The organism is Thermobifida alba, from assembly GCF_023208015.1.
GTDB lineage: Bacteria > Actinomycetota > Actinomycetes > Streptosporangiales > Streptosporangiaceae > Thermobifida > Thermobifida alba.
Genome location: NZ_CP051627.1, coordinates 2,398,562 through 2,732,500, shown reverse-complemented (window position 1 = coordinate 2,732,500; position 333,939 = coordinate 2,398,562). Strand labels below are relative to the sequence as shown.

Sequence of the window (333,939 nt, the reverse complement as noted above, 5' to 3'; positions counted from 1 at the left end):
TGTGGTGGACTGCGTGGGAGTGAGAATGCAGGCATGAGTAGCGTTACCGGTGTGAGAAACACCGGCGCCGATTGACTAAGGGTTCCTGGGGCAGGTTAATCCGCCCAGGGTGAGTCGGGGCCTAAGGCGAGGCCGACAGGCGTAGTCGATGGATAACGGGTTGATATTCCCGTACCCGTCCGCATGCGCCCAGTACCGAGGCTTCTGATGCTAACCACCACCGGCTGGTGCAGTGCCTTCGGGTGTTGTGGCTGGTCGGCGTGGGATCCGAGGGGGTAGTAGGTAAGTGATGGGGTGACGCAGGGGGGTAGCTCTACCGGGCGGTGGTTGTCCCGGGTCAAGCGTGTAGCCTGGAGCATAGGTAAATCCGTGTTCCGTGACGGGTGAGGCGTGATGTCGAGGCGTTGAGCCGAAGTGAGTGATCCCGTGCTGCCGAGAAAAGCCTCTAGCGAGTGTGTGGACGGCCCGTACCCGAAACCGACGCAGGTGGTCTGGTAGAGAATACCGAGGCGTTCGGGTGAACCATGGTTAAGGAACTCGGCAAATTGTCCCCGTAACTTTGGGAGAAGGGGAGCCCTGTCTGGTGATGGACTTCGCGTCCGGAGCTGGGTGGGGTCGCAGAGGCCAGGGGGAAGCGACTGTTTACTAAAAACACAGGTCCGTGCGAAGTCGTAAGACGCGGTATACGGACTGACGCCTGCCCGGTGCCGGAACGTTAAGAGGACTGGTTAGGTGGGTTTCGGCCTGCCGACGCTGGGAATCTAAGCGCCGGTAAACGGCGGTGGTAACTATAACCATCCTAAGGTAGCGAAATTCCTTGTCGGGTAAGTTCCGACCTGCACGAATGGCGTAACGACTTCCCCGCTGTCTCAACCGTGGGCCCGGTGAAATTGCACTACGAGTAAAGATGCTCGTTTCGCGCAGCAGGACGGAAAGACCCCGGGACCTTCACTATAGCTTGACATTGGTGTTTGGGATGGCTTGTGTAGGATAGGTGGGAGCCGGTGAAGCTCGGACGCCAGTTCGGGTGGAGGCGTTGGTGAAATACCACTCTGGCTGTTTCGGGCATCTAACCTGGGACCGTGATCCGGTTCGGGGACAGTGTCTGGTGGGTAGTTTAACTGGGGCGGTTGCCTCCTAAAGGGTAACGGAGGCGCCCAAAGGTTCCCTCAGCCTGGTTGGCAATCAGGTGGTGAGTGTAAGTGCACAAGGGAGCTTGACTGTGAGACGGACGTGTCGAGCAGGTGCGAAAGCAGGGACTAGTGATCCGGCGTCGGCGTGTGGAAGCGGCGTCGCTCAACGGCTAAAAGGTACCCCGGGGATAACAGGCTGATCTTCCCCAAGAGTCCGTATCGACGGGATGGTTTGGCACCTCGATGTCGGCTCGTCGCATCCTGGGGCTGGAGTTGGTCCCAAGGGTTGGGCTGTTCGCCCATTAAAGCGGCACGCGAGCTGGGTTTAGAACGTCGTGAGACAGTTCGGTCCCTATCCGCTGCGCGCGTTGGAGACTTGAGAAGGGCTGTCCCTAGTACGAGAGGACCGGGATGGACGAACCTCTGGTGTGCCAGTTGTTCCGCCAGGAGCATGGCTGGTTGGCTACGTTCGGGAGAGATAACCGCTGAAAGCATCTAAGCGGGAAGCTTGCTTCGAGATGAGGTCTCCTGCCACCGTGAGTGGGTAAGGCTCCCCAGAGATGATGGGGTTGATAGGCCGGATGTGGAAGCCTTGTGAGGGGTGGAGCTGACCGGTACTAATCGGCCGAGGGCTTGTCCACCGCAGATACAAGGTGTTCGCGCACACGAATCCATGAGTAGGTTTCCCTGCTCGTCCCCGTGTGGGGGGTGGGTGTGGGGTGAGGGTTACGGCGGTCATAGCGGGCGGGGTCCACCCGGTCCCTTTCCGAACCCGGTCGTTAAGCCGTCCAGCGCCGATGGTACTGCCCTGTGGTGGGGTGGGAGAGTAGGTCGCCGCCGTACACACACGTGTGGGGTGGGGGGTTGTTGTCGGGAGGTTCTCCCGGACGCAATCCCCCACCCCCCTTTTTTTGTTGTTTTCCACAACCGCGGGAAACGGTCCCCAGCAGAAGGGGGACACGATACGACAGGGCGGTGGCCCCCTGAACCGGGAACTGTGCCCGGACGGACGCCCCAGACGCCGCCCCCTCCTGGCGTGATTCCGGACCGAAACGGTCCATGGAACCACGCCAACAGCGGAAACACGCATATGGTGTCCTGGAGAGCGGGGCAAAGGTAGCCGCCCGCTGCTTCGGGGGCTATAGGCTCATGATCAATACGACATCCGCTGAGCAGGGGGTGCAGGGATTGGCGACGAGCAACGGCGCGACCGGGCAGATCAGGCAGTACCGACTGGACAACGGACTCCGTCTGGTCACCGCTCCGGCCGCCACCGGCCAGGTGGCCGCGGTCAACCTGTGGTACGGGGTTGGCTCCCGGCACGAGGTTCCCGGACGGACCGGATTCGCCCACCTCTTCGAACACCTCATGTTCGAGGGCAGCGGCAACGCGGCCAAGGGTGAGCACTTCAGGGTGATCGAGGCACTCGGCGGGGAGCTCAACGCCTCCACCTCCAGTGACCGCACCAACTACTACGAGACGGTGCCTGAGCACGCGCTCGACCTCGCCCTGTGGCTGGAGGCGGACCGGCTCGCCACCCTGCGCGACGGGGTGACCCAGGAGGTCCTGGACAACCAGCGCGACGTGGTGAAGAACGAACGCCGCCAGCGTTACGACAACCAGCCCTACGGCACCGCCTTCGAGCGGATCCTCGCCAACGCCTACCCGGAGGGGCACCCGTACCACCACCCCACCATCGGCTCCATGGCGGACCTGGACGCCGCGGACCTGGACTACGTACTCTCCTTCCACAAGACGCACTACGGGCCGGACAACCTCGTCCTCACCGTGGTGAGCTCCCTGGACCCCGAGGACGTGCACGAGCGGGTCCAGAAGTACTTCGGTGGCATCCCCGCCCGTGAGAGCGTGGCCGAGGCCCCCGACGCCTCCCTCGACGGCCCCATCGGCTCGCGGAGCATGGTCGTCGAGGAACAGGTGCCCGCCCCCGCGCTCTTCATCGTCCACCGGATCCCCCCGTACGGCACGCGCGAGTTCGACGTCATGAACCTCGCCTCCGCGGTCCTCGGGCAGGGCCAGGGCAGCCGCCTCTACCGCAGGCTGGTCGTCGAGCGGGGGCTGGCCAACGACGACGGCGGCGCCTCCTCGGACCTCTTCGACTTCCGCTACACCCAGTCGCTCTTCTTCATCAGCATGATCGCCCGCGACGGGGTGAGCGGCGCGGAACTGGAGAACGCCATCTTCGAGGAGACCGCGGCCCTGGCCGACGGGATCAGCGAGGAGGAACTGGAGCGGGCCCGAGCGGTCCTGGAACGCGACCACTTCCAGAGCATCTCCACCCCCGCCGGACTCGCCAACGCGCTCAGCGGCTACACCCAGCTCTTCGACGACCCCGAACTCGTGTACACCTGGCCGGAGCGCTGGGCCTCCATCACCGCGGACGAGGTCGTGGACTACGCCAAACGGTTGCTCACCCCCGAGAACCGGTTCTCGCTCCGTTACGAGGTCGCCGCGGCCGAGACCGCCGGCGCCTGACCCAGCCGTACCCCGAACCCCCCGAGCACCGACGCAGACAGAGAAGTCGAGGGAGAGTCCTCTTGAGCAGCCTCCAGCCACGTCCCGCACTCGGCGAGCCGGTCCGCTACGTCTTTCCCAAACCCACCCGGGTCAAGGTGGGCAGCGGCACCGTCATCGCCATCGACCTTCCTGGGCAGCCCTACGCCGCGGTGCGGCTGATCCACCCCGCGGGGGCGATCACCGAACCCCACGAGCACATGGGCGTCTCCATGCTCGTCGGCGAGGCGCTTGAGGACGGAGTCGACGGCAACAGCTCGCTGGCCCCCGCCCTGGAGCGTTACGGAGCGGAATGGGTGGGCCGGATCGGCTGGGACAGCTTCATCACCGGGGTCGACGCGCCCGCCAAGCGGCTCAAGGACGCGGTGGCGCTGCTGGCCGAGGCCGTCCGCGCACCGGCCCTGCGCTCCGACGACATCGTGCGCCGCCGCGACCAGCTCGCGGAACGGTTCCGGCTGGAGAACTCCGTCGCCTCCACCCTGGCCGCCCGAGCCGTCGGCAGCCAGCTCTTCACCGGCCGCTACGCGGTCCCGCCCAGCGGGGGCGACGTCCACCAGCAGCGGCTCACCCCGGAGATCGCGCGGAGCTTCCACGCCGACAGCATCGCCTCGGTGGCCGGGACGCTCGTGGTCGTCGGCGACCTGTCGGGGGTGAACCTGGAGGAGATCGGTGCGGCGGTCTTCGGTGACGCCGCTCCCACCCCGCAGCGGCACACCACCGCTCCGGAGGCCGCGCCGGGGGAACGGCCCCGCATCCTCATCCTGGACCGTCCCGGATCGGTGCAGTCCGCGTTCGTGCTGGCGCACCGCGCCCCGGCGCGCGCCGAAGTCGACCTGCCCCGGGTGGAGGGCATGAGCGACGTGCTGGGCGGCATGTTCACCTCGCGCCTCAACCTGGAACTGCGGGAGAGGCGCGGCTACACCTACGGTGTGGGAAGCCGGTTCGACCTGCGTCGGGACAGCGGGCTCTTCCTCATCAGCACCCAGGTGGACGCGCCCACCACCGCCCACTCCATCAGCCTGACCCTGGAGCAGATCGCCAGGCTCCAGCAGGAGGGGGTCACCGAGAGCGAGCTCCAGGCGGTCCGCGAGTCCCACACGGTGGGACTGCCCGTCGCCTACGCCAGTGCCGGCCGGATGGCCTGGGCGCTGATCGAGATGGTCGTGTACGACCTGCCCGAGGACCACGTGGACCGGATGCGCGCCGGCTACGAGCAGCTGACCACCGAGGACCTGAACAGCTCCGCCCGGGAGTACCTGCGCCCGGACGACGCGGTGGTGATCGTCGTGGGCGACGCCGCCTCGCTGCGGGGGCCGCTGGAGGACCTCGGCGTCGGACCGGTGCTCGTCCAGGATCCCGAGACGCTTTGGTCCTGACGCGGTTTTAAACATTTTTTATTGGCAAAATCCCCAGAGACGGAAAGCGTGACGTGCGATGCAGCCCGTGGGAGATAACAAAAGTGAACCTAAGCGGCTGTAATGTGGCAACCACCTGCTCTGACGTCTGTTGGCGTTGGTATAACGAAAAGACGTGTTTCCTGCCCGTCTCGACCGTCGTGAACAGTCCACAGGAGGCCGCCATGGCCCACGATCTGATGTTCTGAAGCCGTGTCCATCGAACAGCCTCCAGCAGAGCGGCCGCACGCCGAGCCAGCCGACCAGAGGCCCCCTGTCGCAGTCGACGACCAGTCCGGTGGCGAACGTGTGCTCGCGGGCCGCTACGCCCTGCGCGAGCCCATCGGCCGGGGCGGGGTCGGCACCGTGTGGCGGGCCACCGACCTCGTCCTCGACCGTGAGGTCGCGATCAAGGAACTGCGTCTTCCCGACGACCTGACGGAGGACGAACGGAACTCGCTGCTGCGCCGGACCACCCGCGAGGCGCGGGTGGCGGGGCGGCTCAGCCACCCCAACGTGGTCACCGTCCTGGACGTGGTCAACGAGGACGGTCGTCCCTGGATCGTGATGGAGCTGGTCGTGGCGCGTACGCTCGCCGAGATCATCGACATCGCGGGGCCGCTGCCCTACCCCAGGGTGGCCGAGATCGGCCTCCAGCTGATCAGCGCGCTCAAGGCCGCGCACGACGAGGGCATCGTGCACCGGGACGTCAAACCCGAGAACGTCATGATCAGCGAGGACGGCAGGGTCGTGCTGACCGACTTCGGGCTGGCCGCGTGGACCGGCGAGTCCGCGCTCAGCAGCTCCGGGCGGATCATCGGCTCCCCCTCGTACCTGCCGCCCGAACGGGCGAAGGCCGGTCCCGTGGGGCCGCCCTCGGACCTGTGGTCCCTGGGCGCCACCCTGTACGCGGCGGTGGAAGGGCACCCGCCGTACGGGCGCAAGGGCTACATCGCGATCCTGCGCGGGGACGAACTGGAGGAGCCCGCTCCCGCGGCCAACGCGGGGCCGCTGGCCCCGGTGCTGGCCGGACTGCTCAAGGTCGACCCCCAGGCGAGGCTGACCGCGGAGAACGCCACCGCGATGCTGCGGATCGCCTCCCTGGCGCCGTGGGCGCCGGAGACCAGTCCGGAGACCGCGGCACGCAGCGCCGAGGCCGTGCGCCAGGAGAACCAGGAGAAACTCTCCGCGGTCGACCATTTCCGGGCGGGAGCCGAGGTCCTCCGCAACAACCTGCACGAACAGGTCAGCCACGTCTCCGACGCGTTGCAGCGGCACCGCCCGGAGACGGTGAGCGCCCTGCTCACCGCCATCCGCGAGTCGACCGACGCGCTGGGGCTGACCAGTTCCGGAAAGCACCGCAGCGAGCGGAGCCGGAAGAAGCAGGTGGCGGTGGTCGCCGGAGTGGCGGCCTTCGCCCTCCTCCTGCTCTCCGTGGTCCTGTGGGCCCTGGTGTTCCGCACCTGAGAAGGGGTGACCGCGGGTCCGCGTCCCGCTCGTCGAGCGGGGCGCACCCCGGGGACAGCGGTTCCCGCGGTCGGCCGAACACAGCACCGGCCGGAGGGCGCGGAGTTCCTCCGCGTTCCTCCGGCCGGTGTCCTCCGTAGGGCCGACGGGATTCGAACCCGCACTGTACGGCACCTAAAGCCGCCGCCTCCTGCCGTTGGGCTACGGCCCCGTGGCCCGGTCTTCCCGTGGCTGTCGAAAGACCGGGAGAGCTTCTGTCTGAGATTGGCAGTTCAGGTGTGAGGAATGCAAGTCGTGCGGACGTGCCCCTCACGGGTGCGGGACGGGGCCGGCGGGCGACGGGCGGGAAACGGCCTGCGGTTCGGTGGGAGCCTCCTCACAGCCCCAGGTCGCGTCTGAGCCGGTCGACGTGCCCGCTGGCGCGCACATTGTAGTAGGCCCGCTCCACGGTGAGCCCGGAGGAGACGACGAAGGTGGAGCGGATGACGCCCTGCACGATCCGGCCGTAGTTCTTCTTCTCCCCGAAGGCGCCGTAGGAGGTCAGCACCGAGCGGTCGGGGTCGCTGAGCAACGGGAAGGTCAGACCTTCCTGTTCCACGAACTTGGCCAGGCGGGACAGGGAGTCGGGGGAGACGCCCAGCACGGCCAGTCCGGCGTTGTCGAAGTCGCGCAGGTTGTCGCGGAAGTCGCAGGCCTGGGTGGTGCAGCCCGGTGTCATCGCCGCCGGATAGAAGTACAGCACCACGCGGTCGTGCTCTTTGAGCACCTCGCTGAGGGTGACGGGGGTTCCGTCAGCGCTGTCCAGGGTGAAATCCGGGGCGGTGTCGCCGGGTTGGAGTCGAATCGTGTTCTCGCGCAACGTGGACTCCTCGGAGTAGGTGACTCTACGCCAAACGCGTGCCCCCCACCCTAGTCCGCAAACCGGGGCACAGAGCGGAAAAACAAGGAGTGGTCCGGCCAGAAGGGCGAAGTGGAACAAGTGGGGCGGATTGTGGGCCGGAGGGGAGAAGCTCCGGCCGCACCGTCCTGAGATGGATGTTCTTCGTCTTAAGGTTGACCAAGCCCACCCCTCGTCAAGTCGGACGCCGAGACCGCGCAGACCGGAACGCGGGCTCCGCCGTCGGACGGTCGCCGGCGGGGCGGGCCGAAGCGTTCTCCAGGCTTCGTGTTCGAGGAGTTGACCAGCAATGCCCAGCTACACCCTGGACGAGGTCCGCAGCCGCGTGTGTCGGGAGCGCGATTCCTGGTGGACGGTGTGGGCGGTCGATCCGATCGCGATCCGCCTGGTCCGCCTGGTCGCCAACCGGACGTCGATCACGCCGAACCAGTTGACGGTGACGGTGCTGCTGCTGGGGCTGGGGGCGGCGGCCTGCTTCGCGGTGGGACTGTGGCCGTTCCTGGTCGCGGGAGCGGTTCTGTACTACCTGTGCTTCCTCGTGGACTGCATGGACGGCAAACTGGCCCGGTTGACCGACCGGGAGTCGCTGTTCGGTTCCTGGATGGACTACATCTTCGACCGGTTCCGGGTGCTGGTGTGCGCGATCGCGTTCATGGGGGGCCAGTACGTGCTGACCGGGCGGGTTGTCTTCGTCTGGCTGGCGCTGGCGGTGGTCTTCTGCGACATGCTGCGCTACCTGAACGCGCTGCAGGTGTACAAGATGCGCCGGGAGATGCGGTCGCGCCTGGCGGGGGCTCTGGAGTGGGCGCGGGCGACGCTGTCGATGCTGGAGCCGGAGGAGGCGGCCGCGGCGGATCGGCCGATGAGCGACACGGGGGAGCAGGCGGTCCTCCGGCACGGCATCTCGGTCCTGGAGCAGCTGCTGCGGTCGCAGACCGAGCGGGAGAACCGCGCCGACCGGGCCGCGGGCAAGCAGCCGGACGTGCGGCTGCCGCGAGTCGACCTGCACCAGGGGTTTCGGAGCCGCTTCCCCTGGTACCAGAAGTACTGGGAGTTCCTGCGGGCACGGCGGATCCGCACCCACCTGGTGAGCGGCATCGAGTTCCAGATCGCGGTGTTCGTCCTGGCGCCGTTCGCGGCGGTGTTCTCGGCCACGTCGGTCATCTGGATCACCGTGACGGCGGGTGTTCTCCTTCTCGCTTTCGAGATCTTGATCGTCTATAAACTGTGGTTGTCCACGCTGGACTTCTTCCGGGTGGTGGACGGGATCGAGAGCGCGCTGCGGCTCACGCGCACGCCTGACGAAGAAGTCATCAACCAGACCCCGGATGAGAGTCCGTCGCAGGCCACCCTGCGGTAGCGGAAGGAGTCGGCTGTATGCAAGGACGCAAGCCCGTGGGACCGCCACGCGACCCGGCGGCCGTGCAGGCGGAGATCGAGCAGGTGCAGCGGCGCCTGGCGGCCTCGATCGACGAGCTGGTCGACCGGACCAACCCCAAGAACGTGGCCAGGCGCGGGCTGGAGAAGGTGCGTCAGGCCGGCGGCTACCTGGCCGAGGAGGCGCGTGCGCTGGCGGCCGGGGACCCGGTGCGCCGCAGGAGCAGCCACCCGGTCGAACCGGAGGAGGGGGCCGTTCTCGTCAGCGGTGAGAACGAGGTGGTGACCGAGTACGAACTGCGGCAGCCGCCCTCTCCGGCGCTGCTGATCGGCGTGGGCGTCGGGGTGGCCGTCGCCGTGGGAGTGCTGATCGTGCTGCGGCGTCGAAGCAGGCGTTGACCCGGTGACGCAGCGGGGCCCGCCGGACCGCTACCGGCGGGCCCCGCTGCGTCACCGGGTCACAGGAACGTCTTTCCCTCACCCCGGTAGGTGGGGACGGCCGCGACCACCCGGTCCCCGTCCACCAGGTGCAGCCGGTCGAAGTGCTCGCACAGCTCCCCGGCCTTGGCGTGCCGCATCCAGACGAGGTCGCCCACGGCGAGGGTGTCGGCGACGGCTCCGAGCAGCGGCGTCTGGACCTCCCCGGCGCCCTCGGAGGGGCTGAACCGCAGCCCGGCGGGAAGGTGGGGCTGGGGCAGCCGGGACGGGTCGGGAGTGCCCGAGGCCAGGTAGCCGCCGCCCAGGACGGTGGCCGCACCGGGAGCGGGGCGGCGGACGACGGGGAGCGCGAAGAGCGCCGCGGGGCGGCGGTCCACCGAACGGTAGTGGTCGAAGAGCCGGGGCTGGTAGAGGCCGGAGCCCGCGGCGACCTCGGTGACGGCGCGCTCCCGGCTGGTGGTGTGCAGGCTTCCGGTACCGCCGCCGTTGACGAAACGCAGGTCGGCGACCTCGCGGACGGCTCTGACCACGGCGGCGCGGCGGCGGGCGAGCTCCCGGCGGGAGCGGTGCTGCACCCAGCGCAGCGCGGCGCCGTAGAGGGGGCGCCCGGGTGGGGCGTCGCCCACCCCGGCGATCTGGGCCTCGTAGGCCATGAGGCCGTCCAGGCGCAGTCCGGGGCGGCGGACGACTGCCCGGGCCAGTGCGGCGGCCTGCTGGGGGGTGCGGATCGGGGACCGGTGGGCGCCGATGCGGACGGCGGGGCCGAGCGGCTGCCAACTGGTGTCGATGTCGAGGCACACGCGCACGGGGGCGGCCGGGTCGGGGGCGGCGGCGGTGATGAGGTCGAGGTGGCGCACCGAGTCGACCATGAGGGTGATCCTGGCCGCGGCTTCGGGGGTGGCGGCCAGGCGGGCGATGGCGTCGGTGTCGACGGTGGGGTAGGCCACGAGGACGTCGGTGGCGAAGTCGGCGCTGCCGGGATCGGTGGCCAGCCAGAGTGCCTCGTCGAGGGTGTAGGCCATGATCCCGGAGAACCCGGGCATGGCGAGGACCTCGCGGAGCAGGGAGCGGCAGCGGACGGACTTGCTGGCGACTCGGATGGGTGTGCCCCGGGCCCGGCGGACCAGGTCGGCGGCGTTGGCGCGCAGGGCGCCCAGATCGACGATGGCGAAGGGGGCTTGCAGGTGGGCGGTGGCGGCCTCGTACCGTCTGCGGACGCTGCTCATGCAGTGAGCATGCCACAGCCGCGCGGCGCCGCCTTTCCCGGAAGACGGTTCCATTCGCTGGTCACGGCGGGTTCATCACGGCTGGACGGAGCGGAGACGGTTACCCTGGAAGCTCGTGAGACCGCGGATGGGTGCGGCCGTTCCCTTGTCGAAAGTCCCCTGTGAACTATGAGTGATCGCGAGTTCGTGCTGACGCTGTCGTGCCCCGACAGCCGTGGAATCGTCGCGGCGGTGGCGAATGTGCTGACCGCCCACAACTGCAACATCGAGGAGAGCCAGCAGTACGGCGACCACTACACGGGTCGGTTCTTCATGCGGGTGCAGTTCACCGCCGAGGACCCCGGAGTGGACGAGGACACGCTGCGGGGAGCCCTGGCGGTGCTGGCCTCCGAGTACGGGATGGACTGGGAGCTGTGGCGGCGTGCCGTGCGCGCGCGGGTGCTGGTGATGGTGTCCAAGTTCGGGCACTGCCTGAACGACCTGTTGTACCGCCAGCGCAGCGGCCTGCTGAACGCCGACATCACAGCTGTGGTGTCCAACCACCCGGACCTGCGGTTCCTGGCCGAGTCCTACGGCGTGGACTTCCACCACCTGCCGGTGACCCCGGAGACCAAGCCGGAGCAGGAGGCGCGGCTGCTGGAGCTGGTCCAGACCTACGACGTGGACCTGGTGGTGCTGGCCCGCTACATGCAGGTGCTCTCCGAGGACCTGTGCCAGAAGCTGTCGGGGCGGATCATCAACATCCACCACTCCTTCCTGCCGAGCTTCAAGGGGGCCCGCCCCTACCACCAGGCGCACGCCCGCGGGGTGAAGCTGATCGGTGCGACGGCGCACTACGTGACGGCCGACCTGGACGAGGGGCCGATCATCGAGCAGGAGGTCGCCCGGGTGGACCACACCTTCAGCCCGGAGCAGCTCACCGAGGTCGGACGCGACCTGGAGTCGATGGCCCTGGCCCGCGCGGTGAACTGGCACGCCGAGCACCGGATCCTGCTGAACGGCACCAAGACGGTGGTGTTCAGGTGATGACGCGCTGACGTCCGCCCCGGGACGCCGTGCCCGGGGCGGACGGCCGCGTGGTCCGGGCACGGCGTCCCGGTGGCTGCGGGCCGTGCCGCACTCTGCGATAGGTTGGTCACGCTGAGTGTTTGACCGAGTGGTCTGAGTGGCAGTGGATGTCTGGAGTGCACCGAGTGGCGAAAGTCACAGGAAATGGTGTGCGGTGGCAGGCGTAACCACGCCCTTGCCGGTGAGGGGAGTCCGGGAGCCGCTCGGACACGGCCTCATCAATCCGGTGTGCGACCGCGGGCGGCTCTGGGGGGCCGGCTTCGGCCGGTGTGGGGAGGCGCAGAGGCATCGCTTCCCGCGGCAGGGATCAAAAGACGAAAAACGGGTAAAGCACACAGACTTCACGAAGTACCGGGGTGGATGAGTAAGCCGGAGCGTCGGCACGCACTCGACGCTCAGAGAATGGGGGGACAGGCATGACGACGGTGGAAGAGGCGCTGGTCCGTCCAGAGGCGGGCGCCACCGGACGGGCCGACCACGCGGCCGTGCGGACACTCCGGCCGTACCGTTCGTGGGCGGCCGTGGTGGTCGGCGGAGTGCTCGTGGGAGTGACCGGGCTGGCCGCCGCAGAGGTCATCTCCGCGCTCGCCGGAAGCCCGGTCACCGTGCTGCCCGTGGACCAGGCGGGCGAGCACGCCTCCGCCGCCCGGTGGAGCGATCCCGCCGTACAGGTGGCCTCCGCTGTCCTGGTGCTGATCAGCCTGCTGCTGATCGCCCTGGCCCTGCTGCCCGGCTGGGGACGCGGAGCGGAATGGCACCCCCACGACCCGGCGTTCGCGGCCGGAGTGTCCCGGGGGGCGCTGCGCCGGACCCTGGCGGCGGCGGCCCGCGAGGTGGACGGGGTGCACGACGCGCGGGTCACGCTGACCCGCCAGCGCGTGAAGGTCCGCGCCGACGCCGAGGCGCACCGCGCCGCGGAGGTGTCCCCGGCGATCCAGAACGCGGTGGAACGCAAGATCGTCGAACTGTCCCTGATCAGGGAACCGAAGGTGCGGGTCCAGGTGCGCTGCGCCAAGGCGTGACCGCGCCGCGCGGTGAAGCGGCCCGAGGGCCGCGGAGACCGTTCGACCTGCCGGGGGAGCGGCCGAGGGGAGGCGCGCCGGAGTCGCCGAGGAGATCCGGCGCCCTCCCCCGCAACGGCTCTGCAGGAGCGGGGGAGGGCCGTGTCCGGCCCCGGGGAGGCGTCCGCCGGACGACGGTGACGCCGCGCCCCGCCCGTCAGGGGGCCGCGGAATCCCGGGGACCGCTGCACCGTATCCGGAAACCACCGACGCGGCCCGCACGGCCGCGGGAGGAGACGGGGGGAGGGGGCGCCGCCCCGCGGAGCACGGGGCGGGCACGCCCGGGGCTTGCGGGAACCCGGGCGCTGGGGCGGTGAACCCGACACGGCGGCCCGGGACATGAAACGGGGGCCCGACACCGTCGGACCCCCGCGCGGCTCCCGACGCCCGCGGCGCCGGGAGCGTCTTGTCACAGCCCCGGGTAGAGCGGGTGCTTGGCGGCGAGCGCCCGGACCCGGGCACGCAGCGCCTCGGCGTCGAACTCCGGCTTGAGCGCCTCGGCGATGATGTCGGCGACCTCGGTGAAGTCGGCGTCGCCGAAGCCGCGGGTGGCCAGGGCCGGGGTGCCGATGCGCAGACCCGAGGTGACCATGGGCGGCCGCGGGTCGTTGGGCACGGCGTTGCGGTTGACCGTGATGCCGATCTCGTGCAGCCGGTCCTCCGCCTCCTGACCGTTGAGCTGGGAGTTGACCAGGTCGACCAGGACCAGGTGCACGTCGGTGCCCCCGCTCAGCACGCGGATGCCGGCCTCGGCGGCGTCGGGCCGGGTGAGGCGCTCGGCGAGGATCTTCGCGCCCGACAGGGTGCGCCGCTGCCGCTCGGCGAACTCCTCGGTCGCCGCGACCTTCAACGCCACCGCCTTGGCGGCGATCACGTGCTCCAGCGGACCGCCCTGCATGCCCGGGAACACCGCGGAGTTGATCTTCTTGCCCAGCTCCGCCTTGGCCAGGATGAGCCCGCCGCGCGGACCGCCCAGCGTCTTGTGCGTGGTGGTGGTCACCACGTCGGCGTAGGGCACCGGGTTGGGGTGCAGGCCCGCCGCGACCAGGCCGGCGAAGTGCGCCATGTCCACCATGAGCAGGGCGCCCGTCTGGTCGGCGATCTGCCGGAAGCGGGCGAAGTCCAGCTGGCGCGGGTAGGCCGACCAGCCCGCGATGATCAGCTTCGGCTGGTGCTCCTTGGCCAGCGCCTCGACCTCGTCGTAGTCGACCAGGCCGTCGGACTCGCGCACGTGGTAGGCCACGGCGTTGAGGATCTTGCCCGAGTAGTTGATCCGCATGCCGTGCGTCAGGTGCCCGCCGTGGGCCAGGTCCAGGCCCAGGATGGTGTCGCCCGGCTGCAGCAGCGCGAAGTACACGGCGGTGTTGGCCTGCGCCCCCGAGTGCGGCTGCACGTTGGCGTGCTCGGCGCCGAACAGCGCCTTGGCCCGGTCGATGGCCAGCTGCTCGACGACGTCGACGTGCTCACACCCGCCGTAGTAGCGGCGGCCCGGGTAGCCCTCGGCGTACTTGTTGGTCAGGACCGTTCCCTGTGCCTCCAGGACCGCCTGCGGGGCGAAGTTCTCGGAGGCGATCATCTCCAGGGTGTCGCGCTGGCGGGCGAGCTCGGCGTCCACGGCGGCCGCGACCTCCGGGTCGAGCTGCGCCAGCGACTGGTTGAGCGGATTGCTCTGGGCGGTCATGAGTTTCCTAACCTTCGCCTTCGGTGAGCTGCGTGTACTGCTCCGGGGTGAGCAAATCGGCGGGCTCGTCCGCGAGCTCCACCTTGAACAGCCAGCCCCGGCCGTAGGGGTCCGAGCCGATCAGCTCGGGATCGTCCACTGCGGCCTGGTTGATATCGACGACCTCCCCGTCGACCGGAGAATAGATCTCGCTGACCGACTTGTGCGACTCGATTTCGCCGCAGCCGTCACCAGCAGAGACGGTCGAACCGACCTCCGGCGGCTCGACGTAGACGATGTCCCCCAGCGCCTCGGCGGCGAAGGCCGTGATACCGACGGTGGCGATGCCCTCGTTGACCGCCACCCATTCGTGCTCCTTGGTGTAACCCAGCTCCGCGGGAACGCTCAATTCGACTCTCCAGGAGTGTTGTCCATTATTCAGCAGGAGCGCACACTGCCGTGCGCCGCCCCGACACCTTCGGTCCCACCGTGCCCGGCAGGACGGACAGTACCCAGCACGAGCGGGGGCCTACGTCTCCCGCCGGTAGAAGGGCAGGTCCACCACGTCCACCGCCTCGGCGCGGCCCCGCACGTCCACGCTGAACTCGCCGCTGGACAGGTCGGTGCCGGCGTCGACGGCCGCGATCGCGATGGGCTTGCCCAGGGTGGGGGAGGGCGCTCCGCTGGTGACGACCCCGACGGGAACACCGTCGCGCAACACCCCGTACCCCTTGCGGGGCACCCGTCGGCCGCGGCCGACGAGGCCGACGAGGGTCTGGGTGGGGCCGGAGGCGGCCCGTGCGGTGAGCGCCGCGCGCCCGACGAAGTCTCCCGGCTTGTCGAGTTTGACCAGGCGGCCCAGGCCCGCCTCGTAGGGGGTGAGGTTGGTGTTGAGCTCGTTGCCGTACAGCGGCATCCCGGCCTCCAGGCGCAGGGTGTCGCGGGCCGCCAGGCCTGCGGGCAGCAGTCCGAGCGGCTGTCCGGCCTCGTGGAGCGCGTTCCAGACGGCGGGGGCCTGCGCCGCGGGGCGGATGAAGACCTCGAAGCCGTCCTCGCCGGTGTAGCCGGTGCGGGCGAGGAGCACCGGGACCCCCGCGACGGTGCCGGGCCGGGCGGTGTAGGGGCCGAGGTCGGACAGGTCGGTGTCGGTGAGCGGGGCCAGGATCTCCACGGCCCGCGGCCCCTGCAGGGCGACCAGGGCGTACTCGTCGGACTCGTCGGCGACGGCGGTGTCGAACCCGTCGGCGCGCTCGGTCAGCGCGGCGGTGACGACGCCGGTGTTGGCCGCGTTCGCGACGACCAGGTACTCGTCCTCGTCCAGACGGTAGACGATGAGGTCGTCGAGCACCCCTCCGTGCTCGGCGACGAGCATGGTGTAGCGGGCCCGGCCCGTGGCGAGCGTGGACAGCCGTCCCACCAGCGCGTAGTCGAGGAATTCGGCGGCCTGGGGGCCGTGCACCCGGAGTTCCCCCATGTGGGAGAGGTCGAACAGCCCGGCCGCCGTGCGCACCGCCCGGTGCTCGGCGCTCTCGCTGCTGTAGCGCAGGGGCATGAGCCATCCCGCGAAGTCGACCAGGGTGGCGTTGAGCGCCAGGTGGGTCTCGTGCAGCGGAGTGGTGCGGGCACCGCCGGTCGGAGCCTGAGTCATGGACACTCCCGAAAGAGGGTGGGTGCGAGAACGAAGGCTGGTGAGCGCCGTCCCCCGCTGCCGTCGCCGCTGGAGGGCCTCGCCGCCTCGACGGTCCACACCTTCGGCGGAAGGTCCCCGTACTGCGCGGTCCTGTCTGCCGAGGCGCTCCCGCCCGTGTGGTCGGTGTGCCCGGGCGCACCGGGAGAACACGTCGGGTTCGGTGGTTCGCGCTTCCCGCCCGGAGCGTTCCGGGCGCGCAGGCGCCTGGTGTTCTCAGCCTAGCAGCGCGTGGTCGCCGGGCAAGGAGCGCCGGTGTGCGGCGGGCCGGGATCTGCCCGGGACCGCCGCACACCGGCGCTCGGCGGGACTCAGCCCGCGGTCTTGCGGCGGCTGCGCACGGCGTCGGCCAGCTGGGCCAGGACCTCCTCGGTGGTCTCCCAGCCCATGCACTTGTCGGTGATGCTCTGGCCGTAGGTCAGCGCGGCCGGGTCGCCGAGCTCCTGCGCTCCCGGCACCAGGAAGCTCTCCAGCATCACCCCGATGATGCCGGTCTGCCCCTCGGCGATCTGGGCGGCGATGGCCTGGGCCACGCCCGGCTGGCGCAGGTGGTCCTTGCCGCTGTTGGCGTGGCTGGCGTCGATCATCAGGCGGCGCGGCAGCCCCGCGGCCTCCACGACGTCGAGCGCGGCCGAGACGCTGGCCGCGTCGTAGTTGGGGCCGGAGCGCCCCCCGCGCAGGATGACGTGGCAGTCCGGGTTGCCCGAGGTGGACACGACCGCGCCGGAGCCGTGCGGGTCGACGCCGAAGAAGGTGTGCGAACTGGCGGCGGCCCGGCAGGCGTCCACGGCGACCTGGACGTCGCCGTCGGTGCCGTTCTTGAAGCCCACGGGCATGCTCAGACCGCTGCCGAGCTGGCGGTGCACCTGGCTCTCGGTGGTGCGCGCACCGATGGCGCCCCAGGTCACGGCGTCCGCGATGTACTGGGGGGTGATCGGGTCGAGGAACTCGGTGCCGGCGGGGACGCCCAGGGAGCCGATGTCGAGCAGCAGCCTGCGCGCGGTGCGCAGCCCCCGGTGCACGTCGAAGCTGCCGTCCAGGCCGGGGTCGTTGATCAGGCCCTTCCAGCCCAGCGTGGTGCGCGGCTTCTCGAAGTACACCCGCATGACCACGCACAGGTCGGAGGAGACGGAGGGGATCAGCGCCTTGAGGCGGCGCGCGTACTCCAGGGCGGAGTCGGGATCGTGCACCGAGCACGGTCCCACGACGACGAGCAACCGGTCGTCCTCGCCGTCGAGCACCTGTTTGACCTCGGCCCTGGCCTCCTCGACCAGTGCCGTGCGTTCGGGGCCCATCGGCAGTTCGGCCAGGATGTCGTGGGGGGCGACGAGCGGCTGGTAACTGACGACACGTGTGTCGTTGGTACTCGGCATGGGCGGTTCCTTCATCCTTGTTCCTGACTGGCAGGCTCGGTGGCTGTCGCGAGGGCCCGGCGGCGACAGGCTTCGGCGCCGCGGCCGCGAGCCCTTGTGGAGCTCCGCGTGGACACGTCACAAGATTCGTGCGCCGGCTTCCGGAATCCGACGGTCACACACCCGCTGTCCAGGCCGTTTGCGGCTGGGGCGAAAAGCGTGTTCGGCAGACACTCGAAAAACCCTAACGCGCTCGTGACGCAGCCTATTGCGACGACTCCGCGTCGGTGACAGGTGGCATGCGGTGAAGAGCGCCTTCCCGCCCCCGGCGGAGGTCTAGGATGAGGAAGGGCGGGCGAGGAAGGGGTGCGGTGGTCGGACCGCACGGCTCAGGACCGCACCGACAGGCACGCTGCCCCGTCGCCTGTCGTGGGGCCGCCGCCCGCCGCCGGGTCCGTCCCCCGGTCGCCGGGCGGGCCGCCCGCACCGGCGGGGACCGCGCCGCCGGGCCCCGGCCGACAGGAGGGCCGCGACTCCCGTCCACACCGCGGCCGTCTGCACCACGTCCTCCCCCCCCTGCTGTCCGCGGCCGGCACGCGTTCCCGCCGTGGGGCCCGGGGCCGCCGCCCGGGAGCGGGAGAGCCGTGAGCCCGGCACGACAACCCAGACTCGTTGAAAGAGGGGCACTTCTTGATGCGCACGCTGTACCCGCCCATCGAACCGTATGACAGCGGGATGCTCGACGTGGGCGACGGCAACCGGATCTACTGGGAACTCGTCGGCAACCCGGACGGAAAACCGGCGGTGTTCCTCCACGGGGGACCCGGGGCGGGCTGCTCCCCCGACCACCGTCGGCTGTTCGACCCCGACCGGTACCGCGTCATGCTGTTCGACCAGCGCAACTGCGGGCGCAGCACCCCGCACGCCAGTCTGGTCAGCACCGACCTGCACGCCAACACCACCTGGACGCTGGTGGAGGACATCGAACGGCTGCGCCGGATGGCCGGGGTGGACCGCTGGCTGGTGTTCGGCGGCTCGTGGGGCAGCGCGCTGGCGCTGGCCTACGCCGAGCAGCACCCCGAACGGGTCAGCGAGCTCGTCCTGCGCGGCATCTTCACACTGCGCAACGAGGAACTGCGCTGGTTCTACCAGAGCGGCGCGTCGTACCTCTTCCCCGACGCCTGGGAGCACTACCTGGCCCCCATCCCCGAGGACGAGCGCGACGACCTGATCGGCGCCTACGCCCGGCGGCTCAACTCGCCCGACCCGCGGGTGCGGCTGGAGGCGGCCAGGGCGTGGAGCGTGTGGGAGGGCAGCACCCTGACCCTGTACCCGAACGAGCGGATGCGCGCCGCGCACGCCGAGCCCGACTACGCCCTGGCCTTCGCCCGCATCGAGAACCACTTCTTCGTCCACGGCGGGTTCTTCAGCCCCGGACAGCTCCTGGAGAACGCCCACCGGCTCGCCGACATCCCCGGCGTGATCGTGCAGGGCCGCTACGACGTGTGCACTCCCCCCAAGACCGCGTTCGACCTGCACCGGGCCTGGCCGCAGGCGGAGTTCCACCTGGTGGACGACGCCGGGCACGCGTTCAGCGAACCCGGCATCCTGCACCGGCTGATCGAGGCCACCGACCGCTTCGCCGAGCGGTGACGCGCGCCGCGGCGGGGTCAGCGTCCCGCCGCGGCCAGGGCGTCGGCCCAGGAGGTGGGCTCGGCCAGCAGGGGGCGGTAGCGCATCACCCTGGGGGTGGAGCGCAGGCCCAGCACCCCCACGAGGCGGCCCGCCCTGCCGAAGAAGGCGACGAACTTGCGGCTCTGCGCCGAGCCGTGCACGATCTCCACGGTGTCGGCGGGGGCGGCCTGCCCGAGCAGTTGGATCTTCATGCCGTACTGGTCCGACCAGAAGTAGGGCACCGGCGTGTAGGGCGTGCGGGAGCCCTCCCCCGCGAGCAGGTTGTGCGCCGCCACGCGCGCCTGCTCCTCGGCGTTGGTCCAGTGCTCCAGGCGGATCCGGCCGCCGTAGCGCGGGTGGGGCCAGGCCGCGAGGTCGCCGACGGCGTACACCCCGGGCAGCGAGGTGGCGGAGTACTCGTCGCAGCGCACCCCGCCCGCCTCGGTGTCGAGCGCCACCCCCGATCCCGCCAGCCACTCGGTGTTCAGGTGCACCCCCAGCCCCGCCACGGCCAGGGGCGTCTCCACCGTGGTCCCGTCGGCCAGACGCACCCGCTCCAGGCGGCCGGCGCCCTCGAAGGCGGTCACCGGAACCCCCAGGCGCAGGTCGACGCCGTTGTCGCGGTGCAGTTCGGCGAGGACCGCCCCGATCCGGGGGTCCACCACCCGGGTCAGCGGGGTGTCCGCGGCCTCCAGCAGGGTGACGTCGGCGCCCAGAGCACGGGCGCTGGCGGCGACCTCGGCCCCGACGAAGCCCGCGCCCACCACCGCGACGCGTCCGTGCCGCAGCAGGTCGGCGCGGATCGCCTCGGCGTCGTCGAGCGTCCGCAGGACGTGGACGCCCGGCAGGTCGGTGGCGGGGCGGCGGGCGCGGGCGCCGGTGGCGACGACCACCCCGTCGGCGGTGACCGAGGTTCCGTCGGACAGCGCCACCGCCCGTTCGGCGGGGTGCAGCGCGACGGCCCGCACCCCCGGGCGCAGGTCCAGGTCGAGCGCGTCCAGTTCGGCCTCCGTGCGCAGCCACACCCCCCTGCCGGAGCCCTTCCCGGTCAGGACCTCCTTGGACAGCGGCGGGCGTTCGTAGGGGCGGTGGACCTCCTCGCCGACGAGGGTGATGGTTCCGTCGAAGCCCGCTTCCCGCAGCGCCTCGGCGGTGGTGAGGCCGGCCATGCCGGCACCGGCTACAACGATGGTCTGCAACTGTCGCTCCGCGGATCGGTGACGTCGTGCGCGGTGCCGAACGTACCAACGCCGCCGGCACCGGGTCCCACAGCGGCAACACCGACGCGGGCGGCGTTGCTTCCCGCAGGTGTTCCGTGCGGGGGGCCGCGCACGTGGGGAGGCGGGCAGGGGAGCGCGGGGAGGGGGACCGTCACAGACGGCGGGTAAGGTCGGGGCTGGTCCGCCGCGCACCACGCGGCCGGGCCGCAGGACGAGGCGAGGAGAGGGACGTGCCGCACGAGAAGCGCGCGGGCCACGAGGCCGTGCGAATAGGGGCGCTGACCCGGCGCCGGAGCGGGTGTCGCGCGCGTGACCTGGAGTACGCGGTGGTCGACGTCGAGACCACCGGGCTCCGGCCCGAGCAGGGGGCCAGGGTCTGTGAGATCGCGGTGGTGCGGATGCGCGGGGACGGCACGGTGATCCGCGAGTTCACCACGCTCGTCGACCCTCGGACCGCGGTCACCGGTCAGGAGTTCCACGGGATCGCCGACGGCGACGTGGTGGGGGCGCCCCGCTCCGCCGAGCTCGTGGCGGAACTGCGGGCGCTGTTCTCCGGCGCGGTCCTGGTGGGCCACAACCTCGACTTCGAGAACGCCTTCCTCACCAGTGAGTACGTTCCGGCCGGGCTGCCGGGGGGCCTGCCGGGGCTGTGCACGCTGCGGACGCTGCGGTCCCAGGTCGTTCTGGAGCGCTACTCGCTGGCCCGGGCCAGCCACGCACTCGGCGGCGACTGGCCGACCGGACAGCACACCGCGCTGGGGGACGCGCGGGCCTGCGCCCAACTGCTGGCCGAACTGCTGCGCAACGCCCCCGGGCCGCTGCACTACGTGGGGCCGGCGCCGGTGGTGCTGACCGCGGGGCCGAGTGCGGCGCGGCTCAAACCGCGTCGTTCGGCCGCGGGGGCGACGCGGTTGGCGGGGCCGTGCCCGCGGCCGGTGCCGGTGCGGCCGCCGCGGCCCTGGCCGCGGGTCTGGCGCGATCTGGAGTTGGACCCGCGGCTGTGCGCGGGGCGGTTCGGTGAGGCCGAACGGGCCCGGGCCGTCGCCCGGGCCCGCGCGGAGGCCCGGGCACGCTCGGCACTGCTGGCCGGCGCCGCGGTCACCGGTGCGGCGGCGGTCGCGGCGCTGGCGGCGGCCCTGCTCCGGCCCCGGCTCGAAGCGTGGTGGGCCGCGGAGGCGCGGGGCCTCACGCGGACCTGACCGGGCGAGGACACGACGACCGGCGTACCGCCCCGGGGTGGCGGTTCTCCCGCGATAGGCGGGGAGCACGGTTGGAGGAGCGGACACGGGCGGCCGCGGTCCCCAGCAGTTGCGTGTGGGCCGACTCGGGACGGCGTCCGGTCGCCGTCCCCGCCCGTGCTCGCGGTGTGCTCGCTCAGGTGGCGCGGGTCGCCGCCGCGGCGGTCTCCCGGTCCACGCCGAGGGCCCGGAGGGCGAACTCGGTCACCAGGGTGCGCGCCTCGGCCAGGTCGACCTCGCCGCGCACCAGGGGCATGCGCTGGGAGCCGATGAGGGCCAGCAGCAGTTTGGCGGTGTGCTCCACGGGGACCGACTCGAACTCGCCGCTCACCGTTCCCCCGTGCAGGATCTCCCCCAGCAGTCGCTGCATCGGCGCGACGTGGTCGGCGAGCTGCTGGTAGGCCTGCGGGCCCAGGCTCGCGCCGAGTTCGGCCGCGGCCGGGTGCGGGTGTTCGGCGATGGCCTCCAGCTGGAAGCTGATGAACCCGGCCAGCCGCTGCGTCGCCGAGGCGTCTTCGGGGAGTTCCTCCCGGCAGCGCCGCACGAAGTCGGCGGTCACCCGCTCGGTGAAGGCCAGCAGCAGGGCGGGCTTGTCGGGGAAGTAGTTGTACAGGGCCGTACGGGTGATGCCGGCCACCGCCGCCACGTCGGTCATGGAGATCTCCTCGATTCCCTGGTCGCGGGTGAGGACGGCCACCGCGTCCAGGATGCGGTCGAGCACCTGGGCGCGGTGCGCGGCGATGGTGGGGGCCGAGATCTTGGGCATATCCCTATCGTGGCACGTCTCACCGGGAGCCGTGCCACGGTCCTCACGACGCGTGGTCGGGGGTGCGGGGCAGCGGGTGGGAGCGGTCCAGTTCGGCCATCATCTCGTTGTTGAACCGGTAGGCCAGGCGCGCCTCCTCGACGGCCCGCCGCTGTTCGGCCTCGTCCAACTCCAGGGCGTCCAGGGCGGCGCGGTAGCCGTTCTTGAACCTGGGCAGGCTTCCCAGCCGGTCGAAGACGTAGAACTCGAAGCCCGCGCCGTCGTCGAAGCCGTAGGTGCGCTGGACGACCTTCTTGATGAGCTGTCCGCCCGACAGGTCGCCGAGGTAGCGGGTGTAGTGGTGGGCGATGAAGCCCGCGGGCCAGTCGGCGGTCCACCGGATGCGCTCGGCGTAGGCCCGGGTGGCGGGCAGGGGGGCGACGGCCTCGCGCCAGTCGGGACCGCACAGGAAGGCCAGGTCGCGTTCGAGGGCGGGGACCCGGTGCAGTTCGGGGAAGTGCACGGCGCCGCCGACGGGGTGGTCGGCGAGGGCCCGGGAGACCTCTTCGAGCGCGGTGTAGAGGAAGTAGTGCTGGACGACCAGGGCGACGTAGCCCTCGCGGGGCAGGGTGCCGGAGAGCAGGGCCCGGGAGAAGTCGTGGGCCTCGGCGGCGCCGTGCGCCTGCCAGGTGTCGTTGCGGAGCCGTTCGGAGAAGGTCGAGGAGGCGGACTGCTGCTGCGTGGCCTGTGCCGTGCCCATGGGGGGAGCTCCTTCTGTCCGGTGCCCGGGGAGAAGTCAGGAAACCGAGGATTTGATATGACATGATGTCGCTTGAAGGCGGAGAGCACAATGCTTGATGACGACATGTCGTCAAAAAACTTCGGTCCACCACCAGCGGCCCGGCGGCGTCGGCGCGTCCGGAGGGCGGCGAGTATCCTGGTCGCGACGGACGAAGCGATGTTCCATGAGCCCGGAGCCCGGCCCGTTCCCCCGGTCGGGTGTCGGACGTTTCCGGCCTGCGCTGCTGGCGGTGTGCGGAGCCGGGCCATTATCGTTTGACTGGCACGAACTTTTCGCGAACCAGCCTGGAGGGAGAAACGGAGTCGGGCTGGACGACCGCGCCCCCGGTGCGCTCGCCCTGCCAGGCGCCCCAGCACACCGGTGTCGGACCTGGAGGGGAGCCATGACACCGACCCCCCGCACGATCTGCTCCCGGGTGCTGAAGAGACAGTCGACGTAGAGGCGGTATGTGGACATTGGAAAGACAGGGCACGAGCCGCCGAACGTGCCCCCACCCCCAGGCACGCGAAGCGCACCCCTCCGAGGCGCCGTGGAATCAGTAGACATCCTCCTGATCGAGGACGACCCCGCGGACCGACTCCTCGTCGAGGAGTTCCTCGCGGACACAGCACTCAACGCCAAGATCACCTGGGTCACCACACTGGCCGAGGCCCGGCCGCACCTGCCCGCGTTCCGCGGCTGCGTGCTGCTCGACCTCAACCTGCCCGACGCGCGCGGCATGGACCTGCTGCGTGAGGTCCTCACCGCGGCCGAGTCCGCCGCGGTCGTCGTCCTGACCGGACTGGACGACGAGCACGAGGGCATCGCCGCAGTGGCCGCCGGAGCCCAGGACTACCTGGTCAAAGGGCAGGTCGACGGCTCCCTGCTGGCCCGCAGCCTGCGCTACTCGGTGGAACGCCAGCGCGCCGACGAGAACGCGCGCCAACTGCGCGAGGCCGAGCTGCACGCCCGGGAGAACATGCGCCTGGAACGGGGGCTGCTGCCGCAGTTGCTGCTCGACGAGTCCCTCCTGGTGCCCCGGTCCTTCTACCGGCCCGGCCGCAAACGGGCCCTGGTCGGCGGCGACTTCTTCGACGCGGTGGAGCGGGAGGGCACCACCCACCTCATCGTCGGCGACGTCAGCGGCCACGGCCCGGACGAGGCCGCGCTCGGCGTCAACCTGCGCATCGCCTGGCGGGCCCTGGTCATGGGAGGGGTCGCGGAGGAGCGGCTGCTGTCCGCCCTGGAGAAGATCCTCGTCTCCGAACGCGCCCAGGACGAGATGTACGCCACGCTCTGCCAGGTCAGCATCGACCGGGGCGCGGAGGAGGCGCGGATCCGGCTGTTCGGCCACCCGCCGCCGCTGGTCCTCAGCCCGGACCGGCGGGTCATCGAGGTGGACGCCGAACCCCGCCCGCCGCTGGGCATGCTCTTCGACGTCGAGGCGACGGTCGAGAGCTTCCCCTTCCCCCGCGGAGCCACCCTCATGCTCTACACCGACGGACTGGTGGACGCCTACGACGGCAACGGCTCCGACCGGCTCGGCGTCACCGGCCTGTCCCGCATCGTCGAAGGCGTCCTCGCCTCGGGAACCTCGATCGCCCAACTGCCCGAGCGCCTCGTGGACGAAGCCGAACAGCACAACGGCGGTCCGCTCCAGGACGACGTCGCGATGCTGCTCGTCACCTATGGGGAATGACCACGTGAACTCCGACACCGCATCGGGGGGCGGAGCGACTTCGGTCGCGGGAGCGCTCTTCACCCGTCCCTGGTCGCTGCGGCGACGCGTCACCGTACTGCTGATCTCGGTGGGCGTCGTCCTCATCGCCTCCGTGGCCACCATCGTCGTCACCGCCCTGGAGGCGCGCGAGGCGGTGGTCCGCCAGGTCGAACAGCTCACTCCCGCACAGAGCGCCCTCCACCAGACCATGGCCGCCTACTACAACCAGGACAACGGCATCCGCAGCTACGCGGCCACCGGAACGCTCGACTCCCTGGAACCGTACGAACAGGGCCGCCGCACCCTGGACGCGAGCCTCCCCCAACTGGAGCAGGCGGCCCGGGACAACCCCGCCATCGACTCCGACATCGAGGCCCTGCTGGCCGCGGGGGAGTCGTGGAGCAGCGAGTTCGCCGAACCGGTCCTGGACAAGGTCCGCAACGGCGAGCAGCTCACCCCCGCCGACGTCCAGCTCGGCGAGGAGCGCTTCAACTACCTGCGGGAGGCGTCCAGCAGCGCCCAGGGGCGCGTCACCGCCGCACTGGAGGAGGCCCAGGCGGAGCTGTCCTCGGCCACCCAGCAGCTCGCCGCGCTGCTGATGCTGGTGGGCGTGGTCATCGTGGTGCTGTGCGGCTTCCTGTGGGTGATGCTCCAGCACTGGGTGCTGCGCCCGCTGGACGAACTGGGACGTCACCTCCAGCAGGTCTCGGACGGCTACTACACCCACCGCATCGAACTGGAGGCGCCGCCCGAGATCGAACGGGTCGCCAGCAACGTGGACGCCATGCGGGAACGCATCGTGCACGAACTCGACGAGGTCGGCACCGCCCGGCGCGCCCTCCAGGAGCAGTCGGAACTGCTGGAGCGCCAGACCGAGGAGCTGCGCCGCTCCAACCTGGAGCTGGAGCAGTTCGCCTACGTCGCCTCCCACGACCTCCAGGAACCGCTGCGCAAGGTCGCCAGCTTCTGCCAGCTGCTCAAACGCCGCTACCACGGGCAGTTGGACGAGCGCGCCGACTCCTACATCGACTTCGCGGTCGAGGGGGCCAAGCGCATGCAGACCCTGATCAACGACCTGTTGGCGTTCTCCCGCGTGGGACGGACCAAGAACTTCGGCACCGTGGACCTCAACAGCGTGCTCGACGACGCGCTCGCCAGCCTCGGCTCGGCGTTGGAGGAGGCCGAGGCCGTGGTCACGGGAGACCCGCTGCCCGAGGTCCAGGGGGACCGCACCCTGCTGACCCAGGTCTTCTTCAACCTGATCGGCAACGCCGTGAAGTTCCGCGGCGAGGAGTCGGCCCGCGTGCACATCAGTGTCCGGCGGGAGGGGGCCGAGTGGGTGTTCTGTTGCGCCGATAATGGGATCGGCATCGAGCCGCAGTACGCTGAGCGGATCTTCGTGATCTTCCAACGACTGCATACGCGCGACAAGTACGGCGGCACGGGGATCGGGCTGGCCATGTGCAAGAAGATCGTGGAGTTCCACGGCGGACGCATCTGGCTGGACTCCGACTCCGACGAGCCGGGAACCCGGATCTGCTGGTCGCTGCCGGTGGACACGGACAAGGACGACGACCACTCCGACGAAGAGGCGTCACCGCTGACCGAGCGGTCCGGACAGGACGCCGATGGCGCCGACAGATGAGAAGGTTTGGGGATTGAACGAGGTCCGCATGGTGCAACCTATCGAGGTGCTGCTGGTCGAGGACGACCCCGGCGACGCCCTCATGACCCGGGAGGCGTTCGCGGAGCACAAGGTCGGCAACCGCCTGCACGTGGTCTCCGACGGGGTCGAGGCCCTGCGCTTCCTCCGCCGGGAGGGCGAGTACGCCCAGGCGCCCCGGCCGCATCTCGTGCTGCTCGACCTCAACCTGCCCCGCAAGGACGGACGCGAGGTCCTGCAGGAGATCAAGCAGGACGAGGACCTGGCCCGCATCCCCGTCGTCGTCCTGACCACCTCGGAGGCCGAGGAGGACATCATCCGCAGCTACCAGCTGCACGCCAACGCCTACGTGACCAAGCCCGTCGACTTCGAGCAGTTCATCAAGGTGGTCCGCCAGATCGACGACTTCTTCGTCACCGTGGTGCGCCTGCCGCAGCGGTGAGGCGTCCGCGGCCGGGCACGGTGCGAACACCCCCGGCACCGGGGTGGAGCGGTCTCCGAGCACACGGGCGGGTTCTCGACTACGGTTGGTCCCATGAGCCTGCCCGAACCCCGTAACCCCTCCGGGCCGTACCGCATCTGCGTGGTGTGCCTCGGTAACATCTGCCGCTCCCCGATGGCGGAGAAGATCCTGATCACCGACCTCGCGCGCGCCGGACTCGCCGACCTGGTCCAGGTGGACAGCGCAGGTACGGGCGACTGGCACGTCGGAGCGGACATGGACAGGCGAGCCGCGTCGACCCTGCGCAAGTACGGCTACCCGACCGGACACGCCGCACGCCAGTTCTCCCCCGCCTGGTTCGCCGAACGCGACCTGGTCCTGGCCATGGACACCGACAACCTCGCCGACCTGGTCCGACTCGCTCCCGACGGGGAGACCGAGGCGCGGATCCGCCTGTTCCGCTCCTTCGCCCCCGGCGCGGGGCCCAACCCCGAGGTGCCCGACCCCTACTACGGAGGCGAGGACGGCTTCATCACCGTGCTCACCATGATCGAAGCCGCCTCCAAGGGACTCGTCGGAGAGCTCGCCGCACTGCTCGGCCCGCGCTGAAGGGGGACACGTGGACTCCGTCGCCGCCAGGGTGACCGAACTGACCGGACGCGAGGTCGCCGCCGTCGCCGAGACGGGAACCAGCCACCGGTGGCGGCTGTACCGCGTCGAACTGGCCGACGGGACCCCCCTCTTCGTCAAGGCGCTTCCCGACGGGGCGCCGGGGATCGACGGACTCTTCCGCGCCGAGGCGCTCGGCCTGGACTGGCTGGGCCGGTCGTTCGGCTCCCCGGTGCCCCCGGTCGCCGGCTGGGACGAGCGCACCCTGGTGCTGGCCTGGGTGGAGGAGCGTCCGCCCAGCCCCGAGGCGGCCGAGCGCTTCGGTCACCAGCTCGCCGCCATGCACCTGGCGGGCGCCGAGTCCTTCGGCGCGACCTGGGACGGCTACATCGGACCGCTGCCCATGGACAACACGCCGCGGTCCGCGTGGCCGGAGTTCTACGCCGAACAGCGGATCCTGCCCTACCTGCGCCGTGCCGCCGACCGGGGTGCGCTCACCCCGGGCGACGTCCGGCTGGTCGAGAAGGTGCTCGACGCGCTCGACCACCTGGCGGGAGACCCGGAGCCCCCGGCCCGTGTCCACGGCGACCTGTGGAACGGCAACGTGCTCTGGCAGGACGACGGCGCGGTGGTGGTGGACCCGGCGGCGCACGGCGGCCACCGGGAGGCGGACCTGGCCATGCTGGCGCTGTTCGGCCTGCCGTACCTGGACCGGGTCCGCGACGCCTACAACGAGACCGCGCCGTTGAGCGAGGGCTGGCGGGCGCGGGTGCCCCTGCACCAGCTGCACCCGCTGCTGGTGCACGTGTGCCTGTTCGGAGCGGCCTACCGCACCATGGTGTTGGAGACGGCCCGGGCGGCGCTGCGCGCGTGACCGGTTCCGACGGGCCGTCCGGCGGGCCCCGTGTCCGTGACGGCAGCGGCCCCGGCCGGGTGGAGCCCGGCCGGGGCCGCTGCCGTCACGGGGACTCAACCCTTCACACTGCCCGCGAGCAGGCCGCGGACGAAGTACCGCTGCAGGGTGAAGAACACGATCAGCGGGACCACCATGGACACGAACGCGCCCGCGGTGAGCCGCTGCCACTCGTTGCCCCGGGTTCCCGCCAGCTCGGCCAGCCGGACCGTCAACGGGGCGGTGGAGACGTCGCCGCCCGCGAAGATCAGCGCCACCAGCAGGTCGTTCCACACCCACAGGAACTGGAAGATCGCCAGCGACACCAGGGCGGGGACGATCAGCGGCAGCACCACCCGGCGGAACAGCACCCCGTGTCCGGCGCCGTCCACCCGCGCGGCCTCGAAGAGGCTGTGCGGCAGCTGCGAGACGAAGTTGTGCAGCAGGAAGATGCCCAGGGGCAGGCCGAAGATCGTGTGCGCCACCCACACGTTGGTGAACGCGAACGCGCCCGGCAGGTCCCAGGCGGGCAGCACCTGGATGTCGCCGATGCTCACCCCCTGGGAGAAGAACCGCAGCAGCGGCACCAGGGACATCTGCAGGGGCACGATCTGGAGCGCGAAGATCCCCAGGAACAGCCAGTCGCGGCCGGGGAAGTTCACCCAGGCCAGGGCGTAGGCGGCCAGCGCAGCGAGGAGCACCACGAACACCGTGGAGGGCACGGTGATGACGAAGGAGTTCACGAAGTAGCTGGCGAGCTGCCCCTGGCTGGAGGAGAACAGCACCTCGCGGTAGTTGGTCAGGGTGAGCTGGGGGTCGGTGAACATCGTCCACCAGCCGGTGGTCTTGATCTCCTGTTCGGGACGGAACGAGGAGATGAACAGCCCGGCGGTGGGCAGGGTCCACAGGGCGGCGATGACGATCGCGATGACGCTCGCCGTGGTACTGGACAGCCGTCTGCGCACCCGGGCCGCGGCCGACTCGCGGGCGCCCTGCCCGGCGGCCTTCCCGGCCGCGGGCTGGAGGGGCGGGACACGGCCTCCGAGACCGTCCGCGGGGGCGGGCGACGACCGGCGCGCGCCGCCCCCCTCCTCCTCGGCGGTCGGGGACTGCGGGGTCGTGCTCATCGCTGCTCCTCCCTCAGACGTCGGTTGGTGCGCATCTGCACGATGACCAGTGGAACGACCAGGACGAACAGGAACACCGCGAGCGCCGATCCCATGCCCAGCTCGCCGTAGCGGAACGCCTGGGCGTACATCTCGTTGGCGATGACGCTGGTCTCGTACTGGCCGCCGGTCATCGTGCGCACGATGTCGAACACCTTCAGGGTCTGCACCGAGATGGTGATCAGCACGACCATCAGCGTCGGCCACACCGAGGGCAGCGTGATGTGCCGGAAGTGCGACCACACGCTGGTGCCGTCGATCCGGGCGGCCTCGATGATGTCGTCGGGGATGGCCTTGATGGCCGCGGAGAGCACCACCATCGCGAACCCGGCCTGCACCCAGATCAGCACCACGATCAGCAGCAGGGTGTTCAGCGGGGTCTCCAGCAGCCACAGCCGCGGTTCGCCGCCGAACCACACGATGAGCTGGTTGAGCAGACCGATCTGGTCGGCTTCGGCCGGACGGTAGGCGTAGACGAACTTCCAGATGATGCTGGCGCCGACGAACGAGATGGCCATCGGCATGAAGATCAGCGACTTGGCCACCGACTCGAACCGCCTGCGGTCCACCAGCAGTGCGTAGAACAGGCCGATCGCGGTGGCCAGCACCGGCCCGAACAGCACCCACAGGAAGGTGTTGCGCAGCACGACCAGGATCTGGGGCTGCGTGAACATGCGAACGTAGTTGTCCAGGCCCACCCAGGCCGTGCCCCGGCCGTCCATGAAGGACAGCAGGGTGGTGCGGAAGACCGGGTAGACCAGGCCCAGGATGAGCAGGACCAGCGCGGGCGACAGGAAGAGTGCGGCCTGCCACCACTCGGTTCTGGTCTTCTTCGGCCCGGCGTCCACCAGGAACAGCAGGACGCCGATGACGGCCAGGAAGCCCGCGACACCGATCACCAACCACACGAGCTTGGGAAGCTCTTCGACAAGGGAGAAACCCATTCCCGTCCTCTTCCGATCGGGGCGGTCCGGGACCGGCGGACACCGGCCCCGGACCAGCGGACTGTGTCAGGAAGACCAGGAGTTCTCGATGTAGTCGAGGGTGGCGTCGGTGTCCTCGCCGTTGATCCAGTTGACCATGCCCCGCCAGAACGTTCCGGCCCCCACCTCGGCGGGCATCAGGTCGCTTCCGTCGAAGCGGAACACGGTGTCGGGATCACGCAGGATCTCCGCGCCCAGGCGGTCGGTCGGTACCTCCAGAATCTCCAGGTCAAGGCCCCTGTGTGCGGAGAACCAGGCGCCTTCGGCCGCACGGTTGTTAGCGTACTCCGCGGTGGCCAGATATTCGCGGACCGCGACGACCTCGGGCCGGTCGGCGAACGCGCCGACGAACTCGCCGCCGCCCATGACGGGGGTGCCCTGCGCGGGGTCGACCGGCGGCAGGTTGAACGCGTACACGTCACCGGTCTCCGACACCTCGGTGCCCTCGGGCCAGTGCGCGGCGTAGAAGGACCCCATCAGGTACATGCCGCACTCGCCGTCCACGATGGGCAGGCCCGCCTCCTGGAAGGAGGTGACGGCGATGCTCTGCACGTTGCCGAAGCCGCCGTTGACGTAGTCCGGGTTGCGCAGGATCTCGTCGGCCCGGTCGAACGCGTCGGCGATCTTGGGGTCGTTGAACGGGATCTCGTGGTTGACCCACTGGTCGTAGACGTCGGGGCCGTTCTCGCGCAGGATGACGTTCTCGATCCAGTCGGTGCCGGGCCAGCCGGTGGCGTCGCCGGACTCCAGGCCCGCACACCAGGGCTTGACGCCGTCGGCGGCGATGGCGTCGCTCAGTTCGATCAGCTCGTCCCAGGTCTGCGGGACCTCGTATCCGTTGTCGGAGAAGAACGTGGGCGAGTACCAGACGAAGGACTTGAAGTTGGCGCCCAGCGGGGTGGCGTACAGCTGGCCGTCGATCGTGGCGTAGTCCAGCCAGTCCTCGCTCCACCCCTCCCGGGCCAGTTCCTGGACGCTCTCGGGGGCGGCGACCAGGCTGCCGGCGTCGGCGAAGCGCTTGAGCAGGCCGGGCTGGGGGAAGAAGGCGATGTCGGGCGCGTTGCCGCCGTCCACCTTCACCTGGACCTGGGCCTCGAACTCACCGCTGCCCTCGTACTGGATGTCGATCCCGGTGCACTCGGTGAACAGCTGCCAGGAGCGTTCCAGGCGTTCGGCCTCCACGTCGCGAATGGAGGCGTAGACGGAAACGGTGCCACCGATGTCCTGCCACTGCTTGTAGGGCTCGCATTCCGGGGAGTCCGGATCAGCCCCCGCCGACCCTCCCCCTCCGGACAGGTAGGCGCATCCCCCGGTCAGCATGACCAGGGAGAGTGTCGCGGCGATTGTGGTGCGCGGGTTAAGGAACTTGGGCATTCACGTACCTCCAGTACCGCCCGGTCATTGTGTGACCTGCTCCGTCGGTATCCGATGCAAGTAGTTCTGTCAGTGAAAGTCCACACATTTGGCCGATGCCTGCCGTAACGGTTTTGTCACGTGGGAAGAGTCCCAGTTGGTAACGGATTGCCGAAGTCACGGCCGGTTAGTGGTGTGATCACTTTCAGTGAACAAAATTTGACGATTGGCAGAGCTTCGTCCTGGGACGGTATCGCCGCCGGAAAACCGGGAGCAGAACGGGTTGACCAGCGGGAATCCACCCGTCCCGCGTCCACCGGGGCCGCCCCGCCCGACACGGGCCGCCCGGGCGCGACGACCCCGGCGGGACAGCGGCCCGGGAGCGGGACAACGGGACTTCCGGCCTTTGGGAAGCACCGAAAACGTCTCCGATAATCGGACCATGACAACCGACCACGGCACCGGACCGGACCTGCACGTCGCCCTCATCGGCTACGGAAAGGGCGGCGAGGTCTTCCACGCCCCGCTCATCGACGCCACGCCCGGACTGCGCCTGGCGGCGGTGGTCACCGGCAACCCCGAACGCGGTGCGGCGGTCCGCGCCCGCTACCCGCACACCGAGGTCATCACCTCCGTCGACGAACTGTGGCGGCGTGCGGGCGAGTTCGAGATCGTGGTCGTCGCCACCCCCAACCGGACCCACGCCCCCCTGGCCCGCGCCGGACTGGAGGCGGGACTGGCGGTCGTCGTCGACAAGCCGTTCACCGTCGCCGCCACCGACGCCCGCGCCCTGCGCGACGAGGCCGAACGCCGCGGCCAGGTGCTCACCGTGTTCCACAACCGGCGCTGGGACAGCGACTTCCTCACCCTGTGGGAGCTGATCGAGGACGGCGAACTGGGCCGCGTGCACCGGTTCGAGTCCCGGTTCGAACGGTGGCGGCCCCGGGCCGGGGGCACCTGGCGGGACAGCGGCGCCGTCGCCGACGGCGCGGGCCTCCTCTACGACCTGGGGTCGCACCTCATCGACCAGGCGGTCAACCTCTTCGGACCGGTCCGCACCGTCTACGCCGAGCTGGAGTCGCTGCGCGGCGGTGCCGACGACGACACCTTCGTGGCCCTCACGCACGCCGGCGGGGTCCGCTCCCACCTGTGGGCGAGTGCCCTGGCCGCCCAGGACGGCCCGCGCTTCCGGGTGCTCGGCGACCGCGCCGCCTACACCGTGTACGGCCTCGACAGCCAGGAGGAGCGCCTGGGCGCGGGAGAGCGGCCCGGCGGACCGGACTGGGGGGTCGAACCGGAGTCGGCGTGGGGACGGCTCGGCACGGCCGGCGACACCAAGGCCGTGCCCAGCCGCAGGGGCGACTACCCCGCCTTCTACGCGGGGGTGCGCGACGCCGTGGGCGGGGGCGATCCGGTGCCCGTGGAGGTGCACGAGGTCATCCACGGACTCGACGTCATCGAGGCCGCGCTGCGCAGCGCCCGCACCGGGCAGGTCGTCGAACTGCCGCGGGACTGACCGTCCGCGCGGCGGCCCGGCGCCGCCGCGTCGGACGCGCCGCCGTCCGGCGGTGCACTAGAAATGGTGAGGTGGCACAGGTACTCGTCATCGCAGACGATCTCATCGGCGCGGCCGCAGTCGCCGCGCGCTTCGCCCGCGCCGGACAGCGCGTCACGACGGTCGCCCCCGAGCACGTCACCCGCGCCGCCGAGGACTACGACGTCGTCGTCGCCAACCTGGACAGCCGGCACATGCCGCCGCACCAGGCCACGGACCTCGTCGCCGACGTGGTGGAGGCGGTGTGGCCGGTCGACCTGGTCATCAAACGGATCGACACCACGCTGCGCGGCAACCTCGGCGCGGAGGTGGAGGCCGCCTGGGCCGCGGTGCGGGAGCGCTGCCCGCCGCACACACGCCTGCGCGTGCTGCTGGCCCCCGCCTTCCCCGCGGCGGGGCACACCACCGCCGACGGCACGCAGCTGCTGGACGGCACCCCCGTGGACCGCACCGAAGCGGCGCTCGACCCGCTCAGCCCGACCCGTACCGCCGACGTCGCCGCGGCGTTCGCATGCCAGAGCGGCCTGGCGGTGCGCCGTGTCCCGGTCCGCCAGGTCACCCCCGCACTGCTGGCCGCCGAACTCGCCGCCGGGGACGAACCGGTGGTGCTGTGCGACGCCCACACCGGTCCGTACCTGGTCGAACTGGCCGACGCGGCGGCCCGCGCCCACCGGGAGCACGGCGTCGTGTGGCTGGCCGCCGACCCGGGGCCGTTCGGTGCGCTGCTGGCCGAGGCACTCCACCTGCACGGCCGGGGCACCGTGGCCGGGCCGCTGCTGGCCGCCGTCGGCAGCGTCACCGAGCTGACCGGACGCCAACTCGACGCGGTCACGCGCACCGGACCGGCGCGTTTCGTCGACGTCGACCCCGCCGACCTGGTCCGCGGCGACGGCCAGGAGAAACTCGTCCGAGTCCTGGCCGACGCCCTCACCAGCCACGTCTTCCCCGACGTGGTCGTGTTCCGGCTGCGGGCGAGCGCCGCCGAGGTCGCGGCGCTTCCCCTGCAGCAGCGCCGCCTGCTGCCGGACCGGTTGGCCGAGGTGATCGCCGGGGCCGTCACCGACGCCCAGCAGGCCGCCGGACCCGTGGGCCGTCCCAGCGGCCTGTTCACCACCGGCGGCGACCTCACCTCCGCCGTACTGGACGTGCTGGGCGTGCAGGCCCTCGACGTCGGCGGGGAGATGCTGCCGCTGACCGTGCACGGCGTCCTCGTCGGCGGGGTGCTGGACGGCGTGCCGCTGACCGCCAAGGGCGGCCTGGTCGGCGACGACTCCGCCGTCGCCGAGTGCCTGAGCCGGCTGCGCCGCGCCGTGCAGGCGAGGCTGCGCACGGTGCGCGCCGAGGTGTTCGAGCACTTCCCGTTCACGGCGGGCGGGTAGCCGCCGCGGACGGGAAAACCCGTTGCACCTCCGCGGGGCCGGACCGTAGTGTGCGGGACACCTGCCTTCCGGTGCGAAGTCGACGGTTACTTCTGGTCTGTTCGGTTCGACTCCGAACCGCCGCTGCGGCGGCGGAAACCGTCGGCGCCCAGGACTCGGGAGGCAGGGCAGGCACGGCGGCCCCGGTGCGCCGACGACGGGTGCTTCCCAGGTCCCCGCCGCCCTTTCGGCCCCGGAACGCCCCGGCGTGCCCTCCCCTGTCCGGGACCGGCTCCCGACGCGGAAAAACCCTTGGTGGCCGGACGTCCGGTCCCGTTACGGTCGGGGCGTGCACCGGCCGGTGCACGGGCGGCACGGTTCGGACCGCGCCGCCCCGCCCAGTCCCTCGGCCCGACCCCGCGCAGGGGAGGTGCGTCATGGCGAAGTTCAACCGGGCCACGGCGGCCGCGGTCGGCCGCGGCCCGGTCGTGTCCGAGAGCGTCGCCTCCGGGCAGACCTTCGAGGGAGCCCCCGGACACCGGCGCGACGCCCGCTCCGAACTGTTCCTGCTCGCCGTGGCGAACATGGTGGGCGAGGACACCTTCTACGAGCGGGCTCACGAGCGCGACCTGCGCTACCGCGAACTGGTCGCCAGGCTGGCCGTGGACGACTTCGACTGGCTGCGCGGCCTGCTCGGCTGGCTGCGCCGCGACGCCGGCCTGCGGTCGGCGTCCCTGGCGGGCGCGCTGGAGGCGGTGCGGGCCCGCCTGGCGGCGCGACGGCACGGCGGGAACCGGCAGCTCGTCGCCTCGGTGCTGCTGCGGCCCGACGAGCCCGGCGAGGCGCTGGCCTACTGGACGGGCCGCTACGGGCGGGCGGTGCCCAAGCCAGTCAAGCGCGGCATCGCCGATGCGGCGGTCCGCCTCTACACCGAGCGGTCGCTGCTGAAGTACGACACCGAGTCCCGGGCCTTCCGCTTCGGTGACGTCCTCGACCTGACGCACCCGGTGGCCGCCGACGCCCGGCAGGGCCTGCTGTTCCGGCACGCCCTGGACCGCAGGCACCGCCGCGGCGACCCCGTCCCCGAAGGGCTGGCGACGCTGCGCGCCCGCGCCGCGCTGACACGGCTGGCGCCCGAGGAGCGGCGTGCGCTGCTGCTCCGCGCGGACGCCGCCGAGAGGCTCGCGGAGGCGGGTATGACCTGGGAGGCGGTGGCGGGCTGGGTGCAGGGACCGATGGACGCCGCCGCGTGGCGGGCCGTCCTGCCGTCCATGGGGTCCATGGCGCGGCTGCGCAACCTGCGCAACTTCGACGAGGCGGGACTGAGCGACGAGACCGCCGAGCAGGTGGCCGAGTCCCTGGCCGACCCCGCGGAGGTGGCGCGCTCCCGGCGGCTGCCCATGCGCTACCTGGCCGCCCACCGCGCCGCTGGGCCGCGCTGGGCACCGGCGTTGGAGCGGGCGCTGCAGGTATCGCTGGGCAACGTGCCCGCGCTGCCCGGGCGCACGCTCGTCCTGGTGGACCGCTCCGCGTCGATGTTCTTCGGCCTCTCCGGGCGTTCCACGCTGCGCGCGGCCGACGCCGCGGCGGTGTTCGGGGCCGCGCTGGCGCTGCGGGCGGAGCGGGCCGACCTCGTCCAGTTCGGCACCACGCACCAGCCGGTCCGCTTCCGCAAGGGCGATCCGCTGCTGCGGGTGGTCGAGCGGTTCGGCGATCTGGGCGGTACCAACACCGCGCAGGCGCTACCGCGGCCACGACCGCGTCGCCATCGTCACCGACGAGCAGGCGTGGCAGGGCGGCCCCGGGGCCGACCCCACGGCGGCGGTGCCCGAAGCGGGTGCCGGTCTACACCTGGAACCTCGCCGGGTACCGCTACGGGCACGGTCCCTCCGGCACCGGGAACCGGCACGTCTTCGCCGGACCGAACGACGCGGTCTTCGGCATGGTCCCGCTCGTCGAGGCGGGGATGGCCGCCCGCTGGCCGTGGGAGGCGCGGGACTGAGAACGGGGCCGCCCGGTGGGAACTCCGCCCGGGCGGCCCCGGCCGCTCCCGCGGGGAGGAGCGGGGTCAGAGGTCCTCGACGCCCAGTTCGGGGACGGCGAACGGGGGGCGGCCGCTGCCGCGGACCCGGTAGCCGCCCCACACGTTGGCCTCGGCGAGTTCGCCGCGGCCCTCGTGCCCCTCGGGGGTGCGCAGCAGCACCGCGCGCCTCCCCTGGGCGAAGAGCCGGTCCACCTCCGGGTCGGCCACCAGCCGCCCGCTCCACCGGTATCCGCCGCTCAGCGGGTCGAAGTGGCCGGCCAGGTGCGCGGTCACGGTGATCTCGGCGTCGCCGATGACGGCGGTGACGGGGCCGTGGTACTCCTCCTCGTCGTCGCCCATGCCGCTCATGCGGTCTCCTCCAGCACACCGGCCCGGCGCCACAGCCCCTTGGCGGGCCCCTGGATCACGCCCGCCTCGGTGAAGGTCGCCACGGCCTTGCGGGCCATCCAGGTCAGGCTCCTGCGCCAGTGCGGGTTGCGGCGGGCGGCCCTGCGGGCCGCCCGCGGGTCGAGGCCCACCGCGGCATAGCAGTCGGGGTGGACCAGCCGGGTGGTGGCGAAGTAGACCACGAGGGCCAGCACCAGTCGGCTGTAGGCCCTGGAGAGGGGGCCGCGCCGCTCCCAGACGCGCAGGAACTCCTCGCGCGCGTAGCGCATGTGGCGGGCCTCCTCCACGACGTGGATCCGGGAGACGGCGCGGACCAGCGGTTCCAGTTCCTCGTCCACCATGCTCTCGCGTTGCAGCTGGTCGAGGACCTCCTCGACGTACAGCGCGGCGCTGAAGGTGAGCGGGGTGTTGGAGATGGTCTTGAAGACCCGGCCGAGGAACTGGGTGAGGGGGTCGACCCGGTAGTAGCGGGCGCCGAGCCGGCCCACCATCTTGGCGAACATCACCGAGTGCCGGCACTCGTCCGCGATCTCGGTGTAGGCGTACTGGATGTGGTTGCTGGTGGGGTCGCGGTCGTAGGCGTGGCGGATGAGCATCTGCATCAGGATCGTCTCGAACCAGATGCCGATGCTGGCGATACTGGCCGTCTCCTGTCTGCTCAGCTCCTTGCGCTGGGCGTCGCTGAGCCGCTCCCACAGTTCGGTCCCGTACAGCGAGACCCGTTCGGGGCGGATGGCGTAGCGGTCGGGGTCGACGGGGGCGTCCCAGTCGATCTCGACCAGCGGGTCAAAGGACGCTTTGGCCGAGGAGCGCAGCAGCCGTCGGGCGATGTCCTCACGGTCGGTGGCGGCCTTGGCGGGAGCGGTCATCGCGGTCCTCCTCCGGGAGCGGGGGTGGGGAGCCGTTCGGTGGGCCCGGGAACGGCCGCACCGTTCCCGGACCGGTTGCACAGGGCGGAGCGCGAACACCCCATGTTTCCTACATTGAACGTTACAATGACTATTGTCACAATGCAATGGTCCAGAACGGGAGGCCGGTCCGGGAGGAGTCGTGGAGCGGCCCGGCCGCGCGGCGGTCCGGGGGCCGGGCGGCGGCCGCGGAATCCATAGAGTGGACCCATGGCCGAATACCGCATTGACGAACTGGCCCGGCTGGCGAACACCACCGTCCGCAACGTCCGCGTCTACCAGGACCGCGGACTGCTCCCACCGCCGCGCCGGGAGGGGCGGGTGGGGATCTACACCGAGGTCCACCTGGCACGGCTGCGGCTGATCGGCCAACTCCTCAAACGCGGCTACACCTTCGCCAACATCGCCGAACTGGTCACCGTGTGGGAACGGGGCGGCGACCTGTCCGAGGTGCTGGGGTTCGAGGCCGCGGTGGGCGACCCCTGGTCCGACGAGATCCCCGGCTACATCACCCTGGACGAACTGGAAGAACTCTTCGGAGAGCAGACCACCCCCCAGACCGTGGCGCGGGCGGTCGACCTCGGCCTGATCGAACCGGAGGGGAAGCGCTACCGGGTGCCCAGCCCGCGCCTGCTGCACGCCGGCGTCGAACTGGTCGCCATCGGCATGCCCCTGGACGCCGTCCTGGACATCGCCCAGGGGCTGCGCGACCGCATCGACGCCGCCGCGGGCGAGCTCACCCGGCGGGTGTCGGAGCACATCATCGCCGCCTACGCCCCCGAGGGGATCCTGCACAGCGAGGACCTGGGCGAGGTCGCCGACGTGATCCGCCGGGTGCGCCCCCTGGCGCAGGTCGCGGTCGACTCCATCCTCGCCCAGGCCATGTCCCGGCACATGCACGAGACCCTGGGTGACCACTTCGCGGCGATCATCGACCACCTCAGGGAGCAGGGGGAGCGTCAGAGCGCGTGAGCGCTTCCGCGGAGCCGGCCCCGGCCTCCTGCCGCACCGTCGGCGCGGGCTCCAACGGCAGGGAGACCCGCCGGGTGAACCGCAGTTCGGCGAAGGCCCCGGCCGGTACGGCGGGGTGGGCGGGGTAGACCGGCTCCACCCGCCGGTAGGGGGAGCCGGGGGCGGGCCGGGGGTCGGCCTCGCCCCGGTTGGGCCACATCGACATGGCGCGCTCGGCCTGCGCGGTGATCGTCAGGGACGGGTTGACCCCCAGGTTGGCGGTGACGGCCGAACCGTCCACCACGTGGATGCCGGGGTGCCCGTAGAGCCGGTGGTAGGGGTCGACGACCCCCTCGGCCGGGGTGGCGCCGATCGGGCAGCCGCCCAGGAAGTGCGCGGTCAGCGGGATGTCGAAGATCTCGCCGATGCTGCTGCCGGGGTAGCCGTCGATCTGCTCGGCCACCCGGGCGGCGAACTCCTGCCCGGCGGGGATCCAGGTCGGATTGGGCGCGCCGTGGCCCTGCCGGGAGGTGAGCACCCGCCCGCCGAGCAGTCCGCGCCGGGTGTAGGTGGTCAGCGAGTTGTCCAGCGACTGCATGACCAGGCCGATGATGGTCCGCTCCGACCAGTTGCGCACCGACAGGCTGCGCAGGAACAGGGAGGGGTGCGCGGCGACCAGGCCGAGGAAGCGCAGCCAGCGCGGCACGTTCCCGCCGCCGGGGACCTGCATGGTGGTCAGCAGCCCCATCGCGTTGGAGCCCTTGCCGTAGCGGACCGGTTCGATGTGCGTGTGCGCGTCGGGGTGCATCGAGGAGGTGATGGCCACCCCCCTGGTGAAGTCCTGGGGCGGACGCACCGCCTTGGTCATCGCGCCGACCAGGGCCTCGGAGTTGGTGCGGGTGAGGGTTCCGAGCCGGGGGGAGATGCGGGGCAGCAGGCCGGAGTCGCGCATGGCGTGCAGCAGGCGCTGGGTGCCGTAGGTCCCGGCGGCGAGCACCACCTGGCGGGCGGTGAAGGTGCGGGCGTTGCGCCGGGTCCGGCGGGCGCCGGTGACCAGGGTGTCCACCGCGTACCCGCCGCCGCGGGAGGCGGCGCGCTCCCGCAGGCGTACCACGGTGGTCATGGGGTGGACCACGGCGCCGTTGCGTTCGGCGAAGTACAGGTAGTTCTCGGTGAGCATGTTCTTGGCGCCGTGGCGGCAGCCGGTCATGCACTCACCGCACTCCAGGCAGGCGCGCCGTGCGGGGCCCGCGCCGCCGAAGTAGGGGTCGCCGCCCGTCTCGCCGGGGCAGACCGGTCCGTCGGCCGCGCCGTCCCGCCCGTCGCCGAAGAAGACGCCCACCGGGGCCAGGCGGAAGGTCGAGCCGACCCCCATGGCCTCGGCGGCCTGGCGCAGCTGGACGTCGGCGGGGGTGACGGTGGGGTTGGTCCGCACGCCCAGCATGCGTTTGGCCTGGTCGTAGAAGGGGGCCAGTTCCTCGCGCCAGTCGGTGATGTCGCGCCACTGCGGGTCGTCGTAGAAGTCGTCCAGCGGTTCGTACAGGGTGTTGGCGTAGTTGAGGGAGCCGCCGCCCACGCCCGCCCCGGCCAGGACCATGACGTCGCGCAGCAGGTGGATGCGTTGGATGCCGAACAGGCCCAGGCGGGGGGCCCACAGGAAGTTGCGCAGGTCCCAGGAGTTCTTCGGCAGGGTGTCGGGGGTGAAGCGGCGCCCGGCCTCCAGGACTCCGACCCGGTAGCCCTTCTCGGTCAGGCGCAGGGCGCTGACCGAGCCGCCGAACCCCGAGCCGACGACGATCACGTCGTAGTCGAAGCGGTCGTCGTCGCTGGTGGAAGCGGCGGAGCGGCGCTCGTGGGTCATCGGATGCCCCCTTGGCGGATCAGGATGAGCGGGCGAGGGTTCGCGGATGCCGGCCGGAGATGTGGAATGAGTCACTTGGAAATGTGACATTGGCTATTGTAATGTTCGACTCCTACTGGCCGGTAGATGTGTTCCATGTAACACATCCGCCCAAGACCGACGCAAGTCCCCGACCTCCCCCAACCACCCCCCGCGTCGAGCACGGGACCAGGAGGACACTCATGGCCGACGAGACGATCAGCGAATCCCCCGACGGCGGCACCGCGTGGCGGAGGTTCGCCTACGTGGCACTGCCCGGCCTGGCCGCGGCGGGCATCCTCACAGCGGCGACCACCCAGGGGCTGCTCGCCGCCTCCTTCGCGGTCTCCGGAGACCACTTCAAGATCTCCGCGGCACAGTTGGACGGCACCGGATTCGCCCAGTACGGGGACGTCGCGACCTCGGTCGACGACACCTCCCGCCCCGTCGGACTGTCCGTCATCGAACAGGCCGAACTCTCCGACATGTGCATGTCGGCCCTGGTCGACCTGCCCATCGGAACCGCGACGGTGCTCATCCACGCCGGAGAGGACACCCCCGTCACCGCGACCAACATGGTCGTCGACGTCGAACAGCTCGAGGGCAACGCCAGCTTCTCCGCCATCGAGATCGGCCGCGACGCCAGCACCCTGAACAAGGTCTCCGGCCCCCAGGGCGAGCCCGGCGGCTTCGCCCTGCAGTCCGACACCGTCGTCATCGACGACCTCACCATGGTCGCCTGGGCGGTCAACTCCGGAACCCTGCGGCTGTCCGGGCTGAAGCTCAACGTCAAACCCGGCACCCACGAATGCTTCTGACCCGATGAGTGAGCACGCACGAGCGTCCCGCCGCCCGGCGGGACCGTTCGCGAGATGGCGCCGCTCCCGGCCGTTCTGGGGAGGCCTGCTCACCGCCCTCGCCGGAGCGGAGATCGTGGCGGCGCCGCTGGCCCCCCTGCCCTACCTCGTCTACCAGGGCATCGCGGGGATCTCCGGCTACCTGATCGGCGCCGCGCTGATCGCGCTGGGCGTACTGGCCTGGCTGCACCCGGCCCAGCGCGCCTTCTACGGCATCGTCGCCGTCCTGCTCTCCCTGACCTCCTTCCTCACCTCCAACTTCGGCGGCTTCGTCGTCGGGATGCTGCTCGGCATCGTCGGCGGTGCGCTCGTCTTCGCCTGGACCCCGCACCGCGGCCCGAAACCCGGCCGGCCCCGGGGACGCGACACCGTGCCGAAGGCCGACGAGGACGGCGGGACGGACGGAGAGGACGCGGCCGGGGAGCGGGACGCCGCCGCGGCCGACGGCGGGGAGGAGGCCGTCGACCGCGGCGGAGGCCGGGGCGGCGCGGCCCACGCACTGGTCGCCGTCCCCCTGGCGCTGGGCCTCCTCCTCGCCCCGGCCCCCGCCGACTGGTGGTGGCCCTGGGACGACTGGTTCGACCGGGGCGGCGACGAGCAGGGCGAACCGGAGACCCCGCCCGCAACGCCCGCGCCTGATCCGTCCCCCTCCGCGCCTCCCGGAGACGAGGGGGAGCCGCAGGCCGACGGCGCACCGGACGACACGGCCGAACAAGGAACCGAGGAGGAAGAGGAGGAGACCGGGGAGGCCGACGCCGCGTGCGAGATCCGGACCGGCCCGGCCGAACAGGAGGCCACCGAGGAGGAGTTCCTCGCCGCGGTCGAAGCCTGCCAGCGGGCCGCCGAGGACGGCGAAGCCCTTGAGGTGCAGGTCCTCCGGGCCGACGAGCCCTTCCCCGCCAGCCCCGTGACCAGCGGATTGACCGCGGACAGCATCGTCATGAGCGGCTCCTACTTCGCGGGGGTCGTCGAGTACCCCACCTCCGGCGGCACGGACCACTACCTCAGGCTCAGGATGAGCCGCGCGGACTTCGACAACGCCGTGCTGTGGTGGATGGACGGCCCGGAGCGGATCTCCATCGACCTGCCCGACATGACCATGCAGGGCGACGTGGTCCTGCACGTCACCCGCATGGAGGTGCGGCTGCTCGGCATCAGACTGGTCTTCACCCCCGACTTCCCGCCGCCGCTGCTGCTGCCCTACATGATCGTCACCGACGTCGACGTGGCCGGCCCGGTCGCGCAGAGCCAGATCCTCACCGTCGAGGGCATCAGGGTGCGTCCCGGACACTGATCCCCCCGGAGACGCCACCGGGAGCCCGCCGCCGGGGGCGGCGGGCTCCCGGCTGTCACCGGGGTCCTCTAAAGTCCCGGTGACCGTTCACGAAAGGGGGTACTGATGGCCCGCGCCGTTGTCCGCGACGCCTCCCCCGCGGGGACCGTCCCGACACCTTCGAACTTCCCGACCTGCCCGACCGGATCACCGTGCGGGAGCTGATCCGGCTGTGCGTACGCGAGGAGGCCGCGCGCCGCGGCACGCACCGGCCCGCGGCCCCGCACGGTCCGGCCCGCCCGGACCCGGTCGAGGCCGCCGAGCGCGCCTTCCGGCGCAACGGCTTCGTCCTCCTCGTGGGCGACCGCCAGGTCGAGGACCTCGACGGGACCGTCGACCTGACCGGAGCCCCCGAGATCACCTTCATCAGGCTCGTCCCGCTGGCCGGAGGTGAGGATGACCCCGGACGGGCCGCCCTCCCCGGAGACCGCCGCCCCCCGGGAGTGGGCCGAGCAGATGCTGGCCGACGGGTTCGTCAGGGGGCGTCGGTCCCCCTCCTGGTGCAGATCCACACCCCCGAACTGCCCGGCCTCGTCGCCGAGTACGAGGCCGCCGTGCTCGCCACCTTCGGACGCCACCACTACCGGCGCGGAACCGACATCAGGGGGCCCCGCCTCGACGACTTCCTCCGCGGCCTGACCCCCGACCAGGTCCGGATGACGGTGCTGTGGGCGATGCTGCGCCACACCGCCAACCGGCACGACGAACCCTCGCGCACGGTGCTCACCCGGCTGGCCCGGCACAGGATCGACTGGACCGCGCACGACCTGTCCTTCCTGCTGCGCTGCCTGACCGAACACGACGACACCTACTACGCCGAGGCGGCCCACCGGACGGCGCTGACCGCCTGCGAACCGGTCGACGACGCGGTCCTGCGGCAGTGCGAGCAGCACGTCCGCACCCTGCACCGCCGCCACGGCGGCGCCGACCACCAGGGCTACGCCGCCCACCGCCGGATCGGGGCGCGCCTGGACCGGCTCGTGGAACGCCTGGACGGCGTCCCGACCGGCGCGCGGGAGCGCTTCGGCACCGACGTCGGACCGCTGCTGGCCGCCGAGATCCCCGACACGATGGACTCGCCCGACCTCGCCGAGCTGCTGGCGCTCTGCGCACAGATCTGCACGGTCCGCCCCAACCGGCGGTGGCGCGACCGGGCCGCCGCCCTGCTGGCGGAGCGGCCGTCCCTGCCCGGCGAGGTCAGGGCGGTACTCGAACAGGTCCCGCGCCTGGCCGACGTCCTCCACGCACACCTCGACGACTTCGGCTTCACCGCGGAGACCCCCGTCCTGCTGCTGCGCGGCCTGCTGTGGAGCACCGCCGGACTGCCCCCGGAGCAGGCGGAGTGGGTGGCCCCGCTCCTCGGCGACATCGCCTGCCACGCCGGCACCGGGCCCGGTGGCTCCAAGGTCGTCCGTGCCGAACGGCTGGCCGTCACCGCGCTCGACGTCCTGGGCGTACGCGGCGACGCCGCCGCCGTCGCCGCGCTGACCCGGGCGGTGGCGACCGTCCGCAAGAAGACGGTGCTGGCCGCTGCCCGGCGCGCGCTCGACGCCGCGGCCGAACGCAACGGCCTCACCCCGGACGACCTCATGGACCGCACCGTCCCCGACCACGGACTCGGCCCCGACGGGACGCGCGAGGAGTCCCTCGGCGGGCACACCGCGGTGCTCAGCATCGGAGCCGACGGCTCGCCCGCGCTCACCTTCCGCACTCCCGCCGGCCGTACGGTCAGGACCCCGCCGAAAGCGGTGCGCGAGGAGCACGGGCCGCGCCTGAGGGAGCTGCGCGCCGAACTCAAGGAGCTGAAGGCGCTGCTGCCGGTGCAGCGGCGCCGCCTGGAGGCCGCACTGGGCGAGGGGCGGACCTGGGCCCCCGACTCCTGGGCGCGGTACGTCATGGACCACTCGGCCACCGGCCACCATGCGCGGCGGCTGGTCTGGGAGGCCTCCACCGACGGAGGCCGGACCTGGCGTGCGGGCCTGCCCGGACGCGACGGGCCGCGGTGGCTGCTGCGGGAGGCCGCCGGGGCGGAGGTGTTCGACGCCGCCGGAGCGGGGGAGGCGCTGCTGCGGTTGTGGCACCCGGTCCGCGCCACCGCGGACGCGGTGCGCGCCTGGCGCGACCACCTGGTCGCGGCCGGACTCGTCCAGCCGGTCAGGCAGGCGTTCCGCGAGGTCTACCTGCTCACCCCGGCCGAGCGGACCACCCGCGTCCACTCCCACCGCCACGCCGCCCACATCCTGCGGTACGGACAGGCCAAGGCGCTGCTGGGCAGCCGCGGCTGGCGGGGACCGCAACCGGGGTACGGGGACGGCGGGGAGAGCGGTCAGGCCCGGCGGGTCTACCGCGACGCCGCGACCGGGCGGGAGGGGCAGGCGACCTTCGTGGTGAACCTGGTGGAGCGGGAGGAGGACCGGCACCTGTCCGTGTCGTACTGCTCCTCCGGGCCGGTGTGGTTCACCCCGGTGGGGGAGGACGGCCCCGCCCCGCTGGAGCGGGTGCCGCCCCTGGTGCTCTCCGAGGCGATGCGCGACGTGGACCTGGCCATCGGCGTGGCCTCCATCGCCGCCGACCCCGAGTGGGCCCTCCGCGGGGAGCGGCACCACCTCGACTACTGGCGGCGCACCGCGTTCGGCGACCTCACCGAGTCCGCCGAGACGCGCCGAGACGCGCTGCGCCGCCTGGTGCCCCGGCTGCGGATCGCCGACCGGCTGGAGGTGACCGACCGCTTCCTGCGGGTCCGCGGCGACCTGCGCACCTACCGGATCCACCTGGGGTCGGCGAACATCCTCATGGAACCCGACGACTCCTACCTGTGCGTCGTGGACGCGCGCGGCGGCACCGACGCGCTGTACCTGCCGTTCGAGGACGACGGGGGACGGCTGTCGCTGATCCTGTCCAAGGCGTTCCTGCTGGCCGCCGACACCGAGATCACCGACCCCGCCATCGTCCGCCAGATCCGGGGCGCCGCTAGCCGGCGTCCGCCCCGCACGGCGGACGGCCCGCACGGCGGACGGCCCGCCCCGGAGACCGGGGCGGGCCGTCGCCTCCCGCCGGATCAGTGGGCCAGGTGCACCGACTCGGGCAGCAACTGGCTGGGCACGCCCACGTAGGAGACGTACAGGGCGTCGCGGGCCCGGGTGCAGGCGGTGAAGAGCAGGTTGCGCTCCTCCTGGTAGACCTGCTCCAGCGCCACCGGGTCGCCTTCGGCGCCGCTGATCGCCGCCTTGGGCGGCAGCAGCGGCTCGCTCAGCCCGGTCAGGGCCACGTGGCGGAACTCCTGCCCCTTCAGACCGTGCAGGGTGCCCAACCGCACCGCGTCCACGTCCACGGAGGCGTCCAGGGGCGCGGTCGCGATGCCGCTGACGTGCAGTTCCTTGGCGATGTTGCGCACCACCCACTGGTTGCGTCCGGCCACCGCGATCGACGAGGGCTGCGTCCCCGCCTCCAGCTGCGCCTGGATCCACTCGCTCAGCGCGGCCCACTCCTCGGCGCGGCTGGCGCAGCCGCGCACCACCGGCTCGGGACCGTGCAGGACGGAGAAGTAGCCGTCCGCGCCCGGGCCCGTGGACCGGCCCAGCATCGGCAGCGCCCAGTCGAGGATCTCCTGGCTGACCCGGTAGCTGGTGCGCAGCCGGTGGCCGCGGCCGCGGACGTTGATGCCCAGCGACGCCAGCGAGACCCGGGTGTCAACGAGCCGCTGCGCGGGGTCGCCCACGATGAACAGGTCGTCGGGCCCCTCCGGCACGGCGGCGCGCAGCAGCCGCCAGTGCGCGGGGTGCAGGTCCTGGGCCTCGTCGACGACGACGTGCCGGTAGCGCGGCCCGGAGCCGTGCAGCAGCCGCGCCGCCTCCTGCGCCACCTGCGGGTAGGACCACTCGCCCGCGGCGCGCATGGCGCCGGTGTAGCGCTGGATCGCCTCCCACACGTGCGGGCGGAACTCGGGCGCCAGGTGCAGCATCCGTCCGCTGCGCTCGCAGCGGACGTAGTCGGGCAGCGAGGTGAGGTCCTGGGCCAGGATCACCTGCTGCCACTCGTCGATGAGGAAGCGCCCGGAGAACGGCAGGCCGTCGATGCGGGCCGCCGAGCGCCACCGCTCGGCGAGCTCCTCGTCGCCGAGGACCTCCGGCGGGGTCCCGATGTGCTCGCTGAGGACGCCGCGGGCCAGGCTGTCGACGGTGACCACCTCGATCCGGGCGCGCACGTCCGGCGCGGACACCAGCCGGTCCAGGTGGGCGCCCAGGGTCTGGGCGAGCAGGCGGCTGACGGTGGTGACCAGCACGCTGGGCCGGACCGCGGGGCCGTACTCGGCGGCGTCCAGTTCGGCCAGGTGCACGGCACGGTGCAGTGCGAGGACCGTCTTGCCGGTACCGGGGCCTCCGGTGACCTGGGCCGATCCGGTGAAGTGCGCGGTGGCCAGTTCCCGGTGGTCGGGGTGGGGGGTGAGGCGCCACTCGGTGAAGGGCAGCACCAGGGCGTCCGCCAGGTCCGCGGGGCCGCGCACGGGCGGAGCCGCCTCGACCGGCTCGGGCGGTGCGGGCATCTCCACCAGGTCCAGTTCGGGGCCGCTCTGCGCCCGGTAGGCCCGGGCGTAGGAGACGGCCTCGTCGTGCCGGCGGATCCCGACCAGGCAGTAGGAGCCCTCCCGGGAGGGGGCGACGATGCCGGACCAGTCCGGGCTGATCTGCAGGACCCGCACCCGCGGGTCGGACGCGTCCGAGACGGCCTCCAACTGTTCGCCGTCACCGGCGAGGTAGGAGCGCACAGCGGTCAGGATCGTGTGCTGGACTCCGCTGTCCAGGCGGGAGAAGTCGTTGAGGAAGGTCGGAGCGATCGCGAGTTGCGGCACGGGCTGATTCCCTCCGGTCGCCGTGATGACGTGGGATGTCGCGTGGGGAAGAAGGCGTGGCGGCCACCGCTTCTACTCATAGGTCTGCGCTCCTGGGAATTCCGGCAAACCCGTTCGGAACGGGAGAAACCAGGAGTGCCGACGAAGGTTTCCCTCTTGGTAAAACACCAGGTCAGAGCGGTTAATTCCGGCGCTTTCGAAGGTGTGTCCGAAGGTTTTTCCGGGGGGTGCGGTGACCTGCGGCTCTGTCCGGCGCTCCGGTGTCCGCAACAGGAATTACCGCCTGTCCGAAATGCGGAAGTCTGGGGGTGGGACCGTCTGTGCGGCCCCGCCCCGCACCGGGAGGCACGCGGGGACGGCTCCCAGCCGCACCCTCCCCGACCGGCCAAGAAGAGCGGAGGTTTGAGCCGGTCCCAGCCGTCCTCCCGGGGGACTCGCCGCCGGCGGCGCCACCGCCGGGACCGAACCTCCCGTGGGGGAGCTCCTCTCGGAGGCCGTGGTCGTCAGCGGGCGGGGTTTCGGACGGCGGCACGAAGCGGCGTTCGCGGCCCGCTGCGCGGCTTCGGGCCGTGCACCGCGGCCGCCGGTGGCTCCCCGCCCGGCACGGCGGCCCCGGACGCCGGACGCACCGCGGAGCCGCTCAGTCCTCGTCGTCGATCAGGTAGGGGTGGGTCGCCGAGTTCCGCACCTCCGGATACGGAGCGAACCAGGAGTGGGCGTCGCGGGAGAGGAACCCCAGCGGGTCGGCGGAGGAGTCGTCCGGGTCGGCGGTGTCCAGGTCCTCCAGGTAGAGCCACTCGTGGTCGTGGCGGGAGTGGGCGCGGCTCTCGAAGACCGCGAACATCGCGGTGACGTCGTCGGGGTCCACCGCGGCGAACGACACCAGCAGGTCCTTGGCGTTCTCGACGAGGATGTGCAGCGCCAGGGACTCGGCGGTGGACGCGGGCGGCACCCACGGCGAGGAGGTCAGCCGGGAGTAGACCACGGCCGAGGCGATGAGGAACTTCTTGGCGAAACCGAGGTCGTAGTGGTGCCGGTAGCGGACCGGGAGGTCGTGCAGGACGAACAGGCCCTCGGAGTCGTCGGCCGTCCAGTTGGCCTCGTCCTTGTCCAGGGAGTCGGCCTCCTCGTCCAACGTCATGATGTCCATGAGCAGCTCCTCGGTCAGCACCGAGGCCCGTTCGACGAGCGCGCCGGCCGCGAGGAACCGGGCGTCCGGGTCCTCCGGGGAAGGCCCGAAGGCGTCGAGGTCGAAGGCGTGCAGCCGGGAACTGAGCGACAGCAGGCGGCGGCGCTGCGCGGTGATGTCCTCGATCGGCAGCCCGATCCCGGAGGAGAGCACGCGCTCGTCCGCGCCGCCTTCCAGGGCCTCGGCGAGTTCGGCGTCGCTGACCGTCACCTCGCACTTGCCGACCTGCCAGTCGGCGAGCAGTTCGGTGCGCTCCAGGATCTCGTGGAGCAGCGCCTCGGCGCCGTTCTCGGCGAAGCTCAACGCGGGTGCGTCCACCAGCAGTTCGACCACCGCCCCGGTGGAGCGGACCTCCAGCCGGTGGTCGTAGGGGGTGATCTCCACCCCTTCGGGGCCCTCCACCGTCGCCACCCGGTCAAGCCACTCGGAGAGCAGCGCGGCGGCTCCCTGCTGTTGGAGCCCGTCGAGTCCGGGCGTCCCGACGGGAAGCGTCAGCTCGGCGGTGATGCGGTATTCCAAGGAAGGCTCCCAAAGCGGCTCGATAGATGGAATTAGAGCATGGCCGCGGACCCGCCGCGTACAGTCCCCGGCCCACCGCGGACCTCCCTTCTGCGCTGTCCTGCTCCCACGTCCCCTCACCAGCCCGCTGACCGGAACAGGCCACATGTGACCGGAAACGGGCAAAGACTCGGTAACGGCCGGTCAACACCACGGCGCGGCCGGGTGGCCGGTGCGGGCCGCGGGTAGCGGGGAGGGTTCACATCGGCCGACGGCGTGTCGGATCCGCCCGCACGCAGCGCGGAGCACCCGGCGGGACGGACGCGTCCGGTCAGGGCCCCGCCCGGTGACGACCGTCGCCCGCTGACCGACCGGCAGGGGCACCCGGTCTACGACAACCAACCAGCGTACGGTCGGCGCCCGGGGACCAACGACCCCGGAGGACCACCGCTTCCTGGGGAAGATTCAGCCGCTTCGACCGGGAACGGAGCCCCGAACGCGTCGTGCACGCCAGGGGACCACCTCCTTCGGCTGCTTCGAGCCGTACGGCACGTGGGGGACGTCCGTCGACCGCTCCACGCGCGCCAGGCCCTTCCAGGGGAGGGGCAGGCGCACCGACGTCGCGGTCCGCTTCTCCACCGTGATCGGAGCCCGGGACTCCGCGAAGGCCACGCGCGACCCGCGGGGCGCGGTCACGTTCTCCACCGAGGACGGCAACCGGGGCCTCGTCGGCGACAACCCGGCCGTGTTCGTCGTCCGCGACGCCAGCACGTCTCCCCGACGTGAGCCACGCGCTCACACCCGCCCCGGTGACCCTCCGCCAGGAGCCCCACCGGATCGTCGACCTCAGGTCGCAGCCCCCCGAGTCCATGCACATGCTGGTCGACCTGTTCAGCCCGCGCGGCATCCCCGCTGATCGCAGGCACCCGCAGGGCTTCGGCGTGAACACCGACACGTGGGTCGACTCCGGGGGCGGACCCGGCCGAGTACACCCGGACGCCCGGACAGGGGGTCGCGGCAGCACGACCGGGGAGGACGCGGCCGACGTCCAGACCACCGACCTGGGCCGCGCCACCCGCGACCTGCGCGAGGCCGTCGACCGCGGCGAGTCCCCCGAGCGGGAGCTCCTGGTACAGACGATGAGCGACGACGAGCACCCGGAACCGGACTTCGACCCGCTCGACGGCACCAAGACCTGGCCGGAACAGCCCGCGGGACGCGGCGCACCTGCGACCGCCGCAGAGCCCGACCCCCACCGGCGAGGACCGGGCCCGCCCCGCCGGCCTCGGCGACAACGGGCCCCGCGACGTCTCCGGGGCCGACCACGCCCCACTGCGTGCCCGACGAACGGCACAGGGTGACGCACCGGGCCCCGCCGCCTGCCACGGCCCCGGCCCCGCGGCAGGCGGAACACCCCGTCCCCACGCCCTAGCCCACGGCCTGCGGTGCGGCCAGCACACCGCCGCGCCGCAGCAGCGTCACCGCGTGCCGCCCCAACGGGGTGAGCGCGCAGCACTCGCCGAGGTCCAGGTCGTAGTGGAAGCGCACCAGGCCCAGCGACTCCAGCAACCGGGCCGCGGCGGCCGCCTCACCGCTTTCCGCCGGAGGACCCCCGTCGCCCCGGCCCAGCACGCGCAGGGCGAGCGCGCCGTCGTCGGCGGCGCACAGCCGTTCCAGCCACCGCGCCGGCAGCGGACACCCCGCCTCAGCCCCGGCGCCGTGGTGCGCCCACAGCAGCGGCAGGGACTCCACCCCCGCGCGCCACACCCGCGCGGCCTCGGCGGGCAGCCGCGGATAGGCCGGTCCGGGCAGCACCCAGGCGTGCTCCCGCACCCCGCCGCCGGGCACGCGGTCGCGCCGCCCCACCACCACCTCCAGCATCCGGACGGCCAGCAGGAACTCCAGCAGCGCGGCCTCCTCACCCGCCCCGGGACCGCCCCGCCGGGCGTCGCCGCGGGACTCCGCCCACGAGCCGAGGCTCAGGTACTCGTGGCGACGGACGCCCGAGCCGCCGGGCCGGACCTCCCGCGTCACCGGACGCCGGGCGCCCACCCAGCCCAGGAACTCCTGGACCCGCAGGACCAGCGGGACCACGCGGGCCGCCCACACCAACTCCAGAACGTCCATGCACAGCCTCCCGGAGGGAAAGTCGAGGGGCCGCGTGGGACGCGGAGAACCGCCCGGGACGGGCGACGCGGCGTGACAGCCACCCTAGGCCGCCGCGCCGCCCGCCGACAGCCCGGCCGGGCCGGCTGTGGACAACCCGGGCCGCGCCCCGCAGCGGAACGCGGCCCGGGCCGGATCAGTCGCCGGGGCGCCGCCGCGTGGGAACCCCGATCCGGTTGTAGGCGTTGATCAGCGCCACCTGGGCGACCAGCGCACCGATCTCCTCGGTGGTGAAGTGCTCGGCCAACGCCTCCCAGGTGGGGTCGTCCACCCCGTCGACCAGCCGGGTGGCCTGGTCGGTGTAGGCCAGGGCCGCCCGCTCGGCCTCGGTGAACAGCTCCGACTCCGGCCAGACCGCCAGTTGCAGCAGCCGGTCCTCGCCCTCCCCGTTGCGGCGCGCCTCGGCCGCGTGCAGGTCCAGGCAGTACACACAGCCGTTGAGCTGGGAGGCGCGGATCTTCACCAGTTCCCGCACCACCGGGTCGAGCGGTCCCTCACGCAGGGAGCGGTCCACCGCGGCGAAGGCGGCGGAGGGGCCGGGGGCGGCCTCGGCGAGTTTCATACGGGTGACGGTCACGTCGCTCCTTTCTCGGTCGTCCCGGTCAGACCGGGGCGCCAGGAAGACGACGCAGCCCCTCCAGGTGTGACAGCTTCTCCGGATTGAGCACCCGGCGGATCGCGGCGATGCGGTCGCCCTCCCAGCCGAAGGTGTCCACCGAGGAGAGCCCGCCCCGCCAGTAGCACAGCCCGCCCGGCTCCCCGTTGACCTCGAACGGAAGCAGCTGCACCGGTCCGTGCCGCCGGGCCACCCGCAGCATGGTCTCGCCGACCCGCAGCGCGCCCACGATGGGGATGCGCGCCGCGAACACCCGCCCCCCGCCGTCGGTGGTGTAGACGACGTCGGGGTGGAGCAGCCGGACCAGGGCGTCCAGGTCGCCGTCGCGGTAGGCGGCGCGGAACGCCGCCAGCACCCGCTCCCGCTCACCGCGCGGGACTTCCGGCGGCGCGGCGGCCGAGCGGACCCTGCGCCGCGCCCGCGAGGCGAGCTGCCGGCAGGCGGCGGGGGAGACCCCCAGGATCCGCGCGATCTGCGTGTGCGGCACCTCGAAGACGTCGTGCAGGACGAACGCCACCCGTTCGGCGGGCCGCAGTTCGGCCATCACGATCAGGGCCGCGGTGGTGACCGACTCCTCCACCAGCACCGGCTGCGCCGCGTCGGCCCCGGTGGGCAGCGGTTCGGGCAGCCACGGCCCCGGATAGACCTCGTACCTGCGGCGCGCCGAGTCCAGCAGGTCCAGGCAGCGCCGACCGGTCACCGTGATCAGCCACGCCCGCAGGTCGCGCACCCCGGACAGGTCGCTTCCCGCCGCGCGCAGCCACACGTCCTGCACCACGTCCTCGGCCGTGCCCACCTCGCCCAGCAGCCGGTAGGCGACCCCGAACACGACGCCGCGGTGCGACTCCCACTCGGCGTCGAGACGATCACGCGGCCTCGGGGCCGCGACCTTCCGCTCCGCGCTCCCACCGTCGCGCACCGTGCCTCCTCACTCGGTCCGGCGAACCAGGGTAGAAGGCGGAGCGGAGGGCCGCGGTGCGGGGAATCAGGCCCGCCGGCCGGCACCGCCGGTGAAGCGGTGCAGGGCGGCGCGGGCCTCCTGGCGGACCCCGGAGTCGGGGTGGTTCTCCCCGAACCAGTCGAGCAGGAACCCGGTCTCGGGGTGCCGCAGCGAGAGCGCCATGTCGAACAGGGAGGCGCCGCCCACCCGCACCGGCATCTCCTCCAGCTGCTCGGTGTCGAGCAGGTCCATGCGCGCCAGCGCGGCGATGCTGTCGAGCATCACCCAGGGCAGGTCGCCGGCCCGCAGGTCGCCCTCCTTGAGGAAGCCGGCGTCGAACAGCCAGCAGCGGGCCTGGACGCCGAAGTCGGGGTCGTCGCGCAGCTCCTCGTAGACCGGCCGGGCGTCCGCGGCCCGTTCGGCGGTGACGGCGCGCACCGCGGCCCGGTGGGTGCAGTCGTCGGTGCGGCGCGCCACCGCGACCAGTTCCCGCACGGCGGTCCGGGGACCGCGCTCGGCGATCCAGGCGTCCAGGTCGGCCTCGCCGAACGTCTTCCCGGTCGCCGCGCGCTCCAGGAGCACCTCGGCGTCCTCCGCCATCAGCTCGTCGAACTCGCGGATGACGTACCCCTCGAAGCTCAGCTCCTCGAACGCCTCGGAGACGCCGAGCGGGGTGAGCCGGTAGAGCGGTTCGTCGAGCGGGTCGGCGTCCTCGCCCGGGGGCGCCTGCTCCACGGCACCGAGGCTCTCCAGCTCGTCGAGGACCATGCGCACGGCCGTGGTGAAGCGGGCCTGCGCGGCGTCGTCCAGCGCCTCGCCCAGGTCGATCTGCTCGCCCAGCACGGCCACCGTCTCCACCAGCAGCGACACGGGCAACGCCGGGTCCTCGATGAACAGCGAGGTCAGGATGGTGACGGCGAACTCGTCGGGGTCGAGGCCGAAGGTGTCGACGAAGGACTCCCCGTCCAGTCCCAGCGCCTCGGTGACGGCGGTACCCAGCGCGGAGAAGGCCGTCTCCCACGCCTCGATCGGGTCCCCGGGCAGGTCGTCCCCGGCCTGGGCGCGCAGCCGGACGATGGCGGGGGCCGCCTCGATCGCCGTCTCCAGTTCGCCGTCGGAGGGCAGCCGCGGCGCCCGCCAGGAGTACCCGGCCCGCCCCGGACCGGCGAGCAGCGGTTTGAGGCCGACCGCCTCCCCCTGGGCGACGGCCGTGAGGAACTCGTCGTCGAGCGGCAGCTCCCCGGAGTCGACCCGACTTTCGAACTCGGCGACCTGGTCGGGGTCGTCCACGTCGTAGCCCAGGTCGGTCATCAGCCGGTGGAGGTAGGCGCCGACCCGGTGCCCGGCGGGGTCGGCGAGCGCCTCCCGGTAGGGGGCGGTGAGCTGGTCGACCGCGTCCAGCAGCTCCGGGCGCGGATCGGAACGCGCGTCGAGCAGGCCGCGGTCGTCGAGGAAGCGCAGCCAGGCGTCCAGCGCGGCGCGCACGTCGGCGACCCGGAGCGCCGGCGGGCTGCCGCTGGGCAGCCAGTGCAGCATCAGCGCCGCCACGTCGCCGACGTGCCAGCGCGCCAGCAGCCCGTCGCCGCCCTCGTTGAGCCCGCCGTACTTGAAGTCCAGCAGCTCCTCCAGGGCACGCCGGGGAACCCTGAGGCCCTGCTCGCGTCCGTGACCGATCACCCGGCGGACGAACCGGTCCCGGTACTCCTCGAACGTGTCCGGATCGGCGTTGGTGAAGACCACACGCATGAGTAACGACCAACCTGAGACGTAGGAACAGCGGAAGGAGAGCGCCCCGGAGACCCCGGCGAACAACGGCGAGAACCGGACGACGAGCTGCGACCAGACAACTCGACTCTATCGCTCGCCCATGTGGCGGGGCGATTCCACGTGCGGGGCTCCGGGGAGGAGGGCGTGACCGTTCGGGCGCTGCTGGGGTCGGCTCGGAGGAGCTATTTGCAGCAAGGGACGTTTTAGGCGTGGTCCTCGGAACTTTTTCCGGAATCTGCTTCTAACCGCTTTGTTTGACTTCCGCTGCTTGCTAGCGTCGGTGTGTACGAGCAACACAGCCCCGAAGGCGCCGTGAACGGCCGGTGACGGGAGGTACGGTCATGCTGCTCCGGTTCAGGGTGGAGAACTGGGCTTCGCTCCGCGACGAGCAGGAGTTGAGCCTGATCGCCGCCGACCAGCACGACGATCTCGCTCTTCGGGAAGTCCCCGGGACCGATTTCCGGGTACTGCCGGCGGTCGGGGTCTTTGGCGCCAACGCCTCGGGCAAGTCACAGCTCATGTACGCGATGTTCTACGCCCGTTCGGCTGTCCTCGAATCCCACCAGCGTTGGGAGCCGAACGGCTCCACCGGGCGTGAACCGTTCCGGCTCGACCAGGCCAGGAGCACCGAGCCGACAACGTTTGTTTTCGACCTGGTCGCCGAGGGGGTCAGGTACGAGTACGGATTCGCGCTGGATGACACCCGGGTGCTGGAGGAGTGGCTGTTCTCCTGGCCGCAGGGGCGGATTCGCAGAGTGTTCGAACGTTTCGGTCCCGGGGCCCGGGACGTGGTCGCGGGGCCGACCTTGCGCAAGGGGTACGGAACCCGTACCCGTACCGCGATCGAGGCGGTCCGTCCCAACAGCCTGCTGGTCTCGGCGGGAGCAGCGAACAGCCATCCGCTGTTGACCGTGATCTACGAGTGGTTCCGGAGAATCGGCACCGCTCATGACGGCAACTCCTTCGAACGGCTCGACTTCACCCTTCAGAAGCTGGGAGGAAGGTACGCGTCGCAGATGCGGCGTCTTCTCCAGCTCGCGGATCTCGGCATCACCGGGATCCGCTCTGAGGAGCGGAAGGTGCCGGAGGAGGTGTCCGTTCGCTTCTCCGAGCTGATGAGGCTCATCGAACCGGAGCACGTCTCCGATCACAAGGTGGAGATCCGTCGGATGCCGAAGATCATGGTGGCCCATGAGGCTTCCGACGGGGAGGTCGAGCTCCCCTACGCCCGGGAATCCAGTGGTACCCGTACCTGGCTGGAGATGCTCGGACCGGTTATGGAGGTCCTGGCCGAGGGCAGGGTGCTCATCGTCGACGAACTCGATGCCCGGCTCCACCCCAATCTGGCCGGACAACTGGTTCGACTCTTCCAGGAGCCGGAAATCAATCGGAACGGCGCGCAGCTCGTCTTCAACACCCACGACGCGACACTGCTCAGCCGGAATTCCTATGGTCGGCTGACCAGGGACCAGGTCTGGTTCACCCAGAAGGGACGCGATGGTGCCACCGAACTCATAGCCCTGAAGGAGTACAAGGAGGTGCGCGACGACCGCGGCAATCTTCTCAATCAGTACCTTCTGGGGAGATTTGGGGCAGTCCCCTACTTTGACGACGACTTTCTTCCACAAACCTATGAAATCGAGGAAACGGGTCCTCTAGTCTCATAGTGTGCAGCGGAGAAGAAAAGAGAGGCCCTACGGCAGGAAGAGGGCGGAGCGCGACGTCAAGTTGCGGTTTCTGGTCTTCTGTGAGGACAAGGTCGCCGGGAGTACCTACTTCAAAGGACTCAAAAGCGAGTTGAGGTCTTCCAACATCCACGTGAAGATCGGAACGGAGCACGGGGATCCGCTGAGACTGGTCAAGGCGGCGATAACCGAGCAGGAGTCGGCCCCCCCGGAAGAGGAGAAGCCAGGGGGAGTCCTACGACGAGGTGTGGTGCGTCTTCGATGTGGAGGCCCCGAAGCCGCACGAGTCACTGGACAGGGCACTGCGCTTAGCCGCCGAAAACGGAATCAAGTGCGCCGTCACGAACCCCTGTTTCGAACTGTGGTTGTTGCTGCACCAACGTGACCACCGCGTTTATCTGACCACGCAGCAGGCCGAACAGATGATGCGGGGTCTCAACTGCTGCTATACCGATAACAAGGACTTCGACTACAGTCATTTCACCGGTCGGCATCGGGAAGAAGCCGTTCGCAGAGCGGAGGCGCTTGCGGGCAACTACCGGCATTCCGTCGACGTCCGAGCCAGAAATCCCTGGACCGATGTGCACAGGCTGGTCCGCAAACTCCTTGCCCGTACCTGAAAAGAACAGCGGTTCGAATCCTCCGCACCGGGGCGCAGCGCATTCCTTCCGATCCCGTCGGTGGGAGCGCGACCCGGCCGACCGCATCCGCCGGGGCATGCCCGGAACGCCGCTGTGGGACAGGGGCCACCGGCACGCGCTGGAGACAACGCGTGCCAGTGGCCCCCTGCTCGTTCACCGGGTGGGGCCGAACCGAGGACCACCGGAGTCCACAGCGGAACCGCTGTGCGGTCCGAAGCAGCACGCCCCGCGGCAGCCCCGCGCACCCCTCAGTCCCGCGGCAGGAACGGACTGGGCTCGCCGTGCCAGCTCACGTACAGCTCCTCGCGCGCCCGGGTGCACGCCACGTACAGCAGGCTGCGCTGCGCGGCCAGGTCCGAACGGTGCTGGTTCTCGTCCAGGTCGGGGCTGGTGACGTGGTCCATCAGCGGCAGCGCGGAGGCCGTCACCCCCGTCACCGCGACGGCGCGGAACTCCAGCCCCTTCACCCCGTGCATGGTGGTGACCCGGACCGTGTCCGCGGAGTCGTCCACGGTGTGCTGCTGCGGGTTGAAGCGGGAGGCGGGCAGCCGGTGGTCGCGCAGCGCGCTGACGATCTCGGAGACGCCCCGGCGGGTGCGCGCCGTCACGCAGATGTCCCCCGGCGCGATCCCCCCGGCCAGCCAGGAGCGGACCTGCTCGGCCAGGGCCGCCAGCTCGGCGGCGGCGTCGGGCGCCCCGTACAGCACCGGCGGACTGCCGCGCAGCAGGGAACGGGTGGAGCCGGGCGACTCCGGCACGCCCGTGCCCGGTTCGGCGGCCCGCTGGTCCCGCATGATCCGCTCCGCCCAGGTCAGGATCTCGGTGGTGGTGCGGTAGTTCACCCGCAGCGGATGGGAGCGGCCCACCACGTTGATCCCCAGCTGCCGGAAGGACACGGTGTTGTCGTAGATGCGCTGCCGGCTGTCGCCCGCGATGAACATGTCGTTGGGGCCGGGCGCCACCGCGGCGCGCAGCGTCCGCCACTGCGCGGGGTGCAGGTCCTGGGCCTCGTCGACGACGATGTTGGTGTAGGGCCTGTCGGAGCGCGCGTTGAGGATGCGGGTGGCCTCGGCGTGCAGTTCCAGCGTCGGCAGCTGCTTGGTCCGCCGCATCCAGGCGCGCGCCACCGAGATGGCGTGCCAGATCTCGCGCCGCTGTTCGGCGTCGAGCGGCCGGGACCGGCCGCGCCGCGCGTCCGGGTCCAGGTAGCCGTCGACGGTGGTGATGCCCTGCGCCATCACCACGTGCCGGTACTCCTGGAACACGAAGTCGGCGGACCAGGGCAGCGCGTGCTTGCGGACGACGTTGGCGAACATGCCGCGCGCGTCGGAGTCGAGGCGCAGTCCGACGTCCGGCCACTCCTCGCGGACCACGTCCAGCGCCAGCTTGTCGGCGGTGACCACGTCCACGTCGGCGCGCAGCTCCTCGTCGAGCAGCAGCGCGAGGTCCCGCCGCACCGACTCCACCAGGGCGTTGGTGAAACTGGTCAGCAGTACCCGGCCCCCCAGCGGCAGGTGCTCCGCCAGGTGCTTGACCCGGTGCAGCGCCACCACGGTCTTCCCGGTGCCCGGACCGCCGTGCACCAGCGCCGGACCGTTGAACACCGGACGGTAGGCCAACGCCCGCTGGGTGGGGTGCAGGAACACCCGCCAGGCGTCGAACTCGCGGCCCAGCATCTCCTCGATGTCGGTGTCGTCGTCGACCAGCATGACCCGGTGCCGGGTGTTGCGGATGGCGGTGTCGTAGTCGTCGGGGGCCACCGGACCGCCCGACACCGCGCGGCGCGGCTGCACGACCTCGCGCATCACCTGGTCCACGGGCATGCCCTCGGCCAGGTGGAGCAGCACCTCGAACTGGTCCTGCGGGATGGCCGGCCCCCAGTCGGCCAGCTCCTCGCGGGAGGTGAGGGTGCGGCAGAACCGGACGGTCTGGCCGTCCACGCCGAGCTGGCGCAGTGCCTCGTCGCTGACGTCGGCGAACAGCGCGGGCTCGACCGGCTCCGGGGCGACGGCGGGCGCGGCGGTGCGCTCCGCCAGGGCGCTGGCGTCGCGCCGCTCCAGGGTCCCCATCACCGTGTTGACGTCGTGGCGCTGGTCGGCCGCCCACTTCTCGGCGTTCTCCCGGGGCAGCAGGTGGACCAGCAGGAACGTCTCGCCGGACTCGGGGGCCAGCATCACCCCGGTCCAGGAGTCGCTGATGCGGAACGTGCGGATCCGCGGGTCCTGGCCCTCGGGGAGCGCCTGGATGCGCAGGTCGGGGTGGGACAGCAGCGCGGGCAGCGGCAGCTCCCGGAACCTGCGGGTGATCACGGCCAGCCGCTCCCGGGTGGGGCGGTCCAGCTTGTCGTACTGCGGAAGGCACGTCGCGTCGATGGCGAGCCGCGGCATGGGCCTCCTTTGCGGGTGCGCGGTGGGGATCCCACGGTCATCGTTCCCACCTGCGTGCTCTTCCGATCATTAGCAGCGGACGGTGACAGAGCGGGACGGACGCGGCCGGTCCGGGCGAGTGCGAACACGTCGCCCGCGGGTAGCGGCGCTGTGAGGGACAGCGGTTCACGAGAGGGAGGGGACACGATGAGGGCCGTCGTCTACGACGCCCACGGGGGGCCCGAGATGCTGAGGATCGCCGACGTCCCCGAGCCGACGGTGGGACCCGACTCGGTGCTGGTCCGGGTGCGGGCCGCCGCGGTGAACCCGGTGGACTGGAAGATCCGGGAGGGGCACATGGACAGCCTCCTCGACGTCTTCTTCCCGGCGACTCCCGGCTGGGACGTGGCCGGGGTGGTGGAGCGGCCCGGTGTCGCCGCCCCGGAGTTCGCCCCGGGCGACGAGGTCGTCGGATACGTGCGGGAGGACGTGGTGCGGCGCGGCACGTTCGCCGAGCAGGTGGCCGCGCCGGTGCGCACGCTCGGCCGCAAACCCGCCGGCCTGCCGTGGGCGCAGGCCGCCGGACTCCCGTTGGCGGGGCTGACCGCCTACCAGGCGCTGGTGCACGCCCTGCGGGTGGGCGGGGACGACACGGTGCTGGTCCACGCCGCCTCTGGCGGGGTGGGGTCGATGGCCGTCCAGATCGCGGCGGCGCGCGGCGCCCGCGTCATCGGCACCGCCTCCCCGCGCAACCACGGCTACCTGCGTTCGCTGGGGGCCGAGCCGGTGGCCTACGGGGACGGACTGGCCGAGCGGGTGCGCGCGGTCGCCCCCGACGGCGTGACCGCGGTCCTCGACCTGGTCGGCGGCGCGGCGCCGGCGACGACCCCCGAGGTCGCCGCCCCCGGCGTACGGCTGGTGTCCGTCGCGGACCCCCGGGTCGCCGGGTACGGCGGACGCTACCTGTTCGTCCGCCCCGACCGCGCGGACCTGGCTGCGCTGGGAGAACTGGTCGACGCGGGAAAGCTCACCGTCGAGGTCGCCAGGACGTTCCCGCTGGAGCGGGCCGCCGACGCCTACCGGTTCGCCGAACAGGGACACACCAGGGGCAAGGTCGTCGTCGAGGTCGCGTGAGCGCGGCACCGGGTCCCGCCCGCCGACGGACCGTGCGGTGCCGCGGAGGCGACATAATCGCGGTATGGACGGCAATCGCGGATCCGACCCGCTGCACGGTGTGGACGACGTCGACTGGGCCGCACTCGCCCCCGGACGCGGCGGGGAGATCCCCGGTCTGCTGCGCCGGGTGCGCGGCACGGACAGGGAGTCGGCCCTGGTGGCGCTGTACGACATCCTCGCCTGGCCCCGACCGGGATACGCGGCGGCCCCCCGGGTGGTCGACTTCCTGCTGAACCTGGTGGAGCAGGGGGCGCCGGGCCGGCCCCCGGTGCTCAACCTGGTGCAGGAGCTCGCCGTTCCCGCGATGGCCGACCACCTGCCGGACCGGCGGGACCTGGCGCTGTGGCGCGACGAGATCGCCTGGCTGTCCGGCGTCGACGTCCAGGAGGCGCGCGACCGGTACACCGAATGGCTGGCCGAGGCCCCCGACGAGCAGGAGCGGCGCCGGCTCACCGGACGGCTGCGGGCGTTGGAGCACCCGAACGGCATCGCCGTCGTGGCCGCCGAGCTCGCCGCCTACGAGGCGGTCCGCAACCGGTTGGACGTCCTGCTGGACACGCTGCCGGGCCGGGCCGACCGCGGGGAGGGGGCCGCCGAGTGGGCGAGCTACCTGCTGGCCTGGTACCCGGAGGAGGCCGAGCGGATCGTGCCCGCCCTGCTCAACGCGGGCGACCCCCGCAACGCCGCCCCCGCCCTGCGGCCGCTGCCCGCGGAGCTGTGGGCGCTGGGCATGCTCGCCGATCCCGCCGACGCCACCGTCACCGTGCACCTGGGGCGGCTGCTCGACCACTCCGACGACGACCTGGTGTTCGCCGCGGCCCTCGCGCTGGTCCTCATGCACGGCCCGGCCGCGCCGGAGCAGGCGGTGGCCCGGCTGCTCGACGCCGAGTACTGGGACGACCGCTTCGGCGCCTGCCTGCCGCAGTCGGGCGCGGTCGAACCGGCACACCTGGGCATGCTGGCGGTCGGCGCCGTCGACGACGCCGAGCTGCGCACGGCCAAGACCGAGCAGCTGGCCCGGATCCTCGCCTACACGGGGTCCGCGGGGTGGGGGATCGTCGTCGCCGACGCCCTGGAGACGGTCTTCGGGCCCCGCCCCGGCGCGGCGGAGACCGCCGGGGGGATCGACTTCGCCGGCTGCGACCGGGAGCAGCGCGCCGTGCTGACCGCCGTCGCGGAGGCTGACGAGACGGGCTGGGCGGAGGGCGGGCTCGCCGAGCCCCTGGCCGCCTGGGGGCTGCCGGCGGAGCGCGCCGCGCTGCGCTCCTTCGTCGGACTGTCCGAGGAGGCCGCGCCCCCCGGGCCGGAGCCGCAGGCGCCGGCGGGCGGGGGACTGCTCGGCCGGCTCTTCGGCGGCCGGCCGTAGCCGCCGGGGAGGGCGGCCGGTGCGGGGCGCGGCCTCCCCGACGGTCGCGTCGGAACCGCGGGAACACCGCGGCCGGCCGGTGCGTCCCACCGACTGTGACCACTGCGAAGAAGCGAGGAGAGGCGGCGGGCCGTCCGGGGCGCGCCGCGCGGCGGAGGCGGCTGGCGGTACTCGCCGCCGTACTGCTGGCGGCGGCGCTGGCCGCGCCGGTCGGCTGGCTGCACGCGGCCACCGCACAGTACCGGCACACCGCCGAGGGGGTGCCGAAACGGCCGGTGGCGCTGGTGCTGGGCGCCGGGGTCACCCCCGAGGGGGAGCCCACCCGGCTGCTGGAGCGCCGCCTGGAGTTGGCGGCCGGACTGTACCGCTCGGGTCTGGTCGAGGCGGTGCTGGTGAGCGGGGACAACAGCCGGGAGCACTACAACGAGACCGACACGATGTACCACCACCTGGTCGCCGCCGGGGTGCCGGCGGCGAAGGTCGCGCGCGACCACGCGGGGTTCAGCACCTGGGAGTCGTGCGTGCGGGCCCGCGAGGTCTTCGGGGTGGAGGCGGTCACCGTGGTCACCCAGACCTTCCACCTGCCCCGCGCGGTCGCGCTGTGCCGGACGGCCGGTCTGGACGCGGTCGGCGTCGGCGATCCGGCGTGGGACGACCGCGCCCCGGCCATGCTGTACGGGCACGCGCGGGAGGTTCCCGCGGCGGTCAAGGCGCTGTTCGACATGGCGGTGCGCCCGGAGCCGACCTTTCTCGGCCCCCGCGAGACGTCGGTGGACGAGGCGCTGGCCGCGGAGCGGTCCGGCTGACCGGGCCGTCTCCGGGGCGGACCGCGCGGCTCACGGCCGGGCGAGTGCGCGCAGCGCCGCGCGCACCGATCCGTGCGCGGCGTGCAGGGCGTCGGCCGCGGTGGGCACGTCCACGCCGGTGAGCAGGCAGACCAGGGCGATCCGGGTGTCGCCGTCGGCGCGGCTCAGCGCCTCGGCGCAGACCTCCTCGGACAGGCCGGTGGCCTCGGTGAGGATGGTGACCATGCGTCCGCGCAGCTTGGCGTTGGTGGCCACCACCCCGACCATCAGGTTGGAGTAGGTGTAGCCCAGGCGCACCATGACCGCGGTGGAGAAGGTGTTGAGCACGAGCTTCTGCGCGGTGCCCGCCTTCATCCGGGTGGAGCCCGCGATCACCTCGGCCCCGGTGGCCACGCCGACGTGCACGTCCACGTCCGCGGCGAGCGCGGAGTGCGGGTCGGCGGTGACGAGCACGGTGCGGGCGCCCGCCTCACGGGCGCGGTGCAGGGCCCCGGCCACGTACGGGGTGCGTCCGCTCGCGGTCAGGCCCACCGCCAGGTCGGCGGCGGTCACGGTGGCGGCGTCGGCGCATCCGCCGGCGAAGTCGTCCTCGACGCCCTCGCGGGCGTGGACCAGCGCCTCCGTGCCCCCCGCGTGGTGGGCGACCACCCGGTCGCGGGCGATGCCGAAGGTGGGGGGCAGTTCGGCGGCGTCCATGGTGGCGAGCCGGCCCGAGGTGCCGGCTCCGAAGTAGTGCACCCGTCCGCCGCCGCGCAGTGCCGCCACGCCGAGGTCGACGGCCCTGGCGAGTTCGGGCAGGACCGCCGCCACGGCGTGGGGCACGGTCGCATCCTCGGAGTTGATCAGCCGCAGTATGTCCACGGTGGGCAGTAGGTCGATGTCGTTGGTGCCGCTGTTGCGCGCCTCGGTGGGGACACGCACGATCTCTATCGGTGCGGATCGCATCTCGTCTCCTTCGCCAGTGGCGACCGTGCTCCGGTCACCGCCTACCGCTGTCTCGTGTCCGTGCTGTTCGGGCCCTCTGCGGCGGGGCACGTCGCGCCTCCTAGGATCGGCGCCGGTCCTCCCGGGAGACGCGCAGGCCGCGCACCGCCTCGTAGGTGGCCGCCAGCGCCTCCTGGGTGTCGGCGTAGCGCAGTTGGGCGAGGCCGACGAACACGCAGTCGACCACCGTGAGCTGCGCCAGACGACTGGCGGTCGCGCCGGAGCGGAACGTGGTCTCGCGGGCCGCGGTGGTGAGGATGTGGTCGCTGACCTCGCTGATGGCTGAGCGGGGGAAGTTGGTGATGGCCACGGTGGAGGCGCCCCTGCGGCGCGCCTCGGCGAGCGCGCTGACGGTGTCGCCGGTGGCGCCGCTGTGGGAGATGCCCACGGCCACGTCGCCGCCGCGCAGCACCGCCGCGCTGGTCAGCATGGCGTGGGCGTCGGTCCAGGCGTGCGAGATCATGCCGATGCGGTGCAGCTTCTGCTGGAAGTCGGAGGCGACGAAGGCGCTCGCGCCGACGCCGTAGACGTCGATGCGGCGCGCTCCGGCGAGCAGTTCGATGACCTGTTGGAGGGTCTGCACGTCCAGTTGGGAGCCGGTGTCCTCCACCGCGCGCGCGTCGGCGTAGGCGATTTTCTGGACGACGGTGACGAGGGTGTCGTCGGGGTTGATGTCTCCGGTGAGTTCCTGGGCTCCGCCGCGCGCGCCCCGCGCCTGGCCGGCCTCGGCGGCCAGGCGCAGCCGCAGGTCCCGGTAGCCGGCGAAGTCGATGGTGCGGCAGAACCGGATGACGGTGGCTTCGGAGGTGTCGCAGTCGCGGGCCAGCTGGGTGATGGAGGAGGCGGCCACCCGTTCGGGGTCGTCGATGATCCGCTGGGCGACGCGCTGTTCGGCGGGTGCCAGGGACGGCAGCAGCGAGCGGATCTTCAGCACGGTGCTGGGCGTGGCTCCGTCCTGGGCGGAGGGGGCCCCGTCGCTGTCGTTTCTCTTCGCCGTTTGGTTCATGTTGGAAAGTTTCTTTCTTTCGAGGGCTCCCGTCAATGGGTGTAAGGGAGCAAAGGTCGGTTTTGGTTGCTACATAAGTGTGATCCGGCGGTCGCCCACGCGTGTCCGGGGCGACGGCGGACTCCGTCGGAGTCGCCCCTACCCGCAGCGGTCCACCTCAGTTGCGGAGGAGCCAGGCGACAGCGACCGGGAGAAAGAAGCGTACGTGCTCGGCGCGGACGGTGTGCCGTATCCGTCGCCTCCGGCCCCGGACGCCACGGATACGGCCCCCGCGGCGGAGGAAACCGCGGAGCGCCCTCCGGGAGAACGGGACGCCCGTCTGTAGGGTTGCGGGACATGGGAGAGGAAGTCGTCCTCGGAGTGGACGCGGGCGGCACGCACACCCGCTGCCTCGTCGTCGACCTCGACGGCAGGGTCCGCGGACGCGGCCGGGCGGGCGGGGCCAACCAGCGCTCCAGCGCCGACCCCGCGGTGGCCTTCGCGGACGCGGTGACCGCGACACTGCGTGAGGCGGGACCGGTCAGCGTCGTGGAAGCGGTGTTCGGGGTGGCCGGGGCGGGGGCCGCGGGCCTGGCCCGCACCGAGGAGACCGTGCTGCGGGCCTGGCGAGCCCTGGACCTGCCCGGACGCCCCGAGGTCGGGGACGACATCGTGGTGGCGTTCGCGGCCGGCACCGCCGAGGCGAGCGGAGCGGTGCTCGTCTCGGGCACCGGCGCGGTGGCCGCCGCCGTGCGCGACGGCCGCATCGAACGCCGCTGCGACGGGTACGGCTGGCTGCTGGGGGACGAGGGCTCGGCCGTGTGGCTGGGCGTCCGCGGACTGCGGGCCGCCCTGGCCGCCCTGGACGGCCGCGGATGTGACACGGTTCTCACCGAGATTCTGGCGTCCGCCCTCGGCGTCCCGGCCGGCAGCAGGCAGGCGCTCGTCGGGGCCGCCTACTCCGTGGCCCCCGCCGAACTCGGCGCCCTGGCGCCCCGGGTGTGTGCCGCGGCCGAGGACGGCGACGGGGCCGCCCTGGAGATCGTCTCCGAGGCGGCGGCACGGCTGCTGCAGAGCCTGGCCGCGGTGGTGGCCGAGCCGGTCCGGGCGCCGCTGGTGCTCGCCGGAGCGGTGCTGCGCGAGGGGCCCGTGGCCGAACGGGTGCGCAGGGCCCTGTTGGAGCGCTACGGCGTGCGCCCGGTGGTCGCCGTGCCCGGTGAGTACGGGGCCGCCGCCCTGGCACTGCGCCGTGCGGGCAGCTCCGAGCGGCTCCACGCGGAGCTGCTCGACCAGGCCCGCCGCGGCTGAGGCGGCTGCCCCCGTGTTCCGGACGGGCCCGGAAGAGGCCCGGGAAAACCGTTCGGAACGGGCCGAGCACTCCGGTGGAGTCGCTAGTGTCTGACTCATGTCGTACAACAACGAAGAAGAGCTCGACCCAGCCGGCTCGACCCAGAAGTTCCAGCGGTTCGTTGCCGAGAACAGAGAAGAAGAGGAGGCCGAACCCCGCCGCCCGATCCTCGTCTACGTCGGCGTCGGCGTCGCCGCGCTCCTGGTGATCGGCCTCATCGTCTTCTGGGTCCTGACGGCCTGACATGACGACGACCACCGGCCGCCGGGTGCCCGCCCCCGCGGCGGGCACCGACGGCGAACGGGGCGAATCCGTTCGCAGGCGGGGCCGGAGGCTGCTAGAGTTACCAGCGTCGGAACGGCGGCACGACGCTGATCCGCGCGGAACGCGCCATTAGCTCAACTGGCAGAGCAGCTGACTCTTAATCAGCGGGTTCGGGGTTCGAGTCCCTGATGGCGCACCCGGTTCACTCCCCCCGGTGTGACGGCTCACCAGAGTCGCGGCACCGGGGTTTCTGCTTTTCCGGAGGAGACACGTCCAGCGGTACCGGTCGACCACCGGTGTTGGCCTGTTCTTCGCCGTGAGTACACCCGGGTGCCACCCCGCACTGGATCAATGGTCTTTCCCTCGTCCCCCGGGGCCCGTTCGCCCCCCGACAGGGCAGGCCGCCCCGGCACAGGACACACCCGCGCGGGAGGACCATGGTGAAGCACCGGACCGGCTGGCTCAGACAGCCCACGGGCCGCACGGACACGGCGCACCGGGACGGCCCGGACGCGTCCGCGGCGCTGGAGGCGCTGCTGGACTGCGTCCACCGGTTCGTCGGCCACGGCCGCCGCGTCCGGACCGCCAGGTCGGCCGACCTGGTACGGCTGCGGGAGGCGGTCGGGGCCCTGACCGAACGGTGCACCGCACTGCTGGCCGACCCGGAGCGCGCCCGCGCACTGCACACCGGGCAGCAGCTGTGGACCGTGGTCGACCCGGGGCTGCTGGACGCCGTCCTGCACGCCGGGGACCGGGCGCTGCGGGCCGGACTGACCGACCTCAGCCTGCGCGCCTGCGACACGGTCCTGGCCGCCAAGCCCGCGTCCCGCGCCGCCTGGCGGCTGCGCGCCCGCACCCTGGAGGCGCGGGGGGACGTCGCGGAGGCGATCGAGGCGCACCAGGAGTACCTGGCCCTCGTCCCCGGCGACGACCTGGGCGTCGGCGCGCGCGTGGCGGAGCTGCGCGACCGCGGACCGGCCCTGCGGCGCATCGCCGAGCTGCTGCGGGAGCAGGCCGGCGACGCGGCGGCCCCTGCCGCCGACACCCCGGTCGAGGAGGCGTGGACCGCCGGACTCGCCCTGCACGACCAGGGGAACCGGGAGGAGGCGTGGCCGCTGCTGGCGCACGCCCTGGCGCGGCTCGTCGAACAGGACCGGTCGGAGGCCCGGACGCGCGCCGCCCTCACCGACTACCTCGGCATCCTCGCCGCGGCCGACCCCGAGCTGCTGGCGGAGTCCACGGCGCTGGTGGAGGCGGTCACCGGCTACCTCCGCGCGGGACGCACCCGGCCGATGGCCGACCCCGAACTGGGCGGCACCCGGGTCATCGGGGTCAGCGACTTCCGTACCCTCGTCCAGGGCCGCAGCGTCTGCCTGGTCGCCGACTCCCGACAGCTGCGCCGCTCCCCGACGGGCGCCGAGATCGACTCCTACGACCTGGTCGTGCGGTTCGACTCCTACACCATCGACGCGCCGTTCACCGGCGCGCGCACCGACATCCACGTCTCCGACCACGGACACACCCGCAACTGGGGCGAACCCGTCACGGTCCGGATCGTCCTCGGCCGCCTGCAGCACGCCTGGCAGCGGTCGATCCGCGCGCTGGTCCCGGGCGCGCAGCGCTACGTCAACGACCGCAGCCTGCGCCGGCCGGTCGCCGACCGCGCACTGGTCGGGGACGAGGCGGCCCCCGCCACCCCGACCCCCGGCTTCGCGATGCTCCGCCTCCTCGACTTCCTCGACGTCAACCCGGTGATCGACCTGATCGGATTCGACGTCGGCGGAACGGACGCCCACCGGTACGAGAAGGAGTGGGTGCTGGCCCACGCCACGAAGACGACGGACACGAGGATCTCGCTGCGATGAGCGACCCGACGACCCAGCAGACCGGCCGTGCGACGCCCGCGGGGAAACGACGCGTCGCCTTCGCCTCCTACGTGGACGAGGAGGACCTGCCCGGCTTCCTGGTCCTGCTGCGCAGCCTGGTGCTGAGCAACCCGGGGATCTGCCCGGACTTCGTGGTGCTCCACGACGGACTGGGGCCCGCGGCGTTCTCGGCGATCCGGCGGCTGTACCCGCGGATCGTGCCGCGACGGGTCGACCCGGCGCGCTACGACGCCTACGCCGGGGGCGACGGGGACGGCTCCCCGGCGCGCGGGGCGTACCTCTTCCTGGAGGCCTTCCGACCAGCCGGCCACGACACCCTCATCACCCTCGACACCGACCTGGTGGTCCTGAAAGACCTGCGCGAACTGCTGGAACTGCGCGAGGGCCTCGCCGCGGTCGAGCAGTACCCCGCCGGGGGAGGCCCCGGAGCGCTCGACAGCGGCCTGCTGGTAATCAACCGCGAGTACCTGACCGGGGAGTTCGCCGAGCGCCTCGACGAGATCGGCCGCTCGGGCGGCCACGACGTGGAGCACCACGGCCGGGGCGTGCTCAACGCCGCACTCGGCGGCGGCTTCGTCCGCCTCGACCCGCGCTTCAACTTCGTGAAACAACGCCTGGACGGCGGCCTGCCCGTCCCCGACGACGTCCGCGTGCTGCACTTCACCGGGCCGCACAAGCCCTGGCGGGGCGGCGAGGTCGGCTACGACCGCGCCGAAGCGGTGTGGCACCGCTACGACTTGGACGACCAGGAGTTCTACCGCGCCTTCTGCGCGCTGCCCGGCGACAGGCACCCCGAACTGGTGGTGCACTACGGGACACGGCTGATCGAGGAGTACGGCGCCGACGCCGCGGTGCTGCTGGCCACGGGGACCGCGCTGTACTCGCTGGGCCGCTACGAGCAGGCCGTGGAGGTGCTGCGGCGCGTCCGCGACCCCAGGGGGACGCTGGACCCGCGCGTCAACCTGGCCCTGGGGCGCGCCCTGATGGCGGTGTCGCACTACGCCGAGGCGGAGGCCCGTCTGCTGCTGGCCAGCCGGGACCCCGGGGCCGCCGCGAGCGCGTTCGGGCTGCTCGCCGAGTGCGCCTGGATCCGGGGGGACCGCCGACGCCAGGTCGCCCGCGCCGTCGCGGGCCTGGACGCCGACCCCACCGACCGCAAGAGCAGGCTGCTGCTGCGGCGGGCCCGGGCCGAGGAGCGCCGCGCCGCGGCCACGGCCGACCCCGCCCGCCAGTTCGCGCACGTGGCGTTCTACATGGACGAGCAGGGCAACGCGGGGGACAGGGGGCTGCCCGAGGCGGTGCGACTGGTCTTCGGCCCCGACACCTCGGCCGCGCGCTGGCACCCCGTCCACGTCCACCGGCTCTTCGACGCCTCGGCGCTGCGCGAGGCCAACGCCCGGCGGGGGGTGGTGGTCGGGGGCGGCGGACTGTTCATCCCCGACACCTCGCCCAACGGCAACAGCCGCTGGCAGTGGAACGTGCCCGACGCGATGCTGCGGCGGATCACCGTCCCCCTCGTGGTGTTCGCCGTGGGGTACAACGCGTTCGAGGGGCAGGGCTACTCCCACCGGCGCTTCACGGAGAGCCTGCGCCTGCTGGTGGACCGGTCGGTCTTCTTCGGGCTGCGCAACCACGGGTCGATCGAGCGGGTCCGGGCGCTGCTCCCGGGCGACCTGGCCGAGCGGGTGGTGTACCAGCCCTGTCCGACCACGGTCGCCCGCCACCTGGCCGCGGACTGGCGGGAACCGGCGGAGCGGGCCGAGACCGTCCTGCTCAACTGCGCCTACGACCGTTCCGGGCTGCGTTTCGGATACGACTACGGAAACTTCCTCGACCAGATGGCCCGCGCGGTCACCGCGCTGCGGGAGCGCGCCGAGGTGCGGTACGCCGCGCACATCGCCAGCGACGAGAAGTTCGTGTTCGACCTGCGCCGCGAGTACGGGATCACCCTGCCCGTGGTGCCGATGTACGACATGGCCGCCACCGAGGTCTGGGAGGCCTACACCGACTGCCGCCTGGTGATCGGCATGCGCGGACACGCCGGGATGATCCCGTTCGGCTGCGGCACCCCCGTCCTCAGCCTGGTCTCGCACCCCAAGCTCGCCTACTTCCTCGACGACGTCGAACGCCCCGAGTGGGGGGTGTCGGTCCACGACCGCCGGCTCGGCGCGGTCCTCGTCGAGCGGGCCTCGGCCCTGCTCGACGACCACCGGGCGGCCCTCGACGACGTGGCCAAGTGCCGGCAGAGACTGTGGACGATCACGCAGAACAACCTGGAGCGGCTGCGGGAGCCGCTGGGACTCCCGCTCTGAGCGGACGGGTGGTTTCCCGCGCCCCGGGCGCGGGAAACCACCCACCCGGTCGGCCGCGGGGAGAGCCGGACCCTCTATCGTCCTGTGATGGGACGTCTAGAGTCCGACCTTCCGGTCGGTAGGAGAGGTGTATGGCGCGGTCATCCGAAACAACCCCCGTCTCCACGTTCCGGGTCGTCGCGCCACTGGTCCTCGCCGCGTTCGCCTACGCCACCGCGCAGACCACGATCGTCCCGGTCGTGCCGTACGTCCAGCAGACCACGGGAAGCAGCCCCAGCCAGGTCGCCTGGCTGGTCACCGGGTTCTTCGTGTCCTCGGCCGGGCTCACCGTGCTCGCGGGACGGCTGGGCGACCTGTTCGGCCGCAAGCGGGTGCTCTGCGCGGTCCTGGCGGTGTTCGTGGCCGGCGCCGCGCTCGCGGCGGTGGGGGACTCCCTGGCGCCGATCGTCGCGGGCCGGGTCGTCATGGGCGCCGCGGGCGGGGTCTTCCCGCTGGCCTACTCCATCCTGGGCGCGCAGCTGCCGCGCGGCCGCGCCGCGCTGGGCATGGGGATGATCAGCGCCATGTTCGGCGTCGGCGGGGCGCTGGGACTGCCCCTGGGCGGACTCCTCGCGAGCAGTTTCGGACACCGCGGACTGTTCGGCGCCACCGCCGCCGTGGCGCTGCTGGCGCTGCTGGCCGTCGCGTGCCTGGTCCCCGCCGACCGCGGCACGCGGGGCGGCGGCGTCGACTGGCTGGGCTCGATCCTGCTCAGCGTGGCCCTGGGCGGGCCGCTCGTCGCGGTCAGCCGGGCCGAGGAGTGGGGCTGGGACGGACCGTGGACCCTCGGACTGCTCGCCGGCGGGACGGTGGCGTTCGCGCTCCTGCTCGTGGTGGAGAACCGGGTCGCCCAGCCGCTCGTCGACCTGGCGGTGCTGCGGCAGCGCGACGTCTGGGCGGCGAACCTGGTCACCTTCCTGGTCTCCGCGGGACAGGGCACCATGTTCTTCCTCATCCCGCAGGCGGTCCAGCTGCCGGAGAGCAGCGGGGCGGGGCTGGGCGTCGGCGTGGACCGCGCGGGGCTGTTCCTGCTGCCGACGGCGCTGCTGTCCACCGTCGCGGGGCCGGTGACGGGGCGGCTGGTCGCCCGGTTCGGGACGCGGCCGCCCCTGTTCTTCGGGGCGGCGGCAGGCGGCTGCGGGCTGGCGCTGCTCGCCGCGGGAGGAGGGCAGCCGGAGCTGCTGGTGCTCGGCGGCGCGGTGGTCGGCCTGTCGGGCGGTGTGATCTACACGGCGCTGCCCGCGCTGCTCGCCGACGCCGTCCCCCTCGACCAGCTCGGCGGCGCCAACGGGGTCAACACCATCGTGCGCCACGTGTCCATGGCGACCGTCGCCCAACTCGCCGCGGCCGTGCTGGTCCTGGGCACACCGCGGGGCGCTCCGTACCCGCAGGAGTGGGCTTTCACCCTGAGCTACACCGTCTCGGCCGCACTGTCCGTCCTGTCGCTGGTCCCGATCGGGATGCTGCGCTCCCGCCGTGCCGCCGAGACCGCCCCCGCGGCCGAACCGGCCGCACCGTCCACTCCGCACATCGGGTAGAGTTCTCTACGTCGCCACGGAGAACCCGGGTCTTCGGGCGGGCGCCATTAGCTCAACTGGCAGAGCAGCTGACTCTTAATCAGCGGGTTCGGGGTTCGAGTCCCTGATGGCGCACAACGGACCCCGGTGGGTCGACGCCCTGCACGGCGCCTCCCACCGGGGTCGTTCCGTGTTCACCGCCCCCGCCGCAGCCAGTCCGCCAGCGGTCTGCGCGGCGGCCGGGGCGGGCGCGCCGACACCCCCGTCCACTCCTGCGCCAACAGCTCCCGGACCCGCTGCCGCCCGCTCGTCCCCGGTCCGGGCGCCCTTCCGGCCAGCGACAGGACCTCGGCGAGCAGTTCGGGGGGACGCGGCCGGTCCGCGGGGTCCTTGGCCAGGGCCGCCGACACCAGCCGCTCCAGCCCCGGGGGCAGTCCGTCCAGGTCCGGGGACTCGGCCACCACCCGGCGCGCCAGTTCCCGGGCGGAACCGTGCCCGAACGGGTCGCGGCGGGCCGCCGCGAACCCCACCAGGGCGCCCCACAGGAACACGTCGGAGCGTTCGGTGACCGGCTGCCCCCGGTACTGCTCGGGGCTGATCCACCCGGGCGTGCCCACCAGCGGGCGGCGCGCCCGCGCGGCGGCGTCCGGACCCCCGGGACGCAGCGGCCGCCGCGGCGGAGCCACCCCCCGCTCCCGCGCCCGCCGGTACGTCCGGCGCAGCCGCAGGGGCAGGGTGGGGTCCTCGTCGGCCTGGGCGATGCCGAAGTCCAGCACCTTCGGCCCGGTCGCGGAGAGGATGACGTTGCTCGGCTTGAGGTCGCGGTGCACGATCCCCGCGGAGTGGACGGCACACAGCGCCTCCGCCGTCCCCGCGGCCAACCCCAGCAGCATGCCGCCGCGCAGGGCGGAGAACCGCTCCACGTGGTGGCGCAGGGTCGGTCCGGCGACGAACTCGGTCGCCAGCCACGGCCGCTCGGCCTCCACGTCGGCGTGGACGAAGCGGGCGACGCACGGGCTGTCCACCCGCATCAGCAGCCTGGCCTCGCGGGCGAAGGTCCGGCGGAACCCCGGGTCGGCCGCGTGCTCGCGGTGGACCACCTTGACCGCCAGATAGCCGTCAAGGCCGTCGGCCACCCCCGCGTAGACGGTGCCCATCCCGCCCGAGCCGACCCGTCCGACCAACCGGTAGGGCCCCAGTGCGGCGGGGTCCTCCGGCCGCAGCCGACCCAGGCGCCGGGGGCCGCGCGCCCTCACGGGGCGCTCCGGGGAGGGCGGACTCGGACGGCGGTCGCGCGGCGGCACGGTGGCGGTGTCACGGGTGCCCTCCCTGCGGGTGCGCTGAAGGGTGGAATCCGAGCGTAGACGCTGCCGCACCCCGCGCGCACCGGGTGCGGGGCGGGGTGTCGGCACGGACCGCGGAACAGGTGACGAATCGCCATAAGGGGTGCAAAGATGGGTGGCCGCCCGCCGCACCGGGACCGGTCCACCAGGCGGAGAGAGGGGACGCAGTGGTCAACACTCGCAACACGGAGGAAGCCCGGACCAGGGCGCTGCGGGGCCTGGTCGAACAGGGAACCCTCACGGCGGAGCAGGCCCGCGCGGTCGAGGCGGCGCTGCGGGAGGCCGAGGACGCGGGGTCCCCGGCACGCTGGACCGAGATCATCGGCTTCGTCGGCGGCGGACTGGTGTTCGCCGGAGTGGTGAGCCTGATGGCGTTCTCCTGGGAGGACCTGGCACGGACCGCCCGGGTCGGCCTGCTGGCGGCGGTGGCCGTGCTGGCGGGCCTCGGCGGACTCGCCGCGGCGGGGACGCGGCTGCTGGGCCGCGGTCCCGTCCCCGACACCCGCCGCCGCGTCGGCGGCACCCTGTTCGTCCTCGCCGCGGTCGCCGCGGGACTGGCCCTGGGATCGGCCCTCGAACCCGACACCGCGGCCGCCCCCACCCTGCTCGGCCTGGCGCTCGCCGCCCTCGGCTACGCGGCGGCACCCACCGCGGTCGGCCTGCTGGCCTGCGGGGCCGCCAGTGTGTGGGCGCTGTGGTCGGTCCTGGAGGAGACCGGGCTGACCGGGAGCGAGACGCTGCCCTACGGGCTGGCCACGGTCGCTCTCGGGCTGCTGTGGGGAGCGGCGGCGGTCCGGCTGCCCAACCAGCGGACCGGCCTGGTCGTGGCCGCCGGGTTCGCGCTGTTCGGCGCGCAGCTCCCGCTGTTCGACGGGCAGGACCACGCCCTGCTCTCCTACACGCTGACCACGGCGGTGGCGGTGCTGTGCCTGGTGCTCTACCGCTGGTGGCGGGTGTGGGTGCTCATCGGCGCCGGAGTGGTCGGCCTCACCCTCGCGGTGCCCGAGGCGATCTGGGACTGGACCGACGGCGCCATCGGCGGTGCGCTGCTGCTCCTGGTCGTGGGACTGGTGCTGCTGGCCGCGAGCGGCCTGGGCCTCCTGCTGCACCGGGGGGCGGCGCAGCAGAGGCCGCGCCCGACCGCCGGGGCGGCGGGACCGGAGGGCCCCGCGGGGGGCCTCCCCGCCGCCTGAGCGGCAGGGGAGCCCCCGCGGGGCGTGCGGCCTACTGCTTGGTGGTGTGCTCGGGCCGTACGTAGACGACCACCCGCTCCTCGTCCGGAGCGCCCCACGGGTAGGCGTCCTTGCCGATGTACTTCTTGGACATCTTGTTGATGAAGGACTTGTCCGGGTCCGATTCGATCTTCTCGACCCGGCCGCGGATCTCGATGTAGCGGTGCGGTTCGTCCGGGTCGTGCACCGACAGCGCGATCCGGTTGTCCCGCTGCAGGTTGCGGTACTTCTGCCGGGTCGTGGTCTGACTGAACTTCACGAACCGGCCGTCCCACTCGAACCACACCGGGTTCGACTGCGGCTCCCCGTGCGGGCCCAGCGTCGCCACGTGCGCGAACGAGCGCTTGTTGAGGATGTCCACCCGGTCTTCGGGTACCGCGGCCGTACTGGTCATGCTTCCTCCCCTCCCCGTGCCGCCGGGTGAAAAACCGTTTGGCACGGTGCCTATCCTGGCTGTGCGATGAAAACGCCGTCCGTGAAATCCCCGCTCACCGATCTGCGGCGCCGTCTACCCGGGCTCATGCCGCGCGACCGCCACCGACTGCGCCGCCGTATCGACGGCGCGGAGAAGATCCGCGACCCCGACCGGCGGCGCTCCGTCGCCGCGGAGATCAGCGCCGACATCGACACCTGCGAGGCCAGGGTCGAACGGCGACGCTCAGCCTTTCCGGTGGTCGACTACCCACCCGAGCTGCCGGTCAGTCAGAAGAAGGACGACATTCTCGCCGCGGTGCGCGACCACCAGGTCGTGGTCGTGGCGGGGGAGACCGGCTCGGGCAAGACCACCCAGCTGCCCAAGATCTGTCTGGAACTGGGCCGGGGGGTGCTCGGACAGATCGGCCACACCCAGCCGCGGCGGCTGGCCGCACGCACCGTCGCCGAACGCATCGCCGAGGAACTGGGCACCACGCTGGGCGAGGGCGTGGGCTACAAGGTCCGCTTCACCGACACCTCCAGCGACGACACCCTGGTCAAACTGATGACCGACGGCATCCTGCTGGCCGAGATCCAGCGGGACCGGATGCTGCGCGACTACGACACCCTCATCATCGACGAGGCCCACGAGCGCAGCCTCAACATCGACTTCATCCTCGGCTACCTCAAGCGGCTGCTGCCCCGCCGCCCCGACCTGAAGGTGATCATCACCTCCGCCACCATCGACCCCGAGCGCTTCTCGCGGCACTTCGACGACGCTCCGATCATCGAGGTCTCGGGCCGCACCTACCCGGTCGAGGTGCGCTACCGGCCGCTCGCCGCCGAGGCACTGGTGGACGACGACGATGACGCCAACGCCGTCACCGACGACCGCGACCAGATCCAGGGCATCTGCGACGCCGTGGACGAACTGTGCGCCGAGGGGCCCGGCGACATCCTGGTCTTCCTCAGCGGGGAGCGCGAGATCCGCGACACCGCCGAGGCGCTCGGCAAGCACCTGGCCCGCAGGTATCCCGAGGGAAGCCCGCAGGCCGTCGACATCCTCCCGCTGTACGCGCGGCTGTCCGCGGCCGAGCAGCAGCGCGTGTTCCGGCCGCACTCCCGGCGGCGCGTGGTGCTGGCCACCAACGTCGCCGAGACCTCGCTGACGGTCCCGGGCATCAGGTACGTGGTGGACCCCGGCACCGCCCGCATTTCCCGCTACAGCCACCGCACCAAGGTGCAGCGGCTGCCCATCGAGCGGATCTCGCAGGCCTCGGCCAACCAGCGCAAGGGCCGCTGCGGCCGGGTCGCCGAGGGCGTCTGCATCCGGCTGTACTCGGAGGAGGACTTCCTCTCCCGTCCGGAGTTCACCGACCCCGAGATCCTGCGCACCAACCTGGCCTCGGTCATCCTGCAGATGGCCGCGCTCGGGCTCGGCGACATCGCGGAGTTCCCGTTCGTGGACGGTCCCGACCGGCGCCAGGTCAAGGACGGTGTGGCGCTGCTCACCGAGCTGGGCGCGCTCCAGCCCGCGGAGGACGGGCGGACCCGGCTCACCCCGCTGGGCCGCAGGCTCGCCCAGCTCCCCGTCGACCCGCGGCTGGGCCGGATGGTCCTGGAGGCCGAGCGCAACGGCTGCGTGCACGAGGTCATGGTCATCACCGCGGCGCTGTCCATCCAGGACCCCCGGGAGCGTCCGGTCGACCAGCAGCAGGCCGCGGCCCAGAAGCACGCCCGGTTCGCCGAACCGGAGTCGGACTTCCTGGCCTACCTCAACCTCTGGAACCACCTGCGGGAGCGGCAGCAGGAGCTGTCGGGCAACCAGTTCCGGAAGATGTGCCGCGAGGAGTTCCTCAACTACCTGAGGGTGCGGGAGTGGCAGGACATCTACTCCCAGCTCAGACAGATCGTGCGGTCCCTGGGCATCGACGTCAACACCGCGCCCGCCGACCCCAAGCGGATCCACCTGTCCCTGCTGGCGGGGCTGCTCTCCCACATCGGGTTGAAGGACCCCGAGAAGCACGAGTACCTGGGCGCCCGCGGCGCCCGCTTCGCGATCTTCCCCGGGTCGGCGCTGTTCAAGAAGCAGCCGCGGTGGGTGATGTCCGCCGAACTGGTGGAGACCTCGCGGCTGTGGGCGCGCGTCAACGCCCGGATCGAACCCGAGTGGGTGGAGGAGCTCGCCGGGCACCTGGTCAAACGCACCTACAGCGAACCGCACTGGGAGAAGCGGCGCGGCGCGGTCATGGCGTACGAGCGGGTGACGCTGTACGGGGTGCCGATCGTCACGCAGCGCAGGGTCGACTACGGCCGCATCGACCCCGCGGTGGCGCGCGAGCTGTTCATCCGGCACGCCCTGGTGCAGGGGGAGTGGGACACCCGGCACGCGTTCTTCCACGCCAACCGGAAGCTGCTCAAGGAGGTCGAGGACCTCGAACACCGCGCCCGCCGCCGCGACATCCTGGTCGACGACGAGGTCCTGTTCGACTTCTACGACCAGCGCGTCGGTGCCGAGGTGGTCTCGGTCCGGCACTTCGACAGCTGGTGGAAGCGGGTCCGCCGGGAACACCCGAACCTGCTGGACTTCGACCGGTCGATGCTGGTCAACGACGCGGCCGGGGAGGTCACCGAGGAGGACTACCCGGACTTCTGGCAGCAGGGGGAGCACCGCTTCCGGCTCACCTACCAGTTCGAGCCGGGGGACGCGGCGGACGGGGTGACCGTGCACCTCCCGCTGAAGGTGCTCAACCAGGTCAGCGCCGACGGCTTCGACTGGCAGATCCCGGGCCTGCGGGAGGAGCTGGTGACGGCGCTGATGCGGTCGCTGCCCAAGGCGATCCGGCGCAGCTTCGTGCCGGTGCCCGACCACGCCGCCGCGGTGCTCAAGCGGCTCAGGCCCCGCTCCGAGCCGCTGCTGGAGGCGCTGTCCCGGGAGCTCACCGCGATGGGCGGCCCCCGGGTCACGGTCGACGACTGGCAGCTGGACCGGGTGCCCGACCACCTGCGGATGACCTTCCGCGCCGTGGACGAGAAGGGGCGGACCCTCGCCGAGGCCAAGGACCTGGAGGAGTTGCGCCGCCGCCTGCAGCCGCGGCTGCGCGAGGCGATCTCGGCCGAGGCCGCCGAGATCGAGCGCACCGGCCTGACCGCCTGGGACTTCGGGCCGCTGCCCCGGACCTTCGAGCGCCGCACCGCCGGACACCTGGTCAGGGGCTATCCGGCGCTGGTGGACGAGGGGACGAGCGTGGGGGTGCGCATCTTCGACAACGAGCCCGCCCAGCGCCAGGCGATGGCCGCGGGCACCCGGCGGCTGCTCATGCTCACCGTGCCCTCGCCGGTGAAGTTCCTCCAAGGGCACCTGAGCAACCAGAGCAAGCTGGTGTTCAGCCGCAGCCCGCACGGCTCGGTCGCCGCGCTCTTCGACGACTGTGTGGCCTGCGGGGTGGACGCGCTGGTCGCGGAGGCGGGCGGGCCGGTGTGGGATCCGGAGTCCTTCGCGAAGCTGCGCGAGCACGTCCGGGTCAACCTGGTGGAGCGGGTCATGGACATCCTCGCGGCGGTCGAGCGGATCCTGGTCGCGGCGCAGCGGCTGGAGAAGCAGCTCAAGAGCGTCACGAGCCTGGCCGTGCTGCCGTCGGTCACCGACATCCAGAACCAGCTCGGCGCGCTGGTGGGCCCCGGGTTCGTCACGGCCGTCGGCCACCGGCGGCTGCGGGACCTGACGCGCTACCTCAAGGCGATCGAGGTGCGGCTGGCCAGGCTGCCCCACAACCCCCGCCGGGACCAGGTGAACATGGCCAAGGTCGAGCAGATGCGCCAGGCCTACCAGCGGCTGCTGGACCGGTTGCCCCCGGGGGTGCCGCCCGGCCCGGAGCACGAGAACATCCGCTGGATGCTGGAGGAGCTGCGGATCAGCTACTTCGCGCAGGAGGTGGGCACCGCCCACAGCGTCTCCGACAAGCGCATCCTCAAGGCGATCAGCGAGGTCCAGGCGGGCGGGAGCGGCTGAGCGCCGTCCCGGCGGGCCGCGACCGCGAGGCCGGCCGGGACGGCACCTCTCAGGGAAAGCCGGAAATCGTCAAAAACCGCCCGATGTGGAATTGTTCGGTGGCGGACGTCCTTTCTGGGAAAGGGTCGGCTGCGCCCCGTAGGCCATTTCAGAGAGGCCGCGGGGCGCAAGCATACAAACCTCCGGATTGTCTGGTGAATCGGTCAAAAGTGACGAGTGTCACTCCGCCTGGAGGGGTGAGAGGAACCCGAGGCTTCTTCACGAATGCGGGGGGAGCTGGCCTCCGGCGCGGTCCGGCGGACGGGAGCGGGCGGCGGGCGGGCGCCGCGGAGCGCGCCGGAAAGACGGTCGGCGGTCACACCCGTTTAGCTCGTAAAACATCCTCTTTGCCGGTTAGGTAGGGGTTTCTGTGCTAGTGTGACCGCCGATTCGTTCTTTATCAGTGTCTTTAGGCGGCGTGCCGTCAGTAATGGCGGCCGCGTCTCCGCAGTCGGCGTCGTCGTGCCCGCACACGGCACCCACACGCGACCGACGACGCCGGGCCGCCCCACAGGGCGTCGCCCGCACCGGGGCCGCGCCGCCGGCACTGGCAACCCCCTGCAACAACATTGAGGAGATGTGCCGTGGCACAGGTGCCGTCACCAGGTGAGCACACGGGACAGCCCCCGTCGCACCCGCCGCAGGCGGAGACCGGCTCCTCCCACGGCGAGAAGTCCGGGACGCGCCGCCGCCTGTTCTCCCGGATTCTCGCCCGGTTCGGCAGGACACCCGAGCCCGCTCCCGGGACGGTCCCGTACGGCTATCCCCCGGCGCCGCCCCAGGCCCACCAGTGGGGTCCTCCTCCCCACCACCCCCAGGAGTGGTATCCGCAGTATCCGCAGGCGTACCAGTACCCCCCTCAGGGAGGCCCCCAGGCGGCCCCGTACGGCTACCCCCAGGCGCCGCCGGCCGCCCCCCACGGCCACCCCCCGGCCGCCCAGCAGGCCCCCGCCCCTCCGGAGCCCGTGGAGCACCGCGCCCCCGAACAGCCGGCGCAGCCCTCCGCCGGGCAGGAGGCGCCGCAGCCGACCGGAGAGCACGCCGGAACCGAGGAGTCCGGGAAGGCGCCCGCCTCCCCGGACGTCGCGGTGACCGGGAACGACGCCACCGCGGCGTTGGTCAACCTGGCCATGCGTGACCTCACCCTGGTCGAGTCGCTGCTGGACATCGTCGAGGAACTGGAGGACACCACCGAGGACTCCGAACTCCTCGCCAAGCTGTTCAAGATCGACAACCTCGCCACCCGGATGCGCCGCAACGGCGAGAACCTGCTCATCCTCGCCGGCCAGGACATCGGGGACCCGCACCTGGAGCCGGTCTCGCTGCTGGACGTCTGCCGTGCGGCGATCTCCGAGATCGGCGACTACGAGCGGGTCCGCCTGGGGCGCATGCCCGCCCTCTTCATCGAGGGCCGCGTCTCCGACGACCTGAGCCACCTGCTGGCCGAACTGCTGGACAACGCCACCGCCAAGTCCCCCGACTACGCCCAGGTGGTCATCAGCGGCCAGGTGATGAGCGAGGGGCGCCTGCTCATCACCGTCGAGGACGAGGGCATCGGCATCCCCGAGGACCAGCTGGCGGAGATCAACCAGCGGCTGGAGCGGCCCCCCCTGCTGGAGGAGGACGTCATCCGGCACATGGGCATGTTCGTGGTGGGACGGATCGCGCACCGGCACGGCTTCCGGGTCCAGCTGCAGGCGCGCGCCTTCCGCGGCATCAGCGCCCACGTGGTCGTGCCGACCGAGCTGGTCGGCGAGACCGGTCCCAGCCCCGAGTCCGCGTTCGAGACAGTGACCACCACCCCGGTAACGGTGAGCCCGCCGCCCATGACCCCTCCGACCCAGCGCACGCAGAGCAGAGACGACAGCGGTCCCGCCTTCACCGCGGCAGGGCTGCCCCGACGCGGAGCACACCGCAACAACCAGCCGGCCCTCCCCCTAGCGGACCCCTCCGCGGAGGAGCCGTCGGCCGAACCGGAAGACGCCGAGAGCAGAGCCGCGCGCATCCGCGCCGACCTCGAAGAGTTCCTCGAAGGCGAACGAGCCGCCACCGGGGACGAATGACGGATGCGCAGTGTAGCCACACCCCCGCCACAACAGGAGCAGGACGGACATGGATAACCGCTTGAGTGAGAGCGCTGAGAACTTCACCTGGCTCGTCTCCAATTTCGTCTCCGAGGTACCCGGAGCCGAACACGCGATCGTGGTCTCCTCTGACGGCCTGCTGCTGACCGCCTCCCGGGGTTTCCCCGAGGAGCACGCCGAGCAGCTCGCCGCGATCGTCAGCGGACTGCAGAGCCTGGCCGAGGGCACCGCCCGGATGTTCGCCAAGGGCGACTCCGAGCAGCTGATCCTGCGGATGAAACGCGGCTACCTGTTCGTCATGTCCATCAGCGACGGTTCCTCGCTGGCGGTGCTGACCTCCAAGGACGCCGACATGAAGATCGTGGCCTACCAGATGACCCTGCTCGTGGAGAACGCCGGCCACGTGCTCACCCCGCAGCTCCGATCCGAGCTGCGCGAGGTCATCCGCTGACCGACGCGTCGACACCGGGCTCTGAGACGATGAAGAGGAAGCCAATTCCATGAGGAGTCACCGCAGACGCCGGAGAGCGCGGATCCGTCCGTACACCTTCACCGGCGGCCGCACCCGGTCCCGCCATCCGCTGATGGTGCAGACGCTGGTCTCCATCGCGGACGAGCGGGCCGACCCCCCGCAACACCTGATGCCGGAGTCGGAGCGGATCTACCGGCTGTGCGCCCAGGTGCGCTCGGTGGCCGAGATCTCGGCGGAGCTGAAGCTGCCGTTGGGCGTCACCCAGGTGCTCATCAGCGACCTGGCCGACCAGGGCCTGGTCTACATCCACCCCACGATCACCGGGCACAGCCCGTCCGAGAACCAAGTGCTGGAAAGGGCGCTCCGTGGCCTCGAACGTCTCTTCCAATAAACGCTCGTCCGTGGCGTCGACCAAGATCGTCATCGCGGGGGGATTCGGCGCGGGCAAGACGACACTGGTCGGCTCGGTGTCGGAGATCCCGCCGGTCACCACCGAGGCGGTGATGACCGAGGCGAGCGTCGCCCACGACGACGTCTCCGCCACGCCGGACAAGAAGACCACCACCGTGGCGATGGACTTCGGCCGGCTCACCCTGGACGACGAGCTGATCATGTACATGTTCGGCACCCCGGGGCAGGCGCGGTTCTGGTTCATGTGGGACGACCTGGTGCGCGGGGCGATCGGCGCGGTCGTGGTGGTGGACGCCCGCCGGCTGGCCGACTGCTTCGACGCCATCGACTACTTCGAGAAGAAGCAGGACGTCCCCTACATCATCGCGGTGAACAAGTTCGACGGGAAGCTCGACTACACGGTCGAGCAGATCCGCGAGGCCGTCGAGGTCGGCCCCGAGGTGCCGATCATCGAGTTCGACGCGAGGGACCGCCTGGACAGCGGCAACGTCCTCAAGACGCTGCTGCGCCACACGCTGTCGCGGACCGGGGGAGGGCGGTCGGACGACTGAGCCGGACTCCCCGGAGACGCTTCGTGAGCTGACTCACCACCCCCGGCGTGTCTGGCCGATGGGGAAAGGGTACGTTTCAGGGCGTTGTGCCCCTGAAGGGAAAGAGGCCCAGATCCATGAACCAGGCGCGGACCACCCCGTCGACCGGCTCCGGTGTGCACCGCTTCACCGGACCGACGGCCGAGGCCGACCTCGTCTGCTTCCTGCACGCCGGAGGGTTGCCCACCGTCTACCGGCCCTGGGTGGCCGAGGTGGGCGACCGGTTCACCGTGTGGGTCGCCACGGTGCGCCACCGCGACTGCGCGGGGGACGGAGCGGAGCTGTGGAGCGACTACGCCCGGCGCCAGGCCGACGCCCTGGAGGCACTGGCGGGACCGCTCACCCTCTACGGGCACAGCCTGGGCGCGCTCTCGGCCTACGAGACCGCCCGGGAACTGCGTCGACGCGGCCGGGAGGTCACCCGTCTGGTGGTCAGCGGCAGGGACGCCCCGCACCTGCCCAGGCGGATGGAACTCCCCGAGGACCCCGCCGCCCTGGTGCGCGCCGTGGCCGACCGCTACGGCGGGGTCCCCGAGATCCTGCTCCAGGACGACGAACTGGCCCGGGTGTTCGGTGCGGAGATGCGCGCCGACTTCGACGCGGTCGCCGCGTACGTGTGGCGCTCCGGCCCGCCGCTGGACGTCCCGCTCACCGTCGTGGGCGGAACCAGCGACCCGGTCGTCACCGACGCGGGACTGCGCGCCTGGCAGCAGCACACCACCGGACCGTTCCGGCTGGAGCGGCTGCCCGGCGGGCACTTCTTCACCGACGGCCAGCGCCGGGCGCTCCAGGCGCTGCTGGACTGAGCGCGCCCCCGCACAGCGCGCCCTCCGCGGCGGACGGCGACTGTCCGTGAAGAAGCCGGCGCACTAGAGTGTCGCTGGCCCCGAGAGCCGGGGTCAGCGACAACCGGGAGGATCCCGATGACACGACGTCGGCTGCTGTGGATCGGCTCCTACACCCCCGATTCCGGTATCCCGGGCAGCGCGGCGGGAGTGCAGAGCGTCTGGCTGGACACCGGCACCGGCGCCCTGGCCGAGGCGGAACTGGCGGCCCCGGCCAGCGGCCCCTCGTTCGTGGTGCACTCCGCGGACGGGAGGATGGTCTACGCGGTCAACGAACTCGACGCGGGACGGGTCAGCGGTTTCTCCGTCGCCGGCGAACGGCGGCTGGAAGTCCGGGGCAGCGCCGCCACGGGCGGCTCCTCCCCCTGCCACCTGCTGGCCCACCCGGCCGGGCGGCACCTGGTCGCCGCCAACTACGGGGACGGAAGCGTCAGCGTGCACCCGATCGGTCCGGACGGCGCCCCCGCGGAACCGGTCCAGCGGCTGACGCACACCGGGTCGGGGCCCAACGCCGACCGCCAGGAGGGGCCGCACGCGCACAGCGTCTACCCCGCCCCGGGCGGAGCCCACCTCCTGGTCGTCGATCTCGGCACCGACGAACTGCGCTGCTTCCCCTTCGACGCCGCCGCCGACCGTCCCGCCGGACCGCAGCACGTCGCGGCCCGCCTGGCCCCGGGAAGCGGACCGCGCCACCTGGCGGTGCACTCCTCCGGCCACCTGTACGTGGCGGGAGAACTGGACTCGCGGGTGTACGTCCTGCGGTTCGACCCCGCCACGGCCCGGGCCGAGACCGTCGACTCCGTGCCCGCGACCAAGGCCGGCGGGGACAACTACCCGGCGGAGATCGCGCTCTCCGCCGACGAGCGCCGCCTCTACGTCGCCAACCGGGGCGCCGACACCATCGCCACCTTCGAAGTGTCGGCTGACGGGGCGCGGGTGCGCCACCTGGCCGACACCCCCTCCGGAGGCGCCTGGCCCCGCCACTTCGCGCTGGTCGACGGCTACCTCGTGGTGGCCAACCAGAACTCCGCGACCCTGGCCGCGCTTCCGGTGGACCCGGCCGACGGGGTCCCCGGTCCGGCGCGCCACCTCCTCACGGTGCCCACCCCGGTGTGCGTGCTGCCCGCCCGGGCCGAATGACCCGCTCCGCGTCCGCGGGAGGGAGGGCACCCCGAAGCGGTGGAATGCCGTGCGCCACACCGCGGTGTGGCGCGTCCCACGGAAAAAGGGGGAAAAGGCGGAGATTTTTGGGAGAACCCTACAAAACCCCTCGGGGGAAAGCTGTTCCGGGGCGCATCTCAGCTGTTCACGGCGGGGCGGTAACAATTGATCTGGAGATTTCCTCCAAAACCCCGGAAAACAGCAAGGATGGACCATGACCGCCTCCTCACCGTCTCCTCGCTACCGCGGCCTGGCGACACGCGACCTCGCGCTCATCGCGCTGTTCGCCGCGCTGCTCGCCGCGATGAGCCTGGTCCCCGGAATCCCCGTGGGCAGTGTGCCGATCACCCTGCAGACCCTGGTCGTCATGCTCGCTCCCAGCATCCTCGGAGCCAAACGAGGCGTCCTGGCGGTCGTCACCTTCCTCGCGCTGGCGATGGCGGGGCTGCCGATCCTGTCCGGCGGGGGAGGCGGCCTGGCCTCTTTCGCCGGCGCCTCCGGCGGCTTCCTCATCAGCTGGATCTTCGTGGCGCTGTTCATCGGCCTGCTGACCGACCGCATGCTGCCGAAGTACCGGTTCTGGCCGGGCCTGCTGATCAACCTGGCCGGCGGGATCGTGGTGTGCTACCTGATCGGCGGCCCCTGGATGGCGGTGGTCGCCGGACTGGACGCCACGGCCACCCTGGTCGCGCTGGCCGCCTTCGTCCCCGGCGACGTCGCCAAGGCGGTCCTGGCCACGCTCATCGCCGCCAGCGTGCACCGCGCCTACCCGGTCCCACCCGCCGGGAACCGGGTCGCCTGAGCGGAGCCGCCGCCCATGATCCGCCTGGAGAACGTGACCCACGCCTACGGTGACCGGGTGGTCGTCGACGACGTCTCCCTGGAGCTGAGCGAGCACCGCATCGGACTGATCGGTGCCAACGGGTCGGGCAAGTCGACCCTGGCCCGGATGTTCAACGGCCTGGTCGTCCCCGACACGGGCCGGGTGCTCGTCGACGGCCTGGACACCCGCAGACACGTCCGGGAGGTCCGCCGCCGGGTCGGTTTCGTGTTCTCCGACGCCGACACCCAGATCATCATGCCCACGGTCGCCGAGGACGTGCGGATCGGCCTGCGCGGCAGCGGACTCGACCGGGCCGGGATCGAGGAGCGGGTCGACGCGATCCTGGCCCGGCACGGTCTGGCCGACCACCGCGACCACCCCGCCCACCTGCTGTCCGGAGGGCAGAAGCAGATGCTGGCGCTGGCCTCGGTCATGGTCACCGAGCCCCGGATCCTGGTCTGCGACGAGCCCACCACCCTGCTGGACCTGCGCAACGTGCGGATCATCACCGAGACCCTGCGCGCCCTGCCCCAGCAGGTCATCCTGCTCACCCACCACCTCGACACGCTCACCGGCTTCGACCGGGTGCTGGTCATGGACGCGGGAAGGATCGTGTTCGACGGTGGACCGGAGGCCGCCGTCGAGTACTACGTCGACCTGATGGAGCGGCGCCCGTGAACACGATCGGGCTCTACGTCCCCGGGACCTCGCTGCCGTACCGGATGCCGGCGGGCGCGAAACTGCTCGTCCTGCTGGGCGTGGTCACCGTCCTGCTGGTCCTGGGCAACCCCTGGGTGTCCCTGGGCGCCGCGGCCGCCGTCGTCCTGCTGTACACGCTGTTCGGGCTGTCCGCCCACCTGTGGCACGCCTTCCGGCCGGTGCTGCTGTTCCTCGCGGTCATCGCGGTGTTCCACGTCCTCTTCACCGACCCGCACACGGCGGTGCGGGTGTGCTCCCAGATCGCCGCGGCCGTACTGCTGGCCGGACTGGTCACCCGCACCACCCGGGTCAGCGAGATGCTCGACCTGTTCGAACGGCTGGCCCGCCCGCTGCGGAGGGTGGGCGTGCGCTCGGAACGGGTGGGGCTGGTGCTGGCGCTGACCATCCGCTGCATCCCGATGGTGGCCCAGTCGTGGCGGGCCTCGCGGGAGGCGTACCTGGCGCGCGGCCTGCGAGGCGGGGCCCACCGCATGGTCGTGCCGGTCATCGTGAACCTGATCCGCTCCGCCGAGGCGCTCGGCTCGGCGATGAGCGCCCGGGGCGTCGACTAGCGCCGACCGCGTCGGCGCCGGGCCGCGGCAGGCGTCCGCCGCCGGATACCGGTCGACCGTTTCCGGCAATGTGTGCCCGGCACAAGTGTGGCATGGTGGGGGCACCAGTCCGCGGTCGCGGAGTCCGGTCCCCTGCACGAAGGCGTTCGGCATGCGAGAACGTTCGGTGACGCCCGGCCAGCCGCCCGAGCCCGCGCCGCTGCGCGGAGCCCTCCTGGCGGCGCTGTTCTTCCTGCTCGCCGCGACGGTACTCGCGGTGCTCCCGCCCGAGACGCCCCGCACCCCGGGCGGCGTCCCGCGGGCCCAGGCGCCCTCCCCGCCGCGGACCGCACCGGAGCCCGAGCCGCAGCCGCCGCCCCTGTCCCCGGCCGAGTACGAGCGGCTCACCCGTTCCCTGGACGCCTACCTCTCCGGACAGGACGGCCGGCTCTCGATCGCGCTGCACGACCTGAACAGCGGCGCCACCTACTCCTACGGGGCGGAGGAGACCTACATCACCGCGAGCCTGGCCAAACTCAACATCCTCGTGCTGCTCCTGCTCCAGGCCGACGACGAGGACCGCGAACTCTCCGACCACGAGCGGAGGCTGGCCGCCGAGATGATCCGCTACAGCGACAACGACGCCACCGACGAACTGTACGCACGCATCGGCTTCGACGAGGGGTTCGCCCGGGGGAACGAGCGGCTCGGCCTGCACGCCACCGAGCCCGGGGCCGGCGGGGTGTGGGGCACCACCAGGACCACCACCGCCGACCAGCTCCGGCTGCTGCGCGCCGTCTTCACCGAGGACAGCCCGCTGTCCGAACGTAGCCGCGGCTACGCCCGGGAACTGCTGGGAGGCGTCGCTCCGGAGCAGGCGTGGGGGGTGTCGGCGGCGGCGGGCGAGGGCGACACCGTGGAGTTGAAGAACGGCTGGGTGCCCCGGAGCGACGACGGGGACCGGTGGGCGGTCACCAGCGCGGGCCGCGTCGCGGGAGCCGACCACGAGTACCTGATCGCGGTGCTGTCCGACCACCATCCCGACTACTTCGGCGGGATCGAGTGCGTCGAGCACGTCGTCACCGCGGTCGTCGCCGCGCTGGACGGCGAGGACCGGAGCTGACCGGGGGCTTCGCCGTGCGGCGAAGCCCCCGGTCAGGGGCGTCGGATGCCGCCCCGGGGCCGGGCGCCTCGCGAAGCCGCCCGTCAGGGGGCGGGGGGCAGGTCCACCAGCTCGGCGATCCGGGCACGGTGCCGGTCGGCCGTGCCCAGGGCGATGGCGGAGCTCTTGGCGCGCTTCAGGTACAGGTGGGCCGGGTGCTCCCAGGTGAAGCCGATGCCCCCGTGCAGCTGCACCGCCTCCTCCGCGGCCCGGACCGCCACCTCCGACACGAACGCCTGGGCCAGGGCCGCGGCCAGCGGGGCGTCCGGGGCCCCGGCGGCCAGCGCGCTCGCCGCGTTGCGGACCACCGCCCGGGCCTGGGAGATGAGGACCCACAGGTCGGCGAGCCGGTGCTTGGGGGCCTGGAAGGAGCCGACCGGGCGGCCGAACTGCACCCGTTCCTTCAGGTAGTCCACGGTCGTGTGCAGGGCCCACTCGGCCGTGCCGAGCTGCTCGGCGGCCAGCAGCGCCGCGCCCGCGACCAGGGCCGCCTCCAGCGCGTCGGCCGCCCGCCGCCCGGAGGCCACCGCCACCGCCGGGGCCCCGTCCAGACGCACCTCGGCCAGCGGCCGGGTCTGGTCCAGACTCACCAGGGGGGTGAGCGCCGCCTGTCCGGCCGCCACCAGGTACAGGCCGGGACCGTCCGCGCTGACCGCGGGCACCACCAGGACGTCGGCGTTGAGCGCGTCGACCACGCCGGACACGGTGCCGCTCAGGCCGTGCTCCCCGGCGCGCACCAGGGCGGGGAAGGCCGAACCGGGGGTGGTGGGCAGCGGTACCGCCAGGGTGGCGACGCGCTCTCCCGCCACCAGGCCGGCCAGCAGCGCGCGGACCTCCCCGTCCGCGTCCAGCGCGGTCAGGGCGGAGGTGGCCAGCACGGCGCTGCCCAGGAACGGCACTGGGGCGACGGAGCGTCCGAGCTCCTCGGCGACCACCGAGCTCTCCCGCGGAGTGGCGCCCGCCCCGCCCAGCTCCTCGGGTACGGACAGGCCGGCGACGCCCACGGCCGCCAGTTCCCGCCACAGCTCCAGGTCGGTGGTCCCGGCCGGGGCGCTGTGGTGCGACACCCGGTCCAGCACGGACTGCCACGGGCACCGGTCGGCCAGCAGCTCCCGCACGCTGGTGCGCAGCTCCTGTTCGACGTCGCTGTACAGCAGGTTCAGCTCGGATTCGCTCAACGGGGCAGGTCCTTCCAGGCGACGTCCTTGTCGACCCGCGGTTCGGCGGGCAGCCCCAGGACGCGTTCGGCGATGATGGTGCGCAGGATCTCCGAGGTCCCGCCCTCGATCGAGTTCCCCCGGGAGCGCAGGTAGCGGAAGCCCGCGCCACGGCCCAGCAGGTCCGGTCGCTCGGGACGGCGGAACGTCCAGTCGTCGTAGGTGAGCCCCTCGGCGCCCAGGAGCTCCAGCTCCAGACCGGAGAGACGCTGGTTGAGCTCGGCGAAGGAGAGTTTGGCCGCCGACCCCTCGGGGCCCGGCTGGCCGACCGCCATCTGCTGGCGCAGCCGCTCCTTGGTCAGCCGGGCGGCCTCGGCGGCCACCCACAGCCGCAGCAGTTCCTCGTGCAGGCCCCGGGTGCGCAGTTCGGGGCGGGTGCGCCACAGGTCGCTGACGATGCCGACCAGTCCGCCCTCGCGGGGCTCGGGGCGGCCGCCGATGGAGACCCGCTCGTTCATCAGAGTGGTCTGCGCGACCTTCCAGCCCTCGCCGACCCCGCCGAGCCGCAGGCTGTCGGGCAGCCGCACCCCGTCCAGGTAGACCTCGTTGAACTCGGCCTCCCCGGTGATCTGGCGCAGCGGTCGCACGTCCACGCCCGGGGCGGTCATGTCGCAGATGAAGTAGGTCAGCCCGCGGTGCTTGGGCACGTCCGGGTCGGTGCGGGCCAGCAGGATGGCCCAGCGGGCCCGGTGGGCCAGGGAGGTCCACACCTTCTGGCCGTCGATGACCCAGTCCGAGCCGTCGCGGACCGCGCGGGTCCCCACGGCGGCCAGGTCGGATCCGGCGCCGGGCTCGCTGAACAGCTGGCACCAGACCTCCTCACCGGTGTAGAGCGGTTTGAGGAAGCGGTCCCGCTGCTCGCGGGTGCCGAAGGCCACCAGGGTGGGGGCGGCCATGCCCAGGCCGATGACCAGGCCCTCGCGGCCGGTGGGGACGAAGCCGAGCCGTTCGAACTCCGCGTCGACGACGCTCTGCAGGGCACGGGGAGCCCCCAGGCCGCCCGCCCCCTCGGGGAAGTGCACCCAGGCCAGGCCCGCGTCGAAGCGGGCGGCGAGGAACTCGGTCTGGTCGGTGGTGGCGGGATCGTGTTCCGCGACGAAGTCGGCGACCCGGGCGCGCAGGTCCGCGGCGTCCGGCGGGGACACGGTGGGTGTGGTCACGGCAGAACAGAGCCTTCCTGGAGGAGACGGTCGGTGGCCCGGTGCGGGCGGCTCGGCGCCGCCCCGCCCCGCCCGCGGGCGGGGCGGGGACGGGTCGCCCGGGGCGTCGTCCCCGGCGGCCGCCCGCCCGTCCGGGGCCGGTGTCGTGCGCGTCCTAGTCCAGCGGTCCGCCGGCGACGTAGATGACCTGACCGGACACGTAGCCGGCCTCCTCGCTGGTGAGGAAGGCGACGGTGGCGGCGATGTCCTCGGGCACGCCGACCCGGCGCACCGGGATCTGGGCGGCGCGGGCGGCCTTGAACTCCTCGAAGTCCACGCCGATCCGCTCAGCGGTCGCCCGGGTCATGTCGGTGGCGATGAAGCCGGGGGCGACGGCGTTGGCGGTGATGCCGAACTTGCCGAGTTCGATGGCCAGGGTCTTGGTGAAGCCCTGCATGCCGGCCTTGGCCGCGGAGTAGTTGGCCTGGCCGCGGTTGCCCAGCGCGGAGCTGCTGGACAGGTTGACGATGCGGCCCCAGCCCTGCTCGGTCATGTGGGCCTGGGCCGCCCGCGACATCAGGAACGCGCCGCGCAGGTGGACCCGCAGCACGGTGTCCCAGTCGTCATCGGTCATCTTGAACAGCAGGTTGTCGCGGATCACACCGGCGTTGTTCACCAGGATGGCCGGCGGGCCGAGCCGCTCGACGGTCGCCTTGACCGCGGCGTCCACCTGCTCGGTGTCGCTGACGTCGGCGCCCAGCGCGATCGCCTTGCCGCCGGCTTCGGTGATCGCGTCCGCGGTGGCCTGAGCGCTCTCCTCGGTGAGGTCGAGCACCGCGACCGCGTGCCCTTCGGCGGCCAGCCGCTGTGCGGTGGCGGCGCCGATTCCGCGGGCCGCTCCCGTGACGATCGCGACGCGAGGGGTCTGGGGCATGGTGATCTCCTTCGAGTGGCAGTCGGTGAACGGGCCCGGAACAGGCCGTCCAGTGCGCGGTCGAGGCGATCCTAACCATTCTTACCGACTGGGTGGTATGTCGGGGGTGGCTCTGGCGTCCCGGCGCGGCCGGGAGGGGCTCCGGCGGCGTCTTCGCGGCGGGGACGCGCCCGGCGGGGGCCGCGAGCGTCGCGCGGCGGGGCACCGCACGCGCCCCACGGGCGGGAGGCGGGGGAGTTTTCGCAGGTCATCTCAGGGGCGTGGGAAAATTTTCCCATCCCTTCCAGCAGCCTCACAGAATCGTGGCCTTTTTTGTCCGCACTTCAACTGATAGAAGGGCGCGGATGTTCTAGGATGCCTCTCAAGAGGCTTCATGCACGTGCATTCGGACCTTGCATTTGCATAGTCCTCCGAACTGTGAGCGATCGAGACGACGGCAAGGGGATCGCGGTGACCGGACATTCTGCCCAGAGGTCTGTCAAGAGGACGCCGGGACGGGAAACGGCGCCGGCGCCGACTCTCGACGCGACGGAACGCGCCTGGTGGCTTCCCGCCCTGCGCAACGGAATGCCGTGCTGGAACTCCTACCCCGGAACGGCCAGTTACGACAGCCTGCTGTGGAGCCTGAGCCCGAACCACGGCGCGGTGAAGATCGCCCGCGACCTCGTCGTGGCCACGCTGCGCGACTGGGGCATGGGCCGTTACGCCAGCGACGTGGAACTGGTGGTCTCCGAGCTCGTCACCAACGCGCTGCGACACGCCGACACCGGCGTCGACGGAATGCGGGAGAACGTGATCCAGCTCAGCGCGATGCGCCGGGGGGCGGAGCTGATCTGCGCGGTCCGGGACGGCAGCGACCGGATGCCGCAGCGCAGGGAACCGGACTTCATGGAGGAGACCGGACGGGGGCTCCACCTGATCTCCTGCTTCAGCCGCAACTGGGGAGTGGTGCGGACGGCCGTCGGAGGCAAGTTCGTCTGGGCGCTCTTCGGCTGACCGGACCGGTGGCGTCACCGGGGGCCCTGCCGCGCAGAACGGCGCGAAAACCGGCCTCTCCGGCGATATCGTGTAACCATTGGAACGGTGCAACACGGGAACGTCCCGGATAAACCGGTTCCGACCAGACACCGAGGGTGGGAGGCAGCAGCGGTGAGCGTGGCTCAACCAGAGCCGGGGAGCGGCCCGACCGTGCGTCGCATACTGCTCGGCTACCAGCTTCGCCAGCTGCGCGAATCCAAGGGGATCTCCCGGGCGGACGCCGCGTACAAGATCCGCGGCTCCGAGTCCAAGATCAGCCGCGTCGAGCTGGGCCGTGTCGGCTTCAAGATCCGCGACGTCGAGGACCTGCTCACCTTCTACGGGGTGGAGGACCCCGCCGTCCGCGCCTCGTTCCTCACCCTGGCCCGCGAGGCCAACGAACCCGGCTGGTGGCAGAAGTACGGGGAGTCCCTCCCCGTGTGGTTCCAGTCCTACGTGGGCATGGAGGAGGCCGCCACCCAGCTGCGCGTCTACGAGACCCAGTTCGTGCCGGGGCTGCTGCAGACCGAGGACTACGCCCGCGAGGTCATCACCCGCGGCGGCAAGAAGAAGCTGGACGACACGGCCAAGGACCGGATCGCCACACGGATGCGCAGGCAGGAGCGCATCAGGAACAACCGCAACGTCAAGCTCTGGGTGATCATCGACGAGCCCGCGGTACGGCGGCCGGTGGGCGGTCCCGAGATCATGCGCGCGCAGTTGGAGCACCTGCACGAGCTCAGCTATGCGCCCAACATCACGCTGCAGATCGTCCCCTTCCACCAGGGCGTGTTCGCGGCCGAGACCGGGTCGTTCACGATCCTGCGCTACCCGGAGTACGACCTGCCCGACGTCGTCTACGTGGAGCAGCTCACCGGAGGCATCTTCCAGGAGAAGCGCTCCGATGTCGAGCAGTACACGATGACCCTGGAGTGGCTGGCGGTCGTCGCCGAGCGCCCCGAACAGACCCGCAGGCTCCTGAAGCAGATGATCGAGGAGCTGGAGGGCTGAGCCCCGCTCTTCCGGAAGAGCGGAAAGGCCCCGGCGCGCGTCTCGCACGGGGCCCGCGGCGGCCGACTAGCCGAGCAGGTTGTCGAAGTCGCCGTCCTTCACCCCCAGGATGAGGGCGTTGATCTCGGCCTGGGTGTAGATCAGGGCCGGCCCCTCGGGGAAGCGGGAGTTGCGTACCGCGATGGAGCCGTCCGAGAGCCTGGCCATCTCCACGCAGTTGCCGATCGAGTTGCTGCGGCGGCTCTTCTGCCAGGTGACTTCGCCCAGTTCGGCGGCTGAGATGCCGTTGTAAGCGTTCACGTACACACGCTCCCTCTGTCAGCGTTGGTGCGGGATTACTCCCATGCGCATGCCCTTGCACCGTCAAATGCACGTGCATACGCACCGGATTTTGCTCAGGATAGCGCATGAGCATGTGAGTTCCCCGTGAAATAGCCGAGAGGTTGGCATGACGAGACCGCTCCAAGCGGGGCGCAGGGAGCCGATATTTTCGGATATTCGGTCACACTCCCGGACAAAAGGAGTGGGGGATGGCCGGGAGGCGACCCGATTGTTATGTGGCGGGGGAGGAGGGGGACGGCGGGGCGGTCAGGAACAGTCCAGGGCGGCGGTGAGGGAGTCCAGGTTCGCCCGCATCACGGACGGGTAGTCCGTGCCCGGCGACTCCTCGGTGAGGCTCTCCAGGGGGTCCAGCACCGCGACCTCGGCGCCGGTCTCGCCCGCGACGGTCTCGGCGATGGAGGGGTCGGTCAGCGGAGAGGTGAAGACCGTGGTGGCGCCGTGCTCCTCGACGGCGTGCACCACCTCGGCGATCCGGGCGGGGGAGGGCTCCTCGTGGGAGTCGAGGCCGGTGACGCTGATCTGCTCCAGGCCGTGGGCGTCGGCCAGGTACCCGAACGCGGCGTGGGCCACCACCAGTTCACGCCGTGCGCAGCCGGTCAGCCCCTCCGTGTAGGCGGCCCCCAGTTCGGCCAGCTCCGCGACGGTCGCGTCGTGGTTCTCCCGGTAGGCCGCCGCGTGGTCGGGGTCGGCCTCGCCCAGCCGGTCGGCCAGCTCCCCCGCGAGGACGGCCAGCCGCTCGGTGTCCAGCCACAGGTGCGGGTCCACGCCGCCGTGGGCCCCGGCCCCCTCTCCGTGGTGCTCCGTGTCGTCGTGGTGGCCGTGCCCGGCATCCGGGGCGGGGAGCAGATCGACCACCTCGGCCGCGTCGAGGGAGCGGTCCGCGGCGTGCTGGCCGACCGCCTCGTCGACGGCGGGCTGCATCCCGCCGATGTGGAGGACCACGTCGGCGTCGGCGATCACGCCGATCTGGCGGGGGCTCAGCTCCACCTCGTGGGGGTCGGCGCCGGCTTCCGTCAGGTTGGTGACCGAGGCGTGGCCGTCCGCGATCCGGGAGGCCAGCCACTCCAGCGGGTAGACCGTGGTGACGATCTGGACCCCGGCGGCTCCGCCGGGGTCCTCCGAGCACGCGGTCAGGGAGGCCAGCAGCGCTCCCGCGGCGCCGGCGGCGAGCAGTTTCGTCGATATTTCAGAGTGCATGGAATCATTTTCACGAAAGTGAAAATCATTGTCAATTCCGGAAGTATGTCCACTTTGCCGTCGGTCGGCTACTTCAGCTCGGCGAACCGCTCCACGTCGTCGGTCTTGCCCGCGACGATGACGATGTCCCCCTTCTGCGGGACGGTGTCCGCCGTGGCGTAGGTGAACGACTCGCCGTGCCGCTTGATGCACACCACGGTGATGCCGTGGGCCGAGCGCACCCCGGTCTCCCCCAGCCTGCGGCCGATGATCTCCAGGGGGGCGCGGGTCTTGCCGAGGGCGAAGTTCTCCTCGATCTCGACGTAGTCCAGCATCCGCCCCGACAGCAGGTGGGCCACCCGTTCGCCCATGTCGTGCTCGGGCAGCACCACGTGGTGGGCGCCGATCTGCTGGAGGATGCGGCCGTGGCGCCGGTTGACCGCCTTGGCCCAGATGTTGGGCACCCCCATGTCCACCAGCAGGGACGTGGTCAGGATGCTCTCCTCCAGGTGGCTGCCGATGGCCACCACCGCGCGGGAGAACTCGTGCGCGCCGATCTGGCGCAGCGTCTCGTCGTCGGTGGTGTCGGCGACGACGGTGTACGTGAGGAGGTCGGCGTAGGACTGCACCCGGCGGGGGTTGTTGTCCACGCCCAGCACCTCCCACCCGTGGGCGACCAGTTCCTCGGCGAGGGAACCGCCGAACCGGCCGAGACCGATGACGAGTACCCGTCGGTCGTTCGCTGTGCTGCGCGGCACTGTTGCTCCTCGTGGTGTCAGCCGATGACGGGGCGGCCCTCGGGCAGGTCGTAGCGCCGGGTGCGCTCCCGCAGCGCCAGGGCGGAGGCGAAGGTGATCGGACCGAGCCGCCCCGCGAACATCAGTATGGTCAACAGGACCTGGCCGTGCGGCGGCAGAGCGGGGGCGATCCCGGTGGACAGGCCGACCACGCCGAAGGCCGAGACCACCTCGAACAGGACGTCCAGCAGGGGGAAGGGAGAGATGGCGGTCAGGTGGATCGTCGCGAAGGCGACCACCGTCATGGACAGGAAGGTCAGGCTGAGCGCCTGCCGGATCGCCCCGGCGGAGAGTCTGCGGCCGAAGGCGTGCACCTGCGGATGGCCGCGGACCTCGGCCCACACCACGAACCAGATGACCGCGAAGGTGCTGGCCTTGATACCGCCGGCGGTGCCGGCGCTGCCGCCGCCCACGAACATCAGCATGACGGTGACGAACAGGGTGTGCGACTCCATGGCGCCCACGTCCACCACGTTGAACCCGCCGCTGCGCGGCATGACGCCGTGGAAGGCGCCGTCGAGCAGCCGCTGCGGCCAGGGCAGCGCCCCCAGGGTCGCGGGGTTGCCCCACTCCAGCGCGGTCACCGCGACCATGCCGCCGACGAACAGCAGCAGCGAGGTCCACACGGTCATCTTGGTGTGCAGGCTCCACCGCCGCGGGGTGCTCAGGTGCCTGCGCAGCTCCAGCAGCACCGGGAAGCCCAGGCCGCCCAGGACGGTGGCCAGTGCGACCGGCCCCAGCACCAGCGGGTCCCCGGCGAACCGGGTGAGGCTGTCGCCGTAGAGGGACAGCCCGGCGTTGTTGAAGGCCGACACCGAGTGGAACAGCCCGCTGTAGGCCGCCTCGTGCGCCGGCATCCCGTGCGCCAGCCACATCCGGGGGATGAGCACCAGCGCGAGCAGGGCCTCGCAGGTCAGACTGGTCGCCACGATGCGGAGCACGATCCCGCGGGCGTCGCCGACGTTCAGGGTGCGCTGCTCGCTCTGCACCGACAGCTGCATGCGCAGTCCGAAGCGCCGGATGACCACCAGTCCCAGGACCGAGGCCATCGTCATGATGCCGATGCCGCCGACCTGGATCAGTCCCAGGACGACCAGTTGACCGAAGAGCGACCAGTGGGCCACCGGACCGGTCACGCTCAGCCCCGCCACGCACAGCGCACTCGTCGCGGTGAACAGCGCCTCCACTGCCGAGACCTCCCGGCCCCCCTGGGCAGCGGGCAGCATCAGCAGGCCGGTGCCCAGCATGATCACCGAGAGGAACAGCAGCACCAGCACCCGGGCCGGCCTGCCCCAGAAGGCCCGGGAGACCGCGGCTGTGCGACCGGTGGCGCCGAGCGGCAGGCGGTGCGACAGGCGCGTGACCCGGCTGCGCAGACCCCGTAGTCTCTCCCACATCCCCAGTTCGCCGTCCTCACCACAGCGATCGCCGGACGCGATCGGCCCGTGCAGACCAAAACTAGCGCCGCGCTCCCCGGGGGACGAGGGGACGTGCGGCCCGGCGGCGGTGGACCGGCGCGGGGCCGGGGCGGCGTCAGCCGGGGTCGGAGGCCGCCCGCAGCGACCGGTAGCGGGCGTTGCGCACCGACAGCACGGCGGCCGCCAGGAGCGTCGCGATCAGCGAGGCGAGCAGCACCCCGGCCTTGGCGTGTGCCAGCACCTCCGGCAGGCCGGAGAAGGACAGTTCGGTGATCAGCAGCGAGACGGTGAACCCGACGCCCGCCAGAGCGGCCATGCCGGTGAGGTCGATCCAGCTCAACGAGGGGTTCAGCTCGGCGGAGGTGAGCTTGGTGGTCACCCAGGAGCCGCCGGCGATGCCGACCGTCTTGCCGAGGACGAGGCCGGCCATGATGCCGAGCGCGGCCGTGTCGCCGAACACCGTGCCCAGGCCGCCCTCGATGGCCACGCCCGCCGACATCAGCGCGAACACCGGCAGCACCAGCCCCGAGGACCAGGGGCTCAGCAGGTGTTCGACGCGGTGGCTGGGGGACTGCGCCTCACCGGCCAGCGGCACGGTCCGCATGAGCAGCCCCAGAGCGACCCCGGCGATGGTGGCGTGCACCCCGCTGGCGTGCACCAGCGCCCAGACGGCGCAGGCCAGCGGGAGGTAGACCACCCAGTTGGGCAGTGCGGAGGCGTTCAGCAGCGCGGCCGGGCCCCGGCCGCGCTGCAGGTAGCCGAAGAGCGCGAGCAGCGCCGCCGCGCCGAGCAGCGGCGCGAAGGACAGGTCGTCGGTGTAGAAGACCGCGATGACCACGATCGCGCCGAGGTCGTCGACGATCGCCAGGGTCAGCAGGAAGGTGCGCAGGGCGGAGGGCAGGTGGCGGCCGACGATCGCCAGGATCGCCACCGCGAAGGCGATGTCGGTGGCCATCGGGATGCCCCAGCCGCCCAGCCGGACCGGGTCGGAGGCGTTGAGCGCGGCGTAGAGCAGTGCGGGCACGGCCATGCCGCAGACCGCGGCGACGATGGGCAGCATCGCCCGGCGGGGGTTGCGCAGCTCCCCGTGGACGAACTCCTGCTTCAGCTCGTTGCCGACGACGAAGAAGAACACGGCGAGCAGACCGTCGGCGACCCAGGACTCCACCGACAGGTGCAGGCCGAGCGCCTCGGGGCCGAAGGAGAACTCCCGCAGGGCCGTGTAGGAGGGCCCGAGCGGGGAGTTCGCCCAGGCCAACGCGGCCAGGGCGCCTCCGATGAGCAGCAGGCCGCCCACGACGTCGGAGCGGAGCAGGTCGGCGAACGCGTGCAGTCTGCCGCCGGTCGTGTGCGCGGTCATGGCCGTCCCCCCGAGAGTCGATCGCCGAACACCACGCCGACCAGACTTCCCGGCACACCAGAGAACGGGCCGCGGAAACCGCGTGCGCGGAGTCCACGGGCCCCGGGCGACTATGCCAGAGCCGTGGCTGCCTGTCCAGAGAGGCACTGGTCAGCCCGTACGTCGACGCGAGGCCCCATCCTAGGACTCAGCAGATCACGCGTGTCGTGCGCCCTCGTGCTGCGCGTGCCCCACGGGCTCCACCTGGATGGTGGAGTGATCGATGGAGAAGTGCTCCGACAGGCACTCGTGCAACTGGTCCAGGAGGCGTCCGGTGTCGGTCAGCGCGGAGTCCTCGACCACCACGTGCGCCGACAGCACCGGCAGACCCGAGGTGATGGTCCAGGCGTGCAGGTCGTGCACGTCCAGTACGCCTGGCTGGTCGCGCAGGTGGCGGCGGACCTCGCCGAGGTCGACGCCGCGCGGCGCCACCTCCAGCAGGATCCGCAGGGCCTCGTTGAGCAGGTGCCAGGCCCGCGACGCGATGAACAGCGCGATGGCGATCGACACCAGGGAGTCCAGGCGGTCCCAGCCGGTGGCCCAGATGAGCAGGGCGGCCACCACGACCCCGACCGAGGACAGCAGGTCGCCGAGCACCTCAAGGTAGGCGCCGCGCAGGTTGAGGCTCTCGGACTGGCCGTGCTGCAACAGCAGCAGGGCGACCAGGTTGGTGACGAGGCCGATGATGGAGAAGGCCAGCATGGCGGGGGCCACGACGGGCTCGGGGTTCAGCAGGCGGTGGACCGCCTCGTAGCCGATGAAACCGCACAGGGCGAACAGCAGCAGGGCGTTGGCCGCGGCGGCCAGGATCTCCGCCCGCTGCAGGCCGAAGGTGCGCTCGGCGCTGAACGGCCGGTTCGCGATCCAGATCGCGAAGAGGGCCAGTCCGATGCCGAAGGAGTCGACCGCCATGTGCCCCGCGTCGCCCAGCAGGGCGAGACTGCCCGTGACCACACCGCCGACAACCTGGAACGCCATCACGCCGAGCGTCAGCCCCAGGACGAGCAGCAGACGCCCGCGGTGCGCCCCCGCGGCAGTGGAGTGGTCGTGACCCAATGATCCTCCTTCCCGTCTCCGGTCCGCTCGTGGCCGGAAGGGTTTCAACTATTCAGCCTCCACTGTTTATACAGTGAAGACTGTGTATACGGCAAAAAGGGTAAAATGATCATCGTGTTGACCCCCGACCAGCGCCTCGCCGCGATCCAGCGCCTGGGGCGGGCCCTCGCCGACCCCACCCGGTGCCGTCTGCTGCTGGCCCTGCTGGACGGTCCCGCCTACCCCGCACGGCTCGCCGAACAACTGGACCTGACCCGACAGAACGTCTCCAACCACCTGGCCTGCCTGCGCGAGTGCGGACTGGTGCGCACCGTCACCCAGGGCAGGCAGACCCGCTACTCCCTGGTGGACGACTCGCTGCGGCACGCCCTGGAGGACCTGCTGCACGTGGTCTGGGGCACGGCCGTCCAGCACACCCCGCCGGGCGAGGCCCTCCCGGTGGCGGTCGACTGAGGCACCCCGGGCGGCCCGCCGTTCCTCCCGGCCGCTGCGCCCCTGCGAACAAAGCCCGCCCCGGTGGCCGCTTTGGGCACGACGGGGAGGGCCGTGCCAGCCCCGGACCCGACCCGCACCCGCGGCGGCACCGGACGCCCCGCCCCGGTCAGTCGGCGGCGGAGGCGGTCTCCCGCCACTGGCGCGACCGGGTGTCCGCGTCCAGCAGGGCGCAGTCCCCGCACTTGCCGCCGCCCGGGACCCGGTAGTACAGGCAGCAGGACCGGCGCACGAAGAACCGGTGCGGCCGGTCGGCGTCGGGCCGCACCACCTCGCCCAGCCCGGCCAACGGCGGCCGTCGCAGCAGCGCGGCCGCGATCTCTGCGGCGCGGTCGGCCCACTCGGGGCGGTGGAGGGAGACCATCATCACCGCGCCCCCCACCGCAGCGGCGGCGTTGCCCCACAACAGGCGCTCCGAGACCCGGGTCCGGCGGAGCACCGCCGCGCCGAGCCGGTCCAGGTGGCGTTCGACCAGCGGCTCCCACAGCGCCTCGGCGACCTCCTCCGCGTCGGCCGGGGCGGGAAGGGTCCGGTGGGGGCCGGACAGCCACGAGGTGACCCGTTCGGAGGTCTCCAGCCACAGCAGCGAGGCCGCGGGCACGTCCAGCACCACCCCCGCGCAGGCCGCGGCCAGGGCCGGGGAGACCAGGCGGGCCGCGAAACCCAGCTGGGTGACCGAGGCCGCCACCCGCGGCTCCACCGGCCCGTACCGGGCCGTCAGCCACGCGATCCGGGCGTCCAGCACGTCGGGGCGCTCGTACAGCTCCGCGAAGGAGCGCAGCCCCGCGGGCGCCTCCCCGCCGTCGGCGGGCCGCAGCTCGAAGTAGCCGCCGAGCGCGGCGAGCGCACCGAAGACGCGGCGGTCGGACGGCTCCCCGGAGTGCTCCGGTACGGCAGCCACCGTCACGCCCCCCTCGGGTCGGCCGGTTCGGCAGGGGCGGACCGCCGCAGCACCTCGTACAGCGCCTCCACGCCCCGGACCAGGCCGCGCAGGGTCTCCAGGTCCAGGGAGCGCAGCGCCGCCGAGGTGCGCTCGCGGCTCGTGCCCCACATGTCGTCGATGAGGGTGCGGCCCTCCTCGGTCAGGTCCACCCGGCGCACCCGCCGGTCCGCGGGGTCCTCCCGGCGGAGAACCAGGGAACGCGCCGAGAGCCGGTCCACGATCCCGGTGAGTGTGGCAACACTCACACCGACCCGCTCGGCCAGTTCGTGGGTGGGCGTGTTGCCGTCGATGGCCAGCGCCACCAGGACCTTGAGCTGCTGAATCGTCAAAGTGGTGCTCAGCAGCGGCAACGAGCGGTCCCGCACGAACAGCCTGAGCTGGCGCACCTCCAACTCCTGGAGACGTTCGATCAACTCGCGTTTGGCGTCAGACGCACCGCTGCCCATTCCGGTTCCCGCTCCCAGCCCTGATCGGTTACCGATCATTCCCTGACATGTCCCTGATTTGTATCACTCTGGCATGATCTTCAATGCCACGCGAAGTATCGTGGAGACGCGTGCCCGGCTGAAGACCGCGTGGCCTTCCCCAGCGGCGCGGGACGAATCAAGCGCGGCCGCTCACCGCGCGGTGCTCAAGTCTGACGTGAACCATCCTGGTTGAGGAGCCCCATACCCATGTCCAAACTAGCCAAGCTCAGCCTTGGCAACCGGGCGCTGATCCTGCTGATCACACTCAGCGCACTCGTCTTCGGTGTGATCTCGGCAGGGTCGATGAAGCGCGAACTCATGCCGTCGTTCGACATTCCCATGGCCGTGGTCGGCGCCCAGTACCAGGGTGCATCACCGCAGGTCATGGAGACCGAGGTCACCGAAGCCCTGGAGCAGGCGGTCAAGGGCGTCCCGGGGGTGACGAGCTACACCTCCACCTCCAGCACCGGGTCCGCCCAGGTCATCGCGGAGTTCGACTACGGGGACTCCACCGACGACGTCGTCCGCTCCCTCCGGCAGGCCGTCGACCAGGTCGAGCCGCTGCTGCCCGAGGACGTCGACCCCTACGTCATGGCGTTCGGCATGGACGACATCCCGGTGGTCATGCTCGCCGTCGGAACCGGCGACGACGACGCCCAGAAGCTCGCCGAGCCCATCGAGGAGCTGCTCGTCCCCGAACTGGAGTCCATCGACGGCGTGCGGGCCGTCCAGGTCACCGGTGTGCGCGAGTCCACCGTCGTGATCACCCCCGACGAGGACGAACTGGAGGACGCCGGCTACACCGTCACCGACCTGGCCAACGCGCTGCAGGCCAGCGGCCGGCTGCTGCCCGGCGGGCAGATCACCGAGGAGGACCGCACCCTCACCGTCACCACCGGCGGCCGCCTGGAGTCGATCGAGGACGTCGAGAACATCTGGCTGGCCCCCGCCGGCGCGGCCGCGGCCGTGCCCGGCCTGCCCGGAGCCGCGGCCCCCGAACCGGTCCGGCTCGCCGAGGTCGCCGACGTCGAACTGGTCCTCGACGAGGCCAGCAGCATCACCCGGACCAACGGCGAGCCCAGCCTCGGCGTCATGATCACCAAGACCCCCGACGGCAACACCGTCGAGGTCTCCGAAGAGGTCCAGGCGCGGGTCGCCGAACTTGAGGAGCAGCTGGGCAAGGACACCAACATCACCGTGGTGTTCGACCAGGCCCCGTTCATCAACGACTCCATCCGCGCCATGGCCGAGGAGGGCCTGCTGGGCCTCGGCTTCGCCGTCGTGGTCATCCTGGTCTTCCTGCTGTCGGTCCGCTCCACCGTCGTCACCGCGGTCTCCATCCCGGTCTCGCTGCTCATCGCGCTCCTGGGCATGTGGGCCTTCGACTACACCCTCAACCTGCTCACCCTGGGCGCGCTGACGGTGGCGGTGGGACGCGTGGTGGACGACTCCATCGTGGTCCTGGAGAACATCAAGCGCCACCTGGGCTACGGCGAGGAGAAGTACACCGCCGTGTTCACCGGCGTGCGCGAGGTGGCGCTGGCGATCACCTCGGCCACGCTGACCACCATCGCCGTGTTCCTGCCGATCGGGTTCGTCGGCGGACAGGTCGGCGAACTGTTCCGGCCCTTCGCGGTGACCGTCAGCATCGCGCTCGCCGCCTCCCTGCTGGTGTCCCTCACGATCATCCCGGTGCTGGCCTACTGGTTCATGCGGCCCAGGGTCGTCCCGCCCGAGGAGGTGGAGCGCGTCAGGGCCGAGGAGTACCAGCGCGAACTGCGCTCCCCGCTGCAGCGCGCCTACCTGCCGGTGATCCGCTGGACCACCAGGCACCGGTGGGCCACCCTGCTGGCCGCCTTCGTGCTCCTCGTCGGCACGTTCGCGATGACCCCGTTCATCAAGACCAACTTCATCGAGGACCAGGGGCAGAACACCGTCAGCGTCACCCAGGAGCTGCCGGTCGGCACCTCGCTGGAGGCCGCCGACGCCGAGGCCGCCAAGGTCGAGGAGGAGTTGGAGAAGCTCGCCTGGATCGAGTCCTACCAGGCGACCTTCGGCGGCGGCGACATGCTGGGCGCCCTGTTCGGCGGCGGCGCCAACTCCATCACCTACACCATCACCACCGACCCCGACGGGGACCAGGCCGCCTACCAGGAGGAGCTGCGCGAGATCCTGGCGGAGATCGACACCGAGGCCGAGGCGCGCATCGACGCCACCGGCGGATTCGGCTCCGCCCTGTCGGTGGAGATCAAGGCCGACGACCCCGAGACCCTCGCCGAGGCGACCGAACTCGTCGAGGAGACGGTCCGCGACATCCCCGGCGCAGCCGACGTGCAGAGCAGCATCGCCGCCACCCAGCCCGCCTTCGAGGTCCGCGTCGACGGCGAGAAGGCCGCCGAGAAGGGGCTCACCGAGGGCCAGATCGGCCAGGCCGTGACCGCGGCCTTCCAGGGCACCAGGGTCGGCACCGCGACCGTCGAGGACGTCCAGCACGACATGGTGCTGCGCGTGGACGACCGCCCCACCAGCGTCAAGGAACTGGAGAACCTCAAGATCGCCACCCCCACCGGCGGCGAGGTCAAGCTGTCCGCGGTCGCCGAGGTGGCGGAGGTCCTCCAGGCCCCCGAGCTGAGCCGCAGCGACGGCTTCCGCTCCGCGACCGTCAGCGCCACGCCCACCGCCGACGACCTCGGCCGGGTCACCAGCGACCTGTACCGGGCACTGGCCGAACTCGACCTGCCCGAGGGCGCCACCGCCACCATCGGCGGGGTCAGCGAGGACCAGAACGAGGCGTTCGCCCAGATGGGGGTGGCCATGCTGGTCGCCGTCGTGATCGTCTACCTGATCATGGTGGCCACCTTCAAGAGCCTGCGCCAGCCGCTGGTGCTGCTCGTCTCCATCCCGTTCGCCGCCACCGGCGCGCTGGGCCTGCTCCTGGTGACCGGCATCCCCCTGAGCCTGCCCGCGCTCATCGGCCTGCTGATGCTGATCGGCATCGTGGTCACCAACGCGATCGTGCTCATCGACCTGGTGAACCAGTACCGCGAGGAGGGCATGGAACTGCGGGAGGCCGTCGTGGAGGGCTCCCGGCACCGCCTGCGGCCGGTCCTCATGACCGCGCTGGCCACCATCGGCGCGCTCACCCCCATGGCCCTGGGCATCACCGGGGGCGGCGCGTTCATCTCCCAGCCGCTGGCGATCGTGGTCATCGGCGGCCTGGTCAGCTCCACCCTGCTCACCCTCGTCCTGGTCCCGGTGCTCTACACCATGACCGAGGCGGCCAAGGAGCGCAGGACCGCGCGCCGCGCCGCCAAGCGGGAGGCCGAACTCGCCGCGGCCCGCGCCGAGGCCGCCGAGCGGGAGACCGCCCGCGAGGAGGAGAGGCAGGACGCCACGAACTGACCCACCGGCACGGTTCTTCGCCGCCGTGACCGACCGGGGCCGCCGCGTGACCGCGGCGGCCCCGCGTGCTCGGTACCGCGGACCGGTCCGGTCGCTGTCGGTGAGTGGGGGACAGCGGCGAGTGGCGCGCCGATTTGTGGAAAACGGGTCGCGGAAGGCAAGCTGTCGCCTTATGGGAACCCGCAACACCGATCTCGACGAACTCGTCCGCGAGGAGCTCGGCGCCGAACCCTCACAGGACGCCAAGGACTACGCCCGCCGCCTCTACGAGAAGTACCGTCTGCCCGACCCCTCCGAACCCCCGGCCGAACCGCGGCCGCAGAACTGAACCGGCCGAACACCGGTCCGGAGTGCCGCGCCGGGCGGAGGGCTCCTGCCGAAGACCCCTCAGGTGTCCGGGGAGGAGCCGTCCGCCGGGGAGCCGGCCTCCCAGACCAGTTCGAACCAGACCGTCCTCCCCAGACCGTCCGAGCGGGGCTCCACCCCCCACTTCGAGGCCAGGGCCTCCACCAGGTCCAGCCCGCGCCCGTGCTCGCTGACGTCGTAGGGGTCGCGGTGCTGCGGCCGGGGAAGTTCCGGACTGCCCAGGTCCCGGACCTCCACCCGGACCCAGCCCGCGGCGGTGTGCACCACCACCTCGAACTTGCCGCCGGGGGTGCCCGAGGAGCTGTGCGTCACCGCGTTCGTGGCGATCTCACTGGTCAGCAGCGTGACCGTGGACAGTTCGGGACAGTCGCCGAGCTGACGGGCCACGAACCGGCGGGCATGCCTGATCTGGCTGGCCAGGCCCGGGAAACGGCGCCGGGCGGGAACACCGTGCGCGTCGGGGTGGGGAAGGGAACGCTCGTGCATAGGCTTCGCCGGTACTTCGGAGGGCAGGGGGGCAACAGGACCGGTACGTTGGCGGGGCACCAAGGCAGGCGGCCGGGTCGAGGACTGCGCTGTCGAGATGTCGTTCATGTGATCACTCCCCAGGGGCGCGGGAGGCCGTGCCCCGGTAGGGCCGCGTGGACGGCGCCGTCCGGTCACCACCACAGACGAGGGTCGGTCCATGCCCGGCAGGGTCACGGCACGAGCGTGGTCATCCCAGGAAAGCGGTCCCCGCGGTGTTACGGGTGAGCGTCGTGGGTCCGTGGACTTTTCTCCACTGAAAAGAATACGGGGACAACCTCCGGGAAACGAGGCGGGGGTGTACCAGAAGAAATCTGTGGACAACGCACCGTGACCCCGGAATCGGGAACGGGGGGTGTGGCGTGCCCCTCCGCTCTTTCCTCCCGCCCCTATCGTGACCGGTGACACCGAATTGCCGTGTCGTTCACGGCGTATTCACGGTCTCGACCAGCGTTTCGGGGACCGTTGTGGCGGTTCGGCGGTCCCCGTTCCGCCCGGGTCCCCGTGCCGGCGGGACGGGACGCCTCGCGTACACGACCAGGAGGACACGTGACCGAAACCGCCCCCCGCCGATCACTGCCGATCGTCGGCCCCCACGGCGGGCGCTCCCGGGCGACCTGCCGGTTCCGCTGCGGTGACGCCTGCTACCACGAGGCCCCCAACACCAGCGACAACCCCTACTTCGGGGACGTCTACACCGAACTGCTGTCCCGCCGCGGAATGCTGCGCGCGGGCGCCGTCGGCGTGGGCGTCTCCGCCCTGGCGGTGGGCGGCGCCGCCCCCGCACTCGCCGGACCCGGGCACGGCCACGGCAACGGCGGCCACCGCGGGAACTCCCGACTGGAGTTCACCCCGGTCCAGCCCAACACCGACGACCAGGTCACCGTGCCCCCCGGCTACCGGCAGCGCGTCGTCGTGCGCTGGGGCGACCCGGTCGTCCCCGGCGCCCCCGAGTTCGACTTCGCCAACCAGACCGCCGAGGCGCAGGAGAAGCAGTTCGGATACAACTGCGACTACGTCAGCTTCTTCCCCATCGACGCGCGGCGCGCCCTGCTCTGGGTGAACCACGAGTACACCAACGAGAACCTGATGTTCGCCGGCTACACCGACGGCTCCGCCGCCGACCCGGAGCAGATCCGGATCGCCATGGCCGCGCACGGCGGATCCGTCGTGGAGATCGAACGGGTCGGCAACACCGGGGAGTGGCGCCTGGTCACCCGGGGACGGCGCTCCTACAACCGCCGCATCACCGCGACCACCCCGATGAAGCTCACCGGTCCCGCGGCCGGGCACGCACTGCTGCGCACCGAAGCCGACCCCTCGGGCACCCGGGTGCTGGGCATGCTCAACAACTGCGGCGGCGGCACCACCCCCTGGGGGACCGTGCTGACCGCCGAGGAGAACTTCAACCAGTACTTCGTGGGCGGCGAGGGCGCCCCCGAGGAGGCCAAGTCCGCGCTGCGGCGCTACGGCATCGCCACCTCCGGGGACACCCGCCGGGGCAACCGCCGGTTCGACCGGGTCGACGAGCGCTTCGACCTGTCCAAACACCCCAACGAGGCCAACCGGTTCGGCTACATCGTCGAGATCGACCCGTTCGACCCCCACGACCAGCCCCGCAAACGCACCATGCTCGGCCGGTTCAAACACGAGGCCGCCACCGTCCGGCTCACCAAGGACAAGCGGGCCGCCGTCTACATGGGCGACGACGAGCGCTTCGACTACATCTACAAGTTCGTCAGCGACAAGAAGTACCGTCCCGGTTCCCGCCGCCACAACGACGGCCTGCTCGACTCGGGCACCCTGTACGTCGCCCGGCTCACCGGCAACAGCCCCGCCGAGCAGATCGACGGCTCGGGCAGGCTGCCCGAGGACGGCGAGTTCGACGGGACCGGCGAGTGGATCCCGCTGTGCGACGCCAAGCGCAGCTACGTCGACGGCTTCACCGTCGAGGAGGTGCTCGTCCACACCCGGCTCGCGGCCGACCGGGCCGGCGCCACCAAGATGGACCGCCCCGAGGACATCGAGGCCAGCCCCGCCACCGGCAAGGTGTACTGCGCCCTCACCAACAACTCCGCCCGCGAGCCCGGCCAGGCCGACGAGGCCAACCCGCGCGCCGCCAACCGGTACGGCCACGTCCTGGAGATCACCGAGCACCGCAACGACTCCGGGGCCACCACCTTCACCTGGACCGTGGTGCTGGTCTGCGGCGACCCCGAGGACCCCGGCACCTACTACGCCGGATACGACAAGACCAGGGTCGCCGCGATCTCCTCGCCCGACAACGTGACCTTTGACAAGACCGGCAACCTGTGGATCTCCACCGACGGCCAGCCCGGCACCCTGGGCGTCAACGACGCCCTGCACGTGATGCCGGTCGAGGGGCGCCACCGCGGCGAACTCAAGACCTTCGCCACCGTCCCGGTCGGCGCCGAGTGCTGCGGCCCCTTCATCACCCCCGACGACAGGACCGTCTTCATCGCCCCTCAGCACCCGGGGGAGGACGGCACCGTGGACAACCCCACCAGCACCTGGCCCGACGGGGACTTCCCCCGCCCCTCGGTGGTCGCCATCTGGCACGCCGGGGGCAAGAAGGTGGGCTCGGCCTGAGCCGTGCCCCCGGCCCGCGCCCCGGTCCCCCCGCCGACGGCGCGGGCCCGCCCCGCTCCGGCCAACACCGGGTCCCGGACGGCTCCCGAACGGTTCAAGCGGCGGCGGGTCGCCCGCCGGACACAGCGGAACGTGGCAGGATCGCTCCCATGGTGCACAGAGGCGAGGTACCCCGGATCGACGTTCCCTCCGCCGGCGTCCACCTCGCGGACCCGGAACGCTACGACGGCCGCATGCCGTACCGCAGGACCGGACGCAGCGGGCTCGACCTGCCCGCGGTCTCGCTCGGCCTGTGGCACAACTTCGGCGACGACCGGCCCCTGGAGACCCAGCGCGCCATCCTGCGCCGCGCCTTCGACCTGGGCGTGACCCACTTCGACCTGGCCAACAACTACGGGCCGCCCCCCGGGGCCGCCGAACTCAACTTCGGCCGCATCCTGCGGGAGGACTTCCGCCCCTACCGCGACGAGCTGGTGATCTCCACCAAGGCCGGATGGGACATGTGGCCCGGCCCCTACGGCAACGGCGGCTCCCGCAAGTACCTGCTGGCCAGCCTGGACCAGTCGCTGGCGCGCATGGGCCTGGACCACGTCGACATCTTCTACAGCCACCGCCACGACCCCTCCACCCCGCTGGAGGAGACCATGTCGGCACTGGACACCGCGGTACGCTCCGGCAAGGCGCTGTACGCGGGCATCTCCTCCTACTCCCCGCAGCGCACCGCCGAGGCCGCGGCGATCCTGCGGCAGATGGGCACCCCGCTGCTCATCCACCAGCCCTCCTACTCCATGGTCAACCGGTGGATCGAGGAGGAGGGCCTGCTCGACACGCTGGAGACCGAGGGCGTCGGCTGCATCGTCTTCTCCCCGCTGGCCCAGGGCATGCTCACCGACAAGTACCTCGACGGCGTTCCCGCGGACTCCCGCGCCGCCGCGGGCAAGTCGCTCTCCCCTGACTGGCTCACCGAGGACAACCTCGCCCGCATCCGCGCCCTCAACGGGATCGCCGCGCGCCGCGGACAGAGCCTCGCCCAGATGGCGATCTCCTGGACCCTGCGCGACCCCAGGGTGACCTCGGCCCTCATCGGCGCCAGCAGCGTCCGGCAACTGGAGGACAGCCTCGCGGCGGTACGCTCCCCGGAGTTCACCGACACCGAACTCGCCGAGATCGACGAGTACGCCTCCGACATCGGCATCGACATCTGGCGGGTGTCCAGACAGGCCTGACCGCCGCCCCTCCGGCCGCCCCCGCCGGAGACTCCCGGGAAGGAGACCGCCATGCCCAGGCCGGGCCAGTCCGGCCCGCCGCAGGCCGACCCGCGCCTGCCCGGCCGCTGGTCGGCGCTGCTGCGCGCGGCGCCGCACCACCCCCGCGTCCTCACCGGGACCGCCCTGCTGGTCCTGCTGGCGCTGCTGGCCTGGCTCGGACCGCTGGCCGCCCCGTGGGGCTTCACCGAACGCGACCACACCAGCTTCCTGGCACCGCCCTCGCCCCGCCACTGGTTCGGCACCGACGGCACCGGCCGGGACCTGTACGTCATCACCCTGGTGGGGCTGCGCAAGTCGCTGGTCATCGGACTGCTCGTCGCGGTGCTCACCACCGCGGTCGCCGCCGCCGTGGGCGCGGTCGCCGGATACTTCCCCGGCCTGCCCGACCGGGTGCTGACCTGGATCACCGACCTGGCCCTGGTGGTACCGCCCCTCCTCGTCCTGACCGTGCTGTTCCCGGTCGCCGAGAAAGGCGGCTGGCCCGCCCTCGTGCTGCTGCTGGCCGCGTTCGGCTGGATGGTCACCGCCCGGATGGTGAGGGGAGCGGCCCGCACGCTGCGCCGGCACGAGTACGTCCGCGCCGCCCGCTACCTGGGGGCCTCCCCCACCGCGATCATCGTCCGCCACCTCCTGCCGAACCTGTCCGGGCTGCTCGTCGCGGACGTCACCGTCAACGTGAGCGCCGCGATCATCGCCGAGACCGGCCTGTCCTACGTCGGCCTGGGCGTGCAGCCCCCCGACGTCTCCCTGGGCACCCTCATCGCGCACGGCACCCGGTACGCGACCACCCACCCGTGGATGTTCGGATTCTGCACCGGCCTGCTCGTCCTCCTCGTGCTGGCCGTCAACCTCCTCGGCGAGGGCCTCCAGGACGCCCTCGCCCGCGACACCCCCGCCCGCCGCGCCTAGCCGCGCCGCCCCGACGGAACCGCCCGGCCGCGCGGCGGCGCCCTAGGATGCACACCGTGACCGGAACCGAGACCCACCCCGAGCCGGTGTCTCCCCCCGAAACGACCGGGCCGCACCCGCCGGACGAGCCCGTGCTGCGCGTCGACGACCTCCACGTCACCTTCCCCGGAACCGGCCGCGGCGGCGACGTCCGGGCGGTACGCGGCCTCAGCTACCAGGTGCGCCGCGGCGAGATCCTGGCCATCGTCGGGGAGTCCGGAGCGGGCAAGTCGGCGGCCGCCCTGGCCGTGCCGGGACTGCTGCCCGACCACGCCCGGGTGTCCGGTTCGATCCGGCTCAACGGGCGGGAACTGCTCGGCCTCGACGAACGGAGACTCGCCGAGGTGCGCGGCAGACACGTCTCCGTGGTCTTCCAGGACCCGCTGGCGGCCCTCACCCCGGTCCGCACCGTCGGCTCCCAGCTGGCCGAGGCCGTCCGCCTGCACCAGCCCCGGACCACCCGCCGACAGGCCAGGGAACGCGCCGTCGAACTCCTGCGCCGCGTCGGCATCCCCGACGCGGACCGCCGCGCCGACGCCTACCCCCACGAACTCTCCGGAGGCATGCGCCAGCGCGTCATGATCGCCCTGGCCACGGCCAACAATCCCGACGTCATCCTCTGCGACGAGCCCACCACCGCCCTGGACGCCACCGTCCAGGCCCAGATCCTCGACCTGCTCGCCGCCGTCCGCCGCGAGACCGGCGCCGCGATCGTCGTGATCACCCACGACCTCGGCGTGGTCGCCGAGATCGCCGACCGGGTGCTGGTCATGTACGCCGGACGCCCCGTGGAGACGGGAACCGTGCCCCAGGTGTACCGCCGCCCCCGCATGCCCTACACCATGGGACTGCTGGCGGCGCTCCCCCGCGCGGACACCGCCGCCCCCGCGCTCCCGGCGCCCATCGGGGGGACCCCGCCGGACCCCGCCGCGCCGTCCCCCGGCTGCCCGTTCGCGCCGCGCTGCCCCATCGTGCTCCCGCACTGCCGCACCGAACCCCCCGCGCTGCTGCCGGTGGACCAGCCCTCCGCCACCGGCCACCGTGCGGCCTGCCACCGCGCCGACGACATCGCCGCCCACCACTGGGGGGCGGCCGACCTCTACCCGAGCCCCGCCCTCCCCGGAAACGCCGCGCCCACCCCCCGGGACCGGCGGCCCGTCGTGCTCGACGTCGACGACCTCGCCAAACACCACCCGCTGTACCGGGGCGCGCTCCTCAGACGCCGGGCGGGCGCCGTGCGAGCGGTCGACGGCATCAGCTTCGACCTGCGCGAACACGAGACGCTGGCGCTGGTGGGGGAGTCCGGTGCGGGCAAGTCCACCGTCCTCACCGAGATCCTCGAACTGACCCGGCCCGAACGCGGCCGGATCACGGTCCTGGGCCACGACACCGGTGCGCTCACCCCCGAGGAGCGCTTCGCCCTCCGCCGCGACCTCCAGGTGGTCCTCCAGGACTCCTCCTCGGCCCTGGACCCGCGCATGACAGTTGCCGAGATCGTCGCCGAACCGCTGCGCGTGCACCGCCACCCCCGCCGGCACCTCCCGCACCGGGTGCGGGAGGTCCTGGCCCTGGTCGGACTGGACGACTCCCACGCGCGGCGCCGCCCGGCCCAACTGTCCGGAGGGGAACGCCAGCGCGTCGGCATCGCCCGCGCCATCGCCCTGCGGCCCCGGCTGCTGCTGCTGGACGAACCGGTGTCGGCGCTGGACGTGTCCGTGCGCGCCGGCATCCTCGCCCTGCTCGCGGACCTGCGGGCCCGGCTCGGCCTGTCCTGCCTGCTCGTCGCGCACGACCTGGCGACGGTCCGGCACGTCGCGGACCGGACCGCCGTCATGCACCTGGGCACCATCGTGGAGATCGGCGACACCGGGCCGGTCTTCACCGACCCGCGCCACCCCTACACCCGGGCGCTGCTGTCCGCGGTGCCCGTCCCCGATCCGGAGGCGGCCCGCCGGGACCGGACCGTGCTGGCCGGGGAACCGCCCGACCCGGCCGACCCCCCGTCGGGATGCCGCTTCCGGACCCGCTGCCCCAGGTTCCCCACCCTGGCCGAGACCGACCGGCACACGTGCGTGACCCGGACGCCGCGACTGCGGCCGCTCGGCGACACCGACCACCGGGTGGCCTGCCACCACGCCTGAGCGGCACCGCGCCCCCGCCCGTGGCGGGGCGGGCGCCGCCGCTCAGGGACGCAGCGCACGCCCCAGCAGCCAGCCGGCGACCGCACCGGCCAGGGACAGCGCGGCCGGCGCCAGGAACAGGCCCCAGTCGGGCGAGGGCCGCGACGCCACGAGGACGGAGTCGACGAGGAGCGCCGCCACCGGCGCGCCCAGGGACGCCACGGCGTCGCGGACCCCGCGGTCACGGTGCGGGCCGCGGTGCACCAGGGCGGCCAGGGCCGCGGCGACGAGAGCGCAGACGAAACCGGAGGAGCCGTACCACAGCACGACCCCGTCGAAGGAGGACAACTGCTCGGCGGAGGCGGCCCGCAGGATCACCCCCGCTCCCGCGGTGTTGCAGACGAACCACGCCACCAGGCCGACCAGCCAGCAGACCACCAGGTTCACGTCGCCTCCTCAGGCGCAGGTCTCGTAGGGGACGTACGGGCGGGTGCCGTTCACGGGAGCACCCAGGTACTCGGCGTCGACCACCGTCAGCGACTCGTCCCCCCAGGTGCCGCCCAGTCCCAGGCTCACCCCGAGTTTGATGTTGCCGCTCAGCTCGTGGATGCTGCTGTCGTCGTCGTAGCGCACCCGCGAGGTGCGCCCCTCCTCGAACAGCCACCGCTCGAACGGGTCCGGATCGTCCCCCAGCTCGATGGGGGCCAGCGAGTCCCAGGTCAGCGGAAGCACCTGGTCGTCGACGACCCAGCCCATCCACTCCTCGACCATGGCGCGCTCCTCGGCGGTCTCCACCGCCAACTCGGTGGTGGTCACCGTGACCCCCGAGCTGTCCGCGGCGAGCTGGACCAGTTCCACCCCGGTGATCCGCCCCTCGGCGTCGCGGGTGACGGTCATCGTGCCGGTGCGTTCCCCGCTGGGCTTCCAGTCGTCGACGACCCAGTCCGCGCCGATGCTCGCCGTGCCGCCGAGCGAGTACGTCGTGGACACGCTCCCGTCGCGGGAGTCCACGGACTCGGTGAGCGCCGCCGTCACCCCGACCGCGCCCTGCACCTGCAGTTTGGGGCTGAGCGACCAGCCCCGGACGCCTCCGCTGTCCTTGTCGCCGTTCCGCTTGCGTTCGTTGCCGATATTGAACCCGGCGTGGCCGTCGACGCCCAGCTCGGCCTCCACCCCGGTCCGGACGATGTCCGGGTCGGGGATGTCGGGCCCCCAGATCAGGTCGACCCCCCAGCCGATGATCGGACTGACGCTCTTGGTGATGTCGATCCGCTGCCGGGTGCGCAGGTCGTCCATGAGCTGCTCGGCCTCCTCCGGACTGTCGAAGACCCAGGTGCTGCCGTTGGGCACGCTCAGGCCGCCGCCGACGCTGATCTCCGCGCCGAGCTGGAACGCCCTGGTGATGTTGAGGCTGGCGCCCGCTCCCAGGGAGGCTTCCAGTTTGGCCGTGTCCACGAGGGTCACGCGGGTCTCGCCGTCGGAGAACGACTCGGTGATGAACGAGAACTCCTCACCGAAGGTGACGACGACCTCGACCTGGTAGCCCGACACGTCCGTCATACGGGTCTGCAGGCAGCGCTCGGGCTCGTAGTCGGCGTCGGCGACCTCGGTGGACGCTTCGCAGTCGTCGAGCTGCAGGGCCAGGCAGACGGCGCGGGCGAGGCCGTCCGCCACGGGGCGGGGCAGCGCCACCATGACGACGGCCGCCGCGATCGCGCAGACGAGCAGCAGGACGGCGGCGTACTCGATGAGGCTGCCGCCGCGGTCGCTTCGGGGCCAACACATGCCGGGGACTGTAGGGATCGCCCCCTGCGGGCGGATAGCAGCCCAGGCCCCAATTCCGGGTGGGTCCGCGGGCCCAGCGGAGACGGCGGTCAGCGGAAGACGGAGGCGACCTCGGCAGCCAGTTCCAGGTAGGCCAGGTGGGTGGCGGGACGCAGCCGGGCCAGGTCGACCGGCCCGCCCTCGGCCAGGTGCGGGTCCTCGGGGATGGGCAGCACCCGGCGGCAGCGGTCGGAGAAGTGGCGTGCCAGCAGGTCGGAGTCGGTGGTCCGGCCCACCCGGGAGAGGACCACCACACAGGAGCGGGCGAGCGCCGCGTGCCCGTTGACCTCCAGCCAGTCCAGGAGGGCGGAGGCGCCGCGCATCCCGTCCACGGAGGGCGGGCAGACCACCACGGCCTGGTCGGCCGACTCCAGGATCGCCCCCATCGCCGGGTGCAGCACGCCGCTCCCGCAGTCGGTGACGCAGACCGAGTAGAAGCGTTCCACGATTCCGGCGACGTGGCGGTAGTCGCCGTCGCTGAGGACCCGGCGCGCGTCGGGGTCGGCGCCCGAGGAGAGGAACTCCAGGCGGGACGGCGCCTGGCCGGTGTAGGCGCGCACGTCCGAGTACCGCTTCAGGGTCTCCCGGCGGGCCACCAGGTCGCGGGCGCCGAGGCGGGGGCGCAGCCGGGTGGCCAGCCGTTCGGTGAGGGTGCCCCCGTGCGGGGCGGCGTCCACCGCGATCACCCGGTCGCCGCGCTCCTCGGCCAGCACCGATCCGAGACCGACCGCGGTGGTGGTCCTGCCGGCGCCGTTCCGCGCGCCGAGCACGGCGATCCGGTGGTGGCCGCCGACCACGGGGTCGCACACCAGGGCGCGCAGCTCGCGGCGGCGCCGCTCCCCCCGGGACTCGCCCGGGTTGATCAGGCCGCGGCTGGCCGTGAAGACCGCGCGCCGCCACCCCTCGCTCGGGGGGCGTCGGGCGGGGCGCAGCAGCGACTCGGAGGTCAGGTCCGCGGCGGTCCCCGGGCGCGGCGGGTCCAGTGGGGGCCGGTGGGCGTCGGGATACCGGCTGTCGTCGGCCGGTCCCGGTCGGGGAGAGGAAGCTGGAGGCACGGTGCAGCGCTTTCTGCCACCGCGGCCCGCGGCCGCGAACCTAGGGGAACGCGCCCGCATTTTACGCACTCCGACCGCCGAATCACAGATCCGTGTCGGCCCAAAGACGCTGGGCCCCCGGACCCAGCGGAGACCGGGCCCGCCCCGTCGCGTCGTCGGTGCCGCGGGCCCGGAAGGTCCGCTGCCGGCACGTCCGGGGGCTGCTCGGCCTGCCCCGGGACTGCCGCTCCGGGTACTGCGGAGGGGCGGGACGGCGGGCTAGTCGTCTTCCGCCCAGGGCAGCGGCCCGCTGCCGAACTCGTAGCAGGGCGCCTCGTACATGGTGACCGGTTCGGGGTAGGAGACGCCGCCGTCGTCGCTCTCGGAGCAGCGCCACGGATAGTAGGCTCCGCTGTCCGCGTCGAACCGGTGGAAGAATTTCACGTACCTCTCGGCCCACTCGGGGTTGTCGTCCCCCAGGTAGCCCACGATCTCCACGGAACCGTCGCCGTCCAGGTCCGCCGTCTCCACGCCGCGCTGGCCCGCCGTCAGGGGACCGCTGAGGCCGAACTGCCTGACGCTGTCCGGCAGGTCCGGTCGCAGCCAGGAGACCTGCTGCAGCCCCGCCACCCCGCTGTACCTGGTCAGCAGGAGGAACGTGCCGTCCTCCGCGACGGTCCAACTGTCGTCGAACTCGGCGGGAGGCAGGGGGACGAACCCGGTGGGGGGTTCGTTCAGGTTGCTGGCCAGCAGCTCGTCGTCCGCGTCGAGCAGGAAGACCCGGGTGGTCCGGGTCGCGCCGGTCACCGGGTGCGCGTCGAGTTCGGCCTCGGCGACCAGCGCGCGCACCGGGGTGTCCTGGTAGGTCAGTCCGGGAACGGTGTGGACGTCGGCGGAGCAGCCGGTGCAGCCGAGGTCCCGGACGAGCCGCGCCTCGGCGGACAGCGGGGCTGCGGACGGTTCCGGGGCGGCGGAGCCGTCGGGGGCACAGCCCGCCCCGGCAGCGAACAGGACCGCGGCGGCGACGGCGCGGGTGCGGAAGGAGGACATCGGCATCCCTGACGGTGCGGGTGGAGCTTCCACAGTGGGCGCGGGCCCACCGCACGGGTCGAACGGTTCACGCGGCGTATCCGGCGACCGGGCGGGGGAGGACGGGCGGCCGTCGGTCACTCCGCGGCCTGGGGGACCCGTGCGGCACCCACCCACCGGGACTCCCAGTAGGGGTTGCCGAGCACCTGCGTGACGTTCACCGGGCTCCCGGCGTGCACCATCTTGCCGTCGCCGATGTACATGCCGACGTGGGTCGGGGGCGGACCGGGGATGGTCTGGAAGAAGATCAGGTCACCCGGCTGCAACTGGTCCCTGCTCACCGGGGGCAGGGCACCCTGCTGCTGCCACGTGGTCCGGGGGATCTGCACGCCCGCGGCCCGCCAGGCCCCCTGGACGAGCCCGGAGCAGTCGTAGCCGTGCGGACCGGTGCCGCCCCACACGTACGGCAGGCCCTGTTTGGACAGCGCCCACTCGATGGCGACCCGGGCGTTGCCCTCGCCGATGACCTCCCCGCCGTAGTAGCCGACGGGGAAGGTGAAGACGTACTCCTCGGGTTCCTCCGGCCGCTGGACCTCCGTCCAGGTCTCGCCCCCGCACTCGGGGCCCTCCACCAGGCACACCATCTCGCGGACGCTGTCGTGGAACGTCTCCCCGATCGGGGACTGGGCGACGGCGAGGATGATTCCGGCCGCCACGAGGGTCACGGCCCCGACCTCCACGAAGGAGGAGCCGCGGTCGTCCGCGGACGCGGGGCGGAACTGGGGGGAACGCGATCTCGCCACCGGGAACTCCTTGGCCGGGGAGGTCAGCTGACAGGAACGTCCTTCACGGGAAGAAAGCCGGGGATCTCGACGGTGACCGTCTCGACATCCGGGGGAAGTTGGTACGAAGCCCAGTAGGTGGTTTGGGATCCGGGTTCGACGATGAAGTCGAATACATTCGGGCTATGGTCTACTCCGGCGCAGACGCAGTCCAGGTCTGAGTCAAGGTAGGGATGGAATCGGAGTCCGGTGTCTTTGTCGACGAGTACCAGACCGCTTCCGGCTGTTGCCCCATAATTGTAGGTTCTGTTTCGGAGTTCTCCCAGGTTTATGGTTTTGGAGCTTTCGTTATTGAGAGTCCAGACGAGTTGGGCGTAGTTCCCAGCTACGCTGCGTCTCAACTCCCTGATTTCGATGACCGCGCCGTTCCAACTGCTATTGCTTGCTTGGCTGGAGCCCAGTGACGAACTCTCCAGAGCGGGGGAGTCATCCTCGTCGGCATGTGAAACAGATCCGGTCAACAGTGCCAGAACAGCGGGGATCGCCAGGGTGCCGACTGCGACGCGAGAAAGAATTCGGTTCAGCATGCAGGTCCCTACTTGGCGAAAGTGACGGTGACGCGGCGGTTCTTCTTGCGGCCCTCTTCGGTGTCGTTGTTGCCTACCGGGTTGCTGGAACCGTGACCGGCGGTCTCGAATTCGATTCCGTCCCTGGTGGTGAGTTCCTCAAGCGCCTCGCGGACGGACTCCGCCCTCGCCTCGGAGAGGGGGATGTTGATGGAGTCGTTCCCAGTGTTGTCGGTGTAGCCGTCGATCCGCACCGTGGTCGCGGAGGAGGCGTCGATCTCCTCGGCTACGTCCTTCAGCACACTCTCGGCTTCGGGGGTGAGTTCGGACTCGTTCAACTCGAAGAGGACGTCAGAGGAGAGCATCACCTGGGTCGTGTCGCCGGACTCCAGACGGGAGGTCCCGCTTTCGGGATCGTCCTGGAAAGCTCCGATGTCTAGGATCCGGGGCTCGGCGACGGCGACAGCGGTGATCTCTTCCCTGTCCTCGGTGACCTGGGTGATGGGGACGTCGAGGAAGTCGGGGGTCACCGGAGTGGTGACGGTCATCGTGTCGACCTCGGGAGGCGGGGCGGGGAAGGTGACCCAGGTCCGGATGACCTCTCCCGGATCCAGCGACTCGTTCCCCCGCCATGAGGAGCAGTGGCAGGACGTCCCGTCCGCGAGTTTGAGGGGCATGTAACGCTTCTGGTTGGCCGTGTCGATCAGAGACACCCCGTCGGGTGTGCTCGCCTGCCCATCAACTTCGGCGAGACTGTGCATGACGAAGGCTTTCTCGTTTCCCTCGTTGGTCACGGTCATTGCCAACACAGCCATATCGTCGTTGAGGCGCTCCAGAGCGATGAGGTCGAATCGCAGGTGTTTTTCAGTGCTGGCGTGGTAGGCGGCTGTGGCGATGGGCTGACTCTCCCCGCTAGAAGTACCGGCCCCGTTCCCACCGGTTTCCTCGGAGGAAGAGGAAGAAGAAGGATCGGAGGTTCCCGGAGCGGAGACGCAGGCGGCGAGCAGGACCGCGCTCAACGCTGCCGGAAGAAGGAGTCTGGCTGCACGGGAAAGACCAGAAGCGAAAAGTGGTTGATCCACGGTGCAGTCTTCCAATCGGGTACAAAGCTTTGCCAGCTTAGCCAACGGAGGTGACGAGAGAGTATACGAGGTGGGAAGAACCCCTGGAGAGGGGAGACCGGAACAGAAAACCGAAGGGCGTTCAGGGAGAAGGGGTGGGGGTGATTTCCTCCTCTTCTGCCGGATCGGCCACGCCGAAGGGCTTGTAGAGATACCGTCCCTCCCGCGGTACCAGGCGGATGTCGATGAGTTGTCGGGCGTGCTGCTCGCTCCGGATCACCTGGCCGTCGCAGGAGACGCCGACGATCCGGTACTCGGCGCCGAAGACGTAGGAGCAGTCGGGCATGACCATCTCGGCGATGGCCGCGGCGTTGCCGAGCCGGACGAAGCCCTCCCCGTCGTCCGCGTTGGCGCAGACGGTGTCGGACCAGCCGCGGCTGCGGTCCTCCAGCAGCTCCTTGCGGCAGTTCGCGCCGCGGACTTCCACCCGGACGAAGTTGCCGAGCTGCCCCATGCTGTTGTCGCTGGCCCGGATGTCCTCCAGGATGGCCCCGTTCTTCTGGGCGTACCTCTCCGCCTGGGTGCGGCCGCGCGCGGGATCGTAGAGCCGGTAGTACGGGATCCGGTGGCTGGCCAGCATCTCGGCCGCGTTGTCGCGGGCGACCGCGACCGCGGCCAGCGCGGCGGCCTCCGCCGCGGTCTGGGAGCGGCTGCGCAACTGGTTGGCGTCACCCAGCCGGATGAAGAGGAGAGTCAACGCCAGCAGGGACAGCGTCAAGCCGACGAGCAGGAACAGGTTGGCCTGTCCGCGCTCGTCAGCCGGAAACGGTCGGAGACAGAACCTCATGAAGACCAGGGCCAGAGACCGCGTCCGCCAGTGCCGGTACCGTCACCACCGCCTTCGAGGATCTGTGTGATCGTGGCAACCAGGCTGTTTGCAATCTGGTTGCCCAGGTCGCTGGCGAACACGGCTGCGGCGATCGCGGCCACCAGCACGATGACGGCCGCGTACTCCACGAAACCGCCGCCCCGGTCGTCGCGGTGGCGCAGCCGGTCGGCGAGGGATGCCCGGGCCTTGGTGTAGAGGAAGAGGAACGGGGTCGGCATCGGAACTCCTGGGGGTGCTTTCTCCGGTTTCCCGTGGACGATTCACCAAGCTAGAGAACAGTGAACCGGAATCCTAGGGCCTGCGGGCCCAAATGTACGGACCCAGGAAGACCCCGAGCGGATTCACCCGGGTGAGGGCTCCGCGTGGCCGTTCCAGCGGGCTATCGCCGCCGCCCGGGTGGCCACACCGAGTTTCCGAAAAATACGGTTGATGTGGTTTTTCACGGTCTTCTCGGACAGGAAGAGCTCCGCGGCGATCTCGGCGTTGGACAGGCCCCGCGCCATCGCCGCGAGCACCTCGGCCTCCCGGTCGGTCAGCCCCAGGGCCGCGGGGTCGACCGGAGCGGGGGTGCGCGGAGCGGAGCGGAGGGAGGAGACCAGGGCGGCCGCGGCGACCGGGGAGAGCGGGCTGCCGGTTCCGCGCACCACCTCGCGCAGCGCGCGGTCCAGTTCGTCCAGGGTGAAGTGGCCGTGCACCAGGTAGCCGGAGGCGCCGCGGCGCAGCGCCGTCTGCACGACCTCGGGGTCCTCGGTGTGGGTGAGCATCACCACCCTGGTGAACTCGGCGAGTTCCTCCACCACGCTCACCCCGTCGCGCACCGGCATGCGGACGTCGAGCAGCACGACGTCGGGACGCAGTTCCCGGGCCTTCACCACGGCCTCGGCGCCGTCGCCCGCCTCGCCGACCACCCGGATGTCGTCGGCGGTCTCCAGCAGGGCGACCAGGCCCGCGCGGACGACGATGTTGTCGTCGACCGCGAGAACGGTGATCGGGGACATGGCGGGACCTCCTTGACCGGGGATCACGGGGATCGTTCGCTGGTGTCGGACGGCGCCGCCAGCGGGACGCGCAGGGTCAGCGCGGTCCCCCTGCCCGGGGCCGTGTCGAGGGCCAGGCGGCCCCCGGCGCGGACCGCGCGCTCCCGCATGCCCACCAGGCCGTAGTGGCCGGGAACGGGCGCCTCGGGGTCGAACCCCCGGCCGTCGTCGCGGACGGTCAGCACCAGGTACCCGTCCTCCGCGGCCAGCTCCACGTCGACGGTCCGGGCGGCGGCGTGCCGGTCGACGTTGGCGAGGGCCTCGCGCAGCACGGCGAGGGTCTCGTGGCGGGCGGTCACCAGCAGCGGCAGCGGGGACCCGCAGGAGCGCAGCCGGGTGCGCACCCCGGTCCGGGCGGACCACTCGCGCAGCACCGCGGCCACCCGGTCCGCGACGGGGGTGTCGGGGGCCTCCTCGCGCAGGTCGGTGATGAGTTCGCGGGCCTCCCGTGCGGCGGTCTCGGCGGCGTCCGCCACCTGGGCCGCGGTGGCGGCCGCGCGCTCCGGGTCCTTGCGCAGCCAGACCGGCAGGGCCTGGGCCGCCAGGGCCGCGCCCCGCAGGGTCTTGGCCACCGAGTCGTGCATGTCCCGGGCCAGCCGGGCGCGCTCCTCCGCGGCCGCGGCCGCGCGTTCGGCGGCGCGCCGCCGCTCCTGCTCCAGGGCCAGCTCCTCGAACAGGCCGCGCAGCCGCAGCCCGATGTACCCGGCGGTCGGGTAGAGCAGCGGCTGGATGACGACGACCTGCACGTTGACCCAGAGCGTCGCGTCCGGGGCGGACAGCTCCCCCAGGTACGCGAGCAGGGCCAGCAGGTAGCCGAGGACCTGGAGCGCGGAGGCGGCCGCCACGCCCCTGAGCCGGTACAGCACCCCGGCGGTGACGCTGGTGAGCACCGTGGCGAGGAAGAAGGCCCCGGAGGGGCCGGCCACCGCCAGGATCGCCGAGGCGACCAGGGCGTCGGCGGCGACCAGCGGTGGACGGCGCACCACGTGGGCGGAGAGCCGCTCCCAGTGGCGGGACAGCAGCCAGGAGAGCACCGCGTAGCTGACCAGCATGACGACGACGCCCGCGGAGATCCGCTCCGGGGGGAGCAGCAGCAGGGCGACGCCGGTGAGCAGGAACCGCAGCTGGACGAGCAGCCGGGTCAGCCCGGTCAGCCGCTCCAGCGGGGCCTCCTCCCGTCCGGTCACGGTGTCCACGGGATCACCCGAGGATGGCCGAGAGGTCGATGTCGGAGCCGAGGAAGATGCCGCCGCCGATGATCAGCAGCAAGCCGGGCAGCATGGTGGCCGCGGTCACCCCGGTGACCCGGGGGTTGAGCTGCTGCGCCTTGCGCCGCAGGAACTGGGCGTCCTCCCGGCGCATGTCGGTGCTGATCGCGTGCAGGGTCTGGGTGAGCGGGGCGCCCAGGTCCTCGGACTGCTGCAGGGCCGTGATGAACCGGCCCAGGGCCTCGTTGGAGTTGCGGTCCCGCAGCGCGTTGAACGCGTCCCGCCTGCTGGTGCCCAGTTCCATCTGGCGCAGCGCCAGCTGGAACTCCGCGGCCAGCACTCCCGGCATGGAGTCGGCCACCCGGGCCAGCGCCTGGCGGAAGGCGAGCCCGGAGCTCACCGTGACCGCGAGGACGTCCAGGAAGTCGGGCAGCTGCTTCTGGACCTCCTCCTGGCGGTTGCGTCTCTCGGACAGCAGCGACAGTTCGGTGAGCGCGCAGAAGCAGCACACCACCACGGCGAGCATCGGCGAGCCGTTCAGGAACAGCAGGAGCGCCAGGCCGCCGTAGAGCAGCACCTCCCCGGCCTTGCGCTGCGCGTAGCGCCGCACGGTGAGTCCGTCGGGGCGGCCGGCCGCGTCGATGAGGAGCTGGATCCGGGCCTGCCGTTCGTCTCCCAGCCACTCCAGGACGGTCGGGGCGAACGGCCGTCCGATCAGTTCGGTGACGCGGTGCAGGAAGAAGGTCTCGTTGGTCTTCCGTTTCGGCGCCTCGACGACGAAGTCGCCCGCGACCTCGCTTCTGCGTGTCAGCAGGTGGAAGCCCCACACGAACAGGGCCACGCAGAGCGCGCCGGACAGGCCCACCAGCAGGGCCGTCAGGGGGTTCAGCACGATGGACATGGGTTCGGGCTCCGTGCGTCGGTCGGGGGGTGGGCGGGCTCAGAAGTCGATGCGGGCCATGCGGCGGATCACCACGAACCCGACGGTGAAGAGGGCCAGGGCGGTGCCCAGGACGGTGAGGCCGGCGAAGCTCCTGGTCATCGCGGCCACGGTGCCGGGCATGATCACGTTGAGCAGGAACAGCGATCCCACGCCCATGGCCAGCAGCGTCCACGCCGTGTTGGTGGTCTCGCTCAGGATCGTGCGGACCTCGCGCCGGGTCTCCTTGCGGTTCTCCAGGGTGTCGGAGATGGTGCGCAGCGCCGTGACCAGCGCGCCGCCGGAGCGGGCCGACACCAGCAGGGTGGAGACCAGCACGCCGATCTCCCGGGAGGGCATGCGTTCCCTCAAGTCGTTGACGGCGCTCTCGAAGGACTGGCCGACCTTGATCGACTCGGCGACGTGCCGCAGTTCCGCCCCGGCCGGGTCGGGGAGTTCGTCGGCGGCCATGTCGATCGCGGTGGGCAGGGACAGGCCCGCCTGGGTGGCGTTGGACAGCACCCGGGCGAGTTCGGGCAGCTGCGCGGTGAACGCCTCCCGGCGCTTCTCCTCCTGCCGGTTCAGGTAGGCGAGGAACAGGTAGCCCACCAGGGCGGCGGCGAGCAGGCCCAGCACCGGGGCGAGGACCTGCCAGACGACGGCGACCGCGGCCACGGCGCTGGCCGCCACCAGCAGCACGAAGGAGGAGACCTTCATCCGGACGCCCGAGCGGGCCAGGCGCAGTTGGACCTGGTGGCCGAGCCGTGTCCGCCGCAGCCGCACGTCCAGGCGGGCCAGCGGGGTGTTGGCCCGCCGCTCCACCTCGGCCAGCACGCTGCGTGCGGCCAGCATGCGGCGTTGCGCCACACCGTCCAGGAAGACGACCACGCCCCACACCGCGACGGTCAGCGTGGCGATCGTGGCGAGCAGGATGACCAGGGTGTAGTTCACAGCGCGCCTCCGGGGAAGGGGAAGCCGTTGGCGGAGGGGGGAACGGGGCGGACGCCGAACGCCGCCGGGATCGTCTCGCCGGCGGCGTGGAGGCGTTGGGCGATGTGCCGCGGCAGCGGGAAACGGTGGAATTCTCCGGTGACCCGGCGGTTCGCCTCGTAGCGGTCCGCCCGGAAGCTCAGCAGCGGCTCCAGGCGGAACTCCTCCCGCCGGGTGGAGGCCACCACCGCCAGCTCCGCGACCCGCCGCGAGCCGTCCGGGTAGCGGGACAGGTGCACGATGACGTCGATCGCCGCGTTGACCTGGTCCCGCAGCGCCTCGAAGGGGATCTTGACCTCGCTCATGGAGGCCAGGGTCAGCAGGCGGTGCACGGCGTCGTCGGCGGAGTTGGCGTGCACGGTGGCCAGCGAGCCGTCGTGGCCGGTGTTCATCGCCTGCAGCATGTCGAGGGTCTCGGCGCCGCGGACCTCGCCGACGATGATGCGGTCGGGCCGCATGCGCAGCGAGTTGCGGACCAGGTCGCGGATGGTGATGGCGCCCTCGCCCTCGATGTTGGGCGGGCGGGCCTCCAGCCGCAGCACGTGCTCCTGCTGCAGTTGCAGTTCGGCGGAGTCCTCGATGGTGATGATGCGTTCGTGGGAGGGCACGAACGCCGACAGCGCGTTGAGGAAGGTGGTCTTTCCGGTGCCGGTGCCCCCGGAGACGATCACGTTGAACCGGGCGCGGATCATCGAGGCCAGCAGGATGCCGGTCGCCTCGTCGAGGCTGCCCTTGGCGATGAGCTGCTCGATGGTGAACGGTTTGGGGAACCGCCGGATCGTGATGATCGGCCCGGACAGGGAGAGCGGCGGGATGATCACGTTGACGCGCTCCCCGGTGGGCAGGCGCGCGTCCACCATCGGGCTGGACTCGTCGACGCGGCGGTTCACCGTGGAGACGATGCGGTCGATGGTCTGGTAGAGCTGCTCCTCGCTGGCGAACGTGGTCTCGATGCGCTCCACCCGGCCGTTGCGTTCGATGAAGATGTCGTCGGGGCCGTTGACCATGATCTCGGTGATGGTCTCGTCCGCCAGCAGCGGTTCGAGCACGCCCAGGCCCAGCGCCTCGTCCACCACCCGGCGGATCATGTTGGCGCGTTCCCGGTCGGAGAGCACGGGGCCTTCGCGGGACAACAGGTGGCCGACGACCTTCTCCAGGCGGATGCGGCGCTGTTCGAGGCTGAGCACGGCCAGGTCGTCGAGGTTGATCTCGGAGAGCAGGCGCTGCCGCCAGTGGGCGACGCTGCTGCGGTCGGAGTGCTGGGCGGCGAGGCGGTCCTCGTTGAGCCGGTCCTTGAGTGCCATGAGTCCTACCTGCTGGGAGACGGGGGAGGGGGCGTCAGACGGCCATGTCGACGCGGCGGACCACGGTGTAGTCGAGCCCCCCGATCGGGAAGACCACGGGGACGCTGAACTCCACCTCGGCGTAGACGCCGCGGTCGGCGGTGTGGCCGGTGCGGATCTCGGCGTCGTCCAGCCAGCCGGGCAGCGCCTGCCGTGCCGCCGCGGCCCCGTCGAGCGGGCCGGAGCGTTCGGCGGTCCGGGCGCCGATGCGGGCCGCGTTCTCGGCCTGTTCGACGGCGACGAACGAGACGAACACCTCGAACGCGATCGTCACCATGAGCAGGAACAGCGGCAGGTAGGCGGCGAACTCCACGATCTGGGAGCCGCGGTCGCCGCGGCGGGCGGGACGGAAGCGGGGGGACGGGCGCACCTGGTCACCTCTCGGGCAGGATCATGGAGCGGCTGCTGATGCCCCAGGGACTGTCCAGGCCGGGCAGGACCATCGGCATCGCGATGGTGACCTCGACGTACTCCCGGCCGTCCACCGTGATCCGCTCCAGGTGGAAGGTTCCCTCCTCGTCCCAGGGGGAGCGCACCCGCCGGGCGGCCTCCTCCAGGATCAGGTCGGGGTCGTCGGGGGTGAGGGCCGCCTGCCGGGCGCCTTCGTTGGCGGCGTGCGAGGCGTACATCCCGGTCAGTCCGACGAGCACGACCTGCCAGGTGAGCAGGAGCGCCAGGCCGAGGAGCGGCACGAGCGCGGCGAACTCCACGACCGAGGCGCCCGTGTCGTCGCGGCCCCGCGGTCGGCGGCTGCGGGCGAGGACCGTCTCGGCCTCGGTGCCGGTGGGGGAGGCGGGTGGCGGCGGGTCGGGATCCGCGGCGGAGTCGAGCAGGCCCAGCTCGCCGGAGATCCTCCCGAACGCCTTGAGCAGGTTCTCGTCGGTGAGCCTGGAGGGGTTGCCGGTGTTGGACGCCTCCTCCAGGGCCCGGTAGGCGGCGGGGACGACGGTGCGCAGCATCTGGGCGCCCAGCAGTTTGCGGGCGAACTCGGGTTGGATCTCGTTCCTGCGGCTGTGCCGGACCAGCAGCGACGTGACGTTCTTGGCCTCGCGGATCTGGAGGCGCTCCCACATCGCCATGAGCCGCTGGGCGGCGCGCAGCGCCGGGAGGTCGGGGGTGACGAGGACCAGGGCGGTGTCGGACAGTTCCACGGCCACGGCGGTCGCGTCGTCGACGGAGGAGCCGCAGTCCACGATCACCGCGTCGTAGCGTGACCGCAGCGCTCCCAGGATCTGCCGGGCCGCGCGCGCGGTGACGTCCTCGCCGTTCTCGCCGTGCACGGGGGCCAGCAGGATGTGGGGGCCGTCGGGGTGCACGTAGAGGGTGTCGGCGAGCATCGCGGCGCTGATGTCGTCGGCGGCCTCGACCAGGTCGACGATGCTGCGGCGGTGTTTGAGGTCGCAGTAGCCCGGGATGTCGCCGGACTGCAGGTCGAGGTCGACGAGGCAGACCACCTGGCCGCTCCGGGCCGCTATCCGGGCCAGGTGGATCGCCGTGGTGGTGGTGCCCACCCCGCCCTTGGCGCCGGTCAGGGTGATGATCCGGCCGCGGCGTCCCGTCATGGGCAGGTCCAGGGACGCGGCTTCCAGGTGGCGGCGCAGGGTCCGGGACCATTCGGCCGCGCTGGAGACGCGCGCGCCGAGTTCCTCGATCGTGGCGTCGCTCTGCAGCAGGCCGCGTGCGCCCGCCTCCACCGCGTTGGTGAAGACGTCGGGGGACGTCTCGTCGGAGATGAGGATGACGGCGAGCTGGGGGCGGTTGCGGGAGATGTCGCGGATGAGGTCGAGCACCGGGAGGGGGCCGAGGTCCTCGTGGATCAGCACCACGTCGAGGCCGGGCAGCCGGGGCAGCGCGTCGGTGATCTCGTGCGAGGAGCGGTGCACGCTCACGACCTCGGTTTCGGCGATCTCCGCGAACCGGGCGACGAGGGCGTTCTCCAGTTCGTCGGTGGGGACACCGATCATGACCTGGTAGGCGTTCATCCGTTCTCACCTCCGGGGGCGGGCGGCGCGTGCCATCAGAAGCCGCCCGGGCCGCTGTTGTCCTGCTCGTCGTTCCGCTGCTCCCCGAGCGCCTCCAGTTGGTCGTCGGAGCAGAACTCCATCTCCCCGGGGGTGCCCGCCCCGCGTGCGCTGACCAGGGCCAGGCGGACCTTGGAGGCGAAGGACTCGGCGTAGGTGAGCTGCAGCGCCTGCTGGGGGGTGAGCCGGAAGGTGACGGGGACGACGGTGTTGGTGCCGCCGGTCTGCGAGTCGATCTGCGAGCCGATGTCCCCCACGTCCAGGACCTCCACGTTGGTCAGCACGCGGATCGCGCAGGCGGGGGACTGCTCGTTGGGCTGGAAGGAGGCGTAGACGTCCACGCGGGACTGGCGGGACACCTTGCCGGCCACGCCGGTCTCGGCGTTGATCATGATCGCGATCTCGCGTTCGCCGTTCTCCAGTGCGGGCGCGGGGATCACCATGCTCTTCTGCAGCAGAGTGCCCGCCTGCAGGAAGGTGGCGGAGACGGCCTCGCTGCCCGGCTGCGACAGCGCCTGGTCGGCGTCGGTCAGGTCGGCCAGGAAGGTCTCCTCGTCGAAGAACTTGGCCGGCACCTCGTAGGGTTCGACCATGTCCTCGGTGATCGGCTGGTAGGGGTCGACGTCCTGGGTGAGCCGCAGAACCGTCCGGTAGGTGCCCAGTTCGCTGTTGAGCGTGTTGACGTAGGAGACGATCGTGAAGAACACGACGACCGCGCCGAGTGCGGCGACGATCATGAGCAGAACGCCGCGTCGTTGACGGGGGTTCATGACGCTCCGTTTCTAGTTCTGGCCAGACGGTGCTGGGACGGGGGACGGGACGGCGGTCGCCGGACGCCTCATCGCGCCGGACGGTACTCCGGCAGGGGGCCGGTGTCGGTGCGTGGGCCGGGGGACGGGGGAGGCGGCGGGGCGGGGCGGTGGCGGCCGTTCGCTCCCGGAGGGGCGGGGGGAGCCTGGGCGGGTGGCGGTCCGGGCAGGCGTGGACCGGTCGGGGGCGGTGGTCCGGGCAGGCGTGGACCGGCGGGGGGAGGCAGCCCTTGCGGACGTGTCCCGGGATGGGCCGTGGGCGGGGCGGGGCGGGGCGGCCGCCGCACCGGATGCTGGTTGGCGGCTCCGCAGAACCGGCAGTGCGGACCGACGACCCGTTCGCGGCACCACGCGCAGGCGGTCGAGCGCAGGGCGCGGACCGGGGTGGTCAGTGCGTCCTGGTGCGCGCTGAGGACCACGAACTCCACGTACTTGGCGGTGCCCCAGTAGACGGCGCCGAGCGGCTGCTCCGGGAGTTCACGCACGGCCGTGGCGCCGACCGCGGGGAGGAACTGCCGGTCGAACGCGGCACGGTCGGCGTCCCCGCCGGCGGAGACCAGGACCTGGGTCGGGTTCATCGGGCGGAACGGGATGTTCGCCGCGGGGTCGGCCTTGCGGACCCGGCCCACCCGTTTGGCGGGCGCGCAGAAGGCCAGGAAGACCACTCCCGGGGCGAAGGAGCCCATGTGCTGTTTGACCGTGATGGGAATGGTGGAGAGGTTGGCCACGCTGCGCAGCCAGCCGCCGGCCAGGATGTGGGCGGCGAGTTCGTCGCCGAGTTCGGCGATCAGGCCGGCGGGCAGGTACGGTGCGAGGTAGGCCAGCTGGTCGGCCAGCAGCGACAGGGCCAGCGGCGACACGTCCACGGGGACGGCGGCGACGTGGTCGGTCCGCAGCGCGCCCCGGGCGAACTGGATCGCGCGTTCGGCGCGGCCGCCGCGCCAGTGGGGGTAGAGCGCGACGACCTTCCTGCCCTGGGCGATGTGGTGGGCGGCGAAGTCGATGAACTCCCCGGACTGGGCGGCGAGGTCGTCGCCGTCCAGGGGGAAACGCCGTGCCTGGGCGTCGCCGAGATGGCCCGTGCTCGGTATGTCTGCGAGCAGGGCCACGACGCTCGTGGACCTCGAACGGCCGCTGGACAAGGTACAGGCTCCCAGGGGTGAGGCGCGTGGGACGGGTGCCGGTCGGGACGGGGGTGCCCTCGAAGTGACCCGCGGGGATCATCGTAACGAAGGGGAGACAACCCCCCGGGGGTCCATTCGGTGAAATGACCGTTGTTCACACCATGCTCTACCGTGCGTTATTCGGCCGGGAAAAAGCAAGACCCGGGAACGGCGCTGGGGACAACCGGCCTCTTCCGGCCGTGTCGGCGTGCGGGGCCGGAAGAGGCCGGGGACGGAGCCGGACGGGGAGCGGCAGCGGCGGGCGGAGGCGGCTGCGGGAAGCCCCCGGGAAAAGCGGAGGCCCCGGTCCGAAGACCGGGGCCCTTGGGGTGAGTGACGGGATTTGAACCCGCGACAACCTGGACCACAACCAGGTGCTCTGCCAGCTGAGCTACACCCACCACGAGCGCGGAGCCGGACCGTGGTCGGCCCCCGCGTTCAGCAGAATACTACCGGGTTCTGGGAGTGCTTCGCTCACCCTTTCTCGGTGGGGGTTCCCACACCGAGGCCGGTGCCTCCCGCGACGATGTCGGCGGCGATGGCCTTGGCCGTGGCGCTGTCGGGGCCCGGCGGGGGGACGAAGGCGGCCGCGCGGAAGTAGCGCAGCTCCCGGATGCTCTCGGTGATGTCGGCCAGCGCGCGGTGGCCGCCGTGCTTCTCGGGGCTGGCGAAGTACACCCGGGGGTACCAGCGGCGCAGCAGTTCCTTGACGCTGGACACGTCCACCATGCGGTAGTGCAGGTGCTCGTCGATGCGCGGCATGTCCCGCGCGAGGAAGGCCCGGTCGGTGGCGATGGAGTTGCCGCACAGCGGGACCTTCTTCGGCTCCGGGACGTAGCGCCGGATGTGGTCGAGGACGAGCTGTTCGGCTTCGGCGAGGGTCACCCCGCTGTCGAGTTCGGCCAGCAGCCCGGACGTGGTGTGCATCTGGGTGACGAACTCGCCCATCTGGTCCAGCGCCGCCTGCGGCGGTTTGATGACCACGTCGATGCCTTCGTCGAGCTGGTTGAGTTCGCCGTCCGTGATGAGACAGGCCACTTCGATCAGCGCGTCCTTCTTCAGATCGAGTCCTGTCATCTCACAGTCGATCCACACCAGGCTGTCGTTCATAAGGGATAGCTTAGAACTTTTCCCCCGGGGCCCGGCCGGTGCGCGATCGTCCCCGCCCGCGTTCCCGCCCGGGCCGCAAGGGGCGGGAACGCGGGCGGGCGGGGGTCACAGGCCCACCAGGCTCGGGTGGCCGAAGATCGCGACCATCAGCTCGTTCCCGTCCAGCCACAGGTAGCCGCAGATCCCGATGGCCGCCAGGACGACCAGCAGGATGAGCAGCGTGGAGACGCAGCCGCAGCCGCAGCAGCCGCCCTTCTTCTTCTGGGGAGCCGGGGGCTGCGCCGGGTACGGGCCGCCCTGGCCGGGGCCCCACGGGGGCCGCCCCGGGAGCGGGGGCTGTCCGGGCGTCCCCGGGGCGGGGTGGCCGCCCCGGTTGTAGGGCGCGGGAGCCTGCGGTGCCCGCGGCGGGTGCCCGGGCGGAGCCGCCGGGCGGTTGCGCGCCGGAGCAGGAGCGGCGCCGTGTCCGGGCGACGGGGCCGGACGGGAGGGCGGCGGGTAGGCGGCCGCGCCGCGCTGCGCGCCGGTCTGCGGCGGATACGGGTACGGCTGGGGGCCGGCGGGGTGCGGGGTCGGTCGGACCGGGGGCGCCGGCGGGTATCCGGCGTTCGGGCCGGAGGGGGAGTAGCCCCGGTGCGGGCCGGAGGGGGCGTGACTCGGGTTCGCCCCGGAGGGGGCGTGGCTCGGGTTCGCTCCCGACGGGGTGCGGCCGGGGGTGCCGCCGGACTCGGCGGAGGGGTGGGGAGCGGCTCCCGGCGTGTGGGGGGCCGACCCCGGCGGAGCCGCCTTGGCCTGCTCCGCGAGCCGCCTGCGCTCCTCCTCCTCGCGCTTCTTGCGCTCCTCCGCCTCCCTGGCCTCCCGCTCGGCACGCCGCTTGGCCTCCTCCTCGGCCTTGCGGCGCTGCTCCTCCTGGCGCTTCTTGCGCTCCTCGGCCAGTTCGGCGCGGTAGTCCTGGATGCCTTCCTTGAGGCTGCCGAGGAACTTGTTGAACTTGCGTCCCCCGTCCTCCTCCTCCTCGGTGCCCTCACCCGAGGCCGCCTGGGTGAACACCGGATCGCCGGGGTTGAACACCGCGGTCCGGGGGGCGTCGCCGGAGCCGAGCACCGCGGTCCGGGGGGCGTCGCCGGAGTCGAACACCGCGGTCTTCGGCGCCTCGTCCGCCTCCGCGTCGCCGAGGAAACGGGTCTGGGGGGTGAGGTCGGCGGTGGGGTCGTCGTCGTGGGAGGCGGGAGCGGCCGGGGGGTTGACGCGCATGGTGGCGTCGGTGGGTGAGGGGCCGCTGCCGAGGTTGACGGTCGCCTCGTCGGGGGCGGGGGTGAGGTCGGCGGTGGGGTCGTCGTCGTGGGAGGCGGGAGCGGCCGGGGGGTTGACGCGCATGGTGGCGTCGGTGGGTGAGGGGCCGCTGCCGAGGTTGACGGTCGCCTCGTCGGGGGCGGGGGTGAGGTCGGCGGTGGGGTCGTCGTCGTGGGAGGCGGGAGCGGCCGGGGGGTTGACGCGCATGGTGGCGTCGGTGGGTGAGGGGCCGCTGCCGAGGTTGACGGTCGCCTCGTCGGGGGCGGGGGTGAGGTCGGCGGTGGGGTCGTCGTCGTGGGAGGCGGGAGCGGCCGGGGGGTCGATGCGCATGGTGGCGTCGGTGGGTGAGGGGCCGCTGCCGAGGTTGACGGTCGCCTCGTCGGGCGAGGTCCCGCTGCCCGAGTCGGTCGTGTGCTGGGAAGCCGCCGAGGCGTCGGCGGTGTTCTGGTCTGAGGTGAACTCGGACAGCGGGCGGACGTGCTGCGTCCACTCGTTGCCGTTCCACCAACGGAGCTGGCCCGGAGTTCCTTCGGGGTCCGCGTACCAGCCTGGCTCGATCGATCCACCCATGAGCGACAGACTAAGGGCTTCCGGGACTCGACCGGACCACGAGGGACCCGCTGCCCGCGGCCGTGGGACGGGCGGAGCGCCCGGGAGGGGAGGCTGCGGTCAGTTCCCGCCGCGCACGTGCCGCAGCCGTGCCGGGAGCGGACCGGGCCGCTCCTGACGGGGAGGGGGCAGCAGGTCGCCGCGCAGCCGTACCACGTCGACGGCTCCGGGGCCGTCGGCCACGGAACCGGGGACCTGGGAGTGGCCGAAGTGTCCTCCCCGCGCCCACCGGTGCTCCCGGTCGGCGTCGCTGTGGGGGGACGGGGACCCCGGAGGGCCGGCGGGCCAGGTCCGGGGGATGCCCCAGGAGTCCAGCCAGGCGAGGACGGGGTCCAGGCCGTGGAGCGGGCCGTCGGTGAACGGCTTCAGGGAGTGGCCGACGACCTGGACGAGGATGCAGACGCGGCCCTCTCCGGCACGGTCGACCCGGCTGTCCGGGGTGAGCTGGCCCGTGGCGGCCACGGTGGCGGGCAGGAGTTGGGCGACGTCGCCGGTCACCGGATTCCACACCAGGTGGACGGCGCGGCCCGTGTCGGCCAGGCGGTGCGCGACCGAGTGTGCGGACCACCGGTTCGGGTCGCATTCGCTCACGCTCCAGACGGCGCGCGGTGCGCCGCCCCGGGGACGTCCTCCGAGAAAACTGCTGGTCACTCTTCCGGCTGCGGGCATCCAAGCGTTGGCCATGGCGGCCGCCTCTCAGTGAGTCCACGTATTCCGCACATCACTGCGTATGCGAATACGTGCGACAAGTCCATAGACGGTATCCCCCGGAAAGCAGGGTCTATCCGTCTGGACACCCACTTCGGGAGCGCGGCCGGGCCGGGCGGGAGGGGCGGCGGGGCGTGCCCGCCCCGCCGCCCCCGGCGCTACTCCTCCTCTCCCCCTCCGCCGGAGATGCGCAGGGCGAAGGCGCTGAGGAAGATCTCCCCGATCTCGGTGGGGTCCTCCGTGGTGTAGGCGGCGCCCCGGGTGGTCTCGGCGATCTGCTCCAGGGGTTCGGGGTCCACGTCGGGGCCGAAGGAGATGGCGATGATGCTGACCGGGCGGTCGGGCTGGTACAGCTCCTCCAGCTGGTCCAGCAGCTCGTTCAGCGAGATGCTGTCGTGGTCGTCGTTGTTGCCGTCGGTGAGCACCAGCAGGGTGTTGACCCGGTCGGCCGCGTAGCCCTCGGTCAGCTCCTGGTAGGCGGCCAGGATCGTGTCGTACAGGCCGGTGTCCCCGTCCGGTTTGGGCGTCAGGCCGGTCAGCGCCGCGGTCAGCACCTCGTGCTGGGTGGCGCCGTCGACCTCGGCGTCCAGCGGGCGGATGGGGACGGTCTCCCGGTAGTCCTGGTCGCCTTCGAGGGCGACGGAGAACTCCCACAGGCCCATCTCGGCGTTGGAGGGGAACAGGGTGAGGCCCTGGGTGGCGGCCATGCTGGTGACCTGCATCCGGGTGAGTCCGGTGCCGGGCACGGGTTCGGCCATGGAGCCGGAGATGTCGACCACGGTGAGCAGGCGGGTGCCGAGCTTGAGCTGGTTCCACGCCTGGAGCAGCGACTTGGCCGCCTGTTCGCCGGGGGTGGGCAGTTCCCCCGGGTGCTCGGGGCGGAAGCCGTGCTTCTCGGTGAGCACCTCGGGGTCGGTGGAGTCGTCGGCGGAGCGGAACCCGTCGGCGCGGATGGCCCGCTGCGCCTCCTGGCTGGTGAGGAAGGCGCGGAAGTCCTCGGCGGCGAGCTGCACCTCGGGGGCGTCGGAGCGCAGCACGTAGGGGTAGTCCAGGGTGTAGGTGCCGTTGTCGGGATAGATGACGTGCACGGTGGAGCCGGACCGGGTGCTGTGTCGCCAGGCGGCCTGTTCGCTGAGGACCAGCAGCGGGGCCTGCTCGTCGTCGGCGGCCTCGCTGATCAGGGTGAAGGCGGCCTCCTCGTCGGGGGCGATCGACTTCTGCAGGTTCTGCAGGGCGGCGATGAACCGGGTCTGGGAGCCTTCCTCGGTGCCGACGGAGTTGCTGACGAGCGCGAGCGTGGCGAGCCCGGAGGAGCTGTTGACCGGGTCGATCACGTGCACCTGGTAGGGGGGTGCGTCCTGGTCCGGCAGTGCCTGGGTCGGCACCAGGTTGTCCCAGGACAGCGGGGTGTCGGAGGCGTCGGCTTCGGCTGCGACGGTCTCGGTCGTCACCAGGACCAGCGGGGAGCGGGCCACGGAGGTGCCGGTGCTGACGACGACGTCGTCGGCGGCGTCGCGCTGGACGGTCTTGACCCACAGGGTGGAGTCGGGGATCCACACCTGTGATTCGGTGCCGCCCATGGTCGGCCCGGCTCCGGTGATGCTGTAGGCGACGTCGGCGGAGTCGGCGCCGCGCACCTCCACGGTCACGCACCGGTTCTTCGCCGCGTCGGTGGAGTTGAAGTCGTCGGCCAGTCGGGTGAGCACGGGGGCGATCTCCGGGGCCGCCGCGACCTGGAGGGGGAGGGAGGAGCTGGCGCAGCCGAGGCGGCCGCCCAGCACGAAGTAGCCGGTGACCCCGAGGCCGATGAGGATGGCGAGTGCGGCGGCGAACGCGGCGAGGGCACGCCCGGTGCCGCGGCGGCGCCGTCGCCGGTTCGCGCGGCGGCGGGTGTCGGGGGCGTTGTCGGCTGCGTTGCTTCCGCGATGGCGTCCCAAGGTGACCTCACGGGGGTTGTTACCAACGGGTTTAAGGAGGAACGGTACTCAAGGCAACGATCAGGACAAAAGGGAGTCTTGGGGGGTGTGGTGCCGGGAGGTGGGGGCGAACGTGAATTTTCACGTTGTTTGCACCTGTTTTGTGGGGGGGGGCGGTGCATTCGGCTCTCGGAGGAAGTATGCGACGGAGTCTCCGTACCGTTGTCGAAGTGTGATCAACGGAGTCGGAGTCGGGGGCGGTCCCGGCCGGTCCCCCGACGTCGGGGAGGGGGCGGAGGGCCCGCACTCCCCACGCGGCCGGTGGGGGCCGCGACTCCGCTCGGCCGTCTGATGTGACCTTGGTCTCCTTGGGGGCGAAGCGGCGGTGCGTGCCGTCCCTCCCGGTCAGGATGGGGAATCCCGCCCCCGTGTCAGGGACGGACCGGCAGTGGTGCCCGGAACCGGAACCGCCGCTGCCCGCCGCCCGCGGCCCCCCGCCGGAGCGGAGCGGGGATGCCGCCGCGGGCAACGGGGGCTAGGATGGCGAACCGCTCGCGCCAGTCGATTTCTGGGGTTCGCGTGCTGGATGCGCACGGTTGTGGCGTTTGTGCCGGGGGGCGTTGTGGCACACCCGACCGGTCCGGCTGCGATGGGGGTCGCGGGATGAAGCGACCGTGGCGGGGAGTTCGCCGCGGTCATTCGGAATCGCTCGACTTCTTAGAGGATGGCCATGTCCAAGCTGGGCGCTCGTTGGAATTCCCTCGGTACGGTCGGCAGTGTCGTGCTCGGTTCGCTCTGCCTGGGCGGAGCGGTCGTCTACACCGCCGTGGTGGGGGCGTCCTTCGTGGCCGAGGCCGGGGTCCGGACCGAGGCGGCCGCCCAGACCATGAGCGGGCTCTCCGATCTGCCCGACTCGCCCGTGGCGAGCCTGGAGGTCCGGGTGGACGACGGCGAGGAGTTCCACGAGCAGCGCCTCGACTGCGCCGGCGACCCCCTCGCCGACCCGGCGGTCTGCGCCCAGCTCGCCGCCAACGGCGAGGAGGAGGACGAGGCCGGCCCCTTCCAGGAGGTCGACCCGGGCGCCATCTGCACCGACGACGTCTACGGCCCCGAGACGGCGGTGGTCAGCGGAACCTGGAACGGGGTGGCCATCGACACCGAGGTCACCCGCGTCGGCTCCTGCGAGGAGGCCCGCTGGCAGCGCCTCAAGCCGCTGGTCGAGTCGCTCGACTAGGGCGCGGCCGCAGCCTCCGGCGAGGGCACGCCGCCGTCCCGGCGGGCCGGTGTGCCGGGTCGACGACAATGGGGCCGTGAACGTCATCGAGGTGGCCGATCCCGCCGACGAGCGGCTGGCCGACTACGTGCGGCTGCGGGACAGCAGCCTCCGCCGCAGCCTGGAGGCCGAGCACGGGCTGTTCCTGGCCGAGGGGGAGAAGGTGGTGCGCCGTGCGCTGCGCGCCGGATACCGCCCCCGTTCGCTGCTGCTCACCCGGCGCCGCCGCACGGTGCTCGACGACGTGGCCGACGCCTTCGACGCCCCGGTGTACGTGGTCGACGACGCAGTCGCCGAGCGGCTGGTCGGCTTCCACCTGCACCGCGGGGTCCTCGCCTCCTTCCACCGCAAGCCGCTGCCCGGGGTCGCCGAGGTGGTCGCGGCCGCGCGCCGCGTCGTGGTCCTGGAGGACGTCGTCGACCACACCAACGTGGGGGCGATCTTCCGCAGCGCCGCCGGGCTGGGCGTCGACGCGGCCGTGCTGGCCCCCCGCTGCGCCGACCCGCTGTACCGGCGCGCCGTCAAGGTGTCCATGGGGGCGGTCTTCACCCTCCCCTACGCCCGGCTCGACGACTGGTACGGCGGGTTGGAGGAGCTGCGGCGGCGCGGCTTCACCCTGGTGGCGCTCACCCCCGCGCCGGACGCGGTGCCGCTGGCCGAGGCGGTGGGGGACGGCGACGGCAGGTACGCGCTGCTGCTGGGGGCGGAGGGGGACGGGCTGTCCACCCGGTGGATCGACCAGGCCGACGTCCGGGCGCGCATCCCGATGGCCGCGCGCGACGTGGACTCCCTCAACGTCACCGCCGCGGCGGCCATCGCCTGCTACGAGCTGACCCGCTGACCGGAACGGTCACGCCAGGGGGCCTTCCCGGGGCACCACGAAACGCCACGCGCCGGGCAGTACCCGCCAGGTGCGCCTGGTGACCCCCTCGGTGATCTCGCCGTCGCTGCTCATCGTCACCGGTTCGCCGACCACCGTGACGGTGTGCGCCGGGCGGTGGTGGACGTCCAGTTCCATCGGGTGGGTGCCCCGGTGCAGGCGTACCGCGTGTGCGGCACGCCGCCAGAAACCGCGTGAGCGGGAGACGACCAGCCCGATCACACCGCTGTCGGGCCGTGCGCCGGGGTCGAGGGTGCCCGCGCCGCCGCCGATGAAGCGGCCGTTGGCCAGACCGGCCATGAGCGTCTTGTGCCGGGGCGTGATCACCTTCTCGCCGTCGGCCTCCACCAGCATGCGGTACCCCTGGGCGGCCCAGCCCGCGATCAGTCCGCCGACCGGGAAACTCGCCGGGCCGAGCGTCTTCTTCCACCGGGCGGCCTCGCGGGTGGAGTCGGCGCCGATGCCCAGGTGCACGGCGTTGACGGTCACCTCGCCGGTGTCGTCCACGAGCAGGTCCAGCGGCCGGGCCGTGCCGGACAGGAACGCGCGGGCGGCCGCCTCGGGGTCCAGGGGGAGGCCGAGGGAGCGGGCGAAGTCGTTGCCGGTGCCCAGCGGCAGCAGGCCGACCACACGGCCGCCGAGTTCGCCGCGGCGGTGCAGCGCGTTGGCCACCGCGTGCAGGGAGCCGTCCCCGCCGGCCACGACCAGCGTGTCGTGGCCGCGGTCCAGGGCCGCGTCCAGTTCCGCGGAGTCGCCGCAGGAGACGACCTCCACCGCCGCAGCACCCGCGACCGTCAGTTCGCCCACCGCGGCGCGCAACTGCCGGTCCTCGTTGCTTCCGGCGCGGGAGTTGTTGATGACCAGCATGAGGGGACCTCCGGAGGAGAGAGGGGCGCCGGCCGCGGACCGGGTGGCGCCCCCTCCTCGTTCCCGGGGACGACGCGGTTACGCGCGGACCGGATGGGGAGGGGGCGGGGCCCCTGATAGCGTCGGGGAACCGTGGACGCACGTGAGCGAGGAACACCGCGGAGCGGAGGAGTCGGGGTGGACGGGCGGATCCTGGTGCCCTGGGAGCAGAACCGGGACAACGCCCCGGAACAGCTGACCGTGGAGGTCTACGACGGTCGAGGCGAGCCCCCGGCCGGGGTGCTCGACGACGTCGTCTTCTACGTCGTCCCCTACGGCCGAGTCCAGCGGGTGGAGTTGATGCGGCGGATGCCCCGGCTGCGCGCGGTCCAGCTGCTCACCGCCGGCTACGAGCACGCCCTGGCGGACCTGCCGGAGGGCGTGCGGCTGTACAACGGGCGCGGGCTGCACGACGCGAGCACCGCGGAGCACGTGGTCGCGCTGATCCTCGCGGCGCAGCGGGAGCTTCCCCGGTGGGCCGCGGACCAGCGGGCGCACGTGTGGGATCCGCACTACACCCGTTCCCTGGCGGACTGCCGGGTGCTCATCGTCGGCTACGGCAGCATCGGCGCGGCGGTCGAGGCGCGCCTGCTGCCCTTCGAGGCCACCGTGGTGCGGCTGGCCCGCCGCGCCCGCCCGGCCTCGGGGGTGTACGGCGTCGAGGACCTGCACCGTCTGCTGCCCGACGCCGACGTCGTCGTGGTCGTCACCCCGCACACCCCCGAGACGGAGGGGCTCATCGGCGCGGCCGAGCTGGCGGCGCTGCCGGACGGCGCTCTCGTGGTGAACGTGGGGCGCGGCCCGGTGGTCGACACCGCGGCGCTGCTGGCCGAGCGGGGACGGATCCGGGCCGCGCTGGACGTCACCGACCCCGAGCCGCTGCCCGCGGACCATCCGCTGTGGGACGCCCCGGGGGTCTTCGTCACCCCGCACGTGGCGGGGGGCTCCGCCGCGTTCTACCCCCGGGCCAGGCGGTTCGTGGACGAGCAGCTGCGGCGTTGGGCGGCGGGAGAGCCGCTGGTCAACCGGGTCAGCCTGGACGCGGGGTAGGCGTCGTCCGACCGGCGGGACCGCCGCGCCGGCGCCTCGGCGTGTTCGGGGAGCGATGTGTCGTTTACGTTCTGTTTGTTGTGGTGACTTGAAACGATTTCCGTCTGCCACCATCCTGGTACGAGATGACAGTCACAACCCGAATACCCGAAAGGCACGAGTGTGTCGGTACGGCGACGGCTGACGGCCGGTACGGGCACCACCGTGGTGCTCGTCGCGGCCTTCGGCGCTTTCGGCTCTCCAGCCTGGGCTGAGCCCCGACCGGATGTGGCGGACCGGCCTTCCGTCACCTCCTCCTCCCTCCCGTCGGGAGCCGCCACCCCCTCCGGTTCCGGTACGTACCCCTCGCCTCCGGTCGCCGACCGGGAGCGGCTCGACCGCGACGTCCGGGTCGCCCCGTTCGACGAGCCGCGTTCCCGGGAGTACTTCGCAGTGTCGGCGGAGCCGCTGGCCCCCGGGCTCGTGGAGAAGGTCCGCGCCATCGACGGCGTGCGGTCGGTCGAGGTGGTGGACGCGGCCCGGATCCAGGTCGACGGTGTGGCCATGTCCGTTCTGGGGGTCACCCCCTCCACCTTCCGCAACTACGCCCCCGCCCCCTCCGCCGAGTCCGACGAGATCTGGCAGGGGATCGCCGAGGGGCGGATCGCGCTCTCCAACGACGCGGGCAAGCAGCGGGACCTGGACCTGGGCAGCACCGTGGCGATGGCCGGGGCGCGGGGAACGGTCGACAAGGAGGTGTGGACGCACGCCACCTCGGGGGTGGCCGGGATCGACGCGCTGATCTCCCGGGCCTCCGCCGCGGAGTTGGGCTTTCCCCGGGGCAACGGATTGATCGTCTCGGCTCCCGGCGCGGACCTGTGGCAGCTTCGGGAGGACCTGAAGAAGGCGCTCGGTCCCGACATCAGCCTGCAGGTGCTGGCCGAGGAGACCTCGGGGCCGCGCCCCTACGACGCCGACGGAGTGCCGGTCAGCGAGGCGGTCGTCGAACGGATGATCGCCGCGGCCGAGAGCCAGTTGGGCGTGCCCTACGTGTGGGGCGGCACCACCCCGGGACGGGGGTTCGACTGCTCCGGTCTGGTGCAGTGGGCCTTCCGGCAGGCGGGGGTGGAGATCCCCCGGGTCACCCACGACCAGTGGTGGGCCGGGGAGCACGTCGACTACGCCGAGGCCCGCCGTGGCGACCTGATCTTCTGGCGCAGCGACCCGACGGCCCCCGACTACATCTCCCACGTGGCCATCTACCTGGGCGACGGGAAGATGCTGGAGGCGCCGCGCACCGGTGACGTGGTGAAGGTCACCGACGTGCGCACCGACAAGATGGCCGGGGTGGTGCGGGTCCACGTGGCCGACCGGTGAGGCCCGCGGAGGGTCACGAACGGAAAGGGGACCACGCCGCGCCGGCGTGGTCCCCTTCGCCTCCTGGAGTTGAGACCAACCGGGAGGGGAGGGCTGGCTCGGCAGGAGGGGGAAGGCAGGAACTCCTATCGGGGGAGGGGGGTCCGATGAGGCCGTCCCTGCGCGAGGTATTCGGTTGGGTGCTGGTGCCCCGGCGTGCCGACACGGGGCGACGCGCATGCCAGGCGCACACAAGGTGCTGTTGACCTTTTGGCGAGAGCGTCCGGAACGCGGCTGCCAATCCCAAAATAGCGGAAATCGTGGAAGCGCACGGCGGTTACCCGTGATTTTCTGACCTTGGCGTTCTGGTGCCCGGTTTCCGCTGGTGGGAAGGGGATTTTCGGGCGGGGTACGGTGTCCGGGGTGGGGGGGAGGATGATGAGCAGGGAATCCCTATTGTGAGTTTTATAGAAAGGTGTCTGTTTTTGCTGCGGGGGCTCTGATGGGGAACGGAAAGAACGACCGGCTCCCGGCGACGGGGAGCGTTCCGCCGGCGCCGGGAGCCGGGCCGCACGGCGGCCGCCCTCCGGAGGAAGGGGGCACCGCGGGCGCCGTGCGCGGGGCCGTCGCGATCCTGCTGCGCGGCCTGGTCGACGACGCCGGGCTGTTCCCGCCCGCCGCGCTGCCGATGCGGCAGGCCCTGGCGCGCCACCGGGCCGACCGGATCGTGGGGCACCCCATGCACACCGGTCGCCTGCTGTGTCCGGTGGGGGTCCTGGGGGACCTGGGCGCCCACCTCGGCGCCGACGAGCGGGTCGAGGTCGGTCTGGTCGTGGCGGACGAATGGGAGGCGGTCGGCGGCGGGGCGGCGGATCCGAGGGTGCGCGTCTCCCACTACGAGATCCGGGCCTCCGGCTCCGACATCGGCAAGGCCGCCCGCTACCTGCGTGCGGCGGCGGCCCACGCCGCGCGTGGCAGGCGGCTGTTCGGCCGTCTGCCGGAGAGCGCCGCAGCGCTCCCGCCGCCGATCTACGTCGAGTTCGACCGCGGCCGCAGGGGGCTCGGGAACATCGCCGCCATCGCCGGGGTGCCCGGTCTGGGGGCCCGCCTGAGCTGCGGCGGCGTCGAGGAGGCGGACTTTCCCAGCCCCGACGAAGTGGCGGCGTTCATCGTCGCCTGCTTCGACCACGGCGTCCCGTTCCGGATCGGCTCCGGTCCCCACCACGCGGTCCGGCACACCGACCCGCTGAGCGGGTTCGTCCACCTCGGCTACCTCAACCTGCTCGCCGCCGCCGCGGTGGCGGCCCGGGGCGGCGGCCCCAACAAGGCGCGCAAGGAGCTGCTCGCCACGGACCCGGAGCGTCTCCTCGGCCGGATCGGCGGGCTGGACGAGGCGACGGCGGTCCGGATCCGGGAGCTGTTCGTCGGCTACGGCTCCCGCAGCACGCGGGATCCGGTGGTCGACGCGGAGCGGCTCGGCCTGCTGGACCCCGTGGCGGTGTGGCCGGCCGGGGAGGCGGTGCGGCGGGACGGGTGAGAGGCGGGTGCGGACACGACCGCGGGCGGACCGTCCGGTCCGCCCGCGGTGTGCGAAGCGCGGTCCTCACGCCCGGGGCAGCAGGTCCCACAGGCTCCGCTGCTCGCTGTCCTCGTTCCGCTCGGCGGACTTCCCGGAGTCCGCGGAGGAGCGGTCGACGCCCTCGTCGGAGGGGGCGCTGCCGGAGGAGTCCGCGGAACCGGGGCGGGCGGCCATCTCCTGGGCCCGGGACTGGTCCAGCCCGGTCCGCTCGGCGCACTCGGCGGCGGCCTCACGGGTGGGCATGGGCACCAGGGCCCACAGGCCGGAGTTCCAGGTCGCGCTGCCCCACGGGGTGGCCACGCCGCCCTCGGTGGGGATCTCCTCGCCGGTCTCCTCGCCGAGGCAGGCCACGACCTCCTGCTCCTCGGCGGTGATGTCGGCGTAGGGGTGGAGCGGGGCGTCCGCGGGGGCGGGCAGCAGTCGGGGCTGCTCCTCCTCGGAGGTCTGCGCGGAGCCGCCCTCGGGGCCGGCGGACGGGGCGGCGAGCCAGAAGCGCTCGGCGTCCGTGCCGGGGAGGGGCGACTCCGCGGAGCGCCGAGTGACGGAGACGGTGGAGTCCGTCTCCTCGTGCGGGACGATCCCCTCGGCCATCTCCATCAGTTCGTCGGAGGACCAGCGGTCGGGGTCGAGGAAGACGGACAGGGCCGTGTCGTGGCCGTCCACCCAGAACACCTCGCCGTCGGCGGCGGAGAGGTAGGCGGGGAAGCCGTTGACCGTGGTCCGGCGCGGCGCCTCCAGGTGGTCGTGGTGGTTGTCGCGGAGTTCGGACAGGGTGAAGCCCTCGGGGTGGCGGCGCACCTCCACGCTGCCGTGGACCGTGTCGTCGGAGACCCAGGCCAGCTGGGAGACGTGGTCGCTCCCGCTGCCGCCGGAGGTCGTGGAGGCGGAGGCGTAGCGGTCCAGCCCGGGCGGCAGGTAGCTCACCCGGTACCCGTCGACCAGGTACGTCGACTTCTGGTTGTGGTGGACGGTGTGGGCCGGCGGGGGGACGTCCTCGGTGGCCGCGGCCAGAGCGGGAAACCCGAACGCCGCCAGGGAGACGGCGGCCGCGCCCGCCAGCACGGTCCACCGATTGTGGGGTTTGCGCATCGTGAACCTCTCATCGGCTGTAGCGAAAGCGGTGGGTGGCGTCTGCGCTGAACAGGGACGCCGCCGAGCCCAAAAATCTCACAGTGGGTGACGGGATTCTCGCGGAGAGTCCCCGCGTCGTCGCGGGCGGATCGCCGATTCGAGGGGAGGGCGGCGACGGTGCGCTCCGATCCGTCGCCGGGTCCGCCGCCTCCGCGGTGGTTGGGCGGAGTCCGGTCGGCGCGGGGCGTCGAAAAGCAACCCGGTCTTTCGCGGAGTCGGGCGTTTCCGGGGGTCGGGGGCGTTTTCCGGCATCGGGTCCGAGGGGACGGAACGGGACTGTCGGTCTCCTCGGGCGGGGCGGCGGGAACGGAAGGACATGTGATCCATGTCTCGAATTCCGTGGTTTGGGTGCCGGATGTCCGTGTGGGGGCGTGGTCCGGGTGCGCAGGGGGTACCGGAGGCACGGGGGTGCACTGGTGCCGCCGAGTGGCAAAAGGTACTTTTTGGGCTGTTGACCGTTGTTTGACCGTGCTGTCCGTTGGAGGTGGCCGTGACCGCTCCGTACGTGGTCATCACGGATACCGGCGTCCATGATCCGGAGCCCGCGGTGCGCCTGCTCACCGAGGCCGGTTTCCGGACCCGCGTCCTGGGGACCCGCGACCCCGAGCGCGTCGCCGTCGAAGCCGCCGGGGCGGTCGCGCTCATCGTCCACGACACCCGCGTGGACGCCGCGCTGCTGGACGCGCTGCCGACCCTGCGCCTGGTCATGACCACCGACCAGCACTGCCTGGGGGTCGACGTCGCCGAGGCCGAACGCCGCGGACTGTGGGTCTGCCCGCCGCCGCGCCGCGAGGACGTCGACCAGGCGGCCGCCCGCGTCCTCACCATGACGCTGGCGCAGCTGCGCCGCATCGCCGCCGAACGCCTCGCCTGGTTTCGCTCCGCGCCCCGGGCCCACGACCTCACCCTCGGCCTGGTCGGCATGGGCCCGGTGGCCGCGAGATTCGCCGACCTCGCCCTTCCCCTGTTCAAACGGGTCGTCGGCACCGGGTCACGGCTGCGGAGCTGGCCGTGCGGCGTCGCCCGGACGGACTTCTTCGACCTGATCGCCACGGCCGACGTGGTCTCGCTGCACGTGCCGGTGACGCCCGGGACCCGGGGGCTCATCGGGGCGCGCACCCTGGCCCGGATGCGTCCGGGAGCGGTGCTGATCAACCCGTCCAGCCCCGACCTGGTGGACCGGGGAGCGCTGCTCACGGCGCTGGATACCGGGATGCTCGCGGGCTACTCCGCGGGCTACTCCCTGGCCGGCACCGGCCACCTGCACGAGAGCTGCGCGCTGCGCAACCACCCCGCGGTGGTGTTCTCCCCCGAGCGGGCCGAGCGGGCCGGCGACCGGCTCCGCGCGCTGGCGCACCACGTCATCGCCTGGCGGGACCGGGGATTCCCGGCTTCCGCCGTGGCCAGCCCGCTGCCGCCGCTGGACGAGCCGCTTCAGGCCTCCTGACCCTGCTCCCGCCCGAGGGCCACCGGGCCCGACGGCAGGTCCGGCAGACCGGTGGGAGAGGGGCGGCCGGGCAGCCGACCGCGCATCCGGTCGAGACGCCGGCGGAGTCGGCGCGCCACGTGCAGGGCGCGGTCACGGGACTCCCGCGTCTCCCACCACCGGGAGTACGCCTCGATGCGGGCCTGGCGCAGTTCGGCGAGTTCGGCCTCCATCCGCTGCAACCGGGACTCCAGGTCGGCGTGTTCGCGCCAGCGCTCCTCCAGCACGCGGTTGCACGTCTCGACCTGGAGTTCGGCGTGGTTGATCTCGGCGAGCAGCGCGTCCACCGCGCCGGCTCCTCGAATTCGACCTTTTCTGACGAACCACACGTCTCAGTGGCTAACCACACCACTGTGCATGGAACGGACAGTGCGGCAAAGAGTGCGGAAAGGCCCGACGGGACGTCCCGCCCGCCGCGGGGTTCACGCCGCCACGGTGGTGTCCCGCCACGGGGAGGTGGGCACGCCGCGCGGCGACAGCGGCCGGGAGCGGGGACGGACCTCGGCGTAGATCTGCTCGAACCGGTCCAGGGAGCGGCGGTGGTCGTGGGTCTGCGCGATCTCCCGGCTGGCGGCGCCCAGGGCGGCGCGGTGCTCGGGCGACTCCAGGACCGTCAGCAGGTGCCGGGTCAGCTCCGCCACGTCCCCGGGCCGGTACAGGTAGCCGTTGCGGCCCGGGCGCACCAGGTGGGGCAGGGCCAGCGCGTCGGCCGCCACCACGGGAAGCCCGGTGGACATGGCCTCCAGCGTGGCGATGCTCTGCAGCTCGGCCACACTGCCGATCGCGAACAGGTCCGCGGCGACGTAGACCAGCGGCAGGTCCTCGTCGGGCACGAATCCGAGGAAGTGGACCCGGTCGGCCACCCCCAGGGAGGCGGCCAGCCGCTCCAGTTCCGCCCGGCGCTGTCCGGTCCCGGCCAGCGCCAGCTGGAGGTCGCGGTGGCGCAGCAGTTCCGGCAGGGCCCGGATCAGTTCGTCGATCCGCTTCTCCGCGTCCAGGCGGCCGACGAAGACGATCGTCTCGCGGTCGGGCAGGGCGAGGCGGGCGCGCGCCGCGGCGCGCTCGTGCGGACGCGGCCGGAACCGCCCCAGGTCGATGCCGCAGGACACCGCCTCGACCGGACGGGTGAACCCCTTGCTCGCCAGCAGTTCGGCGGCCCGCTGGGTGGGGGTGGTGACGTAGTCGGCGGTCCGCGCCACCCTGATCATGTCCTGCCAGGCCAGGGAGCCCACCGTGCCGTGCAGCCGCTCCGGGACGTGGGCGTGCGCGAACAGGTTGTCCGGCATGAAGTGGTTGGTCATCACCACCGGGACGCCGGACAGGCGGCCGCACCGGATGGCCGCGCGGCTGATGGTGAAGTGGCTCTGGGAGTGCACCACGTGCGGGGCGAGCCGGTCGACGAGCCGGGCGACGTGGCCGGTGACCCCGAGCGGCAGCGCGGTGCGCATCGTGGGGTGGACCAGCACCGGCACCGAGCGCAGCCGGTGCAGCATCACGCCGTCGCGGACCTCCACGCGGGGCGGCCCGTCCGCCGAGGCGCACACCACGTGCACGTCGTGGCCGCGTTCGGCCAGTCCGGTGGCCAGCCGGTAGGTGAAGTACGCGGCCCCGTTGACGTCCGGCGGGTAGGTGTCGGTGGCGATGAGGACGCGCTGCCGCTCCGCGGCGCCGCCTGCGGTGCGGCGGGTGCGCTGCTCGATGGAAGTCATCTCGAATCTCCCGGCGTGGTGTGGACGAGGTCAGTGGAGGAGGACCGGCGGAGCGCCTCCGGGTTGCGGTTCTCGGCCCGGGCCAGCACAGCGGTCCCGGCGATCGCCAGCAGCGCCGCGCCAGCGGCGAGGACCTGGTCGAACGGGGTCGCGGGCACCCTCTCGCCGAGCACCAGCACGCCGATGCCCGCCCCCACGGCGGGGTCGACGACCAGGAGCGTGGCGTAGGCCGCGGCGAAGTGCCCGGTCCGGTAGGCGTTCTGCTGGAGCAGGCCGCCGAAGACCGCGACGGCCACGGCCAGCAGGGTGAGCCAGCCGAACACCGCGGTCAGGTCGGTGGCCGCGCGTACGGCCACGACACGGGCCAGCGCCGAGGTGGTGCCCAGGGCGGCCCCGCCGAGGACGGCCAGCAGCACGGCGCGGGGCCCCGCGGGAACCCAGTGGGCCACCAGGTAGCCCGCCGTCCCCGCGACGGCGATCCCGCCGGTCAGCGCCAGGGCGGCCGACAGCGGCAGGACCGGGGAGTCCGCGCTGTGCGGAAACAGGGTGAGCAGGCCGATCAGCCCGCCCATGACGGCCGCGCCGGCCAGCAGCTGGCCGGCGCGCACCCGCCGCCGGCTGAACAGCGCCGACAGCACGATCGCGAACAGCAGCCCGGTGACACCCAGGGGCTGGATGATGGTCAGCGGAGCCGCGCTCAGGGCCACCAGGTGCAGGCCCACCCCCGCCGCCGCGGCCAGGGACCCGAACAGCCACCGGGGACGGCGCACCAGGTGCCACAGGAAGCCGAGCCGGGCCACGCTGCCGCCCGGCGCACGGATCGCGTCGCGCTCCTGCAGGGCCGATCCCAGCGCCAGGCAGAACGCCCCCGCCAGCGCGACGGCCACGGCCCAGGTCAACAGGCGGCCTTCCGGTCGCGGCGGGGTACGCCGGCGGTGCTGTTCACGGTGGCCCTCCCGGAGTCCTGTGGTGGCGGGGTCTCGTGACCACGACGTTACAAACGGATCCCCTGCCCGGGCGATGAGGAGAGCACCCCATTCCGGGTAGTGGCAGCTCTACCCCGCGGCGGTGGACGTGCCCCCCTACGCACACAGATATCCGCAGGAGGGTGGCGGGAGAAGAAGGGCTGGGAATCCGGAGGGGAAATCCTGGCCAAAATCCGCGGGTCGTCCCGGTGTCCCCGGTCCCGCCCTCACAGGTAGGGCGTGAGCAGCTGGTCCACCGGGGCGTGGTCGTCGGTGAGGACCAGGCCCGTGGAGCGCCAGCGGGCGAGCCGCTCTTCGTCGGCGAGGCCGCCCGGGACGGGGGTGCGGGCCAGGGCCGCCGCCAGGGCGCCGGTGTCCAGGGGCGCGTCGGAGGCGAGGACGACGTGGTTGCCGCCGGCGGGAGAGTCCAGGCCGGTGCGGTCCGCGGCCACCGCGACGTGGGTGAAGACCTCGCCGAGGGTGGCGGCCTGGGCGGCGAGGAACGCCCGTTCGCCGCGGTCGATGACGTTGACGGCGTACAGCCCGTCCGGGCGCAGCACCCGGTGCACCTGGGCGGCGAACTCCCGGGTGGTCAGGTGCCAGGGGACGCTCAGGCCGCCGAACGCGTCCCCCAGCACCAGGTCGCGGCTGTCGGAGGGGACCTCGACGATCGTGGTGCGGGCGTCGCCCGCCGCCACAGTGAGGTCCGGTCCGGTGCGCAGCCCCAGTTCGGTGCGGGCCAGTTCGGTGACGGCCGGGTCGACCTCCAGGACCAGGCTGGTCGAGCCGGGCCGGACCGCCGCCAGCCAGCGCGGCATGGTGTAGGCGCCGCCGCCCACGTGCAGGCTCTCCACCGGTCCGGGCGGCAGCTGGGTGTCCACGGCGGCGCCGAACCACTGCGTGTAGCCGAACTCCAGGTGGGTCGGGTCGGCCAGGTCCACGTAGCCGTGCCGCAGGTCGTCGAGGTAGAGCAGGCGGCCCCGGGGCCGGTGCGGGTCCTCCTCCACCCGGGCGCAGTAGTAGGCGGTCTCGGCGTCGCAGGGGGAGTCCACGCGCACCAGCAGGGTGGCACCGGCCAGGCAGACGCCCAGCAGCACGAGCCCGTCGCGCATGCCGCGCGCGCCGCGCAGGAACGCGCCGCGCACCGCGAAGGGCAGCCCCAGCAGCGCTGTTGCGCCGCCGCAGACCAGCAGCACCGTGGAGACCGGGAGCAGGGCGACGAGTACGTAGCCGGTCAGGACGGTGCCCGCGAGCGCGCCGACGGTGCCCCACGCGCTGAAGCGGCCGACCACGCTGCCGCCGCGGTCCAGGTCCGCCAGCTGCGTCTTGACCACCACCGGGGGGACCGCGGACAGCAGCGCCACCGGCAGGGCGATGCCGGAGGCGACCAGCAGCAGCGCGGTGACCGGTCCGGCCCCGGCCAACTGCGGGCCGAGCAGCAGCACGACGGGCCGGGCCAGCAGGGTGGTGCCGCCGCCGAGGACGAGCAGCACCGCCAGCAGCGGCTCGGGCGGCCGGCGGTCCGCGGCGTGGCCGCCGGTGCGCGCGCCCAGCGCGATCGCGGCGAGGGCGACCCCGATCGCCGCGGTGTAGGTCTCCAGGGTGTCGCCGGAGTAGGGCGCCACCAGGCGGGTGACCGCGACTTCCAGGACCAGCACGGCCGCGGAGGAGCTGAACACCACCGCCGTGGCGAGCATCCGGTTCATAGCGGGCAGGGTAGTGGACGCCCGTGGGCGCGGCCGCTCAGTCCAGCAGGGCCTCGCCCCGTTCGGCGGCCAGCACCCGTTTGACGTCCTCGGCGGCCTCGTACAGGGCGTTCAGGGTGACCTCGATGGCGGGGCGGCGCACGCTGGTGGCGCGGGCGACGGCGTAGATCCGCCGGACGGGGGCGTGGGGGATGCGGCGGTGCGCCAGCCCGGGGGAGGCCGAGCTGAAGGAGAGCGCGGGGACCGCGGCGATGCCGAGGCCGCGGGCGACCAGGCTCATGATGGTGCCGATGCCCTCGAACTCCCAGACCGCCCCGGGGGCTCCGCCGACGCCGGCGAGCAGGCGGTCCACGGCGGTGCGGGAGGGCTCGCCGGTGGGCGCGGTCACCCAGGACTCGTCGAGCAGGTCGGCCAGGTCCACCGGGACCGACGGGTCGGCCAGGCGGTGGTCCTCGGGCACCGCGAGCACGAGGGGGTCGCGCAGCAGCAGGTAGTGCCGCAGGGTGCCCGCCGCGCTGTCGGGGGTGCGTCCCGACCAGTCGTCGACGAGGGAGATGTCGACCTCGGCGGTGCGCACCGGGCGGGTGCCGTCGCCCCCGGTGCTCTGCCGCAGCACCAGCTGCATGCCCTCGTGGACGCGCAGGCTGCGGGCGATGGAGGGGGCGAAGGCGACCGCCGCGGTCGGGAACGCGGTGATGGTGACCCGCCCGCGGGGGGCGCCGGTCTGCGCGGCCAGGACCGACTCGGCGGCCTCGACCATCGCCAGGATCTGTTCGGCGTGCCCCAGCAGCAGCCGTCCGGCGTCGGTGAGTTCCGCGCTGCGGGCGGTGCGGTCCAGCAGTTGCGTGCCGACCTCGCGTTCCAATGCCGACAGCTGCTGGGAGACCGCGGAGGGGGTGTAGCCGAGGGCGGCCGCGGTCGCCGCGATCGTGCCGTGCACGGCGAACTCGTGCAGTATCTGGAGCCGGCGCAGGTCGAGCATAAGTAGATCTTACGCTGCCCATCGGAAAGAGTCGCTTGTACTGATGGATGTCTCCCGGCAGGGTGGGAAGTGGGCCACCGGTCAGTCCGTACCAGGCCGGTCCGTGCGATCTTCGACCCTTGGAGTTGAGCCTCCATGCCGATAGCTGTTTCCGCGACCCTCGCCGTCAACGAGGCAATCACTCTCCGTCGCCGCCAGGGACTCCCCGTGTTGCCGATGGGCTTCGGGGAGGCCGGACTCCCGGTCCACCCGGTGATGCGCGACGCACTGTCGACAGGAGGTGACCAGAACGGCTACGGGCCGGTGGCGGGACTGCGCGAACTGCGCGAGGCCGCCGCGGGCTACTGGGAACGCCGGGGCCTGTCCACCGACCCCGACCTGGTGGTCGCCGGTCCGGGCAGCAAGCCGCTGCTGTACGCGCTGGTGCTGGCGATCGGCGGGGACATCGCCGTCGCCGCGCCGAGCTGGGTGAGCTACGCGGCGCAGACCCAGCTGGCGGGCGGCCGCCCGCTGCTGGTGCCGACCCTTCCGGCCCAGGGCGGCGTCCCCGACCCGGAACTGCTGGCCCGGGCGGTCGCCGAGGCCCGGGCCGCCGGGCGGCAGGTGCGCGCGGTCATCACCACCTGCCCGGACAACCCCACCGGGACCGTGGCCTCGCGCGACACCGTCCGCCGACTCGCCGAGGTCGCCCGCGACCTCGACCTGGTCGTCATCTCCGACGAGATCTACCGGGACCTGGTGCACGACCCGGCCACGGTGGTGCACAGCCCCGCCGAGTTCGCGCCGGAGCGCACCGTCGTCACCACCGGGCTGAGCAAGAACCTCGCCCTGGGCGGCTGGCGGATCGGCGTGGCCCGGCTGCCGCACGACGAACGGGGCCGCCTGCTCCACGGCGACCTGCTGGGCATCGCCAGCGAGATCTGGTCCAGCCCCTCCGGGCCGGTCCAGCGGGCCGCGGCCTACGCCTTCGGCGAGCCTCCCGAGATCGTCGACCTGATCGACCGCAGCCGCCGGCTGCACGGGGCCGTGGCCCACGCCGTCGCCGACCGGTTCCGTGCCGCGGGGGCGACGGTCGTCGCCCCCCAGGCCGCCTTCTACCTGTACCCGGACTTCGGCGCCTGGCGGGAGCGGCTGGCCGCCGAGCACGGGGTGACCAGCGGGCCCGACCTCACCCGGATGCTGCTGGACCGCTACGGGATGGGGGTGCTGCCCGCGGTGGAGTTCGGGGAGAGCGCGGACGCGCTGCGGATGCGGGTGGCCACCAGCCTGCTGTACGGGGAGACCGAGGCGCAGCGCGCGAGCGCGCTGGCGGCCGAGGACCCGGTCGCGCTGCCGTGGATCCGCGCCCACCTGGACCGGCTCAGCGAGGTGCTCGACGACGTGGGCAGCGAGCAGCCCACCGCCCTGCACGCTATGGCGGGCTGAAACCGGGTAGGGAGAGGAGTGTGGCGCGGGGAGGGCCGACCAGAGCGGAAGGGGACGAGCCCGCCCCGCGCCATCTGGCTCAGCGTAACGCCACCCCGTCCCCGCCGCGGCCGCGGCGGGGCGGTTCGGCCGCGGCGAGGGGCCGGGCCGCCCGCGCGGAGGGGGCGCCGGCGAGGCTGGCGCTGGACACGGTGACCTCGCGGTAGTGCTGGATGAGCAGGTCGTTGACGGCCTGCCAGGAGCGTTCCCGCACACTGGGGCGGGCCGCGGCGGCCAGCCGCGCCCGCAGTTCCGGGTTGTGCACGAGCCGTCCGGCGGCCACGCGCAGCTCCCGCACCGAGTCGGGGGCGTACAGCAGGCCGTTCTCGCCGTCGCGGACCAGGTCGAGCGGCCCCCCGGCGGCCGGGGCCGCCACGGGTACGCCCGAGGACAGCGCCTCCTGCACCGCCTGGCAGAAGGTCTCGTCGGCACCGGTGTGCACGAACACGTCCAGGCTGGCGTAGATCCGGGACAGGCGCTCCCCGGTGAGCTGGCCGGTGAACACCGCGTCGGGCAGCAGGCGCCGCAGTCGGGCCCGGTCGGGGCCGTCGCCGACCACCACCAGCCGCACCCCCCGCAGTTTCTGCACGTGGGCGAGCAGGTCGACGCGTTTGTCGCGGGCGAGCCGCCCCACGTAGCCGACGATGACCCGGCCGTCGGGGGCGAGGCGCCGCCGCAGTTCCTCGTCGCGGTGCGCGGGGTTGAAGCGGTCGCCGTCCACACCGCGCGGCCACCGGCTCAGCCGGGGGAACCCCTGGTCGGAGAGCATCCGCAGGGTCGGGGTGGAGGGGACCAGGGTGCGGTCCACGGCGGAGTGGAGGCGGCGCAGGTGGGGCCAGAGGACGCGGGAGGCGGGGATGCCGTAGCGCCGGGCGAACCCGACCAGGTCGGTCTGGAAGACCGCGACGGTCGGCAGCGCCCACCGGCGGGCCGCCTCGACAGCGGCGTGCCCCAGCAGTACGGGCGAGGCCAGGTGCACCACGTCGGGGGCGAAGGCGCGCAGCGCCGCCGTCATCAGCCGCCGCGCGGGCAGTCCGGCGGAGAAGGAGCGGTAGCCGGGCAGCGACACGGCGGGCAGGCGGACCACGGGGAATCCCGCGTAGCGAGCGGGGCCGCGGCCGGGGGCGATGACCACGGCCTGGTGTCCGGTGGCGGCGAGGTGTTCGGCGACCCGGCAGACCGAGTTGGTGACGCCGTTGACCTGGGGGAGGAACGATTCGGTGACGATGGCCACCCGGAGCGGCTCGGCACCGGTCGGGGGAGCGGAGGGCATCGGCTTCTCCTCGACGGGGAGGGGCGGCGGCCTACTCCTTCGACGCTAGGCGGCGCGGGTGAACCGGGTGCGCGCACCGGGTGAACGCCCGGTGGAGGCGGGGGACCCCGCCGTCCCGTCCCGCCGGTTCCGCGCCCCCCGCGGCCGGGGGCGCGGTAGCGTGCGACCGGCGGTGCGCGCGGGGTGCGCCGCGAGGAGCGAAGGAGGAGCGGGTGACACTCGTCGAGTGGGCGCGGCTGGTCGGCGCCGAACTCGGACTGCCGGAGGAACTCGACCGCGGGGACGTGGACCTCATCCTGGACCTGGCGCGGGACGCGGCGCACTCGGTGGCCCGCCCGGCCGCTCCGCTCACCGCCTACCTGCTGGGGATCGCGGTGGGCCGGGGCGCCGACCCGCAGGAGGCGGCGCGTGCGCTGAGTCGGCTGGCTCAAACCTTTTCGGAGGGAACAAAGGAATAAAGAATTCGTCATCGCCTCATGACACAATGGCGGAAAACGGGACGATGGGTGACCGAAGCGATACAGTGACGCAAAGTCAAATGGTCGCTCAAGATCCCACGTTCTCCGCGATTGATCAGCACGTGCGGCCATCTTGGGTGATAGGGGTGTTGCGGGAAAAACGGTGACCCTTTAGGGGCGGGTGAGAACGATGGAAGAAGAAGAGAAGTCGATTCTCTTCGTGGTGAACGACGTCATCTGGGGACCGTACGTCCTGATCCCGCTCCTGCTGGGGACGGGCATCTTCCTGACCATCCGGCTCGGCGGCCTGCAGTTCCGGGTGCTGGGGCACGCGCTGTGGCTGGCCCTGGTCCGCCGCAAGGAGCAGCGCGGCGAGGGCGACATCTCCCACTACCAGGCGCTCAGCACCGCGCTGGCCGCCACGGTCGGCGTCGGCAACATCACCGGCGCGGCGCTGGCGATCGGCCTGGGCGGCCCCGGCGCACTGTTCTGGATGTGGGTGACCGGCCTGCTGGGCATGGCCACCAAGTACAGCGAGGCGCTGCTGGGCGTGAAGTACCGCCGCAGGGACGCCCGGGGCGAGCAGAGCGGCGGCCCGATGTTCTACCTGCGCCACGGGGTCGGCGGCGGGTTCGGCCTGGTGCTGGGCTTCCTGTTCGCCCTGTTCGGCGCGGTGGCGGCGTTCGGTATCGGCAACATGACGCAGGCCAACACCGTGTCGGCGCAGCTGGAGAGCGTCTGGTCGGTGCCCACCTGGGCCACCGGGGCCGCGATGGTCGTCGTCGTGGGCGCGGTCGTGCTGGGCGGCATCAAGAGCATCGGCCGGTTCGCCGCCGGAGTGGTGCCGGTCATGATCGTCGCCTACGTGCTCATCGCGGTGACTGTGCTCGTCGTCCACGTCGCGGACCTTCCCGCGGCGCTGGCCCTGGTCTTCCGGGACGCCTTCACCGGCGAGGCGGCCGCGGGCGGCCTGCTCGGCTCGGCGCTGCTGTACGCGATCCAGCAGGGGGTGGCGCGCGGCATCTTCTCCAACGAGTCCGGTCTGGGCACCGGAGGCATCGCGGCGGCCGCCGCCAAGACCAACCAGCCGGTGCGCCAGGCGATGGTGTCGATGACGCAGACCTTCATCGACACCATCATCGTGGTGACCATGACCTGCATGGTCATCATCGTCACGGGGGCGTGGCGGCAGGCCGGGAGCGAGGACGGCTCGCTGATGACCTCGCTGGGCATGGCCGAAGGGCTGGGGCGGATCTCCCCGGCGCTGGAGCCGCTGGGCCAGTACACCGTGGCGATCGCGGTGGTGTTCTTCGCCTTCACCACGCTGGTGGGCTGGTGCTACTACGGCGAGCGCTGCATGGACTACCTGGTCGGGCGGGCCGCGGTGGTGCCGTTCCGCATCGTGTTCACCCTGGTGGTGTTCGTCGGCGCGACCACCGAGCTGAGCACGGTCTGGAAGTTCAGCGACATCGCCAACGGCCTGATGGCGCTGCCCAACCTGCTGGGCCTGCTGCTGCTGTCGCCGATCGTGGTGGCGGAGACCAAGCGGTACTTCGCCAACCCGAACTGGCGGGACCCCGACCTGGTGGACGTGTCGGGTCCCGGCGTGCCGGGGCCCCGCAGGGCGGACCCGGACGTGTCGGAGCCTCCCGAGGTCAGCCCCCGGGGATGAGCCGGTCGGCCCGGGGAGGGGATGCCCTTCCCGGGCCGCGGCTCTCGCGGGTCCGGTGCGGGACGCGCCGACGGAGGCGCGGCCCCGCTCAGCGGGACCGCGGAGCCTGCCTCCCCCACCAGGCGTGGAAGTGGTGCACGGGGCCCTTGCCCTTGCCGATCTCCAGTTCGTCGGCGTGGCGCAGCGCCTCGGTGAGGTAGTCCTTGGCCTCGCGCACCGCCTGCGACCAGGTGGGGCGCTGCGGGCGCAGGGCGGCGATCGCGGAGGAGAGGGTGCAGCCGGTGCCGTGCGTGTTGGTGGTGTCCACCCGTTCGGCGGTGAGCGTCTCGGCTTCGCCGTCGGCCGACAGCAGCAGGTCGGTGCTGGTCGGCCCGGACAGGTGGCCGCCCTTGAGCAGCACCCGGCGCGGGCCGAGCGCCAGCAGCCGTTCGGCCTGGCCGCGCATGTCCGCAGGGTCGGTGGCCTCGGCCTCGCCCAGCAGGTCGGCGGCCTCCGGCAGGTTGGGGGTGATCAGGTCGGCGCGCGGCAGCAGTTCGGTGCGCAGCGCCTCCACCGCCTCGGCGGCCAGCAGGCGGTCGCCGCTCTTGGCGACCATCACCGGGTCGAGGACCACGTTGGGCAGCTGGTAGGCGTCGATGGCGGCGGCCACTACCTCGATGACCTCGGTGTTGGAGAGCATGCCGATCTTGACGGCGTCCACCCGCACGTCGGTCAGCAGGGTGTCCAGCTGGCTGCGTACGAACGCCGCCGGGACGTCGTGCACCTCGCTGACCCCGGTGGTGGTCTGCGCGACCAGCGCGGTCACCACGGTCGTGCCGTAGCCGCCGAGTGCAGAGAAGGCCTTCAGATCGGCCTGGATGCCCGCCCCGCCGCTGGGATCGGTGCCCGCGATGGACAGGATGGTGGGAATCATGGGGACGTCCCTCCGCTAGTACGACCTAGATCAGGTTCGGCGGGTGTCATCTCAGCCGGCGAGGGGGCCGGCACCCCGCGTCCACTGCGAAGGCTAGCAACACGGCGCCGCCCCCCTGCCCGGAGCGGGCAGGGGGGGCGGCGCGGCGGTGCGGGGACGGGTCAGCCGACGACCTCGTCGTTCTCCTGGGGTCGGCGGGCGGGAGCGGCGGGGGCGGGGGCCTCCTGGGCCGCCGCGCGGGCCTTCAGCCGGTGCTCGACCAGCATGATGCCGATGACGGCGGCCGCACCGACCACGGCCAGCACCACGCACAGCACGAGGTTGCCCTGGTCGGGGGCGAGCAGGGTGCGGTCCTCGTCCTGCCAGGGCCACAGGGAGCGCAGCGATCCGGCCATCAGCCCGGTCATCACCACCAGGGTGAGGTGGTGGAAGCGGTCCAGCAGCCACTGGAGCAGTTTGACGAACAGGGCCAGGCCGATGGTCGCGCCCAGGGCGAAGGTGGCGATGTAGCCGAGGTCGCGGTCGTTGAGCGCGTTCATCGTCACGGTGTACAGGCCGAGGGTGAGCAGGATGAACGAGCCGGACATGCCGGGCAGCACCAGCGCGCAGATCGCGACGGAGGCCGCGACCATGACGACGAGGGGAGTGGGTTCCACCTGGGTGGGCGGCAGGCCGGTGAGCAGGAACGAGGCCACGGCCATCACGAGGGCGAGCAGGTAGTCGCCGATCCGCCAGCGCCGCCCCGAGCCGCTGTAGGGCACCCACAGGGAGGCCAGCACCAGGCCGAAGAACAGGGCGTAGGACTCGGACGGGTGGTCCTCGACCAGCGGGGCGATGACGCGGGCGGCGATCAGCACGGCCAGCACCATGCCCGCCAGCACGACCAGGACGACTCCCCAGTCGGCGCGGCCGAACTCCTCGCGGGCGCGGGCGGTCCCCCTGCCCCGGACGAGGTCGGTGGCGAGCAGCCTGACGCCGCTGACCACGTGGCCGGCGGAGTTGATGAGGGTCTCGTAGACGCCGGTGATCAGCGCGATGGTGCCGCCGCTGATGCCGGGGACGACTTCGGCGGTTCCGATGAGGGCGCCGCGCACGCCGTTGAGCAGATGGGTGCCGATTGACTTCGCCATGTCCTACTTCTCGTCGTGGAAAAGGGAAGGCGGTCCCGTCCCGTCGTGGTCGGAACGGGGCGGGAGGCCGATGCCCGGAGGAAAACGCGTGGGAGCTGCCCGGGCGGTGTGCTCGCGCAGCGGACCGGAGCGGCCGGGCAGACAGGCACCCAGTGTAAGGGGAGCGGATTCGGCGCGGCGACAGGACGGTGAGGCGCGTTCGCCGGGCCCCGGCCGCCGCACGCGGTCCGGCCCCGCGCGCCGGGCGGAGGCGGCGGGCGGGGCCGGACGGGGACGGTCAGCGGCTGAGTGCGGGGGCCGGTTCGCGGGCCACGCGGGAGGCCCAGCGGTAGTCCTGCTTGCCCACGGCGGTCCGCTTGACCTCGTCCACGACGCGGATGGTGCGCGGCACCTTGAAGCCGGCCAGCCGCTGCCGGCAGTGGTCGCGCAGTTCCTTGTCGCTGGGCCGCCGCGGGCCGGTCAGGGCGATCACGGCGCTGACCCGCTGGCCGAGCCGTTCGTCGGGGGCGGCGACCACGATGGCGTCGGCGACGGCCGGGTGCGCCTTGAGGACCGCCTCGACCTCCTCGGGGTAGACCTTCTCCCCGCCGGTGTTGATCACCGTGGAGCCGCGGCCCAGCAGTTCGATGGTGCCGTCCGCCGCGATGGTCCCGTAGTCCCCGGACAGCGCCCAGCGGCGGCCGTCGGCGTCCACGGGGAAGGTCCGCGCGGTCTTCTCCGGGTCGTTGTAGTAGCCCAGCGGGATGCGTCCGGTGCGGGCGATCCGGCCGATCTGGTCGGAGCCGGGCGGCAGCGGCCGCAGCCGGTCGTCGAGCACGGCCACGCTGGGGCTCATGGCGAAGCGCCGCGTCTTCCCGCTGAGGCGGGCGGCGGCCGATCCGCACACGCCGGTCTCGCTGCCGCCGTAGTTGTCGTTGATGGTGATGGTCGGCTTCCAGGCGCGCCACAGTTGGCGCGCGGTGGGGGTGAGGGGGGTGCCGCCGGAGCTGACGGTGGTCAGGCTCCGACATCGGCCGGGGCTGCGCAGCAGCTCCTGGGCGAGGGGGCGGGCCATGGCGTCGCCGACGCACTGCACGATGTGCACGCCCTCGCGGTCGGCGAGGTCCACGATGCGGGTGGGGGAGAAGACCCGGTCGGTGCTGAGCACCACGGTGCTGCCCCGGAACAGCATGCTCAGCGCGTTCCACTGGCCCGCGGCGTGCATCACCGGGCCCAGCACGAGCATGCGCAGCGGGGTGGCACGCGCGGCCCGTTCGGCGACGGTCGCCGCGTCGGCGGCGCGCGGGGTGCCGGGGCGGCGCTGCTCCAGGGCGACGTGGAAGATGTCCTCCTGCCGCCACATGACGCCCCTGGGGTAGCCGGTGGTGCCGCCGGTGTAGAGCAGGTACAGGTCGTCGCCCCCGGTGGCGGGCAGCGGTGTGGCGGAGTGCGCGGCGGCGGCGAGCGCGGCCTCGTAGTCGACGCCGTCGGTGCGGTCGGGGGCGTCGTCGTCGATGAGCAGGACGTGGCGCAGCAGCGGCAGTTCGTGGCGGACGCGGGCGACGGTGGCGGCGAGGGAGCGTTCGGCGATGAGGGCGACCGCGTCGGCGTTGTCGAGCAGGTAGCGCAGTTCGGCGGCGACGTAGCGGTAGTTGACGTTGACGGGGACGGCTCCGGCGCGCCAGGTCCCGAAGGCCGCTTCCAGCCACTCGGCGCGGTTGAAGCAGAGGACGGCCACGTGTTCGCCGGGCCGGATGCCCGCGTCGAGCAGGTGGCGGGCGACGAGGGTGGCGCGGGCGTCGAGGGCGGCGAAGGTCAGGCGGCGTGCCCCCGCGACGACGGCGAGCCGCTGGGGTACCGCCGCGGCGACGGCGGCCAGCAGGCCGGACAAGGAGAGGTCGCTGGCACCGGAGGAACCGGTTGCTCCCAGAACTCGCATTTCGGTCATTTTTCGCCCCTGTCGCTGTTGTGCCCGTGGGCGGGTGTGAGGATCGATCTTGCAGTTATGACCTGAGTCACATCCCTTCGGGGTCGGCTATCAGGAGACGGTGAAAAGCCCGATAGGACCGGTGGTGCGGAGAGTGGGGGAGCGCGCCCCGGTGAGACGCGCCACAAAGACGGGGTGAACTCCCGCTGAACCTGTGCCGAAGATCACCGTCGTCCGGTGTCGGCGGCGGAGAAATCGGAGGTGTGGAGTTCCTCACGGACGTCCATCAGCGCGAAACCGAGCAGGTTCAGCCCGCGCCAGTGCGCCGCGGTCGCGGCCCGCTCGTCGTCGGCGGCCAGGCCGATGCCCCAGATCCGGTCGACCGGGCTGGCCTCGACCAGCACGCGGTCCCCGGTGCCCCGCAGGAAGGCGCCGAGGTCGGGGTGCTGGGTGAACTTGGCCAGGTTGCCGCGCACGACGATGCCGTAGCGGTGCTCGGCCCACGTCGCCTCGTCGAAGCCCCGCACCTGGCGGCCCAGTTTCTTGGCCGCGCCGGGATGGGGCGCGTCCAGTACCTCGCGCCGGGTCCGCTCGTCGCCGAACAGGCGGGCCTTCTCCGCCATCATGAAGTGCTCGGCGGTGCGGTAGGCCTGCCCCGCCACGGTGAAGGGCGCCTCCCACCACTGGCTCAGGCAGCCCGGGCCGACCCCGCCGCCGCGCGGCGGACGGTGCCCCCAGAAGAACAGGAACCTCAGGCGCTCTCCGGCCTCCTGCGCCCGGGCGACCGCGGCGACGTCGCGAGCGTGCATCGGGACCCCCTCTCCATCGCCCCGGCGGACCGGGGGCTCGGCGCGCGGCGGTGCGCACCGGCGCGCCGCGCACATCCCCCCGATCGTCGGCAAGGGAGCGTCACCGTTCGGCGACGCGGGTATCCCGAACAGACAACGATCAACGACGATCGGAGCGGTCCCATGAGCACACGTCCACCGGAGACGGCCGCGGCCGACGGCGCCCTGCCCGCCGACCGCCACATCGCCCTGGCCGAGCGGCACTCGGCACACAACTACCGTCCGCTGCCCGTGGTCATCGCCGAGGGCGAGGGCGCCTGGGTGACCGACGTCGCGGGCCGCCGCTACCTGGACGGCCTGGCCGGGTACTCGGCGACCAACTTCGGGCACCGCAACCCCGAGCTGCTCGCCGCGGCACACGCCCAACTGGAGCGGATCACGCTCACCAGCCGCGCCTTCCACCACGACCGGTTCGCGCCGTTCGTCACCGCGCTGGCCGGACTCGTCGGCAAGGACCGGGTGCTGCCGGTCAACACCGGGGCCGAGGCGGTGGAGACCGGCATCAAGGTCGCCCGCAAGTGGGGCTACGAGGTCAAGGGCGTGCCCGAGGGACGGGCCGTCATCGTGGTGGCGGCCGGCAACTTCCACGGACGCACCACCACGATCGTCTCCTTCTCCACCGACCCCGAGGCCTACCGGGGCTTCGGGCCGCCCACCCCGGGCTTCCGCGTCGTCCCCTACGGCGACGCCGAGGCGCTGGCCGCCGCGATCGACGCCGACACGGTCGCGGTGCTGCTGGAGCCGGTGCAGGGCGAGGCGGGGGTGATCGTGCCGCCCCCCGACTACCTGCCGCGCGTGCGCGACCTGTGCACCCGCCACAACGTGCTGTTCGTCGCCGACGAGGTGCAGTCGGGGCTGGGCCGCACCGGAACCGTGCGGGCCTGCGAGCACAGCGGCGTGGACGCCGACGTCTACCTGTTCGGCAAGGCGCTGGGCGGCGGCATCCTGCCGGTGGCGGCGGCGGTCGCCGACGCCGAGGTGCTCGACGTCATCCGCCCCGGCCAGCACGGCAGCACCTTCGGCGGCAACGCGCTGGCCTGCGCCGTCGGCACGGCCGTGGTGAAGCTGCTGCGCGAGGGCCCCTACCTGGACCGCGTGCGCGCGCTCGCCCCGCTGCTGCGCGCCCGCGTCGAGGAGTTCGTCGGACGCGGGGCGGTCGCCGCCCGCAGCATCGGCCTGTGGGCGGGCGTCGACGTCGACCCGGCGCTGGCCGACGGCCGCGAACTGTGCGAACGGCTGCTGGAGCGGGGCGTGCTGGTCAAGGAGACGCACGGCTCCACCATCCGGTTCTCGCCGCCGCTGGTCGTCACCGAGGAGGAGCTCGACTGGGCGCTGGACCAGTTCGCCGCGGTGCTGGCGGAGCTGCGCGCCCGGCGGTGAGGGCGCGCGCTCACCCCGCCTCGACGGCCAGCGTCTCCACGGTGGCGCCCGCCACCACGTCGAAGGTGGCGTAGAGGGGGCGGCCCGGGCCGGTCTCGATCTGCTCGACGACCAGCGCGCCGACCGCCCGGTGCCCGTCGGCGTCGGGGTGGAAGGTGCTGCGGTCCACGGCCACCCCCGTGGCCAGGTCGCGCAGCAGCACCCCGTTGACCCAGGGGTCCTCCGTGCCGATCTCGTGGCCGTCCAGCGCGTGGTAGACGTCCACGAACTCCACGCTGCCGACCCTGTCGGAGGAGGCGATCCCGGTGTCGTGCGCCGCCACGGCCTCGGCGAGCTGCTCGTTGAACTCCCGGATGGTCTCGTTCAGCCACCGCTGGCTGCTGGCGGTCAGCGTGTAGTAGGCCCCGGTGGGCTCCTCGGGGAACAGCCGCGGGTAGCCCACCACCAGGACGCGGGCGTCGGGGGCGCGCCGCCGCACCTCGCCGATCAGCTCCTCGAAGGTCGTCTCGAACTTCTCCATCCGCTTGCGGATGTCCTCCTCCTGGGCGGTGCACGCCCCGCTGTCCAGCAGCGGGACCCGCACCATGCAGGTCTTGAGGACCGTGGAGAACCCCAGGTCGTTGCCGCCGATGCCGATGGTGACCAGGGAGGTGTGCGGGGCGTCCCAGGCCAGCTGGGAGCCGACCTCGTCGACCGCGTCGAGCATGGCGTGGCCCCGCTGGCCGCTGCACGCCAGGAAGGACAGCCGCCCGGCGAAGTCGTAGGAGTCGGCGACCAGTTCGGGGTAGGCGTTGGCCGAGCGCCAGCAGCCGCCCTGGACCGCGGTGCCGGGGTGGTAGTCGCGGGCGCCGTCGCCGGAGGAGTAGGAGTCGCCCAGCGCGTAGTAGTTGCCCCAGGTCGCGGCCTGCACGGGGGTCAGCAGCAGGAGTTCGCCGTCCTCGGCGGGCTCGCCCCGGGAGTCGACCGGCACCCCCAGGCACCAGTCCCGGGTGGCCTCGCACCACATCCGCCACGCCGCCTCGCGGCCGGTGGGCACCGCCAGCACGACCGCCAGTACCGCGGTCAGGACAACGGAGGGGACGCCCAGGAACAGTCGTCGTCTCGTGGTCGCCGACGCGCGTGCTCCGTTGCCCAAGAACCTCTCCCGTGGACCGTCCGGCCTCCGTCCGAAGCACAGGGTACCCGGGGCACAGCGGTCGTTTCCGGGACGGAAGGGGAGGCCGCCGCCCGGGTCAGCGCGGCGGCGGCACCGGGGAGCGCAGGGTGAAGGCGTGCGCGCCGGGGCCCGCGGCGCGCAGCCGCGCCAGCCGGGCCAGCCCCTCCGCCGCCTCCGGAGCGGCGGGGCCGCGCGTCCACCACAGGGCGCGCTCCGAGACGGGGACCAGGCCGGTGCGGGCCTGCCAGGCGCGGACCTCGGGGCCGCTGTCCAGCACGGCGGCGCGCAGGCCGGCGTACGAGGTCCACAGGCTGAGCAGCAGCACCGCGCCGTCGGCGGGCAGCGGCACGGTCGACACCGCCACCGCTCCGGCCCCCTCGGCCCGGCGCGCCAGCGACTCCGCCAGTTCCCGCAGTGCGGCGAGGGGGCCGCCGGGCGCGGATACGGACTGGGCGGAGGCGAGCAGCGGCGACGCAACGGGGCAGCGGCGCTGCGCGGCGGCGGGGGGCGCCGCGCCGCACGCGGGGGCGGGCGACGGGAAGGCGGGCATGGGGCTCCTCCGGACAGGCAGGGAGGGACAGGGGGCCGATCTGGTCTGGAACCGGGACCGTTCGAATGCCACTATGGATTCGGAAACGGGCGAATGGCAGGGCCAATGAGGTGGAAAATGGACTCTTTCGCGGACGGCGCCCACCGCCTGGCGGCCCAGCTGGGCAGGTGGTCCGACGGGGACGGCCCGCTCTACCGGAAGCTCGCCGACGCGCTGCGCCGGGCCGTGGCGGACGGCGTCCTGGCCGCGGGCGAGCGGCTGCCCTCCGAACGCGCCCTGGCCGCCGCGCTGGCGGTCAGCCGCACCACCGTGGTCGCCGCCTACGACGAACTGCGCGCCGCCGGACTGCTCCGCAGCCGCCAGGGCAGCGGCACCCGCGTCAGCGGCCACACCCGCCCCGCCCCCACGGACGGGTACGCGCCCGGCGGCAGCGCGAGAGCGCTGTACCAGCGGCTCATCGACGGCCCCGGCGACCTCGTCTCGCTGGCCTGCGTCACCACCGAGGCGATCCCCCCGGTGCCCGACATCATCCGCGAGACGGCCGACCGCCGCCTGGCGGAGCTGCTCGCCGAGACCGGCTACCACCCGCGCGGCCTGCCCGAGCTGCGCGAGGCCGTCGCCGACCACTACACCGGCCTGGGCCTGCCCACCAGCCCCGACCAGATCGTCGTCACCACCGGGGTGCAGCAGGCCGTCGCCTTCGTCTGCGACCTGTACCTGTACCGGGGCTCGGCGGCGCTCATCGAGTCGCCGAGCTTCGCGGGCTGCCTGGACTCGCTGCGCGCGGCAGGCGCCGACCTGCTCACCGTGCCCGTGGACGAGGAGGGCGCCGACGTCGCACGGATGCGCCGGATCATGCGGGAGCGCCGCCCCGACCTGGTGTACCTCATGCCCACCTACCACAACCCGACGGGCGTGCTCATGTCGGCGGCGCGCCGCCGACAGGTCGCCGAACTCGCCGCCGAGTACGGCGTGCCGGTCTTCGAGGACGGCGCCTACACCGGGCTGCGCGCCCCCCGCGAACCGCCGCCGATCGCCGCGTTCGCCCCGCCCGGCGCGGAGGTCATCACCGCTGCCTCGGTCGGCAAGACCGCCTGGGCCGGGCTGCGCATCGGCTGGCTGCGCGCCCCGGCCGCCACCGCCGAACGGATCAGCCGCCGCAAGGCCATCACCGACCTGGGCAGTCCACTGCTGGACCAGGCCGTCGCGGCGCGGCTGGTGCGGTGCTGGCCGCAGCTGGCCGCGGCCCGCTCCGCGCTGCTGGCCGAACGCATGGCGGTGCTGGAGGAGCGGCTGCGCGAGCGGCTGCCTGAGTGGTGCTGGCGCCGCCCCGACGGCGGGGCCGCCCTGTGGGTGCGGCTTCCCGACGGCACCGACGCCCGCGTCTTCGCCCAGGTGGCGCTGCGCCACGGGGTGGAGGTGGTGCCCGGTTCGGTGATGGCCCCGTGCGGCGACCACGACTCCTCCTTCCGGCTCACCTTCTCCCATCCCGTCGACACGATCGCGGTGCTGGTGGACCGCCTCGCCCGCGCCTGGGAGGACCTGCGCCGCCACGGCCCCGTGGAGGACTACGCGCCCCGGGTTGTGGTCTGACCCCAGCAATCGGTTCGGTTTGTGGGCGTTTTCCCCATACGGTTTCCGCGCCCCTCCGTGTTAGATGTGGTGCAGAACACTCCTCACCCGGGGGAGCGCTGTGGCCGCACCCGGTGCTCCCCGCGTCCACGAAGAGGTCGCACCCATGACACACAAGCCACAGCCGCCGGTCCTGTGGAGCCCCGACGAGGCGCGCCGCGAACGCGCCAACCTCACCGCGTTCACGCGCTGGGTCCGCGAGCACCGCGGCGTCGACGCCCCCGACTACGACGCGTTGTGGCGCTGGTCGGTCACCGACCTCGACGGCTTCTGGTCCGCGATCTGGGAGTACTACGGGGTGCGCTCGGCCACCCCCCACACCGCCGTCCTCGCCGAGGAGGCGATGCCCGGCGCCGTCTGGTTCCCCGGCGCGACGCTCAACTACGCCGAACACGTCTTCCGCGACCGCGACGACACGGCCGTCGCCATCCGCCACGCCTCCGAACTGCGCCCGCTGACCGAGTGGACCTGGGGGGAGCTGCGGCGGCGCACCGCCGCGATCGCCGCGGCCCTGCGCGGCCTGGGCGTGGGCCCCGGCGACCGGGTCGTCGCCTACCTGCCCAACATCGCCGAGGCGGCGGCTGCGTTCTTCGCCTGCGCCGCCATCGGCGCCACCTGGTCGTCGTGCTCGCCCGACTTCGGGGTGCGCAGCGTCCTCGACCGGTTCGCGCAGATCGAACCGAAGGTGCTGCTGGCCGTGGACGGCTACCGCTACGGTGGCCGGGACTTCGACCGCCGCGACGTGCTCAAGGCGCTGCGCGACGGACTGCCCACCCTGGAGCACACCGTCGTCCTGCCGTACCTGGGCGGCGAACCGGTCGCCGACACCCTGCCCTGGGACGAGTTCGAAGCCGCCGGGCGCGGCGCGGACCTGGAGTTCACCCCGCTGCCCTTCGACCACCCGCTGTGGGTGCTGTACTCCTCGGGCACCACCGGCCTGCCCAAGGCCATCGTGCACGGCCACGGCGGCATCCTGCTGGAGCAGCTGAAGAACCTGCACCTGCACCTGGACGCCCAGGACGGCGACCGGGTGTTCTGGTTCACCACCACCGGCTGGATGATGTGGAACTTCCTGGTCAGCGTGCTGCTGACGGACGCCTCCATCGTGCTGTACGACGGCAGCCCCGCCCACCCCGACCTGGGCGCGCTGTGGGACCTGGCCGAACGCGCCGGCGTCACCGTCTTCGGCACCAGCGCCGGATACCTGTCGAGCTGCATGAAGGCCGGAATCCACCCGAAGCGGGGCCGGGACCTGTCGGCGCTGCACGCCATCGGCTCCACCGGCTCCCCGCTGTCGCCGGAGGGCTTCGCCTGGTGCTACCAGGAGTTCGGCTCCGACCTGTGGCTGTTCTCCACCAGCGGCGGCACCGACGTGTGCAGCTGCCTGGTCGGCGGCGTGCCCACGCTGCCCGTCCACCAGGGCGAGATCCAGGCCCGCTCCCTGGGCATGGCGGTGGCCTCCTGGGACCCCGACGGCAACGAACTCGTCGGCGAGGTCGGCGAACTGGTGGTGACCCGCCCCGCGCCGTCCATGCCGCTCTACTTCTGGGGCGATGCCGACGGCTCCCGGCTGCGCGACAGCTACTTCTCCGTGTACCCGGGCGTGTGGCGGCACGGCGACTGGATCGAGATCACCGAACGCGGCACCGCGATCATCTACGGCCGCTCCGACTCCACCATCAACCGGGGCGGGGTGCGCATGGGCACCAGCGAGATCTACCGGTCGGTGCTGGCCCGCGAGGAGGTCCTCGACGCCCTGGTCGTCGACGTGCCGCAGCCCGACGGCGGCTCCCGCATCGAACTGTTCGTGGTGCTGCGCGAGGGCGCGGAGCTCGACGACGACCTGGTGGCGCGGATCGCCCGCGGCATCCGCGAGGACTGCTCGCCCCGGCACGTGCCCGACGGGGTGCGCGCCATCGCCGCGGTCCCGCGCACCCTGTCCGGCAAGGTGCTGGAGGTGCCGGTCAAACGCATCCTCATGGGGGAGCCGCCGGAGCGGGTGGCCAGCCGCGACTCCCTGGCCAACCCGGAGGCCCTGGACTACTTCGCCGGTCTGGCCCGGCAGGGCGCCGACGGGTAGCCGACCGCGGGGGCGGGCCGGGGCGGAGACGTCCCGGCCCGGGGCGGAGGGGCCGGTTCTCTTAGCGGAAGCCGACACGCGACCCCCTAGTCTGGTCCCCGTGTCGCACCAGCAACCCGCAGCACGCCACCCGCGTCTCCCCGTCCCCTGGCCGGAACCGGGACGGCTGGTCGGCGTGGACGTCGCCCGGGCCCTGGCGGTGTTCGGCATGTTCGCCGTCCACCTGGGCGTCACCTCGCTGGGCGCACTGGACGGACCCGTCGCCGAGACCGCCCACGAGCTGATGCGGGGCCGCTCCTCCGCGCTGTTCGCGTTCCTGGCCGGGGTGTCCCTGTCGCTGCTGTCGGGGCGGCAGACCCCGCTGCACGGCGAGCCGCTGCACCGGGTGAGGGTGAAGATCCTGGTGCGTGCCGCGCTGCTCGCCGTGATCGGAGTGTTCGCGGACCTGCTGGACACCTCGGTCGCGATCATCCTGGTCTACTACGCGGGCTACTTCCTGCTGGCGCTGCCGCTGCTGCGGCTGGGCGCGGCGGCGCTGGCCGCCGTCGCCGCGGGCGTGGCCCTGCTCGGCCCGCAACTGTCGTTCCTGCTCCGCGCGGCGCTGGGGGACCCCGGCTCGCCGCCCGCCTCCATCACCGGCGTCGGCGACTTCCTCCTCAACGGCTACTACCCGGCGTGCACCTTCATGGCGTTCGTGGTCGCGGGGATGGCGGTGGGCCGCCTCGACCTGCGCTCCACGGCGGTGCGCGGCGCGCTGGCCGGCGTCGGGGCGGTCCTGGTGCTGCTCGGCCAGGGACTGTCGTGGCTGCTGCTGTACCCGCTGGGCGCCGTCGACCGGATCGCCGCGGTCTTCGTCCCCGCCTACTTCGGCACCGCGGCGGGGTCGGTGTCGCCGGAGGGCTGGGCGGTCCTGCGGGTCGCCGCCGAGGAGGAGATCGCCTCCCGGCACGGCACCGTGCCCACCGACACCCCGGCGTGGCTGCTGGTGGCCTCCCCGCACAGCGGCACCACCTTCGAGATCGTCGGGGCCGTGGGCGCCGCCCTGCTGGTGCTGGTGGCCTGCCTGGTCGCCGCCGACCTGCTGCGCTGGGGCGTCTACCCGCTGGCCGCCGCCGGGTCGATGGCGCTGACCTGCTACGTGGGCCACCTCGTGGTGCTCGCGGCGCTGGGCGACCCCACCGGGGACGCGCCGCCGTGGATGTGGGAGATCTTCGTCACAGGAGCGCTGCTCTTCGCCGCCGTGTGGCGGGCGCGGCGGGGCCGGGGGCCCCTGGAACGCCTCCTCGGCAGCGCCGCCGACCTCGCGGTACGCGGGAGCGGGCCGCGCCCGTCCGACGGGCCGCCTTCCCCCGGGGCGGCGCCGACCGAGCCGAGCGACCCCCAGTAAACGGGTTTTCCGGACATCGCAGCCTGTCCTAACCTCGGCCCCTGATCGAAGACTCGTCAATCGGGGGACCCCTTGACCACCACGACTCCACCTGCCCGAGCCGCGGCACGCGGCCTGCGCGGCAGTCCCTGGGCCACCCTGGTGGCCATCTCCTTCGGCGTGATGATGGTGGCGCTGGACGGCACCATCGTCGCGGTCGCCAACCCCGCGATCGGCCGCGACCTCCAGGCGTCCCTGGCCGAACTCCAGTGGGTCACCCACGGCTACCTGCTGGGCCTGGCCGTGTTCCTGATCACCGCGGGCAAGCTCGGCGACCGCTTCGGCCACCGCCGCATGTACCTGGTGGGCGTGGTGGGGTTCGTCGCGGCCTCCGTGGCGATCGCCCTGTCGTCGGGCGTGGCCGCGCTGGTGGCCTTCCGCATCCTCCAGGGACTGTTCGGCGCGGTCCTCAGCCCCGCCGCGATGGGCCTGCTGCGCGCCAGCTTCCCGCCGCACCGGCTGGGCCGCGCCTTCGGCCTGTTCGGCAGCCTGCTCAGCGCCGCCAACGCCGCCGGGCCGATCGTCGGCGGCGTGCTGGTCAGCGCGTTCGGCTGGCAGGCCGCGTTCTACGTGAACGTGCCCGTCGGCGCGGTCGCGCTGGGCCTGGGCCTGTGGCTGCTGTCGGCGGACCGGCCCGCCGACACCGGCGCCCGCTTCGACCTGACCGGGGTCGCCCTGCTCACCGTCGCGATCTTCGCCCTGGTGTGGTCGCTGGTGGAGGCCCCCACCGCGGGCTGGACCGCCGTGTCCACCCTCGCGCCCCTCGCGGTCTTCGGCGTGTTCGGCACGGTGTTCGTGCTGTGGGAGCGCCGTCCCGCCGACCCGCTGCTGCCGCTGGGCATGTTCCGCCACCCGTCGGTGTCCATCGGCGTGGTGCTCATGCTGCTCATGGCGCTGAGCCTGATGGGCTCCCTGTTCTTCGTCACCTTCTACCTGCAGGGCGTGCTCGGCCTGTCCCCGACCCGGGCCGGGACGTTCCTGCTGCCGCTGATGCTGACGATGGGCGTGGCCTCCCCGCTGGCGGGGCGCCTGCTGGACCGGATCGGCGCGAAGACCCCCACCGTCGCCGGGCTGGTGTCCAGCGCGGCCGGACTGTTCCTGCTGGCCAGGCTGGACACCGACACCGCGTTCGGCTACGTCACGGCGGCGTTCGTGCTGCTGGGCGCGGGCCTGAGCCTGGTGATGACCGGCGCGACCGCCGCGATCGTCGGCAACGTGCCGATGCGGCTGGCGGGGGTCGCCTCCGGCATGCAGCAGTCCGCGATGCAGCTGGGCGGCTCGCTGGGCACGGCGGTGCTGGGCGCGGTGATGTCCACGGTGATCGTCGCGACCCTGCCCGGCCACTACCGGGCGGCGGGCCTGGCCGCTCCGGATGCCGGGCAGGCCGCGGACATGCAGAGCACGGTCGCGCAGGGCGGCGCGGTCGTCCCCGACGGCGCGGCCGCCGAGGTGGTGCACGCGGTCACCCGGGCCAGCCACGCGGCGTTCCTGGACGGCCTGCACCTGGCGTTCGGCATCGCCGCCGTCGTCATGGCGGCCGCGGCTGGGCTGGCGCTGTTCATGCGCACCGCCCGCGCGGCCGAACCCGCCGTGCACGTGTGAGCGCCGCCCGCCGACCGGCGGGCACAGACGGACCGCCCCGGCCCCGGTGCGCCAGCACCGGGGCCGGGGCGGTTGTCAGGCCAAGCGCCAGGCCGAGAGACAACACGATGCGCGGTCCGCAGGTCCGTACGGTCCGACGCATCCGGTCGACAGCGTCGACAGCCACCACCGCCCCCACCGGCGGGACGACGGAGCCGGTACCCCGGCTCCGGTCCGAGGTCCGAACCGGAAGCGGTGCTCCACACTCTAGGCCGCGGTCCCGCCCCGGACCCGCCGCCACCGTTTGCGGCAACATCCCGAGCTGGTGAAACCTCGGTCAAAGATCACGCGCGGATGACAACCTCAACGGTCGGTGCGCGACATCCGCGCGGCCGTGCGGTCCCGGTGCACCAGCGCGTCGCTGGTGGTGCGGGCCTGGGCGCGCAGCAGCCGTCGGGCGTCGTCGATCGCGGCACGCGCCACCTCGGGCCGCGCCGCCGGCCGCGGCCCCGCCCCGTCCTCGGGCAGCCCCAGGTCCGCGGGGAGCCCGGTGCGGCCCACCACCCGCAGCTGCGCCTCCTCCTGGGAGACCGACGGCCGGATGTCGCCGGTGGGGGTCTTCCAGTGCCGCAGCCGGTGCTCCAGCCACTCGGTGCCCTGGTAGCCCTCGCCGCGCGGCCAGGGCAGCCCGTCGGGGCGGGCCGTCAGCGCGTGCCGCAGGTCCGCCACCGACCACCCGGCGGCGAAGAACCGGGCGGCCTCGGCGCGGAACACGCCGAAGTCCACCCCCGCCAGCGACGGGTCCTCGCGGCGCAGCAGCTCACAGGCGCGGTGCACCTCCCGGGGCGTGTGCACGGGCCGGTTCAGCGGGTTCGGCTCCGGCGGGCGCAGCACCGCGTCGTCCACGGTCACCACGACCTCGCCGTCGCGGTTGTCCCACACGCTCACCCGCTCCCGCGGCCACCCCTGCGACTCCACCAGGGCCGTGGCGAGTTTGCGCAGGTCGACATCGTCGTCACTGGACAGCCGGAACTCCGCCAAGGCGTGTCTCCTCTCCTTCGCAGCCTCAGCGTAGGGCAGCGTTGGGACGGTGGACACGCCCCGGCTCCCCGCCGAAGGGAGGCTGGACGGCGGTTTCCGCGAGTAGGGTGATCGTTTCCCGCGTTCTCCGCGGGTGGGAGGAGGAGAAGAACAGGTGAGCATCCAGGCACACGCACGCGCCCGAGCGGCGGCCGACCGGCTGCGCGCCCGCACCGGGGTGGACCGCTACACCGCCGCGGTGGTCCTCGGCTCGGGCTGGGAGGCGGCGGCCGACGCACTGGGCGCCCCCCGCGTCGAACTCGACGCCACCCTGCTGCCCGGGTTCGTGGAGCCGGCCGCGCTGGGCCACCACGGCGTGGTGCGCAGCGTGCCCGGCCACCGCGGCGAGCTGCTGGTGTTCCTCGGCCGCCCCCACCTGTACGAGGGGCACGACCCGGACACGGTGGTGCACAGCGTCCGCACCGCGGTCGCGGCCGGCGCCGACACGATCGTGCTGACCAATGCCGCCGGGTCCCTCGACCCGGACCTGGCACCGGGCCGGCTGGCGCTGGTCGCCGACCACATCAACCTGACGGGACGCTCCCCGGTCGTCGGCCCCCGCTTCGTGGACCTCACCGACGCCTACAGCCCCGAACTGCGGGCACTGGCCCGCGAAGTGGACCCGGCCCTGCCGGAAGCCGTGTACGCGGCCGTGCCCGGTCCGCACTTCGAAACCCCCGCCGAGGTCCGCATGCTCCGCACCCTGGGGGCGGACCTGGTGGGCATGTCCACGGTCCTGGAGGCCATCGCCGCCCGCGAACTCGGCGCCCGCGTGCTCGCCCTGTCCCTCGTCACCAACCCCGCCGCGGGCCTCGGCCCCGGTCCCGTCAACCACGAGGACGTCCTCCGCACCGGCCGCGCCGCGGCCGCGAAGGTGGGCACGCTGCTCGCGGACGTGCTGAAGAAGATCTGACCGTGCGACGACCCCGTCCCCAGAGCCATTCCGGCGGGGGTCGGTGGCTTGGGGGACAGGGTCGTGGGGCCAGGCTACGACATCCGGCACGAACAGCAGCTCCACGCTCTGGAACTGGACTGCGTCCCGCTCCCCCGGGAAGCCCGCTCACCCGTGCCGTACGGCCGCACGCCCACCCGCCTCGTCCCCGTGGACGTGGTGCGGGATTCGTCCGGAAACCAGTGGTTCATCTGGGGGCGCACCAGGTCCGCGCATGTGTCGCGGGTAACCGGAGCGGCCGCTGAACTCTGCGAAAACGGCCGCGTGACCTCGGAAGATGTGTCACGCTCCCGGGTGAACCTGGTGGCTGCACGTCGCGCCATGCTGAGGGGAGCGGCTTGATGACCGACACCGCGAACACCAACGACGACTCCGGGGCTGACTCCGATCGTCTGTGTGTGGTCTCGGAGTTCTGGGAAATGCCGGGTGATCCCGTACTCTGCCCGGACCTGAGACACCGGGTCCGGGGCAGCCTCATCGGTTTCCCGCACGCGGCTGACGACGCCGAACTGGTCGTGGCGGAGCTGTTCGCCAACGCCTGCCAGCACAGCGTCAGCGGTCAGGGCGGCAAGGTGTCGGTGAGCCTGTCGGGGCTGCGTACCGGTCTGGTCCTGGTGTCGGTGGCCGACGAAGGACCCAGACCCGACCCGGTGACGGGGCGGCCGCGCAGCCCGCAGGTCCGGCCCGACGTGCACCCGTTCACCGTGGGCGGGCGGGGCCTGCGGCTGGTGGCGGCCCTGAGCACCGACTGGGGGCGGTGGACCACCGAGGACGGCGGCCACGCGGTGTGGGCGGTGTTCGAGCCCCCGCTGCCCGCGTTCACCCGCTGCCGCCGACCGTGGTGATCTTGACACCGTGGGGCACCAAACCGCAGAACACGGGCCGTTCTTGTCAAGATCATGGCCATGCAGGCGGTCGGGTGGCCGGCCCGCTTCCGTTCTCACAGCGGGTCCGGGGGCAGGGACCCCGGAGTGAGTTCCGCGTCGGCGGCATTGATGACCGGGACGTATTCCTCGTCCACCCAGAACTCCCGGCCGCCGAGTTCGAAGGTGGGGGACAGGTGGGTGTCGACGGGACCGATGCGGACCTCCCGGGGAAAGACCCGCCACACCTGGTGCGGGTGTTTCTTGCGGAACCTGCGGTTCGCCACGACCACCACGGAGGTGTTGGTGACCACCACGTAGCAGGACGCCGAATCGTTCCAGGCAGCGGGGAACACGTAGCGGATCTCGGCGTCCACCGGGAGGAAACCGCGCAGGCGGTCGCGGACCGTGCCGGGAACAGGCATCAGACCTCCTTGTGACGGTGTCGGAACTCGACTCGCTGCCCCCGACCACGCGGCCTTTGGTGTGCTCTTCCCCACTTTTGGGGAAAATCGCTGGTAGGCCGCTTTTCTAGTCTCAACTCCTGAGAAATGTGTGGACGGGGCTTTCCCCCCTTGGTTATTTCTTTCGAGGGAGAGTCGGGGGAGAGATCGGGGAAGTGGAAGGCGGAGCAGTGGCCAGTGACGAGCGGCGGCCCAGACGGCTGCCCGACAAGGTCGACCGGGTGATCATCGACGCGCTCGCCAGGGACGCGCGCATCGGCGTCACCGAACTCGCCGAGATGGCCGACATCTCTCGCGCCACCGCCTACAACCGCATCAAACGGCTCACCGACGACGGGGTGATCCGCGGCTACTCCGCCGTCGTCGACCACGCCCGGATGGGACTCGGCATCACCGCCCTCATCCTCGTCTCCGGCAGCCAGCCCGACTGGCGGGCCAACCGCGAGATCATCTCCGCCTACCCCGAAGTCGAATACTGCTGGTACGTGGCGGGCTCGGCCGACATCGTGCTGCTGGTGCGGCTCGCCGACACCGACCAGCTGCGCGACCTCATCCTCACCCGCCTCCAGTCGCTGCCGGGCGTCAACTCCACGCAGACCCTCACGGTCATCGACGAGGTCGTGCACCGGCCCGTGGTGCGGCCCCCGCAGGACGACTGACCCCGGGCTCAGCCGGACGACGCGCCCACCGGCTCCCCGGCGCGGGCCTGCTCCGCCTGGCGGGCCTCCTCCGCGCCCAGCGCGATCGGCGCGGCCAGCCACTCGTCGTTCAACCCGAACGCGTCCACCAGGGCGCGGGCGTGCGGACGCAGCCTGCGGCACAGCGAGTTCACGGCGGCGGTGACCGCCTTGGCGCGGGCCGGGGTGAGCCGCTCGTGCTCCAGGAACCAGGCGCGTTCCCGCTCCACCAGCGACAGCGTCGACAGGTCGCACAGCATCCCCAGCACGGTGCGCGTGCCCGCGTCGCCGGCCCGGTCCACGGCGGCGGCGAACGCCTCGAACACCAGCCGGTCCACGTGGGCGCGCGCCGCCAGCAGCACGTGGTCCTGCACGTCGTTGAAGACCGCGAACGGGTCCGCGCCCGCGGCGGACGCGGCGCGCAGCCGCCGCGCCAGCCCCTCCAGCACGTGGTTCTCCCGGTCCTCCAGCAGCGCCCGCTGCCACTCCCGGTCCAGCAGGCCGGCCTCGCCGTCGCGGCCCGGCGCGGCCTGCACCAGCCGGTCCAGCAGCGACCGGGCGGCGGTGCGCTCCACCACGGTGCCCAGGAACTGCCCGGCCACGAACTTGGCCATGCCGAGTGTGTCCAGGCTGCCGAACTCCTGCCGGTAGTTGGTGAGCAGGCTCTTGCCGACCAGTTGCAGCAGCACCGTGTTGTCGCCCTCGAACGTGGTGAACACGTCGGTGTCGGCGCGCAGCTGCGGCAGCCGGTTCTCCTCCAGGTAGCCCGCGCCGCCGCACGCCTCCCGGCAGGTCTGGATGGTCTCGGAGGCGTGCCAGGTGGCGACCGCCTTCAACCCGGCGGCGTGCGCCTCCAGCTCCCGCTGGCCGCGGTCGTCCAGCGGCTCGCCGCTCAGCCCGTCGTGCAGCCGCGACACCAGCTCCTCCTGGGCGAAGTGCAGCGCGTAGGTGCGGGCCAGGGCGGGCAGCAGGCGGCGCTGGTGGGCGAGGTAGTCCAGCAGCACCACCTCCTCGTCGCGGTCGGGGCGGGAGAACTGGCGGCGGACCTCGCCGTAGCGGACGGCGATCGCCAGCGCCGCCTTCGTGGCGCTGCCCGCGCCCCCCGCCACGCTGATCCGGCCGCGCACCAGCGTGCCCAGCATGGTGAAGAACCGCCGGTTCGGGTTGGCGATGGGACTGGAGTAGGTGCCGTCGGCGGCCACGTCCCCGTACCGGTTGAGCAGCGCGGTCCGCGGCACCCGCACCCGGTCGAACCAGAGGCGGCCGTTGTCCACCCCGTTCAGTCCCGCCTTGGGGCCGCAGTCCTCGATGCGCACCCCCGGCATCGGAGCGCCGTCGGCGTCGCGGACCGGCACCAGCAGCGCGTGCACACCGTGCCGCTGCCCGCCCGTGACCAGCTGCGCGAACACCACGGCCAGCCGGCCGTCGCGGGCCGCGTTGCCGATGTAGTCCTTGCGGGCCGCCTCGTCCGGGGTGTGCACCACGAACTCGTCGGTGTCCGGGTCGAACGTCGCGGTGGTGCGCAGCCCCTGCACGTCGGAGCCGTGCCCGGTCTCCGTCATCGCGAAGCAGCCGGGGATCTCCAACGACATCACCCCCGGCAGGTAGGCGGCGTGGTGCCGCTCGGTGCCCAGCGCCTGGATCGCGCCGCCGAACAGGCCCCACTGCACGCCCAGCTTCACCATCAGCGACAGGTCGCACACGAGCATCTCGAAGGCCACCACGGAGGCGCCCACGTCCCCCGCGCCCCCGTACTCGGGGGAGAACCCGTAGCGGGCCAGGTCCGTTCCGGCGAGCGTGTGCAGCTGCCCGGTGACGCGGGCGCGGTGCTCCTCCATGCCCAGGCCGTGCCGGGGCGCGAACTCCGGGCCGCGCAGCACCTCGCGGGCGCGGCGCCGTACCGCGGCCCACCGGCCGTCCAACAGGTCGCGCAGGGCCGCGGTGTCGACCGCCGCCGCGTCGTCGCGCTGTGGCATGGAAGCCTCCCCAGGAAGTCGTCTCAACCGTCCCCTTCACTTCTGCTCCGCCCCCGGGAGAACTAACCCGCACGATCCGGACGGAACGGGGACGGGACCGCGGGGCCGACCCGCGCGGGGGCGGTGCCGGGGAAAAGCCAGGGCGACACGTGGAAAATGCATAACGAAAACGCAACGGCGTGAACGGAAGTGTCCTGCTTCCCCGTCCCACAGCAGGGTGCAGCCGTTGCGGACAGGTTGGACGGCTCCCGTCCCGGCATGCGACCATCGGCACAGTTGAGAACGAGGAGAACACCGGCGTGCGCGAAGTGATCCTGTTGACGGCCCTCGCCCTCGCGGCGGTCGTGATCTACCTGCTGGTCCGGGAGCGCAGGAAGCGGGCCGCCGCCCCGCCGCCCGCCCCCAAGCCCCCGCAGGACCCCTTCGCCGACCAGGGCACCCAGGGCGACCCGCGCACCATCAAGGTCGGCGACATGCTCGACTTCGGTGTCGAACGGGTCTGGGTGCGCGGCACCCTGCGACTGTCCGAAGGCGGCTGGGAGTGGGCCGAGCACTTCGTCGACGAGGGCGGCACCGGACAGCGGCGCTGGCTGTCGGTGGAGGAGGACCCCGACGTGCAGCTGGTGCTGTGGACCAGCCGCCCCGACCTGGACGTCGTCCCCGGCCCCAAGCAGCTCACCGTCGAAGGCGTCACCTACCGACTCGTGGAGCGCGGCACCGCCGCCTACCGTTCCGAGGGCACCACCGGCCTGCGCGCCAGCGGCGGCATGGACTACGCCGACTACGAGGGACCCGACGGCAGGCACCTGGCGTTCGAACGGTTCGACCACGGCTCCTGGGAGGCCAGCCTCGGCACCGACGTCGCCCCCGGCAGCCTCACCGTCTACCCCGGCAGCAACTGACATGCGCGTCGCCGTCGACGTCCCGTTCAGCGACACCCGCGCCGCCGACCTCGCCTGGAGCGTCACCCACCGGCCCGTCGAGCCGCTGGTCGAACGCACCGTGCACCTGGCCGGGGCCCGCGTCCGCCTGCGCGTGCTGGGCGCCTCCCACCAGGTGGTCGTGGACCACGGCCCGGACCGTCTCGTGGAGACCGTCGCCTGCCTGCCGGATGTCCCCGGCGGCCTGCCCGAGGAAGCGGCGCCGCGCGTACCGGGCACGATGCGCTACCACTTCGCCAGCTCCGTGCGCCGTCTCGGCCCCGCCGAGTTCGCCGCCCGCGCCGCCGCCGTCCGCGACCGGCTGGCCGACCGCTCCGACGCGCTGTCGGCCGTCTTCCCCGGGGACCCCCTCGCGGTCACCGCGCTGCTGGTGGCCGCCGCCGGGCCGGTACTGCACTGGCTGACCTGGCACGCCTACCCGCAGAGCGGCGAACTGGTGGCCACCGTGTCCACCACCGTCCTCAGCCCTCCGCCCCCCGGAAGGAAGACCCCCGGCCATGACCGCTGACCACTCCGCCACCGTCAAGAAGAGCGTGCTCGTCGGCTTGGGCGTGCTGGCGCTCATCGTCATCTTCGCGGCCTCGTGCAGCTCCTCCGGCGCCCGCTGCGGCGACTACGACCGGGAGGAGGTGTACGTGTACCAGCCGGGCCGGGGCGACTACGAGAAGTCGGGCGGCCAGTACCGCTTCGTCGGCGCCAACAGGGGCGACTACGGCCGGGAGATCCGCTACGAGTACGACCCCAACGACGGCGACTACGACAAGCGCAACGGCCAGTACGTCTACGTCGGCTGCGACGACGGCCGCCGCGGCGGCTCCTCCTCTTCTTCTTCCAGCAGCAGCGGCGGAGGCGTCTGGTTCTTCGGCGGCAGCAGTTCCGGGAGCGGCAGCTCCAACCGGGGCGGCGGCCCCGGCTGGGGCAAGTAGCCCCCGCCCCGTACCACACCGACCCGACCGAGGAGAAACCCCCATGTACCTACTGCTCATCGACGTCCTCGCCTGCCTGGCCTACGGGGTGGTCGGCATCGCGCTGATGGCCCTGGGCTACCTGATCGTCGACCTGCTCACCCCCGGCAAACTGCACGAGCTGATCTGGAGCGACCGCAACCGCAACGCCACCCTCATCGTCTCCTCCAACACCCTGGGCGTGGCGATCGTGGTCGCCACCGCCATCGCCACCAGCGCCGAGGGGCTGGCCGCCGGACTGGTCAGCACCGCCGTCTACGGGCTGGTGGGCCTGGTCATCATGGCGCTGTCGTTCGTCCTCATCGACCTGCTCACCCCCGGCAAGCTCGGCTCCATCGTCGCCGAGACCGAGCTGCACCCCGCGGCCTGGGTCAACGCCTCCGCGCACCTGGCGGTCGCGGCGGTCGTGGCCACCGCCATCTACTGATGGCCGACCCCGCCGTCGCCGAACACCCGGCGGGCCAGGCCGAGCGGCTTCCCGTGCCGCCGCGGCTGGCCCGCTTCGCCGTGCTGTTCGCGGTGTTCGTCTGCGCCGCGTGCGGCCTCGTCTACGAGCTCGCGCTCGTCGCCCTCGGCAGCTACCTGCTCGGCGACACCATCACCCAGGCGTCCGTGGTGCTGGCGGTGATGGTCTTCGCGATGGGCGTCGGCTCGCTGGCGTCCAAACGGCTCACCGAGCGGCCCGCGTTCTGGTTCGCCGTCGTCGAGGGCCTGCTGTCGCTGGTCGGCGGCCTGTCGGTGCTGGTCCTGTACGCGGCGTTCGCCTGGTTCTCCCTCTACCAGCCCGCCCTCGTGGGCCTGTCCTTCCTCATCGGCGTGCTCATCGGCGCGGAGATCCCGCTGCTGATGACCCTCATCCAGCGCATCCGCCGCCAGGAGGCCGCCACCGCCGTCGCCGACCTGTTCGCCGCCGACTACGTGGGCGGCCTCATCGGCGGCCTCGCCTTCCCGTTCCTGCTGCTGCCCGCCTTCGGCCTGCTGGAGGGCGTGGTGCTGGTCGGCATGGTCAACGCGGTCACCGGCATGGCGGTCGTGCTGTGGCTGTTCCGCCGCTCCCTCACCCGGCTCGGCACGGCCGGACTCGCCGCCGGGCTCGCCCTGGTCATGGCAGCGTCGGTGAGCGTGCTGGCGCTGTCCGACCGCTTCGAGGTCGACGCCCGCCAGGCCCTGTACCGCGACCCCGTCGTGCACGCGCAGCGCTCCGACTACCAGGAGATCGTCCTCACCGAGAACCTGGCCCGCACCGACCTGCGCCTGTTCCTCAACGGCGACCTGCAGTTCTCGTCCCTGGACGAGTACCGCTACCACGAGTCGCTGGTCCACCCGGTGATGGACGGGCCGCGCCGCGACGTCCTCGTGCTGGGCGGCGGCGACGGACTGGCGCTGCGCGAGATCCTCGCCTATGAGGACGTGGCGCGCGTCGTCCTGGTCGACCTGGACCCGGCCGTGGTGGAACTGGCCCGCACCCACCCCCGGATCAGCGAACTCAACCGCGGCGCCCTCGACGACCCGAGGGTCACCGTCGTCAACGACGACGCGTTCACCTGGCTGCGCACCACCGCCGACCGCTTCGACGCGGTCGTCGCGGACCTGCCCGACCCCGACGACGTCGCCACCGCGAAGCTGTACTCGGTGGAGTTCTACGGGCTGCTGCGCCAGGCCATGACGGCGGACGCCCGGGCCGTCGTGCAGGCCGGGTCGCCGTACTTCGCGCCCCGCGCCTACTGGAGCGTGCAGCGCAGCATGCACGAGGCGGGACTGCACACCACCCCCTACAACGTGGACGTGCCCAGCTTCGGCAACTGGGGGTTCTTCCTGGCCCGCACCGACCGCGCCCCCGAACTGGCGCTGCCCGCCGACGCGCCCGACACCGCCTTCCTGGACGCGGCGGTGCTGGAGGCCGCCCAGGTCTTCCCCAAGGACCGCCGCCCGGACGCCCAGGGCGAACCCCTGCCGTCCACCCTGCTGCACCCGCGCATCATCGACTACCACCGCAACGCCTGGGCCGGCTACTGAGCGGGGTCACTCCTCCTCGTCGTCGAGCAGGCCCGCGTCGTGCACCAGCAGCGCGATCTGCACCCGGTTGGTGAAACCGAACCTGGCCAGGACGGCGGAGACGTGCGTCTTGACCGTGGGCACGCTCAGGTGCAGCGCCGCGCCGATCTGCGCGTTGGACAGGCCGCGGCCCACCGCCACGGCCACCTCCCGCTCCCGGTCGTTGAGCTGGGCCAGCCGCCGCCGGGCGCGGTCCCGCCGCCGGTCCTCGCCGGACTCGGCGACCCGCGCGATGAGCCGGCGCGTCACCTCCGGCGACAGCACCGGGTTGCCGCGCGCCACCTGCCGCACCGCCGCCACGATCTCCTCCGGCGGGGTGTCCTTCACCAGGAACCCGGCGGCCCCGGCGCGCAGCGCCCGCAGCACGTGCCGGTCGGCGTCGAAGGTGGTCAGCACGATCACCTCGGGGGCGTCCGCGCTCGTCCGCAGCCGCTCGGTGGCGGCCAACCCGTCCACACCGGGCATGCGGATGTCCATCAGCACCACGTCGGGACGGCACTCGGCGGCCAGGGCCAGTGCCTGCTCACCGTCGCCCGCCTCGCCGACCACCCGCAGGTCCGGCGCGCCGCCCAGCATCATCGTCAGCCCGGCGCGCACCAGCGGGTCGTCGTCGACGAGCAGCACCCTGATCGGCGTGTCGGCAGGCGAGGTCACGACGGCCAGGGTAGCCGGGCCGCGAGCCGCCAGCCACCGTCGGCGAGCGGCCCGTACTCCAGGCTCCCCCCGGCCAGGTCCACCCGCTCGGCCAGCCCCAGCAGCCCCTGCCCGGACCCGGCCGCTGGCACCGCCCCCGAGCCCGGCGCGGGCGCGGTGTTGACCACCGCCACCTCCAGCCCCTCACCCGCCGCCCCGGCGACGCGCACGGTCACCGCCGCGCCCGGGGCGTGCTTGCGGACATTGGTCAGCGCCTCCTGCACGATCCGGTAGGCGGTGCGGCCCGCCGGGTCGGGCACGTCCCCGTCGACCTCGGCCTCCAGCCGGACCGGCGTCCCGGCCCGCTCGGCCTCCTCGACCAGGTGGGAGAGGTCGGCGAAGACGGGCTGCGGCAGCTCCCCGACGGGGGCGCGCAGCACTCCCACGACCTGGCGCAGGTCCTGCAGCGCCTGGTGGGCGCTCTCCCGGATGACGCGGGCCGCGCGGGCGACGTCCTCGGCGGGCGCGTCCGGCCGGTACTCCAACGCCCCGGCGTGCACGCTCAGCAGCGACAGCCGGTGCCCCAGCACGTCGTGGATCTCCCGGGCGATCTCCTCACGGGCCGCGCGCCGCGCCTCCGCCTCGGCGCGCTCCCGCAGCGACGCCACCAGGCGGCGGCGGTGGTGCACGAACAGACCCCAGCCGACCGCGACCCCCTGCAACGCCGCACCCAGCAGGAACAGCAGGAGAGCGGGGGTGCCCGGCTCGGGGCGGAGCAGCACGTAGCCGAATGCGGTGAACAGGCTGAGCCCGAAGACGGCCAGGCTGGTGCGCGGCGGCCGGTGCACGGCCACCGAGAACAGCGCCACCAGCATCGCCCCGGCGATCGTCTCGGAGAACACCGACAGCAGCACCAGCGCCACGGCCAGCCCGGTCGGCCACCGGCGGCGCAGCCACAGCGCCGCGCAGCCCAGCACGCCCGTCAACTGGTCGAGGGTGAACAGCCACGCCGGGACCACGTCGGGGACCGCGCCCTCCTCCAGGCGCACCCCGGACAGCACCACACCCCAGACCACCGCGGTCACGAACAGGCAGCAGTCCACCAGCCAGTCGCGCAGGCCGCGGGAACGCGTGAACCCGGTCATCAGAGGACGAGCCTACGGGCCCCGCGCGCGGCCGTTCCACCGCGAACGCGCGGGCCGATACCCCGGTCACCGGAACCGATACTTTCGTCGCGCCCGCTCCCCGCCGACCGGAGACCTCGGTCGGCGGAGAGCATCCCGCGGACCGATCCGCGCGGCCGGGCGGCGCCCCTAGCGTCGACGGCATGCGCCAACCCCTGCAGACCGCGGGTTTCCTGCTGATGCTCATGGGCCTCAGCGGAGCCGTCGACCACCTCTACGTCCAACCGTTCATGGGGGCGTTCCTCAACGTCTTCAACCGGGTCGTCATCCCCCGTATCGACCTGCTCACCGGGTACGAGCTGTACGCCAACCTGAGCCTGGCCGTGCTGGGCTTCGTCGTCATGGTCGCCGGAGGCCGGATCCCCGAATGAGCGCCCCGCCCCGCTGGTCCGGGAGACCGCGCGCCGCCCGGACGCGGGCCGGCCGGGGCGTCCTGGCACTGACCGCCCCCTTCGGGGGCGGGCCGGGGTGGAGAACGCGCGCATCCATGATCTACGGCATACAGCCGCCACCTGGTTGTCCGAGGCGGGGACGAACCCGGGGGAGAGAGAAGACCGAGGAACGGAGACGAATCTCGACGAACTCGAACGGTCTTCCTCCGGTTGCTGCACCTGCTGCTGCGCCTGGGGGATCGGCAACGCTTCAGGGCGGGCACTCGGTGGGTGTCCGCCCTGTTCACTGGATGCGCGCCTGGCAGGATTCGAACCTGCGACCGTCGGATTAGAAGTCCGGTGCTCTATCCACTGAGCTACAGGCGCTCGGATTCAGTTGTGGCGGTGTGCTCCCGCCCCGGGAACCGTCCTGGCCGGCGGCGCTGACGGGTCGGTCCACCACCGGATGATCCGGAGCCGAGGCGACATTTTAGGGGATACCGCCGATGCCGCTCATGATCGCACGAAATCGTAGCAACTGGAGCCAATCGTCGTCACGGCTGTTTACCGTGCACTTCTCGCCGAACCGGTCGGTACGGCACCATCGCCCACGTTACCGCCCGCCCGACACCGCCCAGAATCGTGGCGACGGTGTTTCGTGAGGTGCGGCACACCGCCCCGAGGCGGTCCACGGGCACCGGTCCCGCTGGATCGCACCCCCGTTCACCAGGTCCAGTACTGGCCGCACCAGCCGAGAAGCAGGATGAGGTGAATCAGGTGCACGATGGGCCCCCTTCCGTCGCGGCAGCGGACAGCGGGGGGACGCGGAGTGTGCTTTTGCCCTCACTATAAGCATTGACCTGCCGGTATGTCCTTACTTCCGACAAGGTCCGGCGAGGTGTCCCGGGCGGTGCGCGGGGACCGGGCGACCCCGGCCCCCGCAGCGGCGCCCCGGACGTCCCGACCCCGACCTGGCCCTCGACGGCCTCACCTCGGCGCAGGCCGGACCCGCCGAACGCGCCGAGCACGCCCGCACCTGGCGCGACTACACCCGCCAGGTGCTGCGGCTGCGCCTGGTCCTGTTCGGCCTGGCCGCGGTCGTGGCCGTCCCCGCGGTCCTGGTCGTCGGCTCCGACAGCACCGGCGGGAGCGGAGGGGCCGCCGCGCCCCCCGAAGGCTACGACGCCGACGGGGTGCGGCTGGCCGGCGTGGCGGCGGACGCCGCACCCGCCGCTCCCTCCCCGCTCCAGCAGGCCCCCGCCGTCCCCTCCGAGGAAGCCGCCGAGACCGGCGCCCGCACCGCGCCGGCGCGCACGGAACCGGTGGTCCCGGAGGCCCCCGCCGAGCGCATCAGCGCCGAGTGGTTGGCGCGCGTCAGCGGGCAGACCGGCATCCCCGAGCGGGCGCTGCTCGGCTACGCGGGCGCCCAGCTGGTCAGGGAACACGAGAACCCCGCCTGCGGCGTGTCCTGGGTGACGCTGGCCGCCATCGGCTCGGTGGAGACCGAGCACGGCACCTGGGGCGGCGGCCGGAGCGGCGCGGACGGGACCACCACCGAGCCGATCATCGGCATCGCCCTGGACGGCGGCAACGGCACCGCCGCCGTCCCCGACACCGACGGCGGACGCCTCGACGGCGACACCGAGTGGGACCGCGCGGTCGGCCCCATGCAGTTCATCCCCGCCACCTGGCGGACCTGGGCCGCCGACGGCGACGGAGACGGAGTCGAGGACCCGCACGACATCGACGACGCGGCACTGGCGGCGGCCCGCTACCTGTGCGCGGACGGCCGCGACCTGACCGACGGCGACCAGTGGTGGCGCGCGGTGCACGCCTACAACCACTCCGACGCCTACGTCGGCGACGTCTACGAACGGGCCGACCACTACGCCACCCGCACGCAGTGACCGCGGCCGCCCCGGCGGGCGGCCGGCCGGACGGTGCCTCTAGGGTCGGGGCATGCGGAAGAAGCGTCGAACCGCCCGCCGGGCGCGGGCCCTGGGACTGCTCGCGGGCGTCGCCCTGGACCGGCTGGTCGCCGACCCCGAACGGGGCCACCCGGTCGCGCTGTTCGGAACCGCGGCGGCCCGGCTGGAACGGCTGCTGTACGCGCCCGACCGGACGCGCGGAGCGGTGTTCGCCGCCGCGGCCGTGGCCCCCGTCGCGGCCCTCGGGGCGCTCGCCGACGCGCGCGCCGCGACCGGCCGCACACTGGCCGCCACCGCCGTGGCCACCTGGACCGTCGTCGGCGGGGCCATGCTGGAACGGGAGGCCGCGGGCCTCGCCGACGCACTGGAGGCGGGGGACCTGGCCGAGGCGCGGCGCCGCCTGCCGCGCCTGTGCGGACGCGACCCCGCCGGACTCGACGAGGAGGCGCTGGCCCGCGCCGTCATCGAGTCGGTCGCCGAGAACACCGCTGACGCGGTCGTCGCCCCCCTGGTGTGGGGCGCGCTGCTGGGCAGCGCCGGACTGCTCGGCTACCGCGCGGTCAACACCCTCGACGCGATGGTCGGCCACCGCTCCGTGCGGTACGCGCGGTTCGGCTGGGCGGCGGCCCGCCTGGACGACATCGCCACCTGGGCCCCGGCCCGGCTGACCGCGCTGCTCGCGGCGGCCGCCGCCCCCGCCGTCGGCGGTGACGCGCGCCGCGCCTGGCAAAGCTGGCTCCGCTACGGGAACCGCCACCCCAGCCCCAACTCGGGCCAGTGCGAGTCCGCGTTCGCCGGAGCGCTCGGTGTCCGCCTCGGCGGACGCAACGTCTACGGCGGACGGGTCGAGGAGCGTCCCCGCATCGGCGACGGCCGGCCGCCCCGGGCCGCGGACGTCCGCCGCGCCGTCCGCCTGTCCCGCGCCGTCACCGTCGGGGCGGCCCTGGTCGCCGCCGCGGCGGCCAGGGGGCTGGACGCGGTCGACCGCGCGGCACGGCGCTGAGGAGCCGCGGCGCCGCGGCGGACCTCAGAAGGTCAGCGAACGGACGTAGTGGAACTGCTGGTGGACACGGGTGATGTCGGCCGGGGTGTGGACCGGGACCTGGGTGGTGTAGAACCGGTCGCCGTGGGCGACGGTGATCTGGATCGTCCCCGCCACCGAGGTCTCCTTCACCAGCAGCAGGAACAGGCTCAGAGCGCAGACCACGAGGAAGCCGACCAGCGCCAGGACCACGGCCCAGGTGGGGATCGTCTGCCGCACCGAGGTCATGTCGTTGATCGACCACATGCTTCCCCGCAGCGGAAACGACCCGACCGGCGTGATCACCGTGTTCTGGGTGACGGTGATGTCGCCGAGCACGGCGATCGGCTGTTCGGGGACGGAGGGCAGCGGGGCGGAGTAGCCGCCGGTGGAGTCGTACGGCGGGAACGGTCCCGGGGAGGCGCCGCCCTGGTCCCAGGGGCCGGGGGAGCCCTGGCCGCCGTACGGGTCGGGATAGTGGCTCATGCCCGGATTCTCGCAGACTCCGCCGGAAAAGGAACGGGGGAGCGGAAGTCGGCCGGGAGCGGCCGGGGTTGTCCGCCTGTCCCGCGGGCTGATCGGTCCTGTCCGAAAACGGACGGTGCAAAGGGGGCGGTTCGCGGGTAGCCCTAGGAATGCGCGCCACAGAAGGCGGGAGTGGGTATGCCGGTGTGGGTTGTCTGGTTGATCGCGGCCGTTGTGCTGGGTGTGGCCGAACTGTTCACGCTGACCCTCGCCCTCGGCCTGCTGGCGGCGGCGGCGCTGGTCGCCGGGGTGGCGGGCGCCATCGGAGTCGGCCTGTCCGGACAGATCCTGGCCTTCCTGGCCGCCTCGGCCGCGGGTCTGCTCGTCATCCGGCCGATCGCGCGCCGCCACATGGCCCAGCCGCCGCTGCTCCGCTCCGGCGCCGAGGCGCTGGTGGGACGGAGCGCCCTGGTCGTCGAGGAGATCACCGCGGACGGCGGCCGGATCAAGCTCTCCGGCGAGGAGTGGTCGGCCCGGTGCCTCGACGAGACCCGGCACATCCCCGCCGGAGCCCGCGTCGACGTCATGGAGATCGAAGGCGCCACCGCGGTGGTCTATCCGCGGGACGAACTGCCGTGACCCCGAACCGGTGAGGGACGACACGCCCCCGGCCCTCGCGACACCCGCCCCTCCCAGCGGGGCACCACCGAAGGAGGAGAGACAGCCGTCATGGCTACGGAGATCGTCCTCATCGCCCTCGCGATCATCGTGGTCCTGGGAGTGATGTCCACCGTACGGATCGTCCCCCAGGCCCGCGCCTACAACATCGAGCGCTTCGGCCGCTACCTGCGCACCCTGCAGCCCGGACTCAACTTCATCATCCCGGTCGTGGACCGCGTCAACACCAGGTTCGACCTGCGCGAACAGGTGTTCTCCTCCCGCCCGCAACCGGTGATCACCGAGGACAACCTGGTGGTCAACATCGACACCGTCCTCTACTACCAGATCACCGACCCGCGCGCCGCCGCCTACGAGGTGGCCAACTACCTGCAGGCCATCGACCAGCTCACCGTCACCACACTGCGCAACGTCATCGGCGGAATGGACCTGGAACGCACCCTCACCTCGCGGGAGGAGATCAACTCGCGGCTGCGCGGCGTCCTCGACGAGGCCACCGGCAAGTGGGGCATCCGCGTCAACCGCGTCGAGATCAAGGCCATCGACCCGCCGCCCACCATCAAGGAGGCGATGGAGAAGCAGATGCGGGCCGAACGCGACAAGCGGGCCGCGATCCTGCACGCCGAGGGGGAGCGGCAGGCCCGTATCCTCACCGCCGAGGGCGCCCGCCAGCAGGCCATCCTGGAGGCGCAGGGCCAGCAGCAGGCCGCGATCCTGCGCGCCGACGGCGAGGCCAAGGCCATCGAGCGGGTGTTCCAGGCGGTGCACGCCAACAACGCCGACTCCAAGCTGCTGGCCTACAAGTACCTGGAGACGCTGCCCACGCTCGCCCAGGGCGAGGGCAACACCTTCTGGGTCATCCCCGGTGAGCTCACCCAGGCGGTCCACAACCTCAGCAGGGCGTTCGCGCCCTCCGCCGACGGGGAGCGCGCCGAGCGGGAGGAACCGGACGGCGACGAGCCGGAGGGGACGGCCCCGGAGCTCACCTCGGGCGGCGGCCCCAGTGCCGAGGCGCTGCACGCCGCCGACCTGGCCGCCGACCGCGCGGCCGAGGCGGTGGCGGAGGCCAAGGCCGAGGCCCAGGCGGCGGCGGGGCCGTCCGGCCTGCCCGGCCAGCGGCAGAGCGAGCCGTGAGACAGCGGGGGCGGACCGGACCGGCAGCCCTCCCGGTCCGCCCCCGCCCGGGCGGTGCGCCCTAGACGAGCAGCAGCTTGCCCACGGTGGCGCGGGAGGCCAGGTCGGTGTGGGCCCGGTGCGCCTCGGCCAGCGGGTAGCGGCCGCCCACGTGCACGGCGAGTCCGCCGGAGGCCACCAAGCCCAGCACGGCCGAGGCGCGGTCCAGCAGCTCCTGCCGGGTCCGCGTGTAGTGGCCCAGCGACGGCCGGGTCAGGTAGACCGACCCGGCGGCGTTCAGCCGCTGCGGGTCGAACGGCGGGACCACGCCGCTGGACTGCCCGAACAGCACCAGCATGCCGCGCGGCCGCAGGCAGGCCAGGCTCGCGTCGAAGGTGGCGGCGCCCACGCCGTCGTAGACCACGGGCACCCCCTCCCCGCCGGTGAGCCGCCGCACCTCGGCGGCCACGTCGGCCTCGGTGGAGCGGACGACCTCGTCCGCCCCCGCCTCGCGGGCCCGGCGCTCCTTGTCCGCGGTGGAGACCGTGCCGATGACCCGGGCGCCGCGCTGCTTGGCGAACTGGACGAGGAGCCGTCCCGTCCCGCCGGCCGCGGCGTGCACCAGCACGGTGTCGCCCCGCTGGACCGGGTAGGTCGAGTGGGTGAGGTAGTGCGCGGTAAGCCCCTGGAGCAGGACCGCGGCGGCCTGCTCGGTGGTGACGCCGTCGGGGACGGGGACGAGGTCGGCGGCGGCGGCCACGGCGCGCTCGGCGTAGGAGCCCCGCAGCCCCACCGACGCCACCCGGTCGCCGACGGCCACCCCGGTGACGCCCTCGCCGACGGCGCTGACCACGCCCGCGCCCTCGCTGCCCGGAATCCACGGCAGGGACACCGGGTAGATGCCGGAACGCTGGTAGATCTCGATGAAGTTGACGCCGCGGGCGGCCAGGTCGACGACGACCTCCCCGGGGCCGGGCACCGGGTCGGGCGCCTCGCCCGGACGCAGCACCTCCGGGCCTCCGGTCTCCTCGACGACGATGGCGCGCATGCGTGGCCTCCTTCGAACTTCGCGGCTTGGTGCGGGACCCGACGTTACCGCTCCGACTCCCCGGCGTCCGCGCCGTCCAACCGGTACACGGCGAAGTCGTCGAAGACGACCACGAGGTTGCCGCCCCCGCCGGCGCCCCGGGTTGCCCGGATACCCGCCTGCGGGGCGCCCTCGCCGTCGTGGGGCAGCGGTTTGGAGTCGACCGCCTCCAGCACGTGCTCGCCGTTGAGCCACAGGTTGAGGGTGACCGTGTCGGCCGCGTCGTCCAGTTCGCAGGTGAAGTCGAGCGTGTTGACCGCCGGTTCGCCCCCGTCCTCGGGGGAGGCGGTGAACCCGGGCAGGAGGGGGTCGCCGATGGCCTCCTCCAGGTGGGTGGAGCCTTCCTCGCCCCCGTCGCGGCGGATCTGGGCCGCGGTGCCGTCCACCCGCACGCTGGCGTAGTAGGAGGTGACGGTGTCGTCCCCGTCGTCGTTGCGGAAGCAGTACAGCCCGTAGGTCCCGTAGTCGGGGCCGGACAGCACCCGGGCGGCGGCGCTGACCCGCACCCGGGTCGGCAGGTCGTAGACGGGGGCGGGGTGGCCGGTGGAGGTCCGGGAGTCCCCGTCGGCGCTGAGCGCGTAGCCGCCCTGGTAGTAGCCCCGCCAGTAGAAGGTGTCCGAGGGGTCGAAGTCGCGGTCGTCCCAGCCCTGGGGGGAGGTGAAGTCGTCGGCGTAGATCTGGATGCCCTGCGGCATCTCGCGGCCGCCGAACAGCCACGCGCCGCCCAGGGCCGCCGCGGCGGCCAGGACCAGCACGCCTGCACCCGCCCCCACCGCCCGCAGCGGGAGGGGCCGGCGGGGCCGTTCGGGCTGCGGGGAGTCGGCTGCCGGGGGCGGCTGGCCGCCCGGCGGGGTGGGGGTGGACGGCGGGGCGCCCTGGGGGAAGGCGCCGAAACCGCCGGACAGGGGTGCGGTGGCCGGCGCGGGCTGCCCGGCCGGAGGAGTGCCCGCCGGGGGCGGGGCGGCGAACGGCGGTGCGGCCGGGAGGACGCCGGCCGGGGGCGGGGCGGCGGTGGGCTGCCCGACCGGGGGAGTGCCCGGCGGCGGGGGGACGGGCTCCCGGTTCGGGGCAGCCGCGGGCTGCCCGGCCGACGGGGTGGCCACGGGCGGCAGGGCGGCAGCGGCCGCGGGCTGCCCGGTCGGCGGGGTGGTCGCGGGCGGGGCCGGCTGCGGACCCGAGGGAGCGGACTCCGGGCGCGCCACGGACGGCGGGGTCCAGGAGCGGACCACGGTCTCGTGGACGGCGTCGGGACTCGGCTCCTCTTGCCCCACCAGCCGGTTGAGCAGCTGCTGGGCGGTGGGACGGTTGTCGGGGAACTTGTCCAGCGCGCTCTCCACGAGTTCCCGCAGCGCCGGGTCGAGCCCCGACAGGTCGGGCTGCCCGGAGATGATCTGGTGCAGCACCGCCGGGACGGTGGGCGCGTTGAAGGGCGTGCGCCCGGTTCCGGCGTAGGCGACCAGGCAGCCCCAGGAGAAGATGTCGGACGGCGGTCCGGGAGGGTCGCCCGCGATGATCTCCGGGGCGAGGTAGGACGGGGTGCCCATGATCTGGCTGGAGCGGGTGACCGCGCTGTCGTCGTCCAGCGCCCGGGCGATCCCGAAGTCGATCACCTTCGGCCCCACCGTGGACAGCAGTACGTTGGCGGGTTTGAGGTCGCGGTGCACCACGCCCGCGCCGTGGATCGCGGTGAGCGCCGCCGCGACCCCCACGGCCAGGCTCTCCAGGGTGCCGCCGTGCATGGGGCCGTCGGTCTTGACCGCCTCGGCCAGGTTGGGGCCCGGAACGTACTCGGAGACGATGAACAGCGGGTCGCTGTCCAGCCGCGCGTCCAGCACCGCGGCGGTGGAGAACCGGGCGACCCGGCGGGCCGCCGCCACCTCGCGCGCGAAGCGCTGCCGGAACGCGGGGTCCTCGCTGAGGTCCGGGTGGATCAGCTTGACCGCGACGAGGCGCCTGGCCGCGTCCCTGCCGAGGTAGACCGTTCCCATGCCGCCCCGGCCCAGACGCCCGACGATGCGGTAGTCGCCCAGTTCGGTCGGGTCGCCGGTGCGGAGGGGTCTGGCGCGCTCGTGCCCGTTTCGCGTCACAGTTGGGGGTTCCTTATGTGATGAGGGGTGCGGTTCGCCTCCCACAGCCTAGCGAGCCCGGGGCGGGGCGGCGGGGAGCGCGGTGTCTCGGGATGCCGGAAGTCAACCACGGGGGAGCGGCGGAAGGCGATTTCGCGAGAGTGGGGGCGCGGAGCTCGGAAACCCGGGAACATCGGCGGTTTCGCCCCTGCCCCGCGGCACCCTCCCCTATCATTAGAACGTGTGTTCGAATTCGGTTGTGGCCTGAACGCTGGTCGGCCGCGTGCGCGCTTGTGCTGGGGGGTTCATGGGAGCGGTGATGACGGGACAGGGCTACGGCGTGCCAGTGCGGGTGTGGGACAGGGACGGGCGGCCGACGCGGTTCGTCTGGCAGGGGCGCGTCCACGTGGTCCGGCAGGTCCTCGACCACTGGGTCACGGTGCGCGCGGACTTCACCGGGGACGGGAGGCGGCCGGAGCGGGTCTTCTGGCGGGTGCGTGCCGGGGCCGGAGCGGACCTCGGGCTCTACGAGCTGCGGTACGACTCCGCCACCGGCGTCTGGCTGCTGGCCCGGGTGGCCGCGTGAGAGGCGCGGGGCCGGTCCCGACGGCGGACCGGGTCAGCCGGCCGCGCCGCCCCCGGCGTCGTGCGGGACGCGTCGGGGCGTCGCGGTGGGCGGCGGCAGGCGGGTGAGGCGGGCGAAGAGCAGCAGCAGGGGGGCGAGCACCGCGAGCAGGACGCCGACGAGTAAGAGCCAGACCACGAAACGCTCCGGGAGGACGGGGTAGGGGACATTCGTCCAACACCCTGCCAAACCGTGGCCGCTCCCCGGAAACGGGGGCGGCGACCCCGGCGGGGCGCTGCTTGGCCGGGGCCGGACGGCCTTGGCACACTGGCCCACAGCAGTCGTCCGGTGGCGGAGCGGGGTCACCGGGAACGGGGCGGCCGTCGCACCGCGGCCGGCCGCCCGGCCCGCAGAGGAGCGAGTGTGTCCACCGGCCCGATCATGCCCAGCGTCATCCTGGAGACCGAGCGCCTGGTCCTGCGCGCCTTCACCGAGAACGACGTCGACGACGTGCTGCGCGCGGCCAGCGACCCGCTCACCCAGCGCTGGCTGCCGATCCCCGCGCCCGGCCGCCCCTACACCCGGTCCGACGCCGTCACCTGGTGCGTCGACACCGCCCCGGCCACCCGGGCGACCGGAGACGGCCAGCACTGGGCGGCCGTGTGCCGCCGGACCGGACGCTATGTCGGGTCCTTCGGGGTGGTCCGCACCAACTGGGCGGCGCGCACCACCGAGATCGGCTACCTGATGGCGCCGGACGCGCGCGGCCGCGGCCTGGCTCCCGAGGCGGTCGTCGCCGTCACCCACTGGGTGCTGCTGGACCAGGGGTTCGAACGGATCGCGTTGAAGGCCGCCACGGACAACACCGCCTCGCGCCGCGTCGCGGAGAAGGCCGGATACGTCTACGAGGGCATCGAACGCAACGCCATGCCGCTCCACCGCGGACGCACCGACCTGGCCGTCTATAGCGTCATCCGCCCCGACCTGGTCGGTTGACCCGGGCACCGGGCCGCCTCCGCGCAGCCCGGCCGCGGCCCGGCGAACCGCCGACACTCCGTGGTCGCTCCGCCACGTACGGCACCGCCCGGGTGCGGCGGAGCAGGGGAGGAACGGCCCGGGACGGACCCGGGCGGTAGGTTTCGTGCGACGGAAGCCATCCAGCGTCTCGAGGAGCGCGAGGACACATGGTCGATCTGCGCCACCACGGCGACACCGAGGTCGGGCCCGGCCTGCTCGACTTCGCGGTCAACGTGCGCGACCGCACCCCGCCGCGCTGGCTGGCCGAACGCCTCGCCGCCTCCGTCGCCGACCTGGCCGCCTACCCCGACCCGGAACCGGCCCGGCGCGCGGTGGCCCGCCGCCACCGCCGGACGACCGCCGAGGTCCTGCTCACCGCGGGCGCGGCCGAGGCGTTCGTGCTGCTGGCGCGTGCGCTCACCCCGCGTCGCGCGGTCGTGGTGCACCCCCAGTTCACCGAACCCGAGGCGGCTCTGCGCGCCGCCGGACACCCGGTCGAGCGGGTCGTGCTGGACGGCGACTTCACCCTCGACCCCGGCGCCGTCCCCGACGACGCCGACCTCGTCATGGTCGGCAACCCCACCAACCCCACGTCGGTGCTGCACCCCGCCGGGACCCTGGCCGCCCTCGCCCGGCCGGGCCGCGTCCTCGTCGTGGACGAGGCGTTCGCCGACTGCGTCCCCGGGGAACCGGAGTCCCTGGCCGGCCGCGCCGACCTGCCCGGCCTGGTGGTCGTGCGCAGCCTCACCAAGACCTGGGGACTGGCCGGGCTGCGCGTCGGCTACCTGCTGGCCGAGCCCCCGCTGGTCCGCCGCCTGGCCGAGGCCCAGCCGCTGTGGTCGGTCTCCACGCCGGCGCTGGTGGCGGCGCGCGAGTGCAGCACCCCCCGGGCGCTCGCCGAAGCCGAGTCCTGGGCGGTCGACCTCGCCGGACGGCGCACCCGCCTGGCCGAGGACCTCACCGCCCTGGGACTGGCCGTCACCCCCGACCCCCGCGCTTCGTTCCTGCTCGTGCGGACCCCCGGGGCGGACCTGCTCCGCACGCGACTGCGCGGACGCGGTGTCGCGGTGCGCCGCGGCGACACCTTCCCCGGCCTGGGAAAGGACTATCTACGCATCGCGGTCCGAGCGGCCGAGACCAACGCGCGGCTCGTGGCACTTCTGGCAGAGTTGCTCTGAGTGGAGGAGATGTCCGGCGCCCCGGCCCCTCCACCGTGCCGCGGAGGTCCGGCGTGACCGAGGAGCCACACGCCGTCGCCCGAAGACCGAGACCGACCAGCGACCACGGAGGAACCCTTGAGCGGTGACCGCACAGACAGCGTTCCCGGAGACGAACGGGACGCCGGCCAGGGACGGGCCCGGAGAGGGCCCGCCTGGGACGTCCGTGCCGTGTCCGAACCGTCCCCGCAAGGCCGCTGGGCCGCGGTGCACCCGCCCGACGGCCCCCGGTCACCGGGCGGACTGCTGGACGGCCTGCCCGAGGCGGGGCGGGGCGCCGGCCTGCGCCCGCCCCCCGCGCCGCCGGCCGTCCGGCCGGCGCCCGGCGCGACCGTGCGGCCCGACGCCCGACCGCACCGGGACCGGACGGCGCCGGACCGGCCCGCCCAGGAGGGCGGCGCCCCCGCCGCGGAGCCGGCCGCGCGCACCGTCGTCCCGCTGCGCCCGACGGCCGGGGAGCGCGCCGCACCGCACGGCCTCGAACCGCCCGCCCCGCCCACCGATCCCGCAACCGCACAACCCGAAGGTCCCAGCCACCCCGTGAACGCACAGCCCGCGGCACTCCCGCCCGAACCCGAAGCGGCCGAGGCGGCCGGAGCCGCCCCGGCCTCCCCGGCCGCGACCGAGGAGGAACCGGTCGGCTACGACCCCGACGAGGTCGTCGCCGAACCGGCCGGCGAACCGGCCGCGGAGCCGGCCGCGGAGCCGGCCGCGCCGCACGAGACCGCGCCCTCCGCGGACCCCGCCGCCCACGCCTACAGCGACGTCGAACGCGAGGCCGTGTACCGGGCCATCCGGGAGCGCCGCGACGTCCGGGTGGGATTCCGCCCCGACCCCGTCCCCGACGACGTCCTGGTCCGCGTCCTGGAAGCCGCCCACCACGCGCCCTCCGTCGGCTTCTCCCAGCCGTGGGACTTCGTGGTCATCCACGACCGCGGCACCCGGGCCCGGGTCCGCGAGCTCGTGCAGCGGCAGCGCGAAGCCTACGCCCGGGCCCTGCCCGGGGCGCGGGCGCGCACCTTCTCCGGGCTCAAGGTCGAGGCGATCCTGGACACCCCGCTCAATATCGTGGTCACCGTCGACCCCACCCGGGGCGGACGGCACACGCTGGGGCGGCACGTCCAGCCGCAGACCGCGGCCTACTCCACCGCGCTGGCCGTGGAGAACCTGTGGCTGGCCGCGCGGGCCGAGGGGCTCGGCGTGGGCTGGGTGAGCTTCTTCTCCGAACGGGAGCTCGCCCGGGAACTGGACCTGCCGCCGCACCTGGAGATCGTCGCCTACCTGTGCGTCGGCTACGTGGAGGAGTTCCCGCCCGAACCCGAGCTGTCCCTGGGCGGCTGGGCGCAGCGCCGCCCGCTGGCCTGGGCGGTGCACTGGGAGCAGTACGGCCGGCGCGGCCTGCCGGGGGAGGAGTCCACCAGTTTGCTGGAGGAGACGATCGCCGGGATCGGCCCGCTCAACCAGCGGGCCGTGGAGGAGGCCCGGGAACGCCAGGCCCGTATGACCAAGCCGGCCGGCTCGCTGGGCGTGCTCGAAGACGTCTCGGTGCAGTTGGCCGGGCTGGCTGGGGAGTGCCCGGCGCCACTGCCCGAACCCGCCGCCGTCGCGGTGTTCGCCGCCGATCACGGCGTCCACGCCCAGGGGGTGACCGCCTGGCCGCAGGAGGTCACCACGCAGATGGTGCACAACTTCCTCGCCGGAGGCGCGGTGGTCAACGCCTTCGCCGCGCAGGTCGGGGCCGAGGTCACCGTGGTGGACGTGGGGGTGGTCGACGACCTGCCGGCCGTGCCGGGGCTGCTGCCCCGCAAGATCGCCCGCGGCACCGCCGACATGACCAGGGGCCCGGCGATGACCCGGCTGCAGGCCGAGTACGCCATCGAGGCGGGCATCGAGGTCGCCCGGGACCTGGTGGCAGCGGGCAACCGCTGCCTGCTCACCGGCGACATGGGCATCGCCAACACCACCGCGTCGGCCGCGCTGGTCTCGGCGTTCACCGGCCGCGACGCCGCCGAGGTCACCGGCCGGGGGACCGGCGTCGACGACGCCGTGTACGAGCACAAGGTGGCGGTCGTCCGCGCGGCGCTGGAGGCCAACCGGATCGACGTGTCCGACCCCGTGGGCGTGCTCGCCGCCGTGGGCGGCCTGGAGCACGCGGCCCTGGCCGGATTCATCCTGGGGGCGGCGTTCCTGCGGGTCCCGGTCGTGCTGGACGGGGTCATCGCCGGAGCCGCGGCCCTGGCCGCGGTGGCGCTGGCCCCCGACGCGCGCCTGGCCTGTGTCGCCGGGCACCGTTCCAGCGAGCCGGGGCACTCCGTGGCACTGGAGCACCTGGGGCTGCGCCCCCTGGTCGACCTGGACCTGCGGCTGGGGGAGGGCTCCGGGGCGCTGCTGGCGCTGCCGTTGGTGCAGAGCGCCGCACGCGCTCTGCGGGACGTGGCGACCTTCGAGGCCGCCGGGGTGACCCAGAGCGACTGATGAGCGGACCCCGCCGCCGTCGGCACCGGACGCCGACGGCGGCGGCCGCGCCCCGTGCGGCGCGGCCGCCGGGCACCGCCGGGAGCAAGCCGACCGCGCTCGTTGGGGAGTAGTAGCGGTAAAGGAGTGACCAGCAGGGTATTTTGGGACCGGGTCTGGAATAGGGGTTTTCGTTGTGCCCCGTTTCGTCCACACGGCCGGAATCCGGTGCCGAACCGCTCCTGAACAGATCACGCGACATCCCCCGCCGTCCCCGCCGGACGCCGGGGACGGACCGGGCGGGACAGGCGTCCACCACGACCCGGGACACGAACGTGGCACAACCCTCGGACGCCAGGGGCTGGAAACGGGATCTGGAGGCTGCCTCGGTGACGTATCTCCTCGGTTTGCGACTGCAGGGGCGGGAGGTGCTCGTGGTGGGCGGGGGACGCGTCGCCCAGCGCCGGGTCCCCGTGCTGCTGGAGGCGGGAGCGCGGGTCACGGTGGTCTCGCCGCAGGCCACCACCATGCTGGAAGGGCTCGCCGAGACCGGTCGGGTGCGCTGGGAGCGGCGCGCCTACCGCCCCGGCGACGTCACCGCGCTCGGCCGCTTCTGGCTGGTCCACGCGGCGACCGACTCCGCGGAGGTCAACGCGGCGGTGACGGCCGAGGCCGAGGCCGCGCGCATCTGGTCGGTCCGCGCCGACGAACGCCACTCCTCCAGCGCCTGGACCCCCGCCACCGGAAGCGCCGCGGGGATCACCGTCGGAGTGATCGCGGGCGGCGACCCCCTGCGTGCCGCGGGACTGCGCGACGCCATCGTCGACGGGCTGGCCGAGGGCTCCCTGGACGCCCGCCGGGGACGCGCCCCGATGCGCGGCGTGGCCCTGGTCGGCGGCGGCCCGGGCGACCCCGGACTGATCACGGTGCGCGGCCGGCAGCTGCTGGCGCAGGCCGACGTGGTCGTGGTGGACCGGCTCGCCCCCACCAGCCTGCTCGACCAGCTGCCCGGCGACGTGGAGGTCATCGACGCGGCCAAGATCCCCTACGGCCGCTCGATGTCCCAGGAGAGCATCAACGAGGTGCTCGTCGACCGGGCGCGGCAGGGCAAGTTCGTGGTCCGGCTCAAGGGCGGCGACTCCTTCCTGTTCGGCCGCGGCGGCGAGGAGGTCGCGGCGTGCGTCGCCGCGGGCGTCCCGGTCACCGTGGTCCCCGGAGTGACCAGCGCGCTCGCCGCTCCCGCGAGTGCGGGCATCCCCGTCACGCACCGCGGCGTCGCCCAGCACCTGCACATCGTCTCCGCCCACGTCGCCCCGGGGGACGAGCGGTCCACCGTGGACTGGTCCGCGCTCGCCCGCAGCGGCGGCACCATCGTCGCGCTCATGGGGGTCGAACGCATCGGCCGGATCGCCGACGCGCTCATCGGGTACGGTCGTGATCCCCGTACCCCGATCGCCGTCGTCCAGGAGGCCACCCTGCCGACCCAGGCCACCGTGGTGGCCACCCTGGAGACGGCTGAGGAGGCGGTCGCGGCCGCCGGGGTGCGACCTCCGGCGGTGCTCGTTATCGGAGAAGTGGTGAACACGGCCCGAGAGCTTGACATACTGCACAGAGGTCAAAACGCCACGGAAGCTCCGACCGCTCCCGGCGGGAGAACCGGCCGGGGCTGACGAAGGCCGCGGGGAATCGGGTGCTGTGACGACGAATACCGACGAGAAGGGCGGAATCGCCATGACCCGGCCGCCTGCCGTGCCGGAAGCGACAGGACCAGGTGAACCGATGCCGGACCCCTTCCCGAGCAGCGCGGATCGGGGAAGCGACACGGCCCGGGGCGGGAGCGTCCCGACCGGTGCGTCCGCTGCGGCGCGTTCCCGCAGGAGCGGCAGGGGAGGGGCGCACCGCGGAGCGACGGCTCGGGACACCCGACTGGAACAGAACCTCGAAGCGCTGCGGGACAGGATCCGCGCGATCGAGTTCGCCGACGGCCTGCCCGGAGCCGAGGAGGGGCGCACCGCGCGCAGCGACGTCCTCGACCAGCTCAACGACTACGTGCTCCCGCGGGTGCGCCGGACCGACGTCCCCCTGCTGATCGCCGTCGCGGGTTCCACCGGAGCCGGAAAGTCCACCCTGGTCAACAGCCTGGTGGGCGCCCAGGTGACCACCACCGGGGTGCGCCGCCCCACCACCAACAGCCCCGTGCTGGCCTGCAACCCGGCGGACGTGGACTGGTTCAGCGAGGCCTCGTTCCTGCCGTCGCTGCCCCGGGTCCGACAGCAGGGACTGGCCATGCCCGGCAAGGACGGGATGCTGGTGCTCGCCGCCACCGAGCACATGCCCGAGGGCGTGGCGCTGCTGGACACCCCCGACGTGGACTCCGCCGTCGCCGCGCACCACGAGTTCGCCGCGAAGTTCCTGGATGCGGCCGACCTGTGGGTGTTCGTCACCACCAGCAAACGCTACGCCGACGCCCGGGTCTGGCAGTTCCTCCAGGTCGCCCGGGACCGCGACACCTCGCTGGCGGTGGTGCTGTCCCGGGTGCCCCGGCGCGGCCGACAGCAGATCGTCGCCCACTTCGGGGCGATGCTGGAGGCCAACGGCCTGGGGGCGGCGCCCCGCTTCGTCATCCCCGAGACCGACCAGATCGCCGGCGGCCGGTTCACCGCCAACACCGCGGACCAGATCCGCGGATACCTCGCCGACGTCGCCGGGGACGAGGTGGAGCGGGAGCGGATCGCGCGCCGCACCCTCCTCGGCGTGCTCGACAGCTTCCGCACCCGCATCCCCGAACTCGCCAAGTACGTCGAGACGCAGGCCGAGGTGGGGCGGACGCTGGCCACCTCCGCGAGCGCCGCGTTCGCCGACGCCCTGGCCGAGGTCGACCGAGGCACCTCCGACGGCTCGCTGCTGCGCGGCAACGTGCTCGCCCGCTGGCAGGACATCGCCGCCAGCGGCGAACTGGCGCGTTCCCTGCGGATCCGCAACCGGCGCGGCGCCCGGACGCAGGCCGAGGACCGCACCCGGGTGCACGCCCTGGAGCAGGCGATCCGCGACGCGGTGGAGGCGCTCGTGGTCGCCGCCGCGGAGCACGCGATCGAGACGGCGATGCAGCACTGGCGGCAGATCCCCGGGGCGCTCGCCCTCGCCGAACGCCACACCATCGACCGGCTCCCCGCGGACTTCGCCTACCGGGTCCGCACCGCCGTCGCCGACTGGCAGGCCCGGATCACCGAACTCATCTCCTCCGACGGGGTGGCCAAGCGCTCGGTGTCGCGGTTCTTCACCTACGACGTCGAGGCGTTCGGCCTCGTCCTGACCGTCGGCCTGCTCGGCTTCGGCATCTCCGACCACGACAGCGCCGTCCCCCCGCCGCCCAACGCCGCACCGAACCGGCTGCTCAAGGCACTGTTCGGCGCGGAACCGCTCCGCGTCATCGGGCAGCGGGCACGCGACGACCTGCGCACGCGCGTCAGCGCACTGTTCGAGGCCGAGAAACTCCGCTTCGCGGAGGCGCTGGCCGCGACCAACCTGCCGGACCACTCCGAATCCCTACAGCTCCACCAGGCCACGGACCACCTTGAGATTGCACGATGACAACCCCTCCCCACTCCGCTCACCCCGGGCGGGAACCTGACATGGCGGACCGCGAAGCCGACCACCTGGAGGGCGGCCGCCCGTCCCCGGACGGCGGGCCGCGTGCCGCCGGCGAGACCCCCGACGGGTTCCGCTACCGGGTGCCCGCCGCCCCGGCCGACAGCGGTGCCCCGCCGTCGCGGGGCCGACACGCCACACCGTCCCACGGCACGCCCGCCACGGCGGTGGACGCCGAGGAGGCCCCCGCGAGGGGGCGCTCCGACCCCGACGACCCGGACAACCTGGCAGGCTGGGTGGACAGCCTCGCACAGGTCGAGGAGGGCGAGATGATCGCCGGGCGCCGCACCGGCCCGCTGCCCACGCTCGCCCACCGGCCCGCCGCCGCGCCCGCCTCCTCCTGGGACGTCGACGAGGAGGAGTACCAGCCCACCCGCCGCGAACTGTGGCAGCCGATGCCGGCCACCACCCGCGCGGAGCTGATCTCCAAGCTCGACGCGCTGGCCGTCCTCGTCGAGGTGGGCCGCGGCCATTTCGACCCCGAGCTCATCGAACGCGCGCGGGGGCTGCTCAAGCACGCCGGGGCGCGGCTGCGGCTGTCCGCCGACCACACCGTGATCGCCCTGGCCGGAGGAACCGGAAGCGGCAAGTCCTCGCTGTTCAACGCGCTGTGCGGGCTGGAGCTGTCCCGGGTGGGCGTCACCCGGCCGACCACCACCGCCGCGCACGCCTGCGTGTGGGGGACGGAAGGGGCCGACGACCTGCTCGGCTGGCTGGGAGTGCCGCCCCGCTACCGGCACTCCCGGGTCAGCGAACTCGACCGGGACGACTCCGACATCACCGGCCTCATCCTGCTGGACCTGCCCGACCACGACTCCGTGCGCGCCTCGCAGACCGCCGAGTCCGACCACCTCATCAGGACCGCCGACCTGCTGATCTGGGTCCTGGACCCGCAGAAGTACGCCGACGCGGCCGTCCACCACCGCTACCTGGCCGAGATGTCGGGGCACGGGGCGGTGATGGTGGCGGTGCTCAACCAGATCGACCGGATCGACCCGGAGGAGGCCGAGGAGCTCCTGACCGACCTGCGCAGGCTGCTGGAGAACGAGTCGGGGGTGCAGCCGCGGGTGCTGACCACCTCGGCGGTCACCGGGGAGGGGCTGCGGGAGCTGCGCCAGCTCCTCGTGGAGACCGTCGCCGACCGCCGTGCCGCCGTGGACCGCCTCGTCGCGGACCTGGACCAGGTGGTGACCGGCTTCGCCGCCTACGGAGAGGCGGGCGGCACCGCCGAACTCCCCCCGCCCGCCCGGGCCGCCCTGGTGGACCGGCTGGCCGAGGCCAGCGGGGTCGAGGCGGTCGCGGAGGCGGTGGAGGCCGCGCACGAGCGCCGCGGGGCCCGGGCCGTGGGATGGCCGCTGCCCCGGTGGGTGCGGCGGTTGCGCCGCGACCCGCTGCGCGTCGCCCAACTGGACTTCCTCACCGAGGACGCGGCGCAGCCGAGCACCGGGCCGGTGGGGGCGCAGCGTGCCGAGATCGCCACCGCGATCGCCACGGCGGCCGAGGCGGCGGCCGGTTCCCTGCCGGACCCGTGGCCGCAGCGGGTGCGTACCGCCGGGCGGACGAACCTGGAGACGCTCCCCGACGAACTGGGTGCGGCGATCGCGGGCGTCCTTCCCGACGAGAGCACCGCGCCCTCCTGGTGGCAGGCGGTGCGGATCGTGCAGTACCTGCTGGTCGCGTCCGCCGGAGGCGGACTGGTGTGGCTGGGCGTGCTGCTGGTCGGCTGGGTCGGCGGAGGGCTGACCGGACCGGCGCTGCTGCTCCTGGCCGCCGCGCTGGCCCTCGCCTCCCTGCTGCTGGGCTGGCTGGCCGGGGTGGGCTGCCGCAACCTCGTCGCGGTCGAGGCCGCACGCCGCCGCGAGTACGTCGAGATGCACGGCGCCGAGCAGGTCAAACGGATCGCGGTGGAGCGGGTCGTCGCGCCGCTGGAGGCCGAGCTGCGCACCTACGAGCGGTACTGCCAGGCGCTGGAGGAGGCGCGGCCCGCCGGACGCGGGTGACGCCGTCCCGTCCACGAGCCGGTTTTCGCGCCCGCGCCGCAGGCTGAGGCCCGCGGCGCGGGCGCGTTTCGGTGCGGGCGCAGCAGGGCGCGGCCCCGGCCGGGGGCTTCTTCCGCGATGTCCCGGATGTCCGTCGAGGGACGTGCCGCGGGAGTGGAAACCGGTTTCGATGTGCCGGTTCTCCGGCGGTTTTCACGAATGGCGATTAGAATATTACCTAAAGTAGTCTCCCATTGGTGCTCCGTTTTCCCGGGCAGGACCGGAGGACAGGACCGGGCGGCGGCGGAGCCGGTGTGCCCGCCGTACCGGGTCGGCCGACAGCGAGGAGGCCCCGATGACACTCACCCGGCATCCGACTGCTGAAAGTAACTGTCGAGTGCTGTTCCGTCCCCGGGAGTGGGCGCTGTTCACCCAGCCGCGGGCCGTGGTCGGGTACGTGGTGACGCTCGTCGCCGTCGACGTGCTGCTGGCGGTGGTCGGACTGTGCACCACCGTCCTGCGCGCGGAGGAGCTGCTCACCGCGGCGGCCGTGGTCGCCTCCGGCGCGGTCTGCGTCGAGGCGATGCGCCGCCTGGGCATGCCCCAGGGGATGGTGCGCGACCTGCTGGGCACCTGGTGGATCCCGGTCGTGCTGCTGCTGCCGCCGCTGTACGCCCTCCTCACGCCGATCCCGCTGTACCTGCTCATGCAGTACCGGATCCAGCGCGCCGTCGTGTTCCGCCGCGTGTTCAGCGCGGCGGTGGTCGCACTCGCCGGGTTCTCCGCCTCCACCGTGTTCCACGCCCTGGTCCCCGGACCGGTGGTCCTGCTCGACGGGGTCGCCGGAGCAGCCGGGGGCAGCGCGCTGATCAGCGGGGAGGGCATCGGGGCCGCGGTGCTGTGCGCGGTCCTGTTCACCGTGTGCAACACCGTGCTCATCGCCGGGGCGCTCCGGCTCAGCGTCCCCGAGGAGCCCCGCCGCACCACGGTGTGGGACTCCGAGTCGCTGCTGCTCGACGCGGTCGAGGTGTGCGTGGGGCTGATCGTGTCCGTGCTGTGCGCGCTGTCGCTCCTCCTGCTCCTGGTGGTGCTGCCCCCGGTGCTGCTGCTCCAGCGCAGCCTGCTCTTCCAGCAGCTCCAGACGGCGGCGCGCACCGACCCCAAGACCGGGCTGCTCAACGCGGTCGCCTGGGAGCGGGTGGCCAAGACCGAGCTGGCGCGGGCGCTGCGCACCGGCTGTCCGCTGGCCGTCCTCATCGTCGACATCGACCACTTCAAGAAGGTCAACGACACCCACGGGCACCTGATCGGCGACCAGGTGCTGCTGGGTGTCGCCACCGCGCTCAACCACCAGCTCCGCCAGTACGACGTGGTCGGCCGGTTCGGCGGCGAGGAGTTCGTGGTCCTGCTGCCCGGGGCGGACATGGCCGAGGCGTGCCGGGTCGCCGAGCGGCTGCGCACCCGGGTGGGGCGCACGGCGCTGCCGGTCAACGACACCACGGTGACCGTCACCGTCTCCATCGGGGTGGCTCTGCTCCGGGTGCACGGACGGGACCTGCTGGAACTCATGGCCGCCGCCGACCTGGCGCTGTACCGGGCCAAGGACTCCGGACGCGACCGCGTCTGCCTGCCCGTGGCCAAGGCGGTGGGGATCCCCGTCCGGTCCGCCAACGACCCGCCCGCCGAGGCCCGCGGCTCCTGACCCCCGTCCACAGGGCGCGGATCCGGCTTGCGACCGCCCGGGGACGGTGACGGAGAGTGGGAGCATGACCACCGAAGAGCACTTCCGCTTCCCCGTCCGCCTCTCCGTGCGCAACCCGGTCGACCTGATCGCGGCCGTCCCCTACCTGGTCGGCTTCCACCCCTCCGACTGCGTGCTCGTCCTGGGCACCGACCGCCGCGACGGCTCCATCGACTTCGCCTCGGGCTGCGGCCCCCTCACCGGAACCGGCCACGGGCCCCGCGCACTCGCCGAGCGCCTCGCCCGCTCCTTCGTCGGCCAGGGCTGCTCGCGGGCGGTCGTCCTCGGCTACGGGCCCGAGGAGCCGGTCACCCCCTACCTGCTGGCCACCCGCGACCGCCTGGTCGACCTCGGCGCCGCCGTCGCCGAGACGCTCCGCATCACCGGGGATCGCTACTGGTCCCACCCCCGCCCCGACACCGACGGCTGTCCCCCCGAGGGAGTGGCCTACGACGTGCACCGCTCCACCATCCCCGCCGCGGCGGTCGCGGCGGGACTGCGGGTCCGCTCCGACCGGGGCGAACTCCTGGCCCTCGTGGCTCCCGTCGACGGCGCCGAACGCGCGGAGATGGCCCGGGCCACCCGGGACGCGGAGGAACGCTGCGCCCGGCTGTGGGGGGCCTTCCCGGCCCCCCGGCACGCCGCCTTCACCGCCGAGGGGGTCCGCACGGTGCGGTCCGTGGTGTCCGCGGCGCTGGACGGTGCACCGCCCGACCCCGCGACCGTGGCCTGGCTGGGCGTCCTCCTGGTCGACCTGCGCGTCCGGGACGAGGCCTGGGCCCACATCCACCGGGAGCACGCCGTCGCGCACGTCGGCCTGTGGTCGCACGTGCTGCGCCGCGTCGACCCCGCCTACGCCGCGGCGCCCGCGTCCCTGCTCGGGTTCGCCGCCTGGCAGAACGACGACCCGCTCCTGGCCGACGCGGCGCTGGACCGGGCGCTGGAGGCCGAACCGGACTACTCCATGGCCCGGCTCGTCCGCAGGGCGGTGCACTGCGGACTGCCGCCCCACCGCTGGGAGGGCTTCACCCCCGACCAGCTCGCCGAATGCGCCCCCCTCGGGGACGGCGACGCGACCGTTCGGCCGCCCCTGGACGGCGGCCGGTGACCCCGGGGGCGGCCGCGCCGCCGGACGCCGCGCCCCGGAGCGCTCCACCGCCCGGGCCCGCTCGGCCCGCGCGGAGCTGGCCGGTGCAGGCGGCCGAACAGCCTAGGCTGGGAGACATGGCGGAGTACATCTACACGATGCGAAACGTGCGCAAGGCGCACGGTGACAAGGTTGTCCTGGACGACGTCTCGGGCTCCTTCCTCCCCGGCGCCAAGATCGGCGTCGTGGGTCCCAACGGCGCGGGTAAGTCCACGCTGCTGAAACTGATGGCCGGCATCGAGCAGCCGTCCAACGGCGAGGCACGCCTCATGCCCGGGTACACCGTCGGCCTGCTCGCCCAGGAACCGCAGCTCGACCCCGCCAAGACGGTCCTGGAGAACGTCCAGGACGGTGTCGCGGAGACGAAGGCGATGCTCGACCGCTTCAACGAGATCGCCGAGAAGATGGCTACGGACTACTCCGACGAGCTGCTCGAAGAGATGGGCAAGCTCCAGGACGCCCTGGACCACCGCAACGCCTGGGACCTGGACAGCCAGCTCGCCCAGGCCATGGACGCGCTGCGCTGCCCGCCCGCCGACGCCGACGTCTCGGTGCTCTCCGGCGGTGAGAAGCGCCGCGTGGCCCTGTGCAAGCTGCTGCTGGAGCAGCCCGACCTGCTGCTGCTGGACGAGCCCACCAACCACCTGGACGCCGAGAGCGTGCAGTGGCTGGAGCAGCACCTGGAGAAGTACCCGGGCACGATCATCGCGATCACCCACGACCGCTACTTCCTGGACAACGTCGCCACCTGGATCCTGGAGATCGACCGCGGACGGCTCTACCCCTACGAGGGCAACTACACCACCTACCTGCAGACCAAGGCCGACCGGCTCAAGGTCGAGGGCGCCAAGGACGCCAAGCGCAAGAAGCGCCTCCAGGAGGAGCTGGAGTGGGTCCGCTCCAACCCCAAGGCCCGCCAGTCCAAGAGCAAGGCCCGCCTGCAGCGCTACGAGGAGATGGCCGCCGAGGCCGCCAAGACCCGCAAGCTGGACTTCGAGGAGATCCAGATCCCGCCGGGTCCGCGCCTGGGCAGCACCGTGGTCGAGGTCAAGAACCTCACCAAGGGCTTCGGCGACCGCGTCCTCATCGAGGACCTGACCTTCTCCCTGCCGCCCAACGGCATCGTCGGTGTCATCGGCCCCAACGGCGTGGGCAAGACCACACTGTTCAAGATGATCGTCGGCGAGGAGCAGCCCGACAGCGGCTCCATCACCATCGGCGACACCGTCCAGATCTCCTACGTCGACCAGTACCGCGGACGGATCGACGACGACAAGAACGTCTGGGAGGTCATCTCCGACGGCGAGAGCTTCATCCGGGTCGGCAACGTGGAGATCCCCAGCCGCGCCTACGTGGCCGCGTTCGGGTTCAAGGGCTCCGACCAGCAGAAGAAGGCCGGGGTGCTGTCCGGCGGCGAACGCAACCGGGTCAACCTGGCCCTGACCCTCAAGCAGGGCGGCAACCTGCTGCTGCTGGACGAGCCCACCAACGACCTGGACGTCGAGACCCTCGGCTCGCTGGAGAACGCGCTGCTGGACTTCCCCGGCTGCGCCGTGATCACCAGCCACGACCGCTGGTTCCTGGACCGGGTCGCCACCCACATCCTCGCCTGGGAGGGCGGCGCCGACTGGTTCTGGTTCGAGGGCAACTTCGAACAGTACGAGAAGAACAAGGTCGAACGTCTCGGCCCCGAGGCGGCCCGCCCGCACGCCGTCACGCACCGCAAGCTCACCCGCGACTGACCGGTCCCACGCCCGCCGTCCTGGCCGCTTCGCGCACACGCCGCGGGTTCCGCCCCTTGCGGGCGGAACCCGCGGCGGGCCCGGGGCCGCCACCGCATACCCTGTAGGCGCTATGACTTCCCAGCACGATGACCAAGTGACCTTCTACGAGGCGGTCGGCGGCGAGGAGGCGTTCACCCGCCTGGCCCGCCGCTTCTACGAGGGGGTCGCCGCCGACCCCGTCCTGCGCCCCATGTACCCCGAGGCCGACCTGGGGCCCGCCGAGGAACGGCTGCGCCTGTTCCTCATGCAGTACTGGGGCGGCCCGAGCACCTACAGCGAACGGCGCGGCCATCCGCGGCTGAGGATGCGGCACTTCCCGTACCGCATCGGGGCCGAGGAGCGCGACCGCTGGCTGACGCACATGCGCGCGGCCGTCGACGACCTCGACCTGCCACCCCACCTGGAACAGCCGCTGTGGGAGTACCTGGTCCGCGCCGCCTACGGCCTGGTGAACGTGCCGGAGGACGCCGAACCTCCCGTGATCAACCGGTCCTTCACCATCACCAGCCGCGACCGCCGGGACGGCGACGAGGGCGAGACGATCCGGGTCTCCCTGAGCTGACCGCCCGACGGCGCGAACCGACCCGGAACGGGACCGTCACGGCCGGGCCGCGGCCCGGCCGCCGGACCGCGGCGCCACGGGGACCACGGCGATCGCGGCGGCGCCGAACAGCGCCGCCGCGACGAAGGCCGCGCGGTAGTCGAACCAGTCGACCAGCGCCCCCATCACCACGGGGGTCAACGAGGAACTGACCGCCTGCAACGAGTTCTGCGCCGCCATCGCCCGGCCCGCCCACCCCATACCGGCGGTCTCGGCCACCGCCGTGAACGTCAACCCGTTGTGGCTCATGGTCAGCACCGCCGCGACGACCAGCAGCACCACGGCCGCCTCCGGCAGCGGCGACACCGCGGCGAGCAGCACCAGCGACACCGCCCCGCACCCGGCGATGATCCGCACCGGCCCCAGACGGCTGCCCACCCGGTCCGACCAGACCCCCGCCCCCAGACGGGCCAGCGCACCGGGAACCTGCACCGCCGCCAGCAGCGCCCCCGCCGTCGGCGCACTCCAGGAGTGCTGCTCCACCAGGTACACCAGCGCGTACGTCACCACGGTGAACTGCGGCACCCCCAGCAGCATGCTCACCCCGTGCACCCGCCAGATCGTGGCGTGCCGGTAGGGCGACGAGTCCGCGGCCGGCCGCACCCGCGCGGCACCCGCCGCCCGGGTGCCTCCCGGAGGCACCGCGAACAGCACCACCAGGGGAAGGACGGCCACCGCCAGGACCGCCGGGAGCAGCATCGCCACGGCGAAACCGTGGTGGTGGGCGAGCACCGGCAGCAGCGCTGCCGACATCCCCATGCCCAGCGGCTGCGCGGTCTGCCGCAGCCCCATCGCCAGCCCCCGCTCCCGCGCCGCGAACCAGCCCATGACGAGCCGGCCGCTCGCCGCGTTCACCGGTCCGCCCGCCGCCCCCACGCCGAACAGCAGGATCCCCGCGCCCAGCGGTGTGTCCACCGTCGGGAACAGGGCGAGGAGGCACGCGGTGAGCGTCAGGCTCGCCGTCATGGTGACGCGCTCGCCGTAGCGGTCGATGAGCACGCCCCAGCCCAGCAGGGTCAGCAGCAGGCCGAGGCTGGGCAGTCCGGCCAGGGTGCCCGCCTGGGTGACGGTGATCCCGTACGTCTGCCGCAGCTCCGGGAGGACGAACGCCACCCCGAACAGCGCCGACAGGCTCGCCATCTGCGCGACGACCGCCAGACACAGGATCAGCCAACGTTTCCCCACGCAGAAAGGCTAGACAAGCGCCGGTCGGCCCCTCGGACCGGCCCCCATCAGGCGAGATACCGCTCCAGGTGGGCGCGCTCGGCCGGGCTGAGACGGCGCGGGCGCTGCTCGGCCAGGTCGTAGGCGACCAGGACCGACAGCGCCCTCAGGTACACCGCGTCGTCGTCGAGGATCTCGTAGCGCAGGGTGAAGCTGGCGTTCCTGATCTCGGTCACCCACGTCTCCACCCGGAAGGGGGCGCGGCGCAGTGTCAGCGGCCGCAGGTAGTCGGCCTCGTGCCGGGCCACCACCAGGTTGCCGAAGGCCCCCGGGCCGTCCTCGTCGTCCCAGTGCAGGAAGGAGATGCGGGCGTCCTCCAGGTAGGTCAGCATCCGCACGTTGTTGACGTGGTTCAGCGGGTCCAGGTCGGCGAAGCGGACCTGCCCCACGTGGACGTGGCGCCGTGCGGTGCCCGTTGTGCTGCCGGTGCCGTCTGTCACGGCTGCTGCGCCCACTCCTGCCACCCTCCGTCGGTCGTGCTCTTCCCCGATTGTGGCAAACCCCGGCCGCGGGGCCCGTGACCGGGGTTTGCTCTCAGTCGTTCCGGGCGGCCCCGGGGACCCGCAGCCCGGTGTGGTGGGCGAGGAAGGCCAACTGGTCCGCACCCAGCCGGACACTGCGGCTCACCGAACGGGAGCTGTGCCCGACCTCGGCCTCCCGGCGCAGCAGGATCGGGGCCTGTTCGAGCGGCGCCGACGTGGCGTGCTGCAACGCCGCGCACATCTTGCGGGCGTGCAGCGGGTCCACCCGGGTGTCGTTGTCGAAGACCGTGAACAGGGTCGCCGGATAACGCACCCCCTCACGCACGTTGTGGTACGGGGAGTAGGCGAGCAGCCAGCCCAGCGCCTCGGGGTCGTCGGCGCTGCCGTACTCCACGCTCCACAGCTGCCCCAGGCCGAACCGCTCGTAGCGCACCATGTCCAGCAGCGGGGCCGAGCACACCGCGGCGGCGTACAGGTCCGGACGCTGGGTGATCGCCGCGCCGACCAGCAGCCCCCCGTTGCTGCCGCCCATCACGGCGAGCTGCTCCCGGGTGGTGATCCCCGCGTCGACCAGGTACTCGGCGGCGGCGTGGCAGTCGTCGAACACGTTCTGCTTGTTGCCGAGCATTCCGGCCCGGTGCCACTCCTCGCCCTCCTCCAGGCCGCCGCGCAGGGACGCGACCGCGTAGACGCCGCCCGCCTCCACCCACGCCAGCGCCGACGCCGAGTAGGCGGGGGTCAGCGAGATCGCGAAACCGCCGTAGCCGTACAGGACGGTCGGCCGGGGCCCCTCGGCGTCGGGCGGGGAGACCACCAGCATCCGCACCGGCGTTCCGTCGCGGGAGGTGTAGGTGACCTGCTCGGTGCGGACCCGCGGGGGGTCCACTACCCCGGGCGGCCCCTCCCACAGGGACACCTCGCCGGTACGCGCGTCGTAGCGGTACACCGCCGTCGGGGAGGTGGTGTCGGTGTAGGCGAACCACGCCTCGGCGCCGCCCTCGGGGCGGGTGGTGAAACCGCCCACCGACCCCAGCCCGGGCAGGTCGAGGGTGCGCACCCGCTCCCCCGTCGCCAGGTCGTGCACACTGATCTCGCTGAGCGCGTGCCGCTCCCAGAGCGCCAGCAGCACCGGCGCGTCCAGTTCCGCGCCGTCCAGGATCGCGTACCCGCCGAGCACCGCCTCCGGGTCGCTGTCGAGCAGCGTGCGCCAGTGCTCCGGGCCGGGGGAGGTGGGATCGGCCACGCACAGCCGGCCGCGCGGCGAGTCGCGGTCGGTGAACAGGTACAGTCGGCCGTCGCGGCCCACGTGGGGGAACGTCTCGGCGTCCACTCCCGTCTGCACCTCGGTGAGGGCCGGTGCCTCGGGGGAGGACGCGGCCAGGTCCGCGATCCAGACGTCGTTGCGCGGCGCGGTGCCCGGCGAGGCGGCCAGCGTCAGCCACCGCCCGTCCCGGCTCACCGACACCCCGAAGTACTCGGTCTTGTCCCGCCCCTCCCCGAAGACCAGCGTGTCGGAGTCGGGGGAGGTGCCCACCCGGTGCAGGTAGACCCGCCGGTGGTACTGCTCCTCACCCTCCGGCACCTGGTGCGGGGGCAGTCGGCGCACGTAGTAGAACGCGTCGCGGTCGGGCAGCCAGGCGACGGGGGAGTAGGAGCACCGGTCGATCGGACCGTCCACGACCGCCCCGGTGTCGATGTCCATGACCCACAGCCGGGACTGCTCGTCGCCGCTCTCCGACAACTGGTAGGCCAGCAGCCGCCCCCGCGGATCGGGAACCCAGGCGTCCAGGGTGGTGGTGCCCGCCGGGTTCACCACGGTGGGGTCGATGAGCACCCGTTCGGGCCCCGAGCCGTCGCGGACGTACAGCACGCCGTGCTCCTGGCCGGCGGCACGCCGCACGAACAGGCGACGCTGCCCGCGCCAGACCGGGGAGCCCACGTACCCGGCCCCCAGCAGGGCGCGCAGCCGGTCGCGGAACCAGCCGGTCGCGGCCCACGTGGCGGAGACCTCGTCGAACAGGGAGTCCTGGGCCCGCGACCACTCCTTGGCGGCGGCCGAACCGGCCTCCTCAAGCCAGCGGTAGGGGTCGGTGACGGTGCGGCCGTGCAGGACCTCGGACAGTTCCCAGCGCTCGGCGAACGGGTAGGAGGCAAGAGGGGACATGCCCAGCACTCTAGCCGCAGCGCCGCGGCGCCCGGAGCGGGCCGCTGTCCGCCCCGGGGACGTGAAGTGGAGGTTTTTCGGTAGCACGGCGGTGAAATGGGGTGGCGGCGGCCAACCCCGACCAAGCAAACTGAATGAGGGACATCACTCGGCGGGAACCACCCACGGGAGGTCCGTGTGGCAACGCGAAGAGTGCCGGCCGTCCGGCCGGTCCACAGGGAGGTCTCCTGGCTGGCTGACAGGCTGGCCGGGGAGGAAACACGGGGGGCCGACACGTCGGCCGCCCGGAGGCGTTCATGAACGCCTCACGCGGTACGGAGGGCGGTCCAGTCCGCCGTCACGTGCTGCTGCTCAACGCCAGCTACGAACCACTGACGACGGTGCCGCTGCGACGCGCGGTCCTGCTGGTCCTGCGGGAGAAGGCCGAGGTCGTGCACGGCGACTCCACGGGAGCCGTGCTCCGCTCGACCACCGCCTCGCTGTCGGTGCCGTCGGTCATCCGACTACGCCGCTACATCCGGGTGCCCTACCGGCGCAGGGTCCCCCTGACCAGGGTGGCGCTCATGCGGCGCGACAACTACCACTGCGCCTACTGCGACAGGCGCGCCGAGACCATCGACCACGTCATCCCCCGCAGCCGCGGAGGCCAGCACGTCTGGGAGAACGTGGTGGCGGCCTGCCGGTCCTGCAACCACCGTAAGGCCGACCGGCTCCTCGACGAGCTCGGTTGGAAACTGAACGTCACCCCCACGGTTCCGCGGGGCGTCCACTGGCGCCTCATCAACGGCGAGAACCACAGCGACCCCCTCTGGGCCCCCTACATGGCCAGAGTGCGGGTCTGAGCACTGGGCTCCCGGGGCCGGTCCCGGTCCCACCCGGCCCCGGGCCCCCAGCGCTCGACAGCACCGACCACCGACGGGGGCGTCCCGAGCCCCGGTCCGCGCCGAACGGCTCCCGAACCGCCGTACCGCCCGGTCGTATGCTGATCCCATGCCTCGTTACGAGTTCCGCTGCCGCGCCTGCGGCGAGACCTTCGAAGTGTCCCGGCCCATGGCCGAGGCCAACGAACCGGCCGAGTGCCCGCACGGGCACGACGACACCGTCAAGCTGCTGTCCACCGTCGGGGTGAGCGGCCTGGCCCAGAGCCCGCGCCCGGCCGGGGGCGGCTGCTGCGGGGGCGGCTGCTGCGGCTGACCCGTCCCCGTGACACGGGCGGGGCCCGGCCACGTGGCCGGGCCCCGCCGCACGGGTCTCAGGAGCGGTGCCGCTCGACCTGGGTGACGTCGCGGGCCGCACCGGTGGAGGCCGAGGTGGCCATCGCCGCGTAGGCGCGCAGCGCCGCGCTCACCGGCCGCTGCCGGTCCCGCGGCCGGAACCCGCCCAGCTCCTTGAGCAGCCGCTCCCGGCGGGTGTTCAGCTCGTCCTCGGCGACCTCAAGGGTGATCGACCGGTTGGGGATGTCGATGGTGATGATGTCGCCGTCCTCGACCAGGGCGATGTCGCCCCCGGCCGCCGCCTCGGGGGAGGCGTGCCCGATGGACAGCCCCGAGGTGCCGCCGGAGAACCGGCCGTCGGTGACCAGCGCGCACGCCTTGCCCAGCCCACGGCCCTTGAGGAAGCTCGTCGGGTACAGCATCTCCTGCATGCCCGGACCGCCCTTGGGGCCCTCGTAGCGGATGACCACCACGTCACCGGGCTGGACCGCCTTGTTGAGGATGCCGTCCACGGCGTCCTCCTGGCTCTCGAACACCTTGGCCGGACCGCTGAAGGTCCACAGCTCCTCCTCCACGCCGGCGGTCTTGACGATCGCGCCGTCGGGAGCGAGGTTGCCCTTGAGCACGGCCAGGCCGCCGTCGGCGGTGTAGGCGTGCTCGACCGAGCGGATGCATCCGGAGACGCGGTCCAGGTCCAGCGAGTCCCACCGGGTGTTCTGCGAGAACGCCTCGGTGCTGCGCTTCCCGCCGGGGGCGGCGTGGAACAGCTCCACCGCCTCGGGGCGCACGTTCGGCGAGGCGATGTCCCAGGCGTCCAGGTACTCGCCGACCGTCATGCCGTGCACCGTGGGCAGCGAGGTGTCCAGCAGCCCGGCGCGGGCCAGCTCGCCCAGGATCGCGGGGATGCCGCCCGCCCGGTGCACGTCCTCGATGTGGTACCGGTCGGTGTTCGGGGCGACCTTGCACAGGCACGGCACCCGGCGCGACAGCGCGTCGATCTCGTCCAGCCCGAAGTCCACGCCCGCCTCGGTGGCCGCGGCCAGCAGGTGCAGGATCGTGTTGGTGGAGCCGCCCATCGCCACGTCCAGCGCCATCGCGTTGCCGAACGCCGCCGGGGAGGCGATGGACAGCGGCAGCACCGACTCGTCGTCCTCCTCGTAGTAGCGGCGCGCCGCCTCCACGACGAGCCGCCCCGCGTCCTGGTAGAGCTGCTTGCGCGCGGTGTGCGTGGCGAGCACGGTGCCGTTGCCGGGCAGCGCCAGGCCGATGGCCTCGGTCAGGCAGTTCATCGAGTTGGCGGTGAACATGCCCGAGCAGGAGCCGCAGGTGGGGCAGGCCGCCTCCTCCAGGGCGTCCAGCTCGCTCTGCGAGACGCTCTCGTCGGCGGCGGCGATCATCGGGTTGATCAGGTCGAGCTTGCGCACCGTGGTGGCGGTGCCGTCGACGACGGTGACCTTCCCGGCCTCCATCGGCCCGCCGGAGACGAACACGGTGGGGATGTTCAGCCGCAGCGCGGCCAGCAGCATGCCGGGGGTGATCTTGTCGCAGTTGGACACGCACACCAGGGCGTCGGCGCAGTGCGCGTTGACCATGTACTCCACGGCGTCGGCGATCAGTTCGCGACTGGGCAGGGAGTACAGCATGCCGCCGTGGCCCATGGCGATGCCGTCGTCGACCGCGATGGTGTTGAACTCGCGCGGCACACCGCCCGCCGCGCGCACCGCGTCGGCCACGACGTCGGCGACCTCGCGCAGGTGCACGTGTCCGGGCACGAACTGGGTGAAGCTGTTGGCCACCGCCACGATGGGTTTGCCGAAGTCCTCACGTGCCACGCCGGTGGCGCGCAGCAGCGCGCGCGCACCGGCCATGTTCCTGCCGTGGGTGACCGTCCGTGAACGAAGCGCGGGCATGGAAGTCTGCTCCCGTCGAGAGAAGAACCGGCACCGGCGACGGGACGGAAACGGTGGGGTCCCCGCCGACGGTCCGCGCGGCGTGCCCTGTGGAGGGTGCCGCACCGGGTCGAAACTGGAGTCGTTCTACCGATGGTAGTCCCCCCGGTCGACCGTCGACGCCGCAGACACCCGGCCTTCCCGGAGCCGTGCGCGGCGCCGGGAAGGCCGGGTGTCTGCGGCCGCCGCCTTGGCGCGAACGGCGGTGCGGGGTCAGTACCGCGGCGGCAGGACCTTCTGGGCTGCCCGGTAGATCTCCTCGATCTCCTCCTCGGTCAGCCGGTCCTTGCCGCTGCGCAGCCACTTGCGGACCTTGGTGCCGACGATGATGTCGACCCCGCGCAGCCGGTGGCTGTCCCAGGGCATGCTGGGGCCGTAGATCGCCAGCGCGGCGCGCACCTTGATCTCGCGGCCCAGTTCCTCGCTGATCAGCCGTTCGGCGTTGCGCGCCTCGGCCAGCGCCTCGTCGATGCGCTCGTTCTTGGAGAACCGGCCGTGGTAGAGCTTCTCCAGTTTGTTGCGGAGCGGCAGCCGCTTGTCCCAGGACTCGGAGTCGATGGCGAAGGCGCCGCGCCGCCCCACGATGAAGTGGTCGATCTGGCCGTTGCCGTCCTGGATGCGCCGGGCGTGCAGCACCCGGTAGCCGAAGCGCTGCATGACCTTCAGCTGCGCCTCGGTGCGCCGCTGGGCGGAGGAGGGCCTGCGCCACTGCGGGACCTCGGACTGGCGCTGGGAGGTGTGGACGATGAATCCGACGAGCACCGCGGCCCCGGCGGTCACGCCCACGCGCCAGCTGCTGAACAGCAGTCCCAGGGCCACCGCGGCCGCCAGGCAGGCGACGGCCCGGGGCAGCCAGCGGCGCACCGTGTCCGGTCGCAGCAGCGAGCGGTAGGTCCGCACCAGCACGTCCGTCCTGGGGGCCGTGGGACTGCTGGTGGGCCGGGTGAAGGGGGAGGGGGCCCCGTTCTCCCGCCGGTCCTTGCCGTCGGCGGTCGGGGGCTCGTCCGGTCTGGTGCTGGTTGCCGATTCCACGTCTCAGAAGGGTAGTTCGATCCGGAGCGCGGTCCTAGTCCGCCAGGGCTCATACTTTTGTTCCCCTCCCGACGCTTTCCTACGGGTGTTTCTCCCCCGCTACCTGGGAAGAATGAATACTCGCCCGTTTTCGTCCGGGACGTAGGGGACTTTCCGACGTCCCGCGGGCCGCCGGCCCCGTCTACCCTCGGTGCCCGTGAGCGAGATCCACGACCTGACCGCGGTGCGGCAGGCAGCGCTGTTCCGCCGCAGGGAGCTGTCGCCCGTCGAGGTCACCGACCACTACCTGGACCGGATCGAACGGCTCGGCGACGAGGTCGGCGCCTTCGTCACGGTCACGCCGGAACTGGCCCGGCAGCAGGCCCGCAACGCGGAGAAGCAGCTGTTCGCGGAGGACCCGGAGCGGCTGCCGGCGCTGCTGGGCCTGTGCGTGCCGGTCAAGGACCTGGACATGGTCGCCGGGGTGCGCTGCACCCGGGGGTCGCGCGTGTTCGCCGACCACGTCGCCGACGCCGACGAGGGCTACGTCGCCGAACTGCGGCGCGCCGGGGCGGTCCTGCCCGGCAAGACCAACACCCCCGAGTTCGGGCTGCCCTGCTACACCGAGAACGAGGTGGCCCCGCCCGCCCGCACCCCGTGGGACACGACCCGTTCGGCGGGCGGCTCCAGCGGCGGCGCGGCGGCCGCGGTGGCCGCCGGACTGGCGCCGTTCGCCCAGGGCGGCGACGGCGGCGGCTCGATCCGCATCCCCGCCAGCGTGTGCGGGCTGTACGGGATCAAACCCACCCGGGGCCGGGTCACCGCGGCGCCGCTGCGCACCGCCGACCCGATCGGACTGTCCGTCACCGGTCCGCTGGCCCGCACGGTCGCCGACGCGGCCCTGCTGCTCGACGCGCTCACACTCGGCGACGTCGGCGACCCGTTCCCGGCGCCGCCGCTGCCCGCGGGCGAGACCTTCCTGTCCCACACGCGGCGCGACCCCGGCCGACTGCGCCTGGCGTGCTTCGCCACCCCGCCGCTGCCCGGGACCGAGGTGCACCCCGACGTGCTGGCGGCCCACCACGGGACCGCCCGGCTGCTGGAGGAGCTGGGACACGACGTCACCGAGATCACACCGCCCTTCGACGGCTCCCACATGGACCACTTCGCGACCGTGTGGGCGGTGGCGGCCGCCTCGGCCCCCGTCCCGGACGGGCAGGAGCACCGGCTGCGCCCGCTGACCCGCTGGCTGCGGGAGCGGGGACGGGCCGTCCCCGCCCCCGACTACGTGGAGGCCGTCGCGCAGCTGCGCCGCTTCGCCCGCCTCGCGCTGACCGTGTTCGCCCCCTACGACGCGGTCCTCACCCCCACGCTGGCCACGCCCCCGGTACCGCTGGGGCACTTCACCGCCACCGGGGACCCGGCGGAGGAGTTCGCGCGGATGAACGCGTTCACCCCGTTCGGCAACGTCTACAACATCACCGGCCAGCCCGCGGTGACCCTCCCGCTGCACACCACCGCCGACGGGCTGCCCGTCGGCGTGATGCTCGCCGGGCGGATCGGCGCGGAGGGCACGCTGCTGTCCCTGTCCGCCCAACTGGAGGCGGCCCGCCCGTGGCTGGACCGCACCCCCGGGATCTGGCGCCGCTAGACCGGCGCCGGACCCCGCGGCCGCCTCCCGCCGGCGGGAGCGGGAGGCGCACTCCCGGGGCTACCCGTCGTCCCGCTCCCCGCCCCCGCCGTCCGGGTCGCCGGGAACCGTGCCGCCCAGCCGTCCCACGCCCAGGGTGAGCGCGGCGGCCAGCAGCACCATGACCGTGCCGCCCACCACGCCCAGGGCGGGACCGCCCGAGTCCACCAGCCACCCGGTCACCGGGGCGGAGAACGCCACCCCGGTGGTGATGCCGGTGTTCATCCAGCCGAACGCCTCGGCGCGCCGGTGGGCCGGAGCGGCGTCGCTGATCCGCTCGGTGGCCGCCGCCAGCGTCGGGGCGATCGCCAGGCCGGCGACGAACAGCACCGGGATCAGCAGCCACGGCGAGGGCAGTTCCAGCACCGGCGGCAGCAGCGGGATCAGCAGCGCGACGCCCGCCGTGGCGGCGAACGCCCGGCGGCTCAGCCGCGGCGGGCCCGCCAGCCCGCCCGCGACCAGTCCGCCGACCAGGGAACCGAAGGACCAGAGGGCGGCGAGCACCCCGGCGACGCCGGGACGGCCCATCTCCCGCGCCCAGGCCACGATGACGAGGTCCACCGCCGCCAGCCCGGCGATCAGCAGCATGCACACGGCGACCAGCAGCGACAGCTCCGGCCGCAGCAGCAGGGACCGGTGCCGCCGCGCGTGGTCCGCGGTGTCGGGGCCGGACGCCGGAGGGGAGGCCAGGCCCGCCCTGCGGATCGTCAGGGCGAACCCCCCGGAGCCCGCCACCGACACCGCAGCGATCAGCAGCACCGCCCCGGCGCCCCCGCCCACGCCCACGGCCGCGGCCGCCACCAGCGGCCCCAGGACGAACACGAGTTCCTGGAAAGTGGACTCGGCCGCGTACATGGCGGTGCGGGTCCGCCCCGAGGTCAGCCGGGGCCACAGCGCACGGCCCACCTGGGAGGCCGGAGGCGTGAACAGACCGGTGACCAGGGACAGGGGGAAGGCCAGCCACCACAGCGCGGCGGGCAGCAGGGCCAGCGCCACCAGCCCGACCCCGTAGCAGAGTCCGCACAGGGCCATGAGCCGGTCGGTGCGTCCCCGGTCGGCGCTGCGGCCGCGCAGCGGTCCGGCCACCGCGGCCCCCACGGTCAGGGTGGTGCTGACCGCTCCGGCCAGGGCGTAGGAGCCGGTCCAGTCGGCCACCAGGAAGGTGATGCCGATCGGCAGTCCGGCGATGTTCAGCCGGGCCGCCAGCGACCAGGCGAAGAGCCCGGGCAGATGGGGGACGGACAGCAACGGACGGTAGGAGTTGAGCACCAGAACAGTATGACCGGATTCATGGGATGACTTTTCCCGTCTTTCGGCCCACACCAGAGCGGATCTTCGCCGAAGCGGCGAAAACCGGACGACTTCGCGACTGGCGGGCCGCAGATCCCGCTGATCAGGGCCGCGCTGCGGCATGATCGGGTGGTGTGAGCGATGCTGAACTGGTCCGGCTGGCCGAGGAGCACGGCGTCTCGACGAACTACGTGGACTGGCGGGGGACCTGGACCACGGTCTCCGTGGACACCCTGCGCCACGTGCTCACCGCCCTGGGAGTGGACGTCAGCGACCCCGCCGCCGCCCTCGCCGAGCTCCGGGAGCACCGGGCCGCGCACCCGCTGCCCCCGGCCGTCGTCGTCCGCCGGGGACGCGTCCCGCAGCTGACGCTCCCCGCCGGCGCCCGCACCCGGGTGGAACTCGCCGACGGGGGGCACGCCGAGATCGGGGCGGCCCTTCCACTGGGCGTGCACCGGCTGCACGTGGAGCACGACCGCGGCCGCCGCGCCGTTCCCCTGCTGGTGGTGCCCGACCGGCTGGCGCGCTCCACGCGCCGCCGTGTGTGGGGCCTGATGACGCAGCTGTACTCGGTCCGCTCCCGCGTCTCCTGGGCCCTGGGGGACCTGCACGACCTCGCCGAACTGTCCGCCTGGGCGGCCCGCGACCTGGGCGCGTCCTTCACCCTCGTCAACCCGCTCCACGCCACCGAACCGCTGCCGCCCCTGCAGGACTCCCCCTACCTGCCGGTGGGCCGCCGCTACGCCAGCCCTCTCTACCTGCGGATCGAGGACGTCCCCGAGTACGCTCGGCTCAACTCCGTGCAGCGCGAGACGATCCAGCGGCTCGCCCGTCCGCTGCGCGACCGGGGACGCACCGCCGACCTGCTGGACCGCGACGCGGTCTGGCAGGCCAAACGCGCCGCGCTGGAGATCCTCCACGGGGTGCGGCGCTCCACCGACCGGGAGGAGGCCTTCCGCGCCTACCTGGACCGGGAGGGCGAGGCGCTGGAGTCCTACGCCACCTGGTGCGCGATCGCCGAGGAGTACGGCCCCGACCACCGCCGCTGGCCCGAACCGCTGCGCGACCCCGGATCCGAGGCGGTCCGCGACGAGGCGCGGCGCCGCCGGCGGCGGGTCGACTTCCACCGCTGGGCGCAGTGGATCCTGGACGGACAGCTCGCCGACGCCCAGGCGGGCGCCCGCCGGGCCGGGATGGACATCGGGATCGTGCACGACCTCGCGGTGGGCGCGCAGAGCGGCGGCGCGGACGCGTGGATGTACCGCGACACGCTCGTTCCCGGCGTCCACATCGGGGCGCCCCCGGACGAGTTCAACCAGCAGGGACAGGACTGGGGACAGCCGCCCTGGCACCCGGTCCGCCTCGCCGAGCGGGGCTACGGCCCCTTCCTGGAGCAGCTGCGCCAGGTGGCGCGGCACGCCGGCGGCATCCGCATGGACCACGTCATGGGGCTGTTCCGGCTGTGGTGGGTGCCCGAGGGCGCCTCGGCGGCCGACGGCGCCTACGTGCGCTACGACCACGAGGGAATGGTCGGCGCGCTGCTGCTGGCCGCCCACGAGTCCGGCGTCCTGGTGGTGGGCGAGGACCTGGGCACCGTCGAACCGTGGGTCCGCGACCACCTGGGCGAACGCGGGGTGCTGGGCACCTCGGTGCTGTGGTTCGAACACGACGGGCAGGGGGCCCTGCGCCGCCCCGAGACCTGGCGCACCGACTGCCTGGCCACCGTGGCCACCCACGACCTGCCGCCGGTCGCCTCCTACGTCATGGCCGAGCACGTGGAACTGCGCGCCCACCTCAACCTGCTGACCCGCCCGGTGGAGGAGGAACGCGCCGACGCCGAGGCTCGGGTCGCCGCCTGGCGTGCACTGCTGGTGGAGCTGGGCCTGCTGGATCCGTCGGTCGACCCGGTGGCCGACCCCGCCGCGGTGGTCACCGCCCTGCACGGCTATCTGGCGCGCACCCCCTCCGCACTGGTCGGCGTGGCCCTGACCGACCTGGTCGGCGACCACCGCATGCAGAACCAGCCGGGGACCAGCAGCGGATACCCGAACTGGCGCATCCCGCTGACCGACGGCGAGGGCGAACCGGTGTTCCTGGAGGACCTGGTCACCAACCCGGAGCGGGTCGTGTCGGTGCGCGCCGCCCTGGGCGACCTGGCGGACCTGTCCCCGCGGCCCCGCCCCGGCGGGCAGCTGTCCGCCCCGCGCCGCCCGAGGCCTCCGATGCTCGACCCGCGCCCGGGACAGTAGCGCCGGAGGCCGCCGGCCCCGCGGACGGCGACGGCCGCCGCACCCCGGGGTGCGGCGGCCGTCGGGCGGGCGGCGTGCCTCAGCCCGCCGCCGCGGCGTCCTGGGCCCGGGCGTGCAGGGCGCGCTCCACGCCCGCGCGTCCCTCCAGCAGCAGGCGGCGCAGCGCCGGAGCCGGGTCCTCCGACTCCAGGTAGGCGTCGGTGCGGCGCAGCGTCTCCTCCTCGACCAGGTAGCCCGGGTAGGCGAACTCGGCGAAGGTCTGCGCGAACTCGCCGGTCCACTTGGCCCACGCCTCAGCGAGCTGCCCGAAGTAGCGGTCCACGTAGGGGCGGAGCAGTTCGGCGTGCGCGGGCTCGGTGAACCCGCCGAGGGTCGCGCGGAACTCCGCGTTGGCCAGGGTGCCGCCGGTGATCCGCTCCCAGGCCGCTGCCTTGGCGTCGGCGGTGGGGATGGCCGCCCGGCAGCCCGCGGCGGCCCGCTCGCCCGCGGCGGTGGCGTCGCGCTCCAGTTCGGCGGCGATCTCCTCCTCCCCGGCGGCCCCGGCCGCGACCAGGCGGCGCAGCAGCGTCCACCGCAGGTCGGTGTCGACCTTCAGCCCGTCCACCTCGATCGCGCCGTCGTAGAGGCCGCGCAGCAGCGACAGGTGCTCGGCGGAGCGCGCCGCGTCGGCGAACCCGTGGGCGTAGACCAGTTGCAGGTCGCTGCCGGGCTCGGCGGAGGTGAGGAGCTCCCGCAGCCGGGTGGCCAGCAGGTCGAAGCCCTCCTCCTGCCAGGCCGGGTCGACGTAGTTGACGAGCGCGGAGACCGCCTGGCGCTGGAGGGTCTGGGCCACCGCCACGTCGTCGACCCCGGCCAGGTTGGCGCCGACCAGGCGCACGTAGTCGCGCGCGGGCATCTCCCCGTCGCGGGTCATGTCCCAGGCCGCGGCGAAGGCCAGCGCGCGGGGCAGCGACTCGACGATCTCGCCGACGCTCTCCACCACCGTGCGCAGGCTCCGCTCGTCCAGCCGCAGCTTGATGAAGGTGAGGTCGTCGTCGTTGATCAGCACCAGGTCGGGCTGGGCCCGGCCGACGAGCTCGGGCACCTCGGTGCGCTCCCCGGTGACGTCCAGCTCCACCCGCTCCCGGCGCACGATTCCCTTGTCGGTGCGGTCGTACAGGCCGATGGCCAGGCGGTGCGAGCGCAGCGTCGGATGCTCGGCCGGGGCCTCCTGGAGCACCGCGAAGGAGGTGAAGTTGCCGTCGGCGTCCACCTCGAACTCCGGGCGCATGGTGTTGACTCCCGCGGTCTCCAGCCACTCCCGCGACCAGTTCGACAGGTCGCGCCCGGAGGCCTCCTCCAGCTTCGCCAGCAGGTCCGACAGCTCCGTGTTGCCCCAGGCGTGCTCGTCGAAGTAGGCGCGCACCCCGGCGAAGAACTCGTCCACGCCCACGTAGGCCACCAGCTGCTTGAGTACCGAGGCGCCCTTGGCGTAGGTGATGCCGTCGAAGTTGACCTCGACCGCCTGCATGTCGGGCATGTCCGCGGCGATCGGGTGGGTGGAGGGCAGCTGGTCCTGGCGCAGCGCCCACGCCTTCTCCACGTTGGCGAAGGTGGTCCAGGCGTCCCTCCACCGGGTCGCCTCGGCCTGGCAGTACACGCTGGCGAACGTGGCGAACGACTCGTTCAGCCACAGGTCGTCCCACCAGCGCATGGTGACCAGGTTGCCGAACCACATGTGCGCCATCTCGTGCAGGATCGTCTCGGCGCGGCGCTCGTAGCGGGCCTCGGTGACCCGCGAGCGGAAGACGTAGTCCTCCAGGAAGGTGACCGCGCCGGCGTTCTCCATCGCCCCGGCGTTGAACTCCGGCACGAACAGCTGGTCGTACTTGCCGAAGGGGTAGCGGACGCCGAAGACCCGGTGGAAGAAGTCGAAGCCCTGCTTGGTGACCTCCAGGATCGCGTCGGCGTCGAGGCACTGGGCGAGGGAGGCCCGGCAGTACACGCCCAGCGGGATGCCGTCGTGCTCGTCGCGCACCACGTGGTAGGGGCCGGCGATGAGCGCGGTGATGTAGGTCGACATCCGCTTGGTCGGCGGGAAGTGCCAGCGCACCGCCGTGTCGTTCTTGACCGGCTCGCGCACCACGTCGGGCGCGGTGTTGGAGACCACCTCGAAGTCGGCGGGGGCCAGCACGGTCAGCTCGAACGTCGCCTTCAGGTCGGGCTGGTCGAAGCAGGCGTACATCCGGTGCGCGTCGGCGGTCTCGAACTGGCTGTAGAGGTAGACGTTGCCGTCGACGGGGTCCACGAACCGGTGCAGGCCCTCGCCGGTGCGCATGTAGGCGGCGTCGGCCACGACGCGCAGCTCGTTGTCGGCCTGCAGCGAGGGCAGGGTGATCCGCTCCCCGTCGAACACCTCGGCCGGGTCCAGGGCGGCGCCGTTCAGGGTGATCTCGCGCACGGTCGGAGCCACCAGGTCCACGAAGCTGGCCGCCCCCGGTTCGGAACAGCGGAACCGGACCACGGTGGTGGAGGCGAAGGTCTGGTCGCTTGAGGTGAGATCGAGTTCCACGGCGTAGGAGTCGACGCTGAGGATCCGCGCCCGCTCCCGTGCCTCCTCACGTGTCAGGTTGCCCGCCACGACGCTCCCTTCACAGCCTGTCTCGGTGTCGACCGCGGTGGCGTCCGCCCCCGCGCCCACGCGGAGCAGGCGGGCGGCCACCGTCTGATGATCAGCTCCGATCCTGCCACGCCGGGGGGTGGAATGCGGAACTGATCGCCGTGGTTTCTGCTTGGGGAGCTGGGCGTTTTAAGGAGCGCGCCCGGTTTTTTGGTGACAGGCGTAAGGAGACAACGGTGACTGACGAGCGCATCCCAGCGGACCTGTGGTTCGACCCCCTCTGCCCGTGGGCGTGGATGACGTCGCGCTGGCTGCTGGAAGTCGAGAAGGTCCGCCCGGTGCGTGCCCGCTGGCACGTCATGAGCCTCGCCGTGCTCAACGAGGACAAGGACGTGCCCGAGAAGTACCGGGAGATGCTCCGGGAGCAGGCATGGTGGGGGGTGCGCGTGGCCGTCGCGGTGGAGCAGCGCCTGGGCAACGAGGAGCTGGGCCGCTTCTACACCGCCCTGGGCACGCGGCTGCACAACCGCGCCGAGCCGTGCTCCGTGGAGACCGTCGCGGCGGCGCTGGCGGACGCGGGGCAACCGGCGGACCTCATCGAAGCCGCGCACAGCACTGACTACGATGAGGCCCTGCGCAAGTCGCACCATGACGGCATGGACAGGGTCGGCCAGGAAGTGGGCACTCCCGTGATCGCGGTCGAGGACGTCGCCTTCTTCGGCCCCGTTGTGTCCCCCGCCCCCAAGGGCGAGGCCGCCGGTCGGTTGTGGGACGGCGTTCTGCTGGTCGCGGGAACCGACGGGTTCTTTGAACTCAAGCGGAGCCGGACCCGCGACCCCATCTTCGACTAGCCGCGACGGTGTGAAGGAGCGAACATGAGCGAACCGGACGAAGAGCGCCTGGTCGTCTTCGACGACGAACTGGAGATCCTGCCCGACACCACCTCCGACGAGTACGGTGCGGGCTGGGGCGAAGCCGTCGAACAGGACGACCGGTCCCGCATCGAGGAGTTGCTGAACGACGTTCCTCCACACTGGGCCTGACCGCTTTACCCTCCCGATACCCGCTGGTGGCGGGCGGTAGCATCGTTCTTGGCGAGTATTTTGTCCGTTTCTGTCGAGGTGGTGTGAGTTGAGCAAGAAGACGGAGTCCAAGGCGGCCCCGCTGAGCAAGGACGTCAAGCTCCTGGTGTTCATCAACCTGGTCTTCCTCCTGTCCGCCGTGGTCTTCGGCGTGCTGGGCGCGGCGGTCACCTTCGCCGCGAACTGAGCGGCCCGCAGGGCTCTTCCGACCGTCCGGCGGTCGCCGACCGCCGGACGGCGCTCCCGGGGACACGGCTGCCCGGCGCACCTGCGAAACTGGAGGCGTGCGTATCTACATCGGATCTGACCACGCCGGCTACGAACTCAAGCAGCACCTCGTCTCCTGGCTGCGGGAGCACGGACACGAGGTGGTCGACGCCGGCCCGGCCGTCTACGACGCGGCCGACGACTACCCCCCGTTCGTCCTGCGCGCCGCCGAGGGGGTGGCCAAGGACCCCGAGGCGCTCGGTATCGTGCTCGGCGGCTCCGGCAACGGCGAGCAGATCGCCGCGAACAAGGTCAAGGGCGTGCGTTCGGCCCTGGTCTGGAGCAAGGAGACGGCCCGGCTCGCCCGCGAGCACAACGACGCCAACGTGATCAGCATCGGCGCGCGGATGCACTCCCTGGAGGAGGCCACCGGCTTCGTCGAGACCTTCCTCGACACGCCGTACAGCGGCGAGGAACGCCACAGCCGCCGGATCCGGATGCTCTCCGACTACGAGACCACGGGACAGCTCCCGCCCCTTCCGTAGGAAGCAGCGGCCGCGTCGGGCCGGCACCGGGGAGCCGGGCGGGGGAGTCCGCCGCGCTGCCGTGGGCGGACACCGACCCCTCTCGCCTCCCCGGGCGGCCGGGCCGTGCTCCGCGCGCAGGGGGGCGGCGCGCCGGGAAGCGGCCCGGAGGCGACGCCCGCCCGTCCGCGCGGCGGAAGGGCTGCCGGGACGGTACCGGGCGTACCACTCCGGACGGTACCGCGCCGCGGCCCGCCGCGACAGTCGCCCGGCGGCGACACCGTCCTCACCCCGCGGACTCAGAAGATGACCGAGCAGTGCGGCGCCGCCGGCGTGGTCAGAGCCGCGGACAGCTCCAGGACCGCCTCCGGGCGCGACTGGCGCACCAGGCCGGCGGCCGCGTACCCGGTCAGCGGCTCGCCGCCCAGGTACGCCGAGCTGAGCACCTCCACGTCGAGGGAGAGGTCGGCGTCGCGGTCGGTACGCGCACAGTGCGCGGAGCCGCCCTGGACGACGAGGCGCCAACGCCCCCGGTTCCACGGGCACACCGCGTCGGACACCTCGACGACCACGTCCACCGGCGCCGCGTAGGAGCGCTCCGACAGCGCCCGGGGCAGGTCCACCAGCCGTCCCCAGAACCCGGTGCCGGGGGTCCACCGCGCCCGGTGGCGGTCCGCCAGCAGGTACAGCAGGGGGTCGTCGACGGGGCGCAGGTCCGCCGTGACGCTGCCCACCAGGTCCCGGTTGAGCAGGAACTCCCACAGCTGCACCAGCGCCGCCGTCCGGGTGGCGTGCAGTTCCAGCACCTCCAGGGCGCCGTCGGCGTTGCCGTGGGCGTCGTAGCCCTCCCGGGTCCGGTACAGCGCGTACCCCGCCGGTCCGGCGCCGTCCTCCGCCATGACGCACTTGGCCGGGCCGTAGCCGCTGTGCCGCTCGCCGAAGCGCCTGAACAGCCGGTCCCACCATTCCCCGTCCCGGTGGAACTCGCCGACGCGGCCGCTCCGGGCGGCCGCGTGCACCCGCGCCATCTCCGCACGGACCTCGGCGGGCGCCGCCATGCGGAGGCGCAGCCCGGGATCGCGCGGGGCGTCCGCGCGCAGTACGCCCTCGCCGCGGCGGATCGTGACGGTGCCCAGCAGCGAGCCCAGACCGTAGCCGAACCGCCCGTAGATGCCGCCCTCGGAGGCGAACAGCGTGGCCACCGCCTCCTCCCCGCGTTCGTGGATGTCGTGCAACTGGCGGCGCATCAGGGCGGTGAGCACGCCCCGGCGGCGGTGCGTGGGCAGTACCCCGACCGCGGAGACGCCCGCGACCGGGCGGCTGCCCCCGGGCAGTGTCGCCTCGAAGGAGAACGCCAGCGCGGTGCCGACGATCCGGTCGCCGTCGAAGGCGGCGAGCGCGCGGTCCAGGTCGGTTCGGGCGCGCAGCGACTCCAGGCGGTCCTCGTCCACGGGGGCGGCGAGCAGGGCCTCGTGGAAGGTCCGGCAGAACTCGGGGAACTCGGCGTCGGTCACGGGGCGGACCGGCCACGGGGCCGACGCGGCGGGCCGGTGTGGAGTGGGCATGGCCTCCTGCCTACCGCGGGAGGCGCCGTCCGCGCCACCGGTTTTTCCGTCCGAATTCCCGTGCCGGGAGAGCGGTGGGACGGCAGGGGCGATCCGTGCGGGAAGGGGCGGAGGTGACGCCCCGGACGGGACCGCGGGACGAACATGAGAGGTTTTTCGCTTTTCTCGCAGGCGGGGAACCGGCCCGCGGCCCTGACGGACGGGGCTGGGGAGGCCCATACTGAATCATGGTCTGTTCTGTGCGTTCCCACGCGTGTGCGCTGCGCGGATATCGGTTGGTCCGTTATGGGAGGTCTCGCCGCGAGTGGACGCGGCACGACGTGCTTGGGTAGGTTTCCCGCGCTACAGTTCGGCAACGATGAGCACTTCGCCGCCCGCCCGCCTCCTGCGCTCCGCCCACTCCCTGGCGGAGCGCGTCCTCGCGTTCCTCCGCCGCAAAGTGCTCTTCCGCTACCGCCTCGTCCTCATCGTCCTGGTCCTGCTCGCCGTCGGGATCGGGGTGGGCGCGGTGTGGGGCCCGCAGGGCTGGTTCCCGCCCAGCGCCGTCATCCTCACCGTCCTGGCCGGGGGGCTGCTCCTCAAACGGAGGAGCCTGGCCTTCCTGCTCGGGGTCGTGGCCGTGGTCCTCGCCTGCACCGCCTACGCGCTGGACCTCAGCCAGGTGGGCCCCGGGCTGGCCGTCACCATCGGGGTCACCGGCGTCGTGGCCTACCTGCTGTCGGGGGTGCGCGAACGGCTCGGCGTGCAGGGGCTCGACGGCGAGAAGATGCTCCTGGAACTGCGCGACCGCATCCGCACCCAGGGACGGCTGCCCGACCTGCCCGCCGGATGGCACGCCACCCAGGTGCTGCGGCAGGCGGGCGGCTCCTCCTTCGGCGGCGACTTCGTGGTCTCCATGCTCCGCGACGACCGGCTCGACATCGCGGTGGTCGACGTCTCCGGCAAGGGCGTCGACGCGGGCACCCGGGCGCTGCTGCTCTCCGGGGCCTTCGGCGGACTCATCGGCGCGGTGCCGCGCGGCGAGTTCCTGGAGCACTGCAACGACTACCTGATCCGCACCGCCGTCGGCGAGGGCTTCGTCACCGCCGTGCACCTGAGCGTCGACCTGACCACCGGGGAGTACCTGCTCGCCTCGGCCGGGCACCCGCCCGCCGTGCAGTTCGACCACACGACCGGCGAGTGGGGCACCGCCGAGGCCAAGGGGGTCGTGCTCGGCGTCGTCCCGGAGATGAGCTACCCGCCGGTGCGGGGCCGCCTGCGCCCCGGCGACGCCGTCATGCTCTACACCGACGGCCTCGTCGAGACCCCGGGGGAGGACCTCGACGCGGGCGTGGACCGCCTGCTGGGAGCGGCCGAGAGCCTGGTGGCCGTGGGCTTCGGCCCCGGAGCCGACCAGTTGGTCGACACGCTGAGCAAGGACAAGAACGACGACCGCGCCCTCGTGGTGCTCTGGCGGACCCGCTGACGCCCCTGCCTCCCGCGCGGCGTACGGTTTTCTGGGACGCGGCCGCGCACCTTCCGCGTCGCCGGGCGTGTGTGGGGAAGACTCTCCTGCTGGGGTCCGTGCCCGCCGCCGCGGGAGCGTCGCCTCTCCGCAGTCCCGGCGGTGTCGCCGCGCCCGTCCGCGCAGTCCCGGCGGCGACACCATCGTCCCGGTCGCTGTGCTGCGGTTCACACCCGCGCTGACCGCTGTGAGGAGGTGCGGTGTCCCCGGCTCGCGCGAGCCCGGAGGTTCCACACCGCGATTCAGATGACCGACGCCGAGAAGCCGATCGAGTTGACCGACCTGCTCGACACCAACGACCTGGTCGGGATGCGGCTGTGGCTGGCCGAGCACCAGCCCTACGAGATCGCCGACGCGCTGGCCCGCCTGCCCCCGGAACGCGCCGCCGTCCCCTTCCGGCTGCTGGACAAGGACCGCGAACTGGAGGTCTTCGAGGAGCTCGACCCTGGACAGCAGCAGGCGATCCTCGCAGGACTGCGCGACTCGGCCTTCCGGGAGCTGCTGGAGAAGATGGAGCCCGACGACCGGGCCCGGCTCCTCGGGGAGGCCCCGGCCAAGATCGCCACGAAGGCGCTGGCCGGGCTGAGCCCCGCCGAACGCCGCATGACCGCGGCGCTGCTGGGCTACCCGGAGAACTCCGTCGGCCGGTTCATGACCCCCGACACGGTGATCCTGCACCGCGACCTCACGGTCGCCCGCGCCCTGGAGGTGGTGCGCGCCAAAGGGGCCGAGGCCGAGACCGTCTACGTGCTGCCCGTGGTCGACAACGGGCGCCGCCTCTCCGGCATGGTGCAGCTCAGCGACCTGGTCACCAGCGCCCCCGACACCCTCCTCAAGGACTTGGTGGACGTGTTCACGCCCCGCGTCCAGGCCACCGGTCCGGCCGAGGACGCCGCGCGCCTCATGCAGGAGGCCAACCTCGTCGCACTGCCCGTCGTCGATTCCGAGGAACGCTACGTCGGCCTGCTCACCTTCGACGACGCGCTGGAGCTGATCGAGGCGGCCGACTCCGAGGACATCGCCCGCCAGGCCGGAGCCCAACCGATCCAGGGGCACTACGCCGCGGTCGGCGTGCTGCGCCTGGCCCGCGCCCGCGCGGTGTGGCTGCTGCTGCTCATCGTCGCCTCCACACTGACCGTCAACGTGATGCAGGGGTTCGAGGCGACCCTGGAACGGGTGACCGCGCTGGCGCTGTTCGTCCCGATGCTGACCGGTACCGGGGGCAACGTCGGATCGCAGTCGGCCACCGCCGTGGTGCGCGCCCTGGCCGTGGGCGAGGTGCGGCTGCGCGACCTGCACCGGGTCGTCTGGAAGGAGTCGCGGGTCGGGCTGCTGCTGGGGGTGATGCTCGCGACGATCGCGCTCGTCATCGGCTCCCTGCTGGTGGGGACCGGGATCGCGGCCGTGGTGGCGCTGTCGGTGGTGGCGATCTGCGCCTGGGCCTCGATCATCGGCAGCACCATGCCGCTGCTGGCCCGCCGGGTCGGGGTCGATCCCGCGGTGGTGTCCGCGCCGCTGGTCTCGACCCTGGTCGACGCCACCGGTCTGCTCATCTACTTCTCCGTCGCGCGCGTCGTCCTGGGGGCGTGACCCCGCGGAGCCCGGGGAGCGCTCCCGCTCTCCCGACCCGGGCACGCACCCCCGCAACGGGCATAAGCACTGGTCGACGGGGAAGGGGGAGAGCGGAACGCGAAGCGGGGACTTCGTGTCCGTACGGGGGAGGAGCACATGGGAATCAGGGACACCTTCGACAAGGCCAAAAAACTGGCCGGAAAGCACAGCGACAAGGTGGAGCAGGGCCTCGACAAGGGGGCGGAGCAGGCCAAGCAGCGCACCGGCGGCAAGTACGACGAGCACATCGACAAGGCCGACGAGGCCGCCGGCGACTACGTCAGGAAGCAGGGCGAGCAGGACCAGGAGCGCTGAGCGCACACGCCGCGGCCGCCCGGACCGGACGAGGCCGGGCGGCCGCGGCGTGTGCGCCGGCCGGGACCGCCCCGGCGGACCGGATCAGTCCGCCGCGCTGCGCCGCGCCCGGTCCTGGGAGGCGAACTGGGTCCGGTACAGGGCGGTGTACAGCCCGCCGCGCTCCAGCAGCTCCTCGTGGGTGCCGCGCTCCAGGACGCGGCCGTCCTCCAGCACCAGGATCAGGTCGGCCTCGCGCACCGTGGCCAGCCGGTGGGCGATGACCAGTGAGGTCCGCCCCCGCAGCGCCTCGGCCAGGGCCTCCTGCACCGCGGCCTCCGACTCGGAGTCCAGGTGCGCGGTGGCCTCGTCCAGCACCACCACCGACGGGGCCTTCAACAGCAGCCGGGCGATGGCCAGCCGCTGCTTCTCCCCGCCCGACAGGCGGTAGCCGCGGTCCCCCACCATCGTGTCCAGGCCGTTGGGCAGCACCTCCAGCAGCGGGCCCAGCTGGGCGGCGCGCAGCGCCGCGACGAGCTCCTCGTCGGTGGCGTCCGGGCGGGCGTAGCGCAGGTTCGCCCCGATGGTGTCGTGGAACAGCTGGGTGTCCTGGGTCACCACCCCCACCGCGTCCCGCAGCGCCTGGCCGCGCACCCGGCGCAGGTCGACACCGCCGATGCGGACCACGCCCTCGGTCGGGTCGTACAGCCGCGACACCAGGTGGGTCAGCGTCGTCTTGCCCGCCCCCGACGGGCCGACCAGGGCCACCAGCTGTCCGGGACGCGCGGTGAACGAGACGTCGCTGAGCACCTGGGTGTCGTCGGCGTGCTCCGGCTGCGGCACCAGCTCCAGGGACGCCAGCGAGGACTCGGACCCCGGGTAGCGGAAGGAGACCCGGTCGAACTCCACCGACAGCCCGCCCCGGGGCAGCTCGACGGGGTCCGCGGGCTCGGCCACCGACGGCTCCATGTCCAGGACCTCGAACACGCGCTCGAAGCTGACCAGCGCCGTCATGACGTCCACCTGCACGTTGGACAGCGCGGTGACCGGACCGTACAGCCGGGTCAGCAGGGTCGCCAGCGCCACCAGGGTGCCGATCTCGAACGCGTCGCGCAGCACCAGGTTGCCCCCCACGCCGTAGACCATCGCGGTGGCCAGCGCGGTGATCAGCCCCAGCATGGAGTAGAGCAGGCCGCCGTAGACGCTCTGGGTGACCCCGATGTCGCGGACCCGCCCGGCGCGGGCGGCGAACTCGGCGCTCTCCTCCTCGGGGCGGCCGTACAGTTTGACCAGCATCGCGCCGCCCACGTTGAAGCGCTCGGTCATCAGCGAGCTCATCTCCGCGTTCAGGTCCATGCTCTCGCGGTGCACCCCGGCCAGGCGGCGGCCCAGGTACTTGGCGGGGACCAGGAACAGCGGGATCGCCGCCAGCGAGGCCAGGGTGAGCTGCCACGACAGGGCGAACATCGCGCTGAGCACCGCCGCCACGCTGACCGCGTTGGCGACCAGCGACTGCAGCACCGAGGTGATGGCCTTCTGCGCGCCCACCACGTCGGTGTTGAGCCTGCTGATCAGCGACCCGGTCTGGGTGCGGGTGAAGAACGCCAGCGGCATGCGCTGCACGTGCGTGAACGCCTGGGTGCGCAGCAGGTAGATGACGCCCTCGCCGATGCTCGCCGACAGCCACCGGCCGGTCAGGTTGAGCCCGGTCTCCAGCAGGGCCAGCGCGGCCACGGCCACGGCCAGCCAGGTCACGAGGGAGGCGTCGGCGCCGGCGATGCCGCGGTCGATGATCGTCTTGAGCAGCAGCGGGTTGGCCACGACGATGCCGGAGCCGGCCGACGTGGCCAGCAGGAACAGCAGGATGCGCCGCCAGTGCGGGCGGGCGTAGCCGAGGACCCGCCGCAGGGTGTCCGGACGGAGGGCCGCGTTGCGGGCCGAACCGTCGTTGACCAGTGTCCGGACCGTGCGGGGACCGCCCATCATCATCGCTGAGCCACCCTTCGTGCGGGATACGGCGGAAGCGGCCGGCCGCGCCGTGGGCCGCGGCCGGCCGTCGTCCAGGTCTGTTCTTCGCGGCCCGCGGGCCTACAGGGAGCGGGCCAGCTGCCCCAGGGTCGCCGTGGTGGACCGGCCCAGGGTCAGCGGCAGCTCCCAGGCGAGCGCGCCCAGTTCGGCGGCGCCGCGCTGCTTGGCCTCGGCGTAGGGGTCGCCCTCGGTGTAGGCCAGCGCCGCGGGGCGCAGCGGGGCGAGCAGGTCGGCGTACTGCCGCCAGTGGACGGCGCTGGGCGGCCCGGAGATGATGAACACCCCGTCCACGCAGGCCAGTTCGGCGAGGACCTCGGCCCGCTCCTCGGCGGGGTTGACCGGACGGCCCGGCCCCTTCCAGGCGCGCACCCGCTCGTCCGACTCCACCCCGACGACGAGGGGGAAGCCCCGGGCGCGCACGCTTTTGAGGTAGCGGACATGTCCCACGTGCAGGATGTCGAAAGCCCCGGTGACGACCGCGGGGCGTTCCGCGCTGGCCGGCCGGGAGATCCAGTCCAGCGTCAGCGAGGGCGCGGCCTCCCGCGTCGGATCGGTTCCCGTCATTTCTCACCCATCGAAAAGCCCTGGCACACGACCGTGCACGCCGAGGGGCGCCCGAGGACTCCGTGTCGGACGCTGTCGTGCGGTCCTGACCATTGACGATACTCCTGCCCCCGAAGCGGGCGGGCAGCCCGTCCGGGCCGTCCCCCGACCGGTGACGGGAGAAGGGGCGACACGGGGCCGACTCGTCGCGCCGGACGGAGGGGAGGCGGGGGCCCGATCCTGCCGCGCAGGGCGCCGAAGCAGCCGGAAAAGTGACAGAGAACACAGCGGCGACAGGCCGTGGGACGGCCCGCGGACCGGGAAACGCACCGGGGCGCTCCACGCGGAGCGGTGGGGACGCGACCGGCCGCCCGGCGTGGAGCGGGTGGTGCCGGACGGGGCGGCCGCGGGGGCCGCCACCGGGCGCAAACCTAAGGCCAGGCCGGGTGGAGAACCACCTCTGACCTGGCCTTTCGTGCAGAGCGGGTGACGGGAATCGAACCCGCACGGCCAGCTTGGAAGGCTGGAGTTCTACCATTGAACTACACCCGCATGGCGCGGCCCCCTCCGAGTTTCCTCTAGACTCGTGGAGCCGACGGAGACAAGATTACCGCCTCCGCGGTGCGGGTTGTGCACTTTGCCGCGAACCCGCGTGGCCCACGGGGAGTGGCGCAGCTTGGTTAGCGCGCATGCTTTGGGAGCATGAGGCCGCGGGTTCGAATCCCGCCTCCCCGACGAAACCGTCGACGGCCCGCGTGACGCCCAGTCCCGACGGGGCCGTCGCCTTTCCCCGTCTGCCCTAGACTGAGCGTGATCGCAGACCGCAGGACCATGCTGGAGATCACAGCAGTCTCTTGACGCCCACCGGTCGTCGCCCATCGGCCGCCGCCGTGCCGCGGTGCGGCGGGCGCCGTGCCGGGCGTCACCGCCGGAAACCTAGGAGTACCGCCCCGTGAAGACCGATGTCGAGGAGCTGAGCCCGACCCGGGTCAAGCTGACCATCGAGGTTCCCTTCGAGGAACTCGACCACGCCTTCGACGTGACCTACAAGTCGCTCGCCAAGCAGGTCCGGATCAAGGGGTTCCGGCCCGGAAAGGCGCCGGCGCGGCTCATCGACCGCTACGTCGGCCGTGGAGCGGTGCTCACCGAGGCGGTCAACCACGCGGTCCCCGAGCTCTACAACGAGGCCGTGCAGAAGGAGGAGGTCTTCGCCCTCGGCCAGCCCGAGGTGGAGATCACCAAGCTGGAGGACGGCCAGGAGCTGGCCTTCACCGCCGAGGTCGACGTCCGGCCCAAGTTCGAGGTCACCGGCTACGAGGGCATCGAGGTCACCGTCGACGACGCCGAGGTCACCGACGAGCGGGTCGACGAGCGGCTCGACGCGCTGCGCCAGCGCTTCGCCACGCTCACCGGCGTCGACCGGCCCGCCGAGCTCGGCGACCACGTCTCCATCGACCTGTCCGCCGCGGTCGACGGCGAGAAGCTCGAAGACGTCCAGGCCAGCGGGATCTCCTACGAGGTCGGCACCAACACCATGCTGGAGGGCCTCGACGACGCGATCACGGGCCTGCGCGCGGGCGAGTCCGCCACCTTCGCCACCACGCTGGTGGGCGGCGAGTACGAGGGCCGCGCTGCCGACGTCACCGTCACCGTGCACAGCGTCAAGGTCAAGGAGCTGCCCGAGCTGGACGACGAGTTCGCCCAGCTGGCCAGCGAGTTCGACACCATCGAGGAGCTGCGCGCCAGCGAGGCCGAGCGGCTCGGCGAGGTGCTGCGGCGCCAGCAGCTCGCCCAGGCCCGCGACCGCGTCCTCGACAAGCTCGTGGACTCCATGGACATCCCGCTGCCCGAGAGCGTGGTCACCCAGGAGGCCGACCGCCGCCGCGAGGCCCTGGAGCGGCAGCTCTCCCAGAGCGGGCTGACCAAGGAGTCCTACCTGGAGTCCCAGGGGCAGAGCGAGGAGGAGTTCGAGGCCGAGCTCGCCGAGAACGCGGCCAAGGCCGTCAAGACCGGGTTCATCCTCGACCAGCTCGCCTCCCAGGAGGAGCTGGCCGCGGGCAACGAGGAGCTGACCCAGTACATCGTCGAGCAGGCCCAGCTCATGGGGATCTCGCCCGACCAGTTCTTCCAGAGCCTGATGCAGGCCAACCAGCTCCAGCTCGTCTACGTCGAGGTCGTGCGCGCCAAGGCGCTGGACCTGGTGCTGTCCAAGGCCCGGATCACCGACGAGTCCGGCAACACCGTCGAGCCGCCGGCCGCCCCGGCCCCCCAGACCGAGACCGTCACGGTCGCCTCCGGCGCGGAGGAGGCGGAGCGGGCCGAGGAGTCGGACAAGACCGAGGAGTGACCGGCCGACCGGTCGTGCGCGGGCCCCGCGTCCCCCAGGGACGCGGGGCCCGCCGCTTTTCGCCAGACGCGAAACTCCCTGGTGGCCGACCGGGCCACCTGCGCTCACAGCGAACAGAACAGGGAACTGGTGCGAGCAGGTCGGGGAACGGCGTTAGTGTCGCAAGCGTCGCAACCGTTTCGATCCCGCGGAGCAGGTGACGAGAGTGCCGCCGACCCATAATGAGTTCATGCGAACCGAAGCCCGTACTGCCGAAGCTCCCGTGCAGCCGATGTTCGACCAGACGGCGCAGCGACTGCTCAGGCAGCGCATCGTCGTCCTCGGCCAGCAGGTCGACGACGAGATCGCCAACCGCATCGTCGGTGAGCTGCTGCTGCTGTCCGCCGAGGACCGGGAGCGGGACATCACGCTGTACATCAACTCGCCCGGCGGTTCGGTCACCGCGGGCATGGCGATCTACGACGTCATGCAGTACATCCCCAACGACGTCCGCACCGTCGGCATGGGACTGGCCGCGTCCATGGGCCAGATGCTGCTGTGCGCCGGAACGCGGGGCAAGCGCTACGCGCTGCCGCACACCCGGATCATGATGCACCAGCCGTCGGGCGGCATCGGGGGAACCGCCTCCGACATCCGTATCCTGGCCGACCAGCTGCTCTACGTGAAGAAGATGTTCCTGGAGCGTATCTCGCTGCACACCGGCCAGACGGTCGAGCAGATCGAGAAGGACGCCGACCGGGACCGGTGGTTCACCGCCCAGGAGGCCCTTGAGTACGGCTTCATCGACGAGGTGCTGTCGAACACCCCCGACGTCACGGGCGGTCGGTCCTGAACGACTCCCGCCCCAACAGCCCTTTGGACCGGCGCAGTGTGGAAGGCCAGGAAATGAGCGAGTACAACCCCAGCTCCTACTACCGCTACGGCGGTGGGATGGCGCCGGCGGCTCCGCAGAGCCGCTACGTCCTCCCGTCCTACGTCGAGCGCACGACGTACGGCGTCAAGGAGATGAACCCCTACAACAAGCTCTTCGAGGAGCGGATCATCTTCGTGGGGGTGCAGATCGACGACACGTCGGCCAACGACATCATCGCCCAGATGATGACGCTGGAGCACATCGACAGCGACCGCGACATCACCCTGTACATCAACTCGCCGGGTGGGTCCTTCACCTCGCTGATGGCGATCTACGACACGATGCAGTTCGTGCGCCCCGACATCCAGACCGTCTGCGTCGGGCAGGCCGCCTCCGCGGCCGCCGTCCTGCTCGCGGGCGGCACCAAGGGCAAGCGCACCGCGCTGCCCAACTCGCGGATCCTGATCCACCAGCCGGCCACCGAGGGGACGCACGGCCAGGCCAGTGACGTCGAGATCATGGCCAACGAGATCATGCGCATCCGCAACCAGCTGGAGACCACCCTCGCGCGGCACACCGGCCGCAGCGTCGAGGAGATCTCCCGCGACATCGAACGGGACAAGATCCTCACCGCGGAGGAGGCCAAGGAGTACGGCATCGTCGACGACGTGCTCCCCTACCGGAAGGCGTCGGCCAAGTAGGAGCGGCGGCACGGAGGCGACGGGAAGGGGCCGGCCGGACACCGCGGGCGGTGCGGCCGGCCCACTCCTCCTCCCCCTTCCGGACGGAACGGACGCACGGACCGCCCCGTCCGGCGTCCCGGCCCCGCACGGCCGGGACGGGCGGCGCAGCGGCCGCCGCGGGAGTGCGCGCCGGCGGCGGAGCCGTGCCGAGCGTGGCGTCCGCCACCGCGGGGCGCCCGGGGACCAGGAGCCGAGGGGCGGCGAGGTCGGTCCGCTGCTTCGCTTAGGCTCGACAGGAGCGACGCACAGACCGTCCCGTTAATGGCTCCACGCGGAAGGCATATCCTGGAAATCGGTGGTCGTCCGGTGAGCCGGGATCGCCCCGCCTTCCCGCGGACCGCGTCGGGCACCCAGGGTGTCTGGAACCCGCGGTGGTGGGAAGGAGGCGTGTGACGGGACGGCCGACGTTTTAAGGAGTGGCTGGGTGGCACGCATCGGCGACGGTGGAGACCTGCTGAAGTGCTCGTTCTGCGGCAAGAGCCAGAAGCAGGTGAAGAAGCTCATCGCGGGCCCCGGTGTGTATATCTGCGATGAATGCATCGACCTCTGCAACGAGATCATCGAGGAAGAATTCGCGGATGCGACCGAGCTGAAATGGGACAGTCTTCCCAAACCTCGGGAGATTTACGAATTCCTCGACTCCTACGTCATCGGTCAGGAGCAGGCGAAGAAGGCCCTGTCCGTGGCGGTCTACAACCACTACAAGCGGGTGCGGTCCGAGGGGGAGCGGCCCCGCGACGAGGATGTGGAGATCGCCAAGTCCAACATCCTGCTGCTCGGTCCCACCGGTTCGGGCAAGACGCTCCTGGCCCAGACCCTGGCCAAGATCCTCAACGTCCCCTTCGCCATCGCCGACGCCACCGCCCTGACCGAAGCCGGCTACGTGGGCGAGGACGTCGAGAACATCCTGCTCAAGCTCATCCAGGCCGCCGACTACGACGTCAAGAAGGCCGAGACCGGCATCATCTACATCGACGAGGTCGACAAGGTCGCGCGCAAGAGCGAGAACCCCTCCATCACCCGCGACGTCTCCGGCGAGGGGGTGCAGCAGGCGCTGCTGAAGATCCTGGAGGGCACCACCGCGAGCGTCCCCCCGCAGGGCGGCCGCAAGCACCCGCACCAGGAGTTCATCCAGATCGACACCACGAACGTGCTCTTCATCTGCGGCGGGGCGTTCTCCGGGCTGGAGAAGATCATCGAGGCGCGCACCGGCCAGCAGGGCATGGGGTTCAATGCGGTGCTGCGCTCCAAGAAGGAGATGGAGAGCGCCGACCTGTTCCGCGAGGTCATGCCCGAGGACCTGCTGAAGTTCGGCATGATCCCGGAGTTCGTGGGACGGCTCCCGGTGATCACCAGCGTGCACAACCTCGACCGCGAGGCGCTCATCCGGATCCTCACCGAGCCGCGCAACGCCCTGGTCAAGCAGTACCAGCGGCTGTTCGAGCTGGACAACGTGGAGTTGGAGTTCACTCCCGACGCGCTCGACGCCATCGCCGAGCAGGCGATCATCCGCGGCACCGGGGCCCGCGGCCTGCGCGCCATCATCGAGGAGGTGCTGCTCTCGGTGATGTACGAGGTGCCCAGCCGCGAGGACGTCGCGCAGGTGATCATCACCCGTGAGGCGGTCCTGGAGCACGTCTACCCGACGATCGTGCCGCGCACCGCGCTGCCGCCGGAGCGCGAGGAGAAGAGCGCCTGAGCCGCCGCCGGTGGGGCGGTGCGGCCACTCCACCGGCGGACGGCGGTCAGGAGTCGACCGCCACGACCTGACCGTTCTCGGTGTCGACGTCGACCGTCCGGTCGTCGTCGACCTCGATCTCCCAGACCCGTCGACCGTCCTCCTCGTCCACCGAGGCGTCGGTGGCCCGGCTGCCGCCGCTTTCCGCCAGGGCGGCCTCGACAGCGGTGTCGAGGCTGTCGGCGGACAGGCCGGCCAGGTTCGTGTCCGGACCGTCGGGGGTCTCCCCCTCCAGTTCGGAGACCTTGCCGCTGCCCGTCTCGACCCCCAGTTCGCGTTCGGTCCCCTGGTGGACCAGTTCCACGTCCCACTGGCGCCCGTCCTCCTCCAGTTCGACGTCGTAGACCACGCCGCCGGGGTACTCCCGAAGCGCCGCGTCGCGCGCGCCCAGCAGGTCGACGCCTCCCGCGGGGGCCTCGGGGGTGGGAGAGGCACTGGTGGGGTCCTCCTGTTGCAGCGCTCCGGTGGGACGCGGATCGCCGCCGCCCTCATCGGGGGTGACGTCGCCGCCGCAGCCGGACGCCGCGACGAACGCGGCCGCCAGTGTCCCCGCCGCCCACAGGCGCCCGGAACCGGTGCTTCTCTCGCGTCGCATGCCGATACTCCCCTCGTCCGGTGCCAACCTCCCCTCCACCACTGTCCGGTGAGCGCGGGACAGAGCACCGGCGACGGCAAAGAGAGGCCAAGGGGCGGGGCGGGCCGCGCACCGGGGCGGCCGGGGCCCGTCGGCCTCCGCGGTGGAGGGGCGCGGCGGCCGCCGGGGTAGGCTGAAACCGCAAGTCGCCGGAAACCGACGCTGTGAACAGGGGACACGTGCATCCGCAGTACCAGGAGGCGCAGAAGGAGATCCTCGCGCGCGCGGGCGAGTCGGTCATCCACCCCACACTGGACCGCATGCGCGCGGCCATGGACCTGCTCGGCCACCCCCAGACCAACTACCGGGTCATCCACGTGACCGGGACCAACGGCAAGACCTCCACCGCGCGGATGATCGACGCCCTGCTCCGCGAGCGGCAGCTGCGGGTCGGACGCTACACCAGCCCGCACCTGAGGAGCATGCGCGAACGCATCGTCATCGACGGCGAACCCGTCTCGGAGCAGGCGTTCGCCGACCTCTACGCCGACGTGCTGCCGTACGTGCGGATGGTGGACGAGCGAAGCGACGTGCCCATGTCGTTCTTCGAGGTGCTCACCGTCATGGCGTACGCGGCGTTCGCCGACGCGCCCGTGGACGTGGCCGTGGTCGAGGTGGGCATGGGCGGCGCCTGGGACGCCACCAACGTGGTCGAGGCCGACGTCGCGGTCGTCACGCCCGTCGCCGTCGACCACACGGAGTACCTGCCCGACACGGTGGAGGGCATCGCCGCGGAGAAGGCGGGCATCATCAAGCCCGGCAGCGTCGCGGTGCTCGCCCAGCAGACCCTGCCCGCCGCCCAGGCCCTGCTGCGCCGCGCCTCCGAGGTGGGCGCCCAGGTGGCGCGGGAGGGGCTGGAGTTCGGCGTGGTCCACCGCGACCTGGCCGTCGGCGGCCAGCAGGTCGCGGTGAAGGGACTGCGCGCGGGGTACGACGGGATCTTCCTCCCGCTGTTCGGCGTCCACCAGGCGTCCAACGCGGCCGTGGCGGTGGCCGCGGTCGAGGCGTTCGCCGCCCCCACCGAGGGTGAGGAGGGGCTCGACCCCGAGCTGGTGCGTGCCGCCCTGGCCACGGCCACCTCGCCCGGACGGCTGGAGATCGTGCGGACCAGCCCCACCGTCCTCGTCGACGCCGCGCACAACCCGGCGGGCATGGCCGCGACGGCCGAGGCGGTGCGCGAGGCCTTCTCCTTCGACCGGCTGGTCGGGGTGGTGGCGGTCCTGGCGGACAAGGACGCCGAGGGGATCCTGGAGCCGCTGGAGCCGCTGCTCGACGAGATCGTGGTCACCGCCAACTCCTCGCCGCGCGCGCTGCCGCCGGAGCAGCTCCACCGCGTCGCCGAGGACGTCTTCGGCGACGACCGCGTCCACCTGGCGGCCCGTCTCGACGACGCCATCGAGGCGGCCGTCACCCTGGCCGAGCGGGACACCGAGTTCGGCGGCGCCGGGGTGCTGGTGACCGGCTCGGTGGTCACCGCGGGGGACGCCACCCACCTGATGAAGAAGGAGTGACCGTGCGGACCGTCTGCGCCGTTGTCCTGGCCTTCGAGGCGGTGGTGCTGGGACTGGCCGTCCCCGTCGCCATCCAGCTCGGCGGACACTCGCCCGCCCTGGCCGGAGCAGTCTGGGGCGGTCTCGCCCTGGCTGCGCTGGTCCTGGCCGCGTTGCAGCGCTTCACCTGGGGCTTCTACGCCGCGTGCGTGTTGCAGGCGGCGTTCCTGGCCAGCGGCCTGGTGGTGCCGGGCCTCGCCTACCTGGGCATCGTCTTCGTCGGCCTGTGGATCGCCGGGGTGGTCCTGGGACGGCGCGTCGAGGCGATGCGCGGCGCGTCGCAGGACGCGGGCGGAGCCTGACCCGGCTGCTGCCGCCCGGAACGCGCGGGACGCGACCGCCGAACCGGTAGGGTACCCACCACCGGGGCGGAACGCCGCACGGAAGCGGCGGGCCCGGCCGGTGGCACCGTGCACAGTGAACGACCCGTCGAGGAGAGAAGAACCGTGGAGCGCACCCTTGTCCTGATCAAGCCCGACGGCGTGCGTCGCAACATCGTCGGCGACGTCATCTCCCGCATCGAGCGCAAGGGACTCAAGATCATCGCGCTTGAGCTGCGCACCCTGGACGAGGAGACCGCCAGGAGCCACTACGAGGAGCACACCGACAAGCCGTTCTTCTCCTCGCTGGTCGAGTTCATCACCGGCGGTCCGCTGGTCGCCATGGTGGTGGAGGGCAACCGCGCGGTCGAGGCGTTCCGCTCCCTGGCTGGCGCGACCGACCCGGTCCTGGCCGCCCCCGGCACCATCCGCGGTGACTACGGCCTGGACGTCCAGGCCAACATCGTGCACGGTTCGGACTCCACCTACTCGGCCGAGCGCGAGATCAAACTGTTCTTCCCCGACCTGGCCTGAGTTCGGCGGCCCCCGGACACCGGCACAGCGCATCCGCACCGCGGCCGGACGGAACCATCCGTCCGGCCGCGGTGCTGTCTGCGGCACGTTGCGACAAACCGGCGCGTTTGTGTAACTACGTGACTTCGGAGAGTTACGCTAGGGGGTGGCGGGTCACGGAGCGCTCCGCGGCGCCCGTGGCCGCGCCGCGTCCGCCCGACGAGCCGTAGCCCGTCCGACACCGCTGAGGATGCCCATGACCACCACACCCGTCGGCCCCGGCCGTGACACGGCGGCCGGACCGGGAACCGCGGACGCCTCCGCCTCCCCGCGCGGGCGGGCGGGGGGCGCGCTCCCGGCGGTGGTCAGCGGCGCCTCTGCCGTCCCGTCCGGCCCCGCACCGGGGCCGCGGCCCGTCCGGCGGCGCACGCTCCCCCCGCCGGCGGATCCGCCGCGACCGGCGCCGCGGCGCGGTCGGAAGGGGAGGGGAACCGATGGGTGATCCGGTGCGGGCCCGCGGGCACTGGCCCGTGCTCGCAGCCCAGGCGCTGGTGGTGTGCCTGCTGGCGCTCCTCGTGGGCCGGCTGTGGTACCTCCAGGTGCCGATGGGGGAGCACTACCGGGCGCTGGCCGAGAACAACCACGTCCACGTGGTCGCCCCCGCCGTCCAGGGGCGGTTCCTGGACACCGCCGACTGCCCGCCGGCGCGCCACGGGCCCCCGGCCGGGGCCGGGGGCGGGTGCGCCGGGGGACGCATGCGGCCGGCCGACGGCGCCGCACCCCGCTTCGCCGGACCTTTCGAGGACCAGCCGGACGGAGCGGTCCGTCCGGTCGACGAGTGATCCGGAAAGGCGCCGCATGTCGCTCCGTTTCGACCAGTCCGTGCGACTGCCCGCTCCGCTGTCGCGCCTCGTCCGGCTCACCGCCCGGGTCGTGCCCCGCCGCCTCGACTGGGTGCTGCTGGCAGCGGTGCTGACCCTCGGCGTGCTGGGCGCCCTGATGGTGTGGTCGGCCACCCTCCAGCCGGGCGGGCCGCCGGGGCCCACCGGGCACGCCTGGCGGCATCTGGGACACCTCCTGCTGGCCCTGCCGCTCTGCCTCGCCGTCGCCGCGGTGGACCACCGGAGGGTGCGCGCCTACGCCCCGGTGCTCCTCGTGGCCGTGACCGTCGCGCTGCTGCTGGTGCTCGGCCCGCTGGGGGAGGTCGTCAACGGCTCCCGGGCCTGGATCGCCGTCGGCGGCCTCCAGGCCCAGCCCGCCGAGACCGCCAAGATCGCGCTGATCCTGACCGTCGCCGCGGTGCTGGGCGGACCCCCCGACCGGACACGCGCCCCCGCCGCCCGGGAGGTGCTGCTCAGCCTGGGAGTCCTGGCGGTGCCGACGGGGCTGGTCCTGCTGCAACCGGACCTGGGCAGCGCGCTGGTGCTGGGCGTGATCCATCTGGCCATGCTCGCCCTCTCCGGTGCCTCGCCGCGCTGGCCGCTGGGCCTGCTCGGCTGCGGCGCACTGGGGGCGCTCGCGGTGTGGTGGCTCGGCCTGCTCAAGGACTACCAAGTGGCGCGGCTCGTCTCGTTCCTCGACCCGGGCGCCGATCCGCTGGGGGCGGGGTACAACGTCAACCAGGCGCTCATCGCGGTCGGCTCGGGAGGGCTGGGCGGGGCCGGACTGTTCCAGGGCTGGCAGACCAGCGGCAAGCTCGTGCCCGAGCAGCACACCGACTTCATCTTCAGTGTCGTGGCCGAGGAGCTCGGCTTCGCCGGGGGGTGCGCGGTCATCGTGCTGCTGGGCGTGGTGCTGCTGCGCGTCCTGCGCACCGCCGCCCGCTGCGACCAGCCCTACGGCCGCCTGGTCTGCGTCGGGGTGGCGGCCTGGTTCTGCTTCCAGGTGTTCGTCAACATCGGCATGACCCTGGGGCTCAGCCCGGTCACCGGACTGCCGCTGCCGTTCGTCTCCTACGGGGGCAGCGCGGCCGTCGCCAACCTCACCGCGGTCGGCCTGGTCCTGGGGGTGCACGCGCGCACCGGGGAGGCACGGTGACCGCGGACCGGCGGAGGAGAGGGCTCGCCCCCGGCGGGCCGGGACGGGCCGCGGCGGAGCACAGCGCGAGTCCCGCGGCCGCCGGCGGTCCCGACGGCGCCGCCCGCCCGGTCGACCCCGGGGACACCGGGGCCGCTCCCGCGATTCACCGCATTGCCCCGAGGGCGCCTATCCTGGCAGGAACAGGCGCCGTCTCCTGTCCGTCGCCGAGCGACCGCGAACGTGAGGCCCTTTTTCCGATGACTGTCGAATCCGTCTTCCCGCAGTTGGAAGCGCTGCTGCCGCACGTGCAGAAGCCGATCCAGTACGTGGGGGGTGAGCTGAACTCCGTCGTCAAGGAGTGGGACGACACCGAGGTGCGGTGGGCGCTGATGTACCCCGACGCCTACGAGGTGGGTGTCCCCAACCAGGGCGTCCAGATCCTCTACGAGATCCTCAACGAGCGCGAGGGAGTGCTCGCCGAACGCGCCTACGCGGTCTGGCCCGACCTGGAGAAGCTCATGCGCGAGCACGGGGTGCCGCACTTCACCGTGGACGCGCACCGCCCCCTGGCCGCCTTCGACCTGCTGGGCGTCAGCTTCGCCAGCGAGATGGGCTACACCAACCTGCTCACCGCGCTGGACCTGGCGGGCATCCCGCTGCACGCGGCAGACCGCGCCGACGAGCACCCGATCGTGCTGGCCGGCGGACACGCCGCGTTCAACCCCGAGCCCATCGCCGACTTCCTCGACGCCGTCGTCCTCGGCGACGGCGAGGAGATCGCGCTGGCGATCACCGAGATCGTCCGCGAGTTCCGCCGGGAGGGCTCCCCGGGCGGACGCGACGCGCTGCTGGCCCGTCTGGCCGCCACCGGCGGGGTGTACGTGCCCAAGTTCTACGACGTCACCTACCTGCCCGACGGCCGCATCGAGCGGTACACGCCCAACCGGGAGGGGGTGCCGTGGCGGGTGCACAAGCACACCGTCATGGACCTCGACCGGTGGCCCTACCCCAAGAACCCGATCGTCCCGATCGCCGAGTCCGTCCACGAGCGCTACAGCGTGGAGATCTTCCGCGGCTGCACCCGCGGCTGCCGCTTCTGCCAGGCCGGGATGATCACCCGTCCGGTGCGCGAGCGCAGCGAGCAGGCCGTCGCCCGGATGGTCGACCAGGGGGTGCGCTCCTCGGGGTTCCAGGAGGTCGGCCTGCTGTCGCTGTCCAGCGCCGACCACAGCCAGATCGGCGACATCACCAGGAACCTCGCCGACCGCTACGAGGGCACCCACACCGGCCTGTCCCTGCCCTCCACCCGGGTGGACGCCTTCAACATCGACCTGGCCAACGAGCTCACCCGCAACGGCCGCCGCTCCGGGCTCACCTTCGCGCCCGAGGGCGGCAGCGAGCGGATGCGCCGGGTCATCAACAAGATGGTCACCGAGGCCGACCTGATCCGCACCGTCACCGCCGCCTACGCCGCGGGCTGGCGACAGGTCAAGCTGTACTTCATGTGCGGGCTGCCCACCGAGGAGGACGCCGACGTCCTGGCCATCGCCGACCTGGCCCGCGAGGTCATCAGGGCCGGACGCGAGGTCACCGGACGCCGGGACATCCGCTGCACGGTGTCCATCGGCGGTTTCGTGCCCAAGCCGCACACCCCCTTCCAGTGGGCGGGACAGGCCCCGCACGAGGTCGTCGACGCCCGGCTGCGCAAGCTGCGGGACGCGCTCCGCTCCGACCGGGAGTACGGCAGGTCGATCGGCCTGCGCTACCACGAGGGGAAGCCCTCCATCATCGAGGGGCTGCTCTCCCGCGGCGACCGCCGACTGGGCCGGGTCGTGGAACGGGTGTGGCGCGAGGGGGGCCGCTTCGACGGCTGGAGCGAGCACTTCTCCTACGAGCGCTGGATGGACGCCGCCGAGGCGGTGCTGGCCGACGAGCCGGTGGACGTGGACTGGTACACGGTGCGCGAGCGCGACGCCGACGAGGTACTGCCCTGGGACCACCTGGACGCGGGGCTGGACCGGGAGTGGCTCTGGCAGGACTGGCAGGACGCCCTGCACGGCGAGGAGGCCGTGGAGGTCGACGACTGCCGGTGGAGCCCTTGCTACGACTGCGGCGTCTGCCCGAGCATGGGGACCCAGATCCAGACCCACGACACCGCGGGGCGCCGACTGCTGCCGCTGAGCGTGGTGTGAGAGGCGGGGCTGCGCGGGAAGTGCCCCGGGAGACGGGGTACGGCCCGGCACCCCGCTCGCGCCGGGCCGTACACGTACTTGGACGTACCGGGGGCGGGATCGGTTGGCAGCGGACCGGGACTTTTTCCCGGGGCCCCACGCCTTCGCCCCGGCGGCGGACGGGCCCGGGGCGCGCCGTCGCCGGACCGCCCGTCCCAAAAGGTGCGCTTTTCAACTCCGGTCGCAGTGGGAAGAGCATTGACTGTGGCGGAACACACGCTCGCCGCGAGGGGTTGTACCTCGATGAGGGCGGTGGCGCGGAGTCGCCGACACGCCCCGTAGGCTGAAAAGAAGACGAACCTCTCCCGAGGGGACACGGTCCTGCCGTGCCGGCCCGCGGGAGTCCGAGGAAAGGAGCAGAGCTGCCCCCCGCACTTGAGGGCGCCGATTCGCTCTCCACCGGTCACCAGGCCCAACGGATGCGCGTGCGGTACGCCAAACGCCACCGGATGAGATTCGCGAGCCATCGCGACATCGCCCGCGTACTGGAACGTGCGCTGCGCCGGGCCCAGGTACCCGTGGCCTTCTCAGCGGGGTTCTCGCCTCATCCCAAGATCTCCTACACGGGCGCGGCCCCCACGGGAGTGGCGAGTGAGGCGGAGTATTGCGAACTCACTCTGGCCGAGCCGATGGACCCCGAACGGTTGCGCGAGCGACTCGACGAGGCGATGCCCGAAGGCATCGACATCCTCACGGTGGCCCCGGCAGCGGCGGGCGGTCTGGCAGACCGCCTGGAGGCGTCGGAGTGGCGAATCGAACTTCCGGGCGTCGACCCCGACGACGCCGCGGCAGCCGTGGCCGCGTTCCTCGCGGCCGAGCGGATCGAGGTGGAGAGGCTCACCAAGAAGGGACGCCGCCGCTTCGACGCCCGCTCACCCGTCTTCCTGCTGGACGTCGACAGGCGCGCCGCAACGGAACAACAAGAGACATATGCCATACTTCGCTTGATCGTGCGGCACACCACTCCTGTCGTACGACCCGACGACGTGGTGACCGGCCTCCGTCAGATCGCCGACCTCGCCCCGCCGTCATCGACGAAGATGACCAGGCTGGCGCAGGGGCCGCTCGACGAGGACTCCGGAACCATCGCGGACCCGCTCGCCGCGGACAACGCGGCCTCGGAGTCAGGCGCCACCGTCGTCAGCGCACACGCCGGATCCGCCTCGGCGCGGTCCGGATCGGGGAACGTGAGCGCACCTCAGGGACTTTGACCGGCGTCGCGGTCGCGACGCCGGCGCGGATTATTGACAACGACAGTTCTTGCGCGCCGCGGCCGGGCACCACGTGCGGGGCCGCGCCCGAGAACTTGACGGGAGACCGCCCGGATGCTCGAAAACGAGCCCAACAACGGTGCAGACGGCACCGAGGGGACAACTGAAACAGAGACAACCACACGACCGAACGGTTCGACGGTCGCGGGAACGTCCGGCACGGTGCGCCTGGCCCAGCCGGTGCGCCGGGGCCGTGCCGCGAGCAGGCCCGCCGGACCGCCGCCCGAACCCGACCCGATCCCGGTGTCGACGCCCACGACCGTGGCCGCCGTCTCCGTGGAGCTGGTGACCGCCGAGGAGGCCCCGCCGGAGGCGGCCGGCACGGACGCGGGCGAGGAGACGGCCGAGGAGACGGCGTCGAAGCGGCGCAGCCGCAAGACCACGGCCCGCACCCCGCGCACCCGTACCCGCAGCCGGGTCAGGGCCGTCGACGCCGAGGACACCGAGCCGCCCGACCAGGGCGCCCCGGACACGGTCGGGGGGGCCGGCGCCGCGCAGAGCGCTGAGGCGGCCGGAACGGACGAGCCGCACGCCGCCGACCCCGCAGCCGTGGCCGCCGTCACCTTCCAGCCGCCCATGGTGCTCTTCCAGCCCCCGGTCGTGGAGTCGACGGGAACGGACGACTCCGACACCGCGGCGGAGGAGGCCGAAGAGACCGAGGAGACACCCGACACGGACGCCGAGGAGACCGCGGAGGAGCGGCCCACCCGCCGCCGGCGGCGCAGAGGCGGACGCCGGGCCCGCAACCGCGGCGAGGACGGCGAGGGCGCCGACACCGACACCGCGGACGGCGCGGAGACCGCCGCCGACACCGCTGACGACACCGGCGCCGACACCGCCGGGGAGACCGGGACCGACTCCGCCGGGGCGGAGGCCGACTCCACCGGCACGACCGAAGAGGCGGAGGAGGGCACGGGCACCAGCCGTCGCCGCCGCCGTCGCCGCCGCCGTTCGGGCACCGAGGCCGCGACCGAGCCCGAGCCCGACGACCCGCCCAACACGGTGGTCCGGGTGCGTCCCGCCCGCACCGAACGCACCGAACGCCCCATTGAGGACGAGGTCCAGGCGGTGCGCGGCTCCACCCGTCTGGAGGCCAAGCGGCAGCGCCGCCGCGAGGGGCGTGAACAGGGGCGCCGCCGCCCCCCGATCATCACCGAGTCGGAGTTCCTGGCCCGCCGCGAGTCCGTCAAGCGCGACCTGGTGGTGCGCCGCATCGGAGAGCGCACCCAGATCGCCGTGCTTGAGGACAACGTGCTCGTCGAGCACTACGTCGACCGCGCCGACCACAAGTCCTACGTCGGCAACGTCTACCTGGGCCGGGTGCAGAACGTCCTGCCCTCGATGGAGGCGGCCTTCGTCGACATCGGCAAGGGCCGCAACGCCGTGCTGTACGCCGGCGAGGTGAACTGGGACGCCACCGGCCTGGAGGGCCAGCCCCGCCGGATCGAGTCGGTGCTCAAGTCGGGCCAGTCCGTCCTGGTCCAGGTCACCAAGGACCCCCTCGGCCACAAGGGAGCCCGGCTGACCAGCCAGATCAGCCTCCCCGGCCGCTACCTGGTGTACGTGCCCGACGGCTCCATGACCGGGATCAGCCGCAAGCTTCCCGACAAGGAGCGCGCCCGCCTCAAGCAGATCCTCAAGAAGGTCATGCCCACCGGGGCCGGGGTGATCGTGCGCACCGCGGCCGAGGGCGCCAGCGAGGAGGAGCTGGAGCGCGACATCTCCCGCCTGGCCAAGCAGTGGGAGTCCATCAAGCGCAAGGCGAAGTCGGCGACCGCCCCGGCGCTGCTCAACAGTGAGCCCGACCTCACCATCCGGGTGGTCCGCGACATTTTCAACGAGGACTTCTCCAGCCTCGTCGTCTCCGGCGACGACGCCTGGGAGACCATCCGCGAGTACGTCGACCACGTCGCCCCGCACCTGGCCGACCGCCTCTCGCACTGGACCGAGGAGCGCGACGTCTTCGAGGCCTACCGGATCGACGAGCAGATCGCCAAGGCGCTGGAGCGCAAGGTGTGGCTGCCCAGCGGCGGCTCCCTGATCATCGACCGCACCGAGGCGATGACGGTCATCGACGTCAACACCGGCAAGTTCACCGGTCAGGGCGGCAACCTTGAGGAGACGGTCACCAAGAACAACCTTGAGGCGGCCGAGGAGATCGTGCGCCAGCTGCGGCTGCGCGACATCGGCGGCATCATCGTCATCGACTTCATCGACATGGTGCTGGAGAGCAACCGGGACCTGGTGCTGCGCCGCATGCTGGAGTGCCTGTCCCGGGACCGCACCAAGCACCAGGTGGCCGAGGTCACCTCGCTGGGACTGGTGCAGATGACCCGCAAACGGGTCGGCCAGGGGCTGCTGGAAGCCTTCTCGCACACCTGCGAGCACTGCAACGGCCGCGGCCTGATCCTGCACACCGATCTCGTCGAGTCCAGGTCCGGCGGAAACGGCGGGCGCAAGAAGAAGAACAAGAACGGCAACAACGGCGCGGACAAGGCCGCCAACGGCAACAACGGTGCGGACAAGGCGGCCGCCGAGAAGGCGCAGCCGGAGGCCGGGACCGTCCCGCAGACCGAGTCCGCGCAGTCCGCCGAGGAGGGCACGCCGGGCCGGACCGCCCGCAAGGCCAAGCGCGCCGCGGGTCCGCCGCCCGAACAGCAGCAGGATTCGGCACCCGCCGAGCCGAGCGCCGAGGAGTCCGCCGCGCAGGTGGCCCCCGTCCAGACGGCAGAGGCGGACGACGACCAGACCGAGACCGTGGCCGAACGCCCCCGGCGCCGCCGGACCCGGCGCAAGGCCGGAGTGGTCGTCTCCGAGACGGCGGTGGCCGAGGCCGGATGACCCGGTCCGCCGGGCGGGTCCGCCCGCCCGGCGCCGACCGCGTCGTCATCACCCCCCACGAGCGGGTGGTAGGCTGAAGAATGGTGCGTCGGCGCGCCCCACACGTTCGCGCGCCCGAGACCTCCTTTCGAAATCCCCTACCGCCTTTTCCGGGTGGTGAGCGGGTTGACGACTTGCGGTCGATTTTGAGCGCATTCTTTTCTGAAGCGAGCAGGAAGTGAGTTTCCCGGTGTACGCGATCGTGCGAGCGGGCGGCCGACAGGAGAAGGTCTCCGTCGATGACGTCGTGACCATCGACAAGGTGGCCGAAGAGGCCGGTGCCACGCTCAACCTGCAGCCGCTGCTTGTCGTGGACGACGGCAAGGTCATCAGCGACGCTGCCGAGCTGGGCGGCTACCAGGTCACCGCCGAGGTCCTCGGCGAGGCCACGGGCCCCAAGATCAACATTCTGAAGTACAAGAACAAGACCGGCTACAAGCGGCGTCTGGGTCACCGCCAGAAGTACACCCGGATCCGCGTCACCGGCATCGCCGCGAAGTAGCGGGAGGAGCGCGAGATGGCACACAAGAAGGGCGCGTCGTCCAGCCGTAACGGACGCGACTCCAACGCCAAGCGGCTCGGCGTCAAGCGCTTCGGCGGTCAGGTCGTCAACGCCGGCGAGATCCTCGTCCGTCAGCGCGGCACCCGTTTCCACCCCGGTGACAACGTCGGCCGCGGCGGCGACGACACCCTGTTCGCACTGGTCGCGGGCACGGTCAAGTTCGGAAACCTGCGCGGCCGCAAGGCCGTGAGCATCGTCCCGACCCCGGCCGCCAGCGAGTAGGCCCGGGAAGAGGACGCGTCAGCAGTAGCGTGAGGCGGGCCAGTGCCACTGGCCCGCCTCACGTGCGTTCGACCACCAGACGCACCGAGGAGCCAGCACCATGTCCGATTTCGTCGACGAGGCGGTCTTGCACGTCAAGGCCGGAGACGGCGGGCACGGCTGTGCCTCCGTCCACCGCGAGAAGTTCAAGCCGCTGGGCGGACCCGACGGCGGCAACGGCGGCCGGGGCGGTGACGTGATCCTGGAGGTCGACCGCAACACCGCCACCCTGCTGGACTACCGGCGCCGCCCGCACCGCAGGGCGGGCAACGGGACCCCCGGCCAGGGCGGGCACCGCGCCGGAGCCAACGGCGCCGACCTGGTCCTTCCGGTCCCCGACGGAACCGTGGTGACCACCCTGGACGGCGAGGTCATCGCCGACCTGGTCGGCCACGGCACCCGACTGGTCGTCGCCCGCGGCGGCCACGGCGGACTCGGCAACGCCGCACTCGCCTCCCCCCGGCGCAAAGCCCCCGGATTCGCGCTGAAAGGCGAACCGGGCGAGGCACTCGACATCCGCCTGGAGCTCAAGACCATCGCCGACGTGGGCCTGGTCGGTTTCCCCAGCGCGGGCAAGTCCTCGCTGATCGCGGCGCTGTCGGCGGCCCGCCCCAAGATCGCCGACTACCCGTTCACCACGCTCGTGCCCAACCTCGGCGTCGTCGAGGCCGGACAGACCCAGTACGTGATCGCCGACGTGCCCGGCCTCATCCCCGGAGCCAGCGAGGGCAGGGGGCTGGGCCTGGAGTTCCTGCGCCACGTGGAACGCTGCTCCACCCTGCTGCACGTGCTGGACTGCGCCACCTACGAACCCGGCCGCGACCCCGTCACCGACCTGGAGGTCCTGGAACGGGAACTGACCGTCTACGGGGAGCGCACCGGTGTCGACCTGTCCGACCGGCCGCGCCTCGTGGCGTTGAACAAGGTCGACGTGCCCGAGGCCCGCGAACTCGCCGAACTCGTCAAGCCCATGCTCGTCGAACGCGGCTACCGGGTGCTGCAGATCTCCGCGGCCACCCGCGAGGGGCTGCGGGAGTTGGCGTACGCGCTCGGCGAGCAGGTGGCCGCGGCCCGCGCCGCCCGGCCCGTCGAGGAACCCACCCGCCTGGTGCTGCGCCCGCGCGAGATCGGTGAGAAGGCGTTCCAGGTCGTCCCGATCGGCGACAACGTCTTCCGGGTCCTGGGCGACAAGCCCGCGCGCTGGGTCCGCCAGACCGACTTCACCAACGACGAGGCCGTCGGCTACCTCGCGGACCGGCTCAACCGCCTCGGCATCGAGGAGGCCCTCGCCCGGGCGGGAGCCACCGACGGCGCCGAGGTCCACATCGGCGACGAGGACGACGCCGTGGTCTTCGACTGGGACCCCACCGTCGACGCCGAGCAGACCGTCCTGGGACCGCGCGGCACCGACCCCCGGCTGGGCTGATCCCCTGAGCAGCGAAAGGACAGATGACGTGGGCAGAGGCGCCGGGCAGACACGGACGGCGATCCCCCGGGCCCGACGGGTGGTGGTCAAGGTGGGATCGTCCTCCCTCACCACCCCGGAGGGCGGGATCGACCACGACCGGATCCGCGACCTCACGGACGTACTGGCGGCACGCCGCACCGCCGGCACCGAGGTGGTGCTGGTCTCCTCCGGAGCGGTCGCCGCCGGCATGGCCCCGCTGGGCCTCACCCGGCGCCCCCGCGACCTGGCCACCCAGCAGGCCGCGGCCAGCGTCGGCCAGGGCCTGCTGCTGGCCCGCTACACCGCCGAGTTCGCCCGGCACTCGCTGACCGCCGCGCAGATCCTGCTGACCGCCGACGACCTGATGCGCCGCGCCCAGTACCGCAACGCCCAGCGCGCCATGAGCCGGCTGCTGGAGATCGGCGCGGTGCCGATCGTCAACGAGAACGACACGGTCGCCACCCACGAGATCCGCTTCGGCGACAACGACCGGCTCGCCGCCCTCGTCGCCCACCTGCTCCGCGCGGACGTGCTGGTGCTGCTGACCGACGTGGACGCCCTCTACGACGGCAACCCGTCCCTGCCCACCAGCAGGCGGATCAGCCTGGTCAACGGCCCTGACGACCTGGCCGGGGTGGACCTCGGCAGCGCGGGCAGGCGCGGGGTCGGCACCGGCGGCATGGTCACCAAGGTCGAGTCCGCGCGCATCGCCACGGAGGCGGGCGTGGCCACCGTGCTGACCTCGGCGGCCAACGCGCGCGCCGCGCTGGACGGGGAACAGGTCGGCACCTTCTTCGTCCCGGCGGAGCACCGCCGCCCCTCCAGCCGCCAGCTCTGGCTGGCCCACGCCACCGCCGGGCGCGGCAGCGTGGTCCTGGACCCGGGGGCGGTGCGCGCGGTGGTCACGGAGAAGGCGTCCCTGCTCCCCGCCGGGGTGGTCAAGGTGGAGGGCGACTTCAGCGCGGGCGACCCGGTGGACCTGCGCGACGAGGACGGCGTCATCGTCGCCCGCGGCCTGGTCAACTACGACGCCGCCGAGATCCCCGACCTGATGGGCCGCTCCACCCGGTGGCTGGCCCGGGAGCTCGGCTCCGAGTACAGCCGGGAGATCGTGCACCGCGACGACCTGGTGGTGCTCCACAACGGCGACGGAGACCTCCCCCGGGACTGAGCGCCGCCTCCACCGCCGCGGTGACCGGAGAACCTTGTCCGGACATGTGCCTTTGAGAGAGTCTTTCCGTTTCCCTGGCGGTGTTTTCCCTCGTCTTCCGTAGGCTTCCGGTACGCGCGTCCCGCGGCGGACGGGGCGTGCGAACGGCAGCCTGCGCAGGACGGACGGGGACTCATGGTCGAGGTCAGCGTGGTCGTCATCGTCTACAACGACCAGGACCGGCTGCCCACCGCGGTGCGGTCCGTACTGGAGCAGACGATGCGCGGCGTGGAGGCCGTGATCGTCGACGACCACAGCACCGACCGCAGTTTCGCGGTGGCCCGGCAACTGGCGGCACGCCACCCCGACCGGGTCCGGGCGTTCCGGCTGCCGCGCAACAGCGGAGGCTGCGGGCAGCCCCGCAACCACGGCGTGGAACGCGCCGCGGGCCGCTACGTCATGTTCCTCGACAGCGACGACGAACTGGACCGCGACGCCTGCCGCAACCTGGTGCGGGCCGCCGAGACCACCGGGGCCGACCTCGTCTCCGGACTGTGCGTCCGCGTCCGCACGACCCGCCGCGGCCGGGAGGAGAAACCCTGGTACCGCTGGATCTACCGGAACACCCGGGTGCTGGACTCCATCACCGACGACCCCGAACCGCTCGTCTGGGACACCCTCGCCACCAACAAGTGCTACCGGCGCTCCTTCCTCCTGGAGCACCGGCTGCGGTTCCCCACCGGGGTCGCCTACGAGGACCTGCTGTTCGCCGCCCGCGCCTACCTGGCGGCACGGCGCATCGCCCTCATCCCCAACACGGTCTACCGCTGGCACGTCCGCCAGGACCCGCACTCCAGGTCCATCACGCAGCGCCGCGACGAGATCGGCAACCTCGCCGACCGGCTCGCCATGCACCGCAGGATCGACACGCTGCTGGCCGAACGCGGACTCCACGAGATCCGACTCGCCAAGGACGTCAAGTTCCTCAAGCACGACCTGCTGCTCCACCTGCGCGACCTGCCGCTGCGCGACGAGGGGTACCGGCGCGCCCTCACCGGCCTGGCGGGGAACTACGTGGCGGGCTTTCCCGCCGAGGCCTACCGGCGGCTGCCGCCGCTCCAGGCGGTCTGCGCCTACCTGTTCTCCCGGGGTGATGCCGACGCCCTGCCGCCCGCGGTCGACGCGCTGGTCAACAGCCACAAGACCGCGGTTCCCCTGGTCGAACGGGAGGGACGCGTCTACTGGAGCGCCGACCACCTGGACGACCCCCTGGGACGGGAACTGCTCGACGTCACCGACCTCGGCCACCACACCAGGCCGCTGGGCCGGCTCGCCCCCCGCAACGCGCTGACCGGCCAGTCGGTCCAGGGGGGCCGGATGCGCCTGGCCGGACGCGTGGTCAACCCGCTGGGCCGCATCCCCGCCGCCTCCCGGCTGCGCGGCCGCCTGGAGCTCACCGCCCGCCGCGCCGGGCCGCGGACCCACTACTTCCCGCTGCGGCGGCTCGTCCACCACGGGGACCACCTCGCCTGGACGGCCGAGCTGGACCTGGGCGCCGCCTTCCACCCGATCGGCGTCGTCGACGACGTGTGGGACCTGCGCCTGGTCCTGGACGTCGACGGGACGCGGCTGCCCACCCGCCTCACCGTCGACGGCCCCGGCCTGGACCTCACCCCGCTCCCGGTGCGGCCGCTGCTGCCGGGCCCGGCCGCCGACCGGGTGGTCGCGGAGGTCTCCGCCAGGGGGCACCTCGCGCTGCGCGTCACGGCCTCCACCACCGCGCAGCGCCGCCTGCGCGCGGCCCTGACCGCGGCGGCCTCCGGTCCCGTCGGCCAGCGCGGCCGGGCCCTGCTCGCCGCGGCCCGCCGCGCCCCCCGCACCCTCGCCTCGGAGCGGAACAAGCGGTGGCTCTACCACACCGTGCTGTGCCGGCTGCCGCAGCGCCGGGGGCTCGCCGTCTTCGAAAGCCACCTGGGACGGCGCTACGCCGACAGTCCCCGCGCGGTCTACGAGGAACTGCGCCGCCGCGACACCGCGATCACGGCCGTGTGGTCTTACGACCGGTCCCCCGACGGCTTCCCCCGCGACGCGGTGCTGGTGCGCCGCTGGAGCCTGCGCTACCTGCTGGCGCTGGCCCGCGCCGAGTTCTGGATCGACAACCAGGGCTTCCCCTCGGGGCTGCGCAAACCCGCGCACACCACCTACGTCCAGACCTGGCACGGCAGCGCCCTCAAACGCATGGGGTTCGACGAGGCCGGGGTGCAGCTGCGGAGCCGGGAGGAACGCGCGCGGCTGCGGGCGGACCTCGACCGCTTCGACGCGTTCTGCGTGCGCTCCCCCCACGACGTCGACACCCTCGTCCGGGCGTTCCGCCTCGACCCGGCGGTGGCGCTGCCCGTGGGCTACCCGCGCAACGACGCCCTGGTGCGGCAGCGCAGGCGGGAGGAGCGGACCGGACGGCGCGAGCACCCGGTGATCGCCGCGGCCCCGCACCTTCCCGACGGCCGGGCCGTCCTGCTGTACGCCCCGACCTTCCGCGGCCGTCCGCGGCGGCGCCGCACCCGGGTGCGGCCGCTGTTCGACCTGGCGGCGTTCGCCCGCGAGTTCGGCGACCAGTACGTGCTGCTGGTCCGCGCACACTACCTGGAACGCATGGCGGTGCCGCCGTCGGCGGCCGGCACGGTGGTCGACGTCTCCGCCGAGCACGACACCACCCCGCTGCTCGCGGCGGCCGACGGACTCATCACCGACTACTCCTCGGTGATGTTCGACTACGTGCTGCTGGACCGCCCGATGGTCTACTACGTCCCCGACCACGACGACTACGTCCGCACCCGCGGCACCTACGTCGACCTGGCCGGGACGGCCCCCGGACCGCTGGCGCGCACCGAGGAGGAGCTGTTCGCCGCGATCAGGGAGCTGAAGACCGCCGAGGCCGACTACGCCGAGGCCCGCCGCGCCTTCGCCGCGCGCTTCGCCACCCACGACACCGGGACGGCCGCGCGCGCCGTCGTCGACCGGTTCCTGGACCCGGGAGCCCGCGGATGAGCGGCGGGACCGGCGCCGGACGCGACCTCGTCCTCGTCGCCAACAGCGTCGACGAACTGGGCGGGGTGACGAGCTGGACGCACCGGATGGCGCGGCTGTTCACCGAACGCGGGCACCGGGTCCGCGTGGTGGGCATCGCCCCGGCCCAGGTCGCGCAGGACGTCGGGGCGACGCCCTACCCGGTCACCACGCTGTACACGCGGCGGCCGCCGCCCGCGTGGCGGCCCCGCCGGCTGCGGGACCGCTTCGCCGTGGCCGCGCGGCTGCGGCAGGCCCGGCGGGAGGCCGAGCGGCGCGAGCGCGCCGCGGCGCTGTCGGCACTGCTGCGCGGTGTGGCACCCGGCGGGGTCGTCATCGTCACCCAGGTGTGGGCGATGGAGTGGGTCGCCCTGGCCGACACCGGTGGCCTGCACGTCGTCGGGATGACCCACGAGTCGTTCGAGGAGTCCCGACGCACCTCCCGGTTCGCCCGGGTCCAGCGGTACTTCCGCGACGTCGACCGCCTGCTCGCCCTCACCCGCGAGGACGCCGACCGGTGGATCAACCAGGGGCTGAACAACCTCGACGTCATGCCCAACCCGCTGCCGTGGCTGCCCGTGCGGCCCTCGCCGCGCACCGCGCGGACGGTGGTCAGCATCGGCCGGCTCGACGAGCAGAAACGCGTCGACCTGCTGCTGGAGGCGTGGGCGAGGACGGCCCCCCGCTTCCCCGACTGGACGCTGCGCGTCTACGGCACCGGCGCCGACGAGCGGGACCTCCGCGACTACTGCCGCGAGCTGGGCCTGGACTCCTCGGTGCGGTGGATGGGCGCCACCGGCGACGTGCCCGGCGCGTTGCGGGAGGCCTCGGTCCTCGTCCAGTCCTCGCGGGGGGAGGGCTTCCCCCTGGTGCTGCTGGAGGCGATGGCGTGCGCGGTGCCGTGCGTGGCCTTCGACTGCGCGCCGGGGGTACGCGAGATCGTCACCGACGGCGAGGACGGGCTGCTGGCTCCGCCCGGCGATACCCGCGCGCTGGCGGAGCGGCTCGCCCGGGTCATGGCCGACCGGGAACTCCGCGACCGGCTGGGGGAGCAGGCGCGGCGCTCCGTGGACCGCTACGCCCCCGAGCGAATCGTGCGCCGCTGGGAGGAGCTGTTCGACTTCCTGGACCGGTAGCGCCGGGCCCGGCGCCGCGGCCGCCCGCGCCCGGCGGACGGCCGCGGCCGGGAGGGTCAGGCGAGGGCGCAGGACTCGCCGTTGAGGGTGAACTCGGCGGGGTGGGGGTTGGAACCGCTCCACGAGCCGTTGAAGCCGACCTCGACGGTCGTTCCGGGCGGCAGGGAGCTGTTCCAGGGCAGCGAGGTGGCGGTGACGTCGGTGCCGCTCTGGGTCCAGACAGCGTTCCAGCCCTGGGTGATGCGCTGCCCGGCCGGGAAGGCGAAGGCCAGCTCCCAGGCGGAGAGGGGCTCGGTGCCGGTGTTGGTGATCCGGAGCGAGCCGGTGAAGCCGCCGTTCCAGTCATTGGTGGCGTACTCCACCAGGCAGGAGGAGCCGCCGCCGGAGCCGGCGAGGGTGGTGAAGGAGACGGAGCTGTGCTCGGAGACGTTGCCGTCGTTGTCCCGGGCCGCCACCCGGTAGGTGTAGGCGGTGGCCGCCCGCAGACCGGTCAGCGGGTAGCTGGTCTGCGTGGTCGAGCCGACCAGCACCGCCCGGTCGCCCTCCACCGCGTAGACGTCGTATCCGGCCAGTCCGCTGCCGCTGTGGTCGGTGGAGGGGCGCCACGTCAGGACCGCTCCGGTGGCGGTGACGTCGGTGGCGGCCAGGTCGGCCGGGGCGCTCGGCGGGGTCCGGTCCTCACCCGGCTCCTCACCCGGGTCCTCCCCGGCCTCCGGGGCGTTGCCCCACACGGGCTCGCCCGCGTCGTAGAGCACGATGTTGGGGGCGGGGGCGAGTTCGTCGCCGATCCCCTGGAAGGACCAGTCGTTGGAGGGGTCCCAGCCCTCGCCGCCGGCGATGCGGAACTGCACCTCGCGGCGGTGCTGGGACTGGCCGCCGGGGAAGATCTCCTCGCCGGTGCAGTCGATCTCCGCGTAGTACAGGTCGCCGGAGACGTGGTGGACGCCGTCGGGGGCGGCGCACTGGTTGTAGGCGGAGGTGACGGTGATCCCGTCGGGGTCGACCCCCTCGTCCAGGGTGAACCAGTACCGGAAGGTGCCCTCGTCCAGCATCCGGGCGGGCCAGGCCGAGCGGTTGCGGATCATCGCCTTGATCTCGGTGAACGTGGTGCCCGGGGTGTTGATCTGGGCCTCGACGAACATCTCGGGGCCGTCGGGCTCCTCCTCGGGCGGGAAGTCCGCCAGCGGGGTGCCGCCGTACTCGGCGACCAGCATGGCCAGGGCGCTGGAGAATCCGGCGTTGTAGTCGGTGGCGACCTCGTTGGCGACGTAGTCCTGCCGGTCGTCGGTGTAGGCGTCGTTCGGGGAGCCGGGGCCGCCCACCAGCGCCCCGTAGAGCACGTGCCGGTTGTCGGCGGGCGAGGCGATGCTGTCGGTCCACGAGCCGTGCGCGGTGCGGTGGTGGGGGTTGCGCGGCGGGTTGGCGCCGAAGCCCACCACGTAGCTGGAGTTGCGCGGGTTGTCGCCCAGGGCGTAGTTGATCTGCCGGACACCGAAGTCGTGGTAGCGCTGGCTGCGGACCGGGTCGTCGGCGACCGTCTCGGCGTGCACCAGCGCGGCGAACGCGGTGTTGGCGGCGTAGCGCAGCGAACCCCAGGTGTCGAGGACGGCCTGGCCGCCCGGCGAGTAGGGCACGCGCTGGCCGTTCACGCCGACCGTCCAGTAGTCGAGCCACCGGTTGGCGTCGTCGAGGTACTTCTGCTCGCCGGTCTCCCTGGCCAGCAGCACGTAGGCGCCGTAGGACTTGTCGTCCCAGGCGACCGTCCACCGGTAGCTGCGGATGTCGGTCTGCTGCTCGGTGGACAGGAAGTCGTACTCGTACTCGGCCTTGTCCAGGTAGGAGGCGTCACCGGTGGCCTTGTACAGCCAGTAGGCGCCCCAGACCAGCTCGTCCTGGTAGCCGGACCAGGAGTTGTAGAAGGACCCGGCGGGCACGCAGTCGGAGTACTCGCCGCGGTAGGTGTCGGCGAAGGCGTAGAGCTGCTCGGCGTGCTCCACCAGGGTGGCGGCGTAGGCCGGGTCGTCGTCGGCGAACACGATCGAGGAGGCGGCCATCGCCGCGGCGGTCTCGGCGGCCACGTCGCTGCCTGGGCAGGAGGGGTCGACCTTGTAGCTGGGGCGCTCCATCGGCATGACCTCGGCCGGACCCCACCACTTGTGGTCGGCGTCGCCGTCGCCGACCTGGGCGTACAGCACGTTGGGGGAGGGGTGGGCCTTGATGAAGTAGTCGTTGACCCAGCGCAGGTTGGACTTGAGGTGGGGCATCTGGCCGGAGAGCGTGTAGCCCTCGGGGCTCTCGATCGCGCCCCAGGCGAGCATGGTGGCGGTGAAGGCCATGGGCAGGCCGAACTTGACGTGGTCGCCCGCGTCGTACCAGCCGCCGGTCAGGTCCAGGCCCACGTCCGCGCCGTCGGTGAGCCCGGAGTCGCCGCGCCAGGAGACCCGGTTGTCCTCGGGGAGTGCTCCGGAGCGCTGGGCCTCGTAGAAGAACATCGACTTCTGGAGTGCCTCGGCGTAGTTGAAGGCCGGTTCGGCGTGGGCGGTCCCGACGGCCGCCGGGAGGGTCAGAAAACCCGCGGCCAGGGCCGCGGCGGAGCCCAGCGCGGTGAGGAGGCGGCGCGCCGGTCCGCGGCGGCCGCCCGGACTGGGCGGAGGGGCGGTGACGGACATGGGGGTCTCCAGGGGGATTCGGACGCTTCTGGTTGGGAGCGCTCCCAATTCTGGGGCCGGGTTTCCGGCAGACGACGTCCCAAGAATGGTGCGACGCGGTGACCGTGCGCGTCAATGGGTTGACGTGGGGTAGCCGGTCCCGCTCGCCTCCCGGGCGACGGACCCGCAGGGTGGCAGCCGTACCGCGGTCGCCTATACCGTTGTGTACGGGGCGGCAGCGGGCGCCCCGCGCCGACGCCGTCCGGCGCGACCGGGCCCCGCGGTCCCGAGCGGACCGCCGCCACGCACGCCGCCCCGTGCGGCGTGTTCGACCACCGACTGCAGAAAGCGAAGACACCATGACTGACATCGAGCGGGACGTCCGCGAGGTCGCTGAGCGCGCTCGGGATGCCGCCGCAGACCTCGCCCCGCTCAGCCGGGACGCCAAGGACGAGGCGCTCACCGCCGTGGCCGACGCACTCGGCGAACGGGCCGAGGAGATCGTCGCGGCCAACGCCGAGGACGTCTCCCGGGCCCGGGAGAACGGCACCAGCGAGGCCATGATCGACCGCCTCGCGCTCACCCCCGCCCGCATCGCCGCGATCGCCGACGCGGTCCGCGAGGTCGTCGAGCTCCCCGACCCGGTCGGCGAGGTCGTCCGCGGCAAGACCCTGCCCAACGGGCTGGAGCTGCGCCAGGTCCGGGTCCCGCTCGGTGTCATCGGCATCATCTACGAGGGCCGCCCCAACGTCACCGTCGACGCCGCCGCGCTCTGCCTCAAGAGCGGCAACGCCGTCCTGCTGCGCGGCTCCTCCTCGGCCTACTCCTCCAACACGGTGCTCACCGACGTGATCCGCCAGGCCCTGGCCGCGACCGCGGTGCCGGTGGACGCCGTGCAGCTGGTGCCCGGCAGGAGCCGCGAGTCGGTCAAGCACCTGATGCGGGCGCGCGGCCTGGTGGACGTGCTGATCCCGCGCGGCGGCGCCTCGCTCATCCAGACCGTGGTCAACGAGTCCACCGTCCCCGTCATCGAGACCGGCACCGGCAACTGCCACCTCTACGTCGACGAGGCGGCCGACCTCGACCGCGCCCTGGACATCGTGCTCAACAGCAAGGTCCAGCGCTGCTCGGTGTGCAACACGACCGAGACCCTGCTGGTCCACGCCGGCATCGCGGACGCCTTCCTGCCCAGGGTCCTGGCGGCGCTGCGCGAGGCCGGGGTCACCGTGCACGGCGACGAGCGGGTCCGCGCCCACGACGACGCCGTGGTGCCCGCCACCGAGGAGGACTGGGCCACCGAGTACCTCTCCCTCGACCTCGCCGCCCGCGTCGTCGACTCCCTGGACGAGGCCGTGGCGCACATCCGCACCTACTCCTCGGCGCACACCGAGGCCATCGTCACCGACTCCCAGTCGGCGGCGCGCCGCTTCGTCTCCCTGGTGGACTCCGCGGCCGTCATGGTCAACGCCTCCACCCGCTTCACCGACGGCGGCGAGTTCGGCTTCGGCGCGGAGATCGGCATCTCCACCCAGAAGCTGCACGCCCGCGGCCCGATGGGCCTGCCCGAGCTGACCTCCACCAAGTACGTGGTCACCGGCGACGGGCACGTCCGCTAGCCGCGTCGCACGGCCGGGCCGCGGCCCCCTGTCCCGCAGAGCGCCCGGGCAGGGGGCCGCGGTGGTTCGGGGCGACACGGGGTCAACCGTTCAGCCGTGCCTCCACAGCGGTCGGCCACCGGTCCGTGTGCGGGCACCGGGTGCGGATGTGCGCGAGCCCGGCCAGGGCGATGGCGTCAGGACCGTCGGAAGTCTTCCGGTGTCCGGGGTAGAGCCGTTCCAGATGCTTGGACGGGGCGGTGTCGCGGCCGCCGTCGACGAGCGTAGCCGGCCACCGTGCCACCGGAGCGCGTGGCTTCCTCGTTCAGCCGGGTCTTCCGGTGCCCCGCACCCAGGGAGTCGGTCCAGGGACGGTCGTAGCCCTCGCCGTGGAACCAGACGGTCTCGCTACGGAAGATCAGTTCGTCGTTGGCAGCGGGGACGAGGACGGCTTCGTAGCCGTTCGGGGCGAAGTCCAGCCTGATCCTGATGGCCGCGTCCCCCTTCGCGCCGTTGTGCAGCAGTACCCCGGCCCCGCCCGCCTGGCCCACGAACAGGTTGAGTTCGCCGTCCACGATCCGGCCGAGCAGCGCCAGTGCGGAGACGAAGTTGCTCTTGCCCGCTCCGTTGGCACCGACGAGGATGTTGAGATCACCGAGGTCGACCTTCGCCGAGCGGATCGATGTGAGTCCCTCGATGGTGATCGTCCGGATTCTGTGGGGGTCAGGGCACAACCCCAGACGTGTTGAGCTGAGAAGCAGGTGACGCGGGTGCCGGGCGGCCGCCGCGGGGGCCTTGTGCTCGCGGGCCCCGGTGGGCAAGGATCGTGGGAACGCTCCCACAGGCCTCGGGAGGCACCCATGAACGAACCGGTCGAACTGCCCGCCGTCCCCGCACCGCTGCACTGGTGGAACTCCCCCGTCAGCTACGCGATCGCGCCCCCCCGACCGCCTCGTCGTCGAGGCGGGGCCGGCCACCGACGTGTTCGCCGACCCGGGCGGGACGGCCCGGACGGCGAACGCGCCCGCGCTGCTGGCCGAGCTCGCCGGGGACTTCACCCTCGCCGCGCGGGTCGGACTCGACTTCCGCGCCACCTACGACGCCGGAGTGCTGTTCCTCCACGTCGACGAGGACAACCACGCCAAGCTGTGCCTGGAGCTGTCGCCCCGGGGCCGGCCCACGATCGTGTCGGTGGTGACCCGCGGCGGGACCTCCGACGACTGCAACTCCTTCGCGGTCGACGGCGACGTCCGGCTGAGGATCACCCGTACCGGCGGCGCGTACGCCTTCCACGCCGACACCGGGGACGGCTTCTGGCACCTGGTCCGCTACTTCGCGCTGCCCGGCCGCGCGCGGGTCGGCTTCCTCGCCCAGTCCCCCACGGGCGAGGGCCAGACCGTCTCCTTCGCGGAGATCACCCACACCACCACCCCGCCCGAGGACCTGCGCGGCGGGCAGTGACCCCCCGGAAGCGCCCCTAGCGGAGGAGGCCCGCCGCGCGCGCCAGGCGGCCCGCGCGGCGGCGCAGGGCCCGGTGGAGACGGCCGGCGAGGGCGCGGAGCCGCGGTGGCCGCTGCACCGTGACGGAGCAGCGGATCAGGCCCCGCGACAGCAGGATCCGCAGCGGAACGGGACGCTCCGCGGGGCCCACGGCGACCTGCCAGCGGCCCTGGCGGGGGACGGCGGGCAGGTCGGCGGTCAGCACCGCGTGGGGGCGGGCGGCCCCGGTCGGCTCGGTGCGCACGCTCGCGGTCCCCGCCACGTTCGCCCCGTCGCCCACCAGACGCAGCGGCAGGTCGACCGGCTCGTCGCCGGCGTGCAGGGCGAGCGGGATGCGCAGCCGCAGGCCGTCCCCGTTGCGCACGAGGGCGGGCCGCTCCTTCGTGGGGATGAGCGAGGCGAACTTCCGCCAGGTGGGGTCGGCCGTGACGACCAGGTGCCCCTTCCGGTTGTAGGCGGGAGTCACCAGGACCGGCGGTGCCCCGTCCACGCGCACGAAGGCGGGGACACGGCCCGCCTCCGCCCCGAGGGAGCGCAGCGGGCCGAGCGGGCGGTCGCAGCTGACCCCGCCCAGTTCGACGCGGGAGACGAACCACCACCGCCCCAGCAGGGGCGAGCCCAGGTTGCCGTGCGCCATGTCGAGTTCGACGGTCCCGCGCAGCCGTACGGTGAACCGGTCCGCTCCCGCCGGCTCCTCGACGCGGGTGAACGAGGTCGGCACCGTCACGTCCGCGCCGAGTTCCTTGTTGCGCGCGAAGGTCCGCAGCTTGATCCGATCCAGCGCCGCACCGACCTCGGCAGCGTGGCGCACCGGGGGCTCCGCGAGCGCCTCGGGGGGCAGGTCCCAGTGGACCGATCCGCCCGAGCGCACGAACTCCAGGGGACGCTGGTCGCTTGCGCGGACCAGGGTGCTCTCGACGTCCACGGACAGTGTCGCGCCGTCCCAGCGGTAACCGGTCACCGTGGTCCGCTGCGCCAGGTCGAGCTCGAACTCGGCGATCCGGCGGACGAGGTCGAACCGTCCGGTCCGCAGCGCGGCCGCGCGCAGCCGGGCGAAGGGGTTGAGCCTGGCGTCCACGCGCTCGGGGATACGGCGCCGGACCAGCGAGTGGGCAACGTTGTGCAGCGTGTCCGCGGTCGCCTGCGGCAGCTGCAGGTACTTGGCACCCTGCACCTGGCCCAGCAGTTTCGACCGGTACCACTGCGCGATCAGGGTGTCCTGGAACTCCCCGGGTTCGGTCTCGGCCTCGATGATGTCGATGATCCGCTCGACACTGCCGAGGTAGTCCGCGGGGTCGGGGGTGGCGAAGGAGATGTTCCCGAAGTCCTTGTGCCGCACCCAGTAGTAGCAGGTGTAGTCGTGCACCACCGAGACCGACCGGGCGCGCAGGTAGGCGGGGAGCATGAACATGTGGTCCTCCAGCCGGACCCTCCCCTCGGGGAAGCGCAGCCCGTGGGCGCGCAGGAACTCGGTGCGGAAGAGCTTGTGCACCGTGAGCGTGCTGAGCAGCAGGCGGTTGGCGCGCACGGTCCCGCCGGAGAGGGGCTTCTGGAAGATCTCCCGGGGCGCCCTGCGGCCGATGCCCGCCATCCGGCCGACGACGATGTCGGCGGAGTCCTCACGGGCCTTGGCGACCAGGCGTTCCAGCGCCTCGGTACCGAGGTGGTCGTCGTCGTCCATGAAGAGGAGGAACTCGCCCCGAGCCCGGTCCATGCCGATGTTGCGGGGGCGTCCGGGCCAGCCGGAGTTCTCGATGTGCACCACCGAGAAGTTCTCCTCGGCCGCCAGTTCGGCGTCGAGCAGCTCCCCGGTTCCGTCGGTGGAGCCGTCGTCGACGTAGATCACCTCGAAGCGGGAGCGCGGCAGAGTCTGGGAGCGCAGCGACTCCAGTCCTTCCAGCACCCCCCGGCCGGTGTTGTGGACCGGAATGACGACGGTCACGTCCATGGACATCGTTCCTCCCGCGGTGGCTGTCCGGCGAATTCGCCGACCGAGAATGCGGCGTCGAGAGCAGACACCGAGCTGACTGGTCTCCACACACTTACATCACTCGTGTCAACCGTCATTGGTTGACGGAATCGTGCATCCTTTCTCTATTCCGCAGAAACGGGTCGTGGCGGAGCGGAGCGCCGGGCCGGGGCGGAGTGGGGGGAGCCGGACCTGGAGAGTCCGTTCTCACCTGGGCATATGCCGAACGGAACGGAGGGTGGGGGACCGGGGCTGCGGGAGGGGGAACCGGACGCGGCCCTGGGCGTTTCGCTGTGTGAATTCTGTCACGGCCTATCGGGGGTGCGCTGGCATTCCGGTTTTCTTACCTGGATTTTAAATTTCCTATTCTTCTGAAAACGGAAAAGCCGGGTGTGCGGCGCACTTCCCGGCTTCGGATTCTGTGGGCCCGCCGTCCGGCCGGCTCGCGGCCGCGCCGGGACCAGCGGGGGATCAGGCGGAGCCGCGGCGTCCCGCCGGACCGTTCTTCCACCGGTCCGCCACCGTGTCGAAGATCTTGCCCCCGGTGGCCGCCGCACCGCCCACGACGTCGCGCAGCGTCCCCACCAGCGGGTCGGCGGTGCGCTCCCAGGCCTCCCGGTAGGACTGGGCGGCGCTGCGGGCCTCCTCGCCGATCCGGGCGTCGGCGTCGGTGTCGCGGCGCGGGTAGTCCCCGTCGAGGATGCGCCGGTAGTCGCCGTCCTTGATCCAGCGGTCCAGTTCGGCGAGCCGGACCACCGCGAACGGGTGGGTGTGCCCCTGGGTGATCAGCAGCTTCAGGAAGCCGTCGCGCACGTCCTCGGCCGCGTCGTACTCCCGGGCCTGCTCCAGGAACGCGTCGACGTTCATCTCGGCCAGCCGCGACCCCCCGGCCATCTTCATCAGCGCCCGCTTGGCCGCCTCCGGGTCCTGCGCGGCCAGCAGCCCGGCGCGGTCGCAGGACAGCTCCGACTTGCGGTACCACTCCTCCAGCGCCGCGACGATCGCGCGCAGGCCGACGTAGCCCAGCGGGATCCACGCGACCCGCGCCGCCAGCCGGACCAGCGCCAGCAGCATCGTGCGGTACACGGCGTGCCCGGACAGGATGTGGCCCACCTCGTGGCCCACGACGAACCGCTGCTCCTCGGCGTCGAGCAGGTCGAACAGCCCGGTGGTCATGACGATGAAGGGGCGGTCGCTGCCGATCGCCATGGCGTTGGGCTGCGGGTTCATCTGGATGTACAGCTCGGGGACCCGGTCGAGGTCCAGGATGTAGGCGGCGTCGCGCACGTAGTCGTGGACGTCGGGGAACTGGCGTTCGTCCACCCGCACGGCGCTGGCGAGGAACATCAGCCGCAGCGCCCGCTCGTTGAACAGGCCGGACAGACGTTTGAAGAGGTCGTCGAAGCCGCGCAGCGACCGCAGGGCGACCAGTGCGCCGCGATCCGCCGGATGCTCGTAGGCGCGGGAGGAGATGTCGCGGAGTCGGATACGGGCGCGGTCAGGAGTAGTCGGCATGTCTGCATGCTATGCGTGACCATTCCGTAATTCCATGCCTTGCGCGGGCACGGCGGCGCCTCTTCGGCGGGGCCGCGCGAAGCGGCCGGAACGGGGCGGACTACCCTCGGAACCGGAGGACCAGCCCCGACCACCGGGGACGAGACGAGAGCGTTGACCGTGCCCGAGGAGAAGACGACCACGCGGGGGAAGAGACCTCCGCGCCGCATCGGCATCATGGGCGGCACCTTCGACCCCATCCACCACGGACACCTGGTGGCCGGCAGCGAGGTGGCCCACCTGTTCGACCTCGACGAGGTGATCTTCGTCCCCGCGGGACACCCCTGGCAGAAGCAGCGCAGGGGGAGCCGGGTCACCCCGGCCGAGCACCGCTACCTGATGACGGTGATCGCCACCGCGGAGAACCCCCAGTTCCGGGTGAGCCGGATCGAGATCGACCGGGAGGGCCCGACCTACACCATCGACACCCTGCGGCAGATGCGCCAGCAGTACGGCCCTGACGTGGAACTGTTCTTCATCACCGGGGCGGACGCGCTGGGCGCTATTCTGAGCTGGCACAACGCGGATGAACTCTTTGAACTCGCGCATTTCGTAGGCTGTAACCGACCGGGGCACCGGCTCACCGACTCCGGCCTGCCCGAGGGCAAGGTCTCCCTGGTGGAGATCCCCGCCCTGGCCATCTCCTCGACCGAGTGTCGGGAGCGGGTCCGCAAGGGCGAGCCCATCTGGTACCTGGTGCCCGACGGCATCGTCCGCTACATCAACAAGACCGGGCTCTACCTCGATGACTAGGAGGCGGGGTAGCGGCCCATGAGAGGCAGCTAGCACCTGTGACCGCCACGGACCGGACCGTTGAACTCGTCGGCATCGCCGCCGCCGCAGCAGCCGACAAACTCGCCCAGGACATCGTCGCCTACGACGTCAGCGACCAGCTCGTCATCACCGACGCCTTCATGCTGTGCTCCGCACCCAACGACCGCCAGGTCAGGGCCATCGTCGACGAGGTCGAGGAACGCCTGCTGCGCCAGGCGGGCGCCAAGCCTGTGCGCCGCGAGGGCGAGCGCGACGGCCGCTGGGTGCTGCTGGACTACATCGACCTCGTCGTGCACGTCCAGCACGAGGAGGAGCGCGGCTACTACGGCCTGGAGCGGCTGTGGAAGGACTGCCCGGAGATCGCCCTGCCGGAGGGGGCCCGGGGAGCCGACCGTGTCGTGGACGGCCCGGACAGCCGTTGAGCCGCCGCACCATCCGCAGCCTCTTTTTCGGACAGGAGTGAGCCTGTGGCCGAGACACGCCGTGTGATCTGCTGGCGCCACGGACAGACCGACTGGAACGTCGAGAACCGTTTCCAGGGGCAGCTCGACATCCCCCTGAACAAGACGGGCATCGCCCAGGCCGAACGGGCCGCCCAACTGCTCGCCCTGCTGCGCCCCGACGCGATCATCGCCTCCGACCTGCGGCGGGCCTCCGACACCGCGCACGCCCTGGCGCGGATCACGGGACTGACCGTGACCCACGACCCCGCGCTGCGCGAACGCTTCGGCGGCCCGTGGGAGGGGCTGTCCCGTGCCGAGATCGCCGCGGGCTGGCCCGAGCAGCTGCCGACCATGGACATCCCCGGCGGGGAGGACATGCCCACCGTCGGGGCACGGGTGGCCGAGGCCATCGAGCGCGGCCTGGAGAAGGTGCCCGAGGGCGGCACGCTCGTCGTCGCCAGCCACGGCGCGGCCCTGCGCGCGGGGATCCACACCATGCTCGGCCTGCCTCCGGACCAGCTGGAGGCTCTGGGGTCGCTGAGCAACTGCTCCTGGTCCGTGCTCGGCCCCCGCCGCCTCGGCGGCTGGCGCCTGCTGGAGCACAACGCGGGCACCCTGCCCGAGGACAAGGTGCTGGGCGACGACCGTTAACCGTTTCGACTAACGCGGAGAATTCCGCTATCGTTCTGGGAGTCGGCGGGCAGCGGCCCGCAGACTCCGCAAGGGGCTATGGCGCAGTTGGTAGCGCGCTTCCATGGCATGGAAGAGGTCTGGGGTTCGAATCCCCATAGCTCCACAGCGTTCGACACGAACAGAAGCCGCCCCGCCTCCCGGCGGGGCGGTCGTGTTTCTCGGAGCCGGACGGAAACCGCGGCCGGGCCACGCGACGGCGAGAGCCCCGTCCCCGACGGAAGAGAGCCGAAGAGCGCGGCCCGCACGCGGGCCCACCGTCGTCGCGGCCCTCCGAAGCGCCGGCAGCGACCCCCGCTTCCCAGCCGCCACGCGGCCGCCCCGTCGCCCGTGCTGGTAAGCGCATTCCGTGCGAGTTTCCCGGTGGGGTCGCCGTCGCGGGCGGAGGGCGGCGGGCAGGGACCGCCCGAGAGGTCGGACCGGTGCCCGTCGCGGTGCGGTGGCGCGGTCCACGGTGCCCACGGCCCCCTCGGCGCCGTCTCCCGGGGCCGCTCCTGGGCGAGGGGCGCCCGGGACGGACCCGGGGCGACCGGGGAGCGGGGCCGGGGCGGCGGGAGGGGGCCGGCGCCGCTCACCCGCCGGAGCCGCTGGTCCCGGCGGGCGAGCGGGGGCGGGGACACGGGCTGCCCGCCGCGCGCGGCACGGGATGGACGGAGCACCCCCCAAGATCCGGTAGAGTTGTTCCTGCCGCAAGGGGCTATGGCGCAGTTGGTAGCGCGCTTCCATGGCATGGAAGAGGTCTGGGGTTCGAATCCCCATAGCTCCACGTCGAGGCCCGCGAGGTCGACGGACTCCGTCCGTCCCCCTCGCGGGCCTGTTGCTTTTCGGGGGCCTCCGGGGCGTTCGCCGGCCGGCTCGCGGACGGTGCACGGGAGCCGGTCCGACCTCTCCGGCCGGAGGGGGCCGCGTTGTCTCCGGGCCCCGCAGAGCGGCGGGCGCGCCGCGGCCGGTCCCGTACGCCGGGAGGCGCCCACCGGTGACGGCTTCCCCGCCCCCACCGTGCCGCCCCGGCCGCGACAGGGCGCCCCGTGCGGCCCGCCGCGCCCTCGACGGGCGCTCCGGGCCGGCGGCGCGGTGGAGGCCACCCGAATCCGAAATTTTCGGGAGTCGGGGAACCCGCAGGACACAGCGGTGAGGGACAGCCGAAACAGAGAGTTTCCCCACACTCGGGCGTCCCGTCCCCCTTGACACGGAAAGCGCTTTCTCTATTCTCAAGGAAAGCACCTCGGTGCTTACGCTCTACTACGGAAGGTGAGCAGTGGGACGATCCATTGCGCGTCGACTCGTGTCGACGCTGGCCACTGCGGCCCTGGTGACCGCTGGTCTGGCCCTGCCGATGGCCTCGGCGTCGGCGCAGACCGGCAGCGCCACGGGTTACGCGGCCCAGAACGGTGGCACCACCGGCGGCGCGGGCGGACAGCGGGTGCGGGCCACCACCGGGACCCAGATCCACCAGGCCCTGTGCGCACGGCCCAGCACCAGCACCCCGATCATCATCGAGGTCGAAGGAACCATCAACCACGGCAACACCTCCAAGGTGTCGGGAAGCGGTTGCGACACCGCCGACGACGTGATCGAGCTCAAGAAGGTCAGCAACGTCACGATCGTCGGCGTCGGCCGCGGAGCCGTGTTCGACCAGCTGGGCATCCACATCCGGGAGTCCAGGAACATCATCATCCAGAACGTGACCATCCGGAACGTCAAGAAGTCCGGCTCTCCCACCTCCAACGGCGGTGACGCCATCGGGATGGAGAAGGACGTCCGCAACGTCTGGGTGGACCACGTCACCCTGGAGGCCTCGGGCGGGGAGTCGCAGGGCTACGACGGCCTCTTCGACCTGAAGAACAACACCCAGTACGTCACCCTCTCCTACAGCATCCTGCGCAACTCCGGCCGCGGCGGCCTGGTCGGGTCCAGCGAGAGCGACCGCTCCAACAGCTACATCACGTACCACCACAACCTGTACGAGAACATCGACTCGCGTGCCCCCCTGCTGCGCGGCGGCGTGGCGCACATGTACAACAACCACTACGTGGGGCTGAACAAGTCCGGCATCAACTCCCGTGCCGGGGCCCGCGCGAAGGTGGAGAACAACTACTTCAAGAACTCCAAGGACGTCCTGGGCACCTTCTACACCAACGAGAGGGGCTACTGGGAGGTCCGGGGCAACATCTTCGACAACGTGACCTGGTCCAGCCAGGGCAACGAGAACTACCCCGCCGGCCCCAACCCGCAGTCCACCACGTCGGTGAGCATCCCGTACTCCTACCGGATGGACGACGCCGGCTGCGTGCCGCAGGTCGTGGCGCAGACCGCGGGCGCCAACAAGGGCAACCGGGTCTCGGACGGCAACTGCCGGTCGCAGGACCCGGGGCCGGGCGATCCCGGCCCCGGTGACCCCGGTCCCGGCGACCCGGGCCCGGGCGACCCGAACCCCGGCGGCCCCAACCTCAGCCTCGGGGCCGGCGCCGACGGCTCCAGCAAGGCCAGCGGGACCAGCTACGGCAACGTCATCGACGGCAACATGAGCACCTACTGGTCGCCGAGCGGCTCGACCGGTCGCATCTCGGTCAAGTGGGGCTCCACCACCACGGTGTCGGCGATCAACATCCGCGAGGCGGCCGGGGCCGAGGGCAACATCGGCTCCTGGCGGGTCGTCAACAACGACACCGGAGCTGTCCTGGCCACCGGCAGCGGAGCGGGCGTCATCACCTTCGCCCCGACGACGCTGCGCAAGATCAACTTCGAGATCACCAGCTCGAACGGCACACCGCGCGTCGCGGAGTTCGAGACCTACGGTTAACCGCCGCACGACGGCGGAACCGGCCCGGCCGAGTCCGGGACCGGCAGGGTGGCCCCGGCGGTCCGATCCGCCGGGGCCACCCCCGTGCGCGCTCCCCGGTGGCGGCCGACGCCCGCCCGGCACGGACGCGGCGCGGGGAAGGGGCGCAGCCCCCGCCGCCGGCGGCGGGGAGACGCCGACGGGCGACCGGCGGGCCCGGGTCCGCTGTGGACAACCGGCGGTGCGCGGTCCGCAGGAGGGGTACTGTCGGTGCGTGTCTGATCTTCCCGACGTCGAAACACTCCTCGACGCCGCCGTGCGCGCGCTCGACGGCACCCGGCGCGACGGCCAGGTCGCGATGGCCCGGGCGGTGGCCGAGGCGGTCGAGGCCGGCGAGCACCTCGTCGTGCAGGCCGGCACCGGAACCGGAAAGTCCCTGGGCTACCTGGTTCCGGCACTGCGCCACGCCGTCGCCGAGAACACCACGGTCGTGGTCTCCACCGCCACTATCGCGCTGCAGAACCAGCTCATCGGACGCGACCTGCCGCGCCTGACCGAGGCCCTGGAGCCGCTGCTGGGCCGCCGCCCCGTCTTCGCCATCCTCAAGGGGCGGCGCAACTACCTGTGCCGCCACCGGCTGGAGGGGGCCGCGGCGGGCCCCGAGGAGACCGAGCTGTTCGACCCGCACCTGCTGTCCTCCCTCGGCCGCCAGGTGCGCCGCCTCCACGAGTGGGCCGAGGAGACCCCCACCGGCGACCGCGACGACCTGGTGCCGGGGGTCAGCGACCTGGCCTGGCGGCAGGTCTCCGTGGGCGCCAACGAGTGCATGGGGGCGCAGCTGTGCCCGTTCGGCGACGACTGCTTCGCCGAACTGGCCCGCGCCGAGACCGTCGGCGCCGACGTCGTCGTCACCAACCACGCCCTGCTGGCCATCGACGCGGTCCAGGGCTACCGCCTGCTGCCCGAACACGACCTGCTGCTCGTCGACGAGGCCCACGAGCTCGTCGACCGGGTCACCGCGGTGGCCACCGGCGTCCTCAGCGACCGGAGCGTCGGCGTCGCCGCGAAACGGGCCGCCCAGGTCTGCGGCGTCGAGCTCACCGAGCAGCTCGCGGAGGCCGCCGACGGGCTGGCGCTGATGGTCGCCGACACCCCGGTCGGCCGTCTCGACCACCTTCCCGACGCGCTGGCCACCGCCGTGGCGGCGGTCCGCGACGCCGCGCACGCCTGCCTCTCCGCGCTCCCCGAACGCCCCAAGGACGACCCCGACGCGGCCAGCGCCCGCCGGCTCGCGCTGGCCGCGCTGGAGGAGGTGCACCGCACCGCCGAGCGGATCCTCGCCTGCGTGCAGCAGCCCCTCCGCGAACGGCGGGACGTGGTGTGGCTGGCCAGGGGGGCCCGGCAGACCCCCGGGCTGCGCGTCGCCCCCCTGGCCGTCGACCGGGTGCTGCGCCAGGCACTGTTCACCGACCGCACCACCGTGCTCACCTCCGCCACCCTCGCGCTCGGCGGCTCCTTCGACCTCATGGCGCGGCAGTGGGGGCTGGACCTCGCCGCCGAACCCCACGGGGCCGCCCAGGGGGCCGGGGAACCCGCGGAGGAGCCCGCCGCCGAGGAGGAGGGGGAGCGGCCCCGGTGGCGTGCCCTCGACGTCGGATCGCCGTTCGACCACGCGCGCAGCGGGATCCTCTACGTCGCCCGGCACCTGCCGCCGCCGGGACGGGACGGCCTGCACCCCGCCTACCTCGACGAGATCGCCGAGCTGGTCGAGGCCGCGGGAGGACGCACCCTCGGCCTGTTCTCCTCCACCCGCGCGGCCGTCCAGGCCGCCGAGGAGCTCCGGGAGCGCCTGAAGTACCCGATCCTGTGCCAGGGGGACGACTCCACCGGCCAACTGGTCAGAGAGTTCGCCGAGGACGAGGCCACCTGCCTGTTCGGCACGCTCTCCCTGTGGCAGGGGGTGGACGTTCCGGGGCCGTCGCTGCAACTGGTCGTCGTCGACCGCATCCCCTTTCCCCGCCCCGACGACCCGCTGTCCTCGGCGCGCCAGCGCGCGATCGGCGCGGACGGCGGCAACGGGTTCCTCGCGGTCGCGGCCACCCACGCCGCGCTGCTGCTGGCCCAGGGGACCGGCCGGCTGCTGCGGTCGGTCCACGACAGGGGGGTGGTGGCGGTGCTCGACCCGCGGTTGGCCACCGCCCGCTACGGCGCGTTCCTGCGCGCCTCGCTGCCGCCGTACTGGGGGACCACCGATCCCGAGGTGGCCCGCGCGGCCCTGCGCCGGCTCGACGAGGCGGCGTCGCGGGCGGCCTGAGGCCGCCGTACGGCGGTCAGCGCGACGAGCGGAAGCCGAACAGGCGGACCGCGTAGCCCGGACCGTCGTCGGAGGGCTGGATGTGCCAGCGGTCGCCGTGCTCCCCGGTGGTCAGCTCGTACCACACCAGGTCGATGAGCTTGAGCCGGGCCACGATCGAGGAGTTGGGATCCAGCACGAGGGAGTACGTCCGGTCGCTCAACCGCTGGGTGATCATGCCGACGGGCTGGCTGTCCCAGATCGCGGGGACCGGGGCGTGGCCGACCTCCACCCCGCACAGGCGCAGCTGCTCCACCTCCTCCTCCAGCGCCTCGGCGGCGAGCGCGTCGTCCAACCGCAGCGCGTCCTCCAACTCGTCGCGGTCGTCGTCGTCGCGCATGTAGGCGTGGTAGGTCCGCCGCCCGCAGGAACGGCACAGCCGCCACACCACGCACCGGACCGCGCCGTAGGCCGACTGGGCCTCCCCGATGCCCCGGTGCGGGCTGACCAGGCGGATCGCCCCGCAGTCACAGCACAGGGCGGTCAACTCCTGTTTCATCCTCACGATCCCCCTCCCACGAGTGAGTATGCGACGGGCCTCCCCCGCGGGGGAACCGATTCCGCCAGGAGGTTCCTACAAACTGTCCCCACCGCTGTCCAAAAATTCCTTCTCGCCCCCATTGCCGGTTTGTTGGGCTTGAACTGTGGTGGTGCGGAAGAGTAGGTTGCCGCCCGTTTCGCCCCCGTCCGGCGGTGGTCACTCCGGTTCGGGCTGCTTCGTGTCGGCCGCGGAGGACCCCCCGGGGCGGGGCCCGTTCCCGGCCGGGGAGTCGGGGGGAGGCTCCCCCTGCGGCTGGTCCTCGGCCGCCCCGGCGGCCAGCAGCGGGTGCTCGGCCACCTCGTAGCGCCTGATGTAGAAGCTGAGGAAGGTCTGCATGCTGGCCCCGGCGGGCAGGGCCAGCAGCGCCCCGGGTGCGCCCAGGATGGCCACGCCGGCCAGCACCGACCCGAACGCCACGGCGGGGTGCATGTCCAGGGTGCGGGCGGTGATGCGCGGCTGCAGGAGGTAGTTCTCGAACTGCTGGTAGACGGTGACGAACACCAGCACCCACACCGCCGGCCACAGCCCGTCGAGCAGCGCCACCAGCACCGGCAGCGCCCCGCCGATGTAGGTGCCCACCGTCGGGATGAACTGCGACAGCACTCCCATCCACAGGGCCAGCGCGAACGCGAACGGGATGTCCATCGCCGCCAGCAGCACGTAGTGCGCGACCGCGCAGATCAGGGCGAGCAGCGCCCGGGAGTAGATGTAGCCGCCCGTCTTGTCGATGGCGATCTCCCAGGCGCGCAGCACCTCCCGCTGCGTGCGCGGCGGCAGCACCGAGCAGAGCGTGCGCCGGAACCGGGGGCCGTCGGCACACAGGTAGAAGGTGAACAGCGCGATCGTCAACCCGTCGAACAGCAGCGCCAGCACCGTGGAGCCCGCCCCCACCACGTTGCCCGCGAGCTGCGAGGCGTACTCCTGGACCAGCCCGCTGACGCTCGTCAGCTCGCTCAGCAGCGTCGTGGGGGAGAAGTCGGTGTTGAAGGTGCTGTTGACCCAGGACAGCAGCGACCGCGTCATCCGGGGCAGTTCCGAGACGAACGCGACGACCTGGCCGACGAGCATCGACCCCAGCACCGTCAGGAACAGCACCAGTGTCCCGCCCGCCACCAGCATCACCGCCCCGGTGGCCAGGCCGCGGGGCCAGCGGTGCCGGTGCAGCCAGTTCACCGCGGGCTCCAACGCCAGCGCCAGGAACAACGAGATCAGCAACAGCAGCAGCAGCCCCTGCAACTGCACGAACAGCCACCAGGCCAGAGCCGCGAGCGTCACCACCCACACCACCAGCAGCAGTGCGCGCAGCAGCCACGGCGGCATCTGGGAGCCGACGGGGCCGTCGGGCGGGGCGGGACTCCCGGAGGGCGGGCGGTGCCGCACGGATTCGGGCTCGGAGGCACTCATCAGGGGCGCCACCCTTCGTCTCACAGCGGGGAACGAGAATCAGTCGTCGAGGGAGAGTCGGCGCTTGTTGCGGGCGGTCCACTCCCGCATGCGCTTGGGGTAGCCGACAATGTTCACGTCGTAGGCGGGAGCGGCGAGCCGGTGGGCGACCCGGCGCAGCACCTCGGGGGAACCGACCCGGCGGCGGATCCACTCCCCGTCGTGGGCCACCGCCACGGCAGTGGTCCCGGTGGCGAAGGTCTCGGGCTCGACGTAGAACTCCACACCCGTCCGGCTCTTGGCGAACTCGATCAGCGCCTTGACGTCGGAGTCCTCAGCCGGGCGGTCGTAACGCACCTTCCTGCCCCGGCGCTGCGCCCTGCGCAGCCCGAAGCGGTCCAGCCAACCCATACCGTACTTCTCCTGTCGGTGTCTGCCACAACAAGCCCCCGAAACTCCCCCGTGATCCGGTGCTGTCGACTTTACAAGGACACCGTCAAGGTCCCCGTGTCCATCGGTCCTCCCGGTGACCTCCTTGATACTTTCGGTGGCTGATCCGGAGGGTGGGAGCACCGCATGACGCTGTGGACCTGGGCGGAGGAGACCGCCGACAAGACACGGGCCGACGGACACGAGCAACTGGCCGCCGCACTGGTACGCCTGCCGGAGCTGGCCGCGCTGGGCGACGCCGACCGTATCGCCGCCGAACTGCCCGCCGCGCTGCGCGCCGCCGCGGAACCCGGGGCGCCGCCCTGGGCCGCACACTACCTGAGGCACTGGCACCTCGGCGCGCGGATCGTCCACCAGCAGGCGGGAACGGTCGCGCTGGCCGAGGCCGCGGAGCTGGCCCGTGCCGCGCACGCCGACCCCGCCCACTGCCCGCCCGGCGCCTGCCCAGCGGTGAACGCGGCCGCCTGCCACGCCAACATCGACGGCCCCGGCCGCGTCGTGCAGCGCGAACTCCTGCTCACCGAGGCGCTGGAGCACGCCGAACCCGGCACTCCCGCGCACGTGTCGCTGACCGCGGCCTTCGCCGATCTGCTCGGCGACGCGGGACGCCCCGGCGAGGCCCTCGAACTCCTCGACACCCAGGACCGGAGGGTGCGCGGCGAGGCGGAGTGCGCCCTGGCCCGGGTGCGCGCGCTGCGCCTGCTGGACCGCGACAACGAGGCGCTGTCCGTCCTGGACCGGCTGAACAGTGAGACCGCGGTCCTGCGCGGCCCCGAGGCGGCCCGCGAGGACGTGGGCGACCGGGTCCGCTTCGAACGCGCCCGCCTGCTCGCCTGGCTGGCCCGCGCCGGGCGGCGGACGGTGGACGACGCCGCGGCGGCCCTGCCGCCGGTCGACCGGGCCCAGGCCCGCCCGTCCCTGCGGCCGCTGTGGGCGGAGGCCGTCGAGGACCTGGACGCGGTGGGCGCGGGCGGCAACGACTGGCGGCTCGGCGTCCGCCTCACCGGCTGGGTCCGCCACCTGGAACGGGTCGGGGCCCACCGCCCCCGCCTGGAACTGGCGCTGCGGGCGGCCCGGCTCGCGCTGCGCCGCGGCGCCCGCTGGACCGCGCGCGGCATGGTGGAGCAGGCCCAGGCGGCCGCGGTGCACCTGCGCCGCGACGACGAACTCATGGCCGACCTCGCCGAGGTCCGCGACGGTGTCCGCGCGCTCGGCCTGCCGTCCACCCCCGTCCCCGCGCCGCGCATGGGGTCCTGGCTGTGGAGCGACCAGGGCCGGGGGCTCGGCCCGGAGCAGCGGGCCGACCTGCTCCTGGCTGCCCTGGACGCCTGCCCCGGCGACACCGCGCTCCTGGGCCACCTGGGGCACGTCGGGCGCGAACTCGACCTCGCCCGGTGCGCGGCCCGGGAGCAGTGGGCCCGGGTCCGCGCCCTGCCCGCCGACCTCGACGCGGCCCTCGGGCTGCTGGAGTCGCTGCTGCACGACGAGGACACCGAGGGGGTGCGGGAGCTGGTCCGCCTCCTGGCCGGCGCGGCGGCACGCGCCTGAGGACCGCCTCAGGCGCCCCTGACCTCCACGGTGCGGCCGTCGGGGTCGCGGACGGTCCGCGGCTGCGGCGGCGCGCCGGGAACGGTGAGACCGATCCGGAGCCGCCCGGTCGGCGGGCGTCCACCGCTCGGGTAGAGCTCGACGACGGAGCCGTCGGCGAGGACCGCGGCGTAGTGCTCGGGGCCGGTGCCGTGCTGTTCGGCAACCAGGTCCAGTCCCAGGCCCGCGTAGAACTCGCGGCACTCCGCCAGGCGGTCGGTGTAGATCACCAGCAGGTTCAGTGCGGTCACGCGGCGGCCTCCGTGGTCAGCAGTGCTCCGGCCCGGTAGGCCAGCGCGGCTTCGGGCAGCCGCGCGGGACGGCCGCTGGCGTACACCCGCAGTTCCCCGGTGCGGGGCGCGTCGGGGCGGGGGGCTGCGCCCAGCCGCCGCAGGGTCTGCGCGGCGACCGCGTCCGCGGCGGTGAACAGCGTCACCCGTTCGCCCAGCGCCGCCGTGATGGCCTCGCCCACCAGGTCGTAGTGGGTGCAGCCGAGCACGACCGCCGACACGTCGGCCGGGGTGTGCGCGGCGGCGCGGTCCACGGCCTCGCCCACCGCGACCGGGTCGGCGCGCTCCACCGCGTCGGCCAGCCCCGGGCAGGCGACCGGGGTCACCTCGACCCCGCGCGCGAACCGGTCGATGAGGTCGCGCTGGTAGGGGCTCCCAGTGGTGGCCGGGGTCGCCCAGATCGCGAACGGCGCGCCCCGGTCCGCGGCGGGTTTGACCGCCGGGACGGTGCCGATCACCGGGATGCGGGGCTCCAGTTCGGCGCGCAGCGCCTGCAGTGCGTGCACCGAGGCGGTGTTGCACGCCACCACGAGGGCGTCGGGGCGTTCACCGAGGACCGCCCGCGCCCCAGCCAGGGCCCGGCCGACGATCTCCGGCACGCTGCGCGGCCCCCAGGGCATGTGGTCGGGGTCCATGGAGAGGATCAGGTCCGCGTCCGGGCGGACCCGCCGCAGTGCGGCCGCGGTGGAGAGCAGACCGATCCCCGAGTCGACTAATGCGATGCGCACGCCAGCCGATGATATGCGCAAAACCGGGAAACGCCGCGTAACGTCCCCGGGGCCGCCGTGGCGCGGAGTTAGGGTGATCCCACACCGGCGCCCCGGCCGCCGCGGGCCGGACCCGAAGCCACACGGTTTCCCGCGGGACACGCGGGTGAGAAGTGGGTGAACAGTGATCCGACAGCCTTCCGTGTCCAACCTCGCCGATCACACGAACGCGGTGTACGAACTGCGCCGCGCCTACGCGAAACTGCCGGCGGACACGCCGGTACGCCTGGCCAAACCGACCTCCAACCTCTTCCGCTTCCGGAGCCGCGACGCCGCCGCCCGCCTCGACGTCAGCGCCTTCACCTCGGTGATCAGCGTCGACCCCGACACCCGGACCGCGGAGGTGGGAGGCATGACCACCTACGAGGACCTGGTCGCCGTCACCCTGCGGCACGGGCTCATGCCGCTGGTGGTGCCGCAGCTGCGCACCATCACCCTGGGCGGGGCCGTGACCGGGCTGGGCATCGAGTCCTCCTCCTTCCGCAACGGGCTGCCGCACGAGTCGGTGGAGGAGATGGAGATCCTCACCGGCAGCGGCGAGGTCGTGGTGGCCCGACGCGACAACGAGCACCGCGACCTGTTCCACGGCTTCCCCAACTCCTACGGGACCCTCGGCTACGCCCTGCGGCTGCGCATCCGCCTCGAACCGGTCCGCCCCTACGTCCACCTCCGCCACCTGCGCTTCGACGACGCCGCGCAGACCATGACCGCGCTGGAGCGGATCTGCGCGGAGCGCTCCCACGAGGGCGAGGCGGTCGACTTCGTCGACGGGGTGGTCTTCGCGCGCGACGAGCTGTACCTGACCCTGGCCACCTTCACCGACCGCGCCCCCTGGACCAGCGACTACGGCGGAACCGACATCTACTACCGGTCGATCCCCCGCTACGCGGGCCCCGGCCCCGGCGACTACCTGACCGTGCACGACTACCTGTGGCGGTGGGACACCGACTGGTTCTGGTGCTCGGGCGCCCTGGGCGTGCAGCATCCCGTGGTGCGCCGCCTGTGGCCGCGCTCCCTGAAGCGCTCCGACGTCTACCGCAGGCTCGTCGCCCTGGACCGGCGCACCGACTTCAGCCGCCTGCTCGCCTACTACCGGGGGCAGCCCCCCAGGGAACCGGTCATCCAGGACATCGAGGTGGAGGTGGGCCGCGGCGCAGAGTTCCTCGACTTCTTCCACACCGAGATCGGCATGTCCCCGGTGTGGATGTGCCCGCTGCGGCTGCGGGAGGAGCCCTCCTCCGGAGGGGAGGCGGAACCGGTCTGGCCGCTGTACCCCCTCAGGGCGCACCGGCTGTACGTCAACTTCGGTTTCTGGGGCATGGTTCCCGTCCGCCCCGGCCGGGGCAGGACCTACCACAATCGGGCGATCGAGGAGGAGGTGACCCGGTTGGGCGGGCACAAGTCGCTCTACTCGGACGCCTTCTACGACGAGGACGAGTTCTGGCGGCTCTACAACGGGGAGGCCTACCGCAAACTGAAGGCCGCCTACGACCCCGGGAACCGGTTGCTCGATCTGTACGCCAAATGCGTCGACAGCGGGTGAGAGGGAGAGGTATGCGACTGGCGGAGATCTTCGAACGGGTCCTCGGAGCCGACGCACCCGTCCGGTTCCGGGCCTACGACGGCAGCACCGCGGGAGACCCCGACAGCGAGGTCGGCGTCGTCGTCCGCCACCCGGCGGCGGTGAACCACCTCGCCCAGGCCCCCGGAGCACTCGGCCTGACCAGGGCGTACGTGGCGGGCTACCTCGACGTCGAAGGCGACATGTACACCCTGCTGCGGTCCGTGGCCGACCTGGTGCTCAGCGAGAAGCCCCGGCTGTCCGCCGCGGAGATGCTGCGGATCGCCAGGGGCGTCGGCTGGGTCAAGTTCGTCAACCGGCTGCCCCCGCCGCCGCAGGAGGTGCGCGGCTCCCGGCTCGCCGCGCTGGGCCTGCGCCACTCCAGGGACCGCGACGCCGAGGTCATCCAGCACCACTACGACGTCTCCAACGCCTTCTACGAGCTGGTGCTGGGCGAGTCGATGACCTACACCTGCGCGGTCTACCCGACGCCGGAGGCCACCCTGGAACAGGCCCAGTTCCACAAGTACGAACTGGTCTCCCGCAAGCTCGGACTCGCCCCCGGCATGCGGCTGCTGGACGTGGGGTGCGGCTGGGGCGGCATGGTGGTCCACGCGGCCCGGGAGCACGGCGTCAAGGCCCTGGGCGTGACCCTGTCCAAGGAGCAGGCCGAGTGGGCGCAGAAGCGGATCGCCCAGGAGGGGCTGGGCGACCTGGCGGAGGTGCGCCACATGGACTACCGCGACGTGCCCGACGGCGAGTACGACGCGGTCAGTTCGATCGGGCTGACCGAGCACGTCGGCAAGAAGAACGTGCCCGCCTACTTCGCGTCGCTGTACGGCAAGCTCGCCCCCGGCGGCCGGCTGCTCAACCACTGCATCACCCGGCCCCGCAACGACCTGCCGCCGTTCAAGCGCAACGGGGTCATCAACCGCTACGTCTTCCCCGACGGGGAGCTGGAGGGCCCCGGCTGGCTGCAGACGGCGATGAACGACGCCGGGTTCGAGATCCGCCACCAGGAGAACCTGCGGGAGCACTACGCGCGGACGCTGCGGGACTGGTCGGCCAACCTGGACCGCCACTGGGACGCCGCGGTGCGGGAGGTCGGCGAGGGCACCGCCCGGGTGTGGCGGCTGTACATGGCGGGATGCGTGCTGGGCTTCGAACGCAACGTGGTGCAGCTGCACCAGATCCTCGGGGTGAAGCTCGACGGAACCGACGCGCGCATGCCGCTGCGGCCCGACTTCGAACCGCCGCTGCCCTGAGCGGGCGGCACGCGGCCGGGATGCGCTCCCCGGAAGCGGGCATGATGGGGACATGGCTGCGACAGACGACGCCCGGCACCACAAGACCGTCGCTCTCGACCTCATCGACGCCTACGCGCGCGCCGACCGCCGGATGGTCGGGGAGCGTTCCGCGGGGATCAGCGCCGAGACGGGGGAGCGGGTCGCCTCCGAACTGAAGGTGTTCGGGGCCTTCCTCTCCCGCCGGGTGCGGGAGACGGGGGTTCCGTGGCGGCCCGCCGACTCCCGGGAAGCCGTCGCCCGCACCGTCGCCGACCTGCTGGAGCCCGAGATGGAGTTCGCGGTCGTCTCGGCCTGGGAGGCCTACTCGGTGGGGGAGCACGAGGCCGCCCGCGCCCGGGCGCACGGCGACCCGCTGGTGTTCGTGCACATGCTGGCCGCGTTCTCCGCGGCGATCGGCACCGCCGTCTACGGCCGCGAGGAGCTGCTGCCCACCCTGCGGCTGGCCGCGGAGCTGCCCGACTAGCGCGGCGCCGGGAGGACGGCGGGGCCTCGGCCGCCTCTTCGGGGCGAACCGCCCCGGAGGCGGCGGGCCGCGTCCTAGAGTGGACGGGAGCACCAGCCGCGGGGGGAAGCAGCGATGGACAGCCAGGCGGACGACCATCCCGTCGAACCGGACGATCCCTGGCCGCCGAGTCCGACCGGCGTGCCGATCCGCTGCAACGCCTGCCTGGACGTGCGCTCCTTCGAGGACCGGCACGCCCTGCGCCTCGACGAGTTCGGCCCCGGACCGCACTGCCGCACCTGCGGCAAGCCCATCGAGTTCCGCTGCACGGTCTGCGACGAGCCGTGGCGGCCGGTGCCCTGAGGGGGCTCTCTCAGTTCAGCTGCCAGATCGCCAGGTTCAGCGCGCCCGCGTAGGTCACCCAGGCCAGGTAGGGCAGCAGCAGGGCGGCGGCGGTCGTGCTGTGCCGACGGAACAGCACGACCGTGGCCGCCACCGCGATCCACAGCAGCACGAGCTCGCCGAAGGCCAGGGCGTAGCGCGCGGCGGTGAAGAACAGCGGCGGCCACAGTGCGTTGAGCACCAGCTGCACGGCGTAGACGGTCAGGGCGGCCGCGGCGCCCCGCCAGCCGGAGGCGCGCCACACCAGCCAGCCCGCCACGGCGACGAGCACGTACAGCACCGTCCACACCGGGGAGAACAGCCAGCTCGGCGGGGCCCAGGCGGGCAGCTCTACCCGGGCGTAGTCGGTGGCGGTGTCGACCGCGGTCAGACCGCCCACCAGGGCGGTGGCCAGCACCGCGGCCGCGAAGAGCGCCGCGGCCCCCAGCGACCGCGCGAGGGGCGGGCGGGCGCGTCGGACGGATCGTGTGGTCATGGCAGCCTCCCTGGCACGACTCGGTCAGGGAGAGCACTGCCTGGGCCGTGCGGCGGCAAACACCGCCGCACGGCCCAGGCGGGGGCAGCGCCGGCGGACGCCGGTCAGCGCAGTTCGCGTTTGAGGATCTTGCCGGTGGCGGTCATCGGCAGTTCGGTGCGGAACTCCACCAGGCGCGGGTACTTGTAGGCGGCCAGGTGCTCCTTGGCCCAGTCGACGAGCTCCTGCTCGGTGATCGTGGCGTCCTCGGTGCGGATCACGAACGCCTTGATCTCCTCGCCGTGGCTGTCGTGCGGGACGCCCACGACGGCGGCCAGGCTCACCTGGGGGTGCGTCATCAGCACCTCCTCGATCTCCCGCGGGTAGACGTTGTAGCCGCCGCGGATGATCATGTCCTTGGAGCGGTCGATGATGAAGTAGAAGCCCTCCTCGTCGCGGCGGGCGATGTCGCCGGTGCGGAACCAGCCGTCCCGGAGCACCTGCGCGTTGACCTCGGGGCGGTTGTGGTAGCCCTTCATCACGCAGTGGCCGCGCACCGCGATCTCCCCGGGGCCCTCGCCCTCGACGGTGGCGAAGTTCTCGTCGACGAGCTTCATCTCCACACCCCAGATCGGCAGGCCGATCGATCCCGGCTTGGCCTTGCGCTTGGGGTTGTTGAAGGACACCACCGGGGAGGTCTCGGACAGGCCGTAGCCCTCCAGGATGCCGATGCCGAACTTCTCCCTGACCTTCCGGGAGACCTCGGCGGGCAGGGACGCGCCGCCGGACACGGCGGTGTGCAGGGTCCGGGCGATCTTCTCGATGTCGTGGTCGCCCCGGGCGTTGAGCAGCCCCCAGTACATGGTGGGCACCCCGGCGAAGATGGTGACGCCCTCCTTCTCCATCAGGGACAGCGCCTCGTCGCCGTCGAAGCGCGGCATCAGCACCATCGTGCCGTGCCGGTACAGCGCCGCGTTCATCATCGTGGTCTGCCCGAAGATGTGGAACAGCGGCAGCACGGTGAGGAACACGTCGTGGTCGCCGGGGGCGTGGTCGAACAGCGCGCTGGAGGCGACCGCGTTGAACAGCAGGTTGTTGTGGGTCAGCTCGGCGCCCTTGGGCTGGCCGGTGGTGCCGCTGGTGTAGATGATCACCGCGGTGTCGTCGGCCTCGGTGCGGACCGACTCGAACTCGCCGGGCTGCCCGCCCAGCGCGGCCCAGAAGGTCTCGGCACCCTCGATCGTGGACTCGGTGGCCCCGGCCGTGGCGGGCAGGTCGATGTACACCTCGCACTCGGCGACCTCGTGGAACGCCTTCCAGGCGCGTTCGCCCAGCGGCAGCTCCGGGGTGCCGGTGAAGGCGAACAGCGCCTTGGCGCCGGAGTCGCGCAGGTGGTACTCGATCTCCCGGGGCGTGAGCAGGACGTTCAACGGGACGACGACCGCGCCGGCCTTGAGCGCGCCGAAGTAGACGAAGGGGAAGTACGGGACGTTGGGGCAGGCGATCGCGACCCGGTCCCCGGGGCGGATACCGCGGGACACCAGCAGGTTGGCCACCTGGTTGGCGATCATGTCGACCAGGGCGTAGTTCAGCCGCATGTCGCCGAAGACGATCGCGTCGCGCTCGGGTTGGTTGCGGGCGCCGTCCTCCAGCAGAACCGAGAGATTGAGCATCCTGTCTCCTTTGGGAGATGTGTCGTCCACCACTGTTCTACTGCACAGTAACTTATGGGGGAAGACAGGAGCCAGAACTGTTCTGCCCAGGTTGGGGATGGTTACTCCGCCCTGGTGAGCGTCACCGAGCCGGGCATCGAGTCGCTGAAGCCGAGCTCCGAGACACGCCAGGTGGCCCCGGCCACGTCGATCAGGTCGCCCAGGGTCACCGTCCACTCCTCGGCCTCGCCGTCCTCCGGCGCCACCCGGACGACCACGCTCGGCTCCGCCTCGTCGTGTCCGGTGACCTCCAGGACGACGGAGCCGCCGTCCTCGGCCGCGAGGGTGTGGGGGGAGCCCTCGACCAGCTGGATGCGGTCGTCGTAGTCGCCCAGCACCGGGGCCGGGCTCTGCACCGCGACCGTGTCGGCGGGAGGCTGCTCGCCCTGCGCCGAACACGCCGCCAGCGCCGCACCCACCGCGGCGGCCAGGAACACCCGGAGCACGGTGCGGACGTCGAACAGGGACATCTGGTCTCCTCCTGGGAAGTCCCCGCTGTCGGGCGGGGATCGGACTGCTGCACAACCGGGGCGGGACGGTCCGCCGACACCGCCCCGCCCACGCGCCGGCACGCCCCGCGGACGGGGCGACGACGGTCGCGGAACGGGACGGCCGCGCCCGCGCGGCGGGCGTTCGGACGCCGCACCTTCCGACCGGGACGCGGCGGAGCACGCCGAGCGGCAACCGGCGGGGCGGGGGAGAACCGGGAGCCGGCACGTTTCCGTACCGTGTCCACGGTAGTCGCTTCCCGGGGGCGACGCGTGGGACTTGCGCCCCTTCCGACAGCACACCGGGGTCGGCGCGCGCTTCGCCGGCGGCGGCCGGGAAACGGGGCGCCGCGGCGGTGTCGTCGCACGCTAACCTTGAGGGAAGGCATCCGGAACCGGCGGCCCCAGAGGTCTGCCGACGCGCCGGAAGGCTGGTCCACCAGTGGCAGGACGCCAGATCGGAACCCGCCCCAGGGCAACACCGGTAGAGGAACCATCCAACGATGACAGCGGTTAGCGGCGACCAGACGACGAGCGACTCCTACGACGCCCGGGCACTCCAGGAGAAGTGGCAGGCCCGGTGGGCGAAGGAGAACCCCTTCACGGCCAGCGAGGACCCGGCCGACACCCGTCCGCGGCGCTATGTGCTCGACATGTTCCCCTACCCCTCGGGTGACCTCCACATGGGGCACGCCGAGGCGTTCGCGATCGGCGACGTCATCGCGCGCTACCACTTCGCGCGCGGGGAGAACGTGCTGCACCCGATCGGCTGGGACTCCTTCGGGCTGCCCGCCGAGAACGCCGCCATCAAGCACAACTCCCACCCCGCCGAGTGGACCTACGCCAACATCGAGACCCAGGCCGAGTCGTTCCGGCGCTACGGCATCTCCCTGGACTGGTCCCGTCGGCTGCACACCAGCGACCCCGAGTACTACCGGTGGAACCAGTGGCTCTTCCTCCGGTTCTTCGAGCGGGGCCTGGCCTACCGCAAGGACGGCCTGGTCAACTGGTGCCCCAAGGACCAGACCGTGCTCGCCAACGAACAGGTCGTGCAGGGCCGGTGCGAGCGCTGCCACACCGAGGTCGAGCGGCGTGCGCTCAACCAGTGGTACTTCAAGATCACCGACTACGCGCAGCGGCTGCTGGACGACATGGAGCAGCTGGAGGGCGGCTGGCCGGAGCGCGTGCTGACCATGCAGCGCAACTGGATCGGCCGTTCCGAGGGCGCCGACGTCGACTTCCGGATCGAGGGCCGCGACGAGCCGGTCACCGTCTTCACCACCCGGCCCGACACCCTGTACGGGGCCACCTTCTTCGTGGTGGCCGCCGACGCGCCGCTGGCCGAGGAGCTGTGCGCGCCCGAGCAGCGCGCGGCCTTCGAGGCCTACCGCGCCCAGGTCAGCAAGCTCAGCGACATCGAGCGCCAGTCCACCGAGCGGGAGAAGACCGGGGTCTTCCTGGGACGCCACGCGATCAACCCGGTCAACGGCGAGCGCATCCCGGTGTGGGCCGCCGACTACGTGCTGGCCGACTACGGACACGGCGCGATCATGGCGGTGCCCGCCCACGACCAGCGCGACCTGGACTTCGCCCGCGCCTTCGACCTGCCGGTGCGGGTCGTGGTCGACACCGGCGAACCCGACCCCGCCGAGACCGGGGTCGCCACCCCGGGCGAGGGCGTCCTGGTCAACTCCGGTCCGCTGGACGGGCTGAGCAAGAACGAGGCCATCCCGCGCATCATCGAGATCCTCACCGAGCGCGGTACCGGAAAGGCCGCCGTCAACTACCGGCTGCGCGACTGGCTGCTGTCCCGCCAGCGCTTCTGGGGCACCCCGATCCCGATCATCCACTGCCCCGACTGCGGCGAGGTCCCGGTCCCCGACTCCGAGCTGCCGGTGCGGCTGCCCGAGAACCTGCGCGGCGCGGACCTGGCCCCCAAGGGGATCTCCCCGCTGGCCGCGGCCACCGACTGGGTCAACGTGTCCTGCCCCCGCTGCGGCGGCGCCGCCAAGCGGGACACCGACACCATGGACACCTTCGTCGACTCCTCCTGGTACTTCCTGCGCTACTGCTCGCCGGACCTGGACACCGCGCCGTTCGACGTGGAGAAGGTCGAGAAGTGGGGGCCGATCGACCAGTACGTCGGCGGCGTGGAGCACGCGATCCTGCACCTGCTCTACAGCAGGTTCTTCACCAAGGTGCTCCACGACATGGGCATGGTGTCCTTCACCGAGCCCTTCGTCCGGCTGCTCAACCAGGGGCAGGTCATCAACCAGGGCAAGGCGATGTCCAAGTCGCTGGGCAACGGCGTGGACCTGGGCCAGGAGATCGACCGGTACGGCGTCGACGCGGTCCGGCTGACCGTGGTCTTCGCCGGTCCTCCGGAGGAGGACATCGACTGGGCCGACGTCTCCCCGGGCGCCTCCCTGAAGTTCCTCAACCGCGCCTACCGGGTGATGGCCCAGGCCGGGGCCGCCTCCGCGCCGGGCGTCGACCCGGCCGCCGGGGACCCGGGGCTGCGCCGGGTCACCCACCAGACCCTGGCGAAGGTCACCGAGGCCGTCGAGGCTCAGCGGTTCAACGTCGCCATCGCGCGGATCATGGAGCTGGTCACCGCCACCCGCCGGGCGATCGACGCGGGCCCGGGGGCCGCCGACCCCGCGGTGCGCGAGGCCGCCGAGGTCGTCGCGATCACGCTGGGCCTGTTCGCGCCCTACGTCGCCGAGGAGGGCTGGGAACTGCTCGGCCACTCCGGATCGGTGGCGGTGGGCACCTGGCGCGAGCCCGACCCCGCGCTGCTGGTGCAGGAGAGCGTGACCTGCGTGGTCCAGGTGGCCAGCAAGGTCCGCGACAAGCTGCAGGTGTCGCCGGACATCTCCGCCGAGGAACTGGAGCGGCTGGCCCTGGCCTCGGAGAAGGTGCAGAACTTCATCGCCGGGCGCGAGATCCGCAAGGTCGTCGTGCGCGAACCCAAACTGGTCAACATCGTGGTCGCCCAGGGGTGACCACCACCGGCGTCGCCGGGGCCGCGGCTCGCCGCCGCGGCCCCGCGGTGTGCGGAAGAACGGTCGGACGTCCCGGCTGAGGAGAGGCGGCGGACATGGGCGAGGCGAGACGGCGGACCCTGCTGCGCTGGGCAGCCGTGGTGGGCGGGGCCGCCGCGGTGAGTACCGCGGCCGTCGTCGGCGGTCTGCTGTGGGACGCGCGCGGTCCCGCGGTCGAGGCCGCGGCCACGGACGCGCACCAGCAGCCGCCCGCCTGCGCGTCGGTGCCGGCCGCGGCGGTGGAGGCGGCGGCTCCCGCGGCGGTGCTGGAGGCGGACACGAGCGGGCCGCTGCCCCAGTCCGCCGAACGGACGTGCGTGTGGTCCTCACTGGACGACCCGGGCGCCGCTCCCCGGGTGCTCGTCGTCTCCTTCCGCACCCACTTCGGCGACGGGGACGGCCGGGTGAGCGGGGAGGAGCGGGCCGAGGCGGAACTGGCCGCCCTGGCCGGCGCGGGCCCGGCGGCCGCCGCGGGACTCCCGGGAGCGGACGCGCTGGTGCGTCCGGCGTCCGTCGGCGACGGGGCCGAAGCGGTCTTCCGGGACGGCAACCTCACGGTCCGGGTCTGGTGCGGGGGCCTGCCGGCGGAGGAGGCCCACGACGCGGCGACCGCGGTCGCCGCGGAGGTGGCCGCGGCCCTGTGACACCCCCGTCCGAAGGACGGCGGGACACCGGGCAGGGGCGGGGCCGGTCTTTGCGGACCACCGAGAACTTTACGGCCGAGAACGGCTTCTCACCGGGTGAGGAGTCCATCAGGTCACCGGCTCTCTGTGCCTGGCCGACCCTCCGAACCGACTAGTAGCGTTGGCTCGTCGACACCGGGGAGCCCACCTCCCCGGACAGCCCCGGACGAAGGGAAGTACATGGTCCAGCCGCCCTCCCCCGGCGGGTCCGTCGGTCCGCAGGAGAAGCCGCCCGGAAGCGGACGCGGCTGCGCGGCGGCCGTCCTGGTCAGCGCGCTGCTCGTGCTGGCGCTGCTGGGGTGCGTCGGGATCAGTCTGCTCGTCTGGCTGCGCGGCCCCGGAGGGGACTACGCACAGGCTCCCGAGTGCTCCCTGGTGGAGGGGAGCGGGGTGCTCGACGAGTTCGTCAACGGATACGAGGCCGACATCGACGGCCCGCTCGACACCGCGGGCGCCGACTGGTGGGACGGCACCCAGTGCCGCTGGACCACGACGGAGGACTCCACGGGGATGCCTTCGAGCGTGAGCGTGGCCTTCATCCGCAGCGGCAACCGTTTCGGTTACGGCGGGGAGGCCGCGGCCCGGGCCGATCTGAAACGCGAGTCGGAGGGCAACACGACGGTCGCCGTGGACGGTCTCGGAGACGAGGCGGTGCGGTGGTACGACGCCACCACGCTGCACGGGTGCGTGGCGGTACGCAAGTCCAACCTCATGATCTCCACCTGCTACGAGTCCAGCACCGACTTCGCGGCCAGCCGGGAGATCTCCGCGGCGGAGGCGATGCAGGGAGCAATGACCGTAGCCCGCGAGACCGTCGCAGCCCTCGAACAGGAGTGAACCCCGCAGTCGGCTCCGGTGCGGACACCGGAGCCGGTTCCCGTCAGCAACCACGCGGAACATCCGCCAGGTAGTCAGCGAGGACGCCCAATGACCCAACCTCCCCCCAGCGGCCCCCAGCCCTCGTACGGACAGCCCTACGGCCCTCCGCAGCCCCCCTACGGTCCGCAGTTCACCCCCCAGTACGGGCCGCCGGGAGGCTATCCGCCTCCGGCCAAGAAGGGCAACGGCTGCCTGATCGCCGGCGTCCTCACGGGCGCGGTCGCGGTCCTGGCCGTGGCCGGGATCATCGTGTTCTTCGCTCTGCGCAACAACAGCGGCGAACCGGGCGGCGGATCGGGCACCGTGGCCGAGGGGACCCAGGAACCCGACGGCGACGAGACGCAGGAGCCGGAGGAGACGACCCCGCCCCCGCCGCAGGGCGAGTTCACCGAAACGCCCGAGTGCGACGCCGTCGAGCCCGACGGGCTGGATGAGTTCGTTCCCGGCCACACCCTGTCGATCGACGAGGTCGACACCGGCGACCAGGAGTGGTGGGAGGGGTACCACTGCACCTGGGACAACGCGGACTCCTCGGGTGACGGAAGCTACTACTTCCTCACGGTCGTGACCAACGACCCCGATGAGTACGACACCGTCGACGACCTGGACTTCTACGCCGGCGACCACGAGACGGAGAGGGTCTTCGGGCTCGGCGAGGGGGCCGTGTCCTGGTACGACGACTCACGAGAGGTGGGCTGCGTGGCCACCTACATCGAGAACCTGTCGATCTCGTCCTGCTACGACGAGATGAGCGACGGAGAGCCGCTCCCCGAGGAGGAGGCGATCGAGAAGGCCGAGATCCTGGCCGAGGCCACCCTGGAGAAGATCGGGGGCCGGTAACCGGTGGGGTCCCGGCACCGCAGGAGGGCTTGCGGAGCCGGGGACGTTTCCGGCAGCCCCGGGGCGCCTCCCGCCCGGACCGGCGGGGAGGCGCCCCGGGGCCTTTTCCGTCTTCCGGGCGGCCACCGCCGGGCGCGGACCGCACAGGGGTGCGGGACGGGGCGGAGCGGCGGTCCGGGAGCGGGGGAGCGGCTGCGCGCGCCGGCAAACGGCGGGGGTGGGGCCGCCGTCCGGGCGTAGATCACGGGACCGTACCGAAACGAGGCGAAGTCGTTATACCTTGCGGAGTACGGTGACGACCTTGCCCAGGATGGTCGCGGAATCGCCGTTGATCGGTTCGTAGGCGCTGTTCCTGGGGAGCAGCCACACGTGTTCTCCGTCACGCTTGAACACCTTGACGGTGGCCTCGTCGCCCAGCAGCGCGGCCACGATGTCGCCGTTGTTGGCGTCGGGCTGCTGGCGGACCACCACCAGGTCGCCGTCGGTGATGGCGGCGTCGACCATCGAGTCGCCCACGACGGTGAGCATGAACAGCGGGCCCTCGCCGACGAGCTGGCGGGGCAGGGGGAGGACGTCCTCGACGTACTCCTCGGCCAGGATCGGACCGCCCGCCGCGATGCGGCCCAGCAGCGGGATGCCGACCGTGTCGGGGGAGCCCGTCCCCGCCACGCCGCCGAGACCGTTCCGGGAGTGGACGGGGGTTTGGTCCGGAATGCGAATTTCCACCGCCCTTGGGCGATTCTGGTCGCGGTGAAGGTAGCCCTTGCGTTGCAACACCTTCAACTGGTGCGCGACACTTGAGGGGCTGGACAGTCCCACCGCGTCACCGATCTCCCGGATCGACGGCGGATATCCCCGCTCACGCACGTAGCGGTGGATGACGTTCAGGACACTCCGCTGGCGTTCGGTGAGTGTCGGAGCGGCGTCCGTCCCCTTGGTGGAGGTCCCCACGGAGTCATCCGTGCGGACCGGGCGGAGTGCGGAGACGGAACTCTCCTCCGCACGGGGCTTCTGCCCTCCGTGGTTCTCCTCCGGCACGTCCGGCCTCCTCGGCGGTCGGTGTCCTCGGTTGTGGACTGTCGGCTTGCTGTGACGTCGATGCTCGTTCCGAGTGGTTGAGGGCGGCGGTGTGACACGACCGACACCAGTGCTCTACCGGAGCGAAACACAGTCCACGTTAGTCCTTGCACAAGGCAATATCAAACAAACGTTCGAGATGGTGCTGAAAAATTTCCCGGAATGCGGTAGTAATCGAACGCCAGTTCTGGTGGGCGGAGGTTCGAAGGGGAGGACGATGTCCCAGACCGCGCTGCCGTATGCCCCCACGCCATCCGCCGCTGTCCGCGCCCCCCGCCGATCCGCGGGCGATGCGGATGCGACCCGCGGCGGCCCAGGGGCCGATCCCTACGACTGGTCCCAGGAGGTCCCGGAGTGGACCCCCGACTCCGCGCCGACCGGTCGGCGGGAGACGGCCGTCCCCGGCCGCCGCCGGCCCCGGCCCGTCCCCGCCGGACCGCCCCGGCTGACCAGGCGGGGCCGGATCGTCCTGTGCTGCCTGCTCGGCACGGCGGCCGCGGCGGGGTGCGGCCTCCTCGCGGTGACCCTCGTGACCCTGGGGGCCTCCACCGCGGACGCCTCCACCGAGAACTTCCTCCACCTGCCGGAGCGGTCCCACACCGTCGTCGTCAACGAGGGGGACACGCTCTGGGAGATCGCCGAGCGGGTCCGCCCCTCCGAGGACCCGCGCAAGACCGTGGACGAGATCGTCGAACTCAACGGACTGACCGGGCCGGTCCTCGAACCAGGCCAGGAGCTCCTGCTGCCCGCACACTGAAGAGCCCGCGCCCTCCTCCGCCCGCGCCGCCGCGGACACCCTCAGCCACGCTCCGTCTGCGAGCCGGTGACCGTGAGTGGCGACACGCCGGGGGGAAACGGCCCGAGTTGCGCCCGGGACTCCGTCGCCGTAGGTTAGCGACCACTAAATCTGGTGTCTGTGTGGGTGAAACCATCCACAAATTGTGGTTGTCCGGTGTCGACCTGGGAAGGAAGAAGATCGGTGCGCTGCCCCTTCTGCCAGAACCAGGACACCCGGGTGATCGACAGCCGCGCCGCCGAGGAAGGCGCGGCGATCCGACGCCGCCGCTCCTGCCCGGCCTGTGAGCGGAGGTTCACCACCCAGGAGACCGTGCTGCTCATGGTCGCCAAGCGGTCGGGCGTCACCGAGCCCTTCTCCCGCAGCAAGATCATCGCCGGGGTCCGCCGGGCCTGCCAGGGCCGTCCGGTCACCGAGGACGCCCTCGCCGTCCTCGGACAGCGGGTCGAGGAGGCCATCCGCAGCCGCGGGGCCGCCGAGGTCCCCTCCCACGAGATCGGGCTGGCCATCCTCGGGCCCCTGCGCGACCTGGACGAGGTCGCCTACCTGCGCTTCGCGAGCGTCTACCGCAGCTTCGAGTCCCTGGAGGACTTCGAACAGGAGATCGCGGAGCTGAGGGCGGAGCGCACCGCGCCGCAGAACTGACCCACCGACGCCGCCACGGCGTCCCCGCAGACCACAGACACGCAGCGGTGCCGCCGTCGGCCACGGCGCGGGCGACGGCGACCACCATCGGGTACACCTTCCACCAGAGGGGGAGCGAAGCGAGATGACCGAGACGGCGAGCGGCTCTGCCACGCGCAAAAGCAGGAAATCCCGCAAGGGGGTGAGGATCCAGCGCGTCTTCACCACTCCCGGAGTCCACCCCTACGACACCGTCGAGTGGGAGCGCCGCGACGTCGTCATGACGAACTGGCGCGACGGCTCGGTCAACTTCCAGCAGAACGGGGTCGAGTTCCCCACGAGCTGGTCGATGAACGCCACCCAGATCGTGGCCAGCAAGTACTTCCGCGGCGCGCTGGGCACCCCGCAGCGCGAGTGGAGCCTCAAGCAGCTCATCGACCGGGTCGTCAACACCTACACCGCGACCGGCCGCGAGCACGGCTACTTCGCCTCCGACGAGGACGCCGAGATCTTCGACCACGAGCTCAAGTACGCCCTCGTCCACCAGATGTTCAGCTTCAACTCCCCCGTCTGGTTCAACGTCGGCACCTCGTCGAAGGCGCAGGTCTCCGCCTGCTTCATCCTGTCGGTGGACGACACCATGGAGTCGATCCTCGACTGGTACAAGGAAGAGGGGATCATCTTCAAGGGCGGCTCCGGCGCGGGCGTGAACCTCTCGCGCATCCGCTCCAGCAAGGAGCTGCTCTCCTCCGGCGGCACCGCCTCCGGCCCGGTCTCCTTCATGCGCGGCGCCGACGCCTCCGCCGGGACGATCAAGTCCGGCGGCGCCACCCGGCGCGCCGCCAAGATGGTCGTCCTCGACGTGGACCACCCCGACATCGAGGAGTTCGTCGAGTGCAAGGCGCGCGAGGAGCGCAAGATCCGCGCGCTGCGCGACGCCGGCTTCGACGTCGACCTGGGCGGCGCCGACATCGTCAGCGTCCAGTACCAGAACGCCAACAACTCCGTGCGGGTCTCCGACGAGTTCATGCGCGCCGTGGAGAACGACTCCGACTTCGGCCTGGTCGCCCGCACCACCGGGGAGACCGTGGCCACGGTCCGGGCCAAGGAGCTGTTCCACAAGATGGCCCGGGCCGCCTGGGAGTGCGCCGACCCGGGCATCCAGTACGACGACACCATCAACGACTGGCACACCACCCCGGAGAGCGGCCGGATCACCGCCAGCAACCCCTGCTCGGAGTACGTCCACCTGGACAACTCCTCCTGCAACCTGGCCTCCATCAACCTGATGAAGTTCCTCGACGACGACGGCTCCTTCCGCGTCGAGGAGTTCGAGCGGCTCACCGAGCTGGTCATCACGGCGATGGACATCTCCATCACCTTCGCCGACTTCCCCACCGAGAAGATCGGCGAGACCACGCGCGCCTTCCGGCAGCTCGGTATCGGCTACACCAACCTGGGCGCGCTGCTCATGGCCACCGGCCACGCCTACGACTCCGACGGCGGACGCGCCGTGGCGGCCGCCGTCACCTCGCTCATGACCGGTGTCGCCTACCGGCGCAGCGCCGAACTGGCCGGGGTGGTCGGCGCCTACGAGGGCTACGCCAAGAACGCCGAGGCCCACAAGCGGGTCATGCGCAAGCACGCCGCGGCCAACGACGCGCTGCGCACCGTCGGCGAGATGGAGAAGCCGATCCACGCCGCCGCCACCCGGGCCTGGCAGGAGTGCCTGGAGATCGGGGAGCGCAACGGCTGGCGCAACGCCCAGGCGAGCCTGCTCGCCCCCACCGGGACCATCTCCTTCATGCTCGACTGCGACACCACCGGTATCGAGCCCGACTTCTCCCTGGTCAAGGTCAAGAAGCTGGTGGGCGGCGGGTCCATGCAGATCGTCAACCAGGGCATCCCGCGGGCCCTGCGCACCCTCGGCTACCACGAGGAGCAGATCGAGGCCATCGTCAACCACGTGGCCGAGCACGGGCACGTGATCGACGCGCCCGGGCTGCGTCCGGAGCACTACGAGGTCTTCGACTGCGCCACGGGCCAGCGCTACATCCGGCCCATGGGACACGTGGACATGATGGCGGCGGTCCAGCCGTTCCTGTCCGGCGCGGTCTCCAAGACCGTCAACGTGCCCGAGGAGGCCACGGTCGAGGACTTCGAGCGCCTCTACTTCGAGGGCTGGAAGAAGGGCCTCAAGGCGCTGGCGGTCTACCGGGACAACTGCAAGGTCGGCCAGCCGCTGTCCACCGTGAAGAAGGAGGAGGGGGAGAAGGCCGAGCAGGCGCCCCGCACCGTCGAGGTCCGGCGCCCGGTGCGGCGTCGGCTGCCCAAGCGGCGCCCCAGCCAGACCGTCTCCTTCACCGTCGGCGGGGCCGAGGGCTACATCACCGCGGGCTCCTACCCCGACGACGGCCTGGGCGAGGTGTTCCTCAAGCTCGGCAAGCAGGGGTCCACCCTGGCCGGGATCATGGACGCCTTCTCCATCGCGATCTCCATCGCCCTGCAGTACGGGGTGCCGCTGGAGACCTACGTGGAGAAGTTCACCAACATGCGCTTCGAACCGGCCGGGATGACCGACGACCCCGACATCCGGATGGCGCAGTCGGTGGTGGACTACATCTTCCGCCGCCTGGCCCTGGACTACCTGCCCTACGAGGAGCGCGCGGCGCTGGGCGTGCTCTCCGCCGAGGAGCGCGCCGCCCAGGCCGCCGGCGAGGACCCCGCGCAGGTCGCCGCCCAGGTGGTCACCTACGCCCAGTCCGCCCCGGTCGCCGAGAGCGGAGCCGACGCGCTCGCCGTCCCCCGGGAGTCCGAGCCCCGTACGACGGTGGAGTCGGCCGAGGCCCGGCAGGGCTTCAGCACCGACGCGCCGCTCTGCGTGAGCTGCGGCACCAAGATGCGGCCGTCCGGCAGCTGCTACGTCTGCGAGGGCTGCGGCTCCACCAGCGGCTGCAGCTGACCCCGGGCGCGTCCGCGCGCCACCCGCGTCCAGGGGAGGGGGCGACCACGGGTCGCCCCCTCCCCTGCCGCCGACCGGGACCGCTCGCTGCGGGGCGGGTGCGTCGAGTACTCGACGCACCCGCCCCGCAGCGGCATTCTTGGGGTGAAGACAGGGGGTCTCATGCTTTCCGTTCGCCGCGACAGCCGCACAGAGGCACGCAGACACTGCGAAGCGCTCCTCGACGCGGCGGAACAGGGCCGTGCGGCCACGGTGCGCCGCGACACGGTGCGCGCCGCGGTCGTCGACGGGGAACGCCTGCGGCACCACCTCGCGACCGTGACTCCCGCCCGTGCTCAGGTGGTCCACGGAGCAGGGGGTGGTCCGTCCTCGTTCCGGGGCTGCCGATCGCCGCGGACGGCGCGACCCTTGACGAGGCGCTCACGGAGATGGTCGATGCGTTGCGGGAGTACGCCGAGGACTGGCAGGACCATCTGCTGGGCGCCCCGGACCACCGCGACAACGGGGGCTGGTGCAGTTGATCAGCCTCAGTGACGACGAGCAGTTGCGTGACTGGCTGGCGCGGCCACGGTCGAACCGGAGGACGCGGACGGCCGGGGCGGCGCGACCGCGTGTTTCCACGTCCGTCCCGGAAGGAAGCAGAGGCGTTATCGGACGGTCGTTTTCCCGTGCCCCGATCAACCGCAACTACGTGGCAGGATTCCAGACCTACCGACAGAACAGCGGAACCGTGAGGAGGCGGACCGCGTCCGAAAAAGCACGTCCCCAACTGAGCGAAAGGAGTCCTCGCCCATGTCCTTCGCGCAAACAGTGCGCGGGGCCGCGAGCGCGATAGCCCAAGGGGCCGATCCGCGCCAAGCGCTCGGCGACGCCGTCAACCAGGCGGCGGACCAGTTCGGACTCGATCCGGGAGACTTCCTGGCCGCCCGCGACCAGGGCGCCTCCGTGGGAACCCGGATCGAACAGCAGACCACCTCCCTGGCCAACGCGGGTGAGGCACTCAACCGGAGCCGGTACGAGTCCGGCCCCGACGGCCCGGTCCACGTCATCTGCCCGATGGTGATCCCGCGCGGCCGCACCGCGAGCGCGATGCTGCCCGTGATCCTGCTCGTCGTGCTGGGCCTGGTGGGCTCCCTGGTCACCCTGGCCATCCCGGGCGCCACCCTGGTCCTCTTCGGCCCGCACTACTGGCTGCTGGTCGTCGCCATCGGCGCCTTCAGCTGGTGGCGCCAGGGCATGGTCATGGTCCCCGACGGCTGCGTGGCGCTGATCAGCAAGTTCGGAAAGCTGGAGCAGATCGTCGGCCCCGGCCGGGTCACCCTGTTCAACCCGTGGAAGCGGGTCTCCTACATCGTCAACACGACCCGGGAGTACCCCTTCAACGCCCCCATCCGCGAGGCCCCCACCAAGAGCGGCGTCAAGGCGTCGGTCGACCTGTTCCTCCAGTTCCGCATCGAGGACCCCGTCGAGTTCGTCTTCACCCTGGGCGCGGTGCAGGGATTCCAGGACAAGCTCAACAACGCCATCAGCGAGACCACCCGCAGCCTCATCTACGAGCAGCAGGCCTCGGAGATCTACGACCTGGTGGGCGAGAACACCGCCCGCCTGCTGGACCAGCTCAACCAGCAGTTCCTGCCCGCGGTGCGGCTGACCAACGCCAACATCACCCACGCCGAGCCGTCCAGCCAGGAGTACCGCATGGACCTGGCCGCCCCCGAGATGGTGCGGGTGGCCAAGGAGGCCTACACCTACGAGTACCAGCTCCAGCTGCGCAAGGAGCAGAACGAGGGCGACCTCAACAAGGAGCTCGCCTCCCTCACCGAGACCCTCTCCGCGATCCAGGCCGACATCGCCCAGTACCAGGCGCAGATGGACACCGCCCTGGAACGCGAGACCAACCGCGCCCGCGCCCTGGCCCGCCAGCGGTTCGTCGAGGCCGAGAGCACCGCGCAGGCCAACGCCGCGCTGCTGGAGGCGCAGGCCCTGGACATCCGCGCGGTCAGCGCGGCCGAAGCCCCCGAGATCCTCAACTACCGCTTCCAGCAGGACCTGCTGGACAAGCTGGAGGCGGTCGCCGACAGCCTGCCGCAGCTGGTGCAGATCGGGGACGGGGAGACCGCCATCGACTTCCTCCAGGTGGCCCAGCAGCTCATCGGCGGCGCCGACCAGGTGCTCTTCTCCGAGGAGGACATCGCGGCCATCCGCGTGCGCCTCGCCGAGATCGAGGAGCGCATCGCCGCCCGCGAGCCCGAGATCGTCGCGCTCCTGGGCGAACAGGACACCGCCGAGGCCGTCCAGCCCGACCCCGGCGCCTCCGATCCGGGAGCCGACCGGGTCGAGGAGATCCGCCAGTCCGTCGCCGAGCCGGGCGCGGAGCAGCCCGAGTCCCACCCGTGGGGAGGCCAGTGATGAGCCAACCGACCGGCCGCGGCAACTCCACCATCAAGGAGTCGCTCGCTTCCTGGGGCGACATCGCCCGCCTGCTGCGCGGCGGCGACCAGGGCTCCCTGGTCCCCGTCGTCATCCCCCGCGACAGCCGGGGACTGAAGTGGATGACCCTGGTGTGGGTCGGCCTCTACCTGATCCTGCTGGCGCTCGTGGCGGTGCTGGCCACCGGAGGGCTGGTCGGGACCGCCATCGCGATCCCCGCCCTGCTCCTCGGGGTCGCCTCGATCGCGCTCGCCCTGCTGTGGTGGTGGCGCTCCTCCATCGTGGAGATCGAGCAGGGCACCACCGGCGTGCTCACCAAGTTCGGAGCCATCGTCTCCGAGCTGGGGCCGGGACGCCACTACCTGTGGCACCCCTGGACCAGGGTCGACTTCGTCGTCGACACCTCCACCGAGATCCCCTACAACGCGCCCGTGCTGGCCTGCCCCACCAAGGAGAACGTGCCGCTCAAGTCGATCGAGTTCTTCCTGAAGTTCCGCATCACCAACGCGGTCGCGTTCGTACGCACCATCGGCGCCAGCAACTTCGACCTGGTGCTGTCCAACGCGGTGCAGGACGCCATCCGCCAGCGCAGCCGCCGGGTGCAGACCGAGAACGCCTACGACCTGCGCGGCTCCGACGTGGCGGACATGCAGGAACTGCTGAACCGCCAGCTCAGCCGGTACGGCGTGCAGATCATGGGGTGCAACATCCCCGACGTGCAGCTGCCCAACCAGTACCAGCAGCACCTGTCCACCCGGGAGCGGGTCGCCAAGGAGCTGGTCGCCTACGAACAGGAGTGGGAGCTGACCCGCAAGCGCCGCATCGACACGCTCCTGATGGACATCGAACGGTCCAAGAAGACCCGGGACGCCAAGATCGTCGAGGTCAACGCGGCCCTGAACCGGGCCCGCCAGGACGTGGCGCAGATGCTGGAGGAGCAGGAGACCGAGGCGCAGCGCGTGCGCTACGAGATCGAGACGCGCGGCCGCACCAACCTGGTGGCCGCCACCCACGAGGCCACCGCCCAGCGGCGGCTCGCCACCGCCTACCGGGACAACCGGGCGATGCTCCGCTACGAGCTGGCCCGCCGCCGCCTGGACGTGGGCGCCAAGCTCGCCGAGCGGGCCCCCAAGCCGGTGGTGGTGCGCACCGACTCCGGCTCGGGGGACGCCTCGGCGCTGTCCACGCTCCTGCTCGCCCAGCTCCTGCCGGGGCTCACCGACCAGCGCCGTCCGCGCGGCCTGGGCGGCCTCTCCGGCGGCCGGACCGCGGAGGCGGACACGGCACAGCAGGCGCAGGAGGGCGCACCCGCCTCGGTGGCCCAGTACCAGCAGTGGCTGCGGGAGCAGCAGGGCTCCTGACCCGACCGCAACACCCGACAGGGGGGCCGTCCACGTGGACGGCCCCCCTGCGGCGTCGTTTCGGCCCGCGGCCGGTCAGTAGTCGGTCCAGGAGTACCAGTCGCCCGTGATGTGCTCGTAGACCAGGTTGCCGTGGCCGGGCACGAACACGTCGGTCGGCAGCTCCTCGGGGCTGTAGGCCAGCCCCGACTTCTTGAGGACCCCGGCGTCCTCCACCGTGAACAGCGTCACCCCTTCGCGTTCGGTGACCTCGCTGATCGGGTAGAAGCCCGTCCACCGCTCCTCGGGCAGCAGCACGGTGGAGGCGTCGGAGGTCTTCCGCAGTTGCAGCAGGTCGACGGCTGAGGCGTCGACCCGGGCCTGCAACGGCACGTCGGCCAGCGACAGCACGACGGTCACGAGCGCGACCAGCGGCGGGGTGATCCAGCGCAGCCAGTAGTAGCGGATCATGGGCCGGGCCACGGTCATCGCGATGCCCAGACGCAGCGCGCCCATGGTGGCGAGGAACGCGCCCCCGCCCAGGCCGAGGACGAAGCTGGTCAGGTGGCCGCCGGGCACGCTGTCCTCGTACAGCAGCACCAGGGCGACGATGACGCAACTAGGCAGGTAGAGCGTCCCCGGGGGACGGGAGGCCCAGGAGATGAGCCGCTGCGCGAGGGTCGGCTTGGGCGCGATGGAGATCAGTTTGGCGACCGATTCCTCCCCGGTCCCTGGCTGTCCACCCTGCGGTGCGGATCCAGTGGGCTCGGGAGTGGCGGCGGACATGAGGAGGCAGCCCCCAACGGACGAAGAGACGCTTGGAAACGGACGTGCGGGCCCGACACTCCCGCGGGCGCGGCAGCCGGACGGCGGTCCGCGCGGCGGAGGCCCGAATCCCTCCCAAGGATAGGGGAACCTCGGAACCCCACGGCGCGATACCGTGCGGTAGCGCGGATTCCCGCTACCCTTGGCCAAATGGCGAAGGCATCGGCAACCATCCCCCCGCCCACCTACGACCTGGAGCGCGGACTCGCCGCGGCCGGGGCGCGGGTGGTCGCGGGAGTCGACGAGGTGGGGCGGGGCGCCTGGGCCGGACCCGTCCTGGTGTGCGCGGCGGTCGCCGACGGCTCACCGCCCCCCGAGGGGCTCACCGACTCCAAGCGGCTCACCCCCCGGCGCCGCACCGTCATGGCCGAGCAGGTCCGCGCCTGGGTCCGCGACCACGCGTTCGGCCAGGCCACCCCGGCGGAGATCGACGCACTCGGCATGACCGAGGCGCTGCGCCTGGCGGCCAACCGCGCCCTGGAGGCCCTGTCCGCACGCCCCGACGCGATCATCCTGGACGGCAGGCACGACTACCTCGGCGCCCCCTGGACGGTCCACACCCGGGTCAAAGCCGATCTGACCTGTGTCAGCGTCGCCGCGGCGTCGGTGCTCGCCAAGGTGCGCCGGGACACGCTGATGGCGGAGCTGGACGCCGAGCACCCCGGCTACGGGTTCGCCACCGGCGCGGGCTACCCCTCGCCGACCCACCGGGCCGCGCTCGCCGAGCACGGCCCCACCCCCCACCACCGGATGTCCTGGTCCTACCTGGACCGCCTGCCGCGCTGGCGGCACCTGCGCGTGCCGCGGCCCCCCGCCGAGGACGGCCAGCTGAGCCTCCTGGAGTGAGGCCGGCGGCACCGGGCGCGGACGACGCCGGGCCGCGACACGCGCGGCGCCGCCTACGAAATACCCGCCGCAAGCGGCAGTATGGAACGCGACCCGGTACGAGTGTCCGCGAAGCAGGGCGCACAGGGGCATATCGCGAAAGGGGCAGCGATGGGGCGCCAGACCGAACCCCGAGCCGCACAGCGACCCAGGACGGTCTCCACGGAACGCCTCCGTTCCGTCTACCGCCGCGTCCCGCTGCGCACCCGGCTGCTCGTCGGGCTGGGAGCGGTCGCCGCCGCCGCGGTCGTGGCGTTCGTCGGGCAGTTCCCGGTGTGGCTGGCCGTCACGGGGACGGTCCTACTGCTCGGGCTGTTCGCCGCGCTGATGCACTCCGCCGCGGCGGTGGCCGTCGCCGCGGTCTGCGTGGGCTGGACCGTGCTCGCCCACCTGCTGCTGTCCATCCCGCTGCACGGCGACCCCGTCCTGCTGCTGGTGCCGCTGCTGCCGCTGCCGGTCGCGTTCGCCGCCGCCCGCAACACCGTGTTCCCGATGTGGCACACCACCCTGCTGGCCCTGCTGGGCGGACTGATCGTCGGCTTCGGCGTCGCGCTGGCCCACATGGTCGTCCCGGCCGTCCCGGCGGGAGCGGGGGGCGCGGCGCTGGTCCTGGCGACGGGAGCGACCCTGCTGTGGCGGGTCGTGGCCGCCCGCCGGCTCACCCGGGAGCTGAGCCGCTACCGGCAGGGGGACCGCGCCCCCGCCGCGGCTCCCGCCCCCTCCGCCGCGCAGCGGTCGCGTGCCCGCAGCGGGGGAGGCGGCGCGGGCGCGCCGCAGGCTCCCGCCGAGGAACCGGTTCCGGTGACCGAGGCGCTGGCCCGGCTGGAGGGCATGATCGGCCTGGAGCCGGTCAAACAGCAGGTCCGTGCGATCGCCGCCGCCATCGAGGCGGCCCGGCTGCGCGCCGACGCCGGATACAGCGTCGACAAGCCGCTGCGCCACCTGGTGTTCTCCGGACCGCCCGGTACCGGCAAGACCAGCGTCGCGCGCACCCTGGCCACGATCTTCCACTCCTTCGGGCTGCTGCCGACGGCGCGCGTGGTGGAGGCCCAGCGCGCCGACCTGGTGGGGGAGTACCTGGGCGCCACCGCCATCAAGACCAACGAGCTGGTGGACCGGGCCCTGGGCGGGGTGCTGTTCATCGACGAGGCGTACTCGCTGGTCAACGAGGGGGACGGGCAGCCCGACCGGTTCGGCGCCGAGGCCGTGCAGACCCTGCTCAAGCGGGCCGAGGACGACCGCGACCGGCTGGTCGTCATCCTCGCCGGATACGAGGCCGAGATGGACCGCTTCCTGGCCTCCAACCCGGGGCTGGCCTCCCGGTTCGCCACCCGGATCAGCTTCCCCAGCTACACCGCCGACGAACTGCGCCGCATCGCCGAGTCGCTGTTCGAGCAGCGCGGCGACGTCCTGGACGCCTCCGCCGCCGCGGAGCTGCGCAGCAGGCTGGACCAGGTGGTCCGGCACGGGGTCGTCGACGAGCTCGGCAACGGCCGCTTCGCCCGCTCCCTGGTGGAGAAGGCCGCCGAGGCCCGCGACGTGCGGGTGGTCACCCGGGACTCCTCCGGCAGGCGGCCCGAGGCCGCGGAGCTGGTCACGGTGCGCGCCGTCGACATCGCCGCCGCCTGCGAGTCGCTGACCGAGCGGCTGCCCGGCTTCGCCCCGGCCCCCGACCTCGCCGAGGCGCTGGCCGAACTGGACGCGATGGTCGGTCTGGAGCCGGTCAAACAGCAGGTCCGCGCCATCGCCGCGCAGTTGCGGGTCGCCCGGCTGCGCGAGGGGCAGGGGCTGCGCGCGCAGGCGCCGATGCGGCACTTCGTCTTCGTGGGGCCGCCCGGAACCGGCAAGACCACGGTCGCCCGCATCCTGGGCCGCGTCTTCGCGGCCCTGGGCCTGCTCAACCGGGCCGACGTGGTCGAGGCGGGCCGCGCCGACCTGGTCGGCGAACACCTGGGCGCCACCGCCATCAAGACCAACAAGCTGGTGGACCGGGCCCTGGGCGGGGTGCTGTTCATCGACGAGGCGTACTCGCTGGTCAACCCCGGCTACAGCGGCGGCGACGCGTTCGGTGCCGAGGCCGTGCAGACCCTGCTCAAGCGGGCCGAGGACGACCGCGACCGGCTGGTGGTCGTGCTGGCCGGGTACCCGGCGGACATGGACCGCTTCCTCGGCAGCAACGCCGGGCTGTCCTCGCGGTTCAACGTGCGGGTGGCCTTCCCCAGCTACACGCCGCAGGAGCTCACCGAGATCGCGGAGCGGACGGCCGCGCGCACCGGCGACTCCTTCGACGAGGGCGCCCGCGCCGACCTGGAGCGCGTCTTCGGCTACGTCTGCGAGGCGGGGTGGATCGACGAGCTGGGCAACGGCCGCTTCGCCCGGTCGCTGTTCGAGAAGGCGTGCTCCCACCGCGACCTGCGGGTCGCCGAGAGCCTCGGGGAGAACGCCGGCACCGCCGACCTGACCACGATCACCAGCGCCGACCTGCGCGCGGCCTACGCGGAGATCACCCAGCGCTGAACGGTCCGGCGGACGCCGGCGGAAGCGGGGTGGAATTCCTCCGGGAAAGCGGGGGTAGGCCCTGCTATGGTCCGCTCATGAGTCGTTCCAGCGAACCCATCCGACAGGCCGTCATCCTCGCCGGGGGGCAGGCCACCCGGCTGCGCCCCTACACCGACACCCGCCCCAAGGCCATGGTCGAGGTCGCCGACCGACCGATCATCGACTACCAGCTGGAATGGCTGGCCCGGCACGGGGTCGAACACGTGGTGGTCTCCTGCGGCTACAAGGCGGAGGTGCTGCGCGACCACCTCTCCGGGCGGGACCACCCCGCGATCAGCCTCCTGGTGGAGGACGAGCCGCTGGGCCGCGGCGGCGCGCTGCGGTTCGCGGCGTCCGGGCTCAAGGACGCCGAAGCCCCCTACTTCGCCCTCAACGGGGACGTGCTGACCTGGTTCCCCCTCGACGAGTTCACCGCCTACCACCGTGCCAGGGGCGGCCTCATCACCCTGGCGCTGGCCCAGTACCGCACCAGCTGGGGCATCGTGGACGTCACCGACAGCGGCCTGATCGAGGGGTTCACGCAGAGCCCGCTGCTGCCGTTCTGGATCAACGCCGGCGTCTACGTCTTCGAACCGGAGGCCACCGCCCTGCTGCCGGCCAAGGGCGACCACGAGTCCAGCACCTTCCCGGACCTGGCCCGGCAGGGGCGGCTCTACGGCTACCGGATCAACGGATTCTGGCGCGGGGTCGACACCGTCAAGGACGTCAAGGAGGCCAGCGAGCAGATCCCCGGGCTGCTGGGCGACGCCGCAGGGTGACCGGTCCGGGGCGCCGCGGGCGCGCGGTCCCGGCCGGTTGCCGGGCCTAGAGTTCGTCCAGGATCTTGACGAGCGCCGCCTCGTCGTCGGCCCCGCTCAACGCGACCAGCAGCGTGTCCAGGACGGCGGAGCGCGGCAGGCCGCGGTCGAGCAGCCGTTGCGCCGCGGGCCACAGGTTGGGCGGATCGCCCCGCCACAGCCGGTCGGCCAGCCGCTCGTGTGCGTCCAGCGCCTCCTCGTCCAGCCGGTCGAGGGGGCGGTTCGGCTCCTCGGAGACGGCGCTGTGCCGTCCCCGGGGAGCCCGCGGCGGGTCGTAGGAGCCGAAGTGGTCCAGCCGCAGCAGTGCACGCCGCCCGGCCCGGGTCGCCGGGTCGAACTCCTCCTCGTCCAACTCGGTCACCAGCGGGAAGGCGAACATCCGGCGGGGCAGTGCGGAGAGGTCCCCGTCGGGCAGCAGCCGGTTGACGGTCTCGCGCCGCAGTCCGAACGTGGACGAGGGGTCCCAGTAGGAGCGGGTGAACACGGCCGTGGCCTCCCACACCGCGTCGATGGTGGCGTGCACCGCGATCTCGGGGAGTCCCTGGAAGGGACCGGCCCAGCGGACCCACGCCGCCAGCACGTGCGGCATGGCCTCCTGCTCCTCGGGCAGCAGCAGCACCCGGCGCGGCAGCCACCCCAGCAGGAACGCCTCCACCTTGCGCGGACTGACCCGCAGCGGACGGCCGAAGTCGGCGTCGCAGCCGTAGTCGATGATGTGCTCGGCGCAGCGCCCCGCGGCGTAGCTGTCGGACAGGTCGGCGGCGGCGTCGGAGGCGAGGAAGCGCGCGGCGAGGGTGGCGCGCCGGTCGCGCCGCCACGGCGTCGACCGGGCGGGCGGCTCCGGGGGCAGGGCGCGGGTCCGCGCCCGGATGAACCCCAGCAGTTCGGTCACGGAGCGGCTGGGGCGGAACGCGGGCGGCTCGGCGGCGGTGGCGGCCACCAGGCGGGCGGTCCGCTCGACCGCCGAGGACAGCAGGGTGCGCGCGCGTCCCGGGGAGATCGCGGTGAAGGAGGTCATGGGGTCCCGGTCGGCCTGCTCGGCGCAGTGCCGCAGCAGCCGTTCGACCTTGGTGCTGACCCACGCGTCGCGCAGCACGCCCCCCGAGTTGTGGTCGATGACGGCGACCAGCGCGTGTTCGCCCGCTTCCGGGCCCTCGTCGGTCTCGTGGCGGTAGACGCACACGAGTTCGTCCACGTCGCCGAAGAGGGAACGGGACACGTACGTTCCGACGGGGCGGACGGTGACGGAGGAGGAGGCCCAGCGGGGGCGGGCGATTCCCCGGGCGGTCAGTTCGCGGACCCCCCGTCGGGCCAGCAGCCGGTGGCGGGCGGTGACGCCGACGGAGGAGACGCCGGTGAGCAGGGCCAGGGCGGCCGGGGTGGCGGCGCGGCGCGCGTAGTCGAGCAGGCCCTCGCCGATGAGGCGGTCCGGGTCGATGTCCCGGGTCCGCATCTCCTGCCAGGAGCCGAGGAGTTCACTGACGGTGAGTTCGGCGTCGAGGGGATGGCGCACCGTCAGGAGCGCCCGAGCGCCGCGCAGCAGTTCCGCGAACACCCCGTCGGGCGGCGGGGCGGCGGCGGAGCGGGGTGAAGAGGGCGGGTTGGACACTCAACGAGGGTATGACAGGGGGCGGAGGACGGGGCGGTTCGGCCTGGTTGCGTGGTGTCGGTGGCGGCCGGGCGCGTCCGGGAGCGGACGGCCCGGCCGCGGTCAGCCCAGCCGGTCGGGTCCGGTGGCGGGCCGGGGCGCGGACTTGACCAGGGCGCGCAGGTGCTCCCTGGCGACGCGTTCGACGAGGCTGGGCGTGGCTTCGAGACCGAGGTGCTCGGCGCAGCGCCAGGTGTCGGTGACGCAGCGCTCCACCGAGCGTCGTGGCAGGATCTGGAACTCGGTACGCAGTCGGGCGGTGACCCGCCGCATGTCTGCGGGCTGATCGGTCCTGAGCATCCGCGCCCCCCTCGTGGCGTTGTGGTCTGAACGGTGACCACTTCCCATTCCACAGCGTCGAAACGGCCTGTCAAGCCTCGACTCCCCGGGCATTGCCCAGGTTTTGGGGGCCCTGGGAGTGTCTGTGGCGGTTCGTGCCGCACAGGAGACGGACGGCGGGGTGCCGTCCGGTGTGTGCCGGTCGAACGGGCGGGTAGGAGGGGGCGGCGAACCCGGCGGCCGGTTTTCGGGCCGATTCGGTCCGTCGCCACCGTCGGGGCCGTCAGGCGTCGACCACGGCGGTTGCTGCCATTTTTCGGAAAAGGGATGCCCGAAACGGTGGAAGTTACCGCGTCTCATTCGTGTAACGTATATTGTTTACTCTCCGCGATTGCTGCCGGTGAGGCCCTTTGGCTGGACCGACGGGGCTGAGCCGTGGTGTCCTATGCTGAGGCGGTGCGGTGACAGGCGAAATCGCAGTCAGGTACGGTTCCCGGGACCAGGGGGTCCCTTTCTCTGGCCCGACCGCGCGGCGAGGGGGTGGTCGCTGTGGACACCGTTCGCGGGCCCGCTCGTCCGGGCGCACCCCGTATTCTCGACCGGGGCGGTCCGGTGCCGCACCCGCCGCTTCCAGAAGTCATCAGTTCCATTCTGGCCACGGGGAAAGGGTCCCGGAGGTGTGACCGATGAGCACCGAGACGTCCGTCCCGTTTCTCCGCGTTTCCCCCATGAACCCCGTTGACGCCGCGCTGCTGGAAACGCTTCTCAAAGAAGCCCCCATCGGTTTCGCCTTCTTCACCCCCGACCTGTGCTTCCAGAGGGTCAACCGCACCCTGGCGACCATTTACGGCCGTTCCGCCGAGGAGTGCCAGGGGCGCACCCCCGCCGAGGTGCTCCGCCCCTCCGACGCCGAGGAGCACGAGCGGGCGCTCTCCGCGGTCCTGGCCGGCGAGTCCGTGGTCTACAGCGACCACCACCTCATCGGCGGCACCCCGAGCCGCCCCGACGAGGAACGGCACTGGGCGCTGTCCTGGTTCCCCGCCTACGACGTGACGGGCGAGGTCACCGGGGTCGCGCTGATCGCGGTGGACATCAGCGAGCGCCACAAGGCCGAGTTGGCGCTGCGCCGCAGCGAGGAGCGCTACCGCGCCCTGATGCAGGCGGGCAACCAGATCGTCTGGGCCGCCGAGCGCGACGGCCGGGTCGACGAGGACTGCCCCGAGTGGCGGGCCATGACCGGCCAGTCCCAGGAGGAGTACCTGGCCGAGGGCTGGCTCGCGGCGGTGCACCCCGACGACCTGGAGCGCACCCGGCTGGCGTGGGAGGACGCCATCGAGGACGGCACGACCTTCGAGGCCGACTTCCGGGTCCGCGTGCGCAGCGGCGAGTACCGGCACTACCGCTCCCGGGCGGTCCCCCTGGTCCGCGAGGGCCGGGTGGTCGAGTGGGTCGGCACGCACGTCGACGTCACCGCCACCGCGGAGGTGCGCCAGCTCCTCACCCAGCAGCTGGAGAAGGCCGCGATACGCACGGCCCGGCTCCAGAAGGCCACCGCCGACCTCGCCGAGGCGCTCACCGTCGACCAGGTCGTGCACGTGATGACCGAAATCGGCAACACCGCGGTCGGGGTGTACCGCACCGCGGTGGCCCAGCTCGACCGCGAACGGCTGCGGCTGCAGCTGCTCAACGCCGACGGCATCCCCGACGTCCCCGGCGCGCCGCCCCGCGAGATGGGGCTGGAGGACCTCAGCATGATGACTCTGGCGGTCCGCGAGAGCCGCACCGTCATCGCGGAGTCGCCCGAGGCGCTGCGGGAGGTCATGCAGGACCACGAGAACACCGTCGCCTACCTGGAGCACACCGACGAGCGCGCGTGGATCGCGCTGCCCATGATGAGCGCGGGCCGCCCCATCGGAGCGCTGCGCTTCTCCTTCCGGGAGCCCCGCGAGGTCTCCGAGGAGGAGCGCGCCTTCCTGGAGGCGCTGGCCGGGCAGTGCGCACTGGCCCTGGAACGGGCCACCCTGTACGAGCGGGAGCACAGCACCGCCGAGGCCCTGCAGAAGAGCCTGCTGCCCGAGGAGCTGCCCGAGGTGCGCGGCATCCGGCTGGGCAAGCTGTACAACCCCGGAACCAAGTACGTGCAGGTCGGCGGGGACTGGTACGACGCGTTCCGGCTCACCGACGGCCGGGTCGCCGGGGTGCTGGGCGACGTCATGGGCAAGGGGCTGAAGGCGGCCACCGGCATGAGCCGGGTGCGCAACGCGCTGCGTGCGCTCGCCTTCAGCATGCCCGAACCGGCCGACGTGCTCACCGGGCTGGACAACCTGTTCAGCGCCACCGAGAGCAACGACCAGATCACCACCCTGATCTACTTCGTCCTGGAGCCGGAGACCGGTCACGGCCACCTCGCCAACGCCGGGCACCTGCCGCCGCTGCTCATCGCGGAGGACGGGCCGCCCCGGCTGCTGGAGACCGAGCCGTCGACCCCGCTCGGCATTCCCGTGCCGAGAGAGCAGCACAAATTTTTTGTGCCACCCGGTAACACAGTCGTCCTCTACTCCGATGGACTAGTAGAGAACCGCAGGCGTGCCGCAGGAGCGGGTCTCGAAGAACTCGTCACCGTAGCTTCCCGAGCACCGGCGGAGGTGGTGGGCGATCCACAGAAGATCCTGAAGTACCTTGTGGAAAGGATGCTTGCGGGGCATGAGCAGGATGATGACGTAACCTTGCTTGCCGTCCACGTTCCCGCGACGTGAGACCGGGTCACGCGAGCAGCCAGCGGCGAACCACCCGTCCGCCCACCTAAGGTGGAAGAAGATCCACAAGCGGTCCCCGCGCCAGCGGGGATGATCCGACCCCGACCGCCGAACGTTTCAACCGCGTGCCAGCCAGGCCCGCGGTGGAAAGAATCTTACTTGGCCGATGTGTCGAAACGCCAGACGAGGCACAGCGGTCCGGTACGGCGGTGGCCCCCGCAGCCGCGGGGAATCGGGACCGAGCCGGGAACCGGACACCGTCCCCCCGACTCACCGGATCGTCGAGTCCAACAATCTCGCCACACGTCCGTTCGAGAGGTGTTTGTGTCACCTGCCAGTTCGACCCGCTCTAAGCAGCAGCCGGAGGCGCTGCAAGAGCCAGTCATCCAGCAGCTGATCGAGCGTGGGCGGTCCCAGGGGTACCTTGAGCCCGAGGACGTGCGCCGTGCCTTTGAAGAGGCCGAAATCCCGATGTCGCAGGCTCAGGCCGTGCTCCGCACCCTGACCAAGGAAGGCGTCACCCTCATCGTGGGCGCGGCCGAGTCCGCACCGCCCCGACGCAAGTCCACACGGCGCAAGACGACCACCGCCTCTCGGGCGGCGGCTCAGACCAGCACCACTCGGACCAAACGCGCGGCGGCAGCACAGGAGAAGCCCGAGCCCGCGGCCGCCGCGACCGGTGCGGAGGGTGCGGACGAGACCAAGGCCGCGCCCAAGAAGCGCACCACCAAGGCCGCCACCACCAAGTCCAAGACGACGACCGCCAAGCGCAGCACCGCGGCGAAGAAGACCACGGCCAAGCCGGCGGCGAAGAAGACCACCAGGGCCGCGGCCAAGAAGAAGGCCGACGTCGTCCCGAGCGACGACACCTCCCTCGACCTGGAGGCCACCGAGCTCGTCGAGGACGAGTACGAGGAGACCGGCACCGACCTGGAACTGGTCGACGACACCGAGGAGACGGCCGAGGCGGTCGAGACCACCCCGGCCAAGTCGGGGCGGTCCCTCTCCGAGAAGGCGGACTCCGGCGAGGACGACTCCTTCGTCCTCTACGACGACGATGACGACGCGCCGGCGGCCCAGGTCGTCGCGGCCGGGGCGACCGCGGACCCGGTCAAGGACTACCTCAAGCAGATCGGCAAGGTCCCCCTCCTCAACGCCGAGCAGGAGGTGGAGCTGGCCAAGCGCATCGAGGCCGGACTGTTCGCCGAGGAGAAGCTCTCCGAGAAGGGCCACCTGCTCTCCGCCGAGGAGCGGGAGGAACTGGAGTGGATCGCCGAGGACGGCAGCCGGGCCAAGAAGCACCTGCTGGAGGCGAACCTGCGCCTGGTCGTGTCGCTGGCCAAGCGCTACACCGGCCGCGGCATGCTCTTCCTCGACCTGATCCAGGAAGGCAACCTCGGCCTCATCCGGGCCGTCGAGAAGTTCGACTACACCAAGGGGTACAAGTTCTCCACCTACGCCACCTGGTGGATCCGGCAGGCCATCACCCGCGCGATGGCCGACCAGGCGCGGACCATCCGCATCCCGGTGCACATGGTCGAGGTCATCAACAAGCTCGCCCGCGTGCAGCGTCAGATGCTGCAGGACCTGGGACGCGAACCCACCCCGGAGGAGCTGGCCAAGGAACTCGACATGACCCCGGAGAAGGTCGTCGAGGTCCAGAAGTACGGCCGCGAGCCGATCTCCCTGCACACCCCGCTGGGCGAGGACGGCGACAGCGAGTTCGGCGACCTCATCGAGGACTCCGAGGCGATCCAGCCGGGCGAGGCGGTCAGCTTCACCCTGCTCCAGGAGCAGCTCCACTCGGTGCTCGACACCCTGTCCGAACGCGAGGCCGGCGTGGTGTCGATGCGGTTCGGGCTCACCGACGGCCAGCCCAAGACCCTGGACGAGATCGGCAAGGTCTACGGCGTGACCCGGGAACGGATCCGGCAGATCGAGTCCAAGACCATGTCCAAGCTGCGCCACCCCTCGCGTTCGCAGGTGCTGCGCGACTACCTGGACTGAAGGAGCACGACGCGGCACCGGGCCGGTCCCTCGCGGAGGCGACCGGCCCACTCGCGACGTACCTCCGGTGGTCCGTCCTGTCGACACGGGTGTGGCGAAGCCCGCGACCGGCGCGGCCGGAGAGTGTCTGATGATCCCCTTCACCGGACGCCTCCGATGATGCCGCCGGTCGGGTATGGGGAAGATAAAGATCCGAGACCGGTTCGTGACCTGGACGGCCGTCGTGCGGAGCGGGCCGGTGGCCCCCTCCGCGACCACGTCCGCGCGGAACGTCCCGCACCGCCGCGCCTCCCCGCTTCCGTGCGGCACTATTCTCGACTCTCATGGGACCTTTCGGACAGGACGCGGCGTCCGCGACGGACGGCGCCCCGTCCCCCGCGGACGTGGTCGTCGGCCGCTGCTGGGACAACGTGGCACTGGACGCCGGCGTCGAGGCGGTCGAGGAGGGCCACCTCGCGGCCGGGACAGCCCTGCTGAGGGAGTCACGCGACGACCCCGAACTGCGCGCGCTGTACGCGGAGGCCCTGGGCGGCGCGGCGGTCGGCCGCAGCGCGCAGATCCACGCCCTGCTCTCGGCGGACACCGCGGAGCAGGACGCCGCCGACCTGCTGCTCTGGCTGGGACGCACCCTCATCGACGAAGCGTGGCAGATCCGCGGCGACGGCACCGCGGACACCGTCGGACCGGAGCGGTTCAAGCTGTTCTTCGCCACCCTCGCCCGGGCGCGCGACCCGCTGCTGGCCGCGGCCGAGATCAACCCCGACGACCCGGTCCCCTGGGCGTGCCTGCAGTGGTTCGCCCTCGGCATGCAACTGGACCGCGAGGAGAAGGACTACGTCTGGCAGCGCGTCATCGAACGGTGCCCCACGCTCTACCCGGCCCACTGGGGGCGCGTCCAGATCCTGGCCCCCAAGTGGGGCGGCAGCACCGAGGAGATGATGGAGTTCGCCCGCGGCTCCGTGGAACTGGCCCCCGAGGGCCACCCGCTGACCTCCATGATCGCCCTGGCCCACCGGGAGCGGCTCCACGACGTCGTCAGGGACCTGGTGCGCCGCAGGCGGTTCATCGCCGCCCTGCGGACGTTCCGCCGGTACTACGACGAGGAGGTGACCGCCGAACTCCTGGCCGCCGCGGCCAAGTGGTGCACCGCCCCCGTCCCGCACCCCCGCGACCTGGAGGCCCACCACCAGTTCGGATGGGCCTTCCACCACACCCCGGCCCTCGACCACGCCCGCTGGCACCTCTACCAGGTCGGCAACCGCACCCACCGGGAGACGTGGCGGGAACCCCGGGAGTTCGTCAGGGCACTGCGCGGACTCGGCCTGGCCTGACCCCGCTCCTGCCCTCACGGCCACAGCAGCACCGCGACCGCGGCACCCGCCGGCGTCCCCGCGAGCAGGCCCCGGCCCAGCGCCCGGTCGGTCCGGCGGCGCCTGCCGAAGGCCAGCACGGGCCCCAGCACGACCAGGCCGACCAGCACCGCCCGGGACAGCAGGCCCCCCATGAGACCGCTCGGGAACAGCACCACCGCCGGAACCAGGAACAGCATGACCCCCAGCCCGAGCAGGAAGTGCAGTGCCACTGCGGCCCGGGAGGAGCGCACCGGTGTGCGGGCCGCCCCGCCGCCGTGGCCCGGCCGGGTGTACGGGTTGGGCGGGGGCGGGACGTTCGGGTTGTAGGGAGCGACCGGGGACACGGCGAGCACCACCTGGCAGGACGGGAGGGACGTGGGGGAGCGGGTCAACCGGGAACGATGACGTTCAGCACGTGCGGCCCGCCGCCCCGGGCCGGGGCGGTCAGTTCGACGCGGTGGCCCAGGTCTGCCAGGACCGTCGCGAGTTCGCCCGGGGTCCGCGGCGTCGCCCCGGCGGCCAGCAGGGAGTGCGCCACCGCACCGCGGACCGCCTTGGCCAGGTGGCTCACCGCCGAGCGGCGGGGCACGCCGTCCACCACGGTCTGCCGCAGCACCCGGACGGTGGCCGTGCGCGCCGCGACCCCGGGGCCGGGGCGGAACGCGGTGGCGTAGGCGGTCGACCGGCAGTCCACCACCAGCCGCCCCTCCGCCAACGTGGTCAGCGTCTCGGTGAGGCGGGGGCGCCAGAACGCGCCCAGCGGCCCCAGCGGCGGCAGCGAGACGTTCATGGCCAGCCGGTAGGGGGGGACCGCGTCGACGGGCCGCAGTACCCCCCACAGGCCGGAGAAGACCAGCACCGACTCCGCCACCAGCGCGGCCGACGGCCCGGCCAGCAGTTCCGGGAGCCGCAGCACGTCGTAGAGGACCCCGGTGTACAGGTCGGCGGCGCGCAGCGTCGCGGCGGTGCGCAGTTCCCGGTTGCGCTGGACGGCCGCGGCCTGCCGCGGGGTCAGACCGAGGACGGTGCGCGCCTCCTCCAGCGGACGCGCGCACACCTTCTCCAGCGCGGTCATGACAGACTCTCGGGCGTCGGCGAGTTCGGGCAGACTCAGCGACGCCGGGTCCAGCGCGGGACCGTCGCCGGGGAACGCCTTTCCTTCGGATGGGGGGAGCAGGATCAGCATGGGGCCTTCGGGGATCTCGGGGCACAGCGACCCGGCAGATCGTACCAAGCGGCGGCCGGACGGGGTCCGCGGCGGTGCCGACGGCGGCTGGTGGGCGCGGACGGTGGCGCGGGACTGGCCCGCACTGGAGGCGGTGGAACGCTCCGGCTGGCGGCTGGGGTACAGCCACGGGGTGACCAAACGCGCGAACTCCGCGGTCGCGCTGGGAGCGGACGCCGACCCCGACGAGCCGGGGCGCTTCTACCGGGAGCGGGGGCTGCGTCCCGTCGTCCAGGTGTGGCCCGGACAGGAGGGAATCGACGCGCTGCTGGCCGAGCGGGGGTACCGGGTCGTGGAGCCGAGTCTGGTCCTGGTGCGGGACCTGGTGCACCGGCCGGAGCCGTCGGCCGAGGTCGTGGTGGACCGCGTCCCGCCCCCGGGCTGGGCGGAGGCCGCCGGCGGCCACGGCGTCCCGGGAGCACGCCAGGCCGACGTCGAGGCCCGGATCAGGGCCCGGAGCGGAATGGTCCACGCGGTGCACTCCGCGGGACGGGCCCGCGGCTGCGCCGCGCTGACGGGAGGCCTGGTGGGCGTCTACGACATGGCCACCAGGGCCGACTCCCGCAGACGCGGGTACGCCTCCCGGGTCCTGGACTCCCTGCTCGCCTGGGCCTACGACCGCGGTGCACGCCGCGCCTACCTGCTCGTGGTGGCGGACAACACGGCGGCCCGCACCCTGTACGAGCGGGCGGGGTTCACCGAGGCCGGCCGGTACCACTACCGGGTGGCGGGGGCCGACTGACGGCGCAGGCCGCGCAGACACCGGCGGCGGCCCCCTTCCGGGGACCGCCGCCGCACGTCTTCCTGGATCGCGGTGAGGGGCTAACGCTCTCCGGCACCGGCCTTGGTGGAGTGGAGCCGGTCGGTCTCGTCGTGGATCTCCACGGCGATCTTGCGGACCGACTCGCCGTGCTGGCGCATGTGGTGAGCGCAGAACAGCAGTTCACCACCGGAGTTGAGAACCACTCGGACGTACGCCTGGGCGCCGCAGCGGTCGCAACGGTCAGCAGCTGTCAGCGGCCTGGTGGGGGCAAGAGTTCCAGTCACTTCGCCTTCCTCAGTTCTCGGCGTTAGTCACTCGGGACAACATCTAACCGGACGAAGAGCTTCCCGACCAGCCCTTCTGTACGCCGACAGCGGAATCGGCCCGGTTCGTGGCCTATCTCTCTGCCTGGTGACTCTCGGGTTGTCTGAAGGGGGTTCTACCCTGCGACACGTCGGGTTATCCCAGTGGTCCAGAATGCGGACCACGGCCACTGCGGCTACCCTCAAACCGAACTACTGTGCTATCGCACCCCACACCGGACGGTCGGCCGCCCGTCCGTCCGACCACGACCACGTTCGCCCGTACCCCCCGGTACGGCCGCGACCGCAGACCCCAGACACCGCAGGAGAGTCCCCGTGACCGCCCTCACCACTGACTTCCACGACCCCGAGGAATACTCCGCTCGGCACCTTTCGGTCCTGGAAGGCCTTGAGGCGGTCCGCAAGCGGCCGGGCATGTACATCGGCTCCACGGACAGCCGCGGCCTGACCCACTGCATGTGGGAGATCATCGACAACTCCGTCGACGAGGCCCTCGCGGGCCACTGCACCCGCATCGACGTGGTCCTGCACGCGGACGGCTCGGTCGAGGTGCGCGACAACGGACGCGGTATCCCGGTCGACGTCGAACCCCGCAGCGGACTGAGCGGCGTGGAACTGGTCATGACCAAGCTGCACGCCGGCGGCAAGTTCGGCTCCGGCTCCTACACCGCCTCCGGCGGCCTGCACGGAGTGGGGGCCTCCGTGGTGAACGCGCTGTCGGCGCGCCTGGACGTCGAGGTGGACCGCCAGGGGCACACCCACGCGATGAGCTTCCGGCGCGGCATCCCCGGCACCTTCGACGCGGACGGCCCCGACGCCGGCTTCACCCCCGGTTCCGGGCTGCGGCAGGTGCGCCGGATCGCCAAGAAGGTCACCGGCACCCGGGTGCGGTTCTGGGCCGACCAGCAGATCTTCCTCAAGGACGCCGAGGTGGCCCGCGAGTCCCTGCTGGACCGCGCCCGCCAGACCGCCTTCCTCATCCCTGGGCTGACCATCTCGGTGCGCGACGAGCGCACCGAGGGCGAGGAGCCCTACGAGGAGGAGTTCCGCTTCGACGGCGGCATCGGCGAGTTCTGCACCTACCTGGCCCCCGACCAGGCGGTCAGCCCGCTGCTGCGGATCGAGGGCAGCGGGAACTTCACCGAGACCGTGCCGGTCCTCGACGAGCAGGGCCACATGGTCCCCACCGACGTGGAGCGGCAGCTCGACGTGGACGTCGCGTTGCGCTGGGGCACCGGCTACGACACCACGGTGCGCTCCTTCGTCAACGTCATCGCCACCCCCAAGGGGGGAACCCACCTGGCCGGGTTCGAACGCGCCCTGGTGCGCGTCGTCAACGACCAGCTGCGCGCCACCAAACTCCTGAAGGCCAGCGACGACCCCGTCACCAAGGAGGACGTCCTGGAGGGGCTCACCGCCGTGGTCACGGTGCGCCTGCCCGAACCGCAGTTCGAGGGGCAGACCAAGGAGGTCCTCGGCACCTCGGCGGCCAGCCGCATCGTCTCCCAGGTGGTGGGCCGGGAACTGCGGACCTTCCTGACCTCCACCAAGCGGGCCGAGAAGCAGCAGGCCCGCGCGGTGCTGGAGAAGATCGTCAACGCGGCCAAGGCGCGTCTGGCCGCCCGGCAGCAGCGCGAGACGCAGCGGCGCAAGAACGCCCTGGAGAACTCGGCCCTGCCCGCCAAACTGGTGGACTGCCGCAGCGAGGGCCTGGAACGCAGCGAACTGTTCATCGTCGAGGGCGACTCCGCGCTGGGCACCGCCAAGCTCGCCCGCGACTCGGAGTTCCAGGCGCTGCTGCCCATCCGCGGCAAGATCCTCAATGTGCAGAAGGCGTCCGTGGCCGACATGCTCAAGAACGCCGAGTGCGCCGCGATCATCCAGGTCATCGGCGCCGGGTCGGGCCGCACCTTCGACCTGGACGCCGCCCGCTACGGCCGGGTCATCCTCATGGCCGACGCCGACGTGGACGGCGCGCACATCCGCTGCCTGCTGCTGACGCTGTTCTACCGGTACATGCGTCCCATGCTGGAGGCGGGCCGGGTGTTCGCCGCCGTGCCGCCGCTGCACCGCATCGAACTGACCAACGTGCGCAGGAAGCGCGGAGCCCGGCCCCAGGACCGCTACATCTACACCTACTCCGACGCCGAACTGCACCGGAAGCTGCTGGAGCTGGAGAAGAAGGGCATCTCCTGGAAGGAGCCCGTCCAGCGGTACAAGGGGCTCGGCGAGATGGACGCCGACCAGCTGGCCGAGACCACGATGGACCCGCGCCACCGCACGCTGCGCCGCATCCGCGTGGACCAGGCCGAGGAGGCCGCCAAGGTGTTCGAACTGCTCATGGGCAACGAGGTCGCACCGCGCCGCGCGTTCATCGCCCAGGGCGCCCGCGAACTCGACCTCGCCCGCATCGACACCTGAGCACCGCGAACACGCCGAGGGCCGTACCCCCCGGAGGGCACGGCCCGAAACTCCCGGAGGGGGAGGGGGTCAGTCGAGGGAGCCACCCGACATGATCGCGTGCATCCTGCGGTGGGGGGCGGCCTCGGACTCCCTGTTCTGCCGTTCCAGGGAGCGGGCGAGCGCGATGTGCGCCCAGGCGTCGCACGGGTCCAGTTCGATGAGCTTGCGGAACGTCTGTTCGGCCTTGGCGAGCTGAGCCGAGTGGAAGTAGGAACGTCCCAGTAGCTCCAGGACTGTTCGGTTACGGGGTTCCGCCTCCGCGAGCGGGGCGAGGACACGGGCCGCGCCGATCGGATCGCCGAGGTCGAAGTGCTGCCTGCCGCGCCGGTAGATGTCGTAGCTGCTCTCCGCCATCGCACTCCTTTCCTCAGAAGCACAACGGTGCTCCCCACAGGGGCATTCCCGGCGGTCAGCGGCCCGACACTCCACCGGATCAGGCGTCCACCGGCGTCACCCGACCGGTGTCGACGTCGTAGAGGGCCCCCAGGACCGGCAGGTCGGCGGGCAGCAGCGGATGGTGCCGGATCCGCTCCAGGTCGTGGCGGAGCGCGCCGATCTGGTCGTTGTCGGTGTGGAACTCCAGGCTGCGGGTGTCCACCCCGTACCGGGCGGCGATGGTGTCGTGCACCTCGGCGTCCCCGGAGACCGAGGCCATCTTGCACCGGGTGTGGGGCAGCACGATGACCCGGTTCACCCCCAGCAGGTACACCGCCAGGACCAGGGTGCGCAGGGTGTCGTCGGTGACCCGGGCGCCGGCGTTGCGCAGGATCTTGGCGTCGCCGGGCTTCAGGCCCAGCATCTCCAGCGGCTCGATACGCGAGTCCATGCAGGTCACCAGGGCCAGTCCACGTGCGGCCACGGGCTGGAGGCCAGCCAGGTCGAAGGAGCGGACGTAGTCCTCGTTCGCGGCGAGGAGGTCGTCGAAGGCACTGCTCACAGGTCCCCTCCCAGGGCGGTGAAGTTTCTCTCTGACCGTGTCAGGCATGGCGGAGGCCGTGCGGTCCGAGACCGCACGGCCTCCGCCGGGCGCCGGGAGGACTCCCGGCAAGCCGGGTGCCATCATCCCCCAGAGAGCGAGGCCGCCACCGTCCCGGTGTCGACTTGGCCGGTGCCCACCGAGGCGATGGGGCGGGGCAGGGCCTCTCCCGAGCCGTCCCGCCGCTCCACCGGGTCGGGAAGCCGGACCGGACCGCCGTCGGCGCGGAAGGCCCGCGCCGGGGAACGCCCCACCCAGGCGAACAGCAGCACGTCCTCCCCTTTGAGGAAGCGTTGGCAGCGTACTCCCCCGGTGGCGCGGCCCTTGGCGGGGAAGGCGGAGAAGGGGGTCACCTTCGCGGTCCCGGTCTGCGTGTCGGGCAGTGCTCCACTGCTGCCCGCGACCGTGACGACCACCGTGTCCTCCGGGGAGGTCACGGCACCGAACCACAGCGCGTGCGCGCCCTCGCCCAGGCGGACGCCGGCCACCCCGCCCGCGCTGCGTCCCTGGGGACGCACCGAGGAGGCCGGGAAACGCAGCAACTGGGCCTCGGAGGTGACGAAGACGAGGTCCTCCTCGCCGGTGACGAGCTGGGTGGCGCCGACGAGCCGGTCGCCCGGCCGCAGGTTGATGATCTCGAAGTCGTCCTTGTGCTGCGGGTACTCCCCGCCGACCCGTTTGACGACGCCCTGCCGGGTGCCCACCGCCAGCCCCGGGCCGTCCCCGTCGAGCGTGGCCAGGGCGATCACCCGCTCGTCGGCGTCGAGTTCCACGAACTCGCTGACCGGGGAACCGGAGGCGATCGCCGGGGCCTCGGAGGCCTCGGCGGGCAGTTCGGGCAGCTCCACCACGGGCACCCGGATCAACCGGCCCAGGTCGGTGACGAGCGCGATCTCGCCGCGCACGGTGGAGCGCACGTTGGACAGCATGGCGTCGTGCCGGGCCCGCGGCCCCTCGAACATCGGCGGCAGCTGCGCGCCCGAGGTGCGGCCCAGCAGTCCGCTGGTGCTCAGCAGCACGTGGCAGGGGTCGTCGTCGACCTCCAGCGGCATCGCGGAGGTGCGGGTCTGGCCGGAGCTCTCCCGCAGCACGGTGCGGCGCGGGGTGGCGAACTCCTTGGCCACCGCGGCCAGCTCCTTGGAGACGAGTCTGCGCAGCTTCTTGTCGGACTCCAGGACCGCGGTCAACTCGGCGATCTCGGCGTTGAGCGTGTCGCGTTCGCGCTCCAGCTCCAGCGTGTCGTACCGGGTGAGGCGGCGCAGCGGCGTGTCGAGGATGTAGCGGGCCTGCGTCTCGGACAGCTCCAGGGCCTCCATGAGCCGCTGCCGGGCCTGGGCGGAGTCCTCGGAGTCGCGGATGAGCGCGATCACCCGGTCGATGTCGGCCAGCGCCACCAGCAGGCCCGCCACCAGGTGGAGGCGCTCCTCCCGCTTGGCGCGCCGGTGCTCGCAGCGGCGGCGCACCACGTCGATGCGGTGGTTGACGTAGACCAGCAGCAGGTCGCGCAGCCCCAGGGTCTGCGGCTGGCCGTCCACCAGCGCGACGTTGTTGATGCCGAAGGTCTCCTCCATCGGGGTGAGCCGGTAGAGCTCCTCCAGCACGGCCTCCGGGTTGAAGCCGTTCTTCAGTTCGATCACCAGCCGCAGGCCCTGGTTGCGGTCGGTGAGGTCCTTCAGGTCCGAGATGCCCTGCAGCTTCTTGGCCTGGACCAGTTCCTTGATGCGGCTGACGACCTTCTCCGGGCCGACGTTGTAGGGCAGTTCGGTGACGATCAGGCCGGTGCGGCGCGGGGTGAGCTTCTCGATGGAGACGGTGGCGCGGGTGCGGAAGGTGCCGCGGCCCTTGGCGTAGGCGTCCCGGATGCCGTCCAGCCCCGTGATGGTCCCGCCGGTGGGCAGGTCGGGGCCGGGGATGAACTCCATGAGCTCTTCGAGGGTGGCGTCGGGGTGGGCGAGCAGGTGCCGTGCGGCCGCGATGACCTCGCCGAGGTTGTGCGGGGCCATGTTGGTGGCCATGCCCACCGCGATTCCCGAGGCGCCGTTGACCAGCAGGTTCGGGAAGGCCGCGGGCAGCACCTCCGGTTCGGTCTCCTGGCCGTCGTAGTTGGGCCGGAAGTCCACCACGTCCTCGTCGATGGACTCCACCATCAGCGAGGCCGCGCGGGCCAGCCGGGCCTCGGTGTAGCGCATGGCCGCGGGGGCGTCGTCGCCGCCGAGGGAGCCGAAGTTGCCGTGCCCGTCCACCAGCGGCACCCGCATGGCGAAGGGCTGGCTCAGGCGCACCAGCGCGTCGTAGATCGCGCTGTCGCCGTGCGGGTGCAGCCGGCCCATCACCTCGCCGACCACGCGGGCGCACTTGACGTGGGCCCGGTCGGGGCGCAGCCCCATCTCGTTCATCTGGTAGAGGATGCGCCGCTGGACCGGTTTGAGGCCGTCGCGGGCGTCGGGAAGCGCACGCTGGTAGATGACCGAGTAGGCGTACTCCAGGAAACTGCCGCGCATTTCCTCGGAGACGTCGATGTCGATGATCTTCTCGGTGAGTTCCTCGGGAGGCGGGGACGTTGTACGGGCCATGTCCGCCATTGTGACCGGTGTGTGAGACCGGCGCGAACCGGGAAGGTGTCCCAGACACCCCCGTGCGCGTGGGGCGGTGGAACCTCCGGTCAGGCAGGGTGACCGGGGTCACCTGCTTCCCGCCGCGGGAGTTCACCTCGACGTCGTGGCCCCCCAACGCTGTGTCATCGGGAGGAGGGGGAGCCAGACCAGAGAGGAGAGCCCGGCCACGCCGCCGGCCGCCGTGTCCGGTGGGGCGCCCACCGCGGTTCCGGCCGTCCTGGCGGGGCCGGCGGGGCGGCGGCGTCCCTTCCCGCCGGTGCGGACCCGGACGGCGGAGGGCCCGCGCAGGGGAGGCGGTGACGCACCCGGTCCGCGTCACGCCGAACCGGGGAGTGGGCCGTACCCGCAGCCTCCGAGGCCCTGTCCGCCCGGCCACGCTTCACCCAGCCCGTCCGCCGCCCGGTGGTGAGAAGGCGCGCCTCCGGTCTGACCGTTCATGGACGTTCATGCTGCTGCCGTTCGTCATCGTGCTCCACGCGCTCACCGCCGTCGTCGCGCCGCCACTGGTCCGCGTCCTCGGCCCCCGCGTCTTCCTGGTGGCCGCCCTGCCCCTGGGGACGACCGCGGCCTGGACGCTGGCGCGGACGCCCGGCATCCTCCGGGGCCGTCCCGTCGAGGTCTCCGTGCCCTGGGTGCCCGCCCTGGACATCGTCCTCGACTTCCGCGTCGACGCGCTGTCGGTGGCGATGGTGCTGCTGGTGTCCGGGGTGGGCGCCGTCATCTTCTGCTACGCCGCCACCTACTTCCACCGGGGGGAACGCGCCCTGGGGCGGCTCGCCGGGGTGCTGGTGCTGTTCGCGGCTGCCATGTTCGGCGTGGTCACCGCCGACAACCTGCTCGCGCTCTACGTCTTCTGGGAGTTGACCTCGGTCTCCTCGTTCCTGCTGGTCGCCCACGCCGACCAGCGGCAGAGCGCCCGCCGCGCGGCCACCCAGGCGCTGGTCACCACCGTCGGGGCCGGCCTGCTCATGCTGATCGGCTTCATCCTGCTGGGCCGCCTCGGCGGCACCTACCGCATCTCCGCGCTGGTCGCCGACCCGCCGCCGGACGGCCCGTGGCTGTCGGCGGCGCTGGTGCTGGTCCTGGTCGGAGCGTTCGCCAAGTCCGCGCAGGCCCCCCTGCACTACTGGCTGCCCGCGGCGATGGTGGCGCCCACCCCGGTCAGCGCCTACCTGCACGCCGCCGCCATGGTCAAGGGCGGCGTCTACCTCGTCGCCCGACTGGCCCCCGGATTCGCCGACGTCGACCCCTGGCGGCTGCTCGTCTTCGGTTTCGGCACCGCCACCATGATCCTGGGCGGCTGGCGGGCGCTGCGCCAGGACGACCTGAAGCTCCTGCTCGCCTACGGGACGGTCAGCCAACTGGGCCTGATCACCGTGCTCGCGGGGGCGGGAACCCACACCGCCGCGGTCGCCGCGGTCGGTGTGCTGCTCGCCCACGGCCTGTTCAAGGCCGCCCTGTTCCTCACCGTCGGCGTCGTCGACCACCAGGTGGGCACCCGCAGCATCAGCCGCCTCACCGGCCTGGGCCGCCGCATGCCGGTCCTGGCCGCGGCCGCGGCCCTGGCCGCCGCCTCCATGGCCGGACTGCCCCCGCTGCTGGGCTTCGTCGGCAAGGAGGCCGCGCTGGAGGCGTTCCTCCCCGGCGCCTGGACCGGGCCGGCCGCACCGGCCGCCGCCGTCCTCACCGGCCTGGTGTTCGGCTCGGTCCTCACCGTCGCCTACAGCGCCCGGTTCCTGTGGGGGGCGTTCGCCGACAAGGACACCGTCGCCCCCGTCCCCTTCACCCGGCCCGGCCGCGCCTTCACCGCCGCCCCGGTCGTACTCGCCGGGGCCGGTCTGCTGGGCGGGGTCGCGGCCGGCGCCACCGTCGACCCGATCGCCCAGGCCGTCGCCGCGCCGTTCCCCGCCCTCTTCCACCCCCACCACCTCGCCCCGTGGCACGGGCCGACCCCGGCCCTGGCGCTGACCGCCCTGGTGGTCGCGGTGGGCGCCCTGCTGTTCTGGCGGCGCCGCGCCGTCACCCGTCTGCAGAACGCGATGCCGAACTGGTACGAGGCCGAAGCCGGGTACAACGCCGTGCTCAACGCCGTCAGGTGGACGGCCTTCCACGTCACCAGCCGCACCCAGACCGGATCGCTGCCCGTCTACCTCGGCATCATCCTGGCCACCGTGCTGGCGCTGCCCGGCGTCCGGCTGGTGGCCGCCCTGGTCGGCGGCGACGTCGCCGTGCCGGCCGCGGGCGACGGCCTGCGCCTGTGGGACAACCCCCTGGAGGGGGTCGTCGTCCTCATCGTCGTGGTCACCGCGGTCGCCACGGTGCGCGAGCACCGCCGCTTCCCCGCGCTCATCCTGATCAGCACCCTGGGGTTCGGCATCGCCGGGCTGTTCGTGCTGCACGGCGCCCCCGACCTGGCGTTGACCCTGGTCCTGGTGGAGACGCTCACCACGATCATCCTGGTGTTCGTCCTGCGGCGGCTGCCCGCCACCTTCGCGACCCGCCCCGACGGCTGGCCGAAACGGCTGACCGTGCTGATGTGCGCGGCGGCCGGGACCTTCGTGGCCGTCTCGCTGTGGCTGACGGCGCACGCCCGCACGCACGCGCCCGTCTCCCTGGAGTACGCCGACCGCGCCGCTGAGGCGGGCGGGGCCAACCTGGTCAACATCATCATCGCCGACTTCCGGGCGCTGGACACCCTGGGCGAAGTCGTGGTGCTGGTCACCGCGGCGGTCGCGGTGGCCTCGCTGGTCCTGCTCAACCGGCGCGACCGCATCATCCGCGCCCCCGAGGACAGCGGTGCGGAGAACGGCGTCCCCGGCGTGCCGCGGCAGCCGACCGGCACGCCCCGCCCCGCACGGCGTGAAGAGCCGTCCCCGGTTCCGAAGACCTCCACCCCTCCCGGCACGGACCACTCCCACAGCCCCGGACAGAAGGAGGACTGACATGTCCATGGACCAGCCCGCGGGACGTGTTCCCGTCGCGGACCCGGAGACGCCCGGCGGTCTGCCCGAGAGCTGGGAGGCGCCCCGCGAACGCTGGCTCAGCACCGTGGTCCGCCCCGCCTTCGGCCCCCGGTCGGTGCTGCTGGAGGTCGTCACCCGCCTGCTGATCCCCGCGATCCTGCTGTTCTCGGTGTTCCTGCTGGTCTCCGGGCACAACAGGCCGGGCGGCGGCTTCGCCGGAGGGCTCGTGGCCAGCATGGCCTACGTGCTCCGCTACATCGCGGGAGGCCGCCACGAACTGCTGGCCGGACTGCCGATGCGCCCCAACGGGCTGCTGGCCATCGGCACCCTGCTGGGCTGCGCGACGGCGGGACTGCCGCTGCTGTTCGGCCGCCCCGTCTTCGACGGGGTCGGCTGGACGTTCACCCTCCCGGTGTTCGGCGAGGTCAAACTGCTCAGCGCGCTCTTCTTCGAGACGGGGGTCTACCTGATCGTGGTGGGCCTGGTGCTGTCCGTGGTCGCCGCGCTCGGCGCCCGCATGGAGGCCGAGGAGGAAGAGGCCCGCATCGAGAAGCGGGAGCGCGCCGCCCTGCGGCGCCGCCGCGCCGCGGCACGGGCCGCGGCCGCCGCGGCGCCGACCGCGGAGGGGGAGCCACCGCGATGAGCGCCCCCAGCCTCCTCCTCGTCGCCACCGTGGCCGTCCTCTACTCCAGCGGCTTCTACCTGCTGCTCCAACGCTCCCTGATGCGTGTGGTGTTCGGCTTCCTCATCCTCGGCCACGCCGCCAACCTCTCCCTGCTGCTCACCGACACCGCCATCACCCTGCCGCCGCTGCTCGGCGGCGAAGGGGGGCGGCAGCTGTCCGACCCCCTGCCGCACGCGATGGCGCTGACCGCCATCGTCATCACCTTCGGCGTCACCACCTTCCTGCTGGCCCTGGCCTACCGGGTCTGGCTGGGCGACGAGAACGACGAGGTGCCCGACGACCTGGAGGACCGCCGCATCCGCCGCCTCAAGGAGCCGGAGGACTCCTCGTGAACGTCCTCCTCGCTATCCCCCTGCTCGTGCCGCTGTGCGGGGCGGCGACCACCCTGCTGCTGCGCCGCACCCCCCGCTCCCAGCGGGGCACCAGCACGGTCACCCTGGCCGCCGTCGTGGCCTCCGCGGCCCTGCTGCTGTGGCGCACCCGCGACGGAGCCGTCGTGACCACCCAGGCGGGGGCCTGGGAGGCGCCGCTGGGCATCACCCTGGTCGCCGACGCCGCCTCCGCGCTGCTGCTGCTCGTCTCCTCGGTGGTCCTGCTGATGGTGCTGGTGTACGCGATCGGCCAGGACATCGGCGGACTGAGCCGCGCCACCCCCCAGGTGTTCCATCCCGTCTACCTGGTGCTGACCGCGGGGGTGAACCTCAGCTTCCTCGCGGGCGACCTGTTCAACCTGTTCGTCGGCTTCGAGGTCATGCTGACCGCCAGCTACGCGCTGATCACGCAGGCCCCCACGCGGGCGCGGGTGCGTGCCAGCATGATCTACGCCACGGTCAGCCTCACCTCGTCGATCCTGTTCCTGACCGGTATCGCGCTGGTGTACGCGCTGACCGGAACCGTGAACATGGCCGACGTCGCCGAGAAGCTCGGCGCGGCCCCGCCCGCGCTGCGCATGGTGCTGGCCCTGCTGTTCTTCGTCGTGTTCGGCATCAAGGCCGCGGTCGTGCCCATGCACTTCTGGCTGCCCGACAGCTACCCGGTGGCGCTCACCCGCATCTCCGCGATCTTCGCCGCGCTGCTCACCAAGGTCGCGGTCTACGCCGTCATCCGCACCCAGACCCTGCTGTTCGCGCGCGACGACACCTCCGCCGTCGTCATGGCGGTCGCCGTCGTCACGATGATCGTCGGCATCCTGGGCGCGCTGGTGCAGTCCGACATCAACCGCATCATGTCGTTCGCCCTGGTCAGCCACATCGGGTTCATGCTCTTCGGACTGGCCCTGGGCACCGTGGCCGGACTGGCCGGAGCGGTGGTGTACCTGGTGCACCACATCGTGGTGCAGGCCACGCTGTTCCTGGTCAACGGGCTGATCCGGCAGTACGTCGGCCACACCTCGCTCACCGACATCCGTGGTCTGACCGCGGTGTCCCCGGCCCTGGCGGTGTTCTTCTTCCTGCCCGCGCTCAGCCTGGCCGGGCTGCCGCCCATGTCGGGGTTCGTCGCCAAGGTCGCGCTGTTCCAGGCGGGCGTGGCCGAGGGGGGCGGGCCGGCGTGGGCCGGGCTCGCCGCGGGCGTGCTCACCAGCCTGCTCACGCTCATCGCGATCTTCCGGGTGTGGGCCAGGGCCTTCTGGGGTACTCCGGGCCCCACCATGCTGGAGGCCCGCGAGCAGTTGCGGACCGGCGCCAACCGGGGCGGGCTGCGGATCATGACGGCGACGACCGGCGCGATGGTCGCGGTCGGCGTGCTGGTGGCCCTCGTGGCGGGACCGCTGACCGAGGTCGGCTTCACCGCGGCCGAGGGGCTGCTGGACGGCCGGGCCTACGTCACCGCCGTGCTGGGGGAGCGGATGCCATGACCGGGCGTGCGGGAACGAGCGCCAGCACGGTCCCCGCGGGGCGGATCTGGTGGCACCGGCTGGCCGGGCGGCTGCCCACGGTGGCCTGGCTGACCGCGATGTGGGTGGTGCTGTGGGGCGACCCCCGCCCCGGGACCGTCGTCGCCGGGGCGGCCGTGGCCTCGCTGTGCTACTCGGCGGCCCGGCTGCCGCACATCCCGGTCCGCCTGGGCTTCCGGCCGCTGCACGCACTGCGGCTGGTCGTCCGCGTCGCCTACGACCTGTTCTCCTCCAGCGTCCGGGTGGCCTACCACGGGCTGTGGCGGCCCAGGCGCACCAGCGGCGCCATCGTCGCGGTCCCCACGCGCACCGACTCCGACTTCCTCCTGGCGGCGCTCAGCGCGCTGCTGTCCATGGTCACGGGGACGCTGGTGATCGAGCTCAACCGCGACCAGAGGGTGCTCTACGTGCACGGGCTGCCCGTCAACGACGCGAACGCGGTCCGCGGCCTGCGCGCGCAGGTGCGCCGTACCGAGGAGCTGCTGGTGTCCGCCTTCGGCACCGCGGAGGACCGGGAGATGTTCCGGCGGCTCTCGCGGCCGCCGGCGCGGGAGGGGACCGGGGAGCACGTGTGGAAGGAGCAGAGGTGACCGTTCTGGAGTGGGTCTACGCCGCGACCTTCGCCATGCTGGGGGTGGGCGTGCTGTTCGCGCTCCACCGGCTGGTGCGGGGGCCGTCGGTGCTGGACCGCATCGTCTGCCTGAACGCGGTCTCGGTGCTGGTGGTCAGCGCCATCGCGGTGGGGAGCGCCCTGCGTGGCGGGGCCGCCTACGTCGGGCTGATGGTGACGGTCGCGCTGCTGGGGTTCGTCGGTACGCTGACCGCCGCCCGTTTCGCGGAGAGGCGCGCCCATGACCGCGGCTGACTGGGCCACCGCCGTGCTGCTGCCCCTGGGGGCGCTGTTCGCGCTGGTCGGAATGGTCGGCCTGGTGCGTTTCCCGACCCTGCTGGGCCGGATGCACGCGGCCACCAAACCCGACACCGTCGGCCTGTTCCTGCTGCTGGCGGGGACGGCCTTCCAGCTGCCCGGCCCGGGGGCCGCCGCGCCGCTGGTGCTGGTGGCGCTGTTCCAGGCGGTCACGGTGCCGGTCCTCGCCCAGACGCTGGGGCGGGTCGCCTACAGCCGGGGCCAGATCGACGAGAGGCACCTGGTCGCCGATGAGCTGGCCGAGGCGGTGGAACGGGACCGTCGGGAGGCCGGGTGAGGCCGCCCGCGGCGGGGCCGCCGCCTCCCGGTGGAGGCGGCGGCCCGACGGGGAGTGGGGTCAGTCCCGGAACGGGACGGTCAGGACGGCGGCCTGCTGCCCGTCGGGGGCGCCGGTGCGCACCCGGGACGCCTGGCTGCCCAGGGCGCTCCACAGCTCCAGGCGGATGGTCCCGCCTTCGAGGTCGCCGAGGGTGCCGGTGGCGGACTGCAGACCCTGGGCCTGGGAGTAGGTCTCCCAGCCCGGCAGGTCGTTGGTGGCGAAGTAGCGGTAGGTCTCGACCCGGTCGAAGGAGCCGTCGCCGTCCAGGTCGTAGGAGACGCGGGCCTGCACGGCGTTGCCGGCCGAGGCGCCCGAGTCCACGGGGAACGTGAAGCGGGTGCCCTGTCCGGTGTGGTCGGCGCTGACCCCGGAGATCTCGAACACCACCGGGCGGTGCGGGGTGCCGTCGTGGTTGGCGCCGCCCGCCGCGGGGATGTCCACGCCGTCCTCGCCGGGGCGCGCGGTGGTCGACAGGGTGCCGTCGCCGAGGTGCAGCACGCCGTCGCCGAGCCCGCCGGAGCCGGGGTCCGGGTCGGGGTCCGGGTCCGGGCCGGAGCCGCCGTCGCCCTGGCCGGTGGCCAGCTGCCCCGGCTGCACGGTCAGCGTCGCACCGTCGGAGAAGGTGACCGTGATCGGGCGGTCGGTGGCGTTGAAGGCGACGTGGGTGCGCGTGCCGCCGTCGGCGAAGACGGCGTAGTGCGGCGTGTCGGCGGTGACGGAGGTGTCGACCGTGCCGAGGTCGGCGAGGGTGGACAGCCACTGGTAGGTGTGCGCCTTGGAGGAGCCCGACTCGGGTTCGTAGCTCTGCCACTGCGCCTCGAAGGCGGCCAGCGCCGCGTCCGGGTCGGACAGCGCCTGGTGCGCCCAGTGGATGTCGCGCCACGTCTGGGGCTGGCGGCCCAGCCGGTCCACCAGGGACCGGTGCACGGCCGCCGCGTGGCCGGTGTCGTGGCCCAGGTAGAGCGAGCCCGCGGTGATCGGCAGGTAGTTGATCCCGTACAGCTCCTCGGGGGTGCCGTCCCACCAGATCCGGTGGTCGCCGCCGTCACCCCAGACCATGCCCACGACGTCGTGGGCGTAGCCGTCGGGGAAGGCGTCGCCGTCGGAGTCCTGCCAGTACCGGCTCATCGCCGAGGCCTGCGTGGTGTGCATGTACACGCCGAGGTCGCGCAGTTCCTCGTCGCCGGTCAGGGAGCCGAGCAGGGCGGCGCTGGCGGCGAAGTGCATGGCCTCCGAGGAGGACTCCTGGTTGTTGCCGGAGGCGAAGCCGGCGTGGCCGGAGGCCCAGCCGTGCCCCGCGTAGGGGGAGAAGGACCGCATCCAGGGGAAGCGCTCGTCGCCGCGGTCGGGGTTGTTGGCGTCCCGCAGCACCGTCTCGACCATCGGCCCCCACCGGTCCTCGCCGATCCAGGCCCGGTCGTAGCGGGCGATCGTGGCCGCCGCGGTGACGAAGTAGCCGTAGTGGAAGTCGTGGTCGTTGAGTTCGGTGTTGGCGCCGAAGCTGGCGGGGAAGCCGATCAGGGTGTCCCACTGATCGTCGTAGTAGAACTGGGCGCCGTCGGTGGCGCCGTCGGCGCTCAGCCAGTCCTCCATCCTGCCCCTGAGCAGGTCGAGCAGGGCGTCGCGGCCCGAGGTGTAGCCGATGGAGTCGGCGATCGGCACCAGCTGGGCCAGCCGTCCCAGGGCCTTGCCGGTCCAGTAGGTGTCGGTGGCGCCCTTCCACGGGTCGGCGGCGTCGAGTTCGGCGTCGATGAGGGTGCGCATCCGCTGGTGGTCGGCGGAGTCCACGGTGGGCAGGCTCGGCAGGATGCCGTGCGTGGTCAGCTCCGTGGTGAAGCGGTCGCCCTCCACCACCCGCATCGGACCGCGCGGCGAGGCGTAGGACAGGTCGGTCAGCGCGGTGGTGGTCTCCTTCCAGTGGTGCGGGTACAGCGCCAGCAGGGTGCCCTGGGCGGAGCCCTCCCGGGCTTCGGTGGTCACACCGTAGGTGCTGGTCAGGGTGGCGGAGTCGGGGTCGTAGTCGTAGCTCAGCCTGCTGTCGGTGACGAAGGAGTGGGCGTAGGCGGCGTAGGTGTCGAAGTCGCCGGGGTCGGGCAGCAGCGCGACCGAGGCGTACCCCTCGCCGCCGACGTCGGCGGTCAGCACCGTGCCCGACTCCGACCAGGCCGCCCCGGAGGGGGCGAACAGGGCGTAGTGGTTGCCGTTGACGGTCACGCCGACGGCGTGGCCGGAGCGCCGCCAGACGGTGGGCTGGGCGGTGAACTCCACCCGCACGGGTCCGCCGGAGACGTCGGCGTAGACGAAGGGCAGGCCCTGGCCGAGGGTGGTGCGCAGCCGCCGGGAGCTGTCGGACAGGTCGGCGGTGACGGTCCAGTCGCCGTAGCCGGCGACCCGGGCCGCGGGGGCGTTGAGACCCTGCACGCCCAGGACCAGGTCGGGGGAGTGGGGGTACTGGTACTTCAGCCCGTCGGCGACGATCTCGGGGGTGGCGGAGTGGCCGACCTCCAGGCCGTCCGGGCGGGCCTTGAAGGACAGCGGGTGGGCGTAGAGGTTCTCGCCGTAGGGGTTGTCGGGGTAGCGCTGGAAGATCAGCGAGGACCACCAGTCGTTGGTGGCGACCGGCTGGTCGAAGTCGTCGGTGACCTTCGGGACGACGGGGGCGCCGGTGATGTCGCTGGGGCCGGAGGCTCCGGGAGGCAGTTCGGTGGTGTAGCTGCCGGAGCCGAGTCGGATCTGTGCCGCGGCCGGGGCCGGGTCGAGGGCGAGCAGCGCGCCGCAGAGGAGGGCGGCCGCCGCGGTGGAGGCGGTCGCCCGCCACCACCGCGTGCGCGGGGCATGGGACATGGAGCACCCTTTCTGACCTGGGAGCAGACACAGCGGAGGGAAGTGTGGTCGACATCTCAGTGGGAGCGCTCCCGGACATGAGACAGGTGAACATCACCCTCTGTCAATGTGTGGTGACGCTGGTGTTATGCCTCTGTTATCCGGATACTCGTCGGACCTCACCCGGCCGTCCACCGCCCGCCGCCGCCTCCGGGCGCGCACCGCCCGCCTTCTGGTAGTCAGGGGACATGGCCACACCAGCGCTCCCCGAGACCGACCCCGCCCTGCGCGACACCGCGGAGGCCCACCTGCGCGCCCTCGCCGGAGCCGACGCCCGCCTGCGCGAGGACCAGTGGCGGGCCGTCCACGCCCTCGCCGCCCAGCACCGGCGCGTCCTCATGGTGCAACGCACCGGATGGGGCAAGTCCGCGGTCTACTTCGTGGCCACCGCGCTGCGCCGCGCCGCGGGAGCCGGACCCACCGTCATCGTCTCCCCGCTGCTGGCACTCATGCGCAACCAGATCGCCGCCGCCGAGCGCGCCGGAATCCGCGCCCACACCGTCAACAGCACCAACCCCGAGGAGTGGGAGCGCACCTACGCCGCGGTCGCCGAGGGCGCCGTCGACGTGCTGCTGATCAGCCCCGAACGCCTCAACCACCCCGAGTTCCGCGACCGCGTCCTGCCCGGCCTGGCCGCCGGAGCCGGACTGGTCGTCATCGACGAGGCCCACTGCATCTCCGACTGGGGCCACGACTTCCGCCCCGACTACCGGCGCATCCGCACCCTGCTGGGCGAACTGCCCCCCGGCGTCCCGGTGCTGGCCACCACCGCCACCGCCAACGCCCGCGTCACCCGCGACGTCGCCGAACAACTGGAGACCGGCGACGACACCCCCACCCTCGTCCTGCGCGGCAGCCTCGACCGCGAGAGCCTGCACCTGGCCGTGGTCCGCCTCCCCGACAGCGCCGCCCGCCTCGGCTGGCTCGCCCAGCACCTCGACCAGCTCCCCGGCTCCGGGATCGTCTACACCCTCACCGTCGCCGCGGCCGTCGAGACCGCCGCCTTCCTCACCGAACGCGGCCACGACGTGCGCGCCTACACCGGACAGACCGACCCGCAGGAGCGCGCCCGCGCCGAGGAGGACCTGCTGGCCAACCGCACCAAGGCCCTGGTCGCCACCAGCGCCCTGGGCATGGGCTTCGACAAGCCCGACCTCGGCTTCGTGGTGCACCTGGGCGCACCGCAGTCCCCGGTCTCCTACTACCAGCAGATCGGCCGGGCCGGACGCGGCCTGCCCCGCGCCGAGGCGGTCCTGCTGCCCGGCGCGGAGGACCGGGAGATCTGGCGGTACTTCGCCGGCCTCGCCTTCCCCGAGGAGGAGACCGTCCGCCACACCCTCGCGGTGCTCGCCGAAGCGGACGGGCCCCTCTCCCTGCCGCGCCTGGAAACCCGCGTGGACCTGGGACGCGGCCGACTGGAGCAGATGCTCAAGGTGCTCGACGTCGACGGCGCGGTCCGCCGGGAGCGCAGCGGCTGGACCGCCACCGGACGCCCCTGGACCTACGACACCGCCCGCTACGCCGCCGTCGCCGCCGCCCGCGAGGCCGAGCAGCGCGCCATGCTCGACTACATCGCCACCGGCACCTGCCGGATGGAGTTCCTCCGCCGCCAGCTCGACGACCCCGAGGCCGCCCCCTGCGGCCGGTGCGACAACTGCACCGGGCGCGCCTGGCCCACCCGCGTCGACCCCGAGGCCCACCGCGCCGCCGGCGCCCACCTGGACCGCCCCGGCGTGCCGATCGAGCCGCGCAAGCGCTGGCCCACCGGCATGGCCGCGCTCGGAGTGGACCTGTCCGGGGCCATCCCGGCCGGGCTGCGGGCCGAGGAGGGCCGCGCCCTGGCCCGCCTCACCGACATCGGCTGGGGCACCACGCTGCGCCGCCTGCTCGCCGAGGACGCCCCCGACGAACCCGTCGACGATGCCGTGTTCCGGGCCGTGGTCGACGTCCTGGCGGCCTGGCCGTGGCGACAACGGCCCGCCGGAGTGGCGGCGATGCCCTCGCGCCGCCGCCCCCGCATGATCACCGACCTGGCCCGCCGACTGTGCGAGGCCGGCCGCCTCACCCCCGTGGGCGTCATCGGCTACCGCACCCCCGAGGGCGCGGGACCGCGGCGCCACAACAGCGCCCAGCGGCTCGCGTCGCTGTGGGACGCCTTCACCCTCGACCCGGCCCTGCGGCAGCGGGTGGCCGCCCTCGACGGCCCGGTGCTGCTGGTCGACGACCAGACCGACACCGGATGGTCCCTCACCGTGGCCGCGGCCCGGCTCCGCGAGGCGGGGGCCGCGGCGGTCCTGCCGCTGACCCTGGCCAGCCGGACGTGACGACCGGGCGGACGGTCAGTCCAGGTCGGGGCGGGCCCCCGGCTGGTGCAGGGCGCGGGCGGCCAGCCGCTGGGCGTTGACCAGCGCCTCCTTGGGGTGCTTACCGGCCAGCCAGGTCGGCAGGAAACCCGCGATGAACGCGTCGCCCGCGCCGATCGACCCCGGCGAGGGCTCCACCGGCTCGGCGGGCACGTGCAGCGTGCCCTCCCGCGCCTTGGACGCCCACAGCGCGCCGTCGGCGCCCAGCTTGATCACGATGTTGGGGTACCAGGCGGTCAGCACCTTCGCCGCGGCCTCCGCGTCGTCGCGCCCGGTCAGCACCGCCGCCTGCTCCCGGTTGGCGAACAGCAGCCGGGCGCCGTTCGTCCAGTCCAGGAACGCCTCGGCGCCGACCCGCTCCAGGGGGGCGTGCGAACCGCAGTCCACCGAGATGGACATGCCGTTCTCCCGGGCCAGCCGCAACGCCACCCGGGCCGCGCGGCGCGACCCCTCGTTGAGCAGCGTGTACCCCGACAGGTGCAGGTGCCCGTCCGGACCGAACAGGTCCCGCGGCAGGTCCTCCGGCTGGAGCGCGGCGTTGGCACCCGGGTCGCTGAGCATCGTGCGGTCGCCGCGATGCGTGATCATCACGACGCAGGTGCCGGTCGGACGCTCCGGGTCCATGACCATGCGGGCGTCGATGCCGTAGCCCATGAGCTCCATCTCACGGGTACGTCCGGTGATGTCGGAACCACGACGACCGATCAACGCGGTGTCGGTGCCCTCCACCGCCAGCCACGCGGCCACGTTCGCCCCGGAGCCGCCCCCGTAGGTGGCCACCGACGCGGGGGTGTCACTGCCGCGCGCGAGAGGGTAGAAGGCCCGCGCGATGGAATCGGTCATGAGGTCACCGACGACGACTACTCGCGTCATGAGTCATATCCTTACCGACCGGGTGGCGCACGTGTTTTCCTACGCGCTCTGAGACGTTAACAGGTCCACGACACACCCCGGGTAACGAATCCGCTGGACCTTCCCGCCGCACCCCCGGGCCGGCCCTCCGGAGCGTCCCGCCTTCCCGGCGATAATCCCCCATACCGGGGAAGAAGTCGTCTACCCTCACAATCGTGCAGTCATACCCCAAGCACTGGGAAGCGGATGTCGTGCTGACCGACGGCGGCACCGCTCACATCAGGCCGATCACTCCTGACGACGCCGCCCTGCTCCAGGAGTTCCACTCGCGGCTGTCCCCCGAGACGATCTACTACCGGTTCTTCGCGCCCTACCCCAAGCTCTCCTCCCGCGACGTGGCCAGGTTCACCACGGTCGACTACGAGGACCGGGTGGCCCTGATCGCCACCATCGGCGACGCCATGGTCGCGGTGGTCCGCTACGACAAGGTGGAGCAGGACGAGGCCGAGGTCGCCTTCGTCGTCGAGGACGCCCACCAGGGCCGCGGGATCGCCTCGGTGCTGCTGGAGCACATCGCCGCCGCGGCCCGCGAACGCGGCATCCGCCGCTTCATCGCCGACGTGCTCCCCGAGAACCGGCGGATGATCAACGTGTTCCGGGAGGCCGGCTACACCGCCCAGCAGACCTTCGACGAGGGCGTCATCCGCCTCACCCTCGACCTGGAACCCACCGAGGTCTCCCTGGAGGTGATGCGCGCCCGCGAACAGCGCGCCGAGTCGCGCTCCATCGCCCGGCTGCTGTTCCCCGAGTCCGTCGCGGTCATCGGCGCCAGCCGCGCCGCGCACACCATCGGCCAGACCGCGCTGCGCAACCT

275 protein-coding genes, 9 tRNA genes, 2 rRNA genes, 3 pseudogenes and 1 riboswitch (2 of these 290 only partly in view) are annotated in these 333,939 nt (G+C 72.5%); of the genes and pseudogenes, 166 read left to right on the top strand and 123 right to left on the bottom strand.

The features are described 5' to 3' along the window. The 5 genes from FOF52_RS12080 to FOF52_RS12060 all read left to right on the top strand — a co-directional run. A 23S ribosomal RNA gene (locus tag FOF52_RS12080) occupies positions 1-1,774 on the top strand (it extends 1,324 nt beyond the left edge of the window). A gap of 86 nt (positions 1,775-1,860) precedes the next feature. Continuing rightward, a 5S ribosomal RNA gene (rrf, locus tag FOF52_RS12075) occupies positions 1,861-1,976 on the top strand. A 306-nt stretch (positions 1,977-2,282) separates the two neighbouring features. Then, positions 2,283-3,626, top strand: a complete 1,344-nt coding sequence (locus FOF52_RS12070) for a M16 family metallopeptidase (RefSeq protein ID WP_248590065.1) — start codon at positions 2,283-2,285, stop codon at positions 3,624-3,626. 62 nt (positions 3,627-3,688) lie between these two features. Further along, positions 3,689-5,041 (top strand): M16 family metallopeptidase, encoded by a 1,353-nt coding sequence (locus FOF52_RS12065; RefSeq protein ID WP_248590064.1) that lies wholly within the window; start codon positions 3,689-3,691, stop codon positions 5,039-5,041. 231 nt (positions 5,042-5,272) lie between these two features. Beyond that, on the top strand, positions 5,273-6,526 hold the full coding sequence (locus FOF52_RS12060) for a serine/threonine-protein kinase (RefSeq protein ID WP_248590063.1): 1,254 nt from the start codon (positions 5,273-5,275) through the stop codon (positions 6,524-6,526). Between the two features lie 137 nt (positions 6,527-6,663). Here FOF52_RS12060 and FOF52_RS12055 read toward each other — a convergent pair. Further along, positions 6,664-6,737: transfer RNA gene (locus FOF52_RS12055), tRNA-Leu, on the bottom strand. A 165-nt stretch (positions 6,738-6,902) separates the two neighbouring features. Then, the gene (bcp, locus tag FOF52_RS12050) at positions 6,903-7,385 is read right to left on the bottom strand and encodes a thioredoxin-dependent thiol peroxidase (RefSeq protein ID WP_248590062.1); all 483 of its coding nucleotides are present in this window, start codon (positions 7,383-7,385) and stop codon (positions 6,903-6,905) included. A gap of 328 nt (positions 7,386-7,713) precedes the next feature. Here bcp and FOF52_RS12045 point away from each other — a divergent pair, with 328 nt between their 5' ends. Continuing rightward, complete coding sequence (locus FOF52_RS12045; protein WP_248590061.1) at positions 7,714-8,784, top strand: CDP-alcohol phosphatidyltransferase family protein; 1,071 nt, start codon at positions 7,714-7,716, stop codon at positions 8,782-8,784. Positions 8,785-8,801: 17 nt separating this feature from the next. Next, the gene (locus FOF52_RS12040; RefSeq protein WP_248590060.1) at positions 8,802-9,200 is read left to right on the top strand and encodes a DUF3618 domain-containing protein; all 399 of its coding nucleotides are present in this window, start codon (positions 8,802-8,804) and stop codon (positions 9,198-9,200) included. A 59-nt stretch (positions 9,201-9,259) separates the two neighbouring features. Here the strand turns inward: FOF52_RS12040 and FOF52_RS12035 are convergent, their stop codons facing one another. Next, positions 9,260-10,465: an alanine racemase gene (locus tag FOF52_RS12035; protein WP_248590059.1), complete on the bottom strand. Its 1,206-nt coding sequence runs from the start codon at positions 10,463-10,465 to the stop codon at positions 9,260-9,262. 168 nt (positions 10,466-10,633) lie between these two features. Between FOF52_RS12035 and purU the strand changes: the two genes are divergently transcribed. Both purU and FOF52_RS12025 read left to right on the top strand, forming a co-directional pair. Further along, positions 10,634-11,491 (top strand): formyltetrahydrofolate deformylase, encoded by an 858-nt coding sequence (gene purU / locus FOF52_RS12030; protein WP_248590058.1) that lies wholly within the window; start codon positions 10,634-10,636, stop codon positions 11,489-11,491. Positions 11,492-11,949: 458 nt separating this feature from the next. After that, positions 11,950-12,555: a DUF6286 domain-containing protein gene (locus FOF52_RS12025; protein ID WP_248590057.1), complete on the top strand. Its 606-nt coding sequence runs from the start codon at positions 11,950-11,952 to the stop codon at positions 12,553-12,555. Positions 12,556-13,003: 448 nt separating this feature from the next. Here the strand turns inward: FOF52_RS12025 and FOF52_RS12020 are convergent, their stop codons facing one another. From FOF52_RS12020 to FOF52_RS12005, 4 genes are all read right to left on the bottom strand, one after another. Continuing rightward, positions 13,004-14,275, bottom strand: a complete 1,272-nt coding sequence (locus FOF52_RS12020) for a serine hydroxymethyltransferase (RefSeq protein ID WP_248590056.1) — start codon at positions 14,273-14,275, stop codon at positions 13,004-13,006. Positions 14,276-14,282: 7 nt separating this feature from the next. Further along, positions 14,283-14,663, bottom strand: a complete 381-nt coding sequence (gcvH, locus tag FOF52_RS12015; protein WP_248590055.1) for a glycine cleavage system protein GcvH — start codon at positions 14,661-14,663, stop codon at positions 14,283-14,285. 120 nt (positions 14,664-14,783) lie between these two features. Beyond that, positions 14,784-15,902, bottom strand: coding sequence for a glycine cleavage system aminomethyltransferase GcvT (gcvT, locus tag FOF52_RS12010; protein WP_248590054.1), 1,119 nt, complete (start codon positions 15,900-15,902; stop codon positions 14,784-14,786). 350 nt (positions 15,903-16,252) lie between these two features. Beyond that, a complete protein-coding gene (locus FOF52_RS12005) occupies positions 16,253-17,314 on the bottom strand; it encodes a 3-deoxy-7-phosphoheptulonate synthase (RefSeq protein WP_248590053.1) in 1,062 nt (353 codons plus the stop codon). A 672-nt stretch (positions 17,315-17,986) separates the two neighbouring features. Between FOF52_RS12005 and pip the strand changes: the two genes are divergently transcribed. Continuing rightward, on the top strand, positions 17,987-18,946 hold the full coding sequence (gene pip / locus FOF52_RS12000; protein ID WP_248590052.1) for a prolyl aminopeptidase: 960 nt from the start codon (positions 17,987-17,989) through the stop codon (positions 18,944-18,946). Between the two features lie 17 nt (positions 18,947-18,963). Here pip and FOF52_RS11995 read toward each other — a convergent pair whose 3' ends face one another. Further along, positions 18,964-20,166 carry an NAD(P)/FAD-dependent oxidoreductase gene (locus FOF52_RS11995; RefSeq protein ID WP_282573413.1) on the bottom strand — a complete coding sequence of 401 codons (1,203 nt, stop codon included), beginning with the start codon at positions 20,164-20,166 and terminating at the stop codon, positions 18,964-18,966. Between the two features lie 251 nt (positions 20,167-20,417). On the opposite strand from FOF52_RS11995, the gene FOF52_RS11990 reads away from it, so the two are divergent. Further along, a complete protein-coding gene (locus tag FOF52_RS11990; protein WP_248590050.1) occupies positions 20,418-21,386 on the top strand; it encodes a 3'-5' exonuclease in 969 nt (322 codons plus the stop codon). 175 nt (positions 21,387-21,561) lie between these two features. On the opposite strand, the gene FOF52_RS11985 is transcribed toward FOF52_RS11990, so the two are convergent. Further along, positions 21,562-22,191 carry a TetR/AcrR family transcriptional regulator gene (locus FOF52_RS11985; protein ID WP_248590049.1) on the bottom strand — a complete coding sequence of 210 codons (630 nt, stop codon included), beginning with the start codon at positions 22,189-22,191 and terminating at the stop codon, positions 21,562-21,564. 43 nt (positions 22,192-22,234) lie between these two features. Next, positions 22,235-22,930, bottom strand: a complete 696-nt coding sequence (locus FOF52_RS11980) for a biliverdin-producing heme oxygenase (protein ID WP_248590048.1) — start codon at positions 22,928-22,930, stop codon at positions 22,235-22,237. 526 nt (positions 22,931-23,456) lie between these two features. On the opposite strand from FOF52_RS11980, the gene FOF52_RS11975 reads away from it, so the two are divergent. From FOF52_RS11975 to FOF52_RS11955, 5 genes are all read left to right on the top strand, one after another. After that, positions 23,457-24,650, top strand: coding sequence for a PP2C family protein-serine/threonine phosphatase (locus tag FOF52_RS11975; RefSeq protein WP_248593847.1), 1,194 nt, complete (start codon positions 23,457-23,459; stop codon positions 24,648-24,650). Between the two features lie 4 nt (positions 24,651-24,654). Then, positions 24,655-26,316, top strand: coding sequence for a sensor histidine kinase (locus FOF52_RS11970; RefSeq protein ID WP_248590047.1), 1,662 nt, complete (start codon positions 24,655-24,657; stop codon positions 26,314-26,316). A gap of 28 nt (positions 26,317-26,344) precedes the next feature. Next, a complete protein-coding gene (locus tag FOF52_RS11965) occupies positions 26,345-26,776 on the top strand; it encodes a response regulator (RefSeq protein WP_248590046.1) in 432 nt (143 codons plus the stop codon). A 93-nt stretch (positions 26,777-26,869) separates the two neighbouring features. After that, the gene (locus FOF52_RS11960; protein ID WP_248590045.1) at positions 26,870-27,385 is read left to right on the top strand and encodes a low molecular weight protein-tyrosine-phosphatase; all 516 of its coding nucleotides are present in this window, start codon (positions 26,870-26,872) and stop codon (positions 27,383-27,385) included. 10 nt (positions 27,386-27,395) lie between these two features. Then, positions 27,396-28,259: a fructosamine kinase family protein gene (locus FOF52_RS11955; RefSeq protein WP_248590044.1), complete on the top strand. Its 864-nt coding sequence runs from the start codon at positions 27,396-27,398 to the stop codon at positions 28,257-28,259. 95 nt (positions 28,260-28,354) lie between these two features. Here the strand turns inward: FOF52_RS11955 and FOF52_RS11950 are convergent, their stop codons facing one another. From FOF52_RS11950 to FOF52_RS11940, 3 genes are all read right to left on the bottom strand, one after another. Further along, on the bottom strand, positions 28,355-29,404 hold the full coding sequence (locus FOF52_RS11950) for a carbohydrate ABC transporter permease (protein WP_248590043.1): 1,050 nt from the start codon (positions 29,402-29,404) through the stop codon (positions 28,355-28,357). Continuing rightward, positions 29,401-30,387, bottom strand: coding sequence for a carbohydrate ABC transporter permease (locus tag FOF52_RS11945; protein ID WP_248590042.1), 987 nt, complete (start codon positions 30,385-30,387; stop codon positions 29,401-29,403). Before FOF52_RS11945 ends, FOF52_RS11950 begins: the two co-directional genes overlap by 4 nt. 66 nt (positions 30,388-30,453) lie before the next feature. Continuing rightward, entirely contained in the window at positions 30,454-31,800 is a 1,347-nt protein-coding gene (locus FOF52_RS11940) for an ABC transporter substrate-binding protein (protein ID WP_248590041.1), read from the bottom strand. A 421-nt stretch (positions 31,801-32,221) separates the two neighbouring features. On the opposite strand from FOF52_RS11940, the gene FOF52_RS11935 reads away from it, so the two are divergent. From FOF52_RS11935 to FOF52_RS11925, 3 genes are all read left to right on the top strand, one after another. Beyond that, the gene (locus FOF52_RS11935) at positions 32,222-33,295 is read left to right on the top strand and encodes a Gfo/Idh/MocA family oxidoreductase (protein WP_248590040.1); all 1,074 of its coding nucleotides are present in this window, start codon (positions 32,222-32,224) and stop codon (positions 33,293-33,295) included. A 71-nt stretch (positions 33,296-33,366) separates the two neighbouring features. Further along, positions 33,367-34,713, top strand: coding sequence for a four-carbon acid sugar kinase family protein (locus FOF52_RS11930; protein WP_248590039.1), 1,347 nt, complete (start codon positions 33,367-33,369; stop codon positions 34,711-34,713). A gap of 416 nt (positions 34,714-35,129) precedes the next feature. Continuing rightward, complete coding sequence (locus FOF52_RS11925; RefSeq protein WP_341849681.1) at positions 35,130-36,827, top strand: TROVE domain-containing protein; 1,698 nt, start codon at positions 35,130-35,132, stop codon at positions 36,825-36,827. Here the strand turns inward: FOF52_RS11925 and FOF52_RS11920 are convergent. Both FOF52_RS11920 and FOF52_RS11915 read right to left on the bottom strand, forming a co-directional pair. Continuing rightward, entirely contained in the window at positions 36,761-37,084 is a 324-nt protein-coding gene (locus FOF52_RS11920) for a DUF4873 domain-containing protein (protein WP_248590038.1), read from the bottom strand. The genes FOF52_RS11925 and FOF52_RS11920 overlap by 67 nt on opposite strands. Beyond that, the gene (locus FOF52_RS11915) at positions 37,081-37,992 is read right to left on the bottom strand and encodes an AurF N-oxygenase family protein (protein ID WP_248590037.1); all 912 of its coding nucleotides are present in this window, start codon (positions 37,990-37,992) and stop codon (positions 37,081-37,083) included. The genes FOF52_RS11920 and FOF52_RS11915 overlap by 4 nt, the downstream gene beginning before the upstream one ends. Before the next feature lie 249 nt (positions 37,993-38,241). Here FOF52_RS11915 and FOF52_RS11910 point away from each other — a divergent pair, with 249 nt between their 5' ends. Continuing rightward, positions 38,242-39,003, top strand: a complete 762-nt coding sequence (locus tag FOF52_RS11910; RefSeq protein ID WP_248590036.1) for a MerR family transcriptional regulator — start codon at positions 38,242-38,244, stop codon at positions 39,001-39,003. Here the strand turns inward: FOF52_RS11910 and FOF52_RS11905 are convergent. After that, the gene (locus FOF52_RS11905) at positions 38,972-40,843 is read right to left on the bottom strand and encodes a GMC oxidoreductase (RefSeq protein WP_248590035.1); all 1,872 of its coding nucleotides are present in this window, start codon (positions 40,841-40,843) and stop codon (positions 38,972-38,974) included. The genes FOF52_RS11910 and FOF52_RS11905 overlap by 32 nt on opposite strands. Before the next feature lie 221 nt (positions 40,844-41,064). Here FOF52_RS11905 and FOF52_RS11900 point away from each other — a divergent pair, with 221 nt between their 5' ends. From FOF52_RS11900 to FOF52_RS11890, 3 genes are all read left to right on the top strand, one after another. Further along, complete coding sequence (locus FOF52_RS11900) at positions 41,065-41,679, top strand: DUF6230 family protein (protein ID WP_248590034.1); 615 nt, start codon at positions 41,065-41,067, stop codon at positions 41,677-41,679. Positions 41,680-41,683: 4 nt separating this feature from the next. Further along, positions 41,684-43,012, top strand: coding sequence for a DUF6114 domain-containing protein (locus FOF52_RS11895; protein WP_248590033.1), 1,329 nt, complete (start codon positions 41,684-41,686; stop codon positions 43,010-43,012). Between the two features lie 191 nt (positions 43,013-43,203). Beyond that, the gene (locus FOF52_RS11890) at positions 43,204-46,164 is read left to right on the top strand and encodes a DUF4132 domain-containing protein (RefSeq protein ID WP_248590032.1); all 2,961 of its coding nucleotides are present in this window, start codon (positions 43,204-43,206) and stop codon (positions 46,162-46,164) included. Here FOF52_RS11890 and FOF52_RS11885 read toward each other — a convergent pair. Continuing rightward, complete coding sequence (locus FOF52_RS11885; RefSeq protein ID WP_248590031.1) at positions 46,110-47,900, bottom strand: UvrD-helicase domain-containing protein; 1,791 nt, start codon at positions 47,898-47,900, stop codon at positions 46,110-46,112. The two genes, FOF52_RS11890 and FOF52_RS11885, sit on opposite strands and share 55 nt — an antisense overlap. Positions 47,901-48,540: 640 nt before the next feature. Next, positions 48,541-49,608, bottom strand: coding sequence for a hypothetical protein (locus FOF52_RS11880; RefSeq protein WP_248590030.1), 1,068 nt, complete (start codon positions 49,606-49,608; stop codon positions 48,541-48,543). 430 nt (positions 49,609-50,038) lie between these two features. Here FOF52_RS11880 and FOF52_RS22170 point away from each other — a divergent pair. Next, positions 50,039-50,305: pseudogene (locus tag FOF52_RS22170) on the top strand (catalase); the annotation flags it as partial. 64 nt (positions 50,306-50,369) lie between these two features. Next, positions 50,370-50,948: a catalase gene (locus tag FOF52_RS22035; protein WP_341849680.1), complete on the top strand. Its 579-nt coding sequence runs from the start codon at positions 50,370-50,372 to the stop codon at positions 50,946-50,948. Between the two features lie 67 nt (positions 50,949-51,015). Here the strand turns inward: FOF52_RS22035 and FOF52_RS11870 are convergent, their stop codons facing one another. The 4 genes from FOF52_RS11870 to FOF52_RS11855 form a co-directional block, all read right to left on the bottom strand. After that, a complete protein-coding gene (locus FOF52_RS11870) occupies positions 51,016-51,714 on the bottom strand; it encodes a hypothetical protein (RefSeq protein ID WP_248590029.1) in 699 nt (232 codons plus the stop codon). Positions 51,715-51,889: 175 nt separating this feature from the next. Further along, a complete protein-coding gene (locus tag FOF52_RS11865; RefSeq protein WP_248590028.1) occupies positions 51,890-52,330 on the bottom strand; it encodes a carboxymuconolactone decarboxylase family protein in 441 nt (146 codons plus the stop codon). Between the two features lie 25 nt (positions 52,331-52,355). Continuing rightward, positions 52,356-53,288, bottom strand: a complete 933-nt coding sequence (gene sigJ / locus FOF52_RS11860; RefSeq protein ID WP_248590027.1) for an RNA polymerase sigma factor SigJ — start codon at positions 53,286-53,288, stop codon at positions 52,356-52,358. A 66-nt stretch (positions 53,289-53,354) separates the two neighbouring features. Next, the gene (locus tag FOF52_RS11855; protein ID WP_248590026.1) at positions 53,355-55,055 is read right to left on the bottom strand and encodes a hypothetical protein; all 1,701 of its coding nucleotides are present in this window, start codon (positions 55,053-55,055) and stop codon (positions 53,355-53,357) included. A 362-nt stretch (positions 55,056-55,417) separates the two neighbouring features. Here FOF52_RS11855 and FOF52_RS11850 point away from each other — a divergent pair, with 362 nt between their 5' ends. Together FOF52_RS11850 and FOF52_RS11845 are read left to right on the top strand one after the other, a co-directional pair. Then, on the top strand, positions 55,418-56,743 hold the full coding sequence (locus tag FOF52_RS11850; protein WP_248590025.1) for an AAA family ATPase: 1,326 nt from the start codon (positions 55,418-55,420) through the stop codon (positions 56,741-56,743). A 245-nt stretch (positions 56,744-56,988) separates the two neighbouring features. Continuing rightward, positions 56,989-57,381 (top strand): annotated as a pseudogene (locus tag FOF52_RS11845) (RloB family protein); the annotation flags it as partial. Between the two features lie 269 nt (positions 57,382-57,650). Here the strand turns inward: FOF52_RS11845 and FOF52_RS11840 are convergent. Next, a complete protein-coding gene (locus FOF52_RS11840) occupies positions 57,651-59,789 on the bottom strand; it encodes a 3'-5' exonuclease (RefSeq protein WP_248590023.1) in 2,139 nt (712 codons plus the stop codon). 186 nt (positions 59,790-59,975) lie between these two features. Here FOF52_RS11840 and FOF52_RS11835 point away from each other — a divergent pair, with 186 nt between their 5' ends. The 3 genes from FOF52_RS11835 to FOF52_RS11825 all read left to right on the top strand — a co-directional run bounded on the left by FOF52_RS11835 (position 59,976) and on the right by FOF52_RS11825 (position 63,116). After that, a complete protein-coding gene (locus tag FOF52_RS11835; RefSeq protein WP_248590022.1) occupies positions 59,976-60,902 on the top strand; it encodes an NADP-dependent oxidoreductase in 927 nt (308 codons plus the stop codon). 64 nt (positions 60,903-60,966) lie between these two features. Further along, positions 60,967-62,310: a hypothetical protein gene (locus tag FOF52_RS11830; RefSeq protein WP_248590021.1), complete on the top strand. Its 1,344-nt coding sequence runs from the start codon at positions 60,967-60,969 to the stop codon at positions 62,308-62,310. 95 nt (positions 62,311-62,405) lie between these two features. Then, a complete protein-coding gene (locus FOF52_RS11825; protein WP_425265486.1) occupies positions 62,406-63,116 on the top strand; it encodes a SanA/YdcF family protein in 711 nt (236 codons plus the stop codon). Between the two features lie 30 nt (positions 63,117-63,146). Here the strand turns inward: FOF52_RS11825 and murQ are convergent, their stop codons facing one another. Beyond that, positions 63,147-64,061: an N-acetylmuramic acid 6-phosphate etherase gene (gene murQ, locus FOF52_RS11820; protein WP_248590020.1), complete on the bottom strand. Its 915-nt coding sequence runs from the start codon at positions 64,059-64,061 to the stop codon at positions 63,147-63,149. Between the two features lie 100 nt (positions 64,062-64,161). Beyond that, entirely contained in the window at positions 64,162-65,106 is a 945-nt protein-coding gene (locus tag FOF52_RS11815; protein WP_248590019.1) for a MurR/RpiR family transcriptional regulator, read from the bottom strand. A 336-nt stretch (positions 65,107-65,442) separates the two neighbouring features. On the opposite strand from FOF52_RS11815, the gene FOF52_RS11810 reads away from it, so the two are divergent. The 7 genes from FOF52_RS11810 (at position 65,443) to FOF52_RS11780 (ending at position 72,586) form a co-directional block, all read left to right on the top strand. Further along, positions 65,443-66,393, top strand: a complete 951-nt coding sequence (locus FOF52_RS11810) for an N-acetylglucosamine kinase (RefSeq protein WP_248590018.1) — start codon at positions 65,443-65,445, stop codon at positions 66,391-66,393. Positions 66,394-66,490: 97 nt separating this feature from the next. Then, positions 66,491-66,676, top strand: a complete 186-nt coding sequence (locus FOF52_RS11805) for a hypothetical protein (protein ID WP_248590017.1) — start codon at positions 66,491-66,493, stop codon at positions 66,674-66,676. A gap of 144 nt (positions 66,677-66,820) precedes the next feature. Continuing rightward, a tRNA-Lys gene (locus FOF52_RS11800) sits at positions 66,821-66,893 on the top strand. Positions 66,894-67,134: 241 nt separating this feature from the next. Further along, positions 67,135-68,562 (top strand): hypothetical protein, encoded by a 1,428-nt coding sequence (locus tag FOF52_RS11795; protein ID WP_248590016.1) that lies wholly within the window; start codon positions 67,135-67,137, stop codon positions 68,560-68,562. Then, positions 68,559-70,895: a polysaccharide pyruvyl transferase family protein gene (locus FOF52_RS11790; protein ID WP_248590015.1), complete on the top strand. Its 2,337-nt coding sequence runs from the start codon at positions 68,559-68,561 to the stop codon at positions 70,893-70,895. The genes FOF52_RS11795 and FOF52_RS11790 overlap by 4 nt, the downstream gene beginning before the upstream one ends. A 131-nt stretch (positions 70,896-71,026) precedes the next feature. Beyond that, entirely contained in the window at positions 71,027-72,472 is a 1,446-nt protein-coding gene (locus tag FOF52_RS11785; protein ID WP_248590014.1) for an MFS transporter, read from the top strand. A gap of 41 nt (positions 72,473-72,513) precedes the next feature. Next, positions 72,514-72,586 (top strand) — tRNA-Lys (locus tag FOF52_RS11780). A 59-nt stretch (positions 72,587-72,645) separates the two neighbouring features. Here FOF52_RS11780 and FOF52_RS11775 read toward each other — a convergent pair. Beyond that, positions 72,646-73,707, bottom strand: a complete 1,062-nt coding sequence (locus FOF52_RS11775) for a serine/threonine-protein kinase (protein WP_248590013.1) — start codon at positions 73,705-73,707, stop codon at positions 72,646-72,648. 254 nt (positions 73,708-73,961) lie between these two features. Here FOF52_RS11775 and FOF52_RS11770 point away from each other — a divergent pair, with 254 nt between their 5' ends. Then, on the top strand, positions 73,962-74,987 hold the full coding sequence (locus FOF52_RS11770; protein ID WP_248590012.1) for a DUF2157 domain-containing protein: 1,026 nt from the start codon (positions 73,962-73,964) through the stop codon (positions 74,985-74,987). Positions 74,988-75,018: 31 nt separating this feature from the next. On the opposite strand, the gene FOF52_RS11765 is transcribed toward FOF52_RS11770, so the two are convergent. Beyond that, entirely contained in the window at positions 75,019-75,420 is a 402-nt protein-coding gene (locus tag FOF52_RS11765) for a PPOX class F420-dependent oxidoreductase (protein ID WP_248590011.1), read from the bottom strand. A gap of 66 nt (positions 75,421-75,486) precedes the next feature. Between FOF52_RS11765 and hrpA the strand changes: the two genes are divergently transcribed. From hrpA to FOF52_RS11710, 11 genes are all read left to right on the top strand, one after another. Further along, entirely contained in the window at positions 75,487-79,452 is a 3,966-nt protein-coding gene (gene hrpA, locus FOF52_RS11760) for an ATP-dependent RNA helicase HrpA (RefSeq protein ID WP_248590010.1), read from the top strand. A gap of 623 nt (positions 79,453-80,075) precedes the next feature. Further along, complete coding sequence (locus FOF52_RS21920) at positions 80,076-81,554, top strand: sensor histidine kinase (RefSeq protein ID WP_282573407.1); 1,479 nt, start codon at positions 80,076-80,078, stop codon at positions 81,552-81,554. A 49-nt stretch (positions 81,555-81,603) separates the two neighbouring features. After that, a complete protein-coding gene (locus tag FOF52_RS11750) occupies positions 81,604-82,026 on the top strand; it encodes a roadblock/LC7 domain-containing protein (protein ID WP_248590009.1) in 423 nt (140 codons plus the stop codon). A 49-nt stretch (positions 82,027-82,075) separates the two neighbouring features. Next, positions 82,076-82,438 carry a DUF742 domain-containing protein gene (locus tag FOF52_RS11745; RefSeq protein WP_248590008.1) on the top strand — a complete coding sequence of 121 codons (363 nt, stop codon included), beginning with the start codon at positions 82,076-82,078 and terminating at the stop codon, positions 82,436-82,438. A gap of 10 nt (positions 82,439-82,448) precedes the next feature. After that, the gene (locus FOF52_RS11740; RefSeq protein WP_248590007.1) at positions 82,449-83,009 is read left to right on the top strand and encodes a GTP-binding protein; all 561 of its coding nucleotides are present in this window, start codon (positions 82,449-82,451) and stop codon (positions 83,007-83,009) included. A gap of 116 nt (positions 83,010-83,125) precedes the next feature. Continuing rightward, positions 83,126-83,854 (top strand): thioesterase II family protein, encoded by a 729-nt coding sequence (locus FOF52_RS11735; RefSeq protein ID WP_248590006.1) that lies wholly within the window; start codon positions 83,126-83,128, stop codon positions 83,852-83,854. A 117-nt stretch (positions 83,855-83,971) separates the two neighbouring features. Continuing rightward, on the top strand, positions 83,972-85,033 hold the full coding sequence (locus FOF52_RS11730; protein ID WP_248590005.1) for a lactonase family protein: 1,062 nt from the start codon (positions 83,972-83,974) through the stop codon (positions 85,031-85,033). Positions 85,034-85,268: 235 nt separating this feature from the next. After that, the gene (locus FOF52_RS11725; protein WP_248590004.1) at positions 85,269-85,856 is read left to right on the top strand and encodes a biotin transporter BioY; all 588 of its coding nucleotides are present in this window, start codon (positions 85,269-85,271) and stop codon (positions 85,854-85,856) included. A 15-nt stretch (positions 85,857-85,871) separates the two neighbouring features. Further along, positions 85,872-86,555, top strand: coding sequence for an energy-coupling factor ABC transporter ATP-binding protein (locus tag FOF52_RS11720; RefSeq protein ID WP_248590003.1), 684 nt, complete (start codon positions 85,872-85,874; stop codon positions 86,553-86,555). Next, positions 86,552-87,148, top strand: coding sequence for an energy-coupling factor transporter transmembrane component T family protein (locus FOF52_RS11715; RefSeq protein ID WP_248590002.1), 597 nt, complete (start codon positions 86,552-86,554; stop codon positions 87,146-87,148). The genes FOF52_RS11720 and FOF52_RS11715 overlap by 4 nt, the downstream gene beginning before the upstream one ends. Before the next feature lie 151 nt (positions 87,149-87,299). After that, positions 87,300-88,250, top strand: coding sequence for a serine hydrolase (locus FOF52_RS11710; RefSeq protein WP_248590001.1), 951 nt, complete (start codon positions 87,300-87,302; stop codon positions 88,248-88,250). A gap of 83 nt (positions 88,251-88,333) precedes the next feature. Here FOF52_RS11710 and FOF52_RS11705 read toward each other — a convergent pair whose 3' ends face one another. The 3 genes from FOF52_RS11705 to FOF52_RS11695 form a co-directional block, all read right to left on the bottom strand. Further along, entirely contained in the window at positions 88,334-89,467 is a 1,134-nt protein-coding gene (locus FOF52_RS11705) for an acyl-CoA dehydrogenase family protein (RefSeq protein ID WP_248590000.1), read from the bottom strand. Continuing rightward, positions 89,464-90,666, bottom strand: a complete 1,203-nt coding sequence (locus FOF52_RS11700) for an acyl-CoA dehydrogenase family protein (protein WP_248589999.1) — start codon at positions 90,664-90,666, stop codon at positions 89,464-89,466. Before FOF52_RS11700 ends, FOF52_RS11705 begins: the two co-directional genes overlap by 4 nt. Before the next feature lie 154 nt (positions 90,667-90,820). Then, positions 90,821-91,579, bottom strand: a complete 759-nt coding sequence (locus FOF52_RS11695) for a beta-ketoacyl-ACP reductase (RefSeq protein ID WP_248589998.1) — start codon at positions 91,577-91,579, stop codon at positions 90,821-90,823. 450 nt (positions 91,580-92,029) lie between these two features. Between FOF52_RS11695 and FOF52_RS11690 the strand changes: the two genes are divergently transcribed. Both FOF52_RS11690 and FOF52_RS11685 read left to right on the top strand, forming a co-directional pair. Next, the gene (locus FOF52_RS11690; RefSeq protein ID WP_248589997.1) at positions 92,030-92,575 is read left to right on the top strand and encodes an ATP-binding protein; all 546 of its coding nucleotides are present in this window, start codon (positions 92,030-92,032) and stop codon (positions 92,573-92,575) included. A gap of 201 nt (positions 92,576-92,776) precedes the next feature. Beyond that, positions 92,777-93,607 carry a helix-turn-helix domain-containing protein gene (locus tag FOF52_RS11685; protein ID WP_248593844.1) on the top strand — a complete coding sequence of 277 codons (831 nt, stop codon included), beginning with the start codon at positions 92,777-92,779 and terminating at the stop codon, positions 93,605-93,607. A gap of 66 nt (positions 93,608-93,673) precedes the next feature. Here the strand turns inward: FOF52_RS11685 and FOF52_RS11680 are convergent, their stop codons facing one another. From FOF52_RS11680 to FOF52_RS11655, 6 genes are all read right to left on the bottom strand, one after another. Then, a complete protein-coding gene (locus FOF52_RS11680; RefSeq protein WP_248589996.1) occupies positions 93,674-93,907 on the bottom strand; it encodes a DUF397 domain-containing protein in 234 nt (77 codons plus the stop codon). A 288-nt stretch (positions 93,908-94,195) separates the two neighbouring features. Next, the gene (locus FOF52_RS11675; RefSeq protein ID WP_248589995.1) at positions 94,196-95,146 is read right to left on the bottom strand and encodes a metal ABC transporter solute-binding protein, Zn/Mn family; all 951 of its coding nucleotides are present in this window, start codon (positions 95,144-95,146) and stop codon (positions 94,196-94,198) included. 68 nt (positions 95,147-95,214) lie between these two features. Further along, positions 95,215-95,883 (bottom strand): potassium channel family protein, encoded by a 669-nt coding sequence (locus tag FOF52_RS11670; RefSeq protein ID WP_248589994.1) that lies wholly within the window; start codon positions 95,881-95,883, stop codon positions 95,215-95,217. A 17-nt stretch (positions 95,884-95,900) separates the two neighbouring features. Beyond that, a complete protein-coding gene (locus FOF52_RS11665; protein WP_248589993.1) occupies positions 95,901-97,319 on the bottom strand; it encodes a TrkH family potassium uptake protein in 1,419 nt (472 codons plus the stop codon). 136 nt (positions 97,320-97,455) lie between these two features. Continuing rightward, positions 97,456-98,700, bottom strand: coding sequence for a Na+/H+ antiporter NhaA (gene nhaA, locus FOF52_RS11660; protein ID WP_248589992.1), 1,245 nt, complete (start codon positions 98,698-98,700; stop codon positions 97,456-97,458). Between the two features lie 195 nt (positions 98,701-98,895). Beyond that, complete coding sequence (locus FOF52_RS11655; RefSeq protein ID WP_248589991.1) at positions 98,896-99,795, bottom strand: cation diffusion facilitator family transporter; 900 nt, start codon at positions 99,793-99,795, stop codon at positions 98,896-98,898. Between the two features lie 105 nt (positions 99,796-99,900). On the opposite strand from FOF52_RS11655, the gene cmtR reads away from it, so the two are divergent. Then, positions 99,901-100,248 carry a Cd(II)/Pb(II)-sensing metalloregulatory transcriptional regulator CmtR gene (gene cmtR, locus FOF52_RS11650; RefSeq protein WP_282573404.1) on the top strand — a complete coding sequence of 116 codons (348 nt, stop codon included), beginning with the start codon at positions 99,901-99,903 and terminating at the stop codon, positions 100,246-100,248. A gap of 148 nt (positions 100,249-100,396) precedes the next feature. Here cmtR and FOF52_RS11645 read toward each other — a convergent pair whose 3' ends face one another. After that, positions 100,397-101,188 carry a (2Fe-2S)-binding protein gene (locus tag FOF52_RS11645; protein WP_248589990.1) on the bottom strand — a complete coding sequence of 264 codons (792 nt, stop codon included), beginning with the start codon at positions 101,186-101,188 and terminating at the stop codon, positions 100,397-100,399. 2 nt (positions 101,189-101,190) lie between these two features. Then, the gene (locus FOF52_RS11640; RefSeq protein ID WP_248589989.1) at positions 101,191-101,676 is read right to left on the bottom strand and encodes a MarR family winged helix-turn-helix transcriptional regulator; all 486 of its coding nucleotides are present in this window, start codon (positions 101,674-101,676) and stop codon (positions 101,191-101,193) included. Positions 101,677-101,904: 228 nt separating this feature from the next. On the opposite strand from FOF52_RS11640, the gene FOF52_RS11635 reads away from it, so the two are divergent. Beyond that, entirely contained in the window at positions 101,905-105,099 is a 3,195-nt protein-coding gene (locus tag FOF52_RS11635) for an efflux RND transporter permease subunit (RefSeq protein WP_248589988.1), read from the top strand. A gap of 172 nt (positions 105,100-105,271) precedes the next feature. After that, positions 105,272-105,427, top strand: coding sequence for a hypothetical protein (locus FOF52_RS11630; protein WP_248589987.1), 156 nt, complete (start codon positions 105,272-105,274; stop codon positions 105,425-105,427). Positions 105,428-105,486: 59 nt separating this feature from the next. Here FOF52_RS11630 and FOF52_RS11625 read toward each other — a convergent pair whose 3' ends face one another. Beyond that, complete coding sequence (locus FOF52_RS11625) at positions 105,487-105,951, bottom strand: ATP-binding protein (RefSeq protein WP_248589986.1); 465 nt, start codon at positions 105,949-105,951, stop codon at positions 105,487-105,489. A gap of 588 nt (positions 105,952-106,539) precedes the next feature. On the opposite strand from FOF52_RS11625, the gene FOF52_RS11620 reads away from it, so the two are divergent. The 4 genes from FOF52_RS11620 (at position 106,540) to FOF52_RS11605 (ending at position 112,957) form a co-directional block, all read left to right on the top strand. Further along, positions 106,540-108,600, top strand: coding sequence for a PhoX family protein (locus FOF52_RS11620; protein ID WP_248589985.1), 2,061 nt, complete (start codon positions 106,540-106,542; stop codon positions 108,598-108,600). A 149-nt stretch (positions 108,601-108,749) separates the two neighbouring features. Beyond that, positions 108,750-109,826, top strand: a complete 1,077-nt coding sequence (gene mgrA / locus FOF52_RS11615; protein ID WP_248589984.1) for an L-glyceraldehyde 3-phosphate reductase — start codon at positions 108,750-108,752, stop codon at positions 109,824-109,826. Between the two features lie 51 nt (positions 109,827-109,877). Further along, positions 109,878-110,777 (top strand): ABC transporter permease, encoded by a 900-nt coding sequence (locus FOF52_RS11610; RefSeq protein WP_248589983.1) that lies wholly within the window; start codon positions 109,878-109,880, stop codon positions 110,775-110,777. Positions 110,778-110,824: 47 nt separating this feature from the next. Beyond that, a complete protein-coding gene (locus tag FOF52_RS11605; protein WP_425265485.1) occupies positions 110,825-112,957 on the top strand; it encodes a dipeptide ABC transporter ATP-binding protein in 2,133 nt (710 codons plus the stop codon). A 42-nt stretch (positions 112,958-112,999) separates the two neighbouring features. On the opposite strand, the gene FOF52_RS11600 is transcribed toward FOF52_RS11605, so the two are convergent. The 23 genes from FOF52_RS11600 to FOF52_RS11490 all read right to left on the bottom strand — a co-directional run bounded on the left by FOF52_RS11600 (position 113,000) and on the right by FOF52_RS11490 (position 135,265). Next, a complete protein-coding gene (locus FOF52_RS11600) occupies positions 113,000-113,383 on the bottom strand; it encodes a hypothetical protein (protein WP_248589982.1) in 384 nt (127 codons plus the stop codon). A gap of 9 nt (positions 113,384-113,392) precedes the next feature. After that, positions 113,393-114,721, bottom strand: a complete 1,329-nt coding sequence (locus FOF52_RS11595; protein WP_248589981.1) for a hypothetical protein — start codon at positions 114,719-114,721, stop codon at positions 113,393-113,395. An 89-nt stretch (positions 114,722-114,810) separates the two neighbouring features. Continuing rightward, on the bottom strand, positions 114,811-115,815 hold the full coding sequence (locus tag FOF52_RS11590) for a MinD/ParA family ATP-binding protein (protein ID WP_248589980.1): 1,005 nt from the start codon (positions 115,813-115,815) through the stop codon (positions 114,811-114,813). A gap of 258 nt (positions 115,816-116,073) precedes the next feature. Next, positions 116,074-116,844, bottom strand: coding sequence for a hypothetical protein (locus FOF52_RS11585; protein WP_248589979.1), 771 nt, complete (start codon positions 116,842-116,844; stop codon positions 116,074-116,076). A 116-nt stretch (positions 116,845-116,960) separates the two neighbouring features. Next, the gene (locus FOF52_RS11580; protein ID WP_248589978.1) at positions 116,961-117,626 is read right to left on the bottom strand and encodes a C40 family peptidase; all 666 of its coding nucleotides are present in this window, start codon (positions 117,624-117,626) and stop codon (positions 116,961-116,963) included. Positions 117,627-117,649: 23 nt separating this feature from the next. Then, positions 117,650-118,192, bottom strand: coding sequence for a hypothetical protein (locus FOF52_RS11575; RefSeq protein ID WP_248589977.1), 543 nt, complete (start codon positions 118,190-118,192; stop codon positions 117,650-117,652). A gap of 8 nt (positions 118,193-118,200) precedes the next feature. Then, complete coding sequence (locus FOF52_RS11570) at positions 118,201-119,190, bottom strand: OmpA family protein (RefSeq protein WP_248589976.1); 990 nt, start codon at positions 119,188-119,190, stop codon at positions 118,201-118,203. A gap of 184 nt (positions 119,191-119,374) precedes the next feature. Continuing rightward, entirely contained in the window at positions 119,375-120,079 is a 705-nt protein-coding gene (locus FOF52_RS11565) for a pilus assembly protein TadG-related protein (protein ID WP_248589975.1), read from the bottom strand. After that, positions 120,076-120,339: a hypothetical protein gene (locus FOF52_RS11560; protein WP_248589974.1), complete on the bottom strand. Its 264-nt coding sequence runs from the start codon at positions 120,337-120,339 to the stop codon at positions 120,076-120,078. The genes FOF52_RS11565 and FOF52_RS11560 overlap by 4 nt, the downstream gene beginning before the upstream one ends. Positions 120,340-120,462: 123 nt before the next feature. Beyond that, complete coding sequence (locus FOF52_RS11555) at positions 120,463-121,119, bottom strand: response regulator (RefSeq protein WP_248589973.1); 657 nt, start codon at positions 121,117-121,119, stop codon at positions 120,463-120,465. Positions 121,120-121,142: 23 nt separating this feature from the next. Beyond that, complete coding sequence (locus FOF52_RS11550) at positions 121,143-122,354, bottom strand: sensor histidine kinase (RefSeq protein WP_248589972.1); 1,212 nt, start codon at positions 122,352-122,354, stop codon at positions 121,143-121,145. A 4-nt stretch (positions 122,355-122,358) separates the two neighbouring features. Then, on the bottom strand, positions 122,359-123,267 hold the full coding sequence (locus FOF52_RS11545) for a type II secretion system F family protein (RefSeq protein WP_248589971.1): 909 nt from the start codon (positions 123,265-123,267) through the stop codon (positions 122,359-122,361). Between the two features lie 39 nt (positions 123,268-123,306). Further along, a complete protein-coding gene (locus FOF52_RS11540) occupies positions 123,307-124,236 on the bottom strand; it encodes a type II secretion system F family protein (RefSeq protein WP_248589970.1) in 930 nt (309 codons plus the stop codon). Beyond that, positions 124,233-125,579 (bottom strand): TadA family conjugal transfer-associated ATPase, encoded by a 1,347-nt coding sequence (locus tag FOF52_RS11535; RefSeq protein WP_248589969.1) that lies wholly within the window; start codon positions 125,577-125,579, stop codon positions 124,233-124,235. The genes FOF52_RS11540 and FOF52_RS11535 overlap by 4 nt, the downstream gene beginning before the upstream one ends. Positions 125,580-125,613: 34 nt before the next feature. Beyond that, positions 125,614-125,988 (bottom strand): TadE/TadG family type IV pilus assembly protein, encoded by a 375-nt coding sequence (locus tag FOF52_RS11530; RefSeq protein ID WP_248589968.1) that lies wholly within the window; start codon positions 125,986-125,988, stop codon positions 125,614-125,616. Between the two features lie 4 nt (positions 125,989-125,992). Then, positions 125,993-127,600: a CpaE/TadZ family protein gene (locus FOF52_RS11525; protein WP_248589967.1), complete on the bottom strand. Its 1,608-nt coding sequence runs from the start codon at positions 127,598-127,600 to the stop codon at positions 125,993-125,995. A gap of 35 nt (positions 127,601-127,635) precedes the next feature. After that, on the bottom strand, positions 127,636-128,409 hold the full coding sequence (gene cpaB, locus FOF52_RS11520) for a Flp pilus assembly protein CpaB (protein ID WP_248589966.1): 774 nt from the start codon (positions 128,407-128,409) through the stop codon (positions 127,636-127,638). Positions 128,410-128,477: 68 nt separating this feature from the next. After that, positions 128,478-129,557 (bottom strand): hypothetical protein, encoded by a 1,080-nt coding sequence (locus FOF52_RS11515; RefSeq protein ID WP_248589965.1) that lies wholly within the window; start codon positions 129,555-129,557, stop codon positions 128,478-128,480. A 379-nt stretch (positions 129,558-129,936) separates the two neighbouring features. Continuing rightward, a tRNA-His gene (locus FOF52_RS11510) sits at positions 129,937-130,012 on the bottom strand. A 73-nt stretch (positions 130,013-130,085) separates the two neighbouring features. Then, positions 130,086-130,721: an oligoribonuclease gene (orn, locus tag FOF52_RS11505; RefSeq protein WP_248589964.1), complete on the bottom strand. Its 636-nt coding sequence runs from the start codon at positions 130,719-130,721 to the stop codon at positions 130,086-130,088. A 105-nt stretch (positions 130,722-130,826) separates the two neighbouring features. Beyond that, entirely contained in the window at positions 130,827-132,581 is a 1,755-nt protein-coding gene (locus FOF52_RS11500; RefSeq protein WP_248589963.1) for a DUF2510 domain-containing protein, read from the bottom strand. A 99-nt stretch (positions 132,582-132,680) separates the two neighbouring features. After that, the gene (locus FOF52_RS11495; RefSeq protein WP_248589962.1) at positions 132,681-133,211 is read right to left on the bottom strand and encodes a hypothetical protein; all 531 of its coding nucleotides are present in this window, start codon (positions 133,209-133,211) and stop codon (positions 132,681-132,683) included. Positions 133,212-133,486: 275 nt separating this feature from the next. Further along, entirely contained in the window at positions 133,487-135,265 is a 1,779-nt protein-coding gene (locus FOF52_RS11490) for a VWA domain-containing protein (RefSeq protein ID WP_248589961.1), read from the bottom strand. Positions 135,266-135,974: 709 nt separating this feature from the next. Here FOF52_RS11490 and FOF52_RS11485 point away from each other — a divergent pair. Both FOF52_RS11485 and FOF52_RS11480 read left to right on the top strand, forming a co-directional pair. Continuing rightward, the gene (locus FOF52_RS11485; RefSeq protein WP_248589960.1) at positions 135,975-136,478 is read left to right on the top strand and encodes a hypothetical protein; all 504 of its coding nucleotides are present in this window, start codon (positions 135,975-135,977) and stop codon (positions 136,476-136,478) included. 76 nt (positions 136,479-136,554) lie between these two features. After that, positions 136,555-137,358: a TrmH family RNA methyltransferase gene (locus FOF52_RS11480; protein WP_248589959.1), complete on the top strand. Its 804-nt coding sequence runs from the start codon at positions 136,555-136,557 to the stop codon at positions 137,356-137,358. 9 nt (positions 137,359-137,367) lie between these two features. Here the strand turns inward: FOF52_RS11480 and FOF52_RS11475 are convergent, their stop codons facing one another. Continuing rightward, entirely contained in the window at positions 137,368-138,264 is an 897-nt protein-coding gene (locus tag FOF52_RS11475) for a diacylglycerol/lipid kinase family protein (RefSeq protein ID WP_248589958.1), read from the bottom strand. A 177-nt stretch (positions 138,265-138,441) separates the two neighbouring features. Between FOF52_RS11475 and FOF52_RS11470 the strand changes: the two genes are divergently transcribed. The 3 genes from FOF52_RS11470 (at position 138,442) to FOF52_RS11460 (ending at position 142,225) form a co-directional block, all read left to right on the top strand. Then, complete coding sequence (locus FOF52_RS11470; RefSeq protein WP_248589957.1) at positions 138,442-139,353, top strand: 2-hydroxyacid dehydrogenase; 912 nt, start codon at positions 138,442-138,444, stop codon at positions 139,351-139,353. A 162-nt stretch (positions 139,354-139,515) separates the two neighbouring features. Further along, positions 139,516-140,709, top strand: a complete 1,194-nt coding sequence (locus FOF52_RS11465) for a C40 family peptidase (protein WP_248589956.1) — start codon at positions 139,516-139,518, stop codon at positions 140,707-140,709. Positions 140,710-141,301: 592 nt separating this feature from the next. Beyond that, on the top strand, positions 141,302-142,225 hold the full coding sequence (locus FOF52_RS11460; RefSeq protein ID WP_248589955.1) for a hypothetical protein: 924 nt from the start codon (positions 141,302-141,304) through the stop codon (positions 142,223-142,225). A gap of 66 nt (positions 142,226-142,291) precedes the next feature. On the opposite strand, the gene FOF52_RS11455 is transcribed toward FOF52_RS11460, so the two are convergent. After that, a complete protein-coding gene (locus tag FOF52_RS11455; RefSeq protein ID WP_248589954.1) occupies positions 142,292-143,356 on the bottom strand; it encodes a hypothetical protein in 1,065 nt (354 codons plus the stop codon). Positions 143,357-143,888: 532 nt separating this feature from the next. Here FOF52_RS11455 and FOF52_RS11450 point away from each other — a divergent pair. After that, on the top strand, positions 143,889-144,845 hold the full coding sequence (locus FOF52_RS11450; protein WP_248589953.1) for an NAD(P)-dependent oxidoreductase: 957 nt from the start codon (positions 143,889-143,891) through the stop codon (positions 144,843-144,845). Here the strand turns inward: FOF52_RS11450 and FOF52_RS11445 are convergent. The 5 genes from FOF52_RS11445 to FOF52_RS11425 form a co-directional block, all read right to left on the bottom strand. Further along, complete coding sequence (locus FOF52_RS11445) at positions 144,833-145,171, bottom strand: hypothetical protein (RefSeq protein ID WP_425265484.1); 339 nt, start codon at positions 145,169-145,171, stop codon at positions 144,833-144,835. The genes FOF52_RS11450 and FOF52_RS11445 overlap by 13 nt on opposite strands. A gap of 135 nt (positions 145,172-145,306) precedes the next feature. Further along, positions 145,307-146,593, bottom strand: coding sequence for a glycosyltransferase (locus FOF52_RS11440; RefSeq protein ID WP_248589951.1), 1,287 nt, complete (start codon positions 146,591-146,593; stop codon positions 145,307-145,309). After that, a complete protein-coding gene (locus tag FOF52_RS11435) occupies positions 146,590-147,495 on the bottom strand; it encodes a DMT family transporter (protein WP_425265549.1) in 906 nt (301 codons plus the stop codon). The genes FOF52_RS11440 and FOF52_RS11435 overlap by 4 nt, the downstream gene beginning before the upstream one ends. Before the next feature lie 290 nt (positions 147,496-147,785). Beyond that, positions 147,786-149,264 (bottom strand): fused MFS/spermidine synthase, encoded by a 1,479-nt coding sequence (locus FOF52_RS11430; RefSeq protein WP_248589949.1) that lies wholly within the window; start codon positions 149,262-149,264, stop codon positions 147,786-147,788. A gap of 37 nt (positions 149,265-149,301) precedes the next feature. Beyond that, positions 149,302-150,246 carry a LysR family transcriptional regulator gene (locus tag FOF52_RS11425; RefSeq protein ID WP_248589948.1) on the bottom strand — a complete coding sequence of 315 codons (945 nt, stop codon included), beginning with the start codon at positions 150,244-150,246 and terminating at the stop codon, positions 149,302-149,304. Between the two features lie 135 nt (positions 150,247-150,381). Here FOF52_RS11425 and FOF52_RS11420 point away from each other — a divergent pair, with 135 nt between their 5' ends. After that, the gene (locus FOF52_RS11420; protein ID WP_248589947.1) at positions 150,382-151,671 is read left to right on the top strand and encodes a pyridoxal phosphate-dependent aminotransferase; all 1,290 of its coding nucleotides are present in this window, start codon (positions 150,382-150,384) and stop codon (positions 151,669-151,671) included. Positions 151,672-151,750: 79 nt separating this feature from the next. Here FOF52_RS11420 and FOF52_RS11415 read toward each other — a convergent pair whose 3' ends face one another. Further along, positions 151,751-152,983, bottom strand: coding sequence for a glycosyltransferase family 4 protein (locus FOF52_RS11415; protein WP_248589946.1), 1,233 nt, complete (start codon positions 152,981-152,983; stop codon positions 151,751-151,753). Positions 152,984-153,195: 212 nt separating this feature from the next. On the opposite strand from FOF52_RS11415, the gene FOF52_RS11410 reads away from it, so the two are divergent. Together FOF52_RS11410 and FOF52_RS11405 are read left to right on the top strand one after the other, a co-directional pair. Continuing rightward, positions 153,196-153,441, top strand: a complete 246-nt coding sequence (locus FOF52_RS11410; RefSeq protein WP_248589945.1) for a DUF6457 domain-containing protein — start codon at positions 153,196-153,198, stop codon at positions 153,439-153,441. 190 nt (positions 153,442-153,631) lie between these two features. Then, on the top strand, positions 153,632-155,113 hold the full coding sequence (locus FOF52_RS11405; RefSeq protein ID WP_248589944.1) for an alanine/glycine:cation symporter family protein: 1,482 nt from the start codon (positions 153,632-153,634) through the stop codon (positions 155,111-155,113). A gap of 88 nt (positions 155,114-155,201) precedes the next feature. On the opposite strand, the gene thiD is transcribed toward FOF52_RS11405, so the two are convergent. The 4 genes from thiD to FOF52_RS11385 form a co-directional block, all read right to left on the bottom strand. Continuing rightward, positions 155,202-156,026, bottom strand: a complete 825-nt coding sequence (gene thiD / locus FOF52_RS11400) for a bifunctional hydroxymethylpyrimidine kinase/phosphomethylpyrimidine kinase (protein ID WP_248589943.1) — start codon at positions 156,024-156,026, stop codon at positions 155,202-155,204. Further along, positions 156,017-156,114, bottom strand: a riboswitch (TPP riboswitch). (Overlaps the previous gene by 10 nt.) A gap of 73 nt (positions 156,115-156,187) precedes the next feature. Further along, entirely contained in the window at positions 156,188-157,156 is a 969-nt protein-coding gene (locus tag FOF52_RS11395) for a DUF368 domain-containing protein (protein ID WP_248589942.1), read from the bottom strand. A 277-nt stretch (positions 157,157-157,433) separates the two neighbouring features. After that, the gene (locus FOF52_RS11390) at positions 157,434-159,074 is read right to left on the bottom strand and encodes an acyl-CoA synthetase (protein ID WP_248589941.1); all 1,641 of its coding nucleotides are present in this window, start codon (positions 159,072-159,074) and stop codon (positions 157,434-157,436) included. A gap of 212 nt (positions 159,075-159,286) precedes the next feature. Continuing rightward, the gene (locus FOF52_RS11385; RefSeq protein WP_248589940.1) at positions 159,287-159,871 is read right to left on the bottom strand and encodes an NADAR family protein; all 585 of its coding nucleotides are present in this window, start codon (positions 159,869-159,871) and stop codon (positions 159,287-159,289) included. A gap of 162 nt (positions 159,872-160,033) precedes the next feature. Between FOF52_RS11385 and rocD the strand changes: the two genes are divergently transcribed. Then, complete coding sequence (gene rocD, locus FOF52_RS11380) at positions 160,034-161,290, top strand: ornithine--oxo-acid transaminase (RefSeq protein WP_248589939.1); 1,257 nt, start codon at positions 160,034-160,036, stop codon at positions 161,288-161,290. A gap of 10 nt (positions 161,291-161,300) precedes the next feature. On the opposite strand, the gene FOF52_RS11375 is transcribed toward rocD, so the two are convergent. Both FOF52_RS11375 and FOF52_RS11370 read right to left on the bottom strand, forming a co-directional pair. Continuing rightward, entirely contained in the window at positions 161,301-162,425 is a 1,125-nt protein-coding gene (locus FOF52_RS11375; protein ID WP_248589938.1) for an SGNH/GDSL hydrolase family protein, read from the bottom strand. 97 nt (positions 162,426-162,522) lie between these two features. Beyond that, entirely contained in the window at positions 162,523-162,996 is a 474-nt protein-coding gene (locus FOF52_RS11370) for a DUF3291 domain-containing protein (protein ID WP_248589937.1), read from the bottom strand. 117 nt (positions 162,997-163,113) lie between these two features. Between FOF52_RS11370 and FOF52_RS11365 the strand changes: the two genes are divergently transcribed. The 4 genes from FOF52_RS11365 (at position 163,114) to FOF52_RS11350 (ending at position 169,736) form a co-directional block, all read left to right on the top strand. Then, complete coding sequence (locus FOF52_RS11365; RefSeq protein WP_248589936.1) at positions 163,114-164,589, top strand: aminotransferase-like domain-containing protein; 1,476 nt, start codon at positions 163,114-163,116, stop codon at positions 164,587-164,589. A gap of 145 nt (positions 164,590-164,734) precedes the next feature. Beyond that, positions 164,735-166,708: an acetoacetate--CoA ligase gene (locus tag FOF52_RS11360; protein WP_248589935.1), complete on the top strand. Its 1,974-nt coding sequence runs from the start codon at positions 164,735-164,737 to the stop codon at positions 166,706-166,708. 100 nt (positions 166,709-166,808) lie between these two features. Beyond that, entirely contained in the window at positions 166,809-168,095 is a 1,287-nt protein-coding gene (locus tag FOF52_RS11355) for a heparan-alpha-glucosaminide N-acetyltransferase domain-containing protein (RefSeq protein ID WP_248589934.1), read from the top strand. Between the two features lie 72 nt (positions 168,096-168,167). Further along, positions 168,168-169,736 carry an MFS transporter gene (locus FOF52_RS11350; RefSeq protein WP_282573383.1) on the top strand — a complete coding sequence of 523 codons (1,569 nt, stop codon included), beginning with the start codon at positions 168,168-168,170 and terminating at the stop codon, positions 169,734-169,736. A 342-nt stretch (positions 169,737-170,078) separates the two neighbouring features. Here FOF52_RS11350 and FOF52_RS11345 read toward each other — a convergent pair whose 3' ends face one another. Then, positions 170,079-170,756, bottom strand: coding sequence for a hypothetical protein (locus FOF52_RS11345; RefSeq protein WP_248593840.1), 678 nt, complete (start codon positions 170,754-170,756; stop codon positions 170,079-170,081). Positions 170,757-170,910: 154 nt separating this feature from the next. Between FOF52_RS11345 and FOF52_RS11340 the strand changes: the two genes are divergently transcribed. Next, complete coding sequence (locus FOF52_RS11340) at positions 170,911-171,708, top strand: purine-nucleoside phosphorylase (protein WP_248589933.1); 798 nt, start codon at positions 170,911-170,913, stop codon at positions 171,706-171,708. Positions 171,709-172,088: 380 nt separating this feature from the next. Continuing rightward, the gene (locus FOF52_RS11335; protein ID WP_248589932.1) at positions 172,089-172,592 is read left to right on the top strand and encodes an ATP-binding protein; all 504 of its coding nucleotides are present in this window, start codon (positions 172,089-172,091) and stop codon (positions 172,590-172,592) included. 95 nt (positions 172,593-172,687) lie between these two features. Here the strand turns inward: FOF52_RS11335 and FOF52_RS11330 are convergent, their stop codons facing one another. After that, positions 172,688-173,035 (bottom strand): hypothetical protein, encoded by a 348-nt coding sequence (locus FOF52_RS11330; protein WP_248589931.1) that lies wholly within the window; start codon positions 173,033-173,035, stop codon positions 172,688-172,690. Positions 173,036-173,244: 209 nt separating this feature from the next. Here FOF52_RS11330 and FOF52_RS11325 point away from each other — a divergent pair, with 209 nt between their 5' ends. Beyond that, entirely contained in the window at positions 173,245-173,733 is a 489-nt protein-coding gene (locus FOF52_RS11325) for an Lrp/AsnC family transcriptional regulator (RefSeq protein WP_248589930.1), read from the top strand. Positions 173,734-173,741: 8 nt separating this feature from the next. On the opposite strand, the gene FOF52_RS11320 is transcribed toward FOF52_RS11325, so the two are convergent. After that, complete coding sequence (locus tag FOF52_RS11320) at positions 173,742-175,727, bottom strand: acyl-CoA dehydrogenase family protein (RefSeq protein WP_248589929.1); 1,986 nt, start codon at positions 175,725-175,727, stop codon at positions 173,742-173,744. A 299-nt stretch (positions 175,728-176,026) separates the two neighbouring features. Here FOF52_RS11320 and FOF52_RS11315 point away from each other — a divergent pair, with 299 nt between their 5' ends. The 5 genes from FOF52_RS11315 to FOF52_RS11295 are packed head-to-tail and all read left to right on the top strand — an operon-like array spanning position 176,027 to position 179,649. Next, the gene (locus tag FOF52_RS11315) at positions 176,027-176,629 is read left to right on the top strand and encodes a DUF4178 domain-containing protein (protein WP_248589928.1); all 603 of its coding nucleotides are present in this window, start codon (positions 176,027-176,029) and stop codon (positions 176,627-176,629) included. Between the two features lies 1 nt (position 176,630). After that, on the top strand, positions 176,631-177,176 hold the full coding sequence (locus tag FOF52_RS11310; RefSeq protein WP_248589927.1) for a DUF2617 family protein: 546 nt from the start codon (positions 176,631-176,633) through the stop codon (positions 177,174-177,176). After that, the gene (locus tag FOF52_RS11305; RefSeq protein WP_248589926.1) at positions 177,166-177,594 is read left to right on the top strand and encodes a hypothetical protein; all 429 of its coding nucleotides are present in this window, start codon (positions 177,166-177,168) and stop codon (positions 177,592-177,594) included. The genes FOF52_RS11310 and FOF52_RS11305 overlap by 11 nt, the downstream gene beginning before the upstream one ends. Positions 177,595-177,637: 43 nt before the next feature. Further along, positions 177,638-178,060 carry a DUF350 domain-containing protein gene (locus FOF52_RS11300; RefSeq protein ID WP_248589925.1) on the top strand — a complete coding sequence of 141 codons (423 nt, stop codon included), beginning with the start codon at positions 177,638-177,640 and terminating at the stop codon, positions 178,058-178,060. Then, the gene (locus tag FOF52_RS11295; protein ID WP_248589924.1) at positions 178,060-179,649 is read left to right on the top strand and encodes a polyamine aminopropyltransferase; all 1,590 of its coding nucleotides are present in this window, start codon (positions 178,060-178,062) and stop codon (positions 179,647-179,649) included. Before FOF52_RS11300 ends, FOF52_RS11295 begins: the two co-directional genes overlap by 1 nt. Positions 179,650-179,655: 6 nt before the next feature. On the opposite strand, the gene FOF52_RS11290 is transcribed toward FOF52_RS11295, so the two are convergent. Together FOF52_RS11290 and FOF52_RS11285 are read right to left on the bottom strand one after the other, a co-directional pair. Then, positions 179,656-180,342 (bottom strand): response regulator, encoded by a 687-nt coding sequence (locus FOF52_RS11290; protein WP_198156458.1) that lies wholly within the window; start codon positions 180,340-180,342, stop codon positions 179,656-179,658. Next, entirely contained in the window at positions 180,339-181,466 is a 1,128-nt protein-coding gene (locus FOF52_RS11285) for a sensor histidine kinase (protein ID WP_248589923.1), read from the bottom strand. Before FOF52_RS11285 ends, FOF52_RS11290 begins: the two co-directional genes overlap by 4 nt. A gap of 182 nt (positions 181,467-181,648) precedes the next feature. On the opposite strand from FOF52_RS11285, the gene FOF52_RS11280 reads away from it, so the two are divergent. After that, positions 181,649-181,876, top strand: a complete 228-nt coding sequence (locus tag FOF52_RS11280; RefSeq protein WP_248589922.1) for a hypothetical protein — start codon at positions 181,649-181,651, stop codon at positions 181,874-181,876. 314 nt (positions 181,877-182,190) lie between these two features. Here the strand turns inward: FOF52_RS11280 and FOF52_RS11275 are convergent. Next, a tRNA-Arg gene (locus FOF52_RS11275) sits at positions 182,191-182,263 on the bottom strand. A gap of 671 nt (positions 182,264-182,934) precedes the next feature. On the opposite strand from FOF52_RS11275, the gene FOF52_RS11270 reads away from it, so the two are divergent. Together FOF52_RS11270 and FOF52_RS11265 are read left to right on the top strand one after the other, a co-directional pair. Next, the gene (locus FOF52_RS11270) at positions 182,935-183,783 is read left to right on the top strand and encodes a lytic transglycosylase domain-containing protein (RefSeq protein ID WP_248589921.1); all 849 of its coding nucleotides are present in this window, start codon (positions 182,935-182,937) and stop codon (positions 183,781-183,783) included. Between the two features lie 52 nt (positions 183,784-183,835). Continuing rightward, a complete protein-coding gene (locus tag FOF52_RS11265) occupies positions 183,836-184,807 on the top strand; it encodes a cobalamin biosynthesis protein (RefSeq protein ID WP_248589920.1) in 972 nt (323 codons plus the stop codon). A gap of 24 nt (positions 184,808-184,831) precedes the next feature. Here FOF52_RS11265 and FOF52_RS11260 read toward each other — a convergent pair whose 3' ends face one another. After that, entirely contained in the window at positions 184,832-185,311 is a 480-nt protein-coding gene (locus FOF52_RS11260) for a hypothetical protein (protein WP_248589919.1), read from the bottom strand. Between the two features lie 177 nt (positions 185,312-185,488). Here FOF52_RS11260 and FOF52_RS11255 point away from each other — a divergent pair, with 177 nt between their 5' ends. Together FOF52_RS11255 and FOF52_RS11250 are read left to right on the top strand one after the other, a co-directional pair. Beyond that, on the top strand, positions 185,489-185,929 hold the full coding sequence (locus FOF52_RS11255; RefSeq protein ID WP_248589918.1) for an NfeD family protein: 441 nt from the start codon (positions 185,489-185,491) through the stop codon (positions 185,927-185,929). A gap of 90 nt (positions 185,930-186,019) precedes the next feature. Continuing rightward, positions 186,020-187,102, top strand: coding sequence for an SPFH domain-containing protein (locus FOF52_RS11250; protein WP_248589917.1), 1,083 nt, complete (start codon positions 186,020-186,022; stop codon positions 187,100-187,102). Positions 187,103-187,163: 61 nt separating this feature from the next. On the opposite strand, the gene FOF52_RS11245 is transcribed toward FOF52_RS11250, so the two are convergent. Further along, positions 187,164-188,129, bottom strand: coding sequence for a quinone oxidoreductase family protein (locus tag FOF52_RS11245; protein WP_248589916.1), 966 nt, complete (start codon positions 188,127-188,129; stop codon positions 187,164-187,166). Positions 188,130-188,173: 44 nt separating this feature from the next. Beyond that, positions 188,174-190,255: a serine/threonine-protein kinase gene (locus FOF52_RS11240; RefSeq protein WP_248589915.1), complete on the bottom strand. Its 2,082-nt coding sequence runs from the start codon at positions 190,253-190,255 to the stop codon at positions 188,174-188,176. Positions 190,256-190,553: 298 nt separating this feature from the next. Here FOF52_RS11240 and FOF52_RS11235 point away from each other — a divergent pair, with 298 nt between their 5' ends. After that, positions 190,554-190,820 carry a DUF6504 family protein gene (locus FOF52_RS11235; protein ID WP_248589914.1) on the top strand — a complete coding sequence of 89 codons (267 nt, stop codon included), beginning with the start codon at positions 190,554-190,556 and terminating at the stop codon, positions 190,818-190,820. A gap of 33 nt (positions 190,821-190,853) precedes the next feature. Here FOF52_RS11235 and FOF52_RS11230 read toward each other — a convergent pair whose 3' ends face one another. Beyond that, positions 190,854-190,997: a hypothetical protein gene (locus FOF52_RS11230; protein ID WP_248589913.1), complete on the bottom strand. Its 144-nt coding sequence runs from the start codon at positions 190,995-190,997 to the stop codon at positions 190,854-190,856. 243 nt (positions 190,998-191,240) lie between these two features. Between FOF52_RS11230 and FOF52_RS11225 the strand changes: the two genes are divergently transcribed. The 10 genes from FOF52_RS11225 (at position 191,241) to FOF52_RS11180 (ending at position 206,348) form a co-directional block, all read left to right on the top strand. Further along, positions 191,241-191,795 (top strand): GNAT family N-acetyltransferase, encoded by a 555-nt coding sequence (locus FOF52_RS11225; protein ID WP_248593839.1) that lies wholly within the window; start codon positions 191,241-191,243, stop codon positions 191,793-191,795. Positions 191,796-191,983: 188 nt separating this feature from the next. Next, positions 191,984-192,994, top strand: coding sequence for an Rv2231c family histidinol phosphate aminotransferase CobC (gene cobC / locus FOF52_RS11220; RefSeq protein WP_248589912.1), 1,011 nt, complete (start codon positions 191,984-191,986; stop codon positions 192,992-192,994). A 210-nt stretch (positions 192,995-193,204) separates the two neighbouring features. Beyond that, complete coding sequence (gene cobT / locus FOF52_RS11215) at positions 193,205-195,508, top strand: nicotinate-nucleotide--dimethylbenzimidazole phosphoribosyltransferase (RefSeq protein WP_248589911.1); 2,304 nt, start codon at positions 193,205-193,207, stop codon at positions 195,506-195,508. A 368-nt stretch (positions 195,509-195,876) separates the two neighbouring features. Continuing rightward, a complete protein-coding gene (gene cobA / locus FOF52_RS11210) occupies positions 195,877-197,157 on the top strand; it encodes a uroporphyrinogen-III C-methyltransferase (protein WP_248593838.1) in 1,281 nt (426 codons plus the stop codon). Positions 197,158-197,218: 61 nt separating this feature from the next. Continuing rightward, a complete protein-coding gene (locus FOF52_RS11205) occupies positions 197,219-199,078 on the top strand; it encodes a dynamin family protein (protein ID WP_248593837.1) in 1,860 nt (619 codons plus the stop codon). A 41-nt stretch (positions 199,079-199,119) separates the two neighbouring features. Next, a complete protein-coding gene (locus tag FOF52_RS11200; protein WP_248589910.1) occupies positions 199,120-201,135 on the top strand; it encodes a YfjP family GTPase in 2,016 nt (671 codons plus the stop codon). Between the two features lie 376 nt (positions 201,136-201,511). Further along, the gene (locus tag FOF52_RS11195) at positions 201,512-202,816 is read left to right on the top strand and encodes a sensor domain-containing diguanylate cyclase (RefSeq protein WP_248589909.1); all 1,305 of its coding nucleotides are present in this window, start codon (positions 201,512-201,514) and stop codon (positions 202,814-202,816) included. Positions 202,817-202,880: 64 nt separating this feature from the next. Beyond that, the gene (locus FOF52_RS11190) at positions 202,881-203,963 is read left to right on the top strand and encodes a DUF4192 domain-containing protein (RefSeq protein WP_248589908.1); all 1,083 of its coding nucleotides are present in this window, start codon (positions 202,881-202,883) and stop codon (positions 203,961-203,963) included. 116 nt (positions 203,964-204,079) lie between these two features. Then, a complete protein-coding gene (ettA, locus tag FOF52_RS11185; RefSeq protein ID WP_248589907.1) occupies positions 204,080-205,744 on the top strand; it encodes an energy-dependent translational throttle protein EttA in 1,665 nt (554 codons plus the stop codon). A 136-nt stretch (positions 205,745-205,880) separates the two neighbouring features. Next, complete coding sequence (locus tag FOF52_RS11180) at positions 205,881-206,348, top strand: globin (protein WP_248589906.1); 468 nt, start codon at positions 205,881-205,883, stop codon at positions 206,346-206,348. A 36-nt stretch (positions 206,349-206,384) separates the two neighbouring features. Here the strand turns inward: FOF52_RS11180 and FOF52_RS11175 are convergent, their stop codons facing one another. The 3 genes from FOF52_RS11175 to FOF52_RS11165 form a co-directional block, all read right to left on the bottom strand. Continuing rightward, positions 206,385-207,572, bottom strand: a complete 1,188-nt coding sequence (locus tag FOF52_RS11175; protein WP_248589905.1) for an MFS transporter — start codon at positions 207,570-207,572, stop codon at positions 206,385-206,387. Between the two features lie 47 nt (positions 207,573-207,619). After that, the gene (locus FOF52_RS11170) at positions 207,620-208,051 is read right to left on the bottom strand and encodes an acyl-CoA thioesterase (protein ID WP_248589904.1); all 432 of its coding nucleotides are present in this window, start codon (positions 208,049-208,051) and stop codon (positions 207,620-207,622) included. A gap of 94 nt (positions 208,052-208,145) precedes the next feature. Then, positions 208,146-210,257, bottom strand: a complete 2,112-nt coding sequence (locus FOF52_RS11165) for a prolyl oligopeptidase family serine peptidase (RefSeq protein ID WP_248589903.1) — start codon at positions 210,255-210,257, stop codon at positions 208,146-208,148. A 341-nt stretch (positions 210,258-210,598) separates the two neighbouring features. Between FOF52_RS11165 and FOF52_RS11160 the strand changes: the two genes are divergently transcribed. Next, entirely contained in the window at positions 210,599-211,099 is a 501-nt protein-coding gene (locus FOF52_RS11160) for an HNH endonuclease (protein ID WP_248593836.1), read from the top strand. Positions 211,100-211,247: 148 nt separating this feature from the next. Beyond that, positions 211,248-211,451, top strand: coding sequence for an FmdB family zinc ribbon protein (locus FOF52_RS11155; RefSeq protein WP_248589902.1), 204 nt, complete (start codon positions 211,248-211,250; stop codon positions 211,449-211,451). Between the two features lie 58 nt (positions 211,452-211,509). On the opposite strand, the gene ilvD is transcribed toward FOF52_RS11155, so the two are convergent. Both ilvD and FOF52_RS11145 read right to left on the bottom strand, forming a co-directional pair. Beyond that, entirely contained in the window at positions 211,510-213,381 is a 1,872-nt protein-coding gene (gene ilvD / locus FOF52_RS11150; RefSeq protein WP_248589901.1) for a dihydroxy-acid dehydratase, read from the bottom strand. A gap of 252 nt (positions 213,382-213,633) precedes the next feature. Next, entirely contained in the window at positions 213,634-214,320 is a 687-nt protein-coding gene (locus FOF52_RS11145; RefSeq protein WP_425265548.1) for a nuclease-related domain-containing protein, read from the bottom strand. Positions 214,321-214,648: 328 nt separating this feature from the next. On the opposite strand from FOF52_RS11145, the gene FOF52_RS11140 reads away from it, so the two are divergent. Then, positions 214,649-216,082: an amidase gene (locus tag FOF52_RS11140; RefSeq protein ID WP_248589900.1), complete on the top strand. Its 1,434-nt coding sequence runs from the start codon at positions 214,649-214,651 to the stop codon at positions 216,080-216,082. Between the two features lie 60 nt (positions 216,083-216,142). Here FOF52_RS11140 and FOF52_RS11135 read toward each other — a convergent pair whose 3' ends face one another. Then, positions 216,143-217,390, bottom strand: a complete 1,248-nt coding sequence (locus FOF52_RS11135; RefSeq protein ID WP_248589899.1) for an MFS transporter — start codon at positions 217,388-217,390, stop codon at positions 216,143-216,145. A 155-nt stretch (positions 217,391-217,545) separates the two neighbouring features. On the opposite strand from FOF52_RS11135, the gene malQ reads away from it, so the two are divergent. Beyond that, entirely contained in the window at positions 217,546-219,660 is a 2,115-nt protein-coding gene (malQ, locus tag FOF52_RS11130; protein WP_248589898.1) for a 4-alpha-glucanotransferase, read from the top strand. Between the two features lie 79 nt (positions 219,661-219,739). Here the strand turns inward: malQ and pepN are convergent, their stop codons facing one another. Then, positions 219,740-222,280 (bottom strand): aminopeptidase N, encoded by a 2,541-nt coding sequence (gene pepN, locus FOF52_RS11125; protein WP_248593834.1) that lies wholly within the window; start codon positions 222,278-222,280, stop codon positions 219,740-219,742. Positions 222,281-222,495: 215 nt separating this feature from the next. Here pepN and FOF52_RS11120 point away from each other — a divergent pair, with 215 nt between their 5' ends. The 4 genes from FOF52_RS11120 (at position 222,496) to FOF52_RS11105 (ending at position 224,093) form a co-directional block, all read left to right on the top strand. After that, positions 222,496-223,110, top strand: coding sequence for a mycothiol-dependent nitroreductase Rv2466c family protein (locus FOF52_RS11120; protein WP_282573370.1), 615 nt, complete (start codon positions 222,496-222,498; stop codon positions 223,108-223,110). Positions 223,111-223,134: 24 nt separating this feature from the next. Next, positions 223,135-223,302 carry a hypothetical protein gene (locus FOF52_RS11115; RefSeq protein ID WP_248589897.1) on the top strand — a complete coding sequence of 56 codons (168 nt, stop codon included), beginning with the start codon at positions 223,135-223,137 and terminating at the stop codon, positions 223,300-223,302. 88 nt (positions 223,303-223,390) lie between these two features. Next, positions 223,391-223,528 carry a hypothetical protein gene (locus FOF52_RS11110; protein WP_248589896.1) on the top strand — a complete coding sequence of 46 codons (138 nt, stop codon included), beginning with the start codon at positions 223,391-223,393 and terminating at the stop codon, positions 223,526-223,528. A 97-nt stretch (positions 223,529-223,625) separates the two neighbouring features. Beyond that, the gene (locus FOF52_RS11105) at positions 223,626-224,093 is read left to right on the top strand and encodes a ribose-5-phosphate isomerase (RefSeq protein ID WP_248589895.1); all 468 of its coding nucleotides are present in this window, start codon (positions 223,626-223,628) and stop codon (positions 224,091-224,093) included. Positions 224,094-224,371: 278 nt separating this feature from the next. Here the strand turns inward: FOF52_RS11105 and FOF52_RS11100 are convergent, their stop codons facing one another. Continuing rightward, the gene (locus FOF52_RS11100; protein ID WP_248589894.1) at positions 224,372-225,637 is read right to left on the bottom strand and encodes a GNAT family N-acetyltransferase; all 1,266 of its coding nucleotides are present in this window, start codon (positions 225,635-225,637) and stop codon (positions 224,372-224,374) included. 358 nt (positions 225,638-225,995) lie between these two features. On the opposite strand from FOF52_RS11100, the gene FOF52_RS11095 reads away from it, so the two are divergent. From FOF52_RS11095 to FOF52_RS11085, 3 genes are all read left to right on the top strand, one after another. Further along, positions 225,996-227,102, top strand: coding sequence for a PP2C family protein-serine/threonine phosphatase (locus FOF52_RS11095; RefSeq protein ID WP_248589893.1), 1,107 nt, complete (start codon positions 225,996-225,998; stop codon positions 227,100-227,102). A gap of 285 nt (positions 227,103-227,387) precedes the next feature. Then, positions 227,388-228,731 carry a magnesium transporter gene (gene mgtE, locus FOF52_RS11090; RefSeq protein ID WP_248589892.1) on the top strand — a complete coding sequence of 448 codons (1,344 nt, stop codon included), beginning with the start codon at positions 227,388-227,390 and terminating at the stop codon, positions 228,729-228,731. Between the two features lie 138 nt (positions 228,732-228,869). Then, positions 228,870-229,067 (top strand): antitoxin, encoded by a 198-nt coding sequence (locus FOF52_RS11085; protein WP_248589891.1) that lies wholly within the window; start codon positions 228,870-228,872, stop codon positions 229,065-229,067. Between the two features lie 84 nt (positions 229,068-229,151). Here FOF52_RS11085 and FOF52_RS11080 read toward each other — a convergent pair whose 3' ends face one another. The 3 genes from FOF52_RS11080 to FOF52_RS11070 form a co-directional block, all read right to left on the bottom strand. Beyond that, positions 229,152-231,035, bottom strand: coding sequence for an ABC transporter ATP-binding protein (locus FOF52_RS11080; protein WP_248589890.1), 1,884 nt, complete (start codon positions 231,033-231,035; stop codon positions 229,152-229,154). 99 nt (positions 231,036-231,134) lie between these two features. Beyond that, entirely contained in the window at positions 231,135-231,638 is a 504-nt protein-coding gene (locus FOF52_RS11075; RefSeq protein WP_248589889.1) for an adenylyltransferase/cytidyltransferase family protein, read from the bottom strand. A gap of 460 nt (positions 231,639-232,098) precedes the next feature. Beyond that, a tRNA-Gly gene (locus FOF52_RS11070) sits at positions 232,099-232,169 on the bottom strand. Between the two features lie 108 nt (positions 232,170-232,277). Between FOF52_RS11070 and FOF52_RS11065 the strand changes: the two genes are divergently transcribed. The 5 genes from FOF52_RS11065 to clpX all read left to right on the top strand — a co-directional run bounded on the left by FOF52_RS11065 (position 232,278) and on the right by clpX (position 237,259). Then, positions 232,278-232,352: transfer RNA gene (locus tag FOF52_RS11065), tRNA-Pro, on the top strand. Positions 232,353-232,569: 217 nt separating this feature from the next. Then, on the top strand, positions 232,570-233,964 hold the full coding sequence (gene tig, locus FOF52_RS11060) for a trigger factor (protein WP_248589888.1): 1,395 nt from the start codon (positions 232,570-232,572) through the stop codon (positions 233,962-233,964). Positions 233,965-234,235: 271 nt separating this feature from the next. Continuing rightward, positions 234,236-234,796 (top strand): ClpP family protease, encoded by a 561-nt coding sequence (locus FOF52_RS11055; RefSeq protein WP_248593832.1) that lies wholly within the window; start codon positions 234,236-234,238, stop codon positions 234,794-234,796. Positions 234,797-234,849: 53 nt separating this feature from the next. Beyond that, entirely contained in the window at positions 234,850-235,518 is a 669-nt protein-coding gene (locus FOF52_RS11050; protein WP_248589887.1) for an ATP-dependent Clp protease proteolytic subunit, read from the top strand. 466 nt (positions 235,519-235,984) lie between these two features. Then, positions 235,985-237,259, top strand: coding sequence for an ATP-dependent Clp protease ATP-binding subunit ClpX (clpX, locus tag FOF52_RS11045; protein WP_248589886.1), 1,275 nt, complete (start codon positions 235,985-235,987; stop codon positions 237,257-237,259). A gap of 46 nt (positions 237,260-237,305) precedes the next feature. Here the strand turns inward: clpX and FOF52_RS11040 are convergent, their stop codons facing one another. Then, positions 237,306-237,893, bottom strand: coding sequence for a PepSY domain-containing protein (locus FOF52_RS11040; RefSeq protein WP_248589885.1), 588 nt, complete (start codon positions 237,891-237,893; stop codon positions 237,306-237,308). A 218-nt stretch (positions 237,894-238,111) separates the two neighbouring features. Between FOF52_RS11040 and FOF52_RS11035 the strand changes: the two genes are divergently transcribed. From FOF52_RS11035 to FOF52_RS10970, 14 genes are all read left to right on the top strand, one after another. Beyond that, positions 238,112-239,443, top strand: a complete 1,332-nt coding sequence (locus FOF52_RS11035) for a bifunctional folylpolyglutamate synthase/dihydrofolate synthase (RefSeq protein WP_248589884.1) — start codon at positions 238,112-238,114, stop codon at positions 239,441-239,443. Positions 239,444-239,445: 2 nt separating this feature from the next. Then, on the top strand, positions 239,446-239,784 hold the full coding sequence (locus tag FOF52_RS11030) for a DUF4233 domain-containing protein (RefSeq protein ID WP_248589883.1): 339 nt from the start codon (positions 239,446-239,448) through the stop codon (positions 239,782-239,784). A 144-nt stretch (positions 239,785-239,928) separates the two neighbouring features. Next, positions 239,929-240,336 (top strand): nucleoside-diphosphate kinase, encoded by a 408-nt coding sequence (ndk, locus tag FOF52_RS11025; protein WP_248589882.1) that lies wholly within the window; start codon positions 239,929-239,931, stop codon positions 240,334-240,336. Between the two features lie 473 nt (positions 240,337-240,809). Further along, positions 240,810-241,157: a hypothetical protein gene (locus FOF52_RS11020; RefSeq protein WP_248589881.1), complete on the top strand. Its 348-nt coding sequence runs from the start codon at positions 240,810-240,812 to the stop codon at positions 241,155-241,157. Between the two features lie 16 nt (positions 241,158-241,173). Next, complete coding sequence (gene rodA, locus FOF52_RS11015; RefSeq protein ID WP_248589880.1) at positions 241,174-242,352, top strand: rod shape-determining protein RodA; 1,179 nt, start codon at positions 241,174-241,176, stop codon at positions 242,350-242,352. Positions 242,353-242,591: 239 nt separating this feature from the next. Continuing rightward, positions 242,592-244,526 (top strand): TIGR03960 family B12-binding radical SAM protein, encoded by a 1,935-nt coding sequence (locus tag FOF52_RS11010; RefSeq protein WP_248589879.1) that lies wholly within the window; start codon positions 242,592-242,594, stop codon positions 244,524-244,526. A 458-nt stretch (positions 244,527-244,984) separates the two neighbouring features. Next, the gene (locus tag FOF52_RS11005) at positions 244,985-245,776 is read left to right on the top strand and encodes a TIGR03936 family radical SAM-associated protein (RefSeq protein WP_425265483.1); all 792 of its coding nucleotides are present in this window, start codon (positions 244,985-244,987) and stop codon (positions 245,774-245,776) included. Between the two features lie 114 nt (positions 245,777-245,890). Next, positions 245,891-248,677, top strand: coding sequence for an Rne/Rng family ribonuclease (locus FOF52_RS11000; protein ID WP_248589877.1), 2,787 nt, complete (start codon positions 245,891-245,893; stop codon positions 248,675-248,677). Positions 248,678-248,906: 229 nt separating this feature from the next. Continuing rightward, positions 248,907-249,218: a 50S ribosomal protein L21 gene (gene rplU / locus FOF52_RS10995; RefSeq protein ID WP_248593831.1), complete on the top strand. Its 312-nt coding sequence runs from the start codon at positions 248,907-248,909 to the stop codon at positions 249,216-249,218. 15 nt (positions 249,219-249,233) lie between these two features. After that, positions 249,234-249,500, top strand: coding sequence for a 50S ribosomal protein L27 (gene rpmA / locus FOF52_RS10990; RefSeq protein ID WP_248589876.1), 267 nt, complete (start codon positions 249,234-249,236; stop codon positions 249,498-249,500). Between the two features lie 100 nt (positions 249,501-249,600). Further along, positions 249,601-250,965 carry a GTPase ObgE gene (obgE, locus tag FOF52_RS10985; protein WP_248589875.1) on the top strand — a complete coding sequence of 455 codons (1,365 nt, stop codon included), beginning with the start codon at positions 249,601-249,603 and terminating at the stop codon, positions 250,963-250,965. 28 nt (positions 250,966-250,993) lie between these two features. After that, positions 250,994-252,157 carry a glutamate 5-kinase gene (gene proB / locus FOF52_RS10980; RefSeq protein ID WP_248589874.1) on the top strand — a complete coding sequence of 388 codons (1,164 nt, stop codon included), beginning with the start codon at positions 250,994-250,996 and terminating at the stop codon, positions 252,155-252,157. Positions 252,158-252,331: 174 nt separating this feature from the next. Beyond that, positions 252,332-255,184 (top strand): bifunctional glycosyltransferase/CDP-glycerol:glycerophosphate glycerophosphotransferase, encoded by a 2,853-nt coding sequence (locus FOF52_RS10975; RefSeq protein WP_248589873.1) that lies wholly within the window; start codon positions 252,332-252,334, stop codon positions 255,182-255,184. Next, positions 255,181-256,338, top strand: a complete 1,158-nt coding sequence (locus tag FOF52_RS10970) for a glycosyltransferase (protein WP_248589872.1) — start codon at positions 255,181-255,183, stop codon at positions 256,336-256,338. The genes FOF52_RS10975 and FOF52_RS10970 overlap by 4 nt, the downstream gene beginning before the upstream one ends. A gap of 56 nt (positions 256,339-256,394) precedes the next feature. Here the strand turns inward: FOF52_RS10970 and FOF52_RS10965 are convergent, their stop codons facing one another. After that, positions 256,395-259,007: a glycoside hydrolase family 9 protein gene (locus FOF52_RS10965; protein ID WP_248589871.1), complete on the bottom strand. Its 2,613-nt coding sequence runs from the start codon at positions 259,005-259,007 to the stop codon at positions 256,395-256,397. Between the two features lie 338 nt (positions 259,008-259,345). Here FOF52_RS10965 and FOF52_RS10960 point away from each other — a divergent pair, with 338 nt between their 5' ends. Continuing rightward, positions 259,346-260,602, top strand: a complete 1,257-nt coding sequence (locus FOF52_RS10960) for a glutamate-5-semialdehyde dehydrogenase (protein WP_248589870.1) — start codon at positions 259,346-259,348, stop codon at positions 260,600-260,602. 82 nt (positions 260,603-260,684) lie between these two features. On the opposite strand, the gene FOF52_RS22165 is transcribed toward FOF52_RS10960, so the two are convergent. Beyond that, on the bottom strand, positions 260,685-260,825 hold the full coding sequence (locus tag FOF52_RS22165; RefSeq protein WP_425265547.1) for a hypothetical protein: 141 nt from the start codon (positions 260,823-260,825) through the stop codon (positions 260,685-260,687). Beyond that, positions 260,779-261,315 carry an AAA family ATPase gene (locus tag FOF52_RS10955; RefSeq protein ID WP_248589869.1) on the bottom strand — a complete coding sequence of 179 codons (537 nt, stop codon included), beginning with the start codon at positions 261,313-261,315 and terminating at the stop codon, positions 260,779-260,781. The genes FOF52_RS22165 and FOF52_RS10955 overlap by 47 nt, the downstream gene beginning before the upstream one ends. 244 nt (positions 261,316-261,559) lie before the next feature. On the opposite strand from FOF52_RS10955, the pseudogene FOF52_RS10950 reads away from it, so the two are divergent. Beyond that, positions 261,560-262,042: pseudogene (locus tag FOF52_RS10950) on the top strand (DUF1349 domain-containing protein); the annotation flags it as partial. Between the two features lie 16 nt (positions 262,043-262,058). On the opposite strand, the gene FOF52_RS10945 reads toward FOF52_RS10950, so the two are convergent. Further along, the gene (locus FOF52_RS10945; RefSeq protein ID WP_248589868.1) at positions 262,059-264,035 is read right to left on the bottom strand and encodes a glycosyltransferase family 2 protein; all 1,977 of its coding nucleotides are present in this window, start codon (positions 264,033-264,035) and stop codon (positions 262,059-262,061) included. Between the two features lie 486 nt (positions 264,036-264,521). Continuing rightward, positions 264,522-265,565 (bottom strand): M48 family metallopeptidase, encoded by a 1,044-nt coding sequence (locus FOF52_RS10940; protein ID WP_248589867.1) that lies wholly within the window; start codon positions 265,563-265,565, stop codon positions 264,522-264,524. Positions 265,566-265,718: 153 nt separating this feature from the next. On the opposite strand from FOF52_RS10940, the gene nadD reads away from it, so the two are divergent. From nadD to FOF52_RS10905, 7 genes are all read left to right on the top strand, one after another. Continuing rightward, complete coding sequence (gene nadD / locus FOF52_RS10935) at positions 265,719-266,357, top strand: nicotinate-nucleotide adenylyltransferase (protein WP_282573368.1); 639 nt, start codon at positions 265,719-265,721, stop codon at positions 266,355-266,357. 38 nt (positions 266,358-266,395) lie between these two features. After that, on the top strand, positions 266,396-266,800 hold the full coding sequence (rsfS, locus tag FOF52_RS10930; protein WP_248589866.1) for a ribosome silencing factor: 405 nt from the start codon (positions 266,396-266,398) through the stop codon (positions 266,798-266,800). A gap of 45 nt (positions 266,801-266,845) precedes the next feature. Continuing rightward, complete coding sequence (locus tag FOF52_RS10925) at positions 266,846-267,472, top strand: histidine phosphatase family protein (protein ID WP_248589865.1); 627 nt, start codon at positions 266,846-266,848, stop codon at positions 267,470-267,472. 72 nt (positions 267,473-267,544) lie between these two features. Then, positions 267,545-267,617 (top strand) — tRNA-Ala (locus tag FOF52_RS10920). Positions 267,618-268,204: 587 nt separating this feature from the next. Further along, positions 268,205-268,277 (top strand) — tRNA-Ala (locus tag FOF52_RS10915). A gap of 492 nt (positions 268,278-268,769) precedes the next feature. After that, on the top strand, positions 268,770-270,314 hold the full coding sequence (locus FOF52_RS10910; RefSeq protein ID WP_425265482.1) for a pectate lyase family protein: 1,545 nt from the start codon (positions 268,770-268,772) through the stop codon (positions 270,312-270,314). 253 nt (positions 270,315-270,567) lie between these two features. Next, positions 270,568-272,607, top strand: a complete 2,040-nt coding sequence (locus FOF52_RS10905) for an ATP-dependent DNA helicase (protein ID WP_282573367.1) — start codon at positions 270,568-270,570, stop codon at positions 272,605-272,607. 16 nt (positions 272,608-272,623) lie between these two features. On the opposite strand, the gene FOF52_RS10900 is transcribed toward FOF52_RS10905, so the two are convergent. The 3 genes from FOF52_RS10900 to FOF52_RS10890 all read right to left on the bottom strand — a co-directional run bounded on the left by FOF52_RS10900 (position 272,624) and on the right by FOF52_RS10890 (position 274,981). Then, entirely contained in the window at positions 272,624-273,145 is a 522-nt protein-coding gene (locus FOF52_RS10900; protein ID WP_248593827.1) for a DUF6315 family protein, read from the bottom strand. Positions 273,146-273,343: 198 nt separating this feature from the next. Further along, positions 273,344-274,507: an AI-2E family transporter gene (locus tag FOF52_RS10895; protein WP_248593826.1), complete on the bottom strand. Its 1,164-nt coding sequence runs from the start codon at positions 274,505-274,507 to the stop codon at positions 273,344-273,346. A gap of 123 nt (positions 274,508-274,630) precedes the next feature. Continuing rightward, positions 274,631-274,981, bottom strand: a complete 351-nt coding sequence (locus tag FOF52_RS10890; RefSeq protein WP_248589864.1) for a hypothetical protein — start codon at positions 274,979-274,981, stop codon at positions 274,631-274,633. Positions 274,982-275,146: 165 nt separating this feature from the next. Here FOF52_RS10890 and FOF52_RS10885 point away from each other — a divergent pair, with 165 nt between their 5' ends. After that, entirely contained in the window at positions 275,147-276,568 is a 1,422-nt protein-coding gene (locus FOF52_RS10885) for a hypothetical protein (protein WP_248589863.1), read from the top strand. An 8-nt stretch (positions 276,569-276,576) separates the two neighbouring features. Here the strand turns inward: FOF52_RS10885 and FOF52_RS10880 are convergent, their stop codons facing one another. Together FOF52_RS10880 and FOF52_RS10875 are read right to left on the bottom strand one after the other, a co-directional pair. After that, a complete protein-coding gene (locus FOF52_RS10880) occupies positions 276,577-276,858 on the bottom strand; it encodes a VOC family protein (protein ID WP_248589862.1) in 282 nt (93 codons plus the stop codon). Next, positions 276,855-277,625: a glutamate racemase gene (locus FOF52_RS10875; protein WP_248589861.1), complete on the bottom strand. Its 771-nt coding sequence runs from the start codon at positions 277,623-277,625 to the stop codon at positions 276,855-276,857. The genes FOF52_RS10880 and FOF52_RS10875 overlap by 4 nt, the downstream gene beginning before the upstream one ends. Positions 277,626-277,788: 163 nt before the next feature. Between FOF52_RS10875 and FOF52_RS10870 the strand changes: the two genes are divergently transcribed. From FOF52_RS10870 to FOF52_RS10855, 4 genes are all read left to right on the top strand, one after another. Continuing rightward, positions 277,789-279,207 carry an FAD-binding oxidoreductase gene (locus tag FOF52_RS10870; RefSeq protein WP_248589860.1) on the top strand — a complete coding sequence of 473 codons (1,419 nt, stop codon included), beginning with the start codon at positions 277,789-277,791 and terminating at the stop codon, positions 279,205-279,207. Positions 279,208-279,218: 11 nt separating this feature from the next. Continuing rightward, complete coding sequence (locus tag FOF52_RS10865) at positions 279,219-280,490, top strand: SAM-dependent methyltransferase (RefSeq protein WP_248589859.1); 1,272 nt, start codon at positions 279,219-279,221, stop codon at positions 280,488-280,490. Positions 280,491-280,542: 52 nt separating this feature from the next. Then, on the top strand, positions 280,543-280,995 hold the full coding sequence (locus FOF52_RS10860) for a hypothetical protein (protein ID WP_248593694.1): 453 nt from the start codon (positions 280,543-280,545) through the stop codon (positions 280,993-280,995). Between the two features lie 114 nt (positions 280,996-281,109). Continuing rightward, positions 281,110-281,337: a hypothetical protein gene (locus FOF52_RS10855; RefSeq protein ID WP_248593693.1), complete on the top strand. Its 228-nt coding sequence runs from the start codon at positions 281,110-281,112 to the stop codon at positions 281,335-281,337. Positions 281,338-281,347: 10 nt separating this feature from the next. On the opposite strand, the gene FOF52_RS10850 is transcribed toward FOF52_RS10855, so the two are convergent. The 3 genes from FOF52_RS10850 to FOF52_RS10840 all read right to left on the bottom strand — a co-directional run bounded on the left by FOF52_RS10850 (position 281,348) and on the right by FOF52_RS10840 (position 284,012). After that, positions 281,348-281,851: a TspO/MBR family protein gene (locus FOF52_RS10850; RefSeq protein WP_248593692.1), complete on the bottom strand. Its 504-nt coding sequence runs from the start codon at positions 281,849-281,851 to the stop codon at positions 281,348-281,350. A gap of 104 nt (positions 281,852-281,955) precedes the next feature. After that, complete coding sequence (locus tag FOF52_RS10845) at positions 281,956-283,503, bottom strand: long-chain-fatty-acid--CoA ligase (RefSeq protein ID WP_248593691.1); 1,548 nt, start codon at positions 283,501-283,503, stop codon at positions 281,956-281,958. A 101-nt stretch (positions 283,504-283,604) separates the two neighbouring features. After that, entirely contained in the window at positions 283,605-284,012 is a 408-nt protein-coding gene (locus FOF52_RS10840; RefSeq protein WP_248593690.1) for a DUF6406 domain-containing protein, read from the bottom strand. A gap of 521 nt (positions 284,013-284,533) precedes the next feature. On the opposite strand from FOF52_RS10840, the gene leuS reads away from it, so the two are divergent. The 4 genes from leuS to FOF52_RS10820 all read left to right on the top strand — a co-directional run bounded on the left by leuS (position 284,534) and on the right by FOF52_RS10820 (position 289,476). Then, a complete protein-coding gene (gene leuS / locus FOF52_RS10835; protein WP_248593689.1) occupies positions 284,534-287,035 on the top strand; it encodes a leucine--tRNA ligase in 2,502 nt (833 codons plus the stop codon). Positions 287,036-287,130: 95 nt separating this feature from the next. Next, positions 287,131-287,718, top strand: a complete 588-nt coding sequence (locus FOF52_RS10830; RefSeq protein ID WP_248593688.1) for a hypothetical protein — start codon at positions 287,131-287,133, stop codon at positions 287,716-287,718. 219 nt (positions 287,719-287,937) lie between these two features. Beyond that, entirely contained in the window at positions 287,938-288,594 is a 657-nt protein-coding gene (locus FOF52_RS10825) for a hypothetical protein (RefSeq protein WP_248593687.1), read from the top strand. 90 nt (positions 288,595-288,684) lie between these two features. Next, positions 288,685-289,476 carry a hypothetical protein gene (locus FOF52_RS10820; protein WP_248593686.1) on the top strand — a complete coding sequence of 264 codons (792 nt, stop codon included), beginning with the start codon at positions 288,685-288,687 and terminating at the stop codon, positions 289,474-289,476. Positions 289,477-289,749: 273 nt separating this feature from the next. Here the strand turns inward: FOF52_RS10820 and lexA are convergent, their stop codons facing one another. Continuing rightward, a complete protein-coding gene (lexA, locus tag FOF52_RS10815; RefSeq protein WP_248593685.1) occupies positions 289,750-290,514 on the bottom strand; it encodes a transcriptional repressor LexA in 765 nt (254 codons plus the stop codon). A 256-nt stretch (positions 290,515-290,770) separates the two neighbouring features. On the opposite strand from lexA, the gene FOF52_RS10810 reads away from it, so the two are divergent. From FOF52_RS10810 to FOF52_RS10790, 5 genes are all read left to right on the top strand, one after another. Then, complete coding sequence (locus FOF52_RS10810) at positions 290,771-291,310, top strand: LysM peptidoglycan-binding domain-containing protein (RefSeq protein WP_248593684.1); 540 nt, start codon at positions 290,771-290,773, stop codon at positions 291,308-291,310. A gap of 222 nt (positions 291,311-291,532) precedes the next feature. Further along, on the top strand, positions 291,533-291,994 hold the full coding sequence (gene nrdR / locus FOF52_RS10805; RefSeq protein ID WP_248593683.1) for a transcriptional regulator NrdR: 462 nt from the start codon (positions 291,533-291,535) through the stop codon (positions 291,992-291,994). Positions 291,995-292,118: 124 nt separating this feature from the next. After that, positions 292,119-294,935 carry a vitamin B12-dependent ribonucleotide reductase gene (locus tag FOF52_RS10800; protein WP_248593682.1) on the top strand — a complete coding sequence of 939 codons (2,817 nt, stop codon included), beginning with the start codon at positions 292,119-292,121 and terminating at the stop codon, positions 294,933-294,935. Between the two features lie 792 nt (positions 294,936-295,727). Further along, entirely contained in the window at positions 295,728-297,344 is a 1,617-nt protein-coding gene (locus FOF52_RS10795) for an SPFH domain-containing protein (RefSeq protein ID WP_248593681.1), read from the top strand. After that, the gene (locus FOF52_RS10790; RefSeq protein WP_248593680.1) at positions 297,344-298,726 is read left to right on the top strand and encodes an SPFH domain-containing protein; all 1,383 of its coding nucleotides are present in this window, start codon (positions 297,344-297,346) and stop codon (positions 298,724-298,726) included. The genes FOF52_RS10795 and FOF52_RS10790 overlap by 1 nt, the downstream gene beginning before the upstream one ends. Positions 298,727-298,801: 75 nt before the next feature. Here the strand turns inward: FOF52_RS10790 and FOF52_RS10785 are convergent, their stop codons facing one another. Then, positions 298,802-299,491 carry a hypothetical protein gene (locus FOF52_RS10785; RefSeq protein ID WP_248593679.1) on the bottom strand — a complete coding sequence of 230 codons (690 nt, stop codon included), beginning with the start codon at positions 299,489-299,491 and terminating at the stop codon, positions 298,802-298,804. A 189-nt stretch (positions 299,492-299,680) separates the two neighbouring features. Between FOF52_RS10785 and FOF52_RS10780 the strand changes: the two genes are divergently transcribed. From FOF52_RS10780 to FOF52_RS10770, 3 genes are all read left to right on the top strand, one after another. Next, a complete protein-coding gene (locus FOF52_RS10780; protein WP_248593678.1) occupies positions 299,681-300,376 on the top strand; it encodes a ribonuclease HII in 696 nt (231 codons plus the stop codon). Between the two features lie 150 nt (positions 300,377-300,526). Then, positions 300,527-302,932: an AAA family ATPase gene (locus FOF52_RS10775; RefSeq protein WP_248593677.1), complete on the top strand. Its 2,406-nt coding sequence runs from the start codon at positions 300,527-300,529 to the stop codon at positions 302,930-302,932. 77 nt (positions 302,933-303,009) lie between these two features. Next, entirely contained in the window at positions 303,010-303,732 is a 723-nt protein-coding gene (locus FOF52_RS10770) for a nucleotidyltransferase family protein (RefSeq protein WP_248593676.1), read from the top strand. A 46-nt stretch (positions 303,733-303,778) separates the two neighbouring features. On the opposite strand, the gene FOF52_RS10765 is transcribed toward FOF52_RS10770, so the two are convergent. After that, positions 303,779-305,380, bottom strand: coding sequence for a hypothetical protein (locus tag FOF52_RS10765; protein ID WP_248593675.1), 1,602 nt, complete (start codon positions 305,378-305,380; stop codon positions 303,779-303,781). A gap of 102 nt (positions 305,381-305,482) precedes the next feature. Continuing rightward, a complete protein-coding gene (locus tag FOF52_RS10760) occupies positions 305,483-305,719 on the bottom strand; it encodes a hypothetical protein (RefSeq protein WP_248593674.1) in 237 nt (78 codons plus the stop codon). 665 nt (positions 305,720-306,384) lie between these two features. Here FOF52_RS10760 and FOF52_RS10755 point away from each other — a divergent pair. From FOF52_RS10755 to FOF52_RS10745, 3 genes are all read left to right on the top strand, one after another. After that, complete coding sequence (locus FOF52_RS10755; RefSeq protein WP_248593673.1) at positions 306,385-308,454, top strand: SpoIIE family protein phosphatase; 2,070 nt, start codon at positions 306,385-306,387, stop codon at positions 308,452-308,454. Positions 308,455-308,838: 384 nt separating this feature from the next. Then, on the top strand, positions 308,839-310,461 hold the full coding sequence (locus FOF52_RS10750) for an RNA polymerase sigma factor (protein ID WP_248593825.1): 1,623 nt from the start codon (positions 308,839-308,841) through the stop codon (positions 310,459-310,461). A gap of 323 nt (positions 310,462-310,784) precedes the next feature. Further along, positions 310,785-311,792 (top strand): hypothetical protein, encoded by a 1,008-nt coding sequence (locus FOF52_RS10745; protein WP_248593672.1) that lies wholly within the window; start codon positions 310,785-310,787, stop codon positions 311,790-311,792. A 14-nt stretch (positions 311,793-311,806) separates the two neighbouring features. Here the strand turns inward: FOF52_RS10745 and FOF52_RS10740 are convergent, their stop codons facing one another. Next, positions 311,807-312,205, bottom strand: a complete 399-nt coding sequence (locus FOF52_RS10740; RefSeq protein ID WP_248593671.1) for a hypothetical protein — start codon at positions 312,203-312,205, stop codon at positions 311,807-311,809. Next, a complete protein-coding gene (yaaA, locus tag FOF52_RS10735; protein ID WP_248593670.1) occupies positions 312,202-312,999 on the bottom strand; it encodes a peroxide stress protein YaaA in 798 nt (265 codons plus the stop codon). The genes FOF52_RS10740 and yaaA overlap by 4 nt, the downstream gene beginning before the upstream one ends. Between yaaA and FOF52_RS10730 the strand changes: the two genes are divergently transcribed. Continuing rightward, on the top strand, positions 312,998-313,780 hold the full coding sequence (locus FOF52_RS10730) for a GNAT family N-acetyltransferase (protein ID WP_248593669.1): 783 nt from the start codon (positions 312,998-313,000) through the stop codon (positions 313,778-313,780). The two genes, yaaA and FOF52_RS10730, sit on opposite strands and share 2 nt — an antisense overlap. 80 nt (positions 313,781-313,860) lie before the next feature. Here FOF52_RS10730 and FOF52_RS10725 read toward each other — a convergent pair whose 3' ends face one another. Then, a complete protein-coding gene (locus FOF52_RS10725; protein ID WP_248593668.1) occupies positions 313,861-314,085 on the bottom strand; it encodes a DUF7455 domain-containing protein in 225 nt (74 codons plus the stop codon). A gap of 354 nt (positions 314,086-314,439) precedes the next feature. Between FOF52_RS10725 and FOF52_RS10720 the strand changes: the two genes are divergently transcribed. Further along, complete coding sequence (locus FOF52_RS10720) at positions 314,440-316,545, top strand: DNA gyrase/topoisomerase IV subunit B (protein ID WP_248593667.1); 2,106 nt, start codon at positions 314,440-314,442, stop codon at positions 316,543-316,545. A 69-nt stretch (positions 316,546-316,614) separates the two neighbouring features. Here the strand turns inward: FOF52_RS10720 and FOF52_RS10715 are convergent, their stop codons facing one another. From FOF52_RS10715 to FOF52_RS10705, 3 genes are all read right to left on the bottom strand, one after another. After that, entirely contained in the window at positions 316,615-316,941 is a 327-nt protein-coding gene (locus FOF52_RS10715; protein WP_248593666.1) for a tetratricopeptide repeat protein, read from the bottom strand. A gap of 79 nt (positions 316,942-317,020) precedes the next feature. Next, complete coding sequence (locus FOF52_RS10710; protein WP_248593665.1) at positions 317,021-317,524, bottom strand: beta-class carbonic anhydrase; 504 nt, start codon at positions 317,522-317,524, stop codon at positions 317,021-317,023. A gap of 122 nt (positions 317,525-317,646) precedes the next feature. Next, positions 317,647-320,136, bottom strand: coding sequence for a DNA gyrase/topoisomerase IV subunit A (locus FOF52_RS10705; protein WP_248593664.1), 2,490 nt, complete (start codon positions 320,134-320,136; stop codon positions 317,647-317,649). Positions 320,137-320,624: 488 nt separating this feature from the next. Between FOF52_RS10705 and mbhE the strand changes: the two genes are divergently transcribed. From mbhE to mnhG, 7 genes are read left to right on the top strand one after another with little or no spacing between them, the layout of a single operon-like run. Continuing rightward, entirely contained in the window at positions 320,625-323,120 is a 2,496-nt protein-coding gene (gene mbhE, locus FOF52_RS10700) for a hydrogen gas-evolving membrane-bound hydrogenase subunit E (protein WP_248593663.1), read from the top strand. A gap of 1 nt (position 323,121) precedes the next feature. Next, positions 323,122-323,784 carry an MnhB domain-containing protein gene (locus tag FOF52_RS10695; RefSeq protein ID WP_248593662.1) on the top strand — a complete coding sequence of 221 codons (663 nt, stop codon included), beginning with the start codon at positions 323,122-323,124 and terminating at the stop codon, positions 323,782-323,784. Next, positions 323,781-324,158, top strand: coding sequence for an NADH-quinone oxidoreductase subunit K (locus FOF52_RS10690; protein WP_248593661.1), 378 nt, complete (start codon positions 323,781-323,783; stop codon positions 324,156-324,158). Before FOF52_RS10695 ends, FOF52_RS10690 begins: the two co-directional genes overlap by 4 nt. Beyond that, the gene (locus FOF52_RS10685; protein WP_248593660.1) at positions 324,155-325,681 is read left to right on the top strand and encodes a Na+/H+ antiporter subunit D; all 1,527 of its coding nucleotides are present in this window, start codon (positions 324,155-324,157) and stop codon (positions 325,679-325,681) included. The genes FOF52_RS10690 and FOF52_RS10685 overlap by 4 nt, the downstream gene beginning before the upstream one ends. Continuing rightward, positions 325,678-326,310, top strand: coding sequence for a Na+/H+ antiporter subunit E (locus FOF52_RS10680; protein ID WP_248593659.1), 633 nt, complete (start codon positions 325,678-325,680; stop codon positions 326,308-326,310). Before FOF52_RS10685 ends, FOF52_RS10680 begins: the two co-directional genes overlap by 4 nt. Beyond that, positions 326,307-326,585: an MrpF/PhaF family protein gene (locus FOF52_RS10675; protein WP_248593658.1), complete on the top strand. Its 279-nt coding sequence runs from the start codon at positions 326,307-326,309 to the stop codon at positions 326,583-326,585. The genes FOF52_RS10680 and FOF52_RS10675 overlap by 4 nt, the downstream gene beginning before the upstream one ends. After that, positions 326,572-326,925, top strand: a complete 354-nt coding sequence (gene mnhG / locus FOF52_RS10670; RefSeq protein WP_248593657.1) for a monovalent cation/H(+) antiporter subunit G — start codon at positions 326,572-326,574, stop codon at positions 326,923-326,925. The genes FOF52_RS10675 and mnhG overlap by 14 nt, the downstream gene beginning before the upstream one ends. Positions 326,926-326,985: 60 nt before the next feature. Here mnhG and FOF52_RS10665 read toward each other — a convergent pair whose 3' ends face one another. Continuing rightward, entirely contained in the window at positions 326,986-329,811 is a 2,826-nt protein-coding gene (locus tag FOF52_RS10665; protein WP_248593656.1) for a glycosyl hydrolase, read from the bottom strand. Positions 329,812-330,038: 227 nt separating this feature from the next. Here FOF52_RS10665 and FOF52_RS10660 point away from each other — a divergent pair, with 227 nt between their 5' ends. Continuing rightward, positions 330,039-332,174, top strand: a complete 2,136-nt coding sequence (locus FOF52_RS10660; RefSeq protein WP_248593655.1) for a RecQ family ATP-dependent DNA helicase — start codon at positions 330,039-330,041, stop codon at positions 332,172-332,174. A 15-nt stretch (positions 332,175-332,189) separates the two neighbouring features. Here the strand turns inward: FOF52_RS10660 and FOF52_RS10655 are convergent, their stop codons facing one another. After that, on the bottom strand, positions 332,190-333,086 hold the full coding sequence (locus tag FOF52_RS10655) for a sugar kinase (RefSeq protein ID WP_248593654.1): 897 nt from the start codon (positions 333,084-333,086) through the stop codon (positions 332,190-332,192). 194 nt (positions 333,087-333,280) lie between these two features. On the opposite strand from FOF52_RS10655, the gene FOF52_RS10650 reads away from it, so the two are divergent. Continuing rightward, positions 333,281-333,939, top strand: the beginning of a protein-coding gene (locus FOF52_RS10650) for a bifunctional acetate--CoA ligase family protein/GNAT family N-acetyltransferase (protein WP_248593653.1). 2,065 nt of this gene lie beyond the right edge of the window; 659 of the gene's 2,724 nt are visible here — the first part of the coding sequence; the start codon lies at positions 333,281-333,283; the stop codon falls past the right edge of the window.

Bases quoted from the DNA above. Each gene is read 5' to 3' on its own strand.
- FOF52_RS12070 (WP_248590065.1), top strand. From the start codon at position 2,283: ATGATCAATACGACATCCGCTGAGCAGGGGGTGCAGGGATTGGCGACG.
- FOF52_RS12045 (WP_248590061.1), top strand. From the start codon at position 7,714: ATGCCCAGCTACACCCTGGACGAGGTCCGCAGCCGCGTGTGTCGGGAG.
- FOF52_RS12040 (WP_248590060.1), top strand. From the start codon at position 8,802: ATGCAAGGACGCAAGCCCGTGGGACCGCCACGCGACCCGGCGGCCGTG.
- FOF52_RS12035 (WP_248590059.1), bottom strand. From the start codon at position 10,465: ATGAGCAGCGTCCGCAGACGGTACGAGGCCGCCACCGCCCACCTGCAA.
- purU (WP_248590058.1), top strand. From the start codon at position 10,634: ATGAGTGATCGCGAGTTCGTGCTGACGCTGTCGTGCCCCGACAGCCGT.
- FOF52_RS12025 (WP_248590057.1), top strand. From the start codon at position 11,950: ATGACGACGGTGGAAGAGGCGCTGGTCCGTCCAGAGGCGGGCGCCACC.
- FOF52_RS12020 (WP_248590056.1), bottom strand. From the start codon at position 14,275: ATGACCGCCCAGAGCAATCCGCTCAACCAGTCGCTGGCGCAGCTCGAC.
- gcvT (WP_248590054.1), bottom strand. From the start codon at position 15,902: ATGACTCAGGCTCCGACCGGCGGTGCCCGCACCACTCCGCTGCACGAG.
- FOF52_RS12005 (WP_248590053.1), bottom strand. From the start codon at position 17,314: ATGCCGAGTACCAACGACACACGTGTCGTCAGTTACCAGCCGCTCGTC.
- pip (WP_248590052.1), top strand. From the start codon at position 17,987: ATGCGCACGCTGTACCCGCCCATCGAACCGTATGACAGCGGGATGCTC.
- FOF52_RS11985 (WP_248590049.1), bottom strand. From the start codon at position 22,191: ATGCCCAAGATCTCGGCCCCCACCATCGCCGCGCACCGCGCCCAGGTG.
- FOF52_RS11980 (WP_248590048.1), bottom strand. From the start codon at position 22,930: ATGGGCACGGCACAGGCCACGCAGCAGCAGTCCGCCTCCTCGACCTTC.
- FOF52_RS11965 (WP_248590046.1), top strand. From the start codon at position 26,345: ATGGTGCAACCTATCGAGGTGCTGCTGGTCGAGGACGACCCCGGCGAC.
- FOF52_RS11960 (WP_248590045.1), top strand. From the start codon at position 26,870: ATGAGCCTGCCCGAACCCCGTAACCCCTCCGGGCCGTACCGCATCTGC.
- FOF52_RS11950 (WP_248590043.1), bottom strand. From the start codon at position 29,404: ATGAGCACGACCCCGCAGTCCCCGACCGCCGAGGAGGAGGGGGGCGGC.
- FOF52_RS11945 (WP_248590042.1), bottom strand. From the start codon at position 30,387: ATGGGTTTCTCCCTTGTCGAAGAGCTTCCCAAGCTCGTGTGGTTGGTG.
- FOF52_RS11940 (WP_248590041.1), bottom strand. From the start codon at position 31,800: ATGCCCAAGTTCCTTAACCCGCGCACCACAATCGCCGCGACACTCTCC.
- FOF52_RS11935 (WP_248590040.1), top strand. From the start codon at position 32,222: ATGACAACCGACCACGGCACCGGACCGGACCTGCACGTCGCCCTCATC.
- FOF52_RS11925 (WP_341849681.1), top strand. From the start codon at position 35,130: ATGGCGAAGTTCAACCGGGCCACGGCGGCCGCGGTCGGCCGCGGCCCG.
- FOF52_RS11920 (WP_248590038.1), bottom strand. From the start codon at position 37,084: ATGAGCGGCATGGGCGACGACGAGGAGGAGTACCACGGCCCCGTCACC.
- FOF52_RS11915 (WP_248590037.1), bottom strand. From the start codon at position 37,992: ATGACCGCTCCCGCCAAGGCCGCCACCGACCGTGAGGACATCGCCCGA.
- FOF52_RS11910 (WP_248590036.1), top strand. From the start codon at position 38,242: ATGGCCGAATACCGCATTGACGAACTGGCCCGGCTGGCGAACACCACC.
- FOF52_RS11905 (WP_248590035.1), bottom strand. From the start codon at position 40,843: ATGACCCACGAGCGCCGCTCCGCCGCTTCCACCAGCGACGACGACCGC.
- FOF52_RS11900 (WP_248590034.1), top strand. From the start codon at position 41,065: ATGGCCGACGAGACGATCAGCGAATCCCCCGACGGCGGCACCGCGTGG.
- FOF52_RS11895 (WP_248590033.1), top strand. From the start codon at position 41,684: ATGAGTGAGCACGCACGAGCGTCCCGCCGCCCGGCGGGACCGTTCGCG.
- FOF52_RS11870 (WP_248590029.1), bottom strand. From the start codon at position 51,714: ATGGACGTTCTGGAGTTGGTGTGGGCGGCCCGCGTGGTCCCGCTGGTC.
- FOF52_RS11855 (WP_248590026.1), bottom strand. From the start codon at position 55,055: ATGCGTGTGGTCTTCACCAACGCCGATCCGGACACGTTCGAGGAGTAC.
- FOF52_RS11850 (WP_248590025.1), top strand. From the start codon at position 55,418: ATGCTGCTCCGGTTCAGGGTGGAGAACTGGGCTTCGCTCCGCGACGAG.
- FOF52_RS11840 (WP_248590023.1), bottom strand. From the start codon at position 59,789: ATGCCGCGGCTCGCCATCGACGCGACGTGCCTTCCGCAGTACGACAAG.
- FOF52_RS11835 (WP_248590022.1), top strand. From the start codon at position 59,976: ATGAGGGCCGTCGTCTACGACGCCCACGGGGGGCCCGAGATGCTGAGG.
- FOF52_RS11830 (WP_248590021.1), top strand. From the start codon at position 60,967: ATGGACGGCAATCGCGGATCCGACCCGCTGCACGGTGTGGACGACGTC.
- murQ (WP_248590020.1), bottom strand. From the start codon at position 64,061: ATGCGATCCGCACCGATAGAGATCGTGCGTGTCCCCACCGAGGCGCGC.
- FOF52_RS11815 (WP_248590019.1), bottom strand. From the start codon at position 65,106: ATGAACCAAACGGCGAAGAGAAACGACAGCGACGGGGCCCCCTCCGCC.
- FOF52_RS11810 (WP_248590018.1), top strand. From the start codon at position 65,443: ATGGGAGAGGAAGTCGTCCTCGGAGTGGACGCGGGCGGCACGCACACC.
- FOF52_RS11805 (WP_248590017.1), top strand. From the start codon at position 66,491: ATGTCGTACAACAACGAAGAAGAGCTCGACCCAGCCGGCTCGACCCAG.
- FOF52_RS11795 (WP_248590016.1), top strand. From the start codon at position 67,135: ATGGTGAAGCACCGGACCGGCTGGCTCAGACAGCCCACGGGCCGCACG.
- FOF52_RS11790 (WP_248590015.1), top strand. From the start codon at position 68,559: ATGAGCGACCCGACGACCCAGCAGACCGGCCGTGCGACGCCCGCGGGG.
- FOF52_RS11785 (WP_248590014.1), top strand. From the start codon at position 71,027: ATGGCGCGGTCATCCGAAACAACCCCCGTCTCCACGTTCCGGGTCGTC.
- FOF52_RS11765 (WP_248590011.1), bottom strand. From the start codon at position 75,420: ATGACCAGTACGGCCGCGGTACCCGAAGACCGGGTGGACATCCTCAAC.
- hrpA (WP_248590010.1), top strand. From the start codon at position 75,487: ATGAAAACGCCGTCCGTGAAATCCCCGCTCACCGATCTGCGGCGCCGT.
- FOF52_RS11750 (WP_248590009.1), top strand. From the start codon at position 81,604: ATGGATAACCGCTTGAGTGAGAGCGCTGAGAACTTCACCTGGCTCGTC.
- FOF52_RS11745 (WP_248590008.1), top strand. From the start codon at position 82,076: ATGAGGAGTCACCGCAGACGCCGGAGAGCGCGGATCCGTCCGTACACC.
- FOF52_RS11735 (WP_248590006.1), top strand. From the start codon at position 83,126: ATGAACCAGGCGCGGACCACCCCGTCGACCGGCTCCGGTGTGCACCGC.
- FOF52_RS11730 (WP_248590005.1), top strand. From the start codon at position 83,972: ATGACACGACGTCGGCTGCTGTGGATCGGCTCCTACACCCCCGATTCC.
- FOF52_RS11725 (WP_248590004.1), top strand. From the start codon at position 85,269: ATGACCGCCTCCTCACCGTCTCCTCGCTACCGCGGCCTGGCGACACGC.
- FOF52_RS11720 (WP_248590003.1), top strand. From the start codon at position 85,872: ATGATCCGCCTGGAGAACGTGACCCACGCCTACGGTGACCGGGTGGTC.
- FOF52_RS11710 (WP_248590001.1), top strand. From the start codon at position 87,300: ATGCGAGAACGTTCGGTGACGCCCGGCCAGCCGCCCGAGCCCGCGCCG.
- FOF52_RS11695 (WP_248589998.1), bottom strand. From the start codon at position 91,579: ATGCCCCAGACCCCTCGCGTCGCGATCGTCACGGGAGCGGCCCGCGGA.
- FOF52_RS11675 (WP_248589995.1), bottom strand. From the start codon at position 95,146: ATGCACTCTGAAATATCGACGAAACTGCTCGCCGCCGGCGCCGCGGGA.
- FOF52_RS11665 (WP_248589993.1), bottom strand. From the start codon at position 97,319: ATGTGGGAGAGACTACGGGGTCTGCGCAGCCGGGTCACGCGCCTGTCG.
- nhaA (WP_248589992.1), bottom strand. From the start codon at position 98,700: ATGACCGCGCACACGACCGGCGGCAGACTGCACGCGTTCGCCGACCTG.
- cmtR (WP_282573404.1), top strand. From the start codon at position 99,901: ATGATCATCGTGTTGACCCCCGACCAGCGCCTCGCCGCGATCCAGCGC.
- FOF52_RS11640 (WP_248589989.1), bottom strand. From the start codon at position 101,676: ATGGGCAGCGGTGCGTCTGACGCCAAACGCGAGTTGATCGAACGTCTC.
- FOF52_RS11635 (WP_248589988.1), top strand. From the start codon at position 101,905: ATGTCCAAACTAGCCAAGCTCAGCCTTGGCAACCGGGCGCTGATCCTG.
- FOF52_RS11630 (WP_248589987.1), top strand. From the start codon at position 105,272: ATGGGAACCCGCAACACCGATCTCGACGAACTCGTCCGCGAGGAGCTC.
- FOF52_RS11625 (WP_248589986.1), bottom strand. From the start codon at position 105,951: ATGCACGAGCGTTCCCTTCCCCACCCCGACGCGCACGGTGTTCCCGCC.
- mgrA (WP_248589984.1), top strand. From the start codon at position 108,750: ATGGTGCACAGAGGCGAGGTACCCCGGATCGACGTTCCCTCCGCCGGC.
- FOF52_RS11610 (WP_248589983.1), top strand. From the start codon at position 109,878: ATGCCCAGGCCGGGCCAGTCCGGCCCGCCGCAGGCCGACCCGCGCCTG.
- FOF52_RS11605 (WP_425265485.1), top strand. From the start codon at position 110,825: ATGCACACCGTGACCGGAACCGAGACCCACCCCGAGCCGGTGTCTCCC.
- FOF52_RS11595 (WP_248589981.1), bottom strand. From the start codon at position 114,721: ATGTGTTGGCCCCGAAGCGACCGCGGCGGCAGCCTCATCGAGTACGCC.
- FOF52_RS11585 (WP_248589979.1), bottom strand. From the start codon at position 116,844: ATGTCCTCCTTCCGCACCCGCGCCGTCGCCGCCGCGGTCCTGTTCGCT.
- FOF52_RS11575 (WP_248589977.1), bottom strand. From the start codon at position 118,192: ATGCTGAACCGAATTCTTTCTCGCGTCGCAGTCGGCACCCTGGCGATC.
- FOF52_RS11565 (WP_248589975.1), bottom strand. From the start codon at position 120,079: ATGAGGTTCTGTCTCCGACCGTTTCCGGCTGACGAGCGCGGACAGGCC.
- FOF52_RS11560 (WP_248589974.1), bottom strand. From the start codon at position 120,339: ATGCCGACCCCGTTCCTCTTCCTCTACACCAAGGCCCGGGCATCCCTC.
- FOF52_RS11555 (WP_248589973.1), bottom strand. From the start codon at position 121,119: ATGTCCCCGATCACCGTTCTCGCGGTCGACGACAACATCGTCGTCCGC.
- FOF52_RS11545 (WP_248589971.1), bottom strand. From the start codon at position 123,267: ATGTCCATCGTGCTGAACCCCCTGACGGCCCTGCTGGTGGGCCTGTCC.
- FOF52_RS11535 (WP_248589969.1), bottom strand. From the start codon at position 125,579: ATGGCACTCAAGGACCGGCTCAACGAGGACCGCCTCGCCGCCCAGCAC.
- FOF52_RS11525 (WP_248589967.1), bottom strand. From the start codon at position 127,600: ATGAACGCCTACCAGGTCATGATCGGTGTCCCCACCGACGAACTGGAG.
- cpaB (WP_248589966.1), bottom strand. From the start codon at position 128,409: ATGAACCCCCGTCAACGACGCGGCGTTCTGCTCATGATCGTCGCCGCA.
- orn (WP_248589964.1), bottom strand. From the start codon at position 130,721: ATGAACGACAGCCTGGTGTGGATCGACTGTGAGATGACAGGACTCGAT.
- FOF52_RS11500 (WP_248589963.1), bottom strand. From the start codon at position 132,581: ATGGGTGGATCGATCGAGCCAGGCTGGTACGCGGACCCCGAAGGAACT.
- FOF52_RS11485 (WP_248589960.1), top strand. From the start codon at position 135,975: ATGTCCAAGCTGGGCGCTCGTTGGAATTCCCTCGGTACGGTCGGCAGT.
- FOF52_RS11475 (WP_248589958.1), bottom strand. From the start codon at position 138,264: ATGCTGGTCATCAACAACTCCCGCGCCGGAAGCAACGAGGACCGGCAG.
- FOF52_RS11455 (WP_248589954.1), bottom strand. From the start codon at position 143,356: ATGCGCAAACCCCACAATCGGTGGACCGTGCTGGCGGGCGCGGCCGCC.
- FOF52_RS11440 (WP_248589951.1), bottom strand. From the start codon at position 146,593: ATGACTTCCATCGAGCAGCGCACCCGCCGCACCGCAGGCGGCGCCGCG.
- FOF52_RS11430 (WP_248589949.1), bottom strand. From the start codon at position 149,264: ATGAACCGGATGCTCGCCACGGCGGTGGTGTTCAGCTCCTCCGCGGCC.
- FOF52_RS11425 (WP_248589948.1), bottom strand. From the start codon at position 150,246: ATGCTCGACCTGCGCCGGCTCCAGATACTGCACGAGTTCGCCGTGCAC.
- FOF52_RS11420 (WP_248589947.1), top strand. From the start codon at position 150,382: ATGCCGATAGCTGTTTCCGCGACCCTCGCCGTCAACGAGGCAATCACT.
- FOF52_RS11415 (WP_248589946.1), bottom strand. From the start codon at position 152,983: ATGCCCTCCGCTCCCCCGACCGGTGCCGAGCCGCTCCGGGTGGCCATC.
- FOF52_RS11405 (WP_248589944.1), top strand. From the start codon at position 153,632: ATGGAAGAAGAAGAGAAGTCGATTCTCTTCGTGGTGAACGACGTCATC.
- thiD (WP_248589943.1), bottom strand. From the start codon at position 156,026: ATGATTCCCACCATCCTGTCCATCGCGGGCACCGATCCCAGCGGCGGG.
- FOF52_RS11395 (WP_248589942.1), bottom strand. From the start codon at position 157,156: ATGGCGAAGTCAATCGGCACCCATCTGCTCAACGGCGTGCGCGGCGCC.
- FOF52_RS11390 (WP_248589941.1), bottom strand. From the start codon at position 159,074: ATGCGAGTTCTGGGAGCAACCGGTTCCTCCGGTGCCAGCGACCTCTCC.
- FOF52_RS11385 (WP_248589940.1), bottom strand. From the start codon at position 159,871: ATGCACGCTCGCGACGTCGCCGCGGTCGCCCGGGCGCAGGAGGCCGGA.
- rocD (WP_248589939.1), top strand. From the start codon at position 160,034: ATGAGCACACGTCCACCGGAGACGGCCGCGGCCGACGGCGCCCTGCCC.
- FOF52_RS11370 (WP_248589937.1), bottom strand. From the start codon at position 162,996: ATGCCCGCCTTCCCGTCGCCCGCCCCCGCGTGCGGCGCGGCGCCCCCC.
- FOF52_RS11365 (WP_248589936.1), top strand. From the start codon at position 163,114: ATGGACTCTTTCGCGGACGGCGCCCACCGCCTGGCGGCCCAGCTGGGC.
- FOF52_RS11360 (WP_248589935.1), top strand. From the start codon at position 164,735: ATGACACACAAGCCACAGCCGCCGGTCCTGTGGAGCCCCGACGAGGCG.
- FOF52_RS11335 (WP_248589932.1), top strand. From the start codon at position 172,089: ATGACCGACACCGCGAACACCAACGACGACTCCGGGGCTGACTCCGAT.
- FOF52_RS11330 (WP_248589931.1), bottom strand. From the start codon at position 173,035: ATGCCTGTTCCCGGCACGGTCCGCGACCGCCTGCGCGGTTTCCTCCCG.
- FOF52_RS11320 (WP_248589929.1), bottom strand. From the start codon at position 175,727: ATGCCACAGCGCGACGACGCGGCGGCGGTCGACACCGCGGCCCTGCGC.
- FOF52_RS11310 (WP_248589927.1), top strand. From the start codon at position 176,631: ATGCGCGTCGCCGTCGACGTCCCGTTCAGCGACACCCGCGCCGCCGAC.
- FOF52_RS11305 (WP_248589926.1), top strand. From the start codon at position 177,166: ATGACCGCTGACCACTCCGCCACCGTCAAGAAGAGCGTGCTCGTCGGC.
- FOF52_RS11300 (WP_248589925.1), top strand. From the start codon at position 177,638: ATGTACCTACTGCTCATCGACGTCCTCGCCTGCCTGGCCTACGGGGTG.
- FOF52_RS11295 (WP_248589924.1), top strand. From the start codon at position 178,060: ATGGCCGACCCCGCCGTCGCCGAACACCCGGCGGGCCAGGCCGAGCGG.
- FOF52_RS11285 (WP_248589923.1), bottom strand. From the start codon at position 181,466: ATGACCGGGTTCACGCGTTCCCGCGGCCTGCGCGACTGGCTGGTGGAC.
- FOF52_RS11280 (WP_248589922.1), top strand. From the start codon at position 181,649: ATGCGCCAACCCCTGCAGACCGCGGGTTTCCTGCTGATGCTCATGGGC.
- FOF52_RS11265 (WP_248589920.1), top strand. From the start codon at position 183,836: ATGCGGAAGAAGCGTCGAACCGCCCGCCGGGCGCGGGCCCTGGGACTG.
- FOF52_RS11260 (WP_248589919.1), bottom strand. From the start codon at position 185,311: ATGAGCCACTATCCCGACCCGTACGGCGGCCAGGGCTCCCCCGGCCCC.
- FOF52_RS11255 (WP_248589918.1), top strand. From the start codon at position 185,489: ATGCCGGTGTGGGTTGTCTGGTTGATCGCGGCCGTTGTGCTGGGTGTG.
- FOF52_RS11250 (WP_248589917.1), top strand. From the start codon at position 186,020: ATGGCTACGGAGATCGTCCTCATCGCCCTCGCGATCATCGTGGTCCTG.
- FOF52_RS11245 (WP_248589916.1), bottom strand. From the start codon at position 188,129: ATGCGCGCCATCGTCGTCGAGGAGACCGGAGGCCCGGAGGTGCTGCGT.
- FOF52_RS11235 (WP_248589914.1), top strand. From the start codon at position 190,554: ATGACGGGACAGGGCTACGGCGTGCCAGTGCGGGTGTGGGACAGGGAC.
- FOF52_RS11225 (WP_248593839.1), top strand. From the start codon at position 191,241: ATGCCCAGCGTCATCCTGGAGACCGAGCGCCTGGTCCTGCGCGCCTTC.
- cobC (WP_248589912.1), top strand. From the start codon at position 191,984: ATGGTCGATCTGCGCCACCACGGCGACACCGAGGTCGGGCCCGGCCTG.
- FOF52_RS11205 (WP_248593837.1), top strand. From the start codon at position 197,219: ATGACCCGGCCGCCTGCCGTGCCGGAAGCGACAGGACCAGGTGAACCG.
- FOF52_RS11200 (WP_248589910.1), top strand. From the start codon at position 199,120: ATGGCGGACCGCGAAGCCGACCACCTGGAGGGCGGCCGCCCGTCCCCG.
- FOF52_RS11190 (WP_248589908.1), top strand. From the start codon at position 202,881: ATGACCACCGAAGAGCACTTCCGCTTCCCCGTCCGCCTCTCCGTGCGC.
- ettA (WP_248589907.1), top strand. From the start codon at position 204,080: ATGGCGGAGTACATCTACACGATGCGAAACGTGCGCAAGGCGCACGGT.
- FOF52_RS11165 (WP_248589903.1), bottom strand. From the start codon at position 210,257: ATGTCCCCTCTTGCCTCCTACCCGTTCGCCGAGCGCTGGGAACTGTCC.
- FOF52_RS11155 (WP_248589902.1), top strand. From the start codon at position 211,248: ATGCCTCGTTACGAGTTCCGCTGCCGCGCCTGCGGCGAGACCTTCGAA.
- ilvD (WP_248589901.1), bottom strand. From the start codon at position 213,381: ATGCCCGCGCTTCGTTCACGGACGGTCACCCACGGCAGGAACATGGCC.
- FOF52_RS11115 (WP_248589897.1), top strand. From the start codon at position 223,135: ATGAGCGAACCGGACGAAGAGCGCCTGGTCGTCTTCGACGACGAACTG.
- FOF52_RS11100 (WP_248589894.1), bottom strand. From the start codon at position 225,637: ATGCCCACTCCACACCGGCCCGCCGCGTCGGCCCCGTGGCCGGTCCGC.
- FOF52_RS11095 (WP_248589893.1), top strand. From the start codon at position 225,996: ATGAGCACTTCGCCGCCCGCCCGCCTCCTGCGCTCCGCCCACTCCCTG.
- mgtE (WP_248589892.1), top strand. From the start codon at position 227,388: ATGACCGACGCCGAGAAGCCGATCGAGTTGACCGACCTGCTCGACACC.
- FOF52_RS11085 (WP_248589891.1), top strand. From the start codon at position 228,870: ATGGGAATCAGGGACACCTTCGACAAGGCCAAAAAACTGGCCGGAAAG.
- FOF52_RS11080 (WP_248589890.1), bottom strand. From the start codon at position 231,035: ATGATGATGGGCGGTCCCCGCACGGTCCGGACACTGGTCAACGACGGT.
- FOF52_RS11075 (WP_248589889.1), bottom strand. From the start codon at position 231,638: ATGACGGGAACCGATCCGACGCGGGAGGCCGCGCCCTCGCTGACGCTG.
- FOF52_RS11055 (WP_248593832.1), top strand. From the start codon at position 234,236: ATGTTCGACCAGACGGCGCAGCGACTGCTCAGGCAGCGCATCGTCGTC.
- FOF52_RS11050 (WP_248589887.1), top strand. From the start codon at position 234,850: ATGAGCGAGTACAACCCCAGCTCCTACTACCGCTACGGCGGTGGGATG.
- FOF52_RS11040 (WP_248589885.1), bottom strand. From the start codon at position 237,893: ATGCGACGCGAGAGAAGCACCGGTTCCGGGCGCCTGTGGGCGGCGGGG.
- FOF52_RS11020 (WP_248589881.1), top strand. From the start codon at position 240,810: ATGGGTGATCCGGTGCGGGCCCGCGGGCACTGGCCCGTGCTCGCAGCC.
- rodA (WP_248589880.1), top strand. From the start codon at position 241,174: ATGTCGCTCCGTTTCGACCAGTCCGTGCGACTGCCCGCTCCGCTGTCG.
- FOF52_RS11010 (WP_248589879.1), top strand. From the start codon at position 242,592: ATGACTGTCGAATCCGTCTTCCCGCAGTTGGAAGCGCTGCTGCCGCAC.
- FOF52_RS11005 (WP_425265483.1), top strand. From the start codon at position 244,985: ATGCGCGTGCGGTACGCCAAACGCCACCGGATGAGATTCGCGAGCCAT.
- FOF52_RS11000 (WP_248589877.1), top strand. From the start codon at position 245,891: ATGCTCGAAAACGAGCCCAACAACGGTGCAGACGGCACCGAGGGGACA.
- rpmA (WP_248589876.1), top strand. From the start codon at position 249,234: ATGGCACACAAGAAGGGCGCGTCGTCCAGCCGTAACGGACGCGACTCC.
- obgE (WP_248589875.1), top strand. From the start codon at position 249,601: ATGTCCGATTTCGTCGACGAGGCGGTCTTGCACGTCAAGGCCGGAGAC.
- FOF52_RS10975 (WP_248589873.1), top strand. From the start codon at position 252,332: ATGGTCGAGGTCAGCGTGGTCGTCATCGTCTACAACGACCAGGACCGG.
- FOF52_RS10970 (WP_248589872.1), top strand. From the start codon at position 255,181: ATGAGCGGCGGGACCGGCGCCGGACGCGACCTCGTCCTCGTCGCCAAC.
- FOF52_RS10965 (WP_248589871.1), bottom strand. From the start codon at position 259,007: ATGTCCGTCACCGCCCCTCCGCCCAGTCCGGGCGGCCGCCGCGGACCG.
- FOF52_RS10960 (WP_248589870.1), top strand. From the start codon at position 259,346: ATGACTGACATCGAGCGGGACGTCCGCGAGGTCGCTGAGCGCGCTCGG.
- FOF52_RS10945 (WP_248589868.1), bottom strand. From the start codon at position 264,035: ATGTCCATGGACGTGACCGTCGTCATTCCGGTCCACAACACCGGCCGG.
- FOF52_RS10940 (WP_248589867.1), bottom strand. From the start codon at position 265,565: ATGCCGACTACTCCTGACCGCGCCCGTATCCGACTCCGCGACATCTCC.
- FOF52_RS10900 (WP_248593827.1), bottom strand. From the start codon at position 273,145: ATGAAACAGGAGTTGACCGCCCTGTGCTGTGACTGCGGGGCGATCCGC.
- FOF52_RS10895 (WP_248593826.1), bottom strand. From the start codon at position 274,507: ATGCCGCCGTGGCTGCTGCGCGCACTGCTGCTGGTGGTGTGGGTGGTG.
- FOF52_RS10890 (WP_248589864.1), bottom strand. From the start codon at position 274,981: ATGGGTTGGCTGGACCGCTTCGGGCTGCGCAGGGCGCAGCGCCGGGGC.
- FOF52_RS10885 (WP_248589863.1), top strand. From the start codon at position 275,147: ATGACGCTGTGGACCTGGGCGGAGGAGACCGCCGACAAGACACGGGCC.
- FOF52_RS10865 (WP_248589859.1), top strand. From the start codon at position 279,219: ATGCGACTGGCGGAGATCTTCGAACGGGTCCTCGGAGCCGACGCACCC.
- FOF52_RS10860 (WP_248593694.1), top strand. From the start codon at position 280,543: ATGGCTGCGACAGACGACGCCCGGCACCACAAGACCGTCGCTCTCGAC.
- FOF52_RS10855 (WP_248593693.1), top strand. From the start codon at position 281,110: ATGGACAGCCAGGCGGACGACCATCCCGTCGAACCGGACGATCCCTGG.
- FOF52_RS10850 (WP_248593692.1), bottom strand. From the start codon at position 281,851: ATGACCACACGATCCGTCCGACGCGCCCGCCCGCCCCTCGCGCGGTCG.
- FOF52_RS10845 (WP_248593691.1), bottom strand. From the start codon at position 283,503: ATGCTCAATCTCTCGGTTCTGCTGGAGGACGGCGCCCGCAACCAACCC.
- FOF52_RS10840 (WP_248593690.1), bottom strand. From the start codon at position 284,012: ATGTCCCTGTTCGACGTCCGCACCGTGCTCCGGGTGTTCCTGGCCGCC.
- leuS (WP_248593689.1), top strand. From the start codon at position 284,534: ATGACAGCGGTTAGCGGCGACCAGACGACGAGCGACTCCTACGACGCC.
- FOF52_RS10830 (WP_248593688.1), top strand. From the start codon at position 287,131: ATGGGCGAGGCGAGACGGCGGACCCTGCTGCGCTGGGCAGCCGTGGTG.
- FOF52_RS10825 (WP_248593687.1), top strand. From the start codon at position 287,938: ATGGTCCAGCCGCCCTCCCCCGGCGGGTCCGTCGGTCCGCAGGAGAAG.
- FOF52_RS10820 (WP_248593686.1), top strand. From the start codon at position 288,685: ATGACCCAACCTCCCCCCAGCGGCCCCCAGCCCTCGTACGGACAGCCC.
- FOF52_RS10810 (WP_248593684.1), top strand. From the start codon at position 290,771: ATGTCCCAGACCGCGCTGCCGTATGCCCCCACGCCATCCGCCGCTGTC.
- FOF52_RS10800 (WP_248593682.1), top strand. From the start codon at position 292,119: ATGACCGAGACGGCGAGCGGCTCTGCCACGCGCAAAAGCAGGAAATCC.
- FOF52_RS10795 (WP_248593681.1), top strand. From the start codon at position 295,728: ATGTCCTTCGCGCAAACAGTGCGCGGGGCCGCGAGCGCGATAGCCCAA.
- FOF52_RS10790 (WP_248593680.1), top strand. From the start codon at position 297,344: ATGAGCCAACCGACCGGCCGCGGCAACTCCACCATCAAGGAGTCGCTC.
- FOF52_RS10785 (WP_248593679.1), bottom strand. From the start codon at position 299,491: ATGTCCGCCGCCACTCCCGAGCCCACTGGATCCGCACCGCAGGGTGGA.
- FOF52_RS10780 (WP_248593678.1), top strand. From the start codon at position 299,681: ATGGCGAAGGCATCGGCAACCATCCCCCCGCCCACCTACGACCTGGAG.
- FOF52_RS10775 (WP_248593677.1), top strand. From the start codon at position 300,527: ATGGGGCGCCAGACCGAACCCCGAGCCGCACAGCGACCCAGGACGGTC.
- FOF52_RS10770 (WP_248593676.1), top strand. From the start codon at position 303,010: ATGAGTCGTTCCAGCGAACCCATCCGACAGGCCGTCATCCTCGCCGGG.
- FOF52_RS10760 (WP_248593674.1), bottom strand. From the start codon at position 305,719: ATGCTCAGGACCGATCAGCCCGCAGACATGCGGCGGGTCACCGCCCGA.
- FOF52_RS10755 (WP_248593673.1), top strand. From the start codon at position 306,385: ATGAGCACCGAGACGTCCGTCCCGTTTCTCCGCGTTTCCCCCATGAAC.
- FOF52_RS10745 (WP_248593672.1), top strand. From the start codon at position 310,785: ATGGGACCTTTCGGACAGGACGCGGCGTCCGCGACGGACGGCGCCCCG.
- FOF52_RS10730 (WP_248593669.1), top strand. From the start codon at position 312,998: ATGGGGCCTTCGGGGATCTCGGGGCACAGCGACCCGGCAGATCGTACC.
- yaaA (WP_248593670.1), bottom strand. From the start codon at position 312,999: ATGCTGATCCTGCTCCCCCCATCCGAAGGAAAGGCGTTCCCCGGCGAC.
- FOF52_RS10715 (WP_248593666.1), bottom strand. From the start codon at position 316,941: ATGGCGGAGAGCAGCTACGACATCTACCGGCGCGGCAGGCAGCACTTC.
- FOF52_RS10705 (WP_248593664.1), bottom strand. From the start codon at position 320,136: ATGGCCCGTACAACGTCCCCGCCTCCCGAGGAACTCACCGAGAAGATC.
- mbhE (WP_248593663.1), top strand. From the start codon at position 320,625: ATGCTGCTGCCGTTCGTCATCGTGCTCCACGCGCTCACCGCCGTCGTC.
- FOF52_RS10695 (WP_248593662.1), top strand. From the start codon at position 323,122: ATGTCCATGGACCAGCCCGCGGGACGTGTTCCCGTCGCGGACCCGGAG.
- FOF52_RS10690 (WP_248593661.1), top strand. From the start codon at position 323,781: ATGAGCGCCCCCAGCCTCCTCCTCGTCGCCACCGTGGCCGTCCTCTAC.
- FOF52_RS10680 (WP_248593659.1), top strand. From the start codon at position 325,678: ATGACCGGGCGTGCGGGAACGAGCGCCAGCACGGTCCCCGCGGGGCGG.
- mnhG (WP_248593657.1), top strand. From the start codon at position 326,572: ATGACCGCGGCTGACTGGGCCACCGCCGTGCTGCTGCCCCTGGGGGCG.
- FOF52_RS10665 (WP_248593656.1), bottom strand. From the start codon at position 329,811: ATGTCCCATGCCCCGCGCACGCGGTGGTGGCGGGCGACCGCCTCCACC.
- FOF52_RS10660 (WP_248593655.1), top strand. From the start codon at position 330,039: ATGGCCACACCAGCGCTCCCCGAGACCGACCCCGCCCTGCGCGACACC.
- FOF52_RS10655 (WP_248593654.1), bottom strand. From the start codon at position 333,086: ATGACGCGAGTAGTCGTCGTCGGTGACCTCATGACCGATTCCATCGCG.